394 protein-coding genes, 11 tRNA genes, 7 rRNA genes and 7 pseudogenes (1 of these 419 cut by a window edge) are annotated in these 461,373 nt (G+C 57.9%); 141 read left to right on the top strand and 278 right to left on the bottom strand.

What is annotated here, in order from left to right; genetic code table 11:
- Positions 1-743 carry the 3' portion of a carbohydrate kinase family protein gene (locus ACL2XF_RS23365; protein WP_413721553.1) on the top strand. It extends 208 nt beyond the left edge of the window, so 743 of the gene's 951 nt are visible here — the last part of the coding sequence; its start codon lies off the left edge, out of view; it ends in the stop codon at positions 741-743.
- A gap of 3 nt (positions 744-746) precedes the next feature.
- Positions 747-1,838, top strand: a complete 1,092-nt coding sequence (locus tag ACL2XF_RS23360; protein ID WP_410013296.1) for an ABC transporter ATP-binding protein — start codon at positions 747-749, stop codon at positions 1,836-1,838.
- A gap of 30 nt (positions 1,839-1,868) precedes the next feature.
- Here ACL2XF_RS23360 and ACL2XF_RS23355 read toward each other — a convergent pair whose 3' ends face one another.
- Entirely contained in the window at positions 1,869-2,621 is a 753-nt protein-coding gene (locus ACL2XF_RS23355) for an SDR family NAD(P)-dependent oxidoreductase (RefSeq protein ID WP_410013295.1), read from the bottom strand.
- Positions 2,622-2,829: 208 nt separating this feature from the next.
- Here ACL2XF_RS23355 and ACL2XF_RS23350 point away from each other — a divergent pair, with 208 nt between their 5' ends.
- Positions 2,830-3,753 (top strand): AraC family transcriptional regulator N-terminal domain-containing protein, encoded by a 924-nt coding sequence (locus ACL2XF_RS23350; protein ID WP_413721554.1) that lies wholly within the window; start codon positions 2,830-2,832, stop codon positions 3,751-3,753.
- A gap of 482 nt (positions 3,754-4,235) precedes the next feature.
- A complete protein-coding gene (locus ACL2XF_RS23345; RefSeq protein WP_410016717.1) occupies positions 4,236-4,754 on the top strand; it encodes a hypothetical protein in 519 nt (172 codons plus the stop codon).
- A 426-nt stretch (positions 4,755-5,180) separates the two neighbouring features.
- Here the strand turns inward: ACL2XF_RS23345 and rrf (ACL2XF_RS23340) are convergent.
- The 4 genes from rrf (ACL2XF_RS23340) to ACL2XF_RS23325 all read right to left on the bottom strand — a co-directional run bounded on the left by rrf (ACL2XF_RS23340) (position 5,181) and on the right by ACL2XF_RS23325 (position 8,699).
- Positions 5,181-5,296 (bottom strand): 5S ribosomal RNA (gene rrf, locus ACL2XF_RS23340).
- Between the two features lie 35 nt (positions 5,297-5,331).
- A tRNA-Thr gene (locus ACL2XF_RS23335) sits at positions 5,332-5,407 on the bottom strand.
- 58 nt (positions 5,408-5,465) lie between these two features.
- A 5S ribosomal RNA gene (gene rrf / locus ACL2XF_RS23330) occupies positions 5,466-5,581 on the bottom strand.
- Between the two features lie 125 nt (positions 5,582-5,706).
- A 23S ribosomal RNA gene (locus ACL2XF_RS23325) occupies positions 5,707-8,699 on the bottom strand.
- Between the two features lie 66 nt (positions 8,700-8,765).
- Here ACL2XF_RS23325 and ACL2XF_RS23320 point away from each other — a divergent pair.
- The gene (locus tag ACL2XF_RS23320) at positions 8,766-8,984 is read left to right on the top strand and encodes a hypothetical protein (RefSeq protein ID WP_410013107.1); all 219 of its coding nucleotides are present in this window, start codon (positions 8,766-8,768) and stop codon (positions 8,982-8,984) included.
- Between the two features lie 61 nt (positions 8,985-9,045).
- Here the strand turns inward: ACL2XF_RS23320 and ACL2XF_RS23315 are convergent.
- From ACL2XF_RS23315 to ACL2XF_RS23305, 3 genes are all read right to left on the bottom strand, one after another.
- Positions 9,046-9,121 (bottom strand) — tRNA-Ala (locus ACL2XF_RS23315).
- Between the two features lie 291 nt (positions 9,122-9,412).
- A tRNA-Ile gene (locus ACL2XF_RS23310) sits at positions 9,413-9,489 on the bottom strand.
- 74 nt (positions 9,490-9,563) lie between these two features.
- A 16S ribosomal RNA gene (locus tag ACL2XF_RS23305) occupies positions 9,564-11,106 on the bottom strand.
- Together the 16S, 23S and 5S rRNA genes with 3 tRNA genes alongside form the textbook arrangement of a ribosomal RNA operon.
- Positions 11,107-11,589: 483 nt before the next feature.
- Between ACL2XF_RS23305 and ACL2XF_RS23300 the strand changes: the two genes are divergently transcribed.
- Positions 11,590-12,132: a gamma carbonic anhydrase family protein gene (locus tag ACL2XF_RS23300; RefSeq protein WP_413728851.1), complete on the top strand. Its 543-nt coding sequence runs from the start codon at positions 11,590-11,592 to the stop codon at positions 12,130-12,132.
- An 80-nt stretch (positions 12,133-12,212) separates the two neighbouring features.
- Here ACL2XF_RS23300 and aroE read toward each other — a convergent pair whose 3' ends face one another.
- From aroE to dprA, 5 genes are read right to left on the bottom strand one after another with little or no spacing between them, the layout of a single operon-like run.
- Complete coding sequence (gene aroE / locus ACL2XF_RS23295; RefSeq protein ID WP_413727607.1) at positions 12,213-13,031, bottom strand: shikimate dehydrogenase; 819 nt, start codon at positions 13,029-13,031, stop codon at positions 12,213-12,215.
- Positions 13,032-13,046: 15 nt separating this feature from the next.
- Positions 13,047-13,616 carry an L-threonylcarbamoyladenylate synthase type 1 TsaC gene (tsaC, locus tag ACL2XF_RS23290; RefSeq protein ID WP_413728850.1) on the bottom strand — a complete coding sequence of 190 codons (570 nt, stop codon included), beginning with the start codon at positions 13,614-13,616 and terminating at the stop codon, positions 13,047-13,049.
- Positions 13,606-14,163, bottom strand: a complete 558-nt coding sequence (locus tag ACL2XF_RS23285; protein ID WP_410013292.1) for a topoisomerase DNA-binding C4 zinc finger domain-containing protein — start codon at positions 14,161-14,163, stop codon at positions 13,606-13,608. The genes tsaC and ACL2XF_RS23285 overlap by 11 nt, the downstream gene beginning before the upstream one ends.
- Positions 14,164-14,186: 23 nt before the next feature.
- The gene (locus ACL2XF_RS23280; RefSeq protein WP_410013291.1) at positions 14,187-14,660 is read right to left on the bottom strand and encodes a DUF494 family protein; all 474 of its coding nucleotides are present in this window, start codon (positions 14,658-14,660) and stop codon (positions 14,187-14,189) included.
- Positions 14,632-15,753 carry a DNA-protecting protein DprA gene (dprA, locus tag ACL2XF_RS23275; protein WP_413727606.1) on the bottom strand — a complete coding sequence of 374 codons (1,122 nt, stop codon included), beginning with the start codon at positions 15,751-15,753 and terminating at the stop codon, positions 14,632-14,634. The genes ACL2XF_RS23280 and dprA overlap by 29 nt, the downstream gene beginning before the upstream one ends.
- Positions 15,754-15,879: 126 nt before the next feature.
- On the opposite strand from dprA, the gene def reads away from it, so the two are divergent.
- The 5 genes from def (at position 15,880) to mscL (ending at position 20,727) form a co-directional block, all read left to right on the top strand.
- Complete coding sequence (def, locus tag ACL2XF_RS23270; RefSeq protein WP_410013289.1) at positions 15,880-16,395, top strand: peptide deformylase; 516 nt, start codon at positions 15,880-15,882, stop codon at positions 16,393-16,395.
- Between the two features lie 22 nt (positions 16,396-16,417).
- On the top strand, positions 16,418-17,365 hold the full coding sequence (fmt, locus tag ACL2XF_RS23265; RefSeq protein WP_413727605.1) for a methionyl-tRNA formyltransferase: 948 nt from the start codon (positions 16,418-16,420) through the stop codon (positions 17,363-17,365).
- An 82-nt stretch (positions 17,366-17,447) separates the two neighbouring features.
- Positions 17,448-18,773 (top strand): 16S rRNA (cytosine(967)-C(5))-methyltransferase RsmB, encoded by a 1,326-nt coding sequence (gene rsmB / locus ACL2XF_RS23260; protein WP_410013287.1) that lies wholly within the window; start codon positions 17,448-17,450, stop codon positions 18,771-18,773.
- A gap of 10 nt (positions 18,774-18,783) precedes the next feature.
- Complete coding sequence (gene trkA / locus ACL2XF_RS23255) at positions 18,784-20,160, top strand: Trk system potassium transporter TrkA (protein ID WP_413721557.1); 1,377 nt, start codon at positions 18,784-18,786, stop codon at positions 20,158-20,160.
- 108 nt (positions 20,161-20,268) lie between these two features.
- Positions 20,269-20,727 carry a large-conductance mechanosensitive channel protein MscL gene (gene mscL, locus ACL2XF_RS23250; RefSeq protein ID WP_413727604.1) on the top strand — a complete coding sequence of 153 codons (459 nt, stop codon included), beginning with the start codon at positions 20,269-20,271 and terminating at the stop codon, positions 20,725-20,727.
- A gap of 65 nt (positions 20,728-20,792) precedes the next feature.
- On the opposite strand, the gene ACL2XF_RS23245 is transcribed toward mscL, so the two are convergent.
- The 30 genes from ACL2XF_RS23245 to rpsJ form a co-directional block, all read right to left on the bottom strand.
- Entirely contained in the window at positions 20,793-21,047 is a 255-nt protein-coding gene (locus tag ACL2XF_RS23245; protein ID WP_410016714.1) for an alternative ribosome-rescue factor A, read from the bottom strand.
- Between the two features lie 148 nt (positions 21,048-21,195).
- Positions 21,196-21,573 carry a DUF1992 domain-containing protein gene (locus ACL2XF_RS23240; protein ID WP_413727603.1) on the bottom strand — a complete coding sequence of 126 codons (378 nt, stop codon included), beginning with the start codon at positions 21,571-21,573 and terminating at the stop codon, positions 21,196-21,198.
- 175 nt (positions 21,574-21,748) lie between these two features.
- The gene (gene rplQ, locus ACL2XF_RS23235; RefSeq protein ID WP_162368673.1) at positions 21,749-22,144 is read right to left on the bottom strand and encodes a 50S ribosomal protein L17; all 396 of its coding nucleotides are present in this window, start codon (positions 22,142-22,144) and stop codon (positions 21,749-21,751) included.
- Positions 22,145-22,184: 40 nt separating this feature from the next.
- A complete protein-coding gene (locus ACL2XF_RS23230; protein ID WP_162368674.1) occupies positions 22,185-23,174 on the bottom strand; it encodes a DNA-directed RNA polymerase subunit alpha in 990 nt (329 codons plus the stop codon).
- Between the two features lie 25 nt (positions 23,175-23,199).
- Positions 23,200-23,820, bottom strand: a complete 621-nt coding sequence (gene rpsD, locus ACL2XF_RS23225) for a 30S ribosomal protein S4 (protein WP_011412065.1) — start codon at positions 23,818-23,820, stop codon at positions 23,200-23,202.
- Positions 23,821-23,850: 30 nt separating this feature from the next.
- A complete protein-coding gene (gene rpsK, locus ACL2XF_RS23220) occupies positions 23,851-24,240 on the bottom strand; it encodes a 30S ribosomal protein S11 (RefSeq protein WP_131867908.1) in 390 nt (129 codons plus the stop codon).
- 16 nt (positions 24,241-24,256) lie between these two features.
- Positions 24,257-24,613, bottom strand: a complete 357-nt coding sequence (rpsM, locus tag ACL2XF_RS23215) for a 30S ribosomal protein S13 (RefSeq protein WP_162368675.1) — start codon at positions 24,611-24,613, stop codon at positions 24,257-24,259.
- A 147-nt stretch (positions 24,614-24,760) separates the two neighbouring features.
- The gene (rpmJ, locus tag ACL2XF_RS23210) at positions 24,761-24,874 is read right to left on the bottom strand and encodes a 50S ribosomal protein L36 (RefSeq protein WP_132923644.1); all 114 of its coding nucleotides are present in this window, start codon (positions 24,872-24,874) and stop codon (positions 24,761-24,763) included.
- A 33-nt stretch (positions 24,875-24,907) separates the two neighbouring features.
- Positions 24,908-26,239, bottom strand: coding sequence for a preprotein translocase subunit SecY (secY, locus tag ACL2XF_RS23205; RefSeq protein ID WP_162368676.1), 1,332 nt, complete (start codon positions 26,237-26,239; stop codon positions 24,908-24,910).
- A gap of 7 nt (positions 26,240-26,246) precedes the next feature.
- A complete protein-coding gene (gene rplO, locus ACL2XF_RS23200; protein ID WP_162368677.1) occupies positions 26,247-26,681 on the bottom strand; it encodes a 50S ribosomal protein L15 in 435 nt (144 codons plus the stop codon).
- Positions 26,682-26,684: 3 nt separating this feature from the next.
- Positions 26,685-26,864: a 50S ribosomal protein L30 gene (rpmD, locus tag ACL2XF_RS23195; RefSeq protein WP_162368678.1), complete on the bottom strand. Its 180-nt coding sequence runs from the start codon at positions 26,862-26,864 to the stop codon at positions 26,685-26,687.
- A 6-nt stretch (positions 26,865-26,870) separates the two neighbouring features.
- The gene (gene rpsE, locus ACL2XF_RS23190) at positions 26,871-27,371 is read right to left on the bottom strand and encodes a 30S ribosomal protein S5 (protein ID WP_162368679.1); all 501 of its coding nucleotides are present in this window, start codon (positions 27,369-27,371) and stop codon (positions 26,871-26,873) included.
- Positions 27,372-27,385: 14 nt separating this feature from the next.
- A complete protein-coding gene (rplR, locus tag ACL2XF_RS23185; protein WP_162368680.1) occupies positions 27,386-27,739 on the bottom strand; it encodes a 50S ribosomal protein L18 in 354 nt (117 codons plus the stop codon).
- Between the two features lie 9 nt (positions 27,740-27,748).
- The gene (gene rplF, locus ACL2XF_RS23180) at positions 27,749-28,282 is read right to left on the bottom strand and encodes a 50S ribosomal protein L6 (protein WP_410013283.1); all 534 of its coding nucleotides are present in this window, start codon (positions 28,280-28,282) and stop codon (positions 27,749-27,751) included.
- A gap of 13 nt (positions 28,283-28,295) precedes the next feature.
- Positions 28,296-28,688 carry a 30S ribosomal protein S8 gene (rpsH, locus tag ACL2XF_RS23175; protein WP_410013282.1) on the bottom strand — a complete coding sequence of 131 codons (393 nt, stop codon included), beginning with the start codon at positions 28,686-28,688 and terminating at the stop codon, positions 28,296-28,298.
- 33 nt (positions 28,689-28,721) lie between these two features.
- A complete protein-coding gene (gene rpsN / locus ACL2XF_RS23170; protein WP_410013281.1) occupies positions 28,722-29,027 on the bottom strand; it encodes a 30S ribosomal protein S14 in 306 nt (101 codons plus the stop codon).
- A 12-nt stretch (positions 29,028-29,039) separates the two neighbouring features.
- The gene (gene rplE / locus ACL2XF_RS23165; RefSeq protein WP_162368684.1) at positions 29,040-29,579 is read right to left on the bottom strand and encodes a 50S ribosomal protein L5; all 540 of its coding nucleotides are present in this window, start codon (positions 29,577-29,579) and stop codon (positions 29,040-29,042) included.
- 14 nt (positions 29,580-29,593) lie between these two features.
- Positions 29,594-29,908, bottom strand: a complete 315-nt coding sequence (rplX, locus tag ACL2XF_RS23160) for a 50S ribosomal protein L24 (protein ID WP_162368685.1) — start codon at positions 29,906-29,908, stop codon at positions 29,594-29,596.
- Positions 29,909-29,918: 10 nt separating this feature from the next.
- Positions 29,919-30,290: a 50S ribosomal protein L14 gene (gene rplN, locus ACL2XF_RS23155; protein WP_132923655.1), complete on the bottom strand. Its 372-nt coding sequence runs from the start codon at positions 30,288-30,290 to the stop codon at positions 29,919-29,921.
- Between the two features lie 169 nt (positions 30,291-30,459).
- The gene (rpsQ, locus tag ACL2XF_RS23150) at positions 30,460-30,714 is read right to left on the bottom strand and encodes a 30S ribosomal protein S17 (RefSeq protein ID WP_410013280.1); all 255 of its coding nucleotides are present in this window, start codon (positions 30,712-30,714) and stop codon (positions 30,460-30,462) included.
- Complete coding sequence (gene rpmC, locus ACL2XF_RS23145) at positions 30,711-30,905, bottom strand: 50S ribosomal protein L29 (protein WP_410013279.1); 195 nt, start codon at positions 30,903-30,905, stop codon at positions 30,711-30,713. The genes rpsQ and rpmC overlap by 4 nt, the downstream gene beginning before the upstream one ends.
- On the bottom strand, positions 30,905-31,315 hold the full coding sequence (gene rplP / locus ACL2XF_RS23140; protein ID WP_162368688.1) for a 50S ribosomal protein L16: 411 nt from the start codon (positions 31,313-31,315) through the stop codon (positions 30,905-30,907). Before rplP ends, rpmC begins: the two co-directional genes overlap by 1 nt.
- A 12-nt stretch (positions 31,316-31,327) precedes the next feature.
- Positions 31,328-32,029 (bottom strand): 30S ribosomal protein S3, encoded by a 702-nt coding sequence (gene rpsC / locus ACL2XF_RS23135; protein WP_162368689.1) that lies wholly within the window; start codon positions 32,027-32,029, stop codon positions 31,328-31,330.
- A gap of 17 nt (positions 32,030-32,046) precedes the next feature.
- Entirely contained in the window at positions 32,047-32,379 is a 333-nt protein-coding gene (rplV, locus tag ACL2XF_RS23130) for a 50S ribosomal protein L22 (RefSeq protein WP_011412083.1), read from the bottom strand.
- 14 nt (positions 32,380-32,393) lie between these two features.
- Positions 32,394-32,672 (bottom strand): 30S ribosomal protein S19, encoded by a 279-nt coding sequence (rpsS, locus tag ACL2XF_RS23125; protein ID WP_132923660.1) that lies wholly within the window; start codon positions 32,670-32,672, stop codon positions 32,394-32,396.
- Between the two features lie 14 nt (positions 32,673-32,686).
- Complete coding sequence (rplB, locus tag ACL2XF_RS23120) at positions 32,687-33,511, bottom strand: 50S ribosomal protein L2 (protein WP_410013278.1); 825 nt, start codon at positions 33,509-33,511, stop codon at positions 32,687-32,689.
- 17 nt (positions 33,512-33,528) lie between these two features.
- Positions 33,529-33,831 carry a 50S ribosomal protein L23 gene (rplW, locus tag ACL2XF_RS23115; protein ID WP_162368692.1) on the bottom strand — a complete coding sequence of 101 codons (303 nt, stop codon included), beginning with the start codon at positions 33,829-33,831 and terminating at the stop codon, positions 33,529-33,531.
- Positions 33,828-34,433, bottom strand: coding sequence for a 50S ribosomal protein L4 (rplD, locus tag ACL2XF_RS23110; protein WP_410013277.1), 606 nt, complete (start codon positions 34,431-34,433; stop codon positions 33,828-33,830). Before rplD ends, rplW begins: the two co-directional genes overlap by 4 nt.
- A gap of 16 nt (positions 34,434-34,449) precedes the next feature.
- Entirely contained in the window at positions 34,450-35,079 is a 630-nt protein-coding gene (gene rplC, locus ACL2XF_RS23105) for a 50S ribosomal protein L3 (RefSeq protein WP_410013276.1), read from the bottom strand.
- Between the two features lie 32 nt (positions 35,080-35,111).
- Positions 35,112-35,423 (bottom strand): 30S ribosomal protein S10, encoded by a 312-nt coding sequence (rpsJ, locus tag ACL2XF_RS23100; RefSeq protein ID WP_001181005.1) that lies wholly within the window; start codon positions 35,421-35,423, stop codon positions 35,112-35,114.
- Between the two features lie 346 nt (positions 35,424-35,769).
- Here rpsJ and ACL2XF_RS23095 point away from each other — a divergent pair, with 346 nt between their 5' ends.
- Positions 35,770-36,513, top strand: a complete 744-nt coding sequence (locus tag ACL2XF_RS23095; RefSeq protein ID WP_413727602.1) for a prepilin peptidase — start codon at positions 35,770-35,772, stop codon at positions 36,511-36,513.
- Positions 36,514-36,654: 141 nt separating this feature from the next.
- On the opposite strand, the gene bfr is transcribed toward ACL2XF_RS23095, so the two are convergent.
- From bfr to fkpA, 11 genes are all read right to left on the bottom strand, one after another.
- Positions 36,655-37,134, bottom strand: a complete 480-nt coding sequence (gene bfr, locus ACL2XF_RS23090) for a bacterioferritin (protein WP_410013274.1) — start codon at positions 37,132-37,134, stop codon at positions 36,655-36,657.
- 73 nt (positions 37,135-37,207) lie between these two features.
- Complete coding sequence (gene bfd, locus ACL2XF_RS23085) at positions 37,208-37,402, bottom strand: bacterioferritin-associated ferredoxin (RefSeq protein WP_410013273.1); 195 nt, start codon at positions 37,400-37,402, stop codon at positions 37,208-37,210.
- A gap of 174 nt (positions 37,403-37,576) precedes the next feature.
- Positions 37,577-38,761, bottom strand: a complete 1,185-nt coding sequence (gene tuf / locus ACL2XF_RS23080; protein WP_410013272.1) for an elongation factor Tu — start codon at positions 38,759-38,761, stop codon at positions 37,577-37,579.
- A 71-nt stretch (positions 38,762-38,832) separates the two neighbouring features.
- Entirely contained in the window at positions 38,833-40,941 is a 2,109-nt protein-coding gene (gene fusA, locus ACL2XF_RS23075; RefSeq protein ID WP_410013271.1) for an elongation factor G, read from the bottom strand.
- Positions 40,942-41,037: 96 nt separating this feature from the next.
- A complete protein-coding gene (rpsG, locus tag ACL2XF_RS23070) occupies positions 41,038-41,508 on the bottom strand; it encodes a 30S ribosomal protein S7 (RefSeq protein ID WP_011412093.1) in 471 nt (156 codons plus the stop codon).
- Between the two features lie 94 nt (positions 41,509-41,602).
- Positions 41,603-41,977: a 30S ribosomal protein S12 gene (rpsL, locus tag ACL2XF_RS23065; protein ID WP_162367223.1), complete on the bottom strand. Its 375-nt coding sequence runs from the start codon at positions 41,975-41,977 to the stop codon at positions 41,603-41,605.
- Between the two features lie 257 nt (positions 41,978-42,234).
- A complete protein-coding gene (gene tusB / locus ACL2XF_RS23060) occupies positions 42,235-42,522 on the bottom strand; it encodes a sulfurtransferase complex subunit TusB (RefSeq protein ID WP_413721561.1) in 288 nt (95 codons plus the stop codon).
- 14 nt (positions 42,523-42,536) lie between these two features.
- On the bottom strand, positions 42,537-42,896 hold the full coding sequence (gene tusC / locus ACL2XF_RS23055) for a sulfurtransferase complex subunit TusC (protein ID WP_413727601.1): 360 nt from the start codon (positions 42,894-42,896) through the stop codon (positions 42,537-42,539).
- Positions 42,897-42,905: 9 nt separating this feature from the next.
- On the bottom strand, positions 42,906-43,292 hold the full coding sequence (gene tusD / locus ACL2XF_RS23050; protein ID WP_413723503.1) for a sulfurtransferase complex subunit TusD: 387 nt from the start codon (positions 43,290-43,292) through the stop codon (positions 42,906-42,908).
- Positions 43,293-43,294: 2 nt separating this feature from the next.
- A complete protein-coding gene (locus tag ACL2XF_RS23045; protein WP_410013268.1) occupies positions 43,295-44,017 on the bottom strand; it encodes a transcriptional regulator in 723 nt (240 codons plus the stop codon).
- A gap of 282 nt (positions 44,018-44,299) precedes the next feature.
- On the bottom strand, positions 44,300-45,169 hold the full coding sequence (gene fkpA / locus ACL2XF_RS23040; RefSeq protein ID WP_410013267.1) for an FKBP-type peptidyl-prolyl cis-trans isomerase: 870 nt from the start codon (positions 45,167-45,169) through the stop codon (positions 44,300-44,302).
- A 327-nt stretch (positions 45,170-45,496) separates the two neighbouring features.
- Here fkpA and ACL2XF_RS23035 point away from each other — a divergent pair, with 327 nt between their 5' ends.
- Positions 45,497-45,715: a protein SlyX gene (locus ACL2XF_RS23035; protein WP_162367218.1), complete on the top strand. Its 219-nt coding sequence runs from the start codon at positions 45,497-45,499 to the stop codon at positions 45,713-45,715.
- Between the two features lie 82 nt (positions 45,716-45,797).
- Here ACL2XF_RS23035 and slyD read toward each other — a convergent pair whose 3' ends face one another.
- The 4 genes from slyD to kefG all read right to left on the bottom strand — a co-directional run bounded on the left by slyD (position 45,798) and on the right by kefG (position 49,064).
- Positions 45,798-46,385 (bottom strand): peptidylprolyl isomerase, encoded by a 588-nt coding sequence (gene slyD / locus ACL2XF_RS23030; RefSeq protein WP_410013266.1) that lies wholly within the window; start codon positions 46,383-46,385, stop codon positions 45,798-45,800.
- A 94-nt stretch (positions 46,386-46,479) separates the two neighbouring features.
- Positions 46,480-46,683, bottom strand: coding sequence for a YheV family putative zinc ribbon protein (locus tag ACL2XF_RS23025; RefSeq protein ID WP_410013265.1), 204 nt, complete (start codon positions 46,681-46,683; stop codon positions 46,480-46,482).
- Positions 46,667-48,511, bottom strand: a complete 1,845-nt coding sequence (gene kefB, locus ACL2XF_RS23020; RefSeq protein WP_410013264.1) for a glutathione-regulated potassium-efflux system protein KefB — start codon at positions 48,509-48,511, stop codon at positions 46,667-46,669. The genes ACL2XF_RS23025 and kefB overlap by 17 nt, the downstream gene beginning before the upstream one ends.
- Complete coding sequence (gene kefG, locus ACL2XF_RS23015; protein ID WP_410016712.1) at positions 48,504-49,064, bottom strand: glutathione-regulated potassium-efflux system ancillary protein KefG; 561 nt, start codon at positions 49,062-49,064, stop codon at positions 48,504-48,506. Before kefG ends, kefB begins: the two co-directional genes overlap by 8 nt.
- Positions 49,065-49,196: 132 nt before the next feature.
- On the opposite strand from kefG, the gene ACL2XF_RS23010 reads away from it, so the two are divergent.
- Positions 49,197-51,122 (top strand): ABC transporter ATP-binding protein, encoded by a 1,926-nt coding sequence (locus tag ACL2XF_RS23010; RefSeq protein ID WP_413721563.1) that lies wholly within the window; start codon positions 49,197-49,199, stop codon positions 51,120-51,122.
- A 5-nt stretch (positions 51,123-51,127) separates the two neighbouring features.
- Here the strand turns inward: ACL2XF_RS23010 and ACL2XF_RS23005 are convergent, their stop codons facing one another.
- Positions 51,128-51,730 carry a LysE family translocator gene (locus tag ACL2XF_RS23005; RefSeq protein WP_410013262.1) on the bottom strand — a complete coding sequence of 201 codons (603 nt, stop codon included), beginning with the start codon at positions 51,728-51,730 and terminating at the stop codon, positions 51,128-51,130.
- 121 nt (positions 51,731-51,851) lie between these two features.
- Here ACL2XF_RS23005 and ACL2XF_RS23000 point away from each other — a divergent pair, with 121 nt between their 5' ends.
- Positions 51,852-52,094: a YheU family protein gene (locus ACL2XF_RS23000; protein ID WP_410013261.1), complete on the top strand. Its 243-nt coding sequence runs from the start codon at positions 51,852-51,854 to the stop codon at positions 52,092-52,094.
- A gap of 104 nt (positions 52,095-52,198) precedes the next feature.
- Positions 52,199-53,068, top strand: coding sequence for a phosphoribulokinase (locus tag ACL2XF_RS22995; RefSeq protein ID WP_410013260.1), 870 nt, complete (start codon positions 52,199-52,201; stop codon positions 53,066-53,068).
- A gap of 632 nt (positions 53,069-53,700) precedes the next feature.
- Here ACL2XF_RS22995 and ACL2XF_RS22990 read toward each other — a convergent pair.
- Positions 53,701-54,123 (bottom strand): OsmC family protein, encoded by a 423-nt coding sequence (locus ACL2XF_RS22990; protein WP_413727600.1) that lies wholly within the window; start codon positions 54,121-54,123, stop codon positions 53,701-53,703.
- On the opposite strand from ACL2XF_RS22990, the gene ACL2XF_RS22985 reads away from it, so the two are divergent.
- The 3 genes from ACL2XF_RS22985 (at position 54,083) to ACL2XF_RS22975 (ending at position 57,197) form a co-directional block, all read left to right on the top strand.
- A complete protein-coding gene (locus ACL2XF_RS22985) occupies positions 54,083-54,271 on the top strand; it encodes a hypothetical protein (RefSeq protein WP_410016823.1) in 189 nt (62 codons plus the stop codon). The genes ACL2XF_RS22990 and ACL2XF_RS22985 overlap by 41 nt on opposite strands.
- Before the next feature lie 167 nt (positions 54,272-54,438).
- On the top strand, positions 54,439-55,071 hold the full coding sequence (gene crp / locus ACL2XF_RS22980; RefSeq protein ID WP_034895576.1) for a cAMP-activated global transcriptional regulator CRP: 633 nt from the start codon (positions 54,439-54,441) through the stop codon (positions 55,069-55,071).
- A gap of 53 nt (positions 55,072-55,124) precedes the next feature.
- The gene (locus ACL2XF_RS22975) at positions 55,125-57,197 is read left to right on the top strand and encodes a YccS/YhfK family putative transporter (RefSeq protein ID WP_413727599.1); all 2,073 of its coding nucleotides are present in this window, start codon (positions 55,125-55,127) and stop codon (positions 57,195-57,197) included.
- A gap of 16 nt (positions 57,198-57,213) precedes the next feature.
- On the opposite strand, the gene argD is transcribed toward ACL2XF_RS22975, so the two are convergent.
- Together argD and ACL2XF_RS22965 are read right to left on the bottom strand one after the other, a co-directional pair.
- A complete protein-coding gene (argD, locus tag ACL2XF_RS22970) occupies positions 57,214-58,440 on the bottom strand; it encodes a bifunctional acetylornithine/succinyldiaminopimelate transaminase (protein ID WP_410013257.1) in 1,227 nt (408 codons plus the stop codon).
- Positions 58,441-58,598: 158 nt separating this feature from the next.
- Entirely contained in the window at positions 58,599-59,174 is a 576-nt protein-coding gene (locus ACL2XF_RS22965; RefSeq protein WP_410013256.1) for an aminodeoxychorismate synthase component II, read from the bottom strand.
- Between the two features lie 200 nt (positions 59,175-59,374).
- On the opposite strand from ACL2XF_RS22965, the gene ACL2XF_RS22960 reads away from it, so the two are divergent.
- Positions 59,375-61,150, top strand: coding sequence for an ABCB family ABC transporter ATP-binding protein/permease (locus tag ACL2XF_RS22960; protein WP_413727598.1), 1,776 nt, complete (start codon positions 59,375-59,377; stop codon positions 61,148-61,150).
- Positions 61,151-61,391: 241 nt separating this feature from the next.
- The gene (locus ACL2XF_RS22955; RefSeq protein ID WP_410013254.1) at positions 61,392-61,775 is read left to right on the top strand and encodes a DUF427 domain-containing protein; all 384 of its coding nucleotides are present in this window, start codon (positions 61,392-61,394) and stop codon (positions 61,773-61,775) included.
- A gap of 20 nt (positions 61,776-61,795) precedes the next feature.
- Here ACL2XF_RS22955 and ACL2XF_RS22950 read toward each other — a convergent pair whose 3' ends face one another.
- The 3 genes from ACL2XF_RS22950 to ppiA all read right to left on the bottom strand — a co-directional run bounded on the left by ACL2XF_RS22950 (position 61,796) and on the right by ppiA (position 63,277).
- Complete coding sequence (locus ACL2XF_RS22950) at positions 61,796-62,398, bottom strand: putative adenosine monophosphate-protein transferase Fic (RefSeq protein WP_413727597.1); 603 nt, start codon at positions 62,396-62,398, stop codon at positions 61,796-61,798.
- Positions 62,388-62,555, bottom strand: a complete 168-nt coding sequence (locus ACL2XF_RS22945; RefSeq protein WP_410013252.1) for a YhfG family protein — start codon at positions 62,553-62,555, stop codon at positions 62,388-62,390. The genes ACL2XF_RS22950 and ACL2XF_RS22945 overlap by 11 nt, the downstream gene beginning before the upstream one ends.
- Before the next feature lie 149 nt (positions 62,556-62,704).
- Entirely contained in the window at positions 62,705-63,277 is a 573-nt protein-coding gene (ppiA, locus tag ACL2XF_RS22940) for a peptidylprolyl isomerase A (protein ID WP_413727596.1), read from the bottom strand.
- A gap of 317 nt (positions 63,278-63,594) precedes the next feature.
- Here ppiA and tsgA point away from each other — a divergent pair, with 317 nt between their 5' ends.
- Positions 63,595-64,788 carry an MFS transporter TsgA gene (gene tsgA / locus ACL2XF_RS22935; protein WP_410016711.1) on the top strand — a complete coding sequence of 398 codons (1,194 nt, stop codon included), beginning with the start codon at positions 63,595-63,597 and terminating at the stop codon, positions 64,786-64,788.
- A gap of 36 nt (positions 64,789-64,824) precedes the next feature.
- Here the strand turns inward: tsgA and ACL2XF_RS22930 are convergent, their stop codons facing one another.
- Positions 64,825-65,430: a LysE family translocator gene (locus ACL2XF_RS22930; protein WP_410013250.1), complete on the bottom strand. Its 606-nt coding sequence runs from the start codon at positions 65,428-65,430 to the stop codon at positions 64,825-64,827.
- Positions 65,431-65,471: 41 nt separating this feature from the next.
- Positions 65,472-65,687, bottom strand: coding sequence for a DUF1127 domain-containing protein (locus ACL2XF_RS22925; protein WP_413721568.1), 216 nt, complete (start codon positions 65,685-65,687; stop codon positions 65,472-65,474).
- Between the two features lie 176 nt (positions 65,688-65,863).
- Here ACL2XF_RS22925 and ACL2XF_RS22920 point away from each other — a divergent pair, with 176 nt between their 5' ends.
- Complete coding sequence (locus tag ACL2XF_RS22920) at positions 65,864-67,288, top strand: PLP-dependent aminotransferase family protein (RefSeq protein WP_413727595.1); 1,425 nt, start codon at positions 65,864-65,866, stop codon at positions 67,286-67,288.
- Between the two features lie 10 nt (positions 67,289-67,298).
- On the opposite strand, the gene ACL2XF_RS22915 is transcribed toward ACL2XF_RS22920, so the two are convergent.
- The 12 genes from ACL2XF_RS22915 to pilM all read right to left on the bottom strand — a co-directional run bounded on the left by ACL2XF_RS22915 (position 67,299) and on the right by pilM (position 79,002).
- A complete protein-coding gene (locus ACL2XF_RS22915) occupies positions 67,299-68,582 on the bottom strand; it encodes a cytosine deaminase (RefSeq protein ID WP_410013247.1) in 1,284 nt (427 codons plus the stop codon).
- A gap of 165 nt (positions 68,583-68,747) precedes the next feature.
- The gene (gene trpS / locus ACL2XF_RS22910) at positions 68,748-69,752 is read right to left on the bottom strand and encodes a tryptophan--tRNA ligase (RefSeq protein WP_410013241.1); all 1,005 of its coding nucleotides are present in this window, start codon (positions 69,750-69,752) and stop codon (positions 68,748-68,750) included.
- 1 nt (position 69,753) lies between these two features.
- Positions 69,754-70,452: a phosphoglycolate phosphatase gene (locus tag ACL2XF_RS22905; RefSeq protein WP_410016710.1), complete on the bottom strand. Its 699-nt coding sequence runs from the start codon at positions 70,450-70,452 to the stop codon at positions 69,754-69,756.
- Positions 70,445-71,176, bottom strand: a complete 732-nt coding sequence (rpe, locus tag ACL2XF_RS22900; RefSeq protein WP_413727594.1) for a ribulose-phosphate 3-epimerase — start codon at positions 71,174-71,176, stop codon at positions 70,445-70,447. Before rpe ends, ACL2XF_RS22905 begins: the two co-directional genes overlap by 8 nt.
- A gap of 22 nt (positions 71,177-71,198) precedes the next feature.
- Positions 71,199-72,038: an adenine-specific DNA-methyltransferase gene (gene dam, locus ACL2XF_RS22895; protein ID WP_413727593.1), complete on the bottom strand. Its 840-nt coding sequence runs from the start codon at positions 72,036-72,038 to the stop codon at positions 71,199-71,201.
- 83 nt (positions 72,039-72,121) lie between these two features.
- The gene (locus tag ACL2XF_RS22890) at positions 72,122-73,324 is read right to left on the bottom strand and encodes an SPOR domain-containing protein (protein WP_413727592.1); all 1,203 of its coding nucleotides are present in this window, start codon (positions 73,322-73,324) and stop codon (positions 72,122-72,124) included.
- A 121-nt stretch (positions 73,325-73,445) separates the two neighbouring features.
- Positions 73,446-74,531, bottom strand: coding sequence for a 3-dehydroquinate synthase (aroB, locus tag ACL2XF_RS22885; RefSeq protein WP_413727591.1), 1,086 nt, complete (start codon positions 74,529-74,531; stop codon positions 73,446-73,448).
- Between the two features lie 41 nt (positions 74,532-74,572).
- On the bottom strand, positions 74,573-75,094 hold the full coding sequence (gene aroK, locus ACL2XF_RS22880; RefSeq protein WP_131866394.1) for a shikimate kinase AroK: 522 nt from the start codon (positions 75,092-75,094) through the stop codon (positions 74,573-74,575).
- A gap of 335 nt (positions 75,095-75,429) precedes the next feature.
- On the bottom strand, positions 75,430-76,674 hold the full coding sequence (gene pilQ / locus ACL2XF_RS22875) for a type IV pilus secretin PilQ (protein WP_413721574.1): 1,245 nt from the start codon (positions 76,672-76,674) through the stop codon (positions 75,430-75,432).
- Positions 76,675-76,689: 15 nt separating this feature from the next.
- Complete coding sequence (locus tag ACL2XF_RS22870; RefSeq protein ID WP_413721575.1) at positions 76,690-77,625, bottom strand: hypothetical protein; 936 nt, start codon at positions 77,623-77,625, stop codon at positions 76,690-76,692.
- Complete coding sequence (locus ACL2XF_RS22865; protein WP_413721576.1) at positions 77,612-78,166, bottom strand: PilN domain-containing protein; 555 nt, start codon at positions 78,164-78,166, stop codon at positions 77,612-77,614. The genes ACL2XF_RS22870 and ACL2XF_RS22865 overlap by 14 nt, the downstream gene beginning before the upstream one ends.
- A complete protein-coding gene (gene pilM, locus ACL2XF_RS22860; RefSeq protein ID WP_413721577.1) occupies positions 78,166-79,002 on the bottom strand; it encodes a pilus assembly protein PilM in 837 nt (278 codons plus the stop codon). Before pilM ends, ACL2XF_RS22865 begins: the two co-directional genes overlap by 1 nt.
- 129 nt (positions 79,003-79,131) lie before the next feature.
- On the opposite strand from pilM, the pseudogene mrcA reads away from it, so the two are divergent.
- A pseudogene (gene mrcA, locus ACL2XF_RS22855) lies at positions 79,132-81,694 on the top strand (peptidoglycan glycosyltransferase/peptidoglycan DD-transpeptidase MrcA).
- Positions 81,695-82,408: 714 nt separating this feature from the next.
- On the opposite strand, the gene nudE reads toward mrcA, so the two are convergent.
- Complete coding sequence (nudE, locus tag ACL2XF_RS22850; RefSeq protein WP_410013231.1) at positions 82,409-82,960, bottom strand: ADP compounds hydrolase NudE; 552 nt, start codon at positions 82,958-82,960, stop codon at positions 82,409-82,411.
- 421 nt (positions 82,961-83,381) lie between these two features.
- Between nudE and ACL2XF_RS22845 the strand changes: the two genes are divergently transcribed.
- From ACL2XF_RS22845 to pckA, 4 genes are all read left to right on the top strand, one after another.
- Positions 83,382-85,517, top strand: a complete 2,136-nt coding sequence (locus tag ACL2XF_RS22845) for an IgaA/UmoB family intracellular growth attenuator (RefSeq protein WP_410013230.1) — start codon at positions 83,382-83,384, stop codon at positions 85,515-85,517.
- Positions 85,518-85,693: 176 nt separating this feature from the next.
- A complete protein-coding gene (gene hslR, locus ACL2XF_RS22840) occupies positions 85,694-86,116 on the top strand; it encodes a ribosome-associated heat shock protein Hsp15 (protein ID WP_410013229.1) in 423 nt (140 codons plus the stop codon).
- Between the two features lie 29 nt (positions 86,117-86,145).
- Positions 86,146-87,024, top strand: a complete 879-nt coding sequence (gene hslO / locus ACL2XF_RS22835) for an Hsp33 family molecular chaperone HslO (RefSeq protein WP_410013228.1) — start codon at positions 86,146-86,148, stop codon at positions 87,022-87,024.
- Positions 87,025-87,216: 192 nt separating this feature from the next.
- The gene (gene pckA / locus ACL2XF_RS22830; RefSeq protein WP_413727590.1) at positions 87,217-88,836 is read left to right on the top strand and encodes a phosphoenolpyruvate carboxykinase (ATP); all 1,620 of its coding nucleotides are present in this window, start codon (positions 87,217-87,219) and stop codon (positions 88,834-88,836) included.
- A 349-nt stretch (positions 88,837-89,185) separates the two neighbouring features.
- Here the strand turns inward: pckA and envZ are convergent, their stop codons facing one another.
- From envZ to greB, 3 genes are all read right to left on the bottom strand, one after another.
- A complete protein-coding gene (envZ, locus tag ACL2XF_RS22825; protein ID WP_410013226.1) occupies positions 89,186-90,553 on the bottom strand; it encodes a two-component system sensor histidine kinase EnvZ in 1,368 nt (455 codons plus the stop codon).
- Positions 90,550-91,269, bottom strand: a complete 720-nt coding sequence (gene ompR / locus ACL2XF_RS22820) for a two-component system response regulator OmpR (RefSeq protein WP_003853014.1) — start codon at positions 91,267-91,269, stop codon at positions 90,550-90,552. The genes envZ and ompR overlap by 4 nt, the downstream gene beginning before the upstream one ends.
- A 293-nt stretch (positions 91,270-91,562) precedes the next feature.
- Complete coding sequence (greB, locus tag ACL2XF_RS22815) at positions 91,563-92,048, bottom strand: transcription elongation factor GreB (RefSeq protein WP_413727589.1); 486 nt, start codon at positions 92,046-92,048, stop codon at positions 91,563-91,565.
- 237 nt (positions 92,049-92,285) lie between these two features.
- Here greB and ACL2XF_RS22810 point away from each other — a divergent pair, with 237 nt between their 5' ends.
- The 6 genes from ACL2XF_RS22810 (at position 92,286) to ACL2XF_RS22785 (ending at position 100,884) form a co-directional block, all read left to right on the top strand.
- Positions 92,286-94,610: a Tex family protein gene (locus ACL2XF_RS22810; RefSeq protein WP_410016709.1), complete on the top strand. Its 2,325-nt coding sequence runs from the start codon at positions 92,286-92,288 to the stop codon at positions 94,608-94,610.
- Between the two features lie 396 nt (positions 94,611-95,006).
- Positions 95,007-95,231: a ferrous iron transporter A gene (feoA, locus tag ACL2XF_RS22805; RefSeq protein WP_410013224.1), complete on the top strand. Its 225-nt coding sequence runs from the start codon at positions 95,007-95,009 to the stop codon at positions 95,229-95,231.
- 84 nt (positions 95,232-95,315) lie between these two features.
- Positions 95,316-97,622, top strand: a complete 2,307-nt coding sequence (feoB, locus tag ACL2XF_RS22800) for a Fe(2+) transporter permease subunit FeoB (RefSeq protein WP_413727588.1) — start codon at positions 95,316-95,318, stop codon at positions 97,620-97,622.
- 12 nt (positions 97,623-97,634) lie between these two features.
- Positions 97,635-97,883 (top strand): FeoC-like transcriptional regulator, encoded by a 249-nt coding sequence (locus tag ACL2XF_RS22795; RefSeq protein WP_410013222.1) that lies wholly within the window; start codon positions 97,635-97,637, stop codon positions 97,881-97,883.
- Positions 97,884-98,166: 283 nt separating this feature from the next.
- Entirely contained in the window at positions 98,167-99,852 is a 1,686-nt protein-coding gene (locus tag ACL2XF_RS22790; RefSeq protein WP_413728849.1) for an alpha-amylase family glycosyl hydrolase, read from the top strand.
- 66 nt (positions 99,853-99,918) lie between these two features.
- Positions 99,919-100,884 (top strand): LysR family transcriptional regulator, encoded by a 966-nt coding sequence (locus tag ACL2XF_RS22785; RefSeq protein ID WP_413727587.1) that lies wholly within the window; start codon positions 99,919-99,921, stop codon positions 100,882-100,884.
- On the opposite strand, the gene mdcH is transcribed toward ACL2XF_RS22785, so the two are convergent.
- The 10 genes from mdcH to bioH form a co-directional block, all read right to left on the bottom strand.
- On the bottom strand, positions 100,850-101,779 hold the full coding sequence (gene mdcH / locus ACL2XF_RS22780; protein WP_410013220.1) for a malonate decarboxylase subunit epsilon: 930 nt from the start codon (positions 101,777-101,779) through the stop codon (positions 100,850-100,852). The two genes, ACL2XF_RS22785 and mdcH, sit on opposite strands and share 35 nt — an antisense overlap.
- A 6-nt stretch (positions 101,780-101,785) precedes the next feature.
- On the bottom strand, positions 101,786-102,430 hold the full coding sequence (locus ACL2XF_RS22775; protein WP_413727586.1) for a malonate decarboxylase holo-ACP synthase: 645 nt from the start codon (positions 102,428-102,430) through the stop codon (positions 101,786-101,788).
- A gap of 17 nt (positions 102,431-102,447) precedes the next feature.
- Positions 102,448-103,407 (bottom strand): AEC family transporter, encoded by a 960-nt coding sequence (locus ACL2XF_RS22770; RefSeq protein ID WP_410013218.1) that lies wholly within the window; start codon positions 103,405-103,407, stop codon positions 102,448-102,450.
- 174 nt (positions 103,408-103,581) lie between these two features.
- Positions 103,582-104,388, bottom strand: a complete 807-nt coding sequence (gene mdcE, locus ACL2XF_RS22765) for a biotin-independent malonate decarboxylase subunit gamma (protein WP_413727585.1) — start codon at positions 104,386-104,388, stop codon at positions 103,582-103,584.
- Positions 104,385-105,221: a biotin-independent malonate decarboxylase subunit beta gene (locus tag ACL2XF_RS22760; protein WP_410013216.1), complete on the bottom strand. Its 837-nt coding sequence runs from the start codon at positions 105,219-105,221 to the stop codon at positions 104,385-104,387. The genes mdcE and ACL2XF_RS22760 overlap by 4 nt, the downstream gene beginning before the upstream one ends.
- Positions 105,214-105,513 carry a malonate decarboxylase acyl carrier protein gene (gene mdcC / locus ACL2XF_RS22755; protein ID WP_410013215.1) on the bottom strand — a complete coding sequence of 100 codons (300 nt, stop codon included), beginning with the start codon at positions 105,511-105,513 and terminating at the stop codon, positions 105,214-105,216. Before mdcC ends, ACL2XF_RS22760 begins: the two co-directional genes overlap by 8 nt.
- A gap of 25 nt (positions 105,514-105,538) precedes the next feature.
- Positions 105,539-106,390 carry a triphosphoribosyl-dephospho-CoA synthase gene (locus ACL2XF_RS22750; protein ID WP_410013214.1) on the bottom strand — a complete coding sequence of 284 codons (852 nt, stop codon included), beginning with the start codon at positions 106,388-106,390 and terminating at the stop codon, positions 105,539-105,541.
- Positions 106,390-108,051, bottom strand: a complete 1,662-nt coding sequence (gene mdcA, locus ACL2XF_RS22745; RefSeq protein ID WP_410013213.1) for a malonate decarboxylase subunit alpha — start codon at positions 108,049-108,051, stop codon at positions 106,390-106,392. The genes ACL2XF_RS22750 and mdcA overlap by 1 nt, the downstream gene beginning before the upstream one ends.
- Before the next feature lie 245 nt (positions 108,052-108,296).
- Positions 108,297-108,566, bottom strand: a complete 270-nt coding sequence (locus ACL2XF_RS22740) for a DUF1471 domain-containing protein (RefSeq protein WP_410013212.1) — start codon at positions 108,564-108,566, stop codon at positions 108,297-108,299.
- A 69-nt stretch (positions 108,567-108,635) separates the two neighbouring features.
- Positions 108,636-109,424, bottom strand: a complete 789-nt coding sequence (gene bioH / locus ACL2XF_RS22735) for a pimeloyl-ACP methyl ester esterase BioH (RefSeq protein ID WP_413727584.1) — start codon at positions 109,422-109,424, stop codon at positions 108,636-108,638.
- Positions 109,425-109,464: 40 nt separating this feature from the next.
- Between bioH and gntX the strand changes: the two genes are divergently transcribed.
- Together gntX and nfuA are read left to right on the top strand one after the other, a co-directional pair.
- Positions 109,465-110,151, top strand: a complete 687-nt coding sequence (gene gntX, locus ACL2XF_RS22730; protein WP_413727583.1) for a DNA utilization protein GntX — start codon at positions 109,465-109,467, stop codon at positions 110,149-110,151.
- A 59-nt stretch (positions 110,152-110,210) separates the two neighbouring features.
- Positions 110,211-110,786: a Fe-S biogenesis protein NfuA gene (gene nfuA, locus ACL2XF_RS22725; protein WP_410013209.1), complete on the top strand. Its 576-nt coding sequence runs from the start codon at positions 110,211-110,213 to the stop codon at positions 110,784-110,786.
- Positions 110,787-110,907: 121 nt separating this feature from the next.
- On the opposite strand, the gene malQ is transcribed toward nfuA, so the two are convergent.
- The 5 genes from malQ to glpE form a co-directional block, all read right to left on the bottom strand.
- On the bottom strand, positions 110,908-113,010 hold the full coding sequence (malQ, locus tag ACL2XF_RS22720) for a 4-alpha-glucanotransferase (protein WP_413721583.1): 2,103 nt from the start codon (positions 113,008-113,010) through the stop codon (positions 110,908-110,910).
- A 9-nt stretch (positions 113,011-113,019) separates the two neighbouring features.
- Positions 113,020-115,425 (bottom strand): maltodextrin phosphorylase, encoded by a 2,406-nt coding sequence (malP, locus tag ACL2XF_RS22715; protein WP_413721584.1) that lies wholly within the window; start codon positions 115,423-115,425, stop codon positions 113,020-113,022.
- A gap of 337 nt (positions 115,426-115,762) precedes the next feature.
- Positions 115,763-116,521 carry a DeoR/GlpR family transcriptional regulator gene (locus ACL2XF_RS22710; protein ID WP_410013206.1) on the bottom strand — a complete coding sequence of 253 codons (759 nt, stop codon included), beginning with the start codon at positions 116,519-116,521 and terminating at the stop codon, positions 115,763-115,765.
- A gap of 24 nt (positions 116,522-116,545) precedes the next feature.
- The gene (gene glpG, locus ACL2XF_RS22705) at positions 116,546-117,385 is read right to left on the bottom strand and encodes a rhomboid family intramembrane serine protease GlpG (RefSeq protein WP_410013205.1); all 840 of its coding nucleotides are present in this window, start codon (positions 117,383-117,385) and stop codon (positions 116,546-116,548) included.
- A gap of 325 nt (positions 117,386-117,710) precedes the next feature.
- A complete protein-coding gene (gene glpE, locus ACL2XF_RS22700; RefSeq protein ID WP_410016707.1) occupies positions 117,711-118,043 on the bottom strand; it encodes a thiosulfate sulfurtransferase GlpE in 333 nt (110 codons plus the stop codon).
- A 179-nt stretch (positions 118,044-118,222) separates the two neighbouring features.
- On the opposite strand from glpE, the gene glpD reads away from it, so the two are divergent.
- A complete protein-coding gene (gene glpD, locus ACL2XF_RS22695; protein WP_413727582.1) occupies positions 118,223-119,734 on the top strand; it encodes a glycerol-3-phosphate dehydrogenase in 1,512 nt (503 codons plus the stop codon).
- Between the two features lie 181 nt (positions 119,735-119,915).
- Here the strand turns inward: glpD and glgP are convergent, their stop codons facing one another.
- From glgP to asd, 6 genes and pseudogenes are all read right to left on the bottom strand, one after another.
- Positions 119,916-122,363, bottom strand: a complete 2,448-nt coding sequence (gene glgP, locus ACL2XF_RS22690; RefSeq protein ID WP_410013203.1) for a glycogen phosphorylase — start codon at positions 122,361-122,363, stop codon at positions 119,916-119,918.
- A 26-nt stretch (positions 122,364-122,389) separates the two neighbouring features.
- The gene (glgA, locus tag ACL2XF_RS22685) at positions 122,390-123,820 is read right to left on the bottom strand and encodes a glycogen synthase GlgA (protein WP_410013202.1); all 1,431 of its coding nucleotides are present in this window, start codon (positions 123,818-123,820) and stop codon (positions 122,390-122,392) included.
- A gap of 51 nt (positions 123,821-123,871) precedes the next feature.
- Positions 123,872-125,158 (bottom strand): glucose-1-phosphate adenylyltransferase, encoded by a 1,287-nt coding sequence (glgC, locus tag ACL2XF_RS22680; RefSeq protein WP_413727581.1) that lies wholly within the window; start codon positions 125,156-125,158, stop codon positions 123,872-123,874.
- 13 nt (positions 125,159-125,171) lie between these two features.
- A complete protein-coding gene (gene glgX / locus ACL2XF_RS22675) occupies positions 125,172-127,157 on the bottom strand; it encodes a glycogen debranching protein GlgX (protein ID WP_413727580.1) in 1,986 nt (661 codons plus the stop codon).
- The gene (glgB, locus tag ACL2XF_RS22670; protein WP_410013199.1) at positions 127,157-129,340 is read right to left on the bottom strand and encodes a 1,4-alpha-glucan branching enzyme; all 2,184 of its coding nucleotides are present in this window, start codon (positions 129,338-129,340) and stop codon (positions 127,157-127,159) included. The genes glgX and glgB overlap by 1 nt, the downstream gene beginning before the upstream one ends.
- 465 nt (positions 129,341-129,805) lie before the next feature.
- Positions 129,806-130,908, bottom strand: a pseudogene (gene asd, locus ACL2XF_RS22665) (aspartate-semialdehyde dehydrogenase).
- Between the two features lie 75 nt (positions 130,909-130,983).
- Here asd and ACL2XF_RS22660 point away from each other — a divergent pair.
- Both ACL2XF_RS22660 and ACL2XF_RS22655 read left to right on the top strand, forming a co-directional pair.
- Positions 130,984-131,121, top strand: coding sequence for a hypothetical protein (locus ACL2XF_RS22660; RefSeq protein ID WP_410013197.1), 138 nt, complete (start codon positions 130,984-130,986; stop codon positions 131,119-131,121).
- Positions 131,118-131,711 carry a YhgN family NAAT transporter gene (locus ACL2XF_RS22655; RefSeq protein ID WP_410013196.1) on the top strand — a complete coding sequence of 198 codons (594 nt, stop codon included), beginning with the start codon at positions 131,118-131,120 and terminating at the stop codon, positions 131,709-131,711. The genes ACL2XF_RS22660 and ACL2XF_RS22655 overlap by 4 nt, the downstream gene beginning before the upstream one ends.
- Positions 131,712-131,802: 91 nt before the next feature.
- Here the strand turns inward: ACL2XF_RS22655 and gntT are convergent, their stop codons facing one another.
- From gntT to pldB, 5 genes are all read right to left on the bottom strand, one after another.
- Positions 131,803-133,122 (bottom strand): gluconate transporter, encoded by a 1,320-nt coding sequence (gene gntT, locus ACL2XF_RS22650; protein WP_410013195.1) that lies wholly within the window; start codon positions 133,120-133,122, stop codon positions 131,803-131,805.
- A gap of 285 nt (positions 133,123-133,407) precedes the next feature.
- The gene (gntR, locus tag ACL2XF_RS22645; RefSeq protein WP_410016706.1) at positions 133,408-134,403 is read right to left on the bottom strand and encodes a gluconate operon transcriptional repressor GntR; all 996 of its coding nucleotides are present in this window, start codon (positions 134,401-134,403) and stop codon (positions 133,408-133,410) included.
- Between the two features lie 320 nt (positions 134,404-134,723).
- A complete protein-coding gene (locus tag ACL2XF_RS22640) occupies positions 134,724-135,419 on the bottom strand; it encodes a pirin family protein (protein WP_410013194.1) in 696 nt (231 codons plus the stop codon).
- A 198-nt stretch (positions 135,420-135,617) separates the two neighbouring features.
- Complete coding sequence (gene yigL, locus ACL2XF_RS22635) at positions 135,618-136,415, bottom strand: sugar/pyridoxal phosphate phosphatase YigL (RefSeq protein ID WP_413721589.1); 798 nt, start codon at positions 136,413-136,415, stop codon at positions 135,618-135,620.
- 9 nt (positions 136,416-136,424) lie between these two features.
- Positions 136,425-137,459 carry a lysophospholipase L2 gene (pldB, locus tag ACL2XF_RS22630; RefSeq protein WP_410013192.1) on the bottom strand — a complete coding sequence of 345 codons (1,035 nt, stop codon included), beginning with the start codon at positions 137,457-137,459 and terminating at the stop codon, positions 136,425-136,427.
- Positions 137,460-137,608: 149 nt separating this feature from the next.
- On the opposite strand from pldB, the gene rhtB reads away from it, so the two are divergent.
- Positions 137,609-138,226 (top strand): homoserine/homoserine lactone efflux protein, encoded by a 618-nt coding sequence (rhtB, locus tag ACL2XF_RS22625; protein ID WP_410013191.1) that lies wholly within the window; start codon positions 137,609-137,611, stop codon positions 138,224-138,226.
- On the opposite strand, the gene rhtC is transcribed toward rhtB, so the two are convergent.
- From rhtC to pldA, 3 genes are all read right to left on the bottom strand, one after another.
- Positions 138,213-138,836 carry a threonine export protein RhtC gene (gene rhtC, locus ACL2XF_RS22620; RefSeq protein WP_410013190.1) on the bottom strand — a complete coding sequence of 208 codons (624 nt, stop codon included), beginning with the start codon at positions 138,834-138,836 and terminating at the stop codon, positions 138,213-138,215. The two genes, rhtB and rhtC, sit on opposite strands and share 14 nt — an antisense overlap.
- Before the next feature lie 141 nt (positions 138,837-138,977).
- Complete coding sequence (recQ, locus tag ACL2XF_RS22615) at positions 138,978-140,810, bottom strand: ATP-dependent DNA helicase RecQ (RefSeq protein ID WP_410013189.1); 1,833 nt, start codon at positions 140,808-140,810, stop codon at positions 138,978-138,980.
- A 64-nt stretch (positions 140,811-140,874) separates the two neighbouring features.
- The gene (pldA, locus tag ACL2XF_RS22610) at positions 140,875-141,744 is read right to left on the bottom strand and encodes a phospholipase A (RefSeq protein ID WP_410013188.1); all 870 of its coding nucleotides are present in this window, start codon (positions 141,742-141,744) and stop codon (positions 140,875-140,877) included.
- Between the two features lie 268 nt (positions 141,745-142,012).
- Between pldA and rarD the strand changes: the two genes are divergently transcribed.
- The gene (gene rarD / locus ACL2XF_RS22605) at positions 142,013-142,954 is read left to right on the top strand and encodes an EamA family transporter RarD (RefSeq protein ID WP_413727579.1); all 942 of its coding nucleotides are present in this window, start codon (positions 142,013-142,015) and stop codon (positions 142,952-142,954) included.
- On the opposite strand, the gene ACL2XF_RS22600 is transcribed toward rarD, so the two are convergent.
- The 9 genes from ACL2XF_RS22600 to ACL2XF_RS22560 form a co-directional block, all read right to left on the bottom strand.
- Positions 142,892-143,947, bottom strand: a complete 1,056-nt coding sequence (locus ACL2XF_RS22600) for an AbrB family transcriptional regulator (RefSeq protein ID WP_410013186.1) — start codon at positions 143,945-143,947, stop codon at positions 142,892-142,894. The genes rarD and ACL2XF_RS22600 overlap by 63 nt on opposite strands.
- Positions 143,948-144,074: 127 nt before the next feature.
- Positions 144,075-145,025, bottom strand: a complete 951-nt coding sequence (gene corA / locus ACL2XF_RS22595; RefSeq protein WP_410013185.1) for a magnesium/cobalt transporter CorA — start codon at positions 145,023-145,025, stop codon at positions 144,075-144,077.
- A gap of 378 nt (positions 145,026-145,403) precedes the next feature.
- A complete protein-coding gene (gene uvrD / locus ACL2XF_RS22590; RefSeq protein WP_410013184.1) occupies positions 145,404-147,566 on the bottom strand; it encodes a DNA helicase II in 2,163 nt (720 codons plus the stop codon).
- A gap of 58 nt (positions 147,567-147,624) precedes the next feature.
- Positions 147,625-148,341: a 5-amino-6-(5-phospho-D-ribitylamino)uracil phosphatase YigB gene (yigB, locus tag ACL2XF_RS22585; RefSeq protein ID WP_410013183.1), complete on the bottom strand. Its 717-nt coding sequence runs from the start codon at positions 148,339-148,341 to the stop codon at positions 147,625-147,627.
- Complete coding sequence (gene xerC / locus ACL2XF_RS22580; protein ID WP_410013182.1) at positions 148,341-149,252, bottom strand: tyrosine recombinase XerC; 912 nt, start codon at positions 149,250-149,252, stop codon at positions 148,341-148,343. The genes yigB and xerC overlap by 1 nt, the downstream gene beginning before the upstream one ends.
- Positions 149,249-149,953 (bottom strand): DUF484 domain-containing protein, encoded by a 705-nt coding sequence (locus ACL2XF_RS22575; protein ID WP_410013181.1) that lies wholly within the window; start codon positions 149,951-149,953, stop codon positions 149,249-149,251. Before ACL2XF_RS22575 ends, xerC begins: the two co-directional genes overlap by 4 nt.
- Positions 149,950-150,774, bottom strand: a complete 825-nt coding sequence (dapF, locus tag ACL2XF_RS22570) for a diaminopimelate epimerase (RefSeq protein ID WP_410013180.1) — start codon at positions 150,772-150,774, stop codon at positions 149,950-149,952. The genes ACL2XF_RS22575 and dapF overlap by 4 nt, the downstream gene beginning before the upstream one ends.
- Before the next feature lie 69 nt (positions 150,775-150,843).
- On the bottom strand, positions 150,844-151,041 hold the full coding sequence (lptM, locus tag ACL2XF_RS22565) for an LPS translocon maturation chaperone LptM (RefSeq protein ID WP_413727578.1): 198 nt from the start codon (positions 151,039-151,041) through the stop codon (positions 150,844-150,846).
- A gap of 140 nt (positions 151,042-151,181) precedes the next feature.
- Entirely contained in the window at positions 151,182-153,734 is a 2,553-nt protein-coding gene (locus ACL2XF_RS22560; RefSeq protein WP_413721595.1) for a class I adenylate cyclase, read from the bottom strand.
- 295 nt (positions 153,735-154,029) lie between these two features.
- On the opposite strand from ACL2XF_RS22560, the gene hemC reads away from it, so the two are divergent.
- The 4 genes from hemC to hemY are packed head-to-tail and all read left to right on the top strand — an operon-like array spanning position 154,030 to position 158,191.
- Positions 154,030-154,980: a hydroxymethylbilane synthase gene (gene hemC / locus ACL2XF_RS22555; protein ID WP_413727577.1), complete on the top strand. Its 951-nt coding sequence runs from the start codon at positions 154,030-154,032 to the stop codon at positions 154,978-154,980.
- A complete protein-coding gene (hemD, locus tag ACL2XF_RS22550; RefSeq protein WP_413727576.1) occupies positions 154,977-155,717 on the top strand; it encodes a uroporphyrinogen-III synthase in 741 nt (246 codons plus the stop codon). The genes hemC and hemD overlap by 4 nt, the downstream gene beginning before the upstream one ends.
- Before the next feature lie 23 nt (positions 155,718-155,740).
- Positions 155,741-156,949 carry a uroporphyrinogen-III C-methyltransferase gene (gene hemX, locus ACL2XF_RS22545; RefSeq protein WP_413727575.1) on the top strand — a complete coding sequence of 403 codons (1,209 nt, stop codon included), beginning with the start codon at positions 155,741-155,743 and terminating at the stop codon, positions 156,947-156,949.
- Positions 156,950-156,952: 3 nt separating this feature from the next.
- The gene (gene hemY, locus ACL2XF_RS22540) at positions 156,953-158,191 is read left to right on the top strand and encodes a protoheme IX biogenesis protein HemY (RefSeq protein WP_410013174.1); all 1,239 of its coding nucleotides are present in this window, start codon (positions 156,953-156,955) and stop codon (positions 158,189-158,191) included.
- 609 nt (positions 158,192-158,800) lie between these two features.
- Here hemY and lpxL read toward each other — a convergent pair.
- Together lpxL and ACL2XF_RS22530 are read right to left on the bottom strand one after the other, a co-directional pair.
- Entirely contained in the window at positions 158,801-159,724 is a 924-nt protein-coding gene (gene lpxL / locus ACL2XF_RS22535; RefSeq protein ID WP_410013173.1) for an LpxL/LpxP family Kdo(2)-lipid IV(A) lauroyl/palmitoleoyl acyltransferase, read from the bottom strand.
- Between the two features lie 477 nt (positions 159,725-160,201).
- A complete protein-coding gene (locus ACL2XF_RS22530; protein WP_413727574.1) occupies positions 160,202-161,047 on the bottom strand; it encodes a fumarylacetoacetate hydrolase family protein in 846 nt (281 codons plus the stop codon).
- Between the two features lie 500 nt (positions 161,048-161,547).
- Here ACL2XF_RS22530 and ACL2XF_RS22525 point away from each other — a divergent pair, with 500 nt between their 5' ends.
- The 8 genes from ACL2XF_RS22525 to tssG all read left to right on the top strand — a co-directional run bounded on the left by ACL2XF_RS22525 (position 161,548) and on the right by tssG (position 172,806).
- Positions 161,548-162,186 (top strand): two component system response regulator, encoded by a 639-nt coding sequence (locus tag ACL2XF_RS22525; protein ID WP_410013171.1) that lies wholly within the window; start codon positions 161,548-161,550, stop codon positions 162,184-162,186.
- A gap of 164 nt (positions 162,187-162,350) precedes the next feature.
- Positions 162,351-164,831, top strand: coding sequence for a type VI secretion system Vgr family protein (locus ACL2XF_RS22520; RefSeq protein ID WP_413727573.1), 2,481 nt, complete (start codon positions 162,351-162,353; stop codon positions 164,829-164,831).
- A 10-nt stretch (positions 164,832-164,841) separates the two neighbouring features.
- Positions 164,842-167,517, top strand: a complete 2,676-nt coding sequence (locus tag ACL2XF_RS22515) for a DUF2169 domain-containing protein (protein WP_413727572.1) — start codon at positions 164,842-164,844, stop codon at positions 167,515-167,517.
- On the top strand, positions 167,514-168,593 hold the full coding sequence (locus ACL2XF_RS22510) for a pentapeptide repeat-containing protein (RefSeq protein ID WP_410013168.1): 1,080 nt from the start codon (positions 167,514-167,516) through the stop codon (positions 168,591-168,593). The genes ACL2XF_RS22515 and ACL2XF_RS22510 overlap by 4 nt, the downstream gene beginning before the upstream one ends.
- A 23-nt stretch (positions 168,594-168,616) precedes the next feature.
- The gene (locus ACL2XF_RS22505) at positions 168,617-169,249 is read left to right on the top strand and encodes a DUF3540 domain-containing protein (RefSeq protein ID WP_410013167.1); all 633 of its coding nucleotides are present in this window, start codon (positions 168,617-168,619) and stop codon (positions 169,247-169,249) included.
- A 39-nt stretch (positions 169,250-169,288) separates the two neighbouring features.
- Complete coding sequence (gene tssE, locus ACL2XF_RS22500) at positions 169,289-169,840, top strand: type VI secretion system baseplate subunit TssE (protein WP_410013166.1); 552 nt, start codon at positions 169,289-169,291, stop codon at positions 169,838-169,840.
- 3 nt (positions 169,841-169,843) lie between these two features.
- Entirely contained in the window at positions 169,844-171,703 is a 1,860-nt protein-coding gene (gene tssF, locus ACL2XF_RS22495; protein ID WP_413727571.1) for a type VI secretion system baseplate subunit TssF, read from the top strand.
- Positions 171,700-172,806 (top strand): type VI secretion system baseplate subunit TssG, encoded by a 1,107-nt coding sequence (gene tssG, locus ACL2XF_RS22490; protein WP_413727570.1) that lies wholly within the window; start codon positions 171,700-171,702, stop codon positions 172,804-172,806. The genes tssF and tssG overlap by 4 nt, the downstream gene beginning before the upstream one ends.
- 2 nt (positions 172,807-172,808) lie before the next feature.
- On the opposite strand, the gene ACL2XF_RS22485 is transcribed toward tssG, so the two are convergent.
- The 10 genes and pseudogenes from ACL2XF_RS22485 to ACL2XF_RS22440 all read right to left on the bottom strand — a co-directional run bounded on the left by ACL2XF_RS22485 (position 172,809) and on the right by ACL2XF_RS22440 (position 183,844).
- Positions 172,809-173,231, bottom strand: coding sequence for a hypothetical protein (locus tag ACL2XF_RS22485; RefSeq protein WP_413727569.1), 423 nt, complete (start codon positions 173,229-173,231; stop codon positions 172,809-172,811).
- Between the two features lie 7 nt (positions 173,232-173,238).
- Positions 173,239-173,766, bottom strand: a complete 528-nt coding sequence (locus ACL2XF_RS22480) for an Hcp family type VI secretion system effector (RefSeq protein ID WP_413727568.1) — start codon at positions 173,764-173,766, stop codon at positions 173,239-173,241.
- A 36-nt stretch (positions 173,767-173,802) separates the two neighbouring features.
- Positions 173,803-175,281 (bottom strand): type VI secretion system contractile sheath large subunit, encoded by a 1,479-nt coding sequence (gene tssC / locus ACL2XF_RS22475; protein WP_410016705.1) that lies wholly within the window; start codon positions 175,279-175,281, stop codon positions 173,803-173,805.
- A 60-nt stretch (positions 175,282-175,341) separates the two neighbouring features.
- A pseudogene (gene tssB / locus ACL2XF_RS22470) lies at positions 175,342-175,809 on the bottom strand (type VI secretion system contractile sheath small subunit); the annotation flags it as partial.
- Between the two features lie 5 nt (positions 175,810-175,814).
- On the bottom strand, positions 175,815-176,831 hold the full coding sequence (gene tssA, locus ACL2XF_RS22465) for a type VI secretion system protein TssA (RefSeq protein ID WP_413727567.1): 1,017 nt from the start codon (positions 176,829-176,831) through the stop codon (positions 175,815-175,817).
- The gene (gene tssM / locus ACL2XF_RS22460) at positions 176,828-180,382 is read right to left on the bottom strand and encodes a type VI secretion system membrane subunit TssM (protein ID WP_413727566.1); all 3,555 of its coding nucleotides are present in this window, start codon (positions 180,380-180,382) and stop codon (positions 176,828-176,830) included. Before tssM ends, tssA begins: the two co-directional genes overlap by 4 nt.
- A gap of 16 nt (positions 180,383-180,398) precedes the next feature.
- On the bottom strand, positions 180,399-181,577 hold the full coding sequence (icmH, locus tag ACL2XF_RS22455) for a type IVB secretion system protein IcmH/DotU (RefSeq protein ID WP_413721607.1): 1,179 nt from the start codon (positions 181,575-181,577) through the stop codon (positions 180,399-180,401).
- Positions 181,574-182,923 (bottom strand): type VI secretion system baseplate subunit TssK, encoded by a 1,350-nt coding sequence (tssK, locus tag ACL2XF_RS22450; protein WP_413727565.1) that lies wholly within the window; start codon positions 182,921-182,923, stop codon positions 181,574-181,576. The genes icmH and tssK overlap by 4 nt, the downstream gene beginning before the upstream one ends.
- Positions 182,913-183,425, bottom strand: coding sequence for a type VI secretion system lipoprotein TssJ (gene tssJ / locus ACL2XF_RS22445; protein WP_410013157.1), 513 nt, complete (start codon positions 183,423-183,425; stop codon positions 182,913-182,915). Before tssJ ends, tssK begins: the two co-directional genes overlap by 11 nt.
- Positions 183,426-183,451: 26 nt before the next feature.
- Complete coding sequence (locus tag ACL2XF_RS22440; RefSeq protein ID WP_410013156.1) at positions 183,452-183,844, bottom strand: DUF4150 domain-containing protein; 393 nt, start codon at positions 183,842-183,844, stop codon at positions 183,452-183,454.
- A gap of 253 nt (positions 183,845-184,097) precedes the next feature.
- Between ACL2XF_RS22440 and ACL2XF_RS22435 the strand changes: the two genes are divergently transcribed.
- Entirely contained in the window at positions 184,098-185,270 is a 1,173-nt protein-coding gene (locus ACL2XF_RS22435) for an AAA family ATPase (protein ID WP_413727564.1), read from the top strand.
- 78 nt (positions 185,271-185,348) lie between these two features.
- Here ACL2XF_RS22435 and ACL2XF_RS22430 read toward each other — a convergent pair whose 3' ends face one another.
- The 5 genes from ACL2XF_RS22430 to bcsR form a co-directional block, all read right to left on the bottom strand.
- A complete protein-coding gene (locus ACL2XF_RS22430; protein WP_413728848.1) occupies positions 185,349-188,615 on the bottom strand; it encodes a cellulose synthase subunit BcsC-related outer membrane protein in 3,267 nt (1,088 codons plus the stop codon).
- A 99-nt stretch (positions 188,616-188,714) separates the two neighbouring features.
- Positions 188,715-191,063, bottom strand: a complete 2,349-nt coding sequence (gene bcsB, locus ACL2XF_RS22425; protein WP_413727563.1) for a cellulose biosynthesis cyclic di-GMP-binding regulatory protein BcsB — start codon at positions 191,061-191,063, stop codon at positions 188,715-188,717.
- A 10-nt stretch (positions 191,064-191,073) separates the two neighbouring features.
- Entirely contained in the window at positions 191,074-193,686 is a 2,613-nt protein-coding gene (gene bcsA / locus ACL2XF_RS22420; RefSeq protein WP_410013153.1) for a UDP-forming cellulose synthase catalytic subunit, read from the bottom strand.
- Entirely contained in the window at positions 193,683-194,402 is a 720-nt protein-coding gene (gene bcsQ, locus ACL2XF_RS22415; RefSeq protein ID WP_410013152.1) for a cellulose biosynthesis protein BcsQ, read from the bottom strand. Before bcsQ (ACL2XF_RS22415) ends, bcsA (ACL2XF_RS22420) begins: the two co-directional genes overlap by 4 nt.
- A 43-nt stretch (positions 194,403-194,445) precedes the next feature.
- Positions 194,446-194,652: a cellulose biosynthesis protein BcsR gene (gene bcsR / locus ACL2XF_RS22410; protein ID WP_410016703.1), complete on the bottom strand. Its 207-nt coding sequence runs from the start codon at positions 194,650-194,652 to the stop codon at positions 194,446-194,448.
- Positions 194,653-194,761: 109 nt separating this feature from the next.
- On the opposite strand from bcsR, the gene bcsE reads away from it, so the two are divergent.
- Genes bcsE through bcsG form a run of 3 tightly spaced genes read left to right on the top strand, consistent with a single transcriptional unit; the run spans position 194,762 to position 198,349 of the window.
- The gene (bcsE, locus tag ACL2XF_RS22405) at positions 194,762-196,483 is read left to right on the top strand and encodes a cellulose biosynthesis protein BcsE (protein WP_413727562.1); all 1,722 of its coding nucleotides are present in this window, start codon (positions 194,762-194,764) and stop codon (positions 196,481-196,483) included.
- The gene (gene bcsF, locus ACL2XF_RS22400; protein WP_413727561.1) at positions 196,480-196,704 is read left to right on the top strand and encodes a cellulose biosynthesis protein BcsF; all 225 of its coding nucleotides are present in this window, start codon (positions 196,480-196,482) and stop codon (positions 196,702-196,704) included. Before bcsE ends, bcsF begins: the two co-directional genes overlap by 4 nt.
- Positions 196,697-198,349 (top strand): cellulose biosynthesis protein BcsG, encoded by a 1,653-nt coding sequence (bcsG, locus tag ACL2XF_RS22395; RefSeq protein ID WP_413728847.1) that lies wholly within the window; start codon positions 196,697-196,699, stop codon positions 198,347-198,349. The genes bcsF and bcsG overlap by 8 nt, the downstream gene beginning before the upstream one ends.
- A gap of 73 nt (positions 198,350-198,422) precedes the next feature.
- Here bcsG and ACL2XF_RS22390 read toward each other — a convergent pair whose 3' ends face one another.
- Complete coding sequence (locus ACL2XF_RS22390) at positions 198,423-198,662, bottom strand: hypothetical protein (RefSeq protein WP_410013149.1); 240 nt, start codon at positions 198,660-198,662, stop codon at positions 198,423-198,425.
- Positions 198,663-199,014: 352 nt separating this feature from the next.
- Between ACL2XF_RS22390 and kdpF the strand changes: the two genes are divergently transcribed.
- From kdpF to ACL2XF_RS22360, 6 genes are read left to right on the top strand one after another with little or no spacing between them, the layout of a single operon-like run.
- Positions 199,015-199,098, top strand: a complete 84-nt coding sequence (gene kdpF, locus ACL2XF_RS22385) for a K(+)-transporting ATPase subunit F (protein ID WP_410016701.1) — start codon at positions 199,015-199,017, stop codon at positions 199,096-199,098.
- Positions 199,098-200,783, top strand: coding sequence for a potassium-transporting ATPase subunit KdpA (gene kdpA / locus ACL2XF_RS22380; protein ID WP_413727560.1), 1,686 nt, complete (start codon positions 199,098-199,100; stop codon positions 200,781-200,783). Before kdpF ends, kdpA begins: the two co-directional genes overlap by 1 nt.
- 18 nt (positions 200,784-200,801) lie before the next feature.
- Positions 200,802-202,850 (top strand): potassium-transporting ATPase subunit KdpB, encoded by a 2,049-nt coding sequence (gene kdpB, locus ACL2XF_RS22375; RefSeq protein ID WP_410013147.1) that lies wholly within the window; start codon positions 200,802-200,804, stop codon positions 202,848-202,850.
- An 11-nt stretch (positions 202,851-202,861) separates the two neighbouring features.
- Positions 202,862-203,437 carry a potassium-transporting ATPase subunit KdpC gene (gene kdpC, locus ACL2XF_RS22370; protein ID WP_413727559.1) on the top strand — a complete coding sequence of 192 codons (576 nt, stop codon included), beginning with the start codon at positions 202,862-202,864 and terminating at the stop codon, positions 203,435-203,437.
- 8 nt (positions 203,438-203,445) lie between these two features.
- Complete coding sequence (gene kdpD / locus ACL2XF_RS22365) at positions 203,446-206,136, top strand: two-component system sensor histidine kinase KdpD (RefSeq protein WP_413727558.1); 2,691 nt, start codon at positions 203,446-203,448, stop codon at positions 206,134-206,136.
- Between the two features lie 28 nt (positions 206,137-206,164).
- Entirely contained in the window at positions 206,165-207,088 is a 924-nt protein-coding gene (locus ACL2XF_RS22360) for a nucleoside hydrolase (RefSeq protein WP_410013144.1), read from the top strand.
- A 16-nt stretch (positions 207,089-207,104) separates the two neighbouring features.
- Here the strand turns inward: ACL2XF_RS22360 and ACL2XF_RS22355 are convergent, their stop codons facing one another.
- The 3 genes from ACL2XF_RS22355 to ACL2XF_RS22345 form a co-directional block, all read right to left on the bottom strand.
- Complete coding sequence (locus tag ACL2XF_RS22355) at positions 207,105-207,938, bottom strand: YdcF family protein (protein ID WP_413727557.1); 834 nt, start codon at positions 207,936-207,938, stop codon at positions 207,105-207,107.
- A gap of 221 nt (positions 207,939-208,159) precedes the next feature.
- Positions 208,160-209,323, bottom strand: a complete 1,164-nt coding sequence (locus ACL2XF_RS22350) for an FAD binding domain-containing protein (protein ID WP_413727556.1) — start codon at positions 209,321-209,323, stop codon at positions 208,160-208,162.
- A gap of 119 nt (positions 209,324-209,442) precedes the next feature.
- Positions 209,443-210,372: a LysR substrate-binding domain-containing protein gene (locus ACL2XF_RS22345; protein WP_413727555.1), complete on the bottom strand. Its 930-nt coding sequence runs from the start codon at positions 210,370-210,372 to the stop codon at positions 209,443-209,445.
- Positions 210,373-210,476: 104 nt separating this feature from the next.
- Between ACL2XF_RS22345 and ACL2XF_RS22340 the strand changes: the two genes are divergently transcribed.
- Positions 210,477-211,178: a DsbA family oxidoreductase gene (locus ACL2XF_RS22340; protein WP_413727554.1), complete on the top strand. Its 702-nt coding sequence runs from the start codon at positions 210,477-210,479 to the stop codon at positions 211,176-211,178.
- Between the two features lie 92 nt (positions 211,179-211,270).
- On the opposite strand, the gene ACL2XF_RS22335 is transcribed toward ACL2XF_RS22340, so the two are convergent.
- The 16 genes from ACL2XF_RS22335 to trxA all read right to left on the bottom strand — a co-directional run bounded on the left by ACL2XF_RS22335 (position 211,271) and on the right by trxA (position 225,214).
- Positions 211,271-211,347, bottom strand: a tRNA-Pro gene (locus ACL2XF_RS22335).
- 35 nt (positions 211,348-211,382) lie between these two features.
- A tRNA-Leu gene (locus tag ACL2XF_RS22330) sits at positions 211,383-211,469 on the bottom strand.
- 14 nt (positions 211,470-211,483) lie between these two features.
- Positions 211,484-211,559, bottom strand: a tRNA-His gene (locus ACL2XF_RS22325).
- A gap of 63 nt (positions 211,560-211,622) precedes the next feature.
- A tRNA-Arg gene (locus ACL2XF_RS22320) sits at positions 211,623-211,699 on the bottom strand.
- Between the two features lie 183 nt (positions 211,700-211,882).
- The gene (gene wecG / locus ACL2XF_RS22315) at positions 211,883-212,623 is read right to left on the bottom strand and encodes a lipopolysaccharide N-acetylmannosaminouronosyltransferase (protein ID WP_413727553.1); all 741 of its coding nucleotides are present in this window, start codon (positions 212,621-212,623) and stop codon (positions 211,883-211,885) included.
- 27 nt (positions 212,624-212,650) lie between these two features.
- Positions 212,651-213,997 (bottom strand): ECA oligosaccharide polymerase, encoded by a 1,347-nt coding sequence (gene wzyE / locus ACL2XF_RS22310; protein WP_413721619.1) that lies wholly within the window; start codon positions 213,995-213,997, stop codon positions 212,651-212,653.
- Positions 213,994-215,076 (bottom strand): TDP-N-acetylfucosamine:lipid II N-acetylfucosaminyltransferase, encoded by a 1,083-nt coding sequence (locus ACL2XF_RS22305; protein WP_413727552.1) that lies wholly within the window; start codon positions 215,074-215,076, stop codon positions 213,994-213,996. The genes wzyE and ACL2XF_RS22305 overlap by 4 nt, the downstream gene beginning before the upstream one ends.
- Complete coding sequence (gene wzxE, locus ACL2XF_RS22300; RefSeq protein WP_413727551.1) at positions 215,073-216,323, bottom strand: lipid III flippase WzxE; 1,251 nt, start codon at positions 216,321-216,323, stop codon at positions 215,073-215,075. Before wzxE ends, ACL2XF_RS22305 begins: the two co-directional genes overlap by 4 nt.
- A 1-nt stretch (position 216,324) precedes the next feature.
- Complete coding sequence (gene rffA, locus ACL2XF_RS22295) at positions 216,325-217,455, bottom strand: dTDP-4-amino-4,6-dideoxygalactose transaminase (RefSeq protein WP_410013138.1); 1,131 nt, start codon at positions 217,453-217,455, stop codon at positions 216,325-216,327.
- A gap of 4 nt (positions 217,456-217,459) precedes the next feature.
- On the bottom strand, positions 217,460-218,224 hold the full coding sequence (gene rffC / locus ACL2XF_RS22290; RefSeq protein ID WP_410013137.1) for a dTDP-4-amino-4,6-dideoxy-D-galactose acyltransferase: 765 nt from the start codon (positions 218,222-218,224) through the stop codon (positions 217,460-217,462).
- Positions 218,225-218,266: 42 nt separating this feature from the next.
- A complete protein-coding gene (gene wecC / locus ACL2XF_RS22285; RefSeq protein WP_410013136.1) occupies positions 218,267-219,529 on the bottom strand; it encodes a UDP-N-acetyl-D-mannosamine dehydrogenase in 1,263 nt (420 codons plus the stop codon).
- Positions 219,526-220,656 carry a non-hydrolyzing UDP-N-acetylglucosamine 2-epimerase gene (gene wecB / locus ACL2XF_RS22280; protein WP_410013135.1) on the bottom strand — a complete coding sequence of 377 codons (1,131 nt, stop codon included), beginning with the start codon at positions 220,654-220,656 and terminating at the stop codon, positions 219,526-219,528. Before wecB ends, wecC begins: the two co-directional genes overlap by 4 nt.
- Positions 220,657-220,762: 106 nt before the next feature.
- A complete protein-coding gene (wzzE, locus tag ACL2XF_RS22275; protein ID WP_410013134.1) occupies positions 220,763-221,809 on the bottom strand; it encodes an ECA polysaccharide chain length modulation protein in 1,047 nt (348 codons plus the stop codon).
- The gene (gene wecA / locus ACL2XF_RS22270; protein WP_410013133.1) at positions 221,806-222,918 is read right to left on the bottom strand and encodes a UDP-N-acetylglucosamine--undecaprenyl-phosphate N-acetylglucosaminephosphotransferase; all 1,113 of its coding nucleotides are present in this window, start codon (positions 222,916-222,918) and stop codon (positions 221,806-221,808) included. The genes wzzE and wecA overlap by 4 nt, the downstream gene beginning before the upstream one ends.
- A gap of 274 nt (positions 222,919-223,192) precedes the next feature.
- Complete coding sequence (gene rho, locus ACL2XF_RS22265) at positions 223,193-224,452, bottom strand: transcription termination factor Rho (RefSeq protein WP_162367083.1); 1,260 nt, start codon at positions 224,450-224,452, stop codon at positions 223,193-223,195.
- A gap of 435 nt (positions 224,453-224,887) precedes the next feature.
- A complete protein-coding gene (gene trxA / locus ACL2XF_RS22260) occupies positions 224,888-225,214 on the bottom strand; it encodes a thioredoxin TrxA (RefSeq protein ID WP_162367082.1) in 327 nt (108 codons plus the stop codon).
- 118 nt (positions 225,215-225,332) lie between these two features.
- On the opposite strand from trxA, the gene rhlB reads away from it, so the two are divergent.
- Both rhlB and gppA read left to right on the top strand, forming a co-directional pair.
- Positions 225,333-226,628: an ATP-dependent RNA helicase RhlB gene (gene rhlB / locus ACL2XF_RS22255; RefSeq protein WP_413727550.1), complete on the top strand. Its 1,296-nt coding sequence runs from the start codon at positions 225,333-225,335 to the stop codon at positions 226,626-226,628.
- A 5-nt stretch (positions 226,629-226,633) separates the two neighbouring features.
- Positions 226,634-228,133 carry a guanosine-5'-triphosphate,3'-diphosphate diphosphatase gene (gppA, locus tag ACL2XF_RS22250; protein WP_413727549.1) on the top strand — a complete coding sequence of 500 codons (1,500 nt, stop codon included), beginning with the start codon at positions 226,634-226,636 and terminating at the stop codon, positions 228,131-228,133.
- A gap of 104 nt (positions 228,134-228,237) precedes the next feature.
- On the opposite strand, the gene rep is transcribed toward gppA, so the two are convergent.
- The 9 genes and pseudogenes from rep to ACL2XF_RS22205 form a co-directional block, all read right to left on the bottom strand.
- Positions 228,238-230,265, bottom strand: coding sequence for a DNA helicase Rep (rep, locus tag ACL2XF_RS22245; protein ID WP_413727548.1), 2,028 nt, complete (start codon positions 230,263-230,265; stop codon positions 228,238-228,240).
- A gap of 266 nt (positions 230,266-230,531) precedes the next feature.
- Entirely contained in the window at positions 230,532-232,100 is a 1,569-nt protein-coding gene (gene tnpC / locus ACL2XF_RS22240) for an IS66 family transposase (RefSeq protein WP_413727547.1), read from the bottom strand.
- 30 nt (positions 232,101-232,130) lie between these two features.
- Positions 232,131-232,477 (bottom strand): annotated as a pseudogene (gene tnpB / locus ACL2XF_RS22235) (IS66 family insertion sequence element accessory protein TnpB).
- Positions 232,478-232,710: 233 nt separating this feature from the next.
- Positions 232,711-232,875: pseudogene (locus ACL2XF_RS22230) on the bottom strand (transposase); the annotation flags it as partial.
- A gap of 396 nt (positions 232,876-233,271) precedes the next feature.
- Positions 233,272-233,421, bottom strand: a complete 150-nt coding sequence (locus ACL2XF_RS22225; RefSeq protein ID WP_413721630.1) for a hypothetical protein — start codon at positions 233,419-233,421, stop codon at positions 233,272-233,274.
- Positions 233,422-233,678: 257 nt separating this feature from the next.
- Positions 233,679-245,048 (bottom strand): hemagglutinin repeat-containing protein, encoded by an 11,370-nt coding sequence (locus ACL2XF_RS22220; protein ID WP_413727546.1) that lies wholly within the window; start codon positions 245,046-245,048, stop codon positions 233,679-233,681.
- A gap of 75 nt (positions 245,049-245,123) precedes the next feature.
- Positions 245,124-246,848, bottom strand: coding sequence for a ShlB/FhaC/HecB family hemolysin secretion/activation protein (locus ACL2XF_RS22215; protein ID WP_413727545.1), 1,725 nt, complete (start codon positions 246,846-246,848; stop codon positions 245,124-245,126).
- A gap of 503 nt (positions 246,849-247,351) precedes the next feature.
- On the bottom strand, positions 247,352-248,101 hold the full coding sequence (locus ACL2XF_RS22210; RefSeq protein WP_413727544.1) for an SDR family oxidoreductase: 750 nt from the start codon (positions 248,099-248,101) through the stop codon (positions 247,352-247,354).
- 331 nt (positions 248,102-248,432) lie between these two features.
- Positions 248,433-248,630: a hypothetical protein gene (locus ACL2XF_RS22205; RefSeq protein WP_413727543.1), complete on the bottom strand. Its 198-nt coding sequence runs from the start codon at positions 248,628-248,630 to the stop codon at positions 248,433-248,435.
- 53 nt (positions 248,631-248,683) lie between these two features.
- Here ACL2XF_RS22205 and ACL2XF_RS22200 point away from each other — a divergent pair, with 53 nt between their 5' ends.
- Together ACL2XF_RS22200 and ACL2XF_RS22195 are read left to right on the top strand one after the other, a co-directional pair.
- Positions 248,684-248,986 carry a helix-turn-helix transcriptional regulator gene (locus ACL2XF_RS22200; RefSeq protein WP_410013124.1) on the top strand — a complete coding sequence of 101 codons (303 nt, stop codon included), beginning with the start codon at positions 248,684-248,686 and terminating at the stop codon, positions 248,984-248,986.
- Positions 248,983-250,203 (top strand): type II toxin-antitoxin system HipA family toxin, encoded by a 1,221-nt coding sequence (locus ACL2XF_RS22195; RefSeq protein WP_413727542.1) that lies wholly within the window; start codon positions 248,983-248,985, stop codon positions 250,201-250,203. Before ACL2XF_RS22200 ends, ACL2XF_RS22195 begins: the two co-directional genes overlap by 4 nt.
- Before the next feature lie 129 nt (positions 250,204-250,332).
- Here the strand turns inward: ACL2XF_RS22195 and ACL2XF_RS22190 are convergent.
- Both ACL2XF_RS22190 and ilvC read right to left on the bottom strand, forming a co-directional pair.
- Positions 250,333-250,814 (bottom strand): annotated as a pseudogene (locus tag ACL2XF_RS22190) (hypothetical protein).
- A 476-nt stretch (positions 250,815-251,290) separates the two neighbouring features.
- Positions 251,291-252,769 (bottom strand): ketol-acid reductoisomerase, encoded by a 1,479-nt coding sequence (gene ilvC, locus ACL2XF_RS22185; RefSeq protein WP_410013120.1) that lies wholly within the window; start codon positions 252,767-252,769, stop codon positions 251,291-251,293.
- A 183-nt stretch (positions 252,770-252,952) separates the two neighbouring features.
- On the opposite strand from ilvC, the gene ilvY reads away from it, so the two are divergent.
- Positions 252,953-253,840, top strand: coding sequence for an HTH-type transcriptional activator IlvY (gene ilvY / locus ACL2XF_RS22180; RefSeq protein ID WP_410013119.1), 888 nt, complete (start codon positions 252,953-252,955; stop codon positions 253,838-253,840).
- Between the two features lie 196 nt (positions 253,841-254,036).
- On the opposite strand, the gene ilvA is transcribed toward ilvY, so the two are convergent.
- From ilvA to ilvL, 6 genes are all read right to left on the bottom strand, one after another.
- On the bottom strand, positions 254,037-255,581 hold the full coding sequence (gene ilvA / locus ACL2XF_RS22175; RefSeq protein ID WP_413727541.1) for a threonine ammonia-lyase, biosynthetic: 1,545 nt from the start codon (positions 255,579-255,581) through the stop codon (positions 254,037-254,039).
- Between the two features lie 5 nt (positions 255,582-255,586).
- On the bottom strand, positions 255,587-257,437 hold the full coding sequence (gene ilvD, locus ACL2XF_RS22170; RefSeq protein ID WP_413727540.1) for a dihydroxy-acid dehydratase: 1,851 nt from the start codon (positions 257,435-257,437) through the stop codon (positions 255,587-255,589).
- Positions 257,438-257,501: 64 nt separating this feature from the next.
- Complete coding sequence (ilvE, locus tag ACL2XF_RS22165; protein WP_410013116.1) at positions 257,502-258,431, bottom strand: branched-chain-amino-acid transaminase; 930 nt, start codon at positions 258,429-258,431, stop codon at positions 257,502-257,504.
- Between the two features lie 21 nt (positions 258,432-258,452).
- Positions 258,453-258,710, bottom strand: a complete 258-nt coding sequence (gene ilvM / locus ACL2XF_RS22160) for an acetolactate synthase 2 small subunit (protein WP_410013115.1) — start codon at positions 258,708-258,710, stop codon at positions 258,453-258,455.
- On the bottom strand, positions 258,707-260,353 hold the full coding sequence (gene ilvG / locus ACL2XF_RS22155; protein ID WP_410013114.1) for an acetolactate synthase 2 catalytic subunit: 1,647 nt from the start codon (positions 260,351-260,353) through the stop codon (positions 258,707-258,709). The genes ilvM and ilvG overlap by 4 nt, the downstream gene beginning before the upstream one ends.
- Positions 260,354-260,509: 156 nt before the next feature.
- Entirely contained in the window at positions 260,510-260,611 is a 102-nt protein-coding gene (ilvL, locus tag ACL2XF_RS22150) for an ilv operon leader peptide (protein ID WP_162367070.1), read from the bottom strand.
- A gap of 382 nt (positions 260,612-260,993) precedes the next feature.
- On the opposite strand from ilvL, the gene ACL2XF_RS22145 reads away from it, so the two are divergent.
- Complete coding sequence (locus ACL2XF_RS22145; protein WP_413727539.1) at positions 260,994-262,517, top strand: YifB family Mg chelatase-like AAA ATPase; 1,524 nt, start codon at positions 260,994-260,996, stop codon at positions 262,515-262,517.
- 26 nt (positions 262,518-262,543) lie between these two features.
- Here ACL2XF_RS22145 and ACL2XF_RS22140 read toward each other — a convergent pair whose 3' ends face one another.
- Positions 262,544-262,882, bottom strand: a complete 339-nt coding sequence (locus ACL2XF_RS22140) for a DUF413 domain-containing protein (protein ID WP_410013112.1) — start codon at positions 262,880-262,882, stop codon at positions 262,544-262,546.
- Between the two features lie 120 nt (positions 262,883-263,002).
- Here ACL2XF_RS22140 and hdfR point away from each other — a divergent pair, with 120 nt between their 5' ends.
- Complete coding sequence (gene hdfR / locus ACL2XF_RS22135; RefSeq protein ID WP_413727538.1) at positions 263,003-263,821, top strand: HTH-type transcriptional regulator HdfR; 819 nt, start codon at positions 263,003-263,005, stop codon at positions 263,819-263,821.
- A 32-nt stretch (positions 263,822-263,853) separates the two neighbouring features.
- Here the strand turns inward: hdfR and yjfF are convergent, their stop codons facing one another.
- The 16 genes from yjfF to ubiD all read right to left on the bottom strand — a co-directional run bounded on the left by yjfF (position 263,854) and on the right by ubiD (position 281,949).
- The gene (yjfF, locus tag ACL2XF_RS22130; RefSeq protein ID WP_410013110.1) at positions 263,854-264,915 is read right to left on the bottom strand and encodes a galactofuranose ABC transporter, permease protein YjfF; all 1,062 of its coding nucleotides are present in this window, start codon (positions 264,913-264,915) and stop codon (positions 263,854-263,856) included.
- Positions 264,908-265,924: a galactofuranose ABC transporter, ATP-binding protein YtfT gene (ytfT, locus tag ACL2XF_RS22125; RefSeq protein ID WP_413721636.1), complete on the bottom strand. Its 1,017-nt coding sequence runs from the start codon at positions 265,922-265,924 to the stop codon at positions 264,908-264,910. The genes yjfF and ytfT overlap by 8 nt, the downstream gene beginning before the upstream one ends.
- A 14-nt stretch (positions 265,925-265,938) precedes the next feature.
- Positions 265,939-267,441: a galactofuranose ABC transporter, ATP-binding protein YtfR gene (ytfR, locus tag ACL2XF_RS22120; protein WP_410016698.1), complete on the bottom strand. Its 1,503-nt coding sequence runs from the start codon at positions 267,439-267,441 to the stop codon at positions 265,939-265,941.
- 321 nt (positions 267,442-267,762) lie between these two features.
- Positions 267,763-268,719 (bottom strand): galactofuranose ABC transporter, galactofuranose-binding protein YtfQ, encoded by a 957-nt coding sequence (gene ytfQ / locus ACL2XF_RS22115; RefSeq protein ID WP_410013108.1) that lies wholly within the window; start codon positions 268,717-268,719, stop codon positions 267,763-267,765.
- Between the two features lie 780 nt (positions 268,720-269,499).
- Positions 269,500-269,575, bottom strand: a tRNA-Trp gene (locus tag ACL2XF_RS22110).
- Between the two features lie 8 nt (positions 269,576-269,583).
- Positions 269,584-269,660 (bottom strand) — tRNA-Asp (locus ACL2XF_RS22105).
- 274 nt (positions 269,661-269,934) lie between these two features.
- A 5S ribosomal RNA gene (rrf, locus tag ACL2XF_RS22100) occupies positions 269,935-270,050 on the bottom strand.
- A gap of 126 nt (positions 270,051-270,176) precedes the next feature.
- Positions 270,177-273,169: ribosomal RNA gene (locus ACL2XF_RS22095) — 23S ribosomal RNA — on the bottom strand.
- A gap of 346 nt (positions 273,170-273,515) precedes the next feature.
- Positions 273,516-273,591 (bottom strand) — tRNA-Glu (locus tag ACL2XF_RS22090).
- Positions 273,592-273,705: 114 nt separating this feature from the next.
- A 16S ribosomal RNA gene (locus ACL2XF_RS22085) occupies positions 273,706-275,248 on the bottom strand.
- A gap of 348 nt (positions 275,249-275,596) precedes the next feature.
- A complete protein-coding gene (gene hemG, locus ACL2XF_RS22080) occupies positions 275,597-276,172 on the bottom strand; it encodes a menaquinone-dependent protoporphyrinogen IX dehydrogenase (RefSeq protein WP_410013106.1) in 576 nt (191 codons plus the stop codon).
- Between the two features lie 13 nt (positions 276,173-276,185).
- Entirely contained in the window at positions 276,186-277,637 is a 1,452-nt protein-coding gene (gene trkH, locus ACL2XF_RS22075) for a Trk system potassium transporter TrkH (RefSeq protein WP_410013105.1), read from the bottom strand.
- 47 nt (positions 277,638-277,684) lie between these two features.
- Positions 277,685-278,299 (bottom strand): IMPACT family protein, encoded by a 615-nt coding sequence (locus ACL2XF_RS22070; RefSeq protein WP_413727537.1) that lies wholly within the window; start codon positions 278,297-278,299, stop codon positions 277,685-277,687.
- Positions 278,299-279,630 carry a Xaa-Pro dipeptidase gene (gene pepQ / locus ACL2XF_RS22065; protein WP_410013103.1) on the bottom strand — a complete coding sequence of 444 codons (1,332 nt, stop codon included), beginning with the start codon at positions 279,628-279,630 and terminating at the stop codon, positions 278,299-278,301. Before pepQ ends, ACL2XF_RS22070 begins: the two co-directional genes overlap by 1 nt.
- 78 nt (positions 279,631-279,708) lie before the next feature.
- Positions 279,709-280,410, bottom strand: a complete 702-nt coding sequence (fre, locus tag ACL2XF_RS22060) for an NAD(P)H-flavin reductase (RefSeq protein ID WP_410013102.1) — start codon at positions 280,408-280,410, stop codon at positions 279,709-279,711.
- Positions 280,411-280,461: 51 nt separating this feature from the next.
- Positions 280,462-281,949, bottom strand: a complete 1,488-nt coding sequence (ubiD, locus tag ACL2XF_RS22055) for a 4-hydroxy-3-polyprenylbenzoate decarboxylase (protein ID WP_413727536.1) — start codon at positions 281,947-281,949, stop codon at positions 280,462-280,464.
- 192 nt (positions 281,950-282,141) lie between these two features.
- On the opposite strand from ubiD, the gene rfaH reads away from it, so the two are divergent.
- A complete protein-coding gene (rfaH, locus tag ACL2XF_RS22050) occupies positions 282,142-282,633 on the top strand; it encodes a transcription/translation regulatory transformer protein RfaH (RefSeq protein WP_413728846.1) in 492 nt (163 codons plus the stop codon).
- Positions 282,634-282,709: 76 nt separating this feature from the next.
- Here rfaH and hemB read toward each other — a convergent pair whose 3' ends face one another.
- The 13 genes from hemB to ACL2XF_RS21985 form a co-directional block, all read right to left on the bottom strand.
- Entirely contained in the window at positions 282,710-283,729 is a 1,020-nt protein-coding gene (gene hemB, locus ACL2XF_RS22045; RefSeq protein ID WP_410013100.1) for a porphobilinogen synthase, read from the bottom strand.
- Between the two features lie 106 nt (positions 283,730-283,835).
- Entirely contained in the window at positions 283,836-284,615 is a 780-nt protein-coding gene (tatC, locus tag ACL2XF_RS22040; RefSeq protein ID WP_410013099.1) for a Sec-independent protein translocase subunit TatC, read from the bottom strand.
- Positions 284,615-285,304 carry a Sec-independent protein translocase protein TatB gene (gene tatB, locus ACL2XF_RS22035; protein WP_413727535.1) on the bottom strand — a complete coding sequence of 230 codons (690 nt, stop codon included), beginning with the start codon at positions 285,302-285,304 and terminating at the stop codon, positions 284,615-284,617. The genes tatC and tatB overlap by 1 nt, the downstream gene beginning before the upstream one ends.
- 3 nt (positions 285,305-285,307) lie before the next feature.
- Positions 285,308-285,643, bottom strand: a complete 336-nt coding sequence (tatA, locus tag ACL2XF_RS22030) for a Sec-independent protein translocase subunit TatA (RefSeq protein WP_413727534.1) — start codon at positions 285,641-285,643, stop codon at positions 285,308-285,310.
- Between the two features lie 59 nt (positions 285,644-285,702).
- Entirely contained in the window at positions 285,703-287,340 is a 1,638-nt protein-coding gene (gene ubiB / locus ACL2XF_RS22025) for a ubiquinone biosynthesis regulatory protein kinase UbiB (protein WP_410013097.1), read from the bottom strand.
- Positions 287,337-287,942 carry a ubiquinone biosynthesis protein UbiJ gene (gene ubiJ / locus ACL2XF_RS22020; protein WP_413721640.1) on the bottom strand — a complete coding sequence of 202 codons (606 nt, stop codon included), beginning with the start codon at positions 287,940-287,942 and terminating at the stop codon, positions 287,337-287,339. The genes ubiB and ubiJ overlap by 4 nt, the downstream gene beginning before the upstream one ends.
- Before the next feature lie 12 nt (positions 287,943-287,954).
- Positions 287,955-288,713, bottom strand: a complete 759-nt coding sequence (gene ubiE, locus ACL2XF_RS22015) for a bifunctional demethylmenaquinone methyltransferase/2-methoxy-6-polyprenyl-1,4-benzoquinol methylase UbiE (protein ID WP_331120775.1) — start codon at positions 288,711-288,713, stop codon at positions 287,955-287,957.
- 74 nt (positions 288,714-288,787) lie between these two features.
- A complete protein-coding gene (rmuC, locus tag ACL2XF_RS22010; protein ID WP_413721642.1) occupies positions 288,788-290,425 on the bottom strand; it encodes a DNA recombination protein RmuC in 1,638 nt (545 codons plus the stop codon).
- Positions 290,426-290,495: 70 nt separating this feature from the next.
- Entirely contained in the window at positions 290,496-291,026 is a 531-nt protein-coding gene (locus ACL2XF_RS22005) for a DedA family protein (RefSeq protein WP_410013094.1), read from the bottom strand.
- A 140-nt stretch (positions 291,027-291,166) separates the two neighbouring features.
- Complete coding sequence (gene udp, locus ACL2XF_RS22000; protein WP_410013093.1) at positions 291,167-291,931, bottom strand: uridine phosphorylase; 765 nt, start codon at positions 291,929-291,931, stop codon at positions 291,167-291,169.
- Between the two features lie 103 nt (positions 291,932-292,034).
- On the bottom strand, positions 292,035-292,544 hold the full coding sequence (locus ACL2XF_RS21995; RefSeq protein ID WP_413727533.1) for a hypothetical protein: 510 nt from the start codon (positions 292,542-292,544) through the stop codon (positions 292,035-292,037).
- 342 nt (positions 292,545-292,886) lie between these two features.
- Entirely contained in the window at positions 292,887-293,396 is a 510-nt protein-coding gene (locus ACL2XF_RS21990) for a hypothetical protein (protein ID WP_413721643.1), read from the bottom strand.
- Between the two features lie 121 nt (positions 293,397-293,517).
- Positions 293,518-294,300, bottom strand: a complete 783-nt coding sequence (locus ACL2XF_RS21985) for a hypothetical protein (RefSeq protein ID WP_413727532.1) — start codon at positions 294,298-294,300, stop codon at positions 293,518-293,520.
- A gap of 251 nt (positions 294,301-294,551) precedes the next feature.
- Here ACL2XF_RS21985 and ACL2XF_RS21980 point away from each other — a divergent pair, with 251 nt between their 5' ends.
- Entirely contained in the window at positions 294,552-295,379 is an 828-nt protein-coding gene (locus ACL2XF_RS21980; protein WP_410013089.1) for a dienelactone hydrolase family protein, read from the top strand.
- 32 nt (positions 295,380-295,411) lie between these two features.
- On the opposite strand, the gene metE is transcribed toward ACL2XF_RS21980, so the two are convergent.
- Positions 295,412-297,688 carry a 5-methyltetrahydropteroyltriglutamate--homocysteine S-methyltransferase gene (metE, locus tag ACL2XF_RS21975; protein ID WP_410013088.1) on the bottom strand — a complete coding sequence of 759 codons (2,277 nt, stop codon included), beginning with the start codon at positions 297,686-297,688 and terminating at the stop codon, positions 295,412-295,414.
- A 102-nt stretch (positions 297,689-297,790) separates the two neighbouring features.
- Between metE and metR the strand changes: the two genes are divergently transcribed.
- Entirely contained in the window at positions 297,791-298,726 is a 936-nt protein-coding gene (gene metR / locus ACL2XF_RS21970) for an HTH-type transcriptional regulator MetR (protein WP_410013087.1), read from the top strand.
- Here the strand turns inward: metR and ACL2XF_RS21965 are convergent.
- Both ACL2XF_RS21965 and ggt read right to left on the bottom strand, forming a co-directional pair.
- Entirely contained in the window at positions 298,632-299,531 is a 900-nt protein-coding gene (locus ACL2XF_RS21965) for a carboxylate/amino acid/amine transporter (protein ID WP_413727531.1), read from the bottom strand. The two genes, metR and ACL2XF_RS21965, sit on opposite strands and share 95 nt — an antisense overlap.
- A gap of 144 nt (positions 299,532-299,675) precedes the next feature.
- Complete coding sequence (gene ggt / locus ACL2XF_RS21960) at positions 299,676-301,352, bottom strand: gamma-glutamyltransferase (RefSeq protein ID WP_413728845.1); 1,677 nt, start codon at positions 301,350-301,352, stop codon at positions 299,676-299,678.
- A gap of 215 nt (positions 301,353-301,567) precedes the next feature.
- Here ggt and ACL2XF_RS21955 point away from each other — a divergent pair, with 215 nt between their 5' ends.
- On the top strand, positions 301,568-301,861 hold the full coding sequence (locus tag ACL2XF_RS21955) for a DUF2756 domain-containing protein (protein ID WP_410013085.1): 294 nt from the start codon (positions 301,568-301,570) through the stop codon (positions 301,859-301,861).
- 179 nt (positions 301,862-302,040) lie between these two features.
- On the opposite strand, the gene ugpQ is transcribed toward ACL2XF_RS21955, so the two are convergent.
- From ugpQ to ACL2XF_RS21905, 10 genes are all read right to left on the bottom strand, one after another.
- A complete protein-coding gene (ugpQ, locus tag ACL2XF_RS21950; RefSeq protein WP_410013084.1) occupies positions 302,041-302,790 on the bottom strand; it encodes a glycerophosphodiester phosphodiesterase in 750 nt (249 codons plus the stop codon).
- On the bottom strand, positions 302,787-303,863 hold the full coding sequence (locus tag ACL2XF_RS21945) for a sn-glycerol-3-phosphate import ATP-binding protein UgpC (protein WP_413721648.1): 1,077 nt from the start codon (positions 303,861-303,863) through the stop codon (positions 302,787-302,789). Before ACL2XF_RS21945 ends, ugpQ begins: the two co-directional genes overlap by 4 nt.
- A 6-nt stretch (positions 303,864-303,869) precedes the next feature.
- Positions 303,870-304,715 (bottom strand): sn-glycerol-3-phosphate ABC transporter permease UgpE, encoded by an 846-nt coding sequence (gene ugpE / locus ACL2XF_RS21940; RefSeq protein WP_410013082.1) that lies wholly within the window; start codon positions 304,713-304,715, stop codon positions 303,870-303,872.
- On the bottom strand, positions 304,712-305,602 hold the full coding sequence (ugpA, locus tag ACL2XF_RS21935; RefSeq protein WP_410013081.1) for a sn-glycerol-3-phosphate ABC transporter permease UgpA: 891 nt from the start codon (positions 305,600-305,602) through the stop codon (positions 304,712-304,714). Before ugpA ends, ugpE begins: the two co-directional genes overlap by 4 nt.
- A gap of 65 nt (positions 305,603-305,667) precedes the next feature.
- On the bottom strand, positions 305,668-306,987 hold the full coding sequence (gene ugpB / locus ACL2XF_RS21930; protein ID WP_413721649.1) for a sn-glycerol-3-phosphate ABC transporter substrate-binding protein UgpB: 1,320 nt from the start codon (positions 306,985-306,987) through the stop codon (positions 305,668-305,670).
- Between the two features lie 1,597 nt (positions 306,988-308,584).
- The gene (livF, locus tag ACL2XF_RS21925) at positions 308,585-309,304 is read right to left on the bottom strand and encodes a high-affinity branched-chain amino acid ABC transporter ATP-binding protein LivF (RefSeq protein WP_410013079.1); all 720 of its coding nucleotides are present in this window, start codon (positions 309,302-309,304) and stop codon (positions 308,585-308,587) included.
- Positions 309,304-310,083, bottom strand: a complete 780-nt coding sequence (gene livG / locus ACL2XF_RS21920; RefSeq protein ID WP_410013078.1) for a high-affinity branched-chain amino acid ABC transporter ATP-binding protein LivG — start codon at positions 310,081-310,083, stop codon at positions 309,304-309,306. The genes livF and livG overlap by 1 nt, the downstream gene beginning before the upstream one ends.
- A complete protein-coding gene (locus tag ACL2XF_RS21915; RefSeq protein ID WP_410013077.1) occupies positions 310,080-311,351 on the bottom strand; it encodes a high-affinity branched-chain amino acid ABC transporter permease LivM in 1,272 nt (423 codons plus the stop codon). The genes livG and ACL2XF_RS21915 overlap by 4 nt, the downstream gene beginning before the upstream one ends.
- Complete coding sequence (gene livH / locus ACL2XF_RS21910) at positions 311,348-312,274, bottom strand: high-affinity branched-chain amino acid ABC transporter permease LivH (protein ID WP_331120756.1); 927 nt, start codon at positions 312,272-312,274, stop codon at positions 311,348-311,350. Before livH ends, ACL2XF_RS21915 begins: the two co-directional genes overlap by 4 nt.
- An 81-nt stretch (positions 312,275-312,355) precedes the next feature.
- Entirely contained in the window at positions 312,356-313,465 is a 1,110-nt protein-coding gene (locus ACL2XF_RS21905; protein ID WP_410013076.1) for a branched-chain amino acid ABC transporter substrate-binding protein, read from the bottom strand.
- A gap of 399 nt (positions 313,466-313,864) precedes the next feature.
- Between ACL2XF_RS21905 and panM the strand changes: the two genes are divergently transcribed.
- Complete coding sequence (gene panM, locus ACL2XF_RS21900) at positions 313,865-314,266, top strand: aspartate 1-decarboxylase autocleavage activator PanM (RefSeq protein ID WP_410013075.1); 402 nt, start codon at positions 313,865-313,867, stop codon at positions 314,264-314,266.
- Between the two features lie 84 nt (positions 314,267-314,350).
- Here panM and ACL2XF_RS21895 read toward each other — a convergent pair whose 3' ends face one another.
- From ACL2XF_RS21895 to ftsY, 5 genes and pseudogenes are all read right to left on the bottom strand, one after another.
- The gene (locus tag ACL2XF_RS21895; RefSeq protein WP_413727530.1) at positions 314,351-314,854 is read right to left on the bottom strand and encodes a hypothetical protein; all 504 of its coding nucleotides are present in this window, start codon (positions 314,852-314,854) and stop codon (positions 314,351-314,353) included.
- Positions 314,855-315,211: 357 nt separating this feature from the next.
- Positions 315,212-316,069: an RNA polymerase sigma factor RpoH gene (gene rpoH, locus ACL2XF_RS21890; RefSeq protein WP_410013073.1), complete on the bottom strand. Its 858-nt coding sequence runs from the start codon at positions 316,067-316,069 to the stop codon at positions 315,212-315,214.
- Between the two features lie 212 nt (positions 316,070-316,281).
- Positions 316,282-317,268: a permease-like cell division protein FtsX gene (ftsX, locus tag ACL2XF_RS21885; RefSeq protein WP_410013072.1), complete on the bottom strand. Its 987-nt coding sequence runs from the start codon at positions 317,266-317,268 to the stop codon at positions 316,282-316,284.
- Positions 317,258-317,926, bottom strand: a complete 669-nt coding sequence (gene ftsE / locus ACL2XF_RS21880) for a cell division ATP-binding protein FtsE (protein WP_410013071.1) — start codon at positions 317,924-317,926, stop codon at positions 317,258-317,260. Before ftsE ends, ftsX begins: the two co-directional genes overlap by 11 nt.
- Positions 317,927-317,971: 45 nt before the next feature.
- A pseudogene (gene ftsY, locus ACL2XF_RS21875) lies at positions 317,972-319,394 on the bottom strand (signal recognition particle-docking protein FtsY).
- Between the two features lie 227 nt (positions 319,395-319,621).
- Here ftsY and rsmD point away from each other — a divergent pair.
- Complete coding sequence (gene rsmD / locus ACL2XF_RS21870) at positions 319,622-320,230, top strand: 16S rRNA (guanine(966)-N(2))-methyltransferase (RefSeq protein WP_410013069.1); 609 nt, start codon at positions 319,622-319,624, stop codon at positions 320,228-320,230.
- Positions 320,220-320,507, top strand: a complete 288-nt coding sequence (locus ACL2XF_RS21865; RefSeq protein WP_410016695.1) for a DUF1145 family protein — start codon at positions 320,220-320,222, stop codon at positions 320,505-320,507. Before rsmD ends, ACL2XF_RS21865 begins: the two co-directional genes overlap by 11 nt.
- A 16-nt stretch (positions 320,508-320,523) precedes the next feature.
- Here ACL2XF_RS21865 and ACL2XF_RS21860 read toward each other — a convergent pair whose 3' ends face one another.
- Positions 320,524-320,847: a DUF1820 family protein gene (locus ACL2XF_RS21860; protein WP_413727529.1), complete on the bottom strand. Its 324-nt coding sequence runs from the start codon at positions 320,845-320,847 to the stop codon at positions 320,524-320,526.
- Positions 320,848-321,072: 225 nt separating this feature from the next.
- On the opposite strand from ACL2XF_RS21860, the gene ACL2XF_RS21855 reads away from it, so the two are divergent.
- Positions 321,073-321,699 carry a lysoplasmalogenase gene (locus ACL2XF_RS21855; RefSeq protein ID WP_413727528.1) on the top strand — a complete coding sequence of 209 codons (627 nt, stop codon included), beginning with the start codon at positions 321,073-321,075 and terminating at the stop codon, positions 321,697-321,699.
- Here ACL2XF_RS21855 and tusA read toward each other — a convergent pair whose 3' ends face one another.
- Positions 321,700-321,942: a sulfurtransferase TusA gene (gene tusA / locus ACL2XF_RS21850; RefSeq protein ID WP_410013066.1), complete on the bottom strand. Its 243-nt coding sequence runs from the start codon at positions 321,940-321,942 to the stop codon at positions 321,700-321,702. It abuts the gene before it with no gap.
- A gap of 181 nt (positions 321,943-322,123) precedes the next feature.
- Here tusA and ACL2XF_RS21845 point away from each other — a divergent pair, with 181 nt between their 5' ends.
- From ACL2XF_RS21845 to ACL2XF_RS21835, 3 genes are all read left to right on the top strand, one after another.
- The gene (locus ACL2XF_RS21845; protein ID WP_410013065.1) at positions 322,124-322,789 is read left to right on the top strand and encodes a 7-cyano-7-deazaguanine/7-aminomethyl-7-deazaguanine transporter; all 666 of its coding nucleotides are present in this window, start codon (positions 322,124-322,126) and stop codon (positions 322,787-322,789) included.
- 47 nt (positions 322,790-322,836) lie between these two features.
- Positions 322,837-323,271 carry a GNAT family N-acetyltransferase gene (locus tag ACL2XF_RS21840; RefSeq protein ID WP_410013064.1) on the top strand — a complete coding sequence of 145 codons (435 nt, stop codon included), beginning with the start codon at positions 322,837-322,839 and terminating at the stop codon, positions 323,269-323,271.
- Between the two features lie 81 nt (positions 323,272-323,352).
- On the top strand, positions 323,353-323,910 hold the full coding sequence (locus ACL2XF_RS21835) for a DcrB family lipoprotein (RefSeq protein ID WP_410013063.1): 558 nt from the start codon (positions 323,353-323,355) through the stop codon (positions 323,908-323,910).
- A gap of 25 nt (positions 323,911-323,935) precedes the next feature.
- On the opposite strand, the gene ACL2XF_RS21830 is transcribed toward ACL2XF_RS21835, so the two are convergent.
- Complete coding sequence (locus ACL2XF_RS21830; RefSeq protein ID WP_413728844.1) at positions 323,936-325,150, bottom strand: MFS transporter; 1,215 nt, start codon at positions 325,148-325,150, stop codon at positions 323,936-323,938.
- 409 nt (positions 325,151-325,559) lie between these two features.
- Here ACL2XF_RS21830 and aegA point away from each other — a divergent pair, with 409 nt between their 5' ends.
- From aegA to ACL2XF_RS21785, 9 genes are all read left to right on the top strand, one after another.
- On the top strand, positions 325,560-327,572 hold the full coding sequence (gene aegA / locus ACL2XF_RS21825; protein ID WP_410013062.1) for a formate-dependent uric acid utilization protein AegA: 2,013 nt from the start codon (positions 325,560-325,562) through the stop codon (positions 327,570-327,572).
- Between the two features lie 18 nt (positions 327,573-327,590).
- A complete protein-coding gene (locus ACL2XF_RS21820; RefSeq protein ID WP_413727527.1) occupies positions 327,591-328,190 on the top strand; it encodes a 4Fe-4S dicluster domain-containing protein in 600 nt (199 codons plus the stop codon).
- Positions 328,191-328,351: 161 nt separating this feature from the next.
- Positions 328,352-329,635 carry an acid phosphatase gene (locus tag ACL2XF_RS21815; protein WP_413727526.1) on the top strand — a complete coding sequence of 428 codons (1,284 nt, stop codon included), beginning with the start codon at positions 328,352-328,354 and terminating at the stop codon, positions 329,633-329,635.
- A 260-nt stretch (positions 329,636-329,895) separates the two neighbouring features.
- Positions 329,896-331,398, top strand: coding sequence for a glycine betaine/L-proline transporter ProP (gene proP / locus ACL2XF_RS21810; protein WP_413727525.1), 1,503 nt, complete (start codon positions 329,896-329,898; stop codon positions 331,396-331,398).
- Positions 331,399-331,494: 96 nt separating this feature from the next.
- On the top strand, positions 331,495-332,424 hold the full coding sequence (locus ACL2XF_RS21805) for a LysR family transcriptional regulator (protein WP_410013058.1): 930 nt from the start codon (positions 331,495-331,497) through the stop codon (positions 332,422-332,424).
- Between the two features lie 103 nt (positions 332,425-332,527).
- Positions 332,528-333,724, top strand: coding sequence for an MFS transporter (locus ACL2XF_RS21800; protein WP_410013057.1), 1,197 nt, complete (start codon positions 332,528-332,530; stop codon positions 333,722-333,724).
- 44 nt (positions 333,725-333,768) lie between these two features.
- Positions 333,769-334,386, top strand: a complete 618-nt coding sequence (locus ACL2XF_RS21795) for a TetR/AcrR family transcriptional regulator (protein ID WP_410013056.1) — start codon at positions 333,769-333,771, stop codon at positions 334,384-334,386.
- Positions 334,387-334,639: 253 nt separating this feature from the next.
- Positions 334,640-335,779: a hypothetical protein gene (locus tag ACL2XF_RS21790; RefSeq protein WP_413721658.1), complete on the top strand. Its 1,140-nt coding sequence runs from the start codon at positions 334,640-334,642 to the stop codon at positions 335,777-335,779.
- 182 nt (positions 335,780-335,961) lie between these two features.
- On the top strand, positions 335,962-337,113 hold the full coding sequence (locus tag ACL2XF_RS21785; RefSeq protein WP_413727524.1) for a hypothetical protein: 1,152 nt from the start codon (positions 335,962-335,964) through the stop codon (positions 337,111-337,113).
- 15 nt (positions 337,114-337,128) lie between these two features.
- On the opposite strand, the gene ACL2XF_RS21780 is transcribed toward ACL2XF_RS21785, so the two are convergent.
- Positions 337,129-338,340 carry an NAD(P)/FAD-dependent oxidoreductase gene (locus ACL2XF_RS21780; RefSeq protein WP_413728843.1) on the bottom strand — a complete coding sequence of 404 codons (1,212 nt, stop codon included), beginning with the start codon at positions 338,338-338,340 and terminating at the stop codon, positions 337,129-337,131.
- 288 nt (positions 338,341-338,628) lie between these two features.
- Between ACL2XF_RS21780 and pitA the strand changes: the two genes are divergently transcribed.
- Positions 338,629-340,134 (top strand): inorganic phosphate transporter PitA, encoded by a 1,506-nt coding sequence (gene pitA, locus ACL2XF_RS21775; protein WP_410013053.1) that lies wholly within the window; start codon positions 338,629-338,631, stop codon positions 340,132-340,134.
- A gap of 82 nt (positions 340,135-340,216) precedes the next feature.
- On the opposite strand, the gene uspB is transcribed toward pitA, so the two are convergent.
- Entirely contained in the window at positions 340,217-340,552 is a 336-nt protein-coding gene (gene uspB, locus ACL2XF_RS21770) for a universal stress protein UspB (RefSeq protein ID WP_410013052.1), read from the bottom strand.
- A 583-nt stretch (positions 340,553-341,135) separates the two neighbouring features.
- Between uspB and uspA the strand changes: the two genes are divergently transcribed.
- Positions 341,136-341,579 (top strand): universal stress protein UspA, encoded by a 444-nt coding sequence (gene uspA / locus ACL2XF_RS21765; protein WP_162367300.1) that lies wholly within the window; start codon positions 341,136-341,138, stop codon positions 341,577-341,579.
- 87 nt (positions 341,580-341,666) lie between these two features.
- Here the strand turns inward: uspA and rsmJ are convergent, their stop codons facing one another.
- The gene (gene rsmJ / locus ACL2XF_RS21760) at positions 341,667-342,455 is read right to left on the bottom strand and encodes a 16S rRNA (guanine(1516)-N(2))-methyltransferase RsmJ (RefSeq protein WP_413727523.1); all 789 of its coding nucleotides are present in this window, start codon (positions 342,453-342,455) and stop codon (positions 341,667-341,669) included.
- Positions 342,455-344,497, bottom strand: coding sequence for an oligopeptidase A (prlC, locus tag ACL2XF_RS21755; RefSeq protein WP_410013050.1), 2,043 nt, complete (start codon positions 344,495-344,497; stop codon positions 342,455-342,457). Before prlC ends, rsmJ begins: the two co-directional genes overlap by 1 nt.
- Before the next feature lie 342 nt (positions 344,498-344,839).
- On the opposite strand from prlC, the gene ACL2XF_RS21750 reads away from it, so the two are divergent.
- The gene (locus ACL2XF_RS21750) at positions 344,840-345,262 is read left to right on the top strand and encodes a DoxX family protein (protein ID WP_410013049.1); all 423 of its coding nucleotides are present in this window, start codon (positions 344,840-344,842) and stop codon (positions 345,260-345,262) included.
- A 105-nt stretch (positions 345,263-345,367) separates the two neighbouring features.
- On the opposite strand, the gene ACL2XF_RS21745 is transcribed toward ACL2XF_RS21750, so the two are convergent.
- The gene (locus ACL2XF_RS21745) at positions 345,368-345,772 is read right to left on the bottom strand and encodes an ASCH domain-containing protein (RefSeq protein WP_413727522.1); all 405 of its coding nucleotides are present in this window, start codon (positions 345,770-345,772) and stop codon (positions 345,368-345,370) included.
- 196 nt (positions 345,773-345,968) lie between these two features.
- On the opposite strand from ACL2XF_RS21745, the gene ACL2XF_RS21740 reads away from it, so the two are divergent.
- The 4 genes from ACL2XF_RS21740 to gorA all read left to right on the top strand — a co-directional run bounded on the left by ACL2XF_RS21740 (position 345,969) and on the right by gorA (position 351,596).
- Positions 345,969-348,185 (top strand): glycoside hydrolase, encoded by a 2,217-nt coding sequence (locus tag ACL2XF_RS21740; protein ID WP_413727521.1) that lies wholly within the window; start codon positions 345,969-345,971, stop codon positions 348,183-348,185.
- Positions 348,186-348,449: 264 nt separating this feature from the next.
- Positions 348,450-348,902 carry an RcnB family protein gene (locus tag ACL2XF_RS21735; RefSeq protein WP_410013046.1) on the top strand — a complete coding sequence of 151 codons (453 nt, stop codon included), beginning with the start codon at positions 348,450-348,452 and terminating at the stop codon, positions 348,900-348,902.
- Between the two features lie 306 nt (positions 348,903-349,208).
- Positions 349,209-350,051: a 23S rRNA (adenine(2030)-N(6))-methyltransferase RlmJ gene (locus tag ACL2XF_RS21730; protein WP_410013045.1), complete on the top strand. Its 843-nt coding sequence runs from the start codon at positions 349,209-349,211 to the stop codon at positions 350,049-350,051.
- 192 nt (positions 350,052-350,243) lie between these two features.
- Positions 350,244-351,596, top strand: coding sequence for a glutathione-disulfide reductase (gene gorA / locus ACL2XF_RS21725; protein WP_413727520.1), 1,353 nt, complete (start codon positions 350,244-350,246; stop codon positions 351,594-351,596).
- 81 nt (positions 351,597-351,677) lie between these two features.
- Here gorA and ACL2XF_RS21720 read toward each other — a convergent pair whose 3' ends face one another.
- Positions 351,678-351,998: a hypothetical protein gene (locus ACL2XF_RS21720; RefSeq protein WP_410013043.1), complete on the bottom strand. Its 321-nt coding sequence runs from the start codon at positions 351,996-351,998 to the stop codon at positions 351,678-351,680.
- Positions 351,999-352,211: 213 nt separating this feature from the next.
- On the opposite strand from ACL2XF_RS21720, the gene ACL2XF_RS21715 reads away from it, so the two are divergent.
- Together ACL2XF_RS21715 and ACL2XF_RS21710 are read left to right on the top strand one after the other, a co-directional pair.
- Positions 352,212-352,640 (top strand): MarR family winged helix-turn-helix transcriptional regulator, encoded by a 429-nt coding sequence (locus ACL2XF_RS21715; RefSeq protein ID WP_410013042.1) that lies wholly within the window; start codon positions 352,212-352,214, stop codon positions 352,638-352,640.
- Positions 352,637-354,034: a DHA2 family efflux MFS transporter permease subunit gene (locus ACL2XF_RS21710; protein ID WP_413727519.1), complete on the top strand. Its 1,398-nt coding sequence runs from the start codon at positions 352,637-352,639 to the stop codon at positions 354,032-354,034. The genes ACL2XF_RS21715 and ACL2XF_RS21710 overlap by 4 nt, the downstream gene beginning before the upstream one ends.
- A gap of 27 nt (positions 354,035-354,061) precedes the next feature.
- Here ACL2XF_RS21710 and ACL2XF_RS21705 read toward each other — a convergent pair whose 3' ends face one another.
- Entirely contained in the window at positions 354,062-355,435 is a 1,374-nt protein-coding gene (locus ACL2XF_RS21705) for a cation:proton antiporter (RefSeq protein WP_413727518.1), read from the bottom strand.
- 235 nt (positions 355,436-355,670) lie between these two features.
- Here ACL2XF_RS21705 and ACL2XF_RS21700 point away from each other — a divergent pair, with 235 nt between their 5' ends.
- Complete coding sequence (locus ACL2XF_RS21700; RefSeq protein ID WP_410016692.1) at positions 355,671-356,792, top strand: GNAT family N-acetyltransferase; 1,122 nt, start codon at positions 355,671-355,673, stop codon at positions 356,790-356,792.
- Positions 356,793-356,843: 51 nt separating this feature from the next.
- On the opposite strand, the gene ACL2XF_RS21695 is transcribed toward ACL2XF_RS21700, so the two are convergent.
- The 4 genes from ACL2XF_RS21695 to ACL2XF_RS21680 all read right to left on the bottom strand — a co-directional run bounded on the left by ACL2XF_RS21695 (position 356,844) and on the right by ACL2XF_RS21680 (position 364,882).
- Positions 356,844-358,676 carry an ABC transporter ATP-binding protein gene (locus ACL2XF_RS21695; RefSeq protein ID WP_410016691.1) on the bottom strand — a complete coding sequence of 611 codons (1,833 nt, stop codon included), beginning with the start codon at positions 358,674-358,676 and terminating at the stop codon, positions 356,844-356,846.
- Between the two features lie 300 nt (positions 358,677-358,976).
- Positions 358,977-360,245: an arginine deiminase gene (locus ACL2XF_RS21690; protein ID WP_410013039.1), complete on the bottom strand. Its 1,269-nt coding sequence runs from the start codon at positions 360,243-360,245 to the stop codon at positions 358,977-358,979.
- 15 nt (positions 360,246-360,260) lie between these two features.
- The gene (locus ACL2XF_RS21685) at positions 360,261-361,769 is read right to left on the bottom strand and encodes an amino acid permease (protein ID WP_413727517.1); all 1,509 of its coding nucleotides are present in this window, start codon (positions 361,767-361,769) and stop codon (positions 360,261-360,263) included.
- A 497-nt stretch (positions 361,770-362,266) separates the two neighbouring features.
- The gene (locus ACL2XF_RS21680) at positions 362,267-364,882 is read right to left on the bottom strand and encodes an ATP-binding protein (RefSeq protein ID WP_413723511.1); all 2,616 of its coding nucleotides are present in this window, start codon (positions 364,880-364,882) and stop codon (positions 362,267-362,269) included.
- Positions 364,883-365,034: 152 nt separating this feature from the next.
- On the opposite strand from ACL2XF_RS21680, the gene ACL2XF_RS21675 reads away from it, so the two are divergent.
- From ACL2XF_RS21675 to ACL2XF_RS21660, 4 genes are all read left to right on the top strand, one after another.
- A complete protein-coding gene (locus ACL2XF_RS21675; RefSeq protein ID WP_413727516.1) occupies positions 365,035-366,546 on the top strand; it encodes a sugar ABC transporter ATP-binding protein in 1,512 nt (503 codons plus the stop codon).
- Positions 366,547-366,555: 9 nt separating this feature from the next.
- On the top strand, positions 366,556-367,545 hold the full coding sequence (locus tag ACL2XF_RS21670; protein ID WP_413727515.1) for an ABC transporter permease subunit: 990 nt from the start codon (positions 366,556-366,558) through the stop codon (positions 367,543-367,545).
- Between the two features lie 19 nt (positions 367,546-367,564).
- A complete protein-coding gene (locus ACL2XF_RS21665; protein WP_413721668.1) occupies positions 367,565-368,506 on the top strand; it encodes an ABC transporter substrate-binding protein in 942 nt (313 codons plus the stop codon).
- A gap of 108 nt (positions 368,507-368,614) precedes the next feature.
- Entirely contained in the window at positions 368,615-369,301 is a 687-nt protein-coding gene (locus tag ACL2XF_RS21660) for a D-lyxose/D-mannose family sugar isomerase (protein ID WP_410013034.1), read from the top strand.
- A 5-nt stretch (positions 369,302-369,306) separates the two neighbouring features.
- Here ACL2XF_RS21660 and ACL2XF_RS21655 read toward each other — a convergent pair whose 3' ends face one another.
- Positions 369,307-370,053: a response regulator gene (locus ACL2XF_RS21655; protein WP_410013033.1), complete on the bottom strand. Its 747-nt coding sequence runs from the start codon at positions 370,051-370,053 to the stop codon at positions 369,307-369,309.
- Positions 370,054-370,201: 148 nt separating this feature from the next.
- Here ACL2XF_RS21655 and mak point away from each other — a divergent pair, with 148 nt between their 5' ends.
- The 4 genes from mak (at position 370,202) to ACL2XF_RS21635 (ending at position 374,859) form a co-directional block, all read left to right on the top strand.
- Entirely contained in the window at positions 370,202-371,107 is a 906-nt protein-coding gene (gene mak, locus ACL2XF_RS21650; protein WP_410013032.1) for a fructokinase, read from the top strand.
- An 80-nt stretch (positions 371,108-371,187) separates the two neighbouring features.
- Positions 371,188-372,384, top strand: coding sequence for an inner membrane protein YhjD (yhjD, locus tag ACL2XF_RS21645; RefSeq protein WP_413727514.1), 1,197 nt, complete (start codon positions 371,188-371,190; stop codon positions 372,382-372,384).
- A 267-nt stretch (positions 372,385-372,651) separates the two neighbouring features.
- Positions 372,652-373,974 (top strand): MFS transporter, encoded by a 1,323-nt coding sequence (locus ACL2XF_RS21640; protein ID WP_410013031.1) that lies wholly within the window; start codon positions 372,652-372,654, stop codon positions 373,972-373,974.
- A gap of 126 nt (positions 373,975-374,100) precedes the next feature.
- Positions 374,101-374,859, top strand: coding sequence for a CDP-diacylglycerol diphosphatase (locus ACL2XF_RS21635; protein ID WP_410016689.1), 759 nt, complete (start codon positions 374,101-374,103; stop codon positions 374,857-374,859).
- Between the two features lie 1,077 nt (positions 374,860-375,936).
- Here the strand turns inward: ACL2XF_RS21635 and ACL2XF_RS21630 are convergent.
- On the bottom strand, positions 375,937-376,263 hold the full coding sequence (locus tag ACL2XF_RS21630; RefSeq protein ID WP_413727513.1) for a hypothetical protein: 327 nt from the start codon (positions 376,261-376,263) through the stop codon (positions 375,937-375,939).
- 243 nt (positions 376,264-376,506) lie between these two features.
- On the bottom strand, positions 376,507-378,870 hold the full coding sequence (locus ACL2XF_RS21625; protein ID WP_413727512.1) for an AsmA family protein: 2,364 nt from the start codon (positions 378,868-378,870) through the stop codon (positions 376,507-376,509).
- A gap of 252 nt (positions 378,871-379,122) precedes the next feature.
- Here ACL2XF_RS21625 and ACL2XF_RS21620 point away from each other — a divergent pair, with 252 nt between their 5' ends.
- Positions 379,123-380,064, top strand: coding sequence for a sugar kinase (locus tag ACL2XF_RS21620; RefSeq protein WP_413721671.1), 942 nt, complete (start codon positions 379,123-379,125; stop codon positions 380,062-380,064).
- Between the two features lie 95 nt (positions 380,065-380,159).
- Here the strand turns inward: ACL2XF_RS21620 and ACL2XF_RS21615 are convergent, their stop codons facing one another.
- The 3 genes from ACL2XF_RS21615 to hmsP all read right to left on the bottom strand — a co-directional run bounded on the left by ACL2XF_RS21615 (position 380,160) and on the right by hmsP (position 385,419).
- Positions 380,160-381,644: a M16 family metallopeptidase gene (locus ACL2XF_RS21615; protein WP_413721672.1), complete on the bottom strand. Its 1,485-nt coding sequence runs from the start codon at positions 381,642-381,644 to the stop codon at positions 380,160-380,162.
- 273 nt (positions 381,645-381,917) lie between these two features.
- A complete protein-coding gene (locus ACL2XF_RS21610; RefSeq protein ID WP_410013027.1) occupies positions 381,918-383,192 on the bottom strand; it encodes a dicarboxylate/amino acid:cation symporter in 1,275 nt (424 codons plus the stop codon).
- A gap of 220 nt (positions 383,193-383,412) precedes the next feature.
- Entirely contained in the window at positions 383,413-385,419 is a 2,007-nt protein-coding gene (gene hmsP / locus ACL2XF_RS21605) for a biofilm formation regulator HmsP (RefSeq protein WP_410013026.1), read from the bottom strand.
- Between the two features lie 805 nt (positions 385,420-386,224).
- Here hmsP and ACL2XF_RS21600 point away from each other — a divergent pair.
- The 8 genes from ACL2XF_RS21600 (at position 386,225) to ACL2XF_RS21565 (ending at position 398,011) form a co-directional block, all read left to right on the top strand.
- Positions 386,225-386,497 (top strand): hypothetical protein, encoded by a 273-nt coding sequence (locus ACL2XF_RS21600; protein ID WP_413727511.1) that lies wholly within the window; start codon positions 386,225-386,227, stop codon positions 386,495-386,497.
- Positions 386,498-386,573: 76 nt separating this feature from the next.
- Positions 386,574-387,068 carry a hypothetical protein gene (locus ACL2XF_RS21595; protein WP_413727510.1) on the top strand — a complete coding sequence of 165 codons (495 nt, stop codon included), beginning with the start codon at positions 386,574-386,576 and terminating at the stop codon, positions 387,066-387,068.
- Complete coding sequence (gene bcsQ / locus ACL2XF_RS21590; protein WP_410013024.1) at positions 387,059-387,862, top strand: cellulose biosynthesis protein BcsQ; 804 nt, start codon at positions 387,059-387,061, stop codon at positions 387,860-387,862. The genes ACL2XF_RS21595 and bcsQ (ACL2XF_RS21590) overlap by 10 nt, the downstream gene beginning before the upstream one ends.
- Before the next feature lie 17 nt (positions 387,863-387,879).
- Positions 387,880-389,979 (top strand): UDP-forming cellulose synthase catalytic subunit, encoded by a 2,100-nt coding sequence (bcsA, locus tag ACL2XF_RS21585; RefSeq protein ID WP_413721673.1) that lies wholly within the window; start codon positions 387,880-387,882, stop codon positions 389,977-389,979.
- A gap of 20 nt (positions 389,980-389,999) precedes the next feature.
- Positions 390,000-392,528, top strand: coding sequence for a cellulose biosynthesis cyclic di-GMP-binding regulatory protein BcsB (gene bcsB, locus ACL2XF_RS21580; RefSeq protein WP_413721674.1), 2,529 nt, complete (start codon positions 390,000-390,002; stop codon positions 392,526-392,528).
- Between the two features lie 49 nt (positions 392,529-392,577).
- A complete protein-coding gene (locus ACL2XF_RS21575) occupies positions 392,578-396,513 on the top strand; it encodes a cellulose synthase subunit BcsC-related outer membrane protein (RefSeq protein WP_413727509.1) in 3,936 nt (1,311 codons plus the stop codon).
- Positions 396,514-396,515: 2 nt separating this feature from the next.
- Positions 396,516-396,995 carry a cellulose biosynthesis protein BcsD gene (gene bcsD, locus ACL2XF_RS21570; protein WP_410013020.1) on the top strand — a complete coding sequence of 160 codons (480 nt, stop codon included), beginning with the start codon at positions 396,516-396,518 and terminating at the stop codon, positions 396,993-396,995.
- A 14-nt stretch (positions 396,996-397,009) separates the two neighbouring features.
- The gene (locus tag ACL2XF_RS21565; protein ID WP_410013019.1) at positions 397,010-398,011 is read left to right on the top strand and encodes a glycosyl hydrolase family 8; all 1,002 of its coding nucleotides are present in this window, start codon (positions 397,010-397,012) and stop codon (positions 398,009-398,011) included.
- A gap of 61 nt (positions 398,012-398,072) precedes the next feature.
- Here the strand turns inward: ACL2XF_RS21565 and ACL2XF_RS21560 are convergent, their stop codons facing one another.
- Positions 398,073-398,789, bottom strand: a complete 717-nt coding sequence (locus ACL2XF_RS21560; RefSeq protein ID WP_410013018.1) for a VUT family protein — start codon at positions 398,787-398,789, stop codon at positions 398,073-398,075.
- 464 nt (positions 398,790-399,253) lie between these two features.
- A complete protein-coding gene (locus ACL2XF_RS21555; protein ID WP_410013017.1) occupies positions 399,254-399,889 on the bottom strand; it encodes a hypothetical protein in 636 nt (211 codons plus the stop codon).
- A 360-nt stretch (positions 399,890-400,249) separates the two neighbouring features.
- Here ACL2XF_RS21555 and ACL2XF_RS21550 point away from each other — a divergent pair, with 360 nt between their 5' ends.
- Together ACL2XF_RS21550 and ACL2XF_RS21545 are read left to right on the top strand one after the other, a co-directional pair.
- A complete protein-coding gene (locus ACL2XF_RS21550) occupies positions 400,250-400,903 on the top strand; it encodes a S24 family peptidase (RefSeq protein WP_410013016.1) in 654 nt (217 codons plus the stop codon).
- 23 nt (positions 400,904-400,926) lie between these two features.
- Positions 400,927-401,448, top strand: a complete 522-nt coding sequence (locus tag ACL2XF_RS21545; protein WP_410013015.1) for a hypothetical protein — start codon at positions 400,927-400,929, stop codon at positions 401,446-401,448.
- Between the two features lie 854 nt (positions 401,449-402,302).
- On the opposite strand, the gene dppF is transcribed toward ACL2XF_RS21545, so the two are convergent.
- The 8 genes from dppF to ACL2XF_RS21505 form a co-directional block, all read right to left on the bottom strand.
- Positions 402,303-403,313, bottom strand: a complete 1,011-nt coding sequence (gene dppF, locus ACL2XF_RS21540) for a dipeptide ABC transporter ATP-binding subunit DppF (protein WP_410013014.1) — start codon at positions 403,311-403,313, stop codon at positions 402,303-402,305.
- Entirely contained in the window at positions 403,310-404,290 is a 981-nt protein-coding gene (gene dppD / locus ACL2XF_RS21535) for a dipeptide ABC transporter ATP-binding protein (RefSeq protein ID WP_413727508.1), read from the bottom strand. The genes dppF and dppD overlap by 4 nt, the downstream gene beginning before the upstream one ends.
- A 10-nt stretch (positions 404,291-404,300) precedes the next feature.
- A complete protein-coding gene (dppC, locus tag ACL2XF_RS21530) occupies positions 404,301-405,203 on the bottom strand; it encodes a dipeptide ABC transporter permease DppC (RefSeq protein WP_410013012.1) in 903 nt (300 codons plus the stop codon).
- Between the two features lie 11 nt (positions 405,204-405,214).
- Complete coding sequence (gene dppB, locus ACL2XF_RS21525) at positions 405,215-406,234, bottom strand: dipeptide ABC transporter permease DppB (protein ID WP_410013011.1); 1,020 nt, start codon at positions 406,232-406,234, stop codon at positions 405,215-405,217.
- A gap of 195 nt (positions 406,235-406,429) precedes the next feature.
- Complete coding sequence (dppA, locus tag ACL2XF_RS21520; protein WP_410016688.1) at positions 406,430-408,037, bottom strand: dipeptide ABC transporter periplasmic-binding protein DppA; 1,608 nt, start codon at positions 408,035-408,037, stop codon at positions 406,430-406,432.
- An 897-nt stretch (positions 408,038-408,934) separates the two neighbouring features.
- A complete protein-coding gene (locus tag ACL2XF_RS21515; RefSeq protein ID WP_413727507.1) occupies positions 408,935-409,111 on the bottom strand; it encodes a helix-turn-helix domain-containing protein in 177 nt (58 codons plus the stop codon).
- A complete protein-coding gene (locus tag ACL2XF_RS21510; protein WP_413727506.1) occupies positions 409,086-410,111 on the bottom strand; it encodes a sigma 54-interacting transcriptional regulator in 1,026 nt (341 codons plus the stop codon). The genes ACL2XF_RS21515 and ACL2XF_RS21510 overlap by 26 nt, the downstream gene beginning before the upstream one ends.
- 1 nt (position 410,112) lies before the next feature.
- Positions 410,113-411,726: a sigma 54-interacting transcriptional regulator gene (locus tag ACL2XF_RS21505; RefSeq protein WP_410013009.1), complete on the bottom strand. Its 1,614-nt coding sequence runs from the start codon at positions 411,724-411,726 to the stop codon at positions 410,113-410,115.
- Between the two features lie 1,038 nt (positions 411,727-412,764).
- Here ACL2XF_RS21505 and ACL2XF_RS21500 point away from each other — a divergent pair.
- Both ACL2XF_RS21500 and ACL2XF_RS21495 read left to right on the top strand, forming a co-directional pair.
- Positions 412,765-414,708, top strand: a complete 1,944-nt coding sequence (locus ACL2XF_RS21500; protein WP_413727505.1) for a hypothetical protein — start codon at positions 412,765-412,767, stop codon at positions 414,706-414,708.
- Positions 414,705-415,205 (top strand): immunity 42 family protein, encoded by a 501-nt coding sequence (locus ACL2XF_RS21495; RefSeq protein ID WP_413727504.1) that lies wholly within the window; start codon positions 414,705-414,707, stop codon positions 415,203-415,205. The genes ACL2XF_RS21500 and ACL2XF_RS21495 overlap by 4 nt, the downstream gene beginning before the upstream one ends.
- A 187-nt stretch (positions 415,206-415,392) precedes the next feature.
- Here ACL2XF_RS21495 and ACL2XF_RS21490 read toward each other — a convergent pair whose 3' ends face one another.
- The gene (locus ACL2XF_RS21490) at positions 415,393-415,749 is read right to left on the bottom strand and encodes a Fe-only nitrogenase accessory AnfO family protein (protein ID WP_413721679.1); all 357 of its coding nucleotides are present in this window, start codon (positions 415,747-415,749) and stop codon (positions 415,393-415,395) included.
- Positions 415,750-415,944: 195 nt separating this feature from the next.
- Between ACL2XF_RS21490 and ACL2XF_RS21485 the strand changes: the two genes are divergently transcribed.
- From ACL2XF_RS21485 to ACL2XF_RS21475, 3 genes are all read left to right on the top strand, one after another.
- Positions 415,945-416,568, top strand: coding sequence for a hypothetical protein (locus ACL2XF_RS21485; RefSeq protein ID WP_413721680.1), 624 nt, complete (start codon positions 415,945-415,947; stop codon positions 416,566-416,568).
- Positions 416,569-416,574: 6 nt separating this feature from the next.
- Positions 416,575-416,952 carry a hypothetical protein gene (locus ACL2XF_RS21480; RefSeq protein WP_413721681.1) on the top strand — a complete coding sequence of 126 codons (378 nt, stop codon included), beginning with the start codon at positions 416,575-416,577 and terminating at the stop codon, positions 416,950-416,952.
- 526 nt (positions 416,953-417,478) lie between these two features.
- On the top strand, positions 417,479-417,679 hold the full coding sequence (locus ACL2XF_RS21475; protein ID WP_413723513.1) for a hypothetical protein: 201 nt from the start codon (positions 417,479-417,481) through the stop codon (positions 417,677-417,679).
- A 213-nt stretch (positions 417,680-417,892) separates the two neighbouring features.
- Here the strand turns inward: ACL2XF_RS21475 and anfO are convergent, their stop codons facing one another.
- The 7 genes from anfO to nifH form a co-directional block, all read right to left on the bottom strand.
- Positions 417,893-418,513: a Fe-only nitrogenase accessory protein AnfO gene (gene anfO / locus ACL2XF_RS21470; RefSeq protein WP_413727503.1), complete on the bottom strand. Its 621-nt coding sequence runs from the start codon at positions 418,511-418,513 to the stop codon at positions 417,893-417,895.
- 10 nt (positions 418,514-418,523) lie between these two features.
- Positions 418,524-419,030 (bottom strand): pyridoxamine 5'-phosphate oxidase family protein, encoded by a 507-nt coding sequence (locus ACL2XF_RS21465; RefSeq protein ID WP_410013005.1) that lies wholly within the window; start codon positions 419,028-419,030, stop codon positions 418,524-418,526.
- Positions 419,031-419,045: 15 nt separating this feature from the next.
- Entirely contained in the window at positions 419,046-419,465 is a 420-nt protein-coding gene (locus tag ACL2XF_RS21460; RefSeq protein ID WP_410013004.1) for a hypothetical protein, read from the bottom strand.
- Positions 419,466-419,500: 35 nt separating this feature from the next.
- The gene (anfK, locus tag ACL2XF_RS21455; RefSeq protein ID WP_413727502.1) at positions 419,501-420,889 is read right to left on the bottom strand and encodes a Fe-only nitrogenase subunit beta; all 1,389 of its coding nucleotides are present in this window, start codon (positions 420,887-420,889) and stop codon (positions 419,501-419,503) included.
- An 11-nt stretch (positions 420,890-420,900) separates the two neighbouring features.
- Positions 420,901-421,251 carry a Fe-only nitrogenase subunit delta gene (anfG, locus tag ACL2XF_RS21450; protein ID WP_410013002.1) on the bottom strand — a complete coding sequence of 117 codons (351 nt, stop codon included), beginning with the start codon at positions 421,249-421,251 and terminating at the stop codon, positions 420,901-420,903.
- A 12-nt stretch (positions 421,252-421,263) separates the two neighbouring features.
- On the bottom strand, positions 421,264-422,829 hold the full coding sequence (gene anfD, locus ACL2XF_RS21445) for a nitrogenase iron-iron protein, alpha chain (protein WP_413727501.1): 1,566 nt from the start codon (positions 422,827-422,829) through the stop codon (positions 421,264-421,266).
- 78 nt (positions 422,830-422,907) lie between these two features.
- Complete coding sequence (nifH, locus tag ACL2XF_RS21440) at positions 422,908-423,735, bottom strand: nitrogenase iron protein (RefSeq protein WP_410013000.1); 828 nt, start codon at positions 423,733-423,735, stop codon at positions 422,908-422,910.
- Positions 423,736-424,156: 421 nt separating this feature from the next.
- Between nifH and modD the strand changes: the two genes are divergently transcribed.
- The gene (gene modD / locus ACL2XF_RS21435; RefSeq protein ID WP_413721684.1) at positions 424,157-425,005 is read left to right on the top strand and encodes a ModD protein; all 849 of its coding nucleotides are present in this window, start codon (positions 424,157-424,159) and stop codon (positions 425,003-425,005) included.
- 47 nt (positions 425,006-425,052) lie between these two features.
- Here modD and ACL2XF_RS21430 read toward each other — a convergent pair whose 3' ends face one another.
- Positions 425,053-425,508, bottom strand: a complete 456-nt coding sequence (locus tag ACL2XF_RS21430) for a TOBE domain-containing protein (RefSeq protein ID WP_413721685.1) — start codon at positions 425,506-425,508, stop codon at positions 425,053-425,055.
- Positions 425,509-425,936: 428 nt separating this feature from the next.
- On the opposite strand from ACL2XF_RS21430, the gene ACL2XF_RS21425 reads away from it, so the two are divergent.
- From ACL2XF_RS21425 to ACL2XF_RS21405, 5 genes are all read left to right on the top strand, one after another.
- Complete coding sequence (locus tag ACL2XF_RS21425) at positions 425,937-426,503, top strand: spore coat U domain-containing protein (RefSeq protein WP_413727500.1); 567 nt, start codon at positions 425,937-425,939, stop codon at positions 426,501-426,503.
- Between the two features lie 18 nt (positions 426,504-426,521).
- Complete coding sequence (locus tag ACL2XF_RS21420; protein WP_410012996.1) at positions 426,522-427,052, top strand: spore coat U domain-containing protein; 531 nt, start codon at positions 426,522-426,524, stop codon at positions 427,050-427,052.
- Positions 427,053-427,072: 20 nt separating this feature from the next.
- Positions 427,073-427,798 (top strand): molecular chaperone, encoded by a 726-nt coding sequence (locus tag ACL2XF_RS21415; RefSeq protein ID WP_413727499.1) that lies wholly within the window; start codon positions 427,073-427,075, stop codon positions 427,796-427,798.
- 78 nt (positions 427,799-427,876) lie between these two features.
- Entirely contained in the window at positions 427,877-430,192 is a 2,316-nt protein-coding gene (locus tag ACL2XF_RS21410) for a fimbria/pilus outer membrane usher protein (RefSeq protein WP_413727498.1), read from the top strand.
- A gap of 10 nt (positions 430,193-430,202) precedes the next feature.
- Positions 430,203-431,180 carry a spore coat protein U domain-containing protein gene (locus ACL2XF_RS21405; protein WP_413727497.1) on the top strand — a complete coding sequence of 326 codons (978 nt, stop codon included), beginning with the start codon at positions 430,203-430,205 and terminating at the stop codon, positions 431,178-431,180.
- 135 nt (positions 431,181-431,315) lie between these two features.
- Here ACL2XF_RS21405 and ACL2XF_RS21400 read toward each other — a convergent pair whose 3' ends face one another.
- From ACL2XF_RS21400 to ACL2XF_RS21380, 5 genes are all read right to left on the bottom strand, one after another.
- Positions 431,316-431,600 carry a hypothetical protein gene (locus ACL2XF_RS21400; protein ID WP_410012992.1) on the bottom strand — a complete coding sequence of 95 codons (285 nt, stop codon included), beginning with the start codon at positions 431,598-431,600 and terminating at the stop codon, positions 431,316-431,318.
- 703 nt (positions 431,601-432,303) lie between these two features.
- Positions 432,304-432,380 (bottom strand) — tRNA-Pro (locus tag ACL2XF_RS21395).
- A 100-nt stretch (positions 432,381-432,480) separates the two neighbouring features.
- On the bottom strand, positions 432,481-434,169 hold the full coding sequence (gene eptB, locus ACL2XF_RS21390) for a kdo(2)-lipid A phosphoethanolamine 7''-transferase (RefSeq protein WP_410016687.1): 1,689 nt from the start codon (positions 434,167-434,169) through the stop codon (positions 432,481-432,483).
- Between the two features lie 291 nt (positions 434,170-434,460).
- Positions 434,461-434,889, bottom strand: a complete 429-nt coding sequence (locus ACL2XF_RS21385; protein ID WP_410012991.1) for an organic hydroperoxide resistance protein — start codon at positions 434,887-434,889, stop codon at positions 434,461-434,463.
- Between the two features lie 160 nt (positions 434,890-435,049).
- Positions 435,050-435,511 (bottom strand): MarR family winged helix-turn-helix transcriptional regulator, encoded by a 462-nt coding sequence (locus ACL2XF_RS21380; protein ID WP_410012990.1) that lies wholly within the window; start codon positions 435,509-435,511, stop codon positions 435,050-435,052.
- 195 nt (positions 435,512-435,706) lie between these two features.
- On the opposite strand from ACL2XF_RS21380, the gene ACL2XF_RS21375 reads away from it, so the two are divergent.
- Complete coding sequence (locus ACL2XF_RS21375) at positions 435,707-436,903, top strand: multidrug efflux MFS transporter (protein ID WP_410012989.1); 1,197 nt, start codon at positions 435,707-435,709, stop codon at positions 436,901-436,903.
- 317 nt (positions 436,904-437,220) lie between these two features.
- Here ACL2XF_RS21375 and ACL2XF_RS21370 read toward each other — a convergent pair whose 3' ends face one another.
- Entirely contained in the window at positions 437,221-437,820 is a 600-nt protein-coding gene (locus ACL2XF_RS21370) for a nitroreductase family protein (RefSeq protein WP_410012988.1), read from the bottom strand.
- 194 nt (positions 437,821-438,014) lie between these two features.
- On the opposite strand from ACL2XF_RS21370, the gene ACL2XF_RS21365 reads away from it, so the two are divergent.
- The 6 genes from ACL2XF_RS21365 to ACL2XF_RS21340 all read left to right on the top strand — a co-directional run bounded on the left by ACL2XF_RS21365 (position 438,015) and on the right by ACL2XF_RS21340 (position 441,664).
- On the top strand, positions 438,015-438,533 hold the full coding sequence (locus ACL2XF_RS21365) for a cupin (RefSeq protein ID WP_413721689.1): 519 nt from the start codon (positions 438,015-438,017) through the stop codon (positions 438,531-438,533).
- 24 nt (positions 438,534-438,557) lie between these two features.
- A complete protein-coding gene (locus ACL2XF_RS21360) occupies positions 438,558-438,959 on the top strand; it encodes a VOC family protein (protein WP_413721690.1) in 402 nt (133 codons plus the stop codon).
- Positions 438,960-439,045: 86 nt separating this feature from the next.
- Positions 439,046-439,402 carry a VOC family protein gene (locus tag ACL2XF_RS21355; RefSeq protein WP_410012985.1) on the top strand — a complete coding sequence of 119 codons (357 nt, stop codon included), beginning with the start codon at positions 439,046-439,048 and terminating at the stop codon, positions 439,400-439,402.
- 117 nt (positions 439,403-439,519) lie between these two features.
- Positions 439,520-440,119 (top strand): DJ-1/PfpI family protein, encoded by a 600-nt coding sequence (locus ACL2XF_RS21350; RefSeq protein ID WP_410012984.1) that lies wholly within the window; start codon positions 439,520-439,522, stop codon positions 440,117-440,119.
- Positions 440,120-440,201: 82 nt separating this feature from the next.
- Positions 440,202-440,750 (top strand): isochorismatase family protein, encoded by a 549-nt coding sequence (locus tag ACL2XF_RS21345; RefSeq protein ID WP_410012983.1) that lies wholly within the window; start codon positions 440,202-440,204, stop codon positions 440,748-440,750.
- On the top strand, positions 440,747-441,664 hold the full coding sequence (locus ACL2XF_RS21340; RefSeq protein ID WP_413727496.1) for a GlxA family transcriptional regulator: 918 nt from the start codon (positions 440,747-440,749) through the stop codon (positions 441,662-441,664). Before ACL2XF_RS21345 ends, ACL2XF_RS21340 begins: the two co-directional genes overlap by 4 nt.
- A gap of 35 nt (positions 441,665-441,699) precedes the next feature.
- On the opposite strand, the gene ACL2XF_RS21335 is transcribed toward ACL2XF_RS21340, so the two are convergent.
- Complete coding sequence (locus ACL2XF_RS21335) at positions 441,700-442,701, bottom strand: acyltransferase (RefSeq protein ID WP_410012981.1); 1,002 nt, start codon at positions 442,699-442,701, stop codon at positions 441,700-441,702.
- A 229-nt stretch (positions 442,702-442,930) separates the two neighbouring features.
- Between ACL2XF_RS21335 and ACL2XF_RS21330 the strand changes: the two genes are divergently transcribed.
- On the top strand, positions 442,931-444,175 hold the full coding sequence (locus ACL2XF_RS21330) for an MFS transporter (RefSeq protein WP_413727495.1): 1,245 nt from the start codon (positions 442,931-442,933) through the stop codon (positions 444,173-444,175).
- A gap of 49 nt (positions 444,176-444,224) precedes the next feature.
- Here the strand turns inward: ACL2XF_RS21330 and ACL2XF_RS21325 are convergent, their stop codons facing one another.
- The 3 genes from ACL2XF_RS21325 to ACL2XF_RS21315 form a co-directional block, all read right to left on the bottom strand.
- The gene (locus ACL2XF_RS21325) at positions 444,225-445,763 is read right to left on the bottom strand and encodes an aldehyde dehydrogenase family protein (protein WP_413727494.1); all 1,539 of its coding nucleotides are present in this window, start codon (positions 445,761-445,763) and stop codon (positions 444,225-444,227) included.
- Between the two features lie 140 nt (positions 445,764-445,903).
- A complete protein-coding gene (locus ACL2XF_RS21320) occupies positions 445,904-446,539 on the bottom strand; it encodes a glutathione S-transferase (protein WP_413721693.1) in 636 nt (211 codons plus the stop codon).
- Positions 446,540-446,616: 77 nt separating this feature from the next.
- Complete coding sequence (locus ACL2XF_RS21315) at positions 446,617-447,219, bottom strand: hypothetical protein (protein WP_410012977.1); 603 nt, start codon at positions 447,217-447,219, stop codon at positions 446,617-446,619.
- 237 nt (positions 447,220-447,456) lie between these two features.
- Here ACL2XF_RS21315 and fdhD point away from each other — a divergent pair, with 237 nt between their 5' ends.
- Together fdhD and sodA are read left to right on the top strand one after the other, a co-directional pair.
- Positions 447,457-448,242 carry a formate dehydrogenase accessory sulfurtransferase FdhD gene (gene fdhD, locus ACL2XF_RS21310; protein ID WP_413728842.1) on the top strand — a complete coding sequence of 262 codons (786 nt, stop codon included), beginning with the start codon at positions 447,457-447,459 and terminating at the stop codon, positions 448,240-448,242.
- A gap of 125 nt (positions 448,243-448,367) precedes the next feature.
- Positions 448,368-448,988 carry a superoxide dismutase [Mn] gene (sodA, locus tag ACL2XF_RS21305; RefSeq protein ID WP_413721695.1) on the top strand — a complete coding sequence of 207 codons (621 nt, stop codon included), beginning with the start codon at positions 448,368-448,370 and terminating at the stop codon, positions 448,986-448,988.
- Between the two features lie 115 nt (positions 448,989-449,103).
- Here the strand turns inward: sodA and ACL2XF_RS21300 are convergent, their stop codons facing one another.
- The 6 genes from ACL2XF_RS21300 to ACL2XF_RS21275 form a co-directional block, all read right to left on the bottom strand.
- Complete coding sequence (locus ACL2XF_RS21300) at positions 449,104-449,652, bottom strand: MltR family transcriptional regulator (RefSeq protein WP_410012975.1); 549 nt, start codon at positions 449,650-449,652, stop codon at positions 449,104-449,106.
- Positions 449,653-449,710: 58 nt separating this feature from the next.
- On the bottom strand, positions 449,711-450,859 hold the full coding sequence (locus ACL2XF_RS21295) for a mannitol-1-phosphate 5-dehydrogenase (protein WP_413721696.1): 1,149 nt from the start codon (positions 450,857-450,859) through the stop codon (positions 449,711-449,713).
- A gap of 86 nt (positions 450,860-450,945) precedes the next feature.
- Positions 450,946-452,868 carry a PTS mannitol transporter subunit IICBA gene (locus ACL2XF_RS21290; RefSeq protein ID WP_413727493.1) on the bottom strand — a complete coding sequence of 641 codons (1,923 nt, stop codon included), beginning with the start codon at positions 452,866-452,868 and terminating at the stop codon, positions 450,946-450,948.
- Positions 452,869-453,390: 522 nt separating this feature from the next.
- On the bottom strand, positions 453,391-454,107 hold the full coding sequence (locus ACL2XF_RS21285) for a DUF3053 domain-containing protein (RefSeq protein ID WP_410016685.1): 717 nt from the start codon (positions 454,105-454,107) through the stop codon (positions 453,391-453,393).
- 565 nt (positions 454,108-454,672) lie between these two features.
- On the bottom strand, positions 454,673-459,232 hold the full coding sequence (locus tag ACL2XF_RS21280) for an RHS repeat-associated core domain-containing protein (protein WP_413727492.1): 4,560 nt from the start codon (positions 459,230-459,232) through the stop codon (positions 454,673-454,675).
- Positions 459,233-459,602: 370 nt separating this feature from the next.
- A complete protein-coding gene (locus ACL2XF_RS21275) occupies positions 459,603-460,931 on the bottom strand; it encodes a hypothetical protein (protein WP_413727491.1) in 1,329 nt (442 codons plus the stop codon).
- Between the last annotated feature and the right edge of the window lie 442 nt (positions 460,932-461,373).

The following is a 461,373-nucleotide window of genomic DNA, read 5'->3' as shown; positions in this document are numbered from 1 at the left end:
ACGATCATTTTTCTTCCTGGCTGGCGGGTTATTTTACCGCCAGCGCGCCCTTCTGGCCGCGTTATGCCTGCGAAACCTCGCTGACGGTGGGCCTGACCCATCCTGATAACGAACGCACCTTTTTCAGCAACCAGGGACATATCGTGCGCCTGACGCGGCAAGACGTGCTGATGCAGCTGCCGCCGCAGGCGACGCCGGGGGATATCGTCTTATTATGCGGCACCTTTCTCTGCCTGCGGCTGCTAAAGGAGTATCCGGAGCTGTTGGCTACGCTGCGCCGCCGCGGTTTTCAGGTGGCGGTGGATACCGGCTGGCCCCCCGACGGCTGGAACGAGCGCCTGCGTAGGGATATCGCCCGCTGGCTCGGTTACTGTGACTATTTATTATTGAATGAAGTGGAAACGCTGGGCCTGGCGGACAGCGGCGATCTGGCGCTGGCCGGAAAAACGCTGGCGGCGCAGCTCACGCCCGGCGGCGCCTGCGTCATCAAGCGCGGCGCGTTGGGTGCCACGGTATATGAGAGGCAGGGGGAATTTTCCCACGCCGCCGAGCAGGTCGAAATCAAAGATACCATCGGCGCCGGCGACAGTTTTAACGCCGGTTTTCTCAGCGCCCTGCTGTACGGTTATAACCGCCGCCAGGCGCTGCGCTGGGGCATTCGTGTCGCCGGGCAGGCCATAGGCAGCTCGCCGCGTCAGTATCCTGACCGGGCATCCCTTCAATCCCTTGCCGGTGAGGAATAATCCATGGCCAGCGTCGAACTCGTCAAGATCGCCAAACGTTATGGCAAACATACCGTGCTTAATCCGCTGGATCTCACCATCCCCGACGGCAGCTTTACGGTGTTAGTCGGCCCCTCCGGCTGCGGCAAATCCACCCTGCTGCGCCTGCTGGCCGGGCTCGATACCGTCTCCGACGGCGATATCTTTATTGATAAACAGCGTATCAACGACCTGGATCCGGCGGATCGGGATATCGCCATGGTGTTCCAAAGCTATGCGCTTTACCCGCATTTGACGGTCGCGGAAAACCTGGCGTTTCATATGCAGGTAAAAAAAGTACCGCGCCAGGAACAGCAAAGCAAAGTTGAGCAAGTCGCCCGCATGCTGGGTATCGAACGCCTGTTGCGGCGGCTGCCGAAGGCGCTGTCCGGCGGGCAGCGCCAACGTGTGGCCATGGGCCGCGCCATGGTGCGCAATCCGCGGGTATTCCTTTTTGACGAGCCGTTGTCCAATCTGGATGCCCAGTTGCGCATGGAGCTGCGCGCCGAGATTAAATCGCTGCATCAGCAGCTCAAAACCACCACGGTATATGTTACCCATGACCAGGTGGAGGCCATGACCCTGGCCGATCAAATTGTGGTGATGAAGGAAGGCAATATCGTTCAGCAAGGCAGGCCTCTGGAAATTTACGATCGGCCGGCCAATACCTTCGTGGCGCGTTTTATCGGCTCGCCGCCGATGAACCTGCTGGAAGGGAAGGTTGAGACACGCGATGGGATTGCGGGCGTAAGCTGTGGCGCACTGTGGTTCCCGCTGCCGGCAAAATGGCACGCTGCGGCAAAGCTTCAGGGCGGCGCGCCGGTGACGCTTGGCATTCGTCCGCATGATTTCCTGCGCCTTGATGCTTCGGAACAGCCCGCCGCCACGTTGCGCGTGATGGAGGTAACCGGCGAGACCAGCCTGCTGCACGTAGACTGGGGCGGTTTCCCGCTGCATGTCCAGTTTGCCGGCCGGATCCTGTGCCAGCCCGGGCAACCGCTCTGGCTGGAAACCAAGGCGGAAAGCCTGCATTTGTTTGATACGCAAAGCGGCAACCGGCTTGGCGAGACCCGTTAAAGCGTAGGCGCGGGCGGCAATCCGCGTTGATCAGTAACCCACGCCTCGCACTCCGCCCGCGGCCCTAATGTATTCGCCTGTTACCCAATGTGCATCATCGGACGCCAGGAACACCGCAACGGGCGCAATGTCTTCCGGCTCGCCGAAACGGCCCAAGGGTGTTCCGGCAATAAGTTTTTCCCCCAGTTCGCCCGCAAAATGACCTTTCGTCGCAGGCGTATTGGTGTGGCCGGGCAGAATGGCATTGACCCTGATCCCACGGGGGCCCAACTCCCTGGCCAACGCCAGGGTCAGGGTATCGACCGCCCCTTTGGTGGCTGAATAAACACTGGATGCAAGATAAGGGTCGGTGCTGAGGATGGAGCTGATATTGATGATGCTGCCCCCTGATTTGCCGAAATGCTTTACCGCTTCACGAACAGCCAGTAGATACCCCAGCACATTGATATTAAACTGCTGATGGAAGGCTTCCTCCGTAAGGTCTTCAATCATTTGAAACACCGCGACCCCGGCGTTATTTACCAGAATATCCAGCCTACCGTAGTCCGCTCTGACCGTATCGAACAAGCGTGTGACGTCGCGTGCCTTGCTCATATCCGCCTGAATAGAGACTGCGGTGCCGCCCTGCGCCTGAATCTGCGCGACAACCGCGTCGGCCTCGTCCTTGCTTGACGCATAGTTTACGACGACCGTCGCGCCCGCAGCGCCAAACGCTTTGGCAATGCCGGCGCCGATGCCTTTTGATGCGCCGGTGACAACCGCTATTTTGCCTTTAAGTTTCATATAATTACCTTTTATATCGTTGAGTAATGGCTCGCGGGGGTGAAGGTGGTCAGATCTCAGAGATCCGGACGCAACGCCCGCTTGCCAATAGCATAGGGTCAACAGCCGGCCAGCGGCGTGCCCGTTCTTCTCTCATCCTTGCCTGATCTTCTCACTCCGCTTGCTTTGCCATCGGGTTTACCCCATAGTCAATTGCATGAACAATGCAATGGATGAGCTGCGCAGCATCGTTATGCGTGCAGGAAACACGTGGACAGATACCGGCCTATCGCACGTAATCATGGTGCGGGCCGAGGCGTGCGCGGATCGGGTTTATCAGCCCATGCTGCACTTGGTTCTACAGGGCTCCAAGACGCTCTCCATTGGGGATCAGGTTTTGGATTATGCAGCGGCGACCTATTTTCTCGTCCCCGTGGATGTACCCGCCACCGGCGAGATCCATTCGAGCGGACCGGGGCAGCCCTATCTTGCGATCGGCCTGGCCCTTGATGTCAAGGTCATCGCCACGTTGCTCGCTGGTGAGTCCGAAGCGGATGCGCGTCCAAACACGGGGGGCTTTTCCGCGGTGACCGCGCCTGCTGAAATGATTGATGCATGGTTGCGTATGATGAGACTTATTAATCGCCCGCGAGAAGCCGCGATCCTTGCCCCCATGATCGAGCGGGAAATTTTGTTTCGGGTACTGCAAGGGCCGCTGGGCGGTATGCTGCGCGAAATCGCCCGCCCCGAAGGCCGTTTGTCGCAGATTCGACGCGCCACCCTGTGGATCCGTGAGCACTACACCGAACCATTCCGCGTCGAGTCGCTCGCGGCAATGTCCGATATGAGCGTCGCGGCTTTCTATCGTCACTTCAAATCCATCACCGCCATGACGCCGATTCAATACCAGAAGCGTCTGCGTCTGCTTAGGGCCCGTTGGTTGCTGTTGTTCGATCCTCAGGACGCCGCTGCAATCGCATTTACCGTTGGGTATGAAAGCGCCTCACAATTCAGCCGTGAATATGCACGCCTGTTCGGCATGTCACCGGTGCGGGATGCCGCCAGGTTCAGGTCAGCGCCAGCCTCAGGCGGCGCTTCAATGATGGATGCGGGCGTTTCTGAAAGCTTAAGTCGCGTCTCTTCGTCCGGGTAGCGAACCGCCAGGGTTGATGTCTATGCAAAAGCCCGCTGTTGTCACCGAGGTTTTTTGCAATTGCATGCCTGACAATTGACGATTGCTTCTGACGCCAACGTTGCTGCGAAGATGCATAATGTCATCGGCACAGACGCCTTCCTGTACCTATCCGGCTGATAAACTATAAAATAAAAAACGCCTGGGCCAATGGGATTTATTACACAATGCTGTGCCATTATCTACCTCAGGGTAGCCGGTTATACTGACCGGGGGAATATGCTGAACGCAACCGGAAAGTGGTTAATCACAGGCTGGCAGCCAGGTTTGCAGCGGGTGGTCTCAGGCAAAATCTGATTGAAAAAATAAAGCCTTTTTCTTTGTGCGAATTTAAACTATATCTTAGATATATTCATTACAGAATTCTCTCTCCCCCTCTTGATGTTTTTTTTAATTATTTTCAGATAAAAGATATAATTTTTATTATCAAAGAGATTATTAAAATGTTTAAAAACTCAAGCAAAGCTTTATGTTTTTTTATACTTATCGTCGCCACCAGAACGTATGCCAGAGAGATAAACTTATATTCCGCCAATACCGGTTCGTTTGTGTATCACTTGACTGGTAATTATGGGCAATATAATGAGTTTTTTGATAATAAATTCTTATCAGTCGAGCGCAAATTTTCTGAAGATTCCAACTACAGTATATTGCTTGGGACGATGAACAACAGTTTCGGGGACCGCTGTCTGGCAATGGGATTGAGAAGGGACTGGATATCGGGTGACTCCGGCTGGGTTTTTAAAGGGATATATGGTTATACAGGGGAATTTTTTTTTGACGCTTTCAGTCGTTGCGGTGATCATGGCGCCTATAAAAATTTTAAGAAAGCGACTGGAATAGGATTTGCGCCATATATTTATCATGCTATTCAATACAATTTTACAGATTACTTCGGTATTGAAACTGGAATAATCATTCCTACCGTACTTGTCATCAGCGTGCAATGGAGCTTCAGATAAATGTTTGTTACCCGTTATACGCAAGCCGGGTAGCGAACCGCCAGGGTCACGGACATGAAAAAGCCCTCTGTTTGCACAGAGGGCTTCGCCAATGGGATGCCTGGCAGTTGATGTCCGCCTGCGGCGGCCACCCTGCGGGCCGCCGCAAGCGGCGTTCAACAGGCTCCGCCTGTTGTCCTACTCTCTTACTCGAGTAGCGAACCGCCAGGGTCACGGACATGAAAAAGCCCTCTGTTTACACAGAGGGCTTCGTCAATTGGATGCCTGGCAGTTGATGTCCGCCTGCGGCGGCCACCCTGCGGGCCGCCGCAAGCGGCGTTCAACAGGCTCCGCCTGTTGTCCGACTCTCTTACTCGAGTAGCGAACCGCCAGGGTCATGGACATGAAAAAGCCCTCTGTTTGCACAGAGGGCTTCGTCAATTGGATGCCTGGCAGTTCCCTACTCTCGCATGGGGAGACCCCACACTACCATCGGCGCTACGGCGTTTCACTACTGAGTTCGGCATGGGGTCAGGTGGGACCACCGCGCTAGTGCCGCCAGGCAAATTCTTTATTTGCCGAACTCTACCGTTAAAACTGGTGCTGATACCCAGAGTCGAACTGGGGACCTCACCCTTACCAAGGGTGCGCTCTACCAACTGAGCCATATCAGCGCTCAAAGCTTTTTTACCAACGCCTTTCGCTTCGCTCAAGGTATTGGTCTTAATGGATGCCTGGCAGTTCCCTACTCTCGCATGGGGAGACCCCACACTACCATCGGCGCTACGGCGTTTCACTGCTGAGTTCGGCATGGGGTCAGGTGGGACCACCGCGCTAGTGCCGCCAGGCAAATTCGTTACCAACCGTCATCCTGTTACTGATGACCATCGGCCTTTATCCGGAACTTCGCTGAAAATTCTCTCGCCACCCCTGGGGGCAACGCTCTCTTCGCGTCAAACACTTTAGGTGTTGTAAGGTTAAGCCTCACGGGTCATTAGTATCGGTTAGCTCAACGCATCGCTGCGCTTACACACCCGACCTATCAACGTCATCGTCTTTAACGTCCCTTCAGGTGGCTTAAAGCCACAGGGAAGACTCATCTCGAGGCAAGTTTCCCGCTTAGATGCTTTCAGCGGTTATCTCTTCCGCACGTAGCTACCGGGCAATGCCATTGGCATGACAACCCGAACACCAGTGGTGCGTCCACTCCGGTCCTCTCGTACTAGGAGCAGCCCCTCTCAATCTTCCAACGCCCACGGCAGATAGGGACCGAACTGTCTCACGACGTTCTAAACCCAGCTCGCGTACCACTTTAAATGGCGAACAGCCATACCCTTGGGACCTACTTCAGCCCCAGGATGTGATGAGCCGACATCGAGGTGCCAAACACCGCCGTCGATATGAACTCTTGGGCGGTATCAGCCTGTTATCCCCGGAGTACCTTTTATCCGTTGAGCGATGGCCCTTCCATTCAGAACCACCGGATCACTAAGACCTGCTTTCGCACCTGCTCGAGCCGTCACTCTCGCAGTCAAGCTAGCTTATGCCTTTGCACTAACCTCACGATGTCCGACCGTGATTAGCTAACCTTCGTGCTCCTCCGTTACTCTTTAGGAGGAGACCGCCCCAGTCAAACTACCCACCAGACACTGTCCTCGACCCAGATTATGGGCCGGAGTTAGAACATCAAACATTAAAGGGTGGTATTTCAAGGTTGGCTCCATGCAGACTGGCGTCCACACTTCAAAGCCTCCCACCTATCCTACACATCAAGGCTCAATGTTCAGTGTCAAGCTATAGTAAAGGTTCACGGGGTCTTTCCGTCTTGCCGCGGGTACACTGCATCTTCACAGCGAGTTCAATTTCACTGAGTCTCGGGTGGAGACAGCCTGGCCATCATTACGCCATTCGTGCAGGTCGGAACTTACCCGACAAGGAATTTCGCTACCTTAGGACCGTTATAGTTACGGCCGCCGTTTACCGGGGCTTCGATCAAGAGCTTCTCCTTGCGGATAACCCCATCAATTAACCTTCCGGCACCGGGCAGGCGTCACACCGTATACGTCCACTTTCGTGTTTGCACAGTGCTGTGTTTTTAATAAACAGTTGCAGCCAGCTGGTATCTGCGACTGGCTTCAGCTCGGGGAGCAAGTCCCTCCACCTAATGCCAGCGTGCCTTCTCCCGAAGTTACGGCACCATTTTGCCTAGTTCCTTCACCCGAGTTCTCTCAAGCGCCTTGGTATTCTCTACCTGACCACCTGTGTCGGTTTGGGGTACGATTCGATGTGACCTGGAGCTTAGAGGCTTTTCCTGGAAGCGTAGCATCAATTCCTTCACCACCGTAGTGGCTCGTTATCACGCCTCAGTGTTGAATGAAAAAGCGGATTTACCTGCTTTTTCCACCTTCACGCTTAAACCGGGACAACCGTCGCCCGGCGAACCTAGCTTTCTCCGTCCCCCCTTCGCAGTCACACCCAGTACAGGAATATTAACCTGTTTCCCATCGACTACGCCTTTCGGCCTCGCCTTAGGGGTCGACTCACCCTGCCCCGATTAACGTTGGACAGGAACCCTTGGTCTTCCGGCGAGCGGGCTTTTCACCCGCTTTATCGTTACTTATGTCAGCATTCGCACTTCTGATACCTCCAGCAACCCTCACAGGCCACCTTCGCAGGCTTACAGAACGCTCCCCTACCCAACGGACATATCCTTAAGTCAACTCGACGTGATGAACGCATTGACGTCGCTGCGCTCCGTCAATCGTTTTCCGTACAATTGTCTTAAGTGATATGTCCGCTGCCGCAGCTTCGGTGCATGGTTTAGCCCCGTTACATCTTCCGCGCAGGCCGACTCGACCAGTGAGCTATTACGCTTTCTTTAAATGATGGCTGCTTCTAAGCCAACATCCTGGCTGTCTATGCCTTCCCACATCGTTTCCCACTTAACCATGACTTTGGGACCTTAGCTGGCGGTCTGGGTTGTTTCCCTCTTCACGACGGACGTTAGCACCCGCCGTGTGTCTCCCGTGGTAACATTCTTCGGTATTCGCAGTTTGCATCGGGTTGGTAATCCGGGGTGGACCCCTAGCCGAAACAGTGCTCTACCCCCGAAGATGAATTCACGAGGCGCTACCTAAATAGCTTTCGGGGAGAACCAGCTATCTCCCGGTTTGATTGGCCTTTCACCCCCAGCCACAAGTCATCCGCTAATTTTTCAACATTAGTCGGTTCGGTCCTCCAGTTAGTGTTACCCAACCTTCAACCTGCCCATGGCTAGATCACCGGGTTTCGGGTCTATACCCTGCAACTTAACGCCCAGTTAAGACTCGGTTTCCCTACGGCTCCCCTATTCGGTTAACCTTGCTACAGAATATAAGTCGCTGACCCATTATACAAAAGGTACGCAGTCACCCTGATAAATCAAGGCTCCCACTGCTTGTACGTACACGGTTTCAGGTTCTATTTCACTCCCCTCGCCGGGGTTCTTTTCGCCTTTCCCTCACGGTACTGGTTCACTATCGGTCAGTCAGGAGTATTTAGCCTTGGAGGATGGTCCCCCCATCTTCAGACAGGATATCACGTGTCCCGCCCTACTCATCGAGCTCACAGCACTTGTACCTTCGGATACGGGGCTATCACCCTGTGTTGCCGGACTTTCCAGACCGTTCTCCTGATGCAAATGCTGATGGTGACTCTGGGCTGTTCCCCGTTCGCTCGCCGCTACTAGGGGAATCTCGGTTGATTTCTTTTCCTCGGGGTACTGAGATGTTTCAGTTCCCCCGGTTCGCCTCAATACGCTATGGATTCACGTAATGATAGTGCAACGAATTGCACTGGGTTTCCCCATTCGGACATCGCCGGCTGATAGCGCTTCATATCAGCTCACCGGCGCATTTCGCGGATTAGCACGTCCTTCATCGCCTCTGACTGCCTAGGCATCCACCGTGTACGCTTATTCACTTAACCTCACAACCCTAAAGTGTCTTCGGAATGGCTGCGAAAGGTCCCTGCCGGTGTTGCGCGGTGCTCGCCATGCTCATGGACATTGAGTCCACTCCGCTGGCTGCGCGCCGTGCGCCTTGGCCGGGACTTTCTCGCTCATCCCTCAACAAGGTCACCATCGACACGGCGACCTTATTAGGTTTGCTTGCTTTGAGAGAATCGCATACTGATTTTGCTCAGCATGTTTTTTTCAAATTTTCAGCTTGTTCCGGATTGTTAAAGAGCATGTATTTCGCAGCATACTCATAAGAGTGTGCTCTGAAATAAATAAGAAAAACCAGACAATCTTACCACCCATCCCATCAGGAAATGGTGGAGCTAAGCGGGATCGAACCGCTGACCCCCTGCGTGCAAAGCAGGTGCTCTCCCAGCTGAGCTATAGCCCCAAGTCGTTTAACCTTTTAACATCAACCAGACTCTTTCCCGCACTGAAATTGCTGTGCATCAATTAAGCTACAAAGCAATGGCATTTAGAAAGGAGAACAACTTGATAGCCCATTCGTTTCCAGGCAAGGCGTGGGGTCACGAAGTTTATTGAAATAAACGAGTGGCGCCGTAATCCTGCACAGTAAAGAATGGACCAGTTCGCTTAGCCGCAGACAGTTTCGTCGCGAGTAACGCAGTGTGCGCAAGCACATGAGTCACGCAGCGGTGAAAATGACCAGGGTAAGTAAAACTGGTAGGCCTGAGTGGACTCGAACCACCGACCTCACCCTTATCAGGGGTGCGCTCTAACCACCTGAGCTACAAGCCTATAGAAGGTTTTTCTTGCTCGTTACAGTTATCAGACAATCTGTGTGGACACTACACAATTAGTATCTATTTCGGTAAGGAGGTGATCCAACCGCAGGTTCCCCTACGGTTACCTTGTTACGACTTCACCCCAGTCATGAATCACAAAGTGGTAAGCGCCCTCCCGAAGGTTAAGCTACCTACTTCTTTTGCAACCCACTCCCATGGTGTGACGGGCGGTGTGTACAAGGCCCGGGAACGTATTCACCGTGGCATTCTGATCCACGATTACTAGCGATTCCGACTTCATGGAGTCGAGTTGCAGACTCCAATCCGGACTACGACGCACTTTGTGAGGTCCGCTTACTCTCGCGAGTTCGCTTCTCTTTGTATGCGCCATTGTAGCACGTGTGTAGCCCTACTCGTAAGGGCCATGATGACTTGACGTCATCCCCACCTTCCTCCGGTTTGTCACCGGCAGTCTCCTTTGAGTTCCCGACATTACTCGCTGGCAACAAAGGATAAGGGTTGCGCTCGTTGCGGGACTTAACCCAACATTTCACAACACGAGCTGACGACAGCCATGCAGCACCTGTCTCAGAGTTCCCGAAGGCACAACCTCATCTCTGAAGTCTTCTCTGGATGTCAAGAGTAGGTAAGGTTCTTCGCGTTGCATCGAATTAAACCACATGCTCCACCGCTTGTGCGGGCCCCCGTCAATTCATTTGAGTTTTAACCTTGCGGCCGTACTCCCCAGGCGGTCGATTTAACGCGTTAGCTCCGAAAGCCACGGCTCAAGGCCACAACCTTCAAATCGACATCGTTTACAGCGTGGACTACCAGGGTATCTAATCCTGTTTGCTCCCCACGCTTTCGTACCTGAGCGTCAGTCTTCGTCCAGGGGGCCGCCTTCGCCACCGGTATTCCTCCAGATCTCTACGCATTTCACCGCTACACCTGGAATTCTACCCCCCTCTACGAGACTCTAGCCTGCCAGTTTCAAATGCAGTTCCCGGGTTAAGCCCGGGGATTTCACATCTGACTTAACAGACCGCCTGCGTACGCTTTACGCCCAGTAATTCCGATTAACGCTCGCACCCTCCGTATTACCGCGGCTGCTGGCACGGAGTTAGCCGGTGCTTCTTCTGCGGGTAACGTCAATCGACAAGGTTATTAACCTTATCGCCTTCCTCCCCGCTGAAAGTGCTTTACAACCCGAAGGCCTTCTTCACACACGCGGCATGGCTGCATCAGGCTTGCGCCCATTGTGCAATATTCCCCACTGCTGCCTCCCGTAGGAGTCTGGACCGTGTCTCAGTTCCAGTGTGGCTGGTCATCCTCTCAGACCAGCTAGGGATCGTCGCCTAGGTGAGCCATTACCTCACCTACTAGCTAATCCCATCTGGGTTCATCCGATGGCGTGAGGCCCGAAGGTCCCCCACTTTGGTCTTGCGACGTTATGCGGTATTAGCTACCGTTTCCAGTAGTTATCCCCCACCATCAGGCAGATCCCCAGACATTACTCACCCGTCCGCCGCTCGCCGGCAAAGTAGCAAGCTACTTTCCGCTGCCGCTCGACTTGCATGTGTTAGGCCTGCCGCCAGCGTTCAATCTGAGCCATGATCAAACTCTTCAATTAAAAGCTTGATGCTCAAAGATTGTCATACTGTTAATCTTATGAATTAACTGTTTGTTCACTCTTCAAGACTTGGTATTTTTGTGTTTCGATACGGTCTTGTGAGTGCCCACACAGATTGTCTGATAAATTGTTAAAGAGCAGTGCGCCGCTGTAATCAGTCTGGCGCGAGGTGGCGTATATTACGCTTTCCTCTTTCAGTGTCAAGCCCGTTCGGCCTGTCTTCTGATGACTCGTTTCCGCTACCCCGCGATGTGCTGCACGGTGCCGGTCGATGGAGGCGCATTATAGGGATCCGGATATATTGCACAAGCGTTTTTTGATCTTTTCTTGCCAACTGTCTATTTTTCATCCCTTATGCCCCGATCTTGAGCGATCGCTTCCCCAAAAAGGGGATTTTTCCGGATCTCCAGTGTTGATATCTATGCCGTTACGGCGATACAGTCGATAAAAACAGATCGATGGAAAGGTAGAAACATGTCGGAATTGTCAAAATCATTGCGCCCCTTCCAGGAGCGGTTTCCGATCCTGGGTCAACGGGTGATGATCGATCCCTCAAGCGTGGTGATCGGTGAGATCACCCTGGCGGATGACGTCAGCATCTGGCCGCTGGTTGCCATGCGCGGCGACGTCAACAATATTATCATCGGAGCCCGCACCAATATCCAGGACGGCACGGTGCTGCATGTCACCCATAGATCAGAACATAATCCGGCGGGCAATCCGCTACTTATCGGCGAGGATGTTACCGTGGGGCATAAGGCTATGCTGCACGGCTGCACCATTGGCAATCGCGTCCTGGTCGGCATGGGGTCTATCCTGCTGGACGGGGTGGTGGTGGAAGATGACGTCATGATAGGTGCGGGAAGTCTGGTGTCGCCGGGCAAAAGGCTGGAAAGCGGCTATCTGTATCTCGGCAGCCCGGCTCGCAGGGTCAGGGCGCTTACGCCCGCGGAAATAGCGGGCCTGCTCTATTCAGCCAATAATTATGTGCGCTGGAAGGATCAGTACCTGGCCCAGGAAAAATAGCCGCCGGCGCCACCGAGCAGACCGGATAGCGGATAACACCGCCTGCCCGGCGGCGGCAAAGGGCAGGCGAATTCGCCGTTTCAGACAGACAGCTCGCTGCGCAACTGTTCCAGTACCGGTGCGATATCGGGCATCACCCCATGCCACAGCATAAACGAATAAGCCGCCTGGCCCACCAGCATTCCCAGGCCATCGGCGCTATGCCCGGCACCCTGCACGGCGCACCAGCGCAAAAACGGCGTCAGTCCGCGCTGGTAATACATATCGTAGCAGCGAACCTCCGGGGCAATCAGCGTTGTTGCCAGTGACGGGATCTCGCCATGGATGCCGGAGGTGGTGGCATTAATCACCAGATCGAAATCCGGTGCGGCCAATTCATCCAGCGGCCGCGCGCTGATTTCGCCGGCATGGTGATAGAAGGACACCAGTTCCTGCGCCCGTTTGAAGGTGCGATTGGTGAGTACTATCGCGCAGCCAAAAGAGAGCAACGGCAGGATGACCCCGCGCGCCGCGCCGCCCGCGCCAATAAGCAAAATCCGGCTGTCATGGGTTATCAGCCCCAGGCGCTGCAAATCCGCCAGCAGGCCGATGCCATCGGTATTATCCCCAAGCAACGTACCGTCCTGCTGTTTTTTAACCGTATTGACCGCGCCTGCCTGAGAAGCCCGTTCGGTTAACTGATCGCATAGCGCAAACGCCCGTTCTTTGAAAGGCATGGTGATATTGGCGCCTTCGCCGCCGGCGGCAAAAAAATCGCGCAGGGTTTGCTCAAACGCATCCTCCGGGGCCAACACCCGCCCGTACGGATGGACGATACCGGTTTGCGCGGCAAACAGCGCATGGATATGGGGCGATTTGCTGTGGTGTATCGGATTGCCGAAAACGGCGTAAGTATCCATAAGCGGTTCTCCTGATTAACCCTGCCGGATAAGGCTGCCGGTTAATGCATCGCGAATTTCCGAAGGGTTAAGCCGCCCTTCCACCCGGTCTTCCATCACGGGAAAGTTATCGCCCAACTGCTGGCGAACCTCGGCGGGCGTGCGGCCAGGCGGTTGGCCGGTGACATTGGCGCTGGTTGAAACCAGCGGTTTGCCGAACGCCAGGCAAAGGCGCCGCACCGGCTCATAGGCGGTAACCCGTACCGCCAGGGTGGAAAACCGGCCGGTTAGCCAGCGCGGCGTTTCCGGACGGGCGGGCATCACCCAGGTCACCGGCCCCGGCCAGCGGGCAAAGACACGCTCCCGCTGCTGCGGGGTAAGCGCGGTCTCGTCGATATAAGGCAATAGCTGTTGATAATTGGCGGCAATGAGAATCAGGCCTTTGGTCCAGGGGCGCTGCTTAAGGGCCAGCAGCGCCTGGACCGCCGACTCGTTATCCGGATCGCATCCCAGGCCGAAAACCGCTTCGGTGGGGTAAGCGACGATGCGCCCTTGCCGCAGCGTGTCCACCAGTCCGGCCAATGCCGGCGGTTGATTATTTTTCATCATTTTCTTTTATCGATACCGGCTTGGCGCAGCGCTTATCGGCACAAAAAAGCCGGGGCCCGCGCGCGGTGTTTTTTTCATATAGCAGCGGAAAATGGCAAAATTCGCATTCACCCGCCACCGGTTTGAAATTAAGCACAAACCGGCAGTGGGGATACTGGTCGCACGCATAAAAGATTTTGCCAAACCGGGAAGTGCGTTGTACCAGTTTGCCCGTTTTGCATTCGGGGCAACTGAAGGCGGTTTCATCCGGCTGGTCCATGGCGGCAATATAATCACAGTCAGGATAATTGCCACAGCCGATAAACATGCCGTAGCGGCCCTGGCGCAGCACCAGGCTGCCCTGGCACACCGGGCATGACTGCCCCTCAAGCACCGTGACGATATGGCCGTCAGCCTGCTGTTTAAGCGATTTAATATAAGCGCAGCGCGGATACTGGGAACATCCGAGAAAGGGTCCATGCTGCCCGGAACGAATCACGAGCTCTGCCCCGCATTCAGGGCAGAGTTCGGTTTGCCTTGCGTTAAAGAGCGCAGCTTTTGCCATAGGGATATATCGTCAGTGATTCTCTAGTGCAGACGGCTCTCATCTTCTTCGAATACAAGATCTTCCATCTGCTGATAGGCATTTTCATATCCGGGGATATTAAACAGCACCATCAGGATTACCCATTTAAGATCTTCCAGATCGAACTCGACGGCATCCAGTGCCATGACGCGATCGATCACCATTTCACGCGTTTCAAGGTTTAACACCTGAATCTGTTCCAGAAACAATAAAAATCCGCGGCATTCCGTATCCAGGAACTGACTCTCTTCATCCGTGTAAATGCGTAATGCCAGCGGATCACCGCCCATGGCGAAGGATTTGCCCTGTCCGTCCTGCAGATCGGCCAACTTCTCCAGCCAGTTGAGCGCATTGTAGATATCGTCCTGATGAAAACCCGCGCGGGTGAGATCGTCGGTTAACTTGTCCTGATCGACCCGCATTTCCACTTCATTGTGGATGTATGTTTCAAACAAGTACATTAGAACGTCGAACATGGCCTGCCCTCCTTAAACGGACATAGCCGCCGGGTACAACTGCGATCCAGCCTGCTAACTCCAGTTGCAATAGCTTTGACACTACCTCTGGTACAGACCGGCCGGCACGTTCAGCGACGACGTCAACAGGTGTAACCTCATCTCCTACGTTAGCCAACACCTCGGCAAATGGCAATTCAAGTTCGCATTCTGGCGCAGAAATAATTTCCGGCGGCGGCAAAGGCAGCCAATGCAGGCCGCCGCCGAGCTGTTCAATAATCTCCTTCGGCTGGGTTACCAGGTAAGCGCCTTGTTGGATAAGCCAATGAGTGCCGGCGCTCGCCGCGTTGCCCAGCGGACCGGGCAAGGCATAGACATCCTTGCCCTGATCGAGGGCGTAACGGGCGGTAATCAGCGAACCGCTGCGGGCGGCGGCCTCCACCACCAGCACCGCCTGGCTCAGCCCGCTGATAATCCGGTTGCGGTAGGGGAAATGCGCCGCCAGGGGCGGGGCGTCTAATGCCAGCTCGGATACCAGCGCGCCGCCCTGCGCCACGATGCGCCCGGCAAGCCCCCGGTGCCGCGACGGATAAATGTTCTGCAGGCCGCTGCCCAGTACCGCGATGGTTTTGCCCTGCGCGTCCAGCGCCGAGCGATGGCATATCCCGTCAATGCCGAGCGCCAGCCCGCTGGTGATGGTCAGGCCGCACCGCGCCAGATCGGCGGCAAAGAACGTGCCCCACTGCTCGCCGTAGCGGCTGCATACCCGGCTGCCGACCATGGCCAACTGCGGGGAGGCCAGGCAGGCGGGGTCGCCGATGATAAATAGCGCCGGCGGCGGACAGGCGAGGGACCTGAGCGCATCGGGGTAGCCGGGATCGGTAAAGGGCACAAAATGATGCAGCGGATGCTCCAGCCAGCGCAGGGCGGCCTCAATGTCACCGGCGGGATATTGCAGGAAGCGTTGACGCTGGCCGGGGGTGAGACAGGCGTAAAGGAGCGGTTGCGGGCTAAAATCGCCGGGAAGGGGCAATTGTGACAGGCAACGCTGCACTTTGGCGCCGTTAACGCCTTTTACCGCCGCCATGCGCAGCCACATTTCCAGTTCAGTCATGGTTCCCCCGCGCCTTTTGCCGGCGTATGTCGTGACATTTGCTTGCGGATGCTGTCAATCAGGGCGGGAAATGTCTAGAATAAGAGACAGAATCGTTTTCATAATCGGACACAGATATAGACTCATATGCCAGTATTGCAGGTGTTACATTACCCCGACGAGCGGCTTCGCACTATTGCGAAACCGGTAAAAGAAGTTAACGACGCTGTTCGGCGTATCGTGGATGATATGTTTGAAACCATGTACGCAGAAGAGGGCATCGGCCTGGCCGCGACCCAGGTGGATATACATCAGCGGATTATCGTGATCGATGTGTCGGAAGACCACAACGAGCGCCACGTATTTATCAATCCCGAACTGATTGCCAAAAGCGGTGAAACCGGCATCGAGGAAGGCTGTTTGTCCATACCCGATCAGCGCGGTTTCGTACCCCGCGCGGAGAAGGTTACGGTGCGCGCGCTCGATCGCGACGGCAAGCCGTTCGAGCTGGAGGCGGACGGGCTATTGGCCATTTGCATCCAGCATGAAATGGACCATCTGGTCGGCAAACTGTTCGTTGATTACCTCTCGCCGCTAAAGCGCCAGCGCATCCGCCAGAAAATGGAAAAACTGGCCAAAATCAACGCCCGCGCCGAAAAATAACCGTCGCCATACAGGAATTAACGTGTCCGATTCTTTACGTGTCATCTTTGCCGGTACGCCGGATTTCGCCGCGCGCCATCTCCAGGCGCTGCTCGATTCCGCGCATCGGGTGGTGGGCGTCTTTACCCAGCCCGACCGCCCGGCGGGCCGGGGCAACAGGCTTACGGCCAGTCCGGTAAAAATTCTGGCGCAACAGCACCTGTTGCCGGTATACCAGCCCAAATCCCTGCGCCCCGCGGACAGCCAGCGCCTGGTGGCGGAGCTTGGGGCCGACATCATGGTGGTGGTGGCCTACGGACTGATACTGCCCCAGGCGGTGCTGGATATGCCGCGCCTGGGCTGCCTGAACGTCCATGGTTCGTTATTGCCGCGCTGGCGCGGCGCGGCGCCGATTCAACGCGCCCTGTGGGCGGGCGACAGCGTCACCGGCGTCACCATCATGCAAATGGACGCGGGCCTGGATACGGGCGATATGCTGTATCAATCAGCCTGCGACATAGAGCCGGGGGACACCAGCGCCAGCCTGTATGAAAAACTGGCTGCAATCGGTCCGCGGGCGCTGCTCGATACCCTGGCGCGCAGCGCCGCCGGCACCCTGGCGCCGGTAAAGCAGGATGAGAGCCTGGTAACCTACGCCGAAAAGCTGAGCAAAGAAGAAGCGCGCCTGGACTGGTCATGCCCGGCCGCTATGCTTGCGCGCTGCGTGCGTGCCTTTAACCCCTGGCCGATAAGCTTTTTTACCGTCGGCGGCCAGACCATTAAAGTCTGGCAGGCGGCGGCATTGGATTTACCGGCCCAGTCCGCCCCCGGCACGATTCTACAAGCCGATAAAAACGGCATTCAGGTCGCGACGTCCAGCGGCGCGCTCAATTTGACGCTGCTCCAGCCTGCGGGGAAAAAGCCCATGGCGGCGCAGGATTTACTGAATTCCCGCCGTGAGTGGTTTACCCCCGGCGCCATCCTGGATTGATGCCTCCCGGCTACCGCCCGGCAATGCCAGCAATGGCGCGGGCGGTTTAATTGCGGCCACCTTCACTTTCCTTCGGTCAACTATGAATAAACGATATAACCTCCGCGCCATTACAGCAAAGGCGGTGTCCCAAGTGCTGGATCACGGCCAGTCTCTGAGCCAGCTGCTACCGATGCTGCAAAGTCCTCTGGCCGATAAGGACCGCGCGCTGCTGCAGGAATTGTGCTTTGGCATTTTACGTACCCTGCCGCAGCTGGAATGGATAATCAGGCAGTTGATGGCAAAACCGCTGACCGGTAAACAGCGGCCGGTGCACTATCTGCTGATGGTCGGCATTTACCAACTTCTCTATACCCGCATCCCGCCCCATGCCGCGCTGGCCGAGACGGTGGAAGGCGCGGTAGTGCTGAAAACGCCGCAGTTGAAGGGCCTGGTGAACGGCGTGCTGCGTCAGTTCCAGCGTCAGCAGGAGGCATTGCTGGCCGCGTCCGCGCAAGAGGAAAGCCGTTTCCTCCACCCGTCCTGGCTGGTAAAACGTCTCCAGCAGGCATATCCCGCTCACTGGCAGGCCATTATCGAGGCCAATAACCAACGGCCGCCGATGTGGCTGCGGGTTAACCGGCTGCATCACAGCCGCGCGGCGTATCTCGCCCTGCTGGCGCAGGAGGGCATTGCCGCCAGCGCCCATCCAAGCCTGCCTGAGGCGGTTAAACTGGACGTTGCCTGCAATGTCGGCCGGCTGCCCGGCTTTGCACAGGGTTGGGTAACGGTGCAGGACGCGTCGGCTCAGGGCTGCGCGCTGCTATTGGCGCCGCAGGCGGGAGAGGATATTCTGGATCTGTGCGCCGCGCCCGGCGGCAAGACCACCCATATCCTTGAGCTGGCCCCCGACGCCCGTGTCACGGCGGTGGATATCGACCCCCTGCGTCTGGCGCGTATCGAGGAAAACCTGCAGCGCCTGGGACAGCGGGCCCAGGTGCTGGTGGGCGACGGCACCCGCCCTGGCGAATGGAACCAGGATCGGACCTGGGACCGCATACTGCTTGACGCTCCCTGCTCCGCCACCGGCGTGATCCGCCGCCATCCGGATATCAAGTGGCTACGGCGCGATCGTGATATCGGGGAGCTCGCGGCATTGCAGCGGCAGATCCTCACTGCGATCTGGCCGTTGCTTAAACCCGGCGGCACGCTGCTTTACGCGACCTGCTCAGTACTGCCCGAAGAGAACAGCGAACAAATCGGCGCCTTCCTGGCAAGCCACGCCGACGCCGTTTTGGTTGAAACCGGCGATGCCGACCACCCTGGCCGGCAATGTTTTCCCGCCGCAGATGACGGTGACGGCTTCTTTTACGCTAAGATGATAAAGAGTGACGCACCGGGCATATTGACCCGCACAGAATGGGCATGAAGAACCGACTATGAAAATAATAATCCTTGGGGCGGGACAGGTGGGCGGCACCCTGGCTGAAAACCTGGTGGGCGAAAACAACGATATCACCATCGTCGATACCAACCCGGCCCAGCTACGCCAATTACAGGATAAATTCGATCTTCGCGCCATCCAGGGCCATGCCTCGCATCCACGGGTATTGCGTGAAGCCGGCGCGGAGGATGCCGACATGCTGGTGGCGGTGACCAATTCCGATGAAACCAATATGATCGCCTGCCAGATTGCCTATACGTTATTCAAAACGCCCAATCGTATTGCACGCATCCGTTCGGCCGATTATATCCGCGAAGCCGCCAAGCTGTTTTCGCCCGAGGCGGTGCCCATCGATCATCTTATTTCCCCCGAACAATTGGTGATCGACAATATTTATAAACTGATCGAATACCCCGGGGCGCTGCAGGTGGTGAATTTTGCCCAGGGGAAAGTCAGCATCGCCGCGGTAAAAGCCTATTACGGCGGGCCGCTGGTGGGCAATGCCCTGTCCTCCCTACGCGAACATATGCCGCATATCGATACCCGCGTGGCCGCCGTGTTCCGCCAGGATCGCCCTATCCGCCCGCAGGGATCGACGGTGATCGAGGCCGGCGACGAAGTGTTTTTTGTCGCCGCATCGCCCCATATCCGGGCGGTAATGAGCGAGCTGCAGCGCCTGGAAAAACCCTATAAACGCATCATGATTGTCGGCGGCGGCAATATCGGCGCGGGGCTGGCGCAGCGACTGGAAAAAGATTACAGCGTCAAGCTTATCGAACGCGACCAGCAGCGGGCGGCGGAGCTGGCGGAGCTGCTGCATGACACCATTGTATTTTTTGGCGACGCCTCCGATCAGGAACTGCTGGCCGAAGAGCATATCGAGCAAATCGATGTCTTCATCGCCATTACCAACGATGACGAAGCCAATATTATGTCGGCGATGCTGGCCAAACGCATGGGCGCTAAAAAGGTCCTGGTGTTGATTCAACGCCGCGCCTATGTGGATCTGGTGCAGGGCAGCGTGATTGATATCGCTATTTCGCCGCAGCAGGCCACCATATCGGCATTGCTGGGCCATGTGCGCAAGGCGGATATCGTCAGCGTGTCCTCCTTGCGCCGCGGCGTCGCCGAGGCCATCGAGGCTATCGCCCATGGTGATGAAAGCACGTCAAAAGTGGTGGGACGCACCATTGATGCCATCAAATTGCCGCCCGGCACTATTATCGGCGCCATCGTCCGGGGCGACGATGTCATCATCGCTAATAAAAACTGCCGTATCCAGCAGGGCGACCATGTAATTATGTTCCTGACCGATAAAAAATTCATTACCGACGTCGAGCGTTTATTCCAGCCCAGCCCGTTCTTTTTATAAAATGCCGGCGCACCGGCACACCCAATTGCCACAAATTGTTAAAGATTCTGGTAAAAACAGCATCCTTTGTTAGACTTAATTTGTCATTAACCAAGAAGGAGCAAGCCTATGAGTTTCCTGCAGGAATTCAGAAAATTCGCCATGCGCGGCAATGTTGTGGACCTGGCAGTCGGGGTAATAATTGGTGCCGCCTTCGGTAAAATCGTCACGTCCCTGGTGGCCAACGTCATAATGCCGCCGCTGGGTTTATTGATTGGCGGGGTGGATTTCCGCTCGTTCGGGTGGGTGCTGAAACCCGCGCAGGGCGATACGCCGGCCGTGGTATTGCAATACGGTATTTTCCTGCAGAATGTCTTCGATTTCCTGATCGTCGCCCTGGCGGTGTTTTGTGTTATCAAGCTGATTAACAGGCTGCATCGCAAGCATGAAGAAGCCCCGGCGGCGCCGCCGAAACCGAGCGCTGAAGAAACGCTGTTGACTGAAATCCGCGATCTGCTCAAGCAACAGAACCAGTCGGTCTCCACCTCCTCCACCTCGCTGCCACCACAGCAGCCGCCGACGCTTTAGGACGTGATTCCAGTCAGTGCTGTTTAAAGCGCGCAAAACAAAGCGGTGAGTTATAGCGGGTCAGGCTAGACAGACTTCCGGTGCTGGCAACGTTCAATAAGGAATGCGCCGCAAACCAGAAAGCCAGTGGTAACGTTACGCTTGATGACGTTACCACTGGCCTCCCAGTTTTGGGCCTTAGCGTTTTTGCCTTTACGACAATAGCTGCCCTTACCCTTCACATTTTTCTCACGGCGCTGGCGAAACAGCGGATCGTGCAAAAGTGCCGCGATGGCATTGTCGTTAATAGTGCCTTTGGTATGGCGGTATTTCTCAGTCATCATATCCTCGCTAAATGATTTGTTTGCCGGCAGTACTACCAGCAAAGAGCCAACCCCCGGTATAAACCCAGCCGGTAAGCTGTGGGCGATATTATAGCAAACCGTACCAAACGCGAGAGCGGAAAAATAAAATATGTTGCCGGCTGGTTTAGCCTTTGGCCGCAGCGCCAAAGCGCCGCCGCAGCTGGTCATGATAGCCTTGATGCAAAAAATCGGTGCTGATTCCCGCCAGCCGCAGCTTGATTTCCAGCAGTCGCAGGCGCGCGCTGATTTCCTCATGACGGGCATCCTGCGCGTCTATGCCCCGCAGCAGATCGCTTAAACGCAGCGCATCCTTGCGATCCTGTAGCTCCGCCGGCAGATAACCGGCATTTTTCAGCAGCCGGTAGCCTACCCGCAAATCTTCGGGCACGGCGCTGTCGTCATCAAGCGTAAGGGGCTGGCCGTATCCCGGCAGGTTATCAAACTCGCCCTTTTGCTGGGCCTGCTGGATATGCCGCTCCGCCAATTCATCAACTAACCACATAACAACCGCTCCTTCTACAGACAGGTCATTGATGAGCATAACGCATTGCCGTGCGGATGATAAGCGCCGGCGGCGCACCGCCACAAACGCCCGGCATCGCAGCGGCGGCCGGCACTTTGTACCGGCAATAAAAAACCCGGCCGGAGCCGGGTTTTGGACGCGTACACGGGGCAGATTACTCTGCGACCGCTTCCGCTGGAACTTGGGATTCTGCAGCACGATCTAACAGCTCGATATAAGCCATCGGCGCATTGTCACCTGCACGGAAACCACACTTCAAAATGCGAGTGTAACCACCGGCACGGCTCGCGAAACGCGGGCCAAGTTCGTTAAACAGTTTTGCCACGATCTCGTTATCACGAGTACGGGCGAATGCCAGACGACGATTTGCAACACTGTCGGTCTTGGCAAGTGTAATCAGCGGTTCAACAACACGGCGCAGCTCTTTCGCTTTTGGCAGGGTCGTCTTGATTATCTCGTGACGAACCAGAGAGCCGGCCATGTTACGGAACATAGCCTGGCGATGGCTGCTGTTACGGTTCAGTTGACGACCACTCTTACGATGGCGCATGACCTTATCCTTCTCAGTAAAACCTTACCCTGTGATCGGGTTATTCATCAGCAATACTTGCCGGAGGCCAGTTCTCGAGGCGCATGCCCAGAGATAACCCACGGGAAGCCAACACGTCTTTAATCTCGGTAAGAGATTTTTTACCAAGGTTGGGCGTTTTAAGGAGCTCAACCTCGGTACGCTGTACCAGATCACCGATGTAGTGGATGGCTTCTGCCTTAAGGCAGTTAGCAGAGCGGACAGTCAATTCCAGATCGTCAACTGGGCGCAGCAGGATCGGATCGAATTCTGGTTTTTCTTCTTTAACTTCTGGTTGACGTACATCACGTAAATCAACAAAAGCTTCAAGTTGTTCAGCCAGGATGGTTGCCGCGCGGCGGATCGCCTCTTCAGGATCGATCGTGCCATTGGTTTCCATTTCGATGACCAGCTTGTCCAGGTCGGTACGCTGTTCAACGCGTGCAGCTTCAACATTGTAGGCGATACGCTCTACAGGGCTATAGCATGCGTCGACCAGCAAACGACCAATTGGGCGCTCATCTTCTTCCGAATGAATTCGGGCAGAAGCCGGCACGTAACCACGACCACGCTGAACTTTGATACGCATATTAATCGATGCGTTTTCATCGGTCAGGTGACACAGCACATGCTGCGGCTTGACGATTTCGACATCCCCATCATGGGTGATGTCGGCTGCGGTTACAGGGCCAATGCCAGATTTATTCAGAGTAAGGATAACGTCATCTTTACCTTGAACTCTCACCGCCAGCCCTTTCAGGTTGAGCAGAATCTCCAGGATGTCTTCCTGTACACCTTCTTTGGTGCTGTACTCGTGCAGTACACCATCAATCTCAACCTCGGTCACCGCGCAACCCGGCATCGACGAAAGCAGAATACGGCGCAGTGCGTTACCTAGGGTATGGCCGAAGCCACGCTCTAAAGGTTCAAGGGTCACCTTGGCGTGCGTCGAACTGACTTGCTCGATATCTACCAGGCGCGGTTTTAGAAACTCTGTCACAGAACCCTGCATTGTGTCCTCTCTTTGGTACTAAGCCTTACTTAGAGTAAAGCTCGACTATCAGGTGTTCATTAATGTCCGCAGACAGATCGGTACGTTCTGGAATACGTTTGAACACCCCTTCCATCTTAGCAGCGTCAACTTCAAGCCAGGTCGGCTTTTCACGCTGTTCAGCCAGTTCCAATGAGGCACGAACACGGGATTGCTTTTTCGCTTTCTCACGGATGCTTACAACGTCATTCGGAGTAACCTGGTAAGAAGCGATGTTGACAACACGGCCGTTTACCATGATCGCCTTGTGGCTGACCAATTGGCGTGATTCAGCGCGAGTAGCGCCAAAACCCATACGGTAAACAACGTTGTCCAGACGACCTTCAAGCAACTGCAACAGGTTTTCACCGGTATTGCCTTTAAGACGCGCTGCTTCTTTGTAGTAGTTGCGGAACTGACGTTCCAGAACGCCGTAGATACGACGGACTTTTTGCTTTTCACGCAACTGCACCCCGTAGTCAGACAGACGCGGTTTACGCGCGCCATGCTGTCCAGGAGGCTGTTCAATTTTACACTTGGAATCGATCGCACGAACACCAGACTTCAGGAATAGGTCGGTGCCCTCACGACGGCTCAGCTTGAGCTTAGGACCCAAATATCTTGCCATTTTCTTTCTCCAACTAACCTAGAAGCGGCGTTATACGCGGCGCTTTTTCGGCGGACGACAACCGTTATGGGGGATCGGAGTCACATCAGTAATATTAGTGATGCGAAAACCAGCCGCGTTTAACGCGCGAACGGTAGACTCACGGCCCGGACCAGGTCCTTTAACCATAACTTCCAGATTCTTGATGCCATACTCTTTCACTGCTTCAGCGCAACGTTCTGCTGCAACCTGCGCGGCGAAAGGAGTGGATTTACGAGAACCACGGAAACCGGAACCACCGGCCGTCGCCCAACCCAACGCATTACCCTGACGATCGGTAATAGTAACGATGGTATTGTTGAAAGACGCATGGATATGAGCCACGCCATCTGAAACTTGCTTTTTAACACGCTTACGTGCACGAACAGGTGCCTTAGCCATTATTTACTCACCCCGATTATTTCTTGATCGGTTTGCGCGGACCCTTACGGGTACGGGCATTGGTCTTGGTACGCTGACCGCGAACCGGAAGACCACGACGATGACGCAAACCACGATAGGTACCAAGGTCCATAAGACGCTTGATACTCAGGGTTACTTCACGGCGCAGATCACCTTCGACCACAAATTTAGCAACTGCGTCACGCAGCGTGTCGATCTGCTCTTCAGACAGCTCACTGATCTTAACATGTTCAGCAATACCCGCGGTTTCACAAATTTTTTGTGAACGGGTCTTACCGATACCGTAGATTGAAGTTAACGCGATCACGGTATGTTTTTGATCAGGAATGTTAATGCCTGCTATACGGGCCACTATGCACTCCTAAAAATTTAAACGGCAACACCATTCTGAAAAGCCCGTTTTCAGGATACTCAAACAATGTTGCGTTGACCTACAAAAGATTGGCTGGCTAATCTAGCCAGCTCAACCCAACTTTGCAAGAAAAAAATGCCGAATTTATCAGCCTTGGCGTTGTTTATGCTTAGGCTCGCTGCAAATTACGCGAACGACGCCATGGCGACGAACGATTTTGCAGTTACGACATAACTTCTTGACGGAAGCACGAACTTTCATTTTTACTCTCCGTAACTTCTCAAGCTGGCCGGATTAGCGGTTATAGCCTTTCAGGTTTGCTTTCTTCAATGCGGACTCATATTGACTAGACATCATCAGAGTCTGCACTTGAGCCATAAAGTCCATGATCACCACAACGACAATCAATAAAGATGTGCCCCCAAAATAGAAGGGAACTTTCATTGCGTCACGCATGAACTCCGGGATAAGGCAGATAAACGTAATGTACATCGCACCGACCAGGGTCAGACGGGTCATTACTTTATCAATATATTTAGCCGTTTGCTCTCCCGGACGAATGCCTGGTACAAATGCACCGGACTTCTTCAGGTTATCTGCTGTTTCGCGCGGGTTAAACACCAATGCCGTGTAAAAGAAACAGAAGAATATGATTGCAGACGCATAGAGTAACACATAAAGCGGTTGTCCAGGCTGTAAATACAGTGAAATCGCTGTCAGCCATCCCCAACCGGTACCGCCGCCGAACCATGATGCAATCGTGGCCGGAAACAGAATGATGCTGGAGGCGAAAATTGCCGGTATAACGCCGGCCATGTTCACCTTCAACGGCAAATGTGTGCTCTGTGCCGCATAAACACGACGCCCTTGCTGACGCTTGGCATAGTTAACGACAATACGCCGTTGGCCACGCTCGACGAAAACAACAAAAAACGTCACTGCAAATACGAGTACTACAACCAATAGCAACAGGAGGAAGTGCAGGTCGCCTTGACGAGCTTGCTCAATGGTATGGGCGATAGCCGGCGGTAAGCCCGCTACGATACCCGCGAAGATAATGATTGAAATACCGTTGCCGATACCTCGTTCAGTAATCTGTTCACCTAACCACATCAGGAACATTGTCCCCGTGACCAGGCTCACCACCGCGGTAAAGTAAAACGCAAAGCCCGGATTATACACCAGGCCCTGCATCCCCGGCATATTCGGCAAACCGGTAGCAATACCGATCGACTGGAATATACCTAATACCAACGTGCCGTAGCGGGTGTACTGGCTAATCTTGCGACGGCCAGCCTCACCCTCTTTCTTGATCTCCGCCAGCGCCGGGTGAACAACCGTCAGCAGCTGGATAATGATCGATGCCGAAATATACGGCATGATCCCCAAGGCGAAGATCGAAGCACGGCTGAGCGCACCACCAGAGAACATGTTGAACATTTCAATGATGGTGCCTCTCTGCTGTTCGAGCAATTTCGCAAGCACAGTGGCATCGATACCAGGAATCGGAATAAAAGAGCCGATACGGAAGACAATCAAGGCACCAACAACAAACAAAAGTCTGCGTTTCAGCTCGCCTAATCCGCCTTTAGCACTTTGAAAGTCTAATCCTGGTTGTTTGGCCATCTGCTACTTATTCCTCAATTGTACCGCCAGCAGCTTCGATTGCAGCACGAGCGCCTTTGGTGACACGCAGACCGCGCAGGGTTACTGCGCGATTGATTTCGCCGGAAAGCATGACTTTCGCGAATTCAATCTGGGTGCCAACAATGTTAGCGGCTTTAAGCGTGTTGAGATCGATAACCTCGCCTTCCACCTGCGCCAGCTCGGACAGGCGAACTTCCGCCGTGACCATAGCCTTGCGCGAGGTGAAGCCGAATTTGGGCAGACGACGGTATAAAGGCATCTGGCCACCTTCAAACCCACGACGTACGCCACCGCCAGAACGAGACTTCTGACCTTTGTGACCACGACCTGCGGTTTTACCGAGACCGGAACCGATACCGCGACCTACACGCCGAGGAGCGTGCTTGGAGCCCTCAGCCGGAGACAGAGTATTTAAGCGCATCTCTTACTCCTCAACTTTGACCATGTAGGAAACCAAATTGACCATACCGCGTACAGCAGGAGTATCCTCGCGCTCTACGGTGTGACCAATGCGACGCAGGCCCAAGCCAACCAAAGTTGCCTTGTGTCTCGGCAGACGACCGATGGAACTGCGCGTCTGAGTTATTTTAATCATCTGTGCCATGGTCAATTACCCCAGAATTTCTTCAACGGATTTACCACGCTTGGCAGCGACCATTTCGGGGGACTTCATGTTAGCAAGGGCATCGATAGTTGCACGAACCACGTTAATCGGGTTGGTGGAACCATAGGTCTTTGCTAATACGTTGTGGACCCCTGCGACTTCCAGGACGGCGCGCATTGCACCACCGGCGATAATACCGGTACCTTGGGAAGCCGGCATCATGAACACACGGGAACCCGTATGAGCACCTTTAACAGGATGCTGCAGGGTGCCGCTGTTCAGCGCGACATTCATCATATTGCGACGGGCTTTTTCCATCGCCTTCTGGATCGCTGCCGGAACTTCGCGTGCTTTGCCGTAGCCAAAACCTACGCGGCCGTTACCATCACCAACAACAGTCAGTGCGGTAAAACTAAAAATACGGCCACCTTTAACGGTCTTGGAAACGCGATTTACCGCGATAAGCTTTTCCTGCAGTTCGCCAGCTTGTTTCTCAGTGTGTGCCATCTTACACCTCTACCTTAGAACTGAAGGCCAGCTTCACGGGCAGCATCTGCCAGTGCCTGGACTCGACCATGATATTGGAATCCGGAACGGTCAAAAGCGACAATCTTGATGCCTTTTTCCAGAGCGCGTTCTGCAATAGTTTTACCTACAGCAGTCGCGGCATCTTTATTACCGGTACCCTTTAATTGCTCCGCGATAGCTTTTTCTACTGTAGAAGCGGCTACCAGAACTTCAGAACCATTCGGGGCAATGACCTGCGCATAAATATGGCGCGGGGTACGATGTATAACCAGGCGGGTTGCGCCCAGTTCTTGGAGCTTGCGGCGTGCGCGGGTCGCACGACGGATACGAGCTGCTTTCTTATCCATAGTGTTACCTTACTTTTTCTTAGCCTCTTTGGTACGCACGACTTCGTCGGCGTAACGGACACCCTTGCCTTTGTAAGGCTCAGGACGACGATAGGCTCGCAAATCAGCCGCAATCTGCCCAACAGCCTGCTTATCAGCGCCTTTCAGCACGATTTCTGTCTGGGTCGGGCATTCAGCGGTGATGCCTGCCGGTAAAACATGGTCGATGGGGTGTGAATAGCCAAGGGCCAAATTCACCACATTGCCTTTTACCGCGGCACGATAACCTACGCCTACCAGCTGCAGCTTCTTGGTGAAGCCTTCAGTAACACCGACAATCATTGCATGCAACAGTGCACGGGTCGTACCCGCCAGGGCCCAGCCATTCGCTTCGCCTTCACGAGGCACAAACGTCAGGTTGTTGTCCGCATAGTTAACATGAACAGCGTCGTGGATAGTACGACTCAGCTCGCCGTTTTTACCTTTGATCGAAATTTCCTGACCGTTGAGTTTTATCTCTACGCCGGCAGGAACTACGACATGTGCTTTTGCAACACGAGACATGTTTTCCTCCCGATTAAGCTACGTAGCAGATAATCTCGCCACCAAGACCAGCCTGGCGAGCCGCACGATCAGTCATGACACCTTTAGAGGTAGAAACAACAGCAATACCTAAACCGGCCATAACTTTCGGCAACGCATCTTTTTTCTTATAGATACGCAGACCAGGACGGCTGATACGCTGGATGGTTTCCACAACCGGCTTACCCTGGAAGTACTTCAGTACGATTTCCAGCGTAGGCTTGGTGTCGCCTTCGATTTTGAATTCTTCAATAAAGCCTTCTTCTTTCAGCAAATTGGCGATGGCCACTTTAAGCTTGGAGGAAGGCATGGAGACCGCTGTTTTGTTCGCGGTTTGACCGTTACGGATACGGGTCAGCATATCCGCGATCGGATCTTGCATGCTCATCTGTCTTTACTCCCGTGATTCAATTGGTGACAATTACCAGCTAGCCTTTCTCAGACCCGGGATTTCACCGCGCATGGCAGTTTCACGGACTTTGATACGGCTCAACCCGAATTTCCGCAGGAAAGCATGCGGACGACCAGTTTGGCGGCAGCGGTTACGCTGACGAGACGGGCTGGAATCACGCGGCAGAGTCTGCAGCTTGAGAACCGCATCCCAACGTTCTTCATCAGAAGAACCTACGCTTGAGATGATGGTTTTAAGTTCAGCGCGCTTTGCGAAGAATTTCTCAGCTAATTTCACGCGTTTGACTTCGCGTGCTTTCATGGATTGTTTAGCCATTAGTACCCTGCCTTACTTGCGGAATGGGAAGTTAAAGGCGGCCAACAGTGCACGACCTTCATCATCGGATTTCGCAGTAGTGGTGATGGTAATATCCAAGCCACGAACGCGATCGACTTTGTCATAATCGATTTCCGGGAAGATGATCTGCTCACGTACGCCCATGCTGTAGTTACCACGACCATCGAACGACTTGGTGGACAAGCCACGGAAGTCACGAATACGCGGTACAGCAATGGATATCAGTCGCTCAAAGAACTCCCACATGCGTTCACCACGCAGGGTTACTTTACAGCCGATCGGATAGCCCTGACGGATTTTGAAGCCCGCAACGGATCTGCGTGCCTTGGTGATAAGCGGTTTTTGACCGGAAATTGCCGCTAAATCGTTCGCAGCATTATCCAGCAGTTTTTTATCAGCAATCGCTTCACCAACACCCATGTTCAGGGTGATCTTCTCGACCCGAGGGACTTGCATGACAGAATGATAGCCGAATTCTTTCATTAACTTTTCGACTAGTTCGTCTTTGTAGTAATCATGCAGTTTCGCCATCGTACTACTCCAAGTTACTTGATTGTTTCGCCGTTAGATTTGAAGATACGGACTTTTTTTCCGTCTTCAATCTTAAAGCCTACACGGTCCGCCTTGTTGGAGGCACCGTTGAAGATAGCAAGGTTGGAAAGCTGAATTGCCGCTTCCTGTTCAACGATGCCGCCCGGCTGGTTCGTAGCCGGAACTGGTTTTTGGTGTTTCTTAACCAGATTGATACCTTCAACAATGGCCTTGCCCGTAGACAGGACATTCTTTACTTTACCGCGCTTACCTTTATCTTTGCCGGTTAGCACGATAACTTCGTCATCACGACGGATTTTCGCTGCCATGATTCGCTCCTTAAAGTACTTCTGGTGCCAGAGAAATGATTTTCATGAACTTTTCGGTACGCAGTTCACGAGTCACCGGCCCAAAAATACGCGTACCGATGGGTTGCTCACTATTGTTATTCAACAAAACACAAGCATTACCATCGAAGCGAACGACAGAACCGTCAGGGCGACGGACACCCTTCTTGGTGCGCACCACTACCGCCTTCAGGACATCACCTTTTTTGACCTTGCCACGCGGAATTGCTTCCTTGATGGTGATCTTGATGATATCGCCGACGCCTGCGTAGCGACGGTGCGAGCCACCTAGAACCTTGATACACATTACGCGACGCGCGCCGGAGTTGTCGGCCACGTTCAGCATAGTCTGTTCTTGGATCATGTTAGTGCTCCGCTAATGTCAACTACAACTTTAGGACCCATATTAGGTCGTTAAGAAAAACCCCATAATACAGGGCGCAGCATTATAACACCGCACTCAGGATATGGGTAGAAAAAATAAACGGCTCGTGCTGTGAGCCGTTTATCTTGTTTGGAGCGCGCTTACTGTATTACAGAATCGCTTTCTCTACAACGCGAACAAGTGTCCAGGACTTAGTCTTGGAGATCGGACGGCATTCGCGGATTTCCACGACGTCACCGATACCACTTTCATTGCTCTCGTCGTGTACGTGCAGCTTGGTCGTACGCTTGATGAATTTGCCGTAAATCGGGTGTTTCACAAAACGTTCGATGGCAACGACAATGGATTTCTCCATTTTGTCGCTGATCACGCGACCTTGCAGAGTACGGATATTGTCACTCATTGCGCACCCGCCTTCTCAGTCAATAACGTTTTAACGCGTGCAACATTGCGACGCACTTGCAACAACAGGTGTGTCTGTTGCAGCTGGCCACTGGCCGCCTGCATGCGCAGGTTAAACTGCTCGCGCAACAGGTTCAACAGCTCGGTGTTCAGCTCTTCAACGCTTTTTTCACGCAGCTCTTTTGCTTTCATTACATCACCGTCTTAGTTACAAAGGTGGTTTTAATCGGCAGTTTCGCTGCTGCCAGCTTGAAGGCTTCGCGGGCAACTTCTTCCGGAACGCCGTCCATTTCATACAGGACTTTGCCCGGTTGAATCAAGGCAACCCAATATTCCACGTTGCCCTTACCTTTACCCATACGCACTTCAAGCGGCTTCTCGGTGATCGGTTTGTCCGGGAATACACGGATCCAGATCTTACCTTGACGCTTAACTGCACGCGTCATTGCACGACGCGCAGCTTCGATTTGACGAGCAGTCAGACGACCACGGCCAACAGCTTTCAGACCGAAAGTACCGAAGCTAATATCCGTGCCCGCAGCCAGACCGCGGTTGCGGCCCTTATGCATTTTACGGAATTTTGTACGCTTTGGTTGTAACATCAGCGACTCTCCTTACTTGCGGCCTTTGCGCTGCTGCTTTTTAGGTTGAGCAGCCGGTTTTTCCGGTTGTTCAACGGCAGCCATACCACCCAGAATCTCACCTTTGAAGATCCACACTTTTACGCCGATGACACCATAAGTGGTGCGCGCTTCGGAGGTGTTGTAGTCGATATCCGCACGCAGCGTATGCAGCGGAACGCGACCTTCGCGGTACCATTCGGTACGTGCGATTTCAGCGCCGCCAAGACGACCACTGACTTCAACTTTAATACCCTTAGCGCCCAGACGCATGGCGTTCTGTACAGCACGCTTCATAGCACGACGGAACATAACACGACGTTCCAGCTGTGAAGAGATGCTGTCAGCGACCAGCTTCGCGTCCAGTTCCGGTTTACGGATTTCGGCAATATTGATCTGCGCAGGCACGCCGGCGATATCCGCAACGACCTTACGCAGTTTTTCAACGTCTTCACCTTTCTTGCCGATAACGATGCCCGGACGAGCGGTGTGAATAGTCACACGGATGCTCTTGGCCGGACGCTCGATAACGATGCGAGAAACGGAAGCCTTCGCCAGTTCCTTGATCAGGAATTGACGAACTTTAAAGTCGCTGTCCAGGTTGTCAGCGAATTCTTTGGTATTCGCGTACCAGGTAGAGTTCCAAGGTTTGACAATACCCAGGCGAATACCATTAGGATGTACTTTCTGACCCATTGCTAGTCTCCAGAGTCTCAGCGATCGGACACAACCACAGTGATGTGGCTGGTGCGCTTCAAGATGCGATCCGCCCGACCTTTTGCACGAGGCATAATGCGCTTCATGCTTGGGCCGGCGTCGACGAATATTTTCGCGACTTTCAGATCATCGATATCTGCGCCATCGTTGTGTTCAGCGTTAGCAATGGCAGACTCCAGTACTTTTTTAACCAGACCAGCAGCTTTCTTGTTGGTATAGGTCAAAACTTCCAGAGCTTGCGACACTTTCTTACCGCGGATAAGGTCAGCCACCAGGCGTACCTTTTGAGCAGAAGAACGAGCGTGGCGATGTTGAGCGATAGTTTCCATCTCTTCCTCCTACCTTAGCGTTTTTTAGCCTTACGGTCGGCCGCATGGCCGCGATAAGTACGCGTCGGCGCGAATTCACCCAGTTTGTGACCGACCATTTCGTCGGAAACAAATACCGGTACGTGCTGACGACCATTATGGACAGCGATGGTCAAACCGATCATTGTTGGAAAGATCGTTGAACGACGGGACCAAGTGCGTATAGGCTTCTTGTCACCGCTTTCCACCGCTTTCTCTACCTTCTTCAGCAAGTGCAGGTCTATGAATGGACCTTTCTTGAGAGAACGTGGCATGGTTTATCCTCTAATTATTTTTTACTACGGCGACGTACGATGAACTTATCGGTACGCTTATTACTACGGGTCTTCTTACCTTTGGTCTGCAGGCCCCACGGACTGACCGGGTGCTTACCAAAGTTACGACCTTCACCACCACCATGCGGGTGATCCACCGGGTTCATCGCCGTACCGCGGACGGTCGGACGAATACCACGCCAGCGGCTTGCACCGGCTTTGCCCAGTACACGCAGCATGTGTTCGGCGTTACCGACTTCACCCATGGTTGCGCGGCATTCAGACTGCACTTTACGCATTTCGCCGGAGCGAAGACGCAGAGTGACATAAGCGCCGTCACGGGCAACAATCTGAACGTAAGCACCGGCGGAACGCGCCAGCTGACCGCCTTTACCCGGTTTCATTTCCACGTTATGCACGGTGGAACCAACCGGAATATTGCGCATCGGCAGGGTGTTGCCGGCCTTGATGGCGGCGTCGACGCCAGACTGAATCTGGTCACCTGCTTTCAGGCCTTTCGGCGCCAGTACGTAACGACGTTCGCCGTCTTTGTACAGCACTAAAGCGATGTTGGCAGAACGGTTCGGATCATATTCCAGGCGCTCTACGATTGCCGGGATACCGTCTTTGTCGCGTTTAAAATCGACAACACGGTATTGTTGTTTATGACCACCACCGATATGGCGCGTAGTGATACGGCCATTGTTGTTACGTCCACCGGATTTAGTGAGTTTTTCCAGCAACGGGCCATAAGGCTTGCCCTTGTGCAGCTCAGGGTTGACCACTTTAACTACGTGGCGACGACCCGGAGATGTCGGTTTACATTTAACAATTGCCATTGTTCTTCTCCTCCGACTTACTCTGCGCCGCCGATGAAGTCCATGTTCTGGCCTTCCTTCAGGGTGACGTAAGCTTTTTTCCAGTCGCTACGACGACCGATACGCTGTCCATGACGCTTCGTTTTCCCTTTAACGATCAGGGTGCGAACGTCATTGACTTCGACTTCAAACAGTTTATGCACAGCGGCTTTAATTTCTGCTTTGGTCGCGTCTTTAGCTACTTTGAGTACGATGGTGTTATGCTTTTCCATCGCTGCAGACGCTTTTTCAGAAACGTGCGGCGCGCGCAAAACTTTCAGCAAACGTTCTTCACGAATCATGCCAGCATCTCCTCAACTTGCTTCACAGCGTCAGCCGTCATGACGACTTTGTCGAAGGCGATCAGGCTAACCGGGTCAATACCTGCGACATCGCGAACGTCTACTTTGTAGAGGTTGCGCGCGGCCAGGAACAGGTTTTCATCCAGTTCGCTCGTAATGATCAGCACATCTGCAAGCGACATGTCTTTCAGTTTCTGTACCAGCAGCTTGGTTTTAGGCGCTTCGACAGAAAAAGACTCAACGACGATCAGACGTTCTTGACGTACCAGCTCGGACAGGATGCTTTTCAGCGCCCCACGGTACATCTTCTTATTTACCTTCTGGCTGTGATCCTGCGGCTTGGCGGCAAATGTTACGCCACCTGAACGCCAGATTGGGCTCTTCACCGTACCTGAACGCGCGCGACCGGTACCCTTCTGACGCCATGGTTTCTTACCGGAACCAGTAACTTCAGCACGGGTCTTCTGAGCGCGAGTACCTTGACGGGCACCTGCTGCATAAGCAACAACAACCTGGTGTACCAGCGCTTCGTTGAAGTCACGCCCGAAGGTAGTTTCGGAAACAGTCAGCGCGCTTTGCGCGTCTTTCAATACCAATTCCATTCCTATCTCCTCGACGTTACGCCTTGACAGCCGGTTTAACGATCAGGTCGCCGCCGGTTGCTCCCGGGACAGCGCCTTTGACCAGCAGCAGGTTGCGCTCAACGTCAACACGTACTACGTCCAGGCTTAGAACGGTTACACGCTCGTTACCCATCTGGCCTGCCATTTTCTTGCCCTTGAATACCTTACCCGGAGTCTGGTTCTGACCGATTGAACCATGACCACGGTGGGACAAGGAGTTACCATGGGTAGCATCCTGGGTACGGAAGTTCCAGCGCTTTACAGTGCCTGCAAATCCTTTACCTTTGGACGTACCGGTAACGTCAACTTTTTTCACATCGGCGAACAGTTCGACGCTGATGCTTTGACCCGCAGTGATTTCTGCAACGTCTTCGACGCGGAATTCCCACAGGCCACGGCCGGCTTCAACGCCTGCCTTAGCGAAGTGACCGGCTTCAGGCTTAGTCACACGATTGGCTTTTTTGGTGCCGGTGGTGACCTGAATAGCGCGGTAACCGTCGTTGTCCAGGTCTTTAACCTGAGTTACGCGGTTGGCTTCGATTTCAATAACGGTTACTGGGATGGAAACGCCATCTTCAGTGAAGATGCGAGTCATGCCCACTTTACGACCGACTAAACCCTTCATTGTTTCAACCTCTCAATCGTTTGGTGACCTGATTAACCCAGGCTGATCTGCACATCAACACCAGCAGCCAGATCCAGACGCATCAGAGCATCAACGGTTTTTTCGGTTGGCTCAACGATGTCAACCAGACGCTTATGAGTGCGAATCTCATACTGATCGCGCGCATCTTTATTGACGTGCGGAGAAATCAGAACGGTAAAGCGCTCTTTGCGGGTCGGCAGCGGGATCGGACCCCGTACCTGAGCACCGGTACGTTTGGCAGTCTCGACTATTTCCGCGGTTGATTGATCGATCAAACGATGATCAAACGCTTTCAAACGGATACGGATTCTTTGGTTCTGCATGAGACCAGAGCTCCAATTATTTATAAACGTAGAAAATTACTCCTCGCACCCATTTCGATTGATGGGGGAGTGTAATCATTCAGTATTATCCCCATATCGGGGATGTTGTGTGCTGGCTTACCGCCTTCGCGGCCAGCGCGGACTCATTGAGTCGGCTTGTTTCTTATGTCTATGAGACAAGCCCGCGCATTATACGTTAATTTGCTCATGAAGCAAGCGACGATACGGTAAAAAACGCCGGAAACCGGCGCTCATTCCATTTCCGCAGGGGCAGAATGGGCGGCGGCACCGATTTCAGGCAGGCTTATGCCAGCTGGGATGCCGGGATAAGGGAAGGAAGGTGCGCGTGATAACGGTATTGTCGGTTTTCTGCCTGCTCTTGTATGGCGTCATCATGGGCCATCTCGCCCGGCGCATTCTCGGATGGGCCCGCGCGCTGCCAGGCGCCACGGCGGCGCGGCGCGGGCCACTGCCGGACGGCGGTTGCGCCGGCGGGGGACGGTTGGCGTATGGCCGGCTTACGGCGATCTCCGGCCAGCGGGCTTCCGCGGCGCCTGGGGCCCGCCGCGCCGCGTGGACAATGCTGTCCCGCCAGATGTGGAAACGGCGCTGCGAGGCAAGCTGCGCGCTGGCGTTCCTGGCGGCGTTCGCCGCCCTGCCGGCGGAACGCCTGGTGAGCGGCCTGGTGTTCAGCTGGTTTTTATTAACGCTGAGCTGGATTGACTATCATACCCTGCTGCTGCCCGACCGGCTTACCCTGCCCTTCCTGCTGTGCGGACTGCTAAGCCCGCTTGGCGAGCCGCAATCGCTCTATGTCGGCCTGCTGGGCGCGCTGTGCGGCGGCGGCGGCCTGTGGCTGCTGAACGGGGTGTTTTACCGGGTGAGAGGCTACGCGGGGCTGGGCGGCGGCGATATCAAGCTGCTGAGCGGGCTGGGGGCCTGGCTGGGATGGCAAGCGTTGCCGCTGTTATGCGCGAGCGCGGCGCTGACCGGGATAGCGTGGTGGCTGCGGCGCCGGACGGCGGATAAAGACATTCCCTTTGGTCCCTGCCTGGCGCTGGCAGGCTGGTGGATATACATCGGCCCTTAGCGCCACTGCCCGGCCGCACATGACAATGCGGCCAGGTTACGCCGGAAACGCGGCAGCCAGGAGCCGATGCGTATCGGTCATAACCGTCGCATCATGCGCAGGCGTTGCTTTATCATTATTTAGCGGGGAACAGCCTGACGCCTATTGCGCCGCATCTTTTAACTGGGACTGGAGATAGTTCTGCAGGCCGACCAGTTTGATTAAATCCAGTTCGGTTTCCAGGAAATCGATATGGTGCTCTTCGTCCGCCAATATCTCGATCAGCAGATCGCGGGTGACATAATCCCGGACGCTGTCGGCATAAGAGATGCCTTCGCGCAGATCCTGCGCGCCCTGCAGTTCCAGGTTCAAATCCGAACGCAGCATTTCCTCGACATTTTGCCCGATGTTAAGCGTGCCCAGATCCTGCAGGTTAGGCAGTCCCTCCAGGAAAAGAATACGCTCGATATAACGATCGGCGTGCTTCATTTCATCGATGGATTCGTGGTATTCAATGTCGTTCAGACGCATCAGCCCCCAGTTCTTAAACATACGGGCGTGCAGGAAGTACTGATTGATGGCTACCAGCTCGTTGCCAAGCAGGGTATTGAGATGGGTGATAATTTGGTCATCGCCTTTCATAATTCACTCCTCCGTTGCGGTAATGTACAGAATATAACCGCGTCAGAGTAAATCAAGGTAATAACCCTACTAATTATGCAATTTTTTCAAACGGCACTAACTGCTGTAATTCGTCTTCCATAACCAACCGGGCCTTGCATGCGCATTTACCGCATTTATTCGCCACCGGCACGACACTTTTAAGTTCTTGAAACGTCTTCGGTTGGTAGTTTCTTACCGCCTTGCGTATGGCAGTATCGCTTACCGCATTACACAAACAAACGTACATTTTTCATACTCATTAAAATCAAATTAGGCATAATTTAAATGAGAACGAGTGTCATTTCAATAGCAGAACTATTTTTGTTTTGTAAATATCCGTCGCCGGTAAATAACCGCTTCTTTTTGCAGCAAATAAAAAAAGGGCGCCAAGGCGCCCTTTTTTGCATAAAACGGAAATGTCTTACGCGATAACCTTGGCAACCACGCCGGCGCCAACGGTACGGCCGCCTTCGCGAATAGCGAAACGCAGGCCGTCGTCCATGGCGATCGGGGCAATCAGGTTAACAACCATTTTGATGTTGTCGCCAGGCATAACCATTTCCACGCCTTCCGGCAGTTCGATGGTACCGGTCACGTCAGTGGTACGGAAGTAGAACTGAGGACGGTAGCCTTTGAAGAACGGCGTATGACGGCCGCCTTCATCCTTGGATAGGATGTAGACTTCGGATTCGAACTGGGTATGCGGGTGGATTGAACCCGGTTTAGCCAGTACCTGGCCGCGTTCCACGTCGTCACGCTTGGTGCCGCGCAGCAGGACGCCGACGTTTTCACCGGCACGGCCTTCGTCCAGCAGTTTGCGGAACATTTCAACGCCGGTACAAGTGGTCTTGATGGTGGCTTTGATGCCGACGATTTCAACTTCTTCGCCCACTTTAACGATGCCGCGTTCCACACGACCGGTTACCACGGTGCCGCGGCCGGAGATGGAGAATACGTCTTCGATAGGCAGCAGGAACGGCTTGTCAATCGCACGTACCGGTTCCGGGATGTAGGTATCCAGGGCTTCGGCCAGTTCGATGATTTTAGAGGTCCAGGCTTCGTCGCCTTCCAGTGCTTTCAGCGCGGAACCACGGATTACCGGGGTGTCGTCGCCTGGGAAGTCGTACTGGGACAGCAGTTCGCGCACTTCCATTTCAACCAGTTCCAGCAGTTCTTCGTCATCGACCATGTCGCATTTGTTCATGAAGACGATGATGTAAGGAACGCCTACCTGGCGAGCCAGCAGGATGTGTTCGCGGGTCTGCGGCATCGGGCCGTCGGTTGCGGCAACCACCAGGATTGCGCCATCCATCTGGGCGGCGCCGGTGATCATGTTTTTCACATAGTCGGCGTGTCCCGGGCAGTCTACGTGCGCGTAGTGGCGGGCCGGGGTGTCGTATTCAACGTGGGACGTGTTGATGGTGATACCACGGGCCTTTTCTTCCGGCGCGTTATCGATCTGATCGAAAGCACGGGCGCTGCCGCCGTAAGCTTTGGCCAGCACGGTGGTGATGGCGGCGGTCAGGGTGGTTTTACCATGGTCGACGTGACCGATGGTGCCGACGTTAACGTGCGGTTTTGTGCGTTGGAACTTTTCTTTAGACACGGCTATATTCCTTACTCTTATGCTCTCCCCCATTGGAGAGAGCACGGGATATTAATTGTAGACCCTAAAGCTTATTTACCGGCTTTACGGGCTTCGATAATGGCCTGAGCAACATTGTTCGGTGCTTCATTGTACTTCAGGAACTCCATGGAGTAAGAAGCACGGCCCTGAGTCTGTGAACGCAGATCTGTAGCATATCCAAACATTTCAGACAAGGGGACCTGCGCACGAACGGTCTTGCCGGTCGCAGTATCTTCCATGCCGTCGATCATGCCGCGACGACGGTTCAAGTCACCGATAACGTCACCCATGTAGTCTTCAGGCGTTTCAACTTCAACTTTCATGATAGGTTCCAGCAGAACTGGTTTCGCTTTCATGAAGCCTTCTTTAAACGCCATGGAACCGGCAATTTTAAACGCCATTTCCGAGGAGTCGACTTCGTGGTATGAACCATCGAAGGCCGCAACACGGACGTCCACAATCGGATATCCGGCCAGAACGCCGTTTTTCAGCTGTTCCTGGACGCCTTTATCCACCGCGGGCACGTATTCTTTTGGAACCACGCCGCCGACGATTTCATTAAGGAATTCGTAGCCTTTACCACCTGGTTCCATCGGTTCGATACGCAACCAGATGTGACCGAACTGACCGCGACCACCGGACTGACGAACAAACTTGCCTTCTTGCTCAACAGTATTGCGGATGGTTTCGCGGTACGCTACCTGCGGTTTACCGACGTTAGCTTCAACGTTGAACTCGCGACGCATACGATCGACGAGTATTTCGAGATGCAGTTCGCCCATACCTGCGATGATGGTCTGACCGGACTCTTCATCGGTCCAGACGCGGAAAGACGGATCTTCCTGCGCCAGACGGCCCAGGGCCAGACCCATTTTTTCCTGGTCGGCCTTGGTTTTCGGTTCGACAGCCACGGAGATAACCGGTTCCGGGAACTCCATGCGTTCCAGGATGATCGGTTTGCTCTGATCGCACAGCGTATCGCCGGTGGTCACATCTTTCAAGCCAATCGCAGCGGCGATATCGCCGGCGCGGACTTCCTTGATTTCTTCACGTTTGTTGGCGTGCATCTGCACGATACGGCCAAAACGCTCACGTTTGTCTTTAACGGAGTTCAGCACGGTATCGCCGGAGTTAACCACACCGGAATAAACGCGGAAGAAGGTCAGGTTGCCCACGAACGGGTCGGTGGCGATTTTAAACGCCAGCGCCGAAAAGGGTTCGTCATCGCTTGAATGGCGTTCGGCATGGGTCTCGCCGTCTTCCAGCACGCCGTTGATGGCCTGAACGTCGGTCGGTGCCGGCAGGTATTCGATTACCGCATCCAGCATCGCCTGTACGCCTTTGTTCTTAAACGCAGAACCGCAGGTGACCAGGATGATTTCGTTGTTCAGCACGCGTTGACGCAGACCCATCTTGATTTCTGCTTCGGTCAGTTCTTCGCCGCCGAGGTATTTATCCATCAGCTCGTCATTGGCTTCAGCCGCGGATTCAACCATATGTTGATGCCACTTCTGCGCCAGTTCCTGCAGTTCAGCCGGGATCTCTTCATATTCGAAGCTGATGCCCTGATCGGCCTCACTCCAGTTGATGGCTTTCATCTTCACCAGATCGACAACGCCGGTGAATTTTTCTTCGGCGCCGATGGCCAGCTGGATCGGAACCGGGTTAGCGGCCAGACGGGTTTTCAGCTGTTCAACAACGCGCAGGTAGTTCGCGCCCATACGGTCCATTTTATTCACGAACGCGATACGCGGAACTTTATATTTATTGGCCTGGCGCCACACGGTTTCGGACTGAGGTTGCACACCGCCTACCGCACAGTAAACCATGACCGCGCCATCAAGCACACGCATGGAACGTTCTACTTCGATGGTGAAGTCAACGTGTCCCGGGGTGTCGATGATGTTGATGCGATGGGCATCAAACTGTTTAGCCATACCGGACCAGAAACAGGTGGTCGCCGCGGACGTAATGGTAATTCCGCGCTCTTGTTCCTGTTCCATCCAGTCCATGGTGGCGGCGCCATCGTGGACTTCACCGATTTTATGGTTTACACCGGTATAGAACAGAATACGTTCAGTGGTGGTGGTTTTACCGGCGTCGATGTGCGCACTGATACCGATATTACGATAACGCACAATTGGTGTTATACGAGCCATTTGTATCCTCGATTACTGGGGCGTTCTATTCGAGCTAACCCAGGAAGGGCGAGCTGTCCGCACGCCCACCTGGTTAGCATGACTACAGCGGCATAATTACCAGCGGTAGTGGGCGAACGCCTTGTTGGCATCTGCCATACGGTGAACGTCTTCACGTTTCTTAACAGCAGTGCCTTTATTTTCTGCTGCATCGGAAAGTTCGTTCGCCAGGCGCAGGGCCATAGATTTATCACCGCGTTTACGAGCAGCTTCAACGATCCAACGCATTGCCAGGGCATTACGACGGACCGGACGAACTTCTACTGGCACCTGATAAGTAGAACCACCAACGCGACGGGACTTGACTTCGACAGTCGGGCGCACGTTGTCCAGAGCTACTTCGAAAGCTTCCAGATGTCCTTTACCGGAACGCTGAGCCAGGGTCTCCAGCGCGGTATAGACAATTGCTTCGGCAGTAGATTTTTTACCATCTACCATCAGGATATTGACAAATTTTGCCAACAGCTCGGATCCGAACTTAGGATCCGGCAGGATTTTACGTTGACCAATGACGCGACGACGTGGCATGGGATAACTCCGTTGTTAATTCAGGATTGTCCAAAACTCAATGAGTTCTTTGACATTAATAATAAAATGTTTGGCCTTACTTAACGGAGAACCATTAAGACTTGGGCTTCTTCACGCCGTATTTGGAGCGGCCCTGCTTACGGTCTTTAACGCCTGAGCAGTCGAGCGCACCGCGAACGGTGTGGTAACGCACACCGGGAAGGTCTTTTACACGACCGCCACGGATCAGGATCACGGAGTGTTCCTGCAGGTTATGGCCTTCACCGCCGATATAGGAAGTGACTTCAAAACCGTTAGTCAGACGAACACGGCATACTTTACGCAGCGCGGAGTTCGGTTTTTTCGGGGTGGTGGTATATACGCGGGTACATACGCCACGTTTTTGCGGGCATGCTTCCAGCGCCGGAACGTTGCTTTTAGCAACCTTCATGGTGCGTGGCTTGCGTACCAGCTGGTTAATTGTTGCCATTCGATAAAACTCCTGGTTTTTGCTTCGTAAACACGTAATAAATCGCCTCGTTAAGCCGCAAGGCAAAGAACGAGGACGCAGAATTTTATGGCCGACGGGTGAGGGTGTCAAGAAATATACAATATACCCGCTATCTTTCGCGCGGCGGATGCATTGGCTGCGTCCGTTTATCCCCCTCCCTTATCGCTGTACGCTGATCGCAATGCGTTCCCTTGACCGCCTTGCCGCAAGGCGAAATTCAGAGGGTAGCGCCCTGCTTACCATGCCATTTGTTGCGGTTGTTTTACCGTCAGCGAGACAAACCCAGTATAGCTTATCAGGGTGATTTTGTCCGAAAAATGAGCAAGCAGGCCGCGGGCGGCAACGTCGGCGTCAAGGGCATACAACCCGAGCGGCGAGGCGATAAGCCGCTCCAGCGCGACGGTCCCCGCCAGCCCGGCTATCACGCCGTCCTGTATCAACAGCAGATCGTCGCCCCTGCGGGCGGTAAGCAGCAGCGCCGGCAAGTCGCGGGCGTAAGGGGAGCGGCTAAGGGTATAAAGCATGGCGTTTTCCCGGCTCAGAAGGTCAAGACAGTATCAAAAGCGGACAAGCGCTCGCGCCAGCGCGCGGCGGGCAACACCTCGGCGTCGAGCACCCAGCCCACGGCGCCGGCCAGCCCGCGCTCCGCCAGGGACTCCGCGCAGAGGTAAAAACGCGTGATATCGTAAATCGGCAATACGCCGAAGGTGGGGATGAAATTGCGCGCCAGGATTTCCGCCGGCCGCTGCTGCGGCAATAGCAACAGGACGCCATCGCCAATAAAAAACACGCCGATCTCATCGGTTAGCGCCGATGCGGCCAGCAGCGCATCCAGTCCTTCCCGTCCAGACGCGTCGCCGTGGGGGCCATGGGTAAAAACAAAGGCAAGGCGTTTCATCAGGGCACCTTAAAACTGGATAAACCGATCGCACTCAAGCACGGCCTGCGCCAGCGCGCCCAGGCCGCTCAGGGTAAAACCCGGCTGCAGGTTGCCCTGCTCCGGTGCCGGCGGCGCATCCTGCGCCCCGTCCGTCACCCCCCGGCGCAACGCCGCGGAGACACATACATCCAACGGCACCTGATGCTCCCGGCCAAGCTGCTGCCAGGCGCGCACGATATCCACCTCGTCGCCGGCCGGGGACGTATGGCGATTGGCGTTATAGACGCCGTCCTGATAAAAAAAAATGCTGTTGATCCGGTGGCCTGCGGCCAGCAAGGCCCGTGCGAACTGCAGGGCGCTGCTGGACTGCTGCGTGCCGTAGGCCGGCCCGCCGACCATCAGGCAGTAACGCAGGCTCACCGATCCAATCCCAGGAAATCACCGCTTTTAAACTGGCGGATATACAAATAGACCGTATGTTTGGAAATATTCAGCCGATCCGCCACCTGGTTGATGGCGTCCTTGATATCGAAAATGCCCTTTTCATACAGGTTAAGCACAATCTGGCGGTTCTTGGCGTTGTTGGACACGCCGCGATCGGCATTGACTTCCTCGATGGTGAACTCAAGGGTTTGCGCCACCAGGTCGTCCACCGAAGACGCGAAATTGACCGAGGTGGCGTTTTCCTGGGCTTCCGGCGGGACAAAGGTTTGCATGATTTGGGAAAAGGGCACGTCAAGATTCATATTGATGCACAGCAGGCCGATGACCCGTTGTTCGCGGTTGCGAATGGCGATGGTGACGGATTTCATCAGCACGCCGCTTTTGGCCCGGGTAAAGTAGGCTTTCGACACGCTGCTGTCCTCGCCCGCCATGTCATGCAGCATGCGCAGGGCCAGGTCGGAAATGGGCGAGCCGATTTTGCGTCCGGTGTGTTCGCCGTTGGCGATGCGCACGGCGGAGCTTTTCAAATCTTCCAGGGAATGCAGCACGATTTCGCAGTGTTCGCCGATAAGCATCGCCAGTCCATCCACCACGGCTTCGTAGGATGCCAGTATTTCATGATCAACTGGGCTGAATGGCCGTTCGTCCAAAACATCCAGTTCGTTGAATTCTGGGGTCGGAAGAGAAGTAGACATATGCAGACACCACCCGTTAAAGCGAGCCTGTCCGCATCCCTGGACAAACTCGGCTGTCAGTTGTATTTACCGGTCGCTAGTCTAGCAAATGATTTAAAACGCTGTCCTTGTGTTTGGACAGATTTTTACAACTTATTGGCCGGCAAAAGCGCTATAACGCGCTTTTTTTGGGTTGGCATGCCCGGTTTCCGGCGGGAGAATGTGAATAAAAAAGGGCGGTGGCTGTTGAAACAGACACCGCCCTTCACCACCGACGACGCGTTTTATGCGCCGGCAGTGTGGTTATTTAGTGGTTTCAGCCGCGCCGGCCGGTGCTTCAGCCGCCGGCTTTTCGCCTTCGGCAGCCTTAGCCGCCGGTTTAATATCCAGCAGTTCCACGTCGAAAATCAGGGTGGAGTTGGCTGGGATTCCCGGGACGCCGGTTTTGCCATACGCCTGTTCCGGCGGAATCACCAACTCGATCTTGCCGCCTTTGTGGATCTCTTTCAGGCCTTCGGTCCAGCCGGGGATGACGCCGTCAAGACGGAATGACAGAGGTTCGCCGCGTTTGTAGGAGTTGTCGAATTCCGTACCGTCGGCCAGCGTACCCTTGTAGTTGACCACCACGGTATCGCTATTGGTCGGCGCTTTGCCGGTACCCGGTTTTTCAACTTTGTACAGAACACCGCTGGCCGTTTTCTTCACGCCTTTTTGCTTGGCGTAGTCGGCGCGGAATTTATCGCCTTTTTCGGCGTTGTCCTTGGCTTCCTGCTCCATTTTGGCCTGGGCGGCTTCTTTCACGCGCGCCTCGAAGCTCTGGAGAGTAGCCTCGATTTCTTCGTCAGTCAGCTTGCTCTTGTTGCCAAAAGCGTCCTGAACACCGGCGATCAGCTGATCTTTATCCAGCTTGATGCCTAACTTTTCCTGTTCCTTCAGGGAGTTGTCCATGTACCGACCCAATGAGGCGCCTAACGCGTAAGCAGCCTGTTCCTCGCTGCTTTTGAATTTGTCCGAGGTGGCGTTGGCCGGAGCAGTTGCCGGAGCGGTCGCTGTGGTGCCAGCCGCGGCGGGGGCATCAGCCGCTGCGGTGCTATCCGCGGCCATTACCTGGGCAGCATTGAGGGCTAGCGCCATGGTGGTAGCCAACAGCGTGACTTTAAACAGTGATTTCATCCATATCTCCATAGCCTGGGCTATCTTGTCCCAAGGTCGATAACTAAGTTAAGCCGATACTATAGCCGTGAGCGTAAACACAACACAATCGCTATCCCGATGAATTGAGTCTTTCTAAGACTTTTTTTACGTCAAGAAGTTTCTTTTTTAGCGGCGCCATTGAAGCCTGGTTCGGTGACGCGGGCATATAATAGGCTTTCGGCGGGCATTTATCGTCATTTACCGATAGAATAACACCTGGTTGTTGTCGCAGCTTAATCCGGGTATGAGGTCGGGCCGACGCGATCGCCCCTATTCCATGATAAACGGTATTGAGAGGAGGACACTATGGAGTTATCCCAATTGGAACAACGTCTTGATTTGCTGGAAGGCCGGCTTGCGTTCCAGGAAGTCACGATAGATGAACTGAATCAGACCGTCGTCGCGCATCAACGGGATATCGGCAGGCTGCAGGAGCAACTGCGCTTATTGTCGGAGAAACTGCGCACGCAGCAAACCTCGATTATCGCGTCTCAATCGGAAGAGACGCCGCCGCCGCACTATTAATTTTAATTAATTCGTTGAATAACCAATAAAACGGGGCGGAAAAACCCGCCCCATCGGCTATCGGGGTCCGAGCGAACCGGGTTTAGTGGCAACCGCAGCCGCCATTGCCGCCGCATCCGCCGCCTTTGTGCTCGTGGTCATGGCCGTGGCCGCCGCAGCAGTCGCCGCCGTGATCGTGGTCATGGCCTTCATGCTCGTGATCGTGTTCGCCGTGAACATGGCCGTGGGCCAGTTCTTCCGCCGTCGCTTCGCGAATAGCCAGCACCTCGACGTGGAAGTTCAAATCCTGGCCGGCCAGCATGTGGTTGCCGTCCACCACCACATGGTCGCCGTCGACTTCGGTAATTTCAACCGGCACCGGGCCTTGATCGGTCTCGGCCAGGAAACGCATGCCGACCTCAAGTTCCTCGACGCCCATGAACACCTCTTTCGGGACGCGCTGCACCAGGTTGTCGTCGTAATGACCGTAGGCATCGTCGGCAACGATATGCACATCAAAGCTATCGCCCTCATCGTGGCCGTCCAGGGCATTTTCCAGGCCCGAGATCAAAGAACCATGCCCATGGAGATAGTCCAACGGCGCACTCACCGGAGACTCATCGACCAACACGCCATCTTCTGTCCGTACCTGGTAAGCCAGGCTGACCACCAGGTCTTTTGCTACTTTCATGATATCTCCTACCGTTGGAAACTGAATTGGCGCAGATTCTAACGAAAATTTACGCGCATGTATCCTTCAGCTTAAAAAAATTGAGGGTATAAGGCTACTCCGGATCAAAAATACCGATAATGCGATCCTTTGCCGGCGTTTTATCCGCAGCCGCCGGGTCGGTTTGGCGCTGAGTAAAACCGCACTTTACACAAATGACGTTATCCGTCCCCTGGTCCTGCCAGACCGCCAGGGTATCCTTCGCCTGGCACTCGGGGCATACCGCGCCGGCAATAAAACGTTTACGCTTTGCCGTCATGGTGTTTATCTCCCTGCGGATGGTTATCTTCCCAGCCGTCAAGCTGGCGACGTTCATGCTGCATTTCGCGCTGGAAGATATCCTCCAGCTCGCGCCGGGCCTCCTTGACGCGGGATATTTGCGCCACATCCCCCTGCAGCTGCGGCATCAGCTCCCGCAGCATGCGGGTATCGATGCGGCGGAAATGCTGCTGGGCGCGATAGGCCTGGTGGGGATGCATCCCCAGTTCCAACAACGCCTTGCGGCCCAGATCCAGCGCGCTGGAAAAAGTTTCCCGCGAAAATTGATTCACCCCGGCCAGCAGCAGCTCATGGGCCTCGACGCGGCCCCGCGCCCGCGCCAGTATCTTCAGGTGCGGGAAATGCTGCTGGCACAGGTGCACGATGGTCATGTTGTCTTCCGGCGTATTGGCGGCGACCACGATGGCTTTTGCTTTCTCCGCCCCGGCGGCGCGCAGCAACTCAAGCTCGGTGGCATCGCCGTAATACACCTTATAACCATAGCTGCGCATCAGGCTTACCGCACTGATATCGCGCTCAAGTACCGTAATCCGCATCTTATTGGCCATCAGCAGGCGGCCTATCACCTGGCCGAAACGGCCGAAACCCACGATGATCACCTGCGGCTCGTCATCGTCGACGAAGGGTTTTTCACCCTCCTCGTCCTGGGCATTGTAACGTCGGACCAGGATAAGATCGATGAGTTGCATTAATAAGGGGGTGGTAATCATCGACAGCGTCACGGTGACCAGCAGCAGGGCCAGCTGATCGGGCGAGAGGATTTTTTGCGCGCCGGCGGCGGAAAACAGGACAAAGGCGAATTCCCCGCCCTGGCTTAGCACGCCGGCGAACTGTAGCCGCACCGAGCTGCGCAGACCGGATATCCGCGCCAGGATATACAATACCGTCCCTTTGACCAGCACCAGGACCGCCAGGCCGGCCACCACGGTCAGCAAGTGGACATATAAAATGCCCAGGTTGAGCGCCATGCCCACCGAGATGAAAAACAGGCCGAGCAGTAATCCCTTGAACGGCTCGATGGCGATCTCCAGCTCATGGCGGTATTCACTCTCCGCCAGCAGCACGCCGGCGATAAAGGTGCCCAGCGCCATGGATAATCCGAGCATATCCATAAACAGCGCCGCGCCCAGCACCACCATGAGCGAGGCGGCGGTAAACACCTCGCGCACATTAGCCATGGCGACATAACGGAACAGCGGCCGCAGCAGGTAGCGCCCGCCCACCAGCATGATAAAAAACGCCGCCACCTTCATGCCGATTTTCATCCAATCGCTCGGTTCGCTGCCGCCGCCGGCCAGGATAGGGATGAGGGATAACGTGGGGATTACCGCCATATCCTGGAACAGCAGGACGGAAAAGCCGAGCTGGCCGCCTTCATTGCGGTTCATGCCTTTGTCGCGCATCAGCTGCAGCGCGATGGCGGTGGACGACATGGCCAGGCCGATGCCGCCAATCAGCGCCGATTGCCAGGTGGCATGGGTCAGGTAAAGAGCCCCGCCCAGCAGCAACGCGGTAAAGAAAAGCTGCGCGGCGCCGACGCCGAAGATCGATCGCCTCAGTTCCCATAGCTTCGACGGATTCAGCTCCAGGCCGATGATAAACATCAGGAACACCACCCCAAGTTCGGAGAAGTGCAGGATTTCGTCCACATCGCGGATAAAACCCAGCCCCCAGGGGCCGATGGCGATACCCGCCGCAAGGTAGCCGATCACCGCGCCTATGCCCAGGCGCTGGGCTATGGGCACCGCAACGACGGCGGCGAATAAAAACAGCACCACGGCGGTCAAAAACGACGGACTGCTATCCAATGCGTTGTCCCCTTTCGTTAAGCGGCTCTTTCAGCCATTGGGCGTATTCGCCGGCATGGCGCGCCAATACGACGGGATCCAGCCTTCTGGCCCAATAGATCACCTGCGGGCGCACCCAATGCATGCGGCACATGGTGGCGGTCAATTCGAACGGGCGTAGAATATCCTCCATGCCGTAGCGGCTGTAGCCGCGGTTAAGATAAGCGCCCTCCGGTTCGCCGGTGGTGATAACCGTTCGCCAGTATTTCCCCGCCAGGGCGTCGCCGCCGATGCCGCTGGCAAATCCGCGCGCCAGCACCCGGTCGAGCCACTCTTTCAATAATGCCGGGCAGCTGTAAGTATAAAGCGGGTGCTGGAACACAATGACCTGATGTTCACGCAATAATTGCTGTTCGTGGTGAATATCAATAAAAAAATCCGGATAAAAGGCGTAAAGATCATGTACGGTGACATGCTCGAGCGACGATGCCGCCTGCAGCAAAATCCGGTTGGCAACCGAATCCTGTGATTCCGGATGGGCATACAACAACAAAACTTTGGGTGGCTGCGCGATCAATTCCCCTCCAAAGCGTCGTCAGGGCGCGGCTTTTCCGCTACCATGCTTCGCAAAGTTGAAACCAGGACAGGTTATCCTGGATAGCATTCAATAATGTTAATTTAACATACTCTCAAACTATGGCGCTTTATGATTGTCTTCTCCTCACTGCAAATTCGCCGCGGTACCAACGTACTGCTGGATAACGCCACCGCCACGGTGAATCCCGGGCAAAAGGTCGGACTCGTCGGCAAGAACGGCTGCGGCAAATCAACATTATTGGCATTGCTGAAGCATGAACTCGGCTGCGACGCCGGCAGCGTGACCTTCCCCGCCAACTGGTCGATGGCCTGGGTTAACCAGGAGACGCCGGCCCTTGACGTGCCGGCGCTGGAGTATGTTATCGACGGCGATCGCGAGTATCGCCAGCTGGAAGCCGACCTCCAGCTCGCCAACGAGAAAAACGACGGCCACGCCATCGCCACCGTGCACGGCAAGCTGGACGTTATCGAGGCATGGACCATTCGGCCGCGCGCCTCGAGCCTGCTGCACGGGCTGGGGTTCAGCCAGGATCAATTGCAACAGCCGGTGCGGGATTTTTCCGGCGGCTGGCGTATGCGCCTTAACCTGGCGCAGGCGCTGATTTGCCGCTCCGATTTGCTGTTGCTTGATGAACCGACCAACCACTTGGATCTGGACGCGGTCATCTGGCTGGAAAAATGGCTGAAGAATTATGACGGTACGCTGATTCTGATTTCCCATGACCGGGATTTTCTCGATCCTATCGTAAATAAAATCCTGCATATTGAACAGCAGACGTTGAACGAATATACCGGCAACTACTCGTCGTTTGAGCAGCAGCGGGTGACCAAGCTGGCGCAACAGCAGTCGCTGTTCCAGCACCAGCAGGAAAAAGTGGCCCATTTGCAGCATTATATCGACCGTTTCCGTGCCCAGGCCACCAAGGCCAAGCAGGCGCAAAGCCGGATCAAGATGCTTGAGCGGATGGAGCTGATCGCCCCGGCCCATGTGGATAATCCCTTCCAGTTCAAGTTCCGTACTCCGGAAAGCCTGCCGAGCCCCCTGCTGAGCATGGAGAAAGTCAGCGCCGGTTATGGCGAGCGCACCATCCTTAATTCCATCAAGCTTAACCTGGTGCCCGGTTCGCGCATCGGCCTGCTAGGACGCAACGGCGCCGGCAAGTCGACGCTTATCAAGCTGCTGGCCGGCACCCTTGAGCCGCAGTCCGGCACCATCGGCCTGGCGAAAGGCATCAAGCTGGGTTATTTCGCCCAGCATCAGCTGGAGTTCCTGCGCGCCGACGAATCGCCGCTGGCGCATATGATCCGGCTGGCGCCGCAGGAGTATGAGCAGGCGCTGCGCGACTATCTGGGCGGGTTTGGTTTCCGTGGCGATAAGGTGACCGAACCGACCGCGCGTTTTTCCGGCGGCGAAAAGGCCCGGCTGGTGCTGGCGCTGATTGTCTGGCAGCGTCCCAACCTGCTGCTGCTCGATGAGCCGACCAACCATCTGGATCTGGATATGCGCCAGGCGCTGACCGAAGCGCTGATAGATTTCGACGGCGCGCTGGTGGTGGTGTCCCATGACCGGCATTTACTGCGTTCCACCACCGATGAATTTTATCTGGTGCATGACGGTCGCGTCGCATCGTTTGACGGCGATGTGGAGGATTACCAGCAGTGGCTGGTGGATCAGCAGCGCCAGGCGGCGGCGCAGGACGGCAATGATACCGAGACCCCGGCGCCGCAGGTCAATAATGCCCAGGCCAGGAAAGACCAGAAGCGGCGCGAGGCGGATTTCCGTAATCAGACCCAGCCGTTGCGCAAGTCCATTACCCGTTATGAACAGCAAATGGAAAAACGTGGCGCGGAGCTGGCGGCCATCGAGGCCGGACTGGCCGACGCGGCGCTGTATGATATCAGCCGTAAAGCGGACCTGGCCCTGGCCCTGCAGCAGCAGGCCAAGGTTAAATCGCAGCTGGAAGAGGCGGAAATGGCGTGGCTGGACGCCCAGGAACAGTTGGAGACCCTGACCCGGGAGTTCGAGTCGCAATAAGCGCGTCAGCGCCAGATCAGCAATACGCAGGCCGCCGTCAGCAGGCCCATGGCGACGTTAAAAGCGATCCAGGCGCGTTTGCTGCGCAGCAGCCGGCCGATAAGGGTGCCGAAGCCGAGCCAGATAACGCCGGAGACAATATTGACGCTGACGATGCCGACGCTGATGGCGCCGACGGAGGTGATATAGGCGCTGCCGCTCAGGCTGAAGCTGGCCACCGCGCCCAGCGCCATCAGCCAGGCCTTGGGATTAAGAAACTGCAGCAGGCCGCCCTGGTAGAAGGGAATGGGCCGGGGGGGCGGCGCGTCGGTTTCCAGTTTTTCATAGGCGGCGGTGGCTATTTTCCAGGCCAACCACAGCAGGTAAAGGCTGCCCGCCACCTTCAGCATAAAATGCAGGGACGGATAAAGCGTGATTAGGCCGCCGATGCCGAAGGCCACCAGCAGCAGGATACATTGCATGCCGAGCATGATGCCGATCATCAGCGGCATCGAGCGCCAGAAGCCAAAATTGGCGCCCGAGGCGGTAAGCAACATATTATTAGGACCAGGGGTAATGGCGGCCACCCAGAGAAACCCCAGCATTGACAGAAAAAGACTCAGTTCCACGTTTTGGCGGCTCCCCGTAAAATAACGCGTATGAAGCTACCAGTGCGCACGTGGATGCACAAGGCATAACAGGTGAAATTTACTCAACACCTTGATTTATTGACTATCGGGACACAATATCGTGATTATTCCCTGGGAACAAATCGATCCTGACACGCTCTATAACCTGATCGAGTCCTTTGTACTGCGTGAGGGCACCGATTATGGCGAGCAGGAGAAATCACTGGCGCAAAAGGTCGAGGATGTAAAACGCCAGTTGATAAGCGGCGAGGCGGTGGTGGTCTGGTCGGAATTGCATGAAAATATCAATATCATGCCGCGCGGCCGGTTTAATGACCAGGCCGGAGATACGCCGGGCGAATAGCGAAGCCCCTGGCCCCTAAGCGCTAAATATGCTAACACTCACTTCTGGGCCTTGATGCCGGGCGCACTTCTTCACGCCGCAATTCAACCAAGCGTAGGGTTACCATGTCGACAAAACACCCCATTATTGCCGTTACCGGTTCCAGCGGTGCGGGCACCACCACCACCAGCCTGGCGTTTCGTAAAATATTCCAGCAGTTGAATATCCACGCCGCCGAACTGGAGGGTGACAGCTTTCATCACTTTACCCGGCCGGAAATGGATATGGCGATCCGCAAGGCGCGGGATTTAGGGCGCCATATCAGCTACTTTGGTCCGGACGCCAATAACTTTGGCCTGCTGGAGCATACGTTTCATCAGTATGGCGATACCGGCCGCGGCCAGTCGCGTAAATATCTGCATACGTATGACGAGGCGGTGCCGTATAACCAGATCCCCGGTACCTTTACGCCCTGGCAGGCGTTGCCGGAACCGACGGACGTGTTATTTTACGAGGGGCTGCACGGCGGCGTGGTGACCGATAGCCATGACGTGGCGAAGCACGTGGATTTGCTGGTGGGCGTGGTGCCCATCGTCAACCTGGAGTGGATCCAGAAACTGGTGCGCGATACCGGCGAGCGGGGGCATTCGCGCGAGGCGGTGATGGATTCGGTGGTGAGGTCGATGGAGGATTATATTAACTACATCACGCCGCAGTTTTCCCGCACCCATATCAATTTCCAGCGGGTGCCGACCGTCGACACGTCGAACCCTTTCGCCGCCAAGGCGATTCCCTCACTTGACGAAAGTTTTGTCGTTATTCATTTCCGTAGCCTGGCGCATATCGACCTGCCTTACCTGCTGGCGATGCTGCAAGGCTCCTTTATTTCCAATATTAATACGCTGGTGGTGCCCGGGGGCAAGATGGGGCTGGCGATGGAGCTGATAATGGGGCCGCTGGTACAGCAGTTGCTGGAAGGAAAGGAAATTAAGTAAACTCGAGGCCTCGGGCGGGAACACCACGCCCGATTCGGCCCCATCGGCATGCTTTCCCTTGAACACGCCAGGATTCGCTGCGGTGTTGGCGGGCCTAGCATACCGTGGGGCGCTCGGTCGGGCGGGAACACCACGCCCGATTCGACCCCATCGGCATGCTCTCCCTTGAACACGCCAGGATTCGCTGCGGTGTTGGCGGGCCTAGCATACCGTGGGGCGCTCGGTCGGGCGGGAACACCACGCCCGATTCGACCCCATCGGCATGCTTTCCCTTGAACACGCCAGGATTCGCTGCGGTGTTGGCGGGCCTAGCATACCGTGGGGCACTCGGTCGGGCGGGAACACCACGCCCGATTCGACCCCATCGGCATGCTCTCCCTTGAACACGCCGGGTTTGAGCGCGGTGTTGGCGGGCATACCGTGCCATGGGGCGCTCGGTCGGGCAGAGAAACCATGCCCGATTCGACCCCATTGGCGCGCTCTCCCTTGAACACGCCGGGTTTGAGCGCGGTGTTGGCGGGCATACCGTGCCATGGGGCGCTCGGTCGGGCAGAGAAACCATGCCCGATTCGACCCCATTGGCGCGCTCTCCCTTGAACACGCCGGGTTTGAGTGCGGTGTTGGCGGGCCGGTTAGGCGGCGGGGGCGTGGCGTTCGTCGCGCACTTCAAAGCTGTGGGTCATATTGACCGACGCGCCGAGCATCAGTGAGACCGAGCAGTATTTTTCCGCCGATAGCGTCACCGCCCGCTCCACCGCCTTGTCGGTCAGCCCGGCGCCGGTGACGATAAAATGCAGGTTGATATGGGTAAACAGGCGCGGCGCCTCGTCGCGGCGCTCGGATGTGAGTTTGACCTCGCAGTCCCGGACGTCCTGCCGCGCTTTGTGTAAAATCGATACCACATCAATGGCGCTGCAGCCGCCGACCGACATCAATACCATTTCCATTGGGCTGGGCGCTTTTTCGCCCGCGTTCCCATCCATCAAAACCTGGTGGCCCGAGGCGGATTCGCCCATGAAAGACAACCCTTCTACCCATTTGACCCGTGCCTGCATTATGATACTCCTGATGAAAAGCTTTCCAGCAGACTACATTTTTGTTGGAAAACTGGCAATGTTACTGAACATACTTCATGCTGAAGCAAGACAACAGAAGACACTGCTTCAAACCTATGCTAAAAACAAGGCTGGATCGGCCTCATGATAATGAAAGGGCAAGAGATCGATCGGAACATCACATTACCAGACCCTAATAAGTTCCCTTACGTCGCTCCGTTTAAACGCGGAGTCAGAGTGAATAATACAAGCGCCGTAACAGGGAATACGATGTCCCGAACCTGGGATAGCGATGACAAAAGAGGATAACAGCGAATGGTTCTCGGCAAACCGCAAACAGACCCGACTCTCGAATGGTTCCTGTCTCATTGCCATATTCATAAGTATCCATCGAAGAGTACACTTATACATCAGGGTGAAAAGGCTGAAACGCTTTACTACATCGTTAAGGGCGCCGTGGCGGTGCTGATTAAGGATGAAGAAGGCAAAGAGATGATTCTCTCCTATCTTAACCAGGGAGATTTCATCGGTGAGCTCGGCCTATTCGAGGAAGGTCAGGAACGCAGTGCCTGGGTACGGGCGAAAACCGCCTGTGAAGTCGCCGAGATTTCGTATAAAAAATTCCGGCAGCTGATTCAGGTGAATCCGGATATCCTGATGCGCCTGTCGGCGCAAATGGCCAGTCGTTTACAGGTAACGTCGGAAAAAGTCGGCAACCTGGCATTCCTGGACGTTACCGGACGCATAGCGCAAACCCTGTTGAACCTGGCGAAACAACCCGACGCCATGACCCACCCCGACGGCATGCAGATAAAAATCACCCGTCAGGAAATCGGCCAGATTGTCGGCTGTTCCCGCGAGACGGTAGGACGTATTCTTAAAATGCTCGAAGATCAAAATCTTATATCCGCGCACGGTAAAACCATTGTTGTTTACGGCACGCGCTGATAGCCCCGTTATACAGGCGTGGTGCTTCGTACCACGCTTTTTTTGCTGACAGTATGTGGCGCCGGTTAATCTACCACCCTGAAGTAAACTATGCCCTGCGGCAAACCATCGTGCTATGCCTGCCGGTGGCCGCCGGCCTGTTATTCGGCAGCTTGCAAAACGGCCTGCTGTTTTCGTTGGTCCCTGCCTGCTGCAATATCGCCGGCCTCGATACCCTGCATAAACGGTTTTTCAAGCGCCTGGCCGTCGGCGGTGCGCTGTTCGCGCTGAGCAGCGTGCTGATCCAGGTGCTGTTGGCCGTGCCGGTGCCGTTGCCCTTGGTGATGCTCGGCCTGGCGCTGCTGTTCGGCGTTACCGGTGAAATCAGCCCGCTGCACGGCCGTTTATTGCCCGCCGCGCTTATCGCCGCCATCTTTACCCTGGGCCTGGCCGGCAATGTGCCGCCCGTCGTGCCGCCGCTGCTGTATATTGCCGGCACCGCCTGGTACGGACTGTTCAACGCCCTGTGGTTCCGGTTGTGGAAGGAGCAGCCGATGCGGGAATCTCTTAGCCTGCTGTATCGGGAGCTGGCGGATTATATCGAGGCGAAATATACCCTGCTGACACAGCATACCGATCCGGAAACCGCCCTGCCGCCGCTGTTTGCCCGCCAGCAGGCGGTGATTGATCTGATTGCCCAGGTATACCAGCAGCTTTATATGCTGTCGGCCAATGATCAGCTGCAGTACAAACGCCTGCTGCGTTCTTTCCAGGTGGCGCTGGATTTGCAGGAGCATATCGCCGTCAGCCTGCACCAGCCGGACGAAGTACAAAAACTGGTGGCGCAAAGCCACGCCGAGGCGGTTATCCGCTATAACGCCCGGTTGATTGCCGCGCGGTTGCGGGTACTGGCGGATGATATTCTCTATCACCGGCAGCCGGGGCGTTTTAACATGGCCACCGCGCTGTCGGCCCTGGAAAAAATTGCCGACCGGCATCCGGATAATCCGGTCGGACAGTTTTGTTATTACCATTTCAGCCGTATCGCCCGGCTGCTGCGTACCCAGCGCCCGCTTTACCGCCGCGACCTGATGGCCGACAACCAGCAGCGGCTGTCGTTTTGGCATGCGCTGGTCAGCTACTGTTCCTTTAAATCCATGGCGCTGCGCAGCGCGGCAAGGCTTGGGATTATGCTGGCCATCGGCAGCAGCCTGGGGCTGGTATTGGATCTCCCCAAACCCTACTGGATTTTAATGACGGTGATGTTTGTCAGCCAGAACGGCTATAACGCCACCCGGGTGCGGATCCAGCATCGGGCCCTGGGCACGTTGGCGGGGTTGGTGATTGCCGCCGGCACGCTGCAATTCAGGCTGAGCGACGGCACGGTATTGCTGTGCATGTTGTTCCTGACGCTGGCGTCTTACCTGGTGTTGCGCAAAAATTACGGCCTGGCGATGATCGGCATGACGGTGACCGCGGTGTATACGTTGCAGCTACTGTCGCTGAACGGCGCGCATTTCCTGGTGCCCAGGCTGGTGGATACGCTGATCGGCTGTATGCTGGCGTTCGGCGGCATGCTGTGGTTATGGCCGCAGTGGCAAAGCGGTATGCTGCGCAAAAACGCCCATCTGGCGCTGGAGCGGGACCAGGACGCGCTGCGACTGCTGCTGCAACCCGCCCCCGAGCCGGCGGCGCTGGCCTACGCGCGCATGAAGGTCAACCAGGCGCACAACGCGCTGTTTACGTCGCTTAGCCAGGCGATGCGGGAGCCGGCGTTTAATTCGCGCTATCTGACCGATATGCGTTTATGGGTGACCCATAGCCAGTTCATCGTCGAGCACATCAATGCCATGACCATCCTGGCGCGGGATCACTACATGCTGACGCCGACGCTGGCGCAAAAGTACCTGGCCTCTTGCGAGGTGGCGCTGCAGCGCTGCCAGCAACGGCTGGAATATGACGGCCCAAGCTCAGACAGCCCGGTGATGGATGCCGCCGGCGAAACGCCGGAGCTGCCCGGCACCCTGATGGAACGCCATCTGCGGCGTATTCTGTTCCATCTGGGCGTGATGCATACGATTTCATCGGTAGCCTGGCGCCAGCGGCCGCAGCACGGCAACTGGCTGGCGCGCCGGTTAAGCCATTAGTCTCCCGCCGCGCGCCTTAGGGTTTGGCGGCGATAACCTGCGCCACCGCCTGTTCAAACCGGGCCATGCCCTGTTCGATATCGGCGAACTCCACCACCAGCGACGGCGCGAAACGGATGACGTCCGGACCGGCGTTGAGGATCATCAGGCCCTGCGCGGCGCTGGCGTGCAGGAACTCGCGCGCCCGGCCATGGAACTGCGGCCGCAGTTCGGCGCCCAGCAGCAGGCCCATGCCGCGCACATCCGAAAATACCTGATATTTGTCGTCAATCGCCTGGAGCGCGCTGACGAAACGATCGTGCCTTTCGTTAATGCCCGCCAGGACTTCCGGCTGGTTAATCACATCCAGCGCCGCCTCGGATACCGCGCAGGCCAGGGGATTGCCGCCATAGGTGGTGCCGTGGGTGCCCACTTTCATCACCGAGGCGATCTCTTCCGTAGTCAGCATGGCGCTGATGGGGAAACCGCCGCCCAGCGCCTTGGCGGTGGTCAGAATATCCGGCGTTACGCCATAGTGCATATAGGTAAACAGCTTGCCGGTGCGCCCCATGCCGCACTGCACTTCGTCCATCACCAGCAGCGCCTGATTCTGGTCGCACAGATCGCGCAGGCCCTGCAGGAATTCCGGCGTGGCGGGCATAATGCCCCCTTCACCCTGAATCGGCTCCACCACCACGGCGCAGGTATGATCATCCATCACCGCCTTGACGGCCGCCAGATCGTTAAAAGGCACATGGACGATATCCGCCGGTTTTGGCCCGAAGCCGTCGGAATATTTTGGTTGCCCGCCCACGGTAACGGTAAACAGCGTGCGGCCGTGGAACGCGTTATGAAAAGCGATGATTTTGGTTTTATAGGGGCTGTGGCGGGTAATGGCGTAGTGACGCGCCAGCTTAAACGCCGCTTCATTGGCCTCGCCGCCCGAGTTGGCAAAAAACACCCGGTCGGCAAAGGTGGCGTTAATCAGCTTGCGCGCCAGGCGCAGCGCCGGTTCGTTGGTAAAGACGTTGCTGGTGTGCCATAGGGTTTCGCCCTGGGCTTTCAGCGCCGCGACCAGCGCCGGGTGGCAATGTCCCAGCGCAGTGACGGCAATGCCGCCGGAGAAATCAATATATTCCTTTCCGTCCTGGTCCCATACCCGGCTGCCCTTGCCCCGGACCGGAATAAACTGCGCCGGTGCATAAACCGGCAGAATAACCTGGTCGAAAGTTTCCCGCGTTACTGCGCTATTATCTGTATTCATATGTAATTACCCGGTCCGCAACAAATCAAGAAGTGATATTATAGTCATAAAATATGAATAAAAAATCACTCCAGTGCAATCGTTTTATCACTATCAGAGCGAAAAAAAGCCGCTGCCCGTGGCCTTGTCCGTTAATGCTATATCAACATGCCGATCGGCTAACACGCAAGAAAGTTCGCCAGGAGTTGATGCCCCTGCTCGCTGAGCACGCTTTCAGGATGAAACTGTACACCTTCAAGCGGCAGGGTTCGATGACGGATGCCCATGATTTCATCCCGCGCGCCGTCGCGCAGACTCCAGGCGGTCGCCTCCAGGCAATCGGGCAAGCCGGCGCGGTCGATCACCAGGGAATGGTAGCGGGTGACCGTCAGCGGCAGGGCCAGCCCGGCGAAGACGCCGCGGCCGTCATGGGTAATGGCGGAGGTTTTGCCGTGCATCACCTGGTTTGCGCGCACGATGCGGGCGCCGAAAGCCTGCGCAATGGCCTGATGACCCAGACAGACGCCGAGTATAGGTATCCTGCCGGCAAAATGACGAATGGCCGCCAATGAAATGCCGGCCTCGTCGGGGGTGCCGGGACCCGGGGAAATCACCAGTTGCCGCGGGGCCATGCGCTCGATATCGGCCAGTTGCAACCGGTCGTGGCGCCATACCTCTACCTGCGCGCCCAGCTCGCAAAAATATTGGTACAGGTTGTAGGTAAAGGAGTCATAGTTATCGATAAGCAGCAACATCGCCGGTATATCCTACTGGTAAATAGATTTTTATTGAATAACAACAGGATGCATTTTAGATAGCGGCCCGTGCCCCGCCAGCCACACAGGATAGCGTCCTTTGCCTGGACAGGAGATCAGGACCTGTGTGATATTCACCCGACGCCCGCCCGCAGGCTACCGGCCATATTGTCATATCGTCAGGGATAAAAAAACAACGCATGCACCGTTATAAGCCGCTGAAAATACTGCTGCCTTACCTGTGGCCCAAAAATAACCCTAAGCTGCGCTACTATCTGGTGGCGGCGCTGCTGTTTATGATCGTGGCCAAGGTCGGCACGTCGCTGGTGCCGCTGGCCTATAAAGCCATCGTCGACCGGCTGGGCGGCGACCAGGCGCGGCTGCTGGCCGTGCCCATCGGGCTTATCCTCGCCTACGGTCTGGCGCGGGTCTGCGCATCGTTATTTGATGAACTGCGCAACGTGATGTTTATCTATGTCAGCCAAAACGCCACCCGGCTGCTGGGCCTGCGCGTTTTCCGCCAGCTGCATGCCCTAAGCCTGCGTTTTCATCTGGAACGGCGCACCGGCGGGTTGTCCCTGTCCATCGAGCGGGGAACCCAGGCGGTCTCGACGGTGCTGTCGCGCGTACTGTTCTCCATCGTGCCCATCTTATTTGAAATCAGCCTGGTGGCGGCCATTATGTGGCGGCTGCTGAACATCTGGTTCGCGGTGGCGATTATGGCCACCGTCGGCGCGTATATCCTGTTTACCATTACGGCGGTGGGATGGCGTACCCGCTTTCGCCGCGAATTAAACCAGGCCAATGCCGACGCCAGTAATAAATCCCTCGACAGCCTGCTTAATTACGAGACCGTGAAATATTTCGGCAATGAGGCGTTCGAGTGCCAGCGCTTTGACAGCTCGCGTCGGCTGTATGAGCGCGCCGCCATTAAAAACCAATTCAGCTTTACGGTGCTGAGCATTGGCCAGACGGCGGTGATTTCCGTCGGTTTGGTCACGATGATGGCCATGGCGGCGCGCGGCATTACCCAGGGCACCATGACCCTGGGCGACTTTGTACTGGTTAACGCTTATCTGCTGCAGTTGTATCAGCCGCTGAATTTTTTTGGTTTTATTTATGCGGAAATACGCCAGGCGCTGATCGATATGGATAATATGTTTGATCTGCTCACGCTGGAAAGAGAAATTGAAGATCGCCCTGGCGCCGCGCCGCTGCGCGTTACCCGCGGGGAAGTGGCGTTCAACGCCGTCGGTTTCGGATATGACGCGCGCCGCCCCATCCTGGGCAATATCACATTTACCATTCCGGCGGGGAAAACCGTGGCGGTGGTCGGCGCGTCGGGCGCGGGCAAATCCACGCTGTCGCGCCTGCTGTTTCGTTTTTATGATGTCGATGCCGGCGCCATCACCGTGGACGGGCAGGATATCCGCGACGTTACCCAGGCGAGCCTGCACCGCGCCATCGGCATCGTGCCGCAGGATACCGTGCTGTTTAACGATACCCTGCGCTATAACATCGGCTATGGCAATACCGACGCCACGTTTGCCGAAATCGAGCGGGCCGCCAGGCTGGCGCATATCCATGATTTTATTGTCAGCCTGCCCGACGGCTACGAGACCCGCGTCGGCGAACGGGGCCTAAAACTGTCCGGCGGTGAAAAGCAGCGGGTGGCCATCGCCCGCACGGTGCTGAAAAATCCCGCCATCCTGGTCTACGACGAAGCCACCAGCGCACTTGATACCCAGACCGAACGCGAGATCCAGACGCATCTGCGCGAGGTCAGCCGCGATCATACCACCCTTATCATCGCCCACCGGCTGTCCACTATCGTCGATGCCGACGAGATTCTCGTGCTGGAGGACGGCGCCATCGCCGAGCGCGGACGCCATGGCGAACTGCTGGCGCAAAACGGCCGCTACGCGGCGATGTGGCAGCATCAGCGCCGCGAGGAACAGGATCAACAGACGGCGTAAACAACGCCTTCGGGGCGGCAGCGCGGCTTCACGTGGCTTGCGTGCATCCTGCCGGTGGCCGAGGCCGCAGCCTGCTTGCCGGGAGAGTAAAGGCTAGGGAGCACTGGCGGTAACACGCCGCACGCGCAAAGGCGTAGGCTGCGATAGTACGCCATGGCCGGTCACAGGCCGGATACCCCCGCCGCGGTTTATTGCGGCGGGTCCCCCGGACGTCACGATAACGCACCGAGGTCATACCGTTATGAATACCAAACCCGTTAAAATACCAGGTCCCGATCATCCGATCACCATTGAGCCCAACCCGCAGCGCATCGTGGTGTCCGTCGGCGGCCATACCGTCGCCGACAGCCGAAAGTCGCTGACCCTGCGCGAAGCGGACTATCCGCCGGTGCATTATATCCCGCGCGCCGATGTGGACATGACGCTGCTGGAAAGGACCGACCATGCCACCTATTGCCCCTATAAAGGCGATTGCGCGTACTACAGCATAACGCCGGGCGGACTGCGCTCGCGCAATGCCGTATGGAGCTACGAATCGCCCCATGAGGCCGTCGCCGCCATTAAGGATTACGTGGCGTTTTATCCCGATCGCGTCGACAGCATCGACCTGCGTCCCGGCGGATAATCAACGCGGCGCCGGCAGGCTTAATCGGGCTCGCCCGGTTCGGCGACCACGCGGGCAAACAGGGCGGCCAGGGGTGCCGTGTCGCCAAAGGCGCCGGCTTCATTGGCCGCCAGCCACTCCTCCCGTTCGATGGGCCGCCAGCGCACGTCGTAACCGGCATGGATAATCAACTGCTCAAAGAAGACCCGCTGCGCCCGTCCGTTGCCTTCCCGGAACGGGTGCAGCATATTGATGTCGGCATAATATTGCGCCAGGCGCGGCACGATTGCGTCCAGGGACAACCCGCGCAGATAGTCTTCATCCTCCAAACGCTGCATCACCGCGTTGCCCTCCTTTTCCAGGTAGGCAAAATGGCAATAGCGGGTTTCATTTTGATAGATATCCACCGTGCGCAACTGCCCGGCCCAGTCGTAAACATCCTGGAACAACTGGCGATGCAGGGCGCATAGCCAGGGCAGTCCCCTATTTGGCGGCCCCAGTTCTATCGTCGCGGCGCGCAACCCGGTTAGCGCCAGTTCGGCCTCGCGCAGGCCGGCGGACTCATGAATATTAAGCCGGTTGGCCAATACCGGGAGGCCGGGATAAAAATAGGGATCGCGTCCGTCGCCGAATTTATCGTTCATAATGCCTCCTGAGCTCGTCAATGCGCAGCAAGGCCTCTTGCGCCGTCAGGGTAACCGGTTCGGCGGTAAAACCTTCGAGGCGGTTGCTGGCGTGGAAATTCTCATTGCGGCGTTGCTGGAACAACCTGGCTTTTTGTTTTTCAGTCATTTTTTTCATGTCATGCCTCCTGGCTGCGACCTTGAGGTAATAACATGAAGTATAACCGGCATTGGCGGGTTCGCCGGGAAGCGAGGCGCGGACGACGGCGACGGGCCGCCGGGGAAAGGCCATGGCGACCTTTCCCGTTAAGCTGGCCGCGGCGGGGATTATGGCATAATTTTAGCGGACAGGATGGTCACCGGTTTTACCGGCACATTCTGGTAAGGCCCGACGTTTTTGGTCGGCACCTGGGCAATTTTATCGGCCACATCCATCCCCTTGACCACTTTGCCGAACACGGCATAACCGAAATCACGCTGGCCATGATCGAGGAACGCATTATCGGCAACGTTGATAAAGAACTGGCTGGTGGCGCTGTCCTTGTCGTTGGTGCGGGCCATGGCGACGGTGCCGCGCAGGTTGCGCAGGCCGTTATCCGCTTCGTTTTTTATCGGCGCCTGGGTGGTCTTTTGCGTCAGATCCTGGTTGAAACCGCCGCCCTGGACCATAAAACCGGGGATGACGCGATGGAAAATGGTGTTGTTGTAAAAGCCGCTGTTCACATAATCGACAAAGTTTTTCACCGCCACCGGCGCTTTTTGATTATCCAGCGCCAGCTCAATATTCCCCGCCGAGGTCGTCAGCAGTACATGGGTGTCCTGACCGGCGGCGAACACCGGGCAAGAAGCCGCCGCCAGGGAGAAAACCAGTGCGGCGGTGGCCAGGTTTCGTTTCAGCATGAAGGGTTCCTTTTTAATACATGGGCAACAGGAAGGGCTCTGATTCTAAAGAGCGGGCCGCGCTTACGCTACCCATTTACCGTTTTTTACGTAACAGGTTTTATATCGTCGCCGGGAAGGACCTCCCGCGCGGGCGGGATGGGTCTACCGCCGTTAAACAGATATTGCAAAAATCGCTGAAAATGTCCGGCGGGGCGACTTTTATGTCCACGGCATAAATCGCCATGATAGTATTTGTGCCCTATCGGTAACAGTAAGGCAACAATGATGCCGGCGGGCGGCAAGCCGGTCGGGCGTCGACATTTAACAGGCCAATGATGAATAACAAAAATCGACTGCTGCTAACGTGGATTAGTTTTTTTTCGTACGGATTGACCGGCGCGTTGGTGATTGTCACCGGCGTGGTGTTAAGCAATATTGCCGCGTATTTTCAGGTCCCCGTTTCGGCCATGAGCGCCACCTTCACTTTTCTCAACTCCGGTATTTTGCTGGCGATTTTCCTGAACGCCTGGCTGATGGAGATTATCCCGCTCAAACGCCAGCTGATTTTCGGCTTCGCGCTGATGGTGCTCGCCATCGCCGGCCTGATGAGCGGGCATACCCTGGCGCTGTTTTCGCTGTCGATGTTTGTCCTGGGCGTGGTGAGCGGCATTACCATGTCCATCGGCACTTATCTCATCGCTTACCTTTACACGGGACGGCAGAGGGGTTCGCGCCTGCTGTTTACCGACTCGTTTTTCAGTATGGCCGGGGCGGTATTCCCCATCCTGGCCGGCGTGCTGCTGGCGCGCCATATTACCTGGTATTGGGTGTACGCCTGTATCGGCCTGCTGTACGTGGCCATTTTTATCCTGACGCTGCTGAGCGAATTTCCGGTGCTGGGCAAGAAAGACCGCGCGGGGGATCCGCTGGCCGTGCCGCCGGCCCGGGAAAAATGGGGCGCAGGGGTACTGCTGCTGTCGGCCGCCGCGCTGTGTTATATCCTGGGGCAGCTGGGTTTTATCGCCTGGGTGCCTGAATACGCGACCCACAGCTTCGGCATGGATATCGAGCAGGCCGGCGGGCTGGTGGGTAATTTCTGGACGGCGTATATGGTCGGCATGTGGTTTTTCAGCGCGGTACTGCGCCATGTGGATTTACAGCGCATCGTTACCCTGCTGGCCGCGCTGTCCGCCGTCCTGATGTATCTGTTTATCACCTCCGGCCATGGGGAACATCTGCATTATTACCTGCTGGGGCTGGGGTTTGTTTCCAGCGCCATTTATACCACCATTATCACCCTTGGCTCGCAGCAAACCCGGGTGACCTCTCCCAAACTGGTGAACACCATTCTCACCTGCGGCACCATCGGCACCATGCTGACATTTGTGGTTACCGGCCCTATCGTCGCGCATCTGGGGGTAAAATTCGCGCTCATAACCGCCAATGCGTTGTATCTCGCCGTGTTCGTCTTGTGCCTGTCGCTGGGTTTCGTCACCCGCCATAGGCTGCACGGACACGCGGGCGAATAACCGGCTGGCCACGCGCATGCCTGGCCCGGGCAGGGACTAGCGCACCAGCAGTGGATAGAGCGACAAGACCAGCGTCGCGGCCATCAGGCGATTGAACATCATCTGCCGGTGCGACTGGCCGAGCCTGTTTTTCAACATACTGCCGAAGGCCGCCCAGGCGCTGACGCAGGGAGCGTTGATCAGGGTAAAAATCAGGGCGATCAGCACAATATCGCGAAAATGATATTGCAGCGGGGCATAGGCGGTGACGGCGCCTATCGCCATCAGCCAGGTTTTGGGATTCAGCCATTGAAAAACCACCGCGCCCCAGTAGCCCAACGGCACGGCCGCGCCGCTCAGGCCGCCCGACGGCGCCACGGCGTTGGCGATGCGCCACGCGAGATAGACCAGGTAACAGGCGCCGCTCACCCTGACCAGGGGAAACAGCATGGGATAGAGCTGGAACAACCGCTCCAGTCCCAGGCCGATGGCCAGTATCATCAAGCACAGCCCGCAGCTAACGCCGAAAATATGGGGCAAGGTACGATAAAAACCGAAATTCACCCCGGAACTGGCCAACATGGCATTATTGGGTCCGGGGGTGATGGACGTGACAAACGCGTACAGGCAAAAGGCGCTTAGTTCGGCAATGGTATTGGTCATGGTTCATTCAGTCCTTGTGATAGAAATCCTTTATCAATAACTTATTTTTTTTCGTCCCGATACGCGACTTCGCTGCGTGAAAGTCCGATATCCTTCAGCTGATCGTCACTCAGGGCGCTTAAGATCAGGCGGTTGCGCCGCCGCCGCTGCCAGTCGGTGAACCGGTGGTAGAACGCAAGCAGCGGATTCTGACCGACGGCGTGGCGCGGCTTTACGTCCAGGGGAAGGGTCCGGCCTATTTTTAACGTGTTTTTCATGATGGTTCCTCCTCGTCGGTTGATGGAACTATCATGCAACGGTATGCTGATACCGTACAGATTCAGAAATCCGGTATTTTCACCATACAAATAATAATAATCAGCGCTGTAATGCTTAGATTTCGTCCATTCTGTATTGCTTTTTACTTAGAAAATTTAACCTGTATGAGGGCGATATGACGCGTTATGACAACCTGGCCGGTATCATCGGCGAACGTATTGAGCAGGGGCTATATACCTGCGGTCAGCGGTTGCCCTCGGTGCGCGCCCTGAGCCTGGAGCATGAGGTAAGTATCAGCACCGTGCAACAGGCGTACCGGGTATTGGAGGAACGGCGGCTGATCGAGGCGCGGCCGAAATCAGGTTATTTTGTCAGCCAGCAGCATGAGCCGGCCGCGCTGCCGGCCATGTGCCGCCCGGCGCAGCGGCCGGTGGAAATATCCCAATGGGATCTGGTGCTTAAGCTGCTGCGATCCGATCCGGTTGACGGCATGGTGCATCTGGGGCCGGGTATGCCGGATATCAGTTCGCCCACGTTAAGACCGCTGACCAGACAGTTAAGCCGCATCGCCCTGCATCCGGACCTGCGCGGCATGACCTACGGCGATATCAGCGGCGCCCCGGCGCTGCGCGAGCAAATCGCCCGGCTGCTGGTGGACAGCGGTTGCCTGGCGCTGCCCGACGATATCATGATCACCACCGGCTGCCACGAGGCGCTGTCGATCGCCATTCACGCGTTATGCCAGCCCGGGGATATCGTGGCGGTGGATTCGCCCAGTTTCCATGGCGTGACCCAGACGCTGAAGGCCTTCGGCATCAAAGCGCTGGAAATCCCCACCGACCCGGTGACCGGCATCAGTCTTGACGCGCTGGAACTGGCGCTGGAACAATGGCCGATCAAGGCCATCCAGGTCACGCCCAATTGCAATAATCCACTTGGTTATATTATGCCGGACGCGCACAAGCAGGCGCTGCTGAATCTGGCGGCGCGCTACGATACGCCGATTATCGAGGACGATGTCTATGGCGATCTGGCCTACCGTTATCCGCGTCCGCACACCATTAAATCCTTTGACGACGACGGCCGCGTGCTGTTGTGCAGCTCATTTTCCAAAACCCTGGCGCCGGGCCTGCGGGTCGGCTGGATCGTGCCCGGCCGCTATATGGAAAAAGTGATTCATATGAAGTATATCGGCACCGGCGCCACCGCGTTGCAACCCCAGCTGGCGGTGGCCGAGTTTGTGCGCCAGGGCGATTACCAAAAGCATCTGCGGCGCATGCGCGCCCGCTACCAGCTTAACTGCGATATCATGACCGACTGGGTCAAGACCTATTTTCCGCCGGAGACCCGCGTCAGCCGGCCCCAGGGAGGATTTTTAATGTGGATCGAACTGCCGGAGCACTTTGATTCCCTCAGGCTGAACCGACAGTTGGAAAAAGGGGGAATACAAATTGCCGTAGGACCGATTTTCTCGGCCTCCGGCAAATACCGCCATTGTTTTCGCCTCACCTACGCCACCCAGCTCACGGCGGAAATCGAGGCGGCGATCAAAAAAATCGGCGAGACGATTAAACGGCAGTTGGCCGACGTGACGGCTTGAACCAGCAGCGTCACCGCGTGAAATCGACCTTTTCCGCGGGGCCGTCGAGAAACAGCGTCGCCTGCGACGGCAGCGTCTGGGCAATCACCCTGCCCCGGCGGATCACGTAGCGCGGCGCGGTTTGCCGGCGCACCGCGTCAAAACCGTTTTCCGCCGGCAGGATCACCAGATTGGCGCTGTTGCCTTCCTGGATACCGTAATCATCAAGGTGCATAGCGCGGGCGCTGTTAACGGTAATCAGCTCCAGGCCCCGGTTAATTTGCTCATACCCCATCAACTGGCAGATATGCAGGCCCATATGCAGTACCTGCAGCATATTGCCGGTACCGAGCGGATACCAGGGATCAAACACATCGTCGTGGCCGAAACAGACATTGATGCCCGCCGCCATCAGCTCCTTGACCCGCGTGACCCCCCGCCGTTTGGGATAATCGTCAAACCGGCCCTGCAAATGGATATTCACCAGCGGGTTGGCGACAAAATTGATGCCTGAAAGCTTCAGCAGCCGGAACAGGCGCGCGGTATAGGCGCCGTTATAGGAATGCATCGCCGTGGTATGGCTGGCGGTTACGCGCGCGCCCATGCCGTCGCGGTGCGCCAGCGCCGCGACGGTTTCCACGAAGCGCGACTGCTCATCGTCGATTTCATCGCAGTGCACGTCCACCAGCCGGTCGTATTTCAGCGCCAGGGCGAACGCTGTATGCAGCGACTCCACGCCGTACTCGCGGGTAAACTCGAAATGCGGGATAGCGCCCACCACATCGGCGCCCAGACGCAACGCCTCCTCCAGCAGTTCCCCGCCGCGCGGATAAGACAAAATGCCTTCCTGCGGAAACGCCACCAGTTGCAAGTCCACCCAGGGCGCCGCCTCGCGCTTGACCTCAAGCATCGCCCTGAGCGCCGTCAGCGTGGGATCGGAAACGTCGATATGGGTACGCACGTGTTGAATGCCGTTGGCGATTTGCCATTTAAGCGTTTGCCAGGCGCGCCGTTTTACGTCCTCGTGGGTCAGCTGCGCTTTACGCTCCGCCCAGCGTTCAATGCCCTCGAACAGCGTGCCGGACTGGTTCCAGTGGGGGTCGCCGGCGGTCTGGGTGGTATCGAGATGAATATGCGGCTCGACAAAGGGCGGAATAACCAGGCCGCCTCCGGCGTCCAGCGTTCCCGGCGCCTCCCCGGCGTCGGCGGGCGGCGTCTCCGGCGCGGCGGTGATCCGCGCGAAACGCCCCTGCTCGACGCTAATGCGCCACAGGCCTTCCCGCTGGGGCAGGCGGGCATTGATGATGTATTGCAATGGACATTCCGGCACGGTTCACCTCGTTACAGGACGGGACGCAAGGATTCATCCGGCAAGCTTAACGCAACCGCCGTCCCTTGTCCGCAGCTTCCTTTGATAACCACCGCAAGGCCCAAGTCTAGCCAAGCGCCGCTGTTTTTAGCCGGCGCGAGCAATGCTCAACTACGGGCGGGCGACAAATCCCACGGCCTGGTACACCTGGCGCAGGGTCTGCTGCGCGCGCGCGCTCGCCTTGGCCGCGCCGTCGCGCATAATCTGGTTAAGCAGGGCATCATCCGCGCGAAAATGGCGATAACGCGCCTGCAGATCGGTGAGCATGCCGGACACGGCGTCCGCCACCGCCCCTTTCAGGTGGCCGTACATCTGGCCCTCGAATTCATGTTCCAGGGCAATAATGGATTTGCCGGTGACGCCCGCGAGGATATCGAGCAGGTTCGACACCCCGGGTTTGGCTACGGGGTCGTAGCGCACCACCGGCGGCTCTTCCGAATCGGTCAGGGCGCGTTTCAGTTTCTTCGCCGCCGATTTTGGATCTTCGAGCAGCGTAATCACGTTGTTGCGATTGTCATCCGACTTGGACATTTTTTTGCTCGGATCGAGCAGCGACATCACCCGGGCGCCGGATTTGGGAATAAAGGGGTCGGGCAAGGTAAAGATAGGCCCATAGAGCGCGTTAAAACGCTGGACGATATCCCGCGTCAGCTCCAGATGCTGCTTCTGATCGTCGCCCACCGGCACCTGGTTGGTCTGGTAGAGCAGGATATCAGCCGCCATCAGCACCGGATAATCGAACAGGCCGGCGTTAATGTTATCGGCGTAACGGGCCGATTTATCCTTGAACTGGGTCATGCGGCTCAGCTCGCCGAAATAGGTGTAGCAGTTGAGCAGCCAGCCCAGCTGCGTGTGTTCCGGCACATGGGACTGCACAAAGATGGTGCTTTTTTCCGGGTCGATGCCGCAGGCCAGGTACATCGCCAACAGATCCAGGGTGGCGTTGCGTAGTTTCTGCGCATCCTGGCGCGCGGTGATGGCATGCAGATCGACGATGCAATAAATACAGTCGTAATCATCCTGCATGGTAACCCACTGACGCAGCGCACCCATATAATTGCCAATGGTCAATTCGCCTGAGGGCTGCGCGCCGCTGAATACGATGGGTTTACTCATTTTACGCTTCCTGATTATCTGTAGATGACAACCCAAGGATGGGCAGGAGATCGGCAAAACGGTCCAGGACATAATCCGGATGGCTCGTTTCGATCGTTTCGCCATAGTTATAACCGTACGTCATGCCGACGCAGGGGCAGCCGGCGGCTTTGGCCGCAATGATATCATTGCGCGAATCGCCGACAAACAGCAGTTCCTCAACGTAGAGTCCCAGTTTGCCCAATACCAGGTAGATGGGCGCCGGGTGCGGTTTTTTCGCCGCCACGTCATCCCCGCCGATCAGCAGCGAAAAATAGCTGTCGATACCCAGCGATGCCAGCAGCGGCGCGACAAAAGGCGTGGGTTTGTTGGTCACCACCGCCATGGGCAGGCCGTGGGCGGCCAGACGGGCCAGCGTGTCTTTTACCTGCGGGAACAGCCGGCTGCCCTGCTCAACGGTCTGGGCGTAAAACTGGTCGAACAGCACGCGCGTCTCGCGGCACAGCGCGGGTTCGGGCGAGGCGCCGGCCCAAATCAGGGCGCGTTCGACTAAAACGTCGGCGCCATTGCCTATCCAGGTGGAAATCAGCGTCTGCCCCGCGGGCGGAAGTCCCTGTGCCTGGAGAGCCTGATCGAGCGCGCTGCTGAGCCCCGGGGCGGTATCGGTTAAGGTGCCATCAAGGTCGAAGGCCAGTCCGCGGATGTTGCAAAGCTTACTCATGGCTGTTTTTTCGCTCAAGGCGGCTATCCCCGGGTCTGGTGTTATCCGACTCAGGACGGCTGGCGCCCAGCTCGCGACGCATGGCGTCGATAATGGCCCGGTAGTCGGGATGGCCGAAGATCGCCGAGCCGGCGACAAACATATCCGCGCCGGCGGCGGCGATGGCGCCGATATTATCGACTTTGACGCCGCCATCCACTTCCAGGCGAATATCGCGACCGCTGTCGTCAATCAGCCGGCGCACCTGGCGCAGCTTGTCGAGAGTGCCGGGAATAAACGACTGGCCGCCGAAACCGGGATTAACCGACATCAGCAGGATAATATCGAGCTGGTCCATGACATAATCCAGGTAACTGAGCGGCGTTGCCGGGTTAAGCACCAGGCCGGCCTTGCAGCCGTGGGATTTGATCAGCTGCAGCGAGCGGTGGACATGTTCCGAGGCTTCGGGATGAAAAGTGATGTAACTGGCGCCTGCGGCGGCAAAATCGGGAATCAGGCGATCGACGGGCTTGACCATCAAATGGACGTCGATGGGGGCGGTGATGCCGAAGTCGCGCAGGGCCTTGAGAACCATCGGCCCCATGGTGAGGTTGGGTACGTAGTGGTTATCCATCACATCGAAGTGAACCACATCGCCGCCGGCGGCCAATACCCGGGCGGTGTCTTCGCCCAGACGGGCAAAATCCGCCGAAAGGATGGATGGGGCGATTAAAAAATTTTTCATCCGCGTCTCCAATCATTAATGGTCAGTCAATGGCGCCGGAGCGGTCAGCATAATCATACAGCGCCAGCAGCTCGTTCACCTTGATGCGGCCAAGGATATTGCGGCTGATGGTGCGCCGGCCTTTCACCACATGCAGCACCGCGTCGCAATACCACTCCCGCGTCAGCAGAGTGTCATGGTTGGAAATCAGTACCGGCACCTGCGCTTCGCTGGCCAGCCGGTAGGCTATCCGCGCCAGGTTCTGCTGCTCAAGGTTATTGAAACTATTCGTATGGTACGCCGTAAAATTGGCCGTGGTCGACAACGGCACATACGGCGGATCGCAGTACACCACAGATCCCTGCGCCGCTTTATGCAGGGTCTGCTGATAATGTTCACAGACAAAAACCGCCTGCTGGGCTTTCTCTGCAAACCAGTTGAGTTCGTTTTCCGGGAAATAGGGTTTTTTGTAGCGGCCGAAAGGCACGTTGAACTCGCCGCTCAGGTTATAACGGCACAGGCCGTTATAACAATGGCGATTGAGATAAAGAAACAGCACCGCCCGCCGATAAGCATCGGTACAGAGGTTAAATTCGCTGCGCAGCAGATAATACACCTGCGACGTATTGGTCTCGGCGTTAAACATCAGCCGGGCGTCGCCGATAAATTCACTGGTGCGTTCTTTGACGATGTTGTACAGATTGATGAGATCGCTATTGATATCAGCAAGGATGTACTTCTCGTAGTCGGTATTCAAAAATACCGACCCCGCGCCGACAAAGGGCTCGATCAGGCAATCCCCCGCGGGTAAATGGCGGCGGATATCTTCTATTAGCGGATATTTACCGCCAGCCCATTTCAAAAACGCGCGGTTCTTCTTCATGCCGTCGATTGTTACTCACACACTCTCAAGAGCCGCGGATTGTACTCTGTTTAGGACCCATACATCAGGTTAAATTCAGGAACTTATTTGTTTTGATCCTGCTTGACCTGGCCAATTTCCCTGGCCCACGGTTTTTTAGCCTGAATATCGGCCGGTAATTGCGCCACCGCGCTTTTGGCCTGGGCTGATGTCGGGTAGACCCCGCTCACCAGCACATACCAGGGCTTGCCGTCACGGCGGGTCTCATACACCCAATACTGGCCCAACTGCTGCTTCTTGGCATAGGCGTTAAGCGTAGTGGCCTGGGAAGCGCTGCTGATTTGCACGGTGTAATACCCCGCCGGGGCGGTTTGGATTGAACCACCGGCACTGGCGGGGGCGGCCGCGGCGGCTGGTGCCGACGTGGCTACCGGTGCCGCTGTAGCTGCCGGCGCGCGCTGCGCGGCGGCGGCGGGAGCGCGCGTGGCGGGTTCAATCACCATGGTATGGCGGGTGGGTGCTGCCGTGGGCTGCGGCGCGGCCACGGCCGGCGCACGCTGGACGGCGGCGGGCGCCTTGGCGTTATGCGTCGGCGCCGAATTTTTGGCGCTGGGGACCATGGCGGTCGTCTTCGGCGCTTTATGCGCGGCGGACGCGGGTTTGGTCGCCTTGGCGGCAGGTTCCCTGCCCGCCGGGGCCACCGTGGCCGGTGCGGTCGGCAGCGTCGAGGCCGGCTGGTCGCCGTTGACTTGCTGGGTCACGCCGTTAACCCGATCCCCTTGCTGTGACAGCGCGTCCGCCATATTGCCCGGCAGATCGATGCGGTGCTGCGGATTGCCGTCGGCTGACGGCGGCGCCTGGGTCGGCGCGGCGGCAACCGGCGGCGCGTTGAGCGTCTGCGGCTGCTGGGCGGTGCCGTTGCTGCCGTTCACCGTACCGGCGGTATTGCCGTTGCCGCCGTTTACGGTGCCGTTGGCCGCGGGCGTACTGCCTGGGCTATTGACGTCGGGGTTGGCGCTGTCCGGCACGGGTTTGAGATCGTTGGTCGCGGTATTTGCCGTACCGGGCAGTTCGATGCTCTTTTCCGCCACGTTCGGATTTTGCTGGTTAGCGTCCATCTGGGTAGGCGCCTTTAACGCCGAACCGATGGCAATAACCAATAGCAGCAGCACCAGGATGCCAATGCCTATCATCAGATGCTGTTTGGACATGGCCACTTTGGGAACTGAAGGACCTTTCCGTTGACGGGGTGGGCGGCGATCGCTGCTATCGGGTCTCAGTTCGTCTTCCGACTTGAACTCATCCATCTAAAACTCTCCAACTGAGAGATAATTTCCGCACGGCCCGGGGGTCGTGGGGAGGGTTAATGCGATTAAATCAAACTCATCCCCCCTTTCCCGCTCGCGGGATAAGGGGAACGGCCCTGACTCAAGCCTGGCAATCGGCGATTGATGCCAATACGATATCATTTGCTACACCGGTACGCACTTCCGCCTGGCCTATTGAGCGCGGCAGCACTAACCGTAATTGACCGGAAACCACTTTTTTATCCCGCATCATATGGGGCAGGTAATCCGCCGGGGCCATTTCTTTCGGTCCGGCCACCGGCAAGCCCGCGCGCGTCAACAACGCCTGCACGCGATCAATCTCATCCATACTGAACTGCCCTAAACGACGGGCGGTATGCGCCGCCATCATGATGCCCGCCGACACGGCCTCGCCGTGCAGCCAGACGCCGTAGCCCATATGGGTTTCGATGGCATGCCCATAAGTATGGCCTAAATTGAGCAAAGCCCGCTGACCATTTTCACGTTCATCCGCGGCGACCACCGCCGCTTTCAGTTCGCAGCAGCGCCGCAGGCAATAGGACAACGCGTCGGGCTCAAGCGCCAGCACGTCGTCAAGATGATTTTCCAGCCAGCCAAAAAAAGCCTCGTCCAGAATGATGCCGTATTTGATGACTTCGGCCAGTCCTGAGGACAATTCGCGCGCCGGCAGGGTTTTAAGGCAGTCGAGATCGATAACTACGGATGCCGGCTGGTAAAACGCGCCGATCATGTTCTTACCGAGAGGGTGGTTAACCGCCGTTTTACCGCCCACCGATGAATCGACCTGGGAAAGCAGCGTAGTGGGAACCTGGATAAAGCGCACGCCGCGCTGATAACTGGCGGCGGCAAAGCCGGTCAGATCGCCGATGACGCCGCCGCCAAGCGCAATAAGCGTGGTATCGCGGCCATGGGGTTTTTTCAGCAGCGCGGTGAAAACCTGATCCAATACGGCCAGGGATTTGTATTGCTCGCCGTCGGGCAGAATGACCTGGTCGACGATGACCCCGGCGCTTTCCAGCACCGTGCGGACAGAGTGCAGGTAAAGCGGCGCCAGCGTTTCGTTGGTCACCACCATCACGTGATCGCCGCTTTTAAGCGGCATGAAAGAAGCCGGGTCGTTGAATAACCCGGCCGCTATCGTAATCGGGTAGCTGCGCTCCCCTAATGTTACCGTAATCCTCTCCATGGGGTGCTTAAGACCTTTTCGGCATCTCGTTACACACTAAATCAGTTGCTTTCCAGCATATTGATAATCTGGTTGGCGACAACTTTAGCACTTTGTTCGTCGGTACGGATGGTGACATCCGCAATTTCTTCATACAAAGGGTTGCGTTCCCGGGCCAGCGCTTCCAGTACTTCACGCGGCGGGGCTTCAACCTGTAGCAAGGGTCGTTTTTTATCACGCTGGGTTCTGGCCAGCTGTTTTTCAATGGTGGTCTCAAGATAAACGACCACACCACGGGCAGAAAGGCGGTTACGTGTTTCACGTGACTTTACTGAACCACCACCTGTAGCCAATACGATCCCTTGTTTCTCGGTAAGTTCGTTAATGACTTTTTCTTCACGATCGCGGAAGCCGTCTTCGCCTTCCACGTCGAATACCCAGCCTACATCAGCTCCGGTGCGTCGCTCAATCTCTTGATCAGAATCGAAAAACTCCATATTAAGTTGTTGAGCCAACTGACGCCCAATAGTGCTTTTGCCGGCACCCATAGGCCCAACCAGAAAGATATTGCGTTTCTCTGCCATGTTTTTCGGTATTACTAAGATTATTCGTTAATGACAACCCGCCCCGCCAATCAAATCAGCGGCGGGACCTAAACTGAAACCTCATGAGCGATAGTGCGAGAATCAGACGAAAAATTATCTCAACACTCGGGGTAGTTTGGCAACCGATTAAATCGATGCTCACACCGCAAGGAGGAATTCCGATATCTCTATCGTAATTACAGGTGACGCAAAAACAGCGATGCTCAATGGGTTACCCTTGTAAGCGAAATTGTGCACAGCGTCAAATCGAACGCGAAAAAAACGCATAATTTGTTGCTAAAACCGCAATTTTGCCCAAATTGAGGCAATCAAGTTTACCCCGTTATGCGGGTCGGCGTAATAAAAATAACCAGTTCACGCTGTTTATAGTGCGCACGCTGGCGTTTGAACAGCTGGCCGAGCAGCGGAATCTCCGCCAAAAGCGGTACCCTATCATGGGTTTGATGTTTTTGATGTTGAAAAATACCTCCTAAAACAATGGTTTCGCCGTCAGCAATGGTCACCTGGGTCTTGATTTCCTCCATATCGATGGAAACACTCTCATTTTCCCCTTGTTTGATTACCCGCCCCGGCACGTTCTGGCTCAGGCGCAAATTGAGGGTTACTTTGCCGTTGCGCAGTATTTTAGGGGTGACTTCCATGCTCAGTACCGCCTCTTTGAACTGAATGGCCGGTGATTTATTTTTACCGTTCGCCACCTGGTAGGGAATCTCGGTGCCCTGCTTGATGCTGGCGGTTTGCTGATGCGCGGTATAGAGGCGGGGGCTGGCCAGGATATCCACTTTGTTTTCCTGCTCCAGCGCGGTCAGTTCCAGTTCAAGCAGCCGGCCGCTGAGGCGCGCCAGGCGAAACCCCATGCTGGCGTAATGCTCACTCAGGGGCAGATCGACCCCCAGGCGCGTGGCGCAAGGCGATGTGCCGCCGCCTTGCTGCCACTTTACCCCGATTTCCCGCAGGTTATCCCGGCTGATGGTAACGATATGGGCGGTGATCATCACTTGCTCCAGCGGCAGATCCCAGATTTTTATCCAGCCGGTAAGCGCAGACAATGCCGCGTCGGTATCGCGCAGCACCAGGGAATTAGTGCGTTTATCCAGCATCACGCTGCCACGCGGGGACATCAGGGCGCCGCGCATCGAGCCGATGCTTTTCGCCACCTCGCCGGCATCGGCGTGCTCCAGCGTCACCAACTGGTTGCGCAAAGGAGTTTCACCCGGCGGCCCGTCCGCCTCGCCCCGCCGCGCGGGGAACACCATCAGCGCGTCATCCTGGCGCTCCAGGCGCAGGCGGCCGGTGCGCGCGATCAGATCCACCGCCTGTAGCCAGGACACATTGTGCAGATTAAGGCTGATATTGCCTTTGATGTCCGGGGCAATAACCAGATTCAGGCGCTGATGTTCCGCCAGGGCGCGCAGCACCTGCGGTATCGGCGCGTCGTCAAATACCAGCGTCACCGGTTTGCCGTCGCCGCCCGCCGTCCGTCCGGCCAGCGCGACGTCCCGCCATCCAACCGTCAGCAAACACAAGATCAACCCCACCATCCGCGCGTGTCCTTTCATTGTGCCTCGTCCTTTTTATCGGGTGATTCCATTATGATCTTGCTGATCTTCCTGATCTTTCCTGCCCGCCGGGCGCGTTGGTTCGCACCGGCGCCAGCGCCCCTGATCGTCAACGGTCCAGAATAACCAGCGCTCTCCCGCGCCCACCTTCCCTTTTATCCGATCGATCCGGCCGTCCGCGGCAGGCCGACCGGCGTGACCCGGCTGAACGTGCGGCGCCGGTTGAAAAGGATCGCGCTCCTGCGGCCGTTCATCGTCCGTTGCCTCTCTCCTCTCCTGGTCCTCCGCCGCCAAACCCGGGCTGGACGCCGTCTCCCGGTAATCTACCGCCGTGGCCCCGTCGTTACCGGCCTCCTCGTCATCGTCCCCCGCCTCCTCCGGCGCCTTTTCCCGCCGCCCGTTTTTCGTTTCCGTCCCGGGCATGGCAGACAGGATAAGCTCTGCCTCCAGCAACCCGCCCCGGCGCCTGACGGTAAGGGTTTCCAGGGGGAGTGCCCCCCGCAGGTCGCAGAGATGGCGCAGCATGCGCCGCAGTTGCGCATAGTCCGTGGTTACCACCAGTTGCCAGCGTTCGAAAACGTGCTGCCGGTCGCCGGCGGCGCCAAGCGCCCGCCAGGTGAGGTTCTTCCCCCGGCCCGGAGGGATAACGGCGGCCAAGGCGGCCGGATCCCCGCGCATTTTTTCGCCGGCGTCGACGGGGCGGCGTAAGCGCAGGATATCGGCTTCCAGGCGTTCCGGAGCGGGTAAGCCGGCCTGCGCCCGTTCCTGCCCAGCCACCACGGTTTTGCAATGGCCGATATCCTGGCGCAGCAACTCCGCCGCGTCCTGTCCAGGGCGCACGACCAGCAAAATACCCAGCGCGACGTAAACGCCCACGATGATCTGCGCCAGGGCCAGCGCGCGCCAGGGGCGCTCCATCCAGCGGCCGAACCCGCCCTCAGCGTCCGGCATCGTCCGCCGCCCCGGCGGGCCACGCCGCCTGTAACTCAAAGCTGAAGCGGCCGTTTTCCTGTTGTTCGATTCGTCGCCAGCGTATGGAAGCGAACCGAGGATGCCGGGAAAGCAGGCGGTCCGCCGTGCGGATATGCACATAGCGCTCGCTGCAGCCGCTTATATGTACTTCTGTGCCGCACAGCCGCAGCCGGGTTAACCACAATCCCGGCGGCAGCAGGCCCGGCAGTTGATCCCACAGCTGCCGGTAGCGCTGGTTGCCGGCGTTGGCCCGGCGCTGGCCGCGCAGCTTGTTTTCCAGCTTTTGCCGCCGTTCCAGCAGACGCTCCATCCGCTGCCGCTGCCCGCGGATTTGTTTTTCGCGCTGTTGCCACTGTGAGAGCAGTGCGCCAAGCTCGGCGAGCTGTTCATGGCCGCGCCGCGCCTGCAGGCCCAGCAGACCGGAGGCCAGCAGCAGTTCGACCGCCAGCGCCAGGGACACGATTCTTGCGCGCCGCCGCCGGCGTTGGCGCCGCCACGGCAGCAGGTTGACCTGATACATTATTCATCGCCGCGGCGCACGGCCAGCCCGCCCGCGATGGCGAATGCCGCCGGCCACGCCGGTAGCGGGGGATGCGCCTGCCACAGGGCGGAAAATGGCGACCATTGCAGGGCATCCGTCTGCGGCGGGCAGATGGCGTCGCTGCTGATATAGACCGGCTCACCCCTGCCGCAGGCATCAGGATAGCGCTGGTGGATGAGTCCGCGCGCCGCCGGCAGCGCCGCGGCCTCGCCGGTGGCGATAACGCCGAATTCCAGGGGACGCGCCAGCGGCGAGACCCAGTGCCATCCCGTGCGCGCAGCGTGGATCAGCAGCCGGTCCCGCGCCAGGCCCGCGGCGCTTGCCATGCAGCGCAGGGCGCTGGGCGCGATATCCAGCACGTGCGGAGCCAGACCGGCGCGCTCCAGACAGGATAGCCACCGCGCCACGGCCTCCTGGCGGGCTGCGGTCACCAGCAGCGTGCCGGGCGCCTGCGGATCGTCACGGTAATCGAGCAGCAGCTTTTCACGGCCGGCGGGGAAATGGCGGCGGGCCTGCGCGGTGATATACCACTCCCGTTCCGGCTCGCCGAGGCGATGGTCCGGCGCGGCCATGCGCCGGTGCAGAAACTCGGTTGACGGCAAACAAACTCGTAACGAAATGCGTCCGGGCAGTTGCCTGCGCCACACCGCCAACAGTTGCTCCAGGGCGGCGGACGGCGTGCCCTCAGCCCCCTCCGGCATGGGCTGCTGCCACCAATGGCGAAGCTGCCAGCCCTGGCGCCGCCGCTGCACCGCCAGCGCCCGCGCGGTGCCGTTTTCAAACGCCAATCCCACTTGCCAGGTGCAAAATTCCATGTTTGCCGAGCTCCTTCTCATTCGTTATCGTCCGTCATTAAAAGTACGTATCCAACGTGCTGGCTTACCTTTATACTAGCGCGCGGTTGTTTATAAACTGCCCAAATGACATGAAATGGGAAATCTCAGGTGAAGTTCGTAAAATATTTTTTAATCTTTGCAGTGTGTTGCATTCTGTTGGGAGCCGCCTCGATATTTGGCATGTACAAATATATCGAGCCGCAGTTGCCTGACGTCGCCACCCTGAAAGACATTCGGCTGCAGACCCCGATGCAGGTCTATAGCGCGGACGGTGAGCTGATAGCGCAGTTTGGGGAAAAACGCCGTATCCCCCTGAAGCTGCAGCAAATACCGCCGGAACTGGTCCACGCGTTCGTGGCCACGGAAGACAGCCGCTTCTATGAGCACCATGGGGTTGACCCGGTGGGCATCATGCGCGCCGCCTCCATCGCGCTGATGTCCGGCCATGCGTCCCAGGGCGCCAGCACCATCACGCAGCAGCTGGCGCGCAATTTCTTCCTCAGCCCGGAACGGACGTTGATTCGCAAAATCAAAGAAGCTTTCCTGGCCATCCGTATCGAGCAGCTGCTGACGAAAGATGAAATCATCGAGCTGTATCTCAACAAGATTTATCTGGGTTACCGCGCCTATGGCGTCGGCGCGGCGGCGCAGGTGTATTTTGGCAAGAATGTCGACCAGCTGACCCTGAGCGAGATGGCGGTCATTGCCGGCCTGCCGAAAGCGCCCTCGACCTTCAATCCGCTTTATTCCCACGATCGGGCGCTGGCGCGGCGTAATTTCGTGCTGTCGCGCATGCTGGATGAAAACTTCATTACGCGCGAACAGTTCGAACAGGCCCGCAACAGCGATCTGGTGGCGAATTATCACGTGCCGCAAATGGCGTTTTCGGCGCCTTATGTCTCTGAAATGGTGCGTCAGGACATGATGAAACGCTACGGGGAAAATGCCTATACCGATGGTTATAAGGTCTATACCACCATCACCAAAAAACTACAGCTGGCGGCGCAGGACGCCGTGCGCAACAACGTGCTCGATTACGATATCCGCCACGGCTACCGCGGACCGAGCAACGTGCTGTGGAAGGTGGGTGAAATGGCCTGGGACCAGAAGCATATCGTCGATACTTTAAAAACGCTGCCGGTTTACGGACCGCTGTTCCCGGCGGTGGTAACGCAGGCCGACGCCGAACAGGCCACCGCCGTAATGGCGGACGGCAGCAGCGTCGCCCTGCCGATGGCAGGGGTGCGTTGGGCGCGAGCGTTTAAAACCGATACGCTGCAAGGCCCTCTGCCGCGCAAGGTCTCGGACGTCGTCAAGCCGGGCGAGCAAATTTGGGTGCGCAAGGTCGGCGATATCTGGTGGCTGGCGCAGGTGCCCGACGTCAACTCGGCGCTGGTGTCCCTCAATCCGCAGGACGGCGCGGTCAAGGCGTTGGTGGGAGGGTTCGATTTCAACCAGAGCAAATTCAACCGCGTCACCCAATCGCTGCGGCAGGTCGGGTCGAATATCAAGCCGTTCCTGTATACCGCCGCCATGGATAAAGGGCTGACCCTGGCCACCATCCTTAACGACGTGCCGATTTCCCGTTGGGACGCCGGCGCCGGCGCCGACTGGCGGCCGAAAAACTCGCCTCCGACCTATGACGGCCCCATCCGCCTGCGCCAGGGGCTGGGGCAATCGAAAAACGTGATGATGGTGCGCGCCATGCGCGCCATGGGCGTGGATTACGCCGCGGAATACCTGCTGCGCTTTGGTTTTCCCGCGCAGAATATCGTGCATACCGAATCGCTGGCGCTAGGCTCGGCGTCGTTTACTCCGCTGCAGATGGTGCGCGGGTACTCGGTGCTCTCCAACGGCGGTTATCTGGTCGACCCCTACCTGATTACCCGCATCGAGGACGAAGCCGGCCATGTTCTGTTTGCAGCCAAGCCCAAAGTGGTCTGCGACACCTGCAACCTGCCGGTAATCTACGGCGACACCAACAAATCCGCCGTCCTGTCCGATGACAGCATGGAAAACGTCGCCGTGTCGCGCCAACCCGATAATAACGCCGCCGTGCCGATGCCTCGGCTGGAAACCGTTTCCCCGGCGCAACAGGCCGCTGACGGCAGCCAGCTTTATGCGCCGCACGTCATCAGTACGCCGCTGGCGTTCCTGATCCACGACGCGCTTAACAGCAACATCTTTGGCGAACCCGGCTGGATGGGCACCGGCTGGCGCGCGGGCAAGGACTTGAAGCGCCATGATATCGGCGGCAAGACCGGTACCACCAACGATTCCAAGGATGCCTGGTTCTCAGGCTACGGCCCGCAAACCGTCACCACCGTATGGATTGGCTTCGACGATCATCGCCGCAACCTGGGCCGGGCCACGGCGTCCGGCGCCATCAGCGATCAGATTTCCGGCGGCGAAGGCGGTGCCAAAAGCGCCCAGCCGGCCTGGGATGATTTTATGAAGGTCGCGCTGGAAGGAATACCGGAGCAAAAAGTCACGCCCCCGCCGGGCATTGTCACCGTCAGCATCGATAAGAGCAGCGGCAAACTCTCCGACGGCGGCGGCAACAGTCGCGAGGAATACTTTATCGACGGTACGCAGACCGAGGGACCGGGTGGTGCACGAGGTGGGTACCGTGGTGACGGATAACGGCGGCGAATCGCACGAACTGTTCTAATGCGGCGGCCTGCCACTGCAGGCCCGCCAACACCGCACTCAAAGCAGACGTGTTAAGGGAGAGCGTGCCAATGGGGTCGAATCGGGCGTGGTTTTCCCGCCCGACCGAGCGCCTCATGGCACGGCAGGCCCGCCAACACCGCGCCCAAAGCAGACGTGTTAAGGGAGAGCGTGCCAATGGGGTCGAATCGGGCGTAGTTTTCCCGCCCGACCGAGCGCCCCATGGCGCGGTATGCCCGCCAACACCGCACTCAAAGCAGACGTGTTAAGGGAGAGCGTGCCAATGGGGTCGAATCGGGCGTGGTTTTCCCGCCCGACCGAGCGCCCCATGGCGCGGTATGCCCGCCAACACCGCACTCAAAGCAGACGTGTTAAGGGAGAGCGTGCCAATGGGGTCGAATCGGGCGTGGTTTTCCCGCCCGACCGAGCGCCCCATGGCGCGTATGCCCGCCAACACCGCACTCAAAGCAGACGTGTTAAGGGAGAGCGTGCCAATGGGGTCGAATCGGGCGTGGTTTTCCCGCCCGACCGAGCGCCCCATGGCACGGCAGGGCCGCCAACACCGCGCCCAAAGCAGACGTGTTAAGGGAGAGCGTACCAATAGGGTCGAATCGGGCGTGGTTTTCCCGCCCGACCGAGCGCCCCATGGCGCGGTATGCCCGCCAACACCGCACTCAAAGCAGGCATCCAAAGGGATAACCGGACTCCGGTTGTTTTATTTCCGCACCAGCCACGCATGGGCCAGAAACAGCGCGCTGACGTTACGCGCCTCGCGAAAATCCGGCTCATTAAGCAACTCCATCATGCGATCGATGGGCCAGCGCACCTGCGGCAACGGTTCGGGCTCATCGCCCTCGCGCTGCTGCGCATACAGATCCCGCGCCACCACGATATTCATTTTGCTGGAAAAATAGGACGGCGCCATGGTCAGCTTGGTTAAAATATCCATGCGCCGCGCGCCGAAACCCACCTCTTCCATCAGTTCCCGGTTCGCCGCTTCCAGGATCTCCTCGCCGGGATCAATCAGCCCCTTGGGAAACCCCAGCTCATAATCCTCAATGCCCACCGCATACTCACGGATCAACACCAGATGATCATCGATTATCGGTACGATCATCACCGCCTCCCGATCGGACGGCTGCATCCTTTCATAAATCCGCCGCGCCCCATTGCTGAACTCGAGGTCGACGGTTTCTACATTAAACAATCGGGAGCGCGCCACGGTTTCAACTTTATGAATTTTTGGTTTTTGCAGATGCTTATCCATAATGGTCCCGAGCAGACAAAATACATATCACAGCATAACCGCCTATGCGCGCAAACAACAGGATCAGGGCATCCGCGTTAAATCCCCCGCCCGCCAGCGGCGCCGTTTCCGCGCCGGCTAACCCAATCTTTACCTGCCATTCCGCCAACGCGAGGCCGGGTAAAACGGATGCAATTAGTTATAGCATGGCAAGTAAAAGAAAAGAATTGGGATTAAAATAGGAAAATACCGATATGTCGCTAAAGAATGGATTGCTACCCTGAGATTAGCGTTGATAGTTGTCACGTTTTTTTCCCGCGCGGCTGTCAATCAAACAATCGAGTGTTCGTTTCTCTATGACGAGCGTGGCGTCACGCCGCTTGCCGGATGCGTATCATATTATCGATGTATCGTCGTTTTTTCGTGTTTCGATGGGGATGGCATGAGCACAATAGTCATTGTATTGGCCTTACTGTTGACCTGTGCGATCGCGTTATCCGCTTACCGGGCCTACCGCCGGCGCCACATCCCCGCGCCGATAAAGCGCATGCCGTCGCTGCAACCCTTGCCCCGCAAACTGGCCCCGCAGGAACGCGAGGCCATCGAACACTATTTCCAGCTGAATAAACACCTCCAGTATAGCTTGCCCCTGGCCTCGCCCCCCGCGCCGGTGGCGGAGACCCTGGCGTTAACCCCGCAAAGCGAGAATATCTATGCGGTCACCCATGCCATCACCCGTTATGGCTTGGCCACCGACGCGCCCCATAAGTGGCGTTATTTCCTCGACAGTACCGAAGTGCACCTCCCCCCGCTCTGGGAACAGTATATTGCCGACGAAAATCATGTCGAACTGATAAAAACCGCCGGGATCCCCCTGGTGATTGCGCTCAACGGCCACTCGCTGGTGGATTACATGTCCGCCGACCCGCAAGCGCCCAGCCCGCCGCAGTTAGTACCGAACTCGTCCATGCGCGAGCAGGAAACCGAGCAGGTCGAATTGCTTAACATCCGCAAGGAAACCCCCGAGGAATATGCGCTCAGCCGGCCAAAGGGCATCTATGAGGCCGCCTTGCTGAGCGTGGCGCTATTATTGCTGTTTGTCAGCCTGCTGGCGCCGGTGCTGGCCGTGCCATGGCTGGTGGCCGTCGCAGGCGTGCTGATGGGCTGGGGCGGCTGGCGGCTGTTGCGCCGGCCGGCCGAGAGCGCGCTGCGGGATGTGCACTGCCTGCGCGGCACGCCCAAGCGCTGGGGCCTGTTCGGGGAATCTGACCAAAGCCGCATCAGCACCATCTCGTTCGGCATTATCGACCTGAACTACCCGCCCCACTGGCTGCCTTTTATCGGCCATGATATGGGCAAAAAGACCGATGTCGATATCTACGTCAACCGCCAGGTGGTGCGCCAGGGGAAATATCTGTCCCTGCACGACGAAATGAGGCATTTCCCGCTCCAGCGCTTTGGCGGCAACCTGGTATTGCTGTGCAGCTCGGCCCTAATCCTGTGCCTGCTGCTGATCTACGTGCCGCTGACCTTGCCGCTGACGCTGAGCACCGCCTGGTTAAAAGGCGCGCAGAATATCCAGGCGGTGGATGTCAATACGCTGGCGCAGGCGCAGCTGCGCATCGGCGATACGCTGCACGCCCAGGGCTCAGGCATGTGCTATATCAATACCGCCCTACCCGCGGATGCCCGGGAACCGTTTGTCCCTTTCGACTGTTCCAGCATTTATTGGAATAACGCCGAACCGCTGCCTTTGCCGGAGTCCGACACGGTGGATAAGGCGGTATTATTGCTCAATACCGTCAATACCCAACTGCACCCCCAGTTGGATAACGATCCCAAGATCAATCCAGGCCTGGCGACCGCCATCCAGAAATCGGGCATGATACTGCTGGATGATTTTGCGGACATCGTGCTGAAAACGCAGGACCTTTGCCATGACGACAGCGCCTGCGGCCGGCTGAAAACCGCGCTGGTCAACCTGGCCAACGGCCGGGATTGGCCTTCGCTTGTGAAGCGGGCGCGCAACGGCACGCTCAAAGGCGTCAACGTCCTGCTGCGCCCGGTCAGCGCGGAAACGCTGCAAAACCTGGTGACCAGCGCCACCTCGTCCATTTTCACCGGAGAGACCCGCCAGGCGACCAATGCCCTTAACAGTCCCCCACCGGGCGGATTCCTGATCCACAGCGACGAGGGAAAATTACTGGTGGATCATCCATTGCCGGCCAGTTCCTTATATGATTACACCGGGCTGGCGCAATGGCATGAACTGCAGCGCCTCTCCGCCATGCTGCTGCACACGCCGTTCCGCGCCCAGGGCGTCATTACCAATATCACCGTCGACGCCAACGGCACCCGCCATATTTCGCTGCACAGCGAACCCGATGTCATCACCGTCTGGCGCTACCTTGGCACCAGCGTACTGCTTTTCCTGTTGATTATCATCGCATTGGTCAACGCCGTACTGCTGATCCGCCGCCTGGGCAAAAGCCGGCATCGCGCCCAGGATATTCAGCGTTATTATGAAAGCTGTTTTAATACCCACCTGCCCACCGTGGCATTAAAAACGCTGCGTTAACCCGCGGCGCCCCGGTTTGCCCGGCGCGTCATGCGCACGGAATTTGCATGTCATCCGCCAACGACTGGTATAATACCCTAATGTATCCTGATACCGGCGGCACACCAGCGCGGCATCCACCCGGCGGACCGGGTACTGAAAAAGCGCCCGTTCCCGGCCAGCACACAGGAGGCACGATGAAAAACCAGGATAAGGACAAAGGCGGACAGGAAGAGGCCGTCCGCCTTGATAAATGGCTTTGGGCGGCACGATTTTACAAAACCCGCGCCATCGCCCGGGAAATGGTGGAAGGCGGCAAAGTCCATTACAACGGACAGCGCACCAAACCCGGCAAAATCATGGAGAGCGGCGCGGAGATCACCCTGCGCCAGGGTGATGACGAGCGCACCGTGGTGGCGCTTACCCTAACGGTACAGCGCCGGCCCGCCAGCGAAGCGCAACTGTTCTACCAGGAAACGGCGCAAAGCGTGGCCAAACGCGAAAAGCTGGCCGCCGCGCGCAAAATCAATGCCCAGAACGTGACCCACCCGGACCGGCGGCCGGATAAAAAAGAGCGCCGCAACCTGATTAAATTTAAATATGGCGAGTCGGGGGAATAAGCCCGCCGCCACCGGCAAGAGAGAGGATTATGGCCATTCACGACCAGCTACACCGTTATTTATTTGAAGATTATGCCGTGCGCGGTGAACTGGTTTCATTGCATGATACCTACCGGCAGGTCCTGGGCCAGCATGATTACCCGCCCAGCGTCAAAAACCTGCTGGGGGAAATGCTGGTGGTCACCAGCCTGCTGACCGCTACGCTGAAATTCAGCGGCGAGATTACCGTGCAACTGCAGGGCGACGGGCCGCTGCGCCTGGTGGTCATTAACGGCGATCACCAGCAGAATATGCGCGGCGTGGCGCGCATCGACGGCGACATCGCCGAAAACAGCACGCTCAGACAAATGGTCGGCAACGGCTACCTGGTCATTACGCTCACCCCGGATGAGGGCGAGCGTTACCAGGGCGTGGTGGGCCTGGAAGGAGAACACCTGGCCGATTGCCTGGAAAACTACTTCCTGCAGTCTGAACAGCTGCTGACCCGCCTGTTTATCCGTACCGGCGAAGCCAACGGCCAGGTCGCGGCCGCCGGTATGCTGCTACAGGTGCTGCCCGCGCGCGATGCCAGCCACGACGACTTTGACCGCCTGGCGCAGTTGACCGCCACAGTCAAGGCGGAAGAGCTGTTCACCCTGCCGGCCGATGACGTGTTATATCGCCTCTATCATCAGGATAAGGTATCGCTTTACCCCGCCCAGGACGTCCGTTTTCTTTGCACCTGCTCCCGGCAGCGTTGTGCTGACGCGCTGCTGACGCTGCCGGAGCATGAGCTTGATGAAATGCTCGATCAGGACGAAACCATCGACATGCATTGTGATTTCTGCGGTAGTCATTATGTCTTTACCGCCGGGGATGTCGCGGCGATAAAGTCAGACCGCACGGGCCCTGAGACACAATTACACTGAGATAGGCGCCGGCGGGCACAGGACAGATAGACTTGCCTATGGTAGCGCATGCTGAAGCTTTATTTATGCGTCAGCTCCCAATACAGTGTAAAACTTGCTGACGTCGGTTATTTCATGACCTACCTCTCGGTGATCCACTGGGTAACCCTTACAATCGCTACAGGTAATAATTTAAAGCTAAGGAGTCGTCATATGGCAAGTCATGGTATCAACGCGCAAGACCTGGTCGGCTATGGCATTACTAACTGTAGCGAGGTGATTTACAACCCGGATTTTGCCTTATTGTTCCAGGAAGAAACCGCCGATTCACTGCAAGGATTTGAGCGCGGCACCGTCACCAGCACCGGCGCCGTGGCCGTCGATACCGGTATCTTTACCGGCCGCTCGCCGAAGGACAAATACCTGGTGCGCGACGACGTAACGCGCGATACCGTCTGGTGGTCGGATCAGGGTAAAGGCAACAACGACAATCATCCGCTCAGTCAGGAGACCTGGAGCCACCTGAAACAACTCGTCGGCAACCAGCTATCGGGCAAACGCCTGTTTATCGTGGATGCGTTTTGCGGCGCCAATGAAAACAGCCGGTTAAAGGTACGCTTTATCACCGAGGTGGCCTGGCAGGCGCACTTCGTCAAAAACATGTTTATCCGCCCCGATGAAGAGGAACTGCGGGACTTCAAACCTGATTTCGTGGTCATGAACGGGGCCAAATGCACCAATCCCGACTGGCAACAGCAGGGCATGCACTCGGAAAACTTTATCGCCTTTAACCTGACGGAGCGGATGCAGCTGATTGGCGGCACCTGGTACGGCGGCGAAATGAAAAAAGGCATGTTCTCGATCATGAACTACCTGCTGCCGTTAAAAGGCATCGCCTCGATGCACTGCTCGGCCAATGTCGGCGCCGCCGAAGATGTCGCCATTTTCTTTGGCCTGTCGGGCACCGGCAAAACCACGCTGTCCACCGATCCGCACCGCCGGCTTATCGGCGACGATGAGCACGGCTGGGACGACGACGGCGTCTTTAACTTCGAGGGCGGCTGCTACGCCAAGACCATCCATCTGTCGGAGGAAGCCGAGCCGGAAATTTTCCACGCCATCCGCCGCGACGCCCTGCTGGAAAACGTGGTTGTCCGGGCCGACGGCAGCGTGGACTTTGACGACGGCAGCAAAACCGAAAATACCCGCGTCTCATACCCTATCTACCATATCGAGAATATCGTCAAACCGGTATCGAAAGCGGGCCATGCGTCCAGGGTCATCTTCCTGACCGCCGACGCCTTCGGGGTACTGCCGCCGGTGGCCAGACTGACGGTGGAACAGGCGCAATATCACTTCCTGTCCGGCTTTACCGCCAAGCTTGCCGGCACCGAACGCGGCATCACCGCGCCGACCCCCACTTTCTCGGCCTGCTTCGGCGCGGCGTTCCTGTCGCTGCACCCGACCCAGTACGCGGAGGTACTGGCCAAACGCATGAACGCCGCCGGCGCCAAGGCCTATCTGGTGAATACCGGCTGGAACGGCACCGGTAAACGCATTTCCATCAAAAATACCCGCGCCATTATCGACGCGATCCTGAGCGGCGCTATCGACGATGCGGAAACCCTCACGCTACCGGTATTCAACCTGGCGGTGCCGATGACGCTGGCCGGCGTCGACAGCCAGATTCTCGACCCGCGCCATACCTACGCCGAACCCTGTCTGTGGCAGGAAAAGGCCGACGACCTGGCGAAACGGTTTATCACCAATTTTGATAAATACACCGACACGCCGGCAGGCAAGGCGCTGGTTAAAGCGGGACCGAAGCTTTAAGCACCCCGGCGCCGGGCTAAACCCCGGCGCGGTAAGCCCACTGGCACCGGACGTAAATCCGGCGTGTTAAAGGCAGAGCGTGCCAATGGGGTCGAAGCGGCCATGGTTTTCCTGGCCGCCAGAGCGCCCCATGGCATGCTAGGCCCGCCAACGCCGAACCTAAAGCAGACGTGTTCAAGGGAGAGCGTGCCGATGGGGTCGAAGCGGCCATGGTTTTCCTGGCCGCCAGAGCGCCCCATGGCGCGCTAAGCCCGCTGACACCGGGCTTAAATCCGGCGCTTGCCAGTCCACATCATGCCTCCGCGTAACGGAGGCTTTTTTTTGCCCCGCGGTCGTTGCCGCGGCGGGATTACGCCGTTTTCTTTACCGAGGTCACGACGGGAACGTCATGCGCATTCACAGGCAACGGCAGGTACGCGCGAATACGCAGGCCGCCGCGCTCGCTGCTGCCGATATCCAGCGTACCGTCGTGGGCGTCGACAATACGCTGCACAATAGCCAGCCCCAGCCCGGTGCCGCTGGTGCTGCGCGCGCTGTCCCCGCGCACGAAGGGCTGGAACAGATATTTCAGCTGCGAAGGTTCGATGCCCGGCCCATCGTCCTCCACCTCAAACCAAACCCGGTGCGCGTCCCGCCCGCTGTTCACGCGGATCCAGCCGTTACCGTAACGGGCTGCGTTAACCACCATATTCACCGCCGCCCGTTTAATCGACAGCGGATTCACGTTAACAATCAGCTCATCATCGAACAGCGCGGTTTCGATAATACGTTCATAACCGCTTTCAGCCGCCACCACTTCCGCCAGGATGCCGTTCAGATCCGCCATCTCGGTCTGCATCTCCTGCCCGGTACGCAGATAATCGATAAATTGCTCGATAATGGCGTTACACTCTTCAATATCCTTATTGATCGACTCGGCCAGATAGCCATCCTCGGCGTTCATCATCTCGGTGGCCAGGCGGATACGCGTCAACGGCGTGCGCAAATCGTGGCTGACGCCGGCCATCAGCAGGGTCCGATCGTCGGCCAGCATCTTGACGCCGGAGGTCATCTGGTTAAACGCCCGGGTGACCGAACGCACCTCCGAGGCGCCGTATTCCCGCAGCGGCGGCGGTATAATGCCTTTGCCCACCTGCAGCGCGGCGTGCTCCAGGTCCACCAGCGGACGGTTCTGCATCCGGATAAACAACCAGGCGCCGCCTATTGCCAGCAGCATAATGGCCAGGGTATAGCGGAATAAAGGCGAAAAATCGCCCTGATGGATTTCTGTTAACGGAATGCGCACCCAGATATCCGGCGACAGCCAGGTCTTCAGCCAGACCACCGGCGAATTCTTGGTGACCTCCACCCGCACATCGGTGGGGCCGCCGAGCTGCTGCGCCATCTGCTGGCTGAGGAACTCATAATGCTGCGCCCACCGCAGCCCGCTGTCCTCGGCCGCTGCATTGGTATAAAGGGAAATGCCCAACTCCCGGTAAATCTCGCGCCGGAACGCCGGCGGGACTTCAAGCAGCGTACCGTCCTCAAGCTGCAGACGGTCGGTCATCAGCATGCGCACTTCGTACGCCAGCACTTTATTGAACTGCTGCAGGCTGGGTAATATCGCGAAATTCAGTACCACAAGATAGGTCGTCACCAGGCTGACGAACAGCAGGGTAACGATTAACAACAGACTCCGTGCAAAAGAACTGCGCGGAGAGAAGCGCCATCGCCTCATGCTTTACTGCCGTCCGGCACGAATACGTATCCCAAACCCCAAACGGTCTGGATATAGCGCGGGTGGGCGGGGTCTTCCTCGACCATACGGCGCAGGCGGGAAATCTGCACGTCTATGGAGCGCTCCATGGCGCTGTACTCCCGGCCACGGGCCAGGTTCATCAGCTTATCGCGCGATAACGGCTCGCGGGGATGGCTTACCAGCGCCTTAAGTACCGCGAATTCGCCGCTGGTCAACGGCATGGGCTCATCCTCGCGGAACATCTCGCGGGTACCGAGATTCAGCTTGAATTTACCGAAGGCGATAATCGCCTCTTCCTGCGAAGGCGCGCCCGGCAGCTCATTGGCCTGGCGCCTGAGCACCGCGCGGATGCGCGCCAGTAGCTCGCGGGGATTAAAGGGCTTGGGAATATAGTCGTCAGCGCCGATTTCCAGACCGACGATCCGATCCACCTCTTCGCCTTTGGCCGTGACCATAATGATCGGCATCGGATTGCTCTGGCTGCGCAGCCGGCGGCAAATGGACAGGCCATCCTCGCCCGGCAGCATCAGGTCCAGCACCATCAGATGGAAGGACTCGCGCGTCAGCAGGCGATCCATCTGCTCGGCATTGGCGACGCTGCGCACCTGGAATCCCTGTTCGGTTAAATAACGCTCCAGCAGGGCCCTTAAACGCATATCATCGTCCACGACCAGAATCTTGTAATTCTCTTGCATTGTTCTCTCTCCCAAAGGCGATACGCCCGTAAGCGTATTGTTCAGAAACCTGTAAGGCACTGACAGCGGTTTCAGGTGTATATTCTAAGCAAAATTGTTACAAAGCATATGGAAATACGTAGTTATCCACATATTCGGCAAAAAAACGCGCTTTATGACGATCATCGCCGGTCTTTACCGGTATTTATCCACAAATGCCGGCATGACGATAATTAAACCGACCGGGTAGGATGATTGTTCACTTTACCCCTGGCAAAGTAAACCTTAGCGGCCTTATATTTCGCATATTTCATTTATTCTCCCAACGGTTCCTGATAAGAAATTTTATTCACATACCAGGTTTTTAAACCGGTGGGCGTGGCGACCACCGCTTCATCGTCCACCGCTTTTTTGATTAAAGCCCGCGCCATGGGGGAATCAATGGAAATATAAGATTTGTGCTTGAAGATTTCATCCGGCCCGGCAATGCGGAAGCGGAGCTGCTCACCCTGATCATTTTCCACCTCCACCCAGGCGCCGAAAAATACCCGGCCTTCCTGCTGCGGCGAATAATCCACGACCCGCGCTTCTTTTAGTACCCGGCGCAAATAGCGCACCCGGCGATCGATTTCACGCAGGATCTTTTTGTTGTAATGATAATCGGCGTTTTCGCTGCGATCGCCAAGACTGGCGGCCCAGGACACCTTTTCGGTAATTTCGGGACGATAGTGCTTCCAGAGGTGATCTAACTCTTCCTGGAGTTCCCGATAGCCCTGACGGGTAATTAGATTGGTTTTCATCGTGACCGTTTAGCAAATGTGAGAAGCCGTACCCGGGAAATATACCATAGACCGCCGCCTCGCGGCGCTGCGCCGGCGCCCATCCCCGCGCCCCGGCCGCGGCTTCTTGAACAATCGCGCAATTTTCGCCGCTTACCGCGCTCGCATCCATCAGATGACTGGCATTTTGGCGGCGCAATACGTATAACTGTCCACTGCATAAGTAACCCATAACGTGATGACGAACAAAACAGAATGATGAATGATCCTTTGAATCGCCTCATTGCCGCCGAGCTGAAGGCCCGCCCGGAGCAGGTCGACGCCGCTATCCGCCTGCTGGACGAAGGCAATACCGTGCCTTTTATCTCGCGCTATCGTAAAGAGGTCACCGGCGGCCTGGACGATACCCAGTTGCGCCAGCTGGAAACCCGCCTTGGTTACCTGCGCGAGCTTGAGGAACGGCGCCAGACAATTCTGAAAGCCATAGACGATCAGGGCAAGCTGACCGAACAGCTGGCGACGGCTATCAACGGCACGCTGAGCAAAACCGAACTCGAGGATCTCTACCTGCCCTACAAGCTCAAACGCCGCACGCGCGGGCAAATCGCCCTTGAGGCCGGCCTCGAACCCCTGGCCGAGACCCTATGGCGGGATGCCAGCCGGCAGCCGGAAGACGTGGCCGCGGCGTATGTCGACGCCGAAAAAGGCGTGGCCGATGTCAAGGCGGCGCTGGACGGCGCGCGTTATATCCTGATGGAGCGTTTTGCCGAAGACGCGGCGCTGCTGGCGAAAATCCGCCATTACCTATGGAAAAACGCCCATCTCGTGGCCAGCGTGATTGCCGGCAAAGAAGAGGAAGGCGCCAAGTTCCGCGATTATTTTGCCCATCACGAGCCGCTGGCGCAGGTGCCCTCCCACCGTGCCCTGGCTATGTTCCGCGGCCGTAACGAGGGTATTTTGCAACTTTCGCTGAATGCCGATCCGCATTCGGACGAGCCGCCGCGTGAAAGCCACTGCGAGCAGATGATTATCGATCACCTGCAGGTGCGCCTCAATCAGGCCCCGGGCGACGCCTGGCGCCGGGCGGTGATTAACTGGACCTGGCGCATCAAGATCCTGCTGCACCTGGAAACCGAACTGATGGGCAGCATCCGCGAAAAAGCCGAGGAAGAGGCCATCCAGGTCTTTGCCCGCAATATGCACGACCTGATGATGGCCGCGCCGGCGGGCCTGCGTCCGACCATGGGACTGGATCCGGGGCTGCGCACCGGCGTCAAGGTGGCGGTGGTGGACGCCACCGGCAAGCTGGTGGCCACCGATACCATCTATCCTCATACCGGCCAGACGGCAAAAGCCGTGGCGGCGGTGGCGGCCCTGTGCCTGAAGCATCAGGTGGAACTGGTGGCCATCGGCAACGGCACCGCGTCCCGGGAAACCGAACGCTTTTTCGCCCTGGTCAAGGAACAGTTCCCCAAGGTCACCGCGCAGAAGGTGATTGTCAGCGAGGCCGGGGCATCGGTCTATTCCGCCTCGGAGCTGGCGGCGCTGGAATTCCCCGACCTGGACGTCTCGCTGCGCGGCGCGGTGTCCATCGCCCGCCGGTTGCAGGATCCGCTGGCGGAACTGGTCAAGATCGACCCGAAATCCATCGGCGTCGGCCAGTATCAGCATGACGTCAGCCAAAGCCTGCTGGCGAAAAAGCTCGATACGGTGGTGGAGGACTGCGTGAACGCCGTCGGCGTGGATCTGAATACCGCCTCGGTGCCGCTGTTGACCCGGGTGGCGGGACTGACGCGCATGATGGCGCAGAATATCGTGAACTGGCGCGATGAAAACGGCCGTTTCCGCGATCGCAGCCAGTTGCTGAAAGTGGGCCGGCTCGGGCCGAAAGCCTTTGAACAATGCGCAGGGTTCCTGCGCATCAACCATGGCGACAATCCGCTGGACGCCTCCACCGTGCATCCGGAAAGCTATCCGGTGGTAGAGCGCATCCTCAAGGCCACCGAGCTTACCCTTGACAAGCTGCTGGGCAACGCGGGCGCGCTGCGCGGCATCGACCCGGTTCGCTTTACCGATGAGCGCGTCGGCCTGCCCACGGTGACCGATATTATCCGGGAACTGGAAAAACCGGGACGCGATCCGCGGCCGGAATTCAAGACCGCTACGTTCGCCGAGGGTGTGGAAACCCTGCAGGATTTAACCCTGGGCATGATACTGGAAGGCACCGTCACCAATGTCACCAACTTCGGCGCGTTCGTGGATATCGGCGTGCATCAGGACGGGTTGGTGCATATCTCCTCCCTGTCGGCGAGCTTTGTCGAGGACCCGCATAAAGTGGTCAAGGCCGGGGATATCGTCAAGGTGAAAGTGATGGACGTGGATTTGCCGCGCAAGCGTATCGCCCTGACCATGCGCCTGGACGAGCAGCCCGGCGAAACCTCAAGCCGTCGCGACGGCGGCGGCGATAAACGGCGCGACGCGCCTGCGCGTCCGGCGGCCAAACCCCGCCCCGGCAGCCCGTCCGCCGCCGGCAACAGCGTGCTAGGCGATGCACTGGCGGCCGCGCTCGGCAAAAAACGCTGAGGTCATCACTCTCCCCCCGGTGCCGCGCGCGAGTCAATGCCGGCGCTGATTACCGGCGTGCGGCGCAAAACATCGCGCCGCTATTAATGAAGCTCCGGTTTAACATTCTTATTTCATCACATCAACATTCATAACGTTAATCCCGCTTATAATAACGTGACCGCCAAAAAACACTCAACAAATATATTATATTAATAATGCATTAATATTATTTTGAAATAATAATTATTATTTCAATTAATGTATTCCTGCCTGCGCGAATCTATTTACGAATAAGTTTCATTTGCCAATGCGAGCCATTGATGTTAAAACAGGGAAATAAAATCAAAAAAAGCGTTTTTTATTGGGCGCAGGCTTTATTCAAAGAGCAGTACGTGAATTGTTTAAGAAGGTTATATGCAGCTGTTACCCCACCACCATTATGAAATTATCGGCTATGCCGCAGAGATAAGCCCAGCATACCGGCAAAAGCTATTGTCGCTGGGCATGCTGCCCGGCGCCTCTTTCCAGGTCATCCGCGTGGCGCCGCTGGGCGATCCGATCCAGATAGAGACACGCCGGATGCAGCTGGCGGTGCGCAGGAAGGATCTCTCCCAGCTGAAACTGGCCGTCCAGGCCTGACCCGGCCAGCCGTCCCCTGGTCCTGACGCCGAATGCGGTTCGCCCGATATAGGGATCATTTCTGTTTATGGATATTTACAGGCTATGAAAAAGCTCAGCATTGGTTTAATCGGTAATCCGAACGCCGGCAAAACTACGTTATTTAATCAATTAACCGGCGCGCACCAGCGGGTCGGCAATTGGGCCGGCGTCACGGTTGAACGTAAAGAGGGCTTTTTTGTCAGCGCTGGCCATCAGGTGGCGGTAATTGATTTACCGGGCACTTATTCATTAACCACCCTGTCGCCGCAATCCTCGCTTGACGAGCAAATAGCCTGTCGTTTTATATTCAGCGGGGAAGCCGACGTGCTGGTGAATGTGGTCGACGCCTCCAATCTTGAGCGCAACCTGTACCTGACCCTGCAGATCCTCGAGCTGGGCATTCCTTGCATCCTGGCGTTGAACATGCTGGATATCGCCGAAAATCAGCAGGTGGTCATTGATATCCCCATGCTGTCACGGCGGCTCGGTTGCCCGGTGGTGCCGCTGGTCTCCACCCGCGCCAGGGGCATCGGCGCGTTAAAACAGGCGATAACCCTGGGAGCGCGGCCGAGGGAACCGTTCCAGGCGCCCTATCCGGCGGATATCCTGCGGGCGGTGCGGCATTTACTGCCCATGCTGCCGGCCGAACTGCCCAGGGTCCAGCGCCGCTGGCTGGCGCTGCAACTGCTGGAGGGGGATGTTTACGCCCGCGCCCGCTTCAGCGCCGCGGCCGGTCAGCTAGACCGGATGACGGCCACCCTGGCGGACGATCCGTCGCTGCTGATCGCCGATGCCCGTTATCGCGGCATCGCCGCGATCTGCACGGCGGCCAGCAACGGCCATCTGACGGCGGCAAACGCCATGACCGCCAGGCTTGACGCCGTGGTGCTTAACCGCTGGCTCGGGGTGCCCATCTTCTTTTTTGTCATGTACCTGATGTTCCTGCTGGCCATCAATGTCGGCGGCGCGCTGCAACCGCTGTTTGACATCGGATCCGCCGCCCTGTTTGTCGACGGCGCCCAATGGCTCGGGCATACGCTGGCGTTTCCGCGCTGGCTGACGGTGTTCCTGGCCCAGGGCGTTGGCGGCGGCATTAATACGGTGCTGCCGCTGATTCCGCAAATCGGCATGATGTATCTGTTTCTCTCTTTCCTCGAGGATTCCGGCTACATGGCGCGCGCGGCGTTTGTCATGGACCGGATGATGCAAGCGCTCGGGCTGCCGGGCAAATCCTTCGTGCCGCTGATTGTCGGCTTCGGCTGCAACGTCCCCGCGGTGATGGGGGCGCGCACGCTGGATGCACACCGCGAACGCCTGATGACCATCATGATGGCGCCCTTTATGTCCTGCGGTGCCCGGCTGGCGATTTTCGCGGTGTTTGCCGCGGCGTTTTTCGGCCAGGAGGGGGCGACGGTGGTCTTTTCGCTCTATCTGCTCGGCATTGTCGTCGCGGTGCTGACCGGACTGATGCTCAAGCACACCATCATGCGTGGCGAGGCCATGCCGTTTATCATGGAGCTGCCGGTGTACCACGTGCCGCATCTCAAAAGCCTGCTGTTGCAAACCTGGCAAAAGCTCCAGGGATTTGTACTGCGCGCGGGCAAAGTGATTATCGTCGCCAGTATGTTTATCGGCGCGCTCAACAGTTTTTCGCTGCGCGGCGCGGCGGTGGATGATATTAACGACTCGGCGCTGGCGTCGGTCAGCAAAGTGCTGACGCCGCTGCTGGCGCCGATGGGCGTTCACGCGGATAACTGGCAGGCGACGGTGGGCCTGGTGACCGGCGCCATGGCCAAGGAAGTGGTGGTCGGCACGTTGAATACCCTATACACCGCCGAACATATCGCCGCCTCGCCCTTCGACCCGCAGCGTTTTGATCTGGCGGCGGAATTGACCGATGCGCTGGCCGAAACGTGGCGCAACCTGAAAGACACCTTCAGCCTCAGCGTGCTGGCCAATCCGATTGAGGCCAGCAAAGGCGACGGCGAGATGAACGGGCGCTCCATGGGCGTGATGGCCGGAAAATTCGGCAACGCCGTTGCCGCCTACAGTTACCTGATTTTTGTGCTGCTGTATGTTCCCTGCGTGTCGGTGATGGGCGCCATCGCCCGTGAAAGCAGCCGGGGCTGGATGACGCTGTCCATCGTCTGGGGCGTTAACGTCGCTTATTCCCTGGCCACCCTGTTTTACCAGGCGGCGACATTCACCGCGCACCCGGCCTATAGCGCCCTTTGTATTGGCGTGGTCCTGCTGTTCAACATGGTGTTTATCGCAACGCTTTACCTGATGCGCCGCCGATTTGACGTTTCCCTGCCGCCGGACGGAGGATGCGCGCGCTGCGCCACGCCAACCGGCGGCGGTTGTCATTAAGGCGCGCCGCCGATGGCCGATCTGTTGCGATTACGCGATGCCCTGGCGCTCCGGGGCCAGGCCGACGCTCGCCAGTTAAGCGCGCAGCTCAATCTGTCCGCCGCCATGACGCAGGCCATGCTTGAACAACTGGTGATGATGGGCAAGGCTGAACGCCTGCGCGTCGCGGCGGGAGCCGACCTGCCTGCCGGGTGCCGGCACTGTCCCCAGGGCGGCGGTTGCCGAACGCCGGTTTACCGGCTGACGCCACGGCGGGATTAACCTTCCCGGCGCCGCCCCTCCCCCCCCCCGCTCCGCGCCGCAGCGTATCGGACTGCTCCGCAAATGTGTTTCCCCCTCTCCGGCGGCGCACGGACCGCCAAGACCCTAACCCGCTGTTAATCGGGTTATTTATCGACCCGTCGCGGCCAATATCGCCGGCGGGGGCGTCATAAGAAGAAATAACAGGGTTTGCGCTTTTCTTGCGAATGGCTACATTGACAACATGGCGTCAACGCCACGGTCATGCTGTTTCAGGACGTCGTCACTTTTACAAGGTGCCATGATGGAAGCCATTACCCATTTACTTGAAGAGATTTACGCCTCATCCCTGACCCAGGCGCAGCTGGACACCATCAAGAGTAAAATCAGCTTTGCCAAATCGACGCAACAGCAGCCACGCAAATTACACTGGGATGAGCAGGACGTCGTGCTGATTACCTATGCCGATCAGTTTATGGAAGCGGAACAACCCACCCTGGCGACCCTGACCACCTTTTTTGAACAGCGGCTCCAGGACACGTTTAACCTGGTGCACCTGTTGCCGTTTTATCCCTATTCGTCGGACGACGGTTTTTCGGTCATCGACTACCATCAGGTCAATCCCATCGTCGGCAGTTGGCAGCATATCAGCCGGCTGAATCAATCCACCCGGCTGATGTTCGATTTCGTCTGCAATCATATTTCCGCGCACAGCAAATGGGTGGCGGGCTACCGGGAACAGCAGACGGGGTTTGAAAACTTTTTTATCAACGTGCCGCCCGCCACTGATTTAAGCACCGTGACCCGCCCGCGCACCTCGCCGCTGTTGACGCCCTTTACCATGAAGGAGGGGGAAACCCGCTATCTGTGGACCACCTTCAGCGCCGATCAGGTTGATCTTAACTTTGCCGATCCCCACGTGCTGATAAGCATTATCGGGGTCTTGCTGCATTACCTGACGCAGGGGGCGGATTACATCCGCCTCGACGCGGTGGGCTATCTGTGGAAGGAAATCGGCACGCGCTGCATCCACCTGCCCAAGACCCATCTGCTGGTCAAGCTGATGCGCGCCATCGTTGACGAAGTGGCGCCCGGCACGGTGATCATTACCGAAACCAACGTGCCGCATAAAGATAACATCAGCTATTTCGGCAATGGGCGGGACGAGGCGCAAATGGTCTATCAGTTCCCGCTGCCGCCCCTGGTGCTGCACGCCATCCATAACGGCAGCAGCCGCGCCCTGCGCCAGTGGGCGGCAACCCTTGACACCAGCAATCCCCACATCACCTTTTTCAATTTCCTCGCCTCCCACGACGGCATCGGCATGAACCCGCTGCGCGGCATCCTGCCTGAAGTGGAAATCAACAGCCTGGTGCGCGATCTGGAATCCGAGGGGGCGCTGGTGTCCTATAAACAAAATACCGACGGCACCACCAGTCCTTATGAAATCAACGTCACCTTTCTTGATGCCCTTAACCGGCGCCAGGACACCGACGATACGCGCCTGGCGCGTTTTTTGCTGGCGCACGCCATTCTGCTGGCGTTTCCCGGCGTACCGGCGGTGTATATCCAAAGCATCCTCGGCTCGCGCAATGATTACGAGGGGGTAAAGGCCGCCGGCTACAACCGCGCGGTGAACCGGGAAAAATATCCGCTGAAGGCTATCGAAGCGGCGCTCGCGGACGAAACCTCGCTGCGCTCGCGGGTATTTCATCATCTCAGCGATGTGATCCAACGGCGCCGCGGACAGCCGGCCTTTCATCCGGATGCCGCCATGGAGGTGCTGGAATGGGATAACGCGCTGTTTGCTTTTTACCGCCGCGCCGCCCGGCAGGCCATTTTGTGCGTTTTTAACCTCAGCGCCAAAACCATGACCTGCACTTTACCGCCGGGACGCTACCGGGACGTGGTAAATTATCGGTTATTGACGGGCGATACCCCGCTGAGCCTGGCGCCGTATCAATTCTTCTGGCTGGAAACCCTCGCCTGACTCCACGCGACCGGTTTCGGGGCCGCCCGTGCCGAACACTTTTCCCGTCGGGATGGGACCCCTGTTATGATCGATAACGATATCACTTTCCGTAAGCTTGAGATTTTCCTGGCATTTATGGATAAGCGCAACATCAGCCGCACCGCCGATCTGCTGGGGCTCAGCACCGTCAGCGTCCATCGCGCCCTGCATACCCTGGAAGAAGGCGTACGCTGCCCGCTGTTTATCCACCAGGGACGTAATCTTTCACCGCTGCCGGCCGCCGAGACCCTGGCCGAGTATGCCCGCGAGGTCTCGGACCTGATGCGCAAGGGCATTGAGGAAACCCGCAAATGCGGCGGTATCGGCCAGGGCCGGCTGAAACTGGGCACCATGTACTCCCTGACCCTCGATACCATCCCGCGGCTGATTATGGGCTTAAAACTGCGGCGCCCGGAGCTGGAGCTGGAACTGCTGATGGGATCCAATCAGGATCTGCTGGTGAAGCTTGAGGATCAGCAGCTGGACGCTATCCTGATTTCCATCAGCGATACGCAGATCGACCCCGCCCGCTTCGAGACCCTGCCGCTGTTTATTGATGACATTTACCTCGCCGCGCCGGCCTCGTCCCGGCTGTATGCCACGGGACCGGCGGATCTGCGCGATTTCAAACACGAAAAATTTGTTTCGCTCACCGAAGGATTCGCCACGTATCATGGTTTCCAGGAAGCGTTCCATATCGCCGGATTCGAGCCGCATATTGTTACCCGGGTCAATGATATTTTCTCGATGATCAACCTGGTGCAGGCGGGAGTGGGTTATACCCTGCTGCCGGGCCGCATGAAGCGTATTTATGAACATTCGGTGCGCCTGATGACGCTGTCCGCCCCGTATCAAATGCGCCAGACCATCGCCCTGGTATTTGCCCGCAGCCGCGAGCATGACCCCGATATGCTGGCGTTGGTGGCGGAAGGCCGCATGTACGCGCGCGATCACGGCGACATCGGCGGCGGGCCGCTTAACGCCGCGTCAACCGCCCGGCCAGCGCCGTAATCAGCGACAGCGGATTCTGGCTGAAGGCAATGGCCTCGCCCTGCGCCATCACGCGCTTGGTCAGGCCGGTGAGTACCGCGCCCGGCGGCATTTCCACCGCCAGGCGCACGTCGCGCTCATAGGCGCTGATCATGGCGTCGCGCCAGTGCACCGGCCGCGCCATATTCAGCGCCAGATCCTCGGCGATGCGGTCCGGCTGCCATAAAACGCGGCCGGTGCTGCCGCTCAGGTACCCGATGTCCGGACGCCTGAGCGCGACCCCGGCCATGGCGGCGGCCAGTCGACGCGCCGGTTCGCTGAGTAATTCGCAGTGCGACGGCACGCTGACCGCCAGGCGCTGGGTGCGCCCCGCGCCCTGTTCACGGCATAGCGCGCAGGTTTGCGCCATCGCCGCCTCGCTGCCCGCGATGACAAACTGATCCTCGGCGTTAAGATTGGCCAGGTATACCGGATTATCCGGCCGATGCACCCGGGCGATAATACGCTCAAGCTGCGGCTGGAGCAGGCCGCTGATGGCCGACAGGCCGTAGCCGTCAGGATAGGCCTGCTCCATCAGCTCGCCGCGCAGGGCCACCAGCCGCAGCCCCGCCTCGAACTCCAGCGCCCCGGCGATGACCGCCGCCGGAAAGGCGCCGATGGATAATCCGCTGGTATAATCCACCTGTACGCCGGCGCGCAGGATTTGCCGGGCATAGACCACCCCCGCGATAAACAGGCATATCTGTACGGCGCGCGTGGCGCGCAGCGCGTCGCCGCTATCGAGATCAAGCACCGGCTCGCCCAGGATGGCCGACGCGCGGTCCAGCAGGCGGCGGGTGTCGCCATCGTCGGGTAGCTGGTGCAACATGCCGGGGACCTGCGGCCCCTGGCCGGGAAAGGTCAGTAACATTTTCATAGGGCATTATGTTCCAGTAGGGTGCGCATGGCCGCTATCCCAGGGATTGTCCGTCAGGATGGGACCGCGCGCGGTCTTGACCATCACCCTGCCGCCGCGCAACCATTCCGTCAGCGCGCAGCCGCCCTGCGGCGTCTCCAGCTGAATATCGGTCCGGCAGGGCAACGACGGCAATAGGTTCAGCAATGCGGCGAAGTCCCCGGGCGCCACCGGATGCGGGCAACGAATCAGTAAATCCAGATCGCTGTCCGGCCGGCTGACCGGTAAACCGGTGGCCAGCATATAACCGCAGCTGCCGGTGACGCCCCACGGCCACGGCCAGTGCTTCGCCGCCAGCAGGCGCAGCGCGCGCATTACCGGCAAGGCCTGGGTATCGGGGGGGGCGGCGGATAATAACCGCGCGATCAGCATCTCGGGGGTCACGACACGGGTAACGGCGTCCGCCGGCACCCAGGCCGCGGCGCGCTGCGAGCGCAACGCCCCGCGCAGGCCGACCGGCACCCGTTCCCCGCTGGGATCGCTGTCGCGCCGCACGACCAGCGGCAGCGCCGCCAGCCCCGGCGCCGCCGCCCAGGCGGGCGCGGCCTGGCGCCAGATAAGCCGCTGCGGATTATCAATCCATAACAGATCGTGCGGCCGGGGCATTGGCATGGTCTTGCTCCTGCCGGCTACAGGCCGGCGGTCAGTGAGATAAACAGCGGCAGGGTCAGGATACAGAGCACGGAGCTTATCAATAAGGTCGCCTCGGCATCCGGCGACTGCACACCGAAACGGTTGCCGAACACGATGCCAAAAAAGCCCGCCGACAGCGCCACCATCAGCACCGCGGTAATCGCCACCGTGCCGGTGATGCCGAACAGGTACAGCAGTCCCCAGGTAATAAACGGCTGCACCAGGTTTTTCGTTACGCACGAGAGCAGCACCGGCGCGTTAATCTTCAACTGGCGCGCGGAGAGGATCACCCCGGTCAAAAACAGCGCCGAAGCGGTGGCGGCCAGGCCCAGGGGCTTGATCGACGCCAGCACGATATCCGGCATTTTGATCCCAATGGCCGAGAGCAACACCCCCAGCAGCGGTCCCCAGACGATGGGTTTGGTCACCGAGCGCCACATCAGCACCGGCAGCAGCATCAGCGTGGATTTTTGGTTTTCACCGCCGGCGCGCGCCTTTTCACGTTCCAGGATCAGCAGGCAGAACGGCGTCATCAGTACCGAACCGCAGGCGATGGAGACCGCCACCGATAAAGAGGTTCCCGGGGTTTCACCCAGCACGCTACCTAAAATCGGCAGGCCCAGGGCGGCATAGTTCGGCAAGGCCACCGTCAGGGTTAACACCGCGGCGTCCTGGGGGGATTTCTTAAAGCCCAGGGTGCAGATAAAATACAGCGCGGCATACGCAATCCACATGGACAGCACCAGCAGCAGGATCAACGGCGACTGCGAGATAATGCCGTGCCAGGACGTTTGTACCGTGGCGCTGAACAGGGCGGCGGGCAGCGCGAAGTCCATAACAAAAACGTTAAGCAATGAAACGTTGGAGTTCACCACCATTTTCGCCTTGCCGGCATAATAGCCCAGCAGCATAATCACAAAGATTGGCGCCAGGGCATGAATAATAATATAGGTCATATAACCGCCTGAAATTAAGCAAAAAAATAAATGGCCAGCACCGGCGCGATGTGTTTTTTATGATACGTTCCCCGCCGGCGGCGGCGCGCGGCGGACCAGGATAGCGCTAACGCTATCCCCGCTTACGCCGGCCGCCGGGGGGACGGCAGATGTGTTACCGGTGCTGGTTCGTGGCTACCATTCCTGGCGCATGCGTTCCCTGACAAGCACAGAGCTGCGCCGGTTTTCCGCGCCCAGCCGGTTGGCCAGGCCGGTGCCCTGCTTCAGCGCCTGGTCAATGGCCTGTGAAAGCGCGGCGCGCACCCGGGCCAGATCGTCATCGCCGGCCCGATCGGGATCGCGGATATCCATCAGCTGCGCCAGCAGGCCGAGCGTGGCGTAATTGTTGATGTCGTAGGCCATCGGCGGGATGGTCTTGGCCAGTTTTTCCAGCGCGTCCACCGAGCGCAGGGTAATGCGCGCGGCGGATTCTTTGCCCATGGCATGGACCATCACCGCCGGGTCGTTAAAGGCGATCAGCGCATTGGCCTGATACCCGTGGGCCAGGAACGCGCCGGACATGGCTTTACCGACAATCAGCGCAATCACCGGGTGACCGGCCAGACGCGCCTGGGCATAAGCCGCGGCGGCCCCCGCCAGCGCCTGGTGGATGCCAAAGGCTTCCTCGCGGCGGCCGTAGGCCTGGCTCGGCACATCCACCACCGCCACGATGGCGCGTTTAACCGCGTTATCCCGATCCTGTGCTATGGCCTCCGCCACCACTTCCCCCAGCGTCCAGCCCTCCAGTAGACCCACCTCGCCGCGCGCCGCGCGCGGATAATGATTGCCGGCATCCGGCACCACGGCGACGTAGCGCACCGGCCGATCGTTAAGGGTGCCGTCGGCGACTTTTACCGAGGCGCATTGGCCCTGGCGTTGGCGCGCGCCGTCGGCCAGCAGGGAGAACCAATAATCTCCCCGACTCAGATAGGTGCTGTTCATAGGCGATCCTCCCGGGTAAACAGCGCCAGTACCTGCTGCTTATCCACTTGTTTACGGGTATCGAATTGATTGAGGCGATCCAGGTAGGCGCGGTAGTCGTCGGTACGCAGCCGGGCGGGCACGCCCTGGCGCAGGAAGGCCAGCGCGGCCTGCTTCACGTCCGCCACGGAATCCGCCACCAGCGCGTCGACAAACCCGGACTGGTAACGCGTTTCGCCGCCGGTGAGGCTCCAGATAAACGGCCGATCGCGGGAATCGTATTCCTCGATGCCCGCCTCCTGCTCAATCACCTGCGGGCCGTTGAGCCCCAGGCGCGCTTCGCGGGTGACGATCAGCCGGCTGCACAGCGCGGCGGCAATGGACATGCCGCCGAAGCAGCCCACGGTGCCCGCCACGATACCGATAACCGGCGTATAGCGCCGCAAATCGACAATCGCGGCATGGATATCGGCGATGGCGGCCAGGCCCAGGTTGGCCTCCTGCAGGCGCACCCCGCCGGTTTCCAGCATCAGCACCGCCTGGGTGGGAATGCCGTTGCGGTTGTCTTCCGCCGCCAGCTCCAGGGCCGCGGCCATTTTAGCGCCGGACACCTCGCCCATGCTGCCGCCCTGGAAAGCGCCCTCGATGGCGACCGCCACGGCGGGCTTGCCCTCGATGGTTCCACGGGCCACCACCATGCCATCGTCCGCCTGCGGGACAATGCCCTGCGGTTCAAGCCACGGCGAGGTGATGTGCTCATAAGGGCCCAGCAGTTCGCGGAAACTGCCTTCGTCAAGCATGGCGCGGGCGCGCTGCCGGGCGCCCAATTCAATAAAACTGGTGCGTTCAGACATGGCTGGCCTCCTCGAAAACCTGTTCGATCCTAAGACGGGCCACGCCCGGCGTGGCGCCAAAATCATTGATATCCAGGCGTCCGCCCGGCAAGGCGCGCGCGTTGCCGACCCGTTCGAACAGATGTTGCCAGCGCTGTCCGCCGCCCTCCACCGACGAGGTAATAATCACGCGCAGCGACCGGCCCGGGGCCGGTTGGTATATCGCCTCCAGATCGCCGGAGCCCACCACGCCGGCCAAGGCCTTGGCGGGCAAGGCGTCGCCGGCGGGAAAATGCAGTTCGATTCGTTCCATAACATCCTCTTGATGATGTAGATGATCAGGCGCTAACCCAATCGAGGAAAAACGTGGCCGCCAGCAGGTCGGCCGCGCCGCCCGGCGAGGCGTTATCCGCCAGCATGCGCCGCTCGAGCGCGGCCAGCGCCGCGCGTCCGGCCGGACTGCCGGTGCCGCCCGCCGCCAATACCGCCGCCGCGCCCCGGTGCATGGCGGCAAGCGCCGCCATGCCGCCCCGGCTCAGCACGCAGGTATCGGTCAGGGTGGTCATAATGGCCATTAACGCGTCCAGCCGGGCCTGCGGCTCACCGGCGCCCGCCAGCCGGCTGCGCCGCAGCTGCGGCAACGCCCGGTCGGTGATATGGGGAAATCCGCCGATGGCCTCTTCGCGCGCGCCGGGAACCTGATAGCGCTGCGTGGCCCGCTGCCCCTTGCTGAAGCTTTTCGGCTGCGCGGCGTCGGGCAGTACGGCCAGCCGCGCCGCGTGGGCGGCGATGTCCGCCGCCGTTCCCCGGCCCCCCAGCATGGCGCTGGCGCTGACCAGTAATCCCAACGCCCAGATCGCGCCGCGATGGGTATTGACGCCGCCGGTGGCGCTCATCATATGCCGCTCGCCCATCCGCCCCAGCCGGCCGATTTCCTGGCGCAGCGCCATATCGGGCGGGCGTTGCCAGCTGTGCAGCGCCAGGCGGTAAAACGTCGGCCGCAGGCTATGCGCCGAGCGCTCCATCAGCGCCAGGCTCAAATCCTGATGCGCCCCGGGACCGCGGCTGTCCACCAGGCCCGGTTTCGGGCTAAGGCGCGCTTCCTCGATCAACGCCGTTACGGCAAGCGCCGCGAGGGCGGCGGCCCGCGCCTCGGCATCGTACGGCTGGCCTAAGGGCAAGGCGTTCATTACCAGCTCCGGAATTTAGCCGGGGGCTGATATAAGCCGCCGGACCACTCGACCAGATCGGCAATGCTGCCGGCGGCCAATAAGGAACGGCTGGCGTCGGAACGACGGATGCCCATATCTTCCGGATAAACCACCAGCTCGCGGCGGCGCAGATCGTCCACCCGTTTGGCATCGACGCCCAGGCCGATATCGGTGATGCCGGCCACCGCCGCCACCATGGCCCGGCGTTCCTCCATCGAACGCGCGCGGTAGAGATAGGCGATGCCTTCCTCGGTCAGCACATGGGTGACGTCCTGGCCGTAAATCATTACCGGCGCCAGCGGCATGCCTGCGCCTTTGCCGACCTCCACCGCCTCGAGTTTTTCCACAAAGGACGGTTTAGCGCCGGCCTGATAGGTTTCCACCATTTGCACCACCAGCTTGCGGCCGGGCAGCATCGGGTCCGGCTCTTCGATCATATCCAGCCAGGCCGGGGTGGCATGGCGCCGGCCGTGAGGATCATGGCCCATATTCGGCGCGCCGCCGAAACCGGACAGCCGACCGCGGGTGACGGTGGAAGAATTGGCAAGTCCGTCGATCTGCAGGGTGGAGCCGATAAACATATCCACGGCATATTGACCGGCCAGCTGGCAGAAGGCGCGGTTGGAGCGCATCGAACCGTCGGCGCCGGTAAAAAAGACGTCCGGACGGGCGCGGATATATTCTTCCATGCCTAATTCGCCGCCAAAGCAGTGCACCGTTTCCACCCAGCCGCTTTCAATGGCCGGGATCAGCGTCGGATGGGGATTCAGGGTCCAGTGCCGGCAGATTTTGCCTTTCAGGCCCAGCTGTTCGCCGTAAGTCGGCAGCAACAGCTCAATGGCCGCGGTATTAAACCCGATGCCGTGGTTAAGGGACTGCACCTGGTGTTTGGCGTAGATGCCTTTGATCGCCATCATCGCCATCAGCACATGCACCGGCTTGATTAAACGCGGATCGCGGGTAAACAACGGTTCGATAAAGAACGGCCGGTCCGCCACCACCACAAAATCAACCCAGGAGCCGGGAATATCGACGCGCGGCAAATCATTTTCGTCATCCACCAGTTCATTCACCTGGGCGATAACGATGCCGTCCTTAAACGCCGTCGCTTCCACCAGCGCCGGGGTATCCTCGGTGCTGGCGCCGGTATAAAGGTTGCCTTTGCGGTCGGCCTTGAAACCGGCAATCAGCGCGACATTAGGCACTAAATCGACAAACAGGCGGGCATAAAGCTCGATATAGGTGTGAATAGCGCCGATTTCCAACTGCCCGTCTTCCAGCAATTGAGAAATGCGCAGGCTTTGCGAGCCGGAAAAGGCAAAATCCAATTTGCGGGCAATGCCCTGCTCAAACAGATCCAAATGCTCCGGCAGGCTGACGCTGGGCATGATCATATGCAAATCGTGGATTTTTTGCGGGCTGACTTTCGCCAGCATGCGCGATAAAAAATCAGCCTGCTTCTGGTTATTGCCTTCCAGCACCACCCGATCGCCGGGCAGGATCAGCGCTTCGAGCACGGCGGTAATGGCGTCGGTGGGCAACACCTTGCCGTCGGCTATAGCGCGAACCTGCTCCAGCCGGCGTTTCTTTTCAGTGCGGCGGGTATCCCAGACTCTGGGGGACGCTTGATGAAGCGGCATTATTGACCTCCTCGGTTCATAAACTGTCGCAACATGGGACAGTGGTCATAAACGGTAGAGGGAGTGTAAGGCGGTCAAGATGGGCTCATCAATTAACCCCGGCGGTCAATCGTTAGCGTAAGGGTAACGAATGCGTTGTGCCGCCTCGCGGCGGAAAAAGACAAAAAAAAACCGGTATCAGCGTGAAGACCGCTACCGGATCAGGATGGAATTTATTGGCCGCGTCCGGCCCGGGGCGTCAGTCTTTATTTATAGACATCGGCGGTAGCGCTGAACCTGCCATGCTGGCGGCCGGCGATAATGACATAATATTTACCGCCTTTTTCATCCGCCCGTTTGGAGAGTATGGCCTTGGCATCCATCGGCGAGGTCGTCTTGGCGGTGGTATGCACGGTGGCAATTTTCTCGTAGCCTTTTTCCTTGGCCTCCTGCGGGGTAATTTCTTCCGCCGCCAGGGCGCTTAGGGTAAATAGCGTGCCGGCCAGTGTCATTGCCATAAAGGTTATCGTCTTCATCGGTATTCCTTCATCTCTTTTACGGTGGAACGTGCCACTAACTATAGAAGAGTTTTTGTTTAATCCTTTTCACCTGGCGTCAGGAAGTGTTTTCCCGCCGGCAAAGTCGATAATGTATTGGCAAAACAAATCGGGATGGGAAATAAAGGGCGCGTGGGCGGCTTTGGGGATCACCACGCCGCGGCTATGAGGCCAGCGCGCGTCCAGCAGCGCGGCCACCTTGCGCGGTACCAGTCCGTCCAGATAACCGTACAGACGCAGCAGCGGCAGATCGAGCGCGTCAAGCTGCGCGCGCAAATCCGCGGTGCGCAGGATCTCCAGCCCGCCGGTTAATACCGCCACCGGCGGCAGCGGGTGCTCAAGCACCACCTGCTTTAACCGGCGGGCATCCTGGCGGGCGGTGTCGGTGCCGAGGGTTTGCAGGGCCAGGAAACGCTCCACCGTGCGGTGAAAATCCTGGCTCAGCTGCTGCGCAAAACCCGCCAGCACCTCGGGTTTGATGCCCGGCCATTGGTCGCCGGCGCTGAACCTGGGCGACGAGGCGACGGTAATCAGGCCGGCGACCCGATCCGGGCGCGCCAGCGCCGCCTGCGCCGCCACCAGGCCGCCCAGCGACCAGCCCAGCCACCACGCGCCCTCCGGCGCTCCGGCGGCCACTTCCTGCGCCATCTGCTGCAAGGACAACGGCCCATAACCCTGGCTGCGGCCGTAGCCCGGCAGATCCACCAGATGCAGGCGAAAATGCGGCGACAGCCGCGCTTCGATGCAAGACCAGACGCCGGCGTTCAGGCCCCAGCCATGCAGCAACACAAGATCAACAGAACCGCTGCCGAGGGTATGCCAATAGAGAGATGTCATCAGTTATAGTTCCCGGTACCCAGGTTATGGAGGACCTCCCATGCTAACAATCAACGCCCTTTGTTGGCTATGCCAACAGCCATTATGGTTTAGCCACCAGGGAATTTGCCGGTGCTGCGCCGGCCACCTGCTTAACCGGCGCGAGACCTGCTGCCCGCGCTGCGGGCTGCCGGCCGGAAGCCGCAGGCTTTGCTGCGGACGCTGTGTGCTGAAATCGCCGCCGTGGCAATCATTGCTGTATGTCGCTGATTACCGGCCGCCGCTGAGCCGGCTGGTAAAAAAACTCAAATACCAGGGCGGCACCGGCCTTGCGCGCGTGCTCGCCCGCCTGCTGGTGTTGCGCTGGCAGGAAGAACGCCATTTGTACGGGCGCGATAAGCCGGATCTTGTACTAAACGTGCCTTTGCATACTTACCGCCACTGGCGCAGGGGCTATAATCAAACAGATCTTCTCGCCCGGCCGCTGGCGCGCTGGCTGGGCGTGGAATACCTCAGCCAGGGACTGGAGCGCACCCGCGCCGTGGCGCCGCAGCAAACGCTGCATGCCGGCGCCCGCAGGCGCAACCTGCGCGGCGCCTTTGCCTGCCATGCCGATGTGGCCGGCAAGACCGTGGCGCTGGTGGATGACGTGGTCACCACCGGCAGCACCATGGACGAAATTACCCATCTCCTGCTGGCCCGACAGGCCAGGGCGGTGCAGGTCTGGTCAGTTTGCCGGACCTTGTAGTGCTCAGGTTAATGGGAGTATTATAACCGACTAGATTAGTCAACTATTGAGTGAATGATATGATCCGGATTACCGATGCTGCCCAGGAACATTTTGCTAAATTACTGGCCAATCAGGAAGCTGGCACCCAGATTCGTGTATTTGTCATTAATCCAGGCACGCCGAATGCGGAATGCGGCGTGTCATATTGTCCTCCCGACGCGGTTGAAGCCACCGATACCGAGTTGAAGTTCGAGAAAATCAATGCGTATGTCGATGAGCTCAGCGCGCCTTATCTTGTGGATGCGGAAATCGATTTTGTTACCGACAAGCTCGGTTCGCAGCTCACCCTGAAAGCGCCAAACGCCAAGATGCGTAAAGTCTCCGACGACGCGCCGCTGATTGAACGGGTGGAATATGTGTTGCAATCGCAAATCAACCCGCAGCTGGCAGGCCACGGCGGCCAGGTTTCGCTGATGGAAATCACCGACGATAACCTGGCTATCCTGCAGTTCGGCGGCGGTTGCAACGGCTGTTCCATGGTCGATTACACCCTGAAGGAAGGCATTGAAAAAGAGCTGCTGGAAAAATTCCCCGAGCTAAAAGGCGTGCGCGATCTGACCGAGCACCAGCGCGGCGAGCACTCGTTCTATTAACGGCGGCGCGGCCGTCGGCCTTACCGTGAATTACCGGTCCGCTGCGACGGGCCGGCGCATCCCTGCCCAAGCCCCTTTTTACCCGCCGCACGGCGCCTGAGCGCCACTGTATTACCTGCGTTTACCGCTCACCCGTCGGCGTATTGCCTATCGCTGCCTTGCGCAGGCGATCTACTTCCCTGAGCAGGCGCATCAAGGTGGGGTCGTCAAACATTTCGTCCACCTCCCGCGTCAGCTTACGCCGCCAGTTCGGATATTGATCGGTGGTGCCCGGCACATTGACCGGCAGCGCCATATCCAGCCAATCCTCGGGCTGTAGCCCCAACAGCGCCGAATTGCTGCGCGCCACGTAGCGGTGCAGCCCGCGGTTCAGCAACGGCGACATCATCACCCGGTCCGCATTGGCGCTCATCTTTGCCGGTACGCATTTCCAGGCGTGCAGGGCCGCCAGCAGCGCCTGACGCGCTTTCTGCCTATCGTCCAGCAAGAGCTGATACACCTCCTGCGAGGGGTAGATTTTCAGTTCCCGTCCCAGCCGCAGATCCTCCTGCTGCCAAAAGCCGCGCAGGGTGGCGAGATCGTGTGTGGTCAGGGTGGCCATGGCCTGCGCCATATATTCATCGGGCGGGCGGAAATGGGTGGCGTCGGTACGCTCGAACAGCAATACCTTGTAGGAGTACACGCCGGCGGCCTGCAGTTTACCGGTGATTTCGCGCGGCACGGTACCCAGGTCCTCGCCGATAACCATGCACTGCTGCCGGTGGCTTTCCAGCGCCAGCACCGCCAGCAAATCATCCACCGGATATTGCACGTAAGCGCCGTGCTGCGCCGTCTGCCCGCGCGGTATCCACCACAGCCGCAGGAGCGACATGACATGATCGATACGCAACGCGCCGCAATGGCGCATATTGGCACGCAGCATCGCGATAAACGGCTCATAGGCCCGGGCGATGAGCACGTTCGGGTCCTGCGGTGGCAGGCACCAGTTCTGGCCCTGCGGTCCCAGCTTGTCCGGCGGCGCGCCCACCGAGGCCGCCAGGCAATACAACGTGCGATCGCTCCAGGTCTCCATGCCCCCTTCACTCACGCCGACCGCCAGATCGCGATACAGGCCGATGGGCATTTCCAGACGCCGGCTCAGGCGAAAGCAGGCGTCGAACTGGCGCGCGGCCTGCCATTGCAGCCAGCTGAAAAACAGGATTTCGTTTTCGTGCCGTTGACAGAATTCCCGCACCGCGGCGCCGTCAGCCTGCTGATACTCCGGCGGCCACTGCTGCCAGCCCGCCGAGGGATGGCCCTCGCGGGTCAGGTAACGGTGGAGCGCATCGAAGGTGGCCTGCTGGCGCAGGCTGTCGCCGCCGTCGTGGATAAAACCGCTAAATGCCCGCCGCTCGGGGTCATCGGGCGCGCGGGTGTTGAACTGCGCATAAGCGTGGGTCAGCGCCGCCAGCTTGCATTCCGTCACCTGCGGATAATCCACCAGCTCATCGGCGCGCAGGGCGGCAAGGCGCTGCTGGGTCCGCGGCGATGCCAGCCACTCTTGCGCCGCCGGGCTTTGCTGGAAGTCCTCCAGCGCGCCGACATCGATATACAGGATATTGAGCCAGCGCCGGGAGGACGGACTATAGGGGCTGGCCCAGCCGGGCGCGGCGGGATACAGCGCATGGATAGGATTCAGGCCGACAAAGGCGCCGCCGTGGCGCGCGGTGCCCTCGATCATCAAGGCCAAATCGCCGAAATCGCCGATGCCCCAGTTATGGCGCGAACGCAGGGTATACAGCTGCACGCAGGCGCCCCAGAGCTTATGCCCCGCCAGCAGCGCCGGCGGTTCATAACAGCGCGGCGGCGCCACGATAATCTGGCAGGACCATTGGCTGTCGCCGGCGCGCAGGGTGAGCCGGTGATAGCCGGGCGGCAGCGCGGCAGGCAACGCCACGTGGCCATCCACCGTCCCGCCCTGATGGCGGCGGCCCGATTCCTCGATAAGCTCCCAGCCGGCCGGCTGCGCAAGCATCACCGGCAGCGGTCGTTCTTGGCCGGTCCTGACCACCCACACCGGCGGCAGCGCCGCCGTTCGATCGGCATCGTCGCTTAACCCCGCCATGGCGGCCAGCAGCTGCCGCTTGGTCTCCTCGCTGATGATTTTGCGCTGTCCCCAGGCATCCACATATTCCGGAATAATTCCCGCCCGTCCGGCGGACCGCTCCAATACCTTGGGATCCATCAAAACTCCTTAACGTTTTGCTTGCCAGATGCGTTGCTGATAATCGCGTATCGAACGATCCGAACTGAAGAACCCTACCCGGGCGGTATTCAGCACCGCGCTGCGCGTCCAGTCGTCCGGACGGCGGAACAGGGCATCCACCCGCCGCTGCGCCTCGCAATACGCGGCGAAATCCGCCAGCACCAAGTAGGGATCGCCGCCCTCCTGCAGGCTGTGCAGCAGCGGTTCGAACGCATGTTTATGCTTATGGCTGAAAACACCGCTGCCCAGCTCGGTCAGCAGGCCTTTCAGCGCTTTATCCTTTTTCAGGTACTGAGCCGGTTTATACCCCCCGGCCAGCAGCGCTTTGACCTCCGGGTCGGTCAGGCCGAAGATGAATATATTCTCCTCGCCGACCTGTTCGGCAATTTCCACATTGGCGCCGTCCAGGGTGCCGATGGTCAGCGCGCCGTTAAGCGCCAGCTTCATGTTACCGGTGCCGGACGCCTCCTTGCCGGCGGTGGAAATCTGTTCCGACAGGTCCGCCGCCGGGATCATCCACTCCGCCACCGATACCCGGTAATCGGGCAGGAAGATCACTTTAAGCCGATCGTTTATCTTACGATCGTTGTTGATCTTCTCCGCCACCTGATTGATGGCATAAATAATATTCTTGGCCAGGGCATAGCCCGGCGCGGCCTTGGCGCCGAACAAAAACACGCGCGGCACGATATCAAGCGCCGGGTTATCGCGCAGCTGGCGATAAAGCGACAGGATATGCAGCAGGTTAAGATGCTGGCGTTTATATTCATGCAGCCGTTTGATTTGCACGTCGAACAGCGCTTCCGGGTTGACGGTGACATCGGTCAATTGCCTGATTTTCGCCGCCAGGTAGTGCTTATTGTCGCGCTTGATTTGCTGGAACCGCTGGCGGAACTCGGTCTGGTCCGCATAGGGTTCCAGCTCCCTGAGTTTTTCCAGCCGGGTCACCCAGCCCTTGCCGATGGTGGCGTCGATAAGCTTCGCCAGCGCGGGATTGCACGCCTTCAGCCAGCGGCGCGGCGTAATGCCGTTGGTGACATTATGGAATTTTTCCGGCCAGAGCGTGAAGTATTCCGGGAACAGGTCGGTTTTCACCAGATCGGAATGCAGGGCGGCTACGCCGTTAACCGCAAAACCGCACACCACGCACAGATTGGCCATGCGCACCTGTTTGTCATAGTTCACCGCCACCTTCGGCCATATCTCTTTATCATCCGGCCAGCGCTGCCGCACCACTTTCTTAAATTCGCGGTCTATCTGCCTGATAATGTCGAAATGGCGCGGCAGCAGGGCGCGTACCAGCTTTTCGTCCCAGCGCTCCAGCGCCTCCGGCATCAGGGTATGGTTGGTATACGCGAAAGTGCGCGAGGTAATCGCCCAGGCGTCCTGCCAGGAAAGCTGATGTTCATCAAGCAGCACGCGCAGCATTTCAGGGATGGCGATGGTGGGATGGGTATCGTTGAGCTGGATGACTTCGTAATCAGGCAAGCTCTGGATCGTCCGGCCCGCCAGATGGTGGCGGCGCAGGATATCGGCTACCGCACAGGCGCACTGGAAATATTGCTGCATCAGGCGCAGCTGTTTGCCTTCCAGGTGATTATCGTTAGGATACAGCACCTTGGTCAGCTTGGCGGCGTCGATGCCGGCCTGCTCCGCTTTCAGGAACTTGCCGTCGTTAAACAGCCCCAGGTCAAAGGGATGGGGATGGGTGGCTTGCCACAGGCGCAGCGGCAGGATGATGCCGTTTTCATAGCCGACCACCGGCAGGTCCCAGGCTTCGCCGTTGAGGGTAAACGCCGGTTCCCAGTTCACGCCGCCTTGCTCATTTTTCACCAGTTTGCCGCCCAGCCCCACCCGCACCGTCAGCGCCGGGTTGTGCCTGAACCAGGGATACTGTTCCCGCTGCCAGTCATCCGGCGTTTCGCATTGCCTGCCCGCGGCAAAATGCTGGCGGAACAGGCCGTACTGATAATCCAGGCCGTAGCCGGTGGCATCTTGCCCCACCGTCGCCATGGAATCCAGGTAACAGGCCGCCAGACGCCCCAGTCCGCCGTTGCCCAGGGCCGGGTCGATCTCCTGCTCCAGCAGGTCGGCAAGCTCGATGCCGTAGCCCCCCAGCACCTTTTTCACCGTATCGTACCAGCCCAGGTTAATCAGGTTGTTGCCGGTCAAGCGGCCAATCAGGAATTCCATGGAGAGATAGTTGACGTGCCTTGGATTTTTTTGGTCCTGCTGACGCGCCGGCTGCCGGGAGATTAATTCATTCACCGCCGCGCTGACCGCGTGCCACCATTGATAGGAGGTCATTTCCTGCGCTTCCTGCAGGCCTAAACGTTGCCACTGGCGGTCCAGGGCCGATTGAAAGGCGACTTTATCAAGCTTCATTTTTGGCATAAAAGCGTCTCTATCCTGTTGATAAAAGTGGGTCAACGCCGGAAACGGGCCGACAGCCTGCGCGGACTGTCATATTCACGGGATATCTCTACCGGGCGGCCGTCGCGGGAGCGACGGACCCATGTTATAAGTTATCGTAAAACAACGGGGTTTGTTCGTTTATGATCAAAGAATAGTCAAGGGCGTTAAAAAGAGGGGCGCTGGCAAAAAATTTTAATTAATTAGCGAAAAAATAATCTACCGGGGCGCGCGGCCGGTTAAAACGACCGGCGCGCCGGGGCCGGCAAGCGGCCCGCGCCCACGATGGCGCGGCCTGGCGGAACGGGGCATCCTGCCCTCAGCACAGCTCCAGCTTAACCTCGGACTGTTCGATAATGCTCATTACGCTCGGCGGCGGCAGCTCGTCGGTAAACAGAAAATCCACCAGGGACATTTTGCCCAGGTTGACCATGGCGTTGCGGCCGAATTTGGAATGGTCGGTGACCAGCATAACGCAGCGGGAGTTGTCGATAATCGCCCGCTTGGTGCGCATTTCGTGATAATCGAACTCCAGCAGCGATCCGTCCATATCGATGCCGCTGATGCCGAGGATGCCGAAATCCAGGCGGAACTGGGAAATAAAATCCAGCGTGGCCTCGCCCATAATGCCGCCGTCGCGGGTGCGCACCTCGCCGCCGGCCAGGATCAGGCGGAAATCCTCTTTGGCGGTCAGCAGCGTGGCGACATTGAGGTTATTGGTGACCACCCGCAGGTTCTTATGGTTCAGCAAGGCATGGGCCACCGCCTCGGGGGTGGTGCCGATATCGATAAACAGCGTGGCGCCGTCCGGTATCTGACTGGCTACCCGCTGGGCGATGCGCGCTTTTTCCGCCGACCACATGATCTTGCGATCCTGGTAGGCCGTATTCACCGAACTGGACGGCAACGCCGCGCCGCCATGATGACGATGAATCTTATTGTGCTCGGCCAAATCGTTCAGATCGCGCCGGATGGTTTGCGGGCTGACCGAGAAATGCTCCACCAACTCTTCGGTACTGACATAACCCTGCCGCCGTACCAATTCAATAATGGCATCATGCCGCTGCGTTTGCTTCACGTTAAATCCTCTGCTGCCTGGACCCTATCGCCGGCGACCAATCGCATGGCGCGTATCCCAGAAAGCCATTAATAATCCGATAACCAGCCCCGCCACATGGGCGGCATTAGCCACGGCAATGCCGAAAATATCGAAATAACCGGCGATAAGCCACAGCAGGGCAAACACAATGACACCGCGAGGCATCATCAGCGGGCCGTTGGGGTTTTTCTCGCCATACCACCAGACATACCCCATCAAGGCATACACCACGCCGGAAAGACCGCCGAACAGGGCGCCGCTGAAATGGGATTGCACCAGGCCGCTGACCACCGCCGAGACCAGGGTCAATATCGCCAGGGTCGTCACGCCGCGATATTTTTCCACCGCGCTGGCGAGATACCACCACCACACTATATTGAACAATAAATGCAGTAACGAAAAATGCAACAAAATATGGCTTACCCAGCGCCATACCTGCAGGTAGCGCGACGGACCGGCGGGAAACGCCAGCCAGTACATAACGACATCATCGCCCAGGACGTTCATTAAAATAAACACCAGGACGCAGCATAACAACACGCCGAGGGTCAGCGGCCCCGCCTGGCTGCGCAGCGCCGGCAGCCAGGCGGTGCGCTGATAATGAAACTGCCCGCGCTCGGCGCTGCCCGTGCGCCAGCTGGCCGCCTGGTAACGTGGGTGCGTCGGGTCCAGCAGAAAGATTTCCAGCGCGGCCTCTACCCGGGCCAGCTCCGCGTCATCTGCAAGCCATAGCTCGGCTATCCTGCCTTGCTGCTGCATTTCAATCGTCACGCCCTGGGTTTTCATATAGTCGATAAAAGCCTGGGCAAGGCGGGCATTGGACAGGGTCGTTACACGAATCATAGCGTGGGGCGAGTCCTTTAATCATGATGTTCGGGCGCCGGCAAGACCGGCGATATCGTGCTGGCATAGCGCTGGCATAGCGCCCGCGGCGCGATAATCAGCTGATTACTATCATAACATGTTCCCTGCGGCATCCCCCATCATGGCATCAACGGCCGCAGGGTTTTTTGCTTACGGGGGAAAATGAACGGTTTTGATAAGAAGGGGAACAGTATCCGCTTGCGGGCAGGGATAATCGCGAGCGCGTCACAATCGACGCACCGGTGATTATCGCCCGCTGAAAAAAGCGGCGCCCGCGCAGGGAAACGCCGGCGCCTGGCGCGGGTCAGCCTGCCGTCGGGGTGGCGACGTCGGAGGGAAACGCTTTCTGCCAGGCATCAAAACCACCGTCTATGCTATAGGCGGCGTTAAACCCCTGTTGCAGAAGATACTGCGCAGCGCCCTTGCTGCTGTTGCCGTGATAGCACATCACCATCACCGGACGGGTAAAGTCCGTCTGCTGCATAAACGCGCCCAGGGTTTCGTTGGTAAGGTGAACCGCCCCCGGCGCATGGCCGACGGCAAAACTCTGCGGATCGCGGATATCCACCAGAATCGCGTCGCCCTGCCGCCAGCGTTCATACGCCTGTTCCACGCTTATTGCCTCGAAGTGTTCCATCGCCTGCGTCGCCTCGCTTGTTAACGTTTTTTCCACATAGTGTAAACATAAACTGTTACCTGCGTCACGCATAGACGTTTTTTTCAGCATGGGCCTTGGCGCTGATGTTGGTTTTCGATTACAATTATGAGCGAAAACGAAAATAAAAGAACTGTAACGAGCACCTGGAGGAAGGTAACGTGGAAACCAAAGACTTGATCGTGATCGGCGGCGGCATTAACGGCGCCGGCATCGCGGCAGACGCAGCGGGGCGCGGCTTATCCGTGCTGCTGCTTGAGGCGGATGACCTGGCCTGCGCGACCTCTTCCGCCAGTTCAAAACTGATTCACGGCGGCCTGCGCTATCTCGAGCATTATGAGTTCCGCCTGGTCAGCGAAGCGCTGGCGGAACGCGAGGTGCTATTAAAGATGGCGCCGCATATCGCCTTCCCCATGCGCTTTCGTCTGCCGCACCGGCCGCATCTGCGGCCGGCCTGGATGATCCGCATCGGACTGTTTATGTACGATCATCTGGGCAAACGCACCAGCCTGCCGGCCAGTAAAGGGTTGCGTTTCGGCGCGGATTCCATCCTCAAGCCTTCCATCGTGCGCGGTTTTGAATACTCCGACTGCTGGGTGGACGATGCCCGGCTGGTGGTACTGAACGCGCAGGAGGTGGTCGCCAAGGGCGGCGAAGTGCGCACCCGCACCAAAGTAACCCGCGCCTGGCGCGAGAACGGCCTGTGGACGGTGGAAGCGCAGGATGTGATTACCGGCCAGACCCTGACCTGGCAGGCCAAGGGCCTGGCCAACGCCACCGGCCCATGGGTAAAGGAATTTATCGACGACAGCCTGAAGCTGCCCTCCCAGTATGGTATACGCTTAATCAAAGGCAGCCATATCGTGGTGCCGCGCGTGCATAACGGCCAGCACGCCTATATCCTGCAAAATGAAGACCACCGCATCGTGTTTGTCATTCCCTGGCTGGACGAGTTCTCCATCATCGGCACCACCGACGTGGAATACCACGGCGATCCGAAAGCGGTGCATATCGACGACGGCGAGACGGATTACCTGCTTAACGTCTATAACGCGCATTTCAAGAAGCCGCTCAGCCGCGCGGACATCGTCTGGTCCTATTCCGGCGTGCGTCCTCTGTGCGATGACGAGTCCGACTCGCCGCAGGCGGTGACCCGCGACTATACCCTCGCGGTCACCGACGACCACGGCAAGGCCCCGCTGCTATCGGTGTTCGGCGGCAAGCTGACCACCTACCGCAAACTGGCTGAACACGCTTTGGAAAAGCTGCATAAATATTATCCTGACGCCTACGGCGCCTGGACCAAAGGGGCGGTATTGCCGGGCGGCGATTTTAACGGCAGCCGCGACGATTATGCCGCCCAGCTGCGGCGCAAATACGCCTTCCTGACTGAAAGCCTGGCACGCCGCTACAGCCGCACCTACGGCACCCAAAGCGAGCAGATCCTGAAAGGCGCGGCCACGTTCGCCGACCTTGGCGAGCATTTCGGCCACGAATTGTACGAGGCGGAGCTGCATTACCTGGTGGAAAAAGAATGGGTGGTTACCCTTGAAGACGCCATCTGGCGCCGCACCAAACTCGGCATGTGGCTTGATGACGGCGAAAAACAGCATGTGGGCGAATGGCTGGCCCATCATGCGCGCGGCGGGAGGACGCTGTCGCTGGCCTCTTAGGCAAGGATGGCGGGGTTCGGCCAGCGCATTTTAAACAACAAGGCCACGTCACGGCGCGGCCTTGTTTGATCGCCCAGAATCGCTGTTTATAGAAAAATGATCAGCACCGCCAGGCCATGAACACGCCAGCTCCGCGTGTCCATGCAGACGTCAATACGATGACCGCGTATCGCTTGCTCCGCTACAGCCGGATCGGCTTCACATGCCATATCTCATCGGCATATTCCTGGATGGTCCGGTCCGACGAGAAATAGCCCATACTGGCAATATTCATGACCGCCCGCCTTGTCCACTCCTCCGGCTGCTGATAAAGCTGGTCCACCCGATCCTGGGTATCGACATAACTGCGATAATCCGCCAGCAACTGGTAATAATCGCCGAAATTCACCAGTGTATCGAACAGATTGCGGTAGCGATTGGCCTCGCCCGGACTGAATACGCCGGTGGCGATCTGGGTCAGGGCCTGGTTAAGCTCCGCATCCTGCTCATAGAACTGGCGCGGGTTATAACCGTCGCGGCGCAGCGCTTCCACCTGCTCGGCGGTATTGCCGAAGATAAAGATGTTTTCCTCGCCCATGCGGCTGCTCATCTCGATATTGGCGCCGTCCAGGGTGCCGATGGTCAGCGCGCCGTTAAGCGCGAACTTCATATTACTGGTGCCGGAAGCTTCGGTGCCCGCCAGGGAGATCTGTTCCGATAAATCCGCCGCCGGGATAATCAGCTGCGCCAGGCTGACGCTATAGTTGGGAATAAATACCACCTTCAAGCGGTTCTTCACCTGCGGATCGCTATTAATCACCGTGGCCACATCGTTGATTAAATGGATAATCTGCTTGGCCATATGATAGGCCGAGGCCGCTTTGCCGGCAAAGATATTCACCCGCGGCACCCAGTCGGCATCGGGATCCTGTTTAATCCGGTTATAGCGGGTTATAATGTGCAGCACATTCATCAACTGGCGCTTATATTCATGGATACGCTTGATTTGCACATCAAATAACGCCGCCGGGTCGGCCACCACATTAAGCTCTTTGGCCATATAGAGAGCCAGCGCCTTTTTATTTTCCAGCTTGGCCTTTTGCACATCCTGGATAAACGCCGGGAAATCGATATGGGATTTGATTTCCTCCAGCTGGCTTAAATCGGTACGCCACATCTGGCCGATGGCGTCGTCCAGCACCGCCGACAGCGGCCGGTTCGCCAGCGCCAGCCAGCGGCGTGGCGTGACGCCGTTGGTTTTATTGCAAAACTTGTCGGGATAGATGCGCGCGAAATCGGCAAACAGCGATTGCACCATCAGGTCGGAATGCAGTTCCGATACCCCGTTGACCTTATGGCTGGCAATCACCGCCAGCCAGGCCATGCGTATCATCCGCCCGTCATGTTCATCAACGATCGACACGCGTGACAGCAGGGCGCTGTCGCCGGGAAATTGTTCCTGCACGCCGGTTAAAAAATGATCGTTGATTTCAAAGATAATCTGCAGCTGGCGCGGCAGGATCTTGCCCAGCATGTCCACCGGCCACCTTTCCAGCGCTTCGCTCATCAGGGTATGGTTGGTATAGGAGAATACCTTGCCCACCACGTCCCATGCCTGTTGCCAGGTAAATTTATGCTCGTCGATCAAAAGCCGCATCAGCTCGGGAATCGACAGCACCGGGTGGGTATCGTTGAGATGCACCGCGATTTTATCCGCCAGGTTGTCGAAGGTCTGATGCATCATCCAGTGACGGGTGAGAATATCCTGCATGGTGGCGGAGACTAAAAAGTATTCCTGGCGCAGGCGCAATTCGCGGCCTGAATAGGTGGAATCATCCGGATAGAGCACCCGGGAAACGTTTTCAGAATAGTTTTTATCTTCCACGGCGGCGAAATAATCGCCCTGGTTGAATTTGCCCAGGTTGATTTCATTGCTGGCCTGGGCGCTCCACAGCCTTAAGGTGTTGGTGGCGTCGGTATCGAAACCGGGAATAATCTGGTCATAGGCGCAGGCCAGCACTTCCTCGGTCTCCACCCAACGGGTTTTCGCCCCCTCCTGCTGCACGCGGCCGCCGAAGCGGACCTTATAGCGGGTGGAATGACGGGGAAACTCCCAGGGATTGCCGTATTCAAGCCAGTAATCCGGCGATTCCGCCTGCTGCCCGTTGATAATATTCTGCTTGAACATACCGTATTCATAACGAATGCCGTAACCCCGTCCCGGCAGCGCCAGCGTCGCCATGGAATCGAGGAAACAGGCCGCCAGCCTCCCCAGCCCGCCGTTGCCTAACCCCGGGTCGTTCTCTTCCTCCAGCAGATCGTCCAGCTCGAACCCCATATCCTCCAGGGCGGCCTTGGTATCGTCGTAAATCCCCATCGCCAGCAGCGCGTTGGACAAGGTCCGGCCGAGCAGAAACTCCATCGACAGGTAATAGACCTGGCGCACGTCCTGCGACAGTTGGGCGCGATTGGAGCGCAACCACCGCTCCACCATACGATCCCGTACCGCCAGCAGCGTGGCGTTCAGCCACTCATGCTTATTGGCGGCGGAAGGATCTTTACCGATGGTAAACATCAGCTTATAGGCAATCGAATGTTTCAGCGCTTCCACGCTGAGGGTGGGTGAAGCATAAATAAACGGAGAGTTCATGGCATTCATTCCCAATCAGTGAATATCTACAAGCGTTGATAAAGAGACTGATAAGCCCGGGCGGCGACATGCCAACTGAAATCTAAACCCATCGCCTGACGCTGGACATAACGCCACAGGGCAGGCCTTGACCATAACACAAAAGCGCGGCGGATAGCCCGTTGCAACGCGCTGGCGGTGGCATCTTCGAAAACAAAACCGCTGGCGATGCCGTCGGAGAGGTTCTCAAGCGAGCTGTCGGTCACCGTGTCCGCCAGCCCGCCGGTGCGCCGTACCAGCGGCAGGGTACCGTATTTCAGGCCGTAGAGCTGCGTCAGGCCGCAGGGCTCGAACCGGCTCGGCACCATAATCACGTCCGCGCCGCCGATAATGCGGTGGGAAAACGCCTCGTGATACCCTAACTGTACCCCCACCTGGCTGGGATATTCCGCCGCCGCCGCCAGGAACCCCTGCTGCAGGTTGGCGTCGCCGGCGCCGAGCAGCGTCAGCTGGCCGCCCTGCTCCAGCAGGTCCGGCAGGACTTCCAGCACCAGATCCAGCCCCTTTTGGCTGGTCAGGCGGCTGACCACGGCAAACAGCGGGACCTTTTCGTCCACCGTCAGGCCCATGGCGGTCTGCAGATGGCGCTTATTGTTGACTTTCGCCTCCAGCACATCACGGTTATAGCGCGTGGACAGCATGGCGTCATGGGTCGGATTCCAGATGGCATCGTCCACGCCGTTGAGGATGCCGGTCAGCCGTCCCTGGGACTGCAGCGACGCCAATAGCCCTTCCATACCGTAGCCGTAGGCCGGCTGGGTGATTTCCCGGGCGTAGGTAGGGCTGACGGTGGTGACGTGATCGGCATAGAACAGCCCGGCCTTCAGATAGGAGATCTGGCCGAAAAACTCCATGCCGTAGGTGTGGAAAAACTCATCCGGCAGGCCCAGCTCCGGCAGGTGTCGGGCGTTGAACAATCCCTGGTAAGCCAGGTTATGCACCGTAAACACCGATTTCGCCGGTCGTCCCTTGGCCGCCAGGTAAGCACAGGTCAGGCCGGCGTGCCAGTCATGGGCCTGGATGATATCCGGCTGCCAGGCCCGGTCCAGTCCGCTGGCCATTTCGGCGCCGACCCAGCCCAATAGCGCAAACCGCAGATAGTTATCCATATAGGCATACTGATCCTGGTCATGGTAAGGGCTGCCGGGGCGATCGTAAAGATCGGGGGCATCGATAAGATAGATGCCGACGCCGTTGAAACGACCATATAACAGTTTGACGCGGCGTGAAAACGCGTCGAATTCATTAACCACGCGGGTATCCGGGATACCTTTGCGCAAATCCGGAAACGCCGGCAATAAAACCCGCACGTCATCCCCTTCCACAATCTGAGCCGCGGGTAATGCCCCGACCACATCTGCCAGTCCCCCGGTTTTCAGTAGGGGAAACAGTTCAGAACACACATGTAAAACCTGCATTATCGCTCCTGTTAAGGCCTATTATTTTTTGACTGATGGCTACAGATCTTCCTAATTGACGTTGGCCAGCATCTTACGTGTTACCAGCACGATTCCTTCCTCAGAGCGATAGAATCGTCGTTCATCGTCCGCGGCGTTTTCACCGATCACCATGCCTTCCGGTATTTCGCAGGCACGATCGATAATGCACCGCCGCAATCGGCAAGAGCGTCCCACGATCACATCCGGTAAAATTACCGCGCCGTCCAGCGTGCAAAACGAATTAACGCGCACGCGGGGAAACAGTACCGAGTGCGTGACATGCGCACCGGAAAGGATGCAACCGCCGGAAACCAGTGAGTTCAGGGTCACGCCGTGGTTACCGGCGCGATCCTGAACAAATTTGGCCGGCGGCAGCGGTTCCATATGCGTGCGTATCGGCCAGTTTTGATCGTACATATCCAGTTCCGGGGTTACCGAAGCCAGATCCAGATTCGCCCGCCAGTAAGCGTCCAGCGTGCCCACGTCACGCCAGTAGGGCGGGGTTTGGCCATCGTCGGTGGAAGAGACGCACGACAGGGTGAACGGATGCGCCCAGGCTTCGCCCAGGGCGGTGATTTTCGGGATAATGTCCTTGCCGAAATCATGATTGGAGCCTTCGGTGCGCATATCCTCTTCCAGCAGGGCAAAGAGATAATCGGCATCAAAGACGTAAATACCCATGCTGGCCAGCGCCAGATCCGGGAAACCGGGCATGGCCGGCGGTTCCGGCGGTTTTTCGACAAAGTCCAGCACCCGGTATTCATCATCGACCGCCATAACGCCGAAGTCCCTGCCCTCCAGGCGGGGCACAGGCAGGCAGGCCACGGTGCATTTGGCGCCTTTTTCCACATGATCGATAAGCAGGCGGGAGTAATCCATTTTATAGATATGATCACCCGCCAGGATGACGATGTATTTGGCGCGGTAGCGGCGGATGATATCCAGGTTTTGCGATACCGCGTCCGCCGTGCCGCGATACCAGTGTTCGGTGGCAAAACGCTGCTGCGCCGGCAGCAGATCGACAAATTCGTTCATCTCCTCGTTGAGGAAAGACCAGCCGCGCTGGATATGCTGCACCAGGGTATGCGACTGGTACTGGGTTATCACGCCTATCCGGCGGATACCGGAGTTCAGGCAGTTGGAGAGCGCAAAATCAATAATACGGAACTTACCGCCGAAATGAACCGCGGGCTTGGCACGCTTGGCCGTCAAATCTTTTAACCGCGAACCGCGTCCGCCCGCCAGGATCAGCGCGACGCTTTGGATCGGCAATTGTCTGGCCAGCATCACCGGGTCACTACCTTCATACCTAACCATCGCCGACTCCTTATTATTGTTTTACCAGCACATTAACCGTCCGGGCCGCCAGCGGTAAGCGGCGCTCCGGATCCGATTGCCCTGGGCGCTGAAACGGTGCCGCCAGCGCCCATGTCCCTTCAGGTAAGGTCATTTCGCAGGCTTTTGTAGTGGCATTGATCACAAACAGGTAATCTCGTGACAGACGGATCTGCAATCGATGTTCTCCCCGCTCCCACTCCCCGGCGCTCAGCGCCTCGCCATGCTCGTTCAGCCATTCGACCGTTTGCGGGTCGCTTTCACGCCACCAGCGGTTCTGCATCAGGGCGGGAATACGCCGGCGCAGGCTGATAAGGTCGGCGGTATAGCCTATCAGGCCGGCATCCGCGCGCGGCCAGTCCAGCCAGGTCAGTTCATTATCCTGGCAATAGGCGTTATTGTTGCCCTGCTGGCTATGGCCGAACTCGTCCCCCGCCAGGAGCATCGGCGTGCCCTGCGACAGCAGCAGCGTCGCCAGCAGCGCCTGCTGGCTGCGGCGGCGGCGCTCCCGGATATCCTGTCCGGCGTCGGGGCCCTCGACGCCGTGGTTGTCGCTATGGTTATCCCAGGCGCCGTCGCGGTTATCCTCGCCGTTGGCCTGGTTGTGTTTTTCGCTGAAGCTGACCAGGTCCTGCAGGGTAAAGCCATCATGGGCGGTCAGCATATTGACCGTGGCGCAGGGTAAGCGCCCGGTCGTGTTGAACAGGTCGCTGGACGCGGCAAAACGGCGGGCAAAATCTCCCGGCGCCAGGTCGCCGCGCAGCCAGAAGCGGCGCATATCGTCGCGAAAACGGTCGTTCCATTCCGCGAACGGCGGCGGGAAAGCGCCGACCTGATAACCGCCGGGGCCGATATCCCAAGGTTCGGCGATCAGTTTGCAGCCGTTAAGCGCCGGATGCTCCTGCAGCGCGGCGAATAGCCGCGCGCTGGCGTTGAATTCCGGCGTGCGCCCCAGCACCGTGCCTAAATCAAAACGAAAGCCGTCGACATGGCACGTCTCGCGCCAGAAGCGCAGGCAGTCCAGCACCCAGGCGGTAACATCGGGATTATCGAGGCGCAGCGTATTGCCGCAGCCGGTCCAGTTTTGATAATCCCCGCGTTCGTCCAGCCAATACCAGCCGGGGTTGTCGATGCCGCGCAGCGACAGCACGGGACCGGTCAAATCCAGCTCGGCGCTGTGGTTGAACACCACGTCGAGGATGACTTCGATACCGGCCTGGTGCAGGGCGCGCACCATGGCGCGAAACTCGTCCAGCGCCGACAGATCCTGATGGCCGCAGGCATAGCCCGGCTCGACCGCATAGGGCGCCAGCACGTTGTATCCCCAGTAATTGCGCAGCCCCAGGCGTTGCAAACGCGGTTCGTCCACGTGCTGCTGCACCGGCAGCAGCTCGACTGCGGTAATGCCCAGTTGCCGCAAATACCCCGTCATCAGCGGATGGGCCAGGCCGGCATAAGTGCCGCGCAGCCCCTGCGGGATCCCGGGATGCAGCCGGGTCAGTCCGCGCACATGGGCTTCATAAATTACCGTCTCGCCCCAGGGCGTCGCGGGCGGCGTATCGTCACGCCAATCATAGCGCTCATCCACCACCACGCTTTTCGGCGCCGCCGCGGCGCTGTCGGCCCCGTCCGGCGTGTCGCCCGGGTCATACAGCGACGGATGGTCGCCGACCGCGCCGTCAAGCGCGCGGGCGCAGGGATCGATCAACAGCTTGGCCGGATTAAAGCGCAGTCCCTTTCGCGGCTCAAACGGGCCCTGTACCCGATAGCCATAACGCTGGCCGGGGCCGGCGCCCGGCAGGTAGCCGTGCCAGATATTCCCGCTGCGCGCCGTCAATGCGATTTGCCGTTCATCGCCTTTGTCGTCGAACAGGCACAACAGCACGCGCTCGGCATGGGCCGAATACAGGCTGAAGTTGACACCTTTGCCGTCAAATCGGGCTCCCATGGGGCTGGCTGAACCTGCGGACAGCGTCTCCATTAATTCTCCCGTACCAGGAAAATCGTCGCCAGCGGTGGTACGGTCAGTAGCAGCGAATGCTCCCGGTGATGACTGGAAACAGGTTCGCTGTACAGCTCGCCGCTATTGCCCATATTGCTGCCGTTATAATAATGGGAGTCGGTATTCAGCACCTCGCGCCAACGTCCGGGGGACGGGATGCCGATGCGATAGCCGGGGCGCGGCACCGGGGTAAAGTTGCTGACCACGATCATTTCGCCGCCGCTGGCGTCGCGGCGCAGAAAAGCGAATACCGAGTTTTCGCTGTCGTCCGCCACCAGCCATTCAAAACCGTTATAGCGATAATCCACTTCATACAACGGCGCATGGGTGCGATAGCACTGGTTTAAGTCGCGCACCAGCCGCTGCACGCCGCTGTGCATGCCGTCCGGGTCGTCCAGCAGGTGCCAGTCGAGACTCATGTCGTGGTTCCATTCACGCAGTTGCGCGAACTCGTTGCCCATAAACAGCAGTTTTTTACCGGGGTGTCCCCACATAAAGCCGTAGTAGGCGCGCACATTGGCGAATTTTTGCCACATATCGCCGGGCATGCGGTTCAGGATGGAGTGTTTGCCGTGCACGACTTCATCATGGGACAGCGGCAGCACGAAGTTTTCGCTGTAGGCGTATACCATGCTGAATGTCATCTGGTGATGATGGTATTTGCGGTGAACCGGATCGAGCTGCATATATTTCAGCGTGTCGTTCATCCAGCCCATATTCCATTTGTAATGGAAACCGAGGCCGCCGTTTTCCGGCGGCGCGGTCACGCCGGAAAATGAGGTGGATTCCTCGGCCACGGTAATGGCGCCGTCGCGCTGGGTGCCCACGGTATGGTTGGTATAGCGCAGGAAGGCTATCGCCTCGAGGTTCTCGTTGCCGCCATAATGGTTAGGCACCCATTGCCCCGCAGGACGGCTGTAGTCGCGATAGATCATCGAGGCCACCGCATCGACGCGTAAACCGTCGATACCGTATCTTTCCAGCCAAAATAGCGCATTGCCCGCCAGGAAGTTGCGTACTTCGTTGCGGCCGTAGTTGTAGATCAGCGTATTCCAGTCCTGGTGCAGCCCCTCGCGCGGGTCGGCGTACTCATACAGCGACGTGCCGTCGAATTTCGCCAGGCCGAACTCGTCGCCGGGGAAATGGCCGGGCACCCAATCGAGCAACACGTTGATGCCCGCCCGGTGGGCGGCGTCAATCAGTACCCGGAAATCCTCGGGGGTGCCGAACCGGCGGGTGGGCGCATAGATGCCGAGCGGCTGGTAGCCCCAGCTGCCGTCAAAAGGGTGCTCGTTAATCGGCAGCAGTTCGATGTGGGTAAACCCCATATACTTGACGTAATCGACCAGTTGCTCCGCCAGTTCCAGGTAACTGAGCCAGAAATTATTGTCGGCGTGGCGCCGCCAGGATCCCAAATGCACTTCATAAATGGCAATCGGCTGGTTGAACGTATTGGCCGCGCTCCTGGCCGCGTCCGGCGTCACCACCGGCGGCAATCCCCGGGTCAGGGACGCGGTTTCCGGGCGCATTTGCGCCTCGAAGGCGTACGGGTCGGCTTTCAGGCGCGTTTGTCCGTGACAGTCGATGATTTCGTATTTATACAGTTGGCCGACGGTGACGGAGGGCAGGAACAGTTCCCAAATGCCGTTTTCGCGCCGCTGGCGCATAGGATGCCGGCGGCCGTCCCAATAATTAAACTCGCCCACCACCGATACCCGCTGGGCATTGGGCGCCCAGACGGCAAAACGCATGCCCGCCACCCCGTCCAGCTCGTCCGGGTGGGCGCCGAGACGTTCATAAGGACGTAAATGGGTGCCTTCCGCCAGTAGCCAGCTGTCGATATCCTGCAAGAGCGGTCCGAAACGGTACGGGTCCTCAATGATATAAGTATGCTCATGCCAGGTGACGGCCAATTGATAGGTAAAAGGTTTTTTACGCCGGCCTAATTGCGCCATAAACAAACCGCGGTCGTCTTCACAGGTTAATTCTGTGATCTTGCGCCCATTTTTTTTATCAATAAGCGTTACCGCGCTGGCATCCGGTAATAACGCGCGCACCACCAGCCCTTCGCTGGTCTGATGCATGCCTAATAATGAAAACGGATCGGCATACCGGCCGGAAACCAAAGCTGTAATGACCTCATGGTCGGGAAATCCTGACATGGTGTTATTCCTTTCATTACTCCATGAAATAAAACAATATTTCCAAAAAATTATCCGATGCTTACACCACCCCCATGGTTTCCCTAAGGCACGGGCGCCCGCGACGGCGGGACCGGCGCGGGTGCATAAAACGGTGCAGAGATTCGGGGTAGTATTGATTACATCTTATGCGCAATCATAGATCTCACAATAATAAGCATAGACAAAGGTTTAAAAGAAAGAATAACCTTAGCTGATGAAAATTTTAATTATCTAATAAGCTATTGAAATACTTTGAGTTAGAAAAAAAGATTCTTATATTAATCAGAGAAATATGAAATAGTGTCTTTGCACAAAAGTTAAAAAAGTGAAATTTTGTCGCTCACTTATTTTTAACTTCGCTCAAGCGGCGCAAGGAAATAGGGGAGGCAATCGCGGCCCATCCGTCGCGAAACGGACGGGCTTTGTCGGCAGGGTCGTATCAGGTCAGGCCAGTAAGCGCAGCATGCGCCGCAATGGTTCCGCCGCACCCCATAACAATTGATCGCCCACGGTAAACGCCGACAGATATTCCGGCCCCATGTTCAGTTTACGCAACCGCCCGACCGGCGTTTTCAGGGTGCCGGTGACGGCGGCCGGCGTTAATTCCCGCATCGACAGCTCGCGATCGTTGGGCACCACATGCACCCAGTCATTATGGGTGGCAAGGATTTGCTCGATTTCCGGCAGGCCGACATCGCGTTTAAGCTTAATGGTAAACGCCTGGCTGTGGCAGCGCAGCGCGCCGACGCGCACGCACAGGCCATCCACCGGAATGACCCGGCGGGTATTGAGGATCTTATTGGTTTCGGCCTGGCCCTTCCACTCTTCACGGCTCTGGCCGTTGTCCAGCTGTTTGTCGATCCAGGGGATCAGGCTGCCGGCCAGCGGCACGCCGAAGTTATCGACAGGCAGGGTGCCGCTGCGGGTTAGCGTCGTCACTTTACGCTCGATATCCAGAATGGCCGAGGCCGGATCCTGCAACTCTTTCGCCACTTCATTATACAACTGGCCCATTTGCGCCAGCAGCTGCGCATATGGCGCGCCCCGCCGCCGGAAGCGGCCTGGTAGGTGGCGACGGACACCCAGTCCACCAAATCCTGGGCGAACAGGCCGCCAAGCGACATCAACATCAGACTGACGGTGCAGTTGCCGCCGACAAAGGCCTTGACGCCGTCGTTCAGGCCCTGCTGGATCACCGCCTGGTTTACCGGGTCGAGAATGATAATGGCGTCATCCTGCATACGCAGCGAGGACGCCGCGTCGATCCAGTATCCCTGCCAGCCGATTTCCTTAAGCTTAGGGTAGATTTCGTTGGTATAATCGCCGCCCTGGCAGGTGACGATAATATCCAGGGCGCTCAGGGCGTCCAGGGAATAGGCATCCTGCAACGTCCCTTGCTGCCCGCCGAATACCGGCGCGGCCTGGCCTGGCTGGGAAGTTGAGAAGAATACCGGACGGATGGCGTCAAAATCGCGTTCTTCATTCATGCGTTGCATGAGCACCGAACCGACCATACCGCGCCAGCCAATAAAACCAACGTTTTTCATGTTAACTGTCCTGCCTTGGAGGGTGACAAAGGATATTCTGGCGTCAGCCGCGGCAAAAAACACGCCGGCTATACAATGACCACCTTACAAAATGTGGCCGAACAGCTGCAAGCGAAATTAATCGATAAGGAAAAGTTTTTCAGCAGTGACGCTAATAATCATCCCGGCTGGAGGAGTCAGGGGAAAAAACGGAAAAAAAAGAGGCAAAAATGACTGAAATGATTTCGGCAACCGTATTGCTGTTTTTAATAATGGATCCGCTGGGCAATTTACCGATTTTTATGTCGGTATTAAAACACCTTGAACCGAAACGGCGCCGCGCGATCGTGATCCGCGAGCTGTTAATCGCATTATTGCTGATGCTGCTGTTTTTGTTTGCCGGTGAAAAGATCCTCTCTTTTCTTAACCTGCGTTCGGAAACCGTGTCTATCTCCGGCGGCATCATTATGTTCCTGATTGCCATTAAAATGATTTTCCCGTCGCAAGAGGGCAACAGCAGCGGATTGCCGGCCGGCGAAGAGCCGTTCCTGGTGCCGCTGGCCATTCCGCTGGTGGCCGGGCCCTCGATTCTGGCCACCCTGATGCTGTTATCCCACCAGTATCCGCACCAGATTAATCATCTGGTGGTGGCATTGCTGATAGCCTGGGGCATGTCGGTGTTTATCCTGATGCAATCGTCGCTGTTTATACGGCTGCTGGGCGACAAAGGCGTCAACGCATTGGAAAGATTGATGGGGCTGCTGCTGGTGATGCTGTCCACGCAAATGTTCCTGGACGGCGTGCGGGTCTATTTGCGCAGTTGACGACGTGGCCGCCGGCATAAAAACAGGGGCGCGTGATGCGCCCCTGCGATTGCTGATATCCCCCGCAGCGGCATGCCGCGGGCGGTATGGGTTAAGAAATGGCCATATTCATCAGCAGGCAACCTATCAGGCCGCAGACCGAAATAATGGTTTCCAGCGCCGACCAGGATTTGATGGTTTCCAGAATGGTCAGGTTGAAATATTCCTTGAACAGCCAGAAGCCCGGATCGTTGACGTGGGAGAAAATGACGCTGCCGGACCCGACGGCGATGACCATCAGTTCGGGGCTGGCGCCGGTGGTGGCGATCAGCGGCGCGGCGATGCCGCCGGCGGTGATGGCGGCGACCGTGGCCGAGCCGAGGGCGACACGCAGTACGGCGGCGATGCTCCAGGCCAGCAGTAACGGCGAAATGGTGCTGCCTTCCATCAGCGAGGCAATATAAGTACCGACGCCGCTATCCACCAGAACCTGCTTGAATGCGCCGCCACCGCCGATAATCAGCAGGATCATGGCGATAATCTTGATGGAATCGCTGATGGTGTCCATAACCTGCTGCACGCTGCGGCCACGGTTGATGCCGAAGGTGAAGATGGCGATAAGCACCGAAATCAGGGTTGCCATGATCGGATCGCCAAAGAATTCGGCGTAAGGCAGGATGGGATGCCCGGCGGGCAGCACCATCTCAGCCACGGCGCGCAGCGCCATCAGCACCACGGGGACCAGCGCGGTCCAGACGCTGACCGCGAAGCTCGGCATTTCCTGTTCGGTAAAGATTTTCGGATTGTACAGACCTTCAGGCACCGGCTTATCGATCCCTTTCAGGAACCGGCTGTAGACCGGCCCGGCCAGGATCACCGTGGGCACCGCCAGAATGGCGCCGTACAGCAGGGTCTTGCCCATATCCGCATGGAAAATGGTGGCGATGGCGGTCGGCCCCGGATGCGGCGGCAGGAAACCATGGGTTACCGATAGCGCGGCCGCCATCGGTACGCCGACATACAGCAGCGGAATGCGCGCCGTCGCGGCCAGGCTGAACACCAGCGGCAGCATCAGGACAAAGCCTATCTCATAAAACAGGGCAAAACCCACGGTAAAACCGGTGACCACCACGGCCCACTGGATATTCTGCTTGCCGAATTTATCGATAAGGGTAGTGGCGATACGCTGCGCGCCGCCACAATCCGCCAGCAGCTTACCCAGCATGGCGCCAAAACCGATAATCAGCGCCAGGCTGCCCAAGGTGCCGCCGACACCGTTCTTGATGGATACCAATACCTTGCTGACCGGCATTCCCTCAAGCACGCCGACAATCAGCGCCACCAGAATTAAAGCGATAAAACCATTCAGTTTAAAACGAATCATCAGCAACAGCAGCAACGCCACGCCGATAGCAACGATAAAGAGCGGCATAAAAAGTCCTCAATGGCTTTTTTCCCGGCAAGGATTTGGAATACCTTGCCTTCGAGTAGTTATGCATTTGGGTTAGTGATGTGCAAGTCGGGGATATTCCCCGGCCAACCGTAAGAGCATAGTGTGTATCGTGATGTTACCGGTATCATGATACGGGTAACATCACGATAAGGAATCCACCTGCGGAACTAAATTAACGTTTTGGGAGGTAGATCATAATTATGATGAGATAAAATGACGTAACGATGAACTTCACGGCGCGTGGGGAGACGTTAAGGCGGAAATTCAGATGCTGTCACCTGGCAATAAGGTAAAACCGACGTCCGTTTTTAGCGGATCAACCGTTTCGCCACGCAGGCGGGCCAGGAGTTTTTCGGCGCTCAGGCGGCCCATTTCCTCACGGGGCGTGAGCACGCTGGCGAGCCGCGGCTGCATCGCCTGGCCGACATCGTGACCGTGGAAGCCGGCGATAGCCATATCCTCGGGGATACGCAGCCCCTGGCGCTGGCATTCAAATACCGCGCCGATGGCCAGGTCATCGTTGGTGCAAACGATACTGTCCATGACGGGATATTCACGCTGGGCCTGGCGTAACAGCTCGGCGCCGGTGGAGTAAGAGGACGATTCGGTAATCATGACGCTGTGGGCCCGTAGTCCCTGCTCCGCCATCGCCTGCTCATAACCCCGCTGCTTAATGATGGTGCGCTCATCGAGGCGTGCGCCGAAATACACCACATGCCGGTGCCCGCGCGCAATGATATGCAGGGTCATTTGCCGCGCCGCCTCGAAGTTGTCGAAGCCCACCGCGATATCCAGGCAAGGGGAAACGCTGTCCATGATTTCCACCACCGGGATGCCGGCCACTTCGATCATCTTCAGGGTGCGCGGCGTGTGGGTGCGCTCGGCTAAGATCAGGCCGTCGATGTTATAGCTCAGCAGCGAGGTCAGGCGTAATTCTTCGGTTTCGGGCTGGTAGCCGTAGTGGGCCAGCATGGTCTGGTAGCCGTGGGCGTCGGTGACCGTTTCGATGCCGCGCAGCACTTCGGCGAATACCTGGTTGGTCAGGGAAGGCAGCAGCACGCCGATAGCCCGGCTGGTGGCATTGGAAAGGATATCCGGCGCCCGGTTGGGAATGTAACCCAATTCATCCAGGGAATGGGCTATTTTCAGCTGCAATGCCTCCGATACCAGCGCCGGATTGCGCAAATAGCGGCTGACCGTCATTTTAGTGACGCCGACTTTATCGGCAACGTCCTGAAGTCCCGGTCTTTTTTTCTTGATTGGCGACATGACAGCTCCTACCTGGAATGGACGGAGTTTAGCAAAAAAAAGACGCGGCGAGTATGTTTATCCGGCGGCGCAGTCCCCAGGCATAAAAAAGCGGGCCGTGGCCCGCTTCAGACTGCTGACAAACTCGCCCATAAGCGTGAAGCGGGTATGTTGGGCATGGAGAGTAACGCGTAGCGCGCCAGGGATGGCGCGCCCGAGCCTACATGGACGTATTTACGGCGTCGTTACGAGCTTGTCCGGCATACCCGCTGGCAAGGTTTGGTCATTCAATTCAAGCGGGCCGTGGCCCGCTTGCTGTCACTCATGCGCTATCACACCGGCGGCAGGTCGAATACCAGGATTTCGCTGTCCGGCCCCGCCTTGAGGGTCAGTACGGTTTCGTCCCAAACGGCGAGCGCATCGCTGGCGCCGGCCCGCTGGCCGTTGATATCCAGTTCACCGCGCACCACCTGGATCCAGACACGCCGTCCCGGCGCCACGTCCAGCGTTTCCTGCTGGCCGGCGGGCAACGCCCAGCGCGACAGGGTCATATCCTGGAACACCTTCAGCGAACCCTCGCGCGCATCCGGCGAGAGCACCAGCTGACGGCCCTGCGGGGCATCAAAACGGCGCTGCTCATAACGCGGCGTCAGGCCGGTTTGCTGCGGGATAATCCAGATTTGGTATAAATGCAGCGCCTTATCGTCACGTCCGTTATATTCGGAATGGCGTATCCCGGTGCCGGCGCTCATGATCTGGAATTCCCCGGCATGGATTTGTTCTTTATTACCCATGCTGTCCTGATGTTCCACCGTACCGTCCAGCACATAGGTCAGAATTTCCATATCCTTATGGGGATGGGTACCGAAACCCTGGCCTTGCGCGATGCGGTCTTCGTTAATCACCCGCAGCGCGGAAAAACCCATGAATTTGGCGTCATAATAGTCGGCAAAAGAAAAGGTATGCCAGCTGTCGAGCCACCCATGGTTAGCATGACCGCGATCGTTTGCTGCTCTTAAGTAAATCATGTTCAACTCTCCTCAACGTTTTTTTCTAGTCTAGACTTACGCCGGGAATATAAAAGGGTAAAAATCTCATCGCTCTGTTCAAAAAAACTGAACATAGAGTCTGGCCGCATTCAGCGGTTTTGCGCATGGGGGGGACGGCGGGAATACAGATAAAAAAGCCGGCGTCAGGGCCGGCTTAAAAACGACTGGAAGCAATTTTCACAAAAACATGTTGCGCAGAAAGCGCGGCACCGATTCATCGGCGTTGGTGCCGATGATCTCCAGCTCCGGCAGCAGATCTTTCAGGCGCTGCTGCGAATTTTTCATGATGCAGCCCTTGCCGGCCATGGCAAGCATTTCTTTATCATTCATGCCGTCGCCAAACGAAATACAGTCGGATAAGGCAAACCCCAGCGTTTTCGCCACCTGATCCAACGCATGCCCCTTGGAGACGCCGCCGGCCATCACTTCCAGGCATACCGGCAACGAAAAACTGACGTTGACCCGATCTCCCCAGCGCGCATTCAGCGCATTTTCCAGCGCCACCAGCCGTTCATGGTTGTCGCTGGTGTAATACACCTTGCAGATACCGTCGGTAGGCAGCATCCCCGGTTCGAACAGTTGGTAGTTAAATTCGGACTCGCGGAAAAAGTCCTGTTGATCTAACCGGTTACGATTCATATACCAGTCATCGCGGCGATAGACGTTGGTGAGGATTTCCGGATCGTCGTGCACCAGGCCGAACAGATCGGCGGCGATATCTTCGTCCACGTCATGGGCAAAAATCATCTCGCCGTCAGGACTATGTACCCGCGCGCCGTTGGAGGTGATCATATAGGCTGAAATACCGAGGCCGTCGCGAATTTGGGAAACATCAATATGATGACGGCCGGTGGCAAAGACAAAGTTGATGCCCCGGGCGGTCAGCAGTTGCAAGGTTTCCTTGGTGTAAGGTTTGAGAGTATGGTCCGGCGCAAGCAGGGTACCGTCAAGATCGGAAGCAACAACGTAATACATAAGCCTTTATTAAACCTCTGGTGTTATCGGCGGTTGATCACCGCCGGGAATAAAGTGATCGCGGCTAAAAAACGCGACAATTTTCTCCAGCGCCTCGGCGCGCAGGCTGTCTTTTTCAAACAGGATTTCATGTCTGGCGCCTTCGATCCTGACCGGTTTATTTTCCGCGCACGGATGTCCCGCCGCCGCCATGGCCTGGCAAAAAATATCGTGGCTGCGGTTATCGACAATCCGGTCTTCCCCGGCCTGCAGCAGCAATACCGGGGTGGTGATGGCGGCGGCCTTGGCCAGCACGTCATGACCCGCCAACACCCCTTCCCTGACCCAATGATAGGTCGGTCCGCCGACCCGCAATTCAGGATCGTCGGCGTAAAAACGCAAACTGCGCCGATAGCGCTGGCCGCTGTGCGTCAGCATATTGAGCATAAACGGCATGGGCCGCCACTGACCGGTGCCGATGGCATAATAATCGCGCATGGCCGGGCGCTGCTCGGTCCACTCCAGGATTTGCCAGGCCAGCCAGTGCGGCATCGGCAGGCGGATGCCGAACATGGGCGCGCAGAGCACCGCGGCGTCGCAGGCGTCCGGCATTGCCGCCAGAAACAGGGCCAGAATCGCCCCGCCCATGGAATGCGCCAGGGCAAAACGGCGTTTATAGCGCCCGGGAGCCACATACTGCTGCCAGAACTGGGTAAAATCGCTGACGTAATCGCCAAACTGCAGCACATGCCCGCGGTGGGTATCTTCGAGCAGGCGGCCGGAACGCCCCTGGCCGCGGTGATCGATAATCATCACGTCGTAGCCGCAGTGAAAAAGATCGTAGGCCACCTCAGGGTATTTTACGTAGCTTTCAATACGCCCGGTGCTGATGACGATGACTTTATCGTGCCGGGGCGAGCGCAGACGGACAAAGCGAATCGGCATGCCCTGCGCCCCGACAAACTCGCCCTCTTCCCGTTGATGCCAGAAATCCAGTAACGGACCGGTGGAAAAGGCGGCAAACTGTTGTTCGCGGTTTAACCATTTTTTTTTATGTACCGACACCACCTGCGCTACTCCTGGCACTGGCAAAACACGGGGCAGTTGAGACTGTCCTGCGCGCTGGAAAATCATTGCCGTCCTGGCGGGGAAAAGGCTACTCTACCCTATCGACATAGTGTGACATAAAAATAACATTTCAGGGAGCGCAATTAATGACCTGGGACTGGTGGTTGACCTATCTGCTCACGACCACCCTGTTGAGCCTGTCGCCCGGCTCAGGGGCGATTAACACCATGAGCACCGGCATCAGCCACGGTTATCGCGGCGCGGCGGCGTCCATCGCCGGCCTGCAGGTCGGGCTGGCCACGCATATCGTGCTGGTGGGCATCGGATTGGGGGCATTGTTCGCCCATTCGCTGTTGGCGTTTGAAATCCTGAAATGGCTGGGGGTGGCTTACCTGGTCTGGCTCGGCATCCAGCAATGGCGTGCCGCCGGCAGTTTCAGCCTGGACGTGTCGGGGGCCGCCCTGCTGTCCAGACGCCGGTTATTTCAACGGGCGGTTTTCGTTAACCTGACCAACCCGAAAAGCATCGTCTTCCTGGCCGCGCTGTTCCCGCAGTTCGTGCTGCCGCACCAACCGCAGGCATCCCAGTACCTGGTGCTCGGCGTCACCACCCTGGCGGTGGATACTATCGTGATGATTGGCTACGCGACCCTGGCGACCCGCCTGGCGCATTGGCTTAAGGGGCCGCGCCAGCTGCGGCGTCTTAACCGCACCTTTGGGTCGCTGTTTATCATGGTCGGCGCGCTGCTGGCTAGCGCGAAATAATCAGGCTGATGCCGAAGCCGGCAAAAAACACGCCCGCTACGCCGTCAATCCAGCGCGCCAGGCGCTGGTAGCCGCGGCGCATGGCCGGTAAGGCAAACACCACCGCCACGATGCTGAACCACATCAGGGTTTCGGCGATGATCAGGATAAATAAGCCCCAGCGCGCCCCGGCCGGCACATCATCGCCGACAAACAGGGAGAACACGCTGCCGAAATAGATCACCGCCTTGGGATTAGCCAGATTGGTCAGCAGGCCGCGCACAAAGGTGCGGCCGGAACGTAGTAACGCGGCGGCCGGATGGCCGCCCGCCTGCGGCGCGGCCGGACGCCGGGCCGCGCGCAGCAGCTGCCACCCCATCCAGCACAGGTAAAGCCCGCCGCCGACGGTGATAAGGCTGTGCAGCCACTTCATCTTCATCAGCAGCAGGTGCAGGCCCATCAGCGCCACGGCGGCCCATACCGCCACGCCCAGGCTAATGCCCAGCACGCCCATCATGGCGTCGCGGCGCGAACGGCTGGCCGCGGTCTGGGAGATAAAGAAAAAATCCGGACCCGGGCTCATCAGGGCAATCAAATGCACCATGGCCACGGTAACAAATAAAATTAACATCGGTGGACGCTCCTGGTAACGGTTGCCGCCCCGGCAACCGGTTCACGGCTTGCATAAAATCCTTGGCTAACGCTGGTCCCGCTTCACCCCGGCCGCCGCGCCGGACGCGGATAACGGCATGCGGCTGTGCACGGCCGGCCCCTATAGGGGGTCGTCATCAACCAGGTGTTCGCGGATCATGGTAAGGAACGGCATACCGAAGCGATCGAGTTTACGATTGCCGACACCGTTCACCCGCAGCATGTCCCCGGGCGTCACCGGCAGTTGTTCGGCCATTTCCAGCAGCGTCGCGTCGTTAAATACCACGTACGGCGGCACGTTGGCCTCATCCGCCAGGGATTTGCGCAGCTTGCGCAGCTTGGCGAACAGCTGGCGGTCATAATTGCCGCCGTAGGTTTTCGGCGCGGTGCTGCGCGCCTTAAGGTTGGGCAGCCGCGGCTCGGCCAGCATCAGCGGCACTTCGCCGCGTAACACCGGACGCGCCGACTCGGTCAGCTGCAGCGCCGAATGCTGGGTAATGTTCTGGCTGACCAGCCCAAGATGGATAAGCTGGCGCAGCACGCTGACCCAGTGCTCGTTGGTGCGGTCGCGGCCGATGCCGTACACCGGCAGTTTATCATGGGCGTAGTCGCGGATACGCTGGCTATTGGCGCCGCGCAATACTTCGACGATATACCCCATGCCGAAACGCTGGCCCACCCGATAAATACAGGACAACGCCTTGCGCGCTTCCTCCAGCCCATCGTAGCGCTTGGGAGGATCGAGGCAAATATCGCAGTTGCCGCAGGGCTGTTGGCGCCCCTCGCCAAAATAATTCAGCAACACCAGGCGGCGACAGGTCTGCGCCTCAGCGAACGCGCCCATGGCGTTAAGCTTATGGCGCTCGATATCCTGCTGCTCGCCGGGGGCCTTTTCTTCCAGGCACCGGCGCAGCCAGGCCATATCCGCCGGATCGTAAAACAAAATGGCCTCGGCGGGCAAGCCGTCGCGGCCGGCGCGGCCGGTTTCCTGGTAATAGGACTCGATATTGCGCGGGATATCAAAATGCAGCACAAACCGCACGTTGGGCTTGTTGATGCCCATGCCGAAGGCGACGGTCGCCACCACCACCTGCAAATCGTCGCGCTGGAATGCTTCCTGCACCTGCCCGCGCCGGTCATTGCTCAGGCCGGCATGATAAGCGTCGGCGCTGACCCCGCGGCTTTGCAGGCGCGCGCTGACGTCCTCCACCTTGGCGCGGCTGTTGCAATAGATAATGCCGCACTTGCCGCGCTGGCCCTGCACATAGTGCCAAAGCTGCTCGAAGGGTTTATATTTTTCCACCAGGGTATAGCGGATATTGGGGCGATCGAAACTGCTGATTTGGATTAGCGGGTCGCGCAGGTCCAGCAGGCGCACAATATCAAGACGGGTGGTTTCGTCGGCCGTGGCGGTGAGCGCGATAAACGGCAGGCCGGGGAAATGCCGCTTGATTTGCCCCAGGGTGCGGTATTCCGGGCGAAAATCATGCCCCCACTGCGAGATGCAGTGCGCTTCGTCCACCGCAATCATCGCCGGATGCCACGTGAGCAGCTGCTCCAGCATATTGTCCATCATCAGGCGTTCCGGCGCGATATAGAGCAGCTTGATGCGGCCATCGCGGCAGCCGGTCATCACTTCATGCTGCTGTTCGCGGGTTTGCGTTGAATTCAGGCATCCCGCGGCCACGCCGTAGGCCAGCAGTTGATCCACCTGATCCTTCATCAGGGAAATCAGGGGCGACACCACGATAGTCAACCCGTCCATCACCAGCGCCGGAATCTGGTAGCACAAGGATTTGCCGCCGCCGGTCGGCATGACCGCCAGGCAATCCCTGCCGCTCATCACGGCGTTGATCAGCGCTTGCTGACCCGGGCGGAACTGCTGGTAGCCGAAGGTATCATGCAGTATCTGCTCCGCCAGCGCTTCCCGATCTATTACAGCCACCGTTGACACATCTTCCCCAATTTATTACGTTCATGCGCCGGACATTCCGGCGCCTGTAAGGATACCTGCCGGCTTACATAAAGTCGTTAAGCATAAAACCGACCCCGACGCGGGTTTGCCGGTGATCATAATCGATGAGCGACTCGCCGTACCCGCTGAATACCTGGGTATAAAAGCGCACATGGCGGGAAATGGGATAACTCCAGCCCAGTTGGCCGCTGCCGTAGCCGCTGTTCCAGTTGTAGTGGCTTTCAACGCTGAACACGCTTTCACCCCACGCATAGCCTATCTTGAGCCGATAATAACCCAAATACTTGGTGATATCAGGGTTGTCATCGGTGCTACCGAAGGTAAACCAGGGCTTCACTTCCACCTGCCAGTTGCCGTTTTGCGCCATCAGGCGGGTGTAGGCGCGGTCCCAGCTGCGCGAGGTGGGGTCGGATCTGCCGTTGGACTGATGATTGACGCCGACTTCGATATCGCGCAGGGTCCAGCCGGCAAAATCATAATCCGTTGCCCAGCCGAGGAACAGCTGGGGTTCATAATTCGTTTCACGAAACGGCGACGATTCGTCGGTATTGGACGTCTGCCAAAAGGAATGCTGGGTATAGGACGCGCCCAATACGGAATTATCCCCGGCGATGCCGCGCCACAGCGGGAAGCCCAGGCTCAGCTGGAAGTCCAGTTCGTCGCGGCGGGCGCCATCGGCCCAGTCATAGGATTTAATGGCTTCTTTGTTAATATCGCTGGTATAGGTGTACATGACGAAATTGCTTTCATACGGATACAGCACAAAAGCATTATCATGCTCCTGCAGCATATTAGCGATAATACTGCCCCTGACAGCCGGCGCGTCGTGGATTTTAACCACCGTCGCTTCTTGTGCATTCGCAAACGTCGTTGATCCTAAAAAGAAAACAGCGGCTCCCAACAGCTTACGCATATATTTTTCTCCGAAGTGCGCAATGTAAGAATGCATAAAACCCATGCAAGCGGATCATTTTACACACTATCAACTATTTCTTTTAGCGAATTACACACTATTCGTACATGCATGTAAGCGATCGCTTGCACTTAAAATCCTATGGCTGCCGCCTGCGGCGCCATATCAACGCCTGCGCCGCGGGAAGGCGCCGGCGATGATCCGCAGGTGAATAAGTCATAACTTTCGCTTATACTGGCCAGCTTATTTTTGCTAACCAGGTTAACCCATGAATGAAACATCCACGCGCCAGGGCGTGCTATGCGCGCTGGGCGCGTATCTTATCTGGGGGTTGGCGCCGGCGTATTTCAAACTGATCCAACAAGTTCCCGCCACGGAAATCCTTACCCACCGCATTATCTGGTCGGTTTTTTTTATGCTGGCGTTGCTGACCCTGTGCCGTAAATGGCGGCAGGTGCGCGAGGTATGCCGCCGACCCAAGGCGCTGCTGCTGCTGGGCGTGACGTCATTGCTGGTGGGCAGCAATTGGCTGCTGTATATCTGGGCGGTTAATCATCACCATATGCTGGAAGCCAGCCTGGGCTATTTTATCAATCCGCTGGTCAATATATTGCTGGGGATGGTATTTCTCGGCGAGCGCTTTCGCAAATTGCAGTGGCTGGCGGTAGGCCTGGCCATCTGCGGCGTGCTGATACAGCTGTGGAAATTCGGCTCGCTGCCCTGGATTGCCCTGGGCCTGGCCTTCAGCTTTGCGTTTTACGGCCTGCTGCGCAAAAAACTGGGCGTCGACCCGCAGACCGGCATGCTGATCGAAACGCTCTGGCTGCTGCCGGCGGGCGCCTGGTATCTCTTTATCTTCGCCGACAGCCCCACCAGCCATTTGAGCGCCAATCCGTGGCAGCTCAATATGCTGCTGGTGGCGGCGGGCATTATCACCACCATACCGCTGCTGCTGTTTGCCGCCGCCGCCAACAATCTGCGCCTCTCGACGCTGGGCTTTTTCCAGTATCTCGGCCCGACGCTGATGTTCCTGCTGGCGGTGGTGTTTTACGGCGAAGCCATGACGGAGGACAAGCTGTTCGCCTTTGGATTTATCTGGCTGGCGCTGGCGGTGTTTATCTTTGACGCGGCGCTCACGCAGCAAAAATCACGTCATGGGCGGCACGGCATGGCGGGAGATAAAGCGCGCCATGGCCGGGCCGATCAATAAAATCGAGAACAGCCGCAGGCTTTGCATCGCCATGACAAAACCGATATCGGCGTGGCTGCCCGCGGCGATAATCGCCACGGTATCCAGCCCGCCGGGGCTGGTGGCGAGATAGGCGGTGAGCAGATCCACCGGCAGCACCAGCGTCAGCACCCAGGCCATAAACCCGCATAACAGAATTAATCCCACGATGGACGCCACCATCTGCGGCAGCGTTTTTAACGCCAGCATCACAATGGCGGGGGTAAAGCGTAGCCCGACGGTCCAGCCGATAAACGCATAGGCCAGCGCCAACAGCCATTCAGGCACCTGCATCGTCAGCGTGCCGGTGATGTGCAGGGCGGCGCCGGCCAGCATAGGAATCAGCAGCGCGCCGGCGGGAATATGCAGTTTCCGCCCCAGCCAGGCGCCGGCGACGGCAATGGCCAGGGTGGCGGCAAAACGGTAATCGAGCGCCGGAAACCATATTACGTCCGCCGCCGCGACACCCTGTTCCCCCATGCTGATATGCGCCACCAGGGCCGCCGCCGCCGCCACAAACAGCACGCGCAGATACTGCATGAACGCCACCAGCCGCACATCCGCGCCGAACTCCCCCGCCATGGCCACCATGGCCGACGCCCCGCCCGGAGACGCGCCCCAGGCCCCGGTAGGGCCAGGCAGGCTGCTAAACCGCACCAGAAGCCAGCCCGACAGGCCGCTGGCCAACAGGGTCAGCGCCAGCACAATCAGCACCAGCAGCCAGTCGGAAATGAGGACATGCAGGATCGTGGGGGAGAGGGTCAGGGCTATCATGCAGCCCAGAACCGCCTGGCAGCCGACAAAAATGCGCGGGGGAATATCAATGGTGGCGCCGCAGAGCGCCATGACCACCCCCACCAGCATCGGTCCCATCAGCAGGGCGGCCGGGAAGTGGAAATATTGCAGGGTAAATCCCAGGGACAGCGAGCAAAACAGCAACACGGCCCATTGGGCGGTAAGCGGCAAATGTTTCATCGGCAACGTTCGCAACGTTTATCAGGTGCGCTAAAGCAGGATGTTTTAGCCAGGCCATCCTGTTTTATCATATTCGCCCGGCGGGGCAATCATTTATCGTACAATAATATCCGTTGAACCGCCGCCGCTATAGCCAGTTCTTGCGCTTAAAGTAGAGGTAAGGCGCCAGTCCCGCCAGGATCATCAGACCGATGGCGCCGGGATAACCAAACGACCATTTCAGCTCGGGCATAAAGGTGAAATTCATGCCGTAGCTGGAGGCCACCAGGGTAGGCGGCAGGAACACCACCGAGACCACCGAGAAAATTTTGATAATGCGGTTTTGCTCGATATTGATAAACCCCATCGCCGCCTGCATCAGGAAGTTCACCTTCTGGAACAGCGATTCGTTATGGGGCAGCAGGGACTCGATATCGCGCAGGATTTCCCGCGCCTGCTCCAGCTGTCCCGACGGCAGCCGCGCCTTGCGCACCAGGAAGTTGAGGGCGCGCTGGGTATCCATAAGGCACAACCGTACCTTCCAGCCGACGTCTTCCAGCTCCGCCAGGGTGGAAAGCGCCTCGTCGTACTCGTCGCCCTGGTGCCCTTCCATAATAACCAGGCTCAAAGCTTCCAGGTCGCTGTAGATATTTTCTATTTCGTCGGCCAACTGCTCGATTTTCGTTTCAAACAGATCCAGCAGCAGCTCGTAGGCGTTGCCGTCGGTAAGCCGCTGGCTGCGGGCGCGCATGCGGTAGAGGCGGAATGCGGGCAGCTCCCGCTCGCGCAGGGTATAGAGGCGCCCGTCGCGGATGGTGAACGCCACGGTGGCGTTGCCGGCGTGATCTTCGGCGTCCTCGTAAAAAAAGAAGGAGTGGATATGCAGCCCGTCTTCGTCTTCGAAAAAACGCGCCGACGCCTCGATATCCTCCAGGTCCAGCCGGGTCGCCAGGCTTTGGCCCAGCTCATCCTGCACCCGGTCCCGCTCATCGTTGCCGGGTTCAATCAGATCCACCCAGACGGAATCAGCTAACCTGTCGGCTTCATCCAGCTCAAGGCGGGACAAGCGATTGTGATCCAATTTAAACGCGTTAAGCATACGCCATAGCTTCCTTAGCGGTGACAATCGGGAAACGCATTAGAAAGCAGAAACCGGGGGTGAGAATGTCACCGGCAAGTTTCAGACCATCACAGATCTGACTCAGAGCGACACATAAACGCGGGTCGCTGACAACCACTGAGGCCATCAGCAATAGGGATAGCCTTAGTGGGTGTACCTGATAAACAGATTAACGAGCCAGTATCTACTGGGGGCGTCCAAGGCGTAATCCTCTAATCATAATAGTGCGCGCATGTTACGCCGAGATGAAAAAGACTGTCAATACGCAAGCGGCGCAAAACTGTATATTTCGCGTACGATCGGCTGATTTAATCAGTAACCGCGCGTGAACGGACCCGTTAGCCGAAACCAGGGGGATTATACCGTTTCCAGGCGGGCGTAAGCCGCCACCAGCCACTTGATGCCCTGACCCTGGAAGGCAATCTGCAACCGGCTGTGCTCGCCGGTGCCCTCGAGGTTTATCACCGTGCCTTCGCCGAACTTGGGATGGCGCACCCGCTGCCCCAGCGTAAATCCGCTGTCGTTTTCACTGACCGGGGTACCCATGCGCTGATGGTTGGCCGGCCGGGTGACGCTTGCGCGCAGCCGCACCTCCTCGATACATTCCTCGGGCAGTTCGCCGACAAATCGCGAGGGCCGGTGAAAGGCCTCCTTGCCGTACAGCCGGCGGGTTTCCGCGTAGGTGATGGTCAGCTTTTCCATGGCGCGGGTGACGCCCACATAGGCCAGGCGGCGCTCTTCCTCCAGCCGACCACCCTCGTCCAGGGACATTTGGCTTGGGAACATGCCCTCCTCCATGCCGACGATAAACACCTGGCGGAATTCCAGCCCCTTGGCGGAATGCAGGGTCATCAGCTGCACCGCGTCCTGGTTGGCATGGGCCTGTCCTTCCCCCGCCTCCAGGGCGGCGTGGGATAAAAACGCCTGCAGCGGCATCAAATCCTGGTCTTCATCCTGGTAGCTGTACTGCCGCGTGGCGGTCACCAGTTCCTCCAGGTTTTCGATGCGCGCCTGGCCCTTCTCGCCCTTTTCCTGCTCATACATGATCCACAGGCCCGAGTTCCTGATCACCCGGTCCGTTTGCACATGCAGCGGCAGGTCGACCGTTTCCTCCGCCAGGGCATCCACCAGTTCGACAAAGCGCTGCATGGCCGACGCGGCGCGCCCGGCCAGCACCCGATCGCGCAATAACTCGCGGGTTGCCTGCCAGAGGGTCAGTTGCCGATCCCGGGCCGCCTGGCGCACGACGTCCAGCGTACGGTCGCCGATGCCGCGCGTCGGGGTGTTGACCACGCGCTCGAACGCCGCGTCGTCATTCCGGTTGGCGATCAGGCGCAGGTAGGCCAGCGCGTCCTTGATTTCCTGGCGTTCAAAAAAGCGCTGGCCGCCGTAAATGCGGTAAGGCATGGCGTTTTGCAACAGCGCCTCTTCCAGCACCCGGGACTGGGCGTTGCTGCGATAGAGGATAGCGCTGTCGCTAAGCGCATTGCCCGTTTCCTGCCAGGTGCGAATGCGGTTGACCACAAAGCGCGCCTCGTCCAGCTCGTTGAACGCGCAGTAAACCGAAATCGGCTCGCCCTCGGCGTCCTCGGTCCAAAGGTTTTTCCCCAGCCGGCCGCCGTTATGGGCGATGAGGGCATTGGCCGCTTTGAGGATATTGCTGGTGGAGCGGTAGTTCTGCTCCAGGCGCACGGTGTGGGCGCCGGGAAAATCATCCAGGAAGCGCTGGATATTCTCCACCTGCGCGCCGCGCCAGCCATAGATTGACTGATCGTCGTCGCCGACAATCATGACGTTGCCGCTATCGCCGGCCAGGAGCCTTATCCAGGCATACTGGATGCGGTTGGTGTCCTGGAATTCGTCCACCAGGATATTGCTGAAGCGTTCGCGGTAGTGCTTGAGAATATGGGGTTTGTTCAGCCACAGCTCGTGGGCGCGCAGCAGCAGTTCGGCAAAATCCACCAGCCCCGCGCGATCGCAGGCTTCCTGGTAGGCCTGGTAGATGCGCAGCCAGGTGGCCTCCACGGGGTTGCCGTAGCTCTCCACATGCTGCGGGCGCAGGCCCTCGTCTTTTTTGCCGCCGATATACCACATGGCCTGGCGCGGCGGCCATTGCTTCTCGTCGATATTGAGCGCGCGGATAATGCGCCTGAGCAGCCGCAGCTGGTCCTCGCTGTCGAGGATCTGGAAATCCTGCGGCAGATTGGCGTCCATATGATGGGCGCGCAGCAGGCGGTGGGCCAGGCCGTGGAAGGTGCCGATCCACATGCCGCCCTGGGCGGTGCCGATCAGATGTTCGATGCGATGGCGCATTTCCGCCGCCGCCTTGTTGGTAAAGGTCACCGACAGGATAGAATAGGGCGAGCAGTTCTCCACCGACAGCAGCCAGGCGATGCGATGCACCAATACCCGCGTTTTGCCGCTGCCGGCGCCCGCCAGGACCAGCAAATTGCCGCGCGGCGCCGCTACGGCTTCGCGCTGTTTGTCGTTCAGGCTGTTGAGCAGATCGGAAACGTCCATAGAAGGCCTTCTTTATCCGGCGTTAAGGTACTGGTTATTTATACAGACATAGTGAGGATTATAACAAGGCTGTCAGGGAAGCCAACTGCGAAATTTCAATATGAGGCAACAAACGGGCATCCGCGGCCTGGAAAAAATTGCCGCCGCGATCGTTTACCCAGCACGCCTGCAGGCCCGAAGCGACGGCGCCGGTGATATCGGCGGTTAAATCATCACCGACGTGCAGGATGTTTTCCGGCGCCAGCCCCAGCCTTTGCGCCGCGATATGATACATGTCCCGGTACGGTTTGGCGCGTCCGTCGGGGCCGGCGCGCAGCACAAAAGCAAAATAGCCGCCCAGCCCGCAGGCCTCGGGGGAGGCGTTGCCGTTGGTGATGGCCACCAGCGGCCAGCGTTCGCCCAAAGCGCTTAAGGTCCGGTGGGTGGCGGCCGGCACATCGATGTCGCTGCGCCAGCGGGCAAAACTCGCCATAAAGGCGTCCGCGCCGGCCCGGGCCGCGCGCGCGTCCAGCCCCTGGTTGCGCATGGTCAGCTCGACCGCGCGCCAGCGCCACTGGCTGACGTCATGGTAGATATCCGGCTCGCGCCGGCGCAGCTCGGCGCGGATGCGCTGGAAGTGGCCGGCGTCCAGATCTTTCAGCGCCGGATGGTACCGTTGCAGGAAAAGCGTCGATTCCCGCTCGGTACGGGCGATAACCGGACGGTTATCATACAGCGTGTCGTCCAGATCGAAGGTCAATGCGCGAATCTCGCGCAGGGGGCGATAAAAATGCATCAGCTTTTACCTCGTTTGGCTCGTGGATGCGCCGCATCGTAAACCAATGCCAGGTGCTGGAAATCAAGGTGGGTATAGATCTGGGTGGTGGATACATTGGCGTGGCCGAGCAATTCCTGTACCGCGCGCAGGTTGCCGCTGGATTCCAGCATATGGGTGGCGAACGAATGGCGCAGCTTATGCGGATGGACATGGCTCTCCAGTCCCTGTTTGACGCCCCACTCGGCAAAACGCTTTTGCACGTTGCGCATGGAGATGCGCTTGCCGGTCCTGGCGACAAATACCGCGTTATCCACCGGGGCGAACCGCTCACGCAGCGCCAGCCAGTGCTCCAGCCAGACGATGGCGGTCTTGCCCAGCGGCAGCTTGCGTTCTTTGTTGCCCTTGCCCACCACCCAGACTTCGCCCGCCGCCAAATCGATATGGCCGCGGTCCAGGTTGACCAGCTCCGCCAAACGCAGGCCGTCGCCATACATCAGTTCCAGCATGGCGCGATCCCGTACCGCCAGCGGATCGTCGGTATTGATATCCAGCAGACGGTTCACTTCGTCCACATCCATGTTTTTCGGCAGGTGGCGGCCGCTGCGCGGCGCCGGCACGCCTTTGGCCGGATTGGCCTTCAATTCGCCGCGTCCGACCAGCCAGTCGAGAAAGCTGCGCAGCGCCGAGAGCCGCAGCGCCAGGCTGGCGGCCTGCAGACCGCGGCGTTTGCTGCGGGTGGCCATCGCGCGGACATGGGTCACGTCGAGCTGGGGCCAGGCGGTCAGGCCCAGCTCGCCGGCTATATCGATCAAGGCGGTTAACTGGCGATCGTAACTGGACTGCGTCAGCGGACTGAGCTGCCGCTCCACCCGCAGGTAGCGCAAAAACGCATCCACCTCCGGGCGCAGCGGCGAGACCTGGAGGGTCATGAACGCCCGACCCAGCGGGCCAGCAGGCCGGGCAGCAGGATGGCCAGTTGCTGTAACAGCACCGTGCCCATGCCGGACTGATAGTGCTGGCTGTCGCGGCTGGTAAAGGTCAACACGCCCAGGTCGCCTTTTTCCCCCATCAGGGAAATCGCCACCGAGCCGACCTGCCGCGCCTGGGGCAACAGCTGCAGCAGTTCGGGGCCGTTCAGGCCGCCCAGATAATGGTTGCCCTGCCCCAGCCGCTGGATGCGCAGGGGCTCAAACGCGGTGCGGGAAATGCCCAGGTGGGTAAAATCCGACGGTGCGCCGATATACCATTTATCGGTGAACAGCCTGACATGCGCCCCGGACAAGCCCAGGCCGCGCGCCCAGCGCTGCAGGCGGTTAAGCATATCCAGCAGGCTGTCGGCGGCCGCCAGATCGGACTGCAGATGCAACAGCCGGTTAAACAGCTGTTCGTTGGCGCTCGCCTGCTCCATCAACAGGGTAATCTCTTCCTCCAGCTGGCGGATATGATTACGCTGGCGGGCCAGCTGCCACTCCAGCAGGGAAACGCTGCCCCGGTTGACATGGGGCACGCGCATCTGCTCGACCTGGCAAGCGTTGCGGATAAAAAAATCCGGGTTTTCCAGCAGAAATTGCGCCACCGTGCTGTCGTCCAGCCGCGCCGCGGTCTCCAGTTGTTCCCCGACATGCTTCATAGATGTATAAATCCGTCGTAGATATGGGTTGCCGGCCCGGTCATATACAGCGGATTGCCCGGTCCTTTCCAGCTGATGTCCAGCGTGCCGCCCGGCAGGTCGACGCTGACGCGCTCCGCCAGCAGCGCCTGCTGGATGCCGATGGCCACCGCCGCGCAGGCGCCGCTGCCGCAGGCGCGTGTTTCCCCGGCGCCGCGCTCGTAAACCCGCAGGCGGATGTGCTGCGGGTCTATCACCTGCATAAAACCGATGTTCGCCCGCTCCGGGAAACGCTCGTGGTTTTCAAGCAGCGGCCCCAGCGTCTCCACCGGCGCGGTATCGATATCCTCCACCGTTATCACGCAGTGGGGATTGCCCATGGATACCACGCCACACAGCACGGTTTGCTCCGCCACCCGCATGATATAGGTCTTTTCCGCCTTGGTGGCGCGGAAGGGCACCATCTGCGGGTCAAAATTGGGTTCGCCCATATTGACCCTTACCAGTTCATCATCGGTAATGGTTAATATCATACGGCCGGTTTGGGTACTGACGTGTATTTCACGTTTGTTGGTTAAACTTTTCATCCTGACAAAACGGGCAAAACACCGCGCGCCGTTGCCGCATTGCGCCACTTCGCTGCCGTCGGCGTTAAAAATACGGTAATGAAAATCCAGTTCCGGGTCGTAGGGAGGCTCCACTACCAGCAGTTGGTCGAACCCGACGCCATAATGCCGGTCCGCCAGGCGACGGATCAGCTCCGGCGAAAAGTAGACATTTTGCGTCACGGCGTCCACGACCATAAAGTCGTTTCCCAGACCGTGCATTTTGGAAAACTGCATAATTCACTCCGCTGAGTAACCTTACGCGCAGCATAGCGCGTCTCTAAAGCCGATGCGACTGAATCGCGGTTACGGCTGCGCCGACGTCGACGACGAGGCGCCGCCGGGATTCGCGGTTTGCACAGGCGTTGGCGTAACCGTCCTGGCGGGTTTCGGTTTGGCGGTGGTTTTCTCGGCCGGCGGGTAATATAGCGGACCTTTCAGCCCACATCCGTTCAATCCCAGAACTAAAAACGCCAGGGTAATAAGGCGTAACGGGTTTTTCATGCGCTTAGCTACCTGTTATTCATACTTTCAGGCTAACTATCATCGCAGTTAGATGCTGAAAAGCAATAGGAATCGAATGCCGGCGCCGCCGGGCGCCGGGCATCGGCGGGGGGAACAGGCGCGCCACACGGGCGGGGCGGCTAGTTCAACCGTGCCTGCTGCGGCAGTGACGACGCGTCATGCTCATAGGCCGGCGCGCACAAATGGGACAGTACGCTGCTGCGAAACGGCACCACCTGGATCCGGCCGTCCAGCTGCACAATCTGGTAAAACTGCGGCAGGTTGAAGTTGATAAAGCTGGAACCGTAGGTGAAGCGGTCGTGGGACGACGAATAAAAACGGCTCACATCGCGCACCAGCTCTTCCTTGCTGCCTTCGCAATGGTGGTAAGCCTCGACCCGGTTGGTCTCGTCCAGGATATAAATGTTAAAGCCCTGGTCGTCGGCGCTGTCTTCAAAAAAGAACTGGATTATGCCTTCGCTGGCGAAACCGTCCACCACCGGCGGTAAATGAATTTTTTCCGTTTCCATCTGGATCGACAGGCCATGCAGCTTATTGTTGGAAATGGCGCCGTAAAATTCAATGGCGTTTTCCAGTTTCTGCACCGAGACGCTCAGGCGTTCAAAAAACAATCCCCAGGTCTGGCCGGCTACCCGGACCGCTTTAAACCGCGCCGGATCCTGGCGGGTGCTGGATAGACGCAGTTCGATGCAATCCGCCACCAACTGCTGCACCCGGGTGCGGATAAGTCCGCGCAAATGCTGGCTGTAGCAGAACACTTCCACCGTATCAGGCGGCGCGGCGTCCTGATGCATCTTGCCGAGGATGGTTTTCAACGCTTCCAGTACCGCCTGCTCGCCGTTGAAATGCAGGGTGCGCACCTCATTCCACGAATTGCGGTACAGCAGGTCGATACTGCCCACCAGGCACTCCTGCTGTTGGCCGAAGCTGAACACGTCCAGCTTGCGGAAATCAAAATGCACCACCTGGTTGCGGAAAACCGCGGTCGGATCGTGTTCAAGGTTGACGATGATCGCCAGATGGCGGATTTCGCAGGGGCTGTAGAGCGCCTTAGGCGTCGGCGCCGGCACCCGCAGCGGGAAATTGCGCGACACATCCGCCACCAGTTCCTGCAGCCGGGGCAGATCGCACAGGTCGCTGCCCTTGATATGCAACTGGGTCTTTTCGGTCAGCAGGCCGTTAAACCACGCCCAGGCCACCAGCTTGTTCAGGTAGCGGTTATATTCCAGCGGCTGGTGGCTGATGATGGATTCCATCGCCGGCGACTGGTTATACAGGTACCAGCCGGCCCGGTTGGCCCGGCCCTGGGGCACATGGATAAACGTGAGGTTCGGTTCGGACAGATCGGGGGAGATCTGCGGGTTAATCAGCGTCACCTTGCCCGGCAGCGCTTCAAACGCCGCGTAGAGTTTACGGGTCAGCACCCCGATATCCTGCGGGCTGGCGCTGACGCTCAGGTTATTGCGGCGCGCAAAGCGAATCAGGTTACGGTAGCTTTGCATCATGGCGTCGAGCAGTTCGTTATGCGCCTCACGCACCTGGCCGATTTTCCAGTTGGCGCGGTCGTCGAGCATGCTCAGGCGCGCTTCGTCCCAGCCCCACTCCTTGACCTGCTGGCTTAGGATCTCGCGGCGCCAGACGACGCTTTCAGGCGTCAGCGAGAGCTTTTCGCAGACCTTGAGGTAGAAACAGCGCCGCACCAGGTCCAGCCGGGTGGTGTCGTTAATCTGGGTCAGGTAGTGGGTCACGCGCTCGAGCATCATGCAATAAGGATCGAGGCCGTAGGAGACTATCTCGCCGTCGTGCAAATGCTGCTTGATATTCATGGCCAGCAGCTGGGTATGGGGATATTCCCAGGAATAGGCTTCCAGCAGCAGGGTCTTGAGCACCGCTTTGTACGGGGAATCGATGCTTTTATACAGTTGCCACAGGCTGGCGCCGAAATATTCTTCGGCGGACAGCGTGCCCAGCCCGCCCAGATCGAGCCATTCATTGGGGGTCAGCGCGCCGCGGGCATAAAGCGACATGACGTAATCGTCATAGTGCTCTTCTTCGTCGCCCGGCACCATATTCCATAAAATGCGCTTGCCGGCCATGCGCACCGCGGTGCGGTAGAATTCGTCCAGCAACAGGATATGCTGGGTGGAACCGCAGTCTTCATCACCCAGGCTGCCGCTTTCGTTATGGCGGAAGCGGTTTTCATCAATCAGGAAGAAGTTGACGTCCACGCCCTTGGTGCCGGCCCATTTTTCCAGCAGGGCGCATTTGCGCTGCAACTGATAACGTTCTTCGTTATCCAGCCAGGACTGATGGCAGACCCAGATATCCAGGTCGGAATTGGCGTTCTGCCCGATGGACGAGGTGCTGCCCATGGAGTAAACCCCGGTGATCGGCCTTTCCCCGCTGGCGGGCGTCACCATCGGCTGCGCGGACTGGCGCTCAATATCGGCTATCCAGGCGGCCTGGCTTTCATCGCACGTGTAGAAGCAAACGCCGCACGGAACGTTACCTTCTAGGTAACCCGGAAGCATTGGATGATGATAATGTAATAAGGTTGGCAGCAGACTGTAGACTTGCTGAAAGGCCGGCCCCATGGCCGCCAACGCCCGATCCACCCGTAATTGGTTGATCGCGTCCAGTCTCTGTTTCAATGTCTCGATGTAGAAGTACAAGACGTCTCGCCTGGTTATCCCGGTGCCTAAGAGCCTATTTCCATACCCGGCCGGAGTGTTGTTTTGAAGATGGGTCGGCCGGTAATTGCTGGAAACGTGATCAATTTAACACCTTGCTGTTTGACCGTAAAGAAAGTTAAGCTACCCATTAATTATAACACTTTTCCCCGCGGCAACCTTTAATTCCCGATTATCGGCACTTCACCCCATGCCGCCATCACCGGATCCTGATAACTTACAGCGTTTTACTATCGATGGTAGAATGGTTAAAGAATGTGAGAAACGGTAACCCAGAATGCAAGATACCCTGATACGCATCGCCACCCGGCAGAGCCCGCTGGCGCTATGGCAAGCACAGTATGTTCAGCGCCAGCTGCAGCTTCATCATCCCGATTTACGGGTGGAACTGGTACCCATGGTGACCCGCGGCGACATTTTGCTGGATACGCCGCTGGCCAAGGTGGGCGGCAAAGGGCTTTTTATCAAGGAGCTGGAGCGCGCCCTGCTTGAGGATCGCGCCGATATCGCCGTGCACTCCATGAAGGACGTGACCGTCTCATTCCCCGACGGGCTGGGGCTGGTGACCATTTGTGAGCGCGAGGATCCCCGCGACGCCTTCGTCTCCCCGGCCTACGCCAGCCTGGACGAGCTGCCGCCGGGCGCCGTGGTGGGCACGTCCAGCCTGCGCCGGCAGTGCCAGGTACGGGAACGCCGTCCGGATCTGGTGATCCGCGATCTGCGCGGCAACGTGGGCACGCGCCTGGCCAGGCTGGATCGGGGCGAATACGATGCGATCATCCTGGCGGTGGCCGGACTGAAGCGCCTGGATCTGCAGGATCGCATCCGTACGCCGCTGGAACCCGAGCTGTGCCTGCCCGCTGTCGGCCAGGGGGCGGTCGGCGTGGAATGTCGTCTGGACGACCGACGTACCCGCGCGCTGCTGGCCCCGCTGCATCACCGCGCCACCGCCACTCGCATCAGCGCGGAGCGCGCCATGAACGCCCGTCTTGACGGCGGTTGCCAGGTGCCTATCGGCAGCTACGCCGAAATCCAGGGCGACCGGATCTGGCTACGCGCGCTGGTGGGCAGCCCCGACGGCGGCAGGGTTATCCGCGCCGAAAGCAGCGCTCCCCTGGAGGAAGCGGAAGCGTTGGGCATCCGCCTGGCGGAGGAGTTGCTCAGGCAGGGCGCCCGGGAAATCCTCGATCAGGTCTATGCGGCGGAAAAACAGGATTCGCCGCAATGAGCATCCTGGTCACGCGCCCGTCCCCCGCCGGCGAAGAACTGGTGAACCGCTTGCGCGCGCGCGGCCGATCCGCCTGGCACCTGCCGCTGATTGATTTTGCCCCCGGAGACGAACTGGCCCGGCTGCCCGAACGCCTGGGCGCGCTGCGGCCAGGCGATCTGGTGTTTATCGTCTCGAAACACGCGGTCAATTATGCCCACCCGTTTCTGACCCGCCGGGGCCTGTCCTGGCCGGAAACGCTGAAATACCTCGCGGTCGGCCGCACCAGCGGCCTGCTGATGCACACCGCCTCCGGCCTGCCGGTGGACTACCCCCACGACGGCGAAAGCAGCGAACATCTGCTGCGCCTGCCGTCGCTACAGCGCGTCGCCGGATTGCGGGCGCTGATCCTGCGCGGCAACGGCGGGCGGGAAGTACTGGAGGAGACGTTGCGGCAACGTGGCGCCGAGGTCGCGTATTGTGAATGCTATCAGCGCAGCCCGGTGCATTACGACGGCGAGCAGCAAAGCCGGCGCTGTCAGCAACTGGGCATCAATACTTTGATCATTACCAGCGGCGAAATGTTACAACAATTCTATACTTTAATTCCTGAGTACTATCGCGTCTCATGGCTGTTGCAATGCCGGCTGGTCGTGGTGAGTGAACGAATCGGGGCTTTAGCCCGCCAATTGGGCTGGACGGACATCGTCGTAGCAAACGCGGCAGACAACGATGCGCTTATGCGTGTGCTGCTCTAAATCTAATCATGGGATAGGCCAATATGACGGAACACACTACTCCAACGACTCCGCAGGAAGATGCAACCCGGGCGGCGGATACGCCTAAGCCCTCGTCATTCGCGCCCGGCGATACGGCGGCGGGTACCGCCAAGGCCAATCCTCCGGGCGGCGGGACGAAGGCCCCCAAGAGCGGCAAAAAGCCCCTAGGCGTCATCCTGGCGGCTATCGCCATTATCCTGTCCCTGCTGCTGGCCGCCGCGCTCTATATGTACGGCGTCCGGCAGGCAAAAACGCAAAACGCGCTGAATCAACAGCTGCAATCCCGCATCGAGGCATTGCAGCAAGCGCAGCAACAGCAACAGCAGCAATCCCAGGCGGCGTTGCAGCAGCAGGGCCGGCAGCTTGGCGCCGCCCAGCAGCAGGCGGCCGTCCAGGACAGGCAGCTAAGCGAATTGCGCGATAAAGTCGCCACCATCTCCGGCTCCGATGCCAATACCTGGCTGTTGGCCCAGGCGGATTTCCTGGTCAAGCAGGCCGGCCGCAAGCTCTGGAGCGATCAGGATATCGTCACCGCCGGCGCGCTGCTCAAGAGCGCCGATGCCAGCCTGGCGGATATGAACGATCCCAGCCTGATGAACGTGCGTCGCGCCATAACCGAGGATATTGCCGCCCTCTCAGGCGTCAGCCAGGTGGATTTTGACGGGATTATTCTGAAAGTGAACCAATTGTCAAACCAGGTGGACAACCTGCGCCTGGCCGACAACGACAGCGATGAATCCCCCATGGACAGCGACGGCGGCAGCGAGCTGTCAAGCTCGGTGCGCGAATGGCGGCAAAACCTCAGCAAAAGCTGGCACAACTTTATGAATGACTTTATTACCATCCGCCGTCGCGATACCAGCGCCGAGCCGCTGCTGGCGCCAAACCAGGATATCTACCTGCGTGAAAATATCCGCTCGCGCCTGCTGATTGCGGCGCAAGCGGTGCCGCGCCACCAAAATGAAATCTACCGGCAATCCCTGGAAAGCGTCTCTACCTGGGTACGCGCCTATTTCGACGCCGATGATGCCAATACCCGCGCCTTTCTCAGCGAACTGGACGACCTGAGCCAGCAGAATATCACCATGGATGTGCCGGCACAGTTAAGCAGCCAGCCGCTGCTGGAGAAACTGGTGCAGACGCGCGTGCGCAACCTGCTGGCGCAGCCGTCGGCCTCGGTTGCTAATGCCCCCGCCGCTCAGGGAGAATAAACGATGCTACGCGTATTGTTGCTGTTCATCCTGCTGATTGCCGGGATTGTGATCGGGCCGATTATCGCCGGCCATCAGGGTTATGTACTGATCCAGACCGATAATTACAATATCGAGACCAGTGTGACCGGTCTGGTGATTATCCTGATTGTGGCGCTGGTGGCGCTGTTTATCGTGGAGTGGGTGTTGCGGCGCGTTTTCCGTACCGGCGCGCGTACCCGCCGCTGGTTCCTGGTGCGTAAAAACCACCGCGCCCGCAAACATACCAAAGCCGCGCTGATGAAACTGGCGGAAGGCGATTACCGGCAGGTGGAAAAATTGCTGACCCGCAACGCCGACCACGCCGATCAGCCAGTGGTCAATTACCTGCTGGCCGCCGAGGCGGCGCAGCAACGGGGCGACGATATTCGCGCCAACCAGCATCTGGAGCGGGCCATGGAGGCGGCGGATAACGATCAGCTGCCGGTGGATATCACCCGGGTGCGCATCCAGCTGGCGCGCAATGAAAACCATGCCGCCCGTCACGGCGCCGACCGTTTGCTGGAGATCGCTCCGCGTCATCCGGAGGTGCTGCGCCTCGCCGAGCAGGCGTTTATCCGTACCCGCGCCTGGCAGGCGCTGCTGGATATCCTGCCGGCCATGCGCAAAGTGCGGGTCTATGAAGAGAGTAAAATCCAGTCGCTGGAGCACCAGGCCTACAGCGGATTGATGGACCAGATCATGGAGAACGAGGGCAGCGAGGGCCTGAATAGCTGGTGGCGCAATCAAAGCCGCCGCACCCGCAACGATCCCCAACTACAGATCGCGCTGGCGGAACATCTGATCGTCTGCAACGATCATGAAACCGCCCAGGCTATTATCGTCAAGGGATTGAAGGACCATTACAACGAACAGCTGCTGTTGCTGGTGCCGCGCCTGAAAACCGGCGATCCGGAGCAGCTGGAAAAAGTCCTGCGCCAGCAGATCAAGCAGCAGGGCGCGTCCCCATTGCTTAACAGCACCATGGGTCAGCTCTTGATGAAGCGCGGCGAATGGCAGGCCGCCGCCGACGCGTTCCGCGCCGCGCTTGCCCAGCGTCCGGACGCCCATGACTACGCCTGGCTGGCCGATGTGCTCGATCGCCTGCGTCTGCCGGAAGAGGCCACGCAAATGCGCCAGGAATCCATCAACCTATCGCTGCAAGCCCCACAGCAGGCGCAGCCCGTCCCGCAGCCAGACCCGGCGCTGAAACCTTTGCCCTAGGTAACCCGCCCCGGTTTGGATTAAAAAAAACACTTGCCATCACGGCAAGTGTTTAACAAGGTCAGGTCATAAGACAACAGTTTGGCGCCTCACTCAACGTTTTGTCCGAAGGTTCTGATGAGGGACTCATCATGGAGCTGGACAATAGGCGCCACAAGTTTGGCTCTGCGTCATTCCGGGGTTTATGAGGCGTAAACGCGAACATATGAGGGTGGAATGAGCATCTACAACAAAAGTAGTGCAGTTTGCGTGCCAGGACGGGTTTTGCCGCGGGATATTTTTTTACCCGCGGCGGAAGCGCATCAATAAGGGTACGGCCGGCCTCATTCCTTCCGCATTATGGCTGCGAATAACAATATCAACATATTGATAAACAATAACTTAAATTGATTTCGCCGGACTTTACCCCGCCATCGCCGTGCAAATCATTGCCGCCTGCCGGACAGACGATAACAGACAGGCCGCGCTTATTGCGCGGACGCCGCCGGCGGAACCTGTTACCTGTGAGAGACACAAATAGGCTGAAATAATTATTTATATTTAATTCAAATGGTTATATGTCTCTATATCGAGACATATACCCCTAGAGTATACGCAACGCCGCCCGCGCTAAATATATAATGACTTCTCCCCCAGCGGCCGGGTTTTAAACCGCCGGTGCAGCCATAGATATTGGCCGGGGGCTTTCATGATTTCAGTCTCTATCACCCGGTTGACATAGTTGGCGGCCGCCAGGCTGTCGTCGTAAGGGTAGTTTTGCAGCTCCGGCGAAATAATTAACTGGTAGCCCAGGCGGTCGGGTTTGCGGATGACCACGGCGCTGACCAGCTTCGGCCGGGCCAGCTTGGCGATGGTAAAGGTGCCGTTGGTGGTAGCGGTTTGATTGACGCCGAAAAACGGCACAAATACGCTGCCCTTCGGGCCGTTATCCTGATCCGGGGCAAACCAGACCACGCCGCCGCGTTTTAACGTGTGTACCATGCAAACCAGTTTTTTACGGCTGACCAGGGAATTCCCCGAGCGGGAACGGCCCCACTTCTGCACCAGTTCCATAATTTTGCTGTTATGGGGACGATACATGACGGTCATGGGTTTGCAGTGGCCTAAAATACGAAAATGCAGCTCCAGCGTCATAAAATGCACGCCGATAACGATAACCCCATTTTTCTCCCCTATGGGGGAATCCAGGTTTTCCAGGCCGACCACATCGAACCATTTTTTTATACGCTGGTCGGACCAAAACCACGCCATTCCGGTTTCCATCAGGCCCATGCCCAGGGAAGAAAAGTTATCGGCCAATTTTATTTTGATTTGTTCCGGCTCGAGAGTAGGGAAACTGAGCTCAAGATTACGTTTGGCGATGGCAACGCGCCTTTTTAAAAAGCGCATGGATAACAACCCCATACCCCCGCCCAGGCGCAGTAGCAGCGGATAAGGCAGCTGCACTAATAAAAACAACAGGCCAAGCCCCAGCCAAAGTAACCAATACCTGGGGTGCATATAACTTAACGGCAATAGCCAACGTTGGATCATAGGGATGGTTCCGCAGCACGGGACGGCGTCAATAATTCGGCATAGGTAATAACCTGGGTTATTACTTACTACGATGAGCTTAACGAGGACACTGACTCTCGCCGCATGGGTGCATTAAAAGATATTCAATTATAAAAAAAACAGGCTTTTCCGGCCGTTCACCAAGCGTCAAAAGAAAAATAGAACCGAATAATACTAGCCGTTTTATTTTACAGAAAAAAGACAACCTAGCACGGACCGGCACGTTTAAACAGCCCGGGGAGAGGCAGGTATCGTAATTTCCTCTGACCTTAACTTATTCAGACACCGGCGGTGAAACTTAATTCATTAACCGCGTTAATCCATCCGCCCAGAAAACGGTGAAAAAAATAAAGTAAAAGCATTGCGGCAAAACAATGCCGCGCGCCCCGCGGCCCAAAATCCGGCCTGGGGCAAGCGGGGCCGCCCCGCCAGAGAGAGGCCCCTGCCATCCCGCGATCAGGCCGAGACCGTGCGCGCAAGCTGCTCGCCCAGGCCCTCTACGCCCAAACGCAGGGTCTGCCCGGCGCGCAGGAAAATGGCTTCCGGCTTATGTCCCATACCCACTCCCGGCGGCGTGCCGGTGGCGATAATATCCCCGGGCCGCAGGCTCATAAAATGGCTCAGGTAGCTGATAATATGCCTGACGCCAAAAATCATGGTGGCGGTATTCCCATTCTGGTAACGCGTGCCGTCCACCTCCAGCCAAAGGTTCAGCGCCTGCGGGTCGGCTATTTCATCCGCCGTGACCAGCCAGGGGCCAATGGGACCGAAGGTATCGCAGCCTTTTCCTTTATCCCAGGTGCCGCCGCGTTCTATTTGCCACTCCCGCTCGGAAATATCATTCACCACGCAATAACCGGCCACATGGTCCATGGCTTCCCCCTCGTCGATGTAACGCCCGCCCTGGCCGATGACCACGCCCAGCTCCACTTCCCAATCGGTCTTACGGGACTGGCGGGGAATCTGCACATCGTCATTGGGGCCGTTGATGGCGCTGACCCATTTATTAAACACGATAGGCTCGGTGGGAATGGCCGCCCCGGTTTCCGCCGCATGGTCGGCGTAGTTGAGGCCGATACAGACAAACTTGCCTACCTGGCCGACGCAGGGCCCCAGCCTGGGCTGGCCGGCCACCAGCGGCAGCTGGGCGATATCCAGGGCGCGTAATGTGGCGAGCGCGGCGGGCAGCAGGGCGTCCCCGCCGATATCGGCGATATGACCGGCCAGGCTCCGTATGCGTCCCTCGTTATCCAGAATGCCTGGGCGTTCCTCGCCGGGCGGGCCATAGCGCAATAATTTCATGACGTACTCCGTTTTTTTAAAATGACAACGGGTGAAAATATATGCCCCGTAACCGCTGCCGGCCATCAAAACCACCGGACAGACATCAAATACTTGAAGAAGATCACTTTCAGGCGGGTTGCCCATCACGGTGGGATGAATGAGTAACGCGCCGCAACCATGAACGTTCGCTTCGGCCATTTCTTTAACAGGAAGCGCTAATTAAGCACAGCGCCTAAACCGCATTGAAATATGCTGAATATAGCCTTATTTTTTCCTGTCTCGTCCTTGATTTATTTCAGGGTTCCATTATGCTCGTGGCGTTTCATTATCCAGATGATAACGTAGAATATTTTATTTAAAATCATTTCCCGAATGTGTAATTGCCAGCTTTTAAGCCTGTATCCGTTATTGTCTTTAGCGCTGTCCGCGATAATAGTAGCGGCCGGCGGTTCTGTGCGTTTTTTATTTCAACAATATGCCAATAAATACTCTTCATGTATTTTCCAGGGAATCGTTTTATGAACATAAAACTGGTGCTGGTTGACGATCATGAACTGATCATCAACGGCATTAAAGCATTGCTTACCCCCTATCCGCGTTACCAGATAGCGGGCCAGGTGGACAATGGACTTGAGGTCTATCGCCTGTGCGGCGAGACCCACCCGGATATCGTGATATTGGATTTGGGATTGCCCGGCATGGATGGGCAGGATGTGATCGCGCAATTGCTTAAGCGCTGGCCCGCCCTGCGCATTATCGTGCTTACCTCCAGGCGGGGAGAGCATTATGCCGCCGGGGTGCTGCGCCTGGGCGCCCTGGGCTTTGTGCTGAAAAGCAGCCCGCAGCATTGCCTGCTGACCGCGCTGCAGTACGTTTTTAACCGCAAGCGTTACCTTGATCCGGCGCTGGATCATTTTCGCGTGTTCCAGCTGATGAACGAAAGCGGCCATCACCCTTTGTCCCTGACGCTGAGGGAGCGCCAGGTATTAAAGCAAATCGCCGAGGGCGCGGGCAACCACGCCATCGCCGGTAACTTATCCATCAGCCCTAAAACAGTCGAGACCCATCGTTTGAATATTATGCGTAAACTTGACGTGCATAAAGCCATTGACCTGGTGCATTGGTCGTTCCGGTTGGGATTGGTGGAATACCGTTAGACAAAAATTCAGGAAGGATGTCAGGGAATTACCTGATGTTTCATCTTCATTCGCCGCCTATGATGGCAATAGTCTTATAAAGCCAATAGTTAGCAGAATAAAATAGAGACGTTGTAAAAAATAATTCGGCTTATTACCGACGATCTCGCGTATTGGGGAACAGCATGCCCGACTGGATTAATGTTCATACGCCGTTAAGCGGCAACGCCGAAAGTGAGCTGATATTTAAACGGCTGACCGGCCGGGAATCCTTTTCGGCCTTATACCGGTTCAACGCGGAATTTCTTAGCACTCATAACGATTTAGATATGAATGCATTATTAGGAAAGGATATCACCATTGAAATAAAGCTCATTAATGGCGAGCGCCGTTTTTTGCATGGCCATATCACCCGCATTGATTTCAACGGCTACGATCTGCTGCATGAAAAATATAAGCTGTATACCTTCACCCTGCATCCCGCCCTGTGGTATCTGACGCAAAATCGCGATTGCCGCGTCTGGCAGGAGAAAACCCTGCCGGATATTATTACCCATGTCCTGGCCGACTATAATATTGACTGTGAAAATCGGCTGACCAGCGCCTATCATCGCTACCCCTACATCGTGCAATATCGCGAAAGCACCTTCGATTTCCTGAGCCGTCTGATGGAGCATGAGGGCATTTATTATTTTTTCCGCCACCATGATCGGGGCCATACGCTGGTGCTGGCCGACGCCCCCCAGGCGCACCAGCCTTTCCCCGGCTACGAGGATCTGGTTTACCGGCAGCCGGGCGCCGGTCTTAACGCACACCGCGAAGCCATTCACCGCTGGACATTGTCCCATGAAATCACCCCCCGGTTGTGCAGCATGGACGATTATGACTTTCGGCAGCCGCGCGCCCATCTGGGGCAAACGTGCCAAAACCGCGCCTCGTTTGCCGCCAACAAAAGCGAAATCTACGACTGGCCGGGGGGGTATGCCGATCATGGGCATGGGGAGTTCCTGGCGCAAATCCGCCAGCAGGAGCTGGCCTCCCGGCAATGCCGCGTCTCGGGACTGGCAACGGCGCGCGGCATGGCGCCCGGCTACACTTTCCGGATTCAACACTGTCCGCGCCCGCAGGATGAGCAATCTTATCTGGTCACCGGCGTCGATTACAGCATCCAGGATAACCGCTGGCATGCCGCAGATGCTCAATCCGCACCCGGCGCCGCCATGGCTGAGTTCAGCGTGGCTTTTACCGTTATACCGGCCCAGGTCACCTGGCGTCCGCCCCGCGCCACCCCCTGGCCTAAAACCCAGGGGCCGCAAACCGCCGAGGTGGCCGGTCCGCCCGGCAACAGCATTTGGACCGATAAATATGGCCGCGTAAAGCTAAAATTCCGCTGGGACCGGCACGGCGCGGGCGACGACACCGATTCCTGCTGGGTGCGGGTATCCAGCCATTGGGCCGGGTGGAAATATGGCGGCGTACAGGTGCCGCGGGTGGGCGAAGAGGTGATCGTGGATTTTATCAACGGCGATCCCGATCGTCCCATTATTACCGGACGGGTCTACAACGAAGACGCCCTGCCGCCCTGGGAACTGCCGGCCGCCGCCGCCCGCATGGGATTTATGAGCCGCAGCAGGGATGGCGGCACGGGCAACGCCAGCTACTGGTTTATGGAGGACGCGCCGGGACGCGAGTCCTTTAACCTGCATGCCGAGCGGGATATGACCCTCTCGGTGGAACATGACCAACGCATCAGCGTCGACGGCGATCTGGCGCAGGAGATAAAAGGCCAGAGCCGCTTTATCCACCAAGGTCCCTGCGCCACCTTCAAATTTAAACCCGATATACAGACCTTCCACTTGGGCAAAACCAGCCTGATTACCGCCGGCGGCAGGGCAGACGCCGTTACCGGCGGCGAATACCGGCAGGTGACCGGGCACGCGGCGCAGATTGTCAGCGGCAGCCTGACCCAGCATGCCGGTGATACTATCAGCCACCATGCCCTGAATGATCTGATGTTTGACGCCGGCAATAAAATCGTGTTCGGCCGGACGCGCTATCCCGGCGTGCTGGCGGCGGATGCGCCAGGGCCGGCCCAGGCCGCCCTGGCGCAGGCCCGGCCCGCCACCGCGCAGGAGCTGGCGGATCGCCGCCGGGCCGAGCGGCAATACCAGCGCCCGGATCCCACCCGGGTGGAATATGCCAAAGGGGTGGATACCACCATCAATGGCGTGGATCGGCAATCCATCGCCGGCAATCGGCACGTGGAGATAAAGGGCGACGCGCGCCGCCATATCCACGGCAGGCTGGATGAGCAGGTTGACAGGGATCTGGCCGTGTGCGCCGGCGGCGATATCAGCATTGACGGCGGCAATGAGATTCAGGTGACAGCCAAAAAACGGGTGCTGAAAATCAAGGGAAGCAGCGAAACCCATGCCGGCAATATGCTTCACGTCGCCGGCGCGGCGGAAAGCATCTATAACATGCGCGTTGCCATGACAAAAATGGCGGTAACCACCGATGAGGTATTGACGTCCAGCACCCGGCTGAACCTGGCCACGACCGCGGTGCGGGTCGAAACGGTGGGCGTCAATATCAGCCAGGGGCAGTTGGATATCCGCACCACGCTGCTGAGCCTGCACACCAGCGCCATCACCCTTTTTATCTGAGCCGGCCGCCATGAACATCATCAAACCCCTGCGTCTGGGCGTGCTGCACCGCCCCTGGCGCTGGCTGGGCCAAAACCAGTTAGGCGTGTCCGTGCTGGCCCTGGCTGACATGGGGCCCGCGCCACGGCTGCGTCCCGAACCGGAGCTGTGGCAACTGGCGGCGCGGGAACTGGCCGGCGACGGCGGTTTGCTGGACCTGGCCATTCCCAAAGCCTGCGCGGAATTCCTGGCCACCGGTTATGCCTATACTCGCCATCAGCGGCAAAATAATGCCTGTATGGTTAAAATCCAGGTGGACGCGCTGGAAAAGAGCCTGATGGTGTTCGGGGAACGTTTCTGGGTCAGCGGACGCCCCACCGAGGCGCTGCCGTTTGCACGGCTGCGCCTGGACTGGCAAAACGCCTTCGGCGGCGAAAACGATGCCCGCAACCCGCGTGGCCTGGGCGCGCACCCCGTAGAGCGTAACGGCGTCATATGCCATCCGCTGGCCCATATCGAACCGGAGGCGGGTTATGGCGCATCGCGTCGCAGGATAAAACCCGACTGTTTCGGCCCGCTGGACTTTTGCCTGCCGGAGCAGTTCAGCCGTATCGGCAAAAGCTACGACCGCCGCTGGCTGGAGCAGGAGTACCCCGGGTTCGCCCGCGATATCGACTGGCATGTATTTAACCGGGCCGGACGCGATCAGTGGTGGCCGCGGTCGCCGTCATTACCGCTGGGCGCGCCCTGGCGTATCTGGAATATGCACCCGGAGCAACCGCTGCAGCAGGGCGTGCTGCCCGACTGGCGCGCCCGGTGTTTTATCACGCGCGCCGCCGTTCCCGACGATCATCACGCTTGCGCGCCGCCGGCGCTGGAAGAAATCACCCTGCGCGCCACCACCTTGTGGTTTTTTCCTCATGTGGAACAGATGGTACTGATTTGGCAGGGCAGCTGCGGGATCCAGGAAGACGATGCGCTGGACGTCGACAATATGCTGGTCGCCCTTGAAGCGGCACGGGAGAGCCGGCCCCTGGCGCATTACCGGGACGTTCTCCAGGCCCGCAGCCGAAAGGCTACCGCCGCCGCCCATGCCCTGTGTGAACAGGATTTGGTCACGGAAAGCCTGATCGGCCCATGGCTGGATACCGCCCCCCGGCCGCCGGAAAGCCCGCTGGCGGCCAATCTGGCCCGCCGGGAAGCGGACCTGCGGGAAAAGCGCGGACAGCCCCTGCCGGACAGCGGCGTTCATACGACCTTACCCGGGCAGGCAACCCCGGCTGACCGGAGCCCCGGCCGGCACCAAGGCGCCGCTGACGCGCGGATAAGCCTGCGCGACGGCGACACGGGCGCAGGCGACGGCGATACGGACGCAGGAGATAGCGCCGGTAACCTGGTGGCCCGCGCGCAGGAGCCGGGGCCGCTGCCCGGCGAGCTGCCGCGGTATATGGCGCGGGTGGAACGACAGGCGGCGGCGCTGCAACAACGGGCGCTGGAAAAAGCCGCGGCCCTGGGCGCCGATATGACGGATGCCGTGGACGGCGCCGGGCCGGCGCACTACCACCGGATGCTGGCGGCGCTGCGGCGGGAGGCTGAGGACAGCGCCGGCGCCGGGCCGTCTATTGATACGCCTGAAGCCCGCCTGGCCCTGCACCAGATGTACCGGCTGGCCGCCGCTGCCCGCCCTGCGGCCCCGCAGGCGGCGGCGGAGTGCCGCCCTCGCCTTCAGGCCCTGCTGGCGCAAACGCGCGATCTCGGCGACATGGATTTGACCGGCGCCGATCTGCGCGGCCTGGATCTACGCGGCGTTAATCTGCAGCGGGCCCTGCTGGAAAGCGCCAGGCTGGATAACTGCCTGCTGGACGGCGCCGATCTCAGCGACGCCATGCTGGCCCACGCCTCGTTGACCGGCGCTTCGCTGCGCGACGCGCGCCTTGCCGAAGCCTGCCTGACCGGCGCCCGCTGTCACAACACGCTGTTCACCGGGGCGCAGCTGTCCGGGACGACAGTGACCCGGGCGGCGTTTGCAGACTGTTGTTTTGAGCGGGCGCAGCTCAGCGGGCTGCTGTTTTACCACACCGCCATCCACCGCTGCCGCTTCAGCCATGCCGCCCTGACGAACTGCACGTTTCTTGATGCCGACGCCACGGCGCCGGATTTCAGCCATTGCCGCCTGGAAAAGGTGACGTTCAACCAGGGCCGTCTGGACGCGGCTTGTTTTAACGCCGCGCGGTTGTCCGGCTGCTCGTTTATCACCCTGGCGTTGGATGAGATCCGGTTTCAGGAGGCCGCCCTGGACAGCTGTGTTTTTACCGGCGGCACCCATGCCGGAGGCGCGGCATTCCGGCGCGCCCGGCTAACAAGCTGCAACTTCCGGCAAACGCCGCTGGACCGGGCGGATTTTTCACAGGTCGAGGCGCAAAGTTGTGACTTTAGCGGCGCCGTGCTTACGCGCGCGCGCCTGGACGGTATCAACGCCGGCGGCTGCCTGTTTATCCGCGCCGACCTCAGCCACGCCTCGCTGACCCGCGCCGACCTGATCGGCGCCCTGTTGCAAAAATCCCGGCTCGCCGGCGCCGACCTGCGCGCCGCCAACCTGTTTCGCGCCGATCTGTCGTTAGCGACCATCGACCGCCATACCCGCCTGCAGGGCGCCTATACGCACCAATGCAAAACCCTGCCGCGCGCGCAGGAGCCTTCGTCATGACTCACCTCACCGCGCGGGAATTACAGCACCGCATCGACCGGGGGGAAGCGGTCGACTCGGTGACGCTGGGCGAGGAACAGCTTGCCGGCGTACGGCTGCGCGGCGCGGTATTCAGCAACGTGGATTTCACCGGGGTGGACTTACGCCGGCGCCAGCTGGAAGACACGCTGTTTGATCATTGCCGGCTGGAACGGGCCCGCTTTTGCGGCGGGAATATCAAGGACTGCCGGTTTAACCACTGCGCGCTGCCCGCGGCCGATTTCAGCGGGTGCGATATTACCGGCACAGTATTTAATCATTGCCGGCTGATGGGCAGCCGATTTGGCGCCAGCGGCCTGACATTAACCCAGTTCCTGGAGTGCCCGCTGACCGGCGCGACCTTTGATACCTGCTCGCTGGAGCAGGTGACACTGTTTAAAACGCCGCTGCTCCAGGCCCGGCTGCATCAATGCCGGGCGGTCCTGACCACATTGTTCGGCATCGACCTTACCGCCACCACGTTCAGCCAGAGCCAATTCGACCGCGTTATCTTTGCCGAATGCGACCACCGCCATAACGACTATCGCCGCCAGACCTTTATCGCCTGCCAGTTTACCGGTAATGCCATGGATAACGTCGATTTCAGCCACGGCACGCTGACCCGCAGCTGTTTTAAAGGCGCCTCGCTGGGCATGGCGCGTTTCAATCACGCCCGGTGCGGCCAGGCGCTGTTTATCGACAGCAGCCTGGCGCGGGCGCAATGCCGCCGCGGCCATTTTGACCAGGGGCAGTTTATCGGCGCCGACCTGCGACAGGCGGATTTTTCCCACGCCAGCCTGGAGCAGGCCCTGCTGCATCGCGCCGCGGCCGGACAATGCCGATTTACCGGCTGCAACCTGGCGTATGCGGATTTTCGCGAGGCCGATCTCCAGGACGCCGACCTGCGGCACGCGCGCTTTATGCGCACCAGCATGCACCGCGCCCGGCAAACGGCGGCGCTGTTTTCCAGCCGCAAGGGGCTGCTGGAGGCGGATGCAGCGCTCCATGCCGCCGAAGAGTGGAGCCACCGGCGGCCAGATGTGACCCCGGACCCTTAGCCATCCCTTATTTGAGACACCTTATGATGAACCAACAGGCATTGCGCGACCAGATTGCATCGCCGCCCGGCCAGGCCGTAGGCCGGGTGGTCAACCTGCTGCCGGACGGCTGCTATATCGTGCGCCATGAACAGCGCGGCTGGCAGTGCCGCCGGGCCGCCAGCTGCCTGCTGGCGCCGCAGCCGGGCGATACGGTGCTGGTTGCCGGCAACCGGGCGCAGCTGTGGCTGCTGGCGGTGCTGGATCGCGCGGACACGCTGTCGCCCTGGTCCCTGACGGTTGCCGGCGACCTGCATATCGTCGCCCGGGGCGAGTTAAGCCTGCATGGCGCCGAACGGCTGGCGTTGCGCGCCCCGGCGCTGGATATCGGCGCCGATCGCGGGGAATGCCGTATCGGGCGGATGCGCTACCAGGGCAAGTCGTTGTCGGCCCGGGTGGATGTCGGCTGCATCGTCGGCAAGCGGCTGGAATCGGTATGGCGCACCCTGGTGCATATCAGCCACCGGTGGCTGCGCAAAGTGACGCAAACGGAGCACGCCAGGGTCGGCCAGCTGGATTACCAGGCCGCCGATTATGCCCGCCTCCACGGCCGGAACCTCATGATCACCGCCGACGCCGTCACCAAGATCGATGCTGAACACATTCATATGGGCTGATGCGGCAGCCGCCGGATTTGCCGTAAAAATGGAGCGGAAATGGCGAAAAAAATAAGCCACCCCCCGGCGCAACGCGCCGCCGGACAGACTAGCTCGGCCGGCGGCCGGCAACGCGCCGCGCCCTTGTTATGGGAACGGCTGCTGGACGACGATCCGGAAAATCCGGACGAGTCGCCGCCGGACATGGCGTGCCTGCGCGACAGGCTGAAACAGTCGGTGTTAACCAACCTGCAGGCGCTGTTCAACTGCACGCGTTTCGCCTCCCGCGGCGAGCTGGCGCGCTGGCCCCATATTTACGCCAGTACGCTGAACTTCGGCTTGCCGCCGCTGGCCGGCAAGGTGCGCACCGAGATCGCCTGGCAGGATATCGAAGTCGCCATCGCCAGGGCGATCGCTTGCTTCGAGCCGCGCATCATCGTCCCGGAGCTGTGTATTGATTGCATTGATGACGATGCCGGGCTGGCGTCGCATAACCTGCTGTCGTTTATTATCCAGGGGCGCCTGTGGTGGTCGCCGGCGCCGGTGGAGTTCAGGTTTACCAGCCGCGTGGATCTGGAAAACGGCCATTTTGAACTGAGTGATAAGGGATAACTGATGGATAGCCGGCTATTGGACTACTACAACCGGGAATTGGCCTGGCTGCGGGAAATGGGCACGGAGTTCGCCGAACAGTATCCCAAGGTCGCCGGGCGCCTGGGCTTACACAGCGCCGAACCGGCCGATCCGTATGTCGAGCGGCTGCTGGAAGGCGTTGCTTTCCTGACCGCGCGCGTCCAGTTGAAAATGGACGCGGAATTTCCGCAGTTCTCCCGGCAACTGCTGGAGATGCTGCACCCTAATTATCTGGCCGCCACGCCGTCGATGGCCATCGTGGAGCTGCGGCCGGATGTCGCCAAGGGAGATATCAGCCAGGGTTACCGGGTGCCGCGCGGCACGGTGATGGACAGCCTGGAACGTAAGTCCCGCGGCGTCACCTGCCGCTTTCGCACCGCCCATGACGTCGACCTCCAGCCGTTACGCATCGAGCAGGTGGCGTTGGGCGGGATTCCGGCGGAGATCCGGCCCGGCGCGCTGGGTCTGGAGGGCTGCGCCTGCGCGCTGCGCATCAGGCTTTCCTGTATCGGCCCGGTTACGCTTGGTGAAATGCGTTGCGATCGGCTGATGTTTTATCTCAGCGGCGGCGATATCCCGGCCCGGCAACTGCTGGAGCTGATCATGCAGCATACGCAAACGGTGCTGGCGCAGACCGGCGGCGGCGCGTCCGTGCGCCTGAACCTGGGCCGGGAGGCGCTGCGCCATGAAGGACTTGACGCCGATCAGGCCATGCTGCCGCCGGACCTGCGCAACCTGGACGCATTTCGCCTGTTGCAGGAATATTTTTGTTTTCCCGCCCGGCTACAGTTTTTCAGCCTGGAGGGATTGCAGCCCTTGTTCGACCGCGGCGGCAAACAGCAACAGCTGGAGATTATCCTGCTGCTGGATCAGGCCGCGCCCGAACTGGAGCGCCAGGTAGATCGGCAGCATCTGGCGCTGCACTGCACGCCGGTCATCAATCTGTTCCCCCGCACCGCTGAACGCATTGTTCTCAATGAACGCCAAACTGAATACCCGGTTATCGTGGATACGCTGCATCCGCTGGATTATGAAGTCCACTCCGTCATACAGCTGCACGGCTTCGGCAGCAAAGGCGAAAACGGCTACCGGCGGCTATTCAGGCCGGTTTACGATCGCCACGATGAAGAGGGGCCTGAGGGCCCGGGCTGGTTTTCCCTGCGCCGGGAGCAGCGCCACTGGCCATCGGCCGCCGATCCGTCGATGGCGTATACCGGCTACAGCGGTTCGCTGGCCTATGTCTCCCTGGCAGACGAACGGCATCCGCCCTGGCATGGAGAACTGGCCTATCTCAGCCCCGAGGTGCTGTGCTGCAATCGCGACCTGCCGCTCACGTTGTTGCAGCAAGATAGGCAATTCGTGATGCGCGACTCTCTGCCGGTGCAACGGGTGGTGTTACGCAACGGACCCAGCCAGCCCCGCCCGGCGCTGGCGGAAAGCGCGTCCTGCTGGCCGCTGATTAACCAGCTGCGCCTCAATTACTTCAGCCTGATGGATAACCACGACGGCGGCGCGGCCCTGCGCCAGCTAGTAGACTTCCACGCCCGCAGGGCCGAGATGACCGTCAGGCAGCAAATTGCCGGCATTCGTCAGTGCCAGCTCCTTCCCTGCCATCGCGTCATGGCGTCCCCGGCCCTTGCCGTACGCGGCATCAGCGTGCGGCTAAGCGTCGATGAACAGGCATTTTCCGGCCTGAGCCCGTGGCTGCTGGGCAGCGTGCTGGCGCGGCTGTTTACGCGCCTGGCCACCATTAACAGCTTTACCGAAACCACGCTCAGCTCGATACAGCGGGGCGCCATCGGCTATTGGCCGCCGCGTCCCGGGGCGGCGACACCTTTATGAAAATTCACCGAGTCCGTCCCTGCCCCGCCCAACGCCGCTTATCTCCGGTTTCACGCCGCCGCGTCACTGCGCCATCCGCTCCAGCCGCTGAGGGCGATACCAATAGCTGGGCCCTGCGCGAGCGCCATCCCTGGGAGTATGATCTGTTTCAACTGCTGCGCCGCGTTGATGCGCAGGGCGGGCTGCGCTACGCGCTGGGACGCGCGCCGCTGCCGCGCGACGAACCGCTGCGCCTGGGCCAGCGGCCGGCGCTGGGTTTTGCCGCCGCCAATATCGCCGCCATCGCGCCGGGGACAGACGCGCGGTTGCGGCGGGTGGATATTAACGGCTTCGGGCTGTTCGGCCCCAACGGTCCCCTGCCGCTGCATCTGACCGAAGAGGTTTACCAACGCCGGCGCCCCGGCCAGGAACCGGCGCTGACGGCCTTCGCCAACCTGTTTCACCACCGGTTGATTACGCTGTTTTATCGCGCCTGGGCCGACGCCCAGCACTGCGTCTCGTTCGATCGGCCGGACAGCCGGCGCTTCGATGGGTATGCCGCCTGCCTGTTGGGAACAGGCCAGCCCGCCGCGCGCGTTGGCGCGCCGGACGCGCAGGCGCGTTATTATATGTCGGGGCATTTAACCCGCGGCCCGCGCAGCGCCGAGGGGCTACGCTCGCTGATACGTCACTTTTTTGCCGTGCCGGCCAGGCTGCGGGAAAACCTGTTCCATTGGCTGCCGCTGCCAGCCGGCGCCCGGCTACGGCTGCACGCCGGTCAACACCGCGCCCGCCTGGGGGGCACACATTGCCTGGGCCTTGCCGTTCCGGACAGGCAGTCCCGGTTCGCCGTCGATATCGGTCCGCTGCCGTGGCGGCAATACCGTCGTTTTTTACCCGCCGGGCATTCCGGCACGCTTGACCGGTTGCGCAAGTGGGTGAGCCATTACGCCGGGGTGGAATTTTCCTGGGAGCTAAGAGTGATCCTGGCGCGGGAGGAATATCGCGGCTGTACGCTGGGAGGCGGCCAGCCGCTGGGACAAGGCAGTTGGCTGGGATATAACCTGCCGTCGGCCCACCGCGACGATTTTGTTTATCGTCCCGATGAGCCGATGGGTTGGTAAACTCAGCAGGCCTTATGGGTCATCTCCCGCTGATAGACCGGTAAAAAAGTCTGGGTAAACAAGGCGTCGGCATCGTTTTGCGACAGCGTGCCGAGACAGGCGCCCAGCGCCGCCAGCATCGCCCGCCGCTGCGCCGGAGTCACCCCGCCCGTGGCGATATCCGCCGGCGGCAGCGCGCCCGGGCCATGTTCCGCCACGGACGCATCATCCGCCCGTGCCGTGAACAACCGCAACGGATCGGTTTCCCTAGCGCCGTAAAGCCGCGATCCGCCGGGCGCCTCCGCCGCCGCGATCCGGCCGGACGCGGGGGGCGCGTCGAAAAGCGCCCCCAATACCCGATCGATATCATTTTCCCGTACCGTCGCGCCCGGAAATTCATTGAGAAAGTTTTCCCAGGTCTCTTGCGGGCGGCGGTCGTCTATCAATGGGTCATTATTTAAACTTGACTTGGGCAGCGGCATTTTTTTTCACATCCCAACCAAATTCAACCTTCGCGCTCAGGGCGCCGGTGCTTAACTGTTCTCCGCAGGTCACGCCCATCACGGCGGGTGAAAAGCGATACAGCACCGCCATGGCGCCGGGCGCCAACGCGTGTCCTTCCCCCGCGCCGGTGCCGGTATGGGGCACGATTTCCACCGCGCTCAGCATCACCTCCTGCAGTTTAATCAGCAGGTAATCCTCGCTGGACTCGGCCGCCTTTCTCAGCCCCAGGGTTACCGCGGGCAGATGCGTGCCCTCGACGCATTTTTTCATCATGGTGGGCAGGGCCTTATCAATCCGCGCTAGCACCTCCAGCTCGCGCACTACCGCCTTGCCGATACCGCCGCCGCCGCCCACGCTGTTCTCCGAGGGCTGGACTATCTGCCAGCGGAAATGCTGCACGTCGATCCAGTCCTTATGTTCCTCGTCCTTGGCTTCGCCTTTAACGCTGTCCACCTGCAAATAAATACTGTTATTCATACTCAGGAATCCTTTCTTACCGCGGGAAAAGGGATGTTAATTGCCACCTTTCAGCGACGGCAGCTTGGACACCAGGCGTAGCGACACCGTCAGGCCCTCCAGTTGGTAATGCGGGCGCAGGAAAAATTTCGCCTGGTAATAACCCGGATTGTCCGCCAGCTCGCTCACCTGCACCTCGGCCGCCGCCAGCGGGCGGCGCGCTTTGGTTTGCTGCGATGAGTTAACCGGATCTCCATCAACATAATTTATTATCCAATTATTTAGCCATAGCTCCATTTCACTGCGGGTTTGGAAGGTTCCCACCTTGTCGCGCACGATGCACTTCAGGTAATGGGCGAAACGGCAGCAGGCGAAAAGATAAGGCAGGCGCGCGGCCAGGTTGGCGTTGGCGCTGGCGTCGGGATCGCTGTATTCCGCGGGTTTTTGCAGCGACTGGGCGCCGATAAACGCCGCGAAATCGGAGTTTTTACGGTACACCAGCGGCATAAAACCGTTTTTGGCCAGCTCCGCCTCGCGCCTGTCACTGATGGCGATTTCGGTCGGGCATTTTAGATCCACGCCGCCGTCGTCGGTGGGGAACATATGGCATAAGAGATTATCCACCGCGCCGCCCGACTCCACGCCGCGAATGGAAGTACACCAGCCGTATTCCTGGAACGAACGGTTGATATTCACCGCCATGGCGTACGCGGCGTTCATCCAGGTGAAATTGGCATGGGTGGCGCCGTCGGTCTGCTCTTCAAACAAAAAGGCGTGGACGGGATTGCCGGCCAGGCCATAAGGCAAACGCGCCAGCAGGCGCGGCAATACCAGCCCGAGATAGCGGGAGTCTTCCGATTCCCGCAGCATGCGCCAGGCGGCGTATTCGGTATTCTGCACGATCTTGCCCAAGTCGCGGGGATTGGACAGCTCCTGCCACGACTCCATCTGCATCACCCCGGGCGACGCGCCGCTGATAAAAGGGCAATGGGCGGCGGAGGCGATAAGCGACAGCTCGCGTAACAGTTCCACATCCTGCGGACTGTGATCAAAATAATAATCGCCGACGAGACAGCCCAGCGGCTCGCCGCCAAACTGGCCGTACTCCTCTTCATAAACGCGTTTAAAGATCGGGCTTTGATCCCAGCTGGCGCCTTTATAGCGTTTAAGCGTGAGCCCCAGTTCTTTTTTGCTCAGGTTCATCACGCGGATTTTCAGCATATCGCTGCTGGCGGTATTGGCGACCAGATAATGCAGCCCGCGCCAGGCCCCTTCCAGCCGCTGGAATTCGGGATGATGGAGGATGATGTTGATTTGCCGCGACAGGGTTTGATCGATAAGCGCAATCAGGCCCTGAATGGTGCTGAAGGCATCCCGGGATAATGTCACCCGGTAGGCCAGCGCCTGCTGCGCCATGGCCCTGACCGCCAACTCCAGCGCGGCGCGCGCTTCGTCGGTCTTGGTACGGAACTGCTCTTCGATCACCGCGCCGATGGCCGGCGGCAAAATGCGTCCGCCGCCCCCGGCGGCGTACATCGGCGAGTAGGGTAATAGATCCTGCCCGCCGGTATCGGCCGACGCGCCGGCCAGGCCCCGCAGCAGCTGGTCATCATTCAGCACCGAGGCCATCAGTTCCTCGGCGCCATGTTTGCCATCCATATAGGAAAGCAGGTTGGAGAGCTGGATGTGCGCCTCCAGCAGCGCGTTCAGCGGTTCGACCTGGTGCGCTATCGCCTCCGGCAAAAAGTCGTCCATCTCGTTAAAGACGAGCGACACCGGCAGGTCGTCGACGCCGGTCAGGGTATTTTCCACCCGGATGGCGATACCCGGCTGGAACGATTTCATCCGTTCATTAAAATTATCACTATCGATATCGAGGAATTTCCGGTCATCGATCCGTACCGGCGGTTCGTGCGCCCCGCCGCTCAAATCCGCCATGACGCCCATGACAAACGGCAGCTGAACCGTGCGTTCGGCGCCGTATAATTCCACCTCATACTCGATTTGCACGCGCGGCGCGCGATGGCGGGCGATCAATTTTTGTCCGCTGTGTGCTTCTTTCATCTCTCTTACTCCTTAAGGCTCTCGCAGCCGAAAAAATGCTCTAACTGGCTTGCCGCCTCCGGCGCCAGGTTGCGCACTATCGCCAGAAAGTCCTGGCTCATTAACCGCTGGATACGCGCAATCATCAACGGCGCCGGATGGCTGGACTCGTAGCGCCGGAAATAGATCTTTACCTGTTCCAGCGCCTGGTAGGCGTCGTCGCGGGTGAGGATATCGCCCTCGCGCCGGGACGACGGTGTGGTCGCCGCGCCGTTATCGGGCGGGGTGCGGCGGGGAAATAAGGAACCTTCCGCCGGCGCGGGAGGCGGCGGCGCGGTATCGTGGACCATCAGCGGCTGGGACAAGGCGCGCAGGGAAGCCAGCACGCCGGGCATGTCCGGGATCGCCGTTTCGCCCAAATGCGTGCGCAGCAGGTTGAAAAGCCGCTCCAGGGCGGAACAGATCAACGGCAGATAGCGCGCGTGCGTCTCCAGCCCCCGCCGTAGGAGGACGGTCAGCCGCGCCGATTCGCCGGGGAGCTCCGCGGCCCTTATACCGTCGAGGGCGGCCGCGGCATCGGCAAACGACAGGCTGTGGCCCGCTTCGCGTACAAACAGGCTATGGCGCAGCAATTTCGCCAGCTCAAAGCCATCGCCCAGCTCGCGCAGCACGTTAATGCGCATCAGGGGATCGGACTCGCCCTCCAGCGCCAGCGGCGGCAACAGCGTCGGCCAATACCGCTCGAGCGCTTCGCCCATCAGCATAATGCCGTCGGCGTAACCGGGCACGCCGCGCAGGGCGGTCCAGGATTGCGCCAGCAACAGCATCACGCGCAGATCCTTGCTGCGCGCCAGCAGTCCGAGGGCTTGTTGCTCCACCCGGCGCCAGTCCGGTTCCAGCGCCGGGATCAGCATATCGCCGAACTGTTGTTCCGCTTTACCGCGCGCCAGCTGGTGCAGCTGAATAAAGGCCAGGTCGTATTCCAGGTTTTCGCCGCAGGGCGCGTCGGTGCTTACCGGCGTAAGCAGGGCGTTGATGTTCATAGCGGTTCCGGTTGCGCGACACAGCTGAAGTGCGGCAGGGTAAAGGGGTTGCGCACGTTGTCCGGGATAATTTCCAGCGTCACGTTGCGGCCAGCCAGGGTGAAGGTGATATGCTGCGCGCCATCGTTGCCCGTCCGCCGGCTTTGGCCGCCGTCGAGCAGCCGGTTCAGCGCCCACGGCCCCTCCCGTTCCAGGGTGGCGATGGTGCCGTCGGCCAGGCCGGCGCTCAGCCGCGCTTTGCCCGTACCCCGCGCGCCCGGCCAGTTCAGGTGATAGGCAATCGACGGGCCGTGGTTATAGCTGAGCATCTGCCCGTCGATATCAAGCGACAGGCTGAGAATGCCGTTGTCCATCTTTACGGGGCGCAGGGTAAAGGAAAAGACGGGGCGGGTCGCGCCCGGCGGGAAGAACGCATCGCCGATAGCACGGGCGGCGCGGAAAAAGTGCAGCAATGCCTCCCCGGCCGCCTCGTCGCCGGCGTTGATCCCGGGGAAAAAATGCCAGCGATTGGCGCAGGCTTCCACGCTGTCCGCCAGGTGCTGTCGCCAAAAACGATCGGCCAGCCCCGTTTCCGGCGCAAACAGACGCGCCATATCGTCCGGACTGAGATCGATCGCGCCCTGCGGCGATAAAGGATAACGGCCATCGGCGACCTGCCGGCAATACGCGCCGATCTGGGTATCGAACAGCCGCCGCAGCCGCCGCTGCGTTTGGCGCCGGGTATCATGGCCGGCGCCCTCGGCAAGCTCAAGGATCAGGCGGCGCATCGGCTGCGGCAAACGCAAGGCATCCGCCCGCAGCCGGGAGAGGGTCTCTCCTGGCGCAGGCGCCGTATCGCCGCTGTTGTGCAGCGCGACCAGATAGCGGTATACGCAGCCCAGCTGTGTGAGAATAGCGTCAAAGGCGATGGCGGCGCCGTTTTCATCGCCCGGGCGGGACAGCGCGATAAGATCCCGGTAGTGGTGCCTTACCTTCAGCTCGGGCCCTTCCTGACCTTCCCGGTTCCCCCGCTGGGGAAACAGTGTGTTCAGCAACCCGCGGGTGCCGGCGCCGAGCTGCCGCCCGAAGTCCGGCGATGACGCCTGCGCATCGCCCGGCGGCGACAAGGCGAGGATGTCGCCGATACGCGTCACCAGGCAACGCAGCGGCGAATGTTCGCCGGACAGGATACGCGCGCTGTCGATGCGCCGGTTCAGGTCCGGCGCGGGCATCAGGCCGATATCGCCGAGAAAGTTATCCCAGCGGGTAATAAATTCGTTCATATAACAATGCCGTACGTTGGCGGCCAGTTCGTCCTCATCCGCCGCCAGGGTCTGGTTCAGCACCCAGCGGTCCTCCTCCTGTAGCCGGCGCAGGGCGACGGCGACCCGGGGATGAAAGCCCAGCCAATACCCTGCGGGGGTAAACAGACCGGGGAGCGTATCCGTGGCCGGAAGGCCGCTGTTGCGTATCAGTACCTGCTCCGCCTCGGCGCCCGCCAGATCGATAAGGCTGATGGCCTTGAACCGGCTGTCGTTAATAAGCAATGGTTTCAGCCGCTGGTAGACGCGCTGGGCAAGCGGGTGCTGGCGGATGGCAGACTGCGCCGTCTCGATCAGACGCTGGTCTTTGTCGTTGGGCGACAGCAGCGGCGCGTCGGTTATCAGTTGCGCGAGATGCCGGCGCAATTGTTCATTCCCGGCGCTGTCGAGCTGCGCCGCGCCCGGCATCGCCGGCAGGGTCATCAGCACCCAGGAGCGTAAAAACCCGCCGTCGTAATGCTGCGGCTCATACAGCATTTGATAGGCTTTCAGCGCCTGATAAGTGAAATCCGTCTCGCCGCCATGCGCCCGGGCCAGCACCGCGGCAAGCTGCTGCGTCACCAGCGGCAGCAGCACGCGCTTCAGGGCGTGCCGGTAGACCAGTTCGCCGGCGCCGTGCAGCATCCGGCCCCGGTACAGGCCCATACGATGGTCCAGCGGGGGGCGGCGATAATCAAAGACCCCGGTTTCGGCCCAGACGCCCAGTCCGTTAAAGAAGGGCATTATCTGGGCCAGCCCGGGGTCGGGCGCACGCAAGATAGCGGCGCTAAGCTGTTCCAGCGCCTGGGTGCGCGCCTGTACCCGTGCCAGGTACTGATGGTTATTATGATAGCTGGCGATACCCAGGCTCCCCGCCGCCAGCAGCAGCGCCGATAACAGGCCGTAGCCCGCGAGGTAACCCAACCGGCGACGGCATATGGCCCAGCGGCGGGTGCCCGCCAGGTCGCCTTCGGCCAGGATAATGTCCCGAAACAGCGTCTTGAGGAAATAGCTTTGCGGCGTCGGCGCGGCCACATTGGCCGTGGCCATATCCGCCGGCGTGAAGCGGTAATCGAACAAATCGTCCTGGCGGGCCGTTAACGCGCCGGCGGCCGGTCCGGTTTTCTGGTTGGCGCTGGTAAACCAGACGCCCCGTGGCGCGGGCGCGGCCCCCTCGGGAAAGGAGGCAAAGATAATCTCCAGGTAACGCAGCAGCGGCTGGCGCAGCGCGGCAAAGGCCTGGGGCAGGGCCAGGCATTTGCCGCGCTGCCTGGCATCGGGCTCCGCCAGCAGCGTATCCGCCAAGGCGTCATCTAACCGCCGCTGCAACCGGTCGAAGGCCTGCGCAAAGGCTTCTGGCAGCGAGAACCCATCTTCGGACCCGCCCCGCCAAGGAAAATCCATGCCCCAGGGCTGCGCCAATTCAGGACCGTCGAAGCGGCTGAAATACTGGCTAAACCCCGCCAGGCAATCGGTCTTGGTGATCATGATATACACCGGCAGGACAATTTTAAGCTGCCGCCCCAGCTCCAGCAGGCGTCGGCGCAACAATCCGGCCTGCCGGCAGTGCTCTTCCCGCGAGGGCTGCAGCAGATCCTGCGCGCTTATTGTCAGCACCACCCCGTTAAGCGGCCGGCGGGCGCGATGGCGCTTGAGCAATGCCAGCATCTGTTGCCAACGGCTGTCGCCGTCGGCCAGAAAGCTGCCGCAGGGACTGATCACCACGCCCAGGGAGGTAAAATACCAGTCGCAACGGCCCGGCCCGTCCGCCGCGCCGGCGTCCGGGGCCTGGGGTTCGAGAAAATCGAGCTCAGCGTTTTGCAGGGCCCTGGACTTGCCGCTGCCGCCGGCGCCCAGCATCAGGTACCACGGCAGCCGATACAAATACGCGCGCCCGAAGACCGGCAGTCCCTCCTTTTTCAGCCCGGCGCCATAACCATGATGCCGCTTGAGGATCCTGGCCGCCAGTTTAAACCCTGCGGCAAGCGGGGTTTCCTCCCTCGCTGACGGCGTCCGCTCCGCCGTCAGCAGTTGCCGTCGCACACTGCGCCGGAAACGGGCCTGACGCATTGAGGAGAGGGATCGCGACAGCAGCCAAAACGCCGTCACCGCGCCGATAACCTGATAACGGACAGCGTCAGACGCCAGGGGATGCACCCCGCCGACGTCAAGCCGGGGGCCCACAAACCAGACGGCCAGGCCAACTCCCGCCGCCGCGCAAACGCCACGCCAGATTCCGCCGCCGTACAGCGCCCCCATCATTTTTAACATGTTCGTGCTCCCCGCCTCATTCTGTGTCGCCGCCGGCCAGGTTAAAGGCAATATCGATGCGTCGGTTAAGGGCGCGATTTTCCGCCGTGGTATTCGGCACCAGCGGCGTCTTGCCGGCGGCGCTTTGCGCCACCACCCGTCCCGGCTGATCCAGCGCCTGGCGCAGCATCAGGGCGACGGTTTCGGCGCGCGCCAGCGCCAGCGCGTCATTAGAAGTAAAAGCGGCGCCATGGATCGGCTGGTTATCGCTATGCCCGCGCACCGTTACCACGCCGGTGGTCTGCGCCAGATGCCGGGCAATCAGGAAGATAACGTCTTGATACGATGGGTGGAGCGTCGCGGAGGCCGACGCGAATACGTCGCCGCCGCGCAGCGTGATAACCCCCTGCTCATCCCGCAGGGACACCGCCACGCGGTTAGCGGCAATATCCGCCGCCAGGGCCTGCATCAGCTCCGGCAGCGACATCCCGGCCACCGACGGGGGCGCCTTGGGCAGTTGCAGGCTGAACAGCCTGTTTTGCACCCCGGTGGCAGCGACGTCCAGCCGGTTATTAAGGACGATATACAGCAAGCCAAGCAGCATCCCGCCCAACAAGACGCATAGCGGCGGCGCCAGCCGCGCCCTGGAGGTCCGCCGGGGGGCGGGGTGTTGCGCGCGCGGTTCACCCAGGGGACGGGCGTATTCACCCCTGATGCTGCGAATCTGCCGCGCCAGCCGCTGGGTCAGGATTTCCAGCCGGTAAATGCCGTTTTCCATGACCCGGTAGCGGCCGCCGAAACCCAATAACAAACAAAAATAGAGCAGCTCCAGCAGATCGATATGCTGCTCGGGCTGTTGCAACAATGTCGCCATCAGTTGGAAAAATTTCTCGCCGCCGTTGGTTTCATTATGAAAAGCCACCAGCAGGCCGTTGCCCGCCCAAATGCTGCTTTGCCCCCAGGAGGTCAGCGCCACCGCCTCGTCCAGGGCGGTACACAGGCAATAGCGCGCGCCGATAATCACGTTATAGCCCAGCGCCGCTTCCTGGCAAACCTGCTCGAAACGGCGCATTTCATCGATCATCCGCAGGCGCAGCGCCCCGGCATCCTCGGGCGGCTGCGCGTAACGTAAATGCGCCACGGCGTTCAGCAGCGGACCGGCCGCCGCCAGCAGCCGGTTGGGCTGCGCGTGCTGCATGCGAGCGTGGTCTGTCATGGCGGTGGTCCACCCGGCGGGGATTGACGCCTTATGGCCCATAATTGAATGTCCAGCCGGGCGAATTCGTCGGTAAGGTACAGGGCGAAGGCCCCGGTTTTGGCCAACTGCGGCCATAATGCGCCGCTATTTTCCAGGGCAAAGCAGCTGGCGCCCGTTCGGGAAGGCAGCTGGCGCGGCGCCTGCGCCAGGGGCCGCAAGGGGATACCCGGCAATTGCAGTTGCACCACGTCGCGGATGCAGCACGCCGGCGCAATCTTGATTTGCGCCAGAAACGCGCTCGTTTGCGCCCCGCCCTCGAGTTCCGCCACCCTTAAGACAAAGTCAAACCGGTCCGGCATCTCTTTATCCGGCAATGTGGCCACGCTCAAGCCCGGCATCTTCTCGGTCAGCGGCAGGGGGATGGCGCTGTCTTCAAGCGCGATAAACAATCCCTGGCGCAGCAGCGACATCAAGAGGCCAAAGCAGCCGCCGATATCCGCATGGTCATACACCGGGATATCGCCTGCAAAGACATGCGGCGCCCGGTACACCGCCAGCTCCAGCGCAAACGGCAGCCATGCGGAGAACAGGCGCTCCGGATGTACCCTCGGGGCGTGCAGCAGATGATCTACCCTGGCGCTGAACCGATGGATAAGCGCCTGCAGCATCAGGTCCGCCGCCCTATTGTGCCCTTCGTCCCGCTGTTGCAGCTGGCGGCCCAGCCGCTGGCGTCGCTGTTGCAGCAAGCCCGCCAGCTCCCGGACATATTCCTGCAGCGCCGGGCTGGCGCGGCTGTCCAGCAGGGGAGGAAGATAACCGGGATCCAGCAACACGCCGCCGTCCCGATCCTTCGCCAGCACCCGAACCGCGCCCATGGCTATCCATTCGCCGTTAAGTTCATGTTCCGGCAGCAGCCGCAGGCGCAGCCTGCCGCACTGGATCTTCGCGCCGCCCGCGGACAACGCGTTGGTGTCGGCAACCTCTTTTTCAAACGCCAGGTGACGGGCCAGCGAATCCGCCGCTTCGGTAAAAATGACCGCTTCCCGTCCCGCGCGCCGGACCGGCAATGCCAGAACGATGGTCACTCCGCCGCAGCCGGCGCGGATATCCAGCGCCGCCGGCGCATCGCAGGGATCGGTGAAATCGAACAGCGTACCGTCCGGCAGGATGCCGGCGCCGGCGGCCAGCGCCACCTTGCCCAGCGCCAGCAGGCTTTCATCCACCCGCAGGATGGAAAATCCCCAGGGATAGCGGCCATCCCGCAGGTGCCATTGGCGCTGCTCCAGATACTCCTCGGCCTGCTGGAAATGATGAGGACGCAGGAACATCCCCTCCACCCACAGCACTTTATGGTTATTTTTCATTATCATTTCCCTGCAAACCGTCCGGGGTCACGGTAATCCGGCGCAAAACGGGCGGAGGCGGCCGGAGCATCGTCCATACCGAGGCCGCAGGCCGCGGCGGCAGAGGCAATAGCAGCCGCCAGCGTTTATGGGCGAGATCCTGGTACTCGGCAAAGATGCCCAGGTAATGAACATCGTCCGCCGTTGGCAGCGGCAGGACCCGGCACTTATCGTCGGGCAGCAGGAAAATTTCTTCTCCGGCGCGCACCTGCCCGCGCAGCGTCTTATGCGCGTCACGTTGCAGGTCCTCATAGCCGGCCGACAAAAAGCGGGAGGGATCGGTAAGCTGCAATACGGTTATTTTTAGCGGTGATCCGTTATTCACCCGGCCGCGGGCGTTCAACGCCAGGCGATCGCCGCCGCCACTGTCTTGCGGGGTTATTTCCGCCGGCGCGCAGGCGCTGATAAACGCCGTCAGCGCCAGGAGGCCGGGAAAACGAAGCCGAAAAAACAGTGAAGACATATAAAGAATCCTGTTACCGGCGGGGGTTACATTCCAAGCATCATGATTTTCAGCTGGCTGGGAAGCAGCCGCATGCCCACCATATTGGTACCGTTCTGCAGGCTCAGGCTGGTCATGCGGGTGGCGGGAGAACCTTTGATCAGGGTGGTGAACGCGCCGGTTAAATGGCGCGAGGTCCCCATTACCGTACCCGACATTACCCCCAGGCTAATGCCGGCATTGTCGCCGAAGCTGGCATAGGTCAGGGTGGCCATATTATGCGCGGGCAGCCCGCCGAACAGGATGGTATAGGTATGCGGCGTCGCCGTGCAGCCCAGCGCCATATTGGGGTAAGGCACCGGTACGGGCACCGGCGCCGGCGTCAGGCAGACGTCGGGAAACGCCAAATCCATGCCGAATAATTGACAATTCGCAAACATACCCCTATTCCCTTTTCGCCAGCGGCGCCAGGCCAAAAACAGTGGCGACCACGCTATCAAACAACGGGAAAAAACCGCTACGGCGTTTACCTGATTTTATGCTCAACCATTGCGTTGCCGGCGTGGCCCGCAACCCGCTAACATTAGCGGCGGGGAGGCCGTTGGCGGTGGATAGCCGTTGGAAAACCGCGACCCAGGGTTATTTTTCTGTGGTATGGTTTAGCCGTCGCGTCAGCCATGGAGTCGTGTCCCGATGATTAACCTGCTTGCCGTTTCCGGCTACCGTTCCCTGCGTGATCTGACGCTGGAAATCGGGCAAATTACCGTGATAACCGGGCCGAACGGCGCGGGCAAATCCAGTATCTACCGCGCGCTGAATCTCCTGGCCGACATTGCCCAGGACCGCATAGTGCAGTCGCTGGCCGCGGACGGAGGGCTGCATTCCACCCTATGGGCCGGCCCGGAAACGTTTTCGCGCGCGATGATCAACGGCACGCTTCCCGTGCAGGGGACCCAGTCCCGGCAGGCGCCTGTCAGCCTGAAGCTGGGATTTTCCGGCGATACCTTTGGTTATGCCATTGATTTGGGTTTGCCTGAGAAACGCGACATGCCCCCCGGCAAAGCGATGTTTAACCGCGATCCCCACATTAAAACAGAAGTGGTCTGGCATGGTCCGCTGTACAGCAAAAGCGCGACGCTTGCGGATCGCCATGGGCCCGCCGTGCGGATACGCGATGAACGCGGCGTGTGGCAAACGCCGTTCCAGCACCTGGCGGTCTTCGACAGTATGATGACACACTGTATCGATCCGCTTAATGCGCCGGAGCTGCTGATGCTGCGGGAGACCATGCGCGGCTGGCGCTTTTACGATCATCTGCGTACCGATCGCGACGCCCCGGCGCGCCGGCCGCAGATTGGCACCTATACGCCGGTGCTGTCCGGGGACGGCGCCGACCTGGCCGCCGCCATCCAGACCATTTATGACATCGGCTTTGCCGAGGATTTGGACGAGACCATCGACGACGCATTCCCCGGCGCGGCGCTGCGCGTCGCGCAAAACGACGGTTACCTGGAGCTGCGCATGACGCAGCACGGGCTGCTGCGCCCCCTGAAGGCCGCGGAACTGTCGGACGGCACGCTGCGCTTTTTGCTGCTGGCGGCGGCGCTGCATTCGCCTCGTCCCCCTGAGCTGATGATTCTCAATGAGCCGGAAACCAGCCTGCATCCTGAGCTGCTGCCGGCGCTGGCGCGCTTGATTACCGCCGCCGGGCGCAGAACGCAGATCGTGATTGTTTCCCATGCGGCGGCCCTGGTGGACGCACTGCGCGCGGCATCGTCAATCACGGCCATTGTGCTGCAAAAACGGCTGGGGGAAACGCTGGTGGTGGACGACGACGGGCCATTATGGCATTGGCCGGCGCGCTGATTCTTTTCCTCACCGGCGGAAAACCGTTCAACCAGGCGCGCCGGGGATGACGACACCGGAGGGGATTTTCCGGCCGGGTTATTTAAAATCCGCATAGGGGTTCAGCGGTTGCGGCGGCATTGCGAGGTCGCCCTGCCAGCCCGCCATCGAATAGCGCAGGTAAGCAAGGATATGGCTGGGCGTGTAGTCCTTGGCCTGCTGGATATCGATACCGGCGCCAAGGGTCCAGTGCGACGACAGGCGCCGTTCGATTAACGCCTGGACGGTATAGCCAAACCCGGAACTGTCGCCGCCCGACGATAGGATGTCGGCGGCGCCCACCCCCGCCAGGGGATAACGCCGCCGCTCTTCCGTCGAGGCGTGCGACCAGGATAACGAGGCGCCGAGCTGCCAGGCGACATTTTCCGCGCGCGCGCGATAATTTACCGGCACGGCCAGGGAAAAATAGCGCTGCGGGCTATAATACCCGCCCTGCCCCAACGTATAGCCGCTCAAATCCCGGCGATAATGCCACAGCATCGAATTCAGCCCCACGGTGGCCCGCCGATCCTCTTCGTTAATCACCTTATAATAATACCCGCCCATCAGCCGTTCGCGGCTATTGTCGGCCACGTTTTTACCGGTCAGCTGATGCGCGCTCAGATCGCCCCACAGGCCGTTGGCGTTACCCTGATCATAACTCAGGCCCAGGCCGCCGCCGGTGGCGCGCACGCCGCCCCAGGTCATGCCGGTGCCGGGATCGCGAGCGCCGGCAAAGGACAGCAGCGAGCTGGAAACCGGCCGGCGCGAGGCGGTGGCGGTCCAGCCGAGACTGCGCCAATCGCCGCTATAAGCGACGCCGCCCACCCAGTCGACCACCGGAAAACCCAGCGGCGTGGTGCCGATATCGGTTTTCCATTGGTCATTTTCCCAGCCGGCGCCCAAGCTAACGCCGGTCGCCGTTTGGCGGCGGTTGCCGTGACAGGGCAAATCGGCGCACGTGCCGAAGGTGCCGCCGTAATCGTTGGCCAACGTTCCCGCGTCCATACGCACAATATCGGCGCGGCCAAAAGCCCGCCCCTGATCCCAGGGCATATCCGCCTGCAGCATGGTGGTATTAGCGCTCAGATCCGATTTGCCGGGGGTTCCGCCATCGCTCCAGAAATCATGGTCCAGGGTAAAGTTAACGTCCTGTTGACGATACAGCCCGCCGGCGTCGGCGCGGATACCGCGGCGCAGCCAGTCGTCGCCGGGGTTATGACGCGTCAGGCGGGTATACTCATCGTTATTCGCGGGGACGCCGGCGCTGAGGCCCGCGGCCTGCATGGCAGATTGATAGTCCGCGCGCGCTGCTTCCGGCTGGCCGCCCCGTTGCTCGACACGCGCTAAATCACGGTAAATCAGCGTTTTATCCTGCCCGTTCGGCGCTGTTTGTACCCGTTTTTTCAGTTGCCGCAGCCCGGCCGCCGCCCGCGCCGCATCGCCGGCGTCCAGCCAGGCCATGGCGATGCGCCGCTGCTGATACAGGCTCAGTCCATCGGTCGTCGATCGCAGGTATTGCAACGCCCCGCGCGCTCCTGCCGGGTCGCCGGCGGCAAGCCGCCGCTCGATGACGTCAAGCCGGCGGTCTATGTCTTCCGCGCGTTTCTCCCGCTCCAGCCGCTGCGCCAGCTGGCGCATCCCTTCGCTCCACTGACCGGACGGCAGCCCGCGCAGATGGGTCAGCGCCGCATCGTCCCGCCCGCTGCCCGCCAGATACAGCGCATAAGCGTACACCTGTGCGGGATCGCCGGGATAGCGCCGCGCCAGCGCGGCCATCAGGGTATCAGCCTCTGACACCCGGGCCGTATGGCGCAGCGCCTGGGCATAATGATACGCGGTCCAGATAGCGCCCGGCTCCAGGTCCAGCGCCTGCCGGTAACGCTGCGCCGCCTGCGCCCAGTGTCCCGCGCCGGCGTCGCGCCCGCCCTGGTCCGTGAGTAATGTCAATTGGATAGCGAGCTGCTTATCCCGCAGCTTTTGCCGCTGGCCCGGGGGAAGCTGCCCGAGATAATCCAGCGCCAGCTGCGGCGAGCGGCGCTGGTAAAGATTGACCAGCCCGCGCTGGGCGCTGCCGTTGTCGTGCTCAAGGGCCAGCGCGCGGCGATAAGCATATTCGGCCGCCGAGTCATTATCGCGCGCCACCGCCACATCGCCCAGGCCGACCCAAGCCCAGGCGTCCCGATCGTCAATACCGCGCGCCTGCCGGTAATAGCCATCCGCCTCGGCGAGATGCCCGGACTTAAGCGCGCGATCGCCCTGCTCCAACGCCCACCAGTAACGGTTGGTTTGAATCAGGCCCCGCCATTTTGCGCCATTAAAGCCATTTTGTTCAGCCTGCTGCGCCCGCGTAAAATAGTCCAGCGCCCGCAGGCGTTGGCCGGAGCGCGCATAGGCCAGCCCCATGGCGCCCAGCACTTGGGCATCGTCCGGCGTGGCGGCCAAAGCCTCGGTTAACGGCGCAATGGCGCCGGAGGAGGCGCCCTGTTCAATTTTTGCCAAACCCTCCATCCTGGCCTGATAGCGCGGGTCGGCCAGCAGCGCCTGCCGCCGCCGCAGTTCCTGCTGCGCGGCGTCGGCAGACGCGCCGTCGTTGAATACCCTAAGGTAAAATTGCAGGGCCGACACGCTTTGCGCGTCCACCGGCGTTGCCTTTATCCGCGCCAGCCACATTTCGGCGGCGGGCTGCCGGCCCGCCGGGGTATTCGCCACCTGCCGCAGCCAGTCGATAGCCTGTTCGTTCCGGCCGGCGGCAAAGGCGTATTGGGCCAGTTGCAGGCGCAGGGCGACATTGCCCGGATACTGCCGGTCAAGGTCGGCCAATTGACGTTCGGCCTCGTCTTGGTGGCCGGGTACGCGGGCCACCAGTTGCCAATATTCCAGCGCCAGCTCCACCGGCGGCGGCTGGCCGCCGAACACCTGGTCGTACAAGGCGCGGGCCTCCGCCAGCCGGCCCGCCGTGGCCAGCAGGCGCGCCTGCTGCAGCCGCTGCTGTGTTTCCGGCCGCGCCAGCTCCAGGCTGAGCCGCGCCTGGCGAAATTCCGTTGAATCCGGCGCCAGCCGCTGGATTTTTTCCAGCCGCTCCCGCGCCTGGTCCTGGTTGCCTTCACGCAGATCCAGACGCAGCTGGGCCGCCAGCACTTGCGGACTATCGGGCGCGATTAACGCTAAACGGTCCAGTGACTGGCGCACCAGTTGATCCTGATGATTAGCCTCGCCCAGTCTGACCTGCGCCAGCAGCCACTGCTCCGGCGCTATGGCCGGCGGCGGCTCGGCGCGTACGGGCGGCATAACGGCTAGCGACAAGGCCACGCCCAACACCATCATCAGCGCCTTGCCCACCGGCCCTTGTGCGGGGCGGCGTATGGCGGCCGGAAGGCTGCCCCCGGCGCCCCATGGCGCGATAAAACGAACGGTGGGCATGCGTTATTCCCCGTCGCCCGCGGATAAACGACGGCGGCTGAGGGCGCGTAAACCACACCAGAGCACCATGGCGGCCAGCACCACGGCGATCACCGCCATCAGCGCCAGTATTACCGGATGATGGGCCAGGGCATTCCAGACACGTTCCCACCAGGGCAAATGACCGACGTAATAGGTGTCGCCCACCTTCAGGCTGTTGACGCCGGAATCGCGGATAAGCGCCACCGAACCGAAAACCCGCGCCTTTTGCAGATTATCCGCCATGACATTGTTAAGCAGGGCGTTGCCGTCCGGTCCCTTCGCCAGCAGCGCCACGATGCTGCGCTGATTGAAGTAAGGCGACTGCAGGCCGACCACGGCGGCGATGGATCCCTGCGCGGCGATCTGGGTACTGGTATCGGCCAGGGCGTCCACGTCCGGCGTGGTATTGTCCGGCAGCGCCGCCTGGCGCACCGGCTGGTTGATCCAATCGCGGGTGGCGGCCAGCAGCAACTGGGCTTTTTTGCCGTCGCGCATGCCGTCGTTTCGCAAGACCGCGGGCAGATCACCTATCAGCAAAATATCGGCATCGACGGCGCTCACCTGCGACCCGTCCTCGCTCAGGCGCATGCCCAGGGCCGGATAACCGGTTAGCGCGCCGATATTACCCAGCGTGTTCAGCAGGGTGGTCAACTGCAGCGGCTGCGGTTTCGGCGGCACCAGCACCAGCGTCTGCGACAGATCGGCCAGGCGGCTGAAGGGATAACCCGCGTTGGCGAAAGCGCGCAGATCCGGCATCGCCATAAAATGCCGGTAGCCGGAAAAATCGATAGTCGAACTGTCGTCGATCACCACATGATTGGGCACCGTGGTGTAGGTTTCACAACGCCCCTCCGCGCCGCCGGCCAATAGCGAGGTATAATCGAAAGCAAAACGGATCTGATTAACCGCGCCAAGCTTCAGCGCCGGAATCATCAAATCCCGGTGATCGGCCAGCAGGCCCCGCAACAGCGACAGGTGCAGCAGTTGCGGACCGTCGTCATGGCCGGGCTGCAGGATAAAGTCCTGCACAAACTGATTATTCAGACTGACGCTCAGCCGCGAGGTATTTTTCAGCTGGGGCGAGGTGTAGCGGTAGCGCAAACGCATATCGATACCCTGGCTGTTGATCAAAAACAGATCGGGCGGCAGGTTCATATTCAGGCTAATGGGCGTGGGCACGATCCCGTCCGCCTGCAGCTGTTCGGGGTACTGCTTAAGCTCGCCAAAATTCATCGGCCGGTCGGTGCGGACCCAGTTGGGCGCGTCATAGGGCTGGCGCGGCTGAAGCTGCTCCACGCTTTCCACCGCCACCGCCTGCCCGCGAAACAGCATGTTGCCCTGCGCAATGCCTTTCACCGCCGTAAGCAGATCCGCATCATCGCGCCCGGTTATCAACAGCAGTTTAATAAAAGGATTATCGCGCGGGCTGACCATCGCCACCGCCGGGCCGGTGGCCGGCGGCATATCACGCAGGAAATCCGGCCGGCCGGCGTTGGTGGCGAACACCACCGCATGGCGATCGGGCTCGCGATTGTACAACACCGGGAACGTCTGGCCGCGCCATTGCGCCCTGACGCCGAACCAGGAGGCCAACATCGCCGCGGCCTGCTGCTGGCCCGCATCCGGCGCGGCGGCAAAGACCATCGGCAGCGTCAGCGGCCCGGTATCGCGCGCATCGAAAAACGGCATGGGGAAACGCGATAAATCATTCTTCAGCGGCAGTGTTTGATAGCGCAGCGCCAGCGAGCTGCCTTTGCCGATCTCCAGCCACAGGGTGGTATTGGCCGGATTCTCGCAGATATTCTGGTAGTGGCCGACAAACTCCAGCCGGATACGATTAAAATCGGTGATATAGCGCGGATCGATGGGTACCTGTACCTGGTTTTCCTTGCCCAACTGCTGCTGACCGATAGCCTGCACCGCCATCAGTTGATCGTTAAGATAAACCTTCAGATGCGACTGCACCGGGATAAGCGACGGCGACGGCGTATAGTGTAAATTCAGCATCGCCTGGGTAACCACCTCATCGCCGCGCACGCCGAATTCAACCTGGCCGTTAGGCTGGATGCCGCGCAGGGTCATGGTGCCGGGCGGCGGCGCGATGACGGCAAAGGGCAGCGTGATGTCGCGCACCGGGGCGCCTGGCATCGGCGCATCCGGCCCGCGGAAAGCCGCATCGGGCGCAGGCGCCTGCTCATCCCGCGTCCCGGTTGCGGCCCCGTTTAACGTCAACGCCGGGGGCGCCGCCTCTGCCGGGCCGCCGGCGCCGGATACCGGCGCCGCGCTGGCGAATAGCGCGACGGTGAGCAAAGTCCATATCAGGTTTTTCATCGGTTAGTCATCATTGAGGGGTTTCATCGCTGCGGACGGGCCGCGGGGGATTGCGTGGCAGGAAAGAAGCGATCCAGCCACCGGCGTTAAAAATAAGGACGATTAGCGGACGCAGCGCCGGCGGCGCGATATCCAGCATGCGCAGATAGCCGCGCGCGCCGAGGGCCAGCACTTCGCCCAGGCTTTCCAGCGGCTTGTCCTCCGGAAAGCTATCGCCGCGCACCACCCAGCTGTCGGCGCGGGCAAAGGTACACTGGATAAAATCCACATGCTGCTGAAGCGTCAGGGGTGCCAGCTGGATGCCGGCCTGGCGGCCGCCCGCGCGGCTAACGCGGCAGGGAAAGGCATACTCCTGCCGTCCGCGGCTGAGCAGCAGGGTGATATCCTGACCGGGCTGCAATACATCGCAGGTGTGCATCTCAAGCCCCGCGCCGCTGTCCGAAAAATTGTGCATGACGCAGCCGTGCACATGGCCGTCCCGGGTGGCGATCGCCGCCGGCAGCACGGTATCCACCCGGTGCGCCGCGCGAATCTGTTTAGCCTCGAAGGCCACGGCAATGGCGCCGCCAAGAATAATCAGGTTGTACAGCACCCAGGCAAGGCTTATCACCACGGTCAGCAGTTCGTCGCCGCGGCTATAGGTCAGGCGCCAGGCGCCGGCCGCCAGCCCGGCGACGTTCAGCAGCATCAGCACCAGATAGGGACGGGTGATTGTCCAGTCGATATAGGATTGATCGTTCAGGCGGCCCTTGGCGGTGACGTTAAACGTGCCGGCGTAGGGATTGAGCAGCGCCATGGTGGTCGGCCGCGCGATATACCAGGCCAGCACCGTTTCGTAGATCTCGCTCCAGAACGAGTGGCGGTACTTGCCCTGCACCCGGGAGGTCGTCAGGCTGGCATGGACCATATGGGGCAAAACATACAGGGCGATGGCGACGGCCGGCGCGTAGATGATATAGGCATGCAGCAGCAGAAACGCCAGCGGCGCGGTCAGGAATATCAGCCGTGGGATGCCCGCCAGGAAATGCAGCATGGCGTTGGCGTAACATAAACGCTGCGCCAGTTTCAGCCCTTTGCCGAGCAGCGGGTTATCGATGCGGAAAATCTGCACCATGCCCCGCGCCCAGCGAATGCGCTGGCTGATATGCGCCGACAGGCTTTCGGTTGCCAGGCCGGCGGCCTGCGGAATACGGATGTAGGCTGAACTGTAGCCATGCCGGTGCATCCTCAGCGACGTATGGGCGTCCTCGGTGACGGTTTCCACCGCAATACCGCCGATCTCATCCAGCGCAGAGCGGCGCAATACCGCGCAGGAGCCGCAGAAGAAACTGGCGTCCCACAGGTCGTTGCCGTCCTGTACCAGGCCGTAAAACAGCTTTCCCTCGTGCGGCGTGCGGCGTACACGACCCAGGTTGCGCTCAAAAGGGTCCGGCGAAAAAAAGTGATGGGGCGTTTGCAGCATGCCCAGGCGCGCGTCCTTGAAAAACCAGCCGACGGTCAGTTGCAGGAACGAGCGCGTCGGCACATGATCGCAGTCAAAAATAGCCACCAGCTCGCCTTTGGCCTGTTGGAGCGCGTAGTTGATATTGCCCGCCTTGGCGTGTTCATGACGAGGCCGGGCGATATATTCCACGCCGATTTCCCGGGCAAACTCGGCGAATTCCGCACGGTTACCGTCATCAAGCAGATACAGGGTGATTTTCTCTTTCGGCCAGTCGATGCCGAGAGCCGAATACAGCGTGGGTTTCACCACGCTGAGGGCTTCGTTATAGGTGGGGATCAGCACATCAATGGTCGGCCAGCTGGCGATATCCGCCGGCATGGGCGTCGGCTGGCGATTAAGCGGCCACAGGGTCTGGAAATAGCCCAGCACCAGCACCGTCCAGGAATACGTCTCCGCGCCAAGCAACAGCAACCCCCATACCAGGCTCACCGGATCGCTCCAGTTCAGCGTGGCGGTATAGCGCCACCACAGATACCGGCATGACACGGTTAACGACAAAACAATCAGCATCAGGGCCGGGAAGCGCCCCGCCATATCGCGCACGATCATCGCGATGCCCCACAACAGCATCACAAACACAAACTGCGCCAGATAGCCGAAGGGCTGGGAAATGCAAAAACCGGCCAGCACCGCCGCGACAAGCCCGGCCAGGATCATTAACGCGCGGCTTAACAGGCGGCGCAGACGCGCGCTTGCAACCGGCGCGGCGGCAATCCGCGCGGCAGGCGCCCGGCGCCCGGCCACAGTACGCAGCCGGCGGCGCAAACGCGCCCGCCAGCGCCGGGAAATATCGCCATAAAGCGCCCGCTGGCGCACGCCCCCGGCGGGCATAATCAGCAATAGCCACAGCGTTTGCAGCACATAGCGGACCAGATCGAGCGGGCGGGGACGCGCGGCGGAAACATGGGGATACCAGCGCCCGCGCTGGCGACGGATGCGTTGCCAGGCCGGCGTTTCGAACCGCAGCAACAGCCAGCCGGCAATCACGCAAACCATCATCAGCGCCGCGGCCGGCCGGGAAGCGCCCGCCCGGCGGTAGCCACGGTAGCGGTCACGCAGCGCCGAATGCACCGGCGGCGGCAAGAACACCGACAGGACGCCGGGCCGCCGGGAATTCATTGTTCACCGTTGCGCAAATGGATCAGGCACCAATTGGCCAGAGTAGTCAGCTCCTGGCTGATTTTGCTGTGCGGCATAAATGCGCCCACCGGTTGCAGCGCCGCCAGGGACTCCGCCATCGCCTCGTCGCGATGCAATACCACCGGCAGCAAGTTCGGCAGGCTTTGCTGCCAGAGCAGCAGCAGGTCCTGCTGCAAGGCGCTGGCGGGAACAAATTGGTTAACCACATAATGAGCATGCCGGGGCAAGGATTGCTGATGCAGGCGCACATGGCACTGGGCGTCGGCCTGCAGGAGGGTAAACACGCCGTCGGCCAGGGATACCGCCTGGGTCGCCAGGGCAGACTCGCCGGCGGGGACGTCCAGCACGATCCAATGATAGGCCGACAGGGATTTCAATTGGGCAATGTTCTCCCGCCAGTCGGTCAATGAGTCCAACGCCTGCGTCCCGTCGGCCAGCCGGCCGAAGGGCAGAAAATCGAGCAGTTGGCTATAGCGCATGGCGCCATGCTGCCAGCCGGCGCCGGCCTGCACGGCGCTGGCCCAACCGCGCGGGGCGGAAAAAGGCATGGCGAAATGCAGGCGCAACAGGTTATCCGGTGAAAAATCAATTGCCAATACGTTCTCGCCCAATTGGGCCAGCGCCCAGCTCAGGCCGGCGGCCACCGATGTCGTGCCCGTCGCGCCCCGGATACCCCGCAGGGCTATGACCGGCATGATATGACTCCGCAAGAACGGTAAACCATGGCCACGGCAGGCTTCATGAAGCTTCCGCCTGGGATGCGTCATACGCCACGCCGGCCAATTCGGCCAATAGCGGCCAGCGCGACATCATCAGCGGAATTTTTTCCGCCCGGGTTATATCGACATAATTTAATTCCGGCAGGGAAAAGAGGTGACTTAACACAGCAAAATCATCACTCTCATCATGCGCTGCCGCGCCAGGGTCTATGCTATCCAGTTTTATTTTCCTTTATACGGTGCCATTACCTGGGTTTGGCATTAATCCAGCAAAAATTAAATCAGCGTAAAATAGGGTTCTGATGTAGCTAATTAACTGGTCATTTCATTCCAGAATGGTAATATTTATTATACTCCAGTATTCGATGCCGGCCCAAGCACACTTTAAAGACTTTCAATCCCGTTGCTTTTACACCTACTGCAAGCAGATAAAAATGGCACTGTCTTTTCCTTTTGGCATAAAAAATTGTTGGGATGATACGTCTTTAATGCAACCCCGGGGGCTGTACTGGGTCAATACCGATACCGAGCCGGCCGCCTATGAGCTGTGCGGGCAAGTGGTGGACGCACAGCGGCCAGATGTAATAATTTCAGTTATATATCAGAAAGATAACCCCACGTCCCTCCCCTGCACCTCGACATTGCCGCCTGAACATGCCCTGATCGTCCGTTTATTATCAGCCGAGGATAAAACCCATTATTATCATCAGGCGGCAGGGAAAAAAGCGTTAACCGGCTTGCCGGTTGATATCAGTCGCCTGCCGCAGATCAAAAATCAACTGTTGATATTTATGTTGACCGCCGCGGCAGGGAATGATCTGGCGCCAAATGATTTTAACCAGTGGCTGCTTGAAATTGCCAGCCAATGCGCGCGCCAGAATTGCGCTATGCTCATTCTCTGTTATGGCAAGGGAATTCATGCCCTCATTCCGCGTTTATATGTCCAAAACCGCGTATTATATGGATTGGCTACGCTAAATTCAGCCCATTACCCACCGCAATATGTAATGTCCTGGTGGCACAATCAATTCGGCGTGGAAGCAAATACCGCGTACGCTTTACAGCCGCGCAGTCCCGGCTGGGAAATAGCGGCCTCTCCGGCATCCGCGCAACATATTAATAACCACAGTGACGATCAATGGATGTATCTTGCGGAAAACAGTATTTTGGAAGGCGCGCCGCCCTTATCGGATAAGTGGTTTATTTTTGCCGACAACCAGCGCCTGGTGGACCGTGGCCTGCGCGCACGCGCCGCCACGCTGATTTTTGCCCTCAGCGCCAACGACCAGATTGAAACGCTGGCCCGGCAAATTCATCTCCTGCGTATCCGGCGCGGCAACGCGCTCAAAATTGTCGTCAGGGAAATGTACCCCGCCCTGCGCTATATCGATCAACGCTTATTACAGGCCTGCGGCGCTAATTTAATCGTGCCGCACGCGGCGAGGCTATCCAGCTTCCTGACGCTGCTGGACGACATCCAGCAAGGCACGTTTAATCGCTATGTACCGGAAAATATTGAATTATTGCTGCAAGGGCGGCTGCCCGACCGCCACAAAGGTTTTTTGCCGCTGCCGGTATTTTGCGAGGTGATGCAATCCATCCTGGGACAGCCTACCCTTGCGGTAGAAACCCGCGGCGTACTGCTTGCCCTGCGCCCGGTCGGCGGCATCAGCCCGCAGCAGGCCATGTCGTTGTGCCATCTGCGCCGCGACGGCGACGTGCTTACCCTCACCGACAGCCATCTGTATTTGTTTTTATCCAACTGCCAGACCAGCGATGTGGATAGCGTGCTTAATTTCTTATTCAGCCTGCCTGCCGCCGACATGTTCCAAAACCGCACCCTGTGGTATCAGGATAATGCCATCCAGGCGGAGGTTCGCCGCCTGTCGGGGCTGGCCGTGCCGCCTGAGCCGCCGCCCGCCGCCGCCGAGCCGTCCCGGGACGCGCCGCCGGGTAAAAGACGCCGGCTACCCGTACCCCTCATCGTGCAACTGGACGGTAAGCCATTACCGCCTTCGTTTTCACCCCCGCGCAATAATAAAGGTTACGGACAATGAACATCGTCGATATCCTGCAAATGTTCTGCTTGGCGGCGGTGATATTTATCCCGCTCGGGTTTATGGCGCATAAATATTTGCCGCTGTGGCGTAATCGCTTTAATGCATGGTTTTTATCCCCCCGCTATCTGCGTCCGATCAGGGCAAGCCATGTCAAAACCCACCTGGCGATGAAAATAAACCACCGGTCAACGGCGGATAAGCCGGCACATGATGAATAACCCGCGCGTTAACACCTCCGTTTTTCAGATCGGGCGGACCTGGCGCGGACTGGGTGGCTGGAATTATTATTTTTTACTGAAATTTATCCTGCTCTGGCTGGGCTATTTGCATGTCGACGCGCTGGCCAACCTGTTTTTCGCCTCCTGTCTGCTGTTTCCCCTGCCCACGGCGCGTCTGCACCGCTGGCGCCAATGGCTGGCGCTGCCGTTTGGCCTGGCCTTGTTTTACCATGATACCTGGCTGCCGGGCTGGCGTTCCATTCTCCATCAGGGCGCGGATGTCAGCGGCTTTAGCATCGACTATTTGCTGGAATTGACCGATCGGTTTATCAACTGGCGATGGATTGGCGTCGCCTTCGTGCTATTGGTAGGGTATCTGTTTGTGGCGCAATGGCTGCGCATTACCACCTTCACGGTGGCGGGCCTGCTGTGGCTCAACCTGAGCCTGCTGTTGCCCCCGGGGCTGACCCAGGCGCCGCCCGCGGCCGCCACGCCTGCGCCCGTCGCCCAGCGCGCGCAGGAAACGGCGCCGGCGCAAAACCTGCCCAATACGGTCAGCGGTCCACCGACCAACGCCAATCTCGATGCCTACCTGCAGCAATTTTATCAGCGCGAGCAGGCCAGGCAAACGCCGTTCCCGCAGACGCTGCCCCCCGATGCCCAGCCGTTTGATTTACTGGTGATCAATATCTGTTCCCTGGCCTGGTCGGATCTGGATGCCGCCCAGCTGTCCGCGTCCCCGCTGTGGTCGCGATTTGACCTGCTGTTCACCGACTTCAACTCCGCCACCGCCTACAGCGGCCCGGCGTCAATTCGTCTGCTGCGCGCCAGCTGTGGTCAAACGTCCCATCATGATTTGTACCAACCCGCCGCCCGGCAATGCTATCTGTTCGACAACCTGGCGAAACTGGGCTTTGGCGAACAGCTGGCGATGGATCATAGCGGCGTCTTCGGTAATTACATCGGCAACCTGCGCCAGGACGCTGATATGCAGGCGCCTATCATGTCGCAGGCGGGCCTGGGTCATGAACTGGCCTCCTTCGACGGCGAGCCCATTTTTGACGATGGGCAACTGATGTCCCGCTGGCTGGCAAACCAATCCCGGGCGGCCACCGGGCGCAGCGCGACATTTTTTAACCTGATCGCGTTGCACGACGGCAATCGTTTTGTCGGCGCAGCCAAAGGCGCCGATTACCGTACACGCGCGCAAACCCTGCTTTCCCAGCTTAACGCCTTTATGGACCAGTTGGATAAATCCGGCCGCCGGGTGATGCTGATCGTGGTGCCGGAACACGGCGCCGGGCTTGTTGGCGATAAAATGCAGATCTCCGGCCTGCGCGATATTCCCAGCCCCGCCATTACCCATATTCCGGTCGGCGTAAAATTCTTCGGCACGCGCGCGCCGCATCCGGCCCAGGCACTGAACATCACCGCCCCCAGCAGCTATCTGGCCATTTCCGAACTGGTGGCCCGTTCGGTGGACGGCAAGGTTTTCACCACGTCCCTCCTGGACTGGCCGGCGTTAGGCGCCAATCTGCCCACCACCCCCAAGGTGGCGGAAAATGAAAACGCGGTGGTGATGGAATACCAGGGCAAAGTGTATATCCGCCTCAATGGCGGCGGCTGGGTGCCCTACCCGCAATAATGTATAATCCCCGGGCGATGGCCTCCGCCGCCCGGCGCGGGTAGACGGCGCCCCACATCGCCACCATGCCGGCTCAACGCACTGGCCGGCAGCCACCCGGGCTGACCGGCGGCGGGTTCATTTTCGCCAGGATGTCCGGATGGGCGACTAAATAGTTTTCCACGATATGTTCAATCTCCGCCTGTTGTTGCGGCGAAAAATCGCCGCTCGCCGGCCTCTGCGCCGGCGCGGGCACCGGCGACACCGCCCATAGCAGACCGGATGCCAGCAGGCAGGCTAAAAACAACAGTATATTAACGACGATATATTTCATTTTCTTGTCGACCTCTTACCGCTGCCGGACATATTCTCAATACGTTATAGACGCGCTGTCGAATATCGTTAACCAGGCAAATATCTATTGAGCTGGTTATTCGTCTTGCCTTACGCGTTCCTGATAAAGCCAATATAACCAAGCAACTATAAAACCTGTATAAAAATAAAGGGCCGGGCTATAAATTTTTTATATACATTTCTGGAATTAAACCATCTACAAAACCTGCCGCGGCATTTGCGCTATTTTTATAAAATTTTTACACCCGGCAGGAGTAATTTTACATTAACTTTTCAAACAAAAATTTACACTCGCAGCACCTGAGAATTTCCTCTGGAGGTGCACTGTGGGTATGGCTTTGATAACCGGTATCGTGCTGGTGTTTTTACTGTTGGGCTATTTGGTTTATGCCCTGATTAACGCGGAGGAATTCTGATGGCTTCCAGCGCGTTTTTGTTGATTTTCAGCTATATGGCCGTGCTGCTGATCCTGGCGCGCCCTTTGGGGCTAGGGCTGAGCAGATTCATTAACGATCGGCCCGCGCCCGGTTTCGCCGGCATCGAGCGCCGGTTATGGCGATTGTGCGGCGTGTATAAACAGGACATGAACTGGCGCGGCTACCTGTTGGCCATTTTATTGTTCAATGTGCTCGGCATTATCCTATTGCTGGCGATGTTAATGCTCCAGGATCGCCTGCCGTTAAACCCGCAGCATTTGCCGGCCCTCTCCTGGCATCTGGCGCTGAATACCGCCATCAGTTTCGTCACTAATACCAACTGGCAGTCCTACGCCGGCGAAAGCACCATGAGCTATTTTAGCCAGATGGTGGGTTTAACCGTGCAGAACTTCCTGTCGGCGGCCACCGGCATCGCCGTGGCGTTTGCGCTGATCAGGGGGTTTGCCAACCGGTCGGTGGCCACGCTCGGCAACGCCTGGCGCGATATGGCGCGCATCACGCTTTATATCCTGCTGCCGCTGGCGCTGCTGATCGCCCTGATCAGCATCAGCCAGGGCACCTTGCAAAATTTCAGTGATTATCTCAGCCTGACGACGCTTGAGGGCGCCAAGCAAACGTTGCCGATGGGGCCGGTAGCGTCGCAGGAAGCGATAAAAATGCTCGGCACCAACGGCGGCGGCTTCTTTAACGTTAACTCCGCCCATCCGTTTGAAAACCCGAATTACATCACTAATTTTATCCAGATGATTGCCATCTTCCTCATTCCGGCGGCGCTGTGCTTTGCCTTCGGCAATGTCGTGCGCGACCATCGCCAGGGCCATGCCTTGCTCTGGGCCATGTCGCTGATGTTTATCGCCGCGGTAGCGGTGGTGATGTGGGCGGAGCTGAACGGCAACCCGCACTTCCTGCAATTCGGGGCGGACAGCGCCATCAACATGGAAGGCAAGGAAAGCCGTTTCGGCATCCTTAATTCCAGCCTGTTCGCGGTGATCACCACATCGGCCTCCTGCGGGGCGGTTAACGCCATGCACGATTCCTTTACCGCGCTCGGCGGCATGATGCCGATGTGGCTGATGCAAATCGGCGAGGTGATATTCGGCGGCGTCGGCTCGGGCCTGTACGGCATGCTGCTGTTTGTGCTGCTGGCGGTGTTTATCGCCGGGTTGATGATCGGCCGTACTCCGGAATACCTGGGTAAAAAGATCGAAGTGTGGGAAATGAAAATGACCGCCATCGCCATCCTTATTACCCCCGCCCTGTCGCTGCTGGGCACCGCGCTGGCCATGATGACCGAAGCCGGGCGCGCCGGCATGTTCAATCCCGGCGCGCACGGCTTTAGCGAGGTGCTCTACGCCGTGTCCTCCGCCGCGAATAACAACGGCAGCGCCTTCGCCGGGCTGAGCGCCAACACCCCGTTCTGGAACCTGCTGCTGGCGGTCGCCATGCTGCTGGGCCGTTTCGCGGTGATTGTGCCGGTGATGGCGATTGCCGGCTCGCTGGCGATCAAGAAGGTGCAGCCGGTCGGCAGCGGCACGTTGCCCACCCACGGCCCGCTGTTTATTTCCCTGGTCATCGGCTCGGTGCTGTTGGTCGGCGCGCTTAACTTTATCCCCGCGCTGGCGCTTGGCCCGGTGGCGGAACATTTGCAACTGCTTGGTCATTAATCGCGGGAGTTTGAAGCCATGAGTCGTAATCAAAAAGCGCTGTTTGACGGAGCGCTGATGCGCGTCGCTCTTGCGGATGCGTTTAAAAAGCTGGATCCGCGCGTGCAGTTTCGCAATCCGGTGATGTTTGTCGTGTACCTGGGCAGTATCCTGACGCTGCTGCTGGCGGCAGGCATGGCGGCGGGACTGACCGCAGGGAATGTCGGTTTTACCGCCCATGTTTCGCTCTGGCTGTGGTTTACCGTGTTGTTCGCCAATTTTGCCGAGGCGCTGGCGGAAGGGCGCAGCAAGGCCCAGGCGGAAAGCCTGAAAGGCGTGAAAAAAACCAGCTGGGCGAAAAAGCTCGCCGAGCCGCGTTACGGCGCCGCCACCAGCAAAGTGGCCGCCGACGCGTTGCGCAAGGGTGATGTGGTGTTGGCCGAGGCCGGGGATATTATCCCCTGCGACGGCGAAGTGATTGAAGGGGGCGCGTCCGTGGATGAAAGCGCCATTACCGGTGAATCCGCGCCGGTGATCCGCGAGTCCGGCGGCGACTTCGCCTCGGTGACCGGCGGGACGCGCATTCTGTCCGACTGGCTGGTGATAACATGCAGCGCCAATCCCGGCGAAACTTTCCTGGATCGCATGATTGCCATGGTAGAGGGGGCCAAGCGGCGTAAAACCCCCAATGAAATCGCCCTGACCATCCTGCTGGTGGCGCTGACCATTGTGTTCCTGCTGGCGACGGCGACGCTGTATCCGTTCTCGGCCTGGGGCGGCGCGCCGGTGAGCATCACGGTGCTGGTGGCCCTGCTGGTCTGCCTGATCCCCACCACCATCGGCGGCCTGCTGTCGGCCATCGGCGTGGCCGGGATGAGCCGGATGCTGGCGGCCAACGTTATCGCCACCAGTGGGCGCGCGGTGGAGGCGGCCGGCGATATCGATGTCCTGCTGCTGGATAAAACCGGCACCATTACGCTTGGCAACCGTCAGGCCACCCGCTTTATGCCCGCCCCCGGCGTCAGCGAAGAAGCGCTGGCGGACGCGGCCCAGCTGGCGTCGCTTGCCGATGAAACGCCGGAAGGCCGCAGTATCGTGGTGCTCGCCAAGCAGAAATTTAATCTGCGCGAACGCAATTTACAGAGCCTGGACGCCACCTTTATCCCGTTCTCGGCCCAGACGCGCATGAGCGGCGTCAATATCCAGCAGCGCATGATCCGTAAAGGGGCGGTGGATTCCATTCGCCGCCATATCGAAAGCAACGGCGGCCGTTTTCCCGCCGGGGTCAGCAGCCTGGTGGAAGAGGTGGCGCGCAGCGGCGGCACGCCGCTGGTGGTGGCGGAAGATGCGCGCGTTCTGGGTGTTGTGGCCCTGAAGGACATTGTTAAGGGCGGCATAAAAGAACGTTTTGCCGAACTGCGCAAGATGGGCATCAAGACCGTGATGGTGACCGGCGATAATCCGCTGACCGCCGCCGCCATCGCGGCCGAGGCCGGGGTGGATGATTTCCTCTCCGAAGCGACGCCCGAGGCCAAGCTGGCCTTGATTCGCCAATACCAGGCCGAAGGACGGCTGGTGGCCATGACCGGCGACGGCACCAACGATGCGCCGGCGCTGGCGCAGGCGGATGTGGCGGTGGCGATGAATTCCGGTACCCAGGCGGCAAAAGAGGCGGGCAATATGGTCGACCTGGACTCCAACCCCACCAAGCTGCTGGAAGTGGTGCATATCGGCAAGCAAATGCTGATGACGCGCGGGTCGCTGACCACGTTCAGTATCGCCAACGACGTCGCCAAATATTTTGCCATCATCCCGGCCGCCTTTGCGGTGACCTATCCGCAATTAAATATGCTGAACGTAATGCATCTGCACTCGCCCGGCTCCGCCATTTTGTCGGCGGTGATATTTAACGCCCTGGTGATCGTCTTCCTGATCCCGCTGGCGCTGAATGGGGTAAGTTACCGTCCCATGGGCGCCGCCGCCCTGCTGCGCCGCAACCTGTGGATCTACGGCATGGGCGGGCTGCTGATACCCTTTGCCGGCATCAAGCTGATTGATTTGATTTTGACCGTTTTAGGTCTGGGCTAAGAGGAACCATCATGAGCCAATTACGACCCGCCTTGATTTTACTGGTGCTGCTGACACTTATCACCGGCGTTGTTTATCCTTTATTGACCACCCAGTTGGCGCAGTGGTGGTTTCCCGCGCAGGCCAATGGCTCATTGCTGGAGGCCGGCGGCGAAACGCGGGGTTCCGCGCTTATCGGGCAGAATTTTACCCGGCCCGAGTATTTCCAGGGCCGTCCGTCGGCCACCGGCGATACGCCCAATAACCCCCTGGCCTCGTCGGGCAGCAACCTGGCCGCGAGCAATCCGGCGCTGGACGAAGCGGTAAAACAACGCGTGGCGGCGCTGCGCGCGGCCAACCCGCAGGCCGGCGGCCCCATCCCGGTGGATCTGGTGACGGCATCGGGCAGCGGCCTGGATCCGCATATTTCGCCTCAGGCCGCCCTTTGGCAGGTGCCTCGGGTCGCGGCAGCGCGTAGACTGGCCCAGGAACAGGTGCGCCAATTGGTTGAACACCAGACGTCGCGGCCGTTGTTCGGTTTTCTCGGCGAACCGACGGTAAACGTACTGGAACTTAACGTAGCGCTGGATAAACTTCCCCAGTCTTAAGGACCGCCATGAGCGACGATGAACCCCAGCGCCCCGACCCGGACGCGTTATTGCTGCAGGCGGCCAATAAGCAACGCGGCAAACTGAAAATCTATTTCGGCGCCTGCGCCGGCGTGGGAAAAACCTGGTCGATGCTTACGGAAGCCCGTCGCCTGCGGGCGCAGGGGCTCGATGTGCTGGTGGGGGTGGTGGAAACGCACGGCCGCGCTGAAACCGAGGCCTTGCTGGACGGGCTGGCCGTGCTGCCCCGGCGCCCCACCGGCCGGCACCGGCATCAGGAGTTTGATCTGGACGCCGCGCTGGCCCGGCGTCCGGCGGTGATCCTGATGGACGAGCTGGCGCATACCAACGCGCGCGGCTCGCGCCATCCCAAGCGCTGGCAGGATGTCGACGAGCTGCTGGATGCCGGCATCGACGTGCTGACCACCATCAATGTCCAGCATCTGGAAAGCCTGAACGACGTGGTGAGCGGCGTCACCGGCATCCGGGTACGGGAAACCGTGCCGGACCCGTTTTTCGATTCGGCGGATGAAGTGGTGCTGGTGGATCTGCCCCCCGACGATCTGCGCCAGCGATTAAAAGAGGGCAAGGTGTATATCGGCGATCGCGCCGAACGGGCCATAGAAAATTTTTTCCGCAAAGGCAACCTGTTCGCCCTGCGCGAACTGGCCTTGCGCCGCACCGCCGATCGGGTGGACGACCAGATGCGGGTCTGGCGCGACGCCAGCGGCGGCGAGGACAAGGTGTGGCATACGCGCGACGCCATCTTGCTGTGCATCGGCAATAACACCGGCAGCGAAAAGCTGGTGCGCACGGCGGCCAGGCTGGCGGCCAAGCTCGGCAGCGTCTGGCATGCCGTCTACGTGGAAACCCCCTCGCTGCACCGCCTGGCCGAGTCGCGCCGGCGCGGCATCCTGCGCACCCTGCAGCTGGCCCAGGAATTGGGCGCGGAAACGGCCACCCTATCCGATCCCAGCGAGGTCAACGCGGTGCTGCGCTACGCCCGCGAGCACAACCTGGGAAAAATCATCACCGGCCGCCGCCCGGCCAAACCCTGGCGCAGGGACAGCTTTGCCGACCGGCTGGGCCGCCTTGGGCCCGACCTGGACCTGATCATCGTGGCGCTGGATGAACCGCCGGCCGATCCTCCCGGCAGGCTGGCGGACAGCCGATCTTTTACCGATAAATGGCGGGTGCAGCTGCGCGGCTGCCTGGCGGCGGCGGCGCTCTGCGCCCTGATTACCGTCGGCGGCCACTGGCTGCTGCCCGGCGTGGATCCCACCAATATGGTGATGATCTATCTGCTCGGCGTGGTGATCGTGGCCCTGCGCTACGGCCGCTGGCCGTCGGTAGTGGCGACCGTGCTGAACATCGTTATTTTCGACATGGTGTTTATCGCGCCTACCGGCACCATGGCGGTATCGGATGTGCAATACCTGTTCACCTTCGGCGTGATGCTGACCGTCGGCATCATTATCGGCAACCTGACGTCGGGGGTACGTTACCAGGCGCGCGTGGCGCGTTATCGGGAACAGCGCGTGCGCCATCTTTATGAAATTTCCAAGGCGCTGAGCGGCGCGCGCGGCATGGACGAGATTGCCCAAACCTGCCAGCGCGTCATCGACAGTACGCTACAGGCGCGCAGCGAGCTGCTGCTGGCGCAGGAAAATGGCGAGCTGAAGGCCATTGGCGCCGCCGGCAACCTGACGACCCTGCCAGACGCCGCCATTTCCCGCTGGAGTTTTGATAAAGGGCAGCCGGCCGGCGCCGGCACCGATACCCTGCCAGGCGTGCCCTATCAGATACTGCCGCTGAAAACCACCGGCAAAACACTCGGGCTGCTGGTGATTGAACCCGCCAACCTGCGCCATCTGCTGATCCCCGAACAGCAGCGTATGCTGGAAACCTTTACGGTACTTATCGCCGGCGCGCTGGAACGCATGGCGCTGACCCGCAGCGAAGAACACGCGCGCCTGGCCGCCGAGCGCGAGGAGCTGCGCAATGCGCTGCTGTCGGCCCTATCCCACGATCTGCGCACCCCGCTGACGGTGCTGTTCGGCCAGTCGGAAATCCTGACCCTTGACCTGGCGGCGGAAGGGTCGAAATACGCGCCGCAGGCCAGCCAGATCCGGCAACAAACCCTGAGCACCATCCGGCTGGTCAACAATATGCTGGATATGGCGCGCATCCAGTCGGGCGGACTTAACCTGCGCGCCGAATGGGTGGCGCTGGAGGAGGTGATCGGCAGCACGCTGAAAATCATGAAACCGCTGCTGGCCCAGCGTCAGGTCAGGCTGGAGTTGCCCGACCATCTGGTATTGATCAAAGCCGACGGCGCGCTCTTGGAGCGGGTGTTCACCAACCTGCTGGAGAATGCGTTAAAGTATGCCGGCGATAACGCGCAACTGGGCATCCGGGCCTATGAACAACGTCATCGGCTGGAAATTGAGGTGTGGGACAACGGGCCGGGCATCCCGGTGGGGCAGGAACAAAAGATTTTTGAAAAATTCGCCCGCGGCAATAAGGAATCGGCCGTGCCCGGCGTTGGACTGGGGCTGGCCATCTGCAAGGCGATTATAGAAATGCATGAAGGGCAGATTCGCGCCGGCAACCGGTCGGAAGGCGGCGCCTGTTTTTACATCTCCCTGCCGGTAGCCCAGGCCCCTTCGCTACCCGAAGATGCGGAAGAGACACAGTAAAACACCTTTTCATAGGACGGAGTCGTTTATGCGTAAAATTATTATCGATACCGATATTGGCGTGGATGACGCTTTTGCGCTTGCCTACGCCGCCCGCCATATGGAAATCCTGGGTGTCTGCGCGGTATTTGGCAATGTTACCCGGGATCAGGCGGTTAAAAATGCCCGGCTATTCTGCGCCAAAATGGCGATCCGCGCCGACATTTATCGCGGCTGTTCGCGTCCGCTGGCTCTTGACCCCACGCCTGTTAGCGGCAAGATACACGGCAAAGACGGATTGGGTGACGCGTTTGACAATCCCTATGACGCCTCGGCGCAAGATGGCATCCGCTTTATTATCGACAGCGTAAAGGCCAATCCCGGCGAAATTACCCTGGTGGCCATCGGGCCGCTGACCAATATCGCCACCGCCATCAACCTGGCGCCGGAGATTGTTCCCCTGGTGAGGGAAGTGGTTATCATGGGCGGCGCCTTCGGCACCCACGGCCATGCCGGCAACGTGACGCCCCACTGCGAATTTAATATCTGGAAAGATCCCCACGCTGCGGATCAGGTTCTCTCCTCCGCCCTGCCGGTGGTGATGCTGCCGCTGGACGTTACCCATGAAGTATTAATTACCGGAGAGGAAATTCGCGCAACCGGGCAGCCGGTATTGACCGCCATTTCCCGCGGCTACCTGGACTACAGCTTGCAAAGCGAGGGGTTCGAGGGCATGGCGCTGCATGATACCCTGACCCTATCCTATTTGATCAATCCCGACTGGTTCAGGGTGTCGACCTCGCCGGTAAGGGTAGTGACCGAAGGCCTGTCGCGCGGCCAGACCTTGCGCCGTACCACCGCGCTCGCCACGCGCTTTGATCCTTTTGCCGGCTGCGGATTGCAAAAAATCTGCCTGGGCGTGGAGGCCGCGCCGCTAAAAGCGCATTTCCTGCAATCCTTGACCTTAATATAGCGGCAATTGTCGTGGCTTATCCATTGAGCGTTGGAATCTCAATACGATCGCGCCATTCACCCGGGATCCCCTGGTTATGCATCAGATATTCCCAGGCGTCTTCAATCTCGTTCGGAATATCCACATGGCAGATATAATCTTTCCCTTTCGGGCCATAGCCTTGTTTATCATCCCGCAGACGGGGAATTTCGCCCAGTAACAAGGATATAAACCGGTTTACCGGCCAGAGGCCATCGCTATCATGGGTAAAGCCGGTCCCGTTTATGTCACTCACCAGTTGCGGGACACAGGTCGGCCAGTTAATAAAATGCGGACTTTGGGCAGAATCAACCCAGCAGCGGCGAAAGGTGGCGTCGGTCCGGCGCTGCAGCAAGGGATCCTGAATAAGAATAATATCTTGCGGCGTACATCCCCGTTCTTCCAGCAGGGCGCGCGTAAAGCCGGCATTTTCGCCGGAATTGCGCGACGCGGTTTCCATAACGACCTGTTTTCCAGGTAATTCCCAGAATCGGCAGGCAATCTCATGCAATATGGCGGCTTCAGGCCGGGCGGCGGTTTCAATGGCCTGATAACGGGGATGTTGGGCCACCGCCGCGATGAGAAACGAGGTGGAATGGCCGATGCCGCCGGAGATAACCAGGGGAATATGGCGGGCCCGCGCCAGTGCGCACGCGCCGTCAATGGTGGCTAATACTGCATTTCCCGCCAGGATGATGGCATCGGCGCTTAAATGGTCCTGCCGGGCGGAAAAATCGTCAACCGCCAGCCAGGACGCTATCAAGTTGATCTTGGAGAGAATATCGGCTGGAAGCGGCGGCAGCCCGGACGCGTGACACATGTCGGTATGCATATTTTATGTTTCTCCTTTGGATTCCACTATAGCAGGGAAAATATGACAGCCAATAAAATACGGCAGATCATGGCGACCTGCCGCTGTTATTTTGCTGTATTGCCCGCCGCCCTGCGGTTGGAAACGCGTAGGGGGCTCACCGCGCCCTAAGGCACTCGGCTTTTGGCGAAAGCGACCAAAGTCTTAAGCGTCGCTCAGTGAACGGCGCTTAAGCGAAAGCCTCACGAGCGGCTTGGGAACATCAGATAATTACCGGCTTGCGTACCCTGCTTTTCCAGGTACTTACCGTACATCACCTGCGGCAATTCCCAACGGGCAAGCGCGGCGGCGATGTCATCCGGAGAGGCGGCAAGCTCGTCGGCGAGCGCCAGGGCATTGGCCGCCGCTTTGGCCGTGCTCGCCGCGGTATGTGGCCGCGGGATCGAGGCTGCATCGCCCAATATCGCCACACGACCGGAAACCATTTCATCCGCGGCAAGATCGCGGATCGCCTGGGCGAAGGGATGCTCCGTGGCCGCCACAATCGCGCTGAAAGGCGGCGGCAGCAGTGAACGGGCATCGTCACGCAAATGGGCACGCCATCGATCCGCCAGCATCCCCTCGGGAATGGAATAATGGCGTTCAAGGCCGGCACGATCGGTCATTATTTGTGCAAGCTGCCCGCCATCGGCCACCCGGTACCAGACCCAGTTATAAAGTCGATGGCCGGGCCTGACATCATTGTCTTCGCCAGGCATCAGGTAGCCGAGAATATGCGACCCGCTGTTGTTGGCGAACCCGAAATCGCCGTGCAGAGCCTCGCGCGCGGCAGCGGGCATGGCATCCTCCGGTACCAGTCCGCGCCAGGCGAGGTAGCCGGCATAGCGCGGCTGTACCTGCGGCCAAAAGAGCGAACGCACGGTCGAGCCGCCGCCATCCGCCCCGATCAGCAGGTCGCCGCTTTCACGGCTTCCGTCTTCAAATAACGCCGTAACGGTAGCGGTTGAAAAATCCTGTTCGATCCGCGCCAGGCGCTTGCCTTGATGATAGTGCGACTCACCGAACGCCGTTTTGAGGGTCGTGTAGATAAGTGACCATGAAGTCTGGGTCTGGGGTGCTAAATGCCGGGATTGGATCGCGCCATCCGGCAGGAAGACCGTACGATAGGCTGAACGGACGCCGAGCCTGTCATTGTCCAGGGTAATGCCACCGCGCCGGAATACCTCTTTCACCTCAGGCTGGAGAACGATGCCGCCGCCACGGCTGTCGAGATCGTGAGGCGAACGTTCGAAAATATCCACGTTCCAGCCGATGGCGCGTAGCATGGTGCCGGCAAAAAGCCCCCCGAGCGAACCGCCTATAATCAGCGCCCTGCGTTTTATCTGGTGCGTAGTGATGGTGTGCATAGCGTGCCTCCTGGTTGATGGCAATCACTATGCACCCATTAATTTAGGACAACAATTATCTCATTTTAACTATCATCTTTGCGCATTACGCAAAGATAAACGCTACCGTCATCGGGTGTTCACAGCCAGTCGCACGCCTTATCCCAATAGGGTGGGGAACCAAAATGGACGGCGAGGAAATCAATGAAACTGGCAATCTTACTGGACCCGCGCCGGTTAGCCAGATAAACGGCCCAGACCGCGCCTTCTTCCGCGGCCGGAGAGGGGGTCCATTCCCGTAGTACGGGGACGAGCCGGCCGGCGGCGATATCCCCTCCCACCAGCCAGGTCGGCATCAACAACAGGCCGGCGCCGCCAATGGCGGCTTCGCGCAGCATTTCCGAGTTGTTGGCGCGCAGGCTTCCGGAAACGGCGACCTTCTCCTGTTTGCCGCCCCGGCTCAATGTCCACCGGTTACCGGTTGCCTGGTAGTCGAACAACAGGCAGTTGTGCGCGGTCAAATCGCCGGGCTCCCGCGGCGCGCCATGCTCACCGAGATAATCAGGGCTGGCGCAGATAACGCGATGATGGGGCGCCAGCTTGCGTGCAATCAGCGTCGATGGACCGGGCACGCCCAGCCTGAGGGCGATATCAAGCCGGTCCTCGACCAGATTGGCCATGGCGTCGCTCAAATGGAGTTCGAGATGGATTTGGGGAAAGAGTTGCAGGAAAGCGGGGAGAGCCGGCGCAACGTGGAGCCGCCCGAAGGCAACGGGCATCGTCACCTTGAGCAGGCCGCTAGGCGGCCCGGACAGCTCGCCGGCCGATCGGTCAGCGTTCACCAGATCTTCAAGTATACGGCGGCCATCCTCGTAATATTGTCGTCCAGCCTCGGTCAGCGTCACGCTACGAGTCGAACGGTTCATCAGCAGCGTGCCAAGGCTTTCTTCCAACCCATTTACCTGCCGCGTCAGCGAGGATGCCGCCACCCCCAGCCGTCTTGCCGCCGGTGCGAACCCCCCGTGTTCAACCACCGCCACGAAGGCGCCGATCGCCGCGAATTTGTCCATACGTCACCTTTGCATTTTATGCAATGAACTTTTCGATATTGCACTGATTATCATCATAAGGGTAATGAGTGACAATAATTTTACTTCATTACGGGAGATCCATCATGTCCATTCCTGTCACTGTTACGTCTGACTTTATCTGCCCCTGGTGCCTGATCGGCCACCGCCGTCTGGCCAGGGCAATTCGTACGCTTCCCACGGGCGTTTGCGTCGAAGTTAGCTGGCGACCGTTTGAGCTCAACCCGGACATGCCGGCCGAAGGCATGGACCGTAAAGTCTATCGCGCGCTTAAGTTTGGCAGTTGGGAGCGCAGCCGCCAGCTCGACGCCCAGACCGTCACCGCCGCGCACGGCGATGATGTCGCATTTGATTATGATGCGATAGAAAGGACCGCCAACACCTTCCAGGCCCACCGACTGATGCGATTTGCACAGCGCCACGGCGTTGCCGATGCGCTCGGCAACGCCTTGCTCTCAGCTTATTTCGAGCAGGGCCGCGACATCGGCAACCGGGCTACACTCGCGGAGATCGCCGTTGAACGGGGACTCGCTCGGGATGCCGTCGCCACCTTCCTCGCCGGTGAAGAAGAAAGCGACGCTGTCAGAGCCATTGAACGGGCCTTGCACGATGCCGGCATTCGCGGCGTTCCCAGCGTCGACATCGATGGCGAGGTGATTTCGGGGGCGCAACCGGCCGAAGTATTTACCGAGGTGCTTCTCCGGGCCGCTGAGCGGGCAGGAGCGTGTTGTGCGGCCGACGGGTCCAAGGCGCCGACGGCGCAGATGCCACCACCTGACGCCACCTGAACTCCATAAAAAAAAACGGCAGGTCATGATGACCTGCCGCTCTTCTTTTTCTGGTGCTCCCCGCTACCGCATGGGCAACACCATCGGGAATGTGGTCGGCGAGAGAGGATTCGAACCTCCGACCCACTGGTCCCAAACCAGTTGCGCTACCAAGCTGCGCTACTCGCCGTACTGCAACATCTTAAAAAGGGTACTTAAAGGTTGTGGTGCGAAGAGAGGGACTTGAACCCTCACGTCCGTTAAGACACTAACACCTGAAGCTAGCGCGTCTACCAATTCCGCCACCTTCGCATGGCCACTAATGTTGGGGTGACTGATGGGGCTCGAACCCACGACAACTGGAATCACAATCCAGGGCTCTACCAACTGAGCTACAATCACCATTACTGATACTGCTTACCGCAACGTGAAGATACTGCTGACACGGCACTTGCGCACTAAATATGGTGCGCCCGACAGGATTCGAACCTGAGACCTCTGCCTCCGGAGGGCAGCGCTCTATCCAGCTGAGCTACGGGCGCTTAGCGCCGTTGCGGGTGGGGATAGTACGGAATCGCGGCCTGACTGTCTAGTGCTTTTTACTACTTTTGCCGGGTTTAATGACCCTTTGCTCATTTCCTGCCCGCTTAGGTCGTTTTCCCCGCCGTCAAAACGCCATGAGCCCTTCTTTTCGGGTACTTACCCCCCGGCGGGGGTCCGCGCGCCTACAAACGTCCGCTGATATAATAGCCGATAAAGCGTAACAGTTTCAGCTGGCGCCGGAGACGGCTGGGCTGGCTGAACAGGCGGTATAGCCACTCCAGGCCCATGCGTTGCCAGAGGAGGGGCGCGCGCTTTACATGGCCGGTAAAAACATCGTAGGTGCCGCCCACGCCCATATAGAGCGCGTCGGGATAGCTGGCGCGGCAATCGCGCATCAACTTTTCCTGCCTGGGAGAGCCCATCGCCACGGTAACGATAGCGGCGCCGCTGGCCCGGACCCGGGCGAACAGCGATTCCTGCCCGGCCGGGGCAAAAAAGCCGTCCTGCATCCCGACGATGTTAACGTTCCATTTCGCGCGCAGGCGCTCGGCCGTCTGCCCGAGCACATCCGGCCGGCCGCCGATAAGAAAAACCGCCGTGCCCTCCTTGCCCGCCCGCGCCATAATACCCTCCCACAGATCGACGCCCGCGATGCGCGCCACCTCGGCGGCGGGATATTTGCGGCGAATCGACCGCACGATGCTGATGCCGTCGGCGTACTTGTATTGAGCCTCCGCCAGCAGTTGGGCAAGCGCGGCATCCCGCTCCGAGGTCAGCACCTTTTCCGCGTTGACGGCCACCAGGGTGCCGGTCTTGACCCGTCCGCCGGCAAACAGGTAATCGACGCACTGCCGCTGATCGCGAAAACCCCAGATAACCAAACCGCGAATACGGTACAGGGCGATTCCGTCCTGAATTTCCATTTATTATCCTTACAAAGGCTGACGCGCTTACGATGATGCCTCTGTCGCCCCACGCGCGCGCCTGGGACGGATCAGCCCCGCGCGGTTAAGCAGCCAAAAGAGTAATTTTGCCAGCAGCAGGCACATGCCGAATACCAGGGCGAAAAACACCACGCGCGACGTAAAGGCATCCAATCCCTCGCGGGCCAGTACTATCATATTAAACACGGCGCCAAAACAAAATGCCTGCAGCACCGCCGAACGATAACGGTCCGACGCCGCCTTGCCCCGTTCATACAGGGTATCGAATCCTTTCAGGATAAGCCCCACCAGGATGGCGCCTAAGGGAATAAACACCACGCCGCCCATGACCAGCAGCGAACCGATAAGCGTGGGCGAAATCGCCAGGCCGGAATGATTGTCCAAAACCTCCCAGGTAAAATAATTGGCGGTATTGAGCACCAGGCTGGGGCGGTCCGGCCATAACCAGCCAGGGATAAAGACATAAAAGTCGCGAATCACAGGCGCCAGGCCCTGGAAGGCTATCTTAGGGTAGTTTTGCAGTAACAGCGCCAGATTTTCCCAGGGGGAGAAGGTGTCGCGCGTCAGATACAAAAACGTATAAAACCCCTCGTCGCCGCTGACGTTCAGGCCGTAGCGCTTTAACGCCAGCCAGAACATGGCGGCCACGGCCACCAGACCGGACGCGCCCAGCATCCACAGGCTTATCCAGTTGCGCTGGATGCCGATAAACAAAAACAAGGCGAAGGCGATAATGATATTGGCCCGGGTCCCGCCGACCACCATATAGGTGAAAATACCGAAGGCCACGGTGCTGCATAAAAATAATAGCCAATTGCGCCGGGTGGGGTTAAGGAAATAAATAATTAACATTGCCGGGATAAAAAAATAGAAAAAGCGCTTCAGCGCCACCCCGGTAACATCGCGGGAAAATATCTGGCTGTAGGACTGCAGGCGGAATAATAAAAACCCGTTATGCATAAAGAATATCGCCACCGTGCCGACGGCGGTCAGCGCCAGCAGGATCCAGGTCAAATGCGTTTCCACCCGGTTCAGGGACAATACCGGCCCGGCGGCGGACCGGGAAGAAGAAAACCAGCGGGTTTTATAACTGACATAATAAATCCCGTAAAAAGCGGTGGCGGCCAGCAGCGCTTCCAGCAGGTTTTCCACCGGCGCCACCTGGACATTAAAGCGAAACGCGAGAATGCAGGTCAGCGGAAAACCCAGATAGAAGGTCAATAAATAAAGCAGTGAAAAAAAGACGTTGAAATTAAAGCGTATCCGGCGAAATTCCCGATAGGTCAGGGTCAGCACCAGCAGCACCGAGAGCACATAGACCACCAGCAATCCGCCGAACTGGCCAAGGGTCATGAGCTTGTCCCCGCGGCGACGGCCAGCGCCCGGCGCCATCCCTGCAGATAATTGGGATAAAAAAAGGCGATACGGCTTTTATCCACGCCGGCCAGTTGCCGTTGCGCCGCGCGCACCACCGATCGGTCGAGCCTGTCGCCGTGAAAAAGCACCGGCACCTGTTCCGCGGCCAAATCCTGCCAAAACGGGTTGCGCCGACTCAGGACAAACGGCACGCCGAACTGGATCAGCAGGCAGAGCGTGCCGATGCCCTGCTGGCGGTTAAACAGGAAATACCCCACATCGCACTGGCGCAACAGCGTCAGGTAAGCGTCAAACGCCACCGGGCGCGTCAGCAGCTCCAGCCGGTCCGCCGGAAACAGTTTCTCCCCTTGCGCCCGCACCCGGGCGATATAGGCCTCGTTATTGGCCGGATACCCCAGCGGCACAATCACCCGCACGTCGGCGCCGAACTGGCGGTGAATCGCTTCCAGCGCCTCCAGGTGGCGATTGGCGGCATCGCCGGAGTTTCCCACCAGCACAGTGAGGGTTTTACCCACCGGCGGCGGCCGGTCAAAACCCAGCGCCGGGTCCATGCGGGTGGGAAAATACAGCGGCGCCGCCGGCACCTGGGGATAGCGCGGGCGATAGACCGACAAATCGCCGACAGTGGCGAACACATGGCCGACCCGCCCCTGGGCGCGGCGGCGCAACAAATAAAACAAACGGTGTTTTACGCTCTGGGATTCTTCATAGAGATCGGCGCCCCAGATATGCCAGCTGACCCGGGCGGCGGGCAAGGTCCCCAGCAGCAGGGCCAGCCAGAGCCGCGGATTGAACTGCCCGTGCAGGAAGAAACGCCTCGCCGGTTCGGCGGCGGCTAAACGCACCACCGCCCGCGCCAGCGCCCGTTTATCCGCATAGGTAGCGATAATAAGCCGCGTAAAGGGCGCGAACGGTGCGCTGTCGGCGGCGGCCACCATAAAATGATGGGGTTGTCCCTCGGGGAGATCGCCCGCCAGCCGATCGTTGAAAAAACGCAGCACCGTCAGGTTATGATGCGGGATATCCGCGCCAAGCACATGGGTTAATGGGATCATTTTTCCCTGTAATAAAGAAGAAATACGCCGCTACAAAGTAAAAAATACACTATATAGGTTGCCATATAAGCCTGCGTCGCGCCAAGCGCGCCATGCAGGGGAATCAGCCAGTGCGAAAAACCGGTCAACAACGCGAACTGGCTGATTTCCGTCAGCAGGTAAAAACGCAGCGAGGCCCGGGCTATGACCAGATAACCGAATACGTAAGCGCCCACTTTCAATACGTCGCCTACCAGCTGCCAGGCGAACAGGTCGCGCATCGCCTCGAACTCGGCGGAAAACAGCAGGCGGATAGCCACATCCCTTAACAGCCACAAGACCAGGCTAACCACCGCCACCGCAGGCATCACAAACAGCAGCGACCGCCCGATTTCCCGGGCGACGGCGCGCTTATCGCTTAAACGCGACAGGGTCGGCAGCAGGTAAACGGTAAACGAGGCGGTAATAAACTGCAGATAAGCGTCGGAGATACTGCTGACCCCCTGCCAGATACCCACCTCTTCCCAGCTATAGCGCTGGGCCAGGAGATTACGCATCAGAATATAGGCCAGCGGCAGGGTGAACGATGTCATCAGCGCCATCAGGGTAAATTTGCCCAATTGGCCGGCAAGCTGCCTATCCCATGACGGACGCAAATCGCCCGGGCTAATCCGCCGCCGCCGGGCCACCACCAGGGCCGCGGGCAGCAGCGTCACGGCCGGCACCAGCGCCAGTCCGGCCAGCGCCCCGGGGTAACCGCCCAGCCTATAGCAGAGGAAAAAAGCGCCCGCGCCCAGCACGCTGCCGCAGCTGACGGCCAGGGCGTTGCCGGCGGCGTCGCGAAAACCTTTCAGAATAGCCAGCATCAGGTTGGCATAGGCGATACCCAACTGAATAAAGGCCACCGCACGCACCACGCCGGCATAGTCGCCATGGCCGAACAGCCCGCGGCTGATGGATTCGGCGGCCGTTAAAAAAATCACCGCCAGCAGCGTGGAAAACCCCAGCACCATGGCCGACCCGGTGCCCAGCACGGCGCGCAATTGTTGCGGCTGGTGCTGGTACTGCGCCACATATTTGGTGATGCCGTTAAAAATACCCGCGCCGGACAGCACGCCGAGCACGGTCACCAGTTGCCGGAAGTTGCCCGCCTGGCCGACGCCGGACGGCCCGAAAGACACCGCCAGCAGTTTGACCACCAGCAGGCCGACGCCAATCTTGACAAGCGTCGAACCGGCAGTCCATAACGAGGCGCGGGCCAGCGACATATCAGGCGAAATACCGGTTAATCGCGCCGATGACCTGGGATTGATGCTCGTCGGTTAAGTTGTAGAACAACGGCAGCCGCACCAGGCGCTGGCTCTCCAGGGTGGTATAACGATCCTCGCCGCTGAAACGGCCGAATCGCAGCCCGGCCGGGCTGTCGTGCAGCGGAATATAATGAAATACCGTCAGGATATCCGCCGTTTTCATATGCGCGATAAACGCCGAGCGATCGGCGATATCCCGCAGCTTAATATAAAACATATGGGCGTTTTGCCGGCAGCCTTCCGGCACCGTCGGCAGTTCGATACGCCCCCGTTCCGCCAGCGGGAGCAGCGCGTCGCGATAGCGGTTCCACAGTTCCAGGCGGCGGCGGTTAATGATATCGGCGGCATCCAGTTGCCCCCAGAGATAGGCGGCCTGCAAATCGGCCATCAGGTAGCTGGAGCCGATATCGCGCCAGGTGTATTTATCCGCCTGGCCGCGAAAGAACTGGCTGCGATTGGTGCCTTTTTCACGCACGATCTCGGCCCGGTCAACCAGGGTGGCGTCGTTGATGAGCGTGGCGCCGCCCTCGCCGCCGGCGGTGTAGTTTTTGGTTTCATGGAAACTGAAACAGCCGATATGTCCCAGGGTACCGAGCGGTTTCCCGCGATAAGCGGACATCACGCCCTGGGCGGCATCCTCGATGACCGCCAGGCGGTATTTCGCCGCCAGCGCCATGATGGCGTCCATTTCGCAGGCGATGCCGGCATAATGCACCGGCACGATAGCGCGGGTTTTCGCGGTGATGGCCGCCTCGATAAGCGTTTCATCCATGTTCATGGTGTCGGGTCGGATATCGACGAACACAATGGTCGCGCCGCGCAGGACAAACGCGTTGGCGGTGGAGACAAAGGTATAGCTGGGCATGATCACTTCATCGCCCGGCCGGATATTCAACAATATGGCCGCCATCTCAAGCGACGCGGTGCAGGAAGGCGTCAGGAGTGCCTTGGGGCTGCCAAAACGCTGCTCCAGCCACCGCTGGCAACGCTTGGTAAAATCGCCGTCGCCACACAGCTTGCCGCTGCCCATCGCCGTGCGGATAAAGTCGATTTCAGTGCCCACCACCGGTGGGGAATTAAACGGGATCATGTTGTCACCTGTATAACCAGTAGGCGGTGCTGTCAACGTTGGCACCGCATGCGATGTAGAGTCGTAGCGCGGCGATATTGCCGGCCTGGGTGGCGACACGCAGGCGCGATATCCCCTGCAGGCGGCACCATGCCAGCGCGCCGGCGCATAAGATGCGGCCGATGCCCCGGCCGGTAAGCGCCGGGTCCACCGCCAGCAGGCCGATACGCGCCTCATCCGTGCCGAGTCGCCGGAGCGTCACCATGCCTTCGACGGCCCCGGGCCGGCCCTTGACCAGGCAGAGATCGTCAAAAGCGCCCAGGATGGCATTTTGTGCCCAAACGGCATAGAAACGACGGCAGTCCGCGCCGCGGTACCAGGGTTCGCGAAACCGGCTTAGCCTGAACGCCGCCGACGCCAGCAGACCGACGGCCGCCATGTCGTCGCGGCCGGCCATGCGCAGCGCGCCGCTGCGCCCGCTTTGGGCGCGGTTTCGCGCCGCGCCGGTGGTCGCGCCGTTAATGACATCCTGGGCATCACCGCCGCCGTCCCGTTTCGGCACCCGCAGGCAGCAATCAATTTCGCCTTCCACCAGCCGGAAGCCCAGCACAGCCAGCGCATCCGCCAGCGCCAGGCTGTCGGCCGCCACCTTGGCCTGTACCACCTGGAACGCATCCAGGGCGGAAAGGGTCAGCGGCGCGGCGGCGGGATCAAAATTGAGTTTGCCGCTGGTTAAGGTGAAAAAATCACTTTCCCACTCCAGCGGTTCGATAGTGGCATGCACGGACATAGGGTCCACCCGATGGCTAGCGGCCGAAGCCGGGGTTGCAGCTTAGCGCCAGACACCTTTGGTATCGATAATCCAGCGTTGCGTAATATCGGCCGGGGGGCGCGCCCTGAATTGACGGTGATCCACCAGCATTACCAGTATATCCGCGCTATCCAGCGCGCTGTCCAGCCCCGCCAGGGTGGCGAGACCCGCGAGCGACGCGGGCAGTTGCGTCACGTTCGGCTCCACCGCCAGGGTCTTGCCCACATGCCATTGGGCTATCAGCCGGGTAATGGCGACCGCGGGGCTTTCGCGCAGATCGTCGATATCCGGCTTAAACGCCAGGCCGAAGCAGGCGATGGTCAGCTCATGGGCGCGTTTGCCGCTGTGCGCCAGGCAATCAGCCACCGCCGCCTTGACCCGGTCCACCACCCAGAGCGGCTTGCCGTCGTTGACCAGGCGGGCGGTACGGATAAGGCGTGCCTGGCCTGGATTCTGCGCGACGATAAACCAGGGGTCGACCGCGATGCAATGCCCGCCGACGCCGGGACCCGGCTGCAGGATATTAACCCGCGGATGGCGGTTGGCCAGGCGGATCAGTTCCCAGACATTAATATCCTGATCGGCGCAAATCAGCGACAGCTCATTGGCGAAGGCGATATTGACATCCCGAAAGCTGTTTTCGGTCAGCTTGCACATCTCGGCGGTACGGGAGTTAGTGACCACACACTCACCTTGCAGGAAAATCCGGTAGAGCTCGCTGGCGCGCGCCGAACAGCGCGCGGTCATGCCGCCGATCACCCGATCGTTTTTGATCAGCTCGGCCATGATTTTGCCGGGCAGCACGCGCTCGGGGCAATAGGCGATATTGATATCCGCCTCCTCGCCCGCCGTCTGCGGAAAACGCAGGTCGGGGCGCGCCTCGGCCAGCCATCGCGCCATCTGCTCGGTGGTGCCCACCGGCGAGGTGGACTCCAGGATAACCAGATCCCCGGCTTTAAGGACCGGAGCCAGCGAAAGCGCCGCCGCGCGCACATAGTTAAGGTCGGGTTCATGCCCGTCCATAAACGGTGTCGGCACCGCAATCAGAAACGCGTCGGCCGCCACCGGCCGGGTTACCGCCGTAAGATGTCCCTCTTCGACGGCGCGTTGCACCACGTCGGCCAGGTCCGGCTCGACAATGTGAATTTCGCCGCGGTTAATGGTCTCCACCGCACGCTGGTTCACGTCCACACCCACCACTTTTTTGCCGCGCGAAGCAAAGGCGGCTGCGGTGGGCAGGCCGATATAACCCAGGCCGATAACGGAGATCTGGTCAAAACTCATACTGTCACCTGATTATTCTTTAACGCGTCGATAATTCGCTGGCAGGCCTGCCCATCCCCATAGGGATTATGCGCCCGGCTCATGGCCAGATATTCATCGGCGTCGGTCAATAAACGGGAGACCGCCGCCTGGATGGTTTTGGGATCGGTACCCACCAATCTCACGGTACCCGCCGCCACCGCTTCCGGGCGCTCGGTGGCGTCGCGCATCACCAGCACCGGTTTACCGAGGGACGGAGCCTCCTCCTGGATGCCGCCGGAATCCGTCAGGATCATATAGGCCCGGTCCATCAGGTAAACAAACGGCAGGTAGTCCTGCGGATCGATAAGTTTAATATTGGGGATACCGCTTAAAATGCGGTTAACCGGCTCGCCGACATTGGGATTGAGATGGACCGGGTAGACCACCTGCACCTCGGGATGATGGCGGGCAATATGCGCCAGCGCGCTGCAAATGCGCTCGAAGCCGTCGCCGAAGCTTTCGCGCCGGTGGCCGGTGACCAGGATCATCTTTTTCTGCGGGTCGAGAAAATCGTAGCGCGTCTCAAGCCCGGCGCGCAACCCGGCGTCATTTAAAATGCTATCGCGAACCCAAAACAGCGCATCGATAACCGTATTGCCGGTAACGAATATCCGTTCCCCCGCCAGTCCTTCGCGCAGCAGGTTTTGCCGCGCGTTCTCGGTGGGCGAAAAGTGATACATCGCCAGATGGCCGGTTAATTTACGGTTGGCTTCCTCCGGCCAGGGCGAATACAGATTGCCGGTGCGCAATCCGGCCTCCACGTGGCCGACCGGGATTTGCTGGTAAAATGCCGCCAGGCTGGCGGCCAGTGTCGTGGTGGTGTCGCCGTGTACCAGCACCACATCCGGACGAAATGACGCCAGCACCGGTTTCATGCCGGTGAGGATACGACTGGTGATTTCCGTCAGGCCCTGATCCGGACGCATGATATCTAAATCATAATCAGGTACGATTTCAAACAAACGTAACACCTGATCGAGCATTTCCCGGTGTTGGGCCGTGACGCAAATCCTGGATTCAAAGGCCGGGTCCTTGGCCAGGGCCAGGATAAGCGGCGCCATTTTTATGGCTTCCGGCCTTGTGCCGAAGACTGTCAACACTTTCACAGCAAATTCCTTTCCGTCTCAAATAAGCCGTACGCGTGGCTTCTCTATTCTGCCGCGTAGTGGCGGCGCACCCATTCGGATTAATGGCAGTCCCGGGGCTTTGCTCTTAGCGGCGGCGGCCCAGCGCAACGCCGGCCCCGACCAGGCCACCCATAGCGCCCCAGAGAATGAGCAGGAAAACCCGGCGCGGTTTATCGCGTTTAACCGGTTCCTCGGGCGTCCTTAAATAACGGTAAGTCTGGAATGTATTCTGCAGCGTCGGGCCGACATTAAGCGTGGCCAGCATGGCCCGATTCTGATCGTATTCCACATCAAAACCGGGACCGGCCGCCTGCAGGGCTTCCAGCCGTGCCTGCAGCACTTGTTCTCCCAACAGGAACAACCCCGACTGCGGCAATTGCTCCTCGGGGACCGTGATCTGACTATGACTGATGCCCTGCCGCTTGGCAATATCCAGGGCATGGCGCAGCGCGCTCAGGTCGCGATCATAAATGGCATTGGCCACCGCCTCCTGGCGCTTGACCTGCGCCTTGAGTGAGATGGTGCGCGCCGTCCAGGCGCCGATGATATCTTCATTCAGATGACCGGCGGCGCGCTGGCTGGCAAACGCCACATAACGACGCAGCAGCAGATTGGCGTCCGCCGCCGTTTCGGCGGTGAGGGTCACCTGATCCGGCAATTTTTTGGCATCATCCCTCGGCGAAAACTGGATATTGCCGATCATTTCATCCAGCAAGACCGCATCGGCATGGGCGTCGCCCTGTTTGCGCGAGGTATAGTAATCGGCTGCCAGCCAGAAATCGCGGCGGGTGTCATAGGAGGACAGCTGGCGGATAAATTCCTGGTACGCCTCGTCGCCGATGCCCGGCATATCCGAGGTGGGCAAGGCGGTATTTTTCACATCCAGGTTACGCAGGAACTGCTGCTGGGAAAAATAGCTGCCGAGCATGTTCACCGTCGGTTTATCGGTGACCGCCGCCGCGGTCCATTCCTGCTTTACCAGATAAGAATAGACCAGGGCAAGAACCGCAAACACCAGGGCGGTGCCGATAATCCAGCGCTTGCCGCGCCACAGGGCGCAAAAAAGCCCCCGGATATCCAGCTCGTTATCCAGCGCCGCATCGCGGGCCGTCGGTTGGGTTTCTGATCTCATTTTTGTCCCGCATTACGGTTAGTGGGTCTCTGTTTGGCGCCGAACCGCCGCTTGGTGCGTTTAACGAAGCGCGCCACCCGCCAGGCGCATTTCAGCAAATAGCCGTAGAGTAAAAAAACCAGGATGAACAACATAAACATCAGCCAATCGGGCCAGATGAACCACTGTTCGCCCGCCACACCGAACGCGGCCAGGATGGCGGCGGTAACGGTAATAATAACAAAGGCTTGCCGTGAACTGAAGCCGGCGCGCATGATAAGGTGGTGGATATGCTGCCGATCGGGAGAAAAGGGGCTCATGCCTTTACGCATGCGGCGGTACATGATGGCAATCATATCCATCAGGGGGATGGCGATAATCCACAGGCCGGTGACCGGGTTCATGGGATGCCCGGTGCCCTGGGTGCTTTGCAGGATAATCCAGATAATGCTGAAGCCGATCATGGTGCTGCCGGCGTCGCCCATAAACACTTTATAGTGGCGGCCGAACAGGCCGAGATTCAGCAGGATATACGGCAAAATGGCGGCAATCAGGGCAAAACACCACAAGCCGAGGCTGGGATTGTTGTCCTTGAACATCAGGATGCCCATGGCGCCGAGCGAGACGCAGGATAACCCGCCGAGCAGCCCGTCGATGCCGTCCACCATGTTAAACGCGTTGATTGCCGCCCACACGGCGAACAGCGTGACCGGATAACCAAAATAAGGTCCGAGCACCATTTCCCAGGGGCCGAACACAAATCCCAGGCTATTAATATATAAGCCGCCGAAGTACATCATGGTGACGGCGACCAGCGCCTGGATGGTGGCGCGGGACTTGACGCTGATATCAAAACGATCGTCGAGCGCCCCGGTCAGCACCAGGATGCCGGAGCACAGCAGATACAGGCCAATATGCGGCACGAAGTGATCGGTATAAATGAACGTGAAACAGATGCCGGCATAAATGGAGATACCGCCCACCAACGGGATTTGCCCATGGTGTCGTTTGCGGTAATTGGGTTTATCAACCAGGCCGATCTTTTGCGCAACCTTGCGGGAGAAAAACAAAAAAACCATTGAAAACAAAAAAATAGCGAAAAAATCAGTACTCATATTGAGTAGGTTCACAATAGAAAGCTCTCTGCATCCATCAGGCTGTTAGAAGCGCCACCGATGTAGACGCCCCCCACTCTCTGCCTCAATCGTCACTGGGTTAGGTGACACTGAAATATTGATTTGTCATCTTTTTCGTCACACCCGAATCTCCGTCGGGTGAACTGAAGCAAAAGGCCGCTTGGCTAAACCTCTATTCGTCAGGCAGCGGCAAGTAAGAACTCACTATCCTAGCATCAGAAACAAAAAACGCCACGTCTTGACGTGGCGTTACCCGAGTTTTTGTGAATTACGAGCGTTTCATCATATCGAAAAACTCGTCATTGGTTTTGGTCATCGCTAATTTGTTCATCAGGAATTCCATGGCGTCGGTTTCGCCCATCGGGTGGATGATCTTGCGCAGGATCCACATTTTCTGCAGCTCTTCCTGGGTAGTCAGCAACTCTTCCTTACGGGTACCGGAGCGGTTATAGTCAATCGCCGGGAAGACACGTTTCTCGGCGATTTTGCGCGAGAGGTGCAGTTCCATATTACCGGTACCTTTAAATTCTTCGTAAATCACTTCATCCATCTTCGAGCCGGTGTCAATCAACGCCGTGGCGATGATAGTCAGGCTGCCGCCCTCTTCCATATTACGCGCCGCGCCGAAGAAGCGTTTTGGCCGGTGCAGGGCGTTGGCGTCCACACCACCGGTCAGCACTTTACCCGAGGCGGGGACCACGGTGTTGTAAGCGCGGGCCAGACGGGTAATGGAGTCGAGCAGGATGATGACGTCTTTTTTATGTTCGACCAGACGCTTGGCTTTTTCAATCACCATTTCGGCGACCTGAACGTGGCGGGACGCCGGCTCATCGAACGTTGACGCAATCACTTCGCCTTTGACCAGTCGCTGCATTTCGGTCACTTCTTCCGGCCGCTCATCGATCAGCAGGACCATCAGGACGCAATCCGGATGGTTGTAGGCGATGCTCTGCGCGATATTCTGCAACAGCATGGTCTTACCGGCCTTCGGCGGCGCCACGATCAGGCCGCGCTGGCCGCGACCGATAGGCGCGGCCAAGTCCAGCACGCGCGCCGTCAGATCTTCGGTGGACCCGTTGCCTCGTTCCATGCGCAACCTGGAGTTGGCATGCAGCGGGGTTAAGTTTTCAAACAGGATTTTGTTACGGGCATTTTCCGGTTTGTCGTAGTTGACTTCATTCACCTTCAGCAGCGCAAAGTAACGCTCGCCCTCTTTCGGCGGACGGATCTTGCCGGAAATGGTATCGCCGGTGCGAAGGTTGAAGCGGCGGATCTGGCTGGGGGAAACATAGATATCATCAGGGCCGGCCAGGTATGAGCTGTCGCCGGAGCGGAGGAAACCGAATCCATCCTGCAATATTTCCAACACGCCGTCGCCAAAGATATCCTCTCCACTTTTCGCATGCTGCTTTAAAATGGCGAAGATGATGTCCTGCTTGCGCATACGGGCCAGGTTTTCCAGCCCCATGTTTTCGCCGAGAGTAATTAGCTCAGAAACCGGCGTATTTTTTAATTCGGTAAGGTTCATAATGGTGGGTTCTTAAACTCGGGGTATTTCTCGAACTGTTTTTGTGAATGGTATGGCAGCGTAAAATCGTGCCTGTCTAACGGCATTTAATCCCAGCGCATCCCGTTTGGGCTGATGAACAGCAATTCATGCAAAATGAGTACAAGAAGACTGAAGATTGAGAGCGCCTAAAAACGGATCAATTCAAATCCAGGTGGCTTGAACACCTTGCTTGTAACGCCTGTGCCGTTTATCAGCCGTTTATGGTTCAACAAACGGTTCGACCAACTGTTCAACAACAGGACTCGGACAAAGAGTAAAGCTCAGATTCAAACTACAGGTAAGATCTAAATGCAGTGGACATAAACTTAGCACGGTTCTTGGCGGGCGTCTAGCGGTCAATACGAGAAAACATAGTGAACGTCAGGGCCCGTTGAGATAACCGTTTTTTGCCGATTACAGGTTTTTATTCAGGAACTCTTTCAACTGGCTGCGGGACAGCGCGCCGACTTTAGTCGCCACCACTTCGCCGTCTTTGAACAACAGCAGGGTGGGAATGCCGCGGATGCCGTATTTGGGCGCGGTGGCCGGATTTTCGTCGATGTTCAGCTTGGCGATAGTCAATTTACCTTCGAATTCATCAGCGACTTCCGCCAGGATGGGCGCGATCATCTTACAGGGGCCGCACCATTCCGCCCAGAAATCCACCAGGAACAGTCCCTTTGCCTGCAACACGTCCTTTTCGAAGCTGTCGTCACTTACGTGAATAATTTTATCGCTCATGTTCTACTCCACAGGATTATCATTACCCGGCTGGTTTAAGGTTAACCAACGACGGGTTGACTTTATTTCACTGGATACGCTTTCGTAATGCAATAGTTAACTGTTATTCTACCACACTATGAGCAAAACACACTTAACCGAAAAGAAGTTTTCCGACTTCGCCCTGCACCCGCTGATTGTTGAATCTCTTGAAAAACAAGGGTTTAATAATTGTACGCCTATTCAGGCGCTGACATTACCCATCACCCTTGACGGGAAAGATGTCGCGGGACAAGCGCAAACCGGTACCGGAAAAACGTTGGCATTCCTCGCCGCCACGTTTCATCATCTACTCACCCAGCCTGCCAGCGAGCAGCGCCAGATCAATCAGCCAAGGGCGCTGATCATGGCGCCAACCCGCGAACTGGCGGTGCAAATCCACTCCGACGCTGAACTCTTAGCCCAGGCCACCGGCCTGAAAATGGGTCTGGCCTACGGTGGCGATGGTTACGACAAGCAGCTGAAAGTGCTCGAATCCGGGGTGGACATCCTGGTTGGCACCACCGGCCGCCTGATCGATTATACCAAGCAGAATTATATTGATATGGGCGCTATCCAGGTGGTGGTGCTCGACGAAGCCGATCGTATGTTCGATCTGGGCTTTATCAAGGACATCCGCTGGTTGTTCCGTCGTATGCCCGCCGTTGAACAACGTTTGAATATGCTGTTCTCCGCCACCCTTTCATATCGTGTACGCGAGCTGGCGTTTGAACATATGAACAACGCTGAGTATGTGGAAATCGAGCCGCTGCAAAAAACCGGCTATCGTATCCAGGAAGAGCTTTTTTATCCTTCCAATGAAGAAAAGATGCGCCTGTTACAGACGCTGATTGAAGAAGAGTGGCCGGATCGCTGCATTATTTTCGCCAACACCAAGCACCGGTGCGAGGATATCTGGGGCCATCTGGCCGCCGACGGCCATCGGGTCGGGTTATTGACCGGCGACGTTTCGCAAAAAAGGCGCCTGCGCATCCTGGAGGATTTTACCCAGGGCACGCTGGACATCCTGGTAGCCACCGACGTGGCGGCGCGCGGCCTGCACATCCCTTTGGTCACGCATGTATTCAACTATGATTTGCCCGATGACTGCGAGGATTACGTGCACCGCATCGGCCGCACGGGACGCGCCGGCGAAAGCGGCAGCTCCATCAGCCTGGCATGTGAGGAATATGCGTTGAACCTGACGGCGATTGAAAGCTATATTGGCCATCAGATCCCTGTCAGTAAGTATAACAGCGACGCGCTGATGACCGACCTGCCGGCGCCGAAACGCCTGACCCGCGCACGGCCGGGCACGGGTCCGCGCCGCCACTCGGCATCCCGCCGCAGCGGTGCGGGCGGGGCGCCACGTCATAACCGTAAACGTCCGGGCTGAACACCATGCTAAGTTGCACCTCGCTCTATGCCGCCATTGACTTAGGTTCCAATAGTTTTCATATGTTGGTGGTGCGCGAGGTGGCCGGCACCGTCCAGACGCTGGCGCGCATCAAGCGCAAGGTGCGCCTGGCCTCCGGGCTCAATGCCGGCAAGGCGCTGACTCCCGAGGCCATGCAGCGCGGCTGGCAATGCCTGCGGCTGTTCGCCGAACATCTGCAGGACATTCCCGCGGCGCATATCCGCGTGGTCGCCACCGCCACCCTGCGCATCGCCACCAACGCCGAGACGTTCCTGGTGACCGCGCGGGACATCCTGGGTTGCGATGTCCAGGTGATTAGCGGCGAAGAGGAGGCCCGGCTGATTTATCAGGGCGTGGCCTATACCACCGGCGGGTCGGATGAGCGCCTGGTGGTGGATATCGGCGGCGGCAGCACGGAACTGGTGGTGGGACGCGGTGCGCAGGCGCTTGAGCTGTTCAGCCTGGAAATGGGCTGCGTCACCTGGCTCGATCGCTGGTTCAGCGATCGCAGCCTGACCAGGGAAAATTTTGATCAGGCGGAACAGGCGGCGCGCGCCATGATCCGCCCGGTGGTGTCGAAACTCCTGGCCTGCGGCTGGCAGGTCTGCGTGGGCGCCTCGGGCACGGTGCAGGCGCTGCAGGAAATCATGGTCGCCCAGGGCATGGACGAACAGATAACCCTGAGCAAGCTGTTGCAGCTCAAACAGCGGGCTATCCAGTGCGGTAAGCTCGAAGAGCTGGAAATCGAAGGCCTGACCCTCGATCGGGCGCTGGTTTTCCCCAGCGGCCTGTCAATCCTGCTGGCGGTGTTCCATGAGCTGGGCATCAAGACCATGACGCTCGCCGGCGGCGCGCTGCGCGAAGGCATTATGTACGGTATGCTGGATTTACCGGTGTGCGAGGATATTCGCGAACGCACTCTGCAGAATATGCAGCGCCGCTACCTGCTGGATACCGAGCAGGCGCAGCGGGTCAGTTCCCTGGCGGCGGATTTCGCCCTGCAGGTGGCCAAGGCGTGGCAGCTGGACGAACGATGTTTTGCCATCCTGCACTGTGCGACCATGATTCATGAGATTGGACTGAGCATCGATATTAAAAACGCCCCGCAGCACGCCGCCTATTTGGTGCGCCATACCGATTTACCGGGTTTTACCCCGGCCCAGCAAAAGCTTATCGCCACCCTGTTGCAAAACCAGAGCCATCAGATCGATGTGGCGCAGCTCAGCCAGCAAAACAGCCTGCCGCCGCGCATGGCGCAGCGGCTGTGCCGGTTGATGCGCCTGGCGATTATCTTCGCCAGTCGCCGTCGGGACGAAACGGTGCCGGAGGTGAAGCTGCGGGCCCTGGACGATACCCTGCACGTGCTGTTACCCCACGCATGGCTGGCGCAGCATCCGCTGCGCGCCGAATACCTGGAGCAGGAAAGCCAGTGGCAAAGTTATGTCCACTGGCCGATGCTGCTTGAGGAAATGGATCCGCTTTAGCACAAACTGCCGTAACCCCGCACTGCGCGGGGTTATGCGCCGGTTCCCCGGCACGGTGCGCAACCCAATCGGCCGGCACCGCTATCCGCTGCGGTGCCGGGCGGTCAGTGTTCCTGTCCCTTGGCTTTCGCCAATTGCGCCTTGATGCTGGCCAGATGGCTTTGTCCCCGTGACATGCGATCCTCCGGGCTGACCACTTTGCGCACGCTTTCCCAAGCCAGATCGTCCTGCGGTAGCTCCAGCAGGAAACGGCTCGGCTCCGGCCGGATAGTCTCGCCGTACTGACGGCGCTCGCGGCATAACGTGAAGGTAAGCTCTTTTTGCGCCCGGGTGATGCCCACATACGCCAGCCGCCGCTCTTCATCAATGTTATTTTCATCAATGCTGCTTTGATGGGGCAACAGGCCCTCTTCCATCCCCACCAGGAACACGTAGGGAAACTCCAGCCCCTTGGACGCATGCAGGGTCATCAGCTGTACCTGATCCAGTTCTTCATCGTTCTCGCCCCGCTCCATCATTTCGCGCAGGGTAAATCGGGTTACCACCTGATCGAGGGTCATCGGCTCGTTAAGATCCGACCCCTCCAGCATCTCGGTCATCCAGCTGAACAGCTGGTTAACGTTTTTCATGCGCATTTCAGCGGCCTTGGGGCTGGGCGAAGTTTCATGCAGCCAGCTTTCATATTCCATACCGTGGATCAAATCGCGCACCGCCGGCACCGGCTCCTGCTCCGCCAGCCGGGCAATGCCGGCCATCCAGTGGGTAAAACGTTGCAGGGATTCCAGGCCGCGCCCGGTCAGCGTCTGGCTTAAACCCAGGTCAAAACTGGCGTCAAACAGGCTTTTATTGCGCGCCGAGGCCCATTCCCCCAGCTTTTGCAGGGTGGCCGGACCGATTTCCCGCCGCGGCGTATTCACCACGCGCAAAAAGGCGCTGTCGTCATCCTGATTGGTCAGAACGCGCAGGTAACACAGCAGGTCCTTGATCTCCGGCCGGGAAAAAAACGAGGTGCCGCCGGAAATTTTATAGGGAATGCGGTTTTGCATCAGCATTTTTTCAAACAGCCGGGACTGATGGTTGCCCCGGTAGAGAATAGCGTAATCGCGATAACGGGTTTTACGGATAAAATGGTGGGCGATCAGCTCCCCCACCACCCGCTCCGCCTCGTGATCCTCATTATTGGCGGTGATCACCTTCAGCGCCTCGCCGTAGCCCAGTTGGGAAAAAAGCTTTTTTTCAAACAGGTGCGGGTTATTGGCGATCAGGATATTGGCGGCTTTCAAAATACGCTCCGTGGAGCGGTAATTTTGTTCCAGCTTGATCACCGCAAGCGCTGGAAAATCGCGCTGCAGCAGTTCCAGGTTTTGCGGGCGCGCGCCGCGCCAGGAGTAAATGGACTGGTCGTCATCCCCCACCACGGTAAAACGCGCGCGGCTGCCCACCAGCATCTTCACCAGTTCATACTGGCTGGTATTGGTATCCTGATACTCATCCACCAGCAAATAACGCAGGCGGTTCTGCCAGCGTTCCCGCACCTCGGCGTCGCGTTGCAGCAACAGGGTTGGCCGCAGGATCAGGTCGTCGAAATCCAGCACGTTGCAGGCGCGCAGATGGGCGTCATAGAGCGCATAGCAATGGGCGAACAGTTTGTCGCGTTCGGTACGCGCCGCAGCCTGCGCCTGGACAGGATCGAGCAGATCGTTTTTCCAGTTGCCGATCGCCGACGCCAGCTGCTTGAGCAGATCCTTATCCCCTTCCAGCCACTGTTCCGTCAGATCTTTTAACAAAGCCGATTGATCGTGCTCGTCAAACAGCGAGAACTTCGCCTTCATGCCCAGCGCTTTGTATTCCCGCTTGATAATCTCCAGGCCCAGGGTATGGAAGGTGGCGATGGTTAAACCGCGCGCTTCCTGCCGTCCCAGGGTCTGCGCCACGCGCTCCCTCATTTCCCGCGAGGCTTTGTTGGTAAAGGTCACCGCCGCGATATGCCGCGCCTGATAGCCGCACTGGCGGATAAGGTGGGCGATTTTATTGGTAATGACGCGCGTCTTGCCCGATCCGGCGCCGGCCAGCACCAGGCAAGGCCCGGTAACAAATTCGACGGCGTGCTGCTGGCTGGGGTTCAGGCGCATGGTGATTTCCTGGGATTGATAATGATAAACGACGGCCTGGGATTGTAGCAGAAAGGCGGGACGAGGTTGATACCTAACGCAGGACGATGCCCGCATAGGATCCAACCAGATTATGCGCGGGATTTTCTCCGGGCGCGGATGAAAGAACCCCACAAACGGAACCGGCCTGGTCGTTAAAATATCCGGGCCCCTACAGCCCGGTTGGCAACATTAGCCTACCGGAAGTCCACGGCAGAGTAAGCGCACGCCCAGCGCCGTATTGACAGTTATTCAGCAGGAATATTGAGATTCCATGGCAGGAGCTCTTTGATCTTATTGATGGGATGATCCCCGATAATGGCGAGCACATGGCGCAGATACGCTTCGGGCTCCACCCCGTTCAGTTTGCAACTGACGATCAGCGTATACATCAGCGCGGCGCGTTCGCCGCCGTTATCAAAGCCGAAGAACAGATCATTTTTTCGCCCCAGGCTCACCGCTCTTAACGCGTTTCCCGCGATATTATTGTCGATCTCCGCCCAGCCATCGCCGGCGTAGTAACACAACGCCGGCCAGTGGTTCATCAGATAGTTGAACGCCTTTGCCGTATCGGCCTGTCGCGGCAATGTGGTGAGTTTTTCCCTGATGCAGCTCTCCAGGCCCATCAGTAACGGCTGGGATCGCGCTTCGCGCACCTGTTGTCGTTCTTCGGCCGGGCGCCCCCGGATGTCGGCTTCGATAGCATACAGTTCACCGATCCTCTGCAGGGCTTCGGTGGTGGTTGGCGACGGATGGCGAACATGGATATCATGGATTTTACGCCGGGCGTGGGCCATGCAGCCGACCTCGCGGATAGGGCCTTCTTCGTATGGCGGGTTGAAGCCCGCGTACGCATCCGCCTGCAACAGTCCGCTGAACCCGGCCAGATGCGTTGGCGGATGAATCCCCTTGCGGTCCGGGCTGTAGGTGAACCACACCGCGGGTGGAAGTCGCGAACCGGCATTGCGGTCGTCACGCACATAGACCCACAGCCGGCCGGTTTTCGGTTTACCTTTGCCGGGTTGCAGCACGTCCACCGGCGTGTCGTCGACGTGCACCTTGCCGGTGTCCATAACATAGTCGCATACCGCGTCGGCCAGCGGCGCCAGCAGATTACTGCACAACCCCACCCAGCCGGCCATGGTGGCCCGGCTCAGTGTGACGCCCTGACGGGCAAAGATTTCCGATTGTCGATATAGCGGCGAGTGCTCGGCGTATTTCGCCGTCATCACGCGCGCCAGCAGGCCCGGACCGGCGATGCCACGTTCGATGGGGTGCGACGGCGCCGGCGCCTGGACGATGACATCGCAGCGGGCGCAGACCTTCTTCTTACGCCGGGTTTTTATCACCTTGAACGCGCTTTTAATCAGCTCAAGCTGTTCGCTGACATCCTCGCCCAGCGGCTTAAGATCGCCGCCGCAGGCGGGACAGGCCGGCTCGTGCGGCTCCAGGCAGCGCTCTTCACGCGGCAGGTGTGACGGCAAAGGCCAACGTACCGGTGAGGGGCGTAAGGCCGGCGGCACCGCCGGGTCCTCGACACGCGCAGACTGGGACGTCTCTTTCGTCAGCAGCGCTTCCAGGCGATGCTCCAATTGGACGCTCTGCCGCCCGGCCTTTTCCGAGCTGCGGCCGAAGTACAGGCGCCGCAGTTTCGCCAGTTGCGCCAGCAGGCGGTCGATTTCTGCTTTGCGTGCGTTAAGGTCATTGTGCAGGGATGCGATGGTCGCCTGTTGTTGCGCGACCAGCGTTTGTTGTTGCAGTACCAGCGCTTGCAGCGCGGGCACATCAGTGGGCAAGGCATGATTTTTTCGTTTCATGCCAGGATGTTAAGGGAAGCTATCGGGTTATTACAATATCGCCAGGTTAAACGAAGTGCGTTCCGGTTGTTTCCAATTTATTTCTTTAAACAGCATCGATAACCGGGCTGGCGTCAGGAAGACTTTTCCCTCCCGGGATTGCGGCCAGACCAAGCGGCCGCGCTCAAGGCGTTTTGCCGGCAGGCACAGGCCGTCACCGGTCGACTAAAACACCTTTGTCAGGTTGCCGCGTTTTCCCGGAAGACGAAGACATGGCCGGACAGCGGGTCTTGCTGGAGGGCGGATACGACTTGGCCGGCCAGGCCCTGGAAGCCCTTTCGCATGTCAGTCTGGCCGGCGACCAGCCAGATACAGGTGCCCGCCGGTAAGCCGAGCATAATTGCGGGCCTTGCATGAGCTCACGAACCAGGACGGTCAGCAACGCGGCCGAAGGTGCCGTCACCATCATCCGTCCCCGGGGAAATGTGATTTCACAGGAACAGGGGTGCTCCAGCTGAGATCTCTGCGGGGCCGCAGGCGTCACGGGATTTTCGGTGATATGGATAGGTAAAAGCGTGGTGGCGGGCCGGGCGTGACCGGCTTTGGGCTGACGGCGGGTAACCCGTCCTTCACACTCGAACAAGCGTTTCCATTTGAACAGGACATTGTCATTCACGTTCTCGGCAACGGATGCGCCTGGTTGTAGCGCAAGCTGAACCAGCTTTAACTTCAGTTCTGGAGAGTAGAACTGGCGAGGCGCTGAACGCCAGTCCGTCTTGGTCTGGAGAGTTTCCATGAGAGATGTCCGTCTGATACAGATGGGCACCAAGGTTAACTAACGGCTGCGGTTAAAAACAGACGGCGCTGGGCTTACGCTTACTAACAACACCGGTGATGTGCCGGTGTTCAGGCGAGGGAACGGGCATTTTTCGGGAGAGTAGTGACTGGTAACATCCCAGCCAGAGCGTTCTGGCCGGAATTTTTTGGACTGCTTATTTATGTAAATTGAATCGATAGAGCAGCCATATCGCAATGCCGCTTACTAACCCATAGCAAGCGCCAAAAATAGCATAATGAATAAAATCTATTTCAGAAGTATCTTTCAAAGCTAACCAAAGAGCAGTAGGTACCGCTAAACCAATACCCACTGAACAATAACTCATCATTGTTAATAACATCAAAAGTGGCCGCTTCATTGTTTACTGTCACTTTTTTGGATAGCATTTCCAGTAGATTCCTGGACAATGGCCCCAGTCATTTCACCTAAAGCATCACTGCGCTTATCAGCATTTTCCAATTGCAAATACTCGTTGGCGGTTTGTAATGTTTTGTCACCCTGCATGATTTTTTCCGCTAAAGCATCGCGGCTTGAGTGCTCAGGAAGTTATTCTCCACATCATTTTCTAAGATTTATTTGAATTATTAACCACATTGCGCCCCCCCCGAAAGCGCCAATAACTAAGCCCATTTTGCAATACTTCATTACCTGCTCAACCGATAAAGGCTGCGTAGCAATCACCCAAACTATACTAACGAAAGCACATGCACATGCACATGAGTAACAAGCAACTACGAAAAGGAAATATAGAAAAGAATTGATCATTCTTTTTCCTTCCTTATATCTCCTTGTACGAAAGAGTTACTGACTTCTGAAGTGCCCGCCCCAACAAACCCGCCAGATATGCCCGGTATGGAGCTAAGTTTTGACTCTTTGAATAAGTAACCAGGACCAAAAGCAGAGTCACTATATTTCAAAGCATTTTTACTTGCTGTCATACCAAAATGCTCTTTGATAAGTTTGGCTTCCCAAGAGCTGGTAATAGTAGTTCCTACACCAAAGCCTAAGGCCGCTCCTCCTGCAGCCCCCATCATTGCAGCCTGCGAGTTTTCGCCCGTTACATGGCTGCTAAAATAGGCTCCCCCTACATTCAACCTGACATTAGAGTTAAGCGATTTCCCTACCCCGGCGGTTCCACTCACACCTGACGTGAAGAAACTGGTGTAATCAAATTTTTCGCCTGTTTTCCCCTCTAACACCTGTACACCGGCATTTGCCCCCAGACTCATGGCGGCACCCGTGGCTTTCGCTGTTGTGGTCGCGGATGGGGCCACGAATGACTTCGCTGTTCCGGCAAGTCCTAGGACATTTTCCGGCTCCGCCACAAACGATCCCAGTCGGTCCCAGTTATCGGTGTTTTTATGGATATACTCCAACGCCTTGGCATTTTCCGTCTGTACCACGCCACGGATCTCATCATCTCGTATTGGCGCACCGAACCAGTCTGGCATCCATGTGGGGCGTGTGGCCGCATCGATACCGGTATCAACCAGCTGTTTTTGATAGCTCGCACAGGTGAGGGGGCTGTCGGTACATATTTGCTGGAGTTCTTCGTTGCGTCGGGCATTTATCGCTGCGTATTTGTCCCGAACTGCGCCACAGTCACCGCCCGTAGCCTTGCATTCCGTCCACTCTTTCTCAAACGCACGGGCTTCATCACCATTCAGGAAGTTATTCTCCACCGCGTTTTTGCCAGCCTGCGCCCCCGCAGTCGCACCTGATATGCTGCCGCTGCTGACTCCCGCCGCGATCCCCGACGCCAGCGTCGACAGCGCGCCCAGGTTCTCCTTTTGTTGCGATGTCAATTTATCGCTGTTCGCCGTGCCGTATAATGCCAGTGCTATCGCCGGCGCGGCCATTTCGCCGCTTGCCGCACCGGTCGCTCCCGCTACGGCGTTGGCGCCGCTCAACTCGGCTATCACCCCGCCCAGGATGGCATGCGCCACCACGTTATTCCGCTTCTCCTCATCGCTCAGTTCGCTATGCGGCTTGCCCTGCGTGGTAATAGTCTTGACCTTGTCCGCCAGGTAGGGCGCCGCACCCTGCGCCAGCGCCGCCTTGATATCCCCGCCGGCCAGTCCCTGCAGCGCGCCCACCACGGCATTGACCCCCGTCCTGACGCTGCCGCCCATCCCGGCGCTTTGTGCTGAGAGGGCATTGTCGTATGCCATCTGCCAGGCCTTATCCCTTACTGCCTGCGGGCCATTCTCAACTGCGGGGTTGGCACGCTTCACCGTATCGAGCTCCATTTTCGCCTGCGCCTTAAGTTGGGAAAGGGCCGCATTATCGGACATCACAGCCGTGGCCTCGCGGGTGGCTTTCGTCTTCGCATGGGTATTATAGATATCAAGCGCCTGCGTGCCAATATCACTAATAAGTTGTGTCTTTTGCAGCCGTTTCTGCTCTTTTTCTTTATCAAAGGTGGGGCTGATGCTGCCGTCGTTGGCATGGTCTGGATCCCGGCTGAGCTGGCTGATATCCTGTTGCTGATTCACCTGATCCCGAACGATCAGACTGCCTGCCGATACCGCCGCTTTCGTCGTGCCGGAAGCATGATTCTCATGGTTCGTGCCCGCAAGCGGCAGCGCGCTGACGTTACTTAGCACATTACCGCCAACCGGTCCGCCGCTGTTAAAGCCCGCGCTCTGATGTTCAGACTTATAGTCGGCCTGGTTATCAATGTCCGTCCAGCCCAGCGTGCCGGTGTCCAGCGTGTTTTTGTCCGGCGTTGCCGTGGCAGCGATAACCGCTCCGTCCAGTTGGGTGTGATCTTTAACCTTGATATCATAGCCGCCTTTTCCCGCAAACAGCCCGGTCTGTTCCGTAACCGAGTCATAGTTGCTGTGCAGCGTATTCCGGCTGACGTTCACGCTGGCAGAACCGGTCATCGATCCAAAGGTAAAGCTGCCGCCGGCGCTGGCGTTCTGCTGCTGACTATCATAGCGATCGCTGTCCTGCTCGGAGGTTAGGGTTAGATTGCGGCCGACATTAGCGCTGATCATCTCTCCGCTGACCTGCGCCCCTTTCAGGGTAGTATCGCGACCGCTGGTGAGGGAGAGAGATTGTCCCGCATCAAGGGTGGTTACCGAATGGGTCAGGCTGCGGCCTTTCTCATGCCCTTTGCCGGCATTGACGCTCGCCGATACGCTGACGCCGTAACCGCCGGAGCCAACGCCGATGCCGACGCCAACGCTGCCGCCCTTACTGCTGTTTTTACTGTCGATGCGTTCGGTATTCTGTGCAGACAGCAGGGTGATATCCTGTGTGGCGGCAAGCGCAATATCCGCGCCCGCTTTCAGTTGGCTACCCTGAACGCTGATATTTCCCCGGCCGTCCGCACCGTTTCCGGTGGCCGTAATCGTCAGGTCTTTGCCTGCATTGAGCGTACTTCCGTGTGACCGTGCGCTTTCCGTACGCGTTTCGCTCCGGGATGACTGGCTACCATAGGACAGGCTAATGCCAACCGTGTTGGTGGCTCCTTGCTGTGCACCTTCGTCGCCTGCCTTGAGCCCGGCGGCGGCGTTTTTAGCATCCGCCGCCTCCGTCAGGGCGTTATCTTGCCCATACGCCAGTGCCGCCTGGGTACCCGAAAGCGCTGCCTTGGTGCCCTGCAGGGCCCTCAGGCGGCCGTCGCTCTCTTTGTTTGCCTGCTGCGCCGTGCTGACGGCGGTATTAAGCGCGCCGCCCACCGTTCCCGATAGCGCCAGACTCAGGCCGCTTTGTTTTGACTCAAACGTCTCTTTACGGGTGCGTTTGTCATACCCCGGATCAATTTGCACGCTGTCGCCGGTGATCGTCAGGTCCTGTCCGGCAACCAGATCGGCTCCGCCGATATACATTCGGTTGCCGGCCATAAGATTCAGGTTGCCCTTGCTGCTGCCCAGCGTGCTGACGCTTTGGCTTTGCGTGGCCCCATCTTCCTTGACCTGGTGGCGAGATGACTTACTGCCCACGGTAAAACCGATGCCTCCGCTGCCCATCAACCCGCTTTTTTTCTGCTCTTCCAGTAAATAGTGGTATTGCGTTTCAGTGGCGGCAGTAATGGCGATATTGTTTCCCGCCTGCAGGGTGACATCATTGTCGCCCACCACCGCCGACCCGGTCACAGTCAGGTCGTTGCCAGCGGAGAGCAATACCGTATTACCGCTCAGCAGAGTGCCTGTTTCGCGGGTGACGTGATCTTCCTTAACCCTGTGGCTGCTGCTCTTCGACAGGTATCCCTTTTTCTCCGAGCGTTCATCCGAGAATTGGTACTGGCTTTCAGTGGCGCTATTAAGATGAATATCCTTGCTCGCCTGCACAACCAGCCCCCCTTGTTCGCTGTGCAGCGTACTGCCCGTTACCGATATATCACCGTCACGAGCCACGATCATCATCTCGTCACGGGCGGTGAGAGTGCTGCTCACGGCGCTATCACTCGTCGTTACCATGTCCCTCCGGCTTTGCGTTTTGCCATCGCGTTTGCGCTCGCTATCCCGATCCGAGACACGCTGACGCGCTTCCCCGATCGTGACCTGCCGCGCGCTCAGGCCAATACTGCCGGAGGTACTGTCGATTTGTGCCCCTTTGGCCAAAAGGGTTGTTCCCGCCTGAACAGTTAAGCCCTTATCTCCACTCAGGGTGCTGAGATGCAGCCTGTCCTCCTCACGGCGGTTACTCACCGACGATGTACGGCTGCCCGCGCTGAGGTGGGTAGTGTTGGTGGTAGTATCCGCCAATAGCTTCACGTCCCCGCCGGCCCGTACATGTGTGTTGCCTCCGGCTTGGGCCTGACTGCCTAGCAGGGAGAGATTCTGACCCGCCTTAAGGCTGAGATTGCCACCCGCGCTTAGCTCACTACCCAGGGCCTGTTGCCACTCGCCCCTGACCTGTGCCAGACGATTTCCGTCCTCTCTTAAAGAATCACCGGTCCGGTTACCTATCGTTCCGGTTAATACCCTAAGATCCGCCTCCGTGCTGTTTTTGGCTGTGGTGATATCAAGATTATTGCGCGCGTTCAGGCTGAGGTTCTGTGCCGCCTTCAGTCTGGCCCCCCGCAGGAGGATATCCCCACTGGTGAGACTGAGTTCACGCGCGGTCATTGTCGCCTGGCGCAGCGCATCCTGCAGACGGGTACTCAGGTTAAGGCTGTCGGCATGGATGCTGATGGCATCAGCACGGACTTCACCACCCTCTTGCAGGAAGTGACTGGTGTCTATTTTGAGCGCCTCATCGGCAAACAGGTTGCCGGCATTGTCAAGGCTTCGGGTCGACACAGACAGATTGCCCCCGCCAATCAATGCGCCCTCCCCCGTCAAACGTAATGTGTTCCCGGCCAGGTATACCTTCGGCACCCAAACCGTTTGTGGCCCTTCAGCAGTGTCGACCGTTTCGCTCACCAGCCAGACGATATCCTGTTGCAACGCGGCAATTTGCGCCGGCGTCAGCGCTATTCCCGGTACCAGCTGAAAGTCTGAAGCCACGCGGCTCCCGTTGTTCATCAACGACTGATATTGTGCCATTGCATTTTCGCCGCGCACGGAGGGACGACCGGTCAACTGCAGCAATTGCTCGCGCACCAGACGCTGTTCATAGTAGCCATCGCTCAGGCGCTTATGGACTTTTGCGGGGTCATATCCTATACGCTGCAATAAGTAATCACTGCTGATGAATTTGCCTCGATCGGTGAATCGGCGGTCTGTCACCACCAAATAGGCGCTTCCCGCGTCGGGCTGCTGACGGAACAGTCCATTATTGGGAATAGACGTCGCCACTCTGCCAAGGTGCTGCTGGTGGGTCAGGGTAATTTCAGCTGGCGTGAGCGGCCTACTGCCCGGCGTAAGCGTCAGGTTAGCCGTCGGGAGATTTCGTTGCGCCGACGTAAGAGCCCATTCTCCCGGCGCGAGCCTTCTTCCGGCCGGGATGAGCTCAAGTTCTGACTGTGTGAGCGGCCGGCTACGGGGCGTCAGCTGGAAATGGGTCGTGCTCCATTTGGCTTTATCAACCGCGAACGCCAGCGGATTGTGTTGCCATTCTGCGCGCTCGGCTTCTGCTGCTTTCTGTGCTGCCTGCACCGTGCTGATTTGCGCCGGGTTGACCGTGGTATTCTCAATATGAGTACCTTTGATGGCGACATTGCCGTGGCCGGTTAATATGCTGTCAATTGTGGCCAGCGCCGTGGTCTCGTCGCGATTGAACGTTGGATACCAATGTATTGTGTCCTTGTCATAATGATCGACGATATACTCCTGATCGCGTCTATTTACTGAATACCCCTGGTTGATCAGCTTGCCGTCGCCCTCAACCGACAGGTCGCGGTTGGCGCTCAGCGTACTGGCGTCATTGAATAACTGACCGGCAATGCGCAACACCATGTTGCCGCCCGCCAGAATGTGGGCGCCGGAGCCCGCTGATACCAGCTTGTCCGTGGACGAACTACCTGTGACCGTCCGCTCACGGAAATTGCTGTAGTCGGTTACAAAAGGAGCCTCGGCAACGTCGATGTATCGGTCAGGATCCCACGTATCAATCCGGCCGCGGTCGTGTTCACGCCAGAACGTATTATGGTAAGGCGTCGGAACCCCTTTCTGCCGAAAACCCCGCGTCTCATAGAACGTCATGTCGTAGCCACCGTCGCTTCCTGGCGTCAGCTCCAGGTAATCCACCCACACACTGCGCATCTTCCCCTTATTATCCTTAACATAAAGCTGCGCCTTTTTGCCGGCGGCATCTATTTCCAGCAGGGTACCGTAACGGCTGTTTGCCGCCGCATCGTCATCGTTGAACGTCAGTCGCTGGGTGGTGGGCGCGATAGTGCTTTTATCGGGATTAACCTTTGAGCCGTAAGAACGCCAGTAGAGGTTGGCACGGCGCCATTTATAGTTGCTTTTTTCCGCATCGTGTTCGATATCCAGTCCTTCGCGCAGATTATCCAGTCGCTGGGCATCGACCAAAACATCTCCATCGGCCTCGATTCTGCTTGCACGATTCTCAATGTTGTCATCACTAACAAGCTGCAGTGTGTTGGCGCTGTAGATCAGGCCACCATCCCGGTTGGTCAGGCGCTCGCCGGCCGTAAGGTTGAGACTCTCCGTGGCGGCCATCACCACATCGCGTCCGTCGTTGTCGATAATCCTGCTGCGCACATTCACGTCACCGCCAACTAGGGTCGCGCGGTTATTCGTGGTGTCGCTGATAAGTGTCACACTGTCGGCTTCAATGCGGCCTTGATTGATTAACGCGCCGGTTGTCAAGTTCAGCGTTTTCCCGACCAGGGAGCCCAAATTGGTAAAATGGGCGCTGTTGACGGTTAGGTCACCGGATAGTAGCCAGTCGGCAAGATTAATCAGCACGCCGCCGACAGATAATATTGTCTCACCATTACTATTAATCGTATCGCCGACCTGGTGGGTGTAGTCCTGTTGCACGGTTGCCGTTAATGCCTGCTGGCTAAATATTGTTCCACCCTGGTTATTCAGAGTTTGTGTGTTGACAACGGTTCTATCTCCGCTCTTGATGTTGCCGCCCTGATTGAACAGCACTAGCGCGTTAGGATCGGTGGCATTGATACTCAACGTACCGTTGGCCAGAAGATGCCCCTGTCGGTTATCCAATCGCGTCATTTGCGACAAGGTCAGCGTACCGACACTTTGTACCCACCCCGCGCTGTTTTCCAGCTCATGGGCCGTTATATCAGTGTGTGTTGTACCCAACAGCAGTCCGCCATCGCGGTTGTTCAGCCGGTTTACCCCCACGTCCAGCGCATCCCGGCTGGTAATTTTACCCTGGCCGCTGTTATCCAGCTGCGCGCTGACAAGCGTCAGCGTCCCGGTCGATGCCAAATCCCCCGCCGGGTTGTTGATTTGATCGCCGTTCAAAGTCAGCGTACCGTCACTGTGGATTTTTCCCTCCTGATTATTAAGCACATCAATACGGTATACGCCTGCGCTCCGGCTGATAAGCATACCGCCCAGATTGGACAGCGTCCGCGCGGCAAGCGTCAGCGCATCCAAACTGCACAATACCCCCCCCTGCAGGTTGTCTACCCGGTCCGCTGAAATTTGCTGGTCACCGCTGCTTTTCAGCGTTCCCTGCGTATTCAGCAGCGACCGGGCGCTAATCTGTACTCCCTCACCGCTTACCAGTTTACCCTGACGGTTATCCAGGGCATCGGTCAAAGCCAACCTCATCTGCTTCTGACTATAGATTAAGCCGTTTTGTTGATTATCCACGCTCTGCGCCGTCACATTGAGAGCGTCACCAGACGTCAATTGGCCGCCGGCGTTACGCAGCTTACCCCCTGCCGCCCCGTCGGTGACACCTTGCACACCCAGGCGCGCCTGGGCGCTGATTTTTCCCAGTTCGTTGCGGATGTCCTGCACTGCTCGCAACATCAGCGAACCCTTCGACTGCAGCGAGCCCTGCCGATTATCCAGGCCGGTGACGGTAAGCGCCGCATCCTGCATGCTCAGTACGCTGCCCTCGCTATTGTCAAACCGCCGGGTGACTGCGGACCAGCCGCCCTGGCTGCCCATTTCCCCCCCCGCGTTGAGAATGTTTTCCGCCCTCAGGGACTGAGAGCCCTGGCTGGAGACGAGGCCATTACTATTATCAAGCGTGCGAATGAGATGCACATCCAGTGCGTCGAACGCCTGGATATCACCCATTGCGTTAAGGAGGCTGAGGGCGCGTATCGCGCCGTGATCCATGCTAATCAGTTTGCCGCCCTGATTATCCCAAACGCCATCCAGATCCAACGTCACCGCCTGCTGGCTTTGTATGGTTCCCTTCTGCCGGTTGTGCAGATGCCCGCCCCGCAGCGACATCTGCGCGCCGCTGAGCAATGTGCCCGCATCGTTCTCCAGCAGGCTGTCCGTGCCGCCCTGCCAGCTTAACCCCTGCGTTGCCGACAGGGTTCCGGCCTGATTGATGAGGTTGCCGGCGGTGCTGAGCATCATGCCGCCCCCCGAACGCACCTTGCCGGCGGCGTTATTGAGATCCCTGGCCACAACGTTGACCTGGCCGGCGCCTAACGCTGTACCTTCGCGGTTGTCCCAGCCGCCGCCGGTGCGCATATCCAGAGTCCCAGCCGCTTCGATAAGCCCGTTTCGGTTATCCACCGCCTGATGCGCATTGAGGTGCAGGCTCCCCTCGCTGACCAATTCTCCGCCCTGATTATCCCAAACCCCCTCCAGGTCCAACGTCACCGCCTGCTGGCTTTGTATGGTTCCCTTCTGCCGGTTGTACAGATGCCCGCCCCGCAGCGACATCTGCGCGCCGCTGAGCAATGTGCCCGCATCGTTCTCCAGCAGGCTGTCCGTGCCGCCCTGCCAGCTTAACCCCTGCGTTGCCGACAGGGTTCCGGCCTGATTGATGAGGTTGCCGGCGGTGCTGAGCATCATGCCGCCCCCCGAACGCACCTTGCCGGCGGCGTTATTGAGATCCCTGGCCACAACGTTGACCTGGCCGGCGCCTAACGCTGTACCTTCGCGGTTGTTCCAGCCGCCGTCGGTGCGCATATCCAGAGTCCCAGCCGCTTCAATAAGACCGTTTCGGTTATCCACCGACTGATGCGCATTGAGGTGCAGGTGTCCCTCGCTGACCAATTCTCCGCCCTGATTATCCCAAACGCCATCCAGGTCCAACGTCACCGCCTGCTGGCTTTGTATGGTTCCCTTCTGCCGGTTGTGCAGATGCCCGCCCCGCAGTGACATCTGCGCGCCGCTGAGCAATGTGCCCGCATCGTTCTCCAGCAGGCTGTCCGTGCCGCCCTGCCAGCTTAACCCCTGCGTTGCCGACAGGGTTCCGGCCTGATTGATGAGGTTGCCGGCGGTGCCGAGCATCATGCCGCCCCCCGAACGCACCTTGCCGGCGGCGTTATCGAGATCCCTGGCCACAACGTTGACCTGGCCGGCGCCCAGCGCCGTACCTTCGCGGTTGTTCCAGCCGCCGCCGGTGCGCATATCCAGCGTCTCGGCCGCTTCGATAAGGCCGTTTCGGTTATCCACCGACTGATGCGCATTGAGGTGCAAGTCTCCTTTGCTCACCAGTTTGCCACCCTGATTACTCCAGTCGCCATCGGTACTGACATCAAGCGCGTTACCGGCATCGATAAGGCCGTGTTGATTGTCCACAGACTGATGCGCACTCAGATGCAGGTGTCCCCCGCTGACCAAGTGCCCATGCGCATTATTCAGACCTTGTGCCCTAAGTTGCAGATGCCCGCCCTGCACCCTTCCGGACCGGTTGTCGACTGTTCCCAAAGTATTCAGCGTCAGTTTCTGACCGGCCAGCAGCTTACCACCCAGGCTATGGATATTTTCCTGCACCCTGATGCTAAGCTCGGACTGACTTTTCACCGTGCCATCCTGGTTATCCAGGTCCCCTAGCTCAAGCGTCAGATTGCCATGGCATCCTACCACGCCCTCGTGGTTGCTCAGCCGGCCTCGCACCCGCCAATGCTGCGCTATCTCGTCTAACGCGGCCAGGCGGCCATGCCGGTTATTAACGGATGCCACATCCAGGGTGAGTTGCCGGGCATCGATGTCGCCATCGGTATTATCCAGTGAGCCGATTAGGATGAGTCGGCTACCGCCAGGGCCGACCTGCGACCAGACGCCTCCCGGACTAAACAGACTATCGGCATTAATATCCCAATGGCCGGCGCGCACTTGGGCCTTCTGCGCATCAATATTGCCCGTCGTGTTGATCGTGAGCTGACCGCTGTCGACCGTTGCCTGCTGCAGGACGACTCCCCCAGCTTGTGCCACAAAGACGGCGCGTTCGGCCGCCAGGCGACCTTGACCGATATCTATTCGGCGCCCGGTTATATTGACATCTTTCTGGCTCAACAGGCTTCCGCTGACCCGAATGTCGTCCTGACTATGCAACGTCAAGTCCGCCCCACGTATCAGCGCACTATTCTCATTGCTCCCCGCCAGCATATGCCCGCTGCCTTGAATGCCCCTGGCAGCGTCCAGCCGGACGTCACCCGTCGCCGCCAGGGTGCCCGACTGGCGAATAACCCCCTCGCGGCTTTGCACCACCAGCCGCCCTCCGCTGTGGAGTTTGCCGTGATGTTCGATAGTGCCTCTGGCGGCAAGAGTGATATCGCCTCCGGCCTGGGTAACCATCTCCACCGCGCCTGATTGCCAGCTAAGGCGGCCTTCGCTGCTCACAGCCAGGGTCGCGCCCGCGCGCAGGTGTCCGCCCTGGCCGCGCACGCCAACACCCGCTTCGGTGCCTATCATGCGGATCTGACCGCTATACATGCCTCCCAGTTGTCCCATATCTATCGCCAGCTCGGGTGCCGTGCTGTCAGAGGCCAGGGGCGTCACCGCCTGACCGTTCGCACTGATATGGTTGCGGCCCGCCACCACTAAGATTTCATTTTCGGCCCTGACGGAGGCATTCAATTTCACCGCGCGCGCCAGAATATCGACATACCGGGTATCATGCCGCGCATCGTTGTTAAGTCCGCCGCCCTCGACTCGTACCAAGCCCCGTTCGACCTGGTATCCTGCCAGACTACCGTCGGCGTTTAACTGCGGCCTCCCGGTGGTAAGGGTCATGCGTCCGGCATTAATGGTGCCGCAGCCGTCACACACAATCCCCGACGGGTTGGCCACAATCACCTGCGCCATGCCGCCCGCCACTTCCAGAAAACCCCGCAGTTGGCTGGGATTGTCACTGTTAACTTCATTAAGAATGACCCGTGCCGGCGCGGCATTCGGATTAAGGTTGGGATTGCCCTGAATAATCCCTGCCATCTGGGTCGTGATCATCTCCGCCGAATTGTTAAGGATGGCGCCCTGAGGGCCAACATCGAACTGCTGAAAATGATTATGTGACAACCCGGCCTGATTAGGTGCTGTGATATTCACCTGCGGCAGGCCATTCCGCGTGGATATCACTTCCGGACGCAACTCATGCGCCACGCGCCCATCAGCAACAATGCCATGCGCCAGCGCCGGCCCGGCAAACAGGGCCAGCCCCAGCAGCCACTCGGCCCGGCGCACCGTCACCCAAAGACGCGAGGCGCCGGTTCCGCGCCTTTGACCGGGCCAGATGCTGCAACCGCGCGCCAGCTCGGACACCACCCGTAATTCACCCTGGCTGCGGCTAAAGATAAGACGATAGCAATGTTTGTTCATGGGTTCCGTCCCTGTGAAAATACAGCCCAAGCAGCAAAAGTGTTGATCTGACACGGACAAACATGCCGGTTGACATTAAATTTGCAGGTTGAGGTTAAAACCGCTGGTAACGCCTGAGGTATGAAAGCCTTCCGGTTTATAAAGGGGCATTCCGGCAAACACGTCGTAGCTGAACCGCCCCCAGAACGCGCCGCTCAGCCCTAGAGCGCCGCCCGCCAGCTGGCGTCCGGCCAACTTGTGGGCAGCCGGCCCGCCGACACGTCCAAAGTCCACAGCCCAGTAAAGCTCATGACCGCGCGACATCACATTCCAGGCCAGTTGATTACGCCAAAGCAGGCCTTTTTCACCCGCTAGCATTTGCTCGCCGTCAAACCCGCGCACGGTATAACGCCCGGCAATGGCCATGCGGTCTTGCGGCGTCAGTGGATGCTTGCTCCACTGACCGCGCAGGCTGGTGTAATAGCGCCAGGGCTGCGCAACACAGGCGAATGGATAATTCAGGCTGATATCCCCCACGGCGAAGCCCGTGCGGGCGCTGCCGCGGTGCGTGGCCTCTTCGGGCGCCGACCGGGCGCCAAACGCTCCCGTCCCTCGACGCCAGTTAATGTTTGCATCCAGCGTGGCCTTGCCGAGATAGCTGCGCTGGTTAAGCCCCAGCTCCCAGGCAGCGGTACGGCGATGCTGAGTATCCATATCTTGACCGTTCACGGCATTGGTGGAATGCCGACGATGGGCACGCACGTTGAGAGTGGTTTTATGCGACTGATTGCGAAACAGCAGCCGGGACACCGTCAACTGCATGTTCTCGCTCTTGCCGCTGTAGGTCAGTAGCTGGTTGGCGTTGGCGATATTCTGATGATAGGTGTAATCGTTGTAGTTGGCGGAAAACCCCCAGTACCCGATTGGAATTGCATAATTAAGGGTACGGGAGCGGTTACCAAACGGCCCGCGCTGAAACACATCACTGCCCATATTGATATAAAACAGATCGTTATGAGCTAAAGGCGCGTCAATCGCCAGGGTAGCGGATCTCAGATAACGGCCGGTGCTTTTGGCGCCGCTGTCATCCAGCCCTAAACTGAGACGAACCGGGCGGCCTTCTTTCCAGCTCACGACGAGATCGCTGGTGGCCTCTTGCTCACCGGGCATAATCTTGATATCGACCGCAACGCTGGGCGCCCGTTTCAAGTTCTCCAGCGCCTGCTCGATATCGCGCAGATTAAGAATGTCGCCTGATGCCGCCGGCATGGCATTCCATAATCTGGCGCGCCAGGAAACCGGCCCATCAAAGCGGATGCTGCCAATGCGTCCGGGCTGAAGCGTCAGCGTCAGCACGCCTGTCGTCAGATCTTGCTCCCGGGCCATCACGCGGGTGGTGACATAGCCTTTTTTCAGGATGGCATTCTGGACTTTATTGATGACCAGCGTTATCCCCTGACTCCCCAGGCAGCGGCCTTTGGCGTCGCCGGCGGCTTCCAGCGCCCACTGGAAATTGCTGGCGGAATCGCCATCCAATTGAAGAGTATTAATAGTAAAACAGGGATGTTCATCGACAGGATAATCAGGCAGAGTTATGCCGGGACGGTCAAGGTGGATGTCTGAAACAGGGGCATTTTGCTTTTGTAACGCGCGCGCACGTTCCTGCTGTCTAAACTGTTCCTGGGCGTCAATAGCCGACGCGCTTTGTGCGGTTCCCCCAGAAAAGGGGCCGGCAATCAGCGGAGCAGAGATGAAGATGGACAGCAAAAGAAATGCCCATCGGGTTAGCAGCGGTATACTGCCGGCGTAATCATGGCCCATCCATGGCTCCTTATTCAATGTCAATCAATGGACATCTTGTCCATTACTCAAATATCGCAGGACAATGGTTCTCACCCGATAAAGTGAGTCATTTGCATCAAGATATAACGCAGGGTGAATATCCGTTTTGAGATAGTGGCATTATGCGTATGAGCCCAGAAAAAAATCAATCCAAAATCGGCAACATTGTTAAACCAACATTAAACCTTGAGTTGAAGCAAGCCACTGCTGGGGAATTATAATTTCACGGGCTAAGCTATATATCGCCGAAAAGTCGGCCTGATGAAAGAAAAGTGAAATTATTAATCTATTCCGCGGAAAATAATAAAACAACCACCAAAGATCCAGCATGAATAATATATATGATAAGGCTGACTGATGAGGTTGATATTCATTAAGTTCATCAGCGAAATAATGGTAAGCGCAAAGGACGCCAGTAATTGAGAAATAGTGTCAGATCAGTGATGAGCCCCGCAATATTTTTTGTTCTTTTATTATGCGAACTATTTTCCTCCCGCAAGATCAAGGAAACTGCCTGTGACATAGGAAGCCTCATCAGACAATAACCATGCGATAGCCTGAGCCACTTCTTCTGGCTGGCCGCCGCGTTGCATCGGCAAATTACCTTTAACACGATCCACCCGTTTTGGCTCGCCGCCATCGGCGTGCATTTCGGTGTAAATAAAGCCGGGGCGCACGGCGTTAACGCGAATTCCCTGGGCCGCGACCTCCAGGGACAGGCCAATGGTTAACGTATCAATGGCGCCTTTCGAAGCGGCATAATCCACATATTCATGGGGTGAACCGAGCCGTGATGCCGCCGAAGATACGTTAACGATGGCTCCCCCCTGGCCGCCATGGCGATGCGCCATCCGTTTAACCGCTTCCCGGGCGCAGATAAAGCTGCTGCTGACATTGGTGGCAAACAGGGTGGCAAGCCGTGTTGCATCCAACTGTTCGATAGAGGCTTGAGGCATCAGCATTGCCGCGTTATTGACCAACCCGGTAATGGGGCCAAGCTGTTTATCTATTTGCCTGAACAGTTCCACCACCTGTTCTTCCTGGGCGATATCTACCTGAACCGCAATGGCATTCCCGCCGCCATGGCGAATGTCATCGATAACCGCTTGCGCACTGGCTTCACGGGTATGATAGCCAATACAAACCTGGTGTCCTTTGCTGGCGAGGCATAATGCCGTAGCCCGGCCGATGCCGCGATCGCCGCCGGTTATCAGGGTAATTTTATTTTTCATATGCTGTGTATCCGGTCGTAAGTGGAGCGTCACGATAGCGTTTCCGCGCCAAGGGGGGTGCCCGGTCAGGTAAGCTCTCAACATTTATCAGACTGGACAGCTGAAAGCAATGGGCAGTAAACAAGCCAATGTGGCCCTGATGGCGATGGCTCAGCCGTCAATATTAAAATGTTATGTGATAGCGTCTGGCTTAGATCGGGGTATTGATGTCACGCTTCCAGCGGGGAAAACGATTGCTATCGCGCTTTTAAAAAGTTTTCTCTCATTGAGTCCGACACCACAATGAAGAAATCCGCCCTGATGACGGATTTTGATAACGTGGCACGTATCTTTATCCTGCCATCTCCACTTCTATTATAAACTTTATCACTTCGGCGATACATATCCAGCACGGCGCTTTCAGTTCATCGGCAAGATAGCTCACCACGTCGAACAGCAACCCTGTGAGGATGTGCTCTATTTTAAGGGTGGTAAACAAACAACCTGAATTCTCGACCGCTGTCTCTATTTCTTTATGAAATGTCGTCATTCTGTATGCTATATTTAGCAATATAAACTTTAGTGTATCACGGAGTATGCAAAATGAGAGTATTCCGGGTAGAGCAGGCATTGAAGAAACTGGGCCGCGATATACAGGATGCGCGCAAACGCCGCCGCATAAGTACCTCGCTGATGGCTGAGCGAATCGGTATCACCCGCGCCACGCTCAGCAGGCTTGAGGCCGGCGATGCAAAAGTGTCAATGGGGAGTTATGCAATAGCGCTGTATGTGCTTGGTAAGTTGGATCAGTTGGAAAACATCATAGACCGGACTCAGGATCCACTCGGGCTGGATTTGATGGATGATGAGTTGCCCGTCCGTATCCGCACACGGAGAACAGAATGAAGAGCATTAACGTCACCATTGACTGGCAAGATAACGCGCGACTTGTCGGCCAACTGGACGTGTATGTCGCCAGAGGCACGGAACGTTATCAATTTACCTATGCGGCAGACTGGGCCAGGAACGGATTCGCCATTGATCCGGCGCTGGAGCTTATCCCCAGAACACCTTATGTAGATAATAAGCTGTGGGGCGCATTCCAGGATATTTCCCCTGATAGATGGGGGCGCCTAGTCCAGACCAGGGTCAACAACCGCCATCTGTCCGAGTGCGATTTTCTCCTTGGCGTCAGCGATTATATGAGAATGGGGGCGTTACGCCTCAGCGATGCCGCACAGCCAGACGTTTTTTTAGCGGATAACCATGACGTGCCAAAACTGGTCAATTTGCGGGAACTGGAAGCCGCCGTTCACCGCTTTGAAGCCGGGCGGGAAAGCGCGTCAGATCTGGCTATGATTGCGCAACCCGGTTCTTCTCTGGGGGGCGCTCATCCCAAAGCCTCGGTGGAAGACAAGCATAAGCTGTGGCTGGCGAAGTTTCAAAGCAATACCGACACAGAACGCGTATCACTCTGGGAAGCCACCATGCTGGGTCTCGCAAGAAAAGCGGGTATTCGCACCGCACATCACCGGGTTTTGAATGCCGGTGGTGACAGACCAGTGCTTCTGGTGGAGCGTTTTGACCGCCTGGCCGGTAAACGCATCCCCTTTATTTCCGCCATGACGTTACTGGAACGTAACGAAAATAATAAAGAAGGCGCCAGCTATATTGAAATTGCGGATGCTCTCACCCATTACTCATCGCGACCCGGGGCAGACCGGCTGGAACTGTTTAGCCGTATGATCTTTAATGCCATGACGGGCAACATTGATGACCATCTGCGTAATCATGGTTTTTTACGCGAACCACAAGGTTGGCGGCTTTCTCCAGCTTACGATATCAATCCGACAACGGAACATTTTGCGCGCCGTAATCATAACTTGTCATTCGATGGTGACCGCTCCAAACCCTCTCTGGACACCTGTCTGGCGCTAGCTGAATTTTTCGATGCTGGGAAAGCTGAAGTTAACGCAGCGTTGACCAAGATTGCCCAAGCAGTTTCACAATGGCGAAATATAGCGAAAGGCAATGGTCTGCGAGGCGAGGAAATTATGCGAATGGAAAGGTCGTTTGAACATGACGATACAGAGCGATTGTTGCGTTATTTGCCCTCACGGTGACAGTATTGAACGTCCCAGGCGCTTTTGTATGCCGCTATTTCTAGCCTTTCCCTGTGCAATCTAAGTCCTGGCCTAGGGCTCAGGACTTTTTCTACAATATTAACACGCGGTAAGGGCGAGTTCCTTTATTCAGGATATTCCGCTTTCCCCAGCCCTCTCCACCTCCGCGATAAATTTCGCCCCATGGGCGGTACGTATCCAGCGCGGCGCTCTCAACTCATCGGCAAAATAACTGACCAGTTCAAACAGCAATCCGGTGAGGGTGTGCTCCATTTCCGGTAATAGCGCCCGGTCTATCAGGATTCGCGCCTGCGCCTGGCAATATTCGCAAAGCTGCTCGGCGTCAGGTTCAAAGCGTGGCGAGGTCACCGGGAAATCATCCACGGTCAGGCTTTCAATCAAGTGAGGCGGGATTGGGTCGTTCAGCGTGGGTTGCAACTGGGCAAGGCATTCGGCAAGCCGTGCGCTAAGCGCCTGCCGGCGTGTGGTATCGCTACTTTCAAGCAGGGTTCAGTGAACTGTTCGCAATGCCCGGCGAGCACGGTGAAATCCGTGGTTGAACGGAAGGGGACAGAAAAAAATGCATGAGTTTGGGTTGGGATCGTAGCCATAAGGCAGCCTCCACTAAGTGATATTCATAAACCACCACCGAATTACCTGAATTACGTAATTTCAGGGTGAGCTGAATTCACGACATCAAAATACGCATAAGCGTCAAATGCCGCCACTAAGTTTTGTATCAGGGAGACCAATCCCAGAGCCTGATTTGCAGGCGCAAAAGCACGATATAATGGCGGGCGACTATCCGCCATGCCTTTCGCCGTGAGTATCATTATCGTCGAGGGCCGTCTCGAAATTGAACGCTATATTGCACGTTATTACGTTTAATGAATCATGGGTTATACATTATTCATAGCCTGCCGCATCGGCGCAGATTGCGATCGTAACGTATAAAGACTATCCCAATGGGATCAGCGTCCTGTCTACGGTGTCAGGCCGTTGTCGGCAATCTCACGCGCTGAAAAAAAAGCCACGCGCATCAGCGCGGGGCCTTGTGAAATATCAGCGACTGTCGCCGGTGGAAGAATCAGCCGGCAACCGCAATCCGCTTCATATCTTTCATATACCCGCGCAGGGTGGCGCCGATAATTTCAATCGGATGGTGGCGGATGGCTTCGTTGACATCGCGCAGCTGCGCATTATCAATCTCGGCGGCAGGCGCGGCCTTGCCGATATCGCCCGGCTGCAGGCTGTCCATAAAGTTGGCTTTCAGCAGCGGCACGGCGGCGTTGGCGAACAGGTAGTTGCCGTATTCGGCGGTATCGGAAATCACCACATTCATTTCATACAGGCGCTTGCGCGCCACGGTATTGGCGATCAGCGGCAGCTCATGCAGCGATTCGTAGTAAGCCGATTCGGCGATGATACCGGAGCGGGTCATGGTTTCAAACGCCAGCTCCACCCCGGCCTTGGCCATGGCTATCATCAGCACGCCGTGGTCGAAATATTCCTGCTCGCTGATTTTGCCTTCAAACTGCGGAGCGTTTTCAAACGCCGAGGCGCCGGTCTCTTCGCGCCAGGTCAGCAATTTCACGTCGTCATTAGCCCAGTCTTCCATCATGCCGCTGGAGAAGGCGCCGGTGATGATGTCGTCCATATGTTTTTCGAACAAGGGCTGCATCAGGGCTTTTAACTGCTCGGACAAGGCAAAGGCGCGCAGCTTGGCGCTATTGGACAAACGGTCCATCATCAGCGTAATGCCGCCTTGCTTAAGCGCTTCGGTGGTGGTTTCCCAGCCGAACTGCACCAGTTTCCCGGCGTAGGCCGGGTCGATGCCGTCCGCGACCATTTTATCGAAGCACAGCAGCGAGCCGGCCTGCAGCATGCCGCACAGGATGGTTTGTTCGCCCATCAGGTCGGATTTTACCTCGGCGACAAACGATGACGCCAGGACGCCGGCGCGATGGCCGCCGGTAGCGGCCGCCCAGGCCTTGGCCAGCGCCATGCCTTCACCCTGCGGGTCGTTTTCCGGATGTACCGCAATCAGGGTCGGCACGCCGAAACCGCGTTTGTACTCTTCGCGCACTTCGGTGCCGGGGCATTTGGGCGCCACCATGATAACAGTGATGTCTTTACGGATTTGCTCGCCCACCTCGACGATGTTAAACCCATGGGAGTAGCCCAGCGCCGCGCCTTTTTTCATCAGCGGCTGCACGGCCTGCACCACGACCGAATGCTGTTTGTCCGGCGTCAGGTTGACCACCAGATCGGCCTGCGGGATCAGTTCTTCATAGGTACCGACCTTAAAGCCGTTTTCGGTGGCCTTGCGCCAGGACGGGCGCTTCTCGTCAATGGCCGCCTTGCGCAGCGCGTAGGAAATATCAAGTCCGGAATCACGCATGTTCAGGCCCTGGTTCAGCCCCTGCGCCCCGCAGCCGATAATGACCACTTTTTTACCTTTCAGGTAGCCCGCTTCATCGGCGAATTCATCCCGGGCCATAAAGCGGCATTTACCCAGCTGCTCCAGCTGCTGGCGCAGGTTCAGGGTGTTAAAATAGTTAGCCATGGTGCTACTCCGTAATAGGGTATGGTACTTCTGGTATAAGGGTTCCCGCCGGACGGGAATAGGATGTTTGCCACTATAAAGCAGGAATCGTGTTGCTTAAATTGATATATTAACAATCTGATATTGCATATTGTGCAACGTGCGCGCTGCACATGGAAAAAGCGGTTTAAAGGTGCTGCCCCTATGGATCTGCGCGATCTTAAATTGTTCCTTCACCTCGCGGAAAGCCGCCATTTCGGCCGCACCGCGAAAGCGACCCACGTTAGCCCGTCGACGCTGTCGCGCCAGATCCAGCGTCTGGAGGAAGACGTGGGACGGGTCTTGTTCCTGCGCGACAACCGCACGGTACAGCTTACCGACGCCGGCGAGCAGTTGAAGATTTTTGCCCAGCAGACGCTGCTGCAGTACCAGCAGCTGTCCCATCGCCTGGGCCAGCACGGTCCGTCGCTTAGCGGCGAGCTGCGGCTGTTCTGCTCGGTTACCGCCGCCTATAGCCACCTGCCGCCGATCCTCGACCATTTCCGCGCCCGGCACCCGTTGGTGGAAATAAAACTGACCACCGGCGACCCCGCCGACGCCGTGGAAAAAGTGCAGTCCGGCGACGCCGATTTAGGCATTGCCGGCCATCCCGAAATCCTGCCGGCCAGCATTGATTTTACCCCGATCGGCGCAATACCGATGATCCTGATAGCCCCGGCCCTGCCCTGCCCGGTACGCGCGCAGGCGCTGGTCGCCACGCCGGACTGGTCGCATATCCCCTTTATCTTACCGGAGCACGGTCCGGCGCGCCGCCGTATCGATCACTGGTTCCGCGCCAACCGCCTCGCCAATCCGCAGATTTACGCCACCGTCGCCGGGCACGAGGCCATTGTTTCCATGGTGGCGCTCGGCTGCGGCATTGCGCTGATCCCCTCGGTAGTAGTAGACAACAGCCCCGAACCGGTGCGCAACCGCGTGCAGATTGTCGAGCACGGTACGCCGGTAGAACCGCTGGAATTAGGGGTATGCGTACAGCGCAAACGCTTGCAGGAACCGTTGATTGAAGCGTTCTGGCAACTGCTGGAACGTTAAGGGGCAACGCAGCCAGGGTGCAATGGCCTGGTTAATGGCGGCGAAGCGCCATTGCTGAATTTTTTCGACGGTAGCGCCGGAGCCGCTTAAGGTCGTGGCGCTATAGCGGCCCGGAACGCCGGGACGGGACGCTACCCATCCCGGCGCCGGGAAGCATGCCCGTTATCCTGGTTGCCGGCCAGGCCGGGATGCCCGGTTATCCTTGCAGAAAGAAGCGGAAAGCCGGATTTTGGGTTTCGTCGTGGCATTCATAACCCAGCGCGGACAGGTGGCGGTCAAACTCCGGCTCCTGCTCGCCCAGCTCGAAACCCGCCATGACGCGACCGTAATCGGTGCCGTGGCTGCGGTAATGGAACAGGGAAATATTCCAATGCGTCCCCAAAGTATGCAGGAATTTCAACAGCGCGCCCGGCGATTCCGGGAATTCAAAACTGTACAGGCGTTCGCGCAGCGGTTTCGACGGGCGTCCGCCCACCATATAACGCACGTGCAGCTTGGCCATCTCGTCGTCGGACAGATCCACCACCTGGTAGCCGCCGGCGGTCAGCTCGCTTAAGATCTCATCGCGCTCCACGCGTCCCCGGGTCAGGCGCACGCCGACAAAAATGCAGGCGTTATCCGCGTCGGCGTAGCGATAGTTAAACTCGGTTACCGCGCGGCCGCCCAGCAGCTGGCAAAATTTCAGGAAACTGCCCTTCTGCTCGGGAATGGTCACCGCCATCAGCGCTTCGCGCTGCTCGCCAAGCTCGCAGCGCTCGGAAACATAACGCAGGCCGTGGAAATTGACGTTGGCGCCGGACAGCACATGGGCCAATCGTTCGCCCCGGATATTATGCAGCTGAATATATTTTTTCATGCCCGCCAGCGCCAGCGCGCCCGCGGGTTCCGCTATCGCCCGCACGTCCTCGAACAGATCCTTGATTGCCGCGCAGATGGCGTCGCTGTCCACGGTAATCACGTCATCCAGGTACTCGCGGCATAAGCGGAACGTTTCGTCGCCGATACGCCTGACCGCCACGCCTTCGGCGAACATACCGACCCGGGGGAGGTCCACCGGTTCGCCGGCCTTGAGCGCCGCGCACAGGCAGGCGGATTCCTCGGCCTCCACGCCGATCACCTGAATCTGCGGCATCAGGTGCTTGATCAGCACCGCTACGCCCGCGGCCAGGCCGCCGCCGCCCACCGGTACAAAGATGCGGTCCAGATGCGCGTCCTGCTGCAGCAGTTCCATCGCCAGCGTACCCTGGCCGGCGATCACCGCCGGATGGTCGAACGGCGGCACGAAGGTGTAATTACACTCGCGCGCCAGCTCGATCGCCTTGGCCTTGGCCTCGTCGAAATTGGCGCCGTACAGGAAGGCTTCGCCGCCGAAACTGCGCACGGCGTCCACCTTGATATCCGCCGTGGCAACCGGCATCACGATCAGCGACTTGATGCCAAGCCTGGTCGCGGAGAGCGCCACGCCCTGGGCATGATTGCCCGCCGAGGCGGTCACCACGCCATGGGCTTTTTGCTCTTCATTGAGGCCGGAAATCATCGCATAGGCGCCGCGCAGCTTAAAGCTGTGCACCGGCTGCCGGTCTTCCCGCTTTACCAGGACGGTATTGCCCAGGCGCGCGGAGAGTTTTTCCATGACTTGCAACGGGGTGACCTGGGCCACCTCGTATACCGGCGAACGCAGCGTGGCGCGCAGGTATTCCGCCGCGCAGGGCGCGGCGGGCAACGGTAGGGAGTCGGCCATGACCGTTAGCCTCCCAGCTTGCTTTTATCGCGCACCGCGCCCTTATCGGCGCTGGTGGCGAGCAAGGCGTAGGCCCGCAGGGCAAAGGACACCTGACGCTGGCGATCCACCGGTTTCCAGGCGTCCGCGCCGCGTGCCGTCTGCCTTTCCCGCCGGGCGGCCAGTTCACTGTCCGCCACGGCCAGCGCGATGCTGCGCTCATGGATGTTGATGTCGATAATATCGCCGTCCTGTACCAGGCCGATCAGGCCGCCGCTGGCGGCTTCAGGCGAAACATGGCCGATGGACAGGCCGGAGGTGCCGCCGGAAAAACGGCCGTCGGTAATCAGCGCGCACTGCTTGCCCAACCCCATGGATTTCAGGTAGGTGGTGGGATACAGCATTTCCTGCATGCCCGGCCCGCCTTTGGGTCCTTCGTAACGGATGACCACCACGTCGCCGGCCACCACTTTGCCGCCCAGGATGGCCTCGGTGGCGGCTTCCTGGCTTTCATACACTTTAGCCGGGCCGCTGAAAATCAGGCTGCCCTTATCCACGCCGGCGGTTTTGACGATACAGCCGTCTTCGGCGATATTGCCGTACAGCGTCGCCAGCCCGCCGTCCTGGCTATAGGCGAACTCGCGGGAGCGGATACAGCCGTCCTGGCGATCGGTATCCAGGGACGGCCAGCGGCAGTCCTGCGAGAATGCCTTGGTGGTGCGGATGCCGGCCGGGCCGGCGGAATACATGCTTTTCACTTCCGCGTCTTCGGTCAGCATCACGTCATACTGTTGCAGCGTTTCCGGCAGCGTCAGCCCGAGGATATTGCCGACCTCGCGGTTCAGCAGGCCCGCGCGGTCCAGTTCGCCCAGGATGCCCCAGACGCCGCCGGCGCGGTGGACGTCTTCCATATGGTATTTCTGCGTGCTGGGCGCCACTTTGCACAGATGCGGCACCCGGCGCGATAAACGGTCGATATCGGCCATGGTGAAATCCACGTCCCCTTCCTGCGCCGCCGCCAGCAGATGCAGTACGGTATTGGTGGAGCCGCCCATGGCGATATCCAGCGTCATGGCGTTTTCAAATGACGCTTTACAGGCAATGCTGCGCGGCAGCGCGCTTTCATCGTCCTGTTCATAATAGCGCTTGGTCAGTTCGACGATGCGCTTGCCGGCATTGAGAAACAGCTGACGCCGGTCGGCATGGGTGGCCAGCAGCGAACCATTGCCAGGCTGGGACAGGCCCAGGGCTTCGGTCAGGCAGTTCATGGAGTTGGCGGTAAACATGCCGGAACAGGAGCCGCAGGTGGGACAGGCGGAACGCTCGATCTGGTTGCTGTCGGCATCGGACACGTTCGGATTGGCGCCCTGGATCATGGCGTCAATCAAATCGAGCTTGATAATTTTATCGGACAGCTTGGTCTTGCCGGCCTCCATCGGGCCGCCGGAGACAAAAATCACCGGGATATTCAGGCGCAGCGCCGCCATCAGCATCCCCGGGGTGATTTTATCGCAGTTGGAAATACAGACCATGGCGTCGGCGCAGTGGGCGTTGACCATATACTCCACCGAATCGGCAATCAGCTCGCGCGACGGCAGGGAGTACAGCATGCCGCCGTGTCCCATGGCGATGCCGTCGTCCACCGCGATGGTATTGAATTCTTTCGCCACGCCGCCGGAGGCTTCAATCTGCTCGGCAACCAGTTTACCCAAATCGCGCAGGTGCACATGGCCCGGCACAAATTGGGTAAAGGAGTTGACCACGGCGATAATCGGCTTGTCGAAATCATCATCGGTCATGCCGGTGGCGCGCCATAAGGCACGGGCGCCGGCCATATTGCGGCCGTGGGTGGTGGTAGCGGAACGATACTTTGGCATGCTCAATACTCCAGTTAATCTTTTGGCAGGCGGTTAACCCGCCTGCTGTTAAAAACCTATAGTTTTAGTTATTGACCGGGTCCAGCCAGCCCCATTTGTCTTCGGTCTCGCCGGTGAACAGGCCGAAAAACGCCTGCTGCAGCTGTTTGGTCACCGGACCGCAGCGGCCGATGCCCACCTGGATGCCGTCAACGCTGCGCACCGGGGTGATTTCCGCCGCGGTGCCGGACATAAACACTTCGTCGGCCAGATAAAGCGATTCACGGGAAAGCACCTGCTCGCGCACTTCGAGACCGCGATCTTTCGCCAGTTTGATGATGGCGTCGCGGGTAATGCCCGGCAGGGCGGAAGAGGTGAACGGCGGCGTAAACAGGATGCCTTCCTTCACTTCAAACAGGTTTTCCCCCGCGCCTTCGGAAACATAACCGTGGACATCCAGCGCGATGCCTTCCTGATAGCCGTGGCGGCGGGCTTCGCTGCCCACCAGCATGGAAGAAAGATAGTTGCCGCCGGCCTTGGCCGCGGTCGGGATGGTATTGGCCGCCACGCGGTTCCATGACGACACCATGGCGTCGATGCCCTGGTCCAGCGCGTCTTCGCCCAGGTAGGCGCCCCAGGGGAACGCGGCGATAATCACATCGGTGGTATAACCGGCCGGCGGGTTAACGCCCATGCCCACGTCGCCGACAAACACCAGCGGACGGATATAGGCACTGACCAGCTTATTCTTGCGCAGCACGGAACGGCAGGCTTCCATCAGGTCATCAACACTGTGGCTTACCGGCATACGGTAGATCTTGGCCGAATCATGCAGGCGTTGCATATGTTCACGATGGCGGAACACCACCGGCCCTTTATGCGAGTCGTAGCAACGGACACCTTCGAAGACTGACGATCCATAATGCAGCGCATGGGACATCACATGGACCTTGGCCTCCGCCCATGGAACCATCTCGCCGTTGAACCAAATAAAATCAGCTTTCTTCGTCGTCATTTTCTTTTCCTTACTCGTGCCTTAGGCGCGTATTTGTTGTGATGTCAATTGCTGGATCTCGACACAGGCGACATCCATAAGTTTACTTAATTGTGAAGACAGTAAATCGACCGGGCGAATGCTTGCAACCGTCAATTGAATATTTATACATTCCGGATTGATCTGCGGCGTCATATTTAATGCGCAAACCCGGAATCCGCGGTGGCGCACCACGCGCAGGACGCGTTCCAGGATTTCCGGACGGGAACGCGCCTCGATAGAAAGCTGATGTTGCATCATGATAATTTCTCCAGCATGGTTTCATTGCCGGCGCCGGGCGGCACCAGTGGCCAGACATTTTCGTTTTCGTCGATGGAGACATGCAGCAGGTAGGGGCCCTGGTGGGAAAACATGGCGTCAAAGGCGGCATCGATCTGGTCTTTTCGGGTAATTCGTTGGCCGGGGATATCAAACGCGCTGGCCAGGATGAGAAAATCGGGGTTATCTGTCAGGGTGGTCTCGCTATAGCGTCCGTCGAAAAACAGTTGTTGCCACTGTCGGACCATGCCTAATCGCTGATTGTCGATCAAGACGATTTTCAGCGGCAGCCGTTTTCGCTTGATGGTGGTCAATTCCTGGACATTCATCATAAACGAGCCGTCGCCGGAGACACAGACCACGGTGTCATCGGGACGCGCCACCTGGGCGCCGACCGCGGCCGGCACGCCGAAACCCATGGTGCCCAGGCCGCTGGAGGTGATGAAGTTCTCCGGACGGGTGAAGCTCATATGCTGGGCGGCCCACATCTGGTGCTGTCCGACGTCGGTGGTGATCACGGTATTATCCGGTACCCGCCGGGAAAGCGCGTTCAGCAATGCCGGCGCGTAAATAGCCTCGCCCGGATGATCGTAACGCCAGCGGTATTCCGATTTCAGCGCCTGGGTTTCACGACGCCAATCGTCAATCGACAGCGCCTGCGCCAGGGCGGGAAACAGCTGGTTTAAATCACCCTGCAACGCCACGTGGGGCTGACGCAGTTTACCCAGTTCCGCCGGGTCGATATCCAGATGGATCACTTTGGCGTGGGGCGCAAAGGAATTCAGCCGGCCGGTAACCCGGTCGTCAAAACGGGCGCCGACCGCCATAAGCAAATCGCAGGACTGCACCGCCAGGTTGGCCGCCTGGTTGCCGTGCATGCCCAGCATGCCCAGGTAACAGGGATCTTCACGGTCAGGCGCGCCCAGGCCTTTCAGGGTCGCCACGCTCGGGATGCCGGTGCGATGAATGAAATCACGCAAGGCCGGCACCGCGCGCGCCATGCCGACGCCGCCGCCCACATACAGCATGGGTTTGCGCGCCAGGCGCAGCAGGTCGCGGGCCGCCGCCACATCCCCCTGGACGGCCCCGTCCTGACTGTCCATGGCGACCAGATGCGGGCTGAGTTCGCCGGTGGCCAGCTGGATATCCTTGGGGATATCGATCAATACCGGCCCCGGACGCCCGCTGGTGGCGACGGCGAAGGCCTCGGCCATGATGGCCGGCAGTTCGTCCAGGCTTTCCACCAGGAAACTGTGTTTGGTGCAGGCCAGGGACAGCCCGAGCACGTCGATTTCCTGGAACGCGTCGGTGCCGATAAGCGCCGAGCCGACCTGGCCGGTAATGGCCACCAGCGGCACGGAGTCCAGCAGGGCATCGGCCAGGCCGGTGATGAGATTGGTCGCCCCGGGGCCGGAGGTGGCGATACAGACGCCGACTTTACCGGTAGCTCGCGCATAGCCAATCGCCGCCATGGCCGCTCCCTGTTCATGCCGGCATAGGAGATGTTCCACCCCGCCGTCAAAGAGCGCATCGTATACCGGCATGATGGCGCCGCCGGGATAACCGAAAACCATATCCACACCCTGTGCGCGCAACGCTGACACTACCCACTGAGCACCGTTCATAGTTAGTTCCCCGCCTGTCTGCGCTGGGAACAGGATTTTATGCTGTTAATCATTTTTCTGTTCCTTATTCATAATATATCTTGGTGGCCATAAAAAAGTGCCAAAAAAAAACCCCCGTCCTTTCGGTGCGGGGGTTTTCTTGAGATTTAAGCTTGTTTAATAAGCTTTTCTTCGTCCAAGTGCAGCCCCGCACGGTGGGATAATAATCACCACCACGCTAATCACGACTAGGCTTATCACTTGGACAAAGGCTTTCATAAATAGGGTTTCATCACTTCTGGTCGAATGAATACCTACAGAGTTATCACAGTAAATGGGGTTATGACAATCTTTTTTATTATTTTCGCTGGGATCGCGCGGCGGCGAAAATTCTAAATAGACCGTTTTTCAATAATTTGATGAGTCATGAATATTTTTCATCTTCGGCGGCCTTCTCCCCCGCCACGCTCTCTTCTCTGCACAGGATTAACCTTGGGCCGCCGCCGCGCACGGCTGCGAAGCACGGCAAACGCCGAAATTTTTTTACGGGCCGTTCCGCAGGGCGGGAGCCTGCCCCTGGGCTGCAGGCGCAAAGCGGGCATGATAAGGGCCGATGCCGTCATCGCGGGTGCGGCATCCAGGATAGTGATGGAGGATGGGCATGTCGCTTGCGTTAATTTATACCCGGGCGTCGATCGGCGTCCAGGCGCCGTTGATTTCAGTGGAGGCCCATATCAGCAAAGGTCTGCCCGGCTTTACCCTGGTGGGGTTGCCTGACGCGACGATAAAAGGGGCGCGCGATCGGGTACGCAGCGCGCTGCTGAACAACGGTTTCGATTTTCCCGCCCGGCGGATAACCGTCAGCCTGGCGCCGGCCGATCTGCCCAAGGAAGGCGGGCGCTATGATTTGCCTATTGCGCTGGCGATCCTGGCCGCGTCGGAACAAATTGCCGCCGATAAGCTCGCTTGCCATGAATTTCTCGGCGAACTGGCGCTGTCCGGCGAACTGCGGCCGGTGCAGGGCGCCATTCCGGCGGCGCTGGCGGCACAACAGGCCGGGCGGCGTCTGATCCTGTCCAGCCATAACAGCGGCGAGGCGGCCCTGATACCGGATAGCCGCGTGCTGGTCGCCGGGCATCTGCGCGATGTATGCGCCTTCCTGCAGGGCGGCGCCGAACTCAATGCCGTGCCAGGCCAGGACCCGACGCCGCCGGCATACGACGGCGCCGATCTCAGCGACATCACCGGCCAGCCGCAGGCCAAACGCGCCCTGGAAATCGCCGCCGCCGGCGGGCATAACCTGCTGCTTATCGGTCCGCCAGGCACCGGCAAGACCATGCTGGCCAGCCGGCTGCCGGGGTTGATGCCCCCCTTAAGCGATGCGGAGGCCGTAGAGACCGCCGCGCTGATCAGTCTGATGAGCGCCGGGGCCGCCCGCCGGCATTGGCGCCAAAGACCGTTTCGCGCCCCGCATCACAGCGCCTCGATGGCGGCCCTGGTCGGCGGCGGTTCCCTACCCCGGCCCGGCGAGATATCCCTGGCCCATAACGGGGTGTTATTCCTGGATGAGCTGCCGGAGTTCCAGCGCCGGGTGCTGGACGCGCTGCGCGAACCGCTGGAAGCGGGTGAAATCGTTATCTCCCGCGCCCAGGCCAAGGTACAATACCCGGCGCGTTTCCAACTGGTGGGCGCCATGAACCCCAGTCCGTCCGGCGATTACCAGGGCGTCCACGGCCGCAGCGGCCTCGCGCAGACCCTGCGTTACCTGAACCGGTTATCCGGCCCCTTCCTGGATCGTTTTGACCTGTCCATCGAGGTGCCGCTGCTGCCGCCGGGAATGCTGCGCCGGCAGAACCCGGCGGGCGAGACCAGCGCGATGGTGCGCGCCAGGGTGCAAGCGGCGCGCGAAATCCAGCTGCGGCGCGGCCGGAAAATCAATGCGTATCTCAATAACCAGGAAGTTGCATTATATTGCCGGCTTGCTGAAGAGGACGCGGTTTTCCTGGAAGAGGTGATGGAAACGCTGGGTTTGTCGGTACGCGCCTGGCACCGGACGCTCAAGGTTGCCCGAACGCTGGCGGATTTGGCGGGCGCGGCCGAAATACAGCGCGATCATCTGGCGGAGGCCGTCAGCTATCGCACCATTGATCGTCTGCTGCAACAGCTTTGGCGGCACATGGAATAACATGGGGCCGCAGCCCCATGCCAGGATTAATCTTCGCTGTCGGTATAGTCTTCCACCACGTCCATCTGCGGCTTGCCGCCGGATAAGGTATGGAAGCGCTTGGGACGACGAATGTGCTCGATATACTTGAACCACACTTTTTCGTGCTCGGTGGAAGGCTCGCGCTGGCCCTGGCATACCGCGACAAATTGCGTCTCTTCATCGGTAACCGGTTCGCGCTTGCCGCTGTCCAGATCGTTGTAGGCATGCCCATAGCGCTCCAGCAGCTGGGCTTCCCGAATGGTGAAATGACCATGCCGGGAAAAGCCACGCGGGTAATTTTTGTTATCAAAATAACGATTGGTACTAGAAAAGCTGTCCGCCATCTTAAGCGCTCCCCATCCTTTCATAAGCCGTACTGTTTATGGCGCGGAGTATTAGATAGGCTTGACTTTCTGTAAAACAAAACATTTAAATCGTTACGATAAAAATTTCTGGAGATGGGCGTGGATACGGAATTACTGAAAACCTTTTTGGAAGTTAGCAGGACCCGCCACTTTGGTCGCGCCGCGGAAGCGCTTTATTTGACGCAGTCGGCGGTGAGCTTCCGCATTCGTCAATTGGAAACGCAATTGGGCGTCAGTTTATTTACCCGGCACCGCAATAATATCCGCCTGACGCCTGCGGGAGAAAGCCTGTTGCCTTATGCGGAAAACCTGATGTCCACCTGGCAACTGGCCAAAAAAGAGGTGACCCGATCGCTGCAGCATAGCCTGTTATCCATCGGCGCCACCGCCTCGCTGTGGGAGGCCTGGTTGGGGCAATGGCTGCACGTGTTATACCAGCAGCGCCCCACCCTGCAGATAGAAGCCCGCATAGCGCAGCGCCACGCGCTGATAAGCCAGCTGCATGAGCGCCAGCTGGATTTGCTGATCAGCACCGAAGCGCCGAAGATGGAGGAGCTGACCTGTCAGTTGCTGGGGAATTTTTCGTTGTCGCTGTTTACCGCCTCGGCACCTCCCGAAACGGGGGATCGGCCTTATATCCGTCTGGAATGGGGGGCCGACTTCCATACCCATGAAAGCCGGCTGCTGGTGAATAACCCCCTGCCGGTCATGAGCACCACCTCGGCCCTGCTGGCCCGCAGCCTGCTGCCGACCACCGGGGCATGCGTATTTTTACCCAGCCATTGGGACGAGTTATATCCCGACCTGGCCGCCATCGCCGATATCCCTCCCCTGGTCAGGCCGCTCTATGCCGTATGGTTGCAAAACAGCGATCAGCGCACCCAGATACGGCAGCTGTTGAAAACACCGGTCATTTAAGCCTGTGAAGCCCGTCACGTCCCTGGAGGCCATCAGGACGAGCCATCCCCCGGGTAGCCGGCCGCGGGTGCCTTATGAGCCTGCTGTTGGCTTTCCGCCGGGATGCCGGTGCGGGGAATACTGGTGACCTTGGCATTTTGCTTATTCTCCCACAGCGAGTTCAGCAGCCGTTGCAAGGCGATAAACGCAAACAGCAGGATGCCGATGACGATTTTGGTCCACCAGGAACTCAGGGTGCCGTCAAAGTTGATATAGGTCTGGATAAGCCCCTGGATCATGACGCCGAACAAGGTGCCGAACACCGTGCCGATGCCGCCGCTCAACAGCGTGCCGCCGATCACCACCGAGGCGATGGCGTCGAGTTCCACGCCCATGCCGGCTAACGCGTAGCCGGCCGAGGTGTAAATCGAAAACACAATGCCCGCAAGCGTCGCCAGCCCCGTGGACAGCATATAAATACGAATCGTGGTGCTGCGGGTCGATACCCCCATCAGGTTGGCGGCCGTCGCATTGCCGCCGATGGCGTACACCTGATTGCCGAACTGCGTATACCGCGCCAGCAGGATGCCGAACACCATCACCAGCAGCATCAGCACCCCCATGGCGCTAAGACGTCCGCCGCCGGGCATCTGCCAGGCGAGGCCCGAGAGGGTTTCATAGATCGGATGGTCGATGGGCAGGGACTCTTCCGACACCAGGTAACTGGCGCCGCGCAGGAAAAACATGCCGGCCAGGGTAATGATAAACGCCGGGATTTTTAATGTATCGATAAGCCAGCCCATAAACGCGCCGAATCCGCAGCCCATGATCAAGATCAGCGGAAACGCGACCAGCGGCGACAGATGATAATCGCCGATCACGCGCGCCAGGAAGACGCCGGTAAACGCGATAACCGACCCCACGGAAAGATCGATGCCGCCGGAAATAATCACAAAAGTCATGCCGACGGCGATAATGCCCAAGAACGCGTTATCCGTCAGGATATTGCAGATAACCCTGGTGGAGGCGAAACCGGGAAAACGGCTCAGGCAAAACAAATAACCGACAATAAATACCGCGATGGTAATGACCAGGGGAAGGTTACGTTTAAGCATGGCGACGGCTCCTGCGAATAAAAGCGATAAAGCTGGAGGACTGCATGACCAGCACGCAAAGCACCACCACGGCTTTCACCACCTGGTTAAGCTCCGGCTGGAAGCCCGACAGCAAAATGCCGGTATTCATCCCCTGGATAATCAGCGCCCCCAGGATTGACAGAAACAGGTTAAAACGCCCGCCCATCAGCGAGGCCCCGCCGATCACCACCGCCAGAATAGCGTCCAGTTCCAGCCACAGGCCGGCATTGTTGGCATCCGCGCCACGAATGTCGGCGGTGACGATCAGTCCGGCGACCGCGGCGCATAAGCCGCTCAAGATGTAAGTGGACATGACGATAACCCGTGTCTTCACCCCCGCATTCTTGGCCGCGCGGATATTGATGCCCACCGCCTCGATAAACAATCCCAGGGCGGTTTTGCGCGTCAGCAGCCAGGCCAGTACCAGAGTAATCAGGGTAATAAACACCGGCACGGGGAAATAGAACAGCGAGCCGCTGCCGATCCAGGACAGCGACGGATTGTTGAAAGTAATGATCTGGCCTTCGGTCACCAGCTGCGCCACGCCGCGCCCGGCCACCATCAGGATAAGCGTTGCCACGAAGGGCTGTATTTTCAGCAGCGCCACCAGGACGCCGTTCCATAAACCCGACAGCACGCCCACGCCCAGGGTCGCCAGGATGATAACCGTCAGGCTATAGCCCTGTACGGTTAACGTCGCGGTCACCGCGCCGGCAATGGCCATGACGGCGCCCACCGACAGATCGATACCCCCGGTGGCGATAACCAGCGTCATGCCGATGGACAGCAGGGCGACCGGCGCACAGCGATTCAGGATATCAATGAGGCTGCCGAACAACCGTCCATCCTGGATATGGATGGAGAAAAAATTATTGGCGACAATACTGTCAACCACTAACACAACCACCAACGCGGCCAGCTGCGGCATTCCCACCGGCCAGCGTTTGGCGACAACGACTTTAGTATCGGATGACATTGAACCAGACATAACAGTCACGCTCCTTAGGCGGCAATGGCATTCATAATGGCGCTCACCGATAGCTTATCGAGCGGAATATCCGCGATATGTTTCCGGTCGCGCAGAATAACAACCCGGTCGGCATAACCCACCAGTTCTTCAAGCTCTGAGGAGATCACCAGCAGGGCCAGCCCATCGGCGCACAAGGATTCGATTAAACGGATGATTTCGGCATGGGCGCCCACATCAATGCCCCGCGTCGGTTCGTCCAGGATCAGGAACTGCGGTTTGGTCAGCAGCCAGCGCGACAGCAGCACCTTTTGCTGATTGCCGCCGGACAGGAACTCAATCGGCTGCTCGGCGCTGGGCGTGCGGATATCCAGTTGGCGGATAAAACGCTCGGCAATGTTATTTTGTTCCTTGCGCGGGATGGGCCGCAGCCATCCGCGCTGTACCTGCAGGGCCAGGATAATATTTTCCCGCACCGAGGCGGCGGCGATAATGCCGTCTGTTTTACGATCTTCCGGACAGAAGCCCAGTCCCAGCTTTCCCGCCTGGTTGGGCGAACGGATCACCCGCTCGGTGCCCTTGATCCAGGCGGTGCCCGAATCCGCCGGGCGAATGCCGAAAATCACTTCGGCGGTTTCGGTACGCCCCGACCCCAGCAATCCGGCAAGCCCGACGATCTCGCCCGGTCTGACCTCCAGATCAAAGGGAGCGATCGTGCCTTTCTTGCCATAACCGGCAAAGGCCGCCACCGGCTTTTCGCTATGCAGGGTACGGCCGGCGCGCTGCAAGGCATGCTCATCCAGTTCACGACCCAGCATCATCTTGATCAATTCAATATGGGGCAATTCGCGGGTATAACGCGTGCCGACAAACTCGCCGTTGCGCAGCACGGTGATGCGATCGGTAATTTTATAGACCTGGTCGAGAAAGTGGGTCACAAAGATCAGGCTGATACCCCGGTCGCGCAGCTGGCGCATAATGGTAAACAGCATCTCGACTTCGTTGGCGTCCAGGCTGGCGGTCGGCTCATCCAGGATCAGCACCTTGGCCGACAGATCCACCGCCCGGCAAATGGCCACGATCTGCTGCATCGCCACGGAAAAATGCCCCAACGGCTCCGTTACGTCCAGCGCAAAACCATAACCCGCCAGTAAGATTTCCGCGCGGCGATTAACCTCTTTACGATCGATAAAACCAAACCGTCGCGGTTCGCGACCGATAAATAAATTATCCGCCACCGACAGATTCGGCAGCAGATTGACTTCCTGGTACACGGTGCCGATGCCAAGCTCTTGCGCATGGGCGGTATTCTTGGGATGAATATCTTGTCCATCCAGGTTAATCGTACCGCCGTCACGTTGGTAAACACCGGTTAACGCTTTGATAAGGGTTGATTTCCCCGCGCCATTCTCGCCGAGCAATCCCATGATTTCGCCGCGATTGAGAGTTAACGACACGTTGTTTAACGCTTTTACGCCGGGAAAAGTTTTGCTCAGGCCGGTAATGTTGAGTAATACATCATCATGACTATCGATAATACCCACGGTAAATACTCCTAAAGACGTAGCCGGATAAACACGCTATCAGTACCGTTACACCCCGCCCCTGTGCCCCGGTATTGAAGGTTAACGGTCATTATTGGGGTAAAAGAAATGGATGCTATTCGCCAGCTACCAATGCGCCTGGAGTGCATGCAAACAACAGGGTAGATATGCGCCCTGGCGGCTGGGGTCTTGGCGCCAAAACCCCAATCCCAGGGACGCGTTTACAACATATTTCTTTTTGCGCCGATCCAGGTCCTCCCTGGCTACGCGGACGCAGGCTTAATCCCCATCGCTGCCGGCAGGATCCCCTGAGCTTTAGTAACCCATGCCGCTTTTCTTATCCAATTGGGCCTGGGCATCGGCCGGCAGGAACAGTTTGCTTTCCGTCTTGATGATTTTGGTGGGCTTGGTGCCGTCTTTTTTGTATTTCGCCAGGGCGTCAAACGCCGGTCCGGCCATATTCGGCGTTAACTCCACATTGGCGTTGGCCTCGCCCGCAAGCATGGCTTTATAGATATCCGGAACGCCGTCGATGGAGCCGGTAAGAATATCTTTACCCGGTTTCAGGCCGGCTTCTTTAATGGCCTGGATGGCGCCGATCGCCATATCGTCGTTATGGGCAAAGACCATACAGATATTTTTGCCGTTGTTTTCGGCCTTGATAAAGCTTTCCATGACCTCTTTCCCTTTGCTGCGGGTAAAGTCACCGGACTGGGAACGAATGATTTTGATGTTATGCGCCTTGGCAATGGCGTCGGCAAAACCTTTCTTACGGTCGATGGCGACGCTTGCACCCACGGTTCCCTGCAATTCCACCACATTACAGGGTTTATCGCCCACGGTCTTGACCAGCCAGTCGCCAATCAATTGGCCTTCAAGCACGTTATCGGCGGTAACCACCGTTAAATAGAGAGAATCATCTTTCACTTTAATGGCCCGGTCGAGCAGGAATACCGGGATCTTGGCGCTCTTGGCTTCCTGCAGTACCGGCTCCCAACCCGTCTGAACTACCGGCGCGATAAAGATGGCATCGACGCCTTGGGCAATAAATGAACGGACCGCCTTAATCTGGTTTTCTTGTTTTTGCTGCCCGTCGGCAATTTTTAAGGTAATGCCGCGCTTCTGGGCTTCACTTTTCGCCACCGACGTTTCCGCCGCGCGCCAGCCCGATTCAGAACCCACTTGCGAAAAACCGACGGTCAACGACTCGGCAAAAGCCACTGAAGACATGGCGACAGAAATGGCGGACACTAAAAGTAAACGCTTCCACATAGTCATCATCCTCTTATAATCATAAAATGTGCTGGTATCATTAGTTTGATAGCAATAATAAAACTAAACAAAAAACCGCTTTTTTATATCGGGGCGCATCACACTTTTGATAAATAAGAGCCGGATCTAACAGCAACTTCTTTATTTAAATCTGTAGCTTATGGATATATTTTTGTCCAGCCCCAGAGAGTATGACGACATAATTGCTTTATTAATAAGCAATTACACGCCATCTGTTTTTTCTGCTTTACCCGTAACATGGGCGCGGCTATGTATAAATCAGCTGGTGTTTTTTATGTCTTCATCAGAAGAGAGAGGGTGTATTTAACGATGGTGCGCAGGGTGGGATTGTGGCATTTTTCCGATAACTAGAATTACCATAGCTGAATCAATTTTTTTATATGGATAATTTTGCTTTTATCTTTCAGCCGCGCGGTGCAGCTATTCCCAGCGGGCAACGAGAAAAATTGTGGGCAGGATGGCGTTAAACCGGCCAAGAGTTATTTAATAAATACCCGGATAAAAATGCTGGCAGGATTATTTATCCCCAATATTTATTAGGACAATGAAGCCCATTTCTGTAATGAGTCACCGCACACTGCCGGTCGTCAAAAAAACGTCCGGGAAATATAATCGAAGATTGCGTTATTGAGTGAAAACGAGCAAATAAAGCGCGTTTTAACGCCCAATAGTCCCAACGCCAGGGGATGGACTGCGTTGCGTTTACAGTAATGCAGACGAGAAAAGCCCCTCGCGTAAGCGAAGGGCTTTTTTTTTATCTGGCAGGGGCGGAGAGACTCGAACTCCCAACACCCGGTTTTGGAGACCGGTGCTCTACCAATTGAACTACGCCCCTAAATAGGGTGGCGGTGCGGACGGGACTCGAACCCGCGACCCCCGGCGTGACAGGCCGGTATTCTAACCGACTGAACTACCGCACCACGATTCGGTACTACACCCAAACATAACATTTGCGGGGTCAACGCATGTTAAAACCGTTTGCGGTGCTTGACCAACGCCTTTCGCTTCGCTCAAGGTATTGGTCTTAATGGATGCCTGGCAGTTGATGCCTGACTGCGTCAGGCCCCCTTCGGGCCGCCGCAAGCGGCGTTCAACAGGCTCCGCCTGTTGTCCTACTCTCTTACTCGAGTAGCGAACTGCCAGGGTTACTTCACAACGCCTCTCGCTTCGCTCAAGGTATTGGTCTTAATGGATGCCTGGCAGTTCCCTACTCTCGCATGGGGAGACCCCACACTACCATCGGCGCTACGGCGTTTCACTGCTGAGTTCGGCATGGGGTCAGGTGGGACCACCGCGCTAGTGCCGCCAGGCAAATTCGTTTACCAACCGTCATCCTGCTTCTGATGACCATCGGCCTTTATCCGGAACTTCGCTGAAAATTCTCTCGCCGCCCCTGGGGGCAACGCTCTCTTCGCGTCAAACACTTTAGGTGTTGTAAGGTTAAGCCTCACGGGTCATTAGTATCGGTTAGCTCAACGCATCGCTGCGCTTACACACCCGACCTATCAACGTCATCGTCTTTAACGTCCCTTCAGGTGGCTTAAAGCCACAGGGAAGACTCATCTCGAGGCAAGTTTCCCGCTTAGATGCTTTCAGCGGTTATCTCTTCCGCACGTAGCTACCGGGCAATGCCATTGGCATGACAACCCGAACACCAGTGGTGCGTCCACTCCGGTCCTCTCGTACTAGGAGCAGCCCCTCTCAATCTTCCAACGCCCACGGCAGATAGGGACCGAACTGTCTCACGACGTTCTAAACCCAGCTCGCGTACCACTTTAAATGGCGAACAGCCATACCCTTGGGACCTACTTCAGCCCCAGGATGTGATGAGCCGACATCGAGGTGCCAAACACCGCCGTCGATATGAACTCTTGGGCGGTATCAGCCTGTTATCCCCGGAGTACCTTTTATCCGTTGAGCGATGGCCCTTCCATTCAGAACCACCGGATCACTAAGACCTGCTTTCGCACCTGCTCGAGCCGTCACTCTCGCAGTCAAGCTAGCTTATGCCTTTGCACTAACCTCACGATGTCCGACCGTGATTAGCTAACCTTCGTGCTCCTCCGTTACTCTTTAGGAGGAGACCGCCCCAGTCAAACTACCCACCAGACACTGTCCTCGACCCGGATTACGGGCCGGAGTTAGAACATCAAACATTAAAGGGTGGTATTTCAAGGTTGGCTCCATGCAGACTGGCGTCCACACTTCAAAGCCTCCCACCTATCCTACACATCAAGGCTCAATGTTCAGTGTCAAGCTATAGTAAAGGTTCACGGGGTCTTTCCGTCTTGCCGCGGGTACACTGCATCTTCACAGCGAGTTCAATTTCACTGAGTCTCGGGTGGAGACAGCCTGGCCATCATTACGCCATTCGTGCAGGTCGGAACTTACCCGACAAGGAATTTCGCTACCTTAGGACCGTTATAGTTACGGCCGCCGTTTACCGGGGCTTCGATCAAGAGCTTCTCCTTGCGGATAACCCCATCAATTAACCTTCCGGCACCGGGCAGGCGTCACACCGTATACGTCCACTTTCGTGTTTGCACAGTGCTGTGTTTTTAATAAACAGTTGCAGCCAGCTGGTATCTGCGACTGGCTTCAGCTCGGGGAGCAAGTCCCTCCACCTAATGCCAGCGTGCCTTCTCCCGAAGTTACGGCACCATTTTGCCTAGTTCCTTCACCCGAGTTCTCTCAAGCGCCTTGGTATTCTCTACCTGACCACCTGTGTCGGTTTGGGGTACGATTCGATGTGACCTGGAGCTTAGAGGCTTTTCCTGGAAGCGTAGCATCAATTCCTTCACCACCGTAGTGGCTCGTTATCACGCCTCAGTGTTGAATGAAAAAGCGGATTTACCTGCTCTTTCCACCTTCACGCTTAAACCGGGACAACCGTCGCCCGGCGAACCTAGCTTTCTCCGTCCCCCCTTCGCAGTCACACCCAGTACAGGAATATTAACCTGTTTCCCATCGACTACGCCTTTCGGCCTCGCCTTAGGGGTCGACTCACCCTGCCCCGATTAACGTTGGACAGGAACCCTTGGTCTTCCGGCGAGCGGGCTTTTCACCCGCTTTATCGTTACTTATGTCAGCATTCGCACTTCTGATACCTCCAGCAACCCTCACAGGCCACCTTCGCAGGCTTACAGAACGCTCCCCTACCCAACGGACATATCCTTAAGCCAACTCGACGTGATGAACGCATTGACGTCGCTGCGCTCCGTCAATCGTTTTCCGTACAATTGTCTTAAGTGATATGTCCGCTGCCGCAGCTTCGGTGCATGGTTTAGCCCCGTTACATCTTCCGCGCAGGCCGACTCGACCAGTGAGCTATTACGCTTTCTTTAAATGATGGCTGCTTCTAAGCCAACATCCTGGCTGTCTATGCCTTCCCACATCGTTTCCCACTTAACCATGACTTTGGGACCTTAGCTGGCGGTCTGGGTTGTTTCCCTCTTCACGACGGACGTTAGCACCCGCCGTGTGTCTCCCGTGGTAACATTCTTCGGTATTCGCAGTTTGCATCGGGTTGGTAATCCGGGGTGGACCCCTAGCCGAAACAGTGCTCTACCCCCGAAGATGAATTCACGAGGCGCTACCTAAATAGCTTTCGGGGAGAACCAGCTATCTCCCGGTTTGATTGGCCTTTCACCCCCAGCCACAAGTCATCCGCTAATTTTTCAACATTAGTCGGTTCGGTCCTCCAGTTAGTGTTACCCAACCTTCAACCTGCCCATGGCTAGATCACCGGGTTTCGGGTCTATACCCTGCAACTTAACGCCCAGTTAAGACTCGGTTTCCCTACGGCTCCCCTATTCGGTTAACCTTGCTACAGAATATAAGTCGCTGACCCATTATACAAAAGGTACGCAGTCACCCTGATAAATCAAGGCTCCCACTGCTTGTACGTACACGGTTTCAGGTTCTATTTCACTCCCCTCGCCGGGGTTCTTTTCGCCTTTCCCTCACGGTACTGGTTCACTATCGGTCAGTCAGGAGTATTTAGCCTTGGAGGATGGTCCCCCCATCTTCAGACAGGATATCACGTGTCCCGCCCTACTCATCGAGCTCACAGCACTTGCACCTTCGGATACGGGGCTATCACCCTGTGTTGCCGGACTTTCCAGACCGTTCTCCTGATGCAAATGCTGATGGTGACTCTGGGCTGTTCCCCGTTCGCTCGCCGCTACTAGGGGAATCTCGGTTGATTTCTTTTCCTCGGGGTACTGAGATGTTTCAGTTCCCCCGGTTCGCCTCAATACGCTATGGATTCACGTAATGATAGTGCAACGAATTGCACTGGGTTTCCCCATTCGGACATCGCCGGCTGATAGCGCTTCATATCAGCTCACCGGCGCATTTCGCGGATTAGCACGTCCTTCATCGCCTCTGACTGCCTAGGCATCCACCGTGTACGCTTATTCACTTAACCTCACAACCCTAAAGTGTCTGTGTTGCGACTGGCTGCACACTGCCATGGCATCGTTGCGCGGTGCTCGCCATGCTCATGGACATTGAGTCCACTCCGCTGGCTGCGCGCCGTGCGCCTTGCCCTGACACTGTTCGCACAGTCTCACCCTGGTGAGAGTAAACCCTCGCCTGGGCTACAGAGATTGCCATCGACACGGCAATCATTAGGTTTGCTTGCTTTGAGAGAATCGCATACTGATTTTGCTCAGCATGTTTTTTTTCAAATTTTCAGCTTGTTCCGGATTGTTAAAGAGCATGTATTTCGCAGCATACTCATAAGAGTGTGCTCTGAAATAGACAGCGGGATATGGCGTCCCCTAGGGGGTTCGAACCCCTGTTACCGCCGTGAAAGGGCAGTGTCCTAGGCCACTAGACGAAGGGGACAAAGATAGGATCACGAAGCAGTGCTGCTTCGCAAAAAAAACCATACGAGCTGTTTGCTCATTACAGTTATCAGACAATCTGTGTGGACACTACACAATCTAGTATCTATTTCGGTAAGGAGGTGATCCAACCGCAGGTTCCCCTACGGTTACCTTGTTACGACTTCACCCCAGTCATGAATCACAAAGTGGTAAGCGCCCTCCCGAAGGTTAAGCTACCTACTTCTTTTGCAACCCACTCCCATGGTGTGACGGGCGGTGTGTACAAGGCCCGGGAACGTATTCACCGTGGCATTCTGATCCACGATTACTAGCGATTCCGACTTCATGGAGTCGAGTTGCAGACTCCAATCCGGACTACGACGCACTTTGTGAGGTCCGCTTACTCTCGCGAGTTCGCTTCTCTTTGTATGCGCCATTGTAGCACGTGTGTAGCCCTACTCGTAAGGGCCATGATGACTTGACGTCATCCCCACCTTCCTCCGGTTTGTCACCGGCAGTCTCCTTTGAGTTCCCACCATTACGTGCTGGCAACAAAGGATAAGGGTTGCGCTCGTTGCGGGACTTAACCCAACATTTCACAACACGAGCTGACGACAGCCATGCAGCACCTGTCTCAGAGTTCCCGAAGGCACGTTCGCATCTCTGCAAACTTCTCTGGATGTCAAGAGTAGGTAAGGTTCTTCGCGTTGCATCGAATTAAACCACATGCTCCACCGCTTGTGCGGGCCCCCGTCAATTCATTTGAGTTTTAACCTTGCGGCCGTACTCCCCAGGCGGTCGATTTAACGCGTTAGCTCCGAAAGCCACGGCTCAAGGCCACAACCTTCAAATCGACATCGTTTACAGCGTGGACTACCAGGGTATCTAATCCTGTTTGCTCCCCACGCTTTCGTACCTGAGCGTCAGTCTTCGTCCAGGGGGCCGCCTTCGCCACCGGTATTCCTCCAGATCTCTACGCATTTCACCGCTACACCTGGAATTCTACCCCCCTCTACGAGACTCTAGCCTGCCAGTTTCAAATGCAGTTCCCGGGTTAAGCCCGGGGATTTCACATCTGACTTAACAGACCGCCTGCGTACGCTTTACGCCCAGTAATTCCGATTAACGCTCGCACCCTCCGTATTACCGCGGCTGCTGGCACGGAGTTAGCCGGTGCTTCTTCTGCGGGTAACGTCAATCAACAAGGTTATTAACCTTATCGCCTTCCTCCCCGCTGAAAGTGCTTTACAACCCGAAGGCCTTCTTCACACACGCGGCATGGCTGCATCAGGCTTGCGCCCATTGTGCAATATTCCCCACTGCTGCCTCCCGTAGGAGTCTGGACCGTGTCTCAGTTCCAGTGTGGCTGGTCATCCTCTCAGACCAGCTAGGGATCGTCGCCTAGGTGAGCCATTACCTCACCTACTAGCTAATCCCATCTGGGTTCATCCGATGGCGTGAGGCCCGAAGGTCCCCCACTTTGGTCTTGCGACGTTATGCGGTATTAGCTACCGTTTCCAGTAGTTATCCCCCACCATCAGGCAGATCCCCAGACATTACTCACCCGTCCGCCGCTCGCCGGCAAAGTAGCAAGCTACTTTCCGCTGCCGCTCGACTTGCATGTGTTAGGCCTGCCGCCAGCGTTCAATCTGAGCCATGATCAAACTCTTCAATTAAAAGCTTGATGCTCAAAGATTGTCATACTGTTAATCTTATGAATTAACTGTTTGTTCACTCTTCAAGACTTGGTATTTTTGTGTTTCGATACGGTCTTGTGAGTGCCCACACAGATTGTCTGATAAATTGTTAAAGAGCATGGCCAGCGTGATAACAAAACTCACCCGGCGCGGGTTGCGTATATTACGCTTTCCCGTTGAAGAGTCAAGCTTTTATTTGCCCGTACCGGGCGCTTTTCCCTTCCCGACCCGGCGTCGCGTTAGCGTTTGTTCCCGGTCAGTGGAGGCGCATTATAGGGAATTCCCGCAGCGTGACAAGCGCTAATTGCTTATTTTAAGTTGATTGGTTTAATTTTCGACAAACTGATGCGTTTCTCGTGACTTGAGCCCGTTTTTACCGGTTAACCCGGCAAAACCGCGGGCAAAATCGCCCACCTGTTGCCAGTCGGTATATTCCACTTCTTTTGTGCTGTCGGTTTCGCCGCCGGTCATGCGCATGATCAGCTGGATCATGACACGATCGAACCAGCGGTAGCGCGGATAGCGCAGCGCACCGGCGAAAACCGCGCAACTATCCGGTCGCCAGGGCGTAGCCGCGAGAAATTTGCGTGTATAGGCATTGGTTTGCGGCGTGCGTTTATCCGCTTTGCGGGCGGTCAGGTTGACGGCAAAAAACGCGCTGGGCAACCGGTTAAGCCAATCCAGGTGCTGTTTGATAAAATCATGCAGCTCGGCGGCAAAATGTCCGTAGCGGATCGCGGCCCCGATCAGCACCCGATCGTAACGTTGCAAATCGCATTGCCCAGCCAGGCCCAGGTCGACAACATCGCAGGCGTGATTATCCGCGATAAGGCGTTCGGCGATAAACCGGGCGATTTTCAGCGTCTGCCCATCCCGGGTGGAATACAGAATCAGAGTGTACATAACAAATCCTCGGTTATTCGCGCCAGAACGTCGGGGTAAACAATACCAGCAAGGTAAAGACCTCCAGGCGGCCGAACAGCATGGTCAGGATCAGAATCCATTTCGCCACCGCGTTCATGGAGGAGAAATTTTCCGCCACCACCCCCAGGCCGGGACCCAGGTTGTTCAGCGTCGCGGTCACGGCGGCAAAGGCGGAAAAATTATCAACGCCGGTGGCGATAATCGCCAGCATGCTGACGATAAAGACTAATACATACGCGGAAAAGAACCCCCAGACCGCTTCCAGGATACGCTCCGGCAGCGCACGGTTGCCGAGCTTGATAGTATAGACGGCGTTGGGATGGACCAATCGCTTCAGTTCCCGCGAACCCTGCAGGTACAGCAGCAGGATACGGATTACTTTCAAACCGCCGCCCGTCGAACCGGCGCAGCCGCCGATAAATGCCGAGCAAAGCAACAAAATAGGCAGGAACAACGGCCAGCGGGCGATGCTGTCGGTAGTAAAGCCGGCAGTGGTCGCCATGGAAACCACCTGGAAAAAGGCTTGGTTGAGGGTTTGCAAGCCGCTTTGGTACACATCGTAGCGCCAGAGGATCAGCGTACACACCATTACCAGGATAAACTGCACGCTGATAAACATCCTGAATTCCGGATCGCGCCAGTAGACCCGCAGGTTATGGCCGCTCAGCACGGCGAAATGCAGACCGTAGTTGCAGCCGGAAATCAGCAGGAACACCGCTACGATGGTGTTGATCATCGGACTGTTGTAATAGCCGATACTGGCATCGTGGGTGGAAAAGCCCCCCAGCGCAATGGTGGAAAAGCTATGGCTGATGGCATCGAAAACCGACATGCCCGCGCCCCACAGCGCCAGCGCGCAGGCGATGGTCAGGGTGATATAGATAAGCCATAACGTTTTGGCGGTTTCGGCGATCCGCGGTCGCATTTTGTTATCTTTCAGCGGGCCGGGCATTTCGGCGCGGTAAAGCTGCATGCCGCCGACGCCGAGAATCGGCAGGATCGCCACCGCCAGTACGATGATACCCATGCCGCCGAACCACTGCAGCATCTGGCGGTAGAACAGGATGGCCTTGGGCAGGCCGTCCAGCCCCACCAGGGAGGTGGCGCCGGTGGTGGTCAGGGCGGAAAACGACTCAAAAAACGCATCGGTTACCGACAAATCGGGATGTTCGGCAAACAAGAACGGCAAGGCCCCTACGCTGCCTAATACGGTCCAGAACAGGACGACTATCAGAAACCCCTCCCGTGATTTCAGCTCATGTTTCTGCTGACGATTGGGCAACCATAATACCAATCCAATCAATAGGGCGAAAAAAAAGGTTTGCGTAAAAGCGCTGCCGGCGCCGTCACGGTAGATCAGCGCCACCAGGCCGGGAACAATCATCGTTCCCGAGAAGAGCATGACCAGTAGGCCGACAATACGGGTTATGGCGCGAAAATGCATTTCAGCACGATCCTTAATATTTTATTTAACTGTGGCCGGGTATGGAGCTATTGCGCAACGGGCGCTAATTGCAATGCCCCCCGGCTGAGATCGCGCAGCTTTTCCTCGGCCATTGCGACCCGGGCGATAGGAATGGCTACCCTGAGTATAATGGATTCGCCATAATCGCACTGGACGACGCGTCCCCCGGTCTGGTTGACCACCGCGTCAATCCAGGCCTGCTGCTCATAACGACATGACACCATAAACTCGGCCTGGGGAACCCTCTGCGTGCAGGCCATGCGTTGTAACGCCTCCCGCACGCCGCCGCCGTAGGCCTTCACCAGCCCGCCGGTGCCAAGCCTGATGCCGCCATAGTAACGCACCACCACCGCGGTAATCTCGCCGAGTCCCGACCCCATCAGTTGCGCCAGCATAGGTTTGCCGGCGGTTCCCGACGGCTCGCCGTCATCGGAAAAACCAAGCTGTTGCGAATCCTGCGGAGGCCCGGCGATATACGCCCAGCAATGATGGGCCGCCCCGGGATGCTCGCAGCGGCTTTGCCGGATCAGCTCCCTGGCGGCCTCGATGCCCGGGGTGGGGGCAAGGAGGGTGATAAAGCGGCTTTTTTTGATCTCCATAGACGCCGTTACCGGCGCCGCGGGAACAAAATAGGCGTGCATTATGCCAGTTTCAGATTGCGTGTCATATTTTCGATCTGCTTATCCATGATAACGATATTATCCTCGATACGGATACCGCCATAGGGTTTAAACAGTTCGATGCGCCGCCAGTTGAAATGCCGGCTAAAGCTGCCCGCGCGCCACGGGGCAAGCAGTGATTCAATAAAATAGAAACCCGGTTCGATGGTCATCACCATGCGCGGTTCCATAACGCGGGTACAGCGCAGATAAGGGTACAGGGCCGGCGCCGCCAGGCGGGTGCCGCGATCGTCCTGCAAAAAGCCGCCGGCGTCATGCACCTGCAGCCCAAGCGGATGTCCCAGCCCGTGGGGAAGGAACGGGCCGGTGATGCCTTCGCTCACCATGGTCTCTTCATCAAGACCGGTCACGAGATCAAACCGGGCCAGCAGACGGGCGATGCGCCGGTGCATCTGGATATGATATTCAATGTAATTGACGCCCGCCTCCATGGTACCGATAAGGGCCTGCTGCTCGGTATTCATGGCGGCGACCAACTGAGCGAACTCGGAATCTTTTTGCGCCGCGTAGGTACGGGTCAGGTCGGCCGCATACCCATTGTATTCGGTACCGGCGTCAATCAGGAAGCTGTGTACCCGCTCGGGCAGGCGCTGATCGAGTTTAGTGTAGTGCAATACCGCGGCGTGCTCATTCAGGGCAATGATGTTGCCGTAGGGTACATCGATATCACGATGGCCGGTTGCCGACAGGTAAGCAATATTGATATCGAACTCGCTCATGCCGGCCTGAAAGGCCTCATGCGCCGCCCGATGCCCTATGACCGCGGTCTTTTGCGCCTCGCGCATACAGGCCAGCTCGTAATCGGTCTTATAGGCGCGGTGGTAGTGGAAATAATCCAGTACCGGTTGGGGGTTAAGCTGGTCGGCTTTCAGGCCCAGGGACGACGCCCTTTGCGGCGACGAGCCAATATAGGCCGCGTTGCCGCGTCCGGACGGCAGCAATGAACCGATATCGTCGGGATTCGCAATCGGGATGATATCGATGAAAGGGGTCCAGAAACTCTCAGGCAACGGCTCGACGCTGTACCAATAATCGACCGGCGCATAGAACCAAAGTTTGGGCTTATTGACGCCGTCGACCCAGAGCCAGCAATGCGGCACGCCGGTGACCGGCAGCCAGGCCTTGAACTGTGGATTGACCTTAAAAGGGTAATCATGGTCGTCGAGGAACGCCGTGATCGGTTCGCCGGAATGGATCAGCAGCGCATCCAGGTTATGCAGGGCCAGCACCTCGCGCGTGCGTTTTTGCAGCGTCGCGAGATGGTCCTGGTAAAGAGTAGAAAAAGATTCCATGGTCTGACCTTATTTTACCGCGCAATTGCCGCCATCTTAGCATAGCGTCCCGGCGGATGAACCCTCCCGCCGCAGCGATCAGATAAAGGCAAACGCATCGCCGAAGATCCGGCCGGGAATGGCGTCGCGTTCCGCGCAAAAACGCTCGCGGGCGATTTTAGCCATTTCGAAACGGCCGGCGATATAGATATCGTGCGCCGCCAGGGAACCGTAGTCCTGCAGCACCGCGCTGAGCACCGTTCCGGTCCGGCCCTGCCAGTTTTCGTCCGGCTGTTCGACCACCGGCACCACTTTCAGGCGCGGATGCAGCAGGGTCAGCGCTTCCAGTTCGCCCAGATCGTAGAGATGTTGCAACTCCCTGCCGCCCCAATAAATAGCCACTTCCCGCTCAGGTTGATTGGCGAGCACGGTCAGGAGGATTGAGCGGGCATAAGAAAAACCGGTGCCGCCGGCGATAAGGACCATGGGCCGCTCGGTATCGTCACGCAGCCAAGCCTCGCCATGCGGGATATCGACGGTAATTTCACGATCTTTCAAGATGCGATCCATAACGGCCATCGCATACAGATTCAGTTCGGAAGCCCCGATATGCAACTCGATTATCGCGTTCTCCATGGGCGTCGACGCCAGGGAAAAGGGGCGTTTGTCGCGTTCATCCATCACTACCATCAGATACTGACCGGCGCGAAAACTAAAAGCCGCTTCCGGGACCAGGCATACCCGATATACCGTATCGGTGATGGCATCCACGGAAGTGACCTTACAGGTCAATGTTGTCATGCATTCCCTCTGTCGGGCTAATAAGCAAAATGGAATGGAGGGCTGTAACTATCATCGCCCTTTACCACTGTCTTTTAATATGGCCAGTTCGTCCCACAACGCATCAACGCGGGCGCGAACCCCGTCGTCCATGCGAATCGGGGTGCCCCACTCGCGCGAGGTTTCCCCCGGCCATTTGTTGGTGGCGTCCATTCCCATTTTTGAACCCAATCCGGAAACCGGCGAGGCAAAATCCAGGTAATCTATCGGCGTATTTTCCATTAACACCGTATCGCGCGCGGGGTCCATCCGGGTCGTGATGGCCCAGATAACATCCTGCCAGTTACGCGCGTTGATATCATCATCGCATACGATGACAAATTTGGTATACATGAATTGACGCAGAAACGACCACACCCCCATCATGACCCGTTTGGCATGGCCCGCATATTGTTTCTTGATGGTCACTACCGCCAGGCGGTAGGAACAGCCTTCGGGCGGCAGGTAAAAATCGACGATTTCCGGAAACTGTTTTTGTAAAATGGGAACGAAGACTTCGTTAAGCGCCACGCCCATGACCGCCGGTTCATCCGGCGGCCGGCCGGTGTAGGTGGAATGATAAATGGCGTTCCGCCGCTGGGTGATATGGGTAATGGTGAATACCGGGAACTCATCCACTTCGTTATAATAGCCGGTGTGATCGCCATAAGGGCCTTCGGGAGCCGTTTCACCCGGTTCAAGATATCCTTCCAGCACGATTTCGGCGCTGGCGGGCACCTCGAGATCGCAGGAGATGCACTTTACCACCTCGGTCTTATAGCCGCGCAGCAGGCCGGCGAACGCATATTCGGACAGGCTGTCGGGCACCGGCGTGACGGCGGCCAGGATGGTGGCCGGATCGGCGCCCAGCGCCACCGCCACCGGAAAACGTTCGCCCGGATGGACCGCGCGCCATTCCTGGAAGTCCAGCGCGCCGCCGCGATGCGACAGCCAGCGCATGATGACTTTGTTTTTACCCAGCACCTGCTGGCGGTAAATGCCCAGGTTCTGGCGTTCCTTGTGCGGTCCGCGAGTGACCGTCAGGCCCCAGGTGATAAGCGGCGCCACGTCGCCCGGCCAGCAGTGCATAATGGGAATACGGCCGAGATCGACATCCTGGCCCTGCCAGATTTGCTCCTGGCACGGCGCGGAGCTAAGCCGTTTGGTCGGCATATTCAGCACCTGGCGGAATTTCGGCGCCTTATCCAGCAGATCGCGAAAGCCTTTTGGCGGCTCCGGTTCTTTCAGGAAGGCCAGGAGCTCCCCCACCTCCCTCAGCGCCGCCACGCTCTCCTGGCCCATGCCCAGCGCCACCCGTTCCGGCGTGCCGAACAGATTGCACAGCACCGGCATGGCATAGCCTTTGGGGTGTTCAAACAGCAGCGCCGGCCCGCCCGCGCGCAGGGTACGGTCGGCGATTTCCGTCATTTCCAAATAGGGATCAATGGGCAGGGTGATTCGTTTCAATTCTCCCCGCTGTTCCAGCAAGGATAAAAAATCGCGCAAGTCTCGGTATTTCATAGCGTCATCGGATGCCGGGTTATATTTGCATTATAAAGTCTGTTTAACAGCCATGCCGCCCTTTTGTCAAAATTGATGGTAAATATGCTGTTTTTTTATGAGCCGCGCGCTGCGGCCTATAATAATGTCACGCTGTTTATTTAGGGGGGCCTTTGTTATGCTGGGCCACCGGAGATAGGGGTGCATCAGATTATGGAAGCATGGTATTTATTGTATTGTAAACGCGGCCAGATGATGAGGGCGAAAGAGCACTTGGAAAGACAGGCGGTGGCGTGTATGAGTCCAATGGTCACCCTGGAAAAAATCGTCCGCGGCAAACGCACGACCGTCAGCGAGCCGTTGTTTCCCAACTATCTGTTTATTGAGTTTGATCCGGAACGTATCCATACCACCACCATCAGCGCCACCCGCGGCGTGAGCCATTTCGTGCGTTTCGGCAACCTGCCGGTGACCATTGCGGCCGAGGTTATCGAGGAGCTGCGCGATCATGCCTACGAAGGGGTGACCGACCCGCAAACGCCGTATGTCGGCGATCTGGTCGTGATTACCGACGGCGTCTTCGAAGGGCTCCAGGCGATTTATAGCGAGCCCGACGGCGAAGCGCGCTCCATGCTGCTGCTCAATTTCCTCAACAAACAGGTCTGTCAAAGCATAGACAACAAACAGTTTCAAAAGATTTTGTAGCCTGATAAACCGCCGGGAATTAGCCCCTGAGGACTAAGCCGCCCGCTGACGCGTTGCGAAGGAGCGGCTTGTTTATTCAGCGCCTCAGGTGATCGTCATGCAGCCATTGGGCGACGCGTTTGGAGAAGTAGGTCAGGATACCGTCGGCGCCGGCGCGCTTGAAGCACAGCAGCGATTCCATGATGGCCGGTTTTTCCTGCAGCCAGCCGTTCTGGATCGCCGCCATATGCATGGCGTACTCGCCGGACACCTGATAGGCAAAGGTCGGCACGCCGAAGGTTTCCTTCACCCGATGGATCATATCCAGATAAGGCATGCCCGGTTTCACCATCACCATATCGGCGCCTTCCTGCAGGTCCTGCGCCACTTCCTGCAACGCTTCGTCGCTATTGGCCGGATCCATTTGATAGGTTTTTTTATCGCCGCCCTTCAGGTTGGCGCTTGAGCCTACCGCATCGCGAAACGGGCCGTAATAGCAAGACGCATATTTCGCCGAATACGCCATGATCTGATTGTTGACCAATCCCTGCTGCTCGAATTTTTCGCGTATCGCGCCGATGCGCCCATCCATCATATCGCTGGGCGCGACGATTTCCGCGCCCGCTTCGGCGTGACACAGCGCCTGGCGCACCAGGATTTCCTTGGTGATGTCGTTAATCACATAACCCTGGTCGTCGATGATGCCGTCCTGGCCATGGGTCGTGTAGGGATCCAGCGCGACATCGGTCAGCAGCCCCAATTCCGGTACCGCGTCTTTCAGCGCGCGGATAGTGCGCGGAATCAGGCCCTCGGGATTATAGGCTTCTTCCGCCAGCAGCGATTTGTAGGGCGCTTCAATAACCGGAAACAACGACAGCACCGGCACACCCAGCTTGGCCACCGCTTCCGCTTCCTTGATCAGCAGATCAAGCGTCATGCGATACACTCCCGGCATGGACGGCACTTCCTGCTGGCGCTGTTTGCCTTCCATGACAAATACCGGATAAATCAGATCATTGACGGACAGATGGTTTTCCGCCACCAGGCGGCGGCTGAAATCATAGCGTCTCACCCTGCGCAGGCGGCGATGGGGGAAGTTGCCAAATACAGTGCTCATAGTCTTTCTCCTGAATAACGCCGTCCGTGACGCTGGCGGCGTTTAGATTATTCTGTTTAAAACCAGAACCGCCCGAAAGGGCGGTTCAGAAGCTGACAAACGACGCTTAGTCCCCATCCTGGGGATCTTCGGTATTGTCGTCCGATGTGCCCTCCTGGCCGCGCCGTCCTTTGCCGACGTAAAACCGGGCGCAAAAAAGGCCGATTTCAAACAGCAGGTACATCGGGATCGCCAGCAGCGTTTGGGAAAAAACGTCCGGCGGCGTCAAGAGCATACCGACCACAAAGGCGCCGACCAGTACATAAGGCCGTTTTTTCTTCAGATCGTCGGGTGTGACCACGCCGGTCCAGCATAACAGCACTATGGCTATCGGCACCTGGAACGACACGCCGAAGGCCATAAACAGCGCCATGACAAAATCGAGGTAATTATTGATGTCGGTGGCGATCAACACCCCGCGCGGCGCGGTTTGGGCAAAGAAGCTAAAGGCCAGTGGAAAGACGATAAAATAAGCAAAGGCCATGCCCGCATAAAACAACAGCGTGCTGGAGAACAGCAGCGGCATCATCAGACGCCGTTCATGCTTATATAACGCCGGCGCGATAAAGGCCCAGACCTGGTACAGCAGCAGGGGCGCGGAAGCAAATACCGAAACGATAATCGTCAGCTTGATAGGCGTAAAAAACGGCGACGCCACATCGGTTGCGATCATACTGGCGCCGGCCGGCAAATGTTTGATCAAAGGTGCCGAAACGATCTGATAGATATCATTGGCGAAATAGACCAGCGCCAGGAACACCGCCAGCACACTGAGAATGCAGTACAGTAAACGCTTACGCAGCTCGATTAAATGGCTGATAAGCGGTTGGGTATCTTCAACGGCCATTATTCGCGATCATTATTTTTAAGGGGTGTGGGGGCGGCCGCGCTGTCCGGCGCCGGAGCCTGTCCGTGCCGGAGCAGGGTAGCATCATGTGGGAACGGGCCGTTATTGGCCGGCGTGGGCGTCGCCGGCGGTGCTTCGGCCTGGGCCGGCCTGGACGTTGTCGGCGCTTCGGCCTGGGCCGGCTGGGACATTGTCGGCGCTTCGGCCTGGGCCGGCTTGGGCGTTGTCGGCGCTTCGGCCGTCATCGGTCCGGGTGTCGCCGCCGGCGCCATCGGCGGCGCGTCTGCTTGAGTTGCGCCTTCCGCCGGCGTCACGCCGTCATGAATCGCTTCCGGATCGGTTATCAACGGGTTATGGATCGTCTGGGGCGTGGTCTCGCTATCGGGAACCATTTTGCTGTGAAAGCTTTTTTTCATGGAATCGGCCGCTTCGCGCAGCTCTTCCATTGAGGCTTTCAGTTCCGGCGACAGGTTATCCTTGCTGGCCTGCTCGACTTTTTTCAGGCTGTCCTGCAATTCCTGCAGCTTAAGCTCTTGGCTCAATTCGTTTTGTACCGTGGAGGCCAGCGAGCGTAGCGCCCTGACCCAACCGACCACGGTACGCACGGCCACGGGCAAACGCTCGGGGCCGAGAACCACAAGCCCAATCACGAACACCAGGGCCAGTTCACCAAATCCAATGTCAAACACAGCTTATACCTGCTTGTTGTCTTTGTTTACCGTTTCGTCCGGCCGCGGCGGCTGCGGCTGAAGGGGTTGCTGCGCCGGCTGGGATTGCTGCGGCTGCGGCTGGGATTGCTGGGGTTGAGGCTGCTGCGGTTGTGCGATGGTCTTCGCCGCAAAGTCAGCATCCTGGTCGGTTTTATCCGTGTCCCGCGGAGCAGGTTTGTCATCATCGTTCATGGCCTTTTTGAAGCCCTTGATGGACGCGCCCAAATCCGCGCCCATGCCGCGCAGCTTGTTGGTGCCGAATAGCAGCACCACGATGACCGCGATAATTAATAATTGCCAAATACTGATGCCGCCCATGATATTACCTCTGTTTAGGGGTTAATTCGAGTTACCGGATTTTGCCGGACCCGCAAAATTTACGCAGTGCGTTTCCAGCCAACGATCCAGCTTACTATGCCGGCAGCCATTAACCAGGCGGGAAACGATGACATCTCGTTACCCAATGATAATAAAAAAGTACCGCACAGCAGCAGCGTGGCGCCGATACCGAATAAAAACCGCGCCTGCCCCTGCCGGACGTGCTGTCCTTTTAGCTCGACGGTCAGCTTGTCGACGCTCTTTTGCAGCGATCTATGATGCTTGAATCCTTCATAAATCAGTTCCGGCAGTTCGGGCAGTTTTTCCGCCCAGAACGGCGCCTTTTCCTTCATCGCCCGCAAAATAGCCGGGATACCCACCTGATCCTTGATCCAGGTTTCCAGGAAGGGTTTGGCCGTTTTCCATAAATCCAGCTGCGGATAAAGCTGGCGGCCGATACCCTCAATGTAGAGCAGCGTTTTTTGCAGCAATACCAGCTGCGGCTGCACTTCCATATTAAACCGCCGGGCGGTGTTGAACAGATTCAGCAAGACGTGGCCGAAGGAAATATCCGCCAGGGGTTTTTCGAATATGGGCTCACACACGGTACGGATGGCAAACTCAAAATCCTCCACGTTGGTATCGGGCGGCACCCAGCCCGAATCTACATGGAGTTCCGCCACCTTACGGTAATCGCGATTGAAAAACGCAATAAAATTCTCAGCCAGATAGCGCTTATCTTCTTTATTCAGCGAGCCGACGATGCCGCAATCTATCCCGATATACTGCGGGTCGTCCGGATGTTCAAAACTGACGAAAATGTTGCCGGGATGCATGTCCGCATGAAAAAAACTATCACGAAACACCTGCGTAAAGAAGAGCTGCACGCCGCGTTCCGCCAATAATTTCATATTGGTTCCCTGTTTTTCCAGCGCCGCCACGTCGGAAACCGGCACACCGTAGATGCGCTCCATCACCATCATGGTTTCACTGCAATAATCCGGGTAAACCTCGGGGATATACAGCATCGGACTGTTCTCGAAGTTGCGCCGCAGCTGGATGCAGTTGGCGGTTTCGCGCAGCAGGTTCAGTTCATCAAGCAGGGTTTTTTCATATTCCAGCACCACTTCCACCGGCCGCAGGCGGCGGCCGTCCGGCAACAGCCGGGGCAGCCAGCTGGCCAGGCGGTACATCAGGCGCATATCGGCCTTGATCATCGGCATGATATCCGGGCGGATCACTTTGATCACCACCTCTTTGCCGTTTTCTTTTAAACGCGCGGTATGCACCTGGGCAATAGAAGCCGATGCCAGGGCGACCTGATCGAAATCATCGAACCAGGCCTCCAGCGGCTGTCCCATGGCTTTTTCAATATGCTGGCGCGCCAGCGCGCCGTCGAAAGGCTTGACCCGATCCTGCAGCATGGCCAGCTGATCGGCAATCACCGGGGGAAACAAATCACGCCGGGTCGACAACATCTGGCCGAACTTGATCCAAACCGGCCCCAGTTCCTGAAGCGCCAGGCGCAACCGGACCCCCAACGGCTCATCAAGATGCTCATTGGGAAGCCAGAATATCAGCCGGCGTCCCAGGCGCAGCGGCAGGGTGAGGCGTATTTTGGGAATCAGCTCGTCCAGCCCGTAACTGAGCAGCACCCGCACGATAAAATAAAGGCGACGCAGTTCTCCCACAATCATCGGCCGGACTCCAGTTTTGCCAGGCGGGCCGTTAAGGCGGCCCCAGCGCGGTCTATCGCATCGACTTCGTCACTGAACCACGCCAGCTCCAGGGAGGAAGGCGATAAGCGCCACTCCTCGGTTACCGCCTGGCCCAGCCGGGTTTGCTGTTCGCCCAGGCGCCGTCGCAGCCCGCAGGCATGGGCGCGTAATTTTTGTGTCAAGCCTTCGGCGACGATATCGCCCACATAAGGCGCCAGTAGCTCCGCCGGGTCTACCTCGGCCATGTCCAGCAGCGCGACAAACTGCTGCACCACCTGCAAATCCCCGTCTACGTCCAGTGAGCCTTGTTTGATTAATAACGGCAACTGCTGGCGCCGGCGCAGGGCCGGCAGGGCGGAGAAGTGCGTTCTGACGGTACAGTCGGCCGGTCCGTCCCAGGCGGCCAATACATCCGCCTGGCTCTCGCCGAACACCAGGATAACCGGGCTGTCCAGTTCGGCCAGCTCAAAGCGCAGCACCTTGCCCTTCAGGCGTTGGCGTGCCGGCTTCAAAAACCCATCTTTATACAGCAGGCGTTTCAGCGCGGTTTCAAGCGTTGCGGTAATCAATAACATCAGCATGTCATTTCCCGATCAGAATTTGTAACCGCGGTGCAGGGCAACGATACCTCCGGTCATATTAAAATATTCGGCGCTGTCAAAACCGGCGTCCAGCATCATGGCTTTCAGCGTTTCCTGGTCCGGATGCATGCGGATGGATTCGGCCAGGTAACGGTAGCTGCCGGCGTCGCGCGCCACCATCTCGCCGATGCGCGGCAAGACATGGAAGGAGTAGAGGTCGTAGGCCTTGTTCAACGGCTTGAACAATGGCGTGGAGAATTCCAGGATCAGCAGGCGTCCGCCCGGCTTAAGCACCCGGTACATGGAGCGCAGCGCCTGCTCTTTTTCGGTCACGTTACGCAATCCGAACGAGATGGTGATGCAATCGAAGGTGTCGTCCGGGAACGGCAATGCCTCGGCATTGGCCTGCACATAACGCACGTTGCCGATGATGCCTTTGTTACGCAGCTTTTCGCGGCCCACCTTTAACATGGAATCATTGATATCGGCCAGCACCACTTCGCCCTCCTCGCCCACCAGGCGGGAAAACTTGGCGGTCAGATCGCCGGTGCCGCCGGCCAGATCCAGAACCTTCTGCCCGCGGCGCACGCCGCTGCAATGAATGGCGAAACGTTTCCACAGACGGTGGATGCCAAACGACATCAGGTCATTCATCAAATCATATTTTGCCGCAACGGAATGAAAGACATCCGCCACCATGACCGCCTTCTCGTCCTTAGCAACGGTGCGGAAGCCGAAATGGGTCGTTTCACGCTGGTCTTCATCTGCCATGTTTTTATGCCCTGCTTGATCAGTTATCAGAGAAGTGTAACAGAAGCGGGCTGAAAGCCCCACTCCGACACCCCCTACCTGAGCGGGTATTCTTCCTGCTCCCGGTGCGAAGTCTCCGCCGCCGGGGCGTCCCCGTCAACCGGCGGCGTTAATTCATCCCCGCCGGGTTTCAGATCGCCGCCGCGCCCGCCCGCTTCGTCCGCGGACAGCGCGCCGTCATCGTCATACAGCCCTGAGACCGCCCCTTCCCCCGGCGGGTCGGTATAGGGTTGGCGCCCGGATTCCTCCGCCAGGACCGGATTGATCGGACGTTTGATTTCAACGCCGAGCGCCCTGAACCCTTCAGCCTGGCTGATGAGATTACCACGCCCCTGCGCCAGTTTATTCATGGCCTGGCGATAGACTGCCTGCGCTTTGTCCAGGCTTTGGCCGACGGCGGTCATATCGTCGACGAACAGCCGCATTTTGTCGTACAGCCGCGCCGCCCGCTCGGCAATATGCTGCGCGTTGCGGCTCTGGTGCTCATAGCGCCACAGGTTATTAATGGTGCGCAGCGCCACCAGCAGCGTAGTCGGGCTGACGAGCATGATATTCTGCTTCAGCGCCTCGCCAATCAGCTCCGGCTGCTTATCTATAGCCAGCATAAAGGCCGGTTCGACGGGGATAAACATCAACACATAATCCAGCGAGCGTAAACCAGGCAATTGTTGGTAATCTTTTCTGCCGAGCAAACGCATGTGCCCGCGCAGCGAATTGATATGCTCCAGCAGCGCGGCCTGGCGCTCCAGGTCGTCATCGCTGTTGAAAAAACGTTCATACGCCACCAGGGACATTTTGGCGTCGATGACCACATCCTTGCCCTGCGGCAGGCGCACGATCACGTCGGGCTGCATGCGGTGGACAGCATCGACCTGGATATTCACCTGGGTCTGGTATTCATACCCTTCCCGCAGTCCCGAGGCTTCCAGCACCCGGCTCAATACCACCTCGCCCCAATTGCCCTGGGTTTTGTTATCGCCTTTCAACGCGCGGGTAAGGTTAACCGCTTCCCGCGCCATTTCGGCGTTAAGCTGCTGCAGGCTGCGGATTTCATGGGTGAGGGTATGGCGCTCGCGCGCCTCCTGCCCGAAACTGTCCTGGACCTGCCGGCGAAAGCCGTCCAACTGCTCGCGCAGGGGGATAAGCAGCAAATCCAGGCTTTGCCGATTGAGTTCATCCACTTTACGCCCGCTTTGTTCGAAGATCCGGTTGGCCAGGTTTTCAAACTGCGCCGCCAGCCGCTGCTCGCTGTTGACCAGCAGGCGCTGTTTTTCCTCGGCGGCCAGACGGGTTTCCTCCAGGCGAATGGTGACTTCGCGCAGTTCCGCTTCCTGCGCGCTGTTCACCTCGCGCTGCGCCCGCAGTTCCTGGTTCAGTTGCTCGCATTCGCCGCGCCAGTGCGCCAACGGCGCCAGCCGTTCCTCGGCGGTGGCGAGACGCCCGTACAGGTCGCGCATCTCCCGCTCAGCGGCGCGCAGCTGCTGCTCGCACTGGCGATAAGCGGCCTGCGCACGTTCCACCTCCTGCTGCGCCGTCGCCAGAGATTGCGTGCGCAGGCGCAGCTCCGCCTCAGCGCGCCCCTGCTGCCGCTGATAACGGGTCGCGGCGATAAGCAGACCGGCCAGCACCCCGATTGCCAAGCCGCCCAGGCCGTAAAACAGGCTGAAATCCATGTTACCTCCGCCTAAAACAATACTGACTGCCACGTTAAGGGCGAACTGTATAGATGTCCAGCGGGTTTTATCAGCCGATGAAACGGCTAAGCCATTGGATGCCAAACGCCCCGGGCGCCAGCAGGCCGAAAGCCCAGACCGCGGCCGAGCCGAGATTGGCCAGTTGGAAATAGAATCTGGGCATGCCGCAAATGCCGGCTACCAACGGCACCACCGCGCGCAGCGGGCCGAAAAAACGCCCGAAAAAGGCGCCGGCGATACCCCAGCGGTCGAAAAAGGCCTGCCCGCGCGCCAGCATATGGGGATGCCGGGAAAACGGCCAGAGATGCTCTAGCCGCTCCTGGTAATGATATCCCAGCCAATAGGAGAGCCAGTCGCCAAAAAAACCCCCGGCCACCGCCGCGGCATAGACCGGCCAGAAAGCAATGCCGGCCTCGCCGATAAGTGCGCCCAGCGCCAGCAAAATGACGGTGGCGGGCAGCAGCAGCGATAAAAACGCCAGGGATTCGCCAAAAGCGAGAATAAACACGAGCGGAATGGCCCAGAATTGCTGCTGGCGGACAAATTCGGTGGTATGGGCAATGATTTCATCCAATGACAAGGCGGCTCCCTTGGCGCAGGGCGGTAAAGTACCGGGAAGACCGGTAGGGGGAGTTTGTATCCTATGATGCCATGATAAAGCGCGGGTAGATTAAACAGGGGGCAAACGACCGGGAATTTTATCCCGGCCGCGAAAAAGGCTCAGGCAAGCAGCAGCCGGGCGGCTTCAACCACAATGCTTACCGCCGCGCTTTCCGTTTGCTGCATCGTCAACGCGTCGGGGATTTCCTGTTGGGTGCGGTTGACGATCACCCCCGCCACCATGCCGGCGCGTAACCCCTGGGTGGAGCACATGGTCAATAAGGTGGCGGATTCCATTTCATAATTCATCACCCCCATTTCCTGCCATTCGCGCATGGACCCCTTGAAGCGGCTGACCACCCGTCCCGAAAAGGTGTCATACCTTTCCTGCCCCGGATAAAAAGTATCCGACGAGGCGGTAACGCCGATATGGACCCCGGCCCCGAGTCGCCGGGCCGCCGTCACCAGCGCGGTGGTACAGTCGAAATCGGCCACCGCGGGATATTCCATGGGCGCGAAATGCAGGCTGGCGCCGTCGAGTCGCACCGCGGCGGTGGTCACCAGCACATCCCCTACCGGGATTTGCGGCTGTATGGCGCCGGTGGTGCCCACCCGCAAAAATGTCCGGATGCCCAATTGCGCCAATTCCTCGACGGCGATGGAGGTGGACGGGCCGCCGATGCCGGTGGAACAGACAATCACCGTCTGACCGGCAAGACCCGCGCGCCAGGAGGTGAATTCGCGGTGGCTGGCCAGCGGCTCGGGATCGTCCATCAAACGGGCGATTTTCTCCACCCGCTGCGGATCGCCGGGAATGATGGCCAGGGTGGCGCCGCGCAGATCGGCATGCGTCAGGCCAAGATGAAAGACATCGGAAGCGGACATGGCAGATACCTCTGAGAATAAAATGTTAGCACGCAGATAATATCGACATTATCCATTTTTTATCCGCCATTGTCCGGTGGCATGTCACATTCACTGAGACAGGCTAAGCCGTCGCCACCTCATGGAACAATAGCTTCATTTTCTCATTGTCCCGAATGGCCGTAATCAGGCTGGCGAAGACCTCATAAGGCGTCATATGCCCCCCATCGTCGATGATTCCCCTCAGCCAGGTACCGATTATGGTCCACGCCTGCTCTTTCATCAGGGACATCACCTCATACAGCAGTTTCTGGACGCCGTATTGCGCAACTTTTATTCCTGTAGCAAACAAAGACGCGACTGACGAGACCTCGCGGCCGATACCGAACAGGCGCCCCACCGCGTTGCCGACGCCGGCAAGCCCCGAGACCAGTTTCGTCAGCCCGCTGGCGTTAACTATTTTTTGCGCGAAGCGGGCGACGGCCGTAAAGGGCGAGGTGGCGGAGGCCTCCGGAGCGTTTTTAACCCCGAAAACACGTTTGGCTAATATCTTTTTGCCCGGACCGCTGTTTTGTTCAGTGGTTTTTGGGACTACAGTACTGTCTGGCATGGAATGACTGGCAGAGATATACATGACAATTCTCCCGTGACATGGAATTTGATAAGGCCTGCCCTTTTAACATAGCTATTAATTACTCCTGATAATAGTTTCTTGGCTATCATAAAAGGAAATATCCTTTTTCTGGGTAGTGAAATGCAAAAAATGAGAATACGGAATATAATTCAAGCGCAGCACTTTGAATGAACGTTGCATTTTCGTCAAAGACAATTTTCATTTAATGCTATTTTTATTGGGCGCTATATAAGTAAGATTAATGGCGCCCAAACCGGCCGAGATATTTATAGAGAGAGCCATTCCCCGAAAGGAGGCTCACCGGCCGGGGAAATCAGCTCTATATCCCCCTCCCCAAACACGTTAGGACATAGAGAAGGTTATCAGCAGATAGTTGATTATGGGATGTTCACTAATACATGCCGCTAAGTACTCACGAACGACTCCCGCGCCGACATTCATCATCTCGCTCACTTTATCAAGGCAGGTTTGCAGCATAGGGTATAACGTTTCCCGGGAGAAAGAGGTTATTTCCTCCAGTAGGGGCGATGCGCCTTTTTGCACCGCGTCGGCAAGATAATCATAGACTTTGGCCAGGATAGCCATCGAACCGCTTACCGTTCCCGCAATCACGAATGCCCTCCCGGCTCCCGCGAATGAAGCGGCCAGGGGACTGGACCCGAGCCCGATAACGGCGCAACCGAGCGCCGCGCCTTGCATGAGTGTGACCAGTTGTGGCGCAATGGTGGACAGGGTGTCGACACCGTTCCTGACCATTTTCAGCATACCCGCCAAACCGCTGGGGGCGTTATCGGCGGCGGCGTTTACGCCGATCGCCACCGGTGGGGGTAGATGGGCAATGGATATCGTCATGAAAAAACCTTTAAAATTGTAAAAACACCCGGCAGAATTTGTCTCATCCTGCAAACTTTAGTACGTGAATATAAATAAACTACTCACTTGTTGCGTTATTATTACCACGTCAAAATTATCTTCATTGCCTCGATGGCTGCATAAAAAGGTGGCTGAGCAAGAGGAATATCTTTTGCGTCATATTTTTCAGCGCATCAAAAAAAGGATTGATGATAAGATCTTTTATCGTCAAAACTGCACGCTCAATAGCTGTATTTATCTTACCGCTTAGGAATTTGAATGCGGCCACTATATTATCTATTAAATTTTTCGCTTGAATAAAAAAAGCCACTGATTTCTGCAATGCTTTTAAAAAAAACAGACCTTTTTCATAGTCGTTTTTTTCTTTCTCAACGAGATTGATAATATCATGTGTGCTCTTGCTCACCAGTTCGGCCATACTCAACGGGACGCAAAATGCTTTCTCATGTTCGGGGTTTACTATTCTATTAATAAGATCAGGTAAATGGCTATGGGTGATAAATTTAATCATGCCGACAAGGGGCATATCCTGATTTCTAGGGCCATGGCCCGGATAATGCTCGGTTGCATTTAGGGCGAACCCGCCTATTGCCGGCATTTTCTGCATAAAAAGGCCCCCGTTAGCGCAAAAATGAGTCACATTTCCTACGTATTTCATAAGAGTTGACATTTTACGGAAATACATTCGCTCACATAAATGTTCGGCAGCGAAGGCGATCTGGCTTATATAATAAAATGAATTGGCCATGCTTATTACGCTATTCACAATCTCTTTTAGGCTGTTTTTTAATCTATCAAGGCAATGTGATCCACGGAGGTGAAGAAAGCCATCCGCCAAGGCGGGGGGGTGGTGATTTATATATACAGTGTCCATATTAACCATATTGAAATATTCCTGTCAGAAGCAATAGATAAACTAAATACTTAAAATATTCTTATCTGTTAAACCAAGCTGACCTTAACTAACAAAAACCATAAAAACTTTAAAAAAAAGCTCTTTTCGCCGGTGACGTGATATTTATCACCTATTTAGAAAGCTTTTCCATGCAAAAAAATGGCCGTTCTCGACGGTTCAATAACCCGCCGACTTGACTATAATAAGGGCTGCAATCACTGGATAACCAAGGTATCCCAATGACTCCTGACGACACCATCGCTTCGGTAACCTCCCGCGCCGGATTTGCGCCGGCCGCCGGTACACCGGCTTCCTCTGCGATCCATACCGACGACATCGGGCTGATTGCGGCCATGACGACGATTACCACCCAGGGTAAGGAAATGCCGGCCTATATGGCGCGTCCCGCCGGGGATGGCGAACGCTTTCCGATAGTGCTGGTCGTCCAGGAAATTTTTGGCGTGCATGAGCATATCCGCGACCTGTGCCGCCGCCTGGCAAAACAGGGCTATCTGGCCGTGGCCCCGGAGCTTTATTTCCGCCAGGGCGATCCGAGCGCTTATGATGATATTCCTACATTATTCCAACAGTTGGTCAGCAAGGTACCGGATTCTCAGGTGATGGCCGATTTGGATCATACCGCGCATTGGGCGGCGCGCCATGGCGGCGACAGCCGGCGCCTGGCGATCACCGGTTTTTGCTGGGGAGGGCGAATCGCGTGGCTGTATGCCGCCCATAATCCGCAGCTCAAGGCGGCGACGGCCTGGTATGGCAAACTGGTGGGTGACAAAACCCTGACTACGCCACGCCATCCGGTGGATGTCGCCGCGGAGCTCACCGCGCCGGTGCTGGGTTTGTACGGCGGGCAGGATACCAGTATTCCGCAGGCGAGTATTGATGCCATGCGCCAGGCGGTCAGCGCCGCCAACGCGGTTGCGGAGATTATGGTCTACCCCGATGCGGGACATGCGTTTAATGCCGATTACCGCGCCAGTTACCATGCGCCGTCGGCCATCGACGGCTGGCGGCGTATGCTGGCATGGTTTGATAAGTACGGCGTGAAATAAATTAAGGCGCCGGAAGGCGCCTCTTAATTGGCTTATCTTTGTTCGGCGCGCAGTCGTTTCGCGGCGCTGACCATATTCGCCAGTGACTGGCGGGTTTCCGGCCAGGCGCGGGTTTTAAGTCCGCAATCCGGATTGACCCACAGGCGTTCCGCCGGAATACGCTCGGCGGCCTTGCGCAGCAGCGTGACGATCCACTCCTCGCTCGGCACGTTCGGGGAATGGATATCATAAACGCCGGGTCCGATTTCATTGGGATAATCAAATTCCTTAAAGCTTTCCAGCAGCTCCATATCCGAACGCGAAGTTTCGATGGTGATCACATCGGCGTCCAGCGCCGCAATGGCATCCATGATGTCGTTAAACTCGCAGTAGCACATATGGGTATGGATCTGGGTGTCGTCGCGCGCCACCGCGGCGTTCAAACGAAAGGCCTCCACCGCCCATGCCAGGTAGGCCGGCCACTCGCTTTGCCGCAGCGGCAGCCCTTCACGCAGCGCCGGTTCGTCGATCTGGATAATGCCGATGCCCGCCTGCTCCAAATCCGCCACTTCATCGCGCAGCGCCAAAGCTATCTGGCGCGCAATCGTCTTACGGCTGACATCCTCGCGCGGGAACGACCAGCACAGGATGGTCACCGGACCGGTAAGCATGCCTTTCACCGGCTTGTCGGTCAGCGACTGGGCATATTGCGCCCATTCCACGGTGATGGGCGACGGGCGGCTGATATCGCCGATGATAATCGGCGGTTTTACACAGCGGGAGCCGTAGCTTTGCACCCAGCCGTTTTGCGTAAAGACAAAGCCGTCCAGATGCTCGCCGAAGTACTCCACCATATCGTTGCGCTCGGCCTCGCCGTGCACCAGCACATCAAGCCCCAGGCGTTCCTGTTCGGCGATGGCGTGTTTAATATGCTCGCCAATCCCGGTGCGGTAGCGCGCTTTATCCAGGCGCCCGCGTTTGAAGTCCAGGCGCAGGCCGCGGATATCGGCGGTTTGCGGGAATGAACCTATGGTAGTGGTCGGCCATGCCGGCAGGTCAAAACGCCGGCGCTGCACCTGGGCGCGCTGCGTATAAGGCTGTTGGCGCCGGCTGTCCTGCGCGGTGATTTTTTCCAGGCGGGCGCTGACCTGCTGATTATTGACCCGGCTGGAATGACGGCGATTGCGGATAGGCTGGCTGTATTGCGCCAGTTCCCGCAGATGCGCGTCATCGGGCTGCGCCAGCGCCGCCCGCAGCAGTCCCAGCTCGGCGCATTTTTGCAGGGCAAAGGCGAACCAGCTTTTCACCTCGTCGTCCAGACGGGTCTCGACGCTTAAATCTATGGGGCTGTGCAACAGCGAACAAGAGGTTGCCACCCATAGCGGGCGCTGGCCGGCCAGCGGCTGGATGCGCTCAAGGCAGGCGGCAAGGTCGGCGCGCCAGACGTTGCGGCCGTTGATGATGCCCAGCGACAGCAGCCAGTCCGCCGGCAACTGCGCGTGCAGTACAGCAAGATTATCCTTGCCCGCCACCAGGTCTACATGCAGGCCCTGGACCGGCAACGCGCGAATCTGGTCCAGATGGTGGCCGATACTGTCGAAATAGGTGGTCAGCAGCAGCTTGACCGATCCCTGCAAATCCTGATAGGCGGTTTGATAGGCGTCACGCCAGGCCTGCGGCAGTTCCAATACCAGCGCCGGCTCGTCGATTTGCACCCATTCGATACCGCGTTTAGCCAGCTCCGCCAGTACCTGGCGATACACCGGCAATATTCCGGTCAGCAGCGACAGGCGGTCGAAGGCTTCACCCTTTACCTTACCCAGCCACAGATAGCTGACAGGCCCCAGCAGCACCGGCTTGACGTTATGGCCCAGCGCCAGGGCTTCGTCCACTTCGTCCAGCAGTTGCGTCCAGCCCAGGCGGAAAGATTGGCCGCGGGAAAACTCCGGCACCATATAGTGATAATTAGTATTAAACCATTTGGTCATTTCCGCGGCGGCGGCGGGTTCACCGGTAGGCGCCCGGCCGCGGCCGATGCGAAACAGGGTATCAAGATCGGACGCATTGGCGCCGTCGCGATGGCGCGCCGGCACATTATCCAACATCAGGCTGGTGGTCAGAACATGATCATACCAGGCAAAATCGCCCACCGGCAGCAGGTCCACGCCGGCATCTTTCTGCTGTTGCCAGTGGCGCGCGCGCAGTTCGCGGCCCACGGCCAGCAAGTCCTGCTGCGACGATTTCCCTGCCCAATAGCTTTCCTGCGCTTTTTTCAGTTCGCGGTGCAAGCCCACGCGCGGAAAACCCAGTGTGTGACTTAAAATTGCCATTGCTCTCTCCCATTTAGACGTCCGGATGTTTACACATCCATATTCACCATGTACTGTATTATCCACAAGCGCAAATTATTCACTTCCAGGTGAAACACCCTCATGATCGAACTTAAACATCTGCGCACGCTGCAGGCGCTGCGTAACAGCGGCTCGCTGGCCGCCGCGTCGGCGCAGCTTCACCAGACGCAATCCGCGCTCTCGCATCAGTTCAGCGATCTGGAGCAGCGGCTGGGCTTCCGGTTGTTCGTGCGCAAAAGCCAGCCGCTGCGTTTTACCCCTCAGGGCGAGATCCTGCTGCAGCTGGCCGAACAAATCCTGCCCCAGGTGCAGCAGGCGCTGCAAAACTGCCTGGAGCCGCGCCAGACCACGCTGCGCCTGGCCATTGAGTGCCATAGCTGTATTCAATGGCTAACGCCCGCGCTTACCGAATTTCGCGAGCTATGGCCGCAGGTACTGGTGGATTTTCGCTCGGGCGTAACCTTCGATCCGCAGCCCGCCCTGCAGCAGGGCGAGCTGGACCTGGTGCTGACCTCGGATATCCTGCCGCGCAGCGGGCTGTTTTATGTGCCGATGTTTGATTATGAAGTGCGGCTGGTGCTGGCGCCCGATCATCCGCTGGCGTTAAAAGAGCGGATAGCGCCCGCGGATTTAAGCGAGGAAGTGCTGATGATTTACCCGGTTCAGCGCCAGCGTATGGATATCTGGCGGCATTTCCTGCAGCCGGCGGGCATAAGTCCGGTACTCAAGAGCGTGGACAATACCCTACTGCTGATACAGATGGTGTCGGCGCGCATGGGCATCGCCGCGCTGCCACATTGGGTGGTGGAAAGTTTTGAGCGCCAGGGACTGATTGTGACCAAGACCCTGGGTAAAGGGCTGTGGAGCCGGCTTTACGCCGCGGTCAGGGACGGCGAGCAGCGCCAGCCCGTCATCGAGGCCTTTATTCGCTCGTCTCGTCAGCATGCCTGCGCGCATTTGCCGTATGTGCGGGATGCCCAACGATCCAGCGGCGGTGAACCCACAGCGACGCCATGATCACCAACGCGCCGACGATAAAACTCGGCCAGTGCGGCTGTTGTTGCCAGATGGCGAAATTGACCAGCAGGCCGGCGGGAACATGAAAGTTATTCATAATACCGAGCGTACCCGCATCCACCTGGGTGGCGCCGTAGTTCCACATAAAATACCCCAGCGCCGAAGCGCCGACCCCCAGCCAGATCAGCACGCCCCATTGCAATGAGGTGGCGGGCAACTGCTGCGCATTGCCGAACAGACACCAGCCCGCCAGCGCCACGATAAACGAACCGAGGTAAAACCAGGAAAACGCCGTATGCTGCGGCATCGGGTATACCTCCATCAGCCGTTTGTAGCCCACCTGGCCGATAGCGAACATCAAATTGGCCGCCTGCACCAGCAGCAGGCCGTGCCAATAATGCGCACTGACGCCGTCGTAGCGGATGATAGCCGCGCCGGCCACCGCCGGCATGGCGCTGAGCACATATCCCCAGCGCAGCCGGCGACGGCGCAGCAGGTCGTATACCAGCGTCACGTATAAGGGCGTCATGACGGTAAACAGTAAAAATTCCGGCACCGACAGATAGAGATAGGCCCGGTAGCTAATCATATACATGATGCCCAACTGGCAGGCGCCGATCGCCATATACAGCAGCAGCGGCTTGACGCGGTAGCCGCGCCAGCGCAAGAACGGCAGGAAAACCAGCGCCGCAAGCGTAAGACGCACCAGCACCGAAAAATAGCTGTCGACCTGTCCGGCCAGGTATACGCCGATCAGGCTGAATGAAAACGCCCATAAAATGGTGGTGATGATAAGCAGCGGCACGTTGGGCTATCCTGTAAAACCAAAGCGCTATTCTAGCGGATTCGTTTAGATAATTTTGATTAATCGGGTTTACAGATGGATGTTTAATGAGCACACAGGCGGAGACCGGCCGCCGGCCCCAGCCTGCGCCGCCCCAAGGCGGCGTTAATAACCGGCGGTCAGGTCATCAATGGTGCGCGGGTCCGAGGCGCCGGTAAACGTGCCGTCGGGCATCACCATGATGCTCTGCGTACTGCCCATTACCGGCAAGACCTTGATGTGCTGTCCCCGTTCGCCCAGCAGCTTGAGGGTATCGGGGCTAAAGCCTTTTTCCACCCGGAGCTCGTCCGGGGTCCACTGCTGATGAAACCGCGGCGCGGCGCTCGCCTCGGCGACATTCATCTGAAAATCGATGGTATTGACCAGCATTTGCAGCACGGTGGTGATAATGCGGCTGCCGCCGGGGCTGCCGGTAACCAGCCAGGTCTTGCCGTCCTTTACCACGATGGTGGGCGACATGGAGGACAACGGCCGCTTACCGGCCTGGACGGCGTTGGCGTCCCCGCCCACCAGCCCATACATATTCGGCACGCCGGGTTTGGCGGAAAAATCATCCATTTCGTTATTGAGCAGAATGCCGCTGTCGCCGGCCATGATGCCGCTGCCGAAATACGTGTTGAGGGTATACGTTACCGCCACCGCGTTGCCCTGCCCATCCACCACCGAGTAATGGGTGGTCTGATCGCTCTCGTAGGGCTGCAACTGGCCAGGCTTGATGGTGACCGACGGATTGGCCCGGTTGACATCGATGCGCTGCGCCAGGGTTTTGGCATAGGCCTTGCTGGTCAGCGCCTGGACCGGAACCTTGACGAAGTCCGGATCGCCGAGATATTCCGAGCGATCGGCATAGGCGAATTTCATCGCCTCCGCCATCACCTGGATGGCGTCAGCGCTGCCGGCGCCCATATGCGCCAGGTCAAAATTCTCCAGGATATTCAGGATCTGGATAATATGGATGCCGCCGGAGGAGGGCGGCGGCATGGAAAAGACCTGATATCCCCGATAGCTGCCGGATACCGGCTGGCGCGCCACCGCCCGGTAGGCGGCGAGATCGGCCTTGCCGATAAGCCCGCCGTCACGCTGCATCTCGGCGGCGATTTCATCAGCGATGGCGCCCTGATAGAACGCCTGCGGCCCCTGCTCGGCGATAAGCGTAAGGCTGTGGGCCAGCTGCGGCTGGCTGAGTCTCTCCCCCTCGGCATAGGGCTGGCCGTCAGCTTTAAAAAATACCGCCTTGCTGTTCGGATGGTTGATAAGCGCTTCTCTGCCATAAGAGGCCAGGTCGTCGGCCAGGGCCTTATCAACGCTAAACCCCTCCCGGGCCAGCTTAATGGCCGGCTGCATCACCCGGGCCAGCGGCAGGGTGCCGAAACGGTCCAGCGCCAGCGACATACCCGCGACGGTGCCCGGCGTACCGGAGGCCAGCGGACCGGTCAGCGAACGTTTGCTGTCGGCGTTGCCGTCCGGGCCGATAAACATATCGCGCGTGGCCCCGGCCGGCGCCATTTCACGAAAATCAATCGCCACCGTTTCGCCCTGTCGCGTGCGCACCAGCATAAAACCGCCGCCGCCCAGGTTGCCCGCCTGCGGGTGGGTTACCGCCAGCGCGTACCCTACCGCCACCGCCGCATCCACCGCGTTGCCGCCCGCGCGCAGGATATCCAACCCCACCCCCGTTGCCGTCTCGTCTACCGTGGAAACCATGCCGTGCCGGGCATACACCGGATGCTGGATATCATTTTCAATGCCGTAGGACAACGGCGCGGCGCCGGCAGGCGGCATGATCAGCAACAGGGCAAGGACCAGCGACAACAAGCGACCGGAGGAAAGAATAGGCATAAGGTTTTCTTCCTGATGGTTTTATTTATTTACTTATTAACCAATTTAACGGCAGTTTCAATATTTACCTGGGACGCCGCACGCAAATACGCACGCTTCACCCTGCGTTTGGCGCGTTTAACGGTTAAAATGATAAAGTCATCATCACGGAGCCACTCATGAAAACCTATTTTTGGCTATTGCTGCCGGTCATGCTGGCGTCGTTTGCGGTTACGGCGGCGGTTAAACCCCTCACGCCCGCGCAGCGCAACGATCCGTTTGCGCAAAGCCCGGCCCAGCAACAGTTGAAACAGCAGATGCAATCCAGCGCGCAGCAGCAGCAGCTCCGCTTGCAGCAACAGCAGCAAGCCCAGCAGCAACAGCAGCGCAGCCAGCTGCAATCGCAGCTTAACAACGATCGTCAGCGGGCGCAGCAGAACACGCCGCTAAAACAGCCGCAGCAAAATCCCTGAGCCAGGGGTCAACCCGGCGCGAAATTCGCGGTGCCTGTCGTCAGGCGAGGAGCCCGGGTTGGTGCGGGTTTATGCCGCGGACCCTACCGGTGGCGGCCTGGTGGTTCGCAGGATATAGGATGTCAGCATGCCAGGCGTCAGCGCGCCCGCATAGCTAAAAGGTGGCGCTAGCTATTGGCCTAGCTATTGGCAAAATTGGGCCCGATCAAATCAATCCGGTCGGTACACAGGGTATCAACCCCCCAGCTCAGCAGGGCGCGCGCTCTATAAGGGCTATTCACGGTATAAGCCAGGATATGCAGGCCGGCATCGGTGATTTTCGCCACCCGCTCTTCAGTCAGCACTTCATGATTCAGGTGCAGCGCGCTGCACTGGAGTTCCTGGGCGAGCCGCGGCCAATTATCATCCCAAAAGTGCAGCAACAACCCGCGCGGCAGTTGGGGAGCAACCTGCAAAGCGGCCGCCAGCGCGTCGACGGAAAACGAGGACAACAGCGGCGGCACGTCGCACTCTTGCCACAGCTGAACCGCCGCCTGCGCCACGGCGCGACCGGTGCCGATATCGGTGCCGGTGGTGGGTTTGATTTCGATATTCACCGCCAGGCCATGCCGCTCGCAGCGGGCGGCAACGTCCGCCAGCAGCGGCAAGGGTTCGCCGCGGAACTTATCGTTGAACCAGGCCCCGGCATCCAGCAGCGCCAGATCGTCCCAGGCAAAGTGGCCGGCGATGCCATGGCCGTTGCTGGTACGATCCAGCGTATCGTCATGCAATAAAAAAATCTGTCCGTCGGCTGAAAGCTTCGCATCCAGCTCAATCATTTTATGGCCATAGCGTGCGCCGGTATCAATGGCCGCCAGGGTGTTTTCAGGTGCCAGCGAGCCGCCGCCGCGATGCGCGACGATGGTCGGATAAGGCCAGTTTTTTGTCATAAGTCCACCCGGGATCCGCTTAAGGGATCAAAAAAGTGCCATGCATGGGCAGGACACCGTAAATAAAGTATCGTCCCAATGGCGGGCTGCTCATCATGCGGCAGTCGTATCACCATGGAACGCCCACCCCAGCGCCCATGGACCAGGTTATCCGCACCCAGTTGCTCAAGTGAAATAATTTCCAGCGCCGGGCCGTCAGTTGCGCGCCCTGACTGTTCAATATGCTCCGGACGGATACCCGCGGTCAACTCGCGCCCGCGCCATTGCGCGCCGACGGCGGGCAAGGGCAGCGACGGGCCGCCGCTGACCTGGAAGCTGCCGCCATCCTCGCTTACGCGTCCCGGCAGCAAATTCATGGCGGGAGACCCCATAAAACCGGCGACAAACAGCGATGCCGGGCGGCGATAAATCTCCGTCGGGGTGCCGATTTGCTCCACCCGCCCCTTGTTCATTACGATCACCCGCTCCGCCAGCGTCATGGCCTCTACCTGATCGTGGGTCACATACAGACTGGTGGTCCTCAGCCGCCGATGCAGTATTTGCAGTTCCAGCCGCATCTGGGTGCGTAATTTGGCGTCAAGATTGGATAACGGCTCATCAAACAGGAATACCGCCGGCTCCCGCACCAGCGCTCGCCCCATCGCCACGCGCTGGCGCTGCCCGCCGGACAGTTCGCGCGGCTTGCGTTTCAGCAGTTCCCCAAGTTCCAATATCTGCGCCACGCGCTCCACCAGCCGTTGGATATGCTGTTTGCCGAAACCGCGAATTTTCAGGCCGTAGGCCATATTGTCATAGACGCTCATATGGGGGTAGAGCGCATAATTCTGAAACACCATGGCAATGCCGCGATCCTTGGGTTCACGCTCCGTCACCCGTTCGCCATCAATATAAATATCGCCGCTGCTGACGCTCTCCAGCCCCGCGACCATGCGCAGCAGGGTCGATTTGCCGCAGCCGGAAGGCCCGACCAGTACGATAAACTCCCCGTCGGCCACGTCCAGGTTTAAGGGCGCTATCACCGACGTCTTGCCGTCATAGGTCTTTTCGACCGCTTGTAAAATCAAACTCGCCATAATGTTTTATTTCTCGCTATCAACCAGGCCGCGCACAAACCAGCGCTGCATCAGCAATACGATTGCCAGGGGCGGGATCATGGTCAGCAGCATCGCCGCCATCACATAATTCCATTGCGTGGCGCTGTCGCCGCTGGCGATCATGCTGCGGATGCCCGCCACCGCGGTGCCCATCGCGCTGTTGTTGATAATCAGGATCGGCCACAGATACTGGTTCCAGCCGTAGATAAAGATGATCACAAACAGCGCCGCCAGATTGGTTTTCGACAGCGGCAGCAGGATATCCCACAAAAACCGCAGCGGCCCGGCGCCGTCGATGCGCGCCGCCTCCAGCAGTTCATGGGGAATGGTCATAAAGAACTGGCGGAACAGGAATGTTGCGGTGGCGGATGCCATCAACGGCAACGTCAGGCCGGTATAGCTATCAAGCAAATGCAGATTGGCTATCACATCGACGGTGGGAAAAATACGCACTTCCACCGGCAGCATCAGCGTCATGAAGATCAGCCAGAAAAACAGGTTGCGCAATGGAAAGCGAAAATAAACGATGGCGTAGGCGGATAACATCGACACGCTGATCTTGCCCAGGGTGATTCCCAGCGCCATGACCAAGCTATTGAACAGCAGCCGGCTGAACGGCACCGCCTGGCTGCCCACGCCCTCTTGCCAGACATGGCGGATGTTTTCCCACAGATGGCTGCCCGGCACCAGGCTCAACGGCACCTGGAACACCTGGCGGTTGTCCATGGTGGCCGCCACCAGCGCGATATATAACGGCAGCAGAATAACGGCAACGCTTAGTATCAGTATTAAATGGCTGAAGATATCCAGTCCGCGGCGATGTTCTATCATTGATATCGCACCTTACGCTCGACAAAACGAAACTGGATGACCGTCAGCACAATCACCACCATCATCAGCACCACCGACTGCGCGGCGGAACTGGAGAGATCCAGGCCGGCAAAACCCTCGCGGTAGATTTTGTAAATCAGGGTAGTGGTGGCCTGCACCGGCCCGCCGGCGGTTGCCGCGTCGATGACCGGAAAGGTATCGAAAAAAGCGTACACCAGGTTGATGACCAGCAGGAAAAAGCTCACCGGCGTGATAAGCGGCAGCGATAAATCGATAAATCGCCGTACCGGGCCGGCGCCGTCGATGGCTGCGGCCTCCACCAGTGAACGCGGAATGGATTGCAGCGCGGCGAGGAAAAACAAAAAGTTATAGCTTACCTGCTGCCAGATGGAGATCAGCACCACCAGGAACATCGCCTGCCCGCTGTTTTGCGCATGATTCCAGTGATACCCCAGATTATTAAGCAGATAGGCGATAAGCCCCAGCCCGGGGCTGAACAGGAACATCCATAATACCGCAGCCACCGCCGGCGCCACCGCGTAGGGCAATAGCAGCAGCGTCTGGTAAATACGTTTGCCGCGCAGCACATAATCCACCAGCGCCGCCAGCAACAGCGCCACCAGCAGGCCGATGCCGGTCACCAGGCCGCTGAAGATAAGCGTCGTGACCAGGGAATCCAGATAATATTCATCCTGTGTCAGCTGGACAAAATTATCCAGGCCGACAAAGGTATTCTCTATTCCGAACGGGTCCACCCGCTGCACCGAATACCACAGCGCGGTCCCCGCCGGCCAAAGAAAAAAAATCGCGGTAATCACCAACTGCGGCAGCACCAGAAGATAGGCCAGCCAGCGTTGTTTGAATCCGCGATGGGGCGCGATAGCCATAAACAACCCAACCCGCAATGCAAAAATGTACCCGCCGCACGGCGCGGCGGGTCGCCAACTGAGGTTTACTTCAGCGATTGTTCAAACCGGCGCAGCAACTGGTTGCCGCGTTTAACCGCGCTGTCCAGGGCCTCCTGAGGCGTGGCCTTGCCGGTCCAGACGCGTTCCAGCTCTTCGTCCACCACGGTGCGGATTTGCTGCATATTGCCCAACCGCATGCCTTTGGTGAACGGCAACGGCGGTTTATTCAGCATCTGGCGGGTGGCGATATCGGCGCCGGGGTTTTTGTCATAAAAACCCTGGGATCGGGTCAGCTCATACGCGGCGGTGGTGATGGGCAGGTAACCGGTTTTCTGATGCCACTCGGCGGCGATATCAGGCTGGGCAAGGAACTGCAGGAACTCCGCCACCCCTTTATAGGTCGCGTCATCCTTACCGCTCATCACCCACAGGCTGGCGCCGCCGATAATGGCGTTTTGCGGCGCGTTCTTCACGTCGGCGTCATACGGCATCATACCCACGCCGTAATTAAACTTGGCATACTGGCGAATCGCGGCCAGGGAGCCTGACGAGGCGGTGGTCATGCCGCATGAGCCGTTGTAAAACTTCTCGGTGGACTCGTCCTTACGGCCGAAATAGCTGAAATCCCCTTTCTTGTTCATGTCCGACAGCAATTGGATATGTTTCACCTGCTCGGGCTTATTAAAAATCAGCTCCGCGTCGTTGCCGGCAAAGCCGTTATCCTTGGTCGCCACCGGCAGGCCATGCCAGGCGCTGAAGTTCTCGATTTGGATCCAACCCTGCCAGCCGCTGGCATAACCGCATGCCATACCGCTGGCGCGCAGTTTAGCGGCCGCCGCGGCCAGTTCCTGCCAGGTTTGCGGGGCATGTTCCGGATCCAGTCCGGCTTTTTTAAAGGCGTCCTTGTTGTAATACAATACCGGGGTCGAGCTGTTGAAGGGTTGGGACAGCAGATGCCCGGTCTTACTGTCGCTGTAGTAGCCGGAAACGGTGGGCACAAACGCCGACTCATCATTCTTGATGCCGGCCTGTTCAAACACCTGGTACACCGGCTTATAGGCCTTGCTGGCCATCATGGTGGCGGTGCCGACTTCATACACCTGCAAAATCGCCGGCGCGGTGCCGGTACGGAATGCCGCGATGCCCGCCGTCAGACCCTGCTCGTAATTCCCCTTGTACACCGGCACGACATGATAATCAGGATGCGTCTGATTAAAGCGCGCGGCCAGGGAATCCACCTCGGTGCCCAGCACACTATCCATTGAATGCCAGAAAGGAATTTCGGTCACTGCCTGGGCGCTGGTGCTCACGGCCAGCGTCAACGCCACGCTTAAGGCGGCGATACGAATTGAGTGCTTCAACATGCCATGCTCCTGAATGCCGGAAAAGTTCATCGGCCTGTAACATGACATGCTGAAATGACAGAAAAATAACACCCTTATGACAGCGGGGTGACAGCGCGCGGCGAATTCTTCGCCCAGCGCGTCGCCAGGCGGGCCTGACGGTGTCAGAATTAACCGGCGAGTCGGCTTAACGCCCTTAATTCCCAGCGGGAAAGCCTGCCGATGGGGGCGAAGGGGCAGTCTCAGTTCACCGGAGCGCACCACGGCACGGCAGGCCCGCTGCGCTTTGAGCTTACAGGCGGGCCGGCAAGCATCACAATGAATCTGCTGGCTGCTGGCGACTGACGGCGGGAGGCGGGAGGCGGGGAGGTTTATGTCGTTTCGGAGAAGGTTTCGCTTGCCGTGCGTTCGGCGGTTATATGGAATGCCGGGTGCCGGCAAGCGACAAAGAGGCCGTACCGCGACGGCCTCCTTGACCTCCGCGCGCCCGGCAGGTCGCGCGTCGCTGCGCGATGCCTTCCGCCGCCCATGCCCCCGTGATGCACCGGCCCGGTATGCGCTCCCGGCGCTACCGGGCCTTTCGCCGCTCCCGGCGGCTCATGCCGGGGTCACAGGCGCCGTCAGCGCGCTTTATGCCGGTCCCCATGTCGCTGTTCGCACCGCATATTATGAAACAACAGCGGCGCTGATGCTTGGGATAAGGTCTGGCGCCGGGATACGGTTAACCATTACAGAATGCAACGGGTCTGGAATGCCGCTGACATAGCGAAAAGCAGGCATACCGAAAGAGACTTATCAGTCATGCAGTCATGCAGTCATGCAGTTATGCAGTTATGCAGTTATGCAGTTATGCAGTTATGCAGTTATGTAGTTATGCAGTTATGACATATGACATTCATCATTCAATTTTGAGTTTTGAGTTTTGAGTTTTGAGTTTTAACATTAAGCATTACGCTTTCAGCCATTAGCCATCAGCCTGTAAACATTAGCGCAAAACGAATACTGAGACCTTTCCCGGTAAGCGCATACCGCTAAGGACCCCAAAACGCTGTTTTGCTGGCAGGCGATGGTGTTGACGTGGTGCCGGCATAGAGTGCGCCGGCGGCGCACGTCACGGCTGGATGAGCCGCCGGGAGCGGCGAAAGCCCGGGCTGCGCCGGGAGCGCATGCCGGGCGGTCCACAAGCCGGGATGGGTGATGCCGGGCACCGCGCAGCGGCGCACGATCTGCCGGACGCGCGGAGGTCAAGGAGGCCGTCGCGGTACGGCCTCCTTGTCGCTTGCCGGCACCCGGCACGACATAAAATAGCCGAACGCATGGCAAGCGAAGCCCTCGCCGCGGCAACATAAACCTCACCCGCAAGTGTCAGCGAAACCCCAGCCGCGGCAACATAAACCTCCCCGCAAGCATCAGCCAAGCCCTCGCCGCGGCAACATAAACCTCACCCGCAAGCATCAGCCAAACCCTCGCCGCGGCAACATAAACCTCCCCGCAAGCGTCAGCCAAACCCTCACCGCGGTAACATAAATCTCCCCGCAAGCATCAGGCCAAACCCTCGCCGCGGCAACATAAACCTCCCCGCAAGCATCAGCCAAACCCTCGCCGCGGCAACATAACCTCACCCGCCCAGATAAGCGCTGCGCACCGCCTCGTTCGCCAGCAACGCCTCGCCGCTATCCTCCAGCACCACATGGCCGTTTTCCAACACATAGCCGCGGTCAGCCAGTTTCAGCGCCTGGTTCGCATTCTGCTCCACCAGGAAAATGGTCATCCCCTCCTGACGCAACTGCTCGATGGTATCGAATATCTGCTGGATAATAATCGGCGCCAGTCCCAGCGAAGGCTCATCCAGCAGCAGCAATCGCGGCTGGCTCATCAACGCCCGCCCAATGGCCAGCATCTGCTGCTCGCCCCCGGACATGGTGCCCGCGCGCTGCACACGACGCTCATACAAACGCGGGAAAAGCTCGAACACCCGCTTAATCCGCTGCTGATACTGCGGACGGTCGGCAAAGAACCCCCCCATCGCCAGGTTCTCTTCCACCGTCATCCGCGAAAACACCCGCCGCCCTTCCGGCACGATGGCAATCGAGGCACGCATGATCCGCGCCGTCGGCCAATCGGTAATATCGCCGCCCTCAAACATAATCCGGCCCTTGGAGGCGCGCGGATCACCACACAGCGTACCCAACAACGTGGTTTTGCCGGCGCCGTTGGCGCCGATAAGCGTCACGATCTCGCCCGGATTAATATGCAGGCTCACCTCATGCAACGCCTGGATTTTACCGTAATGCGCCGACACCCGGTGCAATGACAGCATAGCGGTATCCTGAGTCATCAGGCCTCTCCCAAATAGGCCCGAATCACGTCCGGGTTACTGCGAATCTCGGCGGGCGTACCCTTTGCCAACGGCATGCCCTGGTTAACCACATAAATGCGATCGGAAATACCCATCACCAACTTCATATCATGCTCAATCAATAACACCGATACATTATGCTGTGACCGCAGTTCGGCAATCAGCAGGTTCAGCTCGGCGGTCTCGTTCGGGTTCAGGCCGGCGGCCGGTTCATCAAGCATCAGCAGCGACGGGCGCGTCACCATGCACCGGGCAATCTCCAGCCGGCGCTGCTGGCCATACGCCAGGTTACCCGCCTGACGGTTAGCCAACTCCAGTAAACCCACGCGGTCAAGCCAGGCGCCGGCATAATCCTGCGCCTCGGCTTCCGCCTGGCGGAAGGCGCGGGTTTTCAGCAAGCCGGCAAATACGCCGCTTTTAAGATGCTGATGCTGCGCCACCAGCAGGTTTTCGATTACCGTCATTTCCCGGAATAAGCGCACATGCTGGAAGGTACGCACCACCCCCATACGGGCGATGGTTTGGCCCGGAAGCCCTTCCAGATGCTGATCGCGCAGCATGATAGTGCCGCCGGTGGGACGATAAAACCCGGTCAGGCAGTTAAACACCGTCGTTTTACCGGCGCCGTTGGGTCCGATCAGCGACACGATTTCGCCGGGGAATAATTCCAGTTCAACCTGGTTAACCGCCAGCAGACCGCCAAAACGCATGGTCAACGCCTTAACGGATAACAGGGGCTGCAATGCCGTGGACGTCATGCCTGCGCTCCTTTACCGGTCTTCATTTTCATCTGCGGACGTTTCATCGGCAACAGGCCCTGCGGTCGCCAGATCATCATCAGCACCATCAACGCGCCCAGCAGCAGCATGCTGTACTGGTTCAGGTCACGCATCAGCTCGCGGGACACCACCAGCAGGATGGCCGCCAGGATCACCGCGAACTGCGACCCCATACCGCCCAACACCACAATGGCCAGCACAAAGGCGGATTCGACGAAGGTAAACGACTCCGGGCTGACAAAACCCTGGCGCGCGGCAAACAGCGTCCCGGCAAAACCGGCGAACGCCGCGCTGATGGTAAAGGCGGTCAGTTTGATACGGGTCGGGCTCAGGCCCAGCGAACGACAGGCGATTTCATCCTCGCGCAGCGCCTCCCAGGCCCGGCCCAGCGGCATGCGCAGCAGACGGTTTATCACAAACAAGGTTAAAATCACCAACAGCAGCGCCACCATATATAAAAAGATAATCCGGTCGCTGGGGTCGTAGGTCAGGCCAAAAAAGTTATGGAAGGTGTCCCAACCGCCGTCGCGCGGGCTGCGGTTAAACTCCAGGCCAAAAAAGGTGGGTTTCGGGATCTGGCTGATCCCGTTCGGCCCGCCGGTTATCTCGGTATTGTTAAGCAGCAGGATGCGGACAATCTCGCCAAATCCCAGGGTAACGATGGCCAGATAATCGCCGCGCAGGCGCAGCACAGGAAAACCCAGCAACAGGCCAAAACCGGCGGCGACCAGCCCCGCCAGGGGCAGGCTTTCCCAAAAACCCAGGCCGCAGTAATGATTCAGCAACGCGTAGGTATAGGCGCCGATGGCATAGAATCCGCCATAGCCCAGTACCAGCAGGCCGGATAATCCCACCACCACGTTCAACCCCAGGCCCAGCATCACATAGATAAGCGTCAGGGTGGCGATATCCACCGTGCCGCGCGATACCAGGAACGGCCAGGCGATGGCGGCCAGGATCATCACCAGCGCGAGCCATTTCTGGCGCGGCGTGGAGCCGTCAAAGCTCGGCAATACCCAGGACGGCCCGCTGATTTTTTTCAGGCTATGCTGGAAAACCGGCCGCAATAGCTGGAACACGAACACCACCGCGCAGCCGGCACCGATCCAATACCAGCGTACCGCACCGGCGTTATGCACCACCAGGTGGGTACCGTCCAGGCTCAGGCGCATACCCATCATAAAGGCGGCCAGCACCAGCAGCATAAACGCGCAGAACAGCGCGTTTAATAAATGGTTGATCTTCATACCTTCTCAACCTCCGGACGGCCCAGGATGCCGGTGGGCAGCACCAGCAACACCACGATAAGCAACGCAAACGAGACCACGTCTTTATATTCGCTGCTCAGGTAGGCCGAGGTCAGCGCCTCTGCTACCCCCAGGATCAACCCGCCCAGCATCGCGCCGGGAATGCTGCCGATACCGCCCAACACCGCGGCGGTAAACGCCTTCATGCCGGCCATGAAGCCGATATAGGGGTTGATGACGCCATAAAACTGGCCCAGCAGCACGCCGGCCACCGCCGCCATCGCCGCGCCAATCACAAAGGTCAGTGAAATAACCCGGTCGGTGCTGATGCCGAGCAGGCTGGCCATTTTCAAATCTTCCGCGCAGGCGCGACAGGCGCGGCCCATGCGTGAATAACGAATAAACAACGTCAGGGCCAGCATGGCGACAAAGGTCACCGCCCAGATGGTAAATTGCATGGTGCTGATGCTGGTGACAAAACCATTGCTTTCGCCCAGCACCCATTGGCCGCTGGCCAGGCTCGGCAGCGCCAGATCCCGCGAACCCTGCGTCAGGCTAACGTAGTTTTGCAGGAAAATAGACATGCCGATGGCTGAAATCAGGGCAATCAGGCGCTTGGAGGAGCGTACCGGCTTATAGGCCACCCGTTCTATGCTCCAGCCGTAGGCGCTGGAAATCACGATGGCGGCGATAAACCCGGCGCCGATCAGCAGCCAGCCGGCGTCGATGCCCATCATCATCAGCGCGGCAATAACAATAAAGGAGACATAACTGCCGATCATATAGACTTCGCCGTGGGCGAAGTTAATCATGCCGATAATGCCGTAAACCATGGTGTAGCCAATGGCAATCAATGCATAGGTGCTGCCCAACGTCAGGCCGTTGAACAACTGCTGCATAAAATAAAGGAACTGCTCGGACATACCTTAACCTTCGAAGCCGCTCCCGGTGACGCGAGGCCAACGGGAGCGGCGATATTTTTTTAACCAGGGAGGAACGGCAGATTATTTAATCGGTGTGGAAGTACCGTCTGCGTGCCATGTAAATACGCCGAACTCAAATCCTTTCAGATCGCCCTTCTCATCCCAGCTCAATGGACCCATAACGGTTTCCACGGTCCTGGCTTTCAGGTCCTTGACGATATCGGCCGGTTCCATGCCGGCGCTTTCCATACCGGCCGCCAGGGACTGTACCGCCGCATAGGTAGTCCAGACGAACGGGCCGGTGGGATCGAGCTTTTTCGCCTTCAGCGCGGCGACTATCGGCTGGTTGGACGGTACCTGATCATAACGCTTCGGCAGGGTCACCAGCATGCCTTCGGAGGCGGCGCCGGCGATGTTGGATAACGAGGAATTGCCTACCCCTTCCGGCCCCATGAATTTGGTGGTCAGTCCGGCCTGTTTAGCCTGGCGCAGGATTTGCCCCATTTCCGGGTAATACCCGCCGAAATAAACGAAATCAACGTTCTCTTTCTTCAGGCGCGCCACCAGGGTTGAGAAATCCTTATCACCGGCGGTGATCCCTTCGAACAGCACCACGTTGCCGCCATTTTTCTTCAGGCTGTCCTGTACCGAACGCGCCAGACCCTCGCCGTACTGCTGTTTGTCGTGAACCACGGCGATGCGTTTAGGTTTGACCGCGTCAAGGATGTATTTCGCGGCGGTCGGCCCCTGATCGGAGTCCAGGCCGGTGGTACGCATAATCATCTTATAGCCGCGCGTGGTCAGGTCGGCATTGGTGGCCGCCGGGGTGATCATGATGACGCCCTCGTCTTCATAGATATCGGACGCCGGCTGGGTGGAGGAGGAGCAAAGATGGCCGATGACATACTTTATGCCATCGTTGATGACTTTATTGGCCACCGCCACCGCCTGCTTTGGATCGCAGGCGTCATCATATTCGACGCCCACCAGTTTGTTGCCCTTTACCCCGCCCTTGGCGTTAATATCGGCAATGGCCTGGCGCGCCCCGGTAAATTCCATGTCGCCATATTGGGCAACCGGACCGGACATTGCGCCGACCACGGCGACCTTGATATCTTGTGCCCAGACGGAATGGCTCATTGCCATGGCCATACAGCCGGCCAGCAAAGCGTTGCCTTTGTTGAATTTCATCCACTGTTCTCCGTTTTGTTGTGTTTGCTGCCTGTTTTTTGGCCGGTTTTTCACCGCTATTTGGTATTTTTATTATATGTAATAATGCTTTAGCCTACAGATTGCGAAGATTCTCTAATAAGCTTTATTTTTCATATTATTAAACAGAAATATTATGCTGTAAATCAACTTATACTTTCAGAAATAACCTGCATGGACAGCACAAAATAATGATATTATTATCGGTATTTTCATCATCTTCTAGCGGGTCGTGCTAGGTTAGGCTATTCAGGGAGATCGTTTACCCGGAATTATTGTGATGGGCATCACTTATTGCTATTTTAATCATCGCAAGATTTAGACAATCTTTTGTCAACAAATTCGCTACATTATTTTTTTATGTCTTAAGTGATTACACGTATGAAATTGACTATTGAGCAGTTATCCCGTTTTACCCCGCAGGATATGATTGATTTGGCGAAAATTTGGCCAAATACCGATATCGCGTTGCTCAACGCCCGCCTTTCCGGCTCGCACGCGGTGTTCGCCGCCCGTTTTAACGACAGGTTATTAGGCGCGGTGCAGGTGATCATTGATAACGAATGGAACGAAGGCCGCCTGGTGGCGCCGCAGGTGCGCGCGGTAACCCGCCGCCGCGGCGTAGGGCTCTATCTTATGACGGAAGTGCAGCGGCTGCTGCCGGAAATCAATCATTGGTGGCTAGGCAATAACCAATACTTCGAAGACCTGGCGGTGATGGCGCAGTTTATGGATGCCTGCGGTTTTTGCCAGGAGCCGGACGGCTGGCACAAACGCCGTTGATTCCAGCCGGCTTCCGGGAATGCATTAGGGCGGGTAAAGCGGCAGCATGATCACATACCACTATGGCTATTTATATTATTCCGCTCACTTTAATATGAATTTCTTACTTTCATTTAATGAGCCGGTATCAATAGCTGAGTCAACAGGATTAGGCATGGACGGCTTAGCGATATCTTTCTTGTTGCGTATCGGGCCGCGATAGGTACCTTGGAACCGGCTGGGAAAAACCGGGAGTCTTTCTTTACCAACGGCTTGCTGCCGGCTCTCTTGCGGATAAGCGGCTATTTCAGGCGAAGTGCAAACAGACAGGTTTATTTGGTTATGCACCATAGCCCGGGGCGGATAAACATATCCCGGTGTATAACATCCCATATAGACGGGATAAACGGGGAGATAGATGGCCGTTGGCATTGGATAATGGCCCATGGGGTGATGACACTGATTCAGGGCTGTGCAACCGGGCGCGTTTCCGGCGTTGCGTAGTCTTCCGGCCAGTATCGTATTATGTGCGACCATGCTGTCGGCAGGTGGGGGCGTAAATGCGATCACTCCATTGTCAGTGGGAATATTCCCATTAACCTTTTCCATATTATCTCCTGTTACTATTTTATTTCTCTATAGCAGAATATTATAAGCGGATTATGTATAACTTTACCCGTTAAGTTTATCGACTTCAATAGGGATGATAAAGGCAGACTTGTTTAATAATAAAATAACGATGACTACATCAATCAGAAAATTGTTATTCCCTGCCTATTTTTAGTAAAAATAATATTCATCATTAAGTACAAAAAAATATTCCATTACATTCATAATTTATTGCAGAGTTATTTAACTAAATAAATATTTAATACGGCACTTATTGATGAGCGGGCGGGAGTTGAAAATGAGAACGGCCGGTATATATACCGGCCGTTTGGAATTATGATTTGATTGAAAAACCCGTCAGGATTCTATCGCCAGACGCATCTTTTTCATGGCGTTTTTTTCCAGCTGGCGCACGCGTTCCGCCGAGACGCCATATTTATCCGCCAGCTCCTGCAGCGTGGATTTGTTGTCATCGTCAAGCCAGCGCGCGCGGATGATGTGCTGGCTGCGTTCATCCAACCCTTCCAGCGCCACGCTGAGCTTATCCGCCGCATGATCGTCCCAGTTATCCTCCTCGATACCGTCGGCAAAGTCGGAGGACTTGTCCTGCAGGTACAGCATGGGGGACATCGCTTGCCCGTCACGGGCTTCTTCATCCGGCGTTGGATCGAAGGTCATATCCTGCGCCGCCATGCGCGATTCCATTTCCCGCACGTCCTTGCTGGTCACGCCCAGGGTTTTGGCCACCATCTCCACTTCGTCCTGGTTAAACCACCCCAGGCGCTGCTTGCTCTTGCGCAGGTTGAAGAACAGCTTGCGCTGCGCCTTGGTGGTGGCCACCTTCACGATGCGCCAATTGCGCAATACATATTCGTGGATTTCGGCCTTGATCCAATGGACGGCAAAGGAAACCAGGCGCACCCCGACTTCGGGGTTAAAGCGGCGGACCGCCTTCATCAGCCCGATGTTGCCTTCCTGGATCAGGTCGGCCTGCGGCAGGCCGTAGCCGGAATAATTACGCGCAATATGAACGACAAAGCGCAGGTGTGACAGGATTAGCCGCTTGGCCGCCTCCAGGTCGCCCTGATAATGCAGCTGTTCAGCCAATGACCGCTCTTCCTCCGCTGTAAGCATAGGATAGGCGTTGGCTGCCCGGATATAGGCTTCCAGACTGCCTTGGGGAATCAGGGCTAAAGCTTGCATATCTTTAATCATTCAAGTCCTCTCGTAATATGTTCTGATGCTGCTGCCTTATGGCGCGCCCGGTTGATGGGCCTCATTAATCAGCTAGCCATTAATGAGACCGGGGATGAACACCTTAGTTCATTGCCATTTTTAGCTCACAGCGATTTTAGTTCATAACCATTATCTACGGGGATCAGCTCGTGCGGTCGCAACATCCGATGCCCTATTATAACAAAAAAACGTTATTGGGGTGTAAAATGACGTAAATGTTGCACCGTCGCCATCCAGGCGGCCACCCAGCCTATCATGGCGGAAATCAGCAGCAGCAGCAGCGTCTCTTCCCAGTCCAGTCCGTGCAGCGCAAAGGAGGTGCCGAATACCGCGGCGACCTTCGCCACCACCGACTCCAGCCGCCAGACCAGTGTTTCCGAAAGGATCAGCGACAAAATCGCGCCCCCCAGGCCCAGCAGCGCGCCGCCGTTAAGAAACGGCCGCAGGATAAAGCCGTCGGTGGCGCCCAGCAGTTTCATTACATTAATGGTTTCGCGGCGGCTGAAAATACTCAGCCTGATGCTGTTGCCGATAACCAGGAACACCGCGATAATCATCAGCAGACCAATGGTGGCGGCAACCTGCCCCACCAGCCCGGTTAACGCCGCCAGGCGAGCAAACCAGCTGTCGTCCATGCGGACTTCATCCACTCCCGGCACCGCCGCGACCCGGTCGCGCAGGGTCTTGAGGGTGTCGGCGCTCTGAAAATCCAGCTTAGGCGTAATAATGGCCACCGCGGGCAACGGATTTTCCTCCAGCATATCAAGCGCGCCGCCGAAGCCCGACCAGTTACGGAATTCCCCCATCGCCTCCTCGCGGGACAGATAGTTGACCTTTTCCACGCCGGCTTCCTGCTTAAGCCTTCCCAGCACCTTAAGCGCCGCGTCGTCGTCCAGGGCCTTGTCCAGGTAGACGGTCAACTGCGGCGCGGGATACCATTGCTCCGCCGCCTGGCTGACATTTTTCCATACCAGATAACATACGCTGGGCAAGGTCAACGAAATGGCAATTACCGCAATAGTTAATAAGGTCGCCAGGGGCTGCAGGCGCAAATCCGCCAGCGCGCTTTTCCAGGCATAGCCCCATTGCTCGCGCCAGCCGCTTTGCAGCGCCTTACTTTTGTTTTTTAACGGCTTGGCGCTGCGCGCGCCCTTGGGCCGGTTAAGCTTATTCACCATCCTGGCCCCCGTCTAACCTGCCCTGGCTAAGGGACATGATGCGATAGCGCCGCCGGGCAATCAGGCTCAGGTCATGGGTGGCCATCAATACCGTCACGCCGGCCCGGTTAAATTCCTCAAACAAGCGTAAAATCTCCTCCGACAAGGCGTCATCCAGATTACCGGTAGGCTCGTCCGCCAGCAGCACCGCGGGTTTATTCACCACCGCCCGGGCAATGCCGACCCGCTGCTGTTCGCCGCCCGACAGCTGGATGGGGAAATTACGCGCCTTATCCAGCAGGCCGACCTTGTCCAGGGCCGCCGAAACGCGACGCCTGATATCCTCGACGCTGGCGCCGGCGATAATCAGCGGCATCGCCACATTGTCATAGACGGTGCGATCGAGCAGCAAATGATGATCCTGAAAGATCATGCCGATCTGGCGGCGTAAAAAGGGCACCTCGCCATTTTTCAGGCGACTGATGTCGTGGCCGCCGAAAAATATATGACCCGCGCTAGGCCGTTCAATACCGCATATCAGTTTCAGCAGGGTACTTTTCCCCGCGCCTGAATGGCCGGTCAGAAAGGCCATCTCGGCGGGACGAAGATGAAAATTGACGCTTTGCAGCGCCTGTCGTCCGCCAAGATACGCTTTGCTGACCTGTTCAAAGCGAATCATCCTAATTAATCCTCTCGGGCAAAATGGACCCTGTTGGGCAACCAATCAATGTTCTTGTGTAACATCCCGTGAAAATAGCGCCTCAATAAAATCCGGGGCGTTAAACGGCCGCAAATCCTCAATGCCCTCGCCCACGCCGATATAACGGATCGGGATACCGAACTGGTCGGCCACCGCGAAGATCACGCCGCCTTTGGCGGTACCGTCCAGTTTAGTCAGGGTAATGCCGGTGAGCGGCACCGTTTCGTTAAATAACCGCGCCTGGCTGACGGCGTTCTGGCCGGTGCTGGCGTCCAGGGTCAGCATAACCTCATGGGGGGCGTCGTCGTCCAGCTTTTTCATGACCCGCACGATTTTCTTCAGTTCATCCATCAAATGGCTTTTGTTCTGCAGGCGCCCGGCGGTATCGGCGATAAGGACATCAACACCGCGGGCCTTGGCCGCCTGGATGGCATCAAAGATGACCGATGCGGAATCGGCGCCGGTGTGCTGGGCGATAACCGGGATCCGGTTACGCTGGCCCCAGACCTGCAGCTTGCTCCACCGCCGCCGCGCGGAAGGTGTCGCCGGCCGCCAGCATCACGGTTTTGCCCTGCGCCTGGTACTGGCGCGCCAATTTACCGATGGTGGTGGTCTTGCCGACGCCGTTGACGCCGACCATCAAAATGACAAACGGCGTCTTGCCGCCCACGTCCAGCGGCCGATCGACCCTGGCGAGGATGGCGCCCATTTCTTCTTTTAATTTGACGTAAAGCGAGTCCGCGTCCTTCAGGTGCCGGCGGTCGGCATGCTCGATAAGGCCGGCGATAATCTTGCGGGTGGTTTCCACCCCCACGTCGGCAATCAGCAATTGTTCTTCAAGCTGTTCAAACAGATCATCGTCTATTTTCTTACCGGTAAACAATCCGATAAATCCGGATCCGAGGTTTTGTTTGGTCTTGAGCAGCCCCCGCTTCAGGCGGGCGAAAAAACCTTCCCGGGTCGGGCGTTGCTGCTCGGTCAGGGGCACGCCGCCGGCCCCGTCGATCTCCGGAACGCCGACGCTATCCTCGTCGCGCCAGGCGAGATCTTCCGCGGCCGCCAACGCCCCTTCGCCGGGACGGACGTCTTCTGCGAGGGCCAGGCCTGATTCGCCATCGCCGGCGCGATCCCCGTCGGCCACGGCGATATCGTCCTGCGCCGGCGGTTGCGTATCTTCAGGACGGACATCTTCGGCAAGGGCCAGACTCGCGTCATCACGCCCGGCGTGGTCGCCCTCCGTTTGTCGCGCCGATACCTGTTCGGTGATATCGACGATATCCCGTGCCGTATCGCGAGCCGCCGCCTCGCCGGCCGGGGGCGATGACGCGGCGGCATCCTCGGCCGCGATCGGCGCATCCTGGTCAACCGGTTTTTCCTGTTCCGGTTCGTCATCCTGACGCTTAATGCCTAACCAGGAAAGGAAACCGCGTTTTTTCTCTTTTGCCATTTGCGACTACACTCCTCGCCGAAGAATCATGGCGGATGAATAACGTGACTGATAAACCTGATAGTTTATCACCTTCGCGGCCGCTCAACACGCCTGGCGTTGGCTTTTCCCCGCCGTCGGCGAACAAGAGCGAATTAACATTCCCCAAGCGTCGCCGGCCCGGTAGAATAGCCGGCAACAGACCCTGACCCGGTTTTTTGACTGATTTGGCGAACAATAAGACATCTATGGCAAAAAAAATCCCTTCGCGTCCCGCCGGGCAAATCCGCATTATCGGCGGTCAATGGCGCGGGCGTAAACTGCCGGTGCCGGATAGCCCGGGGCTGCGCCCTACCACCGACCGGGTGCGGGAAACGCTGTTCAACTGGCTGGCGCCGATGATCCAGGGCGCGCGCTGCCTGGATTGTTTTGCCGGCAGCGGCGCGCTGGGCCTGGAGGCGCTGTCCCGTCACGCCGGCGCCGCCACGCTGCTGGAACAAGACCGATCCGTGGCCGCCCAGCTGGATAAAAACATGCAGTTGCTGGGCGCCGCCAACGGCCGGGTTGTCGTGACCGACAGCCTGCGCTGGCTGGCGCAGCCGGGTACCCCGCACGATCTGGTCTTTCTCGATCCCCCTTTTCGCCGCGGGCTTATCGGCCAGACGGTGCAATTACTGGAACAGCATCACTGGCTGGCGCCCGGCGCCTGGATTTATCTTGAGACCGAAACGGAAAACCACGACGTCGCGACGCCCGCGCACTGGCGCCTGCACCGCGAAAAAGTCGCCGGCCAGGTGGCCTGCCGGTTGTACATTCGTCAAGATGGCCCCTTTCAGGAGCGACATGATGTGGATTAATCTGGGCCGTTTACTGATGTTGCTTATCTGGGGATTCCTGGTGTTTAACCTGATCCATCCCTTTCCGCGCCCGTTAAAATATTTCCTCGATATCGCCATGATTTTTATGGTGATTATGCACGGGTTACAGCTCACGCTGCTCAAAGCCACCCTGACCCGCGACGAACCCAAGCTCAGCCGTCTTTTCCAGGCGCGCATGTTTTTATTCGGCGTATTTGAAATGCTGGCCTGGCAAAAGAAACAACGCGCGCAAAAGCCGGCCGGCCTGGATAAATAGCGCGCGGGACGAGCGCTTAAGAGGGTTTTTTGCCGGGAAAATAGGGGAACGTGGTGACATTATCGCCAAGATCGGAAATATGCGCGCTGCCTTTTTCCGTCACGACATCAATACGGATCACCGCGTGCAGCGGAATATAGCTGCGGCTGACGCCGGCAAATTCGGTTTTCAGTTTTTCTTCGGACGGGTCGACCAACACGGCGCTTTGGCTGTAAAACACAAACTCGCCGATTTCGATAAAGCCGAACATAGGGCTTTGGCTGAGTTCGCGCACATAAAGCTGATAGTTTTTGCCGTTATTGATAAATTGAATCCGATATAAGGGCAGTTCGCTGCTCATAACCCGGCTATCTCCCACATTTCTGGGTAATTGTCATTTGCATGGAAAAATTCTGGCGCTAACATAGCATAAAGCGCCGTAACAACACACTCAGTCCCTAAATCTGGGTTAAACCCATATCGATCCCCTACACTGAATTTACGATCGTCATAATTTCTCTGCGCTAATCGTACCAAATGAGACATCAGGGAACGCCCCCTCACTGCACATAAGGATAAAAACACTATGCTCTGGTCATTTATCGCTGTCGTTTTTTCAGGTTGGTTGTTTGTCGACGCCACCTATCGAGGCCCGGTATGGCAACGCTGGTTATTCAAGCCGGTTACCCTGCTGCTGCTCCTGGCCCTGGCGGCGCAGGCGCCGGTGCTGACCGTCGCCGGTTACCTGATTATCCTCGGCCTGGTGGCGACCATGGTGGGCGATGCGCTGCTGCTGCTGACCAATGAACGCATGATGTACGTTATCGGCGCCTATTTCTTATCGTACCTGCTGTATACCATAGGGTTCGCCAGCCAGATGACCTTTACCGTCTTCTGGCCGCTGCCCGTGGTGCTGCTGATTATCGGCGCGGCGCTGATAGCCGTGCTGTGGTCGCGCCTGGCGGAGCTGCGCTGGGCGATTTGTACGTATATCGGCATGACCCTGCTGATGGTATGGATCGCCGGTGAACAGTACTTTGCCCGCAGCACCGATCACAGTTTTTCACTGCTGGCGGGCGCGAGCCTGCTGCTGCTGACCACCGTGCTGTGGCTTATCAGCCATTTCCGTTACCCTTTCGGGGCGGCGAAAGCGGTGATTGCGGCCAGTTATTTCGCCGGCCACTTCTTGATTGTGCGGTCCCTGTATTTTTGATTAGCCTTTGCGCAACAGATAACGGTAGGGTAATTCCCCGGTCGACTGCGCCAGCAGGGCATGTTCCATGTACCGGCAGAAGCCGGGAATGTCGCGGGTTGTGGCCGGATCGTCGGCGATGACCAGCAGCGTTTGGCCGGTTTGCATCTGGCGGACGGTTTTACGCACCATCATAACCGGCTCAGGGCAGCGCAGGCCCTGGGCATCAAGGGTGAGGTCGGCATCGGCAAAGCAGTCAGACATAACATTTCCAGCGTTCGTGAGTCTGTGCAAGCTTGGCTGAATTTGATGATAAACTCAACGGTTGCATTTTAAATACAAGCAGGTATTATGCGCGCCGCGCCCATAAGTGGTTAATTAATAGCTGAACGGCGCATCTCTTGTTCTGGGTTCCCTCACCCCATTTATCAAAAAAAGGCCATATATGTTCAAATTTACCCCGCGCCAGCGGCTGCATGCGCTGCTCTGGCTGGCGCTGTTCCACATTATCATTATCACCTCAAGCAATTATCTGGTGCAGTTGCCGATTGCTGTTTTCGGCTTCAAAACCACCTGGGGCGCCTTTACTTTTCCTTTTATCTTCCTGGCAACCGACCTGACGGTACGGATATTCGGCGCGCCGCTGGCCCGCAGGATTATCCTGGCTGTAATGGTGCCGGCGCTGGTGATCTCCTATATCGTTTCATCGCTGTTTTACCAGGGGGAATGGCAGGGTATGGCCGTGCTCGCGCAGCTTAATCTGTTTGTCGCCCGCATCGCCTGCGCCAGTTTTATGGCCTACGCCCTGGGCCAGATCCTGGATGTCCATGTCTTTAACCGGCTGCGCCGCGGTTTTCCGTGGTGGGTGGCGCCGACGGCCTCCACGCTGCTTGGGAATATCAGCGATACGCTGGCGTTCTTTTTTATCGCGTTTTATAAAAGCACTGATCCGTTTATGGCCGCGCATTGGGTGGAGATCGCCTTGGTGGATTATAGCTTCAAGCTACTGATAAGCATGGTGTTTTTTCTGCCGATGTACGGTATCTTGCTGAATATGCTGCTTAAACGGATGGCACGGCCGGGCAATAACGGATTTCTCCAACTGAGTTAACCTCCATATTGCGTTATTCTTGGCTTACTCGCTTTTGGGAGATTGCCATGATAATTAACCACCGTACCGCCAGCGCGAAAGAGATCCATCTATTGTATGCTCAGTTGCCGGAGCTGAATGCGCACCACTCCCTGATGGATATCGAAATGCGGCTGCAGCACCGGCCGCATCAATTGCTTATCGCCGAGATCAACGGCCGCCCCGTAGGCTTTATTGCGGGATATGCCCTTAATGCCGGCGAATTTCACCTGTGGCTGGCGGGCGTTTTGCCCGATTTCCGCCGTCAGGGAGTGGCGCGGGCGCTGCTGGCCGCGCAGGAAACATGGGCAAAAGCGCAGGGATATCACACCATTAACGTAAATACGCGCAGCAGCTTCCAGGGGATGCTATTGTTTCTTATATCAAATCATTACCTGCCGACGCGGAACGGAACGCAGGATGATGAAGGGGAAAATCAGGTTTGGCTTGAGAAAAAGTTATGACAATCAGTTGGTTGCCTTTCCCAAGCGCATCGGATTATAAACAGCTGAACGGCTGAATAAATGGAGTCATTAAGGAAATTTATGCAGAAAGCAGCGAAGTATCTCGGCATCGGTTTACTGGTTTTCGGGCTGGCGGCCTGTGACAATAAAAACGATCGCAACGCCACGGTCGACAACGGCGCGGCGCATAGCCAGGCACAAACCAAAGTCAGCCTGCTTGACGGCAAGCTCACCTTCGCCCTGCCCGGGGATATGAGCGATCAGAGCGGCAAGGTGGGCACCCAGGCCAATAATATGCACGTCTATGCCGATGAAACGGGCCACAAGGCGGTGATCGTCATCCTCGGCGATAATACCACCGAAGGGCTGGATGTACTGGCCCAGCGGCTGGAAGATCAGCAGCGCTCGCGCGACCCGGACCTGCAGGTCGTCACCAATAAAGCCGTTACCGTCAATGGCCAAACGTTTCAGCAGCTGGACAGCATCGTCTCCAGCGGCGGCAAACCGGCCTATTCGTCGGTGGTCATCGGCCGGGTGGATAATCATCTGCTGACCATGCAAATCACCCTCCCCGCCGAAAACCAGCAAACGGCGCAAACCGCGGCTGAGTCTATCCTCAATACCCTGGTGGTAAAATAAACCGTCCGGCCCCCGCGGGCCGGCTCTAACGCGCCTGGCCGGACGCGTGGTTGCGCAGCACCCGCCGCCTGAGCGACAGCGTCATCAACAGTGCCAGCAGCACCAGCAGGGCGGCTGAAAGATAAATCGACGAAACGCCTGCATGGGCCATCAACACGCCCGCCAGCGGTCCGACGATACCCAGCGATAAATCCATAAACGCGGTAAAGGTGGCCAGCGCGCTGCCCTGGTTCTGCGGCGGCACTTCCTTCATCGCCACCACCCCCAGCGCAGGGAAAACCAACGAGAAACCGGCGCCCGTCAGGAACGCGCCCACCTCCGCCATCCAGGGCGAGCCTGAGAGCCACACCAGCAGCAGGCCGGCGGTTTCCACGCTAAAACAGGCCATGGAAACCCGTAATCCGCCATAGCGGTTAATACTGTTGGGAAAAAATAGCCGGGTGCCGACAAACGCAACGCTGAACAGCGTCAGGGCGAAAGCGGCGCCGTCCCAGCCTTTATCGCCATAAAACAGGGTAATGAAGGTGGCGATCACGCCAAACCCGCAGGACGCGAACGCCAGCACCAGCCCGTAACGCCAGATAAGCCCCACCACCGCGCTAAAGGGAATCTGCTTACCGGTGGCGGTCTTCACCGGCGGTTTGCGCACCGCCGCCATAATCGCCATGGCGCAAACCACAATGATCGCCGCCGCCATTAATCCCAAGCCGCCCAGATAGTACAACCATACCCCCAGCGGCGCGCCTACGGCCAGGGCGCCGTAGCTTGCCACGCCGTTCCAGGAGATCACCCGGCCGATATGCAGCGAGCCGACCGCGCCCACCCCCCACAGGGTGGCGCCGGTGCCGACAAAACTTTGCCCGATGCCCAGTATCACCCGTCCGGCGCATAACAGGATTAACGCCGCGACCGGCAGGGCGTCGCCCAGCAATGACAACAGGTAAAATACCCCGCTCAGCAGGCAGCCGAACAAGCCCAGCACCACGATGCGTTTCGGCCCGACCCGGTCGGCATAACGCCCGGCCCAGGGACGGCTCAGAAGGGTAGCGAGATATTGCAGGCTGATCACCAGGCCGGCCCAAAACGCACTGTAGCCCATATGGTTATGCACATAACCGGGCAATACCGCCAGCGGCAGGCCAATGGATAAATAATTCACGAAGTTGAAGACAACGATGGAGAGAATATTCAGATTAAGACGCCATCCGCTGGCGGCCTGCTGAGGTGAAGAACCAGGCATCGACATCATACTCACGGCAAAGGGCGGCTGTACCGGGACCCGCCCGGTGAACAAATAATTAACAAGTATAACGAAATGTCCCCGGGCGATCATGGTGGCGATGCCTAAATTTCCAGACATTTGCCCAAAAAAGCATCTTTTGCCGACCGGGCGATACCTGAAAATCCGCGCCCTCCCGCCTTGGGCATTTACCCCAACGACCGCCGGTTTATTTCACGACCTGCACAAAACGGCTGCATCCAGGTAGCAAAAGCAGCGAACTTTCGCCTTTCGCCGAGAAAAAAGATTGCATTAAAGAAACAGTAACCATTATAAAGATAGGGCTATTATTTTGGCGGCACGCCCGTACCGGCACGGGCAAAATACCTATAACGCTGCGCCGTGGGGCCTACCGCGGCAGGAAAGACGTATGAACCGATTTATCGTGGCAGAGTCAGAAACCTGTATCGGCTGCCGCAGTTGCGAAGTGGCCTGTGTTGTTGCCCATCATGGCGGCCAGTTCCCCAGCAAACGCGAATACTTTACGCCGCGGCTTAGGGTCATCAAGGGCACAAAAGCCAGTATCGCGGTTTCCTGCCATCATTGCGAAGACGCCCCCTGCGCCAGCGCCTGTCCCAACGACGCCATAGTGCGCAGCCATGATTCCATCCAGGTATTGCAGGAAAAATGCATCGGCTGCAAAAGCTGCGTTATCGCCTGCCCGTTCGGCATGATGACGGTGGTGACCGAGACCGTACAGCCCGCCAGCCAGCGTCTGGCCGAGGCCTATGAAAGAACCGAGGCGCAAAAATGCGATTTGTGCGCGGCGGAAAATTACACGCCCGCCTGTGTCGGCGCCTGCCCGACACAGGCACTGACATTGGTGGATGAGCAGGAGATCGCCGTGCGTCAGCAGCAAAAGCGCTTCGCCGCCGCGTTAAAAGATCCCGCCAGCTACCTGCTGGCCGGCGCACGCCCGGTCAGCTCGCCGCCCGCAAGCCAGGCGCGCAGCCGGCATCCCAGGGTTAACCTGCTTGATATGCCGCGCACGCCCAGGCTGGAAGCGGCCAAAATCCCGCTTGAACAGCGCAAAACCAGTTTCGCCGAAATCTACCAGCCGTTTAACGAAACGCAGATTGGCGAACAGTCCGAGCGCTGCCTTAACTGCGGCGAACGCACCATTTGCCAGTGGACCTGCCCGCTGCATAACGCGATTCCACAGTGGATTAAGCTGGCCCATCAGGGACGGATCCTGGAAGCGGCCGAACTGAGCCACAAAACCAGCAGCCTGCCTGAAGTCTGCGGCCGCGTCTGTCCACAGGATCGCCTGTGCGAGCAGTCCTGTACCTTAAACGACCGCCAGGGAGCGGTGACCATCGGCCATATCGAGCGTTATATTACCGAAACGGCGTTCACTATGGGCTGGCGGCCGGATATGTCGCAGGTGATACCCAGCGGCAAACGGGTGGCGGTCATCGGCGCCGGACCGGCCGGCCTTGGCTGCGCCGATATCCTGGTACGCAACGGCATTACGCCGGTGGTATTCGACCGGTACCCGGAAATCGGCGGGCTGCTGACGTTCGGCATCCCGGCCTTTAAGCTGGAAAAAAGCGTTATGAGCCGCCGGCGCGAGATTTTCAGCGCCATGGGCGTCGAATTCCGGCTCAATACGGAAATTGGCCGGGATATCACCATGGAGCAACTGTTAAGCGAGTTCGATGCGCTGTTCCTGGGCGTCGGCACGTATCAGTCGATGCGTTCCGGGCTTGACAACGAGCAGGCCGAAGGCGTGCTCGACGCCCTGCCTTTCCTGATCGCCAATACCCGCCACCTGATGGGATATCCCGATACCGACGAGCATACCTATATCAGCCTGGAGGGTAAAACCGTGCTGGTGCTGGGCGGCGGCGATACCGCCATGGACTGCGTGCGGACGTCGCTGCGCCACGACGCGCGCCAGGTGATCTGCGCCTATCGCCGGGATGAAAAAAATATGCCCGGCTCTAAGCGCGAGGTAAAAAACGCCCGTGAGGAAGGGGCGGAATTTATGTTCAACCAGCAGCCGCTGCGCATTGAAGTCGACGGGGCGGGCCGGGTTACCGGCGTCACCATGGTAACCACCGCCATGGGCGAACCGGATGAAAATGGCCGGCGCCAGGCGGTGCCGGTGGCCGGCTCCGAGCATTTGATCGCCGCCGACGCGGTGATCATGGCGTTTGGGTTCAAGCCGCACCGCATGAACTGGCTGGCGGATCATAACGTGGTGCTGGATAAGCAGGGACGGGTCGTGGCGCCCACGGTCTCCGGCTATCCCTACCAGACCAGCAATGCCAAGATTTTTGCCGGCGGCGACATCGTGCGCGGCGCCGATCTGATCGTGACCGCCATCGCCGAAGGGCGCAAGGCCGCCGAAAGCATCAGCTGTTATTTGCATGTGCGCTAAGGGCGGCGGGAGCGAACGATGAACCAGTTTATTATCGCCGACAGCAGCCAGTGCATCGGCTGCCGCACCTGCGAGATCGCCTGCGCCACGGCGCACGGCGGTGAACGCGGCATCAGTCCGCAGAATTTTGCGCCGCGCCTCAAGGTGGTCAAAACCTCCCGCATCACCACGCCGGTGCTTTGCCGCCAGTGCGAAAACGCCCCTTGCGCCAACGCCTGCCCCACCGGCGCCATTCGTTATCTCGACAATAGCGTCCAGGTGCTGCAGTCGTTATGCGTCGGCTGCAAATCCTGCGCGCTGGCCTGCCCCTACGGCATGATTTCCGTTAGCGCCGTCTCCGTGGCCGCGACCGCGACCCGGCCGGCGTCGTATCGGGCCACGGCGCACAAATGCGATATCTGCAGCGGGCGGGCGCGGGGACCGGCCTGTGTCGAAGCCTGTCCCACCGGCGCGCTGGAATTGATGCGCGCGGACGAATTGGCACGCCGGCTGCGGCAAAGGCAGCGGGATGCGGCCAACGGCGCGCTGGAACTGATGCGCGCGGACGAATTGGCACGCCGGCTGCGGCAAAGGCAGCGGGATGCGGCCAACGGCGCGCTGCCCGGCCTCGGTGGATAATATCGCGGCCGCGGCCGGGTTGAACTGATGCCCGCGCCATGGCGGCAAACCGCCTTTTATCGCCAGTGCCCCGCTGACATTAAACTGTCATAAATCCGGCCTAGTTTTATTTCGTGATGTTAATTGCTTTTCCCCCACGAAATAAAACAGAAGGATTCGCCATGCGCTCTCTCACTTCCCTGGTTATCGCCTCCACGGCGATATTATTTATCGGCCCGGCCCTGGCGCAGTCCACGACCCTGGATCCGCGCCGCATCGTCGTCATCGTCGACGCCACCACGCCGGCCAGCCAGGATCCGCAATTTGTCGCCCTTGAGCAGCGTATCCAGCAGGACTTGCGCCAGGCCCTGCAAGGCGGCGCCGCCACGCTGGCCCGGTCCCAATTGGACAAAGCCAAACAAACGCCAAAACAAGCGGATAAGCAGTGGCTGGCCGCCAGCGGTTATGATTTTGCCGTCAAGCAGAACCAGCAGGCCGACATCGCGCTGCTGGAGGAATTCACGCGGTTATCGCCGGCGGTACAGGCGCAAAGCCTGGCCACGGTCACCCAGATTAACCGCGACGCCACCCAGGGACCGCGCCGGCAGGCGCTGGTGGACGCCGAAGGGCAGAATTACCTGTTTTTCCTCGCCGACGCGTTGGGCCCGCGCCTGGGCAAAGCCTTTCTCGACGCCTATGAAAAAGGCGAAATCGCCAAGGCCGCCGCATTAATCAAAAACTCGGAAATCAGTACCTCGGCCGCCAAGGATCATTTTAATTATGACCGGCCCTTTTTACGTCCGGCCAATCAAATCCATCTGGTGCCGGACGACAGCGTGGTAAAAGACGGCCATCCTTATACCGCCACCGCCGGCGCTTTTCCCAGCGGCCATACCAATACCGGTTATACCGATGCCCTGCTGCTGGCGGAGATGCTGCCCGAGCGGTTTGTGCCGCTTCTCGATCGCGGCGCCCGTTACGGCTATTCCCGTATCGTGCTGGGCGTACATTATCCATTGGATATCATTGGTTCGCGGATGGTTGCCGAGCGCAACGTGGCGCATTTCCTGAATGACGCGCCATACCGCGCGCTGTTCGAGCAGGCCAAAAGCCAACTGCGCGGCGCGCTGGAAAAAGAATGCGGCATGGCGCTGGCGGCTTGCGCCCAAAGCGACGCCGGGAGCGACCCCTATCGCGATAGCGCCATGACGGCGTTTTATCGCTATACCATGACCTACGGCCTGCCGGCGCAGAAAACCGCCGCCAGGCCCGTCAGCGTGCCCGCGGGCGCGGAGGTGCTGCTGGAAGCGCCGCTGCCTGGCCTTTCTAGCGCGCAGCGACGCGCGTTGCTGGTAAAAACCGCCCTGGCGGACGGCTACCCCCTGTCCGGGGGCAACGGCGAGCAGAATTTTTGGCAACGCCTTGATTTACATGACGCGGCGATCGGCACAGCGGCCCGTCGATAAAGGCCGGCACGGCCGCCGGTTCTCCGCCCCATTGCGGCAACCCGGCGGCGGGGCGGTCCGGCGGACCAAACCTGCGGAATAAAACACCAAAAATGCCGCCATTGGCGCCAACCTGGCCGCTAAACTGACGAAATGTACGATATATTCTGCCAATCTGGTCATTTAACACTATACTCCTCGCGAATTTAGTCCTACCGGCATCATGGCATAGTGACTGTCCAGGCTGTCGGGAGAGCGCTTATGGACCGAGGAACCGAGCAATGCTATTAAGAAAAAAACGCATGAAACCCATGCGAATACAAGACATCACGATCATCGACGACGTGAAGCTCAAAAAGGCCATTACCGCGGCCGCGCTGGGCAACGCCATGGAATGGTTCGATTTTGGCGTATATGGTTTTGTCGCCTACGCGCTGGGACAGGTATTCTTTCCCGGCGCCAATGCCGGCGTGCAGATGATCGCGGCGCTGGCGACCTTTTCGGTGCCGTTTTTGGTCAGGCCCCTGGGCGGCCTGTTTTTTGGCGGGCTGGGCGATAAGTTTGGACGGCAGAAAGTGCTGTCGGTAACCATCATTATTATGTCGGCCAGTACGTTTTGTATCGGTCTTATCCCTTCTTACGCCTCGATTGGCATCTGGGCGCCGATCCTATTGCTGACGGCCAAACTGGCGCAGGGGTTCTCGGTAGGCGGCGAATATTCCGGCGCAGCCATCTTTGTCGCCGAATATTCTCCCGATAGGAAGCGTGGTTTCCTCGGCAGTTGGCTTGATTTCGGCTCCATTGCCGGCTTCGTGTTGGGGGCGGGTTGCGTGGTGTTTATTTCCAGCATGGTGGGAGAAGACAATTTTATCAGTTGGGGCTGGCGGATTCCGTTTTACCTGGCCGCGCCACTGGGGCTTATCGGCATCTATCTGCGTAATGCCCTGGAGGAGACGCCCACCTTTCAGCAGCATATCGATAGCATCGATAAAGACGCCAAAACCACCCTCCAGGCGCCGCCCAAGGTGTCCTTTCGCGAGATAGCCACCACCCAATGGGAAAGCCTGCTGAGCTGCGTAGGCCTGGTTATTGCCACGAATGTCACCTATTACATGCTGCTGACCTATATGCCGAGCTATCTGTCCCATAGCCTGCATTATTCGGAAAACCGCGGCGTACTGATTATTATCGCCATTATGGTGGGCATGCTGTTTGTGCAACCCCTTATCGGCCTGATGAGCGATAGGTATGGACGCAAACCTTTTGTGATTGGCGGCAGCATCGGGTTGTTTATTTGCGCTATTCCCTGCTTTATCATGATCAACAGCGGGATTATCGGGCTAATTTTCCTGGGACTCTTGATCCTGGCGGTATTGCTGAACGCGTTTACCGGCGTGATGGCCTCTACCTTGCCGGCCATGTTCCCGACGCATATCCGCTATAGCGCGCTGGCCATTTCGTTCAATATCTCGATTCTGGTGGCGGGCCTGACGCCTACGCTTATCGCCTGGATTGTCGAGGAGACGCGGAATCTGTATATGCCCGCCTATTACCTGATGCTGGTCGCCGTTATCGGCCTGCTGACGGGGCTGTATATGAAAGAAACCGCCAACCTGCCCCTGAAGGGCGCCGCGCCGGCGGCCTCGGACAAAACGGAAGCCAAGGAACTGTTGCAGGAACAATACGATAATATCGAGCAACGTATCGAGGATATCGATAGTCAAATCAAGGAGCTGGAAATCAAACGGCAGGCGCTGGCGGTTCAGCACCCCCAAATTGATTAGCGATGCCCCCGGGGCGCACCTCACCCGGCACTGGCGGATTACGGCTTAAGACGGGTAAACTGCGGGCAGTGATATCCCATTCCCCGGAGGAATAGCGTGGATCGATTAGCGGCGATGGAAGCTTTGGTCTATGTCGTGGAAACCGGCTCTTTTTCCGCCGCCGCCCGCCGGCTTGCCATCGGCCAGCCGGCGGTATCCAAGACCATCGCGCAACTGGAGGAGCGGCTCGGCGTCAGGCTGCTGTTGCGCTCGACCCGCGGCCTGACCCCCACCGCGGCGGGCGAAGAGTATTACCAGCGCGCCAAACGGGCCATCGACGACATCAATGACGCCGATGCGTCGGCGCGCGGCGCGGGCCATGGTTTGACCGGCCGGTTGCGGATCTGCGCGCCGGTGACCTTTGCCCGGATGAATGTCTTGCCGCACCTCGGTCTTTTTTTGTCCCGTCATCCCGAACTGCACGTCGACGTCGTGCTTGATGACCGCAATATCGACCTGATTGCCGAGGGGATCGACGTGGCGCTGCGCCTGGGCGCGCTCAGCGACTCCAGCCTGATTGCGCGCAAGCTCAGCTCGGCGCCGCTGCAGATTGTCGGCACGCCGGCGTATTTTGCCCGCTGCGGCATGCCCCTGAAACCGGAGGATCTCCTCGGCCACCAGGCGGTGGTCTACACCCAAAGCCGGGGCGGCGGCGCGCGATGGGTTTTTACCCGTGGCGAAGAGACGCGCACCATTAATGCCCAGGGACGGATACAGGTCTCGGCCGCAGAGGGTATTCGCACCCTGGTGCGTTCGGGCGTTGGCCTGGCCATGGCATCGCTTTGGATGTTCGCCCCGGAGCAGGCGCGCGGCGAAGTGATTACGGTGCTCGACGACTGGCACCTGCCGATGATGGATTTGTGGGCGGTATTTCCCACCGGCCGTCTGGCCAGCGCCAAGGCGCGCGCATTCGTCGAGTATTTTGCCGCTATCCTCGGGCCGGGCCCCGCCGCCGCGCTGAACGCCACCTATTCCCCAGCGGAATAAAAGCTATCGATTTCCACGGTCTACCGGCGCACTCCGCCGACCGGTAGTCTTAACGTCAACGGTCGTCGCGGTGGCGACGGCATTTCACTTGACGGAAAAAATCATGTCTATTGTAACCAATGCCTCCCAGAGGCAAACCGGCGTCATCAGCCAACTGTTGATTTTCGCCATGGCGGCGGCCAGCGGCATCGCCGTGGCGAATATTTATTACAACCAGCCGATGATGGTGGTGATCGCGGCGAGTTTTCCCGGTCAGTCTGCCCCCGGCCTTATACCGACCATCACCCAGCTGGGCTACGCGGCCGGGCTGCTGCTGCTGGTGCCGCTGGGCGATTTGTTTGAACGGCGCCGGCTGATTGTGCTGCAGTTCCTGATGCTGGCGCTAGCCTCGCTGCTGGCGGCGTTCGCGCCTACGGGCTGGACGCTGCTGGGCGCGTCGCTATTGCTGGGCATTGGCGCCACGGCGGCGCAGCAGATCGTGCCGGTGGCGGCGACCCTGGCCTCTCCCGCCCGGCGCGGCGCGGTGGTGGGCAGCGTGATGAGCGGGTTGTTAAGCGGTATTCTGCTGAGCCGCACCCTGGCCGGCCTGGTGGCCGAATATGCCGGCTGGCGCGCCATGTTCCTGCTGGGCGTGCCGCTGGCGCTGCTCGGCGCGCTGCTGATGTACCGCATGCTGCCTAAAACGACCGCGACGGCGCGCGCCGCCCTGAGCTATCCGGCGCTGATGGCTTCCCTGATCCACTTATGGCGCGAAGAGCCGCGCCTGCGCCAGGCGACCCTGACCCAAGCCGCGCTGTTTGCCTCTTTTAGCGCCTTCTGGACTATCCTGGCTATTTATCTGGATCATTCGGCCTACCATCTGGGATCCGGTATTGCCGGATTGTTCGGGGTCGTGGGCGCGGTGGGCGTATTTGCCGCTCCGGCCGCCGGCAGGATGGCCGATCGCCTCGGCGGACGCCCCGTGATTATCATGGGCGCCGCGCTGACGCTGATTGCCTGGCTGGTATTTATGGGCTGGACGTCGCTTATCGGCCTGACGGTCGGTGTGATTTTGCTCGACCTCGGCGTACAGAGCGCGCTGGTCGCCAACCAGCATGTCATCTACGGTCTGCGGGAAGAAGCCAAGGGACGGGTAAACACCCTGTTTATGGGCGGCATGTTCCTCGGCGGCACCCTGGGCTCCATGGGCGCGATGATGGCCTGGGAACGGGCCGGCTGGCATGGCGTGGGCTATTTTGCCATCACGCTGGCAATCCTGGCCGGCGTCTTTATGGCGGCTACGCCGCGCCATAGGGTGTAAAATAACCCTTGTTTGGGAAACGACCATTTCCTTATAATGGCACAATGAATACAGACACTGTTCCCCACCACGCCCGCAGCCCCGGGCGACCGCGCGGGTTCGCGATGGACCTGGCGCTTGATCAGGCCATCCTGATCTTCAGATCCAAAGGCTACACCGCCGCCTCCATCAGCGATCTGGCCCAGGCGATGGGGTTGTCGGCCGGCAGTATTTACAAAGCCTTCAGCGATAAGCGCACCCTGTTCCTGGCGGCATTCGATCGTTATACGTCCCTGCGTAACGCGGATTTGGCCGACCGGCTCGCCGCCGTCGCCACCGGCCGCGAGCGCCTGCGCACGGTACTGCGGTTTTACGCCGAATCATCCCATGATATTGAAGGACAACGCGGCTGCCTGGTCGTCGGCAGCGCCATCGGGCTGGATACCTTTGATCCGGCACTGGCGGAGGCTGTCGCCGGGACGCTGCGAGGCAATGAAAACCTGCTGGCGGCGCTGATTGATCAGGGCAAGGCCGACGGTTCAATTAAACCCGGCGTTAACAGCGCGGCCGCCGCCAGGATGATGTTAACCATCCTGCTTGGGATGCGGGTGGTGGGGAAAACCGGCCGCTCGCTTGACGACATGGCGGAGCTGGTGGCGCTGGCGTTAAAAATCCTGGATTAAAATACCGGACAGCCCGCCGACAACCCCTTCAGTTGCGGTAAGAGATCAGAGTATTGTTCCAGGCCGGAAAGCTGTCATCATCGCGCCGTGAAATACGCGGCGGCGTCTGTGGCCTGATGCCCGCAGATAACGTTGTCTCAACCCTCTCCCTCTCTTGCCGCAGGGCAAAAACTCTCTCCCGCCAGACTGCTTGCCAGCCCTGTTTTAGCCGTTTAGCTTTAGCCCCACCTTATGACGATAAAAACAGGAACGGATGATGGACCAAATCGCTTCGCCCTATCTCAAGGAATTTATCACCTTGCGCAGCCTGTCGGCACCGCAACCCGCAAAGGCGTTAACCCGGATCGCGAGCCATTTTGCCCGGATACAAAATTGCTGTGAAAGATGCGCGACCCTCTGGGAAAGATGGAATCAGGAAGTCGCTAAAATGGAGGACGGCATGCTGACCGCGCCGCATCCACCGGCAAGGATGCTGCATAGCATGCAGGCCAGATATGACATTGCCGAACGGCTGGTGAGCGCGGCGGACGAGAATATACTTGGCGTCAGCCTGTTAGTAACCGACCTGCACGAAAAACAGCTTCTCGACCATATCTTTGCGCTTGCGGGCAGAAAAAAACAGCATGAACAAAAACCGGAAGAACGCGCAGCGACTCATCTGTTCGCCAAACTACTGATGAGAGGCTTGCTTGATGAATTTTTGCACGCCAAGTTCCACCAGGCACAATTGGAACGAAGCCGCTGCTACGAGCCCCTCCTGAACGGCCTTTATCCGTTTCGTCGCTCGGACGACACGATATTGAAAATAAAAAGCATCAGCGCCGACTCAAAAAAAGTCGTTTCAGGCAAAGTTTACGCCAATGATGGGGTTAAACCATTTATAACCTCGACAACGGCGCCCTTGGCGAGATTGAAATTATATGCGCAGGTTATGTTGCGCCATGCAGCATTGGATAAACCGTCGCGACCGGAGGCGGAGGCGGCGCCACAGTGGAGGGTGATGGCGCGCAGCCCGATCGCTAAGGATACCTGCGTAGGCGTGCTGTCAGGGACGCTGGTCGATGAATATCTTATGGCGCACCGGCAGTTTTTCAATATGGAATATATCGTCGATATTTCAGTGTGTGGCGGGCCTGACACTTATCTGGACAGTGATGGCATTTTGGCGAAAATAAGGGCCGGTTTCGCTTACGACGATCCCAGGGCTGCGCATAAGCCCGCAGCGAAAAGCTGCAATGTCGAGGCGGCCAAATTTTTGGCGGAACTGGCGGATGGCAGGAAAATTTATGTATTGGCGATATTTGCCTTAAGGAACATCGCCGCCGGTGAGGAACTGCGTATTTATTCCCTGACGCCGCCGGAATATAACACCACTGCCGATAACAGAACCTGATGAACAATAGCGGCTAAACGCGAAGCCGCGAACCCGGCGCGGGGAAAAATCTTATGTCAGCCGGCCTTGTTGTGCCGCGTATCCCCTCCCGATAAGCTCCGTATGAAAGCCACGGCCATGGCTTACCGGCTGTAAAGCAGAGAAGCGACGCGCAGCAATGATGATAGGGAGGTCCACTTAGTATGTACAATATTCATTCCCCCGGCGGCCCACCCGCCATACATTCCCTCCCGGCGGGCAAGGTCCGTCGGCCAGGCGGGCTGTCCAGGCTAACCAGTCACCTGAAGGTGGCGGAGAACTGCTGTGACCGGTGCCGCCCGGTTTGGCGCCAGTGGCATGCCATTCTGGAAAGTACCTTGCGTAAGGCGGGTGAAAAGGAAAAGCACCCCTATCGCGCGGTCAGTATCGGGCTGCAGTGTGTCCGGGCATTGGCTGACAAATTGATGACGCCGCAAGACCATGCCGCGCTTGCAGGAATGAGCATACACGTTAACCGCCGCCATGGTTTGAATTGGAGTGCGCGGTTGCACGCGCTTAAATTAGTGGATGGCCGGGCCGGGCAACCGCCCGACCAGGCCAGTGAAGAAGAACGCGCGGCGACGCATTTGATTGCCCGGGTGTTTATGAACGGCGTGCTGACCCACTTTATGAAAAGCGAGATCCGCAGCGCCATCATTGCCAGGAACAGAAGTTATCACACCGGTCTCGATGCCCTGCCGCCCTATCGGGACGTGGACGGCAATGCCGTGACGATCGTCCATCTCAACCGTTTTTCGCAGGCGACCACCGCCAATAACCGCTATGCCAATGACCAGGTAGTGCCCTTTGCCAGCGGAGATGTGAGCGGCGCCGATCGGGCCGCGCTTTATGCAGGCTTGTTGCAGTGCCGTAAGCTCACCAGGAACGATGTGCCGGAGCGGGAAAAATCCCTTATCGGCCAATGGGGGGTGATGGCCGCCAGGCCGTTGGCGAAAGGGACGTGCGTGGGAATCTACGCCGGTGTCCTGGTACCGGAAGGGGTGTGCGACAAAACCGTTTTCGATCATGACTATCTGATATCCATAGCGGCCGATGATCAGGAAGAGGAGATCATTCTTGACGGCGACGGCATCATATCCAAAATAAACACCCTGGTTGAATATGACGAGCATGGCCGTCCCTGCCGCCAGGCGCGATCCGGCTATAATGTGGAAATGGCCCGGTTTCCGGCGATTCTGGCGAATAAGCGCACGGTATCGGTTATCGCGGTGTTCACGCTGGCTGATATCCCCGCAGGCGTGGAACTGCGCTGTAACTACAAGTACCGGGATCATGAGATCAGGCGTCTGCGTTAAGTCACCGCGTGCCCCTCAGGCAGGGTTAGGGCGTTCCGCGGCCCCCAGCGCCTGCGCGCAGGCCCACGCCGAGCTCCAGGCCCATTGGAAGTTATAGCCGCCCAGCCAGCCTATCACATCCACCACCTCGCCGATAAAATACAGTCCCGGCACCTGCCGGCTTTCCATGGTTTTGGACGAGAGATAGCGGGTATCCACGCCGCCCTGGGTGACCTCGGCGGTGCGATAGCCCTCGGTGCCGTTCGGCTGCACCCGCCACTGCTGCAGGGCCAGAACCCAATCGGCCTGCTGGCGGTGGGTGAGCTGTTTTAGCGTGCATTCCGGAATGGCCAGCAGGGCGAACCACATCTCGACAAAACGACGCGGCAACAGTTTTGCCAGGGTGTTTTTCAGGCTTTGGTTGGGGTGTTCGCGCAATTCAGCCGCCAGGAACGTGGCTAAATCGGTATCAGGCAGCAGGTTAAGCGTCAGGTACTCGCCGCTTTGCCAGAAGCTGGAAATCTGCAATATGGCGGGTCCCGACAGTCCACGATGGGTAAACAGCAGGTTTTCCCGGAACGAGACGCCGTTTTCAGCAACGACCACCGCGGGCACGCCGATGCCGGACAGCACGCTTAACTGTTCCAGCAGGGGCTTATGCAGGGTAAAAGGCACCAGCGCGGCGCGGGTGGGGATGACCGGCAGTCCGAACTGTTGGGCAATTTTATAACCGAAGGGCGTGGCGCCCAGGCCGGGCATGGACAGGCCGCCTGTCGCGATCACCAGGCGGCCGGTTTTGATGGCGCCGCCCGGCAGGGTCAGGAAAAAATCATCGCCGCGTTTTTCCACGGCCCCTACCTCGCTGCGACACCGCAGCGTCACCTGGCCCAATTCGCACTCCTTGAGCAGCAAATCCACCACCTGCTGCGCCGAGTCGTCGCAAAAAAGCTGGCCGAGGGTTTTTTCATGCCAGGCGATGCCGTATTGCTGCATCAGGGCAATAAAGTCCCACTGGGTATAACGCGACAGTGCGGACTTGCAGAAATGCGGATTTTGCGAGAGGAACGCCGCCGGCTCGACATACAAATTGGTGAAATTACAGCGGCCGCCGCCGGACATGAGAATTTTCCGTCCCGGCTTTTTGCCGTTATCCAGCAGCAATACCCTGCGGCCCAGCCGGCCGGCCTGCGCGGCGCAAAACATGCCCGCGGCGCCGGCGCCGATCACCACTACGTCAAACTGTTCCACCATACTTGCTCTCTGCTAATGCCTGCTTAATCATGAAAAAGGGCGTCCGTCCGGCTATTGTGCGTTCCACGCGGGGGCCGATTGTAATGTCCCCGGTGGCCTTATGCCAACGTAACAGGATGATAAAATCAGTAAGCATAGTTATCCTCATGATTTTACAGAGTAAAGTGCGGACAAGCCCGCGCAGTGCCGACAGAAATGTCATAAAAAGGTCATATTTCTCTTTTCCACGGCCCCTGTTGTCGCAGATAATGCGCCCCGTTCATGTCCAATCTATGGCGTAACCCTATGCTACATCTATTTACCGGCCTGGAGTTTCATACCGGTCTTATGCTGGTGCTCGCATTGATTTTTGTCCTGGTATATGAAGCCATCAACGGGTTTCATGATACCGCCAATGCGGTAGCAACCGTAATCTACACACGTGCCCTGCGCTCGCAGCTGGCCGTGGGCATGTCGGGAATCTTCAATTTTCTCGGCGTACTGCTCGGCGGCCTGAGCGTGGCGTATGCCATCGTGCATCTGCTGCCGGTCGACCTGTTGTTAAACGTCAGCTCCACCCACGGCCTGGCAATGATGTTTTCCATGCTGCTGGCGGCCATTATCTGGAACCTGGGAACCTGGTACTTCGGTTTGCCGGCCTCCAGCTCGCATACCTTGATTGGCGCCATTATCGGCATCGGCCTGACCAACGCCATGGTAACCGACTCGTCGGTGCTGGACGCGCTGAATATCCCGAAGCTTATCGAGATCTTCCTGTCGCTGATCATTTCGCCCATCGTCGGGCTGGTGGTGGCCGGTATCATGGTCTTCGCGCTGCGCCGTTACTGGAGCAGTACCCCGAAACGGCGCCGCATTCATTTGACGCCGGCGGAACGGGAGAAGAAAGACGGCAAACGCAAACCGCCGTTCTGGACCCGCACTGCGCTTATCCTGTCGGCCGCCGGGGTGAGTTTTGCCCACGGCGCCAATGACGGACAGAAAGGTATCGGCCTGATCATGCTGGTATTGATAGGCGTCGCGCCGGCCGGGTTCGTGGTGAATATGAATTCCACCGGCTATGATATCGCCCGCACCCGCGACGCGGTCGGCAACCTGCAGCAATTTTACCTGCAGCATCAAGGCGCCCTGCCGCAGGTGGTTAACGCCGAACCGCCGGCGATTCCGACGCCGGATGTCAACGCCCTGCCGTCCACGCCGGCCGAGTTTCACTGCGACAGTTCCCGGGCGCTGCTGGCCATCACCCGCGCCATGGCGCTGCTGGATAATTTGCAGAGCTACGATAAGATCACGCCCTTCGAGCGCGCGCATGTGCGCCGCCTGTTGATGTGCGTCGCCGATACCGCGGACCGGACCGCCAAGCTGCCGCAAACCACCGGCGAAGATAAACGCTTCCTGAATAATTTGCGTAAGGATCTGCTGGCAACCGTGGAGTACGCGCCGCTGTGGATTATCGTTGCCGTGGCGCTGGCCTTGTCGCTGGGCACCATGATTGGCTGGCGGCGCGTTGCCACCACCATCGGCGAAAAGATCGGCAAGAAGGGCATGACCTACGCGCAGGGACTGTCGGCGCAGATGACCGCCGCCGTGTCCATCGGCGCCGCCAGCTATACCGGCATGCCGGTTTCCACCACCCATGTATTGTCCTCCGCGGTGGCGGGCACCATGCTGGTGGACGGCGGCGGCGTCCAGGGTAAGACCGTGCAAAATATCCTGCTGGCGTGGGTACTCACCCTGCCGGTGGCTATCGTGCTCTCGGGTAGTCTGTACTGGCTGGCATTGAAGCTGATTTAACGCATCCGGCAGGCGTAGTGAAAAGGGCGGCCTGCGGGTCGCCTTTTTAATTGTTTGATTCCCAGCACGGTTTCTTTACGTCTCAGTGCCAGATAGCCAGGGCAATCAGGCTGACGACGATGAATCCGCACAGCGCGCTGGTCAGCATAAATTGCCGGCGCACCCGCTCGCAGCGGCGGATAAATTCCGGATCGTGATGATCGAGATACCGCTGGGCAATGATGTAGCGTACCAGCCTGAGCTGCTTGCTGGGCTGTCCGTGCGCGGTGAAAAACCCGCCGCCGTCCACGTACTGGTAGAGCAGCGGATCGCACCCCCGCAGTACCACCAACAATGCCCGCAACGATGAGTAATAACGCGCCATATTAACGACACAGACGACACATAAAGCCCAGAAAAGCGCAACGGTGTTGATCATAAATCCCCCCCGGCAACGCGACTCCACACAACCTTCCGACATCCGGGCCGGCAGCGGTTTACGCGCGATAGCAACTAACCACAGAGCTGAAGAAGCCCACCCCAAAAATTGATATAACCGAGAATGGATATACGCAGTAAAAATACTGCCGGACCTTGCAATATTGAGTGTAGAAAAGTTTGTCTAAAGAAAGCAATCGAAGCGACAAAAATTGTTCTTTTAGCCGGTTTTTTTTCAGCAACGCGACCGCGCCTTGCCGGGCCACCCCGGCATACGGGCTACGTCGCATCCTCCCCGGATAATGCGCGATGCCCTTTCTAATAAAAGCTATACTAAATTTAGTGCGTTGAAAAATTAATAATTATAATTCAATTATGTTAGTTATTGCTGTTAAGGTTTTACCGCCGGAGTATCGCCCCAGCCGAAAATGCTGGGCGGGTTGATAAATATCATACGGATAGGTGTGATCACGGCATCACTTCTGGAACGCCGCCGAGTGTTAAACTTAAGGCGTCACAGACATGCCGGATGAGTACCCACGTCGCGCGGAGTTAACGAGTGACATTTTGCAAGGAGTCTGATTATGTCTTATAAACACATCCTTATCGCCGTTGACCTTTCACCGGAAAGCAATGTGTTGGTGGAAAAAGCAGTATCGATGGCCAGACCGTACAACGCGAAGATTTCGTTGATCCATGTTGACGTCAATTATTCCGATCTCTATACCGGACTTATCGACGTCAATCTCGGGGATATGCAAAAACGCATCTCCGAGGAAACCCAAAATGCGATGACGCAGCTGTCGCAGAACGCCCATTATCCGATTGCCGAAATCCTCAGCGGCAGCGGCGATTTAGGCCAGGTGCTGGTGGATGCCATCAATAAGTACGATGTCGATCTGGTCCTGTGCGGACATCATCAGGATTTCTGGAGCAAGCTGATGTCGTCGGCCCGCCAGCTGATCAATACCGTCCATGTGGATATGCTGATCGTGCCGTTGAACGACGAAGAAGTCTACGAGGATTAAGCGTGTTGATGCGCACAGCCTCCGCCCTGCGGGGCGGGGGCCGGCGCATGCATGGTTTCACCCCGACATTGCGCATCTCCGGCGGGTTTAATCCGCCGTAACCTGTTGCTCTGCGGGGATTGCTTGTGGGGTATAGATATCGAAACGATGATTTTTTGTGGTGACATGGGCCTGGGCGGCAATGCCCGCCAGCGGCGGAGCATAGTCCGGGCGTTTGACCACCACCCGCCGGGTCGCCAGCGCGCGCGCGGGTAGAAGCAGTTCGTCGGCGTCCTCGTCGGCGCCCACCAGCGATTGAAACACCCGCATCTCTTTTTTAACCAGCGCGCTTTTCTGCCGGTGCGGAAACATCGGATCAAGATAAACCGCATCCGGACGCGGCCGCAGCCCGGTTAACCCGATCAGGCTGGAGCCGTGCACCAGCGTCAGGCGCTCACGCAGCCATGCCCCCACCTCCGGGTCGTCATAGGCCCGTTGCAGTCCGTCGTCCAGCAGCGCCGCCACCACGGGATGGCGCTCGAACATGCGCACACGGCAGCCGAGGGACGCCAGGACAAACGCATCGCGCCCCAGGCCCGCCGTCGCGTCCACCACGTCCGGCAGCGTTTTACCCTTTACGCCCACCGCCCGGGCGATGGCTTCGCCGCGTCCGCCGCCGAAGCGGCGGCGATGTGCCATTACCCCGCCGGTAAAATCGACGAAGATGGCGCCGAGCTTCGGCTCATCGCGCTTGCGCAGCTCAAGGCGCTCCGGCGTCAGCACCAGTTCCATCACCGCCGACGCATCGTGCAGCAGGCCCCAGCGTTCAGCCAGGGCCGCTAAACGCGCCTTGTCCACGCCCGGTTCACAACGCAGCGCCAGCGGCTCCAGCGGCATTATCCGCGGATACCGTAATGATGCAGCATGGCGTCCAGCTCGGGTTCACGGCCGCGGAAACGGACAAACAGCGCCATCGGCTCCTCGGAACCGCCGCGCGAGAGAATATTGTCCAGGAACGACTGGCCGGTTTGCCGATTGAAGATCCCCTCTTCCTCAAAGCGCGACCAGGCGTCCGCCGCCAGCACGTCGGCCCAGAGATAGCTGTAGTAGCCCGCCGCGTAACCGCCGGCGAATATATGGCTGAACGCATGGGGGAAACGGCTCCATTCCACCGCCGGCATGACCGCCACCTGCTGTTTCACCTCCGCCAGCGTTTGCAGGATGCGCGCGCCCTGTTCCTGGCTGTATTCGAAATGCATGCGGAAATCAAACAGGCCGAATTCCAGCTGGCGCAGGATAAACAGGGCCGCCTGGTAATTTTTCGCCGCCAGCAGCTTATCCAGCATGGCTTTGGGCAACGGCTCGTGGGTTTCATAATGGCCGGAGATAAAGGCCAGCGCCTCGGGCCGCCAGCAGAAGTTTTCCATAAACTGGCTGGGCAGTTCCACCGCGTCCCAGGGCACACCGCTGATGCCGGCAACCCCGGGAGTGTCGATGCGGGTCAGCATATGATGCAAGCCGTGGCCGAATTCGTGGAACAGGGTGGTGACCTCGTCGTGGGTAAACAGCGCCGGCTTGCCGCTGACCGGGCGGTTAAAATTGCAGGTCAGGTAGGCCACCGGCTTTTGCAGGCTGCCGTCGGCTTTGCGCAGCATGCCGACGCAATCGTCCATCCAGGCGCCGCCGCGCTTATTGTCGCGGGCATATAAATCCAGGTAGAAACTACCGCGCAGCTCGCCCTGTTCGTCGAACAAATCGAAAAAACGCACCTCGGGATGCCAGGTATCCACATCCGTACGCTCCTCGGCGGTGATGCCATAGATGCGGTTCACCACCTCAAACAGGCCGTTTACCACCCGCTGCTCGGGGAAATAAGGCCGCAGCTGCTCATCGCTGATGGCGTAAAGATGTTGTTTTTGCTTTTCGCTATAGTAGGTAATATCCCAGGGATTTAACGCATCGCGGCCGTGGTGTTTGGCCGCGAAAGCGCGCAGCTGCTCCAGTTCCTGCTCGCCCTGCGGACGGGCGCGCCGGGCCAGATCGGTGAGAAAATCCAGCACCTGCTGCGGATTTTGCGCCATTTTGGTCGCCAGGGACTTATCGGCATAGCTGGCGAAACCCAGCAGTTGGGCGAATTCGTGCCGCAGCGCCAGGATTTCCTCCATGATCGGGCCGTTGTCCCATTTGCCGGCATTGGGACCCTGGTCGGAGGCGCGGGTGACATAGGCGCGGTACAGTTCTTCACGCAGGGCGGCGTTATCGCAATACGTCATCACCGGCAGATAGCTGGGGATATCAAGGGTAATCAGCCAGCCTTCCTGCCCCTTCGCCTCCGCCTGGGCGCGGGCCGCGGCCAGCGCGCTTTCCGGCATGCCGCCGAGTTCGCCTTCGTCGGTAATCAGCTTGCTCCACCCCATGGTGGCGTCCAGCACATTATTGCTATAGGCCGAACCCAGCTCCGACAGGCGCGCGGCAATCTCGCCATAGCGCTTTTGTTTCTCGGGTGAAAGGCCGATCCCCGACAGCTCGAAGTCGCGCAGGGCGTTATCGACCGCTTTTTTTTGCGCCACGCTCAGCTCATCGTAGTATTCGCCGTTGCGCAAATCGCGATACGCGTCGTACAACCCCTTGTTCTGGCCCACCCAGGTACTGTATTCCGACAATAACGGCAGGCTTTGCTCATAGGCTTCGCGCAGCTCCGGGCTGTTCTGCACCGCATTCAGATGGCCGACCGGCGACCAGATGCGGCCCAGGCGATCGTCCGCTTCCGCAAGCGGCTGGCATAAGGTGTCCCAGGTATACGGACCCGATAGCGCAACGATGCGCTCAACGGTCTGTCGGCAGTCGGCAAGGGCGGATTTTACCGCCGGGACGATATGCTCAGGAAGAATGGCGGAAAACGGCGGCAAGGAAAATGGAGTCAACAACGGATTTGTCATAGCGCGGCCCTGATCATTGTTTAAAAGATATGAAAGTAACATGAGGCTAACTATAGCGAAAATCAATGGCGGGCAACGGAATGTGTTATGCCGTTAACGCCGACGACGGCTAACGGCCCGTGGAAAATAGCGGCGGCGCGGGGAGAGAACAGCGCGGTTGCTGCCCCACACCCCAGGCTGAGGGATGCCAATATGCCCCGCGGCCGTAGGGGAAATTTATTTTCGTTATTGCTGCTATTTGGTTGATCTGGCTCATTTAAGCGGTGGGCTTTTGTCGCTGAAAAGAGTAATAATGGTTACAACGATAATCATTCAAATTTATTGCAAATGGGATGGTGTAAAATGATTGCTGCTTTTAACCGTATGCTGGATAAACCGGATTTAGGAAGATTAGTGCTGCGCGTCGCTTTTGGCGGCATGATGATGCTTCATGGCATCCATAAAGCGATCTATGGTATTGACGGTATCGTCGGCATGGTGGAGCGGCACGGCATGCCGGCGTTTGTTGCCTACGGTGTGTTTCTCGGCGAGATAGTGGTGCCGGTGCTGTTTATCCTCGGCATCCTGGTACGCCCCGCCGCGCTGGTATTTTGTTTTACCATGCTCTTTGCCTGGCTGATTACCAATCCGGGCATGATATTGACCCTGGACAAAGTGGGCGGCTGGGGTTTTGAGGTTATCGCCGTTTACCTGTTCGCCGGCATCGCCATAGCGCTGTTGGGCTGCGGCCGGTATAGCGTGATGAGCAATCCTAACCTGCGTTAAACGCCCGCCCCCTCCGGCTTGGATGGCCGGCAAGGCATGGCGCCGTGCGGGAAATACCCCGCCATCCCGGCCCGGGGACGGCGGCTGCGGGCGATATGCCGTTTTTCATTGAAGTCTTTCTATCAGCGTGAATTGCTCGAATACCAGCAGCATCTCCGGTGAAAAGCCGCCCTCGCGCTGAAAAAAATCCCGATGCGCCGCCCGCCAGTAGTCCAGGCTCTTATCTCCCTCGCCTTCCAGGGCGGCCATGTCGGCGGTCACGTCGCAATAACGCACCAACCGTTGCGCCACGGTGCGGATGACGCAGGCGGGATTGTCGGCGCCGTCCAGTATCACATGATAACCGCCGACAGCCGGGGCCCCGTCCTGCCGGAAAGCGGTATAAGAACAGCAGGACGCGGTTTTTTCGCCGCGCAGGACCAGGGCCAGCAGAGTATCGGCCATCTCGGCGCTGTCGCCAAAAGCCCAGAATTGGGCGCCGGGATAACGGTCCGCAAGAACAATCCGCATGATAACCCCATCCTTTCAATAAATTACCTGGAAAAAATCTAAACGATCCATTAACAGAAAAGCCGTATTGAGTAAAGTAAATGGCATTGCCACGCCGCCATGATAGGGTTCACGACATCGCCAAATCCGGCTGAAGCAACAGCAAGCATTCCCCCTATAAATATAAAATAGTAACGCGGTATTCCGAGGTGACATCATGAACAAGACGCCCCGCCTCGCCGGGCAATGGCATTGCCTGGCCAAAAGCGTGACCTGCGGCCTGTTACTGCTGGCGGGATCGGCCAGCGCGTTAACCTTGCAACGCGATGACATGATCTTTACCGTCGACCCGTCCACGCTTGCCATCAGTATCGGCAATATGCCAGTAAATCAGCCGCAGGCGCCGCAGAAAGTCACTGCATTGAGCCACGGCCCCACCCAGGCTAACTGGTACTGGCCGCAGCGGGCAATGAACGTCGCCCTGCGGCTGGGGGATAACGAGTTATATCTTGATTTCACGACCGCCAAGCCGCAGCGCTTTATCTGGTTTTCCCTGCCCGAGCCGGTGAAAACACTGCTGTTGCCGCTGGCCGAAGGCAGCCGGGTGTCACTTAAGGATCCGCACTGGCAACAGTATCTGTTGGGCGAGATGTCATCGCTCAATACCAATATGGATTTAAAACTGCCGTTATGGAGCCAGTTGCAGGGCGGCCAGGTCGTCAGTTGGCTCTTACTCACGCCGATGCATAATGAGGTGGCATTTTCCGGCGCAGAAACCGCGGTGAAGATGGTCGCCGCGCATGAATTCAATCGATTTAATCAACATCAGCCTTTGCAGGTCCTGCTTTATGCGGGGCGTTCAGAGCTTTCCGGCGCCTTGCGCTATCGGCAATATCTGCAGCAAACCGGTCAGTTCACACCATTACAGGATAAAATCCGCCTGGCGCCGGAGGGCGAAAAACTGATCGGGGCCACCCATGTTTATCTATGGGGCAACGGCCCGCTCGATGTGTCCGATGTTATTGACTGGCCCGGACTGGCGCTGTATCTGCAATCGCCAGGGGGATTATCCCTGTGGGATAAAATCGATAAAGAGGGCAGGCAAACCCTTGAGACCGTTAAAACCCGGATTCCGCAGCCATGGCAGCAAGCCTCGCTGACCGCCGCGCTGAACGCAGCCTTAATCGACAGCGTTCCTGTTAACGCCACGCCCGATGATCCTGATTTCCTGCCGGCGCAGCAGGCACAGGCCAACGCCATACGCCGGCTTGCCGAACAGCGCCTGGGCCCCTTTCTTGCCCCTGCCGCAGCCTGGGGCCAGGGGTTAAGCACGCCATTGATAACCGCATTGCATCAGGCGGGGCTGCCGCGGTTATGGCTGGCAACTGAAAAGTGGACCGCTAATTTTATGGCGGCGCGGGCGGTGGCGCTGGCAAAAAAATCAGGCTATCTGATCGCCACCTATGATTCATACGATACGGCTATCCCGCGCGGCGTTAATGACAGCTGGTTAAGCGCGCAGATACCCGCGGCGCTGCGCGAAAACTGCGCCATCGTGGAAGCGCATGGCGGCAAAAAGCCCGGTTTTGGCCAAAAAGGGTATTATCTTAACCCCAGCTGTATGCTGTCGTTTTCGCAGAAAAGAATAAGCGAACTGATGCATCTGGGGAATCTGAACAGCCTGTTCCTGGATGTCGACGGCACCGGCATGGCCGCGGATGACTATCATCCGGTCCACCCGAGCGGCGCGCAGCACACCATTGCCGCCCGCAATGCCCGCATGGCCTGGTTTAATACCACCTTTAAACTGCCCTTGGGATCAGAGGACGGCAACGCGGCCAATGCGGGTCAGCTGATGTTTGCGCATGGCACCCAGACCTGGGGATTTGGCTGGGGCCGCAAGGATATGTATCAGGATCGCCGTTCCCCCTGGTATCTCGGCGCCTGGTGGCCGGATGCCCAGCCGGCATTCTTTTTTGCCCCGGCAAAGGTGAAGGAGCCTTATCGCAGCGTTGTATTCGACCCGCGCAATCGTATCCCGCTTTATCAGGCCGTTTTTCACGATGCCCTTATCAGCAGCCATCACTGGCACACCGACAACCTCAAGTTAAGCGAGGTGAAAACGACCCGGACCTTGCTTAGCGGGCTGTATAACACGGCACCGATGTATCATCTTAATCGCGCCACGCTCGCCGCCAGACTACCGGAAATACTCAAAACGGATGCTGTCTTCCGCCCGCTGCATACCGCACTGTGGAATCAAGCGCTGACGGGTTTCCGCTGGCTGGACGACGCCGGCTGGGTGCAGCAAACCACGTTTAGCGACGGGTCGGTGATTGTCGCCAACTTCAGCCAAAGCGCCTTTGCGGATATTCCCGCCCAAGGCCTGCGCGCAACCCTGGCCGACGGCCGGATACTGGATTTTAAAGGATAGCGTCATGCGTAACGCCTAAGGAAGCCGGTTCCTTCCCGCGGCATCACCACCGGGGCCGGACACTATGCCGCGCGCGTTTAACCATGGCTGATAGCCGGGGGGCGCCCGCATTACCTTCACATATGTAAGGAATGCGATAAGGGCGGTAAATCATTGTCAGTAGGGCATTTTTTTAAGATATTTCCTGATGTCGTCCCGTCTGATCTCGCTGATAGTGTGCTTACTGGCTTGGCGAAGCAGTCGCTTAATTGAGGGTGACAAAAAATGAAAAAATCTACGCTGCTAATGGTAATCACATTAATTTCAGCAAGCGCCTGCCTCCCGACAGCGTCATACGCCGACGGTCCCGGCGGACACGACGGCCAGGATTGGCAGCCCCGCAACGGGGGCGGCGACCATCACGGTAATGGCGGCCCGGGCGGACAAGGCGGCCATGACAACCGGGGCGGCCATGATAACCGGGGCCATGGCGACCGGGGCGGCCCGCGCGGCCGTGAACGCGACCATTTCGCCTGGAACGGCCATGATTTCAGGCGCGGACATCCGGTACCGCGCTATTACCGCGAACATTACCGCGTTGATGACTGGCGTAGCCGTGGCCTGTACGAGCCGCCCAGAGGCGAGCAATGGGCCTATATCGACGGTAATTATGTACTGATGGCGGTGGCGACCGGAGTGATAACGTCCATTATCGTCGGCAGCATGCTGCATAACTAACGCCTTTTCCTGCCGATGGGTTAACGCCCATCGGCAGGCTTTACCTGGTTTTCCCCCTCGTTTTCCCCCGCCCTGGCGCTATCCAGGCATAAAAAAGCCCGCAGGTCGCGGGCAATGCTTTTCCCTTTTTATCCCCAAGGCGGTTTATACTAGCGCCCATGATATGCTGTGCCCTGTAGCGCGCCCCGTACCTGTCTTGCCGTTAGGGCCGTAAATCTTCAGCACCGCAACGACGCACAGTAGTCACTTTCGGTAACGCACTGATTATACTGTAAATAACAACATCATCTGAAAGCGCAAAACACTATGTTAAGTTATCGCCACAGTTTTCATGCCGGTAATCACGCCGATGTGCTGAAACACACCGTCCAGAGTCTGATCCTGACGGCCATGAAGGAAAAAGAAAAACCTTTCCTTTATCTTGATACCCATGCGGGTGCCGGGCGCTATTTGCTCAGCAGCGAGCGCGCCGAACGCACCGGGGAATACCTGGATGGCATCGGCAAGATCTGGCAGCGGGACGATTGTCCGGCGCTGCTGGACCCCTACCTGACGGTAATCCGTCATTATAACCGCAGCGGTACCCTGCGTTATTACCCCGGCTCGCCGCTGATTGCGCGCCAGATGCTGCGCGCGCAGGACAAGCTGCACCTGACGGAACTGCATACCAGCGATTATCCGCTGCTGCGTAATGAGTTCCAGAAAGACGCGCGCGCCGAAGTATTGCGCGCCGACGGTTATGCCCAGTTGAAATCCCAACTGCCGCCGCAGAGCCGGCGCGGGATGATCCTGATGGACCCGTCCTATGAGCTGAAATCCGATTATCCCGACGTAGTGTCCGGCATTGAGGAGGGTTACAAGCGTTTTGCCACCGGCATTTACGCTCTGTGGTATCCGGTAGTGCTGCGCCAGCATGTGAAAAAAATCCTGGCATCGCTTGAGAAAACCGGCATCCGCCGCATCCTGCAAATCGAACTGGCGGTCAGGCCGGACAGCGACCAGCGCGGCATGACCGGCTCGGGCATGATTGTGATCAATCCGCCGTGGATGCTGGAGCAACAGATGACCGAGCTGTTGCCCTGGCTGCACCAGGCGCTGGTGCCCACCGGACACGGCCATACGCTGGTGCGCTGGGTGGTGCCGGAATAACCGCGGGCGAATCCGGCGGCGCCCGGGCGGCGGCCAACGCCGACAGATCGGGCAGCGCCGGGCCAACGCCCAGGCCGGCGCATTGCCACGGCGCCCCGCTCTGCGCCTATCGGAGGGATTGATGCAAACTTTGCGACAAATGCGTTTTGCGCGTTAAACTTGTGCCCATCAAAAGACCAAAAGGGAATCCTGATGACCAGACATTACGACTATCTTGCTATTGGCGGCGGCAGCGGCGGTATCGCCTCGATTAACCGTGCCGCATCGTACGGCCGGAAGTGCGCGCTGATCGAGGCCAAATATCTTGGCGGCACCTGCGTCAATGTCGGTTGCGTCCCGAAAAAAATCATGTGGCACGCGGCGCAAATCGCCGAGGCGATCAAGCTCTACGGTCCGGATTATGGTTTCGACACCACCATTAACCATTTTGACTGGCAGACCCTGGTCAAGAGCCGCAGCGCCTATATCGACCGCATCCATCAGTCCTACGAACGGGTGCTGGGCAATAACAACGTCGATGTTATCGAGGGTTTCGCCACCTTTGTTGACGCGCATACCGTAGCAGTCAACGGCGAACACATCACCGCCGATCATATTCTGATCGCGACCGGCGGACGCCCCAGCCATATCGATATCCCCGGCGCCGAATACGGTATCGATTCCGACGGTTTTTTCGCGCTGGACGCCATGCCGCAGCGCGTGGCGGTGGTCGGCGCCGGTTATATCGCGGTGGAGCTTGCCGGGGTGGTGAATGCGCTGGGCGCGCAGACCCATTTGTTTGTGCGTAAGCACGCGCCGCTGCGCACCTTCGATCCGCTGGTGGTGGAGACGCTGGTGGAAATCATGCAGGCGGAAGGCCCGAACCTGCATACCGGCTCAATTCCCGAAACCATTGTGAAAAACCAGGACGGCAGCCTGACGCTGACGCTGGAAAACGGCCAGGTATTTACCGTCGACGCGCTGATTTGGGCCATCGGGCGCGAGCCGTCCACTGATAACCTCAACCTGGCCGCGGCCGGGGTGGAAACCGACAGCAACGGCTATATCCGGGTGGATAAATACCAGAATACCAATGTCCAGGGCATCTACGCCGTCGGCGACAATACCGGCGCGGTGGAACTGACCCCGGTGGCGGTGGCCGCGGGTCGCCGCCTGTCGGAACGCTTGTTTAACGGCAAGCCGGAAGAACATCTGGATTACAATCTCATCCCAACCGTCGTGTTCAGCCATCCGCCCATCGGCACCATCGGCCTGACCGAGCCGGAAGCGATCGCCAAATACGGTGAAAAACAGATCAAGATATACAAAACAGCGTTTACCTCCATGTACACCGCCGTGACAAGCCATCGCCAGCCATGCAGGATGAAGCTGGTGTGCCTGGGGCCGGAGGAAAAAATTATCGGCCTGCACGGCATCGGCCTGGGCATGGATGAGATCCTTCAGGGCTTTGCCGTGGCCATGAAGATGGGCGCCACCAAGCGTGATTTTGATAATACCGTGGCGATTCATCCCACCGCGGCGGAAGAATTGGTCACCATGCGATAAGGCTATACCCCATCGTCCCATCCCGGTAAAAATCCGGAAAACGCGTTCACTGGCGATAGATCCCCTGATCTACCGCCAGTGTCATTTTCCGGCACCGCCATGGAAACGCCCGAACGCGCGGGCGCACACCAGCGCCATTAACAGCGCGCCCAGGCCGGCGGCGCCCGCGTCCGCCATAGCGCGTAGAGTGAAAGATCCCACCTGGTAAATCAAAAAATAGGCCAGCGCCACATTGAATGCCCCCCACAACACATTAACGGTTGCCGATGACAGCCCCTGGCCCGGCGGCGTGGCAAAGGGACTTTGGAAAGACCGCCCCATCATTCCGCTGACCAAATGTGGAATCGCGTTGGCGACAACGGCTCCGCCCAAGAAATACGACAGGTAGTGATACCACGGCATGCGGGGATCCTCCAATGACCATATCAGTGTGTTGCCCGCCGCTTGCCGCGCAGCGGCCGATGGCTTCGCCCGGCGGCGCGGGTTGACGGCGCCAGGTGCGCGGCGCCAGGAATGAGATTTGCACTTAACAGTCAAACTTGCAAGTTTATCTTGCAAGTTTGACTGGCAACATTCATGCTTTCCCTATCATTTACCCATTATGGTGACCAAAGCATGTCAGCCAATACCCCGGAGCAAGACGTTTTCGATTTTATGCAGGCGATAGGGATGCTTATCCGGCGTACCCGCAATGAATCCGGGGCGGGAGAACTTTCAATGACCGAGTCTGTCGTCATGTCGCGGCTGGCTAACGACGGCCCCGCCACCACGGCGGCGCTGGCGCGCGCTGAAAGGATGAAGCCGCAGTCTATGGGCGCGACCATTGCCGCGCTTGAAGACATGGGCATCGTCAGGCGTACGCCGCATGCCACCGACGGCCGCCAGGTGCTTATCGAGCTGACGGCGCGCGGGGTTGAGCTACGCAAGAAAAACCGCGAGGCGAAACGGCTGTGGTTATCGCAGGCGATCGCGGAACTTGACGTGGAAGAACGCGCCATGCTTTTCAAGGCCGGCGGGATCATCAAACGACTGGCCGAAAAATGAACCCGGGAACGAAGCGCGGCAACGCGCCCGGCGAAATCGGCTCATCCGTGTGGAAAGTGGCCGTCGTCGTCTTGATCGGGTCGTTTATGACGCAGCTCGATTCGACCGTGGTCAACGTTTCACTCTCGACCATCAGCCATACGCTCGGCTCATCGATTGCGACGGCGCAGTGGATCGTCAGCGGCTATCTGCTGGCGATGACCCTGATGCTGCCGCTCAACGGCTGGCTCGTGGATCGCATCGGCGCAAAGCGGCTTTATCTTATCTGTTTCGCGGTCTTTATCCTGGCGTCCGTTCTGTGCGGCGCGTCGCAAACGATGGGCGGATTGATCGCCGCCCGGGTGTTCCAGGGTCTGGTGGGCGGCGTGCTGGCGCCCATGACGCAGATGATGATTGCGCGCGCGGCGGGGAAAAACATGGCGCGGGTGATGGGCTACGCCACGCTGCCTATCCTGCTCGCACCCATTCTCGGCCCGGTGGTGGCCGGGACGATCCTGACGCAGGCCACCTGGTCCTGGTTGTTCTACCTTAACGTACCGGTGGGGGTGGCAGGTGTCGCACTGGCGGCGTTACTGCTGCCGGGTGATGCCGTCACCTTGCCATCGCGGCCGTTCGATCTTCCCGGTTTCGCGCTGATTTCCCCCGGCCTCGTGGCGTTGATTTACGGGCTGCAAAATGCGGCGCACGCCGGGGGACGATGGCTGCTGCTTGCGGCCGTCGTGGTCCTGGCCGGGTTCGTGCGCCATTCCTGGCGCAAGGGGGATTCAGCGCTGATCGACGTACGGATTTTCTCGCACCGGACCTTCTCTGTCGCCGCGATCACACAATTTTTCGCCAGCGGCATCATGTACGGCCGGCAGCTGATCGTCCCGCTGTACCTGATAGCCGGCTGTGGGTTATCCGCCGCGCACGCGGGCTGGCTTATCGCCGCGACGGGGATCGGCATGATGTGCTCGTTTGCGTTGCTGGGGGCGTTGACCGACAGGTACGGCTGCCGCGCGGTCTCGGCGGGCGGCGCGTTGCTGGCGTTCCTGAGCACCCTGGCGTTCCTGTGGATGGCAAGCCATCTGTTCTCCCCCGCCTGGGCCATGGCAAGCCTGTTTCTCGCCGGCGTGGGCCAGGGAACCATCAGCATACCATCCATATCGGCCGCGTATGCGTCGATACCGAAAGCGAGGCTTGCCGTGGCGAACACCGCGCTGAATATCGCACAACGGATCGGCGGGCCGGTGGCGACCACGCTCCTGGCCATGGCCGTCTCGTTAACCCCGCCACACCCCGCCCATGCCCAGCCGCGGCAATTCTTGCTGGCCTTTGCGCTGCTTTCGGGCCTGCACCTGTTGGCGTTCGTGGCGGCGATGTTCCTGCCGTTGCGCATATCGCGCGCAGCCTGAGCCAGAAACACCGGCGCGGCAACCGGCTCAGCCCTCGCCGGAGGAGTCGGGCCTGTCCCCGCGTTGCGCGGCCGCCGCCATTTTGTCCTGCCGCCAGTTAAGCAGCGGCGAAACCGAGATGCCGTGCACGATAACGCTTGCCACAATCAGCGTAAACGCCATATTGGCCATGCGCTCGGCATCAGGGCCGGACAGGCCGTGGATATAGGCCCAGGTAATATAGTTGATGCTGCCGATGCCGCGGATACCCAGCCAGCCGATCAAGACCCGGTGCAGGCGCGGCGTGCCGCTGCCGATGGTCGCCGCATACACTGCGAGCGGGCGAACCAGCAAAAATACGATTGCCGCCAGCACCAATCCCATGGGATCCCAATGCAGCGCCAGGGTGACGCCCAACACGATAACGATACCGGCGGCAAACAACCGTTCCATGGTATCGCCAAAGGAGAGCGCGTCGCTGACCACCAGGCCGACGGAGCGCAGCGGCCCCGACGCACCGGACTCATGGCGCTGGTTGGGATTGACCAGGGATTCCGCCGTGCCGCCGCGCGCGTCCTCCGGCAAATGGTCCGGCGAATGCCGGGAAAAGATGCCCAGCTCGGTGCGCCTGAGCCCGACGCCGGCGGCAAACGTGGCTAAAAAGCCCGACGCGTCCAGGCTTTGCGCCGCGGCGTAGCTTAATGCCACCAGCGCCAGGGCCAGGAAATCATTGGGCGCGGTGTCGTTCCGGGTACTTTTCAGGTGCGTGGCCAGATGGCCAATCAGCCGGCCCATGCCAAAACCGATGCCCAGCCCGCCCAGCAGCGCCCAGGCGACATCGCGCAGCGCCCAGTGGCCCAGCATGCCGAACGACAGCGGCTCATGGGTGGTCAGCAGCAGCATGGCCAACATTAAAATCGGCAGCGCCGTGCCGTCGTTCATGCCCGCTTCGCTGGACAGGGAGACCCGCAGGCTATCGTCGTCGCGGGCGTCGTTAACCGAAATCAGGCTGGCCAGCACCGGATCGGTCGGCGCCACTATCGCGCCGAAGGCCAGGGATAGCGGCCAGGAGAATCCGGTCAGCCAGTGGGCGGCCAGCGTCACGCCGCCGACCGTCAGGATCATCGCCGGGAAAGCCAGGCGCAGTCCCATGCGCCAGCCCTGGTCCTGGAACGGCAATCGCAGCTTGAGGCCGGTAATAAACAGCGAGGCGGCCATGGCAATTTCGGTGACATGCGCGATTAACATCGCGTGGGCGGCCACATCCACCCGCAGCAGGTTCAGCACCCAGGGACCGCAGACGATGCCCGCCAACAGATATACGCCGAATGAGGTGACGGGCCCGCGATGGATCCAGCCGGACGCCAGCGACATGACTAATAACAAGCCGCCCACGGCCGCTGTCCATCCCGTAAAACCCATGCGTTCCCCTGATAATGTCGTTATTCCCCTCTAAGTATGATCTATTTTTTTTATTCGCTCTGATTATGTGTGGACGGACTATCGGCACCCCGGCACGGCACATCGCTTCACGCTGGAAAACTAACCCGCCTTGAGATACCGCGCCTTTGCCACTGCGTGCCCCCGCCCTTGCGTATCGCGCGGCAACTGGCTACTGTTCTTTCTGATTGTCGGCACTTCACCGGAGCATATTGTGATGTCTTTAACGTCCCTGGCGCGCCTGCGCGATATTCCCGCCGGCGAGTGGGATGCCCTGGTCCCGGCCGGACAACCCTTTCTGCGCCACGCTTTTCTGTCGTCGCTTGAGGACAGCGGCAGCCTTGATCCGCGTTCGGGCTGGCAAGCCGACCATCTGTTATGGGTGGAGGACGGCCGTACCCTTGCCGCCATGCCCGGCTACCGGAAACACCACTCCTATGGCGAATATGTTTTCGATCAGGGCTGGGCGGAAGCCTGCGAACGCGCCGGTATTCAGTATTATCCCAAATGGCTGGGCGCCGTGCCCTTCAGTCCGGTAACCGGCGCCAGGCTGCTCGGCGACCCGGCGGCGGGCGCCCGGCTGCTGGCGGCGCTGCCGGGGCATCTGGCCCGCCACGGCCTCTCGGGCGCGCATATCAACTTTACCGATTCCCGCGCCAACGGTCTGCTGGCGGCCGAGCCGGACTGGCTCAGGCGCCTGGGTTGCCAGTATCATTGGTTTAATCGCGGCTACCGGGATTTCCAGGATTTTCTTGATGCCCTGACCTCGCGCAAACGCAAGCAAATGCGCAAGGAACGCGGGCAGGTCCTGGCGCAGGGCATTGAGTTCGCCTGGCTTGCGGGCGGGCAGGTGAGCGAGGCGCAGTGGGACTTTATCTACGCCTGCTACGCCAATACCTATGAGGTGCGCGGCCGCACGCCCTACCTGGCACGGGACTTTTTTAGCCTGCTGGCCGCACGGATGCCCGACGCCGTCCGGGTGGTGCTGGCCAGCCAACGGGGCCGCCCGGTGGCCATGGCCTTCAGCCTGGTGGACGGCGATACGTTTTACGGGCGCTATTGGGGCTGCCTGGCGGAATTCGATCGGCTGCATTTCGAAACCTGTTTTTACCAGGGCATTGATTATGCCATTGCCCATGGGCTGGCGCGTTTTGACGCCGGCGCCCAGGGCGAGCATAAGCTTATCCGCGGTTTCGAGCCGGTGCTGACCGACTCATGGCACTACCTGCGCCACCCCGGCCTGCGCGAGGCGGTGGCCGATTTCCTGACGCAAGAACAACAGGCCGTGCGCGCCTGGGCGCAGGACGCCAGGCAGTCGCTACCCTACCGCCAGGACTGAGCAAAACGTGGCGATAACCGGCACCGACCAAGCGCCATGCCGCCGCCCTGATTACTCCGCCCCGACAAATCCGCCGGTCTGGTATTGCCATAACCGGGCATACAACCCCTGGCGGGCCAGCAGTTCGTTATGGCTGCCGACCTCGGCGATGCGCCCATTATCCAGCACCACCAGCCGATCCATCTTGATAATGGTCGACAGCCGGTGGGCGATGGCAATGACCGTCTTGCCGCGCATCAGCAGCTCCAGGCTTTCCTGGATGGCCGCCTCCACCTCCGAATCCAGCGCCGAGGTCGCCTCGTCCATAATCAGGATCGGCGCGTCCTTCAGCAATACCCGGGCGATGGCGATACGCTGGCGCTGCCCGCCGGAGAGCTTCACGCCGCGCTCGCCGACATGGGCATCCAGGCCGGTACGGCCCTGCGGGTCGGACAGCAGCGGGATAAACTCGTCGGCGCGGGCGCGGCGAATGGCATCCCACAGTTGCTCGTCGCTGGCGCCGGGTTTGCCATACAGCAGGTTATCGCGGATAGAACGGTGCAGCAGGGAGGTATCCTGGGTGATCATGCCGATCTGCGCCCGCAGGCTCTCCTGGCTGACGTGGGCGATATCCTGCCCGTCGATAAGAATCCGGCCGCCGTCCAGGTCGTACAGGCGCAGCAGCAGGTTCACCAGCGTCGACTTGCCGGCTCCGGAGGGGCCGATCAGACCGATTTTTTCGCCGGGTTGGATAAACAGATCCAACCCGTTTATCACCGGCCGCTCCCGGCCGTAGTTAAAATCAACATGATCAAACCGAATGGCGCCGCGGTCGACCACCAGCCGCTGCGCCCGCGGCCGGTCGGTGACGCTGACCGGTTGGGCGATGGTTTCCAGGCCGTCCTGCACCATGCCGATATTTTCAAAAATGCCGTTAACCACCCACATGATCCAGCCCGACATATTGACGATGCGGATCACCAGGCCGGTGGCCAGCGCAATGGCGCCCACGCTTAACAGCGACTGGGTCCATAACCACAGCGCCAGCCCGGTGGTGCCGACGATCAGCAGGCCGTTGAGCGTGGTGATCACCACGTCCATACTGGTGACCACACGGCTTGCCAGCTGGGTTTTATACGTCTGCTCGCTGATAGCCTCGCGGGCATACTGCTGCTCCAGCGCCGTATGCGCGAACAGTTTCAGGGTGGTGATATTGGTATAGCCGTCGACAATACAGCCCATCAGCTTGGAACGCGCCTCTGAAGACGCCACCGAGCGGGCTTTGACCCTGGGCACGAAATAATACAGGCAGACCAGGTAGCCGAAAATCCAGGCCACCAGGGGGATCACCAGACGCCAATCCGCCTCGGCAAACAGCACCAGCGTGGTGATGGCGTAAATCAACACATGCCACAGGGCGTCCACCGCCTGCACCAGCGAGTCGCGCAGTGAATTGCCGGTTTGCATAATGCGCTGGGCGATGCGGCCGGCAAAATCATTCTGGAAAAAATTCAGGCTCTGGCGCAGCACGTAGTTATGATTTTGCCAGCGGATCAGGCTGGTCATACCCGGGCTGATGGTCTGGTGCACCAGCAGGTCGTGCAGGCCGATGAACACCGGACGCAGCAACAGGATCACCACCGTCATCCACAGCAGTTCGCCGCCGTGCTCGCTGAAAAAACGCGTGCCGGGCGTGCCGTTGACCAGGTCGATAATCCGGCTCAGGTAGCTGAACATCGCCACCTCGATAAGCGCGCCGACCAAACCCACCACCAGCAGCGCGGCAAAGCTCGGCCAGACCTGGCGCAGATAATACCAATAGAAAGGCCATACCCGGCCGGGTGGCGCCTTCGTCGGCGCTTCCTGGAAAACGTCGATAAATTTTTCGAAACGGCGGTACAGCATCACAATCCTCTCATCTCGTTTAAGCTGGGCGTACCCGGGATAAAGAAGAGTAGTGCATTTTGCGCCGGATTTTTGACTCAATTCACCGCTCATTAAGCCACAGTACCTTATGGCGGCGAGGAAACGCGGCGGGGCTCATGACGTAAAAAACGGCGCGCTCCCCGGCGCCCGCCGTCAGGTTGCCGCCGGCAGGCGTTATGCAGAGCGCGCCGTTCCACTGCTTCTCTTATTGATGCCGCCGCGTGAACGGGCGGATGTTATCGGCGCAATCCCGACGGCCTTGTCCCTTGGCGCGCGGGATCACTCAACCGCGTCGCGAATCAGCGGACAGGTCATGCAATGACCGCCGCCGCGTCCGCGGCCCAGCTCGCTGCCCACGATTTCAATGACCTCCACCCCTTCTTTACGCAGCCGGGTATTGGTTTTGGTATTGCGATCATAGGCCATGACCTTGCCGGGAGACAGCGCCACCATGTTATTGCCGCTGTCCCACTGCTGGCGTTCGGTATCGTAATCATTGCCCTCGGTTTCGACCACGCGCAGCGTATCCAGGTTTAACGCCGCGGCCACCGCCTCGACAAAGGAGCCCGGGTCGCGGCTGAGCTTCATGCCGGTCGGGCCGTCGTCCGGACGCAGGGAAAACGTTTTGATTTGATTGACGATGGCCGGATACAGCGTCACCACATCCCGATCGCAGAAGGTGAATACCGTATCCAGATGCATCGCCGCGCGCAGTTTCGGCATGGCGGCAATCATTACCCGTTCCACCCCGGACTGTTTTTTAGCGAACAGCGACGCCGCCAGTTGGGTAATGGCCTGGTGCGAGGTACGTTCGCTCATGCCGATGAGCACCGTTTTATTGCCGATAGGCATCACATCGCCGCCTTCCAGGGTGGCGGTGCCGTGGTGAACCGTCGGATCGCCATACCAGACATCGAAATGGGCATGGGCAAAATCCGGATGGAATTTATAGATAGCCGCCATCAGCAATGTTTCCTCATGGCGGGCCGGCCAGTAAAGCGGGTTAAGCGTGACGCCGCCGTAGATCCAGCAGGTCGTGTCGCGGGTATACAGGGTATTGGGCAACGGCGGCAGCAGGTACTCGGTAATGCCCACCGCTTCACGGATCAGCGTCAGTTCCTCATGATCGGCATATCCCTGCGCGGCCAGTTCGGTGGTGGAGAGGCCGCCTATCAGCACTTCGGCCAGGATCCGCGGCGGCAGGCCATCGAGGAAACTGCGGGTTTCGCTTAATATCCCAAGCGTTACCTCATCGGGCACGATTTGCTGATCAAGCAGCCAGCTCCTGGCCAAAGGATTTTCCAGGGTCGTCGCCAGCAGGTTATGCATTTCCACCACCTCGACGCCCTGCTCGCGCATTTTGGTCATAAAGTCGAAATGATCGCGTTTGGCGCGCTCCACCCACAGCACGTCGTCAAATAACAGTTCATCACAGTTACTGGGCGTCAGGCGATTATGCGCCCTCCCCGGCGCGCACACCAAGACCTTGCGCAGTCGTCCCACTTCCGAATAAACGCCATACTCCGCAGGTTTTTGCTTCTCTGTCATATCAGCTCCCGTCATTTAGATGGTGATAACCCCGGTGGCGAGACTCCACAGCGCCGCAATGGCCGCCAGCATCACGACGATAAAGACTGTCCGTTCCGCCGCGGTGAATAATTCCGCCTTCTGTTCACGTTTTGCGAGAATAAACAGCACGGTGCCGGGTCCGTAGATCACGGCGGACAACAGCAGATACTTTAATCCGCCGGCATAAATCATCAGCAACGCGTAAAAGGTAGCGATTGCCGCAAAAAGCAGGTCTTTTTTATGCCCCCGCCAATCGGTTTCATAGGTCTCGCCGGTCCAGGCCAGCTTTAAGGCGTAGGCGCCGACCAGTAAATAAGGGATAAGCGTCAGCGAGCTGGTCAATTCAAGCGCCAGCTGAAAGGCATAATCACTAAACAACGTCAGGACCAGGAAAACCTGGATGGTGATATTGGTCAGCCATACGGCGGCGGAGGGGACCGCCCGGCTATTTTCCGTGGCGAATATCTTCGGCATGCTTTGGCTTTTGGCGGCGCAGAACAGCACTTCCGCCGCCAGCAGCGACCAGGAGAGATATGCGCCGAGCACCGAAATAATCAGCCCCGCGCTGATAAACACCGCACCCCAGCGGCCCACCACCGCTTCCAGCACGCCGGCCATGGACGGCTGGCGCAAGGCGGCCAGGTCCGGGCGCAGCAATACGCCGTAGGACAGCATGGTCACCAGTATCATCAGGCACAGCACGCCGATAAAACCCAGCACCGTGGCAATGCCGATATGGCTGCGCTGCCGGGCATAGCGGGAATAGACGCTGGCGCCCTCGATTCCTAAAAAGACAAATACCGTCACCAGCATGGTGCTCCGTACCTGGGAAAACAGCGATTCGGGCTGCGCCGCCGGCGCCATCGCCAGGGCGGCATGGCCGGCATAGCCGTAGTCGTTGAGGTGCGATACGTCGCCGCCGCGCGCCAAATCCGGGACGCCCCAGAAATTGGCGGCAAAAAAATCGCCTTTGAAGGCGAAAATCAAGACAATGACAAAACAGAATATCGGAATAACTTTGGCGAAGGTGGCGATGGTATTGATTGACGCGGCGCCTTTTACGCCACGCAACAACAGCACATGGAATGCCCAGAGAATAACCGAAGCCACCAGTACCGCCGGCACGGTATCGCCATTGCCGAATATCGGAAAAAAGGCGCCAAGCGTGGATTTTATTAAAATATAATAAGAAACGTTGCCTATACAGGTGCCCGCCCAGAATCCCAGGGCGGAGGCAAAACCTAAATAATCGCCGAATCCTTCCTTGGCATAAATAAATACCCCGGAATTGAGTTCAGGCTTGCGCTGGGCCAGCGTCTGGAAGACAAAAGCCAGCATCAGCATACCGCCGCCCGCGATACACCAGGCGATCAGGGCGCCGAAGCCGCCGGTGGCGCGACCGAAGGTGGCCGGCAGGGAAAATATACCGGCGCCGATCATCGACCCCACCACCAAAGCCGTAAGCGACCATAGAGACAATTTCGCGTCTGCTGAGTTTGTCATATATATTCTCAATGTCTTGCGGTAAATCATAAATTAACTCATTTTTTACGCAATGTATTGTGATCTTTTCGTGATTTTAGATTTTTGCAATATATCCATTCCATGCCTTTGGCGGCATGCCTGTCGCCATGATTTCTATATCCATAGAAACTAAATGATGAATTATTTTTAATACGAAAGTTAATTTTAGAAGGAAATCATATTAATTATATTTATTACATATTACCTAACAACATTAAAAAAACGCGGTGGAATATCCGCCGATATCATAGTTATTATTTCTCGCACCGCTGCGCCTTTAAATATGCCGCGAAGACCATTATGCCGTTTTTTATCATGCCGGGTCCGCTACGCGGCGGCATGGGCGCTTGACCGGGGCCGTGGTTTTTCTGTTTTCCACGCGAGGGGATTTGCCGGTATCATCCGGCGCGTTATCGTCGGACCAAACAGTTTTTTTTATTGATCGAAACGTCTTATCAATGGGTAACCGTTAAGCATCACCCATGGCCGTTTAGCCTTGCGCCTAAGGCCTGCCGCAGCGCCTGGGCCAATTGCGCCAGGCTAAACGGCTTGCGCAGCAGCGTGACGGCGTCGGGCAATCCGCAGCCGTCGCGGCGCATATCCTGACCGCTGATAAGCAGGGTAGCCAGCGCCGGATTCGCCCGGCGGGCCAGGCGAATAACATCGGCGCCGCTGTGCGCGCCGGGCAGCATTAAATCGCTAATCAGCAGGGCGATATCCGGCGTGCGCCCGAGCAGCATCAGGGCCTCGGCGCTGTCGCCGGTGGCGAGCGTCAGGTATCCCAACTGATGCAGCTGTTCGCGCAGGGTTTCGCGCACATCGTCCTGATCGTCAAGGATCAGCACCAGCAAGTCCTCGCGCGCCTCGGGAGCGGGTTCGGCCGGCGGCGCCGGGACCGGGGTCGCGGCCGGCGCGCGCGGCAGTTGCAGGCGCACCAGCGTGCCGGCGCCCGGTGACGATTCAATCTGCACCCGGCCGCCGGACTGGCGGATAAAGCCATAGACCATCGACAGCCCCAGGCCGCTGCCGCTGCCGACCGTTTTGGTGGTGAAAAAGGGCTCGAATACCTGCGATTGCACCTCGGCCGACATACCGCAGCCGCTGTCGGCGACCTCCAGCGTCACCATATCCTGCTTCCTGCCGCCGGCGCGCACCACCCGCTGGTTATAGGTACGGATAATAATTTCGCCGCCGCGTCCCTCCATGGCGTCGCGGGCGTTGACCACCAGGTTCATAATGGCGTTTTCCAACTGGTTGACATCGATCCAGGCAAACCAGCCGGGCAGTTGAGGCTCAAGCTTCAGCGCGAGGTTGACCGCAAGCGTTTGGCGCAGCAGTTCGCTCAGGTTATCCACCAGCCCGGCCAACTGCACCGCCTGGGGATGCAGCGCCTGTTTGCGGGAAAAGGCCAGCAGGCGCTGCGTCAGCTGGGCGCCGCGCCCGGCGGCTTTCAGGGCGCGATCGATGCGCTCGCCGTCGCGGCCGTCGCCGTTTGCGCACAGCTCAAGGCTGCCGATAATCACCGCCAGCAGGTTATTGAAGTCATGGGCCAGGCCGCCGGTCAGCTGTCCCACCGCCTTCATTTTCTGGCTATGGACCAGCGCCTGCTCCAGCGCCTTGCGCTCCGAGCGGTCCAAGACCACATTGACCATGCCGTGGCGCGGCACCGGGCTGAAACGCAGCTCGAGGATAGGGCCGTTTCCCAGGTGTATTTCCAGCGCGCGGGGTTGAAGCGCGCGCAGGTGGGCCGCCACCTCGCGCCAGTCGCGATAACCGGGCGCCTTTGCCTGGTTGCGGCCGAGGAACGCCAGCAATTCCCGGTAATGCTGGCCACGAAACAGCAGCGTTGCCGGCAGCCCCAGCAGCAGCGGGTATTGCGGGTTCCACACCACCAGGTGGCCGCGCCGATCGAACAGGGCAAACCCGTCGCGCATGGCCAGGAAGGTATTTTCCAGCTGGGTGCTTTTTTCTTTCAGCAGACGCGAGGTATGCTCCAAAGACGCGGTATTGCCGGCAAAGACGTTAAAGGCCCGCGCCAGATCGCCCAGTTCGTCGCGCCGGTGCAGTCCCGGCACGCTGACCTGGCGCTCGCCCCTGGCCAGACGGGACATGGCGTCGGCGATAACCGACAGGTTGGACCCCAGGTTGCGATAGATATACCAGCCGGCGAACAGGGTGATGACCAGCGACAGCAGGGCAAACAGGCCGATGAAATAGATGATTGACGCCAGTTCGTTATGCGTCTGGCGCATCCGCTCCCGCGACTCCCCCGCCACTTTTTGCACATACAGGTTGATATCGCCGTTCAGCATGCCGACCAGCGCCTTGATATGATAGGTGTAATAGGCGATGGCCAGATCGCTGCCGGACAGCTCGCGGCCCAGGGGGCCGAGACTGTGCTGGCTCAGCATAAATAACCGGATTTTATCGCCCAGCAGGGCGCTGGCGTCGCCGGCCGGCGGCCAGCCGGCCATCACCTGATCCAGTTGGATTAGCGCCGACCGGGGGCTGGTAGTGTGAATGGCGATATCCAGCAGGCGGTCGATTTCGCCCCTGAGGGCGACTGTCGGCGCCAACTGGTGTTCACGGGCCGCGATGGTATCAATCTGGCGCAGGTACATTTGGCACTGGTACAGCTCGCTCAGCAGCTGGTTGCGCTGCATATGCCGCTGATGGCCCAGCTCAAGCAGGCGGGTGACGCTGGCTTCCAGGGCGCCGCTGCGCCCGGTGATGCGCTCCACCAGCGCCGGTTCGCTCCCGGCCAGCGGCGATTGCGCCAACCGGCGCAGGGAAGATTGCAGCGCCAGCTGCGTTTGCGCCAGTCGCATAGCCTCGCTCTGGTATTCCAGCGCGCCCACCACCTGGGACAGGCGGATGGCGGCAATGGCCACGTTGGCGGTATCGCGTCCCAGCTCCATGCTGCCGGTCATTTCACTGAGGGTACGGGCCTGCATTTGTTCCTGCAGGTTGCCGGCATGGCGGAACCCCACGATCGCCACCACGCTGACCATCAGCGTCACCGCCACCACCAGCAGGTTAAACATCAGCAGGCGGCCCCGGGCGCCTGCCAGGATCGGCCTTGGGGAGAACAACGACGTCATATCAGGGCTCCGCGACGGGCAGGGCGCCAGTATAAAACCCATGCCGTGGCTAATTATGACAAACATGAACGACCGCTGACATTTTGCATTTATCTGCGCCTGCTTTACTGCGCCTATGACGGCTTAACGAAGGCGCCAACCGGATGACAGCTACCCCGATTCTCGAAATGCGCGATATCGGCAAACGTTTCGGCCATTTCCATGCCCTGAAGTCGGTCAACCTCAAAGTCTGGCTGGGCGAAATCCATGCCTTGATGGGGGAAAACGGCGCGGGTAAAAGCACCCTGATGAAAATCCTGGCCGGCGCTTACACAGCCACCAGCGGCGAGATCGTCATCGACGGCGAGCCCAGGCCGATTAAAAGCCCGAAAGACGCCCTGGCGGCGGGCATTACGCTTATCTACCAGGAAATGAATCTGGCGCCCAACCTGACGGTGGCGGAAAACATCTTCCTCGGCAGTGAGCTGGCGCGCGGCGGCCTGGTGCAGCGCGGCAAAATGGTCCAGGAGGCCCAGCAGGTTATCGATCGCCTGGGCGCCCAGTTTCACGCCACCGACCTGGTCATGTCGCTGACCATCGCCGAACAGCAGCAGGTGGAAATCGGCCGCGCGCTGCACCGCAACAGCCGCATCCTGGTGATGGACGAACCCACCGCCGCGCTCTCGTCCCGCGAAACGCAGCGCCTGTTCGAGCTGATAAAACGGCTGCGCCAGGAAGGGATGGCCATTATCTATATCAGCCATCGCATGGCGGAAGTCTATGAACTCTCCGATCGGGTCAGCGTGCTGCGCGACGGCCAGTATGTCGGCAGCCTGACGCGCGAGCAGCTTTCCGCCGCCGAGCTGGTGCGCATGATGGTCGGGCGGCCGCTAAGCGATCTGTTTAATAAGGACGTCCATATCCCGGTGGGCGATGTGCGCCTGGAGCTGCGGGATCTTACCGACGGCAAAAAGGTCAAGCCCGTCAGCCTGACGGTGCGTTCCGGCGAGATCGTCGCGCTGTCCGGACTGGTGGGCGCCGGCCGATCCGAGCTGGCGCAGCTGGTGTTCGGCGTCCATAAACCCACCGGCGGCGTCGTGCGCGTGGACGGCAATCCCGTCGCCATCCGCTCGCCGCGCGACGCCATTGCCCTGGGCATCGGCTTTTTGCCCGAGAACCGTAAGGAACAGGGGCTGTTCCTGGATATGGCCGCCCATGAAAATATCGTTATGCCGATCCTGGAGCGCGACGCGCGCTTCGGCCTGCTTAACCGGCGCAAGGGACTGTCGATTTCGTCCGAGGCCATCCGCGCGCTCAATATCCGCGTGCCCCACGCCCAGGTGCGCGCCGGCGGGCTGTCCGGCGGCAACCAGCAAAAGCTGCTGGTGTCGCGCTGGGTGGCGATCCATCCGCGCATCCTGATCCTTGACGAGCCGACGCGCGGGGTGGACGTGGGCGCCAAAAGCGAGATCTATCGCATGATGGGACAAATGGCGCAGCAGGGCGTAGCCATTTTAATGATCTCCAGCGAACTGCCTGAGGTGGTCGGGATGAGCGATCGCGTATACGTGATGTGTGAGGGCCGACTGGCAGGGGAGCTCAGCCGCGGCGAGATTTCGCAGGAAAATATCATGACGCTGGCCACCGGCGTCGCACTGACAACGTCGTCCGTTTAAGGAGCCGCCATGGCCACCAATTCCGCTACCCCCGAGGCCACGCCGGCCGCCGCCAAACGGCCCTGGCTGAACGACCTGATGCAAACTGTCGGCATCCTGCCGATACTGGTGCTGATCGTGGCGATTTTCGGCTTTGTCGCGCCCAATTTCTTCACCGACAGCAACCTGCTGAATATCGCCCGCCAGGCTTCCATAAACATCGTCCTGGCGGCCGGGATGACCTTTATTATCCTGACCGGCGGCATCGATCTGTCGGTGGGGTCAATGCTTGGCGCCACGGCGGTGGTGGCCATGGTGGTCTCGCTCAATCCGGCGCTGGCCTGGCTGTCGATTCCGCTGGCGCTGCTGGCGGGGCTGGGCATGGGGCTGTTCAACGGCATCCTGGTGGCCTACGCCGGCCTGCCGCCGTTTATCGTCACCCTCGGCACCTATACCGCGCTGCGCGGCGCCGCCTACCTGCTGGCGGACGGCACCACGGTGATCAATTCCTATATCAATTTCGAATGGATCGGCAATTCCTACCTGGGGCCGGTGCCCTGGCTGATTATCATTGCCCTGGCGGTGATTGCGGTGTGCTGGTTTATCCTCAGGCGCACCACCCTCGGCGTGCATATCTACGCGGTGGGCGGCAATATGCAGGCGGCGCGCCTGACCGGCATCCGGGTCAGCTTTGTGCTGCTGTTCGTCTATGCCGCCAGCGGCCTGCTTTCCGGCCTGGGCGGATTGATGAGCGCCTCCAGGCTCTACAGCGCCAACGGCAACCTGGGCATGGGGTATGAGCTGGACGCCATTGCCGCGGTGATCCTCGGCGGCACCAGTTTTGTCGGCGGCATCGGCACCATCACCGGCACGCTGGTGGGGGCGCTGATTATCGCCACGCTTAACAACGGCATGACGCTGATGGGCGTCTCCTATTTCTGGCAGCTGGTGATCAAAGGGGCGGTGATCATCATAGCGGTGCTGATTGACAAATACCGTACCCGACATCATCAGGCATAACCCATACCGGAGAGAAACCATGCGATTTAATCCTGTTTATACCGCGTTGCTGACGGCGGCCATGCTGACCGTCGCCCCCCTGGCGCAGGCCAAGGATCTGAAGGCCATCGGCGTAACGGTGGGCGATCTCGCCAACCCGTTTTTTGTCCAGATAACCAAAGGGGCGGAAATGAAAGCCCGGGAACTGGCCGGTGATAAAGTTAACGTGACGCTGGTGTCCAGCGGCTACGATCTGGGCCAGCAGGTGGGGCAAATCGATAATTTCATCGCCGCCAAGGTCGATATGATTATCCTGAACGCGGCGGATTCCAAAGGCATAGGTCCGGCGGTGAAACGCGCTCAGGCCGCGGGCATCGTGGTGGTGGCGGTCGATGTGGCGGCCGAGGGGGCCGACGCCACTATCACTTCCAACAATACGCAGGCCGGAGAACTGGCCTGCCAATACATTACCGATAAGCTGAAAGGCAAAGGCCAGGTGGTGATTGTTAACGGCCCGCCGGTGTCCGCGGTGCAAAACAGGGTGGAAGGCTGTATGAACGAGCTGAAAAAACACCCGGATATCAAACTGCTGTCCTATAACCAGAATGCCAAGGGCAGCCGCGAGGGAGGATTGGAAGTGATGACCTCGCTGCTGGCGGCCAACCCGCATATCGACGCGGTCTTCGCCATTAACGACCCGACGGCCATCGGCGCCGATCTGGCCGCCAAGCAGGCCCAGCGTAAAGAGTTCTTTATCGTCGGCGTCGACGGCTCGCCGGACGGCGAGGAAGCGCTGAAACGCGAAAACTCGCTGTTTGTCGCCACGCCGGCCCAGGATCCGCAGGTCATGGCCGCCAAGGCGGTGGAAATCGGTTATGACATTTTACAAGGCAAGCCGGCACCCAAGGACCCGGTGCTGATCCCGGTGAAAATGATCGATCGCAACAATGTCGGCAGCTACAAGGGCTGGACGGTGAAATAATCCACAGCGCCGGCGGGCCGGCGCGGTCGACTCCGCGCCGGCCCGCCATCATCCTCCTATGGGCGGCGAGGTATCGCGCCGCCCGCTCCCGATGACAGCGGAGGCGATATGAAACGCTCTCAGGTCAACAGTATCCTGCAGCAGACCCAGCAATTTTTTGCCCGCAACGGCATGCATCTGCCGCCGTTTGCCCGTTTTTCCCCCCCGGACTGGCTGGCCCTGGAGCGCCGGCACTGGCGCGAGGTCTTTGATCTGCGCCTGGGCTGGGATGTCACCGATTTCGGCGGCGACGATTTTAGCCATACCGGCCTGACGCTGTTCACCTTGCGCAACGGCTCCCCCGACGGCGCGCCTTATGCCAAAACCTATGCCGAAAAAGCCATCCATTGTCGGGAAGCGCAAATCACGCCGCTGCATTTTCATTGGCATAAGCGCGAGGATATTATCAACCGGGGCGGCGGCAACCTGATGGTGGAAATGTATAACAGCGATGAGGGGGAACAGCTCGCCGCCTCGAAAGTGACGGTCGTCATCGACGGTTGCCGGCAAACCCACGCCGCCGGCTCCCGGGTGCGGCTGGCGCCCGGGGAAAGCATTTGCCTCACGCCCGGTATTTACCACAGTTTCTGGGGGGAGGAGGGTTATGGCGATGTGCTGGTGGGCGAAGTCTCCATGACCAATGACGACCAGCATGATAACCGTTTCCTGCGGGGACAGGCGCGTTTTAGCCCGATAACCGAAGACGAGGCGCCGCGCTGGCTGCTATGCAACGACTACCCCCTCTTACCGGCCTGACGCGCTCAGGCGGTCTGGGCGATGGCGGTATCGGCGCGCACCACATCGGCCGCAAACACATATCCCAGCCGGCGGATGGTGCGGATAAGCGTCGGCTGGTGGGGATTGGATTCTATCTTACGGCGCAGCCGCATGATCAGCACGTCGACGGTGCGATCGAAGACGTCCAGGGTTTCGCTGTGGGTCAGCTCCAGCAGTTGATCGCGGGTAAGCACTTTACGGGCGTGCGCAATCAGCGCCAGCAGCAGGCTGTATTCGCCCTGCGTCAGGACCACCGGGTCCCCGCCGGGATTAAACAGCGTGCAGCTGTCGCTGTCGAGCCGCCAGCCGTTAAACAGCCAGCCGTTGTGACGGCCGGCGGCCGGCGGCGCCATGGACGGCGAACCGCCGCGGCGCAGCACCGCCTTGATGCGCGCAATCACCACGCGCGGATGAAAGGGTTTGACGATATAATCATCGGCGCCCATTTCCAGACCGACGATGATATCGGATTCCGATCCCATGCCGGTGAGCATCACCACCGGCAAATGCGGCCGCAGGCGCTGGATCTGCTGCAATACCAGCAGGCCGTTGGTATCCGGCAGCATCAGGTCCAGCAGCACCAGCGCAATCTCCGGCGATTGCTCAAGCAGCGCCAGCGCCGACCGGCCCTGATGGCGGACGTGCACGGTAAATACATGCTCGCTGAGCATGTCGTTTAACAGTTCACAGATGGCGGGGTCGTCGTCCACGACAAGAATACTGGGTTTCATATGCCGTCTTCGCTGTGTTACGGGAATGATAATAGAGTGTACATTAAGCCAAATCGATAGCATGGTTCAGGATGTGGATGTGTGAGACGTCTCTCATGCCGCATCGGGGACGCGATGGCCGGCGGCGGATTAAATGGAGGAGGTGACAATGCGTATTGGCATAGATCTGGGCGGGACCAAAACAGAAGTGGTGGCGCTGGGCGAGGACGGACAGGCGATATATCGCCAGCGTATCCCCACGCCGCGCGACGATTATGACCAGACCCTACGCGCCATCGCCTCGCTGGTGGCCGGCGCCGAACAGGCCGCCGGCCGGCAGGGCAGCGTCGGCATCGGCATCCCGGGCACCCTGTCGCCGTATACCCAACGGGTGAAAAATGCCAATTCGGTCTGGCTCAACGGCCGGGAGATCGATAAGGATTTAACGGCGCTGCTGGGACGACCGGTACGCATCGCCAACGACGCCAATTGCCTGGCGGTATCCGAGGCCACCGACGGCGCGGCCGCCGGCGCCGCCACCGTGTTTGCGGTGATTATCGGCACCGGCTGCGGCGCGGGGCTTGCGATCAACGGCCGGGTTCATGCCGGCGGCAACGGCATCGCCGGAGAGTGGGGCCATAATCCCCTGCCCTGGCAGGACGGGGACGAACAGCGCCATGCCCGGGAAGTACCCTGCTACTGCGGCAAAACGGGCTGTATCGAGACCTTTGTGTCCGGCACCGGTTTTGCCGGCGACTACACCCGCCTGGGCGGGCCGCCGTCCACCGGCGCGGAGATTATGCAGCGGGCGGCGGCGGGGGACGCGCTGGCCGGCATGGCCGTCAGCCGCTATGAGCAGCGGCTGGCCAAGTCGCTGGCCCATGTGATCAATATCCTCGACCCCGACGTGGTGGTGCTGGGCGGCGGCATGAGCAACGTCGACCGCTTATACCGTACCCTGCCGGCGTTGATTAAAGGCTGGACGTTCGGCGGCGAGTGCGAAACGCCGGTGCGCAAGGCGGCCCACGGCGATTCCAGCGGGGTGCGCGGCGCCGCCTGGCTGTGGCCGGATTGATCCGCCCGTGCCGTTTTTAGCGATCCTTATCTATAATCAATTGCATGGCGAACTAATATCGCGATAGAGATGAGAGGATCATGGCTGAAAAATCGACGACATCAACCCCGTCCCCCGGGCAATCCGGCAGTTCGCTGTTCGGCAATATCCATACCGGCAACGAAAAGATTGATAAGGTGGCGTTACGTTCCGGCCGCCTGATCGGGAAAGTCAGCGCCTATCCGGCTGTGGCGCACGTGATCCGCGCCGTGGAGCGTTTTAACGACCGTATGGGCAGCCAGTTCGGCGCGGCGATCACCTATTTTTCCTTCCTGTCCCTGATACCCATTTTAATGGTGTCCTTCGCCGGGGTGGGGTTTTTCCTGGCGTCCAATCCGGATATCCTGACCAACCTGATTAACAAGATTGCCGACAGCATCAGCGACCGGACCCTGGCGGATACGCTGAAAACCACGGTCAAGACCGCCATCGCACAGCGTACCACGGTGGGTATTACCGGGCTGCTGATAGCGCTGTATTCCGGCCTGAACTGGATGGGCAACCTGCGCGAGGCCATCCGCGCCCAGCTGCGCGACGAATGGGAGCGCAATCCCCAGGATGAGGAAAAATTCTATCTTAAATACCTGCGCGATCTGATTTCGCTGATTGGACTTATCGTGGCGCTGATTGTCACCCTGTCCCTGACCTCCATCGCCGGCGCCGCCCAGGAAAGTATCGTCAAAGCCCTGGGGCTGGACACCGTTGAATGGCTGCGGCCGGTCATGACGGTGGTCACGCTGATAGTCTCGGTGCTGGCCAATTACCTGCTGTTTTTGTGGATCTACTGGGTCATCCCCCGCCATAAGCCGCACAGCAAAGCCATGTTCCGCGGGGCGCTCCTGGCGGCGGTGGGTTTTGAAATCATCAAAATTATCATGACCCTGACGCTGCCCAAGCTGGCCACCTCGCCTTCGGGGGCGGCGTTTGGCTCGGTGATCGGGCTGATGGCGTTTTTCTACTTTTTTGCCCGCCTGACGTTGTTTTGCGCCGCCTGGATAGCCACGGCAAAATACCGCGACGACGACACCCCCACGCCGCCGGGGACGAAAGCGCCTCCCGCGGCGAATCGCGGCCGGGACAATACCGGCGCCGGCATATCTTACGGCGCGCCTGGAAAACCGCCGGCGGCCCGGCGCCTCTGCGCCGCCCAGGTGGCATCGGGACAGGACCGCCTCTTGCCCTATCTAATGGTGCTTACCGCCGGTATAGCAGTGTATTATTTCAATAAAATGCGCTAAAGGCAGTTTATATTGCTGCTTTTAACAAAAATATAACCATAAACCAGCATATAACACTTACCCCGCCCTTTTATTTGCCCCCGGGGCAGGGTTAAACTCTGCCGGTTGGCGCTTATCACGGTGTTCTCTCTGCAAACAAGCGCCTGCGTCACATAATCTGCTTTTTGGCAGGCAAAGACGCCGGGTGGTCAAAAATACGCCATTGAAAATGCTTTTTTCTATGTCTAAGATGCCTTTCTTTTACGCATTTGATCAATAAGAAACAACATGCCAGCCTCCATCGCACCAGCCATCGAACCCAATGCGCCATCCGTCCCGGTAAACTCCCGGGGTAAAGTGATTGTGGCGTCGTTAATCGGTACCGCCATCGAATTTTTCGACTTCTATATTTACGCTACCGCGGCGGTCATCGTTTTCCCGCATATTTTCTTTCCGCAGGGCGATGCTACCGCCGCCACGCTGCAATCGCTGGCGACGTTCGCGCTGGCCTTCGTCGCCCGGCCCATCGGCTCCGCCCTGTTCGGGCATTTTGGCGATCGCGTCGGACGCAAGGTGACGCTGGTGGCCTCGCTGCTGACCATGGGTATTTCCACCGTGCTCATCGGCCTGCTGCCGGGTTACCAAACCATCGGCATCGCGGCGCCGATACTGCTGGCGGTGGCCCGTTTCGGCCAGGGCCTGGGGCTGGGCGGCGAATGGGGCGGCGCGGCGCTGCTGGCCACGGAAAACGCGCCGGCGCATAAGCGCGCGCTGTACGGCTCGTTCCCGCAACTAGGGGCGCCCATCGGCTTCTTTTTCGCCAACGCCATGTTTTTAGCCCTGTCCTGGCTGCTGACCGACGAGCAGTTCCTGAGCTGGGGCTGGCGTGTGCCTTTTATCCTGTCGGCGGTACTGGTGCTGATCGGCCTGTATGTGCGCGTCTCGCTGCACGAAACGCCGGTATTCGCTAAGATAGCCCTGGCCAAGGCGCAGGTACGCATGCCCATCGGCACGCTGTTCAGCAAGCATCTGAAAGCCACCGTGCTCGGCACCTTTATCATGGTGGCGACCTATACGCTGTTTTATATCATGACCGTCTATTCGCTGACCTACGGCACGACCCCCAAGCCGATTGGCCTGGGGATCCCCCGCAATGATTTTCTGCTGATGCTGATGGTCGGGGTCATCGGTTTCGGGCTGCTGGTGCCGGTGTCGGGCCAGCTGGCCGACAGCTTCGGCCGCCGGCGGACCATGATCACCGTAACCCTGATTATCATCCTGTTCGCGCTGGTTTTCCCGTCCATGCTTGGCTCGGGCAATATCTGGCTGGTAATGGCGTTCCTGCTGTGCGGTTTTACCGTTATGGGCCTCACCTTCGGGCCCATGGGCGCGCTGCTGCCCGAGCTGTTCCCCACCGAGGTGCGTTATACCGGCGCGTCGTTCTCCTATAACGTTTCCTCGATTATCGGGGCTTCGGTCGCGCCCTATATCGCCACCTGGCTGACCGCCAATTATGGTCTGTTCTATGTCGGCATCTACCTGGCCTCAATGGCGACCCTGACGCTGCTGGCGCTGCTGGCCACGCACGAGACTCGGCATCGGTCATTGTAGCTGTTAAAATAAGCGCGCCGGCAGTCAGGGGCCATCCCCCGGCCGGCTGGAGAATGACGGGCCGGATCCCCAGTGGTGCGGCCCGTTTTTTTTGATTATGCGAAAATAATGAGGGCTGTAATGAATATGCGGCGTAACCGATATTTCCTGCCGATACTGTTGCTGGTTATCGCGGCCCTTGGCGCCGGCGTCTATTACAGCCGCTTGCCCGGCGGCAACCCCGATGCGCTGTGGAAGATCGTCAGCCAGAAATGCGTACCCGGACAGCAAAAAACCGGACAGCCGGCGCCTTGTGCGCAAGTCAACCTGGCGGCGGGGTACGTGATACTTAAGGACCTGAACGGCCCCCTGCAGTATTTGTTGATGCCGACCGAAAAAATAACCGGTATGGAAAGCCCGCAGTTGTTACAGCCCCAGACCCCCAACTTCTTTTATGACGCCTGGCGGGCGCGGCACTATCTCGCCGAAAAACGCGGCGCGCCAATCCCGGACAGCGCCCTCTCCCTGGCGATTAATTCCGCCTCGGGCCGCACGCAGAACCAGTTGCATATCCATATCTCCTGCCTGCGTCCCGATGTGCGGCGCCGGCTTGACAGCGAAGCCGCCGCCCTCGGCAATGCCTGGCGCCCCCTGGGCGAACCGCTGATGGGGCATCCGTACCTGGCAATGCACGTTACCGCCGCCGAACTGGCGGCGCAGAGCCCGTTTCTGATGCTGGCGCGCGGCGTGCCGGACGCGGCGGATAACATGGGGCATTTTACGCTGGCCCTGGTGCCGCTGGCCGACGGCGGCTTCGCGCTGCTGGCCGGCGAGCGCAACTTGCTGCGCGGTAATCTGGCTTCCAGCGAGGAGATCCAGGATCACAACTGCGCCATCCTGCGCTAAGCGGACATGTCCGGGTCGCCCTTGGGCGGGATTTTCGCGTACAGCTTGCGGGGGAGGTTTATGTTGCCGCGGCGAGGGTTTCGCTGATGCTTGCGGGTGGGGTTTATGTTGCCGCGGCGGGATTTTCGCGTACGGCTTGCGGGTGGGGTTTATGTTGCCGCGGCGAGGGTTTTCGCGTACGGCTTGCGGGTGAGGTTTATGTTGCCGCGGCGGGATTTTCGCGTACAGCTTGCGGGTGGGGTTTATGTTGCCGCGGCGAGGGTTTCGCTTGCCATGCGTTAGGTTGTTTTATGCAGTGCCGGGTGCCGGCAAGCGACAAAGAGGCCGTAGCGCGACGGCCTCCTTGACCTCCGCGCGCCCGGCAGATCGTGCGCCGCTGCGCGGTGCCCGGCATCACCCATCCCGGCTTTTGGACCGCCCGGCATGCGTTCCAGACGCAAGCCGGGCTTTCGCCGCTCCCGGCGGCTCATCCAGCCGTGACGTGCGCCGCCGGCGCACTCTATGCCGGCACCACGTCAACACCATCGCCTGCCAGCAAAACAGCGTTTTGGGGTTCTTAGCGGTATGCGCTTACCGGGAAAGGTCTCAGTATTCATTTTACGCTAATGTTTACAGGCTGATGGCTAATGGCTGGAAGCGTAATGCTTAATGTTAAAACTCAAAACTCAAAACTCAAAATTGAATGATGAATGTCATATGGCATAACTGCATGACTGCATGACTGCATGACTGCATGACTGATAAGTCTCTTTCGGTATGCCTGCTTTTCGCTATGTCAGCGGCATTCCAGACCCGTTGCATTCTGTAATGGTTAACCGTATCCCGGCGCCAGACCTTATCCCAAGCATCAGCGCCGCTGTTGTTTCATAATATGCGGTGCGAACCGCGAAATAGGGACCGGCATAAAGCGCGCTGACGGCGCCTGTGACCCCGGCATGAGCCGCCGGGAGCGGCGAAAGGCCCGGTAGCGCCGGGAGCGCATACCGGGCCGGTGCATCACGGGGGCATGGGCGGCGGAAGGCATCGCGCAGCGACGCGCGACCTGCCGGGCGCGCGGAGGTCAAGGAGGCCGTCGCGCTACGGCCTCTTTGTCGCTTGCCGGCACCCGGCAATACATAAAGCAACCCGACGCATGGCAAGCGAAACCTCCGCCATGGCGACATAAATCGCCCCGCACACGACAAGCGAAACCTTCACCATGGCGACATAAATCGCCCCGCACACGACAAGCGAAGCCTCCGCCACGGCGACATAAATCGCCCCGCACACGACAAGCGAAACCTCCGCCATGGCGACATAAATCGCCCCGCACACGACAAGCGAAACCTCCACCACGGCGACATAAATCGCCCCGCACACGACAAGCGAAACCTCCGCCACGGCGACATAAATCGCCTCGCACACGACAAGCGAAACCTCCGCCACGACGACATAAATCGCCCCGCACACGACAAGCGAAACTCACACCGCGGCGACATAAATCGCCCCGCCAGCCGCAAACGAAGCCCCTAACGAGGCGACATAAACAGCGCGACATTTACTTCCCGGGGCGGCCAATATTGCCGGACCGCATCAGCCCCATCACGCGTCAGGACCGCGATCGCAAAATCTCCACTCGGCATATTAAAGGGAGAGCGTGCCACCCTGTTATTTTTTGTTTTTCATTTCCTGCAAAATCGGACCGCACTGATTCTCTTCACCGCCGCTGGGCGAAATCAACGCCAGCAGCGCCGCCGCCGGCGCCAGAACCGCGCCAAGCGCCACCGCCGCCGCCCCGCGCGCAATCAGCGGGCCGGGTTTTACCCCGGCGTCGGGGTTCTTAAAGGTGCCGCGCACATACAACGGCGAGCGCAATGTCACGATACGCATCCCTTTACTGTCCGGATTGATGGATAAATCCAGCCGTTCGCTGGAAAAATTAGTCGTGCCGGCAATATTAATGACCGCATTCTCCGTATCAAACACAAACAAGCGCGGCGTAGCCAACCCGTTACGCACCCCCAGGTCCGCCGCCGCGCAGTTAATCTTCACCGGTTCGTCGCCAAACAGTTTGCCGACCACATAGTTACCCACGTTCAGGCCGGCGATTTCCATCAGATTACGGCTGATAACGCCGTCGTTCATCAGAATACGCACATCGCCATTGGCGCTGCCCAACAGCGCGGCCACGGAATTACCGGTGCCGGTAAACTGCGCATCGCCGTTCAACTGCCCCATGCTGCTGCGCATGGCTTCCACGTCGGGGAACAACGCCTTAAGCTGCAGTCCGCGCGCGTGCAAATCCGCCCTGCCCCGCATCGGCGTCTTGTTGCCCTCAAGCTTAATGGTGGAATTCAGGTTGCCGCGCGCCATGCCAAAACGCAGCGGGTCAAGCAGCAGCACGCCGTCATCTAGCTTAACGTGGGTATAAAGATCGCTGATTGGCAGATTTTTGCCGTGTTCGATGCGCTTGCCGGTGAATTTCACATCCGCGTCCATGGTATCCCACTTGGCGGTATCGAATTTATCGTAGGGCAGCACCTTATCCGCCGGCTGTACCGACTGGGTTTTGGCTTTCTGCTTACCGCTTTCCGTGCCGGAATCCGCGCCGATAAGCGGCCCCAAATCGGCAAAGCGCAGTTCATTCGACACCACTTCCCCGGTCAGGGAAGGTCGCGGTTTACCCTGCACGAACTCCAGCGTGCCGTGGATATCGCTTGAGCCGATTTTGCCGTTAAATTTCTCATAGCGATAATGCCCGGCCTCCTTGCCCTGGAAATGGGCAATCAGGTGCCCGTCCGTTGAATACGGCGGTGAATCCGGCAATACGACACCGGTCAGGGCATGCAGATCCCCCAGGTTATCGCCCGCCAGCCGCAGCCGCAAATCCAGGCCGCCCAGGTTCATCGGATCTTCCAGCGTCCCCTGGATAGCGACCCGGGTCGCGCCGGAGCGCACGTCCGCCTGCAAAGGGAAGGGCCGGCTGGCGCTGCGCAGCGCCAGCATGCCGCCGATTTTACCGTCGCCGCTCAGGGGCTCGTTGTTATATTTCCCCGTCACCTTCCAGCCGAAGATATAGTCGTCGGTACGCCGCGCCGCGCCGCTGCCATCCGGATTGACGGCGGTATCGTCCTTGGCCGTTTTTTCATCGCCGCCGGACTTGGCCGCGGTATCGGCCTTGGCCGTTTTTTCATCACCACTGGACTTGGCCGCGGTATCGGCCTTGGCCGTTTTTTCAACACCACTGGACTTGGCGGCGGTATCAGCCTTGACCGTTTTTTCATCGCCGCCCGACTTGGCCGCGGTATCGGCCTTAGCCGTTTTATCATCGCCGCCGGATTTGGCCGAGGTATCATCGGCCTTGGCCGTTTTGTCGCCGCCCGCGCTGGAGGCGTCGCCCCGGGTGGTATTATCCTTGGTGCTGGCGCCGGCCAGCTCCGCGTAAGGGATAGGCTTGCCCAGCGGATTGACCGTCATATGAATGTCGGCCTTGGTTATCGGGTCGAGAAAGTCAATTTTCCCCTGGTCAAAGGCAATATCGTCCACCTTGAATGACCAGGCGGAAGGCGGCGTGTCCTGCTGCGGCTGATCGCTGTTGGCCAGGTTAAAGGTCCAGTTGTTCTTACCGTTGGCCAAACGCTTTAACGCGGCGTCGGGGCTGAAAAGAGTAATGCGCGGGAGGTAGATCTCCTTATGCAGCAACGCCAGCGGCGACAGACTGGCCTCCACCCGTTTCAGCCGGGCGGTATAATCGCCGGGCACGTCGGGCGGGTTGCCGAGTACCACGTCTTCCGCATGCAGATGCGGCCAGGGGATCCATGCCCGCCATCCCGCCTCGTCCCGCTGGCGCGACCACTGTACGCCCAGGTCGCCGTTAATGGCGAAGGGCCGGTGCAGCTCGGCGGTAACCTTTTCATTGATCGTGGGCTTCAGACGATTCAGATCGTACGTGGCGATAAAAATAACGATGGCAATCAATACCACCACTAAAAATAATACAATGCCTAAGATCGCCTTTTTCGTCCGGGTCATGGTGATAACATTCCTCATTAAACGGCCTTATGTCATTAATCATAGTTGAGGATTTCTGACCTGAGGCAGGATAATGATTGAATTTGTTACTGAAAATAGTGATTATCCCTGAACAAGGGTCCCCGCAGGGCGCGATCTAAGTCATGAAAAATTAAAACAACGTTTCAGTGCTATTGACGGCGGCGACCAATCTAGTGAGACTAAGTGCGTTAACCCCTTTCTATTCACTTTATTCATACAGGCTCGCAGTAAATGACAACCAAAAACATTGCCGTTATCGGCGAATGCATGATTGAACTGTCCGAAAAAGGCACCGATGTTAAACGCGGGTTTGGCGGCGATACGCTCAATACCTCGGTGTATATTGCGCGGCTGGTCACCTCGGGCGAGTTGGACGTACATTACGTCACCGCGCTCGGCACCGACACCTTCAGTGAAGACATGATCGGCGCATGGCGGCAGGAAGGGGTGAAAACCGATCTTATCCAGCGCCTGGATAACCGTTTGCCGGGCTTATATTATATCGAGACCGACGCCACCGGCGAGCGCACCTTCTATTACTGGCGTAATGAAGCCGCCGCGCGCTACTGGCTGGAAAGCGCGGATTCAGAGCGTATCTGCCGGGAGCTGGCGGGTTTTGATTATCTTTATTTGAGCGGCATCAGCATCGCCATCCTCAGCGCCGAAAGCCGCCAGCGCCTGCTGGCGCTGCTGAAAACCTGCCGGGATAACGGCGGCAAGGTCATCTTTGACAATAACTATCGTCCACGCCTGTGGGCGAGCAGGGAAGAAACCCAAAGCGCATATCGGGATATCCTCACCCACACCGATATCGCCTTCCTGACCCTCGACGATGAAGATATGCTGTGGGGCAAACAGCCGGTGGACGAGGTCATTAAGCGCACCCGCGGCTGGGGCGTGCAGGAAATTGTCATCAAACGCGGCGCCGAGTCCTGTCTGGTAACGACCCGGGAAGGGGAACTGCTGGACGTGCCGGCGATCAAACTGCCGAAGGACAAGGTGGTCGATACCACCGCCGCGGGCGACTCGTTCAGCGCCGGCTATCTGGCGGTGCGCCTGACCGGCGGCGACGCGGTCTCTGCGGCCAAATGCGGCCACCTGACCGCCAGCACGGTGATCCAATATCGCGGCGCCATCATTCCACGCGACGCAATGCCCGCAATACCTGCATAAGCCCATGATGCGTGAGGCGGCGAATGCCCTTTCCTGGCTATCGCCGCCATCATGCCCGCCGTTACCGCGTTGAAACCAGCCCCGCCCAGCCCGCATCAAGACGGCGGCGGGATATCCGTGACTTCCGGTTTGCTCTCATCGACGGCTGCCGGCTGCGGTCCCGGCGCCATGATATGCTCGTAGGTTTCCTGCAGCGCCTTCATATTCATTTCCGGCTCGCCCTTGGGCTGCATCAGCACCAGCGTGGCGTTTTGCGATAGCTGCGAGCGCAACTCTTCATTAAGCATCTGCAGCGTCAGCTTAGACAAAAACGCGTTGCGCAGCTTCTGGTACTGCTCCGGCGCGATATCCACCACGTCATTTTGCTGTGAACGCAGACGCTGGCTCATTAATATGTCGGTATCGGTACGGGCGTAAGTGGCGAACAGCGTGCCCAGCTCGCCGGTCTTGCGCGCCATAAGCGCGTCGAACTCCGCCTTGCTCAGGCCGTTATTGCGCAGGTTCGCCAGCTCATGGGAAACGAAGGTCAACGCGGCCGCCAGGTTGTCCATGGCGGTGTCCATATGCACGGCGCACTGGGAGCGCTGGTAATGCACATTACAATCGAAACGCAGGTTGGTCTGCTTCAGGTTGCTGTCTTGCATGGCCTGCTGGACATGCCAGAACAGCGCCTCGCGGGCCAGATCGCTGCGCCAGTAGCGATCCAGGGAGCGCGAATCGCGGATAGGCTGCCAGGGAGTATCCCATACCAGCTTCAGACTATCTTCTTTGGCGTCCTCGCTCATCAGGCTGACCGGCTGCGCCACCAGCGGCGACAGCGCCGGCAGCGTGGAAGGCGTATCGCGCTTGCCCTTCAGCGATGAGAACGTTTTGACGATCTGCTCGTTCAGCCCGCGATTGTCGACGTTGCCCACCACATACAGCGTCATGGCGTCCGGCGTATACCAGCGCTGATAGAATTGCTGCAACTGCTGGCCGCTCACCGGCGCGGCCGCCTGCCGGCTCGGATCGTGGGCCAGCAAGACCGACCCTTTAAGGCGGTAATGCCACCAGGGGCTGCCGGCATTGGCGGGGGCGGTCGCCACCGGATCGGCCCCTTCCAGGGCGGCATGCAGCGTGGTGGGATTAATGGTTAAATGGCCGCCGGTGTTCATCATCCATTTCAGCGCCTCTTTCAACAGCTCGGGGCGGCCGTTGGGCAGGCTCAGGCTGTAAAGCGTGTAATCGTAGGAGATGACGGCCGGAGGCTGCGGACGTTCGCGGTCCACGCCCTGTTGCCAGAGTGATTTCAGCTGCGCGGAGGAAAAGTTTTCACTGTGTGTCAACGCCAGGCGCGGAAGCAGGCGCGCAAAACCGGTCTGCTGCGCGTTTTCAGCCAGCGAACCGGTATTCACCATTAAGCGTAATTCAATACGATCGTTCGGCCGTTGCGGTGTTGCCAACACTTGCCAGGAGAAGCCATTACTGAGTTTACCCTGTTGCCAGGCGGGATCGGGTTGTAATGCTTCTGCCTGAACATTGCCACCCACCGTCGCCAGTAACACTCCACTCATGAAAAGACGAATTCCGGTGCCCTGCATGTGAACCCCTACTCAATAACTGCCTATTAAAATATGTAATCTCACTCAGACGGTTTACCGTGCGTTCCATCGATTAGTACTTTTTCCGTCGGAAAAAAGCGTGGCGCAAAGTGTACCATGTTGTTAGACCGCAGACCTTTGCGGATGTCACGGCACGGCATAAAATAGTACCGCCTGGGGTATAAACGAGATAAAAATAGGCGTAACAGGGCATTACCGGCCGTATCGCCATGCATCGGCCGGTAAAAGGGGGGCAAAAACAGCAGGAAATGATCAGGTTCCGGAGGCGGCCGTTTTCGTGGGTTTAAGCACCGCGTTCAGCTGTTTTTCATCCAGTTGATCACACCACTTGGCCACGACGATAGTGGCGACGCCATTGCCCACCAGGTTGGTCAGCGCGCGGGCCTCGGACATAAACCGGTCAATGCCGAGGATAAGCGCCAGCCCGGCCACCGGCAGGTGCCCGACCGCCGACAGGGTCGCGGCCAGGACGATAAAGCCGCTGCCGGTGACGCCCGCCGCCCCCTTGCTTGACAGCAGCAATACCACCAGCAGGGTCACCTGATGGATGATGTCCATATGGCTATTGGTGGCCTGGGCGATAAACACCGCCGCCATGGTCAGGTAGATGGACGTGCCGTCGAGGTTAAAGGAATAGCCGGTGGGGATCACCAGGCCCACCACCGATTTTTCGCAGCCGGCGCGCTCCATTTTATCAAGCATGCGCGGCAGCGCCGACTCGGAAGAAGAGGTGCCGAGCACAATCAGCAGTTCTTCTTTGATATAGTTGATAAAACGGAAGATATTAAAGCCGGTGACCCGCGCAATCAGCCCCAGCACCACCACCACGAACAGGATGCAGGTCAGATAGAAACAGGCGATAAGCTGCCCCAGCTGTATCAGCGACCCCAGGCCATACTTGCCGATGGTAAAGGCCATGGCCCCGAATGCGCCAATCGGCGCCAGGCGCATGATCATATTGATAATGCCGAAAATCACCTTGGCGAAGCTGTCGATAACGTTAAAAATCACCTGGCCCTTTTCGCCCAGGCGGTGGAGGGCGAAACCGAACAACACCGCGAACAAAAGCACCTGCAGGATATTGCCGCTGGCGAAAGCGCCGATTACGCTCGCCGGGATGATATCCATCAGAAACGCCACCAGTCCCTGCTGCTCGGCCTGCTGCGCATAGATAGCCACCGCCTTGGCATCCAGGGTGGCCGGATCGATATTCATGCCGGCGCCCGGTTGCACCACGTTAACGATAATCAGGCCGATAATCAGCGCTATGGTGCTGACGATCTCAAAATACAGCAGCGCCACCGCCCCGGTGCGGCCCACCTCTTTCAGGCTTTCCATGCCCGCGATACCGGTGACCACGGTACAAAAGATAACCGGTGCAATGATCATCTTGATCAATTTAACAAAACCATCGCCCAGGGGTTTCATGTCCGCGCCCAGTTCCGGATAGAAATGCCCGAGCAGGATCCCTGCCGCAATGGCCACCAGGACCTGAAGATAAAGGCTTTTAAACGGGTTGAATGTCATACGCCAACCTTATTCATTAGTTATACGCGTTTAAGTGGGTTGAATATGTAGCAAGGATATTAATGATTTGATAATGAATTACATATCTCGAAATACCAATACACCACCGCGCGGGGGTTGTCGGCAGGCAACGGAGAGAAATTAGAATTGAAACGCTTCAGTTGGACTTTAGAAACTATAGTAACCGGCCATGGGAAGCGGCACACGGCCGCACCGGCGATCAAACGGCGGCGAGATGCAGGAAACGCTGCTCGAAATCCTCCTGGGGCAGAGGCTCGGAAAACAGATAGCCCTGTCCCCAGCTGATGTTATGATCCAGCAGGCATTGCAGCTGCGCCTGGGTTTCCACGCCTTCAGCGATAACCGGCAGCGACAGCACCTCGGCAATGGCGCTGACAATACGCAGCATCACCAAATCCTCCGGCAGTTTTTCGATAAAACTCCGGTCGATTTTCAGCAAATCAATGGGCAGGTTGCGCAACCGGTCCAGATAATAAAGGCTGGAGTAGCCCATGCCGAAATCATCCAGCGCAATCAAAATCCCCAGCTCGCGCATTTGCCGCAGCAGGCCGAGGGAGTGCTCGAATTCAGTAATGCGCGCGGTCTCGGTGATTTCCAGCACCAGTTGTGCGGGCGCGATCTCGTAGCGGGCCAGCAGCACTTTGAGAAACGGCACCAGATTGGATTCCTGCAGTTGTTTGGCCGAGAGGTTCACCGCCAGCTGGAGATGGATACCGCGTTTACGCCATTGCGCCAGAATGCGGCAGGAGGCTTCCAAGACCCAGTTGCCCAGCGGCACCATCGCGCCGATTTCTTCGGCGCCGCTGATGAAATCCGACGGCAGCGAGTAGCTGCCGTCATCCTGGCGCCAGCGCAGCAAGACCTCCGCGCCAATCAGCCGCCGGTCGCGAATATCCACCTGCGGCTGGAAGAACAGTGCGCAGCGTTCCTGCTCTATGCCTTCCAGGATGGTGCTTTCCAGCGTCATGCGCCGGTGAACCATGGCGGTGAGCTTGGGCTCGAAGAATAAGATCTGGTTTTTGCCGTTGTCATGGGCCAGCATCATGGCGGACGTGGCGCGCCGCAGCAGTTGATGCGCGGACTCGTCGTTGCGCAGCCTCAGGGCAATGCCGATGCTGGCGGCGGGACGCAGCGACAGGCTACCGATGGCCAGGGGGGCATTAATGCTTTTCATGATGCCCTGCGCCAGCTGCATTCCTTCGTAAGCGTTCTGGATTCCGTGATCGAACAATGCGAATTCATTGTGATTGAGCTGGCCGAGAAAACGATGATCGTTAAGGTGCCGCTTAAGCTGCCGGGTCAGCGTCATCAGCAGGATGCCCCGTTGCGCCTCGGTAAGAATGCCGGTGGCTTCCTGTAGCGTGCTGATACTGATGACCAGCAGGCAATATTGCTGCATATCCCGGCACAGGGCCATGCGCGAATCCAGCATGGCGGTAAACAGGTTTTTATTCGGCAGCGCGGTCTCGGCATGGCGGGTCGACAGCCGGTTAAGATCGTCGAACATGCCGGCCAGTATCTGCTGGTTGCGATTATAGCTGCGCACCAGCACGCCAAGCTCGTCGTCGCGGTGCATATCCGGCAGCGAAAGCTGGTGGCGGGGAATGTCCTGCGCCGGCAGCGTTTCCAGACTGCGGGCGATTTCACGCAGGGGATGGACCATCAGGCGGTTAATACACCAGGTGATCGCAATCGTCAGCACCAGCGCCAGCAGGAGATAGGTGGACATCATGGTGGAAAACGCGCTGGCGATAAATTGGTACAACCGGTAGGAGTCGGCTTGCAATACCAGCGACGCCAGGGCCCGTGGATGCGAAGGCCGCGGAAGCGCGTACAGCGGCACCGAGATTTCCACCGGCAGCCGGAACAGGCGCTCTATCAGCGCCGGCACCGGCCGCTCCGGCGGAAAATCCGCGTGCAGCACCTGGAAATCATCCGGCAGCACCACATCCGCCCGGCTCAGGATGCCCACCGGCTTCAGGGTGGCGAGAATCCGCTCGGCCTGCGGCACGTCTCCCTTTAATACCGCGCTGGATAAAGGCTGACGCACCGACATGGCTATATTTTGCAGCTGCTGGGCGTAATCCTCACGGCGCTGCTGCACAAAATGGAACAGCTGGATCACAATGAAAATGCAAATAGTCACCAGCGCCACGCCTGACACCGTAGCCATTTGTTTAATCGTTAATGAACGTCTGATCCGCAAACTGTTCTCCAAGGCGTTTTTCAGCTCGACCCGTTACGCTCCCTAACCCGGCGGACGGTTACCCGGCTCACCCCGGCCCCGGCCATGACGAAGGACAGCGCATATTTTCGCGATTCGGGCAGCAAAAGTTGCCGGGCGGGCCGCAGAGCGATTTTGTGCATACTAATATATACTATCTCACGCCGGGTTTTATTTTTTAAAACAGGCATTTCGTCTCTTTAACGCTTATCGGCGACACTCGGTTATAATGACGACGTTTTACCTAGGAATATTCTGATTCATGGCGGTCCTGGCGCGCGCCGGTGGGGTAGATAGGGCATTAATCCCCGCGCATCCCTGACGTTGCGGCGCTGGCGTGAAGAACAACAGCTGTGTAAAATGCAATCAGCGCCTTACATCAGTTTTGTTGCAGTTTGAAATGCCATTATTTTAACAAGACATTACGTTTTCTTTATAATTTTTCGCAGGCATCACGAATGGGATAGCATGAGCAGAGGATAATGGCATTTCCCAGGCTATCGCTTTTATTCATAGCCGCCCCATGCCGGCGTTGAAGATTTACATTTTCACTGCTTCGGCACTCAAGACGGGACTATAATTTTACCGCAGCTCAATGTGTTTCATTTGATTTAACTTTGTAAAAAATTGAAACTTGTATTAGTTTGTCTTGAGGACCTTCTCATTCATTTCATTGTGCCAGGCTCGAGGCCCATTACCATCCCTAACATAACCCGCGGGCGCCGTCTTGTTCATAAGATAATGCGGTCCGCAGAGTGGTCGCGCAAATTTATCCGGTGAGGTAGGAATGAATAATTACGATGATATTAAGCGGTTTAAAGAAAAACTCAATATGGAAGGCATTGATTATAAAGAAATCGCTGAAAGCAATCCTAATATTACCGCGCATAACTGGGCGATTATAAAACAAGTGGCCACGGCCGATGAACCTTTTCATCCCCTGGAGCAGGGGCGCCCCACACAGCCCACCCCCGCTCCCGTCTCGGATAAAGAATTCAGCGCATCGCCGCTGGGGCAACCGCTGGCGGCCCAGCAGACCGCGCGCGGGCGGAAATATTAATCGGGACATTGGCGCCATAAACGCCCACTATCAGCCGCAGGCCTCAACAGCGGCGGAGTCTTTTGCTTCCCCCCTGATGAGCGCGGTCGGCAAGGCGCTGCCGGCGATAGGCCCCGTGGCGCCCGTCGCCACGCCCCAGGACGGCAATGCGCCCGCGGGCGCCGCGTTTCTTAACGCCATACAGCAGGAATTTGCCGCTCCGCCCGCCGCCGTGCCCACGCGGTCACAGGAACCCGCCGCGGCATCGCCCTTCGACGCCGGGCAACATGGCCGCCCCGCCGCGGCATCGCCTTTCGACGCCGGGCAACACGGCCGCCCCGCCGCGGCATCGCTTTTCGACGCCGGGCAACACGGCCGCCCCGCCGCGGCATCGCTCTTTGACGCAGCGCGGCATGACCAACCCGCCCGGACGTCTTCTACGGCGGCGTCATCGGTCCGGGCGCCGGCCAATGCCGCCGGTACCATGCGCTTTAATAGTCTGTTTAACCGGAAATCCCAGTCATCGGCAATGCCGTCGGGTCGGGATACGCCCCTTTCACTTCTTTTAGAGAATATTGCGTTATGCCGTTAGTCTGTGTCTGTTCGCCGAAGGGCGGCGTGGGTAAAACAACCGTCAGCGCCAATCTTGCCTACGCCCTGGCCCGCAGCGGCAGCAAGGTGCTGGTTATCGATTTCGATGTGCAAAACGCGCTGCGGCTGCATTTCGGCGTACCGATTTCCGATACCCGCGGCTACGTGGCACAGGCCACCACCGCCGTGGACTGGAGTCAGTTTATCCTGAAAGCCGACGCCAATCTGTTTGTCCTGCCCTATGGCGAGGTGGAGGAAGAACAGCGTCTGGCGTTTGAAAACGCCATCAGCCGCGATCCGCATTTCCTGCTGCGCGGATTAAACACGGTATTAAATTACCCCGGCCTGGTGGTCATCGCCGATTTTCCTCCCGGCCCGGTGGCGGCGTTAAAAGCCGTGCAACCCTTCGCGGATATGCACATTGTGGTCATGCTGGCGGATACCGCCTCGCTTTCCTTATTACCGCAAATGGAAAACCACAAATTCCTCGGCGCGCCGATGAATAACCGCCTTGGGGAATATTATGTGGTTAATCAAAGCGATATGCGCCGCAACTTAAGCCGCGACGTATCGCAGTTTTTTGAACAGCGTCTGGGCGACCGGTTATTAGGCACCATACACCGCGATGAGTGCGTACCCGAAGCCAACGCGTCGCAGCGTTCAATCATTGAATTCAGCCCGGTGTCCGCCGCCGCGTTCGATATAGAACTCATCAGCAAAAAAGTCGCCGCCATTGTCGGCGTGAAAGTGGGCGATGGCGAGTTTTATGCCATGCCTAATCACGGCATCAAATAATAAGCACAGGAACAGGCATGAATAAGTTTCTATTTTCTATACTGCTTTTACTGTTACTGCCTGTTGCCGTGCTTATCATCATCACGCCGATGGACAGCGACAAACAATACATCTTCGGCCTGTTCAGTATCGGACTGATGTTGCTGCTGGGCGTAAGTAAAAGCCATTTAATCAGCGTCATCATGATAGTGATGTCTTTTTTGATGTCCACCCGCTATATCTATTGGCGCGCTACCGAAACGCTGCACTTTAATTCGGTGATTGAAGCGGTATTGGGGATCGGCCTGTTTATTGCCGAAATGTATGCCTGGGTTATCCTGGTGCTGGGTTACCTGCAAACCACCTGGCCGTTAAAGCGCAAAATTGAACCTATGCCGGACGACCCGGCCACCTGGCCGACGGTGGATGTCTACGTCCCGTCCTATAACGAGAGCCTGGACGTGGTGCGTGATACCGTCCTTGCGGCGCAGTGTATCGACTACCCGCGCGACAAGATGAAAATCTATATTCTGGACGACGGTAAACGCAATGAATTCGCGGTGTTTGCCGCCGATGCCGGGGTGGGTTATATCACCCGTAACGATAATAAGCATGCCAAGGCCGGCAACCTTAACCATGCGATGACCGTGACCAAAGGCGAGTTTATCTGCGTATTCGACTGCGATCATGTCGCCACCCGTGGTTTCCTGCAGGCCACCGTGGGCAGCTTTTTGATTGACGATCGCCTGGCGCTGATCCAAACGCCCCACCACTTCTATTCTCCCGATCCGTTCGAGCGCAACCTGTCGGCGGCGCGCGATATCCCCAACGAAGGCGCGCTGTTCTACGGGCCGGTGCAGCAAGGCAACGATAACTGGAACGCCACCTTTTTTTGCGGGTCCTGTGCGGTGATCCGGCGCAGCGCGCTGGAAGAAATCGGCGGATTCGCGGTGGAAACCGTCACCGAGGACGCCCATACCGCGCTGAAGCTGCAGCGGCTGGGCTGGAACTCCGCCTTTCTGTCCATTCCGCTGGCGGCGGGTCTTGCCACCGAGCGCCTGGGGCTGCATGTTATCCAGCGTACCCGCTGGGCGCGGGGCATGACCCAGATTTTTCGTCTGGACAATCCGTTATTCGGCCGCGGCCTCAAGTGGCAACAGCGTTTGTGTTATCTCAACGCCATGCTGCATTTCCAATACGGCCTGCCGCGCGTGGCGTTCCTGACCGCGCCGCTGGCGTATTTATTGTTTAACCAAAATATTATCGCCTCTTCCGCCAGCGCCATATTTGCCTATGTTTTGCCGCATTTGTTCCTGGCCATCTATATCAATTCCCGCATGAACGGGCGTTTCCGCTATACCTTCTGGGGTGAAATTTACGAAACGACCATGGCGTTCCATTTGATTATCCCCACCCTGCTGACCCTGATTTCCCCCCGGCACGGTAAGTTTAACGTCACCGATAAAGGCGGGTTACTGGATGTCGGCTTCTTTGATTTCCATATCGTCAAACCGCATCTGATCGTGGCGGTGCTTCTGGGCATGGGTATTGCCGCCGGGGTAGTGCGCGCGATCATGCATGACTATTTTAACGTCGATCCCCGGGTGATTTTGCTCAATATCGTCTGGGCGTCCCTGAGCGTCATCATTTTGCTGGCGGCGATTGCGGTGGCCAAGGAAACGCGCCAGATCCGCAAGACTATCCGTATCGATGTCAGCATCCCGGCCATTATCCACTACGCCAGCGGTATTTCGGTGCGCACCGAAACCCTGGACCTCTCCATGGGCGGGATGAAGCTGGTAACCCCCGACGACCGCTATCAAACCGATCGCATCGAGGAAGTGGAACTGCGGCTGCAGTCCGGCGCGGTCTGTATCCCGGTCAGCCTGATTGGCGCCGACGCCAGCGTTATTCGCCTGATGTTTGAAGCGATGCCGCTGGAAAAACGACGTGAGCTGGTGCGCGTGGTGCTGGCACGCGCGGATGCCTGGATTGTGCCGCCCTATCCGAAAGATCGGCCGCTGCACTCATTTGCCAGCATTGTCCGCTGCGTCTTCGAGCTCTTTTACAACACCTGGAAAGAGCGCGGCCAAAAAAGAAAGAATGCCAAGTCCGCAGGACCTGGCGAAGCGACCTAAGCTCACGCGGAAAAAATTGCATGCCATTTCGTATCAGGAAGATAGCCCATTGTGTATTACTGATCGCCGCCTTGGGCGGCCTCGGCGCCACGGCATGCGTCGGGGCGGCCTTTGCCGCCGATCCGCAGGCCGCGCCGGTTTATCACCTGCCGCCGCTTCCGGCGGCGCAGGATACTGACGGCGCGGGCGCCCAGTCCGCTGACGATACGCGCCAATCCCCGGCCGCCGACCCGGCGGCAACCGGCGCCGGCGCGCCGGCCGATGGCAGCGCGCCACCAACCGCAAGCGCCGTCGGCACACCTGCCGGCGGCCTGCCGATGGATTTTCCCCCGCCGGTAATAAGCGTAGCGCCGCAGGCCGCCGCGCCGGGCCAGGGCGTCGATAGCCAACTGGCGCAGGTGACCCCCCTCAACGATGACACTATCAGTGTTGCCGGCATGGGCCAGCCGAACGGCCTCACGCTGAGCGGCGGCCAGCTCCAGTCCGGCATTGTGTTTACCCTGCCCCGCGATCAGGTGGCGACCACCGCCCGGCTATACCTGGCGCTGAAAGTCTCCCCGGCCCTGGCCGCGCGGGACACCAGCCTGCGCCTGATGCTCAATGGCCAGGAACTGGGCAATGTGGCGCTTAGCCAGGCCAGCGCCACGGATAATGTCTATGAGCTGGATATTCCGGCGGCAATGATCGTCAGTAACAACAACCTTAGCTTTAGCGTGAATGACGACAATACCCTGACGTGCGAGCGGGATCTGTCGGATAAATATTGGGTGACCGTCCTGCCCACCAGCCATTTGCAGTTGAGCAGCCAGATACTGGATATCGGCCGCGACTTAAGCCATTTCCCGCGCCCGTTTTACGATCCGTTGTCGATGAAGGGCTCGTCGGTGGCGTTTATCTTCGGCCAGACGGTCAAATCCGACGCGGTGGCGGCCGCCAGCATGCTGGCGTCCTATTTTGGCCTGCTGTCCAGCTACCGTAATATGGAATTCCCGGTGCACCTGAACGAGCTGCCGGCGCAAAACGGCATCCTGTTCGGCCAGCCCGGCGATAAAATCGCCGATATCACCCTGCCGCAGGTAACCGGCCCCACGCTGCAGATGATCGATAATCCGCTCAATCCGGTGTATAAGCTGTTGCTGGTGGTGGGGCGCAACGGTAATGAAATGCGCCAGGCCGCCTATCGCCTGATTTCGTCGCCGCTGCCGGCCAGGCAGGATGTCATCCAGGTGCAGAACCAGACTATCCCGTTACGCCAGCCCTACGACGCGCCGCGCTGGATTGACACCACCAAGCCGGTCTATCTGAAGGATCTGGCGCAAAACCCGGAATCGCTGACCGCCAACGGCCTGTATCACGACGGCATACGCATCGGCTTTCGCGCCGCCCCGGATCTGTTTATGTGGGATGGCGATTTCATCCCGGTAAAAATTGATTACCGCTTTCCGACCGAAAACTGGATAGACGAAGATTCGTCGCAATTGAGCATTACGCTTAACGGCACCTTCCTGCACAGTTTACCGGTCAATAAGCACGGGCTGGTGGAAACCGCCTGGCGCAAGCTGGGCGGCGATACCCGCCAGGAAACCTTTACCCTGCAGCTGGCGCCTTATCTGATTTACGGCGATAACCAAATGGAATTTTATTTCGCCCTGAAGCCTAAGGCCGACGCGCCCTGCAGCCTGCTGACCAGCAATAATATCAAAAGCCGCATCGACCCGGACTCAACCATCGACCTGAGCCGGACGCACCATTTTACGCTATTGCCCAACCTGTCCTATTACGTCGGCGCGTCATTTCCCTTTAGCCGGCTGGCGGATTTCTCCCAAACGGTGATGCTGCTGCCCGCCAAACCGGAGGCCGGTGAAATCGCCACGCTGCTGGCGATGGCCGCCCGCGCCGGCAATGCCACCGGCATCGCCCTCAATCATGTGGATGTACGCCTGGGCCTGCAAGACCATGCCGCCGGCGGCATTCCCCTGGCGGATAAGGATATTCTCGCCTTCGCCTCGCTTAAGCAGACCGATCTGGTGCGCGATTTGCTGGCCGGTTCGCCGTATGAAATGCGCAACGGCCTGCTGTCGGTCAAGGAAGAAACGCTTACCGCCCGCCTGAAAGGCTATTTTACCGGGCGTTTTTTCCGTCAGGGCGTGGAAGCGGACCGTTATCTGGCCTCCACCGACGCCTGGCGGGGATTCCTGAGTTTCGCCTCGCCCTGGGCCGGCAAACGGGTAGTGGTACTGGCCACGGCCACCGACAGCGATCAGTTGTCGCATATTAACGCTGATTTACAGGTACCGGCCATTAATGCCGGCGTTCGCGGCGATATAGCGGTGATCAATGCGGAAAACGGCGTAAAAAGTTTTACCGTGGGCAGCCAGTTCCCCAGCGGGGAGATGCCCTGGTACATGATGATAATCTGGTACGCCAATCAGCATATTATTTTCCTTTCCTTAAGCGGCCTGGTGTTCGCGGTACTGATAGGAAGTTGTATTTACGTTCTGCTGGCGCGGCATGCGGCTAAACGCCTGGCCAATAGCGCGAACAAATAACCGTATCGATAAGATGCGTTGCCTGACTGGGCCATATGGGTAAAAGAAAATGAAACGGCAAATAAAAAAAGACTTAAAAACGCTGTATGTCGCCGGCCTGGCGGGCCTGTCGCTGTTTTCCGCCCTGGCGCAGGCAGCGGATAATAGCCCGGCCATTAACGCGTTGCTGCAGCAGGCAGCCTATTGGCACGAAAAAGCCCATAACGATTTGGCCCAGGAATCGTTACAGAAAATCCTGGCGGTGGATGAAAATAACGCCGATGCCCTGTATCTGCTCTCGCTCTACGCGTTACGCGACGGACAAAAGGCCGAGGCCCAGAAATGGCGCCAGCGGCTGGTCAATGCCTCGCCAGGCGACGCGCGCCTGCAGAACCTCGACAGCGCCAGCGTACTGCAAACCATCTCGCCGACCCAATTAGCCAATGCGCGCCAACTGGCGGCGCAGGGCAACACGGCGCGCGCCATCGAAAGCTACCGCACCCTGTTCCAGGGCAACCAGCCGCTGGACAGCCTGGCGGTAGAGTATTACGAAACCCTGGCAGGCGTTCCGGCCTCGCGCCCGGACGCTATCGCCGGCCTGCGCAGCCGCGTCAGCCAGCAGCCGTCCGATACGGCCGCCAGGATGGCGCTGGGCAGGATCCTGACCTATGACGAAAACACCCGTCGCGAAGGCGTCGGGCTGCTGGCGCCGATGGCGGCCAATAACAAGGCGGCGGACAACGCCCTGCGCCAGGCGCTCATCTGGATGGCGCCGCAGCCCGGGGATAAAACCGTCTATGACGATTATATGCAACGCCACCCCAGCGACGGCGCGGTATTACGCCATTTTCAGGAAAGCGTGGGCGGCGCTGAAAAGGGACAGGGCTATTCAGCCCTGAACAGCGGCGATCTTACGGCGGCGCGCAGCCGGTTCGAGGCGGTGCTGACCACCAACCCCAACGACGGCGACGCCTTGGCCGGGCTGGGTTATATCGCTATGCGCGGCGGTGATTTCAGCGCGGCGGAAAACTACCTTAACCAGGCAATGAAGCAAGGCGGTCCGAACAGCGCCCAATGGGCGGCGCTGGCCAAGGACGCGCATTTTTACGGCGAACTGAACAAAGCCAAAGGCGCCGTCTCGTCCGGCGACCTGAACGCGGCGCTGGCGCTCAGCGAGCCGCTGGCGCAGGCGGAAGGCAGCAAAGGCGTCTCGGCGGAGCTGTTCCGCGCCGACGTCTTGCGCCGCAGGGGCGACCTGGCCGGCGCGGAGCAAGCCTATCGCACCGCGCTGTCGAGCGATCCGCAGAATACCGATACCAAGCTGGGACTCTACTATACCCTGCGCCAGGCCAATAAGACCGCCGACGCGCAGCAGGTGCTGGAAACAATACCGGCGGATAAGCGCCCGCAGGTGGCGGCGGGCGGCGTCAACGTCGAGCCGTTGCGCCGCCAGGCCGCGCAGGCAATGCAAGCCAACGATCCGCAGCGGGCATTGAATTTGCTGCAGCAGGCGCTGGAAAAACAACCGTCCAATATCTGGGTGCGCCTGGATATGGCGCGCATCCTGCAAAAGCAGGGAGACAGCGCGCAGGCCCAGGCCTTGATGGCCGCCGCCGGCCAGCGCGGCGCGCCGGCGGACAACCTTTACGCCGCCGCCCTGTTCGCCAGCGAAACTCAGCGCTGGGCCGCCGCGGCGCAGCTGCTGGCCTATATTCCCGACAGCCGGCGCAACCGCGCCATGCGCGATCTGGCCGTGCGGGTAAACTTTAACCAGCAGATGGCGGGCGCCGAACGTTATATCCAGGAGGGCAACCGCACGGCGGCGTTAAACACCTTGCGCGCCCTGGCGCAAACGCCACCCGCCGCGCCGGCAGATGTGGGCAAACTGGCGCAGGATCTGATGACCCTGGGCGACAGCGCCGCCGCGGTGGCGCTGGTACGTAATAATATGCGCGCCGGCGTTAACGGCAATGCCGGTGATTATGCGGCCCAGGTCGGCGTGCTCAACCAGGCCGGCCTGACCGCGGAGGCGGAGGCCTGGATGAATAATCCGCGCATCGTGGCCAGCAGCACGCCGGCCGAACTGAGCCGCATTCGCCAGGGCTCGGTGATTAACCAGGCGGATGAACTGCGCGAACGCGGACAATACGCGGCGGCCTACGATAAGCTCATCGTGGCGATGCAAAGCGATCCGCAAAACGTCGATCTGATGCTGGCCATGGCGCGTCTTTACCAGTCCGGCAAAATGAACGAACAGGCGGCGCGGGTCTATGATTATGTGCTGGTGCGCGAACCGCAAAACGAAGGCGCCCGCGAAGGCGCCGCCAACGCGGCCCTGGCCCAGGGCGATATCGCCCGCGCCAAACGGCTGGTGGCCGGCATGCAGGGACCGCGTTCGGTAGATCGCATGGTGCTCGAGGCGCGCATTGCGGAAGCGGCGGGGGATCATGAGCAGGCCATCGCCCTGCTGCGCTCCGCCAAAGGCCGGGTCATCGGCCTGAATACCGCCGGCCCCGGCGGCGCGCCGGTTGTCGGTGGGCTGGAAACCGCCGACAATCCCTTCGTTAATAAAACCGTGGCCGCGGCCGCGCCGCGCACCGCTTCCGCCTACGGCACCATATTGCCGTGGCAGCGCTCCGATAGCCCGGCGCCGCTGCCGCTGACCGGCTTGACGCTGGCAACCGCCAGCGCCGAAACGCCGGAAGACCGTACGCTTAAACAAATCAATCAGTTGCTTGATCAGGAACAGCAAAAAACCGCCACCTGGGTGGAAGGCGATGTGGGGATCCGCAGCCGCGACGGCGAAAGCGGCCTGAGCGGCCTGACGGAAATCAAGGCGCCGCTGGTGCTCTCCGGCGTGCCGTTCGACAGCTCGCGGCTGAAACTATCGGTCACGCCGGTTTCGTTAAATTCCGGCTCCACCAGCGGCACGGTCAGCAACCGTTTCGGCACCGGCGCGCTGCAGCAGGGACGCATGGTAGAAAACGCCACCAATAACGCCACCGCCGCCGCCGGCGCCACCACGTCGACCACCACCACGTCCACCACCACCAACTCCGACGGCACCCAGAGCAGCACCACCACCACCACGTCCTCGACCGCGGATGCCGCCTCCACCGTCAATCCCGGCGATTACGCCGCCGATTCCTCCGGTTCGCAGCAGGCCTCCGGCGTGGAGGTCAACCTGGCGCTCAGCGGCGACAGCTACAAGGCCGATGTCGGCACCACGCCTCTGGGCGAGGATCTGAGCTCACTGGTGGGCGGTCTTCAATGGTCCCCCAGCCTGACCACCTTCAGTAAGCTTATCTTTACCGCCGAACGGCGCGCGGTCACCGACAGCCTGCTTTCCTACGTGGGCACGCGGGATAAGATTAGCGGTAAAAAATGGGGGCAGGTCACCAAAAACGGCGGCGGCGTCCAATACTCCTACGACGACGGCGACGCGGGCCTGTATGCCGGCGTCGGTGGTTACAGTTACCAGGGCGACAATATACCCGGCAATACCGGCATCACCTCATCGGCGGGATTTTATGTCCGCCCGCTACGCGAGGACCATAGCGAGGTGAAGACCGGTATTAACATTACCTTTATGGATTATGATAAAAACCTCAGCTATTACAGCTACGGCCAGGGAGGCTATTTCAGTCCGCAAAACTATATCAGCGTCTCGCTGCCGGTGGATTACACCCAAAAGTATGACGACTGGGACCTGACGCTGGGCGGCTCGGTGGGCTATCAGTCCTATTCACAGGATAAAAGCGCCTACTATCCGAATAATCCGGCGCTGCAAACCGCCCTGGAATCACTGGTGGCCGGCGGATATGTCGATTCGGCCTATTACGACGCCCGTAATGAAAACGGCGTCAGCTATAATGTGCACGCCAACGGCAGCTATAAAATCAATCCCAATATGTCCGTGGGCGGGCAGGTGGGCTACGACACCTTTGGCGACTACTCCGAGAGCACCGCGCTGGTGTACTTTAAATATTTATTGGGTGGTAAATAAGTATGCAGGATATATCTGACGCAACGTCCGAGCTGGTTTACTTCCGCCGGCGGCAATATCAGCCCGGCTGGCAGGATCTGCTCGATATCATGATCTCCGGCATCGCCGCCAATGCCGGCGACGAAGATCGCCGCCAGTTCCTTAACCTGATGGGTAGCCAACTGGCCGGGCGCTTTCCTTTACCCCATGCCGAAACGGTCGGGGATCTGGAAGATGGCTTTAACCGGCTCTGGTCGGAATTCAATTGGGGCTTTGTGCGGCTGCAGCCGGGTGAAACCCATCTCACGTTGATACATCATGCCGTTCCTCCCGCGGCTACGGGCGCTGAGCCGGAGGAGTGGACCGCCGGGCTGGCGGCGATCCTGGAAGGCGCCTATGCTGAATGGATATTAGCCCAGGGCGGACAGCCTCATGTCGCGCTGCGTTGGCAGCAGGACAGCGCGGAAGGCATAATGACTTTTAGTTATCAAAACACTATTTAAGGGATTGAAGCGTTATGAAATTTGCCCGCCATTTGCCGCTGCTGCTCGCTATGTTTTTCGCCCTGCTGACGGGCGCGGCGCAGGCCGACAGCGCCGGCTGGCAACATTATAAAAGCCGCTATATGCTGCCGGAAGGCCGCATTATCGATACCGGCAACCACAATGTCAGCCATACCGAGGGGCAGGGCTACGCCATGCTGCTGGCGGTAAACTATAACGACCGCGCCGCCTTCGATACCCTGTTGAATTGGACCAACCAGCATCTGTACCGTAAAGACATCGGCCTGTACTCCTGGCGCTACGATCCCGCCGCTACCCCGCCGGTGGCCGACATCAACAATGCCTCCGACGGCGACACCCTGATCGCCTGGGCGCTGCTCCAGGCCGGGGACAAGTGGAAACTGCCGAACTATACCGCGGCGTCGAACGCGCTGCAGGCGGCGATAATCAAACACAATGTGATTAAGTTCGCCGGCTTCAACCTGCTGTTGCCGGGGGCGTCGGGCTTTAACCAGACCAGCTCGGTGACGCTCAATCCGTCATACTTTATCTTCCCCGCCTGGCAGGCGTTTTACCAGGCCGGCCATTTGAAGATCTGGAACGATTTAACCGCCGATTCCCTTAAAATCCTGGGGCTGATGCGCTTTGGCGACCCCCGGCTGCCCACCGATTGGGTCACCCTGCGGGCGGATGGCTCCTTGACGCCTTCCGATCGCTGGCCGTCGCGCTTTAGCTTTGACGCGGTGCGCATACCGCTGTATATCAACTGGGCGCAGCGCAACAGCCTGGCGCTTGGGCCGTACGTCGCCTACTGGCGCCAGTTCGACCGGCTGGCCACTCCCGCCTGGGTCGATGTGCTGACCGGCGCCAAGGCCGATTTCATGCTATCGCCGGGCATGCTGGCCATTCGTGACGCCATCATGGGCAACGGCGCGCAGGTCAATGACAATATCCAGCCGCAGGAAGACTACTATTCCGCCAGCCTGCGGATGCTGACGTACTGGTCGCTGAAATAATTACCCGAACTACAAGTGCAGTCGCGTGCGGCCCTCGACAGGGCCACATGCATAAAAAATGTTACCCTTTATCATCGAATTTATTCCTCTTAACATCATCATTGGTCCCCTTGAATACAGTTAACGGATTATAAGAGATTCCCCAGTCGTAATAGTCCGTTTTTTCAATCTTTTTAATTTTGTGTACGATGTAAATGCCAACGGGTAAAAGTATAATTGACATAACCACTTTATAGCACCACGTAGTAGATATGATATTAACTAATTCATAAAATGAATATTTAGATGATAAACTGATTGGATAATCGGTAATCAGCAATACCGCCTGGGCCATCATGGCGGATAAGGTATAGCGGATGATGAAAAAGCGGCCGTTGAAATACACTTTAAGCTTGGATATTAAAAAGCTATTGCAAAAATAAGATGCCGGCATCGAGACCCAGGTCGCAACGGTTACCCGCCAAAAGTCATTGTAGAGGCCATAATAGTGCTGGGAATAGGCATTCGAATCAACTTGAATAACTGCACATATATTTATTAAAAAAACATATATTGTTTGGCATAAAACCACAATCCAAACCGTACGCCCCCCTAATTTATAACCATAAACTTCCGTGGAAATAGTTGATAATAAATAAAATAATGAAAATATAATGCCGCTAGCGGTAATTCTAAAGTCGCCTAAATTAAATACCTTAAACATCAATGTGTCGCACATCACCATGATGGTAACAGTTAATCCGACAAATAAACCGTATAGCTTGTAATCTGTATTCATAAAATCCCTTTTAAAAATTATCGTCTGTTAACGTGTACATACTTGTATTGGAAAAGATCTTCATCTTTAAGGCCTTTAGACTTTTTAGTAGTGCTTTAATAGTTTTAACATTTAGAGCGAACAGGTCATAATCTTAATTTCAAAATTTCAATAAGTCATGCTTTTTTATTACTTCGTTTAATTGAATAATTTACTTTTTATACAAATTGAAAAATATAGCATATTTATTATTAGAAATTATTTCTTCCTGGTTAATTATTAAAGTGTACCTATAATGTCAGAAATATTTTAAAATATCACTATTAACGAATAGCTTAAAGTTATAAAAGATGAAAAGTACTATTTTTTTAAAATTTAACATCAATATTAATCTGGAAATTAGAGTAAAAATTCAGTTTCTCCTCTCAGTATATTGCCGAAGTACCGGAGGAGAATATCTGCTATAATAATTATATTCGATATACTTATTTTTTTATCTTTTCGTCTAATTCTTGTACACATTCAAACATAATTTCTTTAATTATCTCTGAATCATGAATAGCCACGAATTGCTCCATTGTCCCATAAAAATCCAAGAATGAAATCCTGATTGTTCTGGATACCCATACTGCAAAAAAAATCTGAGAGCAATTATCTAACCTTTGCGATAAAAGCATGGCACTTTTAGGCTTATGATTGTGTTCTGCTTCAAAAGCTAAGGCCGCAGTATCTACACTACGCCAAGCAAAATGATTTTGCAGATTTTCTAAATCAACAAGTAGAGGGCCCCCTATCAATAAATCATCTCTTAATTCAGTAATCAAGGTTCCTTTTATATTTAAATACCCATTTACACGTAGGTTTGTGGGCAGTTTATCGATAGGCGTATTTTCAAGATCTAATGAATCATTACAATGAAAATCATCAGGTAGGGCTTCAATATTAGTGTTTTCCATGAAGATAGATTGTCCAACCTCTATGTCTATTGGTAATATCCGAACCTTCGTATCTTTAGCGTCAAGATTATCATAAACCTTGAGTTTATTGGGTAGCTTATTAATAGCACAACCTTTTAAAATCAATGATCCCATGACAATTAAATATTCAGGTAGATGAGTCACACCACTATCGCTAAGGTCAAGGGTATCGTTGATTATGATTAATCCGCCCGGTGTACGGGAAAACTCAACTTTTTTTGAGAGAAGATAATCGAAAAAATTAATTTTATGTCTCCTTCGTTATATGGTGATTGTGTCAATGTAAACTAGCATGTGATTTTCAAGGGAAAAATATACTTTGATAGACAATCATTTTGAATAAAATATATTTAAATATCTATATAACTCAGCTTAATATTAATTATTCTAACCACTAGGAAAATAAACAATAGAGCAATATCTAACGGACATAAATTACTCGTTTTTAGTTCTGAGTGACAATATACTGTATTTTTTTCAATATATCATCACAGAGACAATATAATGCATAAAATTGACTTAAAAAATCAAAATGGTGAGCATGAAGCACTTCTTACTATTGGGAAAAATTTGGTTTATTTGATGTCAACAAGAAATGTTGACAGTACAGAATTAAGCACCTTAACCGGTCTTGGCACAGCAACTATCAATAGTATGCGGCGAGGTATCGGAAATCCTACGCTCGCAACGATTGTCGCGTTGGCTCAATTTTTTGAAGTTAGCCTAAGCGAGTTCACAGACATTAATATAGAAAGGCAGGCAATAAGTCATAAAAAAATTAAAACACTGCCATTAATAAAACTTAATGAATTAAATATATTTTTGGATAACGTGTTGGATACATATGATACTTATACTACAGAATTATGTGTATTTGGAAATAATGATTGTTTTGCTATTAATATAAATAATGATTCTCTATACCCACAATTCTCTAGCGGAACAATTTGCATAGTAAAAAAAGATAACACACCCCATGACGGAGATATTGTTTTAGTAAAAATAAACAATTGCACTCCTTGTTTTAGACGTGTATTTATTGAAGATACAGGTTATTTGTTCACTGCGGTATCGATAGATCAGGATTTAGTCCCTTCGGCATATAAATCTTATTCTATAGTTGGTATTATAATCAAAACCATTAAATATTTTTCTTGATATTAAATATTCTGAGGTGATTAATGCATTGGCGTTTAGTTATAAAATGGGTTAAGGCAGTTTTTACCCCTCAGTATCAATTAACTTTAAGTGAAGTAATAAAATCCAGGATCCCCTATAAATCCAAATACATGTTTAAAGAATTTGGTAGTCATGAATATATTAGTTTAACATTCGAGGATATAAAAAAAAGTGAAAACTTACTACATATCATTAACCCTAACAACCTAATTGAAATAAGCCTAATTGAATCTAAAATACAAAAAGATTACGAAGCTTATTACATAACTGAAATGACAATTGGCAATAACTATAAGCTGAAAGCACTGGATCAGGAAGTTTGTTTTTCAGGCGAGTACATACATAAAAATATTGATGTTTTTCAGAACTTTCACTCGAAAGATCTTTGTGAAATTATGTATGCGACCGGTTTTAATAAAGGCCGAAGGGTTTCTCTTGCTCTAAAAGATGTCAGCGATAGTAGAAAGCTTAAACCAGCTAAAACGAACACAGATAATATTTACAACTTTAAGCCTATGGAGTAAGTAGGCAGCATCAACATCTAAACTGTGGGACAGAAGTCATGGTCCCACCTCCACCGGATGATATTTACCAATGTTCATACCCTGTATGTCTGCTTTGCTGCCAAATATCTATGTCTTTAACCGGTGTTTCGTCTAGATCTCGTTTCGTAGTAAGTTCTGCAGGAATACATCGGCTCGACGCCGATTTTAAAAACAGCTTATCCCCAGCGAATTATCGCATCAAGATCCTCACGACTAGCAAGATACGATTGATTGGGCATCGACGCAGGAAGAAATACTGTGGCAAAATTGTTCTCCTTTTTTGAGAGATAATTCATTATATTCGCCTTAAAAACGGATGTGGCAGACACATAGATAATACCTTCAAATCAAGCCATAATGATCATCATCAGTAGAATTTCCTACATCCTGAAAACATTTTAAAAACTTGGGCCCGCGCTTTATTGTTTTCTTGATTCTGCTGCCTTTTTTTTGCCTTCGCGGTGGCGGCAAACTCGCCCTCAAACATGTTTGAAAAATTGTTATCTATCTCTTGCCTCTTCTGTCACAGCTTTGATCAGATTAATAGTGATACAATTTTTAGCATTTGCTAGTTTAATGGCTGGGCTTTCGTATTTAAGAAGGTCGGTTTCATCGTTTCACTGTGCGCACGTTTATGTGCATAACGAAAACGCATATATCTGAGAATAAACAATAACAAAAATCTATTATGGACTGTTGGCGTAACCGGTCATCAGGTTAGGATGACACTGAGGTAATAAGGGTACGAAGGCATAATTGTACATACGTTTGAAGCGGTCATGATAGGCAGGAAAAATCCCATCATGCCCGCAGGCACGGTCTTGTTATCAAACTCAGCGAATGCCCTGCGCCTCGTCCTGATCGACGGCAAAGCAGGCCACCAGCTGGTCGCCGTAGCGCTTAAGCTGCGGCTGCAGTTCGGTACAGGTACCGAAACGGCGGCGGCAGCGGGCGCTAAAGGCGCATCCCGGGGGCGGGTTCAGCGGGCTTGGCAGCTCGCCGGTCAGCTTGATGCGTTCGCGGCGCAGATCCGGGTTCAGCCTGGGTGTGGCCGACAGCAGCGCCTGGGTATAGGGATGGCGCGGATTACTGAAAATCGCCTCTTTGCTGCCCTTCTCCACGCAGCGGCCCAGGTACATCACCATCACTTCGTCGGCAATGTGCTCCACCACCGACAGGTCATGGGAAATAAACACATACGACAGCCCCATATCCTGCTGCAGGTCCATCATCAGGTTCAGTACCTGGGCGCGCACCGATACGTCCAGGGCCGATACAGGCTCATCGGCGATGACCACGTCGGGGTCGAGCATCAGCCCGCGGGCAATGGCGATACGCTGGCGCTGGCCGCCGGAAAACATATGCGGATAACGATCATAGTATTCGGTGCGCAGCCCCACCTTCGCCATCATCGCCAGCGCTTTCTCACGCCGTTCGGCGCGGTTGAGCGAGGTATTGATTTGCAGCGGCTCCTCGAGGATTTGCCCCACCTTCTTGCGCGGGTTCAGCGAGCCGTACGGGTTCTGGAACACGATTTGGATCTTCTGGCGCCGCAGGTGCGCGGCGGTCACATCAGGTTTCAGCAGATCCTGGCCCAGGTAATGCAACTGCCCGCCGGTGGGCGTTTCAATCATGGTCAGCAGACGGCCGAGGGTGGACTTGCCGCAGCCGGATTCGCCCACCACCGCCAGCGTCTTGCCGCGCTCCAGGGTAAAGGATACCCCGTCCAGGGCCTTGACCATGACCTCCTTGCCGAACAACCCTTTTTTCACCGGGTAGTATTTCTTTAAATCCACCGCGTGCAGCAAGGCGGTTGCCTGCGGATCGTAAATAGTCTCGCTCATCGGGTGGGTCTCCCCGCATCATCCAGCGGATAGTGACATTTAGACTGACGATCCGGCAAATCCCGCAGCTCCGGTTCTACCTGGCGGCAGTAATCGGTGGCATAGGGACAGCGCGGGTTCAGCAGGCAGCCGGTGGGGCGATCGTATTTGCCTGGCACCATGCCCGGCAGCGAGGCCAGCCTGGCCTTGTCGGTGGCAAATTCCGGCAGGGAGCGCAGCAGCGCCTGGGTATAGGGGTGGCGCGGCGCGCGGAAGATTTCCGTCGCTTTGCCGGTTTCCACCACCTGGCCGGCGTACATGACGATAATATGATGCGCGGCTTCCGCCACCAGCGCCAGGTCATGGGTAATCAGCACCAGCGCCATATTTTCCCGCTGCTGCAAATCCAGCAGCAGCTCGATGATCTGCGCCTGGATGGTCACATCCAGCGCGGTGGTGGGCTCATCGGCAATCAGCAGCTTGGGACGGCAGGCAATCGCCATGGCGATCATCACGCGCTGGCTCATGCCGCCGGACAGCTGGTGCGGATAGACATCCAGCCTGGATGCCGGCGCGGGAATGCCCACCAGGGTCAGCAGATCGATGGCGCGCTGGCGCCGGGTCCTGCGGTTGCCGCCCTGGTGCACCTTGATGGCTTCCATAATCTGGTAGCCTACGGTGTAACAAGGGTTAAGGCTGGTCATCGGGTCCTGGAAAATCATGGCGATGTCGGCGCCAATCAGCTGACGGCGCTCGCTGTTGGAGATTTTCTGCAAATCCCGGCCGTTGAATACCAGGTTTTCCGCCATGACGCGGCCGGGAAAATCAATCAGGCCCATAATGGCCAGCGAGCTGACGGACTTGCCGGAGCCGGACTCACCGACAATGCCCACGACCTGGCCCTGTTCCACCTGGTAGCTGATGCGGTCGACGGCACGAAACGGTGTTCCTTCATCACCGAATTGCACCGATAATTTATCTATGGTTAATAACGCCATTGCTTCCTCGTTACTGCTTGAGTTTGGGGTCGAGCGCGTCACGCAGTCCGTCCCCCATCAAATTAAAGGCTAACACGGTGAGCAGGATAATGACCCCCGGGAAGGTCACCACCCACCAGGCACTCTGCGCAAACTGCAGCACATCGGAGAGCATGGTGCCCCACTCCGGTGTCGGCGGCTGCGCGCCCATGCCCAGGAAGCCCAACGCGGCCATGTCAAGGATGGCATTGGAGAAGCCCAGCGACGCCTGCACGATCAAGGGTGCCAGGCAGTTGGGAAGGATGTTGATAAACATCTGGCGCAGGGGTCCGGCGCCGGCCACGCCCGAGGCGGTCACATAGTCGCGGTTCACCTCGCCCAGCACCGCCGCGCGCGTCAGGCGCACGTAATGCGGCAGGGCGACGAACGTCAGCGCCAGCGAGGCGTTGACGATGGAGGGGCCGAAGATGGCCACCAGCACCAGCGCCAGCAGCAGGCTGGGCAGCGCCAGCATGATATCCACCACGCGCATGATGACCACGTCCACCAATCCGCCGATATAACCGGACAACAGCCCGAATATCACGCCGAATATCAGCGACAGGACCACCACCAGGCAACCGACCAGTAGCGAAAGGCGCGCGCCGTACATCAGGCGGGTCATGATATCGCGCCCGACGTCATCGGTGCCCAGGATAAACTGCCAGCTGCCGCCCTCCATCCACACCGGCGGGCGCAGCAGGGCCTCGCGGAATTGCTCCGCCGGGCCATGGGGCGCGATGACCCCGGCGCCGATGGCGACGACGAACATCAGGACGATATAGCCCAGGCCGATGACCGCGCCCTTGTTGCGTTTAAAATAGTGCCAGAACTCCTGGAGCGGGGTCATGGGCTTCGGTGCGCCGGTTATTACCGGCTCAGAGATTTCAGTCATTTTCCATTCCCCTATTTCTTGTGGCGAATACGCGGGTTAACCACGCCATACAGCACGTCCACCAGCAGGTTCACCACAATAATCAGGATCGCCACCAATAACACCCCGCCCTGTACCACCGGATAATCACGGCGCTGCAAGGCCTCGACCAGCCAGCGGCCCAGGCCCGGCCAGGAGAAAATCGTTTCCGTCAGGATAGCGCCCGCCAACAGGGTGCCGACCTGCAGCCCGATAACCGTCACCACCGGCAACAGGGCGTTGCGCAGGGCATGGACAATAATGACGCGCATGCGGCTCAGGCCTTTGGCGCGGGCGGTGCGGATATAATCCTCGCTCAGCACTTCCAGCATCGCCGAACGGGTCATGCGCACAATCACCGCCAGCGGGATAGTGCCAAGCACGATGGCCGGCAGCACCATATGCATCACGGCGTCTTTAAAATCCCCCGGCTGGCCCCAAATCAGGGTATCGATCAGCATAAAGCCGGTAAGCGGCATGCTGTCGTCCAGGAAGACCGTGTCGCCCACCCTCCCGGACACCGGGGTGAGGTTAAAGTGCACCGACACCAGCATGATGAGCATCATGCCCCACCAGAAAATAGGCATCGAATAGCCGGCCAGCGAAATACTGACGGCGGTATGATCAAACAGCGAACCACGTTTGACCGCCGCCAGCACCCCGGCCGGGATACCGACCAGCACGGCAAAAATCATTGCGCAAACACCCAGTTCCAGGGTTGCCTGGAAACGCGGCACGAATTCCTGCCAAACGGGGATGCGGCTTTTAAGCGAAATGCCCAGGTCACCGTGCATAATGCCGACGACATAATGAACATATTGCTGAAATAAGGGTTTATCCAGGCCCAGCGCCGCCATCATCTCTGCGTGGCGCTCGGGGGACATTCCGCGTTCACCCGCCATGATCAGCACCGGATCGCCGGGAATCAAATGGACAAACGCAAACGTCAGCAAGGTAATACCAATAAACGTCGGGATTACGAGTCCCAAACGTCGGAGTATGAACTGCAACATATTCCGAACTCTCTGTTTCTGTAGATAGTTTACCCGGGCGCATTACGCGCCCGGGTTATCAAAGCTCACATCTTCAGGATTCCCCCCTGGCCTCGCTGGCGCGATTCCTTCCCCGGTGCGGCACCGGGGAACACTCCCGCTTCCCCGCATGGGTGGGGGAAGCTCCCTTTAGGGATATGGGGGGTTAATTGACCTTTAGTCTAAAGATACGTTCTCGAAATGATGTTTACCCAGTGGATCGACCACATACCCTTTCACTTCCTTACGCACAGGCTCGTATACCGTGGAATGGGCAACGATAAGCGCGGGCGCCTGATCGTGCATGACCACCTGGGCCTGTTTGTACAGATCCACGCGTTTCGCATGATCGGACGTGCTGCGCGCCGGCTGGATCAGGTCTTCAAACGGCTTGTAGCACCACCTTGAGTAGTTGGAGCCGTCTTTTGCCGCATCGCAGCTGAACAGGGTGGCGAAGAAGTTATCCGGATCCCCATTGTCCCCGGTCCAGCCCATCATAACAGACTGATGCTCGCCGGCCTTGGCGCGTTTGAGGTATTCGCCCCATTCGTAGCTGACGATCTTGGCCTTAACGCCGATTTTAGCCCAGTCGGACTGAATCATTTCCGCCATGCGCCTGGCGTTCGGGTTGTAGGGACGCTGTACCGGCATAGCCCACAAATCGATGGAGAAACCCTCCGGCAAGCCCGCTTCCTTCAGCAGTTCTTTCGCTTTGGCCGGATCGTAAGCGTAATCCTGCACCGCGTCGTTATAGCTCCACATGGTCGGCGGAATCAGGTTTTTCGCCGGCTGGCCCGCGCCCTGGTATACCGCGTCGATGATGGCGGATTTGTTTACCGCGGTGATCAGCGCCTGGCGAACCTTCAGGTTATCCAGCGGTTTTTTCTCGACGTTAAACGCCAGGTAGCCCACGTTCAGGCCCGGCTGTTCCATCAGGTTGATGGTTTTGTCTTCTTTCATGCGCGCGATGTCGGCCGGATTAGGATACGGCATGATCTGGCATTCGTTTTTCTGCAGCTTGGCATAACGTACGGACGCGTCCGGCGTAATGGAGAACACCAGGCGGTCGATTTTCGGCTTGGTGCCCCAATAGTTTTCAAACGCTTTGTACAGGATGCGGGAATCTTTCTGGTACTGCAGCAGTTGGAAGGGGCCGGTACCGATCGGGTTAAGATCGATTTTTTCCGGCGTGCCCGCTTTTTGCATCAGATCGGCATACTGGGCGGACATGATGGAGGCGAAGTCCATGGCCAGGTCGGCCAGGAATGGCGATTCCTCGCGGGTCAGGTTGAAGCGCACGGTGTAGTCGTCGACTTTTTCCACGCTGGCGATCAAATCGCCCATGCCCATGCCGTCAAAGTACTCGTAATTGCCGCCGGAGACTTTATGGTAAGGATGATTGGCGTCTTTCTGCCGCATAAAGGAGAAGATCACGTCGTCTGCGTTGAAATCGCGGGTCGGTTTGAAATCCTTGCTTTCCTGCCACTTCACGCCTTTACGCAGATGGAAAGTATAGGTTTTGCCGTCGGCGCTGACTTCCCACTTTTCGGCCAGGCTCGGAATCACTTCCGTGGTGCCCAGCTTGAAATCGACCAGACGATTGTAGATCGGCACGGAACTGGCATCAAAACTGGTGCCGGACGTGAATAACTGCGGGTTGAACCCTTCAGGCGAGCCCTCTGAACAATATACCAGAGTCTTTGCCTGAACGCTGGCCGCCACGGCTAATGCCGCCAGGCTAATGCCGACCTTCAGTATCCCTGATTTGGTCAAGGAAATTGTCATCATTCTGCTCCATTGTGTGATGTGATGTTGTGTGTTGTACGGCCAGACGCTGTTTTTTTTAATGCTGCGGTCTGTGCAGTGCGCCTTGCGGCATCAGAACCAAAGAAGGGAATATATGCCGGGATGCCCATGAGGCAGCACCCCCCGACGCGTTGAATGCGTGGGACCATTCAAACAATCCATTGCCCCTCCTGAATTCCGAGGCTCCCAATTTGGCAACTGTTTGCCAATACGTCAATATAACCCGTAGGGATTTACACATTTTGTGAGACGCAGCAAACGAAAACAATCCACAGGTGTTTGGCCAAAAATGAAGCACGATCGCCAGTCAATATAGCTAAACTGTGAAGTAATTCACTTTATGACAATGAGTAAGCAGTCATACATACTATTTAAAAACTAAAAAAAAATTTGATCGTGTGGCGAATATATGAACTGTTATTTCAGAATTTCCGGATGAAAGCAGGTAAAAATGCTGACATTGGTTCGCCTTGATGACCATATCGACAACCTTTCCGTCCAGTCTGCCATACTATCTGCGCGCTATCCATCAGCCATAAACAAAGGTTATGACCGACCATAAGAAAACCTTGTTTATTGACGCCGGAAATAAGGATAACTTTGTAATGTACTGATAATTATGCTTATTTTTAACGCTAATCGCTCTCTGCAGTATTGACTCCGCAGGACGTTTTATCGGGGGGCGTAATAAAATGAGGCGCAATGCAACAAACCGCTTTATCGGCTATAAATCGCGATAAGATCAAATAACGGTGTCATATTTTCCCTGATAAAAACAAAATAAATAAATTAACTATTTGCTGCCATAAAATAAATAAGTTATTAACCTTAGAGAGAATATGCGCTTGCCGGGAAATCGGTACCATGACGGCGCAGTTAAAATTTCTTGACCTCAATGTGCAGTTTTTTCAAGGCATAATAAAGCTGCCGGGGGGTGATATGGAGCAAACGGGCGGCTTTGGCTTTGACCCCGCCGCTTTTTTCCAGGGCGGCGACCAGGCGATAGCGCAGCTCCTCATCGGCGTCGTCAGGGGCGCCGGCCGTCGCGGTCATGGCGCTCATCATTATTTCCGCCGGCCATAGCGGCGTAGCCGGGCCATAGCGGCGTAGCCGGGCCATACCCCGCCTCGTGGCCCGCCTCCTGCGGCACCGTCTCCTGCTGCCGGCTGATTTCCTGGTTCAAACGCTGGCGCAGGCAGCGCCCGGACAGGCAGGGCAATTGCTGGATAACGCCATCCCGGGCCTGGATGGCGGCATGCTCAAGGCAATTCTCGATATCGCGCACATTCCCCGGCCAATGGCACAGATAGAGTGGCGCCTGGGCCGCCTCGGTCAGCGTGAGCGTCCTGTGATTATCGCGGTTATAACGTTCGAAAAAATAGTTAACCAGGCCGGGAATGTCTTCTTTACGCTCGCGCAGGGCCGGCAGGGCAATGGTGGCGATATGGATGCGATAATAGAGTTCGGCTAAAAAGGTCCCCTGCGCCATCCTCTGCTCCAGGTTTTTCTCGGTGGCGCAAATTATGCGCACATCGCAGGCCAGGGTGCGGGAGCCGCCGAGCGGCTTATAACGCTGTTCTTGTAAAATGCGCAGCAGCCGCTTTTGCAATAACAGGGAAAAATGGCCGATTTCGCTGATAAACAGCGTTCCGCCCGCCGCCAGGGCAATATCGCCGGGATAGCCGGCGATATTGCCGGAAAAGCCCGCTTCACAACCGAACAATTCGCGCATGATATCGTCGCTGGCAAGGTAATCGCAGCACACTTTAATAAACGGACCGGCGCGATGTTGCGACTGGAGGTGAATCGCCCGGGCGATAACATCCTTACCGGTTCCCGGCTCGCCGCGCAATAATACCGCTGAGCGGGTGGGCGCAATGTTTGCCACCGCCGCCAGGGTGCGTTTCATGGCATGGGAATGGGCGATGATCTGATCGACCGCATGGCCGCCGCGTCCTTTACGTGAGCGCGCTTTTCCCGCCGGCCCGCAAAGGTCGACGGCGCAGCGCGGAATGGCTAACCGCCCCGCGGCGAGATCACCGGTGCCGGCCATATCAGTCTCCACTCCGGTAATCTTTATAGTTCAGCTGATATTTCGCCATGCGCAGGCCGAGCATGCGCCGGGTCAGGCCCAACTGCGCCGCCGCCCTGGACATATTGCCCTGGAAACGGGCCAGCGCCTCGACGATCAGTTCATACTCCATCATGGATAAACGGGCCTCCAGGCCCGACTGTTCGCCAAGCGTGCCCAGCACGGCCGGTTGCAGGGCGGCGGGCAGATGATAGCTGTGGACCACCCCCTCTTCCGCCAGCAATACCGCACGCTCCATCATATTTTCCAGCTCCCGCACGTTGCCCGGCCAGTCGTAGTTGAGCATTAAGTTCAGCGCGGGCGTGGAAATGGCAGGGACATCAACCCCCTGTTCCCGGGCAAACCAGGCGTTGAAATGTTCGGCCAGGATCAGGATATCGTTACCCCGCTCACGCAGCGCTGGAATAGTAATAGGGAAGACATTCAGACGATAGTACAGATCCTCGCGAAAGGTGCCGTTGGTGACCATGGCGGTTAAATCGCAGTGCGTCGCCGCCAGGATGCGCACGTTGACCTTAATGGACTCGTTGCTGCCCAGGCGTTCAAAGCACCGTTCCTGGATCACCCGCAATAGCTTGGCCTGGGCCGAAAGAGATAATTCGCCCACTTCATCCAGGAAAATCGTGCCGCCATCCGCCTCCTCGAACCTACCGGCCCGACGCGCGACGGCACCGGTAAAGGCGCCTTTTTCATGGCCGAACAGCTCACTTTCGATGACGCTTTCCGGCAGCGAGGCGCAGTTGAATTTGACAAACGGCCCGCTGCCGCAGCTGCTGTTATAGTGGATGGCGCTGGCGACCCGTTCCTTGCCGACCCCGCTTTCACCGAGGATCAGCACCGTGGTGCGGGCGTGGCTGACTTTGTCAATCATCAGGTAAACCGACTGCATCGCCCTGGAGTTGCCGATGATATTCGCCGGCTTGAATTTTTCCTTCAGCTCTTTATCCAGCCGGGCGCTTTGAGCCTGCAATACCTGCTTATGGGCGCGCTCCAGCAGATGCAGCTCCACCGCCTGGGCAATAGTGGTGGCGATAATGGCCAGCACCTCCAAATCCAGATTTAACAGTTGCCGGTTATTGTATAAACGTTCCACCCCAATGGTGCCCATCACTTTCATGCCGCGCATGATGGGCACGCAAATAAAGGAAAGATGGCCATCGACCGTTTTATCCCAACTGCCGGTGCGATTGAGAAACAACGGCTCTTCGGCAATGATCGGGACAATAATGGGCTGGCGGGTTTCCACCACCCTGCCGGTGATGCCCTCGCCGGGATAATAGACGCCCTTTTCGATTTCATCCTTGGATAAACCGTAGCTTTCATGGATAAAAATCTGGTCGCAGCTGGCATCGTAGAGCGAGATCATCGCCCGGGTAACCTGCAAATGTTTTTGCATCAGCTCCAGCACCAGCTTGAGCGTCTTGGATAAAGAGCCTTCCCTGCTGACCACCTTGCTGACCTCGGACAGCAGGGGCAGCAGTTCGGAGCGGCACTCGCCCAGTTGGCAGGTAAAGGATAACGAATCCGCCAGCGTCGGATGGGCGGATGCGGTGTCATTAAGCATGGCCGGTGGCATAAAGCGCGCCTCCCTTTGGCGCCCAATGGGCGGTGAAGGTCAAAAAACCGATGTGCCGGCATAGGTTTTCCGGCCCGAGTGAGAGTGGTGCAAGTTGCCGGCCATCTATCGTTATATAATTAAATATATAACGATATGATTTGACGTCGTTTTCCCATTGGCGCATTGACGCCAGTGGCTTTTTTGTCTTGTATGTGACAACGGATAATCAACAATGTACGTTTCACGCCGGAGTCAGGCGCCCGGCTGAAGCGGCGCGCCCTGCAGCAGCCTGAGTCCGCATCATCATGTTGATAAAAACCGGGATGGGGACACTCATACCGCGCTGTGGACAAACCGCAGCGATAATGGGATAGCAGGCTGATTATCCCGATAGGTGGTGCCGGCACGAGTTTTAACACATTATTATTAGACCATCCGCCTTCAGCATCTTAGAGAATACGCAGTATTTTTTACTGCTCACACAGGAATAATGCTAATCAGGAAGGTTAAAATTTTTAATAAAAAAATAAATATGCCAAAATGCTGGCTAACTCGTTTATCTTATTTAAGCAAAGATAATGATTTAGGAAATTAAAAAAATAATATCATCCGTGCCGCTGAATTTGTTATTCAAAAAAGATACTCGAAACAATAACCTGTCGCCAGCAACCCAAAAAATATTGCGGCAATATAGTTTTTAATTGACTTTCAATTAATAATATTTTCACCCATGGACAACAATGCCGGTTTTAAAAAGGTTTCTCTTTGATATTGCCGTTTAACTCTTTGTTAACTTTTTCATGCTTTACTTGCCCTATTAGCACACCCCTATCCGCGTCTTATGTGATGAACCCAATTAATCGGGAATAATTTATTATCATTCAAATAAGGGAATAAATGAATATCGGCGGCTGTGGCAGTTCATCGGGCAACAGATGCGGCAGCTCATCCAGGGGCTGTGGCGGCGGCAATTCCCGTGGAGCATGCGCGACGAACAGAGGCGGGGGTGGCGGTGATTATGCCGGCCGGGTCACCTCGTCGAGAAATGAAGATGTCATGACCGTAACCGCCACCCCTGGCAGACACCACTCCGGTAATCATCATTTCCGTCTGCATGGCGGCGGCAACGGCGGTAATACCAGCGGGAGCGGAGGTTTTAATAATACACAGCAATTAGAGACGGCGAGAAGAAGGGATTTTCAAGCACTTACGGAACAATTTCAATATCACATTAATTTATCAAAAGAAGTGTTGGATAAAGCCCTGGCGGAATGCCAGGAAGATCATGATGGCTATCACTCCCAGCCAAGGCCTGCCACATTGGCGGCGGCAGAGGCGCTGGACAATGATATGCGGGCGCAGGTGTTTTCCGCCCAGCATAAAAAGCAATCCGCCTACCAAGCGCTGAGTGAGATTAACGACCGCCTTTGCCATCTCAGTACCGGCGTTATCGCATTACATAAAGAACTAAGCACTAACCCGAGTACGTCTGTTCGGGAACGCTATTTACGGCAAGAACATCAGCTCAATCTAGAAAAGACCAAACGGAATAATCTTGACCATGCCGCCCGGGCAAGGGCTGGACAGGTGGATAACGCGCTCAAACGGAAAAATGAAACCGGGCAAATTTTAGCGGCAATAAGAAACTCTATTGCAGAACAAAAGGCTGCGGGAGCTCCCCCTGAAGCGCGGAAAGCTGTTATCAACGCTGAAAACGCCGCAAACTCCCGTAGCGAACCCTTGGCGGATAAAAGTGCTATACCCGCATCGGCAACGCCCTCCATGGTGGGCAATACTGCTATTCCCGCATCGGTATCGCCGTCCATGGTGGACCGTAATGCCATTCCCACATCGGCAATGCCCTCCATGGCGCAGGTTAACGCGCGGCGCGCCATAGCGTTATCCGGTATGGCAGTGGCCCCATCGCCCAGGATGGCGCTGGCGCCGGTCGCCGCCGGCGTAAATGGCGGTATGGCAAACGCCGCCGCCGGCGGGGTTAATGGTCTCGCGCTACGCACCGCGATAAGCGAATTAGGCGCGGCCACGCTCGGGCTGGCAAAACATCCCCTTGGCCTGGGGGTGGGGTTGTTAGCCTACAGCGGCAACGTGGGCGAAGGTAGCGACAAGGTGCCGGGGCGCGACCTGGCGCAACGCTTCGCCACTGCTCCGTTGGATCCGTCTGAACTGGCGTCTGCGCCAGGGGTCAGCTGTGCCGCAGGTAACGCTGTAAAAAATAACCTGCTGGGCGCTGTCGCCGGGGCTGCAGTGGAAAGCGCACCGGTGGCCGGAGCTGCTTGCGATGCTGCCAAAGAAGGCAAAAAAGACGCAGCGCTGGCGCTTGGTAAGGCTGCAACCGAGGTTCAGGCCGCTGTTTGTCGCGACAGCCTGCTGTGTGTGGCGAAACTTATCCTGACTGGACAAAGCGGTAGTACAACGGAAACTGTGCCTGTTGCGGATGATTTGACGGGCGGTAAACTTGAAAACCCATCGTCAAATCAGGATAATAAGAACGTATTTATCTCACCGGATCAGCGAGGAGATCAGAGATTCCGTCACACCGGCAATATCGAACGCAAACCGTATACGGATGAGAGTACGACGGTAACGCCGATACCGGAACATAGTAAAGATAAATTCATTTATCTGTCTAATGGCAAAGATAATAGATTACCCATTTCAGAACCTACGGTGGCAAATAATGGATTGAAAGTTGAATCTAATGCTAAACATACACCTGGAGCACAAGGATCTAGGCCTAATGCCGGGGTGGAGCCGAGAAATTCTTTAGAACTATTTGACCATTCTATTGCTACGAAAGATCCGAAGATAAGGCTAGCCATTGATAATAATGGGAATATTCATCGGTTCTTCAACACTAGCAAGGATGGAAAGGGCAATTTTCACTGGAGTGGCAGCTCGGGAGATGAAAAAAATGCTTTAGGTAACAGGGAATTGGGGAACTTTAACAGAGAAATCAAAGAGCTGAAGGATAAAAAATGATTTTCGGACAACCTTTTGTATTTGCTGTTTTTTACGAATTACTGGAAAAAACAGAGGACAATTACTGGAAATATGGACTTTTTGGTTTTTTTATTGAGGACGAAATATATCCAGCAAAGGGATCTAATTATACATTGTCAATGGCTATTGATTATCTAAAGGATTGTGAGCCTGAAATAACTAATTGCAAAAATAATGAGCTCCTTTTTCCCGACAGCGATTTAGAACTGTTAAGAAAACTGGCACATTCGCATGGAATGCTTCTTGATAGTGATCCTCAAGATTTGGAATTGCCTGACGCAAAGCCGTTAGGCGTTTTTTTAAGCCCACTTGAAGTATCAGACGTTGGCTTTTATTTGTTTTATTATCCTAAAGATGAAGATGAAGAATACTTGATATACACAGCGGATTACGGTAATACAGCTAAAAAAGCCATATTTAAGAAAGGTACTATCAGTAATGTGTTCGCACAACTCCCAATCAAAGATGCTATATAGTTGACTAAAATTCCGGCACCTACGCCGGTATTTTTAACTTATATGCCAGTCCGTATCTGATGATTTAGGAGCGTTACTTGGCTCAATGGATTGGACGATATGGCGTGATTCATCCAAACCTGCCGATCCAGCGGTATGGGAAGACTGGATAGCAGCAGTTAAAAAAGTGGATTGAACAAGAACCCGTTCAACTCTTACCTATGTTGAGTACCCGCGCCCGGCAACGCCCGTCCGGTTGTTGCGCCACCGTAAGCGCCAGCTTTAATGCCGGCAGTTCATGTTTAAACCATTTCGGCACATGATCGCAGGTAATGTCGATTTGTTTAAAGGCTCCCGCGCGGAAAAATGGCAGCAGCACCTGTTTTGAGGTTAAGGCGCCATCGCTTTTCAGCGCGTCGATAAGGTTAAGGCAATATTCCCCCGCGCCCTGGCCGGGCTTGATAACGCTTTGGGCCGCCGCTGCCTGCTCCCGCGGCGCGTTCTCTTCCACAAACTGCCGGATACGCGTCAGGAAACCGGCGGGTTCCCCGGTCAGCCGCCACAATTAGGCGCGGCCGCGCTCGGGCTGGCAAAACATCCCCTCGGCCTGGGGGTGGGGCTGTTAGCCTACAGCGGCAACGTGGGCGAAGGCAGCGATAAAGTGCCGGGGCGCGACCTGGCGCAACGCTTTTCATCTGCTCCAGCGGCTCCGTCTGGACCGGCGTCTGCGCCAGGGATCAGCTTTTCCGCAGGTAACGCTGTGGAGAATAACCTGCTGGGCGCGATCGTAGGTGGTGCGGCGGAAAGTGCAGCGATAGCGGGAGCAGTAGGTCATGGCAGCCAGTCGGAGTCGAACGATGACGACGGCTTCGATATGGGTGGAGACATCTGTGAAGGCACGCGCGAACAGTGTTCGGTACGTGATGGAACGCGCGGGCCGGGACGGATGGAAAGTCGCAACGAAGAGGGCGGCGAGGCTAAACCGAATCTGGGCAAAGACATAGCCAAAGCCGCCGATGCGCAAAAAGCCGAGCTGGGCGGAGTGGGATCGGGAACACCGGGAGGTTGGGGGCCGGAAGACGAAGAGAAAGCCAGAAATAATGACCGAAAAGTTATTACTGTTGAAGAGCTGAGGTCCACCTCCTCAAGGGGGCAAGAAACTTTAGGCAGATCAAAGCTTTTTGAACGAGCAGGTGGAAAAAACGCAGCTAATAAAGAATTTGATGCCTTAGCGCCTGATAATGTTAAACAAATTCCCGGTGGCAGGGTCGGTTCATTGTCTGATGGACGGACAGTCATTATCCGCGAACGTAGTACTGACGGCAGACCTACATTAGAGATACAATCTGGCAGGAATAGAATAAAATTCAGATATGAGGAGTGATTATATATGAAGGAAAAATTAGTTAAACTTGCATATGATGAATGCTCCACGCTGGTTGGTAGCCAATTGATTAATTGTAACTATGCTTCTGGGGCGCTTTTTTTATCTTTACTTGCAAACAATAAAAAAATAAAAATTGCCTTTGATTGGATTTATTGTTTCCGCGTTATTGACGAGGGTGATTTATTGAAAATGCAAGAAGAACAAAAAGGTGAAATGGTCGCTGGCATTTATACTATTTTACATTCACCATATTTGAAGTGGTTTAATGAACAGAGTGCTGATATCCATGCGAAAGAAGGTGTTGTTCACTATTCAATAGTTACAATTGAAGATGTGATAGATGTATTATCGTTAGTTCCACCGGTGATCTCCAGTGAGTAATTTTTTGATTAAAACCCCGGCCTAGCACCGGGGTTCTCCCTCGAGCCAGGACGGTAAAACGGCACTGATATCGCCTGATCAACGCCGTGAGCAAGGTTCTAGGCATACCGGCAACATAGGCGGTAAACCGGTAAGGGGCGGAAATATTTTTGCAAATCCTGGTGCGGATCCTCTTACTATGAGAGATCTGGTTTACCTTTCTCAATAATCTAACAGTAAAATTGAAAACGTCATCACTGAAACATTATCGGGTAAAAAAAACTTCACCAGCTCGACGACGTTAACTACTGACAAAGCATTAGCTGCGGGTTTGAAGTTTTTAGGCTCAAATTACAAGGAAATTGGCAAGACTGGTTCAGGGGTCTACCATAGTGCAGACGGAACAAAAGAATTTAGAATAGATTCAGGTTCTATAAGCGGCATGCATGCTCCCGGTATTCCGCATGTTCATTTTAGTGTAAAAGACCCGGTAACGGGTAAGTATAGTTCGAATAACCATGTTCCTTACGAAGATTAAGGAAAGATGATGATTATGAAAAATGGAACCATAGTTAGTGGAGAGTATAATGGATGGGAAATACAGGTTGTAGATGATACCCTGGGTGATACTGGTGGCTATTATTTAATATTTCAGAACAGTGATAAGGTGGTCTTTGATTATTGGTTTGAAAAAAGGGAATATCTTGATAATCAATTAACCGATTACAGTATCAAATGGAATGATTAGAGGCAGCTTACCCCGACTACTGCCGGGGTTATCACCAGCACCCAAATAGGCATTTAGCATGGGCGATACCTGCGGAAAATCATCCCCTGGACAATGACGGCGCAAGGAGCGGAGGTCGAGGACACCTGATTGATTGCCGAGCCACAGGCAGGTCAAGTGCCCAGAATTTGCGCCAGAAGCGGGCATGACTTTTTAAACGCCCAAGCAGGCAACTCAAGCGTTGCCTGCGATATTGAGCACCAACGCCCGGCAACGCCCGTCCGGTTGTTGCGCCACCGTAAGCGCCAGCTTTAATGCCGGCAGTTCATGTTTAAACCATTTCGGCACATGATCGCAGGTAATGTCGATTTGTTTAAAGGCTCCCGCGCGGAAAAATGGCAGCAGCACCTGTTTCGAGGTTAAGGCGCCATTGCTTTTCAGCGCGTCGATAAGGTTAAGGCAATATTCCCCCGCGCCCTGGCCGGGCTTGATAACGCTTTGGGTCGCCGCTGCCTGCTCCCGCGGCGCGTTTTCTTCCACAAACTGCCGGATACGCGTCAGGAAACCGGCGGGTTCCCCGGTCAGCCGCCACATAGTGATGCCCATGCCGTCAAAATAGGACAGCAGCGCGCCGTGAATAGCGGCGGCGACAAAATGGCGGCAGCCGTCGAGGGACGTCAGCATCTCCAGGGTGCGGGTTCTGATTTCGCTTAATCCCATTTGCGGGCGCAGGGTAAACGGAATATCCGCAACCGGCCGCCAACCGTCGGCGGTTGATTCATACACCCGCACCGCGCCTGGCTGGTACAGCGAGGCGGCCCGGCCGCCGGCATTGATAAATACCGCTATCTTCATTTTCCACTCCCTAAAATCCGTGCTGTTTACCCTTCATTGAAATGATATCAATACGCAGCACCAGGGTGGCGCGCACATTGGCGGCGGGAAAGGTCCAGGCTTTGTCGCTGAAGCGGGCGACAATCAGGTTAAGCGCGGCGATCTTTTCCGCCTCGTCCCGGATAAACACCGCGTTGCCCAGACCGATGACCGTACGGTGCCTGGCCTCGAAATTACAGATCACCTCGTCTTCCACCACGCCCTGTTCGGTGGAAACCGCAAAACACAGGGTGCTGTTTTTTTTCAGCATCGCTATTTTGGTGCCGGCCCTGGCGGAATGGAAATAAAGCGACGTGCCGTCCCAGGCGTAAAATACCGGTACCATAAAAGGGATATTGTCCTGCGCCAGGGCGATATACATCACCCTGGCGGAGTCCAGGATCGCCGCTATTTCGGCCGGTTGCGTTATTTCCCGTTCATCGCGACGCATGGCGCCGTGCGGATGTCCCGGGGCCGCGCGCGGTTCTGTCGACTGCATAGGTCGTGCCCTCCTTTATCGCGCCTGGGAACCCTGGGTGCCCAAAGCGGTTAAAATCCCCGACAATTCCCGGCAAATGGCGATAATGCCGACCGAATCCGCCAGGGTCGGGGTGCCGTGGTGGTAGTTTTCCAGCGAACAGAGACCAAAGATGTCATCCAGCGCGCGGATTTTGCCGCTTAATGCCGGCGAAAAGAGAATAACCTCCTCCGCCGTATCCATGAGGCTGCCATAGTTGTGGTTATACGGCATGCTGCCGTACCAGGCGCAGAGTGCGATGAGATAACACTCCACGGCAATGGACGCCACGTTGAAAACCAGACCGGGCGACTGCGCCTGTTCGGCGAACAGTTCCGCCCGCCGGTGATAGCCTTCGGCATCATGGGAAAGCCGGATAAACTTTTGCCGATCGGATTCAAATAACAGTTTTGACATTGGTTTTATCCTTATGAATGACAGGCCGATACCCATTACCAGACGTTAAGGATCCACTCTTTGTTTTTCTTGTATTCCATATCGGTGAACAGCGCGTTGGCAAACTGCTCCGCCAGCCAGATGGCCCCCGCATAGCCCACCACCGGATGGCGCCATAAGCCGGCGCGGTCATAGGTGGGAAACCCAACCCGGACCATGGGGATCTGATTGTCGATGGCGGTAAAGCGCCCTTTGGAATGGCCGAGGATCAAATCCAGTTCCAGCCCTTGGTGGGTAATGCGGTTTTCCAGTTCCCACAGGTCGGCATTGGTAATGATCTCCAAGCCGTGATCCACCTGCTCCTGTAGGGCGATAATGCGGGGATCGGTATCATAAAACGCATTATCGTCGCCCAGCAGCAGCAGTACCGGCTTCATTTCCAGATCCAGGCAAAACTCGGCCAGGCCGATGACCAGATCGGGATTGCCGTAAATCGCCACCCGCTTATCGGCCAGGAACATATGCACCAAATCGGTCAAGGCGTCGATGGCGATGCCGCGCTCGCGCACCAGCGATTCCGGAATTGCCTTGCCGGTCAGCTGCCGCAGGTTTTGCAGGAACGTGTCGGTATTACGGATACCAATGGGCGTAGGCCCGATAATGGTGGGGATGGCGAATTGTTCCGCCAGGTAATCCGCCGCCTTGCGTCCTTCATAACGGTTCAGCGCGAGGGTGCCCAGGGCGTTGGCCGTTCCCACCAGGTCCTCGACGGTGGTATTGCCGTGGGAAACGGTGTTGCCGCTGGGCATCACCGGGGAGTCGAAATTTTCAATTTCAAACAGCACGGTGGCATCGATGCGCATTTCCGCCAGCAGATGTTTCAGCGCCGTCACGTCGCCGGGGTTAACCCAGCCGGTGAACAGGTTAATCTTGCCGTTGGGTTCGCTTTTCTTGGCAAAATATTTGATGAAATCCCGCACCGTCACATCGTAGCCGCTTATCATGCTGCCGACAAAACTCGGGGTATGGATCGGGATCAGATAGACCTCGCGGCCGGGAAATTTCTCTTTCAACAGCCCATCGTTAAGCTTGCGCACCACGCCGTCCACGTCGTCGCCGATCACCTCGGTGGAGCAGGTGGTGATAATCGGCACCACCCTGACATGGGGGTAGCGCATCAGCAGCACGTCCACCGCCTGCTCCACGCGATCGAGCGCGCCGAATACCGCGCCGTCCTCATGCACCGAGGAAGAGGCGATTTCAAAGCTCTCCTTTAAATGCTGGGAAATCAGCAAACGCACGAACATCACGCAGCCCTGGCCGCCGTGCACGATGCCGATACAATCCTTGACGCCGATGCTGACATATTGCGCCCCCGCCGGCTGGCAGGTGAATATCGGATTGATAACGCCGGTACGATCTTTCTTTCTTAATTCACACGACATGCTAGTGCCCTCTAATAGCGCCGATCGGTTAATTCCGCGTTTAGCGATCCGGTAATCGTCAGGTAGTTCAGCCGTTCATGGAGCGCGGTGATAAGCGCGGCGATCTCCGCCTTACCCATCATGCCCAGCCAGGAAAAGCGCGTTTTATACGCCTCCACCAGTACCACGGCGTCGGCCCAGTAGCAGCGATTGGCCGGGGTACTGAGATCCACCGGTTCGTCACACAGCAATTGCGCGACGATATGCAAAATGCCTTCATTCTGCTTTTCCCGGTCCCAGACGCGGGAATGAAACTGCCAGAGGCAATTTTTCATGATGTAATCCACCAGCGGCTCGATACGGTCTTCAATCTGGTTTGCCATCGATGGTTCTCCTTATTCCGCCGGAATGACCGTCTGGCCGGGAAAGGTGGGGTAAACGCGCTCACGCAGCCTGGAAACGCTGTCATAACCGCCGCTATACTGGCGCAGGGTGGTGGACGCCAGGGTCTGATCGTCAAGGCCTGCGGCAGCGAGCATTTTCTGTGTGGCGAAACCCCGGTCGGTGGGGATGGCATCCTTGCTGATATCCAGCAGGGCCAGCTGATGGATGGGTGAATAAATGGCGTTATAGATATCGCGCGCAAAACGCACCCAGCCTTCGTACCCCTTATAGGGACCGTTATGGTACGCATGGGCGTTCAGGTAGGGGACGCGGATTTTTTTCGCCACTTCGCCCGGGCGCTTGCCGGTAAAGATGACATCCGGCTTGAGCTGGTACATCGCTTCCAGGGTTTCCAGTTCATTGGGATCGTCGATGGCCATGGCGCCGGCCTCGCAGCGGGCAATGCCTTTTTCCATATCGCCCTGATGGCCGAATTTGGTATAGACCGACACCACTTCCACGCCCATTTCCGCATGGATCACGTGCGCCCAGTGCCAGAGTTTGGAACCGCCCGGCCATAAGCAGACTTTTTTGCCTTTCAGGCGCGCCATATACCAGTCAAGCTCCGGTTTCCAGCGGGCGGTTTCCTCGTCGATAATGGCCTGCGCGCGGTCTTCGATACCAAAAAACAGTCCGATCTTGCGCAGGGAATCCGATAAGGGGCCAAAACCAAAACCGTCGATATCCAGGCGCGGAATGCCGTAGCGCACCCGCAGTTCATTGGCGATATATTCCGCCGAGCGCGCGCATTCCAGCACATTAAGGTGGGCTTTATGCATGCCGCGCAAATCATCGTAGGAGCCGTTGCCGGTAAAGGTGGACAGCACCTGGATACCCATGCGCTTAAAGTAATCCACCATCACTTCCTGATCGCCCTGGATATTGTATTCGCCCACATAGTTGATGACATGATCGCTGGTGATTTTCGGCTCGACGGTGCCGACCTTCTGGTTAATCCAGGCGATATTGATTTTATGATGGCCGCCGGACTGGCTGGGGCCGGCGAAACCCGGCGAATTGCAGACAAAAATATCCACATCCGGCAATTCGTCCATCACGTCCTGCGCCACGGCGGCGATATCGTCGCCGATCAGCGCCGACGCGCAGGTTTGGTAAATGGTCATGCGCTTAATGATGGGCTGGGCCTTAAACGCCTCCAGGATATTCTGCTTCAGCACCCCTTCCGCGCCGAACACGATATGTTTTTCCTTCATATCGGTGGCAAAGGTATATTTCAGCTGAAAGTTGTCGTTATCGCTGATGTAGCGTTTGGTTTGCCAGGTATCGTAAGTACATCCCACCGGTCCGTGGCTGATATGGATGACATCCTTCATCGGCGTGCCGATAACATGCTTGGCGCCGCAATAGGCGCAGCCGCGTTCGGACAATGTTCCCGGGATGGTATTCAGATAGCCCAGGGGCAGCACCGAGGTTAAGTCCTCCCCGGCGCCTTTGACTACGGCATGGAGTTTCCGCTCCGGTATACACTTGCTAACCTCAAACTCATGATGTGGCATGGTTCATTCCCCGATTAAGTAACTGGTCATCTTGCCGGCCGGCGGCGATCCGGTCCTTTAGCCCTTGGCGCTGTTCAATCAATCGGCCAGACCGTATTTGACCACCATGGCTTCCAGCGCTTCCATGGTCATGGGTTTAGGGATAACCAGGTTTTTATTTTCAATAATCTTACGTCCCAGCTCGCTGTATTCATGGGCCTGGTTAGATTCCGGATCAAATTCAGTAACGGTTTTTTTATTGAATTCCGCTTTCTGCACGATATTATCCCGCGGTACAAAATGCAGTAATTGCGTGCCGATGGCCGCGGTGAACTCTTCAACAAATTCCCGCTCCCCGTCAACCTTGCGGCTATTACAAATAATACCGCCGAGACGGACACCGCTTTGCTTGGCATATTTCACCAAGCCTTTGCAAATATTATTGGCGGCATAGATCGCCATCATTTCCCCCGAGGCGACAATATAGACTTCCTGGGCCTTGCCTTCGCGGATCGGCATGGCGAACCCGCCGCAGACCACGTCGCCCAAAACGTCAAAGAAGATAAAATCCAGATCTTCGGAGTAGGCGCGATTATTTTCCATCAGGTCGATGGCGGTGATGACGCCTCGTCCGGCGCAGCCTACGCCCGGCTCAGGGCCGCCGGACTCAACGCAGCTGATGCCGAACACGCCGGTTTTGACCACCATGTCATTGGTGATCTTTTCGGCGCCCCGATCGCGCAGCACGTCCATCAGGGTTTCCTGATGCATGCCGCCTAATATCAGCCGCGTGGAATCCGCCTTCGGATCACAGCCATGAATAAACACTTTTTGACCATGATAATAGGCTAATGCGGCGGCGGTATTTTGTGTGGTGGTCGATTTACCAATACCACCCTTGCCATAGATTGCCAGTTTGCGAGTCACAATAAAGAACTCCTCTGATGAATAATGTATAATGAATAAAAAATAGTAAAGACAGCATGAATAGAGCAATCCCCATGCCAAGGCGTAAAACAGTCCGTACGGCCGCGATAATAATGCGTATTTTTTTGTAGCGGGAATACGTTACCGCCTGTATTTATTGGCAATATCACCATGCGGCGAAATCGTATTTTACATACCGCCGGTTGCTGACGGGAAAATGCATATCCGCGCATTTAGTACATTCGCGAACATTATTAAAAATAAAAGTTCACGACGGTGTTTTATCCGGTGGGAGGACCCGACCGGCCCGGCGCTTGATCCGTATCATTCACGTTTTAGCGCCGGTTGTGTTATTGGTGATATATCAGGAAGTGGCGACGGCGCATTTACATCATCTCTCTCAACACGACGAGGCACGATCATGCTTTATCTTTCCGATCAGGAACTGGATTCGCTACTGCAGGAAGATATCCGCTACGGCGACCTGACTACCCGCGCCCTGGGCATCGGCAACCGTCAGGGCGTCATGAGCTTTAGCCGGCGCACCGCCGGGAAAGTCAGCGGGCTGGACGCCGCAGCAAGGGTGCTGCAACGGCTGGGGCTCAGCGTGGTGATGGCGATGGCCGACGGGCAGATGGCGCAGGCCGGCGATGTGCTGTTAACCGCAGCCGGGCCGGCCGAAAGATTACACCAGGGCTGGAAAGTGGCGCAAAACCTCTTGGAATGGTGCAGCGGCGTCGCCCAGGCCACTCATGAGATGGTCGCCATGGCGCAAGCGGTAAACCCCAGGATGCGCATCGCCTGCACCCGCAAAACCATTCCCGGCACCAAAACGCTGGCGCTGGGCGCGGTGATTGACGGAGGCGGCATCCTGCATCGCTGCGGAACCGCGGATACGGTACTGTTGTTCGCCAACCACCGTCATTTCTGCGCCGATCCGGTGGATTGGCGCCAGCATGTGGCCACCCTGCGCGGCGCGGCGCCGGACCGGTTAATCGTGGTGGAAGCGGATAATGAAACCGAAGCCATGGCGGCTATAGACGCCGGCCCGGACCTGGTGCAACTGGATAAATTCAGTCCCGCCGCGGTAAGCCGGGCGCTGGCCTATGCCAACAGCCAGGCTACCGGTTGCCGGCTGGCGGCGGCGGGCGGGATCCATTCCGGCAATATCGGGGAATACGCCCGCACCGGCATTGAGCTGGCAATCACCTCGATGCCTTACTACAGTCCGCCCGCCGATATCGGCGTCCGGCTGTATCCCGCCAAGTGATACCGCCGTCATCCGTTTCGCGTCTCAACAGCGCACGCCGGCGGATATTAAGGATTCCCGGCCGTTATTGGTGGTGAGTCGTGGGTCGCCAGCACAATGCTGGACGCCTTGACCAGGGCAATCACTTCATCACCGTCCTTGAGGCGCATGCCGGCGACGCTCTCATTGGTAATGACCGAAACCAATGACATGCTGGCATCGACGGCGACCGTAACTTCGCTGTTGATGGCGCCTTTGACGATGTTGGTGATGCTGCCGGTAAATTGATTGCGCGCCGAAAAACGCAGGCCGGTGCCGGCGGTCGTCAGGATCACCCAGGGCGCTTTGATAAACGCGCTGGCTTCGCCGCCAAGGCGCAGGTCGAGATAGTGCACGCTGCTATGGGTAATGGTGGCGACCAGCTTCTTGCCGCCCGCCAGGGTGATTTCTATTTCATCATTGACCGCGCCGGCGACAATGGCCGTTACGGTGCCGGTAAGATGGTTTCTTGCGGATGTCAGCATAGTCTTCTCCAGAAGGTAAAAGGAAGCCTGGGCAAAAAGTCACTATCCCTGCCAATACGCAGCAACTTTTATGCCATATATCCCGGACGGCGTTTATTTAAGTTATGACTCACCAGGAAAATGACCGGGCCGGCGCGGCCTGTTTCCCCAGGATACCTGATAAAGGCCCGCCGTTCATCTTGACAACCCCCTTGCGCTTCTGGGGATACCCGACGTTTCGCAATGTGCTCGCCAAGGGAAGGAAAAAGTTATTATCCGTCGCCGGATTTATTTATGACTACTATAAAACATCGGCCATCTAGCCATGGCTTATTAACATTGATTCATCGAACCTTTAATTATTATTCAATATATTTTTCAAAAAATAATGTTTTAATTTTAATAAATATCCCGTTGAGTATTCTCTAAGATTCCTTTGAGGTAAGGATATGAATAAGAAGTTTTTTTTCCTGGCGTGCTGGCTGGGCTGTGGCCTGGCGGGTGTTGCCCGGGCGGTAACCACCACCGGAGCCATTAACGCCTCGCTGACCTTAACCAACGATTGCCTGATCAACGGCGACCCGGCCACCAGCAATGTTAACTTCGGCACGCTCGATTTCGGTACCCATCCCGCCACTTTCGAGGAGCTGAGCGCGACACTGAGCGGCGCCACCGGCGACGGCATCCGTGTTCGTTGTACCACCGGGGCAACCTTTAGCGTGCAGATAACCGGCAGCAACCCCGCGCCGGTGAATGTGTATGGCGCGGAAACCGCCAGCCCGCGTTATCTGGTGCTCGGCAGCGACGCATCACAGGGCATTGCGTATACGCTGTATAACGACGCCGCGTTTACCACGCCTATTGCCAACAATACCGGCCTGAGGGCTACCGGTGTCCCGGATCCGGTAAACGGCAATATTTATCCGGTATATGGTCGGGTCACCCAGGGCGGGAATAATACCAGCGTGCCGGCGGGTACTTATAGCGACGTGATTAATGTCCAGGTCATTTATTGATAGCGGAATGCTTAAGGGATGTCAGTACTCAACCGACGGCAACGGCCTCATTGCCTGGGCGTGGCGCTCGGGTCGCTGCTGGCGCTGTATCCAGGACCGCTGTCCGCCTTGCCGACGCAAAATTTCCAGATATCGGCGTCGGTGGTGTCGGGCTGCCAGATCCAGGGCGGCGGTGTGCTCGGGACGCTGGATTTCGGTACCTTGTCCGGTATCGATACCCGGGCCGCCAATGCCGCGCTGGTGCAAAGCGCCTCGTTTGCCATCGCCTGCACCCCGGGCACGACCTTAACCATGAATCTGGGCGGCGGTAATCATTTCACCACAACGCGTCATCTTCAGCGATTGAATAATACCGATCTGATTGCCTACCGCCTTTTCACCAGCGCCAGTTTATCGCCGGCCAGTGAAATTCCGGTTAACCAGGATATCGCCATCAGCCACGGCGATGGCGACCACATCCAGCTGCCGGTTTACGGACAGCTGCAGTTGGATGGCTTTCACCCGGCAGGAACCTATACCGATAGCATTACGGTAACCCTGTCCTGGTAACGATTTAGAAGGATCTGAATATGACCATTCTCGCCGTCGGGCGCTTTCTGTTGTCGCTGCTGCTGGGCCTGTGGCTGCCCATCGCCTGGGCGGGGCACGCCGTCCTGATCTGGCCGGTGGATCCCTTTTTGGCCGGCACGCAAAAAGCCACCGAGATGTGGGTGGAAAACAAGGGCGCCGCCGCCACCTTGCTGCAGGTGCGGATCTTTTCCTGGGAGCAGACGGAGGGCGGGGAGCGCTTTCATACGCAACAGGATATTATCGCCAGCCCGCCCATGCTCAGGCTGGATGCCGGACAAAAACAGCTGATCCGCATTATCAGGCAAGCGCCGCCGGCTTCCGGCCCGGAACAAGCCTTTCGCATCCTGCTCGACGAAATTCCCACCCCTAACGACCGGGCCGACGATCCCGCCAATTCGCTGATGTTCCAGATGCGTTACTCCATTCCGCTGTTTGTCTACGGCGGCCAATCGTCGCCGGACAGCGGCATGCCGCTGTTAAGCTGGCGTCTGGTCCAGGTACGGGGCGAGCCTTATCTGGAGATCCGCAACCAAGGACCGGTACACGCCCGGCTCAGCAAAACGCGGCTGGGGAAATATCAGCTCACCGACGGATTGTTCGGTTACGTACTGGCCAACGCCCGCCATCGCTGGCCGCTTAACGCCGGCGTTGACGCTCACGCGGTGCTGGAGACCCGGGTCGATAACCGCAACAAGGTATGGCGCGGCACGTCTTCCGCGCGCTAGATAATGGACCGTCCTGCGCCGACCTTTCTCCGCCGTTGCGCCGTTACCCTGTTAAGTTATTGGGCTTGCGGGTTTCCCATGGACGGCAACGCGGAAACGTTCTCTTCGCTGCCGCCGCCGCCGGGGATGGCGCCCGGGCAGGCGCAGCGTCAATATATGCTGGAGCTGGTGGTGAATGAATCCGCCGTCGGCCGGATCGTGCCGGTGGCGTTTCGCGACGGGCATTATACCGTGCCCACCGCCGATCTGGTGCAAGCCGGGCTGCCGGCCGATCGGCTAAACGCGCAGCAAACGGATGTCACCGCCCTGCCCGGCGTAACGGCGACTTATGACCGGCCGCGGCAGCGGCTGTTGCTGGCGGTGCCGGCCAGTTGGCTGCCGGAACAATCGATAAGCCTGGAGCCGGGCGGCCGGCGCCATCCTGCACGCGTCAGCCCCGGCGCGTTGTTCAACTATGATATTTATGGCAGTCGCATCAGCGGCGACGTGCGCTTAGCCGTATGGCATGAATTGCGTACCTTTGGCGATGCCGGCCACTTTTCCATTGACGGCGTGGCGCAGCGCCAGATAACCGGCGCGCCCGGCGGCGGCGGCTATATGCGCTACGATACCTATTGGGCCAGCCAGAACGAGGAGCATGCCCTGCGCTGGGCGGCGGGCGATGTGATCACCGACGCGTTATCGTGGAGCAGCAGCGTGCGTATCGGCGGCATCCAGCTCGCACGTGATTTTTCGGTACGCCCGGATATCGTGACCTATCCTCTGCCTTCGTTCGCGGGACAGGCGGCGGTGCCCACCACCGTCGATATGTTTATCAACGGTTATAAAACCAGCAGCAACAACCTCCAGCCAGGTCCTTACTCGCTCAACAATATGCCTTTTATCAACGGCGCCGGCGAGGCGGTTATCGTCACCACGGACGCGGTAGGCCGCCAGGTGATCACTACCCTGCCGTTCTATGTGTCCAGTACCCTGCTCAAACCCGGCTTATCCGATTATTCCGTGGGCGCCGGCGCGCTGCGCCGCGCGTATGGCGTAAAAAACGCCGATTACGGCCCGCCGGTGGCCAGCGGTTCCTACCGCCGGGGAACAACGGACTGGTTGACGCTGGAAAGCCATGCCGAGGGCGCGCAAAACCTGGCCCTGGCCGGCGCGGGCAGCCTGTTGCGGGTGGGACGCGCGGGAGTGATCAACGGCTCCTGGACCCGCAGCCGTTTTGGCGGATGGGCCGGAGAACAATATGGCTGCGGTTATCAATACAGTAACCGGGTCGCCAGCATCGGCACGCAGCATACCTGGCGCAGCAGTCACTTTGCCCATCTGGCGCTCTATGATGCCGGCGCCCGTCATCGGCCGCGCACCGCCTCGACGTTAAGCCGGGCCAGCGCGCAATATAACGCCGGCGTCACGCTGCATCGTTATGGCAGCCTCGGCGCGGCAATGATCGATATCCGCGGCCGGAGGGGCGATCGTACCCGCTTATGGAATCTGTCATGGAGCAGGAATCTGTGGGGCGACGCCAGCCTGTTTGCGACCGCGGGTTTCGATCGGCAACAGCGGGACTATTCCGGCGCCCTCTCGTTGATCATGCCCTTTGGCGGCCTGGCCAGCGCCAGCGTCGGCCTGGAGCGAGACAGGCCCGGCGGCGACGCCCAGCGCCTGACGGTGTCCCGCGCCATGCCCTCCGACGGCGGTTTCAGCTGGGACGCCTCCTATGCCCGCCAGCAAAGAGCCAAAGATTATCGCCAGGCCACGCTCGACTGGCGTAACCGTTATGTCGACGCCTCCGGCGGCTTTTACGGCGTCAGCGGCAGCGACGTGCAATGGGCGGATATCAGCGGCGCGCTGGTGACGATGGATGGGCGGCTGCTGGCGGCAAACCAGTTAAATAATGCGTTTGTGCTGATAAAAACCGGGCAGCCGCAAGTGCTGGTGCGTTATGAAAACCAGCCGGCGGGCGTGACCGACCAAGCGGGCTACCTGCTGATTCCCAATGTTACCGCCTACTACCCGGCTAAATACGGCATCGATATCTTAAATATCCCCGCTGATTTGACGGCGCCCGCTATCGAGCAACGTTTCTCGGTGCCCCGCCAGAGCGGCTATCTGCTCCATTTCCCTATCGAGCCGCTGCGCGCGGCCAGCATCATCCTGCATGACGGCCAGGGCCGGCCGCTGCCCGTAGGCACCCGGGTCGTGCGCGACGGGCGGCCCGATGATTATGTGGGCTGGGAAGGCCTTACCTGGCTGGAAAACCTGGCAACCGACAACCGGCTGCGCGCCGTCACCCCGGACGGACGGCGCTGCGCCGCCCGCCTGACGCTGCCGGACGGCAGGCCCCGGGCTTTACATACCTACGGGCCGTTGCCATGCCCGCTGTCCGCGACACCTTAAGGAACGCTTGATGAAAACCCTTTCCCCGGGATTGCTGTTGCTCGCATTATTATGCCAGTCCGCCCTTGCCGCCTGCGCCTTGCCCGGCCGTACCGTCGCCTTTGGCAAGGCAAGCTCTTTCAGCATTAACAGTACCGTCAGCACGTCCAGCAACAGTATCGAGGTTAACTGCGGCGCCGGCAGCACGCTTGCCCTGCTGAGCACCGACCATATTGATCTGCAGCTCTATTCCGCCAATGCCACCAGCAGCGGACAGGCGGCGTTGAAAGCCATCGACGGCGGCGATGTTATCCCCATCCAGGTATGCACCGCCGCCAACTGCGCCACGCAACTGGCGCTTAACGGCGCCCCGGTGAGATACCATTCCGCCGAGCTGGTAAACCTGGTCGGGCTGATGGGGGGGGCGAACTTCAGTATCCCGCTGTATTTGCACACCATGACGGGCCAGAACGTGGCGGCGGGAACCTATACCGTCACCCTGAATATCCTGGTGAACTACGCTATCTGCACCGGCATAGGCGCGCTGGGACAATGTATGCCGGGCAGCAGCCAGATGGGTTCCGCCATGGTGCCGCTGACGGTTAACCTGGTCATCACCAACGACTGCGTCGCTATTACCGCCCCCGACATCAGCTTTGGCGCCGCGCCGCTGGTGAGCGGTTTTAATCCGGTATCGCAGACGATCGGCATCGTCTGTACCAAAGGCAGCACGTATACGGTGGGGATGAATAACGGCAATCATGCGGTCGGCAACGTCAGGCACATGGCCAGCGGCGACAGTCTGCTCGGCTATGAGATCTCTAAATCCAATGGCGCCGAGTCCTGGCGTGACAACGGCAATGACCGCTGGTCCAGCGCGCTATCCAATAGCGTCAGCAGCGACGGCACCCTGCGTACCTACAATTATGTCGCGCGGATTTTGCCAAACCAGCCTACGCCGCCGCCGGGCAATTATACCGATAATGTGGTTATCGATCTGTCGTTCTAGGCCGTGCGGCAGGCGTTAAACAATAAAGAGTGGAAAGGGCTTAATTTCACGAATATCGCTATTATCAATAACCAATCCATTGACGTTTTTTATAGAGTGGATTTTTGCGGCACCCTGGGCGGGCGTTAGCGGACGCTACGCCAGAGGCGTGGGTTTTGGCACCGACTTCCTGATCAATTCATCCGTTTCGAACGCCGGAATAGCCTCGCCGGAAAAGGCGACGGCATACCTTTGTCCCCCTGAACTGATATGCACAACAGTATCGTAGCTTTTACCAGAGGTTTCTTTTCTCCGCTTTGTCCTGCGAGACATCAGCTGAAGCGTTGTTTTTGGCATGACCAGAATACGTCCAAGCCTGAATTCATCATGATAAATAGACGTTTTCCTGTCATTTTCAATCAAAAAGAAATCAACTTTCATATCATCCCCGCATCGCTTGTTATATCGTTTAAAAATGCCCCCAGGGCCTGACTTTATTATACGAATTCATCGTCTCCCTAAAATAGCATCCAATGCCGACAGCAAAATAATATCCAGACTAATTTATAACATGCGCCGTCAAGCCGGCAGATACAAGCTTTTTTAACATTTATTTGACATATCCAGGCAATACCAATGCTAATTTCCTGTTGTAAAGGTAAATTTATTCAAAGAGTTGTTCAGCAATTCATCAGCAATGCTTAAGAAAAAATGCAGCTTTGCCACTTAAGATAATGCGTTAGCGACAAGAGAATTTACGGGCATGATTTATCGATGCCAATTGATTGCCTTTTATAGAAGCGTATTTTAGCCCGCCGCGTGCTTTTTATATTTTCACCCGCAGATAAACATATAATCTCAAATGTCAGTCAGGTAAATTTTTATAATTAATATATTTTGTAAAACGAATGATGGATTTGCTTATCCCCACCCGGGCCTCAAATCCTTACCGGCCGTCGTGCCGCGGTTATTTTTACACAGGAAATCACCTGTTCCCGATAATATCGGCTGGCGGGGCTGAATCGTTTTTCCCAAAACGGGCGCGCTGGTCAGGGACGAGGTTTGCTGCAAAAAAAAGCACGTCCTAAGACGTGCTTTTTTTTCTGCCTTGTCTGGACTGCTGGAGACAAGACCTTGAAGAGGTTGGTCGGTGAGAGAGGATTTGAACCTCCGACCCATACGTCCCGAACGTATTGCGCTACCAGGCTGCGCCACTCACCGAATGCGGGCGCATCTTACTGCGGCCGTCTTTTTGCGTCAATCCCTTTTTCAAGAAATACTGCCGACTGTTTACAAAAGCGCCGCCGGCGGTACCTGTCGCTTACAGGGCCATCCCCTTGGCCGCAGGCTTGGCGCACCAGTTGTTCCGCGGGTTGATGCCGCCGTTCGGCGACGTATAGCCCAGGCAGCCGAGAATGGTATCAAACAGCTCTTCATGGCGATGGGTGGCGCCGATACGCTGCTGGGCCTGCAGGCGGTCGAACGCCTCCCGATGGGGCTGGTCGGCCAGGAACGCATCCGACGCCCAGACCATCATCGGTACGCGGAACTGTTCCGGCGGCGCCATATCGCGCGGCGTGCCGTGTAAATGGTAGTTTTCATCAATGGACTCGCCATGGTCGGAGGCGTAGAACACCAGGGCTTTTTTATTGCGCATCCTGTCGATGACGCTTGCGATAAAACTATCGGTATACAACACGCTGTTATCGAAGGCATTGATAAGCTGCGCTTTGGAGCAGGCATGATCCACGCCCATGCATTCAGGCTGGTAGCGGGCAAAATCCCGCGGATAACGCTGCGAATAGAGGTAATGCGAGCCTTTGGTATGCAACACCATCAGGTGCTTGCCTTTGGGGTAGCGTTTAAGCGATTCGCTCATCTCATCCACCAGCAGCATATCATCCACGGATTTGCCGTCGTTGCGTTTTTCCGCGGCGATCATCTCGCGAAACGAGAAGTTATTGGCATAGGTATTTTTATAAAACCACACCTCGCTCTGCATGGCGAACAGCTCCGAGGTAAAGCCGAGCGAACGCATTACCGCAAAGATATTCTGCTCTTTTAACGTCCGCTGCTGGTTATCCGCTGTCCCGCCCTCGCGCACGAACATGCAGCGCAGGGAGAGTTTGGTGGAGGTATCGCAGGATTGCCCGCGAAACGCCACCAGGTTTTTCTCGCGGGATAATTTGGGCGTGGTATCGCGGTGATAGCCCAGCAGCCCCATATGGTCCCAGCGGGTGGTTTCGCCGATGATAAAAACCACATAGGTATCATCGATACCGGCCGGAGGAACATAGGTAAACTGCTTGGCGGGATCGAACAGCGTGTCATTGTCCTGGTTTTCGTCGAAATGGGTGTAGGCGAACAGGCCGAGGGCCGCCATCCAGTTAACCGGCAGGTAGGAATGCGCGATAACGCCGCCGTAGCTGGGCAGATCGATATTGGTGATTTTTTCGCGCACGTTCTGCGCCTTATCCTGATAGCGCACCGGCAGCCAGATCAGCGCCAAAGTAACCAGTAGGATCAACAGAGGCTTAATGCGCTGGCCGGGGGTCTTCATCTGCTGGATCAGGGTACCGCTCACCGAGTGTTTCCAGATCAAAAACAACGGCAAGGCGCTGACCGCCACCATCCACAGGACAAAATAAAACCCGACCACCTCTTTTGATAAATCAATATCCGTGGTCATGACAGAGGCAATAATGCCGTAGCCAATAACGACATTAAAATAGGTCATGTAATAACTGGCGGCAACCGAGATTAACAACAATACTGTAGCCACAGTACGGTAGAAATGACGCCCGCCCAGCGAAATCAGCCGCAGCAAAAAGAAGGTGGATAGCACCGTCACCATAATTTCGGTAAGGGCGATAACCATGTGGCCGACGGTGGTAACCGGATGAAGCACATCGAAACGCCGGATAAAAACCGACAGGTTAAGAAAAAAACCCACATAAACAGCGATTATTATCGATAGTTTTTGCTGCGACAGCTGTTTGACTAATTTAATCAAGGCAATAGTCCATGATAATCAATAAATTAAGGTCTCGCTGCCGGCGATTTGGCTAGCGGATTCGCACCCGACTTATGCCGCCATGGCTAACAACGAATGGATAAGCATACCTTTAATGTGCGAAACCATTTTGACAAATTTCATATTAAAAAGTTTTGGGTAGTAACGGTTTATCCTGCGGCGGACGCGCCAGGCAAAAAAAAACGCCGCAAGCAAAGGCTCGCGGCGTTATCCAACCGGTTTCACCGGCAGCCGCGCTGAGCGGCGGCACCGGTTTAACGCTGAAAACTAATTAATGACGTTAAGTTTAACATCAATGTTATTGCGGGTCGCGTTGGAATACGGGCAGACCACATGCGCTTTCTGCACTAACGACTCGGCCAGGCCGCGATCCATGCCGGCTAAATGAATATCCAGCTGGGCTTCAATGGCAAAACCGGTCGGCACCGCGCCGATGCCGACCGTGCCTTCGATAAACGCGTCCGCCGGCAGCTTCACTTTCTCCTGCGCGGCGACATGTTTTAACGCACCCAGAAAGCAGGCGGAATAGCCGGCGGCGAACAGTTGCTCCGGGTTGGTGAATTCCCCGCCCGGGCCGCCCATTTCTTTCGGCACGCCCAGTTTGACATCCAGCACGCCGTCGGATGAGGTGGCCCGGCCATCACGCCCGCCGGTGGCTTTGGCTTTTGCGCGGTACACAACTTTTTCAATAGACATGGTTATTTCCCTCTTACGTTGTTGGATGATGCCTTCGCCGGACCGAGTGCCGGACGAAGATATATTGCAAGCGATTAAATCGCTTGCAACTTAAAAGCAGGGGCTTTATTCAGTATAGCCCATAGCGGTAGCCTGGTCGCCGCTCAGGCCCCCAGGGCGGTTACCACTGCGCCAGCTGGGCGCGCAGGGTTTGCAACTGCCGTTTTAAGTCGTTGAGCTTTTCTTCACTGCAGGCCGTGGCGCACAGGATATCGTCCGGCACCGTGCGCGCGGTTTCCCGTAATGCCCGGCCCTTGTCGGTCAGACGGATAATCACCTGGCGTTCGTCCGCCGCGGAGCGAAAGCGTCCGAGCAGGCCGGCGGTTTCCAGGCGCTTGAGCAGCGGGGTCAGCGTGGCGGAATCGAGATACAGCCGTTCGCCGATATCAGATACCATCACCTCGTCACGCTCCCACAGTACCAGCATAACCAGATATTGCGGGTAAGTGAGATCCAGCTTGACCAATAATTTGCGGTAGACCTTGTTCAAGGCCAGGTTCGCCGAGTACAGGGCAAAGCAGAACTGCTGGTCAAGGGCTAAAGGCGTAGCCGTCGCTTTTGGGTCATCATGTTTCGTTTTCATGGTGTTATTATAAATAGCGCGCGATAGAATCGCAAGTTATTTTTTTGCCCACCTTCCCCCGTCTGGACTGGCGGCGCGGAAAACATACCGTGCGTTTTTGCTACACTTTTTATCGGTAAGTCGTTACCGTAACTTTTCACATCGATGATATCATTAGCAAACTTGCTATTAATCCTTACCTACTGCGTGTGACCCATGGAAGCCTGGAAGATCAATATCTTTTCCGTTTGGTTAGGCTGTTTTTTCACCGGCCTGGCCATGAGCCAAATCCTGCCTTTTTTGCCGCTGTACGTTGAGCAACTTGGCGTGCGATCCCATGAGGCGCTCAGCATCTGGTCGGGATTGGTATTCAGCGCGACGTTCCTGGTTTCCGCGGTAGTGGCGCCGCTGTGGGGCAGCCTGGCGGACCGGCGGGGGCGCAAGCTGATGCTGTTGCGCGCGTCGCTTGGCATGGCGGTGGTGATTGCGCTGCAGGGTTTTGCCAGTAATGTCTATCAGTTATTCCTGCTGCGGGCGCTGATGGGCCTGACATCAGGTTATATTCCCAACGCCATGGCGCTGGTGGCATCGCAGGTGCCGCGCGAGAAAAGCGGTTGGGCGCTCGGCACCCTTTCCACCGGCCAGGTGGCCGGCGTGATTGTCGGCCCGCTGCTCGGCGGCTTTATGGCCGATCACCTGGGTCTGCGGGTGGTATTCCTGGTGACGTCGGCACTGATGTTTACCAGCTTTCTGGTGACGCTGTTCTTGATTAAAGAGAAAACGGTTAACATCAAAAAAGCCGATCAGCTCAAGGGCCGGGCAATCTTTCATTCATTGCCCTATCCAGGCCTGATTTTCAGCCTGTTTATTACCACCATGATGATCCAGCTGACCAACAGCTCGATAAGCCCTATTCTGACTTTGTTTATCAAAGATATCTACAACGATACCGGCAATCTGGCGTTTATCAGCGGCGTGATCGCCGCCGTGCCGGGCGTGTCGGCGCTGCTGGCCGCGCCGCGCCTGGGCCAGTTGGGCGACCGCATCGGCACCTCGCGTATCTTGATGGCGGCGATGATGGCAAGCATAGCGCTGTTTTGTTGCATGGCCCTGGTGAAGACGCCCTTGCAGTTGGGCGTGCTGCGCTTCTTGCTCGGATTCACCGACGGCGCGCTGATGCCCGCCGTCCAGACGCTGCTGGTAAAATATTCCAGCGATAAAGTCACCGGCCGTATCTTCGGTTATAACCAGTCGTTTATGTATATGGGGAATGTGGTAGGGCCGCTCATCGGCTCCAGCGTCTCGGCGGTACTGGGCTTTCGCTGGGTGTTTTTATTCACGGCCTTGATGGTGCTGATCAATACGGTGCAGCTCTGGTCGGGCTTTCGCAAGATCCCCGCCAGGAACAGTTAAATCCAGGGATAACGGCCGCCCATTTGCACCACCATGATACCGGCGCAGATTGCCACAAAGAATAAAAATACCAGCAGAATTCGGGTCATCGCTTCGCTCCTTATCAAAATATTGCCTGTTTTTTGACCAGCCCTTTTATACTATAGCCGCGCCGGCCGAACCTGAAAAACATCTGTGCAAAAAAAATCGTTCGCCATCCCTTGCCCATGCCGGCAGACATGCAAACAAGCGGGAGCGATGGACGCATGTCCGCCACTCCCGCAAGCCGGGTTTTGCCATCAGACCCGTCTTAGCCCAAGCACAACATGCCCGGGATGTTATTTAAAAATGCGGAAACGTTCTTCATCGTCGATAAATGTTTTTTCGCCCGCCGCCTGCTCAATGGAGCCAAACGGCATTTGCGCGCGCAGTTTCCAGCTGTCCGGCAATTCCCAGGTGCGTTTAACCTCATCGTCAATCAGGGGATTATAATGCTGCAAGGTCGCGCCGATACGCTCCTGAGCCAGGGCCGTCCATACTGAAAATTGCGCAATGCCGGTGGAATGTTCCGACCAGATGGGGAAGTTATCGGCATAGGCGGCAAATTGCTTTTGCAAAACATCAATGACCTTGGTGTCTTCAAAAAACAGCACCGTCCCTTTGCCTGCGGCAAATGAGGCCAGTTTGGTTTCAGTGGCGGCGAAGGATTGCGCGGGCACAATCTTCCTCAGCGTTTCTTTAATGATATTCCATAATTTTTCATGCTGTTCACCAAAGAGCACGACAACACGGGAGCTTTGAGAATTAAAGGACGAGGGGCTATGTTTGACCGCGTCTTTCACCAGCGAGGCGATCTGGTCTTCCGATAGCGCGACATTCCTGCCGATGGCGTAAATTGACCGGCGGGCTTTGATGACGTCCAGAAATGCATTGCTCATAGATCTACTCCTGTTAAAGGGAAATTAATGAACGGCGGCTACATGCGGTTCATCGCACCGGCTAGCTTATGCCTTGTCGGTGTAATCTGTAAATCATTCGCATCATTCTCTCGATTAACTATGCTGATAAGACTTATTGCGGATCTTCATGGCATTAGCCCATGACCTACCAGACGAGCAGGAGCGATGATCTTATGACCATAGAAACCCTCGAGTTAAATGAAGCGGTGGGCGGCGTTCCCAACAGTCCGCTGCCCCTGGTCATCTATCGCCGCGTGATACCGGCGCAAACGCCCGATCCGGCGGCCTGGCTGGAACGTCATTTTGCCGCCAATGATTGGCCGGCCCAGTGGCGGTATATTATCTATAACTTCACCCATTTCCATTCCAATTGCCACGAGCTGCTAGGTGTTTACGCCGGCGAATCCCAGGTGCAGTTCGGCGGTGAAAGCGGGCCGGTCGTCACCTTGTCCCTAGGCGATGTGGTGCTGATCCCGGCCGGCGTCGGCCATAAAGCGCTGCAATCAAGCGAGGATTTTATGGTGGTCGGCGCTTATCCCAACGGCATGAACGCCGATTTATGCCGCGACGATCCCGCCAGGCTGGCCTCAGTGCAACAGCATATCGGGCAGGTGCCGTTACCGGCCACCGATCCGATCAGCGGCGATCGGGGCGGCATTACCACGCTATGGCATAATCCGGAACAAGCATAAGCCGGCGCAGAACAGGAGGAAACTATGTCTCGAGTCCAGGCAGTCGATCATTTGGTTATCAGCGTTAGCGATATTGCCGTTTCCAAGAAATTCTACAGCGGATTGTTTACGTTCCTGGGTTTTGACGTGATGGACGAAATGCCCGCGGCGATGGGCTGGAGCAACGGCACGACGCGCTTTTGGATTTACCAGGCGGACGAGCAGGGTAAAAAGCATCCTTATCGTAAAGGCGACGTGGGATTCCACCATTATGCCTGGTCGCTGAACAGCCGGCGGGACGTCGATGAGCTGCAGGCGTGGCTGGAACACAACGGCGCCAGCATCGTCGACCCGGCCGGCGAATATTATGCGGACTATTATGCGGTCTTTTTCCTCGATCCCGACGGCCTGAAGCTGGAAGGCATGCATTACGGCAAACAGGAGTAATACGCGGCCGGGCAATGGACCCGCCTGTCATATAGCGGAACCTGGGCCATACTTAGGTGACCCCCACTCACAAGGAGAAATTCCTGATGAAAGAGATCGGCGCAAACGGCCAGGTGGATTACGTTGAGTTCAACGTCAGCGATATCCAGCGTGCCAAACAGTTCTATGGTTCGGCGTTCGGTTGGGCGTTTACGGATTACGGCCCGACCTATACCGAATTCTACGATGGCAGGATTACCGGCGGCTTTACCTCCACCGAGGCGATTACCCCGGGCGGCGGCCCGCTGGTCATTTTCTACGCCAGCGATCTGCCCGGCACGCTGAAAAAGCTGGAAGCCGCCGGCGCGGAAATCGTCAAGCCGATATTCGCCTTCCCCGGCGGGCAACGCTTTCATTTCAAGGATCCCGACGGCTACATATTAGGCGTTTGGACGGAAGATTAGCCGGCGCGGAAAATCTGCGATCCTCCTGTCAAAAATAAAACAGCGTTCTATTTTTGCGACGCCGTCATGCTACCCTATGGCATCAGATCATGACTTCATAGGATAACAGGAGGAATTATGTCCAAGACAGTCGCCGTATTGCTGGCGAAGGGTTTTGAGGAAGCGGAAGCCATCATCGTAATTGATGTGCTGCGCCGCTTGGATATCAAGGTTGAAACCCTCTCATGTCAGGATAGGCTTGAGCTGGTGAGCTATCACCAGATCCGGATGTTCGCCGACGCCCTGCTCGAGCATCGCCGGGAGACGCTCTATGACGCGGTGGTGATCCCCGGCGGCCTTGAGGGTACGGTCAACCTGGCCGCTAATCCGCTGGTAACGGATTTTATCCGCCGCCACGATGAGGCTGGCAAATGGATTTGTCCGTTATGCTCGGCCGCGGCCCGGGTGCTGGGCGGCAACGATTTACTCAAGGGACGCCGCTATGTGTGCTCCGGCGATCTGCACCGGGGAGTCAGCGACGGCCGCTTTATTGATGAGAAAGTGGTCGAGGACGGCAACCTGCTCAGCGGTAAAGGACTGGGCGTCGCCTTTGATTTTGCCTTTTCCCTGGCCTATCGCCTCACCGGCGATCAACAAAAGACCGACTTCCAGGTTGAGCATATCTATTACGATTACTGGCGCACGTCAGCGCCGTTAGGCGGTATTGTCCCGAATTAGCCCGATCATGGCCGGATTTAGCCTGTTTATGTGCCCTACCCATGGGCACTATAGTGCTACAGCATTATCACGGAGTCCGGAAATGGCACAAAGCGCGTTATTGATTATCGATGTCCAGCAATCTTTCCTGCAGCGTCCCTTCTGGTCGGAAGACGACGTGCCCGCCTTTCAACAGGCGCTGCTGTCCCTTATCGCCGGGTGCCGGCAGCGCGGCGCGGCGCTGGTGGATATTTTCCATAACAGCGGCGACGGCCCCTTTAGCCCGCAGTCCGGCCTGGTAAAACCGCTGCCGTTCCTGACCCATACCGCCGACGCCACGTTCCACAAACATGTCCATAACGCCCTGACCGAATCCGGACTGCGCGCATGGCTGGATGAGCGGGACATCAAGCACGTGATCATCGCCGGCATCCGCACCGAGCAGTGTTGCGAAACCACGGCCCGGGTGGCGTCGGACCTGGGGTATCGCGTCACTTTCGTGACCGAGGCGACGCTGACGTTTCCCATGACCCATGACGGCCGGACGCTGAGCAGCGCGGATCTCAAGCACCACACCGAAACGGTGCTTATCGACCGTTTCGCCGCTATCCGCACCGTGGCCGGCTGCCTGGAGGAACTGGAGCAAGCGTGATGCGTGATGTTTATTTCCTGGTATTGCCCCAGGTCATGGCGCTGGATCTCACCGGCCCGGCGGAGGTGCTGGCGCTGTCCGGCGCCTTCAGGCTGCACTACATCGGCCCGCAGGAGGAGATTACCACCTCCATCGGCATGACCGTCAGCCGGATTGCGCCGCTGCCGGCCTCCCTGCCGCCGGACAGCATCGTGGTGCTGGCGGGTGTCGCCGACTCCCGCCAGCAGCTGGACAGCGCGCCGGCGCTGGAGGCGCAGCGGTGGCTGCGTGAGCGCCGATCATCCTTTCAGGATCGGACATGGACGCTGGTGTGCGTTTGCTCCGGGTCGCTGCTGGCCGGGCGGGCCGGCCTGCTGGACGGGTATCGCTGCACCACCCACCATGACGTGATGGAGCGCCTGCGCCAGCAGGTTCCCGCGGCCCTGGTCAAGGACAACCGGATTTTTGTCGAGGATCGGGGGGTATTTACCAGCGCTGGCATTACCGCCGGTATTGACCTGGCCCTGTACCTGGTCAGCCTGTATGTCGGGCCGCAGCAGGCCATGGCCACTGCCCGGGAAATGGTGGTTTATTTCCGCCGCGGCGGCGACGACCCGCAGCTTTCGCCCTGGCTGCGCCACCGTAATCACCTGCACCCGGCGGTACACCGCGCCCAGGACATCCTGGCCCATGAGCCGGAGGCGGAATGGCGCCTTGACGCGCTGGCGCGGCAGGTATTTATGAGCAGCCGCCATTTGACCCGGCTGTTCCGGGAACATCTAGGGCTTAGCGTCAGGGAATATCACGAACAGCTGCGACTGGCGGTGGCGCAGCAGCGTTTACAGCAGGGCCAGGGCATCGAGAAATCGGCGCTGGCCGCCGGTTTTTCCTCCAGCCGCCAGTTGCGCCGGGCGCAGCAGCGCTGGCAGGAATAACGCCCTGCCGGCATATCAACCCCGGATCCGGGATTTCAGCTGACCCAGCGGCGCACATCAACGCGCCGTAGCCCCGCCGCCAGCAGCAGGCTCACCAACAGCGTGGCGATAAACACATACATGATATCCAGCGGCGGCGCCGCTTTAAAATCCAGGCCATGGGTGCGGATAAAATGAATGATAAACGCATGAAAGCCATAAATAGCCAGCGAATAGCGCGAGATCAGGCGTAGCGGCGGCCACCATTGCCGCCGGCAGGCCTGTTTAAAAAATACAAACAGGCTGACGGCGCCGATACATACCAGGGGGCCGCAATAAAGGTAATAGGTATCGGCGAAGTCGCCATTAACGATCAGCTGCTTTTTCGTGCCCACCGCCACCAGCACGACACTGATAATAAACAGCGCCGCGGCGATCACGGGGATTTTTTTACCGCGCAGATCAAGCATACCCACGGCCCGGCCCAGCACCGCATACAAGATGTAATAAAACGTATCGCCGCTGATAAACAGGTTTACCGGCAGCAAGGTTATATGGCCGCGATTGAACGTTACGGTGTTGGGATTGGCCATCACCGCCAGCAGCACTATTATCGTCGCCAGAAAACCGGCGGACACCGGTTTGATTTCGATCAGCGGCGACAGCAGATAAATGACCATCACCGCGTAGAAAAACCAAAGATGGTAGAAAACCGGCTTCTGCAAAGCCCCTTCCAGCGCCCGCGCCGCGTTGATGGGGGTAAAAAGCGCCATATACAGCAGCCCGATCAGGCTGTAAAACAGCAGGCATAGCCCCATGCGCAGGAAATGTCTGGCGCCGGCGCGCCTGGCGCCGAAAAAAAGAAAGCCCGATATCATAAAAAATAGCGGAACGGCAACCCGCGACGCGGAGTTAAGCACATTGGCCAGCAGCCAGTTGTGCTCACCGATGTCCAGGCCATGGGTAACATAAAACGAGGTGGTGTGGATCATTATCACCATCATGCAGGCCAGCGCACGCAGATTATCTATCCAGTCAATTCTTTTATCTTCGTCCACTCACTTCATCCCTATCCGCATTTTGTATGCATACGCTTAATCTTCAATATCTTAAAAATAGGCTATATATCTACAAATGAGGAAGCAAAGTAAAAAATGAATTATCCGGATGAAGGATAATTTCGGCCGGGGTTGCGTGGGATTTAAAATAAATGCAAAATAGCCGGCCAATGTTAAAAACATTGACGGATTATTTTGTTTTTAACTTTATATTTCAGCTGGTTATAATATGCAAAGCTCATTATCTCCCTCCGTTCGTTTAGGCCGGAGGGCGTTGCTATTTCCGTTATGCCTGGTGCTGTTCGAATTTGCCGTCTATATCGGCAACGACATGATCCAGCCGGGCATGATGGCGGTGGTCGCATCCTTTAATGCGGGCCGGGAATGGGTTCCGACCTCCATGACCGCCTACCTGGGCGGCGGCATGGTGCTGCAATGGCTGCTGGGGCCATTGTCGGATCGCCGTGGCCGGCGCCCGGTAATGCTGGCCGGGGTGATGTTTTTTATTGCCGCCTGCCTCGGCATTCTGCTGGCGCAAACCATTGAGCAATTTATGGCGCTGCGTTTTTTACAAGGGTTCGGACTGTGTTTTATCGGCGCGGTGGGCTATGCCACCATCCAGGAGTCGTTCGATGAAGCCACCTGCATCAAAATTACCGCGCTGATGGCCAACGTCGCGCTGATTGCCCCGTTATTAGGCCCGCTGGCCGGCTCCATTATTATCCAGCTGGCCTCCTGGCAGGTCATGTTCGTGCTGTTTGCCGGCCTCTCGGCCATCGCGCTGGCGGGCCTGTGGCGCGCCATGCCCGAAACCGCCTCGCGCCTGGGGGAGTCGTTTTCTCCGGGCGGCCTGTGGCGCGACTATAAGGTGGTGCTGACCAACCGCCAGTTCCTGTACGGCGCCATGGCCATCGGACTGGCCTGCCTGCCGTTGCTGTCCTGGCTGGCCCAGTCGCCGGTGATCCTGATGGGCGACGGGGGGATGACGCCGATGGAATACGGCTTGCTGCAGATGCCGGTGTTCGGCGCGCTGATCCTGGGCAACATCACCCTGGCGCGATTAAGCGGCCGGCGTACCGTGGATCGGCTGATCAAGCTCGGCGCCGCGCCGATCATCGGCGGGCTGGTGCTGGCCACCACGGCCACCCTGTTCTCGCCCCACGCCTATCTGTGGATGACCGCCGGCATGAGCCTGTACGCCTACGGCATCGGCGTCGCCAACGCCGGCCTGTACCGGCTGACGCTGTTTTCCTGCGCCATGAGCAAGGGCACCGTGTCCGCCGCGCTGGGCATGCTGAACATTATGGTCTATACCCTGGGCATCGAACTGGCAAAAACGCTGTACGCCCAGGGCGGCAGCGGCCTGTTCAACCTGTTTAACCTGATAAGCGTGCTGGGCTGGTATACGCTGGTGCGGCTGTTTATCCGCCGCCGCGCATCCACGCTGACGTCCATTCCCACGCCCGCGCTATAAGCGTCAGCAAGAGAAAGGCCGGCAAAGGCCGGCCTTTGTCACCCTGGGGTTAAAACAGCCCCATCGGCTGATCGGAGTAGCTGACCAGCAGGCATTTGGTCTGCTGGTAATGCTCGAGCATCATCTTATGGGTTTCGCGCCCGATACCGGACTGCTTATAACCGCCGAAGGCGGCATGGGCGGGATAGGCATGGTAGCAATTGGTCCATACCCGGCCGGCCTGGATGCCGCGGCCCATTTTATAGGCCACGTTGCCGTCGCGGCTCCAGACCCCGGCGCCCAAGCCGTAATCCGTATCGTTGGCCAGCGCCAGCGCCTCATCCATATCCTTAAAGGTGGTTACCGCCAGCACCGGACCGAAGATTTCCTCCTGGAAGACGCGCATACTGTTTTTGCCGAACAAAATGGTCGGCTCCAGGTAGTAGCCCTCGGACAGTTGCCCCTCCATCTGTTTGCGCCGCCCGCCGGTGAGGATCTCGGCGCCTTCTTTTTTGCCGATATCAATATAGTTGAGAATGGTGTCCATTTGCCCCGAGGATACCTGCGCCCCCAGCTGGGTCCGGGCATCAAGGGGATTGCCGCTGCGGATGGCCTCGACGCGTTTTACCGCCCGCTCCATAAACCGCTCATAAATCGATTCCTGCACCAGCGCCCGGCTTGGGCAGGTGCAGACTTCGCCCTGGTTAAAGGCAAACAGGGCAAACCCTTCCAGCGCCTTATCAAAAAATGCATCTTCCTGATTCATGACGTCGGCAAAAAAGATATTCGGCGATTTGCCGCCCAGTTCCAGCGTGACGGGAATGATGTTTTGCGCCGCATAGCTCATGATGCGCTGGCCTACTTCCGTGGAGCCGGTAAAGGCCACTTTGGCCACGCGTTTTGAGGTGGCGAGGTATTCGCCGATTTCGGCGCCCGCCCCGTTGACCACGTTAATCACCCCCGCCGGCAGCAAATCCTGAATCAGTTCCATCATCACCAGGATGGAGAGCGGGGTCAGCTTGGCCGGCTTAAGGACGATACAGTTGCCGGCGGCCAGCGCCGGGGCCATTTTCCAGCAGGCCATCAGCAGCGGGAAATTCCACGGAATAATTTGCGCCACCACGCCCAGCGGTTCATGAAAATGGTAGGCGACCGTATCGCCGTCGATTTCGCTGATGCCCCCTTCCTGGGCGCGCGCGCAGGAGGCGAAATAACGAAAATGGTCGATAGCCAGGGGCACGTCGGCGGCGCTGGTCTCACGAATCGGCTTGCCGTTGTCCCAGGTTTCCACCGCCGCCAGCAGTTCGACGTTTTGCTCCAGGCGATCGGCGATGCGCAGCATGATATTGGCGCGGGTCTGTACCGACATCGCGCCCCACTCCGCTTTCGCCTTATGGGCGGCATCCAGCGCAAGGTCGACGTCGTCAGAGCTGGAACTGGCGATTTCGCACAGCGGCAGGCCGGTTACCGGCGTCAGGTTGATAAAATAATCACCTTTTACCGGCGCGACCCAAGCACCGCCGATAAAGTTGTCGTAACGGGGTTTAAGTTCGAGCGGATAACCGTATTCGCCGGGTATTAACCGGCTTGAGGGGGGATTGTAAGCCATGTTTTCTCCTAGACACTGTGACTTTACCAAGAGTGGGCTGGGCTGATAAACGCTATCCTTTAACGTTAGCCGCAGCGGACACCACGAGACAGGTAAGGAGGGAATGAATTTTAACTATTCGAGAGGGTTCACAGTTTGTGTCATAACATTTCAGTGCCATACAGTGCCGCTGCTACTGGCGGCGCAGTACGGGCAAAACTGGTGCGCGCAAACAGCCGTTCCGCCAGCGCCACCAGCATCGGCCGATTCACGCACCAGTTGGGCATCACGCGGCGATAATTGATAAACCCCAGCGTGCAGGCCACGGCAATATCGGCAAGCGTCAGGGTGGGGCCGTTAAGCCGCCTGCCCTCGTGGGCATGTTCCTCCAGCGCGTCCAGGCCGCGGCAGATTTTTGCGCGCTGGTTCAACAGCACGTTTTCATCGGGGCCGCCGCCGCGCCCGCATTCGCGGACGATGGCCATGGCCGCATCCGTCACGCCGTCGGCCAGCGCTTCAATTTGCCTCACCCGCAGCGCTTCCAGGCGATCGGCCGGCAGCAGCGGCGGTTCGGGATGGGCCAACTCCAGATATTCCGCGATGATGGGCGAATCAAAGATACCCTCGCCCCGCTCGTTAAGCAGTACCGGCACCTTGCCCAACGGGTTCACCGCCGTGACGCAGGCATCACGACCGTTAGGAGAGGCGCTGACCAATTCAAAGGCAATATCCTTTTCCAGCAGGATAACTGAGATTTTCCGCACGTAAGGACTGGTATAGCTGCCTAACAGTTTCATTGGTTCGCCTCCGGTGGCCGTGGTCGCACAAATCAGTATGGCTCATGACACAGAAGTTTAAGTTAGAGAAGCCGTATTTAATGGAATGACAACGTGCCCAAGATGTTGCCTACAAGGTCGTCATGAACGGCTGCGCCGGAGGTCGGCGTCAATACCTGGATGGTGATGACGCGATCCAGGTAAGGCGTTATCAGCAAGGTGCCCAGCATGGCTTTGCCCTGCATTTCTTGTTGGGAGTCGATGCGCAGGAATTTATGCTTATCCACCATTACCGGGACCTGGCCGGTTTTCCTGACATTCTTGAACTGGGTTTTCAGGCCCGACAGCGCGCCCTGCGCCATTTTATTAAATGCCGCGTCGCTGGTGTCGTTGGCATCGCCGTTGACCGTGCGCACCTCGCTGATGCCCACCGCCTGCGAATGCGCCCGGTTGGCGAACAGCTGGACCACCACGCCGGTATTTTGCGCGTTGGCGTCCTCCCGCGTCTGGTTAACAAAATCCGGCGGCAGTTGTAAGGTTATCTTGCCGTCGAGCAACGCGACCCGGACACTGTTTTTCAGTTCCGGCGCCGGCGCGGCGGCGGAAGAGGACGCCGCCGGCGCCGATGCCGCCGTAACGCCCAGCACCGATACGCCCGCCAGGGCGATCGCGGTCATAATCCTGATAATACGCCTTGCCATGTCAAACATCCTTCTCGCAATCAACGGAGTGGCCGCCAACGGCAGCCTGCTGTGAAAACATCGTTAAGCAAAAGCATAGCCCCTTTTTAAGCGCAGCGGCGCGCCACATGCGCATTTTGTTACCGCGCCGCCGGTGGAGTAGACTAGGGACATCAGACCCACCAGCACAACGGCGAGTAAACCATCGTGACCGACCCTCTTCCCATACAGGATACCGACCCCACCACCCTTGCCGGGATAAGCCGGCTCGGCGTTCGCAAACGGGGGCAGCTCGACCGGGAGCTACCCGACTGGCTGGCCGAGGAAGTGCCGGTGGCGCTGGTCTACAACGGCATTTCCCATGTGGTCATGATGGCCTCGCCAAAAGAGCTGGAGCAATTTGCCCTGGGCTTCTCGCTGTCCGAAGGCATTATCAGCGCGCCGGGCGAGATTTACGGTATGGACGTGGTGACGGCCTGCAACGGCCTGGAGGTGCATATCGAACTGTCCAGCCGCCGTTTTATGGCGCTGAAAGAGCATCGGCGCGCCATGGCCGGACGCACCGGCTGCGGTGTCTGCGGCGTCGAGCAGCTTGAGGAGATAGGCAAACCCATCGCTCCCCTGCCCTTTACCCAAACCTGGCCGCTGGCGCGGCTGGACCATGCGCTGGCGCAGTTGAAAAGCGTGCAGCCCATCGGCAGGCTGACCGGTTGTACCCACGCGGCGGCCTGGATCACCCCCGAAGGCGAACTGACGCTGGGCTGCGAGGACGTCGGCCGCCACGTGGCGCTGGACAAGCTGCTCGGCTGCCGGGCGCGCCAGGGCGCCGCGCCCGGCGCGGTGCTGGTCTCCAGCCGGGCTAGTTATGAAATGGTGCAGAAATCCGCCATGTGCGGCGTGGAAATCCTGTTCGCCGTCTCGGCCGCCACCGCCCTGGCGGTAGACGTGGCCGAACGCTGCGGGCTGACGCTGGTGGGATTCAGCAAGCCGGGGCGGGCCGCGGTTTATACGCATCCCTGCCGAATCGTTGACAGCAAAAGCTAAACATGTTCTTTAAAAGGGACTGATAAACGTTTTAATAAACGTTTAATTAACTATAATGATCGGATTGCTTACGCGGCACTAACATTCATTCAGGGTGCCGCTCACCTAAAATGGAGAAGATAAATATGAGCTATACTCTGCCATCCTTGCCTTATGCTTATGACGCCCTGGAACCGCATTTCGACAAACAAACGATGGAAATCCATCACACCAAGCATCATCAAACCTATGTCAACAATGCCAACGCCGCGCTCGAAAGCCTGCCTGAACTCGCCAGCCTGCCGGTTGACGAACTGATCCAAAAACTCGATCAGGTGCCGGCGGACAAAAAAACCGTACTGCGCAACAACGCCGGCGGTCACGCCAACCACAGCCTATTCTGGAAAGGCCTGAAGCTGGGCACCACCCTTTCGGGCGATCTGAAAACCGCCATTGAGCGCGATCTGGGTTCCGTCGACGCGTTCAAGGAAGCGTTTGAAAAAGCCGCCGCCACCCGTTTTGGTTCCGGCTGGGCCTGGCTGGTATTGAAAGACGGTAAACTGGCCGTGGTCTCCACCGCCAACCAGGACAACCCGCTGATGGGCGAAGCCATCGCCGGCACCTCCGGCTACCCGATCCTGGGCCTGGACGTGTGGGAACATGCCTACTACCTGAAATATCAAAACCGTCGCCCGGACTATATCAAGGCCTTCTGGAACGTGGTGAACTGGGACGAAGCGGCCAAACGTTTCGGCGAAGCCAAATAACCGGCGTCCGTTAAATGTAAAAACCATCCCGCGGGATGGTTCGGTTGATCGCAAACGTCCCGGCCTTACGGCCGGGACGTTTGCATTTCAGGTACCGTTGCTCCCTGAAGCAGGCTTATTTCAGTAACAACTTGTCAGTGAAGGCTTTTTTCGCGCTGATGCGGACTAAATACTCGGTGGTCGACAGCACCATGGTGGAACGGACAATCTGCTGGTAGCGCTGCTGCTGCATACGCACCAGCGCGTCATCCGCCGGTACGCGGGAAAATTCCGGCAACGGCGGGAACGCCGCGACGCAGTGCAGTTCGCTGAACGGGCCGAGGATTTCATCGTCGGTAAACCGGTATTCCTTGGGATCGTCCTGCAAGGCCTCGTGCAAGGCCATCAGCAGCTCGGCGTCCTCATACTCCTGTCGGCTGATAACGCCCAGGGCGTATACCAGCTTCAGGCGCACCGGTAGTTCGCCCAGCGGACCGGCGCCAATCAGTAGCGGCTCCACGGCATATTTTACCGCGTAATCATCCTTGCGAAAGATTTGCAGCACCAGAATATTGACCGCCTCGGCCAATAATTCCACCGCCGCGCCCATCAAATCCCTGACCGTTGTGCCGGCGTTCAGTTGTTCGAGGACCTGGTTTTCGTACAGTTGAGTATTTTCCGTCATCACCGAACACCATGTAACCCCCGGAGGCGGGATATTGCCCGCCGCCGGATCTTCATCATCATTGCATGGCGTTATAAAGATCCACCACCTGCGCTACCACCTCGCCGTCTTCCTCAAGACCGGAGACCTGCGCCAGAGCCGCTCCGGGGCCTGATTTTTCCAGCAATGCCGCCCATTCCTGCGCCTGGGGATCCTGCTCGCTATGATAATGCATGGCGGCGGCGATGCCCTTAAGCAGGTTGTCGTGGCGCAGGCCGTATTCCATGGTGCCGCGCAGCGGTTTGATCAACCGGTCGCCGGCGCTGAGCTTACGCAGCGGCTGGCGGCCGACGCGCTCTACGTCGTCATGTAAATAGGGATTCTCAAAGCGCTGCAGGATCTTATTGATATAGGCGGCGTGTTTCGCGGCTTCAAAACCGTAACGGTTAATCAGCACCGCGCCGCTTTCTTCCATGGCGCCTTTCACCACCTGGCGGATGTCGGGGTCGAGGATCGCGTCGCGGATGGTCTTATGCCCGGCATGCTGGCCCAGATAGGCGGTGATGGCATGGCCGGTGTTAAGCGTAAACAGCTTACGTTCGACAAACGCCATCAGATTATCAGTCAGCTCCATGCCGGCGATAGCCGGCGGCTCGCCGATGAACTGGGTTTTATCCACAATCCACTCGCTAAAGGTTTCCACCGTCACCGCCAGCGGATCCTGGGTTCCGGCTTCGGCCGGGGGTACGATGCGATCCACCGCGGAATCGACGAAACCGACGTGCTGCGCCACCCAGGCGTGATACTGCTCGGGCAGTGCCTTTAAGACATGCTGTTTCAACTGGCTGGTGCCGCGCACCATATTTTCACAGGCGATAATATTCAGCGGCCGGGTATTGCCCGCGTCATGGCGCGCGATCAACCCTTTGGCGACGGTACCGGCGATGCGTTCCAGGATCTGCGGCCCTACGGCGGTGGTTACCAAATCAACGTCGGCTATCAATGCCACCACTTCCGCGCCGGTGCTGTTAACGGCGCTGACGCCCCGGACCCTTTCCACATGGGACTGCTCGCCCACGACATGGACCTCGTATTCATGCCTGGCGTTCAAGGCGTCAAGCACCGTTTGGTTAACGTCGGCAAACACCACGTCCACCCCGGCATCGGCCAATAATTTACCGATAAAGCCGCGTCCGATATTACCTGCTCCGAAATGTAATGCTTTCATAGATTTAACCTTGGATTCTCTTAGTTAAAAAGGGGCCAACGCAGGCCCCCTCTCAAATACAACCGTTTCCATCGCCCGCGCTGTGGTTAGGCCGTTTTGCCGCCTTTGAGCAGCTCAAGCACTTCATCTACGTCGGTGGTGTTGATCAGGCGTTGGATAACCGCATCGTCGTCCAGCGCGTTAGTCAGGCTGGTAATGACCTGGATGTGCTCGTTATTGCGCGCGGCGATACCAATCACCAGACGGGCAATATCGTCTTCCTCATCACCGAAACGCACGCCCGCCGGATACTGGCAGAATACCACGCCGGTGCGCAGCACCTTATCCTTGGCCTCGATGGTGCCATGGGGAACCGCAATGGACTCGCCCAGGTAGGTGGAGGTCAGCTTTTCACGATCCAGCATCGCTTCCACATACTCCGGCAGCACGTAACCGCCGTTGACCAGTTGCTCACCGGCAAAACGGATTGCCTGTTCCTTATTGTCGGCCTGACGTCCGAGGAAGATATTGGCCGCGGTCAGGCGGAACAGGTTCTGCTCGCTGTCTTCGAAGCTGTCGTCCAGGGTGGTGATGACTTTATTCTGATTGGTTTCGGTCTTTTGCACCGCAACCAGACGCGCCACCAGATCGGTATACAGCCCGCTGTCCAGGAAGTTGGTCAGCGAGATATGCTGCGCCTGCGGGGCGTGGCGCATGGCCCGCTCGGTCAGGTCGCGGTGGGTGATCACCAGGTCAACATCCTCAGGCAGGCTGTTGATGGCCGTATTGGTCACGCTGATATTGGTCAGCCCGGCTTCCTTGACTTTTTTACGCAGTACCCCGGCGCCCATGGCGCTGGAGCCCATGCCGGCATCGCAGGCCACGATGATTTTACGTACCGAAGCCAGGTCGCTGGTGGCGCCGGCGGTAACCGGCGCGGCCATGCCTTTGGACTGCGCTTTCATATCTTTTATACGACGGGTGGCGTCTTCAAGGTCGTCCCCTTCCTTGGCCTTCATGCTTTTCAGCAGGATCGAGGCGATAACGAAGGACACGGCAAACGCCGCGATTACCGCGGTAATATTGGCAAAATAGGCGCCTTTAGGCGTCATGGCCAGCACCGCCAGGATGGAACCCGGCGACGCGGGGGAAACCAGGCCGCCGTGCAGCACGCTCAGGGTAAACACGCCGGTCATGCCGCCGAGGATTACCGCTATCAGCAGACGCGGGTTCATCAGCACGTAAGGGAAATAGATTTCGTGGATACCACCCAGGAAATGGATGATGGCCGCGCCGCCGGCGGACTGTTTGGCGTTGCCGCGACCGAAAATCATGTAGGCAATCAGCACGCCCATGCCCGGACCCGGGTTGGCTTCAATCAGGAAGAAAATTGATTTGCCGGTGGCGGTAGCCTGCTGGATGCCCAACGGCGAGAAGATGCCGTGGTTGATGGCGTTATTCAGGAACAGGATTTTTGCCGGTTCGACAAAGATCGAGGCCAGCGGCAATAAATCGTGGCGTACCATCAGGTTCACGCCCGCCGCCAGGATATGGGACAGGATTTCAACCAGCGGCCCGATGGCCAGGAAGGCGATAATCGCCAGGATCATGCCGATGATGCCGGCGGAGAAGTTGTTGACCAACATCTCGAAGCCGCTTTTGATCTTGCCGTCCACCATACGGTCAAAACGTTTAATCGCCCAGCCGCCCAACGGACCGGCCAGCATGGCGCCGAGGAACATCGGCATATCCGCCCCGGCAATCACGCCCATGGTGGTAATGGCGCCCACCACGCCGCCGCGTTCGCCGCCGGCCAGCCGTCCGCCGGTATAACCGATCAGCAACGGCAGCAGGTAGGTGATCATCGGGCCGACTAATTTAGCCAGCGTCGCGTTGGGCGTCCACCCGGTGGGGATGAACAGCGCGGTGATGATCCCCCAGGCAATAAAGGCGCCGATATTCGGCATCACCATATTGCTCAGGAAACGGCCAAAATTTTGTACTCTGACCTTGATATCCGAAGAAGACATAAAAAACACCCCTATTGATACGCGCCGGACAATAAGGGCGCGTGAAAATTGTTGCGACAGTGTTGCATTCTCTGTCGGTAGTTCTATAAGCAGCGGGACTCTACCACGCTGCGTGACGAATGCGTACTCAGCGGCGTAACTGTGATAAATATCACCATGTCACCCCCTGTTTATCCCCTATATCGGTGATATTCATCACAAATTTCGCATGAAAAAAAACCACAATTATAACCTCAGGGGGTTAACGGCGCGTAAATTGTGATAGAGATCACTCTTGCTTGCTGGGTATTTGTTTGATAAATGTGATTTGTATCACAAATTATTTATCATCCCGGCCGGGCATCGGCGAAGAGAGGGCGATAGCGGCTGATTTAGACGGTAAAAGGCGGAATTGCGTAGCTAAAGCTGTAAGAAAATTACCGCTGTAATACCTGCGTTTTCTCGCACGCACGACAGCCATCATGACGCGGATATGTTACAAAAAGGTGACCCGGCGGGCCACCTTGACTACGCGGCGCGTCATTAACGCAGGGCCGTCCCTGCGGCGGTCTGCGCCTGCATCAGCTGCTGGTGCTGGCTTTGCAGGCCGGCCATCAGCTCGTTATATTGCGTCGCCTGCAGCCGGGTGGGAAAGGCCACCGACGTGGGGCTGTAGGTCACCTGGCTGCCCTGCATATTCAGGAAATTGCCCACCTGGATCAGGGTTTCCGCAAGCTGCGCCGCGCTGGTCACCACCGGCGTCACCTGCTGTGCCGGCTGAATCACCAGCTTAGTATAGGCCTGCTCGTATACCGCCTTCAGGTCGTCGGGTTGCTTTAGCGCGGCGCGGGAGTCATCCGCCTGTTTTTTCAGGCGTTCTATCTGCGGCCCCAGCAGATTCAGTGCCCCTGCGGACTGCTGCAAATCCACCCGGTGGGTAAGATAATCCTGCGGCACGCGGATCTGGCTGACCTGATCCAGCACCGGCAGCAGGCTGGCATTGACCGCCTGGGTATATTGCTGGGTAAAGGTCAGCAGGATCTGGTAGTCGGCCACATAGGTGCCGAACTGTTTTTTCTGATCGTCGGTCAGCGTCGGCAGGCGCTCGCCGCCCGGCAGCACGGTGGTTTGTAGAAACGCCATAAACGCCTTGCGCTGCTCCGGCTCCTTGTCGCCGCAGGCGGTAATCTGCAGCGCCAGCATCAATAGCACTGGAATCATCAGCGCATAGCGCAACTGCGCCAGTCTGTCCCTTAACATCATGACCAACTACTCCTGTAAAATAGCTCACCCCTTTCCCTGGTTACCCAATTAACGCGTCCTGTTTGCAGTGTAAGGATAGTCCACTTTGCGAGGAATAAATATGCTCAAAGCCTTACCGATGGTCTCATTTTTTTACAAAACCCGCGGCGCATCGAACCCATCCACGGCATCAAGGGTAAGGGACGCACATCCGCTATTGCCATAGCGGTCCGTCAACCGCAACGGCAAGGCCGGGAATAAAGCCGTTGCCGGTCAGACTGAAGCCCCAAACGTTATCACCAGCCGGCGAGGGGCCGGCAGATGCATCGTAAACATCGGTCTCGATAATAAAATCAATAAGATTACTTTATTGCATCAGGTCACTTACCTCTATCATGTGATCATTTTAACGAAATGAAATGGCACGACAGCATCTGTTTTATGATACTTAAATCACTAACGCGAATTTTCTTAGGTTTTATCAAGATGAAAACATGCTAATAAAACACCACATTTATAGTCATGCCGCGCACACAATTATTACTGTATATAAACGATGACTTGATTCAGATATTCCGTCGCTTTATTTAAGACTGAATTTCTTGGTCAAGTGAAAGCGCATGGGATCTTTGATTACGAAGGTATTCGGGGCGTCCCACTCCCATACGCGGCAAAAAATACCGTCAATAGTTTTATAACGCAATCCTTTGTCCTCCAAGTTTTTTAACAAGGTACGTATTGTAACCATTTCAAAATTTTGCGAGGCATGAGAACGCACGGTGATAATATCCACTTTATACTCACTTGCAAGGCGGGACGCAAAAAGATCGTCATCCTTAGGGAATCGCTCTAACCGGTAATTGTGCTGAAAATCACGGCGAGTGACCTCTGCGGGCGTAAAGCTATTGTCGGCTGCTTGCCGCAATCCCAACCTTAGCCTTCTTCCCTCTTTTATACCATACCTCACTTGAGTCCCTTGCGGCGGCGTGAAAAAACCCGCCTCTTGGTGATATTTTCCATGGGAAGAAATAATAAGGCGTTCTGAATTTTCAGACCCTTTAAATAAATACAGATCGTCGCCCAACTCTATCCTGTTGCCAAGCGCGATATCTTCAAGACCTCCTCCCCTGGTGGTGTTAGCGCGTCTGGCCGCCAATTTGCCGACGCCCGCCCCCGCCCCCGCGCCTAATCCCAGAGCCAGCGATGCCCATCCCAGCGCCGCCGAGGCCTGCGGATTCTTTTCCTCCAGCGCGATGGAGGCAATGCCTGTCGCCGCCGCCGCCGCTTCAAGGGTAATCAAGACGCCCGCGACCAATGATAGTGAGGCGCCGCCGGTGGGGATGCTCAAGGCAAAGCCTACGACAGCCAAAACGATACCCAGAATGCCCTGCCAGCTGATATGGCCGCTCGGATCGGCGTTATTGACCGGGTCGCCGGCGCAATAGACATAGGCATTGATACCGCCCGCGCCGAACGGACTTAACGAATCCGGCGTATTAAAACGCATCAGCACCGGGTTATAAGCGCGATAGCCGTTGCCCAGGTGATAAGCGCCGCTCACCGGATCGGGACGCTCGCCGGTAAAACCGGGCAACGACGGGCGGAAGGCAGGACTAAAGCCCCAGGGGGTATAACGGACCAGCTCCGAGGTCTGATTTTCGGCCCGTGACCACAGCAGGCTGTTCTGATCATTGGTGGCCGTCAGTCGCAAGTGGGTACCGTCATGCACCGCTGCAGTGGCGCCGCCCAGTTTGGCTAGCCGCACCGGCCGCAACGCGCCGGGTTGCTGCTCGTTGACCCTCTCATCATTGCGGTAATAAAGCGCATGCGCGCCGCGCCCGGTTACCGATTGTCCGACCAATCGATTGAGGGCGTCATAGCCATAACCGCCGCCCGGAGCGGGGCCGCCCGTCACCGAAATCAAACGGCCCAGCGGGTCATAAGCAAGCCGGCGTCCGGCCTCGTCCAGCGTCATCTGGCCGTTGGCGTCATACGTCAGCGCTATCACGGCGGGATAATCCGGATGGCTGTGCTGCACCCGGCTGAGCTGAGTGGGATCGCTGGGGTTATTAAATTGAAACAGCGCATTGTCCACGCCGCCGGGAAACGTGGTGCCGCATTGGGTAATGTTGTCGATGGCGTCATAGACAAAGGTCTGTAACGAGATAGACTTGCCGTAGGGGTCTACCGGCGGCGCGGCGCCGGCGCAGGTATAGCGTTCCAGCCGGTTGCGGCTGTCGTAAAACCAGGCTTCCTGGCGCAGTATTACATTATTGTGCCGTGTTTCGCTGCTGCGCCGCTGGTCGTTGGCATACCAGGTCTGGCTTATGGTCAGCGTTTCGTTATTGGCCGCTGTGACCGAGCGGGCAATCTCGCGGTCAAACTGATCGTAGCCCAGCCTGATGGTGCAGCCATGCAGACCGCGTGGGTCGGCGGTGTGCCGCGTTTCCAGTCTGCCCAGCGCATCGTAGGTCAGTGTTATAACCATATCCGCATCGCTGACCCGGACCAGTTGCCCCACCGCATTATACTGATATTGGGTCTGCGTGCCGGTGACATCGGTATACTGCGTCTGGCTGCCCATCAGGCTCCAGGCGTGGTTTACCCCACGCAACGGCTGGCCCGGCACGGTAAAGGTTTCTCCCTGCAACTGGCCGGAGCGGGTAAACGCGCGCGTGGTAACCACGCCATTATCGCCCGTGGCCCGCGTCATTCTGCCGCTCAGGGGGTCCCAGGTAAAATCCTGGCGCAGGGTGCCGCTGGTCACGCTCCTGACGGCATTATCCAATTGGGGAATATATTCATAGCGCAGCACTTCGCCCATCGGCGTGGTCACAGTGGACGGCAGCGGGCTGGCGCCAGTCCAGCCAAAACGGGTCAGGCGACCGCCGCTGGTACTTTGCATGATGCGCCCACTGCTGTCATATGCCTGGGAGCCCAACTGAAAAATACGCGCAGCGGAATTAGTAACACGGATGGCGGTAGCCCATAGCTGGTCGCTAAACGGCACGTACATTTTACTCACCACGCTACCGTCGGGCAGACGTTGGCCTACTACCCGATCGAAGGCATCATACTGGTAATCGGTGGTGCGGCCCATTTCATCGGTTTCCTGACGCAAACGACCCAGGCCATCATAACGGCGGGTGACCTGCCCCAGCGTCACGCCCGACCGATCGCGCCGGACAATGGTCAGCGGCAGCCCGCGGACGTCCAGAGTGGTCAGGGTCCAGCCGGCATATAGCGTCTGATTATTGGCGAAGCCCTCGCGGGTCTCAGCCTGGGTCAGTGCAATCGGGTCGCTTTGGGTTATCAACGTGGTTCCGTCGTTGAACGCGGTACGCAATAGGTTCCCCCAAATGTCATACGTGATCGCCGCCGTACGCGCCATACGGGCGACCTGGCCGCTACGGGGATAGTCAAACACGCTTTCGGCGACCCGCTCGCCAAAAGCATTATAGGCGGCGGTTTGCGCCTCAAACCACTGACCGTTTGTATCCGGATCGCTAACTTCCTGGCGCGTCACCCGCCCCAGGCCATCAAACCAGCTGCGCGTAGCATTGCCGAGCGGATCGGTGGTGGTGGTGTAAATAGCGGTGCCGCCGGTTACAGGCTGGGTTGCATAGGCAAGCATGGTCACCTGCTGGAACGCGCTGCCGGCATTGCGGGTGGAGCGGGTAGGGCGAACGAGATTATCATAGACATTTACCGTGCGGTTGCCCTGCTCATCGGTCTCGGCCAGCACCCGCCCACTTAATATCGATACTTCCCGGCTGGTAGTGAGCGTTAGCTTATCGTGACCGGTGACCCGCTCGCTGGTGGTCAGCACATTTGCGTTTAACGTATAAAGTTGTTCGAGGAAATTCGGATAACTCAGACTACTGTTGTTGAGGTCATAAAACCAGCGCACCGTGCGCGCAGGTCGCCCATGCATCGTCGGGCTGGCGCGCTGGTTAAGGTAGAACTGCTGGGTATGCAGTATCCGGGTTGCGCCGCTGGCGTCAAAGCGGTCTTCCATCAGCACGCTATAAGGGGCGGGGGCGCCGGCCATGGCGGGCAGGGAAATATAGTTGTAGTTCTCGTCGCGCGCGGGGGTGGAGAACGCCGAGGGGGCCGGGATTGTATTTTTCCGCCGTATAAAGCGTGTAAATCCCCATGGGTCGGGCGGGCAGCCGGGCTCCCCGGCGGGCGAATAATAAAACAGCTCGGTAACCATACCGTCCGGGGTTTGCGTGCGGGTGGGATTGCCTGAGGCATCGAATTCCGTCAGGGTAATTTCGCTACGCGGCGTACCGGAGAGATAGCGCCATATAACAGTCCGGCTGCGCGGCAGCTGAAACTGCGGGGGCTGATTGTCAAAAACCGTGCCCGGCAAGGCATAATACTCGGTAATGGTACGAGTGCTGGCACCCAGGCTTTGCGTTTCCTCTTCGATTTGCAGATGGAAGTTATTGTATGTGCAGATCGTCGCCCGCGAGACGCCGCCGCTGGTCACTGTTCTGCGCGACCAATAGGTATAGGCGTTGAGAACCCCGAAAAGGTTATCGCGGTCCGGCGACCAACTGCCGGCGGTGCCGTAGCCGAGGTAATTCGAGTTGGAGTAGGTATAAGTAGTGTCAATCCCCTCCTGACCGGCGCCGGGAGATTTTAAATGCCTTGATACCGCCGGCAGGGCAGGCAGGCCCGCACTGGTCGGAAACAACATCCGGGCGTTTTGATACCAGACCTGCTCCCTGAGCCCGGTGGGATAGTGAATACCGGTAATCGGATACCAAGACCCGACCGTTGTATAGTCAAACGTCCAGGTCAAGGGCGGCGTCACCGCGTTATTCGTCAACTGGTACAGATTATTATTACGGTAAATCATCGTCAGGACATAACTTTCGCTGCTCCCCGGCCAAAGGGTAAACGTGGAGGCGTTAGTGCCGGAGTAGACCGCCGACAGCAACAGTTTGCCGGTGCTATCGGTAATTCTTTCCAGGCGCGTCAGAGAGCCGAGGATGTTCCAATCAAACTTAAGCCACTGACCGGTGGGTGAATGAATATATTCCGGGACTTTCATCGACCGCGCGTCCTGTGGGCCGGTCAGCACTTCAACGGTGCCGTTTTTCCAGATAATAAAATAATTGGTACTGGTCCGCATAAAGCGAAAGCTGTCCAGCTTATGCTGAACAATGATCGGTTGATCTCCGGTTTCAATAATATTATATCGCTCGCCGGTATTAAGCACTAATAGCCGATTCGCGAAGTCATAATAGGAATAACCCAGTGAGATACCTATTCCGTAACCATCATTTCCGGTGCTAAGCGGTGAATATGTCAACCTGGCGTCAAATGCCGGGCCAACACCGCCGTTACCCACCAAATTGGCAATGGGAAGCGCGATTACAAACAGGCCCGTGCGGGGATCGACTCCGCCCTGCAGACCCTCGATAGAATTTGAGGCCTGGGAAGAAAATAAATTGCTCATAGATCAATCCTTGCGAGTTTATTTACTTTTTTCGTTTATACAATCATCGTAACTGAGGCACATCGAAGTAATCATTGGTATTAAAATACAGTGTGAGATTGCCTTTATTACCGTATTTATCAGTGAGACTAATAACACGCGTGCTCGCTTGGCCGCTACTCCAATAATGAGCCACAATGTCAGTCTCACCCCATATAGAAAACTGATACATGACCAACGTTGCCGGATTCGTAATATTATTATCTACGTCACCGGCATTTAAAGAGGTAAATAATTTAAACGCGAAACCAGAAGCATACCCCAAGAAATGGCCTTGAACTTCTGGATTAAATGGCTTTACATACCAAAAATTCACTTGATAATAAGAGCGGCCCCAGCCACGCTCCATCACAGAAAAAGGCCGACTATAAAGGTAACTAGAGCCTTGAGCAATTCCTGTAAATCCTGCCCCCCCCCAAGGGTCATTACCTAAATTCAAATCGGCGTCCGAAATAATATCCATAGGTTCTGCTAATAAAAAAGTTCCTCCTATTTTTGGATAAAGATTGATAGTTACACAATCGAGCGTTCCATTATAATGATAATAGGTAACTAGTCTATGGGACTCCCAATAAATATTATCCCGTAAAGTTTCTCTCGATCGTTGACTGAGAGTCACGTTTCTCGCGTCAGAATAATCAATGGGGTCCAAGGCATTAATTGTAACAGAACTGAAAAATCCGGGGGTACCGTATAAACCTGTACTTATCACCTTTGGCGAAGCGGCCGGATGGGTCAAGGTTAGTTGCACCGCGATTTCAATGGTTCTGGAAGGACTAGCTGCCCCACGTCCTACGAAATAACTAAACGTTCTGCCACTTGTCTCGATAAGTCCATCCACAGGCACCATTTGAGTTTCGGTTTCCCTGAACCTTTCGGACATGTTCATCTCATTGATATCACCTTGGTAATATCCCGTTGATGAATAGCTGTTTTCCAACATATGATCTTTTTCAAATGTAGTCTGATGGGCATCTGCATTTGTCTCAGTATTGTCAGGCAGTATGTACGTAGACGGTGTATCCTGGACTGGCGCAAATGATGGTGCCGGAGGGAGAATATCGAACCCAAGGGAACCATAAACAACAAACCAAGTACTGTTGTTAGGATTCTGGCTTAGATGCGCTGTCCTAATAACCTCTATTAGATTTACATTACGTCGAAACTCGTCCAATGAATAATCCGTGAATTCCTGGCCGAATTCATCCAATGCTTTTATATAAATGATAACTTCTACGGTGTTGAAACCATTTCCATAGATATATGCAACACGGTTAGTTGTAGTAAATGAAACCTGCAAGGATTCAATAGATTTGATATCAGACCAAGCCATTTTTTACCTCCTATCATTATAAAATCACAATCGATACTCAAGAAGCTAAAATTATTTTTGTAAAATTCAAATTCCAATTACTGAATTTCATTAACTGAAACGAGAGAAGATTTTTTCATTAACATTATTTTTATATTTTTTCCCATATAAAACAATATGTATTTATTTTCATTAAAATTCCTTAATTATTGTTAAAGGAAAAGTAATTCAAAAGGATGTCAATAAATGGAATTCATAAACGCTACAAAATTCTTTTTTTTCAATCATTTAAAGAATAAATAAGAGAGAGGTGCATACATTAAAAAACTTTATTCTAAGATAAAAACAGATCACATTGCTGTTATAAATTTTTCGCTCACTCGCTATATAACAATAGTACCCGCAGTAAATTGCCATCGGGCATTAATATTTTAATTTATGTCGAGTAAAAGTTAAAAAATGT

It is taken from the genome of Sodalis sp. RH19, from assembly GCF_047324215.1.
Classification (GTDB): Bacteria; Pseudomonadota; Gammaproteobacteria; order Enterobacterales; family Enterobacteriaceae; genus Acerihabitans.
Note: the sequence above shows the minus strand (reverse complement) of the source record. Positions and strands in the feature narration are given on the sequence as shown.

Bases quoted from the DNA above. Each gene is read 5' to 3' on its own strand.
- ACL2XF_RS21845 (WP_410013065.1), top strand. From the start codon at position 322,124: ATGTTCAAATTTACCCCGCGCCAGCGGCTGCATGCGCTGCTCTGGCTG.
- tssE (WP_410013166.1), top strand. From the start codon at position 169,289: ATGGCGAAAAAAATAAGCCACCCCCCGGCGCAACGCGCCGCCGGACAG.
- ACL2XF_RS21365 (WP_413721689.1), top strand. From the start codon at position 438,015: ATGACCATAGAAACCCTCGAGTTAAATGAAGCGGTGGGCGGCGTTCCC.
- tatC (WP_410013099.1), bottom strand. From the start codon at position 284,615: ATGGCCGTTGAAGATACCCAACCGCTTATCAGCCATTTAATCGAGCTG.
- tsaC (WP_413728850.1), bottom strand. From the start codon at position 13,616: ATGAAAAATAATCAACCGCCGGCATTGGCCGGACTGGTGGACACGCTG.
- anfK (WP_413727502.1), bottom strand. From the start codon at position 420,889: ATGTCGTGTGAATTAAGAAAGAAAGATCGTACCGGCGTTATCAATCCG.
- ftsX (WP_410013072.1), bottom strand. From the start codon at position 317,268: ATGGTGAATAAGCTTAACCGGCCCAAGGGCGCGCGCAGCGCCAAGCCG.
- ilvG (WP_410013114.1), bottom strand. From the start codon at position 260,353: ATGAACGGTGCTCAGTGGGTAGTGTCAGCGTTGCGCGCACAGGGTGTG.
- trxA (WP_162367082.1), bottom strand. From the start codon at position 225,214: ATGAGCGATAAAATTATTCACGTAAGTGACGACAGCTTCGAAAAGGAC.
- ACL2XF_RS22965 (WP_410013256.1), bottom strand. From the start codon at position 59,174: ATGTTGCTGCTTATCGATAACTATGACTCCTTTACCTACAACCTGTAC.
- ACL2XF_RS21800 (WP_410013057.1), top strand. From the start codon at position 332,528: ATGTCTATTGTAACCAATGCCTCCCAGAGGCAAACCGGCGTCATCAGC.
- ACL2XF_RS22350 (WP_413727556.1), bottom strand. From the start codon at position 209,323: ATGCACACCATCACTACGCACCAGATAAAACGCAGGGCGCTGATTATA.
- xerC (WP_410013182.1), bottom strand. From the start codon at position 149,252: ATGACCCTCCAGGTCTCGCCGCTGCGCCCGGAGGTGGATGCGTTTTTG.
- rplD (WP_410013277.1), bottom strand. From the start codon at position 34,433: ATGGAATTGGTATTGAAAGACGCGCAAAGCGCGCTGACTGTTTCCGAA.
- pepQ (WP_410013103.1), bottom strand. From the start codon at position 279,630: ATGGAATCTTTTTCTACTCTTTACCAGGACCATCTCGCGACGCTGCAA.
- ACL2XF_RS21985 (WP_413727532.1), bottom strand. From the start codon at position 294,300: ATGGTTAATATGGACACTGTATATATAAATCACCACCCCCCCGCCTTG.
- ACL2XF_RS21660 (WP_410013034.1), top strand. From the start codon at position 368,615: ATGAAACGCTCTCAGGTCAACAGTATCCTGCAGCAGACCCAGCAATTT.
- dprA (WP_413727606.1), bottom strand. From the start codon at position 15,753: ATGACTGAACTGGAAATGTGGCTGCGCATGGCGGCGGTAAAAGGCGTT.
- ACL2XF_RS21795 (WP_410013056.1), top strand. From the start codon at position 333,769: ATGAATACAGACACTGTTCCCCACCACGCCCGCAGCCCCGGGCGACCG.
- bcsA (WP_410013153.1), bottom strand. From the start codon at position 193,686: ATGAATTCCCGGCGGCCCGGCGTCCTGTCGGTGTTCTTGCCGCCGCCG.
- aegA (WP_410013062.1), top strand. From the start codon at position 325,560: ATGAACCGATTTATCGTGGCAGAGTCAGAAACCTGTATCGGCTGCCGC.
- ACL2XF_RS22530 (WP_413727574.1), bottom strand. From the start codon at position 161,047: ATGAAATTATTGCGCTATGGCCCGCCCGGCGAGGAACGCCCAGGCATT.
- rplC (WP_410013276.1), bottom strand. From the start codon at position 35,079: ATGAAGGGTTTAGTCGGTCGTAAAGTGGGCATGACTCGCATCTTCACT.
- ACL2XF_RS22200 (WP_410013124.1), top strand. From the start codon at position 248,684: ATGAGAGTATTCCGGGTAGAGCAGGCATTGAAGAAACTGGGCCGCGAT.
- ACL2XF_RS21355 (WP_410012985.1), top strand. From the start codon at position 439,046: ATGAAAGAGATCGGCGCAAACGGCCAGGTGGATTACGTTGAGTTCAAC.
- ACL2XF_RS22975 (WP_413727599.1), top strand. From the start codon at position 55,125: ATGTGGCGCCGGTTAATCTACCACCCTGAAGTAAACTATGCCCTGCGG.
- ACL2XF_RS23345 (WP_410016717.1), top strand. From the start codon at position 4,236: ATGTTTAAAAACTCAAGCAAAGCTTTATGTTTTTTTATACTTATCGTC.
- ACL2XF_RS21785 (WP_413727524.1), top strand. From the start codon at position 335,962: ATGTACAATATTCATTCCCCCGGCGGCCCACCCGCCATACATTCCCTC.
- malQ (WP_413721583.1), bottom strand. From the start codon at position 113,010: ATGGATCCCAAGGTATTGGAGCGGTCCGCCGGACGGGCGGGAATTATT.
- ubiD (WP_413727536.1), bottom strand. From the start codon at position 281,949: ATGAAATACCGAGACTTGCGCGATTTTTTATCCTTGCTGGAACAGCGG.
- ACL2XF_RS22205 (WP_413727543.1), bottom strand. From the start codon at position 248,630: ATGACGACATTTCATAAAGAAATAGAGACAGCGGTCGAGAATTCAGGT.
- uspA (WP_162367300.1), top strand. From the start codon at position 341,136: ATGTCTTATAAACACATCCTTATCGCCGTTGACCTTTCACCGGAAAGC.
- ACL2XF_RS21820 (WP_413727527.1), top strand. From the start codon at position 327,591: ATGAACCAGTTTATTATCGCCGACAGCAGCCAGTGCATCGGCTGCCGC.
- ACL2XF_RS23285 (WP_410013292.1), bottom strand. From the start codon at position 14,163: ATGGCAAAAGCTGCGCTCTTTAACGCAAGGCAAACCGAACTCTGCCCT.
- kdpB (WP_410013147.1), top strand. From the start codon at position 200,802: ATGAGTCGTAATCAAAAAGCGCTGTTTGACGGAGCGCTGATGCGCGTC.
- ACL2XF_RS21955 (WP_410013085.1), top strand. From the start codon at position 301,568: ATGAAAACCTATTTTTGGCTATTGCTGCCGGTCATGCTGGCGTCGTTT.
- fusA (WP_410013271.1), bottom strand. From the start codon at position 40,941: ATGGCTCGTATAACACCAATTGTGCGTTATCGTAATATCGGTATCAGT.
- ACL2XF_RS21280 (WP_413727492.1), bottom strand. From the start codon at position 459,232: ATGCGGACCAGTACCAATTATTTTATTATCTGGAAAAACGGCACCGTT.
- ACL2XF_RS22995 (WP_410013260.1), top strand. From the start codon at position 52,199: ATGTCGACAAAACACCCCATTATTGCCGTTACCGGTTCCAGCGGTGCG.
- tsgA (WP_410016711.1), top strand. From the start codon at position 63,595: ATGAATAACAAAAATCGACTGCTGCTAACGTGGATTAGTTTTTTTTCG.
- mdcE (WP_413727585.1), bottom strand. From the start codon at position 104,388: ATGAACAGCACCTATCTGAGTCGGGGAGATTATTGGTTCTCCCTGCTG.
- ACL2XF_RS21360 (WP_413721690.1), top strand. From the start codon at position 438,558: ATGTCTCGAGTCCAGGCAGTCGATCATTTGGTTATCAGCGTTAGCGAT.
- bcsG (WP_413728847.1), top strand. From the start codon at position 196,697: ATGAATAACCCGCGCGTTAACACCTCCGTTTTTCAGATCGGGCGGACC.
- ACL2XF_RS23025 (WP_410013265.1), bottom strand. From the start codon at position 46,683: ATGACGGCAAAGCGTAAACGTTTTATTGCCGGCGCGGTATGCCCCGAG.
- ubiB (WP_410013097.1), bottom strand. From the start codon at position 287,340: ATGATTGTGGGAGAACTGCGTCGCCTTTATTTTATCGTGCGGGTGCTG.
- ACL2XF_RS21625 (WP_413727512.1), bottom strand. From the start codon at position 378,870: ATGACCCGGACGAAAAAGGCGATCTTAGGCATTGTATTATTTTTAGTG.
- ACL2XF_RS21855 (WP_413727528.1), top strand. From the start codon at position 321,073: ATGCTCTGGTCATTTATCGCTGTCGTTTTTTCAGGTTGGTTGTTTGTC.
- ACL2XF_RS22795 (WP_410013222.1), top strand. From the start codon at position 97,635: ATGGCCGATCTGTTGCGATTACGCGATGCCCTGGCGCTCCGGGGCCAG.
- rplN (WP_132923655.1), bottom strand. From the start codon at position 30,290: ATGATCCAAGAACAGACTATGCTGAACGTGGCCGACAACTCCGGCGCG.
- ACL2XF_RS21415 (WP_413727499.1), top strand. From the start codon at position 427,073: ATGACCATTCTCGCCGTCGGGCGCTTTCTGTTGTCGCTGCTGCTGGGC.
- rpmD (WP_162368678.1), bottom strand. From the start codon at position 26,864: ATGGCACAGATGATTAAAATAACTCAGACGCGCAGTTCCATCGGTCGT.
- ftsE (WP_410013071.1), bottom strand. From the start codon at position 317,926: ATGATTCGCTTTGAACAGGTCAGCAAAGCGTATCTTGGCGGACGACAG.
- rpsJ (WP_001181005.1), bottom strand. From the start codon at position 35,423: ATGCAGAACCAAAGAATCCGTATCCGTTTGAAAGCGTTTGATCATCGT.
- ACL2XF_RS22520 (WP_413727573.1), top strand. From the start codon at position 162,351: ATGCCCGACTGGATTAATGTTCATACGCCGTTAAGCGGCAACGCCGAA.
- ACL2XF_RS21790 (WP_413721658.1), top strand. From the start codon at position 334,640: ATGATGGACCAAATCGCTTCGCCCTATCTCAAGGAATTTATCACCTTG.
- anfD (WP_413727501.1), bottom strand. From the start codon at position 422,829: ATGCCACATCATGAGTTTGAGGTTAGCAAGTGTATACCGGAGCGGAAA.
- ACL2XF_RS21835 (WP_410013063.1), top strand. From the start codon at position 323,353: ATGCAGAAAGCAGCGAAGTATCTCGGCATCGGTTTACTGGTTTTCGGG.
- rpsS (WP_132923660.1), bottom strand. From the start codon at position 32,672: ATGCCACGTTCTCTCAAGAAAGGTCCATTCATAGACCTGCACTTGCTG.
- dppD (WP_413727508.1), bottom strand. From the start codon at position 404,290: ATGGCGTTATTAACCATAGATAAATTATCGGTGCAATTCGGTGATGAA.
- rpsN (WP_410013281.1), bottom strand. From the start codon at position 29,027: ATGGCTAAACAATCCATGAAAGCACGCGAAGTCAAACGCGTGAAATTA.
- metE (WP_410013088.1), bottom strand. From the start codon at position 297,688: ATGGCAATTTTAAGTCACACACTGGGTTTTCCGCGCGTGGGCTTGCAC.
- ACL2XF_RS21600 (WP_413727511.1), top strand. From the start codon at position 386,225: ATGAATAATTACGATGATATTAAGCGGTTTAAAGAAAAACTCAATATG.
- ACL2XF_RS22575 (WP_410013181.1), bottom strand. From the start codon at position 149,953: ATGAAGCATGTCGGGGAACAACTGGAGACCGCGGCGCGGCTGGACGAC.
- ACL2XF_RS21690 (WP_410013039.1), bottom strand. From the start codon at position 360,245: ATGACAGAGAAGCAAAAACCTGCGGAGTATGGCGTTTATTCGGAAGTG.
- ACL2XF_RS21430 (WP_413721685.1), bottom strand. From the start codon at position 425,508: ATGCTGACATCCGCAAGAAACCATCTTACCGGCACCGTAACGGCCATT.
- ACL2XF_RS22950 (WP_413727597.1), bottom strand. From the start codon at position 62,398: ATGAACGATAAATTCGGCGACGGACGCGATCCCTATTTTTATCCCGGC.
- ACL2XF_RS23355 (WP_410013295.1), bottom strand. From the start codon at position 2,621: ATGAAACTTAAAGGCAAAATAGCGGTTGTCACCGGCGCATCAAAAGGC.
- metR (WP_410013087.1), top strand. From the start codon at position 297,791: ATGATCGAACTTAAACATCTGCGCACGCTGCAGGCGCTGCGTAACAGC.
- ACL2XF_RS22215 (WP_413727545.1), bottom strand. From the start codon at position 246,848: ATGGGCCATGATTACGCCGGCAGTATACCGCTGCTAACCCGATGGGCA.
- ACL2XF_RS22760 (WP_410013216.1), bottom strand. From the start codon at position 105,221: ATGTCTGAACGCACCAGTTTTATTGAATTGGGCGCCCGGCAGCGCGCC.
- ugpA (WP_410013081.1), bottom strand. From the start codon at position 305,602: ATGGCTATCGCGCCCCATCGCGGATTCAAACAACGCTGGCTGGCCTAT.
- hemC (WP_413727577.1), top strand. From the start codon at position 154,030: ATGCAAGATACCCTGATACGCATCGCCACCCGGCAGAGCCCGCTGGCG.
- ACL2XF_RS22845 (WP_410013230.1), top strand. From the start codon at position 83,382: ATGAGCACAATAGTCATTGTATTGGCCTTACTGTTGACCTGTGCGATC.
- dam (WP_413727593.1), bottom strand. From the start codon at position 72,038: ATGAAGAAGAACCGCGCGTTTTTGAAATGGGCTGGCGGTAAATATCCG.
- tusA (WP_410013066.1), bottom strand. From the start codon at position 321,942: ATGTCTGACTGCTTTGCCGATGCCGACCTCACCCTTGATGCCCAGGGC.
- ACL2XF_RS22345 (WP_413727555.1), bottom strand. From the start codon at position 210,372: ATGGACAAATTCGCGGCGATCGGCGCCTTCGTGGCGGTGGTTGAACAC.
- ACL2XF_RS22960 (WP_413727598.1), top strand. From the start codon at position 59,375: ATGCACCGTTATAAGCCGCTGAAAATACTGCTGCCTTACCTGTGGCCC.
- livG (WP_410013078.1), bottom strand. From the start codon at position 310,083: ATGACGTCCACGGCATTGCAGCCCCTGTTATCCGTTAAGGCGTTGACC.
- ACL2XF_RS22355 (WP_413727557.1), bottom strand. From the start codon at position 207,938: ATGCATACCGACATGTGTCACGCGTCCGGGCTGCCGCCGCTTCCAGCC.
- rsmD (WP_410013069.1), top strand. From the start codon at position 319,622: ATGGCAAAAAAAATCCCTTCGCGTCCCGCCGGGCAAATCCGCATTATC.
- ilvA (WP_413727541.1), bottom strand. From the start codon at position 255,581: ATGGCCGACTCCCTACCGTTGCCCGCCGCGCCCTGCGCGGCGGAATAC.
- yigL (WP_413721589.1), bottom strand. From the start codon at position 136,415: ATGTATTACGTTGTTGCTTCCGATCTTGACGGTACCCTGCTTGCGCCG.
- rhlB (WP_413727550.1), top strand. From the start codon at position 225,333: ATGAGCAAAACACACTTAACCGAAAAGAAGTTTTCCGACTTCGCCCTG.
- mdcH (WP_410013220.1), bottom strand. From the start codon at position 101,779: ATGAAAATGTTACTGACCTTTCCCGGCCAGGGGCCGCAGGTCCCCGGC.
- ACL2XF_RS22865 (WP_413721576.1), bottom strand. From the start codon at position 78,166: ATGTATCAGGTCAACCTGCTGCCGTGGCGGCGCCAACGCCGGCGGCGG.
- ACL2XF_RS21295 (WP_413721696.1), bottom strand. From the start codon at position 450,859: ATGAAAGCATTACATTTCGGAGCAGGTAATATCGGACGCGGCTTTATC.
- ACL2XF_RS22640 (WP_410013194.1), bottom strand. From the start codon at position 135,419: ATGATTTACTTAAGAGCAGCAAACGATCGCGGTCATGCTAACCATGGG.
- gntT (WP_410013195.1), bottom strand. From the start codon at position 133,122: ATGCCGCTCTTTATCGTTGCTATCGGCGTGGCGTTGCTGCTGTTGCTG.
- sodA (WP_413721695.1), top strand. From the start codon at position 448,368: ATGAGCTATACTCTGCCATCCTTGCCTTATGCTTATGACGCCCTGGAA.
- tusC (WP_413727601.1), bottom strand. From the start codon at position 42,896: ATGAAACGCCTTGCCTTTGTTTTTACCCATGGCCCCCACGGCGACGCG.
- rpmJ (WP_132923644.1), bottom strand. From the start codon at position 24,874: ATGAAAGTTCGTGCTTCCGTCAAGAAGTTATGTCGTAACTGCAAAATC.
- tssK (WP_413727565.1), bottom strand. From the start codon at position 182,923: ATGAAAAATAACCATAAAGTGCTGTGGGTGGAGGGGATGTTCCTGCGT.
- ilvC (WP_410013120.1), bottom strand. From the start codon at position 252,769: ATGGCTAACTATTTTAACACCCTGAACCTGCGCCAGCAGCTGGAGCAG.
- envZ (WP_410013226.1), bottom strand. From the start codon at position 90,553: ATGAGGCGATGGCGCTTCTCTCCGCGCAGTTCTTTTGCACGGAGTCTG.
- bfd (WP_410013273.1), bottom strand. From the start codon at position 37,402: ATGTACGTTTGTTTGTGTAATGCGGTAAGCGATACTGCCATACGCAAG.
- livH (WP_331120756.1), bottom strand. From the start codon at position 312,274: ATGTCCGAGCAGTTCCTTTATTTTATGCAGCAGTTGTTCAACGGCCTG.
- ACL2XF_RS21735 (WP_410013046.1), top strand. From the start codon at position 348,450: ATGAAAAAATCTACGCTGCTAATGGTAATCACATTAATTTCAGCAAGC.
- tssG (WP_413727570.1), top strand. From the start codon at position 171,700: ATGAAAATTCACCGAGTCCGTCCCTGCCCCGCCCAACGCCGCTTATCT.
- ppiA (WP_413727596.1), bottom strand. From the start codon at position 63,277: ATGCTGAAACGAAACCTGGCCACCGCCGCACTGGTTTTCTCCCTGGCG.
- hslR (WP_410013229.1), top strand. From the start codon at position 85,694: ATGAAAAACCAGGATAAGGACAAAGGCGGACAGGAAGAGGCCGTCCGC.
- tssA (WP_413727567.1), bottom strand. From the start codon at position 176,831: ATGAACATCAACGCCCTGCTTACGCCGGTAAGCACCGACGCGCCCTGC.
- ACL2XF_RS23320 (WP_410013107.1), top strand. From the start codon at position 8,766: ATGCTCATGGACATTGAGTCCACTCCGCTGGCTGCGCGCCGTGCGCCT.
- glgC (WP_413727581.1), bottom strand. From the start codon at position 125,158: ATGGTTAGGTATGAAGGTAGTGACCCGGTGATGCTGGCCAGACAATTG.
- rarD (WP_413727579.1), top strand. From the start codon at position 142,013: ATGAATGAAACATCCACGCGCCAGGGCGTGCTATGCGCGCTGGGCGCG.
- ACL2XF_RS21545 (WP_410013015.1), top strand. From the start codon at position 400,927: ATGCATTGGCGTTTAGTTATAAAATGGGTTAAGGCAGTTTTTACCCCT.
- rplW (WP_162368692.1), bottom strand. From the start codon at position 33,831: ATGATTCGTGAAGAACGTTTGCTGAAAGTTTTGCGCGCGCCGCACGTT.
- rpsK (WP_131867908.1), bottom strand. From the start codon at position 24,240: ATGGCTAAGGCACCTGTTCGTGCACGTAAGCGTGTTAAAAAGCAAGTT.
- bcsD (WP_410013020.1), top strand. From the start codon at position 396,516: ATGCAGGATATATCTGACGCAACGTCCGAGCTGGTTTACTTCCGCCGG.
- ACL2XF_RS21325 (WP_413727494.1), bottom strand. From the start codon at position 445,763: ATGGCTTACAATCCCCCCTCAAGCCGGTTAATACCCGGCGAATACGGT.
- rsmB (WP_410013287.1), top strand. From the start codon at position 17,448: ATGAATAAACGATATAACCTCCGCGCCATTACAGCAAAGGCGGTGTCC.
- kdpF (WP_410016701.1), top strand. From the start codon at position 199,015: ATGGCTTTGATAACCGGTATCGTGCTGGTGTTTTTACTGTTGGGCTAT.
- nfuA (WP_410013209.1), top strand. From the start codon at position 110,211: ATGATCCGGATTACCGATGCTGCCCAGGAACATTTTGCTAAATTACTG.
- ACL2XF_RS22505 (WP_410013167.1), top strand. From the start codon at position 168,617: ATGATGAACCAACAGGCATTGCGCGACCAGATTGCATCGCCGCCCGGC.
- rho (WP_162367083.1), bottom strand. From the start codon at position 224,452: ATGAACCTTACCGAATTAAAAAATACGCCGGTTTCTGAGCTAATTACT.
- fre (WP_410013102.1), bottom strand. From the start codon at position 280,410: ATGACAACATTGACCTGTAAGGTCACTTCCGTGGATGCCATCACCGAT.
- rfaH (WP_413728846.1), top strand. From the start codon at position 282,142: ATGGAAGCATGGTATTTATTGTATTGTAAACGCGGCCAGATGATGAGG.
- ACL2XF_RS21460 (WP_410013004.1), bottom strand. From the start codon at position 419,465: ATGTCAAAACTGTTATTTGAATCCGATCGGCAAAAGTTTATCCGGCTT.
- yjfF (WP_410013110.1), bottom strand. From the start codon at position 264,915: ATGCTTAAACGTAACCTTCCCCTGGTCATTACCATCGCGGTATTTATT.
- rplB (WP_410013278.1), bottom strand. From the start codon at position 33,511: ATGGCAATTGTTAAATGTAAACCGACATCTCCGGGTCGTCGCCACGTA.
- tssM (WP_413727566.1), bottom strand. From the start codon at position 180,382: ATGTTAAAAATGATGGGGGCGCTGTACGGCGGCGGAATCTGGCGTGGC.
- ACL2XF_RS21915 (WP_410013077.1), bottom strand. From the start codon at position 311,351: ATGAAGATCAACCATTTATTAAACGCGCTGTTCTGCGCGTTTATGCTG.
- ACL2XF_RS22930 (WP_410013250.1), bottom strand. From the start codon at position 65,430: ATGACCAATACCATTGCCGAACTAAGCGCCTTTTGCCTGTACGCGTTT.
- ACL2XF_RS21475 (WP_413723513.1), top strand. From the start codon at position 417,479: ATGATTATGAAAAATGGAACCATAGTTAGTGGAGAGTATAATGGATGG.
- ACL2XF_RS22925 (WP_413721568.1), bottom strand. From the start codon at position 65,687: ATGAAAAACACGTTAAAAATAGGCCGGACCCTTCCCCTGGACGTAAAG.
- icmH (WP_413721607.1), bottom strand. From the start codon at position 181,577: ATGACAGACCACGCTCGCATGCAGCACGCGCAGCCCAACCGGCTGCTG.
- ACL2XF_RS22655 (WP_410013196.1), top strand. From the start codon at position 131,118: ATGACTGAAATGATTTCGGCAACCGTATTGCTGTTTTTAATAATGGAT.
- ompR (WP_003853014.1), bottom strand. From the start codon at position 91,269: ATGCAAGAGAATTACAAGATTCTGGTCGTGGACGATGATATGCGTTTA.
- ACL2XF_RS22225 (WP_413721630.1), bottom strand. From the start codon at position 233,421: ATGCAGGGTGACAAAACATTACAAACCGCCAACGAGTATTTGCAATTG.
- pckA (WP_413727590.1), top strand. From the start codon at position 87,217: ATGGCAAGTCATGGTATCAACGCGCAAGACCTGGTCGGCTATGGCATT.
- mak (WP_410013032.1), top strand. From the start codon at position 370,202: ATGCGTATTGGCATAGATCTGGGCGGGACCAAAACAGAAGTGGTGGCG.
- ACL2XF_RS21710 (WP_413727519.1), top strand. From the start codon at position 352,637: ATGAACCCGGGAACGAAGCGCGGCAACGCGCCCGGCGAAATCGGCTCA.
- ACL2XF_RS21995 (WP_413727533.1), bottom strand. From the start codon at position 292,544: ATGTATATCTCTGCCAGTCATTCCATGCCAGACAGTACTGTAGTCCCA.
- ACL2XF_RS21410 (WP_413727498.1), top strand. From the start codon at position 427,877: ATGGACGGCAACGCGGAAACGTTCTCTTCGCTGCCGCCGCCGCCGGGG.
- wecG (WP_413727553.1), bottom strand. From the start codon at position 212,623: ATGGAAATTCAGGACGGAATCGCCCTGTACCGTATTCGCGGTTTGGTT.
- anfG (WP_410013002.1), bottom strand. From the start codon at position 421,251: ATGGCAAACCAGATTGAAGACCGTATCGAGCCGCTGGTGGATTACATC.
- rep (WP_413727548.1), bottom strand. From the start codon at position 230,265: ATGCGCCTGAACCCCAGCCAGCAGCACGCCGTCGAATTTGTTACCGGG.
- rsmJ (WP_413727523.1), bottom strand. From the start codon at position 342,455: ATGCCGCTGGAGCCGCTGGCGCTGCGTTGTGAACCGGGCGTGGACAAG.
- ACL2XF_RS21990 (WP_413721643.1), bottom strand. From the start codon at position 293,396: ATGACGATATCCATTGCCCATCTACCCCCACCGGTGGCGATCGGCGTA.
- trkH (WP_410013105.1), bottom strand. From the start codon at position 277,637: ATGCATTTTCGCGCCATAACCCGTATTGTCGGCCTACTGGTCATGCTC.
- kdpA (WP_413727560.1), top strand. From the start codon at position 199,098: ATGGCTTCCAGCGCGTTTTTGTTGATTTTCAGCTATATGGCCGTGCTG.
- rpoH (WP_410013073.1), bottom strand. From the start codon at position 316,069: ATGATTAAAGATATGCAAGCTTTAGCCCTGATTCCCCAAGGCAGTCTG.
- ACL2XF_RS23360 (WP_410013296.1), top strand. From the start codon at position 747: ATGGCCAGCGTCGAACTCGTCAAGATCGCCAAACGTTATGGCAAACAT.
- rplR (WP_162368680.1), bottom strand. From the start codon at position 27,739: ATGGATAAGAAAGCAGCTCGTATCCGTCGTGCGACCCGCGCACGCCGC.
- pilM (WP_413721577.1), bottom strand. From the start codon at position 79,002: ATGGAATTTTGCACCTGGCAAGTGGGATTGGCGTTTGAAAACGGCACC.
- dapF (WP_410013180.1), bottom strand. From the start codon at position 150,774: ATGCAGTTTTCCAAAATGCACGGTCTGGGAAACGACTTTATGGTCGTG.
- rplV (WP_011412083.1), bottom strand. From the start codon at position 32,379: ATGGAAACTATCGCTCAACATCGCCACGCTCGTTCTTCTGCTCAAAAG.
- nudE (WP_410013231.1), bottom strand. From the start codon at position 82,960: ATGGATAAGCATCTGCAAAAACCAAAAATTCATAAAGTTGAAACCGTG.
- dppA (WP_410016688.1), bottom strand. From the start codon at position 408,037: ATGACAATTTCCTTGACCAAATCAGGGATACTGAAGGTCGGCATTAGC.
- ACL2XF_RS21740 (WP_413727521.1), top strand. From the start codon at position 345,969: ATGAACAAGACGCCCCGCCTCGCCGGGCAATGGCATTGCCTGGCCAAA.
- ACL2XF_RS22890 (WP_413727592.1), bottom strand. From the start codon at position 73,324: ATGGATGAGTTCAAGTCGGAAGACGAACTGAGACCCGATAGCAGCGAT.
- ACL2XF_RS21405 (WP_413727497.1), top strand. From the start codon at position 430,203: ATGAAAACCCTTTCCCCGGGATTGCTGTTGCTCGCATTATTATGCCAG.
- feoB (WP_413727588.1), top strand. From the start codon at position 95,316: ATGAAAAAGCTCAGCATTGGTTTAATCGGTAATCCGAACGCCGGCAAA.
- ubiJ (WP_413721640.1), bottom strand. From the start codon at position 287,942: ATGCTGATGTTATTGATTACCGCAACGCTTGAAACCGCGCTGAAACGC.
- ACL2XF_RS21685 (WP_413727517.1), bottom strand. From the start codon at position 361,769: ATGACAAACTCAGCAGACGCGAAATTGTCTCTATGGTCGCTTACGGCT.
- ACL2XF_RS21480 (WP_413721681.1), top strand. From the start codon at position 416,575: ATGAAGGAAAAATTAGTTAAACTTGCATATGATGAATGCTCCACGCTG.
- ACL2XF_RS22140 (WP_410013112.1), bottom strand. From the start codon at position 262,882: ATGGCGGACAGCTTTTCTAGTACCAATCGTTATTTTGATAACAAAAAT.
- trkA (WP_413721557.1), top strand. From the start codon at position 18,784: ATGAAAATAATAATCCTTGGGGCGGGACAGGTGGGCGGCACCCTGGCT.
- ACL2XF_RS21745 (WP_413727522.1), bottom strand. From the start codon at position 345,772: ATGCGGATTGTTCTTGCGGACCGTTATCCCGGCGCCCAATTCTGGGCT.
- ACL2XF_RS21575 (WP_413727509.1), top strand. From the start codon at position 392,578: ATGAAACGGCAAATAAAAAAAGACTTAAAAACGCTGTATGTCGCCGGC.
- rplF (WP_410013283.1), bottom strand. From the start codon at position 28,282: ATGTCTCGTGTTGCAAAAGCACATGTCGTAGTTCCTGCCGGCGTAGAG.
- bcsB (WP_413727563.1), bottom strand. From the start codon at position 191,063: ATGAAAAACCTGATATGGACTTTGCTCACCGTCGCGCTATTCGCCAGC.
- lpxL (WP_410013173.1), bottom strand. From the start codon at position 159,724: ATGATCCAACGTTGGCTATTGCCGTTAAGTTATATGCACCCCAGGTAT.
- ugpQ (WP_410013084.1), bottom strand. From the start codon at position 302,790: ATGACAAAAAACTGGCCTTATCCGACCATCGTCGCGCATCGCGGCGGC.
- ilvE (WP_410013116.1), bottom strand. From the start codon at position 258,431: ATGACGACGAAGAAAGCTGATTTTATTTGGTTCAACGGCGAGATGGTT.
- udp (WP_410013093.1), bottom strand. From the start codon at position 291,931: ATGTCCGCTTCCGATGTCTTTCATCTTGGCCTGACGCATGCCGATCTG.
- pitA (WP_410013053.1), top strand. From the start codon at position 338,629: ATGCTACATCTATTTACCGGCCTGGAGTTTCATACCGGTCTTATGCTG.
- ACL2XF_RS22770 (WP_410013218.1), bottom strand. From the start codon at position 103,407: ATGACCTATATTATTATTCATGCCCTGGCGCCAATCTTTGTGATTATG.
- ACL2XF_RS22305 (WP_413727552.1), bottom strand. From the start codon at position 215,076: ATGATCCCATTAACCCATGTGCTTGGCGCGGATATCCCGCATCATAAC.
- ACL2XF_RS22145 (WP_413727539.1), top strand. From the start codon at position 260,994: ATGTCGCTTGCGTTAATTTATACCCGGGCGTCGATCGGCGTCCAGGCG.
- rffC (WP_410013137.1), bottom strand. From the start codon at position 218,224: ATGTCCGTGCATGCCACTATCGAACCGCTGGAGTGGGAAAGTGATTTT.
- ACL2XF_RS21400 (WP_410012992.1), bottom strand. From the start codon at position 431,600: ATGAAAGTTGATTTCTTTTTGATTGAAAATGACAGGAAAACGTCTATT.
- ACL2XF_RS22430 (WP_413728848.1), bottom strand. From the start codon at position 188,615: ATGATGGTGTTGGGCGTGGCCTTGTCGCTAGCCGTTATGCCGCCCGTA.
- hslO (WP_410013228.1), top strand. From the start codon at position 86,146: ATGGCCATTCACGACCAGCTACACCGTTATTTATTTGAAGATTATGCC.
- prlC (WP_410013050.1), bottom strand. From the start codon at position 344,497: ATGACAAATCCGTTGTTGACTCCATTTTCCTTGCCGCCGTTTTCCGCC.
- tnpC (WP_413727547.1), bottom strand. From the start codon at position 232,100: ATGAAACGAAAAAATCATGCCTTGCCCACTGATGTGCCCGCGCTGCAA.
- tssF (WP_413727571.1), top strand. From the start codon at position 169,844: ATGGATAGCCGGCTATTGGACTACTACAACCGGGAATTGGCCTGGCTG.
- kdpD (WP_413727558.1), top strand. From the start codon at position 203,446: ATGAGCGACGATGAACCCCAGCGCCCCGACCCGGACGCGTTATTGCTG.
- fkpA (WP_410013267.1), bottom strand. From the start codon at position 45,169: ATGAAATCACTGTTTAAAGTCACGCTGTTGGCTACCACCATGGCGCTA.
- ACL2XF_RS21635 (WP_410016689.1), top strand. From the start codon at position 374,101: ATGCGGCGTAACCGATATTTCCTGCCGATACTGTTGCTGGTTATCGCG.
- aroB (WP_413727591.1), bottom strand. From the start codon at position 74,531: ATGGAGAGGATTACGGTAACATTAGGGGAGCGCAGCTACCCGATTACG.
- gppA (WP_413727549.1), top strand. From the start codon at position 226,634: ATGCTAAGTTGCACCTCGCTCTATGCCGCCATTGACTTAGGTTCCAAT.
- ACL2XF_RS22210 (WP_413727544.1), bottom strand. From the start codon at position 248,101: ATGAAAAATAAAATTACCCTGATAACCGGCGGCGATCGCGGCATCGGC.
- rpmC (WP_410013279.1), bottom strand. From the start codon at position 30,905: ATGAAAGCAAAAGAGCTGCGTGAAAAAAGCGTTGAAGAGCTGAACACC.
- ACL2XF_RS23240 (WP_413727603.1), bottom strand. From the start codon at position 21,573: ATGTGGTTAGTTGATGAATTGGCGGAGCGGCATATCCAGCAGGCCCAG.
- ACL2XF_RS22390 (WP_410013149.1), bottom strand. From the start codon at position 198,662: ATGAAATATATCGTCGTTAATATACTGTTGTTTTTAGCCTGCCTGCTG.
- rplO (WP_162368677.1), bottom strand. From the start codon at position 26,681: ATGCGCTTAAATACTCTGTCTCCGGCTGAGGGCTCCAAGCACGCTCCT.
- ACL2XF_RS21425 (WP_413727500.1), top strand. From the start codon at position 425,937: ATGAATAAGAAGTTTTTTTTCCTGGCGTGCTGGCTGGGCTGTGGCCTG.
- hemG (WP_410013106.1), bottom strand. From the start codon at position 276,172: ATGTACACTCTGATTCTGTATTCCACCCGGGATGGGCAGACGCTGAAA.
- glpE (WP_410016707.1), bottom strand. From the start codon at position 118,043: ATGGAACACTTCGAGGCAATAAGCGTGGAACAGGCGTATGAACGCTGG.
- ACL2XF_RS21815 (WP_413727526.1), top strand. From the start codon at position 328,352: ATGCGCTCTCTCACTTCCCTGGTTATCGCCTCCACGGCGATATTATTT.
- livF (WP_410013079.1), bottom strand. From the start codon at position 309,304: ATGACTCAGGATACCGCTATGCTGTCATTGCACCGGGTGTCGGCGCAT.
- trpS (WP_410013241.1), bottom strand. From the start codon at position 69,752: ATGAGTAAACCCATCGTATTCAGCGGCGCGCAGCCCTCAGGCGAATTG.
- ACL2XF_RS21705 (WP_413727518.1), bottom strand. From the start codon at position 355,435: ATGGGTTTTACGGGATGGACAGCGGCCGTGGGCGGCTTGTTATTAGTC.
- secY (WP_162368676.1), bottom strand. From the start codon at position 26,239: ATGGCCAAACAACCAGGATTAGACTTTCAAAGTGCTAAAGGCGGATTA.
- ACL2XF_RS21320 (WP_413721693.1), bottom strand. From the start codon at position 446,539: ATGAAACTGTTAGGCAGCTATACCAGTCCTTACGTGCGGAAAATCTCA.
- ilvY (WP_410013119.1), top strand. From the start codon at position 252,953: ATGGATCTGCGCGATCTTAAATTGTTCCTTCACCTCGCGGAAAGCCGC.
- glgX (WP_413727580.1), bottom strand. From the start codon at position 127,157: ATGGAGACGCTGTCCGCAGGTTCAGCCAGCCCCATGGGAGCCCGATTT.
- glgP (WP_410013203.1), bottom strand. From the start codon at position 122,363: ATGAACTCTCCGTTTATTTATGCTTCACCCACCCTCAGCGTGGAAGCG.
- anfO (WP_413727503.1), bottom strand. From the start codon at position 418,513: ATGAAGATAGCGGTATTTATCAATGCCGGCGGCCGGGCCGCCTCGCTG.
- uspB (WP_410013052.1), bottom strand. From the start codon at position 340,552: ATGATCAACACCGTTGCGCTTTTCTGGGCTTTATGTGTCGTCTGTGTC.
- rhtC (WP_410013190.1), bottom strand. From the start codon at position 138,836: ATGTTAATTTTATTTGTTACCGTGGCCATGGTGCATTTGATTGCCCTG.
- hemB (WP_410013100.1), bottom strand. From the start codon at position 283,729: ATGAGCACTGTATTTGGCAACTTCCCCCATCGCCGCCTGCGCAGGGTG.
- ACL2XF_RS21285 (WP_410016685.1), bottom strand. From the start codon at position 454,107: ATGTTAAGGGACAGACTGGCGCAGTTGCGCTATGCGCTGATGATTCCA.
- ytfQ (WP_410013108.1), bottom strand. From the start codon at position 268,719: ATGTGGAAGCGTTTACTTTTAGTGTCCGCCATTTCTGTCGCCATGTCT.
- ACL2XF_RS21615 (WP_413721672.1), bottom strand. From the start codon at position 381,644: ATGCAGGGCACCGGAATTCGTCTTTTCATGAGTGGAGTGTTACTGGCG.
- bcsA (WP_413721673.1), top strand. From the start codon at position 387,880: ATGAATAAGTTTCTATTTTCTATACTGCTTTTACTGTTACTGCCTGTT.
- tssJ (WP_410013157.1), bottom strand. From the start codon at position 183,425: ATGTCTTCACTGTTTTTTCGGCTTCGTTTTCCCGGCCTCCTGGCGCTG.
- bcsB (WP_413721674.1), top strand. From the start codon at position 390,000: ATGCCATTTCGTATCAGGAAGATAGCCCATTGTGTATTACTGATCGCC.
- ACL2XF_RS22435 (WP_413727564.1), top strand. From the start codon at position 184,098: ATGATTAACCTGCTTGCCGTTTCCGGCTACCGTTCCCTGCGTGATCTG.
- ACL2XF_RS22945 (WP_410013252.1), bottom strand. From the start codon at position 62,555: ATGAAAAAAATGACTGAAAAACAAAAAGCCAGGTTGTTCCAGCAACGC.
- ACL2XF_RS21375 (WP_410012989.1), top strand. From the start codon at position 435,707: ATGGAAGCCTGGAAGATCAATATCTTTTCCGTTTGGTTAGGCTGTTTT.
- rffA (WP_410013138.1), bottom strand. From the start codon at position 217,455: ATGATCCCGTTTAATTCCCCACCGGTGGTGGGCACTGAAATCGACTTT.
- ACL2XF_RS22810 (WP_410016709.1), top strand. From the start codon at position 92,286: ATGAATGATCCTTTGAATCGCCTCATTGCCGCCGAGCTGAAGGCCCGC.
- ACL2XF_RS23035 (WP_162367218.1), top strand. From the start codon at position 45,497: ATGGAGTTATCCCAATTGGAACAACGTCTTGATTTGCTGGAAGGCCGG.
- ACL2XF_RS21980 (WP_410013089.1), top strand. From the start codon at position 294,552: ATGACTCCTGACGACACCATCGCTTCGGTAACCTCCCGCGCCGGATTT.
- ACL2XF_RS21350 (WP_410012984.1), top strand. From the start codon at position 439,520: ATGTCCAAGACAGTCGCCGTATTGCTGGCGAAGGGTTTTGAGGAAGCG.
- rpsQ (WP_410013280.1), bottom strand. From the start codon at position 30,714: ATGAGTGACAATATCCGTACTCTGCAAGGTCGCGTGATCAGCGACAAA.
- uvrD (WP_410013184.1), bottom strand. From the start codon at position 147,566: ATGGACGTTTCCGATCTGCTCAACAGCCTGAACGACAAACAGCGCGAA.
- ACL2XF_RS21380 (WP_410012990.1), bottom strand. From the start codon at position 435,511: ATGAAAACGAAACATGATGACCCAAAAGCGACGGCTACGCCTTTAGCC.
- hemY (WP_410013174.1), top strand. From the start codon at position 156,953: ATGCTACGCGTATTGTTGCTGTTCATCCTGCTGATTGCCGGGATTGTG.
- ACL2XF_RS21830 (WP_413728844.1), bottom strand. From the start codon at position 325,150: ATGCCTGGTTCTTCACCTCAGCAGGCCGCCAGCGGATGGCGTCTTAAT.
- mdcC (WP_410013215.1), bottom strand. From the start codon at position 105,513: ATGGAACGAATCGAACTGCATTTTCCCGCCGGCGACGCCTTGCCCGCC.
- wzyE (WP_413721619.1), bottom strand. From the start codon at position 213,997: ATGACCCTTGGCCAGTTCGGCGGATTGCTGGTGGTCTATGTGCTCTCG.
- rpsE (WP_162368679.1), bottom strand. From the start codon at position 27,371: ATGGCACACACTGAGAAACAAGCTGGCGAACTGCAGGAAAAGCTTATC.
- ACL2XF_RS22905 (WP_410016710.1), bottom strand. From the start codon at position 70,452: ATGAGTAAGCTTTGCAACATCCGCGGACTGGCCTTCGACCTTGATGGC.
- rplQ (WP_162368673.1), bottom strand. From the start codon at position 22,144: ATGCGCCATCGTAAGAGTGGTCGTCAACTGAACCGTAACAGCAGCCAT.
- ACL2XF_RS22775 (WP_413727586.1), bottom strand. From the start codon at position 102,430: ATGCCAATGCCCCGGCCGCACGATCTGTTATGGATTGATAATCCGCAG.
- tatA (WP_413727534.1), bottom strand. From the start codon at position 285,643: ATGGGCGGCATCAGTATTTGGCAATTATTAATTATCGCGGTCATCGTG.
- kdpC (WP_413727559.1), top strand. From the start codon at position 202,862: ATGAGCCAATTACGACCCGCCTTGATTTTACTGGTGCTGCTGACACTT.
- argD (WP_410013257.1), bottom strand. From the start codon at position 58,440: ATGAATACAGATAATAGCGCAGTAACGCGGGAAACTTTCGACCAGGTT.
- ACL2XF_RS21565 (WP_410013019.1), top strand. From the start codon at position 397,010: ATGAAATTTGCCCGCCATTTGCCGCTGCTGCTCGCTATGTTTTTCGCC.
- ACL2XF_RS22525 (WP_410013171.1), top strand. From the start codon at position 161,548: ATGAACATAAAACTGGTGCTGGTTGACGATCATGAACTGATCATCAAC.
- greB (WP_413727589.1), bottom strand. From the start codon at position 92,048: ATGAAAACCAATCTAATTACCCGTCAGGGCTATCGGGAACTCCAGGAA.
- rpe (WP_413727594.1), bottom strand. From the start codon at position 71,176: ATGAAAAATTTTTTAATCGCCCCATCCATCCTTTCGGCGGATTTTGCC.
- tusB (WP_413721561.1), bottom strand. From the start codon at position 42,522: ATGCTTTATACCCTTAGCCGCTCCCCTTACGCCCGCGACTTGCCGGCG.
- hemD (WP_413727576.1), top strand. From the start codon at position 154,977: ATGAGCATCCTGGTCACGCGCCCGTCCCCCGCCGGCGAAGAACTGGTG.
- ACL2XF_RS21610 (WP_410013027.1), bottom strand. From the start codon at position 383,192: ATGACATTCAACCCGTTTAAAAGCCTTTATCTTCAGGTCCTGGTGGCC.
- mscL (WP_413727604.1), top strand. From the start codon at position 20,269: ATGAGTTTCCTGCAGGAATTCAGAAAATTCGCCATGCGCGGCAATGTT.
- ACL2XF_RS21840 (WP_410013064.1), top strand. From the start codon at position 322,837: ATGATAATTAACCACCGTACCGCCAGCGCGAAAGAGATCCATCTATTG.
- aroE (WP_413727607.1), bottom strand. From the start codon at position 13,031: ATGGATACTTACGCCGTTTTCGGCAATCCGATACACCACAGCAAATCG.
- ACL2XF_RS21505 (WP_410013009.1), bottom strand. From the start codon at position 411,726: ATGCCACCGGCCATGCTTAATGACACCGCATCCGCCCATCCGACGCTG.
- crp (WP_034895576.1), top strand. From the start codon at position 54,439: ATGGTTCTCGGCAAACCGCAAACAGACCCGACTCTCGAATGGTTCCTG.
- hemX (WP_413727575.1), top strand. From the start codon at position 155,741: ATGACGGAACACACTACTCCAACGACTCCGCAGGAAGATGCAACCCGG.
- ACL2XF_RS21595 (WP_413727510.1), top strand. From the start codon at position 386,574: ATGAGCGCGGTCGGCAAGGCGCTGCCGGCGATAGGCCCCGTGGCGCCC.
- wzxE (WP_413727551.1), bottom strand. From the start codon at position 216,323: ATGTCGCTGGCCCGCGCCTCGTTATGGACTGCCGGTTCGACGCTTGTC.
- ACL2XF_RS21465 (WP_410013005.1), bottom strand. From the start codon at position 419,030: ATGCAGTCGACAGAACCGCGCGCGGCCCCGGGACATCCGCACGGCGCC.
- ACL2XF_RS22515 (WP_413727572.1), top strand. From the start codon at position 164,842: ATGAACATCATCAAACCCCTGCGTCTGGGCGTGCTGCACCGCCCCTGG.
- ACL2XF_RS22920 (WP_413727595.1), top strand. From the start codon at position 65,864: ATGACGCGTTATGACAACCTGGCCGGTATCATCGGCGAACGTATTGAG.
- ACL2XF_RS22340 (WP_413727554.1), top strand. From the start codon at position 210,477: ATGTCCATTCCTGTCACTGTTACGTCTGACTTTATCTGCCCCTGGTGC.
- rpsD (WP_011412065.1), bottom strand. From the start codon at position 23,820: ATGGCAAGATATTTGGGTCCTAAGCTCAAGCTGAGCCGTCGTGAGGGC.
- ACL2XF_RS21500 (WP_413727505.1), top strand. From the start codon at position 412,765: ATGACCGTAACCGCCACCCCTGGCAGACACCACTCCGGTAATCATCAT.
- ACL2XF_RS22220 (WP_413727546.1), bottom strand. From the start codon at position 245,048: ATGAACAAACATTGCTATCGTCTTATCTTTAGCCGCAGCCAGGGTGAA.
- ilvM (WP_410013115.1), bottom strand. From the start codon at position 258,710: ATGATGCAACATCAGCTTTCTATCGAGGCGCGTTCCCGTCCGGAAATC.
- ACL2XF_RS23280 (WP_410013291.1), bottom strand. From the start codon at position 14,660: ATGTTCGACGTTCTAATGTACTTGTTTGAAACATACATCCACAATGAA.
- bioH (WP_413727584.1), bottom strand. From the start codon at position 109,424: ATGACATCTCTCTATTGGCATACCCTCGGCAGCGGTTCTGTTGATCTT.
- ACL2XF_RS21895 (WP_413727530.1), bottom strand. From the start codon at position 314,854: ATGGAAAAGGTTAATGGGAATATTCCCACTGACAATGGAGTGATCGCA.
- ACL2XF_RS22985 (WP_410016823.1), top strand. From the start codon at position 54,083: ATGAAAGACAACCCTTCTACCCATTTGACCCGTGCCTGCATTATGATA.
- ACL2XF_RS21550 (WP_410013016.1), top strand. From the start codon at position 400,250: ATGCATAAAATTGACTTAAAAAATCAAAATGGTGAGCATGAAGCACTT.
- ACL2XF_RS21515 (WP_413727507.1), bottom strand. From the start codon at position 409,111: ATGACCGCGACGGCCGGCGCCCCTGACGACGCCGATGAGGAGCTGCGC.
- ACL2XF_RS21315 (WP_410012977.1), bottom strand. From the start codon at position 447,219: ATGGCAAGGCGTATTATCAGGATTATGACCGCGATCGCCCTGGCGGGC.
- ACL2XF_RS21665 (WP_413721668.1), top strand. From the start codon at position 367,565: ATGCGATTTAATCCTGTTTATACCGCGTTGCTGACGGCGGCCATGCTG.
- ilvD (WP_413727540.1), bottom strand. From the start codon at position 257,437: ATGCCAAAGTATCGTTCCGCTACCACCACCCACGGCCGCAATATGGCC.
- slyD (WP_410013266.1), bottom strand. From the start codon at position 46,385: ATGAAAGTAGCAAAAGACCTGGTGGTCAGCCTGGCTTACCAGGTACGG.
- ACL2XF_RS22600 (WP_410013186.1), bottom strand. From the start codon at position 143,947: ATGAAACATTTGCCGCTTACCGCCCAATGGGCCGTGTTGCTGTTTTGC.
- ACL2XF_RS21655 (WP_410013033.1), bottom strand. From the start codon at position 370,053: ATGAAACCCAGTATTCTTGTCGTGGACGACGACCCCGCCATCTGTGAA.
- dppB (WP_410013011.1), bottom strand. From the start codon at position 406,234: ATGTTGCAGTTCATACTCCGACGTTTGGGACTCGTAATCCCGACGTTT.
- feoA (WP_410013224.1), top strand. From the start codon at position 95,007: ATGCAGCTGTTACCCCACCACCATTATGAAATTATCGGCTATGCCGCA.
- proP (WP_413727525.1), top strand. From the start codon at position 329,896: ATGCTATTAAGAAAAAAACGCATGAAACCCATGCGAATACAAGACATC.
- ACL2XF_RS22480 (WP_413727568.1), bottom strand. From the start codon at position 173,766: ATGAATAACAGTATTTATTTGCAGGTGGACAGCGTTAAAGGCGAAGCC.
- yhjD (WP_413727514.1), top strand. From the start codon at position 371,188: ATGGCTGAAAAATCGACGACATCAACCCCGTCCCCCGGGCAATCCGGC.
- ACL2XF_RS22750 (WP_410013214.1), bottom strand. From the start codon at position 106,390: ATGAACGCCTTGCCCTTAGGCCAGCCGTACGATGCCGAGGCGCGGGCC.
- ACL2XF_RS21275 (WP_413727491.1), bottom strand. From the start codon at position 460,931: ATGGCTTGGTCTGATATCAAATCTATTGAATCCTTGCAGGTTTCATTT.
- ACL2XF_RS21730 (WP_410013045.1), top strand. From the start codon at position 349,209: ATGTTAAGTTATCGCCACAGTTTTCATGCCGGTAATCACGCCGATGTG.
- ACL2XF_RS21420 (WP_410012996.1), top strand. From the start codon at position 426,522: ATGTCAGTACTCAACCGACGGCAACGGCCTCATTGCCTGGGCGTGGCG.
- rplE (WP_162368684.1), bottom strand. From the start codon at position 29,579: ATGGCGAAACTGCATGATTACTACAAAGACGAACTAGTCGAAAAGTTA.
- ACL2XF_RS21300 (WP_410012975.1), bottom strand. From the start codon at position 449,652: ATGACGGAAAATACTCAACTGTACGAAAACCAGGTCCTCGAACAACTG.
- ACL2XF_RS22785 (WP_413727587.1), top strand. From the start codon at position 99,919: ATGATCGATAACGATATCACTTTCCGTAAGCTTGAGATTTTCCTGGCA.
- ACL2XF_RS21675 (WP_413727516.1), top strand. From the start codon at position 365,035: ATGACAGCTACCCCGATTCTCGAAATGCGCGATATCGGCAAACGTTTC.
- ACL2XF_RS21560 (WP_410013018.1), bottom strand. From the start codon at position 398,789: ATGAATACAGATTACAAGCTATACGGTTTATTTGTCGGATTAACTGTT.
- glgA (WP_410013202.1), bottom strand. From the start codon at position 123,820: ATGCAGGTTTTACATGTGTGTTCTGAACTGTTTCCCCTACTGAAAACC.
- ACL2XF_RS22440 (WP_410013156.1), bottom strand. From the start codon at position 183,844: ATGTTTGCGAATTGTCAATTATTCGGCATGGATTTGGCGTTTCCCGAC.
- ggt (WP_413728845.1), bottom strand. From the start codon at position 301,352: ATGCCGCCTGCCGGCGCCGCGCCGTTGTCCTACGGCATTGAAAATGAT.
- ACL2XF_RS21750 (WP_410013049.1), top strand. From the start codon at position 344,840: ATGATTGCTGCTTTTAACCGTATGCTGGATAAACCGGATTTAGGAAGA.
- ACL2XF_RS23245 (WP_410016714.1), bottom strand. From the start codon at position 21,047: ATGACTGAGAAATACCGCCATACCAAAGGCACTATTAACGACAATGCC.
- rmuC (WP_413721642.1), bottom strand. From the start codon at position 290,425: ATGGATTTCAGCCTGTTTTACGGCCTGGGCGGCTTGGCAATCGGGGTG.
- ACL2XF_RS23010 (WP_413721563.1), top strand. From the start codon at position 49,197: ATGATTGTCTTCTCCTCACTGCAAATTCGCCGCGGTACCAACGTACTG.
- bcsQ (WP_410013024.1), top strand. From the start codon at position 387,059: ATGCCGTTAGTCTGTGTCTGTTCGCCGAAGGGCGGCGTGGGTAAAACA.
- ACL2XF_RS22990 (WP_413727600.1), bottom strand. From the start codon at position 54,123: ATGCAGGCACGGGTCAAATGGGTAGAAGGGTTGTCTTTCATGGGCGAA.
- ACL2XF_RS23350 (WP_413721554.1), top strand. From the start codon at position 2,830: ATGGATGAGCTGCGCAGCATCGTTATGCGTGCAGGAAACACGTGGACA.
- gntX (WP_413727583.1), top strand. From the start codon at position 109,465: ATGCTAACAATCAACGCCCTTTGTTGGCTATGCCAACAGCCATTATGG.
- yigB (WP_410013183.1), bottom strand. From the start codon at position 148,341: ATGCATTTTTATCGCCCCCTGCGCGAGATTCGCGCATTGACCTTCGAT.
- rplP (WP_162368688.1), bottom strand. From the start codon at position 31,315: ATGTTACAACCAAAGCGTACAAAATTCCGTAAAATGCATAAGGGCCGC.
- ACL2XF_RS23230 (WP_162368674.1), bottom strand. From the start codon at position 23,174: ATGCAGGGTTCTGTGACAGAGTTTCTAAAACCGCGCCTGGTAGATATC.
- ACL2XF_RS22790 (WP_413728849.1), top strand. From the start codon at position 98,167: ATGGAAGCCATTACCCATTTACTTGAAGAGATTTACGCCTCATCCCTG.
- modD (WP_413721684.1), top strand. From the start codon at position 424,157: ATGCTTTATCTTTCCGATCAGGAACTGGATTCGCTACTGCAGGAAGAT.
- ACL2XF_RS23045 (WP_410013268.1), bottom strand. From the start codon at position 44,017: ATGTCTACTTCTCTTCCGACCCCAGAATTCAACGAACTGGATGTTTTG.
- ACL2XF_RS22195 (WP_413727542.1), top strand. From the start codon at position 248,983: ATGAAGAGCATTAACGTCACCATTGACTGGCAAGATAACGCGCGACTT.
- ACL2XF_RS22660 (WP_410013197.1), top strand. From the start codon at position 130,984: ATGACCACCTTACAAAATGTGGCCGAACAGCTGCAAGCGAAATTAATC.
- ACL2XF_RS22070 (WP_413727537.1), bottom strand. From the start codon at position 278,299: ATGCACGCCTATTTTGTTCCCGCGGCGCCGGTAACGGCGTCTATGGAG.
- lptM (WP_413727578.1), bottom strand. From the start codon at position 151,041: ATGAAAAACCCGTTACGCCTTATTACCCTGGCGTTTTTAGTTCTGGGA.
- rpsL (WP_162367223.1), bottom strand. From the start codon at position 41,977: ATGGCAACAATTAACCAGCTGGTACGCAAGCCACGCACCATGAAGGTT.
- ACL2XF_RS21290 (WP_413727493.1), bottom strand. From the start codon at position 452,868: ATGTCTTCTTCGGATATCAAGGTCAGAGTACAAAATTTTGGCCGTTTC.
- ilvL (WP_162367070.1), bottom strand. From the start codon at position 260,611: ATGAAAGCCTTTGTCCAAGTGATAAGCCTAGTCGTGATTAGCGTGGTG.
- bcsF (WP_413727561.1), top strand. From the start codon at position 196,480: ATGAACATCGTCGATATCCTGCAAATGTTCTGCTTGGCGGCGGTGATA.
- ACL2XF_RS21700 (WP_410016692.1), top strand. From the start codon at position 355,671: ATGTCTTTAACGTCCCTGGCGCGCCTGCGCGATATTCCCGCCGGCGAG.
- pldA (WP_410013188.1), bottom strand. From the start codon at position 141,744: ATGCGTAAGCTGTTGGGAGCCGCTGTTTTCTTTTTAGGATCAACGACG.
- bfr (WP_410013274.1), bottom strand. From the start codon at position 37,134: ATGAAAGGCGATGACCAAATTATCACCCATCTCAATACCCTGCTTGGC.
- panM (WP_410013075.1), top strand. From the start codon at position 313,865: ATGAAATTGACTATTGAGCAGTTATCCCGTTTTACCCCGCAGGATATG.
- wecC (WP_410013136.1), bottom strand. From the start codon at position 219,529: ATGAGTTTTGACCAGATCTCCGTTATCGGCCTGGGTTATATCGGCCTG.
- ACL2XF_RS21370 (WP_410012988.1), bottom strand. From the start codon at position 437,820: ATGAGCAATGCATTTCTGGACGTCATCAAAGCCCGCCGGTCAATTTAC.
- mdcA (WP_410013213.1), bottom strand. From the start codon at position 108,051: ATGCCGCTTCATCAAGCGTCCCCCAGAGTCTGGGATACCCGCCGCACT.
- bcsE (WP_413727562.1), top strand. From the start codon at position 194,762: ATGGTAATATTTATTATACTCCAGTATTCGATGCCGGCCCAAGCACAC.
- tssC (WP_410016705.1), bottom strand. From the start codon at position 175,281: ATGTACGCCGCCGGGGGCGGCGGACGCATTTTGCCGCCGGCCATCGGC.
- ACL2XF_RS21495 (WP_413727504.1), top strand. From the start codon at position 414,705: ATGATTTTCGGACAACCTTTTGTATTTGCTGTTTTTTACGAATTACTG.
- pilQ (WP_413721574.1), bottom strand. From the start codon at position 76,674: ATGAAAGGACACGCGCGGATGGTGGGGTTGATCTTGTGTTTGCTGACG.
- ACL2XF_RS21905 (WP_410013076.1), bottom strand. From the start codon at position 313,465: ATGAAATTCAACAAAGGCAACGCTTTGCTGGCCGGCTGTATGGCCATG.
- gorA (WP_413727520.1), top strand. From the start codon at position 350,244: ATGACCAGACATTACGACTATCTTGCTATTGGCGGCGGCAGCGGCGGT.
- ACL2XF_RS21860 (WP_413727529.1), bottom strand. From the start codon at position 320,847: ATGAGCAGCGAACTGCCCTTATATCGGATTCAATTTATCAATAACGGC.
- rpsG (WP_011412093.1), bottom strand. From the start codon at position 41,508: ATGCCACGTCGTCGCGTCATTGGTCAACGTAAAATCCTGCCGGATCCT.
- ACL2XF_RS21620 (WP_413721671.1), top strand. From the start codon at position 379,123: ATGACAACCAAAAACATTGCCGTTATCGGCGAATGCATGATTGAACTG.
- rpsC (WP_162368689.1), bottom strand. From the start codon at position 32,029: ATGGGTCAGAAAGTACATCCTAATGGTATTCGCCTGGGTATTGTCAAA.
- corA (WP_410013185.1), bottom strand. From the start codon at position 145,025: ATGCTTAACGCGTTTAAATTGGATCACAATCGCTTGTCCCGCCTTGAG.
- ytfT (WP_413721636.1), bottom strand. From the start codon at position 265,924: ATGTCTGGTTCAATGTCATCCGATACTAAAGTCGTTGTCGCCAAACGC.
- ACL2XF_RS21945 (WP_413721648.1), bottom strand. From the start codon at position 303,863: ATGGCGAGTTTGATTTTACAAGCGGTCGAAAAGACCTATGACGGCAAG.
- ACL2XF_RS22740 (WP_410013212.1), bottom strand. From the start codon at position 108,566: ATGAAGACGATAACCTTTATGGCAATGACACTGGCCGGCACGCTATTT.
- ACL2XF_RS21385 (WP_410012991.1), bottom strand. From the start codon at position 434,889: ATGTCTATTGAAAAAGTTGTGTACCGCGCAAAAGCCAAAGCCACCGGC.
- dppF (WP_410013014.1), bottom strand. From the start codon at position 403,313: ATGAGCGAGACTATTTACGATCCGCAGGCAACCGCCTTGCTGCACGCG.
- rpsH (WP_410013282.1), bottom strand. From the start codon at position 28,688: ATGAGCATGCAAGATCCGATCGCGGATATGCTGACCCGTATCCGTAAC.
- dppC (WP_410013012.1), bottom strand. From the start codon at position 405,203: ATGACTGAAATCTCTGAGCCGGTAATAACCGGCGCACCGAAGCCCATG.
- def (WP_410013289.1), top strand. From the start codon at position 15,880: ATGCCAGTATTGCAGGTGTTACATTACCCCGACGAGCGGCTTCGCACT.
- malP (WP_413721584.1), bottom strand. From the start codon at position 115,425: ATGCCAAAAATGAAGCTTGATAAAGTCGCCTTTCAATCGGCCCTGGAC.
- ugpB (WP_413721649.1), bottom strand. From the start codon at position 306,987: ATGTTGAAGCACTCAATTCGTATCGCCGCCTTAAGCGTGGCGTTGACG.
- ACL2XF_RS21715 (WP_410013042.1), top strand. From the start codon at position 352,212: ATGTCAGCCAATACCCCGGAGCAAGACGTTTTCGATTTTATGCAGGCG.
- bcsQ (WP_410013152.1), bottom strand. From the start codon at position 194,402: ATGCCGGTCATAGCCCTGCGGGGTATCCGGGGCGCGACGGGCACGACA.
- rplX (WP_162368685.1), bottom strand. From the start codon at position 29,908: ATGGCAGCGAAAATCCGTCGTGATGACGAAGTTATCGTGCTAACCGGC.
- ACL2XF_RS21510 (WP_413727506.1), bottom strand. From the start codon at position 410,111: ATGGCCGGCACCGGTGATCTCGCCGCGGGGCGGTTAGCCATTCCGCGC.
- ACL2XF_RS21670 (WP_413727515.1), top strand. From the start codon at position 366,556: ATGGCCACCAATTCCGCTACCCCCGAGGCCACGCCGGCCGCCGCCAAA.
- ACL2XF_RS22955 (WP_410013254.1), top strand. From the start codon at position 61,392: ATGAATACCAAACCCGTTAAAATACCAGGTCCCGATCATCCGATCACC.
- ACL2XF_RS21330 (WP_413727495.1), top strand. From the start codon at position 442,931: ATGCAAAGCTCATTATCTCCCTCCGTTCGTTTAGGCCGGAGGGCGTTG.
- ACL2XF_RS21695 (WP_410016691.1), bottom strand. From the start codon at position 358,676: ATGCTGTACCGCCGTTTCGAAAAATTTATCGACGTTTTCCAGGAAGCG.
- ubiE (WP_331120775.1), bottom strand. From the start codon at position 288,713: ATGGCAGATGAAGACCAGCGTGAAACGACCCATTTCGGCTTCCGCACC.
- ACL2XF_RS22360 (WP_410013144.1), top strand. From the start codon at position 206,165: ATGCGTAAAATTATTATCGATACCGATATTGGCGTGGATGACGCTTTT.
- ACL2XF_RS21865 (WP_410016695.1), top strand. From the start codon at position 320,220: ATGTGGATTAATCTGGGCCGTTTACTGATGTTGCTTATCTGGGGATTC.
- ACL2XF_RS22510 (WP_410013168.1), top strand. From the start codon at position 167,514: ATGACTCACCTCACCGCGCGGGAATTACAGCACCGCATCGACCGGGGG.
- ACL2XF_RS21345 (WP_410012983.1), top strand. From the start codon at position 440,202: ATGGCACAAAGCGCGTTATTGATTATCGATGTCCAGCAATCTTTCCTG.
- rhtB (WP_410013191.1), top strand. From the start codon at position 137,609: ATGACCTGGGACTGGTGGTTGACCTATCTGCTCACGACCACCCTGTTG.
- ugpE (WP_410013082.1), bottom strand. From the start codon at position 304,715: ATGATAGAACATCGCCGCGGACTGGATATCTTCAGCCATTTAATACTG.
- ACL2XF_RS21720 (WP_410013043.1), bottom strand. From the start codon at position 351,998: ATGCCGTGGTATCACTACCTGTCGTATTTCTTGGGCGGAGCCGTTGTC.
- glgB (WP_410013199.1), bottom strand. From the start codon at position 129,340: ATGTCAGGATTTCCCGACCATGAGGTCATTACAGCTTTGGTTTCCGGC.
- ACL2XF_RS21640 (WP_410013031.1), top strand. From the start codon at position 372,652: ATGCCAGCCTCCATCGCACCAGCCATCGAACCCAATGCGCCATCCGTC.
- glpG (WP_410013205.1), bottom strand. From the start codon at position 117,385: ATGATTCGTGTAACGACCCTGTCCAATGCCCGCCTTGCCCAGGCTTTT.
- wzzE (WP_410013134.1), bottom strand. From the start codon at position 221,809: ATGAGATCAGAAACCCAACCGACGGCCCGCGATGCGGCGCTGGATAAC.
- aroK (WP_131866394.1), bottom strand. From the start codon at position 75,094: ATGGCAGAGAAACGCAATATCTTTCTGGTTGGGCCTATGGGTGCCGGC.
- ACL2XF_RS22870 (WP_413721575.1), bottom strand. From the start codon at position 77,625: ATGCCGGACGCTGAGGGCGGGTTCGGCCGCTGGATGGAGCGCCCCTGG.